The 455,536-nt window shown below is 65.4% G+C and carries 442 protein-coding genes, 3 tRNA genes, 3 rRNA genes, 5 pseudogenes and 1 riboswitch (2 of these 454 cut by a window edge); of the genes and pseudogenes, 246 read left to right on the top strand and 207 right to left on the bottom strand.

Annotation, left to right across the window (positions count from 1 at the left end; translation table 11 throughout):
• The 7 genes in view from G6N42_RS09895 to G6N42_RS09865 are tightly spaced (at most 55 nt apart) and all read left to right on the top strand, a layout consistent with a single transcriptional unit that may run on beyond the window.
• Positions 1-697, top strand: the 3' portion of a protein-coding gene (locus tag G6N42_RS09895; RefSeq protein ID WP_163729171.1) for an ABC transporter substrate-binding protein. Its footprint begins 221 nt before the window's first position; the window shows 697 of its 918 coding nt (coding positions 222-918); the start codon falls outside the window, past its left edge; it ends in the stop codon at positions 695-697.
• Between the two features lie 9 nt (positions 698-706).
• Positions 707-1,642, top strand: a complete 936-nt coding sequence (locus tag G6N42_RS09890) for an amino acid ABC transporter permease (protein WP_163729168.1) — start codon at positions 707-709, stop codon at positions 1,640-1,642.
• On the top strand, positions 1,639-2,400 hold the full coding sequence (locus G6N42_RS09885; protein WP_163729165.1) for an amino acid ABC transporter ATP-binding protein: 762 nt from the start codon (positions 1,639-1,641) through the stop codon (positions 2,398-2,400). Before G6N42_RS09890 ends, G6N42_RS09885 begins: the two co-directional genes overlap by 4 nt.
• Positions 2,400-3,530, top strand: coding sequence for a MacS family sensor histidine kinase (macS, locus tag G6N42_RS09880; RefSeq protein ID WP_163729163.1), 1,131 nt, complete (start codon positions 2,400-2,402; stop codon positions 3,528-3,530). The genes G6N42_RS09885 and macS overlap by 1 nt, the downstream gene beginning before the upstream one ends.
• Entirely contained in the window at positions 3,503-4,159 is a 657-nt protein-coding gene (locus G6N42_RS09875) for a response regulator (RefSeq protein ID WP_163729160.1), read from the top strand. Before macS ends, G6N42_RS09875 begins: the two co-directional genes overlap by 28 nt.
• A 45-nt stretch (positions 4,160-4,204) precedes the next feature.
• Complete coding sequence (locus G6N42_RS09870; protein ID WP_163729157.1) at positions 4,205-5,980, top strand: DUF2339 domain-containing protein; 1,776 nt, start codon at positions 4,205-4,207, stop codon at positions 5,978-5,980.
• A 55-nt stretch (positions 5,981-6,035) separates the two neighbouring features.
• On the top strand, positions 6,036-6,524 hold the full coding sequence (locus tag G6N42_RS09865; RefSeq protein WP_163729154.1) for a Dps family protein: 489 nt from the start codon (positions 6,036-6,038) through the stop codon (positions 6,522-6,524).
• 25 nt (positions 6,525-6,549) lie between these two features.
• On the opposite strand, the gene G6N42_RS09860 is transcribed toward G6N42_RS09865, so the two are convergent.
• A complete protein-coding gene (locus G6N42_RS09860) occupies positions 6,550-7,839 on the bottom strand; it encodes an adenylate/guanylate cyclase domain-containing protein (RefSeq protein WP_163729151.1) in 1,290 nt (429 codons plus the stop codon).
• A 710-nt stretch (positions 7,840-8,549) separates the two neighbouring features.
• On the opposite strand from G6N42_RS09860, the gene G6N42_RS09855 reads away from it, so the two are divergent.
• From G6N42_RS09855 to G6N42_RS09845, 3 genes are all read left to right on the top strand, one after another.
• Positions 8,550-8,810, top strand: a complete 261-nt coding sequence (locus G6N42_RS09855; protein ID WP_163729148.1) for a hypothetical protein — start codon at positions 8,550-8,552, stop codon at positions 8,808-8,810.
• Positions 8,811-9,274: 464 nt separating this feature from the next.
• A complete protein-coding gene (locus G6N42_RS09850; protein WP_163729145.1) occupies positions 9,275-9,517 on the top strand; it encodes a hypothetical protein in 243 nt (80 codons plus the stop codon).
• Positions 9,518-9,521: 4 nt separating this feature from the next.
• Positions 9,522-9,788, top strand: coding sequence for a hypothetical protein (locus tag G6N42_RS09845; RefSeq protein ID WP_163729142.1), 267 nt, complete (start codon positions 9,522-9,524; stop codon positions 9,786-9,788).
• 159 nt (positions 9,789-9,947) lie between these two features.
• Here G6N42_RS09845 and G6N42_RS09840 read toward each other — a convergent pair whose 3' ends face one another.
• Genes G6N42_RS09840 through G6N42_RS09815 form a run of 6 tightly spaced genes read right to left on the bottom strand, consistent with a single transcriptional unit; the run spans position 9,948 to position 18,160 of the window.
• Positions 9,948-10,154, bottom strand: coding sequence for a helix-turn-helix transcriptional regulator (locus tag G6N42_RS09840; RefSeq protein ID WP_163729140.1), 207 nt, complete (start codon positions 10,152-10,154; stop codon positions 9,948-9,950).
• A 33-nt stretch (positions 10,155-10,187) separates the two neighbouring features.
• Positions 10,188-11,012, bottom strand: coding sequence for a GIY-YIG nuclease family protein (locus tag G6N42_RS09835; RefSeq protein WP_163729137.1), 825 nt, complete (start codon positions 11,010-11,012; stop codon positions 10,188-10,190).
• A gap of 11 nt (positions 11,013-11,023) precedes the next feature.
• Positions 11,024-11,746 carry a hypothetical protein gene (locus tag G6N42_RS09830; RefSeq protein WP_163729134.1) on the bottom strand — a complete coding sequence of 241 codons (723 nt, stop codon included), beginning with the start codon at positions 11,744-11,746 and terminating at the stop codon, positions 11,024-11,026.
• On the bottom strand, positions 11,743-14,844 hold the full coding sequence (locus G6N42_RS09825; RefSeq protein ID WP_163737257.1) for a type I restriction endonuclease subunit R: 3,102 nt from the start codon (positions 14,842-14,844) through the stop codon (positions 11,743-11,745). Before G6N42_RS09825 ends, G6N42_RS09830 begins: the two co-directional genes overlap by 4 nt.
• Before the next feature lie 2 nt (positions 14,845-14,846).
• Complete coding sequence (locus G6N42_RS09820) at positions 14,847-16,187, bottom strand: restriction endonuclease subunit S (RefSeq protein WP_163729131.1); 1,341 nt, start codon at positions 16,185-16,187, stop codon at positions 14,847-14,849.
• A complete protein-coding gene (locus G6N42_RS09815; RefSeq protein WP_163729128.1) occupies positions 16,184-18,160 on the bottom strand; it encodes a type I restriction-modification system subunit M in 1,977 nt (658 codons plus the stop codon). The genes G6N42_RS09820 and G6N42_RS09815 overlap by 4 nt, the downstream gene beginning before the upstream one ends.
• Before the next feature lie 218 nt (positions 18,161-18,378).
• Here G6N42_RS09815 and G6N42_RS09810 point away from each other — a divergent pair, with 218 nt between their 5' ends.
• Both G6N42_RS09810 and G6N42_RS09805 read left to right on the top strand, forming a co-directional pair.
• Positions 18,379-19,413, top strand: coding sequence for a hypothetical protein (locus G6N42_RS09810; RefSeq protein WP_163729125.1), 1,035 nt, complete (start codon positions 18,379-18,381; stop codon positions 19,411-19,413).
• A 350-nt stretch (positions 19,414-19,763) separates the two neighbouring features.
• The gene (locus G6N42_RS09805) at positions 19,764-20,345 is read left to right on the top strand and encodes a recombinase family protein (RefSeq protein ID WP_163729122.1); all 582 of its coding nucleotides are present in this window, start codon (positions 19,764-19,766) and stop codon (positions 20,343-20,345) included.
• A gap of 151 nt (positions 20,346-20,496) precedes the next feature.
• Here the strand turns inward: G6N42_RS09805 and G6N42_RS09800 are convergent, their stop codons facing one another.
• Positions 20,497-21,111, bottom strand: coding sequence for a hypothetical protein (locus G6N42_RS09800; RefSeq protein WP_163729119.1), 615 nt, complete (start codon positions 21,109-21,111; stop codon positions 20,497-20,499).
• Between the two features lie 878 nt (positions 21,112-21,989).
• Here G6N42_RS09800 and G6N42_RS09795 point away from each other — a divergent pair.
• Entirely contained in the window at positions 21,990-22,604 is a 615-nt protein-coding gene (locus G6N42_RS09795; RefSeq protein ID WP_163729116.1) for a hypothetical protein, read from the top strand.
• A gap of 145 nt (positions 22,605-22,749) precedes the next feature.
• Here G6N42_RS09795 and G6N42_RS31710 read toward each other — a convergent pair whose 3' ends face one another.
• The 5 genes from G6N42_RS31710 to G6N42_RS09775 form a co-directional block, all read right to left on the bottom strand.
• Positions 22,750-22,959 carry a CDGP domain-containing protein gene (locus G6N42_RS31710; protein ID WP_434059612.1) on the bottom strand — a complete coding sequence of 70 codons (210 nt, stop codon included), beginning with the start codon at positions 22,957-22,959 and terminating at the stop codon, positions 22,750-22,752.
• A gap of 305 nt (positions 22,960-23,264) precedes the next feature.
• Positions 23,265-23,570: a hypothetical protein gene (locus tag G6N42_RS09790; RefSeq protein WP_163729113.1), complete on the bottom strand. Its 306-nt coding sequence runs from the start codon at positions 23,568-23,570 to the stop codon at positions 23,265-23,267.
• Positions 23,567-23,743, bottom strand: coding sequence for a hypothetical protein (locus G6N42_RS09785; RefSeq protein WP_163729109.1), 177 nt, complete (start codon positions 23,741-23,743; stop codon positions 23,567-23,569). The genes G6N42_RS09790 and G6N42_RS09785 overlap by 4 nt, the downstream gene beginning before the upstream one ends.
• A gap of 115 nt (positions 23,744-23,858) precedes the next feature.
• On the bottom strand, positions 23,859-24,095 hold the full coding sequence (locus G6N42_RS09780) for a hypothetical protein (RefSeq protein ID WP_163729106.1): 237 nt from the start codon (positions 24,093-24,095) through the stop codon (positions 23,859-23,861).
• 4 nt (positions 24,096-24,099) lie between these two features.
• Positions 24,100-24,297, bottom strand: coding sequence for a hypothetical protein (locus G6N42_RS09775; protein WP_163729102.1), 198 nt, complete (start codon positions 24,295-24,297; stop codon positions 24,100-24,102).
• 737 nt (positions 24,298-25,034) lie between these two features.
• On the opposite strand from G6N42_RS09775, the gene G6N42_RS09770 reads away from it, so the two are divergent.
• The 3 genes from G6N42_RS09770 to G6N42_RS09760 all read left to right on the top strand — a co-directional run bounded on the left by G6N42_RS09770 (position 25,035) and on the right by G6N42_RS09760 (position 27,280).
• The gene (locus G6N42_RS09770) at positions 25,035-25,808 is read left to right on the top strand and encodes a hypothetical protein (protein WP_163729098.1); all 774 of its coding nucleotides are present in this window, start codon (positions 25,035-25,037) and stop codon (positions 25,806-25,808) included.
• A 203-nt stretch (positions 25,809-26,011) separates the two neighbouring features.
• Positions 26,012-26,347, top strand: coding sequence for a hypothetical protein (locus G6N42_RS09765; RefSeq protein WP_163729095.1), 336 nt, complete (start codon positions 26,012-26,014; stop codon positions 26,345-26,347).
• A 36-nt stretch (positions 26,348-26,383) separates the two neighbouring features.
• Entirely contained in the window at positions 26,384-27,280 is an 897-nt protein-coding gene (locus G6N42_RS09760) for a hypothetical protein (RefSeq protein WP_163729092.1), read from the top strand.
• A gap of 221 nt (positions 27,281-27,501) precedes the next feature.
• Here G6N42_RS09760 and G6N42_RS09755 read toward each other — a convergent pair whose 3' ends face one another.
• The 6 genes from G6N42_RS09755 to G6N42_RS09735 form a co-directional block, all read right to left on the bottom strand.
• Positions 27,502-27,678, bottom strand: a complete 177-nt coding sequence (locus G6N42_RS09755; protein WP_163729089.1) for a hypothetical protein — start codon at positions 27,676-27,678, stop codon at positions 27,502-27,504.
• Positions 27,679-27,697: 19 nt separating this feature from the next.
• On the bottom strand, positions 27,698-29,215 hold the full coding sequence (locus tag G6N42_RS09750) for a helix-turn-helix domain-containing protein (protein WP_163729086.1): 1,518 nt from the start codon (positions 29,213-29,215) through the stop codon (positions 27,698-27,700).
• Positions 29,208-29,339, bottom strand: coding sequence for a hypothetical protein (locus tag G6N42_RS31485; RefSeq protein ID WP_286201640.1), 132 nt, complete (start codon positions 29,337-29,339; stop codon positions 29,208-29,210). The genes G6N42_RS09750 and G6N42_RS31485 overlap by 8 nt, the downstream gene beginning before the upstream one ends.
• Positions 29,336-29,611, bottom strand: coding sequence for a helix-turn-helix transcriptional regulator (locus G6N42_RS09745; protein ID WP_232076115.1), 276 nt, complete (start codon positions 29,609-29,611; stop codon positions 29,336-29,338). The genes G6N42_RS31485 and G6N42_RS09745 overlap by 4 nt, the downstream gene beginning before the upstream one ends.
• Before the next feature lie 164 nt (positions 29,612-29,775).
• Positions 29,776-31,116, bottom strand: a complete 1,341-nt coding sequence (locus G6N42_RS09740) for a tyrosine-type recombinase/integrase (protein ID WP_163729081.1) — start codon at positions 31,114-31,116, stop codon at positions 29,776-29,778.
• Positions 31,117-31,198: 82 nt separating this feature from the next.
• Positions 31,199-31,275, bottom strand: a tRNA-Leu gene (locus G6N42_RS09735).
• Positions 31,276-31,363: 88 nt separating this feature from the next.
• On the opposite strand from G6N42_RS09735, the gene G6N42_RS09730 reads away from it, so the two are divergent.
• From G6N42_RS09730 to G6N42_RS09705, 6 genes are all read left to right on the top strand, one after another.
• Positions 31,364-31,996: an ANTAR domain-containing response regulator gene (locus G6N42_RS09730; protein ID WP_163729078.1), complete on the top strand. Its 633-nt coding sequence runs from the start codon at positions 31,364-31,366 to the stop codon at positions 31,994-31,996.
• 199 nt (positions 31,997-32,195) lie between these two features.
• Entirely contained in the window at positions 32,196-33,413 is a 1,218-nt protein-coding gene (locus tag G6N42_RS09725) for a branched-chain amino acid ABC transporter substrate-binding protein (protein WP_163729073.1), read from the top strand.
• A gap of 82 nt (positions 33,414-33,495) precedes the next feature.
• Positions 33,496-34,542, top strand: coding sequence for a branched-chain amino acid ABC transporter permease (locus G6N42_RS09720; RefSeq protein WP_163729071.1), 1,047 nt, complete (start codon positions 33,496-33,498; stop codon positions 34,540-34,542).
• Positions 34,539-35,738, top strand: a complete 1,200-nt coding sequence (locus G6N42_RS09715) for a branched-chain amino acid ABC transporter permease (RefSeq protein WP_163729068.1) — start codon at positions 34,539-34,541, stop codon at positions 35,736-35,738. Before G6N42_RS09720 ends, G6N42_RS09715 begins: the two co-directional genes overlap by 4 nt.
• Positions 35,735-36,562 (top strand): ABC transporter ATP-binding protein, encoded by an 828-nt coding sequence (locus G6N42_RS09710; protein ID WP_163729063.1) that lies wholly within the window; start codon positions 35,735-35,737, stop codon positions 36,560-36,562. The genes G6N42_RS09715 and G6N42_RS09710 overlap by 4 nt, the downstream gene beginning before the upstream one ends.
• A complete protein-coding gene (locus tag G6N42_RS09705; RefSeq protein ID WP_163729060.1) occupies positions 36,546-37,289 on the top strand; it encodes an ABC transporter ATP-binding protein in 744 nt (247 codons plus the stop codon). Before G6N42_RS09710 ends, G6N42_RS09705 begins: the two co-directional genes overlap by 17 nt.
• Before the next feature lie 74 nt (positions 37,290-37,363).
• Here G6N42_RS09705 and G6N42_RS09700 read toward each other — a convergent pair whose 3' ends face one another.
• The 3 genes from G6N42_RS09700 to G6N42_RS09690 are packed head-to-tail and all read right to left on the bottom strand — an operon-like array spanning position 37,364 to position 39,321.
• Entirely contained in the window at positions 37,364-37,678 is a 315-nt protein-coding gene (locus G6N42_RS09700) for a hypothetical protein (protein WP_163729057.1), read from the bottom strand.
• A gap of 9 nt (positions 37,679-37,687) precedes the next feature.
• The gene (locus G6N42_RS09695; protein WP_163729054.1) at positions 37,688-38,887 is read right to left on the bottom strand and encodes a lipid-transfer protein; all 1,200 of its coding nucleotides are present in this window, start codon (positions 38,885-38,887) and stop codon (positions 37,688-37,690) included.
• Positions 38,887-39,321 carry a Zn-ribbon domain-containing OB-fold protein gene (locus G6N42_RS09690; protein WP_163729051.1) on the bottom strand — a complete coding sequence of 145 codons (435 nt, stop codon included), beginning with the start codon at positions 39,319-39,321 and terminating at the stop codon, positions 38,887-38,889. Before G6N42_RS09690 ends, G6N42_RS09695 begins: the two co-directional genes overlap by 1 nt.
• 163 nt (positions 39,322-39,484) lie before the next feature.
• On the opposite strand from G6N42_RS09690, the gene G6N42_RS09685 reads away from it, so the two are divergent.
• The 3 genes from G6N42_RS09685 to polA all read left to right on the top strand — a co-directional run bounded on the left by G6N42_RS09685 (position 39,485) and on the right by polA (position 43,070).
• On the top strand, positions 39,485-39,862 hold the full coding sequence (locus G6N42_RS09685) for a DUF6620 family protein (protein WP_163729047.1): 378 nt from the start codon (positions 39,485-39,487) through the stop codon (positions 39,860-39,862).
• A 15-nt stretch (positions 39,863-39,877) separates the two neighbouring features.
• Entirely contained in the window at positions 39,878-40,315 is a 438-nt protein-coding gene (locus G6N42_RS09680; RefSeq protein WP_163729043.1) for a hypothetical protein, read from the top strand.
• Positions 40,316-40,409: 94 nt separating this feature from the next.
• Positions 40,410-43,070 carry a DNA polymerase I gene (gene polA, locus G6N42_RS09675; RefSeq protein ID WP_163737254.1) on the top strand — a complete coding sequence of 887 codons (2,661 nt, stop codon included), beginning with the start codon at positions 40,410-40,412 and terminating at the stop codon, positions 43,068-43,070.
• A gap of 186 nt (positions 43,071-43,256) precedes the next feature.
• On the opposite strand, the gene G6N42_RS09670 is transcribed toward polA, so the two are convergent.
• The gene (locus G6N42_RS09670; RefSeq protein ID WP_163729040.1) at positions 43,257-44,426 is read right to left on the bottom strand and encodes a PrsW family intramembrane metalloprotease; all 1,170 of its coding nucleotides are present in this window, start codon (positions 44,424-44,426) and stop codon (positions 43,257-43,259) included.
• Positions 44,427-44,645: 219 nt separating this feature from the next.
• Between G6N42_RS09670 and rpsA the strand changes: the two genes are divergently transcribed.
• A complete protein-coding gene (rpsA, locus tag G6N42_RS09665) occupies positions 44,646-46,091 on the top strand; it encodes a 30S ribosomal protein S1 (protein WP_163729037.1) in 1,446 nt (481 codons plus the stop codon).
• Between the two features lie 101 nt (positions 46,092-46,192).
• Positions 46,193-47,404: a dephospho-CoA kinase gene (coaE, locus tag G6N42_RS09660; RefSeq protein WP_163729033.1), complete on the top strand. Its 1,212-nt coding sequence runs from the start codon at positions 46,193-46,195 to the stop codon at positions 47,402-47,404.
• Between the two features lie 3 nt (positions 47,405-47,407).
• Here coaE and G6N42_RS09655 read toward each other — a convergent pair whose 3' ends face one another.
• Positions 47,408-47,992 (bottom strand): hypothetical protein, encoded by a 585-nt coding sequence (locus G6N42_RS09655; protein WP_232076114.1) that lies wholly within the window; start codon positions 47,990-47,992, stop codon positions 47,408-47,410.
• Positions 47,993-48,090: 98 nt separating this feature from the next.
• On the bottom strand, positions 48,091-48,534 hold the full coding sequence (locus G6N42_RS09650) for a ribonuclease FAU-1 family protein (RefSeq protein WP_163729028.1): 444 nt from the start codon (positions 48,532-48,534) through the stop codon (positions 48,091-48,093).
• Positions 48,535-48,668: 134 nt separating this feature from the next.
• On the opposite strand from G6N42_RS09650, the gene uvrB reads away from it, so the two are divergent.
• Together uvrB and G6N42_RS09640 are read left to right on the top strand one after the other, a co-directional pair.
• Positions 48,669-50,819 carry an excinuclease ABC subunit UvrB gene (gene uvrB, locus G6N42_RS09645; protein ID WP_197905527.1) on the top strand — a complete coding sequence of 717 codons (2,151 nt, stop codon included), beginning with the start codon at positions 48,669-48,671 and terminating at the stop codon, positions 50,817-50,819.
• Positions 50,820-50,858: 39 nt separating this feature from the next.
• Positions 50,859-52,262 carry an MFS transporter gene (locus G6N42_RS09640; protein ID WP_163729025.1) on the top strand — a complete coding sequence of 468 codons (1,404 nt, stop codon included), beginning with the start codon at positions 50,859-50,861 and terminating at the stop codon, positions 52,260-52,262.
• Here G6N42_RS09640 and G6N42_RS09635 read toward each other — a convergent pair.
• The 3 genes from G6N42_RS09635 to G6N42_RS09625 are packed head-to-tail and all read right to left on the bottom strand — an operon-like array spanning position 52,222 to position 54,407.
• The gene (locus tag G6N42_RS09635) at positions 52,222-52,941 is read right to left on the bottom strand and encodes a hypothetical protein (RefSeq protein WP_163729022.1); all 720 of its coding nucleotides are present in this window, start codon (positions 52,939-52,941) and stop codon (positions 52,222-52,224) included. The two genes, G6N42_RS09640 and G6N42_RS09635, sit on opposite strands and share 41 nt — an antisense overlap.
• Complete coding sequence (locus tag G6N42_RS09630; protein WP_163729019.1) at positions 52,938-53,654, bottom strand: 5'-methylthioadenosine/adenosylhomocysteine nucleosidase; 717 nt, start codon at positions 53,652-53,654, stop codon at positions 52,938-52,940. Before G6N42_RS09630 ends, G6N42_RS09635 begins: the two co-directional genes overlap by 4 nt.
• Positions 53,655-53,672: 18 nt before the next feature.
• Positions 53,673-54,407 (bottom strand): MgtC/SapB family protein, encoded by a 735-nt coding sequence (locus tag G6N42_RS09625; protein WP_163729016.1) that lies wholly within the window; start codon positions 54,405-54,407, stop codon positions 53,673-53,675.
• Between the two features lie 114 nt (positions 54,408-54,521).
• Between G6N42_RS09625 and G6N42_RS09620 the strand changes: the two genes are divergently transcribed.
• From G6N42_RS09620 to G6N42_RS09610, 3 genes are all read left to right on the top strand, one after another.
• Positions 54,522-54,595: transfer RNA gene (locus G6N42_RS09620), tRNA-Cys, on the top strand.
• A gap of 24 nt (positions 54,596-54,619) precedes the next feature.
• On the top strand, positions 54,620-55,051 hold the full coding sequence (locus G6N42_RS09615) for a type II toxin-antitoxin system Rv0910 family toxin (protein ID WP_163729013.1): 432 nt from the start codon (positions 54,620-54,622) through the stop codon (positions 55,049-55,051).
• Between the two features lie 220 nt (positions 55,052-55,271).
• Positions 55,272-55,535: a hypothetical protein gene (locus G6N42_RS09610; protein ID WP_232076521.1), complete on the top strand. Its 264-nt coding sequence runs from the start codon at positions 55,272-55,274 to the stop codon at positions 55,533-55,535.
• Here the strand turns inward: G6N42_RS09610 and G6N42_RS09605 are convergent.
• Together G6N42_RS09605 and G6N42_RS09600 are read right to left on the bottom strand one after the other, a co-directional pair.
• Positions 55,532-56,392, bottom strand: coding sequence for an alpha/beta fold hydrolase (locus G6N42_RS09605; protein WP_163729006.1), 861 nt, complete (start codon positions 56,390-56,392; stop codon positions 55,532-55,534). The genes G6N42_RS09610 and G6N42_RS09605 overlap by 4 nt on opposite strands.
• Positions 56,393-56,407: 15 nt before the next feature.
• Positions 56,408-57,055, bottom strand: coding sequence for a UdgX family uracil-DNA binding protein (locus tag G6N42_RS09600; RefSeq protein ID WP_163729001.1), 648 nt, complete (start codon positions 57,053-57,055; stop codon positions 56,408-56,410).
• Between the two features lie 213 nt (positions 57,056-57,268).
• Between G6N42_RS09600 and G6N42_RS31170 the strand changes: the two genes are divergently transcribed.
• Positions 57,269-57,715: a universal stress protein gene (locus G6N42_RS31170; protein ID WP_107529106.1), complete on the top strand. Its 447-nt coding sequence runs from the start codon at positions 57,269-57,271 to the stop codon at positions 57,713-57,715.
• Here the strand turns inward: G6N42_RS31170 and lnt are convergent.
• From lnt to G6N42_RS09580, 3 genes and pseudogenes are all read right to left on the bottom strand, one after another.
• A pseudogene (gene lnt, locus G6N42_RS09590) lies at positions 57,681-59,093 on the bottom strand (apolipoprotein N-acyltransferase); the annotation flags it as partial. The gene G6N42_RS31170 and the pseudogene lnt sit on opposite strands and share 35 nt — an antisense overlap.
• A 35-nt stretch (positions 59,094-59,128) precedes the next feature.
• The gene (locus G6N42_RS09585; RefSeq protein ID WP_163728998.1) at positions 59,129-60,013 is read right to left on the bottom strand and encodes a fructose bisphosphate aldolase; all 885 of its coding nucleotides are present in this window, start codon (positions 60,011-60,013) and stop codon (positions 59,129-59,131) included.
• A gap of 139 nt (positions 60,014-60,152) precedes the next feature.
• The gene (locus G6N42_RS09580; RefSeq protein ID WP_163728995.1) at positions 60,153-60,350 is read right to left on the bottom strand and encodes a hypothetical protein; all 198 of its coding nucleotides are present in this window, start codon (positions 60,348-60,350) and stop codon (positions 60,153-60,155) included.
• Positions 60,351-60,540: 190 nt separating this feature from the next.
• Here G6N42_RS09580 and G6N42_RS09575 point away from each other — a divergent pair, with 190 nt between their 5' ends.
• Positions 60,541-61,848 (top strand): cytochrome P450, encoded by a 1,308-nt coding sequence (locus tag G6N42_RS09575; protein ID WP_286201639.1) that lies wholly within the window; start codon positions 60,541-60,543, stop codon positions 61,846-61,848.
• A gap of 21 nt (positions 61,849-61,869) precedes the next feature.
• On the opposite strand, the gene G6N42_RS09570 is transcribed toward G6N42_RS09575, so the two are convergent.
• From G6N42_RS09570 to G6N42_RS09560, 3 genes and pseudogenes are all read right to left on the bottom strand, one after another.
• Positions 61,870-65,028 (bottom strand): AAA family ATPase, encoded by a 3,159-nt coding sequence (locus G6N42_RS09570; RefSeq protein WP_163728991.1) that lies wholly within the window; start codon positions 65,026-65,028, stop codon positions 61,870-61,872.
• Positions 65,029-65,038: 10 nt separating this feature from the next.
• Positions 65,039-65,663 (bottom strand): annotated as a pseudogene (locus tag G6N42_RS31165) (Rossmann-fold NAD(P)-binding domain-containing protein).
• Positions 65,642-66,313 (bottom strand): MBL fold metallo-hydrolase, encoded by a 672-nt coding sequence (locus tag G6N42_RS09560; protein ID WP_163728989.1) that lies wholly within the window; start codon positions 66,311-66,313, stop codon positions 65,642-65,644. The pseudogene G6N42_RS31165 and the gene G6N42_RS09560 overlap by 22 nt, the downstream one beginning before the upstream one ends.
• Before the next feature lie 113 nt (positions 66,314-66,426).
• Between G6N42_RS09560 and uvrA the strand changes: the two genes are divergently transcribed.
• Positions 66,427-69,330, top strand: a complete 2,904-nt coding sequence (gene uvrA, locus G6N42_RS09555; protein ID WP_163728986.1) for an excinuclease ABC subunit UvrA — start codon at positions 66,427-66,429, stop codon at positions 69,328-69,330.
• Here uvrA and G6N42_RS09550 read toward each other — a convergent pair.
• Positions 69,327-70,496, bottom strand: coding sequence for a winged helix DNA-binding domain-containing protein (locus G6N42_RS09550; protein ID WP_163728983.1), 1,170 nt, complete (start codon positions 70,494-70,496; stop codon positions 69,327-69,329). The genes uvrA and G6N42_RS09550 overlap by 4 nt on opposite strands.
• 116 nt (positions 70,497-70,612) lie before the next feature.
• Between G6N42_RS09550 and G6N42_RS09545 the strand changes: the two genes are divergently transcribed.
• The 3 genes from G6N42_RS09545 to G6N42_RS09535 all read left to right on the top strand — a co-directional run bounded on the left by G6N42_RS09545 (position 70,613) and on the right by G6N42_RS09535 (position 74,000).
• Positions 70,613-71,098 (top strand): lipoprotein LpqH, encoded by a 486-nt coding sequence (locus G6N42_RS09545; RefSeq protein ID WP_163728979.1) that lies wholly within the window; start codon positions 70,613-70,615, stop codon positions 71,096-71,098.
• 62 nt (positions 71,099-71,160) lie between these two features.
• Complete coding sequence (locus tag G6N42_RS09540; protein ID WP_163728976.1) at positions 71,161-72,783, top strand: hypothetical protein; 1,623 nt, start codon at positions 71,161-71,163, stop codon at positions 72,781-72,783.
• Entirely contained in the window at positions 72,765-74,000 is a 1,236-nt protein-coding gene (locus tag G6N42_RS09535; protein ID WP_163728973.1) for a CHAT domain-containing protein, read from the top strand. Before G6N42_RS09540 ends, G6N42_RS09535 begins: the two co-directional genes overlap by 19 nt.
• Here the strand turns inward: G6N42_RS09535 and G6N42_RS09530 are convergent, their stop codons facing one another.
• Positions 74,001-74,462, bottom strand: coding sequence for a hypothetical protein (locus tag G6N42_RS09530; RefSeq protein WP_163728970.1), 462 nt, complete (start codon positions 74,460-74,462; stop codon positions 74,001-74,003).
• Between the two features lie 72 nt (positions 74,463-74,534).
• Here G6N42_RS09530 and G6N42_RS09525 point away from each other — a divergent pair, with 72 nt between their 5' ends.
• Both G6N42_RS09525 and G6N42_RS09520 read left to right on the top strand, forming a co-directional pair.
• Positions 74,535-75,845 (top strand): hypothetical protein, encoded by a 1,311-nt coding sequence (locus tag G6N42_RS09525; protein WP_163728966.1) that lies wholly within the window; start codon positions 74,535-74,537, stop codon positions 75,843-75,845.
• Complete coding sequence (locus G6N42_RS09520; RefSeq protein ID WP_174262046.1) at positions 75,842-76,930, top strand: hypothetical protein; 1,089 nt, start codon at positions 75,842-75,844, stop codon at positions 76,928-76,930. The genes G6N42_RS09525 and G6N42_RS09520 overlap by 4 nt, the downstream gene beginning before the upstream one ends.
• Here the strand turns inward: G6N42_RS09520 and G6N42_RS09515 are convergent.
• Together G6N42_RS09515 and G6N42_RS09510 are read right to left on the bottom strand one after the other, a co-directional pair.
• Positions 76,924-77,265 (bottom strand): hypothetical protein, encoded by a 342-nt coding sequence (locus tag G6N42_RS09515; protein WP_163728963.1) that lies wholly within the window; start codon positions 77,263-77,265, stop codon positions 76,924-76,926. The genes G6N42_RS09520 and G6N42_RS09515 overlap by 7 nt on opposite strands.
• Positions 77,266-77,282: 17 nt before the next feature.
• On the bottom strand, positions 77,283-78,632 hold the full coding sequence (locus G6N42_RS09510) for an alpha/beta hydrolase (protein ID WP_232076113.1): 1,350 nt from the start codon (positions 78,630-78,632) through the stop codon (positions 77,283-77,285).
• Between the two features lie 99 nt (positions 78,633-78,731).
• On the opposite strand from G6N42_RS09510, the gene G6N42_RS09505 reads away from it, so the two are divergent.
• Together G6N42_RS09505 and G6N42_RS09500 are read left to right on the top strand one after the other, a co-directional pair.
• Entirely contained in the window at positions 78,732-79,388 is a 657-nt protein-coding gene (locus G6N42_RS09505; protein ID WP_163728957.1) for a response regulator transcription factor, read from the top strand.
• On the top strand, positions 79,385-80,548 hold the full coding sequence (locus tag G6N42_RS09500) for a sensor histidine kinase (RefSeq protein WP_163728955.1): 1,164 nt from the start codon (positions 79,385-79,387) through the stop codon (positions 80,546-80,548). The genes G6N42_RS09505 and G6N42_RS09500 overlap by 4 nt, the downstream gene beginning before the upstream one ends.
• On the opposite strand, the gene G6N42_RS09495 is transcribed toward G6N42_RS09500, so the two are convergent.
• From G6N42_RS09495 to G6N42_RS09480, 4 genes are all read right to left on the bottom strand, one after another.
• Positions 80,542-80,907, bottom strand: a complete 366-nt coding sequence (locus G6N42_RS09495; protein WP_163728952.1) for a hemophore-related protein — start codon at positions 80,905-80,907, stop codon at positions 80,542-80,544. The two genes, G6N42_RS09500 and G6N42_RS09495, sit on opposite strands and share 7 nt — an antisense overlap.
• Entirely contained in the window at positions 80,907-81,134 is a 228-nt protein-coding gene (locus tag G6N42_RS09490; RefSeq protein WP_163724389.1) for a hypothetical protein, read from the bottom strand. Before G6N42_RS09490 ends, G6N42_RS09495 begins: the two co-directional genes overlap by 1 nt.
• 104 nt (positions 81,135-81,238) lie before the next feature.
• Positions 81,239-84,571: a bifunctional lysylphosphatidylglycerol synthetase/lysine--tRNA ligase LysX gene (gene lysX, locus G6N42_RS09485; protein WP_163728949.1), complete on the bottom strand. Its 3,333-nt coding sequence runs from the start codon at positions 84,569-84,571 to the stop codon at positions 81,239-81,241.
• A gap of 45 nt (positions 84,572-84,616) precedes the next feature.
• Positions 84,617-84,979 carry a DUF1844 domain-containing protein gene (locus G6N42_RS09480; RefSeq protein ID WP_163728946.1) on the bottom strand — a complete coding sequence of 121 codons (363 nt, stop codon included), beginning with the start codon at positions 84,977-84,979 and terminating at the stop codon, positions 84,617-84,619.
• Between the two features lie 214 nt (positions 84,980-85,193).
• On the opposite strand from G6N42_RS09480, the gene infC reads away from it, so the two are divergent.
• From infC to G6N42_RS09460, 4 genes are read left to right on the top strand one after another with little or no spacing between them, the layout of a single operon-like run.
• Positions 85,194-85,799, top strand: coding sequence for a translation initiation factor IF-3 (gene infC / locus G6N42_RS09475; RefSeq protein ID WP_163737240.1), 606 nt, complete (start codon positions 85,194-85,196; stop codon positions 85,797-85,799).
• An 11-nt stretch (positions 85,800-85,810) separates the two neighbouring features.
• Positions 85,811-86,005 carry a 50S ribosomal protein L35 gene (gene rpmI / locus G6N42_RS09470; protein WP_006246154.1) on the top strand — a complete coding sequence of 65 codons (195 nt, stop codon included), beginning with the start codon at positions 85,811-85,813 and terminating at the stop codon, positions 86,003-86,005.
• Positions 86,006-86,055: 50 nt separating this feature from the next.
• Positions 86,056-86,445: a 50S ribosomal protein L20 gene (gene rplT / locus G6N42_RS09465; RefSeq protein WP_083128914.1), complete on the top strand. Its 390-nt coding sequence runs from the start codon at positions 86,056-86,058 to the stop codon at positions 86,443-86,445.
• 23 nt (positions 86,446-86,468) lie between these two features.
• Positions 86,469-87,212, top strand: coding sequence for a TrmH family RNA methyltransferase (locus G6N42_RS09460; protein ID WP_163728943.1), 744 nt, complete (start codon positions 86,469-86,471; stop codon positions 87,210-87,212).
• A gap of 53 nt (positions 87,213-87,265) precedes the next feature.
• Here the strand turns inward: G6N42_RS09460 and G6N42_RS09455 are convergent, their stop codons facing one another.
• On the bottom strand, positions 87,266-88,045 hold the full coding sequence (locus tag G6N42_RS09455) for an SDR family NAD(P)-dependent oxidoreductase (protein WP_163728940.1): 780 nt from the start codon (positions 88,043-88,045) through the stop codon (positions 87,266-87,268).
• A 55-nt stretch (positions 88,046-88,100) separates the two neighbouring features.
• Between G6N42_RS09455 and G6N42_RS09450 the strand changes: the two genes are divergently transcribed.
• The gene (locus tag G6N42_RS09450) at positions 88,101-88,445 is read left to right on the top strand and encodes a hypothetical protein (RefSeq protein ID WP_163728937.1); all 345 of its coding nucleotides are present in this window, start codon (positions 88,101-88,103) and stop codon (positions 88,443-88,445) included.
• Here G6N42_RS09450 and G6N42_RS09445 read toward each other — a convergent pair.
• Entirely contained in the window at positions 88,442-89,677 is a 1,236-nt protein-coding gene (locus G6N42_RS09445; RefSeq protein ID WP_163728934.1) for an acyl-CoA dehydrogenase family protein, read from the bottom strand. The two genes, G6N42_RS09450 and G6N42_RS09445, sit on opposite strands and share 4 nt — an antisense overlap.
• A gap of 4 nt (positions 89,678-89,681) precedes the next feature.
• Positions 89,682-90,743 (bottom strand): oxygenase MpaB family protein, encoded by a 1,062-nt coding sequence (locus G6N42_RS09440; protein ID WP_163728931.1) that lies wholly within the window; start codon positions 90,741-90,743, stop codon positions 89,682-89,684.
• Positions 90,744-90,906: 163 nt separating this feature from the next.
• On the opposite strand from G6N42_RS09440, the gene G6N42_RS09435 reads away from it, so the two are divergent.
• The 13 genes from G6N42_RS09435 to argH all read left to right on the top strand — a co-directional run bounded on the left by G6N42_RS09435 (position 90,907) and on the right by argH (position 105,012).
• Positions 90,907-91,779 carry an adenylate/guanylate cyclase domain-containing protein gene (locus tag G6N42_RS09435; RefSeq protein ID WP_174262045.1) on the top strand — a complete coding sequence of 291 codons (873 nt, stop codon included), beginning with the start codon at positions 90,907-90,909 and terminating at the stop codon, positions 91,777-91,779.
• 28 nt (positions 91,780-91,807) lie between these two features.
• A complete protein-coding gene (pheS, locus tag G6N42_RS09430) occupies positions 91,808-92,851 on the top strand; it encodes a phenylalanine--tRNA ligase subunit alpha (RefSeq protein WP_163728924.1) in 1,044 nt (347 codons plus the stop codon).
• Positions 92,851-95,337: a phenylalanine--tRNA ligase subunit beta gene (gene pheT, locus G6N42_RS09425; protein WP_163728921.1), complete on the top strand. Its 2,487-nt coding sequence runs from the start codon at positions 92,851-92,853 to the stop codon at positions 95,335-95,337. Before pheS ends, pheT begins: the two co-directional genes overlap by 1 nt.
• A gap of 41 nt (positions 95,338-95,378) precedes the next feature.
• The gene (locus G6N42_RS09420) at positions 95,379-95,747 is read left to right on the top strand and encodes a SpoIIAA family protein (protein WP_163728917.1); all 369 of its coding nucleotides are present in this window, start codon (positions 95,379-95,381) and stop codon (positions 95,745-95,747) included.
• Positions 95,748-95,777: 30 nt separating this feature from the next.
• Positions 95,778-96,602 (top strand): hypothetical protein, encoded by an 825-nt coding sequence (locus G6N42_RS09415; RefSeq protein ID WP_163728915.1) that lies wholly within the window; start codon positions 95,778-95,780, stop codon positions 96,600-96,602.
• Positions 96,603-96,679: 77 nt separating this feature from the next.
• On the top strand, positions 96,680-97,714 hold the full coding sequence (argC, locus tag G6N42_RS09410) for an N-acetyl-gamma-glutamyl-phosphate reductase (RefSeq protein WP_163728912.1): 1,035 nt from the start codon (positions 96,680-96,682) through the stop codon (positions 97,712-97,714).
• The gene (argJ, locus tag G6N42_RS09405; RefSeq protein ID WP_163728909.1) at positions 97,711-98,925 is read left to right on the top strand and encodes a bifunctional glutamate N-acetyltransferase/amino-acid acetyltransferase ArgJ; all 1,215 of its coding nucleotides are present in this window, start codon (positions 97,711-97,713) and stop codon (positions 98,923-98,925) included. Before argC ends, argJ begins: the two co-directional genes overlap by 4 nt.
• On the top strand, positions 98,922-99,794 hold the full coding sequence (argB, locus tag G6N42_RS09400) for an acetylglutamate kinase (RefSeq protein WP_163728907.1): 873 nt from the start codon (positions 98,922-98,924) through the stop codon (positions 99,792-99,794). Before argJ ends, argB begins: the two co-directional genes overlap by 4 nt.
• Entirely contained in the window at positions 99,791-100,972 is a 1,182-nt protein-coding gene (locus G6N42_RS09395; RefSeq protein ID WP_163728904.1) for an acetylornithine transaminase, read from the top strand. The genes argB and G6N42_RS09395 overlap by 4 nt, the downstream gene beginning before the upstream one ends.
• A complete protein-coding gene (argF, locus tag G6N42_RS09390) occupies positions 100,969-101,892 on the top strand; it encodes an ornithine carbamoyltransferase (RefSeq protein WP_163728900.1) in 924 nt (307 codons plus the stop codon). The genes G6N42_RS09395 and argF overlap by 4 nt, the downstream gene beginning before the upstream one ends.
• A complete protein-coding gene (locus G6N42_RS09385) occupies positions 101,889-102,380 on the top strand; it encodes an arginine repressor (protein ID WP_083128898.1) in 492 nt (163 codons plus the stop codon). Before argF ends, G6N42_RS09385 begins: the two co-directional genes overlap by 4 nt.
• A gap of 2 nt (positions 102,381-102,382) precedes the next feature.
• Positions 102,383-103,597 carry an argininosuccinate synthase gene (locus G6N42_RS09380; protein ID WP_163728897.1) on the top strand — a complete coding sequence of 405 codons (1,215 nt, stop codon included), beginning with the start codon at positions 102,383-102,385 and terminating at the stop codon, positions 103,595-103,597.
• A 2-nt stretch (positions 103,598-103,599) separates the two neighbouring features.
• Positions 103,600-105,012, top strand: a complete 1,413-nt coding sequence (argH, locus tag G6N42_RS09375; protein ID WP_163728894.1) for an argininosuccinate lyase — start codon at positions 103,600-103,602, stop codon at positions 105,010-105,012.
• Here argH and G6N42_RS09370 read toward each other — a convergent pair.
• Positions 105,009-106,757: an ABC-F family ATP-binding cassette domain-containing protein gene (locus G6N42_RS09370; protein ID WP_163728891.1), complete on the bottom strand. Its 1,749-nt coding sequence runs from the start codon at positions 106,755-106,757 to the stop codon at positions 105,009-105,011. The genes argH and G6N42_RS09370 overlap by 4 nt on opposite strands.
• A gap of 137 nt (positions 106,758-106,894) precedes the next feature.
• Here G6N42_RS09370 and G6N42_RS09365 point away from each other — a divergent pair, with 137 nt between their 5' ends.
• From G6N42_RS09365 to G6N42_RS09355, 3 genes are all read left to right on the top strand, one after another.
• Complete coding sequence (locus G6N42_RS09365; protein ID WP_174262044.1) at positions 106,895-109,858, top strand: acyl-CoA synthetase; 2,964 nt, start codon at positions 106,895-106,897, stop codon at positions 109,856-109,858.
• Between the two features lie 101 nt (positions 109,859-109,959).
• Positions 109,960-110,529, top strand: a complete 570-nt coding sequence (locus G6N42_RS09360) for a hypothetical protein (protein WP_163728882.1) — start codon at positions 109,960-109,962, stop codon at positions 110,527-110,529.
• Positions 110,530-110,538: 9 nt separating this feature from the next.
• Positions 110,539-110,751, top strand: coding sequence for a Trm112 family protein (locus G6N42_RS09355; protein WP_163728879.1), 213 nt, complete (start codon positions 110,539-110,541; stop codon positions 110,749-110,751).
• Here G6N42_RS09355 and G6N42_RS09350 read toward each other — a convergent pair.
• The 3 genes from G6N42_RS09350 to G6N42_RS09340 are packed head-to-tail and all read right to left on the bottom strand — an operon-like array spanning position 110,734 to position 112,879.
• Positions 110,734-111,348 carry a TetR/AcrR family transcriptional regulator gene (locus G6N42_RS09350; RefSeq protein ID WP_163728876.1) on the bottom strand — a complete coding sequence of 205 codons (615 nt, stop codon included), beginning with the start codon at positions 111,346-111,348 and terminating at the stop codon, positions 110,734-110,736. The genes G6N42_RS09355 and G6N42_RS09350 overlap by 18 nt on opposite strands.
• 5 nt (positions 111,349-111,353) lie before the next feature.
• Positions 111,354-112,181, bottom strand: coding sequence for an ABC transporter permease (locus G6N42_RS09345; RefSeq protein WP_232076112.1), 828 nt, complete (start codon positions 112,179-112,181; stop codon positions 111,354-111,356).
• Complete coding sequence (locus G6N42_RS09340; RefSeq protein WP_163728874.1) at positions 112,124-112,879, bottom strand: ABC transporter ATP-binding protein; 756 nt, start codon at positions 112,877-112,879, stop codon at positions 112,124-112,126. The genes G6N42_RS09345 and G6N42_RS09340 overlap by 58 nt, the downstream gene beginning before the upstream one ends.
• Positions 112,880-112,917: 38 nt before the next feature.
• Between G6N42_RS09340 and G6N42_RS09335 the strand changes: the two genes are divergently transcribed.
• From G6N42_RS09335 to recN, 11 genes are all read left to right on the top strand, one after another.
• Positions 112,918-113,550: a DNA-3-methyladenine glycosylase gene (locus G6N42_RS09335; RefSeq protein ID WP_163728871.1), complete on the top strand. Its 633-nt coding sequence runs from the start codon at positions 112,918-112,920 to the stop codon at positions 113,548-113,550.
• A gap of 18 nt (positions 113,551-113,568) precedes the next feature.
• Positions 113,569-114,852: a tyrosine--tRNA ligase gene (tyrS, locus tag G6N42_RS09330; RefSeq protein ID WP_163728868.1), complete on the top strand. Its 1,284-nt coding sequence runs from the start codon at positions 113,569-113,571 to the stop codon at positions 114,850-114,852.
• A 499-nt stretch (positions 114,853-115,351) separates the two neighbouring features.
• Positions 115,352-116,873, top strand: a 16S ribosomal RNA gene (locus G6N42_RS09325).
• A 392-nt stretch (positions 116,874-117,265) separates the two neighbouring features.
• Positions 117,266-120,395, top strand: a 23S ribosomal RNA gene (locus tag G6N42_RS09320).
• Between the two features lie 101 nt (positions 120,396-120,496).
• Positions 120,497-120,611 (top strand): 5S ribosomal RNA (rrf, locus tag G6N42_RS09315).
• Together the 16S, 23S and 5S rRNA genes form the textbook arrangement of a ribosomal RNA operon.
• Before the next feature lie 101 nt (positions 120,612-120,712).
• Positions 120,713-121,498 (top strand): tetratricopeptide repeat protein, encoded by a 786-nt coding sequence (locus tag G6N42_RS09310; RefSeq protein WP_163728864.1) that lies wholly within the window; start codon positions 120,713-120,715, stop codon positions 121,496-121,498.
• Between the two features lies 1 nt (position 121,499).
• Positions 121,500-122,522 (top strand): HAD-IIA family hydrolase, encoded by a 1,023-nt coding sequence (locus G6N42_RS09305; RefSeq protein ID WP_163728861.1) that lies wholly within the window; start codon positions 121,500-121,502, stop codon positions 122,520-122,522.
• Between the two features lie 8 nt (positions 122,523-122,530).
• Complete coding sequence (locus tag G6N42_RS30920; RefSeq protein WP_174262042.1) at positions 122,531-122,707, top strand: hypothetical protein; 177 nt, start codon at positions 122,531-122,533, stop codon at positions 122,705-122,707.
• A 6-nt stretch (positions 122,708-122,713) separates the two neighbouring features.
• A complete protein-coding gene (locus G6N42_RS09300) occupies positions 122,714-123,523 on the top strand; it encodes a TlyA family RNA methyltransferase (RefSeq protein ID WP_163728860.1) in 810 nt (269 codons plus the stop codon).
• Complete coding sequence (locus G6N42_RS09295) at positions 123,520-124,443, top strand: NAD kinase (protein WP_163728857.1); 924 nt, start codon at positions 123,520-123,522, stop codon at positions 124,441-124,443. Before G6N42_RS09300 ends, G6N42_RS09295 begins: the two co-directional genes overlap by 4 nt.
• Positions 124,443-126,203, top strand: coding sequence for a DNA repair protein RecN (gene recN / locus G6N42_RS09290; RefSeq protein ID WP_163737234.1), 1,761 nt, complete (start codon positions 124,443-124,445; stop codon positions 126,201-126,203). Before G6N42_RS09295 ends, recN begins: the two co-directional genes overlap by 1 nt.
• 3 nt (positions 126,204-126,206) lie before the next feature.
• Here recN and G6N42_RS09285 read toward each other — a convergent pair whose 3' ends face one another.
• A complete protein-coding gene (locus tag G6N42_RS09285) occupies positions 126,207-126,782 on the bottom strand; it encodes a TetR/AcrR family transcriptional regulator (protein ID WP_163728853.1) in 576 nt (191 codons plus the stop codon).
• A 31-nt stretch (positions 126,783-126,813) separates the two neighbouring features.
• On the opposite strand from G6N42_RS09285, the gene G6N42_RS09280 reads away from it, so the two are divergent.
• The 6 genes from G6N42_RS09280 (at position 126,814) to xerD (ending at position 132,870) form a co-directional block, all read left to right on the top strand.
• Positions 126,814-127,191, top strand: a complete 378-nt coding sequence (locus G6N42_RS09280; protein ID WP_163728851.1) for a VOC family protein — start codon at positions 126,814-126,816, stop codon at positions 127,189-127,191.
• 92 nt (positions 127,192-127,283) lie between these two features.
• The gene (gene steA, locus G6N42_RS09275; protein WP_163728848.1) at positions 127,284-128,468 is read left to right on the top strand and encodes a putative cytokinetic ring protein SteA; all 1,185 of its coding nucleotides are present in this window, start codon (positions 127,284-127,286) and stop codon (positions 128,466-128,468) included.
• A 10-nt stretch (positions 128,469-128,478) separates the two neighbouring features.
• Positions 128,479-129,420: a copper transporter gene (locus G6N42_RS09270; protein WP_163728844.1), complete on the top strand. Its 942-nt coding sequence runs from the start codon at positions 128,479-128,481 to the stop codon at positions 129,418-129,420.
• 117 nt (positions 129,421-129,537) lie between these two features.
• Entirely contained in the window at positions 129,538-131,313 is a 1,776-nt protein-coding gene (gene pyrG / locus G6N42_RS09265; RefSeq protein WP_197905526.1) for a CTP synthase, read from the top strand.
• A complete protein-coding gene (locus G6N42_RS09260; RefSeq protein WP_163728841.1) occupies positions 131,306-131,926 on the top strand; it encodes an NUDIX domain-containing protein in 621 nt (206 codons plus the stop codon). The genes pyrG and G6N42_RS09260 overlap by 8 nt, the downstream gene beginning before the upstream one ends.
• Positions 131,923-132,870 carry a site-specific tyrosine recombinase XerD gene (gene xerD, locus G6N42_RS09255; RefSeq protein WP_163728838.1) on the top strand — a complete coding sequence of 316 codons (948 nt, stop codon included), beginning with the start codon at positions 131,923-131,925 and terminating at the stop codon, positions 132,868-132,870. The genes G6N42_RS09260 and xerD overlap by 4 nt, the downstream gene beginning before the upstream one ends.
• 18 nt (positions 132,871-132,888) lie before the next feature.
• Here the strand turns inward: xerD and G6N42_RS09250 are convergent, their stop codons facing one another.
• Positions 132,889-133,644 (bottom strand): O-methyltransferase, encoded by a 756-nt coding sequence (locus G6N42_RS09250; RefSeq protein ID WP_163728834.1) that lies wholly within the window; start codon positions 133,642-133,644, stop codon positions 132,889-132,891.
• Between the two features lie 129 nt (positions 133,645-133,773).
• On the opposite strand from G6N42_RS09250, the gene G6N42_RS09245 reads away from it, so the two are divergent.
• The 8 genes from G6N42_RS09245 to G6N42_RS09210 all read left to right on the top strand — a co-directional run bounded on the left by G6N42_RS09245 (position 133,774) and on the right by G6N42_RS09210 (position 140,989).
• On the top strand, positions 133,774-134,634 hold the full coding sequence (locus G6N42_RS09245; RefSeq protein WP_163728830.1) for a ParA family protein: 861 nt from the start codon (positions 133,774-133,776) through the stop codon (positions 134,632-134,634).
• Between the two features lie 8 nt (positions 134,635-134,642).
• Positions 134,643-135,488, top strand: coding sequence for a segregation/condensation protein A (locus G6N42_RS09240; RefSeq protein ID WP_163737228.1), 846 nt, complete (start codon positions 134,643-134,645; stop codon positions 135,486-135,488).
• Complete coding sequence (scpB, locus tag G6N42_RS09235; protein ID WP_163728828.1) at positions 135,478-136,218, top strand: SMC-Scp complex subunit ScpB; 741 nt, start codon at positions 135,478-135,480, stop codon at positions 136,216-136,218. Before G6N42_RS09240 ends, scpB begins: the two co-directional genes overlap by 11 nt.
• Positions 136,211-136,954 (top strand): pseudouridine synthase, encoded by a 744-nt coding sequence (locus G6N42_RS09230; RefSeq protein ID WP_163728826.1) that lies wholly within the window; start codon positions 136,211-136,213, stop codon positions 136,952-136,954. Before scpB ends, G6N42_RS09230 begins: the two co-directional genes overlap by 8 nt.
• Positions 136,951-137,634, top strand: coding sequence for a (d)CMP kinase (gene cmk / locus G6N42_RS09225; RefSeq protein WP_163728823.1), 684 nt, complete (start codon positions 136,951-136,953; stop codon positions 137,632-137,634). The genes G6N42_RS09230 and cmk overlap by 4 nt, the downstream gene beginning before the upstream one ends.
• A complete protein-coding gene (gene der / locus G6N42_RS09220) occupies positions 137,631-139,034 on the top strand; it encodes a ribosome biogenesis GTPase Der (protein ID WP_163728820.1) in 1,404 nt (467 codons plus the stop codon). Before cmk ends, der begins: the two co-directional genes overlap by 4 nt.
• Positions 139,035-139,238: 204 nt before the next feature.
• Complete coding sequence (locus G6N42_RS09215) at positions 139,239-140,171, top strand: sulfite exporter TauE/SafE family protein (RefSeq protein ID WP_163728817.1); 933 nt, start codon at positions 139,239-139,241, stop codon at positions 140,169-140,171.
• Positions 140,172-140,221: 50 nt separating this feature from the next.
• Positions 140,222-140,989 (top strand): sulfite exporter TauE/SafE family protein, encoded by a 768-nt coding sequence (locus tag G6N42_RS09210; RefSeq protein WP_163737226.1) that lies wholly within the window; start codon positions 140,222-140,224, stop codon positions 140,987-140,989.
• Here the strand turns inward: G6N42_RS09210 and G6N42_RS09205 are convergent.
• Positions 140,986-142,473 (bottom strand): cryptochrome/photolyase family protein, encoded by a 1,488-nt coding sequence (locus tag G6N42_RS09205; protein WP_174262041.1) that lies wholly within the window; start codon positions 142,471-142,473, stop codon positions 140,986-140,988. The genes G6N42_RS09210 and G6N42_RS09205 overlap by 4 nt on opposite strands.
• A 90-nt stretch (positions 142,474-142,563) precedes the next feature.
• Between G6N42_RS09205 and G6N42_RS09200 the strand changes: the two genes are divergently transcribed.
• Both G6N42_RS09200 and G6N42_RS09195 read left to right on the top strand, forming a co-directional pair.
• Positions 142,564-142,637, top strand: a tRNA-Pro gene (locus G6N42_RS09200).
• A gap of 167 nt (positions 142,638-142,804) precedes the next feature.
• Positions 142,805-144,208: a serine/threonine-protein kinase gene (locus G6N42_RS09195; protein WP_163728814.1), complete on the top strand. Its 1,404-nt coding sequence runs from the start codon at positions 142,805-142,807 to the stop codon at positions 144,206-144,208.
• A 124-nt stretch (positions 144,209-144,332) separates the two neighbouring features.
• On the opposite strand, the gene G6N42_RS09190 is transcribed toward G6N42_RS09195, so the two are convergent.
• The 5 genes from G6N42_RS09190 to G6N42_RS09170 form a co-directional block, all read right to left on the bottom strand.
• Complete coding sequence (locus tag G6N42_RS09190; RefSeq protein WP_163728812.1) at positions 144,333-145,607, bottom strand: MFS transporter; 1,275 nt, start codon at positions 145,605-145,607, stop codon at positions 144,333-144,335.
• The gene (locus G6N42_RS09185) at positions 145,604-146,713 is read right to left on the bottom strand and encodes a PLP-dependent cysteine synthase family protein (protein WP_163728809.1); all 1,110 of its coding nucleotides are present in this window, start codon (positions 146,711-146,713) and stop codon (positions 145,604-145,606) included. The genes G6N42_RS09190 and G6N42_RS09185 overlap by 4 nt, the downstream gene beginning before the upstream one ends.
• 106 nt (positions 146,714-146,819) lie before the next feature.
• Positions 146,820-147,230, bottom strand: coding sequence for a putative copper homeostasis (lipo)protein LpqS (gene lpqS / locus G6N42_RS09180; RefSeq protein WP_163728807.1), 411 nt, complete (start codon positions 147,228-147,230; stop codon positions 146,820-146,822).
• 402 nt (positions 147,231-147,632) lie between these two features.
• Positions 147,633-148,556, bottom strand: coding sequence for a M56 family metallopeptidase (locus G6N42_RS09175; protein ID WP_163728803.1), 924 nt, complete (start codon positions 148,554-148,556; stop codon positions 147,633-147,635).
• Positions 148,553-148,927 carry a BlaI/MecI/CopY family transcriptional regulator gene (locus tag G6N42_RS09170; RefSeq protein WP_163737219.1) on the bottom strand — a complete coding sequence of 125 codons (375 nt, stop codon included), beginning with the start codon at positions 148,925-148,927 and terminating at the stop codon, positions 148,553-148,555. The genes G6N42_RS09175 and G6N42_RS09170 overlap by 4 nt, the downstream gene beginning before the upstream one ends.
• Positions 148,928-149,316: 389 nt before the next feature.
• On the opposite strand from G6N42_RS09170, the gene G6N42_RS09165 reads away from it, so the two are divergent.
• The 6 genes from G6N42_RS09165 to G6N42_RS09140 all read left to right on the top strand — a co-directional run bounded on the left by G6N42_RS09165 (position 149,317) and on the right by G6N42_RS09140 (position 154,266).
• Positions 149,317-150,027 (top strand): YcnI family copper-binding membrane protein, encoded by a 711-nt coding sequence (locus G6N42_RS09165; RefSeq protein ID WP_163728799.1) that lies wholly within the window; start codon positions 149,317-149,319, stop codon positions 150,025-150,027.
• A gap of 199 nt (positions 150,028-150,226) precedes the next feature.
• Positions 150,227-150,523 (top strand): hypothetical protein, encoded by a 297-nt coding sequence (locus tag G6N42_RS09160; protein ID WP_350310119.1) that lies wholly within the window; start codon positions 150,227-150,229, stop codon positions 150,521-150,523.
• Complete coding sequence (locus tag G6N42_RS09155) at positions 150,520-151,890, top strand: hypothetical protein (protein ID WP_163728791.1); 1,371 nt, start codon at positions 150,520-150,522, stop codon at positions 151,888-151,890. Before G6N42_RS09160 ends, G6N42_RS09155 begins: the two co-directional genes overlap by 4 nt.
• 456 nt (positions 151,891-152,346) lie before the next feature.
• Positions 152,347-152,622: a WGxxGxxG family protein gene (locus G6N42_RS09150; protein ID WP_083127154.1), complete on the top strand. Its 276-nt coding sequence runs from the start codon at positions 152,347-152,349 to the stop codon at positions 152,620-152,622.
• A 180-nt stretch (positions 152,623-152,802) separates the two neighbouring features.
• Positions 152,803-153,366 (top strand): DinB family protein, encoded by a 564-nt coding sequence (locus G6N42_RS09145; RefSeq protein WP_174262040.1) that lies wholly within the window; start codon positions 152,803-152,805, stop codon positions 153,364-153,366.
• Positions 153,367-153,603: 237 nt separating this feature from the next.
• Positions 153,604-154,266, top strand: a complete 663-nt coding sequence (locus tag G6N42_RS09140; RefSeq protein WP_163728788.1) for a DUF305 domain-containing protein — start codon at positions 153,604-153,606, stop codon at positions 154,264-154,266.
• Positions 154,267-154,354: 88 nt separating this feature from the next.
• On the opposite strand, the gene G6N42_RS09135 is transcribed toward G6N42_RS09140, so the two are convergent.
• Together G6N42_RS09135 and G6N42_RS09130 are read right to left on the bottom strand one after the other, a co-directional pair.
• Positions 154,355-155,473 (bottom strand): sensor histidine kinase, encoded by a 1,119-nt coding sequence (locus G6N42_RS09135; RefSeq protein WP_174262039.1) that lies wholly within the window; start codon positions 155,471-155,473, stop codon positions 154,355-154,357.
• Between the two features lie 8 nt (positions 155,474-155,481).
• Positions 155,482-156,222, bottom strand: coding sequence for a response regulator transcription factor (locus tag G6N42_RS09130; RefSeq protein ID WP_163728780.1), 741 nt, complete (start codon positions 156,220-156,222; stop codon positions 155,482-155,484).
• 285 nt (positions 156,223-156,507) lie between these two features.
• Between G6N42_RS09130 and G6N42_RS09125 the strand changes: the two genes are divergently transcribed.
• Together G6N42_RS09125 and G6N42_RS09120 are read left to right on the top strand one after the other, a co-directional pair.
• The gene (locus tag G6N42_RS09125) at positions 156,508-157,686 is read left to right on the top strand and encodes an acyl-CoA dehydrogenase family protein (RefSeq protein WP_163728777.1); all 1,179 of its coding nucleotides are present in this window, start codon (positions 156,508-156,510) and stop codon (positions 157,684-157,686) included.
• A 3-nt stretch (positions 157,687-157,689) separates the two neighbouring features.
• Complete coding sequence (locus G6N42_RS09120; protein WP_163728774.1) at positions 157,690-158,805, top strand: acyl-CoA dehydrogenase family protein; 1,116 nt, start codon at positions 157,690-157,692, stop codon at positions 158,803-158,805.
• Positions 158,806-158,862: 57 nt separating this feature from the next.
• Here G6N42_RS09120 and G6N42_RS09115 read toward each other — a convergent pair whose 3' ends face one another.
• The 5 genes from G6N42_RS09115 to G6N42_RS09095 form a co-directional block, all read right to left on the bottom strand.
• Positions 158,863-159,240, bottom strand: coding sequence for an STAS domain-containing protein (locus G6N42_RS09115; protein ID WP_163728771.1), 378 nt, complete (start codon positions 159,238-159,240; stop codon positions 158,863-158,865).
• Positions 159,237-160,313, bottom strand: a complete 1,077-nt coding sequence (locus tag G6N42_RS09110; protein ID WP_163728768.1) for a cobalamin B12-binding domain-containing protein — start codon at positions 160,311-160,313, stop codon at positions 159,237-159,239. The genes G6N42_RS09115 and G6N42_RS09110 overlap by 4 nt, the downstream gene beginning before the upstream one ends.
• Complete coding sequence (locus tag G6N42_RS09105) at positions 160,310-161,968, bottom strand: PP2C family protein-serine/threonine phosphatase (RefSeq protein ID WP_163728764.1); 1,659 nt, start codon at positions 161,966-161,968, stop codon at positions 160,310-160,312. Before G6N42_RS09105 ends, G6N42_RS09110 begins: the two co-directional genes overlap by 4 nt.
• A 214-nt stretch (positions 161,969-162,182) precedes the next feature.
• Complete coding sequence (locus G6N42_RS09100) at positions 162,183-163,091, bottom strand: DMT family transporter (RefSeq protein ID WP_163728760.1); 909 nt, start codon at positions 163,089-163,091, stop codon at positions 162,183-162,185.
• Entirely contained in the window at positions 163,081-163,977 is an 897-nt protein-coding gene (locus G6N42_RS09095) for an SDR family oxidoreductase (RefSeq protein WP_163728758.1), read from the bottom strand. Before G6N42_RS09095 ends, G6N42_RS09100 begins: the two co-directional genes overlap by 11 nt.
• 254 nt (positions 163,978-164,231) lie before the next feature.
• Between G6N42_RS09095 and G6N42_RS09090 the strand changes: the two genes are divergently transcribed.
• The 3 genes from G6N42_RS09090 (at position 164,232) to G6N42_RS09080 (ending at position 166,804) form a co-directional block, all read left to right on the top strand.
• A complete protein-coding gene (locus G6N42_RS09090; RefSeq protein ID WP_163728755.1) occupies positions 164,232-164,636 on the top strand; it encodes a YciI family protein in 405 nt (134 codons plus the stop codon).
• A complete protein-coding gene (locus G6N42_RS09085) occupies positions 164,633-165,778 on the top strand; it encodes an RNA polymerase sigma factor (protein ID WP_163728752.1) in 1,146 nt (381 codons plus the stop codon). The genes G6N42_RS09090 and G6N42_RS09085 overlap by 4 nt, the downstream gene beginning before the upstream one ends.
• A gap of 63 nt (positions 165,779-165,841) precedes the next feature.
• Positions 165,842-166,804 (top strand): Bug family tripartite tricarboxylate transporter substrate binding protein, encoded by a 963-nt coding sequence (locus G6N42_RS09080; protein ID WP_163728749.1) that lies wholly within the window; start codon positions 165,842-165,844, stop codon positions 166,802-166,804.
• On the opposite strand, the gene G6N42_RS09075 is transcribed toward G6N42_RS09080, so the two are convergent.
• Positions 166,805-167,473, bottom strand: coding sequence for a VldE C-terminal domain-containing protein (locus G6N42_RS09075; protein WP_174262038.1), 669 nt, complete (start codon positions 167,471-167,473; stop codon positions 166,805-166,807). It lies immediately after the preceding gene.
• 200 nt (positions 167,474-167,673) lie between these two features.
• Here G6N42_RS09075 and G6N42_RS09070 point away from each other — a divergent pair, with 200 nt between their 5' ends.
• Positions 167,674-168,993, top strand: coding sequence for an acyltransferase family protein (locus G6N42_RS09070; protein ID WP_163728747.1), 1,320 nt, complete (start codon positions 167,674-167,676; stop codon positions 168,991-168,993).
• Here G6N42_RS09070 and G6N42_RS09065 read toward each other — a convergent pair.
• The 7 genes from G6N42_RS09065 to G6N42_RS09035 form a co-directional block, all read right to left on the bottom strand.
• On the bottom strand, positions 168,990-171,869 hold the full coding sequence (locus tag G6N42_RS09065; protein WP_163728744.1) for an MMPL/RND family transporter: 2,880 nt from the start codon (positions 171,867-171,869) through the stop codon (positions 168,990-168,992). The two genes, G6N42_RS09070 and G6N42_RS09065, sit on opposite strands and share 4 nt — an antisense overlap.
• Before the next feature lie 138 nt (positions 171,870-172,007).
• Positions 172,008-172,643 (bottom strand): cutinase family protein, encoded by a 636-nt coding sequence (locus G6N42_RS09060; RefSeq protein WP_163728742.1) that lies wholly within the window; start codon positions 172,641-172,643, stop codon positions 172,008-172,010.
• A gap of 255 nt (positions 172,644-172,898) precedes the next feature.
• Positions 172,899-173,300: a DUF5078 domain-containing protein gene (locus G6N42_RS09055; RefSeq protein WP_410506668.1), complete on the bottom strand. Its 402-nt coding sequence runs from the start codon at positions 173,298-173,300 to the stop codon at positions 172,899-172,901.
• A gap of 61 nt (positions 173,301-173,361) precedes the next feature.
• On the bottom strand, positions 173,362-173,685 hold the full coding sequence (locus G6N42_RS09050) for a DUF732 domain-containing protein (RefSeq protein ID WP_083127171.1): 324 nt from the start codon (positions 173,683-173,685) through the stop codon (positions 173,362-173,364).
• Positions 173,682-176,591, bottom strand: a complete 2,910-nt coding sequence (locus G6N42_RS09045; protein WP_163728736.1) for an MMPL/RND family transporter — start codon at positions 176,589-176,591, stop codon at positions 173,682-173,684. The genes G6N42_RS09050 and G6N42_RS09045 overlap by 4 nt, the downstream gene beginning before the upstream one ends.
• On the bottom strand, positions 176,588-177,016 hold the full coding sequence (locus tag G6N42_RS09040; protein WP_163728733.1) for an MmpS family transport accessory protein: 429 nt from the start codon (positions 177,014-177,016) through the stop codon (positions 176,588-176,590). Before G6N42_RS09040 ends, G6N42_RS09045 begins: the two co-directional genes overlap by 4 nt.
• A gap of 163 nt (positions 177,017-177,179) precedes the next feature.
• Positions 177,180-177,776 (bottom strand): TetR/AcrR family transcriptional regulator, encoded by a 597-nt coding sequence (locus tag G6N42_RS09035; protein WP_163728730.1) that lies wholly within the window; start codon positions 177,774-177,776, stop codon positions 177,180-177,182.
• Positions 177,777-177,841: 65 nt separating this feature from the next.
• Between G6N42_RS09035 and G6N42_RS09030 the strand changes: the two genes are divergently transcribed.
• Genes G6N42_RS09030 through G6N42_RS09020 form a run of 3 tightly spaced genes read left to right on the top strand, consistent with a single transcriptional unit; the run spans position 177,842 to position 180,173 of the window.
• Positions 177,842-178,675 carry a mycofactocin-coupled SDR family oxidoreductase gene (locus G6N42_RS09030; protein WP_163728727.1) on the top strand — a complete coding sequence of 278 codons (834 nt, stop codon included), beginning with the start codon at positions 177,842-177,844 and terminating at the stop codon, positions 178,673-178,675.
• A 10-nt stretch (positions 178,676-178,685) separates the two neighbouring features.
• A complete protein-coding gene (locus tag G6N42_RS09025; RefSeq protein WP_163728724.1) occupies positions 178,686-179,894 on the top strand; it encodes a cytochrome P450 in 1,209 nt (402 codons plus the stop codon).
• Between the two features lie 51 nt (positions 179,895-179,945).
• On the top strand, positions 179,946-180,173 hold the full coding sequence (locus tag G6N42_RS09020; protein WP_163728722.1) for a hypothetical protein: 228 nt from the start codon (positions 179,946-179,948) through the stop codon (positions 180,171-180,173).
• 63 nt (positions 180,174-180,236) lie between these two features.
• On the opposite strand, the gene fadD1 is transcribed toward G6N42_RS09020, so the two are convergent.
• Entirely contained in the window at positions 180,237-181,814 is a 1,578-nt protein-coding gene (fadD1, locus tag G6N42_RS09015) for a fatty-acid--CoA ligase FadD1 (protein WP_163728718.1), read from the bottom strand.
• 23 nt (positions 181,815-181,837) lie between these two features.
• On the opposite strand from fadD1, the gene G6N42_RS09010 reads away from it, so the two are divergent.
• From G6N42_RS09010 to G6N42_RS09000, 3 genes are all read left to right on the top strand, one after another.
• Entirely contained in the window at positions 181,838-182,902 is a 1,065-nt protein-coding gene (locus G6N42_RS09010; protein ID WP_163728715.1) for an amidohydrolase family protein, read from the top strand.
• Between the two features lie 100 nt (positions 182,903-183,002).
• Entirely contained in the window at positions 183,003-184,364 is a 1,362-nt protein-coding gene (locus G6N42_RS09005) for an aromatic ring-hydroxylating oxygenase subunit alpha (protein WP_163728713.1), read from the top strand.
• Positions 184,358-186,091 carry an FAD-binding protein gene (locus G6N42_RS09000; RefSeq protein WP_163728709.1) on the top strand — a complete coding sequence of 578 codons (1,734 nt, stop codon included), beginning with the start codon at positions 184,358-184,360 and terminating at the stop codon, positions 186,089-186,091. Before G6N42_RS09005 ends, G6N42_RS09000 begins: the two co-directional genes overlap by 7 nt.
• A 48-nt stretch (positions 186,092-186,139) precedes the next feature.
• On the opposite strand, the gene G6N42_RS08995 is transcribed toward G6N42_RS09000, so the two are convergent.
• Genes G6N42_RS08995 through G6N42_RS08980 form a run of 4 tightly spaced genes read right to left on the bottom strand, consistent with a single transcriptional unit; the run spans position 186,140 to position 190,406 of the window.
• A complete protein-coding gene (locus G6N42_RS08995; protein WP_163728706.1) occupies positions 186,140-186,958 on the bottom strand; it encodes an enoyl-CoA hydratase-related protein in 819 nt (272 codons plus the stop codon).
• 9 nt (positions 186,959-186,967) lie between these two features.
• Positions 186,968-188,182: a CaiB/BaiF CoA transferase family protein gene (locus tag G6N42_RS08990; protein WP_163728703.1), complete on the bottom strand. Its 1,215-nt coding sequence runs from the start codon at positions 188,180-188,182 to the stop codon at positions 186,968-186,970.
• Entirely contained in the window at positions 188,179-189,252 is a 1,074-nt protein-coding gene (locus G6N42_RS08985) for an acyl-CoA dehydrogenase family protein (RefSeq protein WP_163728700.1), read from the bottom strand. The genes G6N42_RS08990 and G6N42_RS08985 overlap by 4 nt, the downstream gene beginning before the upstream one ends.
• Complete coding sequence (locus G6N42_RS08980) at positions 189,249-190,406, bottom strand: acyl-CoA dehydrogenase family protein (protein ID WP_163728697.1); 1,158 nt, start codon at positions 190,404-190,406, stop codon at positions 189,249-189,251. Before G6N42_RS08980 ends, G6N42_RS08985 begins: the two co-directional genes overlap by 4 nt.
• An 88-nt stretch (positions 190,407-190,494) precedes the next feature.
• On the opposite strand from G6N42_RS08980, the gene G6N42_RS08975 reads away from it, so the two are divergent.
• From G6N42_RS08975 to G6N42_RS08945, 7 genes are read left to right on the top strand one after another with little or no spacing between them, the layout of a single operon-like run.
• Positions 190,495-191,361 carry a mycofactocin-coupled SDR family oxidoreductase gene (locus G6N42_RS08975; RefSeq protein WP_163728694.1) on the top strand — a complete coding sequence of 289 codons (867 nt, stop codon included), beginning with the start codon at positions 190,495-190,497 and terminating at the stop codon, positions 191,359-191,361.
• 18 nt (positions 191,362-191,379) lie between these two features.
• A complete protein-coding gene (locus tag G6N42_RS08970; protein WP_232076111.1) occupies positions 191,380-191,700 on the top strand; it encodes a DUF4286 family protein in 321 nt (106 codons plus the stop codon).
• Positions 191,697-192,677 carry a thiamine pyrophosphate-dependent dehydrogenase E1 component subunit alpha gene (locus tag G6N42_RS08965; RefSeq protein ID WP_163728691.1) on the top strand — a complete coding sequence of 327 codons (981 nt, stop codon included), beginning with the start codon at positions 191,697-191,699 and terminating at the stop codon, positions 192,675-192,677. Before G6N42_RS08970 ends, G6N42_RS08965 begins: the two co-directional genes overlap by 4 nt.
• Positions 192,678-192,687: 10 nt before the next feature.
• Entirely contained in the window at positions 192,688-193,686 is a 999-nt protein-coding gene (locus tag G6N42_RS08960; RefSeq protein WP_163728688.1) for an alpha-ketoacid dehydrogenase subunit beta, read from the top strand.
• Complete coding sequence (locus G6N42_RS08955) at positions 193,679-193,912, top strand: lipoyl domain-containing protein (protein ID WP_163728686.1); 234 nt, start codon at positions 193,679-193,681, stop codon at positions 193,910-193,912. Before G6N42_RS08960 ends, G6N42_RS08955 begins: the two co-directional genes overlap by 8 nt.
• A 20-nt stretch (positions 193,913-193,932) precedes the next feature.
• Entirely contained in the window at positions 193,933-194,799 is an 867-nt protein-coding gene (locus tag G6N42_RS08950; protein ID WP_163728683.1) for an enoyl-CoA hydratase/isomerase family protein, read from the top strand.
• A 9-nt stretch (positions 194,800-194,808) separates the two neighbouring features.
• On the top strand, positions 194,809-196,344 hold the full coding sequence (locus G6N42_RS08945; protein WP_163728680.1) for an acyl-CoA synthetase: 1,536 nt from the start codon (positions 194,809-194,811) through the stop codon (positions 196,342-196,344).
• A 1-nt stretch (position 196,345) separates the two neighbouring features.
• Here the strand turns inward: G6N42_RS08945 and G6N42_RS08940 are convergent, their stop codons facing one another.
• On the bottom strand, positions 196,346-197,503 hold the full coding sequence (locus tag G6N42_RS08940; protein ID WP_163728677.1) for an NDMA-dependent alcohol dehydrogenase: 1,158 nt from the start codon (positions 197,501-197,503) through the stop codon (positions 196,346-196,348).
• A 2-nt stretch (positions 197,504-197,505) separates the two neighbouring features.
• Positions 197,506-198,735 carry a cytochrome P450 gene (locus G6N42_RS08935; protein ID WP_163728673.1) on the bottom strand — a complete coding sequence of 410 codons (1,230 nt, stop codon included), beginning with the start codon at positions 198,733-198,735 and terminating at the stop codon, positions 197,506-197,508.
• 78 nt (positions 198,736-198,813) lie between these two features.
• Here G6N42_RS08935 and G6N42_RS08930 point away from each other — a divergent pair, with 78 nt between their 5' ends.
• Genes G6N42_RS08930 through G6N42_RS08915 form a run of 4 tightly spaced genes read left to right on the top strand, consistent with a single transcriptional unit; the run spans position 198,814 to position 201,850 of the window.
• Positions 198,814-199,170, top strand: coding sequence for a Rieske (2Fe-2S) protein (locus G6N42_RS08930; protein WP_163728670.1), 357 nt, complete (start codon positions 198,814-198,816; stop codon positions 199,168-199,170).
• The gene (locus G6N42_RS08925) at positions 199,167-200,267 is read left to right on the top strand and encodes an amidohydrolase family protein (protein ID WP_163728667.1); all 1,101 of its coding nucleotides are present in this window, start codon (positions 199,167-199,169) and stop codon (positions 200,265-200,267) included. The genes G6N42_RS08930 and G6N42_RS08925 overlap by 4 nt, the downstream gene beginning before the upstream one ends.
• Before the next feature lies 1 nt (position 200,268).
• Complete coding sequence (locus G6N42_RS08920) at positions 200,269-201,438, top strand: amidohydrolase family protein (RefSeq protein WP_163728664.1); 1,170 nt, start codon at positions 200,269-200,271, stop codon at positions 201,436-201,438.
• Positions 201,422-201,850 (top strand): YybH family protein, encoded by a 429-nt coding sequence (locus G6N42_RS08915; protein WP_163728661.1) that lies wholly within the window; start codon positions 201,422-201,424, stop codon positions 201,848-201,850. Before G6N42_RS08920 ends, G6N42_RS08915 begins: the two co-directional genes overlap by 17 nt.
• A 51-nt stretch (positions 201,851-201,901) precedes the next feature.
• Here G6N42_RS08915 and G6N42_RS08910 read toward each other — a convergent pair whose 3' ends face one another.
• Positions 201,902-202,603 carry an SDR family oxidoreductase gene (locus G6N42_RS08910; protein ID WP_163728659.1) on the bottom strand — a complete coding sequence of 234 codons (702 nt, stop codon included), beginning with the start codon at positions 202,601-202,603 and terminating at the stop codon, positions 201,902-201,904.
• Between the two features lie 9 nt (positions 202,604-202,612).
• Entirely contained in the window at positions 202,613-203,422 is an 810-nt protein-coding gene (locus G6N42_RS08905) for a FadR/GntR family transcriptional regulator (protein WP_163728655.1), read from the bottom strand.
• A gap of 105 nt (positions 203,423-203,527) precedes the next feature.
• Here G6N42_RS08905 and G6N42_RS08900 point away from each other — a divergent pair, with 105 nt between their 5' ends.
• The gene (locus tag G6N42_RS08900) at positions 203,528-205,834 is read left to right on the top strand and encodes a CaiB/BaiF CoA-transferase family protein (protein ID WP_163728652.1); all 2,307 of its coding nucleotides are present in this window, start codon (positions 203,528-203,530) and stop codon (positions 205,832-205,834) included.
• A gap of 3 nt (positions 205,835-205,837) precedes the next feature.
• On the opposite strand, the gene G6N42_RS08895 is transcribed toward G6N42_RS08900, so the two are convergent.
• Positions 205,838-207,082 carry a cytochrome P450 gene (locus tag G6N42_RS08895; protein ID WP_163728649.1) on the bottom strand — a complete coding sequence of 415 codons (1,245 nt, stop codon included), beginning with the start codon at positions 207,080-207,082 and terminating at the stop codon, positions 205,838-205,840.
• 110 nt (positions 207,083-207,192) lie between these two features.
• On the opposite strand from G6N42_RS08895, the gene G6N42_RS08890 reads away from it, so the two are divergent.
• The 5 genes from G6N42_RS08890 to G6N42_RS08870 are packed head-to-tail and all read left to right on the top strand — an operon-like array spanning position 207,193 to position 211,314.
• The gene (locus G6N42_RS08890; RefSeq protein WP_163728645.1) at positions 207,193-208,326 is read left to right on the top strand and encodes an aromatic ring-hydroxylating oxygenase subunit alpha; all 1,134 of its coding nucleotides are present in this window, start codon (positions 207,193-207,195) and stop codon (positions 208,324-208,326) included.
• Complete coding sequence (locus tag G6N42_RS08885) at positions 208,326-209,927, top strand: AMP-binding protein (RefSeq protein WP_163728641.1); 1,602 nt, start codon at positions 208,326-208,328, stop codon at positions 209,925-209,927. Before G6N42_RS08890 ends, G6N42_RS08885 begins: the two co-directional genes overlap by 1 nt.
• Before the next feature lie 9 nt (positions 209,928-209,936).
• A complete protein-coding gene (locus G6N42_RS08880) occupies positions 209,937-210,350 on the top strand; it encodes a nuclear transport factor 2 family protein (protein WP_163728639.1) in 414 nt (137 codons plus the stop codon).
• 53 nt (positions 210,351-210,403) lie between these two features.
• The gene (locus G6N42_RS08875) at positions 210,404-210,877 is read left to right on the top strand and encodes an FAS1-like dehydratase domain-containing protein (protein WP_163737207.1); all 474 of its coding nucleotides are present in this window, start codon (positions 210,404-210,406) and stop codon (positions 210,875-210,877) included.
• Positions 210,878-210,894: 17 nt separating this feature from the next.
• A complete protein-coding gene (locus G6N42_RS08870; RefSeq protein WP_163737205.1) occupies positions 210,895-211,314 on the top strand; it encodes a MaoC/PaaZ C-terminal domain-containing protein in 420 nt (139 codons plus the stop codon).
• 52 nt (positions 211,315-211,366) lie between these two features.
• Here the strand turns inward: G6N42_RS08870 and G6N42_RS08865 are convergent, their stop codons facing one another.
• A complete protein-coding gene (locus G6N42_RS08865; RefSeq protein ID WP_163728636.1) occupies positions 211,367-212,824 on the bottom strand; it encodes an aldehyde dehydrogenase in 1,458 nt (485 codons plus the stop codon).
• A 64-nt stretch (positions 212,825-212,888) separates the two neighbouring features.
• Between G6N42_RS08865 and G6N42_RS08860 the strand changes: the two genes are divergently transcribed.
• A complete protein-coding gene (locus tag G6N42_RS08860; protein ID WP_232076110.1) occupies positions 212,889-214,214 on the top strand; it encodes a lipocalin-like domain-containing protein in 1,326 nt (441 codons plus the stop codon).
• Here the strand turns inward: G6N42_RS08860 and G6N42_RS08855 are convergent.
• Positions 214,207-215,340, bottom strand: coding sequence for an aromatic ring-hydroxylating oxygenase subunit alpha (locus G6N42_RS08855; RefSeq protein ID WP_163737202.1), 1,134 nt, complete (start codon positions 215,338-215,340; stop codon positions 214,207-214,209). The genes G6N42_RS08860 and G6N42_RS08855 overlap by 8 nt on opposite strands.
• A 109-nt stretch (positions 215,341-215,449) precedes the next feature.
• On the opposite strand from G6N42_RS08855, the gene G6N42_RS08850 reads away from it, so the two are divergent.
• Positions 215,450-215,893, top strand: a complete 444-nt coding sequence (locus G6N42_RS08850) for an SRPBCC family protein (protein ID WP_163728629.1) — start codon at positions 215,450-215,452, stop codon at positions 215,891-215,893.
• On the opposite strand, the gene G6N42_RS08845 is transcribed toward G6N42_RS08850, so the two are convergent.
• On the bottom strand, positions 215,890-216,288 hold the full coding sequence (locus G6N42_RS08845) for an Rv0313 family protein (protein WP_163728626.1): 399 nt from the start codon (positions 216,286-216,288) through the stop codon (positions 215,890-215,892). The two genes, G6N42_RS08850 and G6N42_RS08845, sit on opposite strands and share 4 nt — an antisense overlap.
• A gap of 104 nt (positions 216,289-216,392) precedes the next feature.
• On the opposite strand from G6N42_RS08845, the gene G6N42_RS08840 reads away from it, so the two are divergent.
• From G6N42_RS08840 to G6N42_RS08825, 4 genes are all read left to right on the top strand, one after another.
• Positions 216,393-217,199: a nuclear transport factor 2 family protein gene (locus tag G6N42_RS08840; RefSeq protein ID WP_163728623.1), complete on the top strand. Its 807-nt coding sequence runs from the start codon at positions 216,393-216,395 to the stop codon at positions 217,197-217,199.
• 55 nt (positions 217,200-217,254) lie between these two features.
• The gene (locus tag G6N42_RS08835; protein ID WP_163684978.1) at positions 217,255-217,434 is read left to right on the top strand and encodes a hypothetical protein; all 180 of its coding nucleotides are present in this window, start codon (positions 217,255-217,257) and stop codon (positions 217,432-217,434) included.
• 61 nt (positions 217,435-217,495) lie between these two features.
• Positions 217,496-218,068, top strand: coding sequence for a hypothetical protein (locus G6N42_RS08830; RefSeq protein WP_232076109.1), 573 nt, complete (start codon positions 217,496-217,498; stop codon positions 218,066-218,068).
• A gap of 25 nt (positions 218,069-218,093) precedes the next feature.
• Positions 218,094-218,471: a DUF732 domain-containing protein gene (locus G6N42_RS08825; protein ID WP_163728620.1), complete on the top strand. Its 378-nt coding sequence runs from the start codon at positions 218,094-218,096 to the stop codon at positions 218,469-218,471.
• Here G6N42_RS08825 and G6N42_RS08820 read toward each other — a convergent pair whose 3' ends face one another.
• The 4 genes from G6N42_RS08820 to G6N42_RS08805 all read right to left on the bottom strand — a co-directional run bounded on the left by G6N42_RS08820 (position 218,472) and on the right by G6N42_RS08805 (position 221,531).
• Positions 218,472-219,242, bottom strand: a complete 771-nt coding sequence (locus G6N42_RS08820) for an SGNH/GDSL hydrolase family protein (protein ID WP_163728617.1) — start codon at positions 219,240-219,242, stop codon at positions 218,472-218,474.
• Positions 219,243-219,251: 9 nt separating this feature from the next.
• Positions 219,252-220,199, bottom strand: coding sequence for an ankyrin repeat domain-containing protein (locus tag G6N42_RS08815; RefSeq protein ID WP_163728614.1), 948 nt, complete (start codon positions 220,197-220,199; stop codon positions 219,252-219,254).
• Positions 220,200-220,266: 67 nt separating this feature from the next.
• A complete protein-coding gene (locus G6N42_RS08810; protein WP_083127213.1) occupies positions 220,267-220,575 on the bottom strand; it encodes a hypothetical protein in 309 nt (102 codons plus the stop codon).
• Positions 220,576-220,724: 149 nt separating this feature from the next.
• A complete protein-coding gene (locus G6N42_RS08805; RefSeq protein ID WP_163728612.1) occupies positions 220,725-221,531 on the bottom strand; it encodes a hypothetical protein in 807 nt (268 codons plus the stop codon).
• Positions 221,532-221,640: 109 nt separating this feature from the next.
• On the opposite strand from G6N42_RS08805, the gene G6N42_RS08800 reads away from it, so the two are divergent.
• The 3 genes from G6N42_RS08800 to G6N42_RS08790 are packed head-to-tail and all read left to right on the top strand — an operon-like array spanning position 221,641 to position 223,705.
• Positions 221,641-222,954 (top strand): NAD(P)/FAD-dependent oxidoreductase, encoded by a 1,314-nt coding sequence (locus tag G6N42_RS08800; protein ID WP_163728609.1) that lies wholly within the window; start codon positions 221,641-221,643, stop codon positions 222,952-222,954.
• A gap of 44 nt (positions 222,955-222,998) precedes the next feature.
• Positions 222,999-223,190 carry a hypothetical protein gene (locus G6N42_RS08795; protein WP_099039142.1) on the top strand — a complete coding sequence of 64 codons (192 nt, stop codon included), beginning with the start codon at positions 222,999-223,001 and terminating at the stop codon, positions 223,188-223,190.
• A gap of 29 nt (positions 223,191-223,219) precedes the next feature.
• On the top strand, positions 223,220-223,705 hold the full coding sequence (locus G6N42_RS08790) for an NUDIX hydrolase (protein ID WP_163728606.1): 486 nt from the start codon (positions 223,220-223,222) through the stop codon (positions 223,703-223,705).
• A 76-nt stretch (positions 223,706-223,781) separates the two neighbouring features.
• Here G6N42_RS08790 and G6N42_RS08785 read toward each other — a convergent pair.
• The 4 genes and pseudogenes from G6N42_RS08785 to G6N42_RS08770 all read right to left on the bottom strand — a co-directional run.
• Positions 223,782-224,126 (bottom strand): annotated as a pseudogene (locus tag G6N42_RS08785) (nuclear transport factor 2 family protein); the annotation flags it as partial.
• Positions 224,123-225,568 (bottom strand): serine/threonine-protein kinase, encoded by a 1,446-nt coding sequence (locus G6N42_RS08780; protein ID WP_163728604.1) that lies wholly within the window; start codon positions 225,566-225,568, stop codon positions 224,123-224,125. The gene G6N42_RS08780 and the pseudogene G6N42_RS08785, both read right to left, overlap by 4 nt.
• Positions 225,569-225,590: 22 nt before the next feature.
• Positions 225,591-226,706 carry a PDR/VanB family oxidoreductase gene (locus G6N42_RS08775; protein WP_163728602.1) on the bottom strand — a complete coding sequence of 372 codons (1,116 nt, stop codon included), beginning with the start codon at positions 226,704-226,706 and terminating at the stop codon, positions 225,591-225,593.
• On the bottom strand, positions 226,706-227,599 hold the full coding sequence (locus G6N42_RS08770; RefSeq protein ID WP_163728600.1) for a metal-dependent hydrolase: 894 nt from the start codon (positions 227,597-227,599) through the stop codon (positions 226,706-226,708). The genes G6N42_RS08775 and G6N42_RS08770 overlap by 1 nt, the downstream gene beginning before the upstream one ends.
• Before the next feature lie 121 nt (positions 227,600-227,720).
• Between G6N42_RS08770 and G6N42_RS08765 the strand changes: the two genes are divergently transcribed.
• Both G6N42_RS08765 and G6N42_RS08760 read left to right on the top strand, forming a co-directional pair.
• Entirely contained in the window at positions 227,721-228,566 is an 846-nt protein-coding gene (locus tag G6N42_RS08765) for a lysophospholipid acyltransferase family protein (RefSeq protein WP_163728598.1), read from the top strand.
• Between the two features lie 55 nt (positions 228,567-228,621).
• A complete protein-coding gene (locus G6N42_RS08760) occupies positions 228,622-229,056 on the top strand; it encodes an SRPBCC family protein (RefSeq protein WP_163728596.1) in 435 nt (144 codons plus the stop codon).
• Here the strand turns inward: G6N42_RS08760 and G6N42_RS08755 are convergent.
• The 3 genes from G6N42_RS08755 to lysA all read right to left on the bottom strand — a co-directional run bounded on the left by G6N42_RS08755 (position 229,053) and on the right by lysA (position 233,028).
• Positions 229,053-229,472 carry a hypothetical protein gene (locus tag G6N42_RS08755; protein ID WP_163728595.1) on the bottom strand — a complete coding sequence of 140 codons (420 nt, stop codon included), beginning with the start codon at positions 229,470-229,472 and terminating at the stop codon, positions 229,053-229,055. The two genes, G6N42_RS08760 and G6N42_RS08755, sit on opposite strands and share 4 nt — an antisense overlap.
• A 93-nt stretch (positions 229,473-229,565) precedes the next feature.
• Positions 229,566-231,698 carry a 4-alpha-glucanotransferase gene (gene malQ / locus G6N42_RS08750; protein WP_163728593.1) on the bottom strand — a complete coding sequence of 711 codons (2,133 nt, stop codon included), beginning with the start codon at positions 231,696-231,698 and terminating at the stop codon, positions 229,566-229,568.
• A 19-nt stretch (positions 231,699-231,717) separates the two neighbouring features.
• Positions 231,718-233,028 (bottom strand): diaminopimelate decarboxylase, encoded by a 1,311-nt coding sequence (gene lysA / locus G6N42_RS08745; protein WP_163728592.1) that lies wholly within the window; start codon positions 233,026-233,028, stop codon positions 231,718-231,720.
• A 77-nt stretch (positions 233,029-233,105) separates the two neighbouring features.
• Between lysA and G6N42_RS08740 the strand changes: the two genes are divergently transcribed.
• Complete coding sequence (locus tag G6N42_RS08740) at positions 233,106-233,723, top strand: TetR/AcrR family transcriptional regulator (protein ID WP_163728590.1); 618 nt, start codon at positions 233,106-233,108, stop codon at positions 233,721-233,723.
• Positions 233,720-234,673, top strand: a complete 954-nt coding sequence (locus tag G6N42_RS08735) for an SDR family NAD(P)-dependent oxidoreductase (RefSeq protein ID WP_163728588.1) — start codon at positions 233,720-233,722, stop codon at positions 234,671-234,673. Before G6N42_RS08740 ends, G6N42_RS08735 begins: the two co-directional genes overlap by 4 nt.
• Here the strand turns inward: G6N42_RS08735 and G6N42_RS08730 are convergent.
• Together G6N42_RS08730 and G6N42_RS08725 are read right to left on the bottom strand one after the other, a co-directional pair.
• Positions 234,611-234,907, bottom strand: a complete 297-nt coding sequence (locus tag G6N42_RS08730) for a DUF202 domain-containing protein (RefSeq protein ID WP_163728586.1) — start codon at positions 234,905-234,907, stop codon at positions 234,611-234,613. The genes G6N42_RS08735 and G6N42_RS08730 overlap by 63 nt on opposite strands.
• A 2-nt stretch (positions 234,908-234,909) precedes the next feature.
• The gene (locus G6N42_RS08725) at positions 234,910-235,257 is read right to left on the bottom strand and encodes a YidH family protein (RefSeq protein WP_163728584.1); all 348 of its coding nucleotides are present in this window, start codon (positions 235,255-235,257) and stop codon (positions 234,910-234,912) included.
• 43 nt (positions 235,258-235,300) lie between these two features.
• On the opposite strand from G6N42_RS08725, the gene G6N42_RS08720 reads away from it, so the two are divergent.
• On the top strand, positions 235,301-236,512 hold the full coding sequence (locus G6N42_RS08720) for an MFS transporter (RefSeq protein ID WP_163728582.1): 1,212 nt from the start codon (positions 235,301-235,303) through the stop codon (positions 236,510-236,512).
• On the opposite strand, the gene G6N42_RS08715 is transcribed toward G6N42_RS08720, so the two are convergent.
• From G6N42_RS08715 to G6N42_RS08700, 4 genes are read right to left on the bottom strand one after another with little or no spacing between them, the layout of a single operon-like run.
• Positions 236,499-236,819, bottom strand: a complete 321-nt coding sequence (locus tag G6N42_RS08715) for a DMT family transporter (RefSeq protein WP_163737196.1) — start codon at positions 236,817-236,819, stop codon at positions 236,499-236,501. The genes G6N42_RS08720 and G6N42_RS08715 overlap by 14 nt on opposite strands.
• Positions 236,819-237,187, bottom strand: coding sequence for a DMT family transporter (locus G6N42_RS08710; RefSeq protein ID WP_163728580.1), 369 nt, complete (start codon positions 237,185-237,187; stop codon positions 236,819-236,821). Before G6N42_RS08710 ends, G6N42_RS08715 begins: the two co-directional genes overlap by 1 nt.
• 23 nt (positions 237,188-237,210) lie before the next feature.
• On the bottom strand, positions 237,211-237,840 hold the full coding sequence (locus G6N42_RS08705) for a TetR/AcrR family transcriptional regulator (protein WP_163728578.1): 630 nt from the start codon (positions 237,838-237,840) through the stop codon (positions 237,211-237,213).
• Positions 237,837-238,778: an oxygenase MpaB family protein gene (locus G6N42_RS08700; RefSeq protein ID WP_163728576.1), complete on the bottom strand. Its 942-nt coding sequence runs from the start codon at positions 238,776-238,778 to the stop codon at positions 237,837-237,839. The genes G6N42_RS08705 and G6N42_RS08700 overlap by 4 nt, the downstream gene beginning before the upstream one ends.
• An 87-nt stretch (positions 238,779-238,865) precedes the next feature.
• Between G6N42_RS08700 and G6N42_RS08695 the strand changes: the two genes are divergently transcribed.
• The 6 genes from G6N42_RS08695 (at position 238,866) to G6N42_RS08670 (ending at position 245,725) form a co-directional block, all read left to right on the top strand.
• Positions 238,866-240,455 (top strand): carboxylesterase/lipase family protein, encoded by a 1,590-nt coding sequence (locus G6N42_RS08695; RefSeq protein ID WP_163728574.1) that lies wholly within the window; start codon positions 238,866-238,868, stop codon positions 240,453-240,455.
• Between the two features lie 146 nt (positions 240,456-240,601).
• Positions 240,602-241,483, top strand: a complete 882-nt coding sequence (locus tag G6N42_RS08690) for a sterol desaturase family protein (RefSeq protein ID WP_163737193.1) — start codon at positions 240,602-240,604, stop codon at positions 241,481-241,483.
• Between the two features lie 29 nt (positions 241,484-241,512).
• Entirely contained in the window at positions 241,513-241,995 is a 483-nt protein-coding gene (locus G6N42_RS08685; protein WP_163685018.1) for a cation:proton antiporter regulatory subunit, read from the top strand.
• Between the two features lie 3 nt (positions 241,996-241,998).
• Positions 241,999-243,180, top strand: coding sequence for a cation:proton antiporter (locus tag G6N42_RS08680; protein WP_163728572.1), 1,182 nt, complete (start codon positions 241,999-242,001; stop codon positions 243,178-243,180).
• A 260-nt stretch (positions 243,181-243,440) separates the two neighbouring features.
• Positions 243,441-244,847 carry an NAD(P)/FAD-dependent oxidoreductase gene (locus tag G6N42_RS08675; protein ID WP_163728570.1) on the top strand — a complete coding sequence of 469 codons (1,407 nt, stop codon included), beginning with the start codon at positions 243,441-243,443 and terminating at the stop codon, positions 244,845-244,847.
• A 197-nt stretch (positions 244,848-245,044) separates the two neighbouring features.
• Positions 245,045-245,725 (top strand): Rv1815 family serine proteinase, encoded by a 681-nt coding sequence (locus tag G6N42_RS08670; protein ID WP_163737190.1) that lies wholly within the window; start codon positions 245,045-245,047, stop codon positions 245,723-245,725.
• Here the strand turns inward: G6N42_RS08670 and G6N42_RS08665 are convergent.
• Positions 245,722-246,162, bottom strand: coding sequence for a nitroreductase/quinone reductase family protein (locus G6N42_RS08665; RefSeq protein WP_163728568.1), 441 nt, complete (start codon positions 246,160-246,162; stop codon positions 245,722-245,724). The genes G6N42_RS08670 and G6N42_RS08665 overlap by 4 nt on opposite strands.
• Positions 246,163-246,263: 101 nt before the next feature.
• Between G6N42_RS08665 and G6N42_RS08660 the strand changes: the two genes are divergently transcribed.
• From G6N42_RS08660 to G6N42_RS08640, 5 genes are read left to right on the top strand one after another with little or no spacing between them, the layout of a single operon-like run.
• Positions 246,264-246,941 carry a TetR/AcrR family transcriptional regulator gene (locus G6N42_RS08660; protein ID WP_163728566.1) on the top strand — a complete coding sequence of 226 codons (678 nt, stop codon included), beginning with the start codon at positions 246,264-246,266 and terminating at the stop codon, positions 246,939-246,941.
• Between the two features lie 42 nt (positions 246,942-246,983).
• Positions 246,984-247,331, top strand: coding sequence for an ArsR/SmtB family transcription factor (locus tag G6N42_RS08655; protein WP_163728564.1), 348 nt, complete (start codon positions 246,984-246,986; stop codon positions 247,329-247,331).
• Complete coding sequence (locus tag G6N42_RS08650; protein ID WP_163728562.1) at positions 247,324-247,962, top strand: SRPBCC domain-containing protein; 639 nt, start codon at positions 247,324-247,326, stop codon at positions 247,960-247,962. The genes G6N42_RS08655 and G6N42_RS08650 overlap by 8 nt, the downstream gene beginning before the upstream one ends.
• A gap of 45 nt (positions 247,963-248,007) precedes the next feature.
• A complete protein-coding gene (locus G6N42_RS08645; RefSeq protein ID WP_163728560.1) occupies positions 248,008-248,505 on the top strand; it encodes a VOC family protein in 498 nt (165 codons plus the stop codon).
• Positions 248,502-249,989 carry an FAD-binding protein gene (locus G6N42_RS08640; RefSeq protein WP_163728557.1) on the top strand — a complete coding sequence of 496 codons (1,488 nt, stop codon included), beginning with the start codon at positions 248,502-248,504 and terminating at the stop codon, positions 249,987-249,989. The genes G6N42_RS08645 and G6N42_RS08640 overlap by 4 nt, the downstream gene beginning before the upstream one ends.
• On the opposite strand, the gene G6N42_RS08635 is transcribed toward G6N42_RS08640, so the two are convergent.
• From G6N42_RS08635 to G6N42_RS08625, 3 genes are all read right to left on the bottom strand, one after another.
• Positions 249,986-251,902: an ABC transporter ATP-binding protein/permease gene (locus tag G6N42_RS08635; RefSeq protein ID WP_163737188.1), complete on the bottom strand. Its 1,917-nt coding sequence runs from the start codon at positions 251,900-251,902 to the stop codon at positions 249,986-249,988. The genes G6N42_RS08640 and G6N42_RS08635 overlap by 4 nt on opposite strands.
• A 46-nt stretch (positions 251,903-251,948) precedes the next feature.
• Positions 251,949-253,859 carry an ABC transporter ATP-binding protein/permease gene (locus tag G6N42_RS08630; protein WP_163728555.1) on the bottom strand — a complete coding sequence of 637 codons (1,911 nt, stop codon included), beginning with the start codon at positions 253,857-253,859 and terminating at the stop codon, positions 251,949-251,951.
• A gap of 82 nt (positions 253,860-253,941) precedes the next feature.
• Positions 253,942-255,534 carry an FAD-dependent monooxygenase gene (locus G6N42_RS08625; protein ID WP_163728552.1) on the bottom strand — a complete coding sequence of 531 codons (1,593 nt, stop codon included), beginning with the start codon at positions 255,532-255,534 and terminating at the stop codon, positions 253,942-253,944.
• 20 nt (positions 255,535-255,554) lie between these two features.
• Here G6N42_RS08625 and G6N42_RS08620 point away from each other — a divergent pair, with 20 nt between their 5' ends.
• From G6N42_RS08620 to gcvP, 14 genes are all read left to right on the top strand, one after another.
• Complete coding sequence (locus G6N42_RS08620; RefSeq protein WP_163728549.1) at positions 255,555-257,213, top strand: acetolactate synthase; 1,659 nt, start codon at positions 255,555-255,557, stop codon at positions 257,211-257,213.
• Positions 257,214-257,355: 142 nt separating this feature from the next.
• A complete protein-coding gene (locus G6N42_RS08615; RefSeq protein ID WP_163728546.1) occupies positions 257,356-258,189 on the top strand; it encodes a GNAT family N-acetyltransferase in 834 nt (277 codons plus the stop codon).
• Between the two features lie 43 nt (positions 258,190-258,232).
• Positions 258,233-260,557: an accessory Sec system translocase SecA2 gene (secA2, locus tag G6N42_RS08610; RefSeq protein WP_163728543.1), complete on the top strand. Its 2,325-nt coding sequence runs from the start codon at positions 258,233-258,235 to the stop codon at positions 260,555-260,557.
• A gap of 9 nt (positions 260,558-260,566) precedes the next feature.
• A complete protein-coding gene (locus tag G6N42_RS08605; RefSeq protein WP_163728540.1) occupies positions 260,567-261,151 on the top strand; it encodes a CDP-alcohol phosphatidyltransferase family protein in 585 nt (194 codons plus the stop codon).
• A 16-nt stretch (positions 261,152-261,167) separates the two neighbouring features.
• Complete coding sequence (locus tag G6N42_RS08600) at positions 261,168-262,067, top strand: DUF881 domain-containing protein (protein ID WP_163728538.1); 900 nt, start codon at positions 261,168-261,170, stop codon at positions 262,065-262,067.
• Positions 262,068-262,088: 21 nt separating this feature from the next.
• Positions 262,089-262,421, top strand: a complete 333-nt coding sequence (locus G6N42_RS08595; RefSeq protein WP_006243660.1) for a small basic family protein — start codon at positions 262,089-262,091, stop codon at positions 262,419-262,421.
• Between the two features lie 4 nt (positions 262,422-262,425).
• Positions 262,426-263,247 (top strand): DUF881 domain-containing protein, encoded by an 822-nt coding sequence (locus tag G6N42_RS08590; protein ID WP_163728534.1) that lies wholly within the window; start codon positions 262,426-262,428, stop codon positions 263,245-263,247.
• Between the two features lie 120 nt (positions 263,248-263,367).
• Positions 263,368-263,763: a glycine cleavage system protein GcvH gene (gcvH, locus tag G6N42_RS08585; protein ID WP_083127248.1), complete on the top strand. Its 396-nt coding sequence runs from the start codon at positions 263,368-263,370 to the stop codon at positions 263,761-263,763.
• 164 nt (positions 263,764-263,927) lie between these two features.
• Positions 263,928-264,407, top strand: coding sequence for a glycogen accumulation regulator GarA (garA, locus tag G6N42_RS08580; protein ID WP_163728531.1), 480 nt, complete (start codon positions 263,928-263,930; stop codon positions 264,405-264,407).
• Positions 264,407-264,556, top strand: a complete 150-nt coding sequence (locus tag G6N42_RS08575) for a hypothetical protein (RefSeq protein ID WP_163728529.1) — start codon at positions 264,407-264,409, stop codon at positions 264,554-264,556. Before garA ends, G6N42_RS08575 begins: the two co-directional genes overlap by 1 nt.
• Positions 264,557-265,297, top strand: coding sequence for a transcriptional regulator FtsR (ftsR, locus tag G6N42_RS08570; RefSeq protein ID WP_163728526.1), 741 nt, complete (start codon positions 264,557-264,559; stop codon positions 265,295-265,297).
• A gap of 48 nt (positions 265,298-265,345) precedes the next feature.
• Positions 265,346-265,840 carry a bifunctional nuclease family protein gene (locus G6N42_RS08565; RefSeq protein WP_006243655.1) on the top strand — a complete coding sequence of 165 codons (495 nt, stop codon included), beginning with the start codon at positions 265,346-265,348 and terminating at the stop codon, positions 265,838-265,840.
• Between the two features lie 229 nt (positions 265,841-266,069).
• Complete coding sequence (locus tag G6N42_RS08560; protein ID WP_006243654.1) at positions 266,070-266,693, top strand: MerR family transcriptional regulator; 624 nt, start codon at positions 266,070-266,072, stop codon at positions 266,691-266,693.
• Between the two features lie 68 nt (positions 266,694-266,761).
• Positions 266,762-266,860: riboswitch (glycine riboswitch) on the top strand.
• Positions 266,861-267,015: 155 nt separating this feature from the next.
• Positions 267,016-269,859 (top strand): aminomethyl-transferring glycine dehydrogenase, encoded by a 2,844-nt coding sequence (gene gcvP / locus G6N42_RS08555; protein WP_163728523.1) that lies wholly within the window; start codon positions 267,016-267,018, stop codon positions 269,857-269,859.
• Between the two features lie 4 nt (positions 269,860-269,863).
• Here the strand turns inward: gcvP and G6N42_RS08550 are convergent, their stop codons facing one another.
• Entirely contained in the window at positions 269,864-270,724 is an 861-nt protein-coding gene (locus tag G6N42_RS08550; RefSeq protein WP_163728521.1) for a haloalkane dehalogenase, read from the bottom strand.
• A 41-nt stretch (positions 270,725-270,765) separates the two neighbouring features.
• Between G6N42_RS08550 and G6N42_RS08545 the strand changes: the two genes are divergently transcribed.
• Positions 270,766-271,635: an alpha/beta fold hydrolase gene (locus G6N42_RS08545; protein WP_163728518.1), complete on the top strand. Its 870-nt coding sequence runs from the start codon at positions 270,766-270,768 to the stop codon at positions 271,633-271,635.
• Here the strand turns inward: G6N42_RS08545 and G6N42_RS08540 are convergent.
• The 9 genes from G6N42_RS08540 to G6N42_RS08500 form a co-directional block, all read right to left on the bottom strand.
• Positions 271,632-273,740 (bottom strand): substrate-binding domain-containing protein, encoded by a 2,109-nt coding sequence (locus G6N42_RS08540; protein ID WP_163728515.1) that lies wholly within the window; start codon positions 273,738-273,740, stop codon positions 271,632-271,634. The genes G6N42_RS08545 and G6N42_RS08540 overlap by 4 nt on opposite strands.
• A gap of 38 nt (positions 273,741-273,778) precedes the next feature.
• Entirely contained in the window at positions 273,779-276,001 is a 2,223-nt protein-coding gene (locus G6N42_RS08535; protein ID WP_163728512.1) for a malate synthase G, read from the bottom strand.
• Between the two features lie 49 nt (positions 276,002-276,050).
• Complete coding sequence (locus tag G6N42_RS08530; RefSeq protein WP_232076510.1) at positions 276,051-277,010, bottom strand: 3-methyladenine DNA glycosylase; 960 nt, start codon at positions 277,008-277,010, stop codon at positions 276,051-276,053.
• Positions 277,003-278,067, bottom strand: a complete 1,065-nt coding sequence (locus tag G6N42_RS08525; RefSeq protein WP_163728510.1) for a hemolysin family protein — start codon at positions 278,065-278,067, stop codon at positions 277,003-277,005. The genes G6N42_RS08530 and G6N42_RS08525 overlap by 8 nt, the downstream gene beginning before the upstream one ends.
• Positions 278,067-279,428, bottom strand: a complete 1,362-nt coding sequence (locus G6N42_RS08520; RefSeq protein WP_163728507.1) for a hemolysin family protein — start codon at positions 279,426-279,428, stop codon at positions 278,067-278,069. The genes G6N42_RS08525 and G6N42_RS08520 overlap by 1 nt, the downstream gene beginning before the upstream one ends.
• 217 nt (positions 279,429-279,645) lie before the next feature.
• On the bottom strand, positions 279,646-281,082 hold the full coding sequence (locus tag G6N42_RS08515) for a GuaB1 family IMP dehydrogenase-related protein (RefSeq protein WP_163728505.1): 1,437 nt from the start codon (positions 281,080-281,082) through the stop codon (positions 279,646-279,648).
• A 12-nt stretch (positions 281,083-281,094) separates the two neighbouring features.
• On the bottom strand, positions 281,095-282,555 hold the full coding sequence (gnd, locus tag G6N42_RS08510; protein WP_163728502.1) for an NADP-dependent phosphogluconate dehydrogenase: 1,461 nt from the start codon (positions 282,553-282,555) through the stop codon (positions 281,095-281,097).
• Positions 282,556-282,607: 52 nt separating this feature from the next.
• Positions 282,608-283,528, bottom strand: a complete 921-nt coding sequence (locus G6N42_RS08505) for a M56 family metallopeptidase (protein WP_163728499.1) — start codon at positions 283,526-283,528, stop codon at positions 282,608-282,610.
• 14 nt (positions 283,529-283,542) lie between these two features.
• Positions 283,543-283,959 carry a BlaI/MecI/CopY family transcriptional regulator gene (locus G6N42_RS08500; RefSeq protein ID WP_083127260.1) on the bottom strand — a complete coding sequence of 139 codons (417 nt, stop codon included), beginning with the start codon at positions 283,957-283,959 and terminating at the stop codon, positions 283,543-283,545.
• Between the two features lie 239 nt (positions 283,960-284,198).
• On the opposite strand from G6N42_RS08500, the gene G6N42_RS08495 reads away from it, so the two are divergent.
• From G6N42_RS08495 to G6N42_RS08460, 8 genes are all read left to right on the top strand, one after another.
• Positions 284,199-284,987, top strand: coding sequence for an iron reductase (locus tag G6N42_RS08495; protein ID WP_163728497.1), 789 nt, complete (start codon positions 284,199-284,201; stop codon positions 284,985-284,987).
• A 181-nt stretch (positions 284,988-285,168) separates the two neighbouring features.
• Entirely contained in the window at positions 285,169-285,573 is a 405-nt protein-coding gene (locus G6N42_RS08490) for a PaaI family thioesterase (protein WP_174262036.1), read from the top strand.
• Positions 285,574-285,627: 54 nt separating this feature from the next.
• Complete coding sequence (locus tag G6N42_RS08485) at positions 285,628-285,930, top strand: urease subunit gamma (RefSeq protein WP_163728495.1); 303 nt, start codon at positions 285,628-285,630, stop codon at positions 285,928-285,930.
• Positions 285,927-286,259: an urease subunit beta gene (locus G6N42_RS08480; protein WP_163728493.1), complete on the top strand. Its 333-nt coding sequence runs from the start codon at positions 285,927-285,929 to the stop codon at positions 286,257-286,259. Before G6N42_RS08485 ends, G6N42_RS08480 begins: the two co-directional genes overlap by 4 nt.
• 95 nt (positions 286,260-286,354) lie before the next feature.
• Positions 286,355-288,088, top strand: coding sequence for an urease subunit alpha (locus tag G6N42_RS08475; RefSeq protein ID WP_163728490.1), 1,734 nt, complete (start codon positions 286,355-286,357; stop codon positions 288,086-288,088).
• Between the two features lie 11 nt (positions 288,089-288,099).
• A complete protein-coding gene (locus G6N42_RS08470; RefSeq protein ID WP_163728488.1) occupies positions 288,100-288,732 on the top strand; it encodes an urease accessory protein UreF in 633 nt (210 codons plus the stop codon).
• A 15-nt stretch (positions 288,733-288,747) separates the two neighbouring features.
• Positions 288,748-289,431, top strand: coding sequence for an urease accessory protein UreG (gene ureG, locus G6N42_RS08465; protein ID WP_163728486.1), 684 nt, complete (start codon positions 288,748-288,750; stop codon positions 289,429-289,431).
• Complete coding sequence (locus G6N42_RS08460; RefSeq protein ID WP_163728482.1) at positions 289,431-290,057, top strand: urease accessory protein UreD; 627 nt, start codon at positions 289,431-289,433, stop codon at positions 290,055-290,057. Before ureG ends, G6N42_RS08460 begins: the two co-directional genes overlap by 1 nt.
• Here G6N42_RS08460 and G6N42_RS08455 read toward each other — a convergent pair.
• The 3 genes from G6N42_RS08455 to G6N42_RS08445 all read right to left on the bottom strand — a co-directional run bounded on the left by G6N42_RS08455 (position 290,054) and on the right by G6N42_RS08445 (position 293,212).
• Entirely contained in the window at positions 290,054-291,430 is a 1,377-nt protein-coding gene (locus G6N42_RS08455) for an NAD(P)/FAD-dependent oxidoreductase (protein WP_083127269.1), read from the bottom strand. The genes G6N42_RS08460 and G6N42_RS08455 overlap by 4 nt on opposite strands.
• 113 nt (positions 291,431-291,543) lie before the next feature.
• Positions 291,544-292,473 carry an LLM class F420-dependent oxidoreductase gene (locus G6N42_RS08450; protein WP_163728479.1) on the bottom strand — a complete coding sequence of 310 codons (930 nt, stop codon included), beginning with the start codon at positions 292,471-292,473 and terminating at the stop codon, positions 291,544-291,546.
• A 67-nt stretch (positions 292,474-292,540) separates the two neighbouring features.
• Positions 292,541-293,212 carry an SDR family oxidoreductase gene (locus tag G6N42_RS08445; RefSeq protein WP_163728477.1) on the bottom strand — a complete coding sequence of 224 codons (672 nt, stop codon included), beginning with the start codon at positions 293,210-293,212 and terminating at the stop codon, positions 292,541-292,543.
• Between the two features lie 200 nt (positions 293,213-293,412).
• On the opposite strand from G6N42_RS08445, the gene G6N42_RS08440 reads away from it, so the two are divergent.
• From G6N42_RS08440 to G6N42_RS08415, 6 genes are all read left to right on the top strand, one after another.
• Entirely contained in the window at positions 293,413-294,213 is an 801-nt protein-coding gene (locus tag G6N42_RS08440) for an ABC transporter permease (protein WP_163737182.1), read from the top strand.
• 6 nt (positions 294,214-294,219) lie between these two features.
• The gene (locus G6N42_RS31560; protein ID WP_163728474.1) at positions 294,220-295,278 is read left to right on the top strand and encodes a sulfate/molybdate ABC transporter ATP-binding protein; all 1,059 of its coding nucleotides are present in this window, start codon (positions 294,220-294,222) and stop codon (positions 295,276-295,278) included.
• Between the two features lie 219 nt (positions 295,279-295,497).
• Entirely contained in the window at positions 295,498-296,541 is a 1,044-nt protein-coding gene (locus tag G6N42_RS08430; protein WP_163728471.1) for an alanine and proline-rich secreted protein Apa, read from the top strand.
• A gap of 276 nt (positions 296,542-296,817) precedes the next feature.
• A complete protein-coding gene (locus G6N42_RS30915) occupies positions 296,818-297,036 on the top strand; it encodes a hypothetical protein (protein ID WP_174262035.1) in 219 nt (72 codons plus the stop codon).
• 112 nt (positions 297,037-297,148) lie between these two features.
• On the top strand, positions 297,149-297,454 hold the full coding sequence (locus tag G6N42_RS08420; protein ID WP_163728464.1) for a GlsB/YeaQ/YmgE family stress response membrane protein: 306 nt from the start codon (positions 297,149-297,151) through the stop codon (positions 297,452-297,454).
• A 15-nt stretch (positions 297,455-297,469) separates the two neighbouring features.
• Positions 297,470-298,489, top strand: a complete 1,020-nt coding sequence (locus G6N42_RS08415) for a zinc-binding alcohol dehydrogenase family protein (protein WP_163728461.1) — start codon at positions 297,470-297,472, stop codon at positions 298,487-298,489.
• Here G6N42_RS08415 and G6N42_RS08410 read toward each other — a convergent pair.
• On the bottom strand, positions 298,486-298,977 hold the full coding sequence (locus G6N42_RS08410; RefSeq protein WP_163728459.1) for a hypothetical protein: 492 nt from the start codon (positions 298,975-298,977) through the stop codon (positions 298,486-298,488). The genes G6N42_RS08415 and G6N42_RS08410 overlap by 4 nt on opposite strands.
• A gap of 121 nt (positions 298,978-299,098) precedes the next feature.
• Between G6N42_RS08410 and G6N42_RS08405 the strand changes: the two genes are divergently transcribed.
• On the top strand, positions 299,099-299,689 hold the full coding sequence (locus tag G6N42_RS08405; protein WP_163728456.1) for a CGNR zinc finger domain-containing protein: 591 nt from the start codon (positions 299,099-299,101) through the stop codon (positions 299,687-299,689).
• Positions 299,690-299,704: 15 nt separating this feature from the next.
• Here the strand turns inward: G6N42_RS08405 and G6N42_RS08400 are convergent, their stop codons facing one another.
• The gene (locus tag G6N42_RS08400; protein WP_163737180.1) at positions 299,705-300,472 is read right to left on the bottom strand and encodes a CPBP family intramembrane glutamic endopeptidase; all 768 of its coding nucleotides are present in this window, start codon (positions 300,470-300,472) and stop codon (positions 299,705-299,707) included.
• Between the two features lie 220 nt (positions 300,473-300,692).
• On the opposite strand from G6N42_RS08400, the gene G6N42_RS08395 reads away from it, so the two are divergent.
• The 4 genes from G6N42_RS08395 to G6N42_RS08380 are packed head-to-tail and all read left to right on the top strand — an operon-like array spanning position 300,693 to position 307,865.
• On the top strand, positions 300,693-303,158 hold the full coding sequence (locus G6N42_RS08395) for a phosphoketolase family protein (RefSeq protein WP_163728453.1): 2,466 nt from the start codon (positions 300,693-300,695) through the stop codon (positions 303,156-303,158).
• 29 nt (positions 303,159-303,187) lie between these two features.
• Positions 303,188-304,063 (top strand): TIGR03619 family F420-dependent LLM class oxidoreductase, encoded by an 876-nt coding sequence (locus G6N42_RS08390; protein WP_163728449.1) that lies wholly within the window; start codon positions 303,188-303,190, stop codon positions 304,061-304,063.
• Positions 304,060-306,402, top strand: coding sequence for a CaiB/BaiF CoA-transferase family protein (locus tag G6N42_RS08385; RefSeq protein ID WP_163728446.1), 2,343 nt, complete (start codon positions 304,060-304,062; stop codon positions 306,400-306,402). Before G6N42_RS08390 ends, G6N42_RS08385 begins: the two co-directional genes overlap by 4 nt.
• Entirely contained in the window at positions 306,402-307,865 is a 1,464-nt protein-coding gene (locus G6N42_RS08380; RefSeq protein ID WP_163728442.1) for an acetyl-CoA acetyltransferase, read from the top strand. The genes G6N42_RS08385 and G6N42_RS08380 overlap by 1 nt, the downstream gene beginning before the upstream one ends.
• Positions 307,866-307,904: 39 nt before the next feature.
• On the opposite strand, the gene G6N42_RS08375 is transcribed toward G6N42_RS08380, so the two are convergent.
• The 9 genes and pseudogenes from G6N42_RS08375 to G6N42_RS08335 form a co-directional block, all read right to left on the bottom strand.
• Complete coding sequence (locus G6N42_RS08375; protein ID WP_163728439.1) at positions 307,905-308,507, bottom strand: hypothetical protein; 603 nt, start codon at positions 308,505-308,507, stop codon at positions 307,905-307,907.
• The gene (locus G6N42_RS08370; RefSeq protein ID WP_163728436.1) at positions 308,508-309,713 is read right to left on the bottom strand and encodes an NAD(P)/FAD-dependent oxidoreductase; all 1,206 of its coding nucleotides are present in this window, start codon (positions 309,711-309,713) and stop codon (positions 308,508-308,510) included.
• A 35-nt stretch (positions 309,714-309,748) separates the two neighbouring features.
• The gene (locus G6N42_RS08365) at positions 309,749-310,507 is read right to left on the bottom strand and encodes a DUF72 domain-containing protein (protein WP_163728433.1); all 759 of its coding nucleotides are present in this window, start codon (positions 310,505-310,507) and stop codon (positions 309,749-309,751) included.
• Complete coding sequence (locus tag G6N42_RS08360) at positions 310,473-310,805, bottom strand: TfoX/Sxy family protein (protein ID WP_163728430.1); 333 nt, start codon at positions 310,803-310,805, stop codon at positions 310,473-310,475. The genes G6N42_RS08365 and G6N42_RS08360 overlap by 35 nt, the downstream gene beginning before the upstream one ends.
• A 64-nt stretch (positions 310,806-310,869) precedes the next feature.
• Positions 310,870-313,218, bottom strand: a complete 2,349-nt coding sequence (lon, locus tag G6N42_RS08355) for an endopeptidase La (RefSeq protein ID WP_163728427.1) — start codon at positions 313,216-313,218, stop codon at positions 310,870-310,872.
• A 132-nt stretch (positions 313,219-313,350) separates the two neighbouring features.
• Complete coding sequence (locus G6N42_RS08350) at positions 313,351-314,340, bottom strand: esterase family protein (protein WP_163728424.1); 990 nt, start codon at positions 314,338-314,340, stop codon at positions 313,351-313,353.
• Positions 314,341-314,352: 12 nt separating this feature from the next.
• Positions 314,353-315,396: pseudogene (locus G6N42_RS08345) on the bottom strand (alpha-hydroxy acid oxidase); the annotation flags it as partial.
• A gap of 8 nt (positions 315,397-315,404) precedes the next feature.
• On the bottom strand, positions 315,405-316,805 hold the full coding sequence (locus G6N42_RS08340; protein ID WP_163728421.1) for a mechanosensitive ion channel domain-containing protein: 1,401 nt from the start codon (positions 316,803-316,805) through the stop codon (positions 315,405-315,407).
• The gene (locus G6N42_RS08335; RefSeq protein WP_163728418.1) at positions 316,802-318,970 is read right to left on the bottom strand and encodes an adenylate/guanylate cyclase domain-containing protein; all 2,169 of its coding nucleotides are present in this window, start codon (positions 318,968-318,970) and stop codon (positions 316,802-316,804) included. Before G6N42_RS08335 ends, G6N42_RS08340 begins: the two co-directional genes overlap by 4 nt.
• A 53-nt stretch (positions 318,971-319,023) precedes the next feature.
• Here G6N42_RS08335 and G6N42_RS08330 point away from each other — a divergent pair, with 53 nt between their 5' ends.
• Complete coding sequence (locus tag G6N42_RS08330) at positions 319,024-319,473, top strand: DUF1810 domain-containing protein (RefSeq protein WP_232076108.1); 450 nt, start codon at positions 319,024-319,026, stop codon at positions 319,471-319,473.
• Here the strand turns inward: G6N42_RS08330 and G6N42_RS08325 are convergent.
• Genes G6N42_RS08325 through G6N42_RS08310 form a run of 4 tightly spaced genes read right to left on the bottom strand, consistent with a single transcriptional unit; the run spans position 319,448 to position 322,919 of the window.
• A complete protein-coding gene (locus G6N42_RS08325) occupies positions 319,448-320,737 on the bottom strand; it encodes an alpha-amylase family protein (RefSeq protein WP_163737178.1) in 1,290 nt (429 codons plus the stop codon). The two genes, G6N42_RS08330 and G6N42_RS08325, sit on opposite strands and share 26 nt — an antisense overlap.
• 29 nt (positions 320,738-320,766) lie before the next feature.
• The gene (locus tag G6N42_RS08320) at positions 320,767-321,246 is read right to left on the bottom strand and encodes a nucleoside deaminase (RefSeq protein WP_163728412.1); all 480 of its coding nucleotides are present in this window, start codon (positions 321,244-321,246) and stop codon (positions 320,767-320,769) included.
• Positions 321,247-321,304: 58 nt separating this feature from the next.
• A complete protein-coding gene (locus G6N42_RS08315; protein ID WP_434059572.1) occupies positions 321,305-322,315 on the bottom strand; it encodes a hypothetical protein in 1,011 nt (336 codons plus the stop codon).
• 16 nt (positions 322,316-322,331) lie between these two features.
• Complete coding sequence (locus G6N42_RS08310) at positions 322,332-322,919, bottom strand: TetR/AcrR family transcriptional regulator (RefSeq protein ID WP_163728406.1); 588 nt, start codon at positions 322,917-322,919, stop codon at positions 322,332-322,334.
• A 239-nt stretch (positions 322,920-323,158) separates the two neighbouring features.
• On the opposite strand from G6N42_RS08310, the gene G6N42_RS08305 reads away from it, so the two are divergent.
• On the top strand, positions 323,159-323,800 hold the full coding sequence (locus G6N42_RS08305) for a hypothetical protein (protein WP_163728403.1): 642 nt from the start codon (positions 323,159-323,161) through the stop codon (positions 323,798-323,800).
• A gap of 41 nt (positions 323,801-323,841) precedes the next feature.
• On the opposite strand, the gene G6N42_RS08300 is transcribed toward G6N42_RS08305, so the two are convergent.
• The 4 genes from G6N42_RS08300 to G6N42_RS08285 are packed head-to-tail and all read right to left on the bottom strand — an operon-like array spanning position 323,842 to position 328,276.
• Positions 323,842-325,440 (bottom strand): SulP family inorganic anion transporter, encoded by a 1,599-nt coding sequence (locus tag G6N42_RS08300; RefSeq protein WP_163728400.1) that lies wholly within the window; start codon positions 325,438-325,440, stop codon positions 323,842-323,844.
• Positions 325,441-325,451: 11 nt separating this feature from the next.
• The gene (locus tag G6N42_RS08295) at positions 325,452-326,144 is read right to left on the bottom strand and encodes a cysteine hydrolase family protein (RefSeq protein WP_163728397.1); all 693 of its coding nucleotides are present in this window, start codon (positions 326,142-326,144) and stop codon (positions 325,452-325,454) included.
• Positions 326,141-327,547 carry an allophanate hydrolase gene (locus G6N42_RS08290; RefSeq protein WP_163728394.1) on the bottom strand — a complete coding sequence of 469 codons (1,407 nt, stop codon included), beginning with the start codon at positions 327,545-327,547 and terminating at the stop codon, positions 326,141-326,143. Before G6N42_RS08290 ends, G6N42_RS08295 begins: the two co-directional genes overlap by 4 nt.
• 57 nt (positions 327,548-327,604) lie before the next feature.
• On the bottom strand, positions 327,605-328,276 hold the full coding sequence (locus G6N42_RS08285; protein ID WP_163728391.1) for a GntR family transcriptional regulator: 672 nt from the start codon (positions 328,274-328,276) through the stop codon (positions 327,605-327,607).
• A gap of 49 nt (positions 328,277-328,325) precedes the next feature.
• Between G6N42_RS08285 and G6N42_RS08280 the strand changes: the two genes are divergently transcribed.
• Positions 328,326-328,973 carry a DUF5701 family protein gene (locus G6N42_RS08280; protein WP_163728388.1) on the top strand — a complete coding sequence of 216 codons (648 nt, stop codon included), beginning with the start codon at positions 328,326-328,328 and terminating at the stop codon, positions 328,971-328,973.
• Here G6N42_RS08280 and G6N42_RS08275 read toward each other — a convergent pair.
• On the bottom strand, positions 328,957-329,775 hold the full coding sequence (locus G6N42_RS08275; protein WP_163728386.1) for an alpha/beta fold hydrolase: 819 nt from the start codon (positions 329,773-329,775) through the stop codon (positions 328,957-328,959). The genes G6N42_RS08280 and G6N42_RS08275 overlap by 17 nt on opposite strands.
• A gap of 79 nt (positions 329,776-329,854) precedes the next feature.
• On the opposite strand from G6N42_RS08275, the gene G6N42_RS08270 reads away from it, so the two are divergent.
• A complete protein-coding gene (locus G6N42_RS08270; protein WP_163728383.1) occupies positions 329,855-330,409 on the top strand; it encodes a TetR/AcrR family transcriptional regulator in 555 nt (184 codons plus the stop codon).
• Between the two features lie 59 nt (positions 330,410-330,468).
• Complete coding sequence (locus G6N42_RS08265; RefSeq protein WP_163728379.1) at positions 330,469-331,095, top strand: PaaI family thioesterase; 627 nt, start codon at positions 330,469-330,471, stop codon at positions 331,093-331,095.
• Here G6N42_RS08265 and G6N42_RS08260 read toward each other — a convergent pair.
• The gene (locus G6N42_RS08260; protein WP_163728376.1) at positions 331,067-333,055 is read right to left on the bottom strand and encodes an FUSC family protein; all 1,989 of its coding nucleotides are present in this window, start codon (positions 333,053-333,055) and stop codon (positions 331,067-331,069) included. The two genes, G6N42_RS08265 and G6N42_RS08260, sit on opposite strands and share 29 nt — an antisense overlap.
• 382 nt (positions 333,056-333,437) lie before the next feature.
• Here G6N42_RS08260 and G6N42_RS08255 point away from each other — a divergent pair, with 382 nt between their 5' ends.
• The 7 genes from G6N42_RS08255 (at position 333,438) to G6N42_RS08225 (ending at position 338,849) form a co-directional block, all read left to right on the top strand.
• Positions 333,438-334,274: an SH3-like domain-containing protein gene (locus G6N42_RS08255; RefSeq protein ID WP_163728373.1), complete on the top strand. Its 837-nt coding sequence runs from the start codon at positions 333,438-333,440 to the stop codon at positions 334,272-334,274.
• A gap of 76 nt (positions 334,275-334,350) precedes the next feature.
• On the top strand, positions 334,351-335,016 hold the full coding sequence (scnC, locus tag G6N42_RS08250) for a thiocyanate hydrolase subunit gamma (RefSeq protein ID WP_163737175.1): 666 nt from the start codon (positions 334,351-334,353) through the stop codon (positions 335,014-335,016).
• Positions 335,013-335,384, top strand: coding sequence for a thiocyanate hydrolase (locus G6N42_RS08245; RefSeq protein ID WP_163728368.1), 372 nt, complete (start codon positions 335,013-335,015; stop codon positions 335,382-335,384). The genes scnC and G6N42_RS08245 overlap by 4 nt, the downstream gene beginning before the upstream one ends.
• A gap of 26 nt (positions 335,385-335,410) precedes the next feature.
• Positions 335,411-336,127, top strand: coding sequence for an EthD domain-containing protein (locus G6N42_RS08240; RefSeq protein WP_163728366.1), 717 nt, complete (start codon positions 335,411-335,413; stop codon positions 336,125-336,127).
• 6 nt (positions 336,128-336,133) lie between these two features.
• Positions 336,134-336,577, top strand: coding sequence for a TIGR03618 family F420-dependent PPOX class oxidoreductase (locus G6N42_RS08235; RefSeq protein ID WP_163728363.1), 444 nt, complete (start codon positions 336,134-336,136; stop codon positions 336,575-336,577).
• 16 nt (positions 336,578-336,593) lie between these two features.
• Positions 336,594-337,349, top strand: a complete 756-nt coding sequence (locus tag G6N42_RS08230; protein WP_163728361.1) for an enoyl-CoA hydratase/isomerase family protein — start codon at positions 336,594-336,596, stop codon at positions 337,347-337,349.
• Positions 337,350-337,445: 96 nt separating this feature from the next.
• Entirely contained in the window at positions 337,446-338,849 is a 1,404-nt protein-coding gene (locus G6N42_RS08225) for an HNH endonuclease signature motif containing protein (RefSeq protein WP_163728359.1), read from the top strand.
• 4 nt (positions 338,850-338,853) lie between these two features.
• Here G6N42_RS08225 and G6N42_RS08220 read toward each other — a convergent pair whose 3' ends face one another.
• The gene (locus G6N42_RS08220) at positions 338,854-339,069 is read right to left on the bottom strand and encodes a (2Fe-2S)-binding protein (protein ID WP_163685172.1); all 216 of its coding nucleotides are present in this window, start codon (positions 339,067-339,069) and stop codon (positions 338,854-338,856) included.
• Between the two features lie 7 nt (positions 339,070-339,076).
• On the bottom strand, positions 339,077-339,709 hold the full coding sequence (locus G6N42_RS08215; RefSeq protein WP_163728357.1) for a fatty-acid--CoA ligase: 633 nt from the start codon (positions 339,707-339,709) through the stop codon (positions 339,077-339,079).
• A gap of 241 nt (positions 339,710-339,950) precedes the next feature.
• On the opposite strand from G6N42_RS08215, the gene bfr reads away from it, so the two are divergent.
• Positions 339,951-340,436: a bacterioferritin gene (bfr, locus tag G6N42_RS08210; protein WP_163728355.1), complete on the top strand. Its 486-nt coding sequence runs from the start codon at positions 339,951-339,953 to the stop codon at positions 340,434-340,436.
• Positions 340,437-340,566: 130 nt separating this feature from the next.
• Positions 340,567-342,633, top strand: coding sequence for an MDR family MFS transporter (locus tag G6N42_RS08205; RefSeq protein ID WP_163728354.1), 2,067 nt, complete (start codon positions 340,567-340,569; stop codon positions 342,631-342,633).
• A 19-nt stretch (positions 342,634-342,652) separates the two neighbouring features.
• Here the strand turns inward: G6N42_RS08205 and G6N42_RS08200 are convergent, their stop codons facing one another.
• The 4 genes from G6N42_RS08200 to G6N42_RS08185 form a co-directional block, all read right to left on the bottom strand.
• Positions 342,653-344,653: a CHASE3 domain-containing protein gene (locus G6N42_RS08200; RefSeq protein ID WP_163728352.1), complete on the bottom strand. Its 2,001-nt coding sequence runs from the start codon at positions 344,651-344,653 to the stop codon at positions 342,653-342,655.
• On the bottom strand, positions 344,586-346,481 hold the full coding sequence (locus G6N42_RS08195) for a SpoIIE family protein phosphatase (RefSeq protein WP_163728350.1): 1,896 nt from the start codon (positions 346,479-346,481) through the stop codon (positions 344,586-344,588). The genes G6N42_RS08200 and G6N42_RS08195 overlap by 68 nt, the downstream gene beginning before the upstream one ends.
• Before the next feature lie 148 nt (positions 346,482-346,629).
• On the bottom strand, positions 346,630-347,031 hold the full coding sequence (locus G6N42_RS08190; protein ID WP_163728348.1) for an ATP-binding protein: 402 nt from the start codon (positions 347,029-347,031) through the stop codon (positions 346,630-346,632).
• Positions 347,028-347,360 carry an STAS domain-containing protein gene (locus G6N42_RS08185; protein ID WP_163737172.1) on the bottom strand — a complete coding sequence of 111 codons (333 nt, stop codon included), beginning with the start codon at positions 347,358-347,360 and terminating at the stop codon, positions 347,028-347,030. The genes G6N42_RS08190 and G6N42_RS08185 overlap by 4 nt, the downstream gene beginning before the upstream one ends.
• A gap of 208 nt (positions 347,361-347,568) precedes the next feature.
• Between G6N42_RS08185 and G6N42_RS08180 the strand changes: the two genes are divergently transcribed.
• The 5 genes from G6N42_RS08180 to G6N42_RS08160 are packed head-to-tail and all read left to right on the top strand — an operon-like array spanning position 347,569 to position 352,756.
• Positions 347,569-348,234, top strand: a complete 666-nt coding sequence (locus tag G6N42_RS08180; protein WP_163728346.1) for a GAF domain-containing protein — start codon at positions 347,569-347,571, stop codon at positions 348,232-348,234.
• Positions 348,231-349,715, top strand: a complete 1,485-nt coding sequence (locus tag G6N42_RS08175; protein ID WP_163728344.1) for a sugar transferase — start codon at positions 348,231-348,233, stop codon at positions 349,713-349,715. Before G6N42_RS08180 ends, G6N42_RS08175 begins: the two co-directional genes overlap by 4 nt.
• Before the next feature lie 55 nt (positions 349,716-349,770).
• Positions 349,771-350,253, top strand: a complete 483-nt coding sequence (locus tag G6N42_RS08170; protein WP_163728342.1) for a carboxymuconolactone decarboxylase family protein — start codon at positions 349,771-349,773, stop codon at positions 350,251-350,253.
• A gap of 28 nt (positions 350,254-350,281) precedes the next feature.
• Positions 350,282-351,643 (top strand): type I glutamate--ammonia ligase, encoded by a 1,362-nt coding sequence (locus G6N42_RS08165; RefSeq protein ID WP_163728340.1) that lies wholly within the window; start codon positions 350,282-350,284, stop codon positions 351,641-351,643.
• A gap of 6 nt (positions 351,644-351,649) precedes the next feature.
• A complete protein-coding gene (locus G6N42_RS08160) occupies positions 351,650-352,756 on the top strand; it encodes an amidohydrolase family protein (RefSeq protein WP_163728338.1) in 1,107 nt (368 codons plus the stop codon).
• Between the two features lie 4 nt (positions 352,757-352,760).
• Here the strand turns inward: G6N42_RS08160 and G6N42_RS08155 are convergent, their stop codons facing one another.
• The 3 genes from G6N42_RS08155 to G6N42_RS08145 form a co-directional block, all read right to left on the bottom strand.
• Positions 352,761-353,204, bottom strand: a complete 444-nt coding sequence (locus G6N42_RS08155; RefSeq protein ID WP_163728336.1) for a nuclear transport factor 2 family protein — start codon at positions 353,202-353,204, stop codon at positions 352,761-352,763.
• Positions 353,194-354,984, bottom strand: coding sequence for an N-acyl-D-amino-acid deacylase family protein (locus G6N42_RS08150; protein ID WP_174262034.1), 1,791 nt, complete (start codon positions 354,982-354,984; stop codon positions 353,194-353,196). Before G6N42_RS08150 ends, G6N42_RS08155 begins: the two co-directional genes overlap by 11 nt.
• Positions 354,985-355,072: 88 nt before the next feature.
• The gene (locus tag G6N42_RS08145; protein WP_163728330.1) at positions 355,073-355,996 is read right to left on the bottom strand and encodes an SDR family oxidoreductase; all 924 of its coding nucleotides are present in this window, start codon (positions 355,994-355,996) and stop codon (positions 355,073-355,075) included.
• 18 nt (positions 355,997-356,014) lie between these two features.
• On the opposite strand from G6N42_RS08145, the gene G6N42_RS08140 reads away from it, so the two are divergent.
• The 7 genes from G6N42_RS08140 (at position 356,015) to G6N42_RS08110 (ending at position 360,995) form a co-directional block, all read left to right on the top strand.
• On the top strand, positions 356,015-356,926 hold the full coding sequence (locus tag G6N42_RS08140) for a dienelactone hydrolase family protein (RefSeq protein WP_163728327.1): 912 nt from the start codon (positions 356,015-356,017) through the stop codon (positions 356,924-356,926).
• A 94-nt stretch (positions 356,927-357,020) separates the two neighbouring features.
• A complete protein-coding gene (locus G6N42_RS08135) occupies positions 357,021-358,127 on the top strand; it encodes a glycosyltransferase (RefSeq protein ID WP_163728324.1) in 1,107 nt (368 codons plus the stop codon).
• A gap of 32 nt (positions 358,128-358,159) precedes the next feature.
• The gene (locus G6N42_RS08130) at positions 358,160-358,849 is read left to right on the top strand and encodes a YoaK family protein (protein ID WP_163728321.1); all 690 of its coding nucleotides are present in this window, start codon (positions 358,160-358,162) and stop codon (positions 358,847-358,849) included.
• A gap of 14 nt (positions 358,850-358,863) precedes the next feature.
• Positions 358,864-359,256 carry a hypothetical protein gene (locus G6N42_RS08125; protein ID WP_163728319.1) on the top strand — a complete coding sequence of 131 codons (393 nt, stop codon included), beginning with the start codon at positions 358,864-358,866 and terminating at the stop codon, positions 359,254-359,256.
• A 73-nt stretch (positions 359,257-359,329) separates the two neighbouring features.
• Positions 359,330-359,731 (top strand): cupredoxin domain-containing protein, encoded by a 402-nt coding sequence (locus G6N42_RS08120; protein ID WP_163728316.1) that lies wholly within the window; start codon positions 359,330-359,332, stop codon positions 359,729-359,731.
• Between the two features lie 119 nt (positions 359,732-359,850).
• Positions 359,851-360,297, top strand: coding sequence for a hypothetical protein (locus G6N42_RS08115; protein ID WP_163728314.1), 447 nt, complete (start codon positions 359,851-359,853; stop codon positions 360,295-360,297).
• On the top strand, positions 360,294-360,995 hold the full coding sequence (locus tag G6N42_RS08110; RefSeq protein WP_163728311.1) for an HAD family hydrolase: 702 nt from the start codon (positions 360,294-360,296) through the stop codon (positions 360,993-360,995). Before G6N42_RS08115 ends, G6N42_RS08110 begins: the two co-directional genes overlap by 4 nt.
• Here the strand turns inward: G6N42_RS08110 and G6N42_RS08105 are convergent.
• Positions 360,992-361,645 (bottom strand): TetR/AcrR family transcriptional regulator, encoded by a 654-nt coding sequence (locus G6N42_RS08105; RefSeq protein WP_163728308.1) that lies wholly within the window; start codon positions 361,643-361,645, stop codon positions 360,992-360,994. The two genes, G6N42_RS08110 and G6N42_RS08105, sit on opposite strands and share 4 nt — an antisense overlap.
• A 56-nt stretch (positions 361,646-361,701) precedes the next feature.
• Here G6N42_RS08105 and G6N42_RS08100 point away from each other — a divergent pair, with 56 nt between their 5' ends.
• Complete coding sequence (locus tag G6N42_RS08100) at positions 361,702-363,027, top strand: NAD(P)/FAD-dependent oxidoreductase (RefSeq protein WP_163728305.1); 1,326 nt, start codon at positions 361,702-361,704, stop codon at positions 363,025-363,027.
• Here G6N42_RS08100 and G6N42_RS08095 read toward each other — a convergent pair.
• Positions 362,990-364,225, bottom strand: coding sequence for a cytochrome P450 (locus G6N42_RS08095; protein WP_163737169.1), 1,236 nt, complete (start codon positions 364,223-364,225; stop codon positions 362,990-362,992). The two genes, G6N42_RS08100 and G6N42_RS08095, sit on opposite strands and share 38 nt — an antisense overlap.
• A 171-nt stretch (positions 364,226-364,396) precedes the next feature.
• Between G6N42_RS08095 and G6N42_RS08090 the strand changes: the two genes are divergently transcribed.
• Positions 364,397-366,322: a flavin-containing monooxygenase gene (locus tag G6N42_RS08090; protein ID WP_163728303.1), complete on the top strand. Its 1,926-nt coding sequence runs from the start codon at positions 364,397-364,399 to the stop codon at positions 366,320-366,322.
• Positions 366,323-366,325: 3 nt separating this feature from the next.
• Here G6N42_RS08090 and G6N42_RS08085 read toward each other — a convergent pair whose 3' ends face one another.
• Both G6N42_RS08085 and G6N42_RS08080 read right to left on the bottom strand, forming a co-directional pair.
• The gene (locus G6N42_RS08085) at positions 366,326-366,835 is read right to left on the bottom strand and encodes a nuclear transport factor 2-like protein (protein WP_163728300.1); all 510 of its coding nucleotides are present in this window, start codon (positions 366,833-366,835) and stop codon (positions 366,326-366,328) included.
• On the bottom strand, positions 366,835-367,338 hold the full coding sequence (locus tag G6N42_RS08080; RefSeq protein ID WP_163728297.1) for a Cif family virulence factor: 504 nt from the start codon (positions 367,336-367,338) through the stop codon (positions 366,835-366,837). Before G6N42_RS08080 ends, G6N42_RS08085 begins: the two co-directional genes overlap by 1 nt.
• Positions 367,339-367,588: 250 nt before the next feature.
• On the opposite strand from G6N42_RS08080, the gene G6N42_RS08075 reads away from it, so the two are divergent.
• Complete coding sequence (locus tag G6N42_RS08075) at positions 367,589-368,551, top strand: alpha/beta hydrolase (RefSeq protein ID WP_163728293.1); 963 nt, start codon at positions 367,589-367,591, stop codon at positions 368,549-368,551.
• Between the two features lie 10 nt (positions 368,552-368,561).
• On the opposite strand, the gene G6N42_RS08070 is transcribed toward G6N42_RS08075, so the two are convergent.
• Positions 368,562-369,026, bottom strand: a complete 465-nt coding sequence (locus G6N42_RS08070) for an SRPBCC family protein (protein WP_163728290.1) — start codon at positions 369,024-369,026, stop codon at positions 368,562-368,564.
• Positions 369,027-369,135: 109 nt separating this feature from the next.
• Here G6N42_RS08070 and G6N42_RS08065 point away from each other — a divergent pair, with 109 nt between their 5' ends.
• From G6N42_RS08065 to G6N42_RS08055, 3 genes are all read left to right on the top strand, one after another.
• Complete coding sequence (locus G6N42_RS08065) at positions 369,136-370,017, top strand: TIGR03854 family LLM class F420-dependent oxidoreductase (protein WP_163728287.1); 882 nt, start codon at positions 369,136-369,138, stop codon at positions 370,015-370,017.
• A 136-nt stretch (positions 370,018-370,153) separates the two neighbouring features.
• Positions 370,154-370,621: a protein disulfide oxidoreductase gene (locus tag G6N42_RS08060; protein WP_434059611.1), complete on the top strand. Its 468-nt coding sequence runs from the start codon at positions 370,154-370,156 to the stop codon at positions 370,619-370,621.
• A 14-nt stretch (positions 370,622-370,635) separates the two neighbouring features.
• Positions 370,636-371,535: a cytochrome c biogenesis CcdA family protein gene (locus G6N42_RS08055; RefSeq protein ID WP_163728281.1), complete on the top strand. Its 900-nt coding sequence runs from the start codon at positions 370,636-370,638 to the stop codon at positions 371,533-371,535.
• On the opposite strand, the gene G6N42_RS08050 is transcribed toward G6N42_RS08055, so the two are convergent.
• A complete protein-coding gene (locus G6N42_RS08050) occupies positions 371,477-371,782 on the bottom strand; it encodes a hypothetical protein (protein WP_163728280.1) in 306 nt (101 codons plus the stop codon). The two genes, G6N42_RS08055 and G6N42_RS08050, sit on opposite strands and share 59 nt — an antisense overlap.
• 103 nt (positions 371,783-371,885) lie before the next feature.
• Here G6N42_RS08050 and G6N42_RS08045 point away from each other — a divergent pair, with 103 nt between their 5' ends.
• Together G6N42_RS08045 and G6N42_RS08040 are read left to right on the top strand one after the other, a co-directional pair.
• Positions 371,886-372,185: a putative quinol monooxygenase gene (locus G6N42_RS08045; RefSeq protein ID WP_232076107.1), complete on the top strand. Its 300-nt coding sequence runs from the start codon at positions 371,886-371,888 to the stop codon at positions 372,183-372,185.
• Between the two features lie 388 nt (positions 372,186-372,573).
• Complete coding sequence (locus tag G6N42_RS08040) at positions 372,574-373,458, top strand: cyclopropane mycolic acid synthase family methyltransferase (protein WP_163728273.1); 885 nt, start codon at positions 372,574-372,576, stop codon at positions 373,456-373,458.
• Between the two features lie 37 nt (positions 373,459-373,495).
• Here G6N42_RS08040 and G6N42_RS08035 read toward each other — a convergent pair whose 3' ends face one another.
• The gene (locus G6N42_RS08035; protein ID WP_163728270.1) at positions 373,496-374,338 is read right to left on the bottom strand and encodes an alpha/beta fold hydrolase; all 843 of its coding nucleotides are present in this window, start codon (positions 374,336-374,338) and stop codon (positions 373,496-373,498) included.
• Between the two features lie 58 nt (positions 374,339-374,396).
• Between G6N42_RS08035 and G6N42_RS08030 the strand changes: the two genes are divergently transcribed.
• Together G6N42_RS08030 and G6N42_RS08025 are read left to right on the top strand one after the other, a co-directional pair.
• Positions 374,397-375,032 carry a TetR/AcrR family transcriptional regulator gene (locus G6N42_RS08030; protein WP_163728267.1) on the top strand — a complete coding sequence of 212 codons (636 nt, stop codon included), beginning with the start codon at positions 374,397-374,399 and terminating at the stop codon, positions 375,030-375,032.
• 8 nt (positions 375,033-375,040) lie between these two features.
• Positions 375,041-375,583 (top strand): lipoprotein LppJ family protein, encoded by a 543-nt coding sequence (locus tag G6N42_RS08025; RefSeq protein ID WP_163728264.1) that lies wholly within the window; start codon positions 375,041-375,043, stop codon positions 375,581-375,583.
• Here G6N42_RS08025 and G6N42_RS08020 read toward each other — a convergent pair.
• From G6N42_RS08020 to G6N42_RS08005, 4 genes are read right to left on the bottom strand one after another with little or no spacing between them, the layout of a single operon-like run.
• The gene (locus G6N42_RS08020) at positions 375,573-376,097 is read right to left on the bottom strand and encodes a GNAT family N-acetyltransferase (RefSeq protein WP_163728261.1); all 525 of its coding nucleotides are present in this window, start codon (positions 376,095-376,097) and stop codon (positions 375,573-375,575) included. The two genes, G6N42_RS08025 and G6N42_RS08020, sit on opposite strands and share 11 nt — an antisense overlap.
• A 7-nt stretch (positions 376,098-376,104) precedes the next feature.
• Entirely contained in the window at positions 376,105-376,482 is a 378-nt protein-coding gene (locus G6N42_RS08015) for a thiol-disulfide oxidoreductase DCC family protein (RefSeq protein WP_163728258.1), read from the bottom strand.
• A gap of 35 nt (positions 376,483-376,517) precedes the next feature.
• Entirely contained in the window at positions 376,518-377,561 is a 1,044-nt protein-coding gene (speB, locus tag G6N42_RS08010; protein ID WP_174262033.1) for an agmatinase, read from the bottom strand.
• 48 nt (positions 377,562-377,609) lie between these two features.
• Positions 377,610-378,059 (bottom strand): acyl-CoA thioesterase, encoded by a 450-nt coding sequence (locus G6N42_RS08005; protein WP_163728256.1) that lies wholly within the window; start codon positions 378,057-378,059, stop codon positions 377,610-377,612.
• A gap of 31 nt (positions 378,060-378,090) precedes the next feature.
• Between G6N42_RS08005 and G6N42_RS08000 the strand changes: the two genes are divergently transcribed.
• Positions 378,091-378,378: a hypothetical protein gene (locus tag G6N42_RS08000; RefSeq protein ID WP_163728253.1), complete on the top strand. Its 288-nt coding sequence runs from the start codon at positions 378,091-378,093 to the stop codon at positions 378,376-378,378.
• A gap of 51 nt (positions 378,379-378,429) precedes the next feature.
• Entirely contained in the window at positions 378,430-379,371 is a 942-nt protein-coding gene (locus G6N42_RS07995; protein WP_163728250.1) for a threonine ammonia-lyase, read from the top strand.
• A gap of 10 nt (positions 379,372-379,381) precedes the next feature.
• Here the strand turns inward: G6N42_RS07995 and G6N42_RS07990 are convergent.
• Positions 379,382-380,847, bottom strand: a pseudogene (locus G6N42_RS07990) (peptide MFS transporter).
• Positions 380,848-381,050: 203 nt separating this feature from the next.
• Between G6N42_RS07990 and G6N42_RS07985 the strand changes: the two are divergent.
• The 3 genes from G6N42_RS07985 to G6N42_RS07975 all read left to right on the top strand — a co-directional run bounded on the left by G6N42_RS07985 (position 381,051) and on the right by G6N42_RS07975 (position 383,926).
• Entirely contained in the window at positions 381,051-382,451 is a 1,401-nt protein-coding gene (locus G6N42_RS07985) for a DUF7159 family protein (RefSeq protein WP_232076106.1), read from the top strand.
• On the top strand, positions 382,448-383,065 hold the full coding sequence (locus G6N42_RS07980; protein WP_163728246.1) for a Pr6Pr family membrane protein: 618 nt from the start codon (positions 382,448-382,450) through the stop codon (positions 383,063-383,065). The genes G6N42_RS07985 and G6N42_RS07980 overlap by 4 nt, the downstream gene beginning before the upstream one ends.
• A gap of 123 nt (positions 383,066-383,188) precedes the next feature.
• Complete coding sequence (locus G6N42_RS07975; protein WP_286201638.1) at positions 383,189-383,926, top strand: L,D-transpeptidase; 738 nt, start codon at positions 383,189-383,191, stop codon at positions 383,924-383,926.
• Between the two features lie 7 nt (positions 383,927-383,933).
• On the opposite strand, the gene G6N42_RS07970 is transcribed toward G6N42_RS07975, so the two are convergent.
• From G6N42_RS07970 to G6N42_RS07950, 5 genes are read right to left on the bottom strand one after another with little or no spacing between them, the layout of a single operon-like run.
• Complete coding sequence (locus G6N42_RS07970; RefSeq protein WP_163728243.1) at positions 383,934-384,608, bottom strand: sterol desaturase family protein; 675 nt, start codon at positions 384,606-384,608, stop codon at positions 383,934-383,936.
• Entirely contained in the window at positions 384,605-385,327 is a 723-nt protein-coding gene (locus G6N42_RS07965) for a FadR/GntR family transcriptional regulator (RefSeq protein WP_163728239.1), read from the bottom strand. Before G6N42_RS07965 ends, G6N42_RS07970 begins: the two co-directional genes overlap by 4 nt.
• A 52-nt stretch (positions 385,328-385,379) precedes the next feature.
• Positions 385,380-385,754 carry a nuclear transport factor 2 family protein gene (locus tag G6N42_RS07960; RefSeq protein WP_163737158.1) on the bottom strand — a complete coding sequence of 125 codons (375 nt, stop codon included), beginning with the start codon at positions 385,752-385,754 and terminating at the stop codon, positions 385,380-385,382.
• Positions 385,755-385,759: 5 nt separating this feature from the next.
• Entirely contained in the window at positions 385,760-386,182 is a 423-nt protein-coding gene (locus G6N42_RS07955) for a lipoprotein LpqH (RefSeq protein ID WP_163728236.1), read from the bottom strand.
• A gap of 42 nt (positions 386,183-386,224) precedes the next feature.
• The gene (locus G6N42_RS07950; protein WP_163728234.1) at positions 386,225-387,001 is read right to left on the bottom strand and encodes a helix-turn-helix domain-containing protein; all 777 of its coding nucleotides are present in this window, start codon (positions 386,999-387,001) and stop codon (positions 386,225-386,227) included.
• Between the two features lie 111 nt (positions 387,002-387,112).
• On the opposite strand from G6N42_RS07950, the gene G6N42_RS07945 reads away from it, so the two are divergent.
• Positions 387,113-387,412: a hypothetical protein gene (locus tag G6N42_RS07945; protein WP_163728231.1), complete on the top strand. Its 300-nt coding sequence runs from the start codon at positions 387,113-387,115 to the stop codon at positions 387,410-387,412.
• On the opposite strand, the gene G6N42_RS07940 is transcribed toward G6N42_RS07945, so the two are convergent.
• A complete protein-coding gene (locus tag G6N42_RS07940; RefSeq protein ID WP_163737155.1) occupies positions 387,405-388,649 on the bottom strand; it encodes a cytochrome P450 in 1,245 nt (414 codons plus the stop codon). The genes G6N42_RS07945 and G6N42_RS07940 overlap by 8 nt on opposite strands.
• Positions 388,650-388,880: 231 nt before the next feature.
• Here G6N42_RS07940 and G6N42_RS07935 point away from each other — a divergent pair, with 231 nt between their 5' ends.
• The gene (locus G6N42_RS07935; protein ID WP_434059570.1) at positions 388,881-389,504 is read left to right on the top strand and encodes a hypothetical protein; all 624 of its coding nucleotides are present in this window, start codon (positions 388,881-388,883) and stop codon (positions 389,502-389,504) included.
• 3 nt (positions 389,505-389,507) lie between these two features.
• On the opposite strand, the gene G6N42_RS07930 is transcribed toward G6N42_RS07935, so the two are convergent.
• Both G6N42_RS07930 and G6N42_RS07925 read right to left on the bottom strand, forming a co-directional pair.
• Positions 389,508-389,999, bottom strand: coding sequence for a hypothetical protein (locus G6N42_RS07930; protein WP_163728228.1), 492 nt, complete (start codon positions 389,997-389,999; stop codon positions 389,508-389,510).
• Positions 389,996-390,625, bottom strand: a complete 630-nt coding sequence (locus G6N42_RS07925) for a DUF2867 domain-containing protein (protein WP_163728225.1) — start codon at positions 390,623-390,625, stop codon at positions 389,996-389,998. The genes G6N42_RS07930 and G6N42_RS07925 overlap by 4 nt, the downstream gene beginning before the upstream one ends.
• A 60-nt stretch (positions 390,626-390,685) precedes the next feature.
• Here G6N42_RS07925 and G6N42_RS07920 point away from each other — a divergent pair, with 60 nt between their 5' ends.
• Positions 390,686-391,237 carry a TetR/AcrR family transcriptional regulator gene (locus G6N42_RS07920; protein ID WP_163737149.1) on the top strand — a complete coding sequence of 184 codons (552 nt, stop codon included), beginning with the start codon at positions 390,686-390,688 and terminating at the stop codon, positions 391,235-391,237.
• On the opposite strand, the gene G6N42_RS07915 is transcribed toward G6N42_RS07920, so the two are convergent.
• From G6N42_RS07915 to G6N42_RS07885, 7 genes are all read right to left on the bottom strand, one after another.
• Positions 391,234-393,522, bottom strand: coding sequence for a molybdopterin-dependent oxidoreductase (locus G6N42_RS07915; protein ID WP_163728222.1), 2,289 nt, complete (start codon positions 393,520-393,522; stop codon positions 391,234-391,236). The genes G6N42_RS07920 and G6N42_RS07915 overlap by 4 nt on opposite strands.
• A complete protein-coding gene (locus G6N42_RS07910) occupies positions 393,515-394,108 on the bottom strand; it encodes a TetR/AcrR family transcriptional regulator (protein WP_163728220.1) in 594 nt (197 codons plus the stop codon). Before G6N42_RS07910 ends, G6N42_RS07915 begins: the two co-directional genes overlap by 8 nt.
• Positions 394,109-394,187: 79 nt before the next feature.
• Positions 394,188-394,637, bottom strand: coding sequence for a hypothetical protein (locus G6N42_RS07905; RefSeq protein ID WP_232076105.1), 450 nt, complete (start codon positions 394,635-394,637; stop codon positions 394,188-394,190).
• The gene (locus G6N42_RS07900) at positions 394,634-395,767 is read right to left on the bottom strand and encodes a nitronate monooxygenase (protein ID WP_163728217.1); all 1,134 of its coding nucleotides are present in this window, start codon (positions 395,765-395,767) and stop codon (positions 394,634-394,636) included. Before G6N42_RS07900 ends, G6N42_RS07905 begins: the two co-directional genes overlap by 4 nt.
• 103 nt (positions 395,768-395,870) lie before the next feature.
• On the bottom strand, positions 395,871-396,227 hold the full coding sequence (locus tag G6N42_RS07895) for a VOC family protein (protein WP_232076104.1): 357 nt from the start codon (positions 396,225-396,227) through the stop codon (positions 395,871-395,873).
• An 11-nt stretch (positions 396,228-396,238) separates the two neighbouring features.
• Entirely contained in the window at positions 396,239-397,006 is a 768-nt protein-coding gene (locus G6N42_RS07890) for an HAD family hydrolase (RefSeq protein ID WP_163728214.1), read from the bottom strand.
• Between the two features lie 11 nt (positions 397,007-397,017).
• Positions 397,018-398,094, bottom strand: coding sequence for an NAD(P)H-dependent amine dehydrogenase family protein (locus G6N42_RS07885; RefSeq protein WP_163728212.1), 1,077 nt, complete (start codon positions 398,092-398,094; stop codon positions 397,018-397,020).
• Positions 398,095-398,172: 78 nt separating this feature from the next.
• Between G6N42_RS07885 and G6N42_RS07880 the strand changes: the two genes are divergently transcribed.
• The gene (locus tag G6N42_RS07880; protein WP_163728209.1) at positions 398,173-398,922 is read left to right on the top strand and encodes a glucose 1-dehydrogenase; all 750 of its coding nucleotides are present in this window, start codon (positions 398,173-398,175) and stop codon (positions 398,920-398,922) included.
• 39 nt (positions 398,923-398,961) lie between these two features.
• The gene (locus G6N42_RS07875) at positions 398,962-400,305 is read left to right on the top strand and encodes a pyridoxal phosphate-dependent decarboxylase family protein (protein WP_163728206.1); all 1,344 of its coding nucleotides are present in this window, start codon (positions 398,962-398,964) and stop codon (positions 400,303-400,305) included.
• Between the two features lie 3 nt (positions 400,306-400,308).
• On the opposite strand, the gene G6N42_RS07870 is transcribed toward G6N42_RS07875, so the two are convergent.
• On the bottom strand, positions 400,309-400,695 hold the full coding sequence (locus tag G6N42_RS07870; RefSeq protein ID WP_163728202.1) for a PaaI family thioesterase: 387 nt from the start codon (positions 400,693-400,695) through the stop codon (positions 400,309-400,311).
• 58 nt (positions 400,696-400,753) lie between these two features.
• Here G6N42_RS07870 and G6N42_RS07865 point away from each other — a divergent pair, with 58 nt between their 5' ends.
• Both G6N42_RS07865 and G6N42_RS07860 read left to right on the top strand, forming a co-directional pair.
• On the top strand, positions 400,754-402,013 hold the full coding sequence (locus tag G6N42_RS07865) for a competence/damage-inducible protein A (protein WP_491051112.1): 1,260 nt from the start codon (positions 400,754-400,756) through the stop codon (positions 402,011-402,013).
• Positions 402,014-402,063: 50 nt separating this feature from the next.
• Positions 402,064-402,288 (top strand): hypothetical protein, encoded by a 225-nt coding sequence (locus tag G6N42_RS07860; protein WP_163728195.1) that lies wholly within the window; start codon positions 402,064-402,066, stop codon positions 402,286-402,288.
• A 24-nt stretch (positions 402,289-402,312) separates the two neighbouring features.
• Here G6N42_RS07860 and G6N42_RS07855 read toward each other — a convergent pair whose 3' ends face one another.
• The 4 genes from G6N42_RS07855 to G6N42_RS07840 form a co-directional block, all read right to left on the bottom strand.
• Positions 402,313-403,227, bottom strand: coding sequence for an alpha/beta fold hydrolase (locus G6N42_RS07855; RefSeq protein ID WP_163728192.1), 915 nt, complete (start codon positions 403,225-403,227; stop codon positions 402,313-402,315).
• A gap of 37 nt (positions 403,228-403,264) precedes the next feature.
• Positions 403,265-404,113 carry a hypothetical protein gene (locus G6N42_RS07850; RefSeq protein WP_163728190.1) on the bottom strand — a complete coding sequence of 283 codons (849 nt, stop codon included), beginning with the start codon at positions 404,111-404,113 and terminating at the stop codon, positions 403,265-403,267.
• Between the two features lie 62 nt (positions 404,114-404,175).
• Positions 404,176-404,427: a hypothetical protein gene (locus G6N42_RS07845; protein WP_174262032.1), complete on the bottom strand. Its 252-nt coding sequence runs from the start codon at positions 404,425-404,427 to the stop codon at positions 404,176-404,178.
• Positions 404,428-404,493: 66 nt separating this feature from the next.
• On the bottom strand, positions 404,494-404,859 hold the full coding sequence (locus tag G6N42_RS07840; protein WP_163728187.1) for a hypothetical protein: 366 nt from the start codon (positions 404,857-404,859) through the stop codon (positions 404,494-404,496).
• Between the two features lie 99 nt (positions 404,860-404,958).
• Between G6N42_RS07840 and G6N42_RS07835 the strand changes: the two genes are divergently transcribed.
• Positions 404,959-406,590, top strand: a complete 1,632-nt coding sequence (locus G6N42_RS07835; RefSeq protein ID WP_163728184.1) for a long-chain fatty acid--CoA ligase — start codon at positions 404,959-404,961, stop codon at positions 406,588-406,590.
• A gap of 1 nt (position 406,591) precedes the next feature.
• Here G6N42_RS07835 and G6N42_RS07830 read toward each other — a convergent pair whose 3' ends face one another.
• Positions 406,592-407,452, bottom strand: a complete 861-nt coding sequence (locus tag G6N42_RS07830; RefSeq protein ID WP_163728181.1) for an oxygenase MpaB family protein — start codon at positions 407,450-407,452, stop codon at positions 406,592-406,594.
• A 97-nt stretch (positions 407,453-407,549) separates the two neighbouring features.
• On the opposite strand from G6N42_RS07830, the gene G6N42_RS07825 reads away from it, so the two are divergent.
• A complete protein-coding gene (locus G6N42_RS07825; protein WP_163728179.1) occupies positions 407,550-408,059 on the top strand; it encodes a hypothetical protein in 510 nt (169 codons plus the stop codon).
• 39 nt (positions 408,060-408,098) lie between these two features.
• Here the strand turns inward: G6N42_RS07825 and yaaA are convergent, their stop codons facing one another.
• The 3 genes from yaaA to G6N42_RS07810 all read right to left on the bottom strand — a co-directional run bounded on the left by yaaA (position 408,099) and on the right by G6N42_RS07810 (position 410,929).
• Positions 408,099-408,845: a peroxide stress protein YaaA gene (yaaA, locus tag G6N42_RS07820; RefSeq protein ID WP_163728175.1), complete on the bottom strand. Its 747-nt coding sequence runs from the start codon at positions 408,843-408,845 to the stop codon at positions 408,099-408,101.
• 27 nt (positions 408,846-408,872) lie between these two features.
• Positions 408,873-409,502 (bottom strand): NlpC/P60 family protein, encoded by a 630-nt coding sequence (locus G6N42_RS07815; protein WP_163728170.1) that lies wholly within the window; start codon positions 409,500-409,502, stop codon positions 408,873-408,875.
• A 293-nt stretch (positions 409,503-409,795) separates the two neighbouring features.
• Positions 409,796-410,929 (bottom strand): alkaline phosphatase family protein, encoded by a 1,134-nt coding sequence (locus G6N42_RS07810; protein WP_163728167.1) that lies wholly within the window; start codon positions 410,927-410,929, stop codon positions 409,796-409,798.
• A 98-nt stretch (positions 410,930-411,027) separates the two neighbouring features.
• Between G6N42_RS07810 and G6N42_RS07805 the strand changes: the two genes are divergently transcribed.
• Positions 411,028-425,457 (top strand): ATP-binding protein, encoded by a 14,430-nt coding sequence (locus G6N42_RS07805; protein WP_232076505.1) that lies wholly within the window; start codon positions 411,028-411,030, stop codon positions 425,455-425,457.
• On the opposite strand, the gene G6N42_RS07800 is transcribed toward G6N42_RS07805, so the two are convergent.
• The gene (locus G6N42_RS07800) at positions 425,454-426,740 is read right to left on the bottom strand and encodes an HNH endonuclease signature motif containing protein (protein ID WP_163728165.1); all 1,287 of its coding nucleotides are present in this window, start codon (positions 426,738-426,740) and stop codon (positions 425,454-425,456) included. The genes G6N42_RS07805 and G6N42_RS07800 overlap by 4 nt on opposite strands.
• A 209-nt stretch (positions 426,741-426,949) precedes the next feature.
• Here G6N42_RS07800 and G6N42_RS07795 point away from each other — a divergent pair, with 209 nt between their 5' ends.
• Both G6N42_RS07795 and G6N42_RS07790 read left to right on the top strand, forming a co-directional pair.
• The gene (locus G6N42_RS07795; protein ID WP_163728162.1) at positions 426,950-427,744 is read left to right on the top strand and encodes an ArsR/SmtB family transcription factor; all 795 of its coding nucleotides are present in this window, start codon (positions 426,950-426,952) and stop codon (positions 427,742-427,744) included.
• Complete coding sequence (locus tag G6N42_RS07790; RefSeq protein WP_163728160.1) at positions 427,741-428,463, top strand: DUF899 domain-containing protein; 723 nt, start codon at positions 427,741-427,743, stop codon at positions 428,461-428,463. Before G6N42_RS07795 ends, G6N42_RS07790 begins: the two co-directional genes overlap by 4 nt.
• On the opposite strand, the gene G6N42_RS07785 is transcribed toward G6N42_RS07790, so the two are convergent.
• Positions 428,460-429,107 (bottom strand): MBL fold metallo-hydrolase, encoded by a 648-nt coding sequence (locus tag G6N42_RS07785; protein ID WP_163728156.1) that lies wholly within the window; start codon positions 429,105-429,107, stop codon positions 428,460-428,462. The genes G6N42_RS07790 and G6N42_RS07785 overlap by 4 nt on opposite strands.
• A gap of 193 nt (positions 429,108-429,300) precedes the next feature.
• On the opposite strand from G6N42_RS07785, the gene G6N42_RS07780 reads away from it, so the two are divergent.
• Positions 429,301-430,527, top strand: coding sequence for a nucleotide disphospho-sugar-binding domain-containing protein (locus G6N42_RS07780; RefSeq protein ID WP_163728153.1), 1,227 nt, complete (start codon positions 429,301-429,303; stop codon positions 430,525-430,527).
• A gap of 6 nt (positions 430,528-430,533) precedes the next feature.
• On the opposite strand, the gene G6N42_RS07775 is transcribed toward G6N42_RS07780, so the two are convergent.
• The 4 genes from G6N42_RS07775 to G6N42_RS07760 all read right to left on the bottom strand — a co-directional run bounded on the left by G6N42_RS07775 (position 430,534) and on the right by G6N42_RS07760 (position 434,753).
• Positions 430,534-431,211: an alpha/beta hydrolase gene (locus tag G6N42_RS07775; RefSeq protein WP_163728150.1), complete on the bottom strand. Its 678-nt coding sequence runs from the start codon at positions 431,209-431,211 to the stop codon at positions 430,534-430,536.
• 28 nt (positions 431,212-431,239) lie between these two features.
• Positions 431,240-431,971, bottom strand: a complete 732-nt coding sequence (locus G6N42_RS07770; RefSeq protein WP_232076103.1) for a glutamine amidotransferase — start codon at positions 431,969-431,971, stop codon at positions 431,240-431,242.
• Between the two features lie 67 nt (positions 431,972-432,038).
• On the bottom strand, positions 432,039-434,264 hold the full coding sequence (katG, locus tag G6N42_RS07765; protein ID WP_163728144.1) for a catalase/peroxidase HPI: 2,226 nt from the start codon (positions 434,262-434,264) through the stop codon (positions 432,039-432,041).
• Between the two features lie 33 nt (positions 434,265-434,297).
• Positions 434,298-434,753, bottom strand: a complete 456-nt coding sequence (locus tag G6N42_RS07760; protein WP_410506729.1) for a Fur family transcriptional regulator — start codon at positions 434,751-434,753, stop codon at positions 434,298-434,300.
• 279 nt (positions 434,754-435,032) lie between these two features.
• Between G6N42_RS07760 and G6N42_RS07755 the strand changes: the two genes are divergently transcribed.
• Genes G6N42_RS07755 through G6N42_RS07745 form a run of 3 tightly spaced genes read left to right on the top strand, consistent with a single transcriptional unit; the run spans position 435,033 to position 438,358 of the window.
• A complete protein-coding gene (locus G6N42_RS07755; RefSeq protein ID WP_163728141.1) occupies positions 435,033-436,256 on the top strand; it encodes an acyltransferase family protein in 1,224 nt (407 codons plus the stop codon).
• 51 nt (positions 436,257-436,307) lie between these two features.
• The gene (locus G6N42_RS07750) at positions 436,308-437,009 is read left to right on the top strand and encodes an Rv0518 family GDSL lipase (protein ID WP_163728138.1); all 702 of its coding nucleotides are present in this window, start codon (positions 436,308-436,310) and stop codon (positions 437,007-437,009) included.
• Complete coding sequence (locus G6N42_RS07745; protein WP_163728135.1) at positions 437,006-438,358, top strand: sensor histidine kinase; 1,353 nt, start codon at positions 437,006-437,008, stop codon at positions 438,356-438,358. The genes G6N42_RS07750 and G6N42_RS07745 overlap by 4 nt, the downstream gene beginning before the upstream one ends.
• On the opposite strand, the gene G6N42_RS07740 is transcribed toward G6N42_RS07745, so the two are convergent.
• From G6N42_RS07740 to G6N42_RS07730, 3 genes are read right to left on the bottom strand one after another with little or no spacing between them, the layout of a single operon-like run.
• Complete coding sequence (locus G6N42_RS07740) at positions 438,355-439,314, bottom strand: haloalkane dehalogenase (RefSeq protein ID WP_163728134.1); 960 nt, start codon at positions 439,312-439,314, stop codon at positions 438,355-438,357. The two genes, G6N42_RS07745 and G6N42_RS07740, sit on opposite strands and share 4 nt — an antisense overlap.
• A 20-nt stretch (positions 439,315-439,334) precedes the next feature.
• On the bottom strand, positions 439,335-441,623 hold the full coding sequence (gene aceA / locus G6N42_RS07735; protein ID WP_163728131.1) for an isocitrate lyase ICL2: 2,289 nt from the start codon (positions 441,621-441,623) through the stop codon (positions 439,335-439,337).
• A gap of 44 nt (positions 441,624-441,667) precedes the next feature.
• Positions 441,668-442,519, bottom strand: a complete 852-nt coding sequence (locus G6N42_RS07730; protein ID WP_163728129.1) for a helix-turn-helix transcriptional regulator — start codon at positions 442,517-442,519, stop codon at positions 441,668-441,670.
• A gap of 74 nt (positions 442,520-442,593) precedes the next feature.
• On the opposite strand from G6N42_RS07730, the gene G6N42_RS07725 reads away from it, so the two are divergent.
• On the top strand, positions 442,594-443,277 hold the full coding sequence (locus G6N42_RS07725) for a class I SAM-dependent methyltransferase (protein ID WP_163728124.1): 684 nt from the start codon (positions 442,594-442,596) through the stop codon (positions 443,275-443,277).
• A 3-nt stretch (positions 443,278-443,280) separates the two neighbouring features.
• Here the strand turns inward: G6N42_RS07725 and G6N42_RS07720 are convergent, their stop codons facing one another.
• The 4 genes from G6N42_RS07720 to G6N42_RS07705 are packed head-to-tail and all read right to left on the bottom strand — an operon-like array spanning position 443,281 to position 446,313.
• Positions 443,281-444,126: a fumarylacetoacetate hydrolase family protein gene (locus G6N42_RS07720; protein ID WP_163728122.1), complete on the bottom strand. Its 846-nt coding sequence runs from the start codon at positions 444,124-444,126 to the stop codon at positions 443,281-443,283.
• On the bottom strand, positions 444,126-444,914 hold the full coding sequence (locus tag G6N42_RS07715) for an SDR family oxidoreductase (protein WP_163728120.1): 789 nt from the start codon (positions 444,912-444,914) through the stop codon (positions 444,126-444,128). Before G6N42_RS07715 ends, G6N42_RS07720 begins: the two co-directional genes overlap by 1 nt.
• 20 nt (positions 444,915-444,934) lie before the next feature.
• On the bottom strand, positions 444,935-446,149 hold the full coding sequence (lhgO, locus tag G6N42_RS07710; RefSeq protein ID WP_163728118.1) for an L-2-hydroxyglutarate oxidase: 1,215 nt from the start codon (positions 446,147-446,149) through the stop codon (positions 444,935-444,937).
• The gene (locus G6N42_RS07705; protein ID WP_163728116.1) at positions 446,146-446,313 is read right to left on the bottom strand and encodes a hypothetical protein; all 168 of its coding nucleotides are present in this window, start codon (positions 446,311-446,313) and stop codon (positions 446,146-446,148) included. Before G6N42_RS07705 ends, lhgO begins: the two co-directional genes overlap by 4 nt.
• 311 nt (positions 446,314-446,624) lie before the next feature.
• Here G6N42_RS07705 and ripD point away from each other — a divergent pair, with 311 nt between their 5' ends.
• Both ripD and proS read left to right on the top strand, forming a co-directional pair.
• Positions 446,625-447,164: an NlpC/P60 family peptidoglycan-binding protein RipD gene (ripD, locus tag G6N42_RS07700; RefSeq protein ID WP_163690414.1), complete on the top strand. Its 540-nt coding sequence runs from the start codon at positions 446,625-446,627 to the stop codon at positions 447,162-447,164.
• A 53-nt stretch (positions 447,165-447,217) separates the two neighbouring features.
• Positions 447,218-448,624: a proline--tRNA ligase gene (gene proS, locus G6N42_RS07695; RefSeq protein WP_163728113.1), complete on the top strand. Its 1,407-nt coding sequence runs from the start codon at positions 447,218-447,220 to the stop codon at positions 448,622-448,624.
• Here proS and G6N42_RS07690 read toward each other — a convergent pair.
• Entirely contained in the window at positions 448,618-450,168 is a 1,551-nt protein-coding gene (locus G6N42_RS07690) for a class I adenylate-forming enzyme family protein (protein ID WP_163728112.1), read from the bottom strand. The genes proS and G6N42_RS07690 overlap by 7 nt on opposite strands.
• Positions 450,169-450,244: 76 nt before the next feature.
• Here G6N42_RS07690 and G6N42_RS07685 point away from each other — a divergent pair, with 76 nt between their 5' ends.
• Positions 450,245-451,429 carry an acyl-CoA dehydrogenase family protein gene (locus G6N42_RS07685; protein WP_163728110.1) on the top strand — a complete coding sequence of 395 codons (1,185 nt, stop codon included), beginning with the start codon at positions 450,245-450,247 and terminating at the stop codon, positions 451,427-451,429.
• On the opposite strand, the gene G6N42_RS07680 is transcribed toward G6N42_RS07685, so the two are convergent.
• Positions 451,414-452,025, bottom strand: a complete 612-nt coding sequence (locus tag G6N42_RS07680; RefSeq protein WP_163728106.1) for a DJ-1/PfpI family protein — start codon at positions 452,023-452,025, stop codon at positions 451,414-451,416. The two genes, G6N42_RS07685 and G6N42_RS07680, sit on opposite strands and share 16 nt — an antisense overlap.
• 34 nt (positions 452,026-452,059) lie before the next feature.
• Here G6N42_RS07680 and G6N42_RS07675 point away from each other — a divergent pair, with 34 nt between their 5' ends.
• Complete coding sequence (locus G6N42_RS07675) at positions 452,060-452,449, top strand: DUF4267 domain-containing protein (RefSeq protein ID WP_163728103.1); 390 nt, start codon at positions 452,060-452,062, stop codon at positions 452,447-452,449.
• A 14-nt stretch (positions 452,450-452,463) separates the two neighbouring features.
• Here the strand turns inward: G6N42_RS07675 and G6N42_RS07670 are convergent, their stop codons facing one another.
• The 5 genes from G6N42_RS07670 to G6N42_RS07650 form a co-directional block, all read right to left on the bottom strand.
• Positions 452,464-453,156, bottom strand: a complete 693-nt coding sequence (locus G6N42_RS07670) for an MOSC domain-containing protein (protein WP_163728099.1) — start codon at positions 453,154-453,156, stop codon at positions 452,464-452,466.
• A gap of 39 nt (positions 453,157-453,195) precedes the next feature.
• Positions 453,196-453,603 (bottom strand): hypothetical protein, encoded by a 408-nt coding sequence (locus G6N42_RS07665; RefSeq protein ID WP_163728097.1) that lies wholly within the window; start codon positions 453,601-453,603, stop codon positions 453,196-453,198.
• 61 nt (positions 453,604-453,664) lie between these two features.
• Positions 453,665-453,913, bottom strand: a complete 249-nt coding sequence (locus G6N42_RS07660; protein WP_163728094.1) for a hypothetical protein — start codon at positions 453,911-453,913, stop codon at positions 453,665-453,667.
• A gap of 278 nt (positions 453,914-454,191) precedes the next feature.
• Positions 454,192-454,449, bottom strand: a complete 258-nt coding sequence (locus tag G6N42_RS07655) for a DUF732 domain-containing protein (protein ID WP_163728091.1) — start codon at positions 454,447-454,449, stop codon at positions 454,192-454,194.
• A gap of 355 nt (positions 454,450-454,804) precedes the next feature.
• Positions 454,805-455,536 carry the 3' end of a serine/threonine-protein kinase gene (locus G6N42_RS07650; protein ID WP_163728088.1) on the bottom strand. It continues 1,227 nt past the right edge of the window, so the window shows 732 of its 1,959 coding nt (coding positions 1,228-1,959); its start codon lies beyond the right edge, outside the window; the stop codon is at positions 454,805-454,807.

Here is a 455,536-nt window from a genome sequence, read left to right as displayed (position 1 = left end):
TCCTTACGCGCCGAACGAATTCAAGGATCCCAGCGGCAAGATCGTCGGCTTCGACGTCGATCTGATGAATGCGATAGCCGGAACTCTGGGGCTGGAAGCCGAGTACCGCGAATCGGACTTTGCCAAGATCATTCCATCGATTCAGGGCGGCACATACAACGTCGGGATGTCGTCATTCACCGACACCAAAGAGCGCGAGGAATCGGTCGACTTCGTCACGTATTTCAGTGCGGGCATTCTCTGGGCGCAACGGCCCGGCTCGCCGATCGATCCGAACAACGCGTGCGGCAAGAAGGTTGCGGTGCAGGCCACCACGACCGAGGAGACCGAGGAGCTGCCGGCCAAGAGCAAGGCATGCGTCGACGCGGGCAAGCCGCCGATCGAGATCGTGTCGTTCGACGGGCAGGATGCCGCAACCAACGCCGTGGTGCTCGGTCAGGTGGACGCCATGTCGGCCGACTCGCCCGTGACGTCGTACGCGATCAAGCAGAGCAACGGCAAACTGGAGGCCGCAGGCGAGATCTTCGACTCCGCGCCCTACGGGTGGCCGGTTCAGAAGGGTTCGCCGCTGGCGCAGTCCCTGCAGAAGGCGCTCGAGCATCTGATCGAGTCGGGTAAGTACGAGGAGATCGCCAAGAACTGGGGCGTCGAGAACGGGATGATCGACAAGCCAGTTATCAACGGCGCCATCAACTAGAGGTCCCAAATGACTGATGTCGACACGTCGCCACCCAGTGCTCCGGCCGCAATCGATGCTATTCCTCTGCGTCATCCGTGGCGGTGGGTGGCGGCGGTCGTCATCATCATTCTCGTCGCGCTGTTTCTCTATGGCGCGGCCACGAATCCGGCATACCGCTGGAGTGTCTACATGCAGTACCTGTTCAACGAGCGGGTGTTGTCCGTCGGTGTACTCAACACGCTGCAATTGACCCTCTACTCGATGGTGCTGGCGATCGTGCTGGGCGTCGTGCTGGCGGTGATGCGACTTTCTGCGAACCCCATCTTCCAGGCGGTGTCGTGGGTGTACCTGTGGATTTTCCGCGGCACGCCGATCTACGTTCAGCTCGTCTTCTGGGGCCTGATCCCGACGATCTACCAGAACATCCGGCTCGGGGTGCCCTTCGGGCCGGCGTTCTTCGAGCTCAATCTGCAGGTGCTGTCGATCCCGTTCCTGCTGGCGATCCTCGGTCTGGCACTCAACGAGGCGGCCTACATGGCCGAGATCATCCGCGCCGGAATCAGTTCCGTGCCAGAGGGACAGATGGAAGCGTCGACCGCGTTGGGCATGTCGTGGGGGATGGCGATGTGGCGCACGGTGTTGCCGCAAGCGATGCGCGTGATCATTCCGCCGACCGGCAACGAGGTGATCAGCATGCTCAAGACGACGTCGCTGGTGACCGCCGTGCCGTTCACGCTCGACCTGTACGGCATCACGTCCCGTGAAATCGCCGCGCGGACCTTCGAGCCCGTGCCGCTGCTGCTCGTCGCGGCGACCTGGTATCTGGTGATCACGAGCATCCTGATGGTCGGGCAGTACTACCTGGAGAGACACTTCGCCCGCGGCGCGTCCCGCAAGTTGACGACCAAACAGCTCGAGGCGCTTGCCAAAGCACAGGGACTGGCGGGAGAGGCGCATCCATGACCCCGATGGTCAAGGCCGAATCGGTCTGCAAAAGCTTTGGCGCGCTGGAAGTTCTGAAGGGCATCACGCTCGAGATCGGCAAGGGCGAGGTGCTGGTCATGGTCGGCCCGTCCGGCTCCGGCAAGTCGACGTTCCTTCGGTGCATCAACCATCTCGAGCAGGTCAATGCCGGCCGGCTCTATGTCGACGGTGAGTTGATCGGCTACCGCGACAAAGGCTCGAAGCTGTACGAGATGTCGCCCCGTGACGCCGCAAAGCAGCGCCGCGAAATCGGAATGGTGTTCCAGCACTTCAACCTGTTCCCGCATCGCACCGCGCTGGAGAACGTCATCGAGGCACCCATCCACGTCAAGCGCCTCAAGAAGGCCGAGGCGCTGGCGCGGGGCAAGGATCTGCTCAGACAGGTTGGGCTGTCGGAGAAAGCCGACGCCTATCCGGCTCAACTCTCCGGAGGACAGCAGCAGCGGGTCGCGATTGCCCGTGCCCTGGCGATGAGCCCCAAGCTGATGTTGTTCGACGAGCCCACCTCGGCACTGGACCCCGAGCTGGTCGGTGAGGTTCTCGAGGTAATGAAAAAGCTTGCCGCCGAGGGGATGACGATGGTGGTGGTGACCCATGAGATGGGCTTCGCCCGCGAGGTCGCCAATCATCTGGTGTTCATGGACGGCGGTGTGGTGGTCGAAAGCGGGCCGCCTCGTGAGGTGCTGAGCAATCCCCAACACGAACGGACGAAGGCGTTCCTGTCAAAGGTGCTGTAATGCCGGCGGCGAGCCAACCGGATCCGGCCACGCCGCTATGGCGGGCAGCCCAGGTTTTCCGTCTGCTCAGTTGTATTTACGCACTGGGCTTTCAAATCGCGGTCAACGGCGAACTGGACCGTCCGGCGATCGGCTGGACGCTGTTCGCGGTGCTGCTCGCATGGAGTGCGATGTGCGCGTTTGCATATCTGCGTGGCTTCGGCAGGCGCGCGTCCTGGGTGGTGGCCGAGATCGTCGTCGTCGTCGCGCTGATACTGTCCACCGAGTTCGTCGCCTCCGAGCAGTGGGCGTTCGCCAACCAGTCGTGGCCGACCACGCTGTGGGCGACCAATGCCACGATCTCTGCGGCCATCCTGTCCGGACCGATCGCCGGAATGCTGGCCGGGGTCGCGGTGATGATCGCCAGCACCATCGTTAAGGGCTTCATCAATTACGACCTGGGTCGCAACGCGACAATCGTGATCGAGCTCGCGGTCGGACTCGCGGTCGGCATGGCGGCACAGACGGCACGGCGTGCGCACGCCGAACTCGAACAGGCCGCGCGGCTGGCCGCCTCGCACCAAGAACGGGAGAGGTTGTCGCGCCAGGTGCACGACGGCGCCATACAGGTGCTGGCGCTGGTATCCCGTCGCGGCCGCGAAATCGGCGGAGCCACAGCCGAATTAGCTGAGCTGGCGGGCGAGCAGGAGCGCGCCCTGCGCCGACTCGTCAGCTCGGCCGACACCGAGACGCCGGCCGGGGAGATGGCCGACGTCGGCGCACTGTTGCGTAAACGGGCCTCGGACGTGGTGTCGGTGAGTGTGCCCGCCGAACCAGTGCTGCTGGATACGGCCACGGCGGGCGAGCTGTACGGCGCCGCCGCGAACGCGTTGGACAACGTGACTGCACACGCCGGCCCAGACGCCCGCGCCTACGTCCTGCTCGAGGACCTCGGCGACTCGGTGACGGTCAGCATCCGCGACGACGGCGTCGGAATTGCGAAGGGCAGGCTGGAGCAAGCGGTCGGGGAGGGCCGCGTCGGGGTGGCCAAATCGATTGTCGGACGGATGAATTGGTTGGGTGGAAGCGCGAAGCTCACCACCTCGCCGGGATGTGGGACGGAATGGGAGCTGACAGTACCCCGACGGTGATGGTGGTCGACGACCATCCGATCTGGCGGGACGCGGTGGCCCGCGATCTCGCCGAGGACGGATTCACCGTCGTCGCCACCGCGGACGGTGTGGCGGCGGCGCGTCGCCGGGCCGCCGTCGTGCTCCCGGATGTCGTCGTGATGGACATGCGACTATCCGACGGCGACGGCGCGCAGGCGACCGCGGAGGTGCTTGCGGTCTCGCCGTCTTCGCGAATCCTGGTGCTCTCGGCGTCCGACGAGCGGGAAGACGTGCTGGAAGCGGTAAAGGCCGGTGCGACAGGCTATCTCGTGAAGAGTGCCTCGAAGCAGGAACTCGGTGATGCGGTGCGCGCCACCGCGCAGGGCCGGGCCGTCTTCACTCCGGGACTGGCGGGTTTGGTCCTCGGCGAGTACCGGCGAATCGCGGCGAGCCCAGAAGCAGGGCCAGCCACCCCGAGCCTCACCGAACGGGAGACCGAGATCTTGCGGCACGTCGCGAAGGGACTGACCGCGAAGCAGATCGCCACCCGACTCTCGTTGAGCCACCGGACTGTCGAGAACCACGTCCAGGCCACGTTCCGCAAGCTCCAGGTCGCGAATCGGGTCGAATTGGCCCGGTACGCGATCGAACACGGCCTGGACGAGTAGTCCTACTCATCCGAAAGCGGTGATCCGGCTGCCACGATGTCAGCCATGACCGAACAACGCGCTCTCATCGCCCGGGTCTCCGCCGATTTCTCGGCGATATCGCAGTACATGGCGAGGGTATCGGCAGACCTCAGCGCACTGGACCGCCTGCTGTCCGAACAGCCGCCCTATCCGGTGCCGTACGCGCCGCAGTACCAGTACCAGTACCCGCCCCAAGTCCAGCCGCCTGCTACGCCACCGGCGTACCCGGCGTACCCGGCGTACCCGGCGCCACCGGTGGCGCAGAAGGCGCCGCGCGACCAGGGGTGGATAGGCAAGCTGCTCGCCGTCGCGGGTGTTGCCGTCACGCTGATCGGCGTCGTGCTGCTGGTCGTGCTCGCCGCACAGGCAGGCATTTTGCGTCCCGAGATCCGGGTCGCCGGCGGTGCGTTGCTGGCGGGCGCGCTGGTCGGGGTGGGCGTCTGGCTGTACCGGCGGCCCGGTGGCCGGGTCGGGGCCATCGCCCTGGCCGCGACCGGTGTCGCCGCGGCCTACATCGACGTCATCGCGGTGACGACGATCTACGGCTGGGTGTCGGCGCCCGTCGGTCTCGTCACCGCCGCGATCATCGGCGGCGGCGGGCTGACCTTGGCCCGGCGGTGGGACTCACAGCAGCTCGGTGTGCTGGTATTGGTCCCGCTGACCGTGCTGGCTCCCGTGGTGACAGACGGAGTCACGCTGCTGCTCGTGGGCTTCATGCTTGCCCTCGCCGCCGCGTCGCTACCGGTGCAGCTGGGCAAGGATTGGATCTGGCTGCACTGTGCGCGGATCGCCGCCAGTACGTTTCCGCTGCTCCTCGCCCTGCTGGGGCTGTACTTCGACGATCGGAGCGACCTGTGGCTGGTGGGGGCGTGCACCATCGCAGCGGGGCTGGCGGTGGTCGCCGCGCTGATCCTGTTGCCCCGGACCACCAATCGTGTGTTGATGGCGTTGGTGACCGGCGCCGGTGTGCTGCCCGCGCTGTGTGTGGCGCTGGTTGCCGACCGGGTGGTCGCCGCTCTGATGGCGGCCGTCGTGGCGGCGACGTTTCTGGCGATCGTGCTCATCGGCAACCGCGTGGCCGGCGTCGACGGCGCGGTGCGGCCGATCTGGGCGGCGCTGTCGGCGATCTCGGCGACGATCGCGGTGCTGGTCGCGTTCGACGGTTACGTCACAGGTCCGGTCCTGTTGGCCATGGCGATCGTGGTGGCCGTCGCCGCGCGTCGTGAGGCGACTGCACGGTGGGTCGCGCTTGGCCTGGCCGGAGTGGGCGCCGCGTTCTATCTCAGCTATGCACCGCCGAGCTCGCTGATCTACGCCACCGAAACCGATACCGCGACAGCGGTGTCCACGCTGATCGCCAGCCTGCTGTTGATCGCTTTCGCCGTGGTGATCGTGTGGACGCTCGACGGTCCCGATTCGGCTATGTGGGCGGGGGCGGCAGTGGTCGCCGCGTATGCGATGACCACCTTCACCGTCACCGCGGGTGTGCTGATCGGCGGCGAAGAGCGCGGTTTCTTCGCTGGGCACATGGCCGCGACGATCTGCTGGATCGTGATGGCGGCCGCCCTGCTCATTTACGCCGCACGGTTGCCGCGAGCCACTCGATCGTTGCCGATCGGCGGGGGATTGGCGTTGGTCGGGGCGGCGATGGCCAAGCTCTTCCTGTTCGACCTCGGCACCCTGGACGGCATCTTCCGGGTTGCGGTGTTCATCGTCGTTGGCCTGATACTGCTGGGAATGGGCGCCGGCTACGCTCGCCTGCTCGACAAGCAGGACCAGCAACAGGACAACACGTTGTGAGCGTAGTCACAGCGTAATTTGGAGTCATTCCAGATTGGCGGACGTTGAAGAGAACATGGGCACACAACGACGCACTGACACAGACGTACACGGATTCCAGGCATCGGCGGAGCTGAGCAAGAACCTCCAGCGGGTCCTGGTCGACCTGATCGAGCTGCACCTGCAGGGCAAGCAGGCACATTGGAACGTCGTCGGTACCAACTTTCGCGACCTCCACCTGCAGCTCGACGAGGTCGTTGACTTCGCGCGCGAAGCCAGCGACACCGTCGCTGAGCGGATGCGGGCGCTATGGGCGGTGCCGGACGGACGGTCGGATACCGTCACCGCAAGCACCACGCTGCCGCAGTTCCCGTCGTACGAACACAGCACCGACGAGGTCGTCGACCTGATCACCGATCGCATCTACGCGGCAGTCGACACCCTGCGCAGTGTGCATGACGCGGTGGATGCCGAAGATCCCAGCACCGCCGATATCCTGCACCAGCTCATCGATGGTTTGGAGAAGCTGGCATGGCTCATCAAGTCGGAGAACCGGAAGGTCTAGGACCCACGCGCGCCCCGCGCTCAGCCTAAGAACGCCCCGCGGCCGCACCCTGTTCTACCGCGCCTCGGACGGCATCGTCGTCGCGACGCGCGACCAGGTACCAGGTGTGCATGACGCCCTTGCCCTTGACGTCAACGCCACCGCGCTCTTCGAGTACGAATGCGTGGTTCAGGCGTTCGTACACGTCCTGCGGCACCTGGATCCGGCCCTCGACATCCGTGGTTTCCATGCGCGACGCGACGTTCACGGCGTCACCCCAGACGTCATAGAAGAACTTGCGCGCGCCGACGACACCCGCCACCACCGGCCCGGCCCCCAGGCCGATTCGTAGCGGCACCGCGTGTCCGTTCGGGTCTTTGAGATCGGCGACGGCCTCGGCCATGTCCAATGCCAGGCATGCCAATGCCTCCATGTGGTCGGGCCGCGGCTCGGGCACTCCGCTGACCACCATGTACGAGTCGCCGCTGGTCTTGACCTTCTCCAGACCGTGCTTGTCGACCAGGAGGTCGAGGTCGGTGTAGAGCCGGTCCAGAAACCGCACGAGGTCGCTCGGCGTGGTGTCGCTTGCACGTTTGGTGTAGTCGGCGATGTCGGCGAACAGGATCGAGGCGTCGTCGTACTTGTCGGCGATGATGTTTCGCGACGGATCCTTGAGCCGCTCGGCGATGGACGCCGGCAAGATGTTGGTCAGCAGTTGCTCGGATCGCTCGTACTCCGCCTCCATGGCCACTCGGGTGCGGCGGATCTCGCGCAGTGCGAACCAGATGGTCGCGATGACGAGGATCCACGCCGTGATCACCGTCAGCGTGAACGAGACCTTGAACGCCCACGGAGGTTGGGTGCCGGTGTCGTTGGGCACGAAGAATTCGAGCAGGACCACCGTCGCGGCGCCGATAGCGGCCAGTATGGAGGCCAGGACAATATGGTCGGGCCCGAGAATCACCAGCACGATGGCCGCGGCCACGACGAAATAGAACTGCAGCCCCGAACCCGTGCCCAGATAGACGCACAGCACCGTGATCGTGAGGTACGAGATCACGAAAAACACGACGGGAGCTACGAGTTCGCCCATGCCACACATGCGCGGGATCATCACGAAGACGGCCGCGCTGCCCAGGTTGATGGCGGTGACCCACCAGTCCTGACCGATGAAGAGCCCCTGGATGCCGAAGAACGCGGAGATCGCCGCACTGATCATCGCGGTCACGTCAAGCACGCGCCGGTGCCGGGCTGCGCGCTCGGAGAGGAGGCGGGTGCGCCCGGGTCCGCGGCGCTCCACGGCCACGTCGGGCACGCACACTGGCCGGCCTCTCATCGCCACCACCCGAGCCTAGCTTCGAAGTGGCAGCTACCTGCGGTTTTCGCGTGTGCGAGAGAGAGGTTTCGGCGAGTTCGTTTTGTGGACTCTTGTTTTTGCTTCTCGGATGCGTCACGCCATTGCCATCGAGTCATTTCGTTTGCCTGAGCACAGACTTGTTGCCGGAAGTGTCCCGCGGGCGCGTCACAGGACTGGGCTGCGAGGTGTCCACGAGATCCGTTGCCGACTCCGCGGCTCGGCACTGCTTGGGTCTCGAACTCGAGCCGTTTACTGCGACCGGAATGCACACCTATAAGCCGACTTATCGGAACTCTGCGTGCCGGAAAGGCGGTTAGGCTTCATTTAGTTGGTCGCCTATGTTGCCAACACCTATCAAGATCGTGGTTTGCGAACCCCGGTATTGAAAGCTGCGCTTTGGAGGGTTTCGAAATATGTTGTGGGACAGGCTATTTCGATCAAGTGGCATTGTAATGCCAGGTTGGAGACCAACCATTTAAATGGCCAAATTATTTGCTAAATCTGCATCGGATTGCATAGTTGAGAAGTGGCGCAACTGGACAGAAGGTCCGCCTGTCGGCGTGTATCCACTACGGCTCAATAGAATTTCAACTCATCTGTCAATATTCCCCACGGGATTCGAAGCGATGCGATAAATTCATCCGCACGTCCCGTGAAGTGCTCGATGTGGGACAGGACGAGGAGTGGTCATGAGGCCCGTCGGGGACCGCAGGCTGGTGCGATGTGACGCCGCCCCGGAGGTTGCCGTGGACTCTATGGCCTTCCGGAATTGGCACGTCAACAATTTGCTCCTGCTAAGGAACGTGGACGTCGCCAAAGACTTTCGGGCGCCAGGAATCAGCATGCTGCGCGTGATGGTTCTGCCCAGCTGGGACGGCTTGGCCGACGGCGGTGGCTACGGGGGAAGCCGCAACGTGTCGCTCGTCTCAGATCCCTTCATCGCAGCATAGAACGAGGGGTACCTGCTGCGGATCACGTAAGTGGTCCGCAGCAGGTCTGCGCAAATATGGTGACTGGCCTGCCATCCTGAGCGGTTGGGGTGTGCTGGGTGCCCTCGGTGAGACTCGAACTCACACTGGACGGGTTTTGAAATGGTATATCCAAGTGTTTTGCCTGGTGATGGCGTTTGATCGTTTTTGACTGGTTTTAGCTTGAATGGTGCGCTGAGCTGTACGAATGCGTTGTATGTATTGCCCCATCTGTGCGAGCCTTGATGGTTTACTGCGGGCTGACTGCGGGCTGGCAGCAGTAACTACTTCCATGTCCGGCAAGTCGCATCCGGGTCAGGCAACAGGGTCAGCCACATCCTGCGACTTACCTTCATCGAAGCCCGCAAAGAGGGTCCCCAACCAGCGGAGAAGAGTCACTTCAGGACGGTAGGCGTCTTGTTCGTCATCGTCCTGGCCATCATCGTATGAAGACTGCGGCTGCAGCCAAGGCCAGTCCCGGTGACGAATACAACGACGGCGTGAAGACCATCGTGTGTCAGCTGTTCGACAGCGGCTATTCCGGAGACGAAGTCATCGCCGAGCTTGAGACCAGCTTCGCCAGTTTCGAAGAGGCCGTCTTCGGCGTCGGCGGTGAGCCGGGTGATTACGAAGGATTCGTGAAGCAGCCCATCGTCGAGAAGTGCCCCGAGTACGTCGGCGAGGTCTGAGATCATGACTATTGTGAAGAAGGTCTTTGTGCCTCTGGTAGTACTGGCCGGGATCGGACTGGCCACCGCTGGCATCGCGTCCGCTGACGACCCGATCACTCCTGACGACTGGGAGATGGACGACGGCATCGGAGTCGGCCTCCGGACTCCCGGAACGCCTTGCCTGGCTTCGGAATCCCATCAGTGGGCGGAAAACCCTGTCGGCGACACCGCACTCTGGTGTCCACCTCCGGCATTCGTTTGGGTGCCGGTCGCGCCCTCACCAGGGTGACCGAGCGGCCCCTAGAGGGCCAACGATGGCGTCGTGGGCCAAGTTCGCCCACATCCGTGAGCGTCAGCGCCAGATCGAGGCCGAGGTGCACGGTAGGGCTGAAGTCGCCGTCATCAACCAGTAGGCGCTCCGCGTACACGCCGTCTGCGGAGAAACCGCTCAATTCGCCCGTTGATCGGTCCGCTCGAAGGTGTTGTGATCCAGCCACTCCAACACGTCAGACCAGCGGTAGAGCACCCGACTGCCGTGCTTGATGAACTTCGGGCCAGTGCCCCGATAACGGTCTTGGGCGAGGGCGGCGGGCGTGGTGCGCAGGTATTCAGCGACCTCTGCAGGTATCGCCAGGGCGGGAGGTCGGGCAGGCATGACCGACGATCATAGAAGCGAATGCTGGACTATTCAGTTCCGGTTGAGTCCAAACTTCCGCGACAGCAGCACCTCCTTCCAGTAGCTCTCTCGGGCGAGCACGTGATCGTCGTCGGTGCGCATCGACCAGAACTCCAGGAGCGCGAAGCGGAGATTTGCGCGTGCGTACTCCGGCCCCTTCTGGCCGACGAGTTCAGCCAACGCGATATTTCCGCCGTGAAGAGAATCGACGTACTGGCACAACCGCGCCCAGATGCCGGTGTCCCCGGAGGCTGAGCCGACATAGGACTTGCCAGTTTCCAGGTCGTGGATGACATAGACACCCTTCATGTGCTGCAGTGCGCCGCGCCAGTCGTGCCAGTCCTGCCTGACGGCGACCTCCAGTGTTCCGAGGGTGTGGTTGATGTGGTCATGGCCGGGAAAGGGTTCACCGGCGTATTCCTGTTCGAGGACGGACAAGACTTCCATCTGGTCTAAGTAGTTCTCCATGTTCAGCCGCACCGCTCGCCCCGACGGTTTGAAAGAGATCACGAGCCGCTTGATGTAGGCCCCGAGCAGATCGTCACGTCTCCTGATGTCGTAAGACCCTTCGCCTGGTATCGGGCGGCGACCAACGACTTCGAAGACGCCGCCGAAGAGCCAGTGAGTTGGCGGATGGCGATACCGTGCCAGCGAGAAAATGAACTGGCGATTGAAGTCGTCGCGTGCGGTGCGCCGACGGTTCCACCCCACCCACTCAACCCATGACCGGGCCAGGACGTCGATAGGTTGATCCTTCTGGTCATACACCGCGCAGTGCAGCTTGCAGGCCGTCGGGTCCAGATCACCGATTAGGCTTCTCAACGGGATTCCAGACATGGTCTTTGACCCTAGGTGGATATTTGTCCAGAGATGCCTGGAACATCGTCGTTGTCTCTCCACCACAGCAGTTGGTCCAGCACGAGTCGCGACATCCCGATTTCTTCTGCAGCAGCTCGGGTGATCAGAAGCACGGCGTGCTCGTCTTTGGGTACTAAAAAACCTAGCGACCGCATTGCGCGTACTACGCGGATGTCGGGTTTGATGGCGTCGGCACCTGAGCGCATCCGTGCGTAGGCGAACAGTGCCAGTCCGATCCCTTTGACGGAACCGACGACAGGGTCCAGCCGGGGCGCGTGCTCAATTGCTCCGTACCGGTCAGCCCAAATCCGGCACAGCCGGTCTTCCTCTTCCCTGGCCGTGATCCCTTCCCGGGATACGAAGGCACACAGTTGGTTCGCCACTTCATGGATCGTGGTTACCTCTCCGTCGGAAAGGCCGTACAACTCGCGCTGCAGAGGTTGGGTGGCAAGCCACGCGATGGTGTGTTCGGCGTTGCGCGCTTTCCAGTCGGCGACGATCTTCCTCACCCGCGTGGAATACCGGCGTTGCCGCGACGCGACGACGTCAACGATCATCGCGCCACGAGCGTTGTCGTACTCGGCGGCATAGTTCTGCGCCCGGGTTTCCGCGTGCGCGCCGTGATCGCGCTTGAGGTCACGCAGATTCGCGACGGCGTGACGCCACTGTGGATCACTGCGCAGTAGATCGACGGCCTGGGAGGATTCGATCATGCGGTGGGCTTCAAACTCTGATAGATGATCGGCACCAACTCGGCGAGCAGCTTTTGCGACAGGTCGGGATTGTTGATGATCTGGGTCGAAAGATCTTCGGATGAAGCCATCGCCCCGATCACCGCAGTCATGAACTCGCTGTGCAGATCGGGGCTGGCCGAGAACTGCGCCAACGAGTTGTGCTGTGCCTGCTGCTGAAGGGTTTCGCTTTCTTCGAGGCGTTCCTTGACGTGGGTGACGACGCTCTTCACGCTCGAATCGGGGTGATCGCCGGAGAACAAGTCGTTGATCTTCTCGATGACCTCGGCGAGCGCCACCATCTCTGGGTCCTTGACATTGCCCGTCCCGGCCTCCTTGGCCGGTTCCAGCGGCATGCCACCGACCAGGTTGCCTGACATCGTGCCTTGTCCGTGCTGGGCAATGTAGTCGAAATCCACCGTGGACAGATCGATCTCATGCTGAAGCTGATCGGCGGTGATCACAGGGGCCAGGTGGCGCAGGAAGATCGACAGCTTCTCCAGGGCAAGGTCCTCGTAGTTGACTATCTGGGACAGAAAGTCGTACTGGCGCAGGAATGTGCCGACGTCCTTGCGGAACATAATCAGCTCGTCGACCGCGACCTTGTCGTCGGCCTCAACGGCGGTGCGTTCGCGGTCCCGGAAACGGTCACGGGCCGGAGTCACCCACTTCGTCAGCGCGTTATTGCCCTTGTGCGCTAAGTAATCCGCGACCAGACCCTCAACTTCAGACTCATGGTAGATCGCGGCGGCGTCGAGCTTGGCCATCGTCTCGTGAACGATGTTGGGATCAGTGACGTCGGCGAGCGTGGTGGCCTCGTAGTACGGTTCGAACGCCTCGACAATCTCCTCGGCACCGTTGGCGAAGTCCAGCACGAACGTCTGATCCTTGCCTGGAGCGATCCGGTTCAGCCGGGATAGCGTTTGCACCGCTGCCACGCCTGAGAGGCGTTTATCGACATACATGGCCAACAGGAGCGGTTGATCGAAGCCGGTTTGGAACTTGTTGGCCACCAGCATCACCTGGTACTCGTCGGTGGCGAAAGCGTCCCGCAGATCGCGGCCCTTCAAGCCAGGATTCATCGAGGTCTCGGTGGCCTTGTCCACGCCGGAGTCTGGGTCGGTGACCTCGCCGGAGAAAGCCACGAGGGCCGCGATGTCGTTGTAGCCCTGCTCGGCGACGTACTTGTCGAACGCGATTTTGTAGCGCACCGCCGCTTTGCGTGACGACGTCACGACCATGGCCTTGGCCCTGCCGTCGAGCCGCCAGCCGACATTGGCGCGGAAGTGCTCGACGATGATATGCACCTTCTGGGAGATGTTGGTTGGGTGCAGCTTCACCCAGTTCATTACTGACTTCACCGCAGCCGATTTGTCGACCAGATCACTGGTGGCGCTGCCGGTGACCGCGATGGTGCCGGTGCTGGTGGCCTCCGATTCGTAGGACTGGCCGTTGTGGGTGAGCCTGAAGGCGGTCTTGTATGGGGTGTAGTTCTTCAGCACGTCGAGGATGAAGCCCTCCTCGATGGCCTGCTGCATCGAGTAGAGGTGAAACGGGTGCGGTTTATCGCCGATGCCCTTGTGCCCGAACAGTTCCAGCGTCTTAGCCTTCGGGGTGGCGGTGAACGCGAAGAACGACAAGTTCTTGGACTCGGCCCGTGCGGCGATCTCAGCCGCGAGGACGTCTTCGGCATCTACGGTGCCGCCATCGTTGAGATCGTCAAGCTCTGTGGCCGCCAGCGCTGCTTTCAGGCGTTTAGAGGCTTCGCCCGCCTGCGACGAGTGGGCCTCATCGGCGATGATGGCAAAGCTCTTGCCCTTCAACGACGCCTGGCCCTGGATCAGGTCTAGCGCGTAGGGAAACGTCTGGATGGTGACGATGATGATCTTCGTCCCGCCCTGCAGTGCATCGGCCAACAGTTGGGACTTCGACCCACCCAGGCCATCGATATGCGCTACCACCCCGGGGGTCTTGTCGATCTGGCGGATCGCTTCCTGCAGTTGAGCATCGAGCACATTACGGTCCGTGATCACGATCACCGAATCAAACACCGGCTTGTTGGCCTCGTCGTGCAGCACTGAAAGCCGGTGGGCCAGCCAGGAAATGCTGTTGGTCTTGCCACTCCCGGCGCTGTGCTGAATCAGGTACCGGTGTCCCGGTCCCTGCGTGCGGGCGGCTTCGATGAGCCGAGTCACCGCGTCCCACTGGTGGTAGCGCGGGAAGAGCATCGTCTGTGTGCGAACCTTCCTGTCCGACAACGGATCAACTTTGTCGGTGACCTGGAGGTGCAGGAACCGTCCGAGGATGTCGAGCCAGGTATCCCGCTGCAGGATTTCCTCCCACAGGTACGCCGTCGGCGACCCGTGCGGGTTCGGCGGGTTCCCGGCGTGATGGTTGTTGCCTCGGTTGAACGGCAGGAAGAACGTGTCCTTGCCCGCGAGCTTGGTGGTCATCTGCACCTCGCTGTTGGACACCGCGAAGTGCACCACCGCCCGAGACCCGAACCCCAGCAAGGGTTCACCCTTCGGTAGCCGGTGATTCTTGTATTGCAGTACCGCGTCGTTGATGTTCTGGGTGAAGTCGGTCTTTAGCTCGGCGGTGGCGACCGGGACGCCGTTAGCGAAGAACACCAAATCGATGCTGTTGGTATTCTGCGTCGAATAATGCACCTGGCGCATCACCCGTAGCCGCACCGCCTCGTACTTCTTGGCGGTGGTCTCGTTGAGTGAGGTGTTGGGCCGGAACTGGCACATCTGGAACTGCGCGTTGAGGTCCTTGAACCCGCGCCGCAGCACCGACAACGTTCCGCCGTTGGCCTTCGGATCAGCCGCCTGCGCTTTCACCAACGTGGCCAACACACCCTGCTGGGCCTTCGCCAGCGCCTCACCGGTTAGATCTGGCTTGACCCGCTTCGCAAGCTGCTCGGGTTGCGTGTCGGCTAACCACCCGAACACGTCCTCCGGGAATAGCGCTAGCTCACGGTCGTAACCCTCGTCCGTCGGCGAGTATAGCCAGCCCTGCTCGGCCAGGTACTCACAGATCTCGCCCTCGAACGACGACTCATGATGCTGTTGCGACACCGTCACGCCACCCCTCGAACATCGATCTTGCCGGTCACCGCATCCGTGATGAGAGCCGCCCGGTACTCATGCAGTGTTTCGATCATCTGAATGGCCTTGGAGATCAAGGAATCGATTTTGGCGCAGCGCTCCGCCAGGTGCTTCACGATCTGGGCTTGCTCCCCGATAGGTGGGAGCGGGATGCGGACCTTGCGAAGATCGCCACATGTTAATCCACCCTTGGTACTTCCGTTCTCATCACTCAATTCACGGAGCAGGCCATACGCCGAACTGAGCGCGCGTTGAAGGAATCGTCCATCAAGTTTGTCGTCAATCGGCGTTATGTATGCGAGGTGTTGGTTGATCGTCGACCGCGTCGACAGAATCGACGCCATCCCTCTCGTCTTCCCCTGCCCGGTCAAGCCCACCAACACTGAGCCGGACGTCACCATGGGAAGGTGGCACTCGCGGAATGCGGCCTGGGTTACAAACTGGTCCGGTTCGGTGATCTCCTCTTTGTTGACATGGCTGCTGTTCAGCCACGGTATAGACCCGTCGGACCAGTAGCCGGGATTGTCGCGGGCAGGCGTCGATCCGTTGCCGACGACAGCGTGCATGCCAATCTGGGGAATCGACCAGTGCGCGGGTACTTTCCCCAGTCGCCGAATGTCAGACTCAATCATTTTTGCCGCAGGGTCCAGCCCTTTCGTGACGGCATGGGTGATGGTGGCCGTTCGGTCCTCGCGCAGGGTGGCGATGAGCTGCTCCTGCTTGTCGATCAGCGCATCGATTTTCGCGGTCTCGCCATCTAGGAACGTGACGATGCATTCCTGCTCGGACAGCGTTGGGAGCGGAACCTCAAACCGCCGGATGTCGTCTTGGAAGAGGTGGGGGACGCCCATTCCACCCTTTAGCATTTGAATACGATTAGCGACGAAGCTACTACCAATGAGGTAGTTGAGATAGCTGCTGTTGAGCCGCTTTCCAGGCGTGATGACGGCGATGGAGCCGTTGACCGTGGCCCTCTCCGGAAGGTGCCGAACAAGGTTGACGGAGCCGAGGGTGGAGCCATCTTTTGCCAACAGCACATCCCCGACGTTGAGCATAATCTCCGGAGACTCGGCATAGCGCTCCTCGGTGATTCGGAAAACATTGTCAAAGTTGATCTTGCGTGGCCGGATATCCGGCGTCGCCAAGAAGGCGACCCCCTCGTCGACGTACTCGTCAGCCTTGAGTCCTTTCCAGCCGAGCCTTGCACGCACCCATGCTTCGAAGCCCAACCGCGAAGTCGACCAGCTGGACGGAATTTCCCCAAGCCATTCAACGCCTGACTCCTTGAGATCGGCGTATACGGGCCAGTTCATGCGCCGACCTCGGCGAGCATGGCTTGGATTTCGCTAACGAGGACGCGGAGGTCTTTCTGGATTTCGTCGAGGGGCCTCGGTGGGATGTAGCGGTAGAAGTGGCGGGTGAAGGGAATCTCGTAGCCGATCTTGGTCTTGTCGTAGTCGATCCAGGCATCCGGGACGTGGGGCAACACTTCGCGGGCGAAGTACTCGTCGATGTCCTCAGTCAGGGGAACGTTTTCGGTATCACGAAGTGCCGGGTCGGGTTGGGGGTTGCCCTTGGTGTCGGTGACGATCACGGCGTCGTCGTCATGCTCGCCGATGGTTGACCAGATCGTCTTGATCAGTGGGGCGGGCGGTTTCGTCAACCCTGCCTTGCGCAGCGCGTCTTTGAGTTCGGTGATGAAACCGTCGCGGTCCTTGTATTCCCACCCGACCAACCCAGTGAGCGCCTTGCGGATGGCGGTCTTCGCACCCTCGTCGAGTTTGTCGATACTCTTCTGGGCCAGTACTACCTCGATCTTGTCCTCGGTCGGTGTGAACCGCAGTTGCAGGGGGCGCTCGACCGTGATGGTGGAGTAGCCGAACTCCTCACCAGTGAACACCTTCGAGTGGGCGGGGTGGTCGTCGGTGCCGTGTTCGTTGCGGAAGCCCTCATAGAGGTGGCAGATCCGCTCGATGTCCTTCTGGCGCAGCTCCTTACGCTTCGACCCGAGGGACTTGCGCATCTTGCCGAACATGTTGGCGGCGTTGATGAGCTGAATCTTGCCCTTGCGCTTGGCTGGCTTGTTGTTGTCCAGAACCCAGATGTAGGTGCTGATCCCGGTGTTATAGAACATGTCCGTGGGCAGCGCGATGATCGTATCGAGAAGATCATTCTCGATGACCCACTGCCGAATATTGGACTCACCCGACCCCGCCCCGCCGGTGAACAGTGGTGAGCCGTTCAGAACGATGGCCAGACGACTGCCGCCCTCGCCGTTGTTGACGGGCTGCATCTTCGAGATCAGGTGTAGCAGGAACAGCAATGAGCCGTCGGACACGCGAGGTAGACCGGGGCCGAAGCGTCCGGCGAAGCCGCGCTGCTCGTATTCATCGGTGACCGTCTTCTGCTGAGTGTTCCAGGCAACCCCGAACGGCGGGTTCGACAGCAGGAAGTCGAAGTGCTTAGTACGAAAGCCGTCATCGGTGAGGGTGTCGCCCATGTAGATGTTGTCCACATCCTGGCCCTTCACGATCATGTCGGACTTACATAGCGCGTATGAGCGTGGGTTGATGTCCTGCCCGTAGAGGACCGGGCGGGCCTTGGGATTCATCTCGACCAGATGGTCGTAGGCCGTAGATAACATGCCCCCGGTCCCGGCAGCAGGGTCGTAGATGGTGCGTACGGTGCCGGGCTTGGTCAGGGCATCGTCTTGAGTGAGGAACAGGATGTCGACCATCAGCTCGATGACTTCACGTGGGGTGAAGTGATCACCAGCTTGGGTGGAGTTGGACTCAGCGAACTTGCGGATCAGTTCTTCGAAGATGTGCCCCATGGCGTGCCCGGAGACGACCTTCGGGTGCAGGTCGACGGATGCGAACTCCTTGACGATCAGGTACAACCGGTCGGACTTGGCCAGGTCGCCGATCTGATCCATCATCTTGAAGCCATCGAAGACGTCGCGCACGTTCGGCGAGAAATGCTCGATGTAGTCGACAAGGTTATCGGCCACCCCTTCCGGATCACCGATCAGGGATGCGAATGTCCATCGCGAGGTGTTGTAGAACGGCAGCCTGAATTTGTTCTTCAACAGCACGTCGGGGTCGACTTTGGTCGCGGCGACCTTCTTGTACTCGGCGAGTACCTCGTCCTTTGTCGGCTCAAGGATGCAGTCCAGGCGGCGCAGGATCGTGAACGGCAGGATCACGTCGCCGTACTGGTTGGGCTGATACGGCCCCCGCAGCAGGTCCGCGATCTTCCAGATCAGATTGGCATTGGTCTGCGACATGGCCGTGATGTCCCCCTTCGAGTGTTCCGGACAAGTGGAAGTTACCCCGACCGGTTGGTGAGATCCGGCTTACTAGCTTCGGGCGTCGCTGGAAAAAGAATGCAATGCCAAGCAGTCGCGTAACAGGGAGGCGCTGGGGGTAGAACTCCTCCTGAACCCGAGTATTGCGGGTGCGCGTGGCCATGCTTCTCGCAGCTGGCACCTAGCCTGAATAGGTCATGGCGAAGAAGTCGAAGGGCAGGAAGAAGCCCGTTGCCGAATTGACCGACGAAGAAGTCGTGCAGCTCCTCGTCGATGTTGTCCGACGCCTGCGGCGAGTGGCTCTGCACCCCCTCGCCCTTGCACCAGATGAGGAAGATCCGTGGTCAGAACCGGGCGGATTACTGCGTAAGCTGATGAATGTCTTCGTGACCGTGACCGTGGTAGACGGCCAGCCGCAGTCGATGACGACACCTCTGCCCGACGAGCTTCAGTTCGAGTCGCTCGCCATCCGAGCGCGGGCCTTCACGCTAGTGAGGGACCGGCTCTACTGGCAGGACGCACTCGCAGCCCTTGACCGCCTTACCGGACGCGGCGACACGTTGCTAATCAGCTCGTCACAGGACCTGTGGGCGGAATGGCACGAAGCCACTGGCCGAGATGACCGCGTGCGGGCGTACTTCGTTGTGACCGAGGACAAGCAGAAGAACGAGAAGAAGCAGACCGACGTCGACCTTGCCTACGCATGGCTATATCAGGATCTCGCCCACGGGGATGCGGTCACGACTGGTGAACTCGGGATCCAGCAGAGGTACGAGGCAGCGGTCGGGGTGTTCTCCCACCTGGCCGTCGTGGCGTTGGAGACGTTGCACTACATCAACGCCCTATGCGAGCTCGGGATCATCTCATTGCCAGTCGGGACTTTCAGTAACCGCGTCATTGCGTCCGGCACCGAAGGCGGTATGAAGGTCACCGCCGTGCACGAGGTCGACGTCGACGAAGATCTAAACGAGATCACTCCGGGCGGACCTCTTCCGCCGAGCGCCCGCCCCATCGACGAAGTGGTGAGGGAGTTACGCGAGCAGGGCTACGTGGCCGATGCGCGGAGGCCACGCGACGCTGAAGCGAATCCAGCCACCGCGACGGATGTCGTCACGAGCGACGACAAGGCTGACGCAGTCGTCGACGACGGGGCGGAAGATGACACTGCAGCCACTTCTCGTCGGCTGCCTTGGTGGCGTCGGTGGTGGCGGAGACGTCGCCCCACGCGATGAACCGCATCCCCTCCTCGACGAGCAGCAACAGTCCCTACGCGGCAGCCCCGCCTGCAAAGTAGCGGTAGACGGGTGGTACCGGACATGCCGAGCATTTGCGCGATGTCGTGCGGGCGATGCCCTCGGCCCGGAGTTGTCGGGCCGTGGCGGCATCGGCGTCGTCGACCTGCTCGGGCGTCCGCCCCTACGTCCAGTCTCATTTCTAAACATTTGATACTGACGTAGGCCTGGCCGTGGGCTTAAGAACCGTGCAGGTCGTGCAGTCCGATTTCCCAGTGTCACAAGCAAGTCCGAGTTCTCACAGATCTGACACAGGATGAAATACGGGACCCCGCTGGTTCTATGTGAGTATGACCACCGCCGCATACCTCAGGGTGTCCACCGGGCAGCAGTCCATCGATCAGCAGCACGACACCATCGCGGCGGCGGGTATCACCCCGGACCGGGTATTCACCGATACTGCGTCCGGTCGCGCTGGCAGTAATCGACCAGGCTGGACGGAGTGCATGGGTTACCTCCGAGAAGGGGATCACCTCGTGGTCGTCGCCGTCGACCGGCTCGGGCGCTCTGTCCGCGAGGTCGCCAATGCCCTCCACGAGCTGATGAGCCGTGGCGTACACGTGCGCTCACTGCGTGAAGGCGTGGACACCAGCACCCCGACAGGTCGTGCTGTCACGAGCATCATGGCCACAATCGCCGAGTTGGAACTCGAACTGGGCAAGGAGCGCCGTGCCGCCTCCCGCGAGGCGCGGGTCGCACGGGGCCTGGCCGCCACGAAGCCGATGAAGCTGGACGCCGTCCAGCAGAAACGGCTACTTCGGCTGTATCAGCAGGGCGAGCCTGTGAGTGAATTGACCGCGATGTTCGGGATCAGCCGGAGCACGCTGTTCCGGACCCTCAAAGTCCTGAAGCAGCAGTATTTGCCAGCGTGAACCTTCGCACTTGGGCGGAGCGTCCTTGTCGCCCCTGGGGTAGGCAAATCGGTCAGAAGTTGCCGCACAGCCCTGAGTGCCGAGGGCACAAGTAGTTCGCATGAACTTCCATGCAGGGTGACGATCAAGTGGGCGGCTAAGTACTACCAGATCATGGCCTCGCGGCGCCTGTCTGTCCGGTATTCGCCAGGGACGGCTGTTCGGGTGAAGCCCCTGCAGTTGTGCTACTGACTTCAACTTCGGGATCGGCCACCGACGCTGCAATACCGAGATTTATCAAGCCGGGGACGATCAGACCCAAGATTATGGACCCTATAAGTTGAACACTCGACCAGAAGTCCCATTGCGACAGAAGCCCAGCGTAAACGGTGCCCACGATAGCGAACGCGGCGGCGCAGTAAGTGATCCCCGGGAGTCTCCCGATGGAGAAATCAATTGTCTTTGAGGACTTGAGCTTTTCCAACGTTCGCCCCGTGCGCCGCAAGATGACAATAAACGACAGAAGGATTATCACAGCACCAATGAGCGCAGTAATTGCCACAAGTGACCACACAAATATCCCGCTGAGGCCATCGTACCTAACTTGTAGGTAATAGATATTGGTTGAGATCAGTATTCCCGTCGTCGTTATTACTATCGCTGTGGACAGCCAGCCGTTTAGCTTGATTGCGTGCTTCCAGAAATCCGTCGCTTCTCTGATTCGCGCATCCTTATTAGGTTCGCTACTGGTCAGGGCACTGTTTACGACGCCCTCGCCATAGCTCACGAGCAGCCAACTTAGGCCACAGACGAAGACAGAACCGCCAACGGCGAGCATGCCACTAGCGGCCATGCCCTGGCTCCATATACGAACGCATTCATCGCGGGTGGGTGTACCTTCTATATACGATCCGGTTATCAGACTGAATAGATAGCTATCTAGGCCTAGTACAAGGACGCCGGACGCGAACAATAGGATGGTGTGACTATCGGGTTTCTTCGCGGATGCAAAAAGCACTGCGATCACCGTGATCTGAAAGCCTGCTAATACACCGGCTAACTGCGAATTGGTAGCTGCGGAGCTAATTATGCTCCAATTCGAAACGGTCGTACAATACTGGTCCATTGATCCCCCCAAGAAGTCGAACTTGTCGGCAAGACAACAGAATACGAGAGTCGGACGTAAGTGGGCGCGCATTGACCGCATCAGATGCTCGCGGAAAGTCCTCGTGACCGATGTCCACCGACACGGACGTCTGCCCATCTGCCCCACCCCACGTCAGCCTGCTCAGGCGAATCGACGTCACGCTCTGGATGGCCGCGACTCAAGTCAAAAGACATGACCGCGTTTTTCTAGATCTGCCCTACTGCGCGTAGCCAACCTGCCGCTGCTCACGAATTGACCACAGTTCGTGAGGCGGCATGCCAGTACATCCGGCCTGTGGGCTGTCACCGTTCATATCCGCATCCACCACGGTGGTGCAGGCGTCCTCGATAGAGGAGATGTTGCTGCCAGGTACCTTGCTGACGGTCTTCCACAGCGACCGAGCCAGCCAACGACCGTTTGCTTACACCTTCCTTCGCTACAGGCGACAGGACACGGATGTGCGTCTGTTGAAACGATGGATTGGGTCCATGCTCGCCGGGCGACCTAACATCGTTTCAGTGAGTGGTCCCACACACGCCGAGATTATTAATGCGTTCATGTCCAGGGCGTCCCGCGTAATCAACTCCGAGCTCGTCAGTACGACGATTGCGCAGTTGGAGGCCGGGTACAGCTTCAATGCGCGGGTGATCGGCCCCGGCCAGACGGAGATCAGCTGGGAGGCGCACAATGAGCACCTGGTTAAGAGTCTGGCCGTGGATCTGCGACCGTTCCTGCCGTGGGTCGACGACATCGTGAGAGTCACGCGGGTAATGAATGCAGTCCTCAACTCGATTACTGACGAGGACTGGAGGCGCACGGTCATCTCGATCAAGGACGAGTACCAGAAGATACTCAACAACGAGATGTTCTCCTCGCACTGGTCGATACCCAGCGAGCAATGGCAGATGAGCGCCACCGACCTAGAACTCGCCAAGCTGGTGCTGAATTCGCAGTGGTTCCACGAAGGCATGGATCCGCGCATGCGTCATCTCTTGGATTCAGACCACCAGCAGATGGGCAACTACCAAGCAGTGTGGCGGGTGCTGAACCACACCGTCCTAATCGTCACGGTGCTGCAAAGATTCATCACCGAGGCCGACGACGCCGGAGTTCTCCACCCGCGCACCAAGTAAGCGACCGCCTTCGTCGGCGTGTAACGAATCGCCCCGTGACCCTGCCGTGCGACGCTTGCGGCCCGCTTCAGGCAGTGGCGGCTACCGCACATCTGCCACAGGCCGACGAGGCCGGGGGGCGTCCCCCTTCGCACCGCCGCTCAAATCACAGTCCATCCCCGAGGTGATGATCCGGTTGACCAATTTTTAACGGCGGCGCTGCAGGATCGTAGTGGTAGCACTGGTGGAACGGCGACGTCATTCCGTTCCATTGCCCCTGGGCTCCGCCATAGACGGGCTGTGACGAAACGTCAACGCATCGAGTCCATGACCCGTCCGGCTGCACCGGACCGTCACAGTACAGCGCGCCAAGCATGTTTGACTCACAGTTGGTACCCGTTGGATCACCAGGGTAGGCGTGTGCGGTTGGGGCGGCGATCAGCGTGGCAGTGGCAATGCCGAGCCATGCCGGGAATGCCTTGACCTTCATACCGATGATCCCCTCAGCTGTACTTCGAATGTCCCCGGGCGGAAACGCTAGAGCGATATCAAGATCAAAGGAATCAGGTGTTTCCCTACAGGTTTCAGCCGCGACGACGCACCTCCGCGTAAGCAGCTATCAGCCCAGCGACTATTCCCGGAATACATTCGAGACTCTCGCAAGGAGGTGATCTCGCCGCGTTAGTCGCACTTACCTTGGGCAGCGCCGACCAGCCACTCCGCATCTTTTTCGGAGAGGGCATAACCATTGATGTATAAACCGACAATTGAGTTCGTGGGGACACCTCCATCCGCGTGGTAGCAGATATTGGCGAGAATCTGCACGACGTGCGAAGGATCGAGGTCTTGCAGAATCCCGTGGTCGTACACCTCCTCGGTGAAGGCATCCCCCTCCGCATAGGTCGGCCCCGCCGACGTCTTGGGGGCTGGACCACTCTCGGCAGCGGCATATTTCGGGCAGTACACGCGAATCGCGGTGTCGATCAACGCGGAGGCACCTTCGAGTCGTTGATCTGCAACCCCATCGCCTTCAGCGTGGTCAGAAACTGACGATCCTGTTCAGAAGTGTCGGCCAAGGCGGGCTGAGCGGCAGCCAGGGCACTGATGAACAACGCCGCTCCCACTACGAACGCCGCAGCAACCGACGATGGTCTCCCCATAGAACAATACTGACAGTCGATGAGCGTGATCACTGCACAAGGGGCAAATCGCTCCGTTCGATTGTGCCGATGACACCAATATTCGGTACGTAGCCGATTCTTTTGATGGCACGGGTTATTCGTAGAGATCGGACACAGCAGCACACCCGGCAGCCTCAACCTCGCTGCGGCGCTTCTGTTCCCGCAGGTGCGCATACTTCCGCCAGATCCGCTCCCGGCTCGGCGCAGTATCGGCGGCAGCCTTAAGCCGACGGTGGCGCTCGATGTCGGCAGCGTCCAAGGTGGCCGGGACGAACCCCAACTCCTCGGCCAACTCGGCCCTGTGCGCCCTGTCCTCGGCTGTACTGGCCACCGGGTCACTCGTCCTCGTCATAGTCGACTATCTCTATGGTCCCCGTCTGGACGGACTCGGTGAGATAGTCGTCGAAGTCGAACCTGCCGTCGCGCCAGGTCTCCGGCGGGAGGTCTGCGACGTCCGCCTCGGTCGCTGAGCGAAGCTCGTCATGTGTGTAGATCTCATTGCCTATTCGGTACCGGGAGTCATCGTCGGCCATGTCAACTCCTTGAGACCAAGCCTCCCAGAGGAGGGCGGTCATACCCAGGCACCTGTTGATGCTGAGCTGCTTCGCATCCGGGCCAGCCGTGAACGAAAGGGTGGGCGCGCCGCCAGCCGAGCTTCGCTGCACCTCATGACGCTCGCGTAGTTCAACGATGCACCACCAGCTTTCCATCCCCACCAGGCTCGGATAGGTGAGTCACTCACGACTGACCCGGGCTGAGACCGCACGCTCGAAGGTCGGTTAATGACCATTCACCGAATACTACGAGTACCGGCGGCGAATTCTGCATTAGGGCTGTTCAGCGGGCTTTGTCGCGACGGGAGAGCCGACGCAAAGCGCCTCTAGAGCTTTTTTGGCGCATCACCTTCTTTAAGTCCTCTGTAGGTTGAACTGATCTCAATGAGGCACTGCGGGATCAACGGCACCGCCTTCGCGCCACGCGGTGACGACTGGCGGCCTCACCAGATTTCGCTCAATCTCCGAAGAGCACCGACGCCGCCGGTCGGAAAGTACTACAGAGCCGAAGGCGAAGCGTTGGTTGAGATCGCACCAAGCGCAACGCAATGCTGCATTCCGCCACATGGAGCAGGCGAGCATGCCGCCGAAGAACAGCAGTGTGAACAATGGCCAGGGCATGACGGCGACTCCTTAATACGGTTGCGCTTGTTCTTCTGTTTCAGTTTGTCCGTCTGCCCGAGTGATCATGGGTAACGCCATGACACGATGGCCGTATGGCGGGGAGGGTCGTAGTCGCGTTTCTGGCCGGTGTGCTGCTGGTGGGATGCTCGGGTGGCCGAACTAGCGGTGACCCGGCTGAATGGCGTTCCAGCGTATGCAGGTCGGGAAGCAACGCCGGTCTGAACGCGCTTGTCGAGGGCATTGATGCTTCCGATCTCCAGGTTTGCTTGTCGGCGGATTCCAGCGCGGGGTCTGTGTACATCGCGAGCGGCAACTACTCCTCGCGTGACAGCCTGGATTATTACCTGCACAACTATTCCGCGTTCCGAGGCCGTCCGTATGCGACCGCCTCCGCGTCAGGTGGGGGCGTGTGGGCGTTCGTCGCATTCGTGGATGGCATCGGCAGTGGCAACCCGGGCGTGGCACTGAAACCTTTGAGCGAGTTCGGATTCGAGCTTCACTCGACCAACGCGCACTCAACTCGAAGTGATACTCCGACGACGACCGCCAAGCCGACGACATCGGTGTACCTGCCGACGACCACAGCCGCGCCTGCAGGTCCGACTGGAAGCCTGTCGCCCACGGCGCGGGACATTCTCGCCGCGCGCGTTAACGATTGCGTGTTCGTTGTAGATGGCCCGGTCATGCAAGACGGTCGCCAGCAGGTTGAGGTGTCGCTCGTTCCGTGCGATGGCCAACTCGCGAACTATTTCGTGAACCGGATTGAATACGTCAGCGGTACTCCGTCCTGTTCATCTTCAGCAAAGTGGGTACGAGAGCGCTCGGTCTCGCCGCCGAAGGTGTTGTGCCTCACTTCGATGGGGTGACGCACCCGTTCGCGTAACTCGCCACGGATGGGGGCGCTGTACTTCGTGCTGGCGGTAGTACCGCCATAGCCCCTCCGGGGTGAAGGCGATGTCACCGGCGTGTCGGTTTCCAGTGCCCAAAGGATGTCGGAGCGGCACCGTAGCTTTCTGGGTGAGGGGATGGAAACACCCCTGGAGGTACGCGATGAGCCGAGGCGGGGGCCATGACCAAGATCCTTAACACCTTTGCGTCCATAGAGCGGTACGACCTGGAGTATGACCGAGCCATCCATGGGCGGGTCCCCGTGGTGCCCAAGCACTTCGACGTGATCCACGCGGGTGTGTTTCCAGATCCAGAGGACGGCTTTGCCTGGATGAAGATCCACGATGTTATCCTCGATGCCAAGGAGCCTGTCTTCGCAGATTCCAGATTGGACGCTCAGCCATCCGCCTGTGGCAAGAGAGTGAAGACGTTCCTGCCGAAGCCGTTCGACGATGAACACCCCAAGGCCTGCCCGGATTGTGTGCGTGCCTTGGGGGACCTCGGGCCACCGAAGTAGTACCCGTGAGCGGGTACCGAACGATACCGTCCGTAGATGGCCGACGTTCCCGAGTACCGAGACATGCTCAAGTCGCTGCGGGGGCCGACACCGCTTCTCGCAGAGGCCCTGACCGTCGCCGACATGCGACGCTCCGCACGGCTTTCGAGCCTCCTCGACGGGCCGCGCCTGCGCGGCCTGGAGCAGCTCTATGCCTACCTGGACGCCGCCGTGAAGGCCTACGCAGAGATACCTGCCATAGCCGGTGTGGCGTTCCTGATCCAGCGCGTGAAGAGCGACTATAAGACCGCGTTGGAGGCCACGCTCTCCGGCTACCAGGGCGTCGCAGCGGACGCGATGCGTGACGTGATGGAGATCGAGTACCTGTTGCTGGACTTTGCGGCGAGTGAGGATCAGTCCCACGCTGAAGAGTGGCTCAACGCCGGTGACAGCCTTGGGAATAAGTACTGGCCAGCGACTGTGCGCACGCGGCTAAAGCGCAGTGGGGTACCGCCTTTCGCGAACGACGGCTTTGAACCAATTGACTACAAAGCGCATAGCAAGGCCCTGCATGTGAACCCGGGACCGTCAGCGGTAGCGTCACGAGGTCCAGACCCGTTGGAAGAGCCGGTGCCCTTCTATAGCGAGCTTGGGTTCATCGAGATGTTCGAACACGGCCACCGAATACTTTGGGCTATCGAGCTACTTCGTGCGGTGGCGCTGGGAGTTCCTGACGACTACGAACCGCTAATGGCCCGCGACGATTTCGACGATGCTTACGAGAGAACTCGTCGGCTGCAAGTCATGATGGTCGGGTTCATCGAGGGGCCGACTATGCTCCGAGAACGGCTGGGACGTGAACCGACAGTCGCTGAAATACTTGGGCACGTACGGGACGAACTTGCCGCCATGGGTGGCTCAATTGATCCCAGTGACGGGGAGGAATCGGTTTAGCGACTGGGGTACCCCGGCCTCCAGGTCGACATCCGCAGTGCCGACACGGTCACAGCGACCGGTACTCACAGAGGCATCCCGATAGACCGCACTCGATGAACTCAGGCAGCCCCAAGATGCTTGGCCATCCGGGCATTCGCCTATCGGGCAGCCGTCGCCATGCTTGTGCGCAATCAGCCACTCCTTGGTGCCCTCCTCTGGTGCGCGCCTATGTGCCAGGGTCATGGCGTGACCTTCTTGGCGTCGGTGTGCCAGTAGCAGGGTTCGCCGGGGATCTGAACCAGGTAGCGGCACGTGTAACCGTCTTTCGTGCGCCTGCCGCATCTGTGCATGACGGTGCGGACCCGGTTAAACCATTCCAGCGGTAGCGGACCGAGCTGTTCATGGTTGGGAATCACAGGTTATTCCTCTTTTCGGTCAAAGATCACTAAGCCTGGTTAGCCCGAGACTCACATGTTCCTTTTTCACTGGCGTACTTGCTGTTTCGATGCGCTGGGCACGTCTCTTCTCACGGCGTTCCTGGTTCATGTGGCGAGGTGGACGCTTGTTGAACTCGTCACGGATCTGGTCGTAATTCTCAGCGAAGGTGAACAAGTTCTTGATCCGGCCCGACCAGTAGTGGTCGGTCATGGCCTTATCCAGAAGGCTGTAGACCTCGCCATAGTCACGCTGGTCACTGAACAAAATCCGACGAGCTGACTTACTCCACGATTCCCGCTTTGACTGGTTGGGAGCATTGCGTCCAAGGGCTGCAGACTTTTCGGCCATCAGGTTGACCAAGCTGTCTATCAATGATTCGCGCACTTGTGAATCGTTGGTATCCAGGTCCTGCTCAGGTGTGGGGTTTCCACGGTGATCAGACCAACCATCACTGTGATCTCCACGACCAGCACGGTGATCTCCACGGTGGTCAAGTTGACCGCCAGTGCGGTCAGACTGACCTCCACGACGATCTCCAGGAGCTACCAGGTGGTTGGCCAGGTGATCACCGGGTGCTACCAATATGTTCTCCTTGGAGTTGACCAGGTGATCACCAAATGATTCACCAGGTGCTACTACGGAGTCGACCAGGTGATCACCAGGGCCTACCGCATTTTCACCAGGTACCACCAGGTGATCACCTGGTGGTCTACTTGCTGGCCATAGACCTTCGCTAGATCCATCCGCTAGAGGGTTGCGCGGCACAGCCGCGCTCCAGCCAGCCTGTTCTGGATAGAGGTTCTGGTTATTAGTTCTAGTTTGTGTGTCACATTTGCGGTCAACCCGGTGTCGTATTTGCGGTGAGGTGGGTGTCATATCTGCGGTCAACTGTGCAGTGAGCCGCAGGTCAGGGAAGTAATAGAAGTTCGACGTTGTACGTTGCTGGTCGTTGACTCGACCAACGACGTCAATGACCTTGGCCGTGCACAGATTTCGTAGGTATCGCTGTACCTGTCGTTGGCCAATTCCCGCCCGTCTGGCCAACGTTTCGACCTTCGGGTAGCAGCCTTGGTGACCTTCGAAGCTCCGCAGCACCGCATAGATCCCGATCTCGGTGGGGCTGACTCGACCGAGCAGTGCCGACGGCAGCTTCGCCCATCGGCCACCGCTGGCCGCGAACGTGTACTCGTAACGCCCGCCATTGGCCCCCTTGCCGACGGCGACGGTGATGGCCTTGGCATTGATCAGGTCCCGACGAGCGCGTCCGACGGTGTCCGCGCTCACGTCCAGGCGGTCGGCTACATCGGCCTCTGTCGGCGAGCACGATTCGGTGCCACAGGCGAATGACCGCAGTGCTGCATACACGCCGATACTCCTCACAGGCACCTTGCCGAACAACGAGACAGGAACCATGACGAAATACCCCTGGGAGGTATTAGGATGGGCTGGGTCTTGATTGGCGTTGAGACTGTTCGGGCGCGGCCCCGGGTTGCCCGGGGCTGTTTCGTTACTCATCGGCCAGCGCCGCCTCGAAATGCACGGCGTGAGGATCGGCACCGACGCATTCGTCAGGATCAACCATGCCGGTGTCCTCGATGCGCTCACGATCATGCTGAGAAGCGTTAAGGTGCATGCTCATTGGGCACCACCGCGCACACTTGCGGCGCGCTGGTCGGCGAGCCACACGTCGAGGTCAGCACGGTCGTAGAAGACCTTGGAGCCGATGCGATAGGACACCGGCCCGATATTGGCGTGCCTGTAGTACCGGAGCGTGGCGTCGGCCAGTCCGGTGTACCGGGCTGCCTCCCGCGTGCTCATGCGGTCGGGAGGATCTGAATGAGCCTGCAGCGCAATGCAGTGCGGGCATAACAGCACGGGGGGAGAAATGACTTCGGTGACATTGGCGCTCATGACAAGCATTCCTTTCGAGCACAACACAAAACAATCGTGTGTGTGTCCGATAAAGGCGCTCGATGGTGGCCAGTCCGGGATCTTTGATTACCGCTCTGAAAGCGCCAAGAAAGGTCGCCGAGAGGTCCTCACCCGCAATCTTACAACAACAGTGTGATTGGTGGTCAACGGGCTTCAACGTTGGCGGCCTTGCGGGCAGCGGAATCCATTGCGGTGGCGAGCTTGTCCCAGTCGCCTTCCAGCATGTGCGAGTACACATTCGCGGTCGTCGAGACGTTGCGGTGGCCGAGCAACTTGGATGCGGTGAGGACGCTGCCGACCTCGCTGATGGCCAGCGATCCGGCGGTATGCCGCAACGTGTGCGGCGTGACGCCCTCTATGCCCAGCGTGGCCACGGCCCGGTCAAACCGCACACGGAACCATCCGATGGTCATGGCGTCACCATCGGGACCGGGAAATAGGAACTCTGACGGGTCACGGCCAGTCACGACACGCTCCAGCTCTTCGGCCAGTTCGGTGGTCAGGATCGGCACCGAGCGCCTCTGGTGAGTCTTGGTGTCTCCCTCGATGCGACCATGGCCGCGTACGCCAGTGATGGACTTGGTCACCCAGATGCGGCGGTTCTCAGTGTCGACGTCACCCACCCGCAGCGCAGCGCACTCGCCGAATCGTAGGCCTGTATAAGCGAGGAACCGCACCATGGTGGCCAAGGCGTGCGGCGATACCTGCGCTGTGCGCGTATCACTGCGGCGGCGAACATTGGCCTCGGCGGTGACCATCGCATCGGCAAGTTTGCGCACCTGATCGTGAGTGAGCGCCAGCCCCTTGCTCGCGGGCTTGCTGGGGAGCTCGGTTCCGTCCGCAGGATTGGTAGAGATCCGTTTCATGGGTTTCACCGCGTAGGCGAGCACCTGGTGCAACACCTGGTGCACTTGGATTACGCGGGCGGGGGAGAGGCCCGTATCTTCCTTCCCCTTCTTCTTGTGCTGCCGTGCCGCTGGATCAGTTGACAACCACGTAATCCAGTCCTGGACCTTCTCGTGGTCAATGTCGCGCAGCGGGACGTCTTTCCACTTGGGCAGGATCGTGACGTCCAGCAGGCCCCGATAGCCAGCGATTGTCTTGGGTGCTCGGTTGGCCGATTCCTTGGTCTTGAGCCAGGCCTCGGCGACGGTGCCGAACGTGACCGCCGAGCGTGCCGTGTCGACGTAGGTCCCGGTGAAGACGTCGGAGGTCACCTGCTTGACATGCGCCTCAGCGTCAGCCTTCTTTGCGAAGCTCTTAGACCGCTCGTGGCCGCCGCCGACCCATCGGGCCTGCCAGCGCTGCCCTCGGCCATGACGACGGGTGCAGACCTTAGTTCCTACCGCGCCGTGGGTCTTGTCGATGCACCAGGCCGCGTCGCTGGGACTGGCGTCTGCGGGGTACATCACGGCCTCGCCTCTGCGGGCTGCCCGGTGCCAGCGATCCTCCACTCCTGCACGGGGATTACGCCTGGTCGTCATAGGCACATTCTAGGCGCTGCGGGCTGACTGCGGGCTGAACCTGGCCTGCTCGGAGCTGATTCTGGCCGTTACCTGGTATTTCTGGTGCCCTCGGTGAGACTCGAACTCACACTGGACGGGTTTTGAATCCGTTTCCTCTGCCAATTGGGATACGAGGGCGTTCGCGCGTCGGCAACGCAGCGGCCTTCCACCATAGAGGATGCCCCCGAGGTCGCTGATCGCGGCCGCTACCGCCACAATGTCTTCCATGGCAGTTCCTCCTGAGTCACCGGCCGGCAACGAGAAACCACGACGCGTTCTCGTCGCCGAAGACGAAGCGCTCATCCGGATGGACCTGGCCGAGATGCTGCGCGAAGAGGGTTACGAAATCGTCGGTGAGGCCGGCGACGGGCAGGAGGCCGTCGACCTGGCCGAGAGCCTGAAGCCCGACCTGGTGATCATGGACGTGAAGATGCCTCGTCGCGACGGTATCGATGCCGCATCGGAGATCGCGGGTAAGCGGATCGCTCCGATCGTCATTCTCACCGCGTTCAGTCAGCGCGAGCTCGTCGAGCGGGCCCGCGACGCCGGCGCCATGGCATATCTGGTCAAGCCCTTCAACATCAACGACCTCATTCCGGCCATCGAGGTGGCGGTGAGTCGGTTCAGTGAAATCGCCGCACTGGAGCGTGAAGTCGCCGAGCTGTCGGATCGGTTGGAGACCCGAAAACTGGTCGAGCGCGCGAAGGGTTTGCTGCAAGCCAACCAGGGGATGACCGAGCCTGAGGCGTTCAAGTGGATTCAGCGCGCGGCGATGGATCGCCGTACCACCATGAAGCGCGTAGCTGAGGTCGTACTGGAGACCCTCGACACGCCCACCGACGCGTCCCCGTCGACCTAGCGATTACCCCGGCCAACCGTTAATTGTTCGTTTCCGACGCCGCGGTTTGGCCCGATTGCCCACCAGATCGACACGGTCCCTTCGTCAACATCACGCACTGCCGCCATGTGTTGGCTATGGTCGTCCCGAAGCATCGCCGCCCCCGCCGACCTGGGCAGGGCCGATGATGCCGACGAAAACATTAACCCGGAGGTGAAGCGTGCGCGGTCGCGTGGCACGGAAAGCATTTGCTATCGGTAGCGCAAGTTTGGTTGTGCTCGGCATAGCCGGCTGCCAACAACAATCCGAGCCGAGCGAGGACGGCGCGGCACCCAGTGACCTGAAGATCGTCGAACAGGTCCAGATCGACGAAAACGGCACTGAGGTCAAGCCACCCGAAGGTGTGACGCCGCTTGATCCCGCCGGTGACGGCAACGCACAGTGCCCGCCCGTGTCCCTGGCCATGGCGGGCGCGCTGAACGGGCCGGATGCCGCGCTGGGCATCAATATCAAGAACGGCATCCAGCTCGCCGTCGACCAGCACAACGCCGCCAACAAGGGCTGCCAGGTGCAGTTGAAGACATTCGACACCGAAGGCGATCCGCAGAAGGCCACCCAGGTCGCACCGCAGATCATCAACGACGCCTTCACCATCGGCCTGATCGGACCGGCCTTCTCCGGCGAGACCAACGCCACCGGCGACGTGTTCAACCAGGCCGGCCTGGTTGCCGCCACGGCGTCGGCCACCAACGTCACGCTCTCGGAGAAGGGATGGAAGACCTTCTTCCGCGGCCTGGCCAACGATGGCGTGCAGGGGCCGTCGGTCGCCAACTATTTGAAGAACACACTGGGCCACAAGAAGGTGTGCGTGGTCGACGACAGCACTGACTACGGTCTGGGCCTGGCCCAGGCGGTCCGGGAAACGTTGGGCCCGATTGCCGATTCGGCGTGCAACATCTCGGTGAAGAAGGGCGACAAGGACTTCTCCGCCGCGGTGACTCAGGTGAAGGGCGCCAGCCCAGACTCGGTGTTCTTCGCCGGGTACTACGCCGAGGCGGCTCCGTTCGTCCAGCAGCTCAAGGACGGCGGCTTCGAGGGCACCTTCGTCAGCGCCGACGGCACCAAGGATCCCGAGTTCGTCAAGCAGGCGGGTGAGGCGTCCAAGGATGCGGTTTTGGCCTGCCCCTGCGGCCCCGCCACCGGCACCTTCGCGGAGGATTACAAGAAGGCCTTCAACCAGGAGCCGGGGACCTACAGCGTCGAGGGTTACGATCTGGGCGCGATCCTGCTGAAGGGCATCGACTCCGGCAAGATCACGCGGCCAGACCTGCTGGAGTTCGTGCGTACGTACGACGGCCAGGGCGTCGGTCGCAAGTACCAGTGGACCCCGACGGGCGAGCTGACCACGACATTGATCTGGATCTACAAAGTTCAGTAGGAAGCTGCTCGAGACGCGTCCGAGACCAAAGGGCTCGGGCGCGTTCTCGTTCGCACAGTGAATTTGCAAGGAGCCGCCGCCGGTGATTTCCCAGTGCGTGGACCACGGAGCCCAGTACGCCTGTCTGGCCGCGAACATCAACTTCAACCTCGACGGCCTGCGAAATGGCTTCTGGCAGTTGACGATCGACGGCCTGTCCTGGGGCGCGATCTACGCGCTGGTGGCTGTCGGCTACACGCTGGTGTTCGGAGTGCTCCGTCTGATCAACTTCGCGCATTCCGAGATCTTCATGCTCGGCATGTTCGGCGCCTATTTCTGCCTCGACATCATCCTGGGTTTCACCCCGAGCGGTAACGACTACGAGAAAGGCGTAGCGCTCACGGTGCTGTACCTCGGCGTCGCAATGCTTTTCGCGATGCTGGTGTCGGGCTCGGCGGCGGTCGGCCTGGAGTTCATCGCGTACCGGCCGCTGCGAAAACGTGGGGCGCGATCCTTGACGTTTTTGATCACGGCGATCGGTATGTCGTTCGTGCTGCAGGAGTTCGTGCACTTCGTGCTGCCCAAGCTGCTCCCGGGTTACGGCGGTAGCAACGCTCAGCAGCCGATCATCTTGATGCAGCCCAAGACGCAGTTCACCATCTTCGGTGCGACGGTCTCCAACGTCACGTTGGTGATCGTCGCCTCCGCGCTGATCTTCGCCCTGCTGACCGATATGGCGATCAATCGAACGAAGTTCGGCCGGGGCATCCGCGCCGTCGCCCAGGACCCCACCACGGCGACCCTGATGGGCGTCTCCCGCGAACGCATCATCATGACGACGTTCCTGCTCGGTGGTCTGCTCGCCGGTGCGGCCGCGCTGCTGTACACGCTGAAGGTGCCGCAGGGGATCATCTACTCCGGCGGATTCCTGCTCGGCATCAAGGCATTCTCCGCCGCCGTCCTCGGCGGTATCGGCAACCTGCGCGGCGCGCTATTGGGTGGACTGCTGCTCGGGATCATGGAGAACTACGGGCAGGCGGTGTTCGGTACCCAGTGGCGCGACGTGGTGGCGTTCGTCCTGCTCGTTCTGGTGCTGCTGATTCGGCCGACCGGAATACTCGGTGAAAGCCTTGGGAAGGCACGAGCATGAGCGCCAACGAGAAACCGAAGCCGGGATCATCCTGGTCCGACAGGTTGCTGGCACCCGGCGACGGGCTGCGTCAGTGGTGGGATCGGCTGTCCCGCGTACAGAAGTGGGGTTTCGGCGTCATCGGCTTCGGACTGCTGGCGTTGCTGCCGCTGTTCCCGCCGCCGTTTCTGAACACGCCGAACATCAGCTTCGGCGGCACGATGGCGCAGTTCGCGATGGTGGCAATCATCGCGATCGGCCTCAACGTCGTGGTGGGCCAAACCGGTCTGCTCGACCTCGGATACGTCGGCTTCTACGCTGTCGGCGCCTACACCGTCGCGCTGCTGACCAGTCCGAACAGCCCATGGAACCGCACCGGTCCGGACGGATGGTTCGACGAGAGTTGGGCGTGGCTCGCGTGTGTGCCGTTGGCGATGGCCATCACCGCGTTGAGCGGACTGATCCTCGGCTCGCCGACGCTGCGGCTCCGCGGCGACTACCTGGCCATCGTCACGCTCGGGTTCGGCGAGATCATCCGGCTGCTCGCCGACAACCTCGCCGACGTCACCAACGGGCCCCGCGGTCTCAACGAGGTCGCCTATCCGCGGGTGGGCCAAACCGAGCAGTTGCCCGACGGAGTCTTCTCCAGCGGAAACTCGATGGGCGACGCGAATTACGGCACCTGGTGGTTCTGGCTGGGCATCGTGATGATCGTCATCATTCTTCTGCTCGTGGGCAACCTGGAGCGCAGCCGAGTCGGACGGGCCTGGGTGGCCATCCGCGAAGACGAAGACGCCGCGGAAGTCATGGGTGTCAACACGTTCAAGTTCAAATTGTGGGCGTTCGTGATCGGCGCAGCCATCGGCGGGCTGTCCGGAGCGCTCTACGCCGGCCAAGTGCAGTACGTTGCACCGCCGACGTTCAACATCATCAACTCGATGCTGTTTCTGTGTGCGGTGGTGCTCGGCGGGCAGGGCAACAAACTCGGCGTGGTGTTCGGCGCGTTCATCATCGTCTATCTGCCGAACCGCCTACTGGGCGTGGAATTCCTCGGGATCAATCTCGGTGACCTCAAATACCTGTTCTTCGGGATGGCGCTCGTCGCGCTGATGATCTTCCGGCCCCAGGGTCTGTTCCCGGCGCGTCAGCAACTACTCGCCTACGGCAAGGCCGCGCGCGATTTCCTGCGGTCGCCCGAGAAGGAGTCGGCGAAATGAGTATCGAGGAACTGGCAGGCGTCCACCGTGAGATCGAGGCGGCCGAGGGCGAAACACTGCTGCAGACAGAGGATTTGACGGTCAAGTTCGGCGGTCTGACCGCGCTGGATTCGGTTACCTTCGATATTCGGCGCGGTGAGATCCTCGGAATGATCGGTCCGAACGGCGCGGGCAAGACAACGTGCTTCAACGCCATCACCGGGGTGTACCGGCCTACGTCCGGCACGGTGACGTTCGACGGCGCCCCGTTGGGCCGCATCAAACGCCACCAGATCACCCGTCGCGGTATCGCTCGTACGTTCCAGAACATCCGACTGTGGGGCGAGATGACCGCGCTGGAGAACGTCATGGTCGGCACCGACGCACGACACTTCACGTCGGTGCCGGGTGCGCTCGTGCGTACTCCGCGCCATCGCCGGGAGGAGCACTCGGCGATCGAGCGTTCGGCGGCCCTGCTGCATTTCGTCGGGATCGCTCATCGCGGCGAGGAGAAGGCGAAGAACCTGCCCTACGGCGATCAACGACGGTTGGAGATCGCCCGCGCGCTGGCCACCGAACCGAAGCTGCTGTGCCTCGACGAGCCTGCCGCGGGATTCAATCCCCGCGAGAAGGCCGCGCTGATCGAGCTGATTCAGAAGATCCGAGACGACGGCTACACCGTGCTGCTCATCGAGCACGACATGCGGCTGGTCATGGGGGTGACCGACCGCATCGTCGTACTGGAGTTCGGCCGCAAGATCGCCGACGGCCTGCCGGCCGAGATCCGCGAGGACCCCAAGGTCATCGCGGCGTATTTGGGAGTGCCAGATGACGACATCGAATGACGACAGGCCGATCTTGCTCGAGGTGCGCGACCTGGTCGTGCAATATGGCCGGATCCGTGCGCTGCACGGCATTTCGCTGCAGGTCCGGGAGGGCGAATTGGTGACCCTGCTCGGCTCCAACGGAGCGGGCAAGACGACGACGATGCGCGCGATCTCCGGCCTGCTGCCGTTGACGTCGGGGTCGGTGTGGTTCGAAGGTGCCGACATCTCCAAGGTCAAAGCCCATCACCGGGCAGTTCGAGGTTTGGTGCAGGCACCGGAGGGCCGCGGAGTGTTTCCGGGTATGACGGTGATCGAGAACCTTGAAATGGGTTGCTACGGGAGAAAGTTCGCGTCCAAGGCCGAGCATCGGGAACGGCTTGACTGGATTTTGGAGACGTTCCCTCGGCTGGCGGAACGGCGAAGCCAGGTCGGCGGAACACTCTCGGGTGGCGAACAGCAGATGCTCGCGATCGGCCGTGCGCTGATGGCCCGGCCGCGAGTGCTGCTACTCGACGAGCCGTCTATGGGCTTGGCGCCGATGGTGATATCGCAGATCTTCAAGATCATCGCCGAAATCAACGCCAGCGGTACCACGGTGCTGCTGGTGGAACAGAACGCCCAGCAGGCGCTGAGCCGATCCGACCGCGCCTACATTTTGGAGACCGGCGAGGTGACCCGCAGCGGTGTGGCACGGGAACTGTTGGCGGACGACAGCATTCGCGCCGCCTACCTCGGCGTCGCCTAGCTCGGTTCCCCGCGAGCGACCGTGTCTGTACACCGCCACGCCGCCGAGGGTGTGCACTTTGCGGTCGCTCGCGCTCAACGCGTGGTGCGCACCTGTAGGGCATCGAGGACGTCGGCCTGCGAAGTCGGCACCTCGATGCGCATTACGAGTTCGTCGCGGGTCAGGTCGAAATCGAACGTGAAGAACGAGCAGCATTCACTCTCACGCTGCGCCAGATCGCGCGCGGCGGACTCGACATCGGCGGGCAGGCAGAGATCCAGGCGTGTCAGGTGCACTCGCTTCGATCGCAGTACCAACCTGAACAGGTCGTCGAATTCGGCGACTCGCAAGGGGCGTTCGGACGTCGGCAGTGTGCACGCATCCGGCGCCCAGTCGTCCGTTTCGGTCATCGCCCGAATCTAGCGCGCGACGACCACTGACGAGCCGTGCCCGAACAATCCCTGGTTGGCGGTGACACCGACCTTGGCGCCTTCGACCTGACGGCCGGTGGCCTGTCCCTTGAGCTGCCAGGTGAGCTCGCAGACCTGCGCGATCGCCTGGGCGGGAATGGCCTCGCCGAAGCAGGCCAGTCCACCCGAAGCGTTGACCGGGATCTTGCCGCCGATGGTCGTCGCACCACTGCGCAGCAGCTTCTCGGCCTCGCCCTTGGGGCACAGGCCCAGATGCTCGTACCAGTCCAATTCCAGTGCGGTGGACAGGTCGTACACCTCGGCAAGACTCAGGTCTTCGGGCCCGATGCCTGCCTCGGCATAAGCGGCGTCGAGAATCTGATCCTTGAAGACCCGATCGGGCGCGGGCACCGCCGCGGTGGAATCCGTTGCGATGTCCGGCAATTCGGGCAGGTGCTGCGGGTACTGCGGCGTCTGGAGACTCACCGCACGCACCGAAGGCACACCCTCGAGCGACCCGAGATGCTTCTCGGCGAACGACTTGCTGGCCACTATCAACGCGGCCGCTCCGTCGGAAGTGGCGCAAATATCAAGCAGGCGAAGCGGATCGGAGACCACCGGGCTTGCCAGCACGTCGTCGACCGAGCTTTCCTTGCGGTACCGCGCGTTCGGATTGTCCAGCCCGTGCTTGGCGTTCTTGACCTTCACCTGGGCGAAGTCCTCGAGCGTCGCGCCGTAGAGGTCCATGCGACGGCGCGCCAGCAGCGCGAAGTACACGGTGTTGGTCGCACCGATCAAATGGAAACGCTGCCAGTCGGGATCGTTCTTGCGTTCGCCGCCGACCGGGGCGAAGAAGCCTTTGGGGGTCGTATCCGCACCGATCACCAAGGCGACATCGCAGAAGCCCGCGATGATCTGAGCCCGTGCGCTCTGCAACGCCTGCGAGCCACTCGCGCACGCCGCGTAGCTGGAGGTGACGGGGACGCCGTTCCAGCCCAGCTTCTGCGCGAACGTCGCACCTGCGACGAATCCCGGATATCCGTTGCGGATCGTGTCGGCACCTGCGACGAGCTGGATCTGGCGCCAATCCAGGCCGGCCTCCGCGAGCGCGGCCCGGGCCGCGACGACGCCGTACTCGGTGAAGTCACGGCCCCACTTGCCCCACGGGTGCATACCCGCACCCAGGATGTACACCGGTTCTGGACTCATCACGCGATCCTCCAGGCGTGTACGACGCGCTCGATGCCGTCGTCGTCGACAAATAGCGGCATGGTGGTCAGTTCCATCTCGATGCCGACCTTCAAGTCAGCCGCGAGTGTCCCCTCGACGACCTTGCCCAACACGATGATGCCCTCGTCGGCCAGCTGAACGGCGGCCACGGCGAACGGCTCGAACGGATCCGGCGACGGATACGGAGGCGGTGGGGCATAACGGTTTTCGGTGTAGCTCCAAAGCGTCCCCCGTCGGGACAGCGGGACCTGGGCCAACTCGTCGCCGTCACAGGCCGGATTGGGGCAGTTGTTGGCACGCGGGGGGAACACGAACGTCCCGCACCGATGGCACTTGCTGCCGATCAGATACGCGGCGCCCGATTCGTCGGTGGCGAACCACCCGTCGACCGCGGGCTGAGTAGATGCTGACACGCGGTCAGCCTAACGAACCGGGCCCTGGAACTGAAACGTGTTCCAGTTTGGCCCCGGGCCTGCAGCAGGATCTGCGTAATTGGGATCGGTAGCCGCGGCGACCATCTGTACTGAGTGCACCGGCGTCGCCAACGAGGCGCGCCCACGAGATTGGAGACCACCAATGGGATTCTTCGACAAGGCGAAGCAGGCCGCGCAGCAGGCCAGTCAGGCATTCGCGCAGCCGCAGGGTGACGGGCAGGTGCACGTCCGGGGCGCTGGACCCATCGATCCGGCCATCATGGGCGGCCCGTCGACCCGCTCGGTGTCGACCGACGACCCGATCTGGCAGCCCATCAACGGCATCTCGCTGCAGGACTACGCCGAGCTGGCTCGCGACGCGCAGGCCCGGGGCATCAACGACGAGGCCGGCATGATCACCCTCGCCCAGGAGCGCGGCTGGGATCCCGCGGACACGAAGGCCGCACTCGACGGCTGGGTGCAGCGGATGGGCCAGTCGATGGCCGTCGGCCAGCAGTTCCGCAAGTTCCTCGGCTACTGATCGGGGTCGGTCAACATGCCCAACCCGTTCAAGGACTGGGCGCGGATGTACGGCGCCAACAAGCAGTACCTGGAGTCGCAGGGCCGTCCGTCGTCGTTCTTCGGCCAGATCGGGGACATCCCCAACCGCATTCACGAGGCCGCCGATGCCACCGAGATCGGCATGAAGATGATGCGCCATTCGCAGTTGACGAACGGTGGCGGCGTGCCCGCCACCGTCACCGTCGAAGGCGTCTGGGAGGTCGGGTCCTACATGAACATGTCACCGGTCCTGCGCATCCAGGGGCAGGTGATGCGCGACGACGGAACCGCGCCGTACGGCGCGGTCTTCGACGAGGTCGTCGCGCAGATGCACGTCGCCCGTGCGCAGCCGGGCATGACGCTTGCGGTGTTCGTCGACCCGAATAATCCGACGGATATGGCGATCGACTGGATTCGCACCGGCCGGATTTAGTCCTCGGCGGCTACAGCGTGTCGGCGGCCGTGCATAGAGTAGGGCGGTGACCGCGAGCGCAACGACCGAGAAGGCCACCGAAAAGTCGACATTGATGTTGCTGGACGGCAATTCGTTGGCGTTCCGGGCCTTTTATGCGCTGCCCGCCGAGAACTTCAAGACCCAGGGCGGCCTGACCACCAACGCGGTGTACGGCTTCACCGCGATGCTGATCAACCTGCTGCGCGACGAGCAGCCCTCCCACATCGCTGCAGCGTTCGACGTGTCGCGGCAGACGTTCCGCCTGGAGAAGTACCCGGAGTACAAGGCGGGCCGGTCGGCCACCCCCGATGAGTTCCGCGGTCAGATCGACATCACCAAGGAGGTGCTCGGCGCGCTCGGCATCACGGTGCTGGCCGAGCCAGGCTTCGAGGCCGACGACGTGATCGCCACGCTGGCGACCCAGGCCGAAAACGAGGGCTACCGGGTGCTGGTGGTGACGGGTGACCGTGACTCGCTGCAGCTGGTCAGCGACGACGTGACGGTGCTGTACCCGCGCAAAGGCGTCAGCGAGCTGACTCGGTTCACCCCGGACGCCGTGCTGGAGAAGTATGGGCTCACCCCGCAGCAGTATCCCGACTTCGCGGCCCTGCGCGGCGACCCGAGCGACAACCTGCCCGGCATCCCGGGTGTGGGGGAGAAGACCGCCACGAAGTGGATCGCCGAATACGGGTCGCTGCAGACGCTGGTCGACCGGGTGGACACCGTCAAGGGCAAGGTCGGTGATGCGCTGCGGGCGAATCTGTCGTCCGTCGTGCTCAACCGTGAACTCACCGACCTGGTCAAGGACGTTCCGCTGGCCCAGACGCCCGACACGTTACGGATGCAGCCGTGGGATCGTGACCAGATCCACCGCCTGTTCGACGATCTCGAATTCCGGGTACTGCGCGACAGGCTGTTCGACACGCTGGCCTCTGCGGACCCCGAAGTCGATCAGGGCTTCGACGTACGCGGCGGCGCGCTCGAGTCCGGCGAGTTGGCGGCCTGGCTGGCCGAACACGGATCCGGCAAGCGGTTCGGGATGGCCGTTGTCGGTACGCATTTGGCATTCGACGCCGACGCCACCGCGTTGGCGATCGTCGCGGCCGACGGTGACGGTCGCTACCTCGACACCGCGACGCTGCAGTCCGACGACGAGGCCGCGCTCGCGTCGTGGCTGGCCGATCCGAGCCAGCCGAAGGCACTGCATGAGGCCAAGCTGGCGATGCACGACCTCGAGGGTCGCGGCTGGAAGCTCGCCGGCGTCACGTCCGACACCGCGCTCGCCGCCTATCTGGTGCGCCCGGGGCAACGCAGTTTCGCGCTCGACGACCTGTCGCTGCGGTACCTGAAACGTGAGCTCCGTGCGGATAACCCTGAGCAGCAACAGCTTTCCCTGCTCGATGACACCGACGGCGTTGACGAGCAGGCCGTCCAGACGGTGATCCTGCGCGCGAGCGCGGTGATGGACCTCGCCGACGCCCTGGACGAGGAACTGGCGCGCATCGACTCGTCGGCGCTGCTGGGCAACATGGAACTGCCGGTGCAGCGTGCGCTCGCCGAGATGGAGTCCGCGGGCATCGCCGTGGATCTGAAGCAACTTGCGGAACTGCAGAGCGAGTTCGCTGATCAGATCCGCGACGCCGCCGAAGCGGCGTACGCGGTGATCGGCAAACAGATCAATCTCGGCTCACCGAAACAGCTACAGGTCGTGCTGTTCGACGAGTTGGAGATGCCGAAGACCAAACGGACCAAGACCGGCTACACCACCGACGCGGATGCGCTGCAGAGTCTTTTTGACAAAACCGGGCATCCGTTCCTGCAGCATCTGCTGGCGCACCGCGACGCAACCCGACTCAAGGTCACCGTCGACGGGTTGCTCAATGCGGTCGCCTCGGATGGTCGCATCCACACGACGTTTAACCAGACGATCGCCGCCACGGGCAGGCTTTCGTCGACCGAGCCGAACCTGCAGAACATTCCGATCCGTACCGAAGCGGGCCGTCGAATCCGGGATGCCTTCGTCGTCGGCAAGGGTTACGCCGAGCTCATGACGGCCGATTACAGCCAGATCGAGATGCGGATCATGGCGCATCTTTCCAAGGACGAGGGTCTGATCGAGGCGTTCAACACCGGCGAGGACTTGCATTCGTTCGTCGCATCACGGGCGTTCGGCGTGCCCATCGACGAGGTCACCGCGGAGCTGCGGCGCCGGGTGAAGGCGATGTCGTACGGGCTCGCCTACGGGCTGAGCGCATACGGCCTGGCCGCGCAGCTGAAGATCAGCACCGAGGAAGCCAAAGAGCAGATGGAGCAGTACTTCGACCGGTTCGGAGGCATCCGCGATTACCTGCGCGACGTTGTCGATCAGGCACGCAAGGACGGCTACACGTCGACGGTGTTCGGGCGTCGCCGCTACTTGCCGGAGCTGGACAGCAGCAACCGCAACGTGCGCGAGGCCGCCGAACGCGCCGCGCTCAACGCGCCGATCCAGGGCAGCGCCGCCGACATCATCAAGGTCGCGATGATCAACGTCGACACCGCCCTCAAGGACGCCGAGCTGAAGTCGCGCATGCTGCTACAGGTCCACGACGAGCTGCTGTTCGAGATAGCCGACGGTGAACGCGATGCGGTTGAGAAGCTGGTCCGCGAGCAGATGGGCAACGCCTACCCGCTCGACGTTCCGCTGGAGGTCTCCGTCGGCTACGGCCGAAGCTGGGACGCCGCGGCCCACTAGGGGGCGTCACCCGCGGGCCGCTGCCACTGTCCTCGCACACCACGCAACTCGACGCTGCCGCGGGGCATCGAGCCCGATCCATCGACAAATCATCGCTATCCACGAAATGCAGCGAAAGTGCGAGTAGGCGTCAGCATTTCGTCGAAAGCGATGAGGTCCCTGCCTCGCGCCGGGGTGGCAAGCGGTTTAGCGCACCGGCGGAGCGTGAAACCCGGCGAGTCCCGCCAGGGCGGGCGTCTGCATCCGCGCGACGTGCACCGCGTTGGCCTCCTCGGTCTGCATCGCGTACACCCGCGCGTCGCCGAATCCGCGGTCGATGCGGTCGCGCACAAACGCCAGTTCCACGACCTGGGCCGCGAAAGCCTTGACCGCTTTTCCGGCTGGCTTACCTCCGGAACGGCGTGCGTGGGCGATCGCCAACTTGCGGTTCTTGATCGAGTTCAGCCATGTCGCCTCGCTCGGCGTGACGAGCTGGGCGGCCACCATGCCCGGCAGTTTCTCGGCGACGACCCGCTGCTCCTTCTTGCGGCTGCGCACCCCCAGCACGATCGCGAACACGAAGACCGGCACCATCCAGAACACATAGACCGCCAGATAGGTCTCCGGTCCGATCACCGACGACCCGTTCCACAGACCGTGCATGATCACCGCCCCGGCGTACCCGAGCAGGATGTAGAACGACTTCGCGACAGGGTTGCGGTTATGCAGGGCGAACCACACCCCGAGCGCAAACATGGTGGTGAACAGCGAATGTGCGAACGGCCCCATGACCAGGCGGACCCCCGCCGTCAGCAGCGAGTCGCCCAGAGTCTCGCCGCCCGCGATGTACAGGATGTCCTCCAGCCAGGCGAAACCGGCGCCGACGAGGCCCGCGTACACCAGGCAGTCGGTCAGGGAATTGAGTTCATTGCGTCGTCGCCCCGTCATCATGAGCAGCAGAAATGCGCCTTTGGCCGCTTCTTCGATGACCGGTGCGCCAATCGCGATGGACACCCAGCTGCTGTCCTCGGACCCGCCCTGTGAGATCAGTGCGTCCAGGAAGAGACCGATGATCACCGACAGGATCACGGCGACCGACGCACCCCACAGAAACGCGAAAATCAACAGTCGGGGCGGTTCCGGTTCCCACCGATCGAGCCAGATGTAGGCGAAGACGACCACGCCGATCGCCACCCCGGACAGCACGAAGCCGATCGATGCGCCGACCGGGTTCAGCGCGGTCAGACCGATGACGATCAGCCCGGCGAGGATGCCGAGCAGGATGAGCACGCCCAACGGTGCTCCGACTTGCCGGATCTTCCGCTCGAACGGCGGTCGCGTCGGCCATGACTGCTGGGGAGCACCGGCATATGCCACGTAGGCAGGGTAATCAAGGATGAGATCGTTTGCGGGCTTCCTGGACCGGGTTTGTCCAGCATGTACCCAGTCGAGTAACCTCTACGGGTACCTGTCTGTGGTTTCGATTGGGCTCGGTCCGGCGTGCGTTCGGCTTGAGTTCCTGGATGGCGGGTAACACCCAATAGCAATCACTGTCCCAAGTCCCTACGACCAAACCTGTCCGGAGCAACCCACCACATGCCAAGTCCCTCCGTCACCTCGCCGCAAGTAGCCGTCAACGACATCGGCTCGGCCGAGGACTTTCTCGCCGCCATCGACAAAACCATCAAATACTTCAACGATGGCGACATCGTCGAGGGAACCATCGTCAAGGTTGACCGTGACGAAGTCCTGCTCGACATCGGTTACAAGACCGAAGGCGTCATCCCTTCCCGTGAGCTCTCCATCAAGCACGACGTCGACCCCAACGAGGTTGTTTCCGTCGGCGATGAGGTTGAAGCCCTGGTCCTCACCAAAGAGGACAAGGAAGGCCGCCTGATCCTGTCCAAGAAGCGCGCTCAGTACGAGCGCGCCTGGGGCACCATCGAAGAGCTCAAGGAAAAGGACGAGGCCGTCAAGGGCACCGTCATCGAGGTCGTCAAGGGCGGCCTCATCCTCGACATCGGCCTGCGCGGCTTCCTGCCCGCGTCGCTGGTCGAGATGCGTCGTGTCCGCGATCTGCAGCCGTACATCGGTAAGGAGATCGAGGCCAAGATCATCGAGCTCGACAAGAACCGCAACAACGTGGTGCTGAGCCGCCGCGCCTGGCTGGAGCAGACCCAGTCCGAGGTGCGCAGCGAGTTCCTCAACCAGCTGCAGAAGGGCGCCATTCGCAAGGGTGTCGTGTCCTCGATCGTCAACTTCGGCGCCTTCGTCGATCTCGGCGGCGTCGACGGCCTGGTGCACGTTTCCGAGCTGTCCTGGAAGCACATCGACCATCCGTCCGAGGTCGTGCAGGTCGGCGACGAGGTCACCGTCGAGGTGCTCGACGTCGACATGGATCGCGAGCGGGTTTCGTTGTCGCTCAAGGCGACTCAGGAAGATCCGTGGCGGCACTTCGCCCGCACCCACGCCATCGGTCAGATCGTGCCCGGCAAGGTCACCAAGCTGGTGCCGTTCGGTGCGTTCGTCCGCGTCGAGGAGGGCATCGAGGGGCTCGTCCACATCTCAGAGCTGTCCGAGCGCCACGTCGAGGTCCCCGATCAGGTCGTTCAGGTCGGCGACGACGCAATGGTCAAGGTCATCGACATCGACCTGGAGCGTCGCCGCATCTCGCTGAGCCTCAAGCAGGCCAACGAGGACTACACCGAGGAGTTCGACCCGTCGAAGTACGGCATGGCCGACAGCTACGACGAGCAGGGCAACTACATCTTCCCCGAGGGCTTCGACGCCGACACCAACGAATGGCTCGAGGGCTTCGAGAAGCAGCGTGAAGAGTGGGAGTCGCGCTACGCCGAGGCGGAGCGCCGCCACAAGATGCACACCGCGCAGATGGAGAAGTTCGCCGCGGCCGAAGCCGAAGAGGCAGCCAGGCCTGCGTCGTCGTCCAACGGGTCGCCGCGCTCTGAGGAGTCCGCCGGCGGTTCACTCGCCAGTGACGCCCAGTTGGCGGCTCTGCGCGAGAAGCTCGCAGGCAACGCGTAATTCTTCGTAACAACGAGCGCCCCGACGAGAGTCGGGGCGTTCGTTGTTTCGGCGGCGGGAGTCGGGGCGTTCGTTGTTCTCGGGCCTGACAGACTGGGGCGGTGCTGCGCATTGGCCTGTCCGGCGGTATCGGCGCCGGAAAGTCGACGGTGTCCTCGACGTTCAGTGAGCTCGGCGGAATCGTCGTCGACGGCGACGTGATCGCCCGCGAGGTGGTGGAACCGGGGACCGAGGGGCTGGGCAAGCTCGTCGACGCGTTCGGTAAGGACATCCTGCAGGCGGACGGTTCGTTGAACCGGCCCGCCCTGGCGGCGATCGCCTTCAGCGACGACGAGAAGCGGCAGACACTGAACGGGATCGTGCATCCGTTGGTGGCCCACCGCAGGTCTGAGTTGATCGCGGCTGCGGCCGACGATGCCGTGATCGTGGAGGACATTCCGCTGCTGGTGGAGTCCGGCATGGCGCCGATGTTCCCGTTGGTGGTGATCGTGCACGCGGACGTGGAAACAAGGGTCAAGCGCCTGATCGAGCACCGCGGCTTCACCGAGGAGGACGCCCGCGCGCGCATCGCTGCACAGGCCACCGAGGAGCAGCGGCGCGCCGTCGCCGATGTGTGGCTCGACAACTCCGGCAGCGCAGGGGAGTTGGTGGAGCAGGCGCGGGCGCTGTGGCATGAGCGGATCCTGCCGTTCGCCCACAACCTCGAACACGGCCGGCCCGCGCGCTCGGAACCGGTCCTCGTGCCGAGCGACCCGTCGTGGCCCGATCAGGGCCGTCGTATCGCAGCTCGGCTCAACACGGCCTGCGGGCACCGGGCGGTGCGCATCGACCACATCGGGTCGACGGCCGTCCCCGGGGTGGACGCCAAGGACGTGATCGACATGCAGGTGACGGTCGCCTCGCTCGAGGAGGCCGACGAACTGGCCGACGCGTTGACCACCGCTGGCTACGTGCGCAGTCCGATCACCGCCGACGTCGGCAAGCCCGACGCCCGCAGTACGGTCGCGTCTTTCGATCACACGAACGAAGAATCGTTGTGGCACAAGCGACTTCACTGCTCAGCCGATCCGGGCCGGCCGACCAATGTCCACATCAGGGTCGACGGTTGGCCAGGTCAGCAGTTCGCGCTGCTGTTCGTCGACTGGTTGCGGGACAACACTTCCGTCCAAGCCGACTACGTCGCGCTCAAGCGGAAGGTCGCGGGACAGGCGCACGTCGACAACGGCGCGTACGCCGACGCGAAGGAGCCGTGGTTTCTCGACGCCTACCGGCGGGCCTGGGAATGGGCGGACACCACGGGCTGGCGCCCGTGACGGTCAGGCGGTAGGCGGAGGCGACGCCGCCGGCGGTGCGGCATTGGGATCGGCCGGTAGGGCGGCTGGATCGACGGGCGCATCGACGGGGTCGGGGACGCCGACGACCGGGATATCCAACGGGGCGCCGCACTGCAGCGTCCCGTACAGCGGATCGTCCTTGACGCGGAAGAACCTCGGTGCGATGAACTGGTCCGCCTGAGCGACGATCTGGTCGTCGACCAGGATCTCGCAGTGCAGGTTCGATCCATACGGCCATCCGATGGACAGCGTCATGCCTGCCTTCGCGGGATCGTCGAGGACCGTGTTCACCTCGAAGGTCTGGCCGGGCAGCATCGTCGGGGTTGCGCTGTTGACGTTCGCGTCGTCCTGTTTGTACGCCACCACGGCGTCGCGGGACGTGCCATCGGCTCGGGCACGGTAGACCACGTTGTGGAGTACCTCGGGGACGGCCGCGTCAGGCGCCGGCTGCGGTTCGGCGGGCTCGGTACCGGGCTGGGCGAGCGCGGTCGCGGGAGAACCCAGCATCCCCATACCGACTGCGGCGACAGCGGCGAGTGCCGACCATCGGCGCTTGGGAGAACTCATGACAGCCGACTTTACCGGCTCTTCGCTCGTCAGAGCTATGACGTTGACCTGCGCTGTTGTCGTCATCACACCGGAAATCGATCAAGATCGTTCACGTGTTACGCAGGATCGCGCCAGGTCAGGGCCATCCCTTGGCCGGCGAGCCATCGATCGAGGTCATAGCCGTTTCTCGACAGCCCGTCGAGCGTCGATACCGCAGTCTGAACTGCCTGCTCAGCGGCCTCGGGCGACAGCAGGCGGTGCCTGACTGCGGTGAGTAGCTCGTCGACGTCGGCGAGATCGGCCCCGACGCCGGTGCGCACCACCAGATCCAGATAGTGGTCTTCGGCCTGCCACACCGTCTCGCCGGGGCTGTACAGGCCGATATCGAGGTAATAGTCCTGGTCGCGCTCATGACCCGGGTTGAAGTGGAACACGGTGGCCCGCAGGTTGAGCGCGGGCAGCAGCCACGACTCGAGGTAGTGGAACTGGGCGCGGCCGGGGGCCGGTCGGGCCATGTAGAGGCCCCACGGCTCGACGGTGTACACGTCAACGGCCCGCACGATGCCTTTCGGGTCGGTGTTGGTGCGAGCCCGCAGGTCGAATGTCTCGTGCTTGGGAGGGTGGATGCGATCAGCCTACGTCGGCCAGGGCTGCGGAACAGAACATGTCGGTGCGGGGTTCTACCCTGGTGAATATGGCTTTCGCTACTGAACACCCGGTGCTGGCGGTCTCGGAGTACCGTCCTGTCGACTCGATCGTGCGCGCCGGCGGCCGGTTCGAGGTCGTCAGCGAGCACCAGCCCGCGGGCGATCAGCCGGCGGCGATCCAGGAGCTCGAGCGCCGGATCGTGGCGGGGGAGCGCGACGTCGTGCTGCTCGGCGCCACCGGTACCGGTAAGTCGGCGACGACGGCATGGCTCATCGAGCGTCTTCAGCGGCCCACCTTGGTGATGGCACCCAACAAGACACTGGCCGCGCAGCTGGCGAACGAGTTGCGGGAAATGTTGCCGCACAACGCTGTTGAGTATTTCGTTTCGTACTACGACTACTACCAGCCCGAGGCGTACATCGCTCAGACTGACACCTACATCGAGAAGGACAGCTCGATCAACGACGACGTGGAGCGATTGCGGCACTCGGCGACGTCGAGCCTGCTGTCGCGTCGCGATGTGGTCGTGGTCGCGTCGGTGTCGTGCATCTACGGTCTTGGCACCCCGCAGTCCTACCTGGACCGGTCGGTGGAACTGCAGGTCGGCCAAGAAGTTCCCCGTGACGCGCTGCTGCGGTTGCTTGTCGACGTCCAGTACACGCGCAACGACATGGCGTTTACCCGCGGCTCGTTCCGGGTCAGGGGTGACACCGTCGAGATCATCCCCTCGTACGAGGAGCTGGCGGTGCGCATCGAGTTCTTCGGCGACGAGGTCGAGGCGTTGTATTACATGCACCCGCTGACCGGCGACGTCGTGCGCCAGGTCGACTCGCTGCGCGTCTTTCCGGCCACCCACTACGTGGCGGGACCCGAACGCATGGCGCATGCGATCTCCACGATCGAGCAGGAACTCGAGGAGCGGCTGGCCGAATTGGAAGGCCAGGGCAAGCTTCTCGAGGCCCAGCGGCTGCGGATGCGCACCAATTACGACGTCGAGATGATGCGCCAGGTCGGCTTCTGTTCGGGCATCGAGAACTACTCGCGCCACATCGACGCTCGCCCGGCGGGTTCGGCGCCTGCGACGCTCCTGGATTACTTCCCGGAGGACTTCCTGTTGGTCATCGACGAGTCGCACGTGACGGTGCCCCAGATCGGCGGGATGTACGAGGGCGACATGTCGCGCAAGCGCAACCTCGTCGATTTCGGGTTCCGGCTGCCCTCGGCGGTGGACAACAGGCCGCTCACGTGGGAGGAGTTCGCGGACCGGATCGGGCAGACGGTGTATCTGTCGGCAACACCCGGACCGTACGAGCTGAGCCAGAGCGGTGGCGAATTCGTCGAACAGGTGATTCGGCCGACGGGCCTTGTCGATCCCCAGGTGGTGCTGAAGCCGACCAAAGGTCAGATCGACGACCTGATCGGCGAGATTCGCAAGCGAACCGAGCGTGACGAGCGGGTGCTCGTCACCACACTGACCAAGAAGATGGCCGAGGACCTGACCGACTATCTGCTCGAGATGGGCATCCGGGTGCGCTACCTGCACTCAGAGGTTGACACGCTGCGTCGCGTCGAGCTGTTGCGGCAGCTCCGGCTCGGTGACTACGACGTGCTCGTGGGCATCAACCTGCTCCGAGAGGGTCTCGACCTGCCGGAGGTGTCGTTGGTGTCGATCCTCGACGCGGACAAGGAAGGCTTCCTGCGGTCGACCCGCAGCCTGATCCAGACCATCGGTCGCGCGGCGCGCAACGTGTCGGGCGAAGTGCACATGTACGCCGACAAGATCACCGACTCGATGCGCGAGGCGATTGATGAGACCGATCGGCGCCGGGCCAAGCAGATCGCCTACAACGAAGAACACGGCATCGACCCAAAGCCGTTGCGTAAGAAGATCGCTGACATCCTCGACCAGGTTTACCGCGAGGCCGACGATGTCGAGATCGGTGGTTCCGGCCGCAACGCGTCACGCGGCCGTCGCGCGCAGGGCGAGCCGGGCCGTGCCGTCAGCGCGGGCATCATCGAGGGCCGCGACACGTCGAACATGCCGCGTGCTGAGTTGGCCGATCTGATCCGGGATCTGACCGAGCAGATGATGACCGCCGCACGCGATCTGCAGTTCGAGTTGGCGGCCCGCATCCGCGACGAGATTCACGACCTGAAGAAGGAACTGCGCGGCATGGACGCTGCGGGCCTGAAATAACTTGACCTCAACAGCGGTTGAGCTCCTAGCGTGAGCGGCGTGACTGTGACCGCGACGACCGCCACCGGTGGCTGGCGTGAGCTGTTGGGCCCGAAACACCTCGGGGCCTCGACGGTGTTGGCCGGCGGCGTTGCGCTGTACGCCACCAACGAATTCCTGACCATCAGCCTGCTGCCGAGCACGGTGGCCGATATCGGTGGGCAGCGCCTCTACGCCTGGGTCACCACCGTGTACTTGGTCGCCTCGGTCGTGTCGGCGACCACGGTGAGCGCTGTGCTGGCGCGGGTTGGGCCGCGGTGGGCGTACCTTTCCGGCCTCGGAGTGTTCGGGCTGGGCAGCCTGCTGTGCGCCCTGGCGCCCACAATGGAGTTGCTGCTGGTCGGCCGAGTGGTCCAGGGCGCAGCGGGCGGGCTGCTTGCCGGGCTTGGCTATGCGGTGATCAATTCCACGCTGCCGCAATCGTTGTGGACCAAGGCGTCGGCCCTCGTGTCGGCGATGTGGGGCGTGGGGACGATACTCGGTCCGGCCGCAGGTGGCCTGTTCGCGCAATACGGTTCCTGGCGTTGGGCATTCGGCATGCTCGTCGGACTCGCCGCGCTGATCGCTGTGCTGGTGCCGTTCGCTCTGCCCGCTCGGACGGACGCGCCTCGGGTGCGTGACCGGATCCCGGTGTGGTCGCTGCTGCTGCTCGGGTCGGCCGCGTTGGCGATCAGTGTCGCGGGTGTCCCGCGGAACATGGCGTGGACCATTGCTTTGGTTGCGCTGGGCGCGGTGTTGGTCGCGGTGTTTTTGATTGTCGATCGTCGCGCAGGCGCGGCGGTCCTGCCGCCCACGGCTTTTCGGCCAGGCCCGCTGAAGTGGATCTATCTCACCCTCGGCATGTTGATGGCCGCGACGATGGTCGATCTGTACGTGCCGTTCTTCGGCCAGCGGCTGGCGCATCTGGCCCCGGTAGGGGCGGGATTCCTCGGTGTGGCGCTGGCGGTCGGGTGGACGATGAGCGAGATCGCCAGCGCGTCGGTGACCAGGACGAAGATCGTGGTGCGCATCGTCGCGGTCGCGCCGCTTGTGATGGCGACCGGACTGGCGCTGGCCGCGGTGAGTCAGGTCCAGGACGCATCGGCAGGCGTGATCGCGGTCTGGGTGGTGGCGCTGGCACTGACGGGCGTGGGGGTCGGCATGGCGTGGCCGCACCTGTCGGCGTGGGCGATGGGCTCGGTCGACGATGAAAGCGAAGGTGGCCGCGCCGCGGCGGCCATCAACACGGTGCAGCTGATCTTCGGAGCGTTCGGGGCCGGGCTGGCGGGCATCGTGGTCAACACCACCGATCGCGGCGATGCGACCGCCGCGCGCTGGATGTTCGCGACGTTCGCGGTGCTGGCCGTGGTCGGCCTGATTGCGTCTACGAGAAGTGGTAGTCGGACAGGTCGATCGACACCATGAGCTCACTGAACCGCGGTCGCCCGTCGTCGCCGCACCGGTACGCCCGTCGTTTGGTCGGCATCATGATGCCGTCGGCGTCCACGAAGTCCGAGATGTACTGAATCGCCGAGAAACTGCCCGCGATTTCGACCCGGTAGTCGTGGCGCGCCAGCAACAGGTCGGGTCCGAAGTAGAACTCCTGAAGCGTGCTGTGGCTGACGATGCCGGCCGGAAAAGTGACCTGCAGGCCGGTCAGCGTTCGGCCGTCGTCTTCGATCGGGTCGAGCTCGCTGACGGTGAACCCCGGGAGCGCCAACAGAAACGGACTCGTCAGGTACGTCCACAGCGCGTATCCGTTGAAGTGGGCCCGCTGCAAAGGATTCCACGGAGTGTTGAGGTCGTCGCCTTCGAATGACGCCTCGGGGTTCATCAGTTCAGCCACGACGACGCCGTCGAGTTTCTCGATCGCGACGCGCTCCGCCGTGAAATCGGTTTTCTGGTCGTCCGCGCCGAAGGGTTGCACCGAGGCCCATTCGTGTTGCAGCGCTGCGGTCATTCGGCGAGGCGTCGGGTCCTGGGGTTGGCCCTTCATCTCGAACATCAGACCGCCGCTGACGATCGTGGCCTCGACGCGTGAGAAGCGCCGCCAGGCGTCCAGTCCACCGTGTGCATCGAGCACCCTGTCCAGCAGACGCGTCACAGCACCGGCAGCAGGTGTCGCAGAATGGTGGCCGACGTCGCCGACGCCTGGTCGACGAATGCGGTGAAGTCGAAAAGCGAATTCCCGCCGGCGAGGTCGGAGAGCGCGCGGATGACCAACCAGGGAAGTCCGAACGCCTCGCAGACTTGCGCGACCGCGCCGCCCTCCATTTCGATCGCCTTGCCTCCGAACTCGGCAAGCAGCCACTCTCGCGTGGAATCGCAGTTCAGATACTGGTCGCCGGTAAGCACTGTGCCATAGACGATTTGACCCGGAACCGCCATGTCGGCGAGCCGGCCTTTCACCCTGCCGAGCAGCTCGGGATCCACCGGATAGCCGAGGCGATCGGTTTCGTTGATGATCGGCGCGTGGCCCGGTTGATAGGGGCGGATCTTCTCGTTCTCGAGGACACCGGCGTCGTGCTGGACGATGCGGTCGGCCACGACGACGTCACCGATGGACAGCGCCGGGTCGAGCCCGCCTGCCACACCGGAGAAAACGATTGTGCGGCACCCGAACCGGTCGGCCAGCAGCGTGGTGACGATCGCTGCGTTGACCTTGCCCATCCCGGATCCCGCCAACACGACGTCGTGGCCGTCGAGGACGCCGGTGACGAACCGGGTATGCGCCCTGGCTTCGGAGTGGGTTTCCGACAGATCGCCGAGTAGCGCGTCGAGTTCCTGCGGGATGGCGCAGATCAGTCCGATGGTCACAAGACATTATGCGGCGGCCTAGTCGGGGTCGTCGTCGAGCTGGTGGATCCCGATCACACCGTCGATCCCCGCCAGCACCATGGGTGCATTCACGATGCCTCTGCCTCCGAGCGTCACCAGCACACCGGTCTGACCCGCGCCCGTGGCTTGCTCTGCGGTGTCATTCGCGAGGTCGGTGAGTTGCCACTGGCGGCGCTCGCATGCCTGCAGAATGCGCGTCATCACGCCGCGGCCCTCCAGGTAGCTGATGTGCATGGTGACCGATCCGCTCAGCCGGGAGGTGAGCCAGCGTGCCAGCGGCAGGAAACCGATGACGACGAGGAAGTGCATTGCCGTGACGGTGACGGCCAACAGCAGCAGGCCGGAACCGGCCGCCATGCCGATGGCCGCGGATTCCCACACGGCGGCCGCGGTCGTCAGACCGTGGACCGAGCCGCGGCGAAAGATGATGATGCCCGCGCCGAGGAAGCCGATACCCGAGACGATCTGGGCGGCGACACGGGACGGGTCGACGACGACGAGTCCGTCCTGCAGCACATCCTGGAAGCCGTACTTGCTGACCAGCAGGATCAGCGCCGCCGCGGTGCCGACGATCGTCTGTGTGCGCACCCCGGCGCTCTTGCCCTGGAGTTCCCGTTCGAGCCCGATCAGCGCGGTGAGACCGAACGCGACGAACAACTCGACGATCTGGCGGGTGCCCTGCCCGGGACCACCGAAGAACGGTGGATCGGCGGCGGCCAACAAGACATCCATCCGCACAAATTAACCCCGGGACCAGCGCGCTGACGGTCGGCGCGCCGTCGGTTCGCCTCACGACGATCGCAACGGTGGGCGTGGGCGCCCCACCGTGGCAACGTCAATGCCGACGCGGGTGTGGCTGAGAGGCAAGGCACCGGCCTGCAAAGCCGTTTACACGGGTTCGAATCCCGTCACTCGCTCCAGGGAATCATGGTTAACATCTGAGCGTGGCCAAACTCGAGCTGTCGCGAGACCTGTCGTTGAGCCCCGATGACGCGTGGGTACACGTATCGGACCTCTCCACGCTCGGCGACTGGCTATCGATGCACGAGGGCTGGCGTGGTGAGCTCCCGTCGGAGCTGGAGGTGGGCACGACGATTGTCGGGGTCGCCGGTGCCAAAGGCATGCGCAACCGCGTCAAGTGGACCATCCGGGAACTGGATCCGCCGCGACTCATCGCCATCACCGGCGACGGCGTCGGCGGCACGAAGTACGCACTGAAGATGACGGTGAAGCAGACGAAGCAGGGCTGCTCGTTCACGATGAAGATGGAACTCGGCGGTGCGCCGCTGTTCGGGCCCATTGGAATGGCAGCGGTGCGGGCGGTAAAGGGCGACCTCGAACGGTCGATCCGCAAGTTCGAATCGCTCTACGCCTGAATCTTTGCAGCACAAACTAACGGATGCGTCGATCGCAAACCCTATCGATCAATAGTCCTGCAGCAGAACTGTTTTCAGCGCACGCGCTGACACGGCGCCTCACGATTTGCTGAAGGTTTCGGCCCGCGCGGACCGACAGGGGCACCCGAGCGGCAATCCGTAGAGCGGCTAAGATCGTGTCGGGTCGGATAGCTGATAACGCAGAGGTTTGATCGTGAAGATGAAGAAGATCGGCGCCAGTGTGGCGTTCGTCGGGGCAATGGGGTTCACAGCAGTGGGGCTGAGTGCCGCCGTCGCCAATGCCGAACCGGCAGTACCGAATTCGCCGGGAATCATGTGGAAGCTCGACAAGCCGCGTTGGCACGACCGGCGCGACGATTATCGCGAATGGCGCGATGCCCGGTGGGACGGTCCTCGCTACTACGGACCCTGCGGATGGGTACCGCCGAACGTGTCGGGCTGGGTGCCGCCTGCCGTCTGCTAGCGACGCAGCGAGTCGAATATCTCCCGGTAGTGCAGGTGTGCGACGAAGTGTCCGCCGTCGCGAATGTTCAAGGTCGCGTTCGGGATTCGTGATGCGAGCCGCTGCGGCCAACTCGGGTTGATCAACTGATCGTCAGTGCCCGCCCAGATGTCAACGGGTACGTCGAGGTCTTCGGGTGCAAACCCCCAGGGCCGCATCCATGCGCGGTACTCCTCGACGGCGCCTGCCGGTTGGCAAATCGCTTCGCGGGACATCCTCGCGAACGTCCGGAATCCCTCGCCGCGGATGACAGCGCCGTCGGCCTTTCCCAGGTCACGCGCGGCGAGGCGTCCGTACAGCACGGGGGCGAGTCGTGGCGCAAGTCCCATGATTCGAAACCACTGTCGCGCCAGCCACGGCGCACGCTCAGCCATGCGGGTGAGGTATCGGTCCATCGCGGGCAGTTGGTCGAACACGCCGGATCCGGTCAGCGGCAGTGCCCCTGCGACGATCGCCACCCGGGTCACCCGGTGACGCAGAGCGTGTCCCACCGCCGCCGCGTACTGTCCGCCCATCGACCAGCCCATCACGGCGAACCGCTCCACCCCGAGTCGGTCGACCAATTCTTCGACATCGGAGGCCCAGCTCAATGTGGTGCGCCCGGGATCGGGATCTGAGTGTCCGACACCGGGCCGGTCCGGTGAGATCAGCCGAATCCCGGCCGCTGCGGCGACGTCGTCAGCCGATTCGACGTCGAGGCGGCAGGCAAGGCCACCGTGTGCGTTGACGACCACAAAGCCATCGGGCGTGCCGTATTCGGCGTAGGCCATCGATCGTCCGTCGCGCAGACAGATGAGGCGCTCCACCGTGGTCTCCATGCACGTGATGATGTCCTAGGAGGCGAGCAGGTCGGCCGCGAATCGCAGATCCGACACCAGGGCGTCGAATGCCTTGCCGCGGTCCTCTGGACGCCCGCGCAGCACCGACGACGGGTGTGCGGTCGCCACGATCTGCGGATCGAACGCGAGATCGTCGGAGTCGGGCAGGTGCACCACTTCGCCGCGATGGGCGGTGAGCCGAAACTCGCGGCCCATCAGCGATTGTGCGGCCGTCGCGCCGAGCAGCACCACCACCTCCGGCTGCACGGCCATCAGCTCGGCGAACAGCCACGGCCGGCAGGCCACCACCTCGGTTCGACTCGGTGTCTTGTGGATGCGCCGCTTGCCCCGCTCGGGGAGCGTGAACTTGAAGTGCTTCACCGCATTCGTGACATACAGCTGCTGTCGCTCGACGCCAGCCGCCGCCAGCGCTTTATCGAGCAGCTTGCCTGCAGGCCCGACGAATGGCTCGCCGGCCCTGTCCTCCTGATCGCCGGGCTGTTCGCCGACCAGCATGAGATCCGCCGTGGCCGACCCGGCGCCGAACACCATCTGGGTTGCGTCCAGGTACAGGTCGCAGCCCTTACAGCTGTGCGCGGCCTCTGCGAGATCCCCTAGGTCGCGGCTGTCCGGTACGAACTCGGCCGCGGTATGCGCTGCCATGGCAAGCGATTACCCGCCCGTCGGTGCCGTAATCCGTGCGAACCGCCGGTATGTAGGCGGGGTCACGTCGGGGCGACATCAGTGATGTTGCTAGCGCGCAAACGACGAAAGTCCAGGCTGATGCCACTCATGTGTGGTGATTCGCACCCATGTTCGCCGGACGACGGGTTACTGTCTCGGGTGGCGCTGCAACCTACATTGGGAGGGCAACGAATGAGCGGCTACACGACCATCGTGGTCGGCACGGACGGATCGGATTCGTCGCTGCGCGCGGTGGAGAAAGCCGGCCAGATCGCCGCCGGGTCAGGCGCGACAGTGGTCGTGGCGACGGCGTACTTCCCCCAGAGCGAAGACCAGCGCGCGGCCGACGTGCTCAAGGACGAGGGCTACAAGATGTCGGGCAACGCCCCCATCTACGCGATTCTCCGCGAGGCGAAGGAACGTGCGCATCAGGCGGGTGCCAAGAACGTCGAGGAGAAGGCGATCGTCGGCGCACCCGTCGACGCCCTCGTCGATCTCGCCGAAGAGGTCAAGGCCGATCTTCTTGTCGTCGGTAACGTCGGCCTCTCCACGATCGCTGGCCGCCTGCTCGGTTCCGTGCCGGCCAACGTCGCACGTCGATCCAAGACCGACGTGCTGATTGTGCACACCACGCCGTAAGGATCAGCACCGCCGCCACCACGATCGGCCAGTCACCGAGCCGATCGTAGGCAGTGGCGCGCGAATCCAGCGGCACATCGACCACCAGTACACCTCGGTCGGACGCGGGCAACCGCCCCAGTTCACGGCCGCGCGCATCGAATGCCGCACTGACACCGGATGTTCCGGCATGCACGGCGGGATGACCGGTCTCGGCGGCGTGGACGGCGGCCATGCTCGCCAATTGCGGTTGTGCCCAGCTGCCTTGATAACTCGACGTCGAACTCTGATACGCCAGGAGCTGCGCGCCCAGGCGCACTACGTGCCGCGGCAGATCCGAAAACGTTGTCTCGAAACTGATCAACGGCCCGACGGCCAGCGTCCCGGCGTGCAGTACCACCGGGCCGTCGCCGCGGCGGCGATCCTCGCCGGCCGCGTTGGTATGACGGGTTGCCCAGCCGAGTAGCGCTCGTAGCGGCACGTATTCGCCGAACGGCACCAGCCGCGTCTTCGCATACGAGCCGCGTGGGCCGTCGGACCCGATGAGCACCGACGACTTGTAGATTCCGCCGTCGGGAGCTCGTGCGTCGACGTTCACCAACACGTCCGCGCCGACCCGGCGGCGCAGTTCGACGAGCCGCGCTGTGGCGTCCGGGTCGCTCGTCAGGTCGACGCCCACACTGCTTTCACCCCAGACCACGAGATCGAGCCGTTCGCCCACCAATCCTTCGGTCAATCGCTCGCTCGCGGCCTGACGTGCCCGTGCGTCGTCGATATCGCCGGGCTGGACGAGCGCAACCCGCACCGTCGGCCCCGGGGCGGGCGCCGGACCCAACCAGAACCACGTCGGGCCGAGGGCGATCAGGGCAACCGGCAGTGCTGCCGCACGCCAGGAGCACAGCAGGATCGCCGCCACAATCGCGGTGTTGACGGCGACCATCAGGAAGCTGACGAGCCATACGCCGCCCACCGAGGCGGGCGCCAGCGTCGCCGGCTGAACCCACTGTGACGCGCCGAGCGGCGCCCACGGCCCGCCGAAGTGATGCCATGACCGCACCGCTTCGGCGAGCACCCAGGCAGAGGGCAGCACGACGACCGCGGCAAGAACCCGTCGCACCGCCGCCTCGCCGGAAAGCAGCCGCTGCGCCGCGAAGCCCCACGGAAACCACAGCACGCCGACGACGAGCGCGACCACGACCAGCAGCGGGCCTGCGCTCGGAAACAGCCAATACTGGTTTGTCAAAACGAAACCGGCCATGCCGAACCAGGCACGCGCGCCGCCCTGCAGGGCGGACGGCGCCGCGCGGACAATGAACAGCAGCGGGATCAGCCCGACCCACGCGAGCCACCACCACGACACCGCGGGGAAGGCGAGGGCAGGGATCGCGCCGGCGACCAGCGCCGCCGCGAGCCCGCGAATCAGCTGAGGTGGCCTCAGGTAGCGGACGCCTTGGCGATGCTCGCGATGGCCTGATCCAGGGTTGCGTTGAATTCCTCGTCGCTCTGCTGCGCGGTCAGACCCTCGGTCAGCGCGCGCGAGAAGCTCGCGATGACGCCGGTGTTGCGGGCCAGCTTCTCGCAGGCCTCGTCACGGGCGTAGCCGCCGGACAGCGCCACGACACGTAGCACCTTGGGGTGATCGACCAGCTCCTTGTAGAGGTTGTCGGTGTCGGGCAGCGTCAGCTTGAGCATGACCTTCTGGTCGTCACCGAGCGCGTCGACGCCGGCCAACAGGGCGGCCTTGAGCTGCTCCTCTGCCTCGGCCTTCTTCGGGCTCTTGATGTCGACCTCGGGCTCGATGATCGGCACCAGGCCCTTCGCGAGGACCTGCTGTCCCACCTCGAACTGCTGGGCGACCACGGCGTCCAGGCCTGCACCCGGCAGCTTGATGACCGAACGTTCCTTGGTGCCGAAGACCCCGTTGGCGACGGCGCGGTCGAGCAGATCATCGAGGCCGGGCATCGGCTTCATGGTCTGCGCGCCGTCCTGCTCGTCGTTCAGACCCTTGTCGATCTTGAGGAACGGAACGATGTTCTTGACGTTCCACAAATAGGCGGCGGTGGGGGTTCCCTCGATCTGGCGGTCCATGGTCATCTCGAAGAGGATCGCGCCCATGATGCGGTCGCCGTCGAAGGCCGGACTGGTGATGATGCGAGTTCGCATCTCGTGCACCAGGTCGAACATCTGCTCGTCGCCGGAGTAGGCGTCCTCGCTGATGCCGTACAGCTTCAGCGCCTTCGGGGTGCTGCCACCGCTCTGGTCAAGTGCGGCGATGAAACCGGCACCGCTTTGCGCCTTCTTCAACTGATCCTGATTCACCTAAATCTCCTGCAGCTCATCGACGAGTTCTGCGCATCAGACTAGGACAGCGCGTTCACCGCTTGGCGGGGCCCTACGCGTTGTGACGCCGGTTCAGCCCGTCGCTCACCGCCGCGACCGGATTGAGTGATGCGGGAGCTCAGATGCGTGCGGCGTCGGAGACTCGAATCGTCTCCTCGCCTTCGCCATGGACGGACCATTTCGCGACCGATGAAGTCGTGTTGGTTGCGGCGTTGGCCGGTGCCGCAATCGTCAGTGCTACCCCACCGAGGGCTAAGCCGAGCCAACCGGCGATGACGGCGGAGACCGTGAGTTTCTTCACGGTGCTGATGTTCATCTCGATCGCCTTTCGGTTGTGACTTCTGGTGTTCGCCGGGTCGTGCCGATAGACGTATGGCCTCACGAGCACTCCGCCACCGGGCAAAAGATGCGACTTGATCAAGCCCCCATCAGGTAAAGATGTAGCGCTCAAATCGGGTTCATTCGCCGTTCGAGGTGCGACACTCCAACTGGCGAGAGGGTCAACTATGACGTCGATACTGCACCGCACGCCGATCGCACGCCGCGAGAACGGCGTACCACCTCCGGACGTGCCTCTGGCCGACATCGACCTCGCATCGCTGGAGTTTTGGGCGCGCGACGACGACATTCGCGACGGGGCGTTCGCGACCTTGCGACGCGAGTCGCCGATCACCTTTTTCGCAGTAGCGGAATTCCCCGGTTTCCCGGCGGGCGCCGGCCACTGGGCCCTCACCAGGTTCGACGACATCCACTATGCCAGTCGTCACCCCGAGATCTTCAGTTCCATCCCGACCAGCACGTCGCTGAACGACGTGGCGCCCGAGGTCGCCGAGTTCACCGGATCGATGATCAACCTCGACGATCCCCGGCACACCTGGTTGCGCAAGATCGTCAACCGGGCGTTCACGCCGAAGGTGCTGGCCCGCATCGAAGGCAGCGTGCGCGACCGTGCGCGCACGATCGTGAACGACATGGTCGCTAACAATCCCGACGGCCGGGCCGACTTCGTCGCCGAGGCTGCCGCACTGCTGCCGTTGCAGGTCATCTGCGACATGATGGGCATCCCGGAAGAGGACGAGGAGAAGGTCTTCCACTGGACCAACGTGATGTTGGGTTTCGGCGACGACGAGGTGTCGGGCGACTTCGATGCCGTGCTGGTGGTGGTGAACGAAATCGTGGAGTACGCCATGGGTCTCGCTGAGGAACGACGAGCCAAGCCCGGCGACGACCTCACCACCAGCCTGGTGCAGGCCGAGGTCGACGGAACGCGGCTCACGTCAAGCGAGTACGCATCGTTCTTCATACTGCTCTCGGCCGCCGGCAACGAAACCACCCGCAACGCGATCAGCCACGGCATGGTGGCCCTGTCCCGCTACCCCGATGAAAGAGAGAAGTGGTGGAACGACTTCGACGGGGTGGCCGCCACCGCCGTGGAGGAGATCGTGCGGTGGGCATCTCCAGTTATCTTCATGCGGCGCAACTTGACTCAGGATGTCGAGCTGCGCGGCATCGAGATGAAGGCGGGGGACAAGGTATCCCTGTGGTACAACTCCGGTAACCGAGACGAGGCCAAGTTCGCCAATCCGTGGCTGTTCGATGTGACGCGGGATCCCAACCCGCACATCGGATATGGCGGCGGTGGCGCGCACTTCTGCCTGGGGGCGAATCTGGCGCGACGCGAGATCCGGGTGATGTTCGAAGAGTTACGCCGCCAGATACCCGACGTGGTCGCCGTCGAGGAGCCCGCGATCCTACACTCGGCGTTCATTCACGGCATCAAGCGGCTACCGGTCGCCTGGTCGGTGCCTGTTTAGCCGTATCTTCCGCAGATGCCGTCACGGCATCGCTTCGGCCCAGTCGATGTGGCCCTCGAACCCGAGTGACGTCGCCATGTCGCGATAGCGGTTGCGCAGTGCCGCGTAAAGGTCATCGTCGCCACGCGCACGCGCCATTAGGGCATGCAATCGCAGCAGCCACACGTCACGAACTGCGGAGCCGTCGGCAGGCGCCGCGTGCAGTGTGTCGATCATGGCCCCGGCCTCAGCAAGGTCATGTCCGGTGCCCTGCTCGATCAGCGTCTCCACGAACATGCAACCCGCGGGTATGTAGTACGCGACCTGGCCCCCGATGATCATGTCCGAAACCGATTTTCGGAGTAGCTGGATGCCGGTATCGAGATCGCCGTTGCGGACGAGGTGCAGCCCGAAGAATAAGTCCATGACCGACAGCTCCGAGCCAAGGAATCGCTGTTTCTCCGACAGCTGGCGGGCCTGTCTTACCAGGTCGAGTCCGCGGTCTCGCTCGGCCGCAGTATCTCGTCGGAACAGCAGCGAGCCGAGCTGCCACTTCACCATTGCAATTGCGTAGTCGTTGCCCGACGACTGCACGACTCCCAGTACCTCTTCGCCTGCACACACCGCCAGGCGGTCGGCACGCAACGCACCGGTGTAGACACCCGAGCCGTATTTGAACGACATCGTCACTGCGAGCGTCAGCGGTTCCCCAACCTCCTTCGCGTAGGCAAGACCAGCATCCAGATCGTCACGCCACCCCGGTAAGCCGAACCAGGACCGGGCCGCCCCACGCAAGGCGAGAGCCACTGCCAACGGCGAACCCACGATGAGGTTGCCCTTCGTCGCGTCGCCATCGGCCCAGTCAATGGTGGTCTGCGCCCACCGGATCACTTCTTTGTGTTCGGCCACCTGGGATTTGATCCCCATGGCTCCGAAGCCGGCCTGCGCCGTTAAAGAGGGTTCGCCAATCGAGTCGAGCAACGCAATCTGTTCGGACGCCCATCGGGAGGCCCCGTGTGGGTCGCCGTGCTGCGAACGCTCGGCCATGGGCCCCATCATCGCGATCGCGAGCGAGGTCTTGTCGTCGGCCAGCGCGCACAACTGCCGCAACTCGTCGAAGCGACTACTGGGATCGGCGTGTATCTTCCAGTCGGTTCCGCAGAGCGCAGCACGCGGTGTGATGCGCATCGTCAACCGTCCGGGGTGCTCTTCGGGTAGTGAATCGGCCACGAGTCGGGCTCGCTCCCAGCTCATTCGTGCCGCCGTGAGATCGCGGTTGTTCGACCAGGCGCCCGCGCGCATGTGCCATTCGTATGCGGCGTGCAGATCGCCCGCTGCTTCCAGGTGTTCGGCGATCAGCGCGGCGTTCTCGTCAGCGCTACCCGCGGCCTGATTCTCGATCGCGGTCGCGACCAGTTGGTGTAACGCGGCGCGATCGGATTTCAACTGTGTCTCGTAAGCCACCGTGCGAATGAGGGGCTGGCGGAACACATATTCGGGATGGCGGGTGAACGTCACCTGGTCGATGAGCTGCGTGGCCAGCAGCTCATCGACGATGGGGTCGACACCCAAAGCCGTCAGCAGGTCCGCGCTGAATCGAGATCCGATCACCGCGGCTGCGCCCAATGTGCGCTTCGATGACGGATTGAGCTGATCGATGCGCGACGCGATCGTCGTCTGCAATGTTGCGGGAACTGCGATGTCGGCTGCTTCTACGGTTGCCACGAAGGACCCGGCTCGGCCCTTCAACACACCACGCTGGGAGAGCTCCAGCACGATCTCCTCCGCGAAAAACGGTGTGCCGGCGACTCGTTCGATGATGACTTCACCCAAAGCGCTGACGCTGGGATCGGATCCGAGCAGCCCTGAAACCAGCTTCGTCGTCTCCGGTCTGTTCAGCGGCGCAAGGGCGAACGTCTGCGCTCCCGGCACCCGCGTCAGCGCCCCGCGGTAGTCCGGCCGGTAGGTGATCACGGTGAGCAACGGTGTCTGCGGAACCACCTCGAGGAAATCGGCGAGCATCGATTCGCTGGCCTCATCGATCCAGTGCACATCTTCGATGACGTACACCACCGCACGTGTGACGGCGAGCGATGCGGCGTTCACGAGCGCCGTCAACCGCCGTCGGCGGGCGTCCGGATCGATCAGTGGCAGGGCGACATCGGGGTCGGAGATGCCGAGGAGGTCCTCGAACAGCATGATGTCTTCGGAATCGGCGTCGCGCGGCTGGGCCGTGAGACGTTCTCTGGCGGCGGCCGCCTCGAGTCCCTCGATACCCGTGGCCGCGCGGAAGAGCTTCTTGACGACATTGAAAGGCACCTGACTGGTGTGCGACTCGCTGTAAGTGGTCAAAACATCGACGCCGCGGGCTTGCGCCATGGTAGCGAGCTCGCGTGTCAGGCGACTCTTGCCGATGCCCGCGGGTCCTGAGATGCCGACGACCGCACCTTGTCCAGCGATCGCTCTGTCCAGCAGTCCGCCGAGCGCAGACAGTTCCCAATTCCGGCCCACCAGTTGGGATTCGGTACGCGTGACTGCGCGTTGCCTGCCGATGCCCAACAGCCGTCTGGCCGTGACAGGTTCGTCGGCACCCTTTATGTGGACCGACTCGGGATCGCCGAGCGCCGCCACCTTCTCCACCAATCGAGCGCTGGACGCGCTGAGCATGACACCGCCCGGCGGAGCGACGGATTCCATCCGTTGTGCTAACCCGACGTGCTCACCGACCGCGGTGTAACCCAACGCGGCAGAACCTACTTCACCCGCGATCACCTGCCCGGAATCGAGCCCGACGCGCAACTGCAAGTCGAGGTCGTCTCGCTGCTTCACTTGTGCTGCGACCGGCGCGATCTCCTGCTGTATCTCCAGGGCCGCCAGGCAGGCCCGGATCGCGTGGTCTTCCAGCGAGAGGGGCGCGCCGAAGACCGCCATGATGCCGTCGCCGGTGAACTTGTCGACGGTGCCGCCGTAGCGCTGCACGATCGACGTTGCGCAGTTCACGACCTCGGCCATGATCTGGCGCAGTCGCTCCGGGCCTAGCAACCTGGCGATGTCCATTGATCGCACGACGTCGGCAAACAGGACCGTGACCTGCTTGTACTCGGCTGGGGCAGCGCTCGTCAGCGATGTTCCACACTCGCTGCAGAACTTCGCCGCCGCCCCTACCTCGGTATCACAAGTGGGACACCGCGTGCCACCCACGCCAGTATTGTCACCGCAGGATTGTGTCGAATTGCCTGATCGGATGAATTCCGTGCAGGTCGCGGTACGACGGCGGCTGGCGGTCGCCCTCGTCCTTGATGCCGTACTCGACCGCGAGCTCGACCCCGATTAACGTCTGGCCGCTCTATGTCCATCAGCGCCGGATCGTTGAACAGCGCCCAGATCAGATGGCCGGTCAGTTCCGGGGTCTCCGCGTCGGCCAGCGTGTGGCCGAGCTTGTCCGACTCGGCCGCAACGAGTTCTTCAACCACTCGGTCAGCAGGATGCCCATCCAGATCGATACCGCTGCCACCCCGAACTTCCGGAAATCGACGGCCATGTCCGCGGCCATCGTGTCCATTCCCGCCTTGTGCACGCCGTACGCCGGACCGAAAACGTAGTGGGCGGCACCGGGAGCCGACGCGAACGGCGATTCCGGTGCCGCCCGCCGCGGTCACCAGGTCGGCGTTTCACGCCCAGCGGCGACTGTCCGGCCGCGTCGGTCCTTCCGGTGACGTAGACGGTGCACCCGTGACTGCCGAGGGCGTGCGCGATCCCGAGCCCGGTCCCCGGCTGGCGCCCGTCACGACGGCGACCGCTGTGTCGCTGCGGGTCACCAACCGCGTTCTCTCCACTCGCCGAGATGCGGGCGTTCGGTGCCGAGCGTGGTGTCGTCGCCGTGGCCGGGATAGACGACCGTCGAATCGTCGTACACGTCGAAGACCTTGCTGGTCACGTCGCCGAGCAGCTTCTCGAAGTCGCCTTCCTGCCAGGTCTTGCCGACGCCGCCGGGGAACAGGCAGTCGCCGGTGAAGAGGTGCGTCTTGTCGTCGGCGTCGACGAGGGCCAGCGCCACCGATCCCGGGGTGTGACCCTGCAGGTGGATGACGTCGAAGGTCAGGTCACCGACCTTCACGGTGTCACCCTGGGCGAGGATCCGATCGGGTGTGACCGGCAGAGCCTCGGCGTCGAGCTGGTGGGCCGCGGTCGGCGCGCCGGTGCTCTTGGCCACCTGCTCGAGCGCCTGCACGTGGTCGAAATGCTGGTGGCTGGTGACGATCAGGGTCAGCTTCGGTGCGAACCGCTCGATGAGTTCGAGCAGGATTTCAGGGTCGTTGGCCGCATCGATGAGTAGCGTCTCGCCGGTCTGGGAACACGTCACCAGGTATGCGTTGTTATCCATCGGGCCCACCGAAACCTTCACGATCGATGCACCCGGGAGGGTGCGTCGAGCTGCGGTCTTTGGGTCGACGTGGCCGGTGTAGTTGTCGTTGACGACAGTCATGTCTTCACGGTATCTGTCTCGGCCCAGCCTCGACCAAAGACTTGTCGGTGGCGGGACCTAGCATGGGTTTCAACTATGTCTTCGGAGGACTTCGTCGTTGAAAGAGAGCGCGTGTGGCTGATCGCCTGATTGTCAAAGGTGCGCGCGAACACAATCTGCAGAGCGTCGATCTTGAGCTGCCCCGCGACGCGCTGATCGTCTTCACGGGCCTGTCCGGTTCGGGTAAGTCGTCGCTGGCGTTCGACACGATCTTCGCGGAGGGCCAACGTCGCTACGTCGAGTCGCTGTCCGCCTACGCGCGCCAGTTCCTCGGCCAGATGGACAAACCCGACGTCGACTTCATCGAAGGTCTCTCGCCGGCTGTGTCCATCGACCAGAAGTCGACCAATCGCAACCCGCGGTCGACCGTGGGCACGATCACCGAGGTGTACGACTACCTGCGTCTGCTCTACGCACGGGCCGGCACCCCGCACTGCCCGGTGTGCGGTGAGCGCATCGCCCGTCAGACGCCGCAGCAGATCGTCGACCAGGTCCTCGCCATGGACGAGGGCCTGCGCTTCCAGGTGCTCGCACCGGTGGTGCGCACCCGCAAAGGCGAGTTCGTCGACCTGTTCGACAAGCTGAACACCCAGGGGTACAGCCGCGTCCGGGTCGACGGTGTGGTGTATCCGCTGACCGAGCCGCCCACGCTGAAGAAGCAGGAGAAACACGACATCGAGGTGGTCGTCGACCGGTTGACGGTCAAGGCGACCGCCAAACAGCGCCTGACGGACTCGGTGGAGACGGCGCTGAACCTGGCCGACGGCATCGTGGTGCTGGAGTTCGTCGACCGGGAGGACGACCACCCGCACCGCGAGCAGAGGTTCTCCGAGAAGCTCGCATGCCCGAACGGGCACCCGCTCGCCGTCGACGACCTCGAGCCGCGATCGTTCTCCTTCAACTCCCCGTACGGCGCCTGCCCGGAATGCGTGGGGCTGGGCATCCGCAAAGAGGTCGACCCCGAACTCGTCGTTCCGGATCCCGACCTGACGCTTGCCGAAGGGGCGATCGCGCCGTGGTCCATGGGGCAGACGGCCGACTACTTCACCCGGATGCTGAAGGGGCTCGGTGACCAGATCGGGTTCGACGTCGACACCCCGTGGAAGAAGCTGCCCGCCAAGGCGCGCAAGTCGATCCTCGAGGGCTGCGACGAGCAGGTGCACGTGCGGTACAAGAACCGCTACGGCCGAACCCGTTCGTACTACGCCGATTTCGAGGGCGTGATGGCGTTCCTGCACCGTCGCATGGAGCAGACCGACTCCGAGCAGATGAAGGAGCGTTACGAGGGCTTCATGCGTGACGTGCCGTGCCCGGAGTGTGAGGGCACCCGACTGAAGCCGGAGATCCTCGCGGTGACGATGACGGCGGGGGAGTACGGGCCGAAATCGATCGCCGAGGTCGCCGAACTGTCGATCGCCGATTGCTCGGCGTTCCTCAACGCGTTGACACTCGGCTCGCGTGAGCAGGCCATCGCGGGCCAGGTGCTCAAGGAGATCCAGTCGCGGCTCGGGTTCCTGCTCGACGTGGGGCTCGACTATCTGTCGTTGTCGCGGGCGGCGGGCACGCTGTCCGGCGGTGAGGCGCAACGGATTCGGTTGGCCACGCAGATCGGCTCCGGGCTCGTCGGGGTGTTGTACGTCCTCGATGAGCCGTCGATCGGGCTGCATCAGCGTGACAACCGGCGGCTCATCGAAACGCTGATCCGGTTGCGGGACCTGGGCAACACGCTGATCGTCGTCGAGCACGACCTCGACACCATCGCCCACGCCGACTGGGTCGTCGACATCGGGCCTGCTGCGGGTGAACACGGCGGTCAGATCGTGCACAGCGGCACGTACGAAGATCTGCTGACGAACTCCAATTCGATTACCGGCGCTTATCTTTCGGGCAAGGAAGAGATCGAGGTCCCCGCCATGCGGCGGCCCACCGACCGCAAGCGGCAGTTGACCGTCGTCGGTGCGCGCGAGCACAATCTGCGCGAGATCGACGTGTCGTTCCCCCTGGGTGTGCTGACGTCGGTCACCGGCGTCTCCGGTTCGGGCAAGTCGACGTTGGTCAATGACATCCTGGCGTCGGTGCTGGCCAACAAGCTCAACGGCGCCAGGCAGGTGCCGGGGCGGCACACCCGCGTGACGGGGCTGGACAAGCTCGACAAGCTCGTCCGCGTCGACCAGTCACCGATCGGCCGGACACCGCGGTCCAACCCGGCCACCTACACCGGTGTGTTCGACAAGATCCGTACGCTGTTCGCGGCCACCACCGAGGCGAAGGTTCGCGGCTACCAGCCGGGCCGGTTCTCGTTCAACGTCAAAGGTGGCCGCTGCGAAGCATGTTCGGGTGACGGCACCATCAAGATCGAGATGAACTTCCTGCCGGACGTGTACGTGCCGTGCGAGGTGTGCCAGGGCGCCCGCTACAACCGCGAGACCCTCGAGGTGCACTACAAGGGCAAGACCATCGCTGAGGTGCTCGACATGTCGATCGAGGAGGCGGCGGAGTTCTTCAAGCCCATCACGTCGATCCATCGATTCCTGGCGACGCTGGTCGACGTGGGACTCGGCTACGTTCGGTTGGGGCAGCCCGCGCCGACGCTCTCCGGTGGTGAGGCGCAGCGCGTCAAGCTGGCGTCCGAACTGCAGAAACGGTCCACCGGCCGCACCATCTACATCCTCGACGAACCGACCACGGGTCTGCACTTCGAGGACATTCGCAAGCTGCTCGCCGTCATCAACGGCCTTGTCGACAAGGGCAATACGGTCATCGTCATCGAGCACAACCTCGATGTGATCAAGACGTCGGACTGGATCGTCGACATGGGACCCGAGGGCGGAGCGGGCGGCGGATCGGTGGTCGCGTCGGGCACGCCGGAGGACGTCGCGGAGAACCCCGACAGCTACACAGGCCACTTCCTGGCCGAGGCGTTGGGTGTGGCGCGGCCGGCCCCGAAGAAGCGCAAGCGCAGCAAGGTCAGCGCCTAGCTCTGCCGGGCCTTCGACAGCGGTGAGGGAAAGCGCGGGTTGATCCGTACGCCGGCCAGCCAGTCGGTCAGCTCGTCGGCCCGCCGCTGAAGCGCCTGCCGCGCTTTCCGGCCGACATCCTCGAGGAGTCGCACCTCGACCCGCCCTTCGGCATCCTGACCCCACGCGCCGACGATGCGACCGTCACACCATGCCGTCGGACCGCCGTTTCCGTTCGTGTCGAACACCTGCGCGCGGTGCCCGCCGAGATACCAGTCCCGGTCGAACCACCCCATCGTCGTGACGTCGAGCCCGGGCAGCAGCGCACACCACGGTCCGGCGTCCGGTTCGACGTCCAGATCGTCGGGGAGGACGAACCCGGGCGTGCCTTCGAGATCCACCTCGACCGCCTCGAGGTCGACAAGGGCCTGACGCGCCCACGTCAGCGTGTTGCCGAACCACCATTTGATGTCGGTGACGGTCGCCGGGCCGAACGCGCGCAGCCACCGTCGTACCAGTTCGGTGCGCGCGACGTCCGGTGACACCGCGTTCGGCAGCGACGTCAGCCAGCCGGACATCGGCGCCCAACGCGGTCGCGACACCGTCCACGATCCGTCGTTCGGTCCGCGGACGATGTCACCCCGCACCGACAGCAGCGTCAGAATCCTTGGTGCCAGCGGTGTTTCGCCGCCCCACCGCTTGCCGGGTGCGGGATCGTGGTGGCCCGCCAACTCCGGTAGCGCGACACGTAGGTCCTTGGCACTGGTCGGACCGTGCTTGTCGAGGTGTTTCGATACTGCCCTCGACGCGCTGGCCAGCCACGCATCGCCGTCGCCGCAGACGCCGGCCCGCTGCGCGTCGGCGACGAGCTTGCGGCGTTCGTTGTCGGCCACCCGGTCACTGGCGCCCGTTTGGATGTGGGGCAGGTCGTCGGCGCGCACCACCCAAAGCGTTCGCCGCATCGCCAGGTGCTTCACCAGCGTCCGGCGGTCGTAGAGCTCGGAATCCAGGTCGGCGATGGTGAAGCCGGGCACCCGCGCCCACAGGGAGAGATAGGGAGTGGCCGGATCGGTCGCGTGCAGGCCGACGACATCGCCTGCGATCTGAGCCGGGGACTGTGCGTGCGCGTTGAGAAAGTGCCTGCGCGCGAGCCGGGCCCGCCGCTCTTCGACCGTGAATGAACGCATCGCCTGCGAACGCTACCTGCGGCGACCGACAAACTTTGGGATCGGTAGCCGAGTCCGCCGCCTTGACTGAGCGCACGACGACGCCACCGGGGCGGCGTATGACGAAGGAGAGATCGATGAATCGAGTTGTCGCGGGTGTGGTTGCACTGGGTCTGGGCGCGGCCGTCCTGGTCGGCTGTTCGGACGACAAGCCGTCGGCCGCACCAAGCAGCGAGGCATCCGGAAACACGCAGGTGAGCACGAGCGGCTCGACCGAGGTCAAGGTCGGCGGCAGTGACCTGTCCGGTCTGGACCTGAACTCGGTGACCTGCGTCAAGCAGGGCGGAAAGATCAACGTCGCCAGCGCGGCGATCAACGGCCAGTCCGGCCTCGCCGTCGTGATGACCGACGAGGCGACTCCGACCGTGGAGTCGCTGGCCATGTCGGTGGACGGCAACGCGCTCGGCGTCACCAACACGATGGGCGCGAAGACCGGCTCGGCCGAGGTGAAGGTCGACGGCAGCACCTACACCATCACCGGTGAAGCCACCGGCGCCGACATGGCGAATCCGATGGCCGGCATGGTCACCAAGCCCTTCACCATCAAGGTGAACTGCACCTGATCGGGCGCCTACCGGAAGCGGCGGACGTACCGTCGGCGTCCGCCGCTTCCTATGATTCAGAAATGACGATCGTGGCCGACCTCGAGCGGGCACGCCAGTTGTCGTTGGCCGCCAAAGAGGAGGCGGCCAAAGACCTGCTGCTGTCACTGGTTCCCGCGATCGAGGCGGCCGACCGCGACGATTGGCTGCTCGAGGTCTACGCACAGCTGGGCGAGCTCTATCTCGTTCGCACCGCGTATGAGGGGACCGACGAGTCTGTGCGCCGCATCCGCGAATGCCTCGCGACCTACCAGGAGGTCCGGGCGGGCAACCGGCCGGATCTGGCTGCACAGGTGACGATGTCGAACGCCGACGTCGACCACATGATCTGCCGGTACTCGCGCCGCGCCCAGTTCCTCCAGACGGGTCTGGCGGCCGCGCACGGTGACCACGAAGCCGCCGAGGCGGCGCTGCTGGTGTTGACCGAGGACACGACCGACTACCCGGAACTCGCCGACGAACACCGCCGCTACATCACGTTCGCACAGATCCTGTGCGCCAACGCGCTCTGCGATGACGATCTGCATGTGGAGTCGGTTCACCTGTGGGAGAAGGTGATCGACGCGATCGACGGTGCTGACGGCAGCGATGAGTTCGACGATTACCTCTTCGTCAACGGTGCGACCTCATACGGCAGGTTCTGCATTGAGACAGGTCGGCTGCCGCAGGCCGAACCGTGGCTGCGGCGGGCAGGTGCCCGCGCTGAGGCGCGCAATTGGGCATTAGGTACGGCGAGGACGCAATTCGAACGTGCGACGGCGGCCTGGGCTTTGGGCGACCGCGCCAAGGCGCAGGACTTGGCGCACGCGTCGTATCCGGCGATCGCCGAAGGGTTGCGGGCCCACGATGTCTCGCGGTGCTGGCTTTACTTCGGCCTGATCGCGCTGTCCATCCATGAGCTCGACGACGCCGACGAGCGGTTCGGCTACGCCGAGCGACACTGGCGCGAAATCGAGAAGCCACTGCACATCCACCGCATTCTGCTGCAGCGCAGCTGGGTTGACATCTTCCGGGGCGACTTCGATGCGGCCCGGGCGCGGACCGAAGAGGCGCGCGAACTCCTGGATTCATGGCCGCGGCACAGCTGGCTGCAGTACGCCCGCCTGCATGACCACATCGGCAGCATCTGGCGCGCGGACGCATTGGCCGACCCGGAGAACGCGGCGGCCAAGCTCGAAAAGGCCGCCGAACTGAAGGTGCCCGCCGCCCTCGCGGTCGACTCGGTACGCCACCTGATCACCGATGCCGACGCGCGCATGCGCTGGGCCACCCACGTGTCGGCCCGCATGCTTGCCGGGGCGTTCGCCGTCGCCTGGGAGTGGGGCAATACCGACCTCGTCAGCCAGTTGGTCGAATATCACAGTGCGCGAGGGACATTCAGTGCCGAGCCGGACGGGGAGACCGTTGAGTTGACGGGCACCGCCACCGCCATGGTGCCGCTGGAGACCATCGACGAGTACGCGTTGGTTGCGGCGGGTGAGTCGCTGTCTGTTGCAGGTGCGGGGCTGACGCGGCTGGGTCCGTTGCCTGCGCTGCAGATGGACCCGACCTCAGGTCAGATATTGACGCGGTATCGCAGCCTTGCGCGCGAAAGGTACGGCCGCGACGTGACCGCCGCCGGCGCGACATGGGCGACGTGGCCGTGACCCCAGGGGAATCCCAGGTCGAAACCGCCACGCTTGTCCTGCGATTCGCCGACGTCGGAATCGCCACGTATGTGAGCCTACGCGTCGTAGGGGACCCAACGAGGACCGTGACATGGGTGATCGAGGAGGCCGCGTTACAGGCCGCGCTTGACGAATTGGCCGCCGCGTTGCCGGATCCGATCGACACCGAGACCCGACGCGACGCCCTCGAACGCGCAATCACCAAGGGTGCGTTCGCTTCGCCCGCAACCGAATTGGCGATCGCCCGCACACTCGGCGCCCAGCTGTTCGCGCATGAGGCCTGGCAATTGCTGCTCGACTTCGTCTCCTCGCCCCGGGCCGCGTTGTTCGTGTCACCCAGCGCGCGGCTGGCCCGAGTCCCGTGGGGTCTTGTCGCGATGCCCGGTGATGACGGTCACCGGGTCATCGAGCTGGTCGACGTCCTGATGGCGGCGCCGCCGAACATCGTGCACTCATCGCGCGAACCCGCCGGCTGGGGCGGTAGGCAGGGCAGACCGCCGCTGCTGGTGCTCGATCCCCGGGTGCCCGGTCAGCGGCCGGACTCACCGTTGGGGTCCGTACTCGGGCGTCCATCACCAGATACGCTGTTGGCCAAGCATTTCGGTGAGCTGATGCAAGGCCGGAAGGTCCTCCCCGAGGTGGCGTCATCGGTCGACCTGTTCCGGCGCGCCGATGCGGGCCGTGCCTGGCTCGAGGATCTGCTGGCGCGCGAGCCCAGTCGCCTCCTGTATGTCGGTCATGCGACCGCGGCCGATGGTGACGTCGGACATGCCGACCGGGCCGCGCTTCACCTGGCCGACGAACGACCGCTCACCGCATCGGATCTCATGGCGCTGAGGCTTCCTGTTCCGCCACGCGTCGGCCTGCTGGCCTGTGCGTCCGGCGGTGACTATCGGTTCGACGAGGCGACTGGGCTGGTCGCGGCGATGATCCTCGGCGGCGCGGAGCTGGTGACGGCCACCCTGTGGTCGCTGCCGACGGCCGCGGGATACCGGCTTTTCGCACCGACGAATGACGCCGACCCGATGTCTGACGCGATCCTCGCCGTCGACCGCGCGCACGAGGCTCAGGATGCCGGGCGTGCGGTCAACGGCTGGCAACGGGAACGGATGCGCCGCTGGACCGACGGTGACGTGACCGCGAGCCCGCTGTACTGGGCCGCGTTGGCGACTTTCGCGGTCGACGGTGCCCGGTGATCAGGCCGGCGACACACAGACGGCGACCGCGGACTCGTCGTCGGAGCGGTAGTACGTGTCGACGAAGCTGCCAGGCGAGACCTTCGTGATGGCCGATTCGGGAATGAGTGCCTTCTCGTGAGCAGCGAACTGCCCGCCGCCGGGCCGATGCACCATCACGTCGAGCTCGACTTCGCGGAAATCCTCTCGGGCGCGGCCGGTGGTTCGCATGCCGGTGACCACCGCGCGGGACTTGGTGCCGTGCCGGATCAGATCGATCTGACCATTGGTGACCAGGCCCTTCGCGACCAGCATGCGGTCGAACTCGGCTCGAATGGCCACCATGTCGTCGGCGGTGGCAAGGCGCTCGCCGGCTTCGCCGCTCTCAGGCGCGACGACCTCGTCGCGGTCGGGAATCAGGTAGGCCAAGGCCGTGGCGACGAGCAGGAACATGACTAATGCGATCGAATACGCGCCGGACATGCCACCAGGCTCTGACACCCCATCGGCTACCGAACCCAACTTTGCCGCGTACCCGACTCTTATCCTGTTGCTATGAGCACTGCTGAGACGGCCATCGCCGTCGCCCATCCGCGGCGCGCGGTGATCGACCGCGCGTGGCGCGCGATCGGGCCCGGCGTGGAGGTGCTCAGCGGTGACGACGGTGGCCCGTTGCGGCGCACGGTGAAGCGGATCATCGACCCGTTGGTGCTGCGGTTGCGCTCCAACACCCAGTTCTCGGCGCCGTTCGTGGCCGCCGACGTCGCCGAGGCCATGCACGACGCGATCGTCGGCCAGGCCGCCCAGATGCGTGCGGCGGCAGCATGGTTCGAGCTGCTCAAGCGTGAGCGCCGTCGGCTGCGGATCACCAGTGGGAACGCCCAAGAGTTGTATTTCCCCGTGTGCTTCGAGCTTGCGGTGACGAAAGGTGCTCCCGCCCAAGCTGATTCCGGTGAGGCCGAATCGGTGCTGCGTCAGATCCATGACGACCGCGACCGCACCGCGATCGAAGTGCTGAACACCTATTCGTCGGACCATCTCGTCATCTCGGAACTGTCGGAACAGCTGCGCTCAAGCTGGAAAGACGTTCGGCCCGGGAACCAGATCACCGGGCCCTTCCTGTCCGGGTTGACCACGGTGCTGGGCCCGGCCGATTCGCACGGCGCCTCGGCGGCGCGGCAGCGGGTGTGGCAGGCGCTGATCGCCGATGTCACGCCGTACAACCTCGGTGCCGCCGCGCATGAACGCGGGTCACAGCTGCCGTGGTCGATCGTCGCGCTCGGCCTGAGCTCTGCGGAACCGCAGGGTCCGCCGGAGGTCATCGGTGGGTCCGACGGCGAGCGGCCGCTCAATCGGTCGGTGATCGACCGGGTACGCGCGACCCTTCGCCGTGCGATGGATCGCGAAGAATTGCCAGACGTTCCGATGCTGTGCGAGGAAGAGGTCGACCGGTGCTGCGCGCCATGGGGGCTGATGGCCGAGGACAAGCAGGCGACGCTGGTCGCCGGCATCGAGGTCGCCGTCGACCTGGCGCCGCTGTCGGAAACCGCGGAGACCCGGTATGACCTCGCCCGTCAGATCCAGGCACGGCTGCGCAAGGAGGCGTACGTGCTGCACGCGCGTCGCTATCTCGCCGACAGCGGGCCGATCCACCCTCGCCAGCAACAGGTGATCGACGACCTCGCGGCGTTCGCCCGACCGTATCTGAGCCGGCTGTGGGCGCGCCTGCACGGCCGCGACGTCTGGCAGGAACCCTGTTCCGATGTCGACGACGTCCGCGCACTGTTGGAAGGCGTCGCGCGGTCGGTGAGTCTCGACCACCGGCAGCGCATCAAGACGATGCTGGAATTGCAGGTGGCCGGATGAAGTTGATGTCCGATTCCGGGCTGTGGAGTACGGGACCCTCCGCCGCACCTTCTCCGGTGCACGCCGTACTCGAGGTCAGTGGCGCGGTGCTGTCGTGGACCGTCGACGATCCGTCCGCTGATCCGCAGATCACGTTCACCGATCCCGCCAGGGCGGACTGGTTGTGGCGCGTGGTGGGCGAGGACGGGCATCGCGCCGTCGCGTCCACAGTCGATCACGCTCCACCCGACGATGCGCGGGCGGTGGACCTGGCGGGGGTGAATGTGTTGCCGGGCTCGCTGGACCTGTTGCGGCGGTTGGCGTTCGGCCATTGGTTGCGACGGTGGTGGCCGGCGAGCCAGCGTGATGGGATCGCGGCGCTCGATGCGGCGTTGCTGGATGCGGAGATCGCGATACTCACGGTCGCCGCGGAGGACTTCTTCTCCGACGACACCTTCGACTCGGATGTTGCCGAGGTGTTGCGGCCGCACGTCGCCGCGCTCAACGCCCATGTCCAAGAAGGTGATCCGCGCGTCGTCGAGCTGGTGGAGAAGTGCACCGACCTCGCCGACGAGGTGGGCATCGTCTTCGACACGTCTGTGCGATCCGGTCGCAGGGACGATTACGCACTGGCTGCGGGCGGGGATGGTGGACGGACAACGACGGCGACTGTTGCAACGGGTGCCGGCTCAGTGCACTGGTCAGCTGTTCCCGCCGGTGTGTTCGACGCGGCCGAGAACACCGTTAGTTGGAGCGTCGAGTCTGCCGACGACGCTGTAACGGCAACTGTCCGCGTGGAGTTGTCGGGACTGGGCTCGCCCAACGGCGTGCCGGTCCGACTGCGCTCCGGTGCTTTCGGAGGTGACGGAGCGCTCGGGGCCGACGGGCGTGCGTCGTTCCCCGTCGTGGGCCCCGATCAGCAGTCGATAGCGGAATCGTCGGCGTGGGACCATGATTGGCGCGTTACCACGCTGACGGTCGGCGCCGGCGGCGGGGAGTCGGCGCAGACGCGCGAGCGGATTCGGGACTTCGCGCGGTCGCGGTTGGCCTCACCGGCCGACGACGCCTACCTCGCCGAGGTCCTGGCCGCCGAATCCGACTACTGAGACTCGGGTTTGCGCATGGATTCACGGATCTGCGCGAGCCGTTCGGCCGCAGCACGCTGGCGCGCTTCGTACTGCTCCTCGACAGTGCGGCCCTCCGGAGTTTCGGCATCGAGTTCCGCGGCGCCGATCGCCGTGCCGTAGCGGGTCTCGATCTTCTCGCGCACCGAATCGAACGTCGGGACACCGCCCGCGGTATAGCCCGTGTCCTCGGGTTCGGCGGGGGCCGGCGGGGTGCTCGTCGCGGGGGTGGCCGCGGGCGCCGGATCGGGCTCGACAGTGGGCTCGATGACGGGATCGACGATCACTTCCGGCTCTCGGGCTGGTTCGTCCGGCATGCGGTCCACGCTACCCGCTACCTCGCGGCCACCTGAACGATCGGCGGAGGTGGGGGTGGTGCGGGCAACGGCACATGGGGAGCGGCGGGGGTGAGGAGTTGACCGGCCATCCAGGGCAGTGCGGTCGCGAAGGCCTGTGATGCGAAGGGCCAGTCGTGCTTACCGGGTTGCACGACGACCGCGCAGCTGATCCCGTTGGCGTCGCCTAGTGAGCACAGCGAGTTCGCGGCCGAACTCTGCGCAGGGGCCGCTTCGCTGTTGACGGCGAACCAGCCGGCCACACCGTCGTAGCGGCCGTGTCGCGTGATGACGGTGGTGGGATCGAAGGACGCATAGGCCGCGGCGTTGCCGCCGAACAGCCGTGAGATGGTCTCGTCTTTCGTCCCCGAGTTGGGCGCGATGTCGCCGGCGATGTCCTCGAATGCGCCGAACATGTCGGGATGCATGACAGCCAGGTCGACGGCGCACGTGCCGCCCATCGACCAGCCCACCACGCCCCAGTTGTCCCGGTGGGCGCTCACGCCGAACTTCGAAACCATAAACGGGACAACGTCTTTGGTGAGGTGGTCGGCGACATTGCCACGGCTGCCGTTGACGCACTCGGTGTCGTTGTTGAATGTGCCGCCGGCGTCGACGAATACGAGCACCGGCGCATTCCCGCCGTGGGCCGCTGCAAAGTTGTCCGCGACGGTCACCGCGTTCCCGATTCGTACCCAGTCGGCGGGGGTGTTGAACTCGCCGCCGATCATCATGATCGTCGGCATGGGTGGCGGAGGGTCGGTGGCGTACCAGGCCGGAGGCAGATAGACGAGTTCGTCGCGATGTTTGAACCCTGACGCCCCGTCTCCGATCTGCACCGCTACCACGGTGCCTTTCGCGGGAATCTGGTGGCGGTGCTGCAACGCCAGGACGGTCACCTGATCTGTCTGGTCAGGCAGCGGACCCGCGGTGAGCTGATTCCACGCTGTTTGGACGGTGGGGAAGTACCCGGTCCACAGGTTGAGTGAGAACGCGGCACACAGCAGGCACAGCGGCACCGCGGAGGCCGCCACCGCACGCCGCCACCACTGCGCTCCGCGCCAGCCGGCCACCAGGACGCCCGCCGCGGTTCCCGTCAGCCCGATCCACACCCAGAGCCCGGCGGGTGCGGGATTGCCCGCGAGGCCTTCTGATTCGACATACCAGTAGGCGGCCGCGGTCAGGGCCACCCCGCACAGCACCGCCCACGGCACCCATACGTATCGCCAACGTCGGATACCCCAGTAGATGGCCGCCACCAGCGCGATGCCGGCCAGGACCTGGACCGTGATCGGAATCCAGCCGTGCAGCAGCGACGAATGGTGGCGCAGCAGGTCGCGGAGCGTCACGGCCACAAGAGTGACTGCCAATCCTTGTGCTCCGCTGTGAGCAAGCTGCGGGCATGCACCTAACAGGGACCTAACGCGTCTGACGTGCACCATATTGGTATGCGCGTTCTGGTTGTCGAGGATGAGCAGCTGCTGGCCGACGCCATCGCGGCTGGGCTGCGCCGCCACGCGATCGCCGTGGATGTGGCCTACGACGGAGACGCCGCTCTCGAGCGGGCGGCAGTCAACGATTATGACGTCATCGTGTTGGATCGTGATCTTCCGACCGTCTCCGGCGATTTCGTATGTGCTCAACTGACCGATTCGGGCGCGACGGCCAGAATCCTGATGCTGACGGCGGCCACGGCCGTCGCTGAGCGAGTCAGTGGCCTGCAGCTTGGCGCCGACGACTACCTCACGAAACCCTTCGCGTTCGCCGAACTCGTGGCGCGCGTCCATGCCCTGTGTCGGCGGTCGCGGCCCGCGGTCTCTCCGGTGCTGGAACGTGGCGGTATCCGACTAGATCCTCATCGGCGCACAGTGTCGCGCGGGGAGAGACCGATTTCGTTGACGCCCAAGGAGTTTGCGGTGCTAGCTGAGTTGTTGCGCGCTGAGGGAGGCGTGGTGTCTGCCGAGCATCTGTTGGAAAAAGCGTGGGACGAACACATCGATCCGTTCACCGGCGTCGTCCGCTACACGATCATGATGGTGCGCCGAAAACTTGGCGAGCCGCACGTGATCGAAACCGAGGCCGGCGTGGGGTATCGCATCCCATGACCATCAGGGTGCGCCTCACAGTGCTGTACGCGACGGCTTTCTTCATCGCAGGAGCGGTGCTGATCGCGCTGATGTACTTCTACCTGGACCAGTCGATGGACCGTCGCCCTGGCGCCGGTGCACAGACTTTGGTCAAGCAGTTTCTGGCCGAACGCGGGCTCCGGGAGCGTCCTGTCGCCGAGAATCTGGTGTCCGCCTTCGTTGCGCAGGCGGAACAACAACGCGAGGACATCAAACGCGGAATGCTGACATGGTCCTTCGTGTCGTTGGGTGTCGTCGGCTTGGCTGCGGGCGGATTCGGCTGGCTGCTGGCCGGTCGCGCACTGCAGCCACTGCATCAGATCACCACCACAGCAAGGCGAGTGGCGGATCGCAGCCTGCACGAGCGGATTGGGCTAGACGGGCCCGATGACGAGATCAAAGACCTCGCAGACACGTTCGACGCGATGCTGGAGCGCCTGGATCATGCTTTCGACGGTCAACGCCGCTTCGTCGCCAACGCGTCTCACGAACTGAAGACCCCGCTGACGATCAACCGCACCCTGATCGAGGTTGCCATCGACGACCCCGACGCCCCCGAGTCGACGCGCCGACTGGGAGCTACGTTGCTTGACGTCAATCGCCGTCATGAGCGGCTGATCGACGGCCTGCTGGTGCTGGCGAGCAGTCAGCAACAGCTCGCCCGCCGCGTGCGGGTCGATCTCGCCGACATCGCACGCCGCGCGGTCGCCCTGTCGGAAGCCGCCGCTACGGAGGCGGGCGTCGAGATCACCACGAGGCTCACTCCTTCGTATATCACCGGTGATCCGGATCTGCTGGAGCGCTTGGTGGGGAACCTGATCGACAATGCGATCCGGTACAACCGCGCTGAAGCAGGGTGGGCGGTCGTGTCGGTGTCGAACGGTGACGGAGTATGCCGGCTGTCGGTCGAAAACTCGGGATCGGTGATCCCGCAGTCGGCAGTCAACGGGATATTCGAGCCCTTTCATCGTTTGGGCGTCAATGACCGAACCTCGAACGACGGCCCGACGAGTCGAGGGGCCGGACTGGGCCTGTCGATCGTGCGGTCGATCGCCACCGCGCACGGCGGTGAGGTCCGTGCGGTGGCCCGCCCGGATGGCGGGCTCACCGTCACGTTCGTCGGCTCGAGCGATCAATAGTTGTGACACGTGTCAGCGACGCGCTGCATCTTCATCAGCTTGTCCTGTCCCTCGGGCGTATTGCGCTTCTGCGCAATCATCGACGCCACATCTGGATTGCGGTCCATGAAGGACTTCACCCGCTGCCGTCGTTGGTCGATCGGCAGCGCCAGGAGTTCCTGGATCTTCGCCTGCGCATCGGGGCGTTCGGCAAGCCGTCCCGACGCCTCGGGTGCCTCGACCTGCAGGGCCGCCTCGATCTGCGCGTAGCTACAAGTGGTTTCGATGAGCGGACCGACGGGCTGCGCCGAAGCAGGCGCCGCCGTCATCAGCGATATGGCCCCCGCTAGCCCGAGGACGCCGAGAATCACGCGTGGCATCAGAACACCCCCGGTCCTGGTGCTCCGAAGCCAAGTCCGGGTAGCAGTCCGAGTCCGGAGGCCGGTCCGCCGAAGCCTCCCAGTCCCGGTCCGGGCAGGATGCCGGGGCCTGGTGCACCCCAGCCGATTCCGGGATCTGCGGTGGCGGTAGCCGTGCCGAAAAGAAGAGGCGCACATGCCAGTACGGCCACCGTGGCGAGGCTGCCTGCTGCTCTACGTGGGATCATCTGTTCTCCAATCAGTTTGGCGCGCGGCTGCGCGATTTTCCGACCCGAGAACAGTTGATCAATTCGGCTGTTGGGCTGGCGTTAGGAGCTGAGTCGCGCGCCGACTAACGCGGTTTGGCCAAGGGGAACGGCAGCGTTTCGCGGATGCTGCGGCCGGTGATCAGCATGACGACGCGGTCCACACCCATGCCGAGGCCACCGGTCGGCGGCATCGCGTATTCCATCGCCTGCAGGAAGTCCTCGTCGAGTTCCATGGCCTCGGGGTCACCGCCCGAGGCCAGCAGCGACTGTTCCTGCAGTCGGCGCCGCTGCTCGACGGGATCGGTCAACTCGCTGTACGCAGTGCCCAATTCGACACCCCACGCCACCAGGTCCCACCGTTCTGCCACGCCGGGAATGCTGCGGTGCGGCCTCGTCAGCGGCGACACCGACGTGGGGAAGTCCTTGTAGAACGTGGGCGCTTCGGTGCGGTCCTCGACGAGGTGCTCGTACAGTTCGAGCACCACCGCACCGGAGTCCCAGTGGGTCAAATAGGGGATCCTCGCGCCGTCGCACAGCCTGCGTAGCGTCGTCAGGTCCGTCTCGGGCCCGATCTGTTCGCCCAGCGCCTCCGACACCGCCTCGTGCACGGTCTTGACCGTCCACTCACCTGAAATGTCAACGGGTTCCAGTGTGCCGTCGTCGCGGGGACGCAGGAAGACCTGCGCTCCGTTGGCGGCCTGCGCGGCGTTCTGGATCAACTCTCGGCAGCCGTCGATCCACACGTTGTAGTCGGCGTGCGCCTGATAGGCCTCCAGCAGCGTGAACTCCGGATTGTGGCTGAAGTCGACGCCCTCGTTGCGGAATGCCCGGCCCAACTCGAAGACGCGCTCGACACCGCCCACGCACAGACGCTTGAGGTAGAGCTCGGGAGCGATCCGCAGATACAGATCGAGGTCATAGGCGTTGATGTGCGTCAGGAACGGCCTGGCGTTGGCGCCGCCGTGAATCTGTTGAAGTATCGGTGTCTCGACCTCCAAAAACCCCTTGCTGATGAGGTTTTCGCGGATCGCGTGCAGAACACCGCTGCGCGCCCGAATCAGGTCGCGGGCCTCGGTGTTGATGGCCAGGTCGACGTAGCGGGCGCGCACCCGCGCCTCTTGGTCGGTCAGCCCTTTCCATTTGTCGGGCAGTGGACGTAGGCATTTACCGATCAACCGCCAGTTGAGCACGATCAGCGACCGCGTGCCCTTCTTGCTGTAACCCATCGTGCCCGTCACCTGGATCAGGTCGCCCAGATCGATGGCATGCGTGAAATCGGCCGTCGTTCCGTCATTCAGCTGCGAGTTGTCAAGCAGCAGTTGCACTTCCCCCGACCAGTCGCGCAGTTGCGCGAACAGCACGCCGCCGTAGTCGCGGATGCGCAGTACGCGGCCCGCGACGGTCAGTGTGCTCGCACCCTCGGATTCGAGCGCGGCAAGGATCGTGTGGCTGGGTTGCTCACCGACCGGGTACGCGTCGACGCCGTTGTCCTGCAATGTCTTGAGCTTGGCCATCCGGACCCGGACCTGTTCGGGCAACCGGGACTGTTCCTCCTCGTCCAACCCGACTTCCAGTTCGTCGGCGTCGGGGGCGGTGCCGTCGTGGTGCAACAGACCGCGGTCGATGATGCTCTGCGGCACCGCGATGTGGTGGCCGGTGTGCGGCTGATCGTGGCGTCGGGAGAACGGCAGCACCAGGAAGCCTTCTGCGATCACCGAAGCCACGCCGACGCGGGGGACCAGCCGCGCGTCCTCGTAGCAGGCATACCGCGGCACCCACTCGGGCTGATACTTCATGTTCGAGCGGTACAGCGTCTCCAGCTGCCACCAGCGGGAGAAGAACACCAGCAGCGCCCGCCACAGCCGTGCGACCGGGCCCGCGCCCAGCTGGGCGCCTTGCTCGAATGCCGAGCGGAACATCGCGAAGTTCAGCGAAACACGCGTCACCCCAATGCCTTCGGCCTGCATGCACAGCTCGCTGACCATGAGCTCGATGGTGCCGTTGGGGGATTGCGGAGACCGGCGCATGAGGTCCAGCGAGGCCCCATTGGCGCCCCACGGCACCAGGGAGAGCATCGCGACGACCTGTTCACCGCCGGCCCCGGGCTGAACCGCCTCCACGAGTAGGCAGTCGCCGTCGGCCGGGTCGCCCAGCCGGCCCAACGCCATGGAGAACCCGCGCTCATCGTCGGTATCGCGCCAGGTGTCGGCCCGCTCGACCACCTCGGCCATCTCGTCGGCGTCGAGATCACGATGTCTGCGGATCCGCACCGAGGCACCGGCGCGCCGCGCGCGGGTCACCGCCTGCCGCACCGCGCGCATGTCGGGGCCCGACAAGCGGAAGCTGTCCGGATGCAGAATCGCCTCGTCGCCCAACTGCAGGGCGTTGAGGCCGGCCGCGCGGAACGCCTCGGCTCCAGTCGAACTCGCGCCCATCACCCCGGGCGCCCAGCCGTAGGCCTGGCACAACCGCAGCCACGCCTCGATCGCCTGGGGCCAGGCTTTGGGGTCGCCGACCGGGTCGCCGCTCGCGAGACAGACGCCGACCTCCACGCGGTAGGTGATGGCGGCGCGGCCAGTCGGCGCGAACACCACGGCCTTGTCGCGGCGCGTCGCGAAGTAACCCAATGAGTCGTTCTTGCCATACAACTCGAGCAGTCCGCGGATCGCGGACTCGTCTTCACCGGTGAGTGCGTTCTCCGCGCGCTGCGACTGGAACAACACGATCGCCGCGACCATCAGCGCCAGTGCACCGAACAGCCCGAGCAGCGCGTTGATGAACACGTGCGGGTGACCGCTGAACGAGTCAGCGCTGGCGCCCGCAAAGGCGCCCACGCGGTTGAGCGCGTAGAAGAAGCGGTCCTCACGGGCCAGGCTTCCGGGGAAGAGCTCGAGCAGGCCCCAGCCGATCAGGGTGCCGACAACCAATCCGGCGACCAGCGTTGCCGCCGCTTTGATCAGCGCACCCCGGCGCACCTTGGCCCAGAACTCCTTGCGCGCCAAGACAAGGAAGGCGATGGCGGCGACGTGGAAGGCGAGACCGATGAACTCGCCGGTCTCCTGCAGCCACGATTCTCCGCCGGAGACGATGTCGCCGATGTTCCAGCCGACCGCGGCGACCATGTAGCCGACGAGGATCCACCACGCGATGCTCTTCCGCGCCGCCAGTGCCGCGGCCAGCAGCGCCAGCACGAACGCCCACGCGAAGCTGGTGTCGGGGAAGTTGAAGATGTAGTCGTTGACGAACTCGCGGGGCACCTTGATGAGCGACCGGAAAAACGGCGAGACGCTCGCGAGAAGCGACAGTGTGGCGATGATGCCGACGGTCCAGCCGGCCGCGGCAGGCACCCACCTGAACGCGGAGGTGCGGCGGGCTTTCGCAATGTTCGCTGAGCCGGCCGGGCTAGTGACGGTCATAAGGCGCGAGGATATTCGCTCGACCGGTCAAATTGGTGTGAGTAGCTACCAGACAGGGCCGGTGTATTTCTCCCCGGGACCGTGACCCGGTTCCTCCGGCGCGGCGCTCGCTTCGCGGAATGCGAGCTGCAGGCTCTTCAGGCCGTCGCGCACCGGTCCGGCGTGGGGGCCGAGGTACTCGGCGGACGCCGTCACCAGCCCCGCCAGCGCGGTGATCAGCCGGCGCGCCTCGTCGAGGTCGCGGTGCGGGCTCTCGTCGGGATCCTCGGCCGACAACCCGAGCTTCTCGGCGGCGGCGCTCATCAACATGACGGCGGACCGGGTGATGACCTCGACGGCGGGGATATCGGCCAGCTCGCGGGTCGGCAGTTCGGTCGCCGGTTCAGGCGATGCGGGATCCTGGGTCATCCCTGATAGGATGGCATGCGCGACCGTCCCGGCGTACGCCAGGGACAGCAAGTGGAGTCCCACTCCCACCGCTGACCATACCGGTACAGCGGTCCGGTCACAGGCATCCGATGCCTGTCCTGGTCGGCTTTGGGCCCTGCTTTGAGCAGGGCTTTTCTGTTCGCTGAACAGATGCTGATGGGTGGGGCTCCTAGACGACAACATAGGAGGCCCCATCAGCACTGAGACCCGCGTCAACGAGCGCATCCGCGTACCTGAAGTCCGTCTCATCGGACCAGGCGGCGAGCAGGTAGGCATTGTGCGCATCGAAGACGCCCTCCGCGTCGCCGCGGATGCCGATCTCGACCTTGTCGAAGTAGCCCCGGACGCCAAACCACCGGTTTGCAAGATCATGGACTACGGCAAGTTCAAATACGAGACGGCCCAGAAGGCACGCGAGTCTCGCAAGAACCAGCAGCAGACCGTCGTCAAGGAACAGAAGCTGCGTCCCAAGATCGACCCGCACGACTACGAGACCAAAAAGGGCCACGTGGTCCGCTTCCTGCAAGCGGGATCCAAGGTCAAGGTGACCATCATGTTCCGCGGACGCGAGCAGTCGAGGCCCGAGCTGGGCTACCGACTCCTGCAGCGGCTGGGCGCCGACGTCGCCGATTACGGCTTCGTCGAGACGTCGGCCAAGCAGGACGGCCGCAACATGACGATGGTGCTGGCACCGCACCGCGGCGCGAAGACTCGCGCCAAGGCGGCGCACGATGCCGACGCTCCCGCCGCGCAACGCGCACAGCCCGAGAGCGCACCGACCGAAACACCACAGAACTGAACTGAGGACACATGCCAAAGGCGAAGACCCACAGCGGCGCTTCCAAGCGGTTCCGGGCCACCGGAACCGGAAAGATCGTGCGCCAGAAGGCCAACAAGCGGCACTTGCTCGAGCACAAGTCGAGCAAGCGCACCCGCCGGCTCGACGGCCGCACCGAGGTGGCGGCCAATGACGTCAAGCGCGTCAAGAAGCTGCTGAACGGCTGACAGGCCCCCCTGTCCGGACCTGACGAACCTGAACGAAGAGGAAAACCCCCATGGCACGCGTAAAGCGCGCAGTAAACGCGCAGAAGAAGCGCCGCACAATACTCAAGGCATCTAAGGGCTACCGCGGTCAGCGGTCACGGCTGTATCGCAAAGCCAAAGAGCAGCAGCTGCATTCGTTGACCTATGCCTACCGCGACCGGCGTGCCCGCAAGGGCGAGTTCCGCAAGCTGTGGATCTCGCGGATCAACGCGGCGGCCCGCGCCAACGACATCACCTACAACCGGTTGATCCAGGGCCTGAAGGCCGCCGGAGTCGAGGTGGACCGCAAGAACCTGGCCGAGATCGCCGTCAGCGATCCCGCCGCCTTCACCGCGTTGGTGGAGGTCGCCAAGGCTGCGCTGCCCAGCGATGTCAATGCGCCGTCGGGCGAGGCTGCCTGACGCTCACCGAACGCGCAGACCGGGTGGCGGCAGCGATCAAGCTGCATCGCCACGTGGGACGACGCCGCGCCGCACGCTTTCTCGCTGAGGGACCCAACCTCGTCGAGGCCGCGATGCGGCGCGGACTCGTCTCCGAGGTCTTCGTCACCGAAGCTGCGCAGGCCCGCTTCGCATCGCTGCTGGGCGATGCCGATGTGCATGTGGTGACGGAGCGAGCCGCGAAAGCGTTGTCGGACACGGTCACCCCGGTCGGCCTGGTCGCGGTGTGCTCGGTACCCGAGACCTCGCTTGACGACGTCCTCGCCGATGCCCCACGGCTGCTGGCCGTCGCGGCGGACATCTCCGAGCCCGGTAACGCGGGCACTCTGATTCGCATCGCCGACGCGATGGGCGCCGACGCCGTGGTACTCGCCGGCCACAGCGTCGATCCATACAACGGCAAGTGTCTGCGTGCCTCGGCCGGGAGTATCTTCTCGATTCCCGTCGTATCCGAGCCGGATGCCACCACGGCGGTGTCGGCGATAGGTGCCGCCGGGCTTGCGGTGCTGGCCACCACTGTCGACGGCGAAGTATCGCTTGACGATGCGGATTTGACCGCGCCGACGGCATGGCTGTTCGGGCCGGAGGCGCATGGCTTGGCGTCCGAACTGGCCGAGATGGCCACTCAACGGGTGCGAATTCCCATGCCCGGCAACGCCGAAAGCCTCAATGTGGCATCGGCGGCGGCGATCTGTCTGTATCAGAGCGCCAGGGCTCACCGTTTGTAACGGCATGGCGAAGAATGCGCCCGGATCCCGCCGTGGCGTTACATCCGACGCCGCTAGTCGGCTTTCAGCAGCTGCTCGGAGATCTGCACCATAAGCCTGCGCGGTGTGACCCGGTAACCGTTGGCGAGCAGAGTGTTTCGCCAGCCCGAGACCACGGTCGGCGTGGACTTCTCCAGCGCCGCCATCGCGGTGTCGACGACCTGTTTGGCGGTCTGCCTGCCGTCGGTGAGGAATTCCTCTCCCGTCCGTGCGAAGAACTCCGTCTCCGTCGCACCCGGGCAGAGAGCGAAAACGCGCACCCCGGTTCCCTTGCACTCCTGCCAGAGCGCCTCTGAGAACGACAGCACAAAGGCCTTAGTGGCGCCATAGACCGCCATGCCCGGCGTCGGCTGGAACGCGGCGGTCGATGCGACGTTGATGACGACGCCGCGCCCTGCTGCCGTCATGGCCGGGAGATAGGCCGCCGTCAGGTCGACCAAGGTGCCGCAATTCAGCTGGATCTGCGCCGCGTTGGCGGCGGCGTCCTGCCCGACGAATTTGCCGTGCAGACCGACGCCGGCGTTGTTCACCAGGATGTCGATCGTCCTGCCCAGGTCGCTGACCTTCGACGCCAGGTCGGGACCGGAGCCCGGGACGGCGAGATCGGCGGTGATGACGTCTACCGTCAGGCCGAGATGTTGCTCGGTCAGCTTCGTGCGCAGCTCAGCGAGCTTTTCGGCGCGGCGAGCGACCAGGACGAGATTGACCCCGCGCGTCGCGAATTGAACGGCGAATTCCTCGCCGATCCCACCGCTGGATCCGGTGATCAGGGCTGTCTTGTTCTTCAGGTCCACGTGGCCAGGCTAGTCGGCAACAAGACCTGTCGTACCTCCGTGCCAGTCTCTGCGCATGACCGACTCGCTGGAGGTGAGGGGGACCGATCTTCGGTACCTGCTCACGGCGTACTTGTTCGACCATGGTCCCGCGACAATCGACGAACTGGTCGACGCGCTGGCGTATCACGGTTTCCGTCCGGTTGGGCGCGCGTCGAAGTCGGTGTCGGAGGCGCTGCGCTGGGAGGTTTTCCAGGGCCGAGCAGTGCGGTTGCGCCGCGGTCGGTACCGCCCGGGGACGATGCCGCATACGACCGCACAGCGGATCTACCAACGTGTGCGGACTCTGCACGACGAGGTCGCTGCGTCGTCCTTAAGCCACAGCAGACTGCGAACCCCTCCGATTCCGCCGGCCGCCTAAGCGTTGTTCAGCAGACCCCGCGCCACGTGGGTGATCTGAACCTCATTGCTGCCCGCGTAGATCATCAGTGACTTCGCGTCGCGGGCAAGTTGTTCCACCCTGTACTCGGTCATGTACCCGTTGCCGCCGAATACTTGCACGGCCTCCATTGCGACGTCGGTGGCTGCCTGCGAGCAGTACCATTTGATCGCCGACGCCTCGGGCAGCGAGATCGGCTGACCCTTTTCCGCCGACTCGATCACCCGGAACAGGATGTTGCGCACGTTCATTCGCGCCACCTCCATATTCGCGAGCTTCAGCTGAATCAACTGGAACTGCCCGATTTCCTGACCCCACAGCTTTCGCGTCTTCGCGTAGTCGACACACAGCCGCAGACACTCCTCGATGACGCCCAGCGACATCGCTGCGACTCCGATGCGCTCGGCGGAGAAGTTCGACCGCGCACTGGCCCGTCCGTCGCCTGCCGAACTGTCCTCGGTTTCACCGAGCAGCCGGTCCCGGCCAAGCCGCACGTTGTTGAAGAACAGTTCCCCTGTGCGGGAACTGTGAATACCCATCTTGCTGAACGGCTTTGACTGGACGAAACCTTCCATGCCGCGGTCGAGCACGAACGTCAGCACCTTGCGGTCACGCTTGTCGGCGCCGTCACCCTCGTCGAGTTTCGCGTACACCACGACCACGTCGGCGTCGGGCCCGTTGGTGATGAACGTCTTCTGGCCGTTGAGGATGTAGTCGTCGCCGTCACGCACGACGTAGGACTTCATGCCGCCGAACGCATCCGAGCCCGAGTCGGGTTCGGTGATCGCCCACGCGCCGATCTTGTCGTAGGTGACGAGATCCGGCAGCCAGCGCTCCTGTTGGGCGAGCGTGCCCCTGCCCTGGATCGTCGGCACCGTCAGGCCGAGGCTGACCCCCATACCGGTGACGATGCCCATCGACACTTTGCACAACTCGCTGACGACGACGAAGCCCATCCCGCCTGAGCCGCCCCCGAACATGCCGCCGCCCGACGACTTTCCCGACTCGCCGCCGTCGCGAAGCTTCGCCAGCCGCTTGTTCAGCGACTCGCGCGCCATGTCGGCGATGCCGAACGTCGCGAACAGTTTGCGGATGATCGGGTACGGCTCCATGTCGCCGCTTTCGAGGTCGTCGACGTGGGGGCGAATCTCTTTGTCTACGAACTCTCGCACGGCGTCGCGCACGGCAAGGTCAACGTCTGTCCATTCGAGCATGCCCCTAGGCTGCCTTACCCGACTTTCCTCCACGGCCCCGGGCCGGTCGACGCAGCCCCGTCAACGAGAACGTCGTGTGTACCAAAGAGCCCGCTCGATCGAGCAGCGACTTGCGCGGCGGCACGTAATGCATCGGCAGGCCGTGGCGGTCGCGGGGTGGCGCCATGAACGCGGGCGCTTCGACCAATGGCGCGTCCTCGGCCAGCTTGCCCTCGGCGCGACGATAGGCGGCCAGTGCGCGTGGATGAAGCCGTATCTCGTCGGGCACCGCGACGAACGCCAACTCGACGAGCTTGCCGAAGATCCGAAGTAACACCTCGTCGCCCGGCGTCCAGCGCATGCCGGCCTTCTCGCGCACGGCGGGATCGAAGAGGCCCGCGGCGATCCAGCGCTGCGCGCCGACCATCGGCTTGAAGAGCTGGTCCCAGATCGGAGTGGGCATCAGCACGAACCACGGCTTGGGGATGCGGATCGAGAAGATGTCGAGCGTCGCGCGGTTGATCTCCAACTCGTCGCGGCACTTGACGTCCCAGTACTCGCAGAAGTCCTCCCACGTGTCGGGGACCGGCCGCATGCTCATGCCGTACATCCGGTACCACTGCACGTGTTCGTCGAACAGCTGGCGCTTCTCGGCGTCGGTGAGCCCGCCGCAGAAGTACTCGGCGGTCTTGATGATCAACATGAAGAACGTCGCGTGCGCCCAATAGAACGTCTCGGGGTTCAACGCGTGGTAGCGCCGGCCTTCGGCGTCGACGCCCTTGATCGTGTTGTGGTAGCCCTTGATCTGCTGCCCGGTCTGCGCGGCGCGGTCACCGTCGTAGACGACGCCCATGATCGGGTACACCGAGCGCGCGACGCGCTGCAGTGGCTCGCGCAGCAGGATCGAATGGTCTTCGACGCCCGCGCCGAGTTCGGGATACATGTTTTGGATCGCCCCGATCCAGACGCCGAGCATGCCGGTCCGCAAGTCGCCGAAGTACTTCCACGTCAGCGAATCGGGGCCGAGCGGGTCTTTGTCGGCATGCCGTCTAGTGGCGGTCGCCGTCGAAGTCGATTTCAGGGCCATCGGTTTCCTCCGCTGTCAGACCCTCACGATAAACTTGACAACGTACGTTGTCTACGATTTGCCAGGCGTGCGGCCACAGTGTTATTCACCCTCCACGTGTGCTCCACTAGCCTGTGACCAGCCGCTTTATTCGCTTTTCGGCGCTCAAACTAGGCTTGTGCCCGTGGATGAGGTCGAGTCGATCGACGAACGATCTGGCAGGCAGTCATCCGGGCCCGTCGCCTGGCTGAAAAGCACCAACCAGAGCCCGTCGGTCATCGCCTTCCTGCGCCGCGCCCGGCGTGCCCTTCCCGGGGATCCCGAGTTCGGAGACCCGCTTTCGGCGGCCGGTGAAGGCGGCCCCAGAGCCGCCGCTCGCGCGGCCGATCGGCTGCTGCATCGCGAGGCGGCGTCACGCGAAGTAAGCCTCGGCGCGCTGCAGGTGTGGCAGGCGCTGACCGAGCGGGTGTCGGGCAAGCCGGCCTACCGTGAGGCGACGATCGTCTTCACGGACCTGGTGGGGTTCTCAGCGTGGTCGCTGAGCGCGGGCGACGACGCCACCCTCAAGCTCCTGCGCCGCGTCTCGCAGGTCGTCGAGCCGCCGCTGCTGGAGGCCGGCGGTCAGATCGTCAAGCGCATGGGCGACGGCATCATGGCGGTCTTCCTGCGGCCGACGACGGCGGTCGCCGCCGCGGTCAAGGCGCGGGAGGCGGTGAAATCCCTTGACGTGGACGGCTACACCCCGCGGATGCGCGTCGGGATCCACACCGGCCGGCCGCAGCGAATCGGCTCGGACTGGCTGGGCATCGACGTCAACATCGCTGCGCGGGTGATGGAGCGGGCGACCAGGGGAGAGTTGGTGGTGTCCCAGGCGACGCTGGACGGTCTTTCGGCCGAGGACCTCGACGTGTTGGGGCTCGACGCCAAGCGGCTGCGCAAGCAGGTCTTTACGCCCAAGCAGGACGGGGTGCCCGCCGATCTCATCATGTACCGGCTGAAATCGCGCAGGCCGTCACCGGGTGACGCCGACCTGGACGGCTACCCCTCGGGCGAGTAGCCCCACCTGCCACGCATATGATCGCCGGGTGGCTGATCAGCCAATAGACCTGTCTGAAGAAGCGTTGACGAAGGCTGTCAGCGCTGCTCGGCATGCCTTCGACGCGGCGAATGACCTCGACTCGCTTTCCCGCGCCAAAACCGAGCAGCTTGGTGACCGCTCGCCGATTGCGCTCGCGCGCCAGGCGCTCGGCTCCTTGCCCAAGGCCGACCGTGCCGACGCGGGCAAGCGGGTCAATGTGGCGCGTACCGAGGCGCAGCAGGCCTACGACGAGCGCCTCGCGGCTTTGCGGGCCGAGCGCGACGCCGCCGTGTTGATCGCCGAGCGCATCGACGTGACTCTGCCGTCGACCCGGCAGCCGGTCGGGGCCCGCCACCCGATCACGATCCTGGCCGAGCATGTCGCCGACACGTTCGTCGCGATGGGCTGGGAACTCGCCGAGGGGCCCGAGGTCGAGACCGAGCAGTTCAACTTCGACGCGCTGAACTTTCCGCCCGACCACCCGGCCCGCAGCGAGCAGGACACCTTCCACGTCGCGCCCGACGGCTCGCGGCAGGTGTTGCGCACCCACACCTCACCGGTCCAGATCCGGGCGCTGCTCGAGCGCGAGCTGCCGGTCTACATCATCTCGATCGGCCGCACCTTCCGCACCGACGAGCTGGATGCCACCCACACCCCGGTCTTCCATCAGGTGGAGGGGCTGGCCGTCGACAAGGGGCTGACGATGGCCCACCTGCGCGGAACGCTCGACGCGTTCGCCCGTTCCGAATTCGGACCCGAGGGTCGCACGCGATTCCGTCCGCACTTCTTCCCGTTCACCGAACCGTCGGCCGAGGTCGACATCTGGTTCCCGAACAAGAAGGGCGGCCCCGGCTGGGTGGAATGGGGCGGCTGCGGCATGGTGAATCCGAATGTGTTGCGCGCCTGCGGTATCGACCCGGAGGTCTACAGCGGATTCGCGTTCGGCATGGGATTGGAGCGCACCCTGCAGTTCCGCAACGGTATCCCCGACATGCGTGACATGGTCGAGGGCGACGTGCGCTTCTCGCTGCCATTCGGGGTTGGAGCCTGATGCGCCTGCCCTACAGCTGGCTGCGCGACGTCGTCCAAGCCGGAGCTCCCGGCTGGGACGTGTCAGCCGAGGAACTGGAACAGACCCTGATCCGCATCGGTCATGAGGTCGAAGAGGTCCTTCCCGTCGGGCCGGTGACGGGGCCCTTGATCGTCGGGCGGGTCGTCGAGATCGAGGAACTGACCGAGTTCAAGAAGCCCATCCGAGCGGTCAAAGTCGATGTGGGTGAACCAGAGCCACGTGACATCGTCTGCGGGGCAACCAACTTCGCGGTCGGCGACCTTGTCGTGGTGGCACTGCCCGGTTCCGTGCTGCCGGGCGACTTTGCCATCGCCACCCGCAAGACATACGGCCGCACCAGTGACGGCATGATCTGTTCGACCGCTGAACTCAACCTCGGCTCTGATCATTCCGGCATCCTGGTGCTGCCGGAGGGCACGGCAGAGCCCGGCACGCCCGCTGCGGACATCCTCGGCCTCGACGACATCGTGTTCAACCTGGCGATCACCCCGGACCGCGGCTACTGCCTGTCGGTGCGCGGCATGGCCCGCGAGATCGCCAACGCCTACGACCTCGACTACGTCGACCCGGCCGACATCGCGCCCCTGCCCGCCGAAGCTGAGGCACTGCCGCTGACGATCGACGAGGGCACCGGGGTGCTGCGCTTCGGCCTGCGTCCGGTCACCGGCATCGATCCAAAAGCGGTGTCGCCGTGGTGGATGCAACGGCGACTGCTGCTGTCGGGTATCCGTGCCATCTCGCCGGCCGTCGACGTGACCAACTACGTGATGCTCGAGATCGGGCATCCGATGCACGCACACGATCGCAGCCTGATCACCGGCGGCTTCCGGGTCCGGTTCGCCGAACCGGGGGAGACCGTCGTCACGCTCGACGACATCGAGCGTCGCCTCGACCCTGCCGACGTGCTCATCGTCGACGATGTCGCCACCGCGGCGATCGGCGGCGTGATGGGCGCGGGCACCACCGAGGTTCGTGACAGCACCACCGATGTGTTACTCGAGGCCGCGGTGTGGGACCCCGCCGCGGTGTCGCGCACGCAGCGGCGTCTGCACCTCAACAGCGAGGCGGGCCGTCGCTATGAACGCACCGTCGATCCGGCGATCTCCGTCGCCGCATTGGATCGCTGCAGCACGCTGCTGGCCGAGATCGCCGGTGGCACAGTCGAGCCGACATTGACCGATTGGCGTGGCGATCCGCCTCGTGACGACTGGTCGCCTGCGCCGGTCAGCATGGCGGTCGACCTGCCCGACCGCATGGCCGGTGTGGAGTACGCGGCCGGCACCACCCAGAAGCGCCTCACTCAGATCGGCGCCGACGTCGTCGTGAACGACGGTCAGGTGACGGCGACACCACCGAGCTGGCGCCCTGACCTCCGTCAGCCCGCGGACCTCGTCGAGGAGGTCTTGCGGCTGGAGGGCCTCGAGGTCATCCCATCGGTGCTGCCGCTCGCACCGTCCGGCCGCGGTCTGAGCCCCGCGCAGAAGCGGCGCCGTGCGATCGGAAAGTCGCTGGCGCTCAGCGGCTACGTCGAGATCCTGCCGACCCCGTTTCTGCCCGCGGGAATCTTCGACCAGTGGGGTTTGCCTGCCGACGACCCGCGCCGATCCACGACGCAGGTGTTGAATCCGTTGGAGGCCGATCGGCCCCAGCTGGCCACCACTCTTCTGCCGGGACTGTTGGAAGCCTTGGGGCGCAACGTGTCCCGCGGAGCTGTCGACGCCGCGTTGTTCGCCATCGCTCAGGTGGTCGAGCCGACGACGGAAACCCGCGCGGTGGAACGTATTCCGACCGACCGTCGGCCCACCTCCGATGAGATCGCGACGCTCGATGCCTCACTGCCGCATCAGCCGCAACACGTCGGCGCGGTCTTGACGGGGCTGCGCGAGCCCGCCGGCCCGTGGGGGCGGGGCAGGCCCGTGCACGCCAGCGATGCGTTCGAGGCGGTGCGCGTCATCGGCCGTGCCGCAGGCGTAGACCTCACACTGCGATCAGCCCAGCACCTGCCCTGGCATCCGGGCCGATGCGCCGAGGTGGTCATCGGCGACGCTGTCGTCGGATATGCGGGCCAGTTGCACCCGGCCGTCATCGAGCGGTCGGGTCTGCCCGCGGGCACCTGCGCCGTCGAACTGAACCTCGACGCCATCCCGCTCACCGAAACGCTTCCCGCGCCTGCCGTATCGCCGTTTCCAGCCGTGTTCCAGGATGTCGCGCTGATCGTCGGCGAGGACGTCGCCGCGCAGAACGTGATCGATGCCGTCCGCGAGGGTGCGGGTGAACTGCTGGAGGACGTCCGGCTGTTCGACGTCTACACCGGGCCTCAGATCGGTGAAGGACGCAAGTCACTGGCGCTGGCGCTGCGGTTCCGGGCCACCGACCGCACGCTCACCGAGGACGAGGCCAGTGCCGCCCGCGACGCCGCGGTTCAGGCGGCGGCCGATCGCGTCGGAGCCGAGCAACGCCGCTGATTTCCGAGTAGTGCCGCCGATTCCGGAGTAGGAACGTAGCCATGATCGAGGTACTGCAGGACATGCCCGCCGGCGTCGTGGGCATTCGCGTATCGGGCAAGGTGACCGGTGACGAGATGATCGAGTTCAAGCCCGAACTCGAGAAGCTGCTCGGCGGCGAGGAAGTCCGGATCGTCGAGGTCATCGCGCCCGACTATGAGGGCTTCGGACGGGGAGGTTTGGTCGAGGATCTCAAGCAGGGCTTCGGCACCCTCATCAACCATCGTTCGGCGTTCAAGCGCACCGCGATCGTCACCGACAAAGAGTGGGTCGCGCACACGGTGCATCTGGTGGGCTGGATGGTGCCCGGTGAACTCGAGGTGTTCGGACTCGACGACCTCGAACGAGCTAAGGAATGGGCCGCAGGCTGATTCCGTCGGCGTCGCAGAGGAAAGGCCGGCATGGGGGAGACGGATGAGCGGCCGCGCACTTCGGTAGACGGCATCGCGATACTCGCGATGTTTCTGATGGTGGTCGCCTTCACCTACAACGACGAAGTCGTCGAGCTCGCCTACGCCGGTGCCGGCGGCTATGTCTCGTATTCGCGGTGGATCGTCTTGCTGGTCGATTCCGCGATCGTGCTGTGTGCCGCCGGGCTGAAATGGCGGATGGAGGCCCGGGAGCAACTGGGCGGGACGATGTCGTGGCAGGAGTTCCTGCCGAGGTTGCTGCACGGCCCATGGCCGCTGGGGGCGGCGCTGATGGTGGTGCTTCACATCGCGATGGCGTTCCTCCCGCTCAACCTCGGGGTGGACATCGCGCTGTCGATGTTGTTCACGGTCTCGATGAGCCTCGTGCTGGTGGCCGTCCTGGATGTCGGGTCGTCCGGCGGGCGCGGTTTCGGACACAGAGACTGGATCGTGCCGTTGCTTGTCGGCACGTTGGTGGTTCAGGTCGCATCCGCGCTGTGGTTTCCGGTTCTCAACGTCGCAGGCGAGTGCGCAGATACCGTTTCGACCGACTTCTTCGCGCAGATGGTCCAGGTCATTCCTATGCTGCTGGTGACCCTCGGCATCGAGTTGGGTTTCCTTCGGCGGTCGTCGCCCCTGCGGACCCTGGGCCAGCGAGCGGCGCCGATCCTGACCATCGTGATGCTCTGCGTCGCCGAGATGATGAGCTTTTCCATGCTGGTCGTATCCGATCGCACCGCCTGCGGGGTGGCAGCGACGATGCACGAGTTTGCGGCCTTCGTGCTCGCGTCCAGGCGACCGCGATCGCCCTGGTGACGCTGGTTTGGCTGCTGCTGACGGACCGCAACCAAATGAATTTGCATGAGGATGCATAACCATGCAGAATCGCGTGCATGACTTCCGTCGCAGTGGCCGGTGCCAGCGGATACGCAGGTGGGGAAATTCTGCGATTGCTGCTGGGGCATCCCGCGTATGCCGACGGACGGCTGACGATCGGCGCCCTCACCGCGGCGGCGAGCGCCGGCACCCTGCTCAGTGAGCATCACCCGCACCTGCTGCCGCTGGCTGACCGCGCGCTCGAGGCCACCGACGCCGACACCCTGAAAGGCCACGATGTGGTTTTCCTGGGGCTTCCGCATGGTCATTCCGCAGCCCTGGCCGACGAGCTCGGCAGCGACACCGTCATCGTCGACTGCGGCGCCGACTTCCGCCTCACCGATGCCGGGGCCTGGGAACGGTTCTACGGGTCGTCGCACGCGGGCAGCTGGCCGTACGGCCTGCCCGAGCTGCCCGGCGCCCGGGACCGGTTGCGCGGCGCCACCCGCATCGCCGTTCCGGGTTGTTATCCGACCGCGGCCCTGCTCGCGCTGTGGCCCGCGATCGCCGAGGGACTCGTCGAGCCCGCGGTCACCATCGTCGCCGTCAGCGGTACGTCGGGTGCCGGGCGCGCCGCCAAGACAGACCTGCTCGGCTCCGAGGTCATCGGATCCGCGCGCGCGTACAACATCGGCGGCAAGCACCGACACACCCCGGAGATCGCACAGGGCCTCGAAGCCGTCACCGACAAGGACGTCACGGTGTCGTTCACGCCGGTGCTCATCCCGACGTCACGCGGCATTCTGGCCACTTGCACCGCGAAGACCACGACACCGCTGTCGCAGATCCGTAGCGTCTACGAGAAGGCTTACGACGCCGAGCCTTTCATTCATCTGCTGCCTGAAGGCCAGTTGCCCAAAACCGGCGCGGTGATCGGGAGCAATGCCGCTCAGCTCGCGGTCGCCGTCGACGAGGACGCCTCGACGTTCATCGGCATCGCCGCGATCGACAACCTCGTCAAGGGGACCGGTGGGGCCGCGGTGCAATCGATGAACCTTGCACTGGGCTGGCCGGAGACGGAAGGACTTTCGATCGTGGGCGTGGCGCCATGACCGACATCTCGGACACCGCGCGGCTCATCCGCACGCAGGGTGTGACCGCGCCCGCCGGCTTCCGCGCCACCGGAATCGCCGCGGGCATCAAGGCTTCCGGCGCGCTCGACCTCGCGCTGGTCTTCAACGAGGGACCCGACCACGCCGCCGCGGCCGTGTTCACCCGCAACAAGGTGAAGGCCGCGCCGGTGCTGTGGTCGCAGCAGGTGCTCACCACCGGGCGGCTGCGTGCGGTCCTATTGAATTCCGGCGGCGCGAACGCCTGCACCGGGCCGTTGGGCTTTCAGGACACCCACGCCACCGCAGAGGCCGTCGCCTCGGCGCTTTCCGACTGGGGCACCGAGACCGGGGCGATCGAGGTCGCCGTGTGTTCCACCGGGCTCATCGGCGACCGACTGCCGATGGACAAGGTGCTGGCGGGTGTCACCGAGATCGTCCACGAGATGGCCGGCGGGCTGACCGGTGGCGACGAGGCCGCACGGGCCATCATGACCACCGACACGGTTCCGAAACAGGTTGCGCTGCACCACAGTGACAATTGGACGGTGGGTGGGATGGCGAAGGGTGCAGGGATGCTGGCGCCGTCGCTGGCGACCATGTTGTGCGTCATCACCACCGACGCTGTCGCCAGTTCGGATGCCCTCGATCAGGCGCTACGCAAGGCGACCGCCATGACGTTCGACCGGCTCGATGTCGACGGCAGCTGTTCCACCAACGACACGGTTCTGCTGCTTGCCTCCGGCGCCAGCGAGATCGCCCCCAGCCAAAGCGATCTCGAGGACGCGGTCCTGAGGGTTTGTGACGACCTGTGTGCACAACTGCAGGCCGACGCCGAAGGGGTCACCAAACGCATCGTCGTCACCGTGACAGGAGCCGAGTCCGAAGCGGACGCGCTGACGGCGGCCCGTGTGGTGGCTCGCGACAGCCTCGTCAAGACGGCGCTCTTCGGGTCCGATCCCAACTGGGGCCGCGTACTGGCCGCGGTGGGAATGGCACCGGTCGTGCTGGACGTCGACCGGATCAGCGTGTCGTTCAACGGCTCTGCCGTGTGCGTCGACGGCGCCGGAGCACCGGGTGCGCGTGACGTGGACCTGTCCGGCGAAGAGATCGACGTCACCATCGATCTGGGCGTCGGCAATGACCGGGCCTCGATACGGACGACCGACCTGTCCCACGGCTACGTCGAAGAGAACTCGGCCTACAGCTCATGACACTCGCGACGCCCGTCAAGGCGCAGATACTCGCCGCCGCCCTGCCGTGGCTCAAGCAGTTGCACGACAAGATCGTCGTGGTGAAGTACGGCGGCAACGCGATGACCGACGACACCCTCAAGACCGCGTTTGCCGGTGACATGGTGTTTCTGCGCAACTGCGGCATCCACCCCGTCGTCGTCCACGGCGGCGGCCCGCAGATCAGTGCGATGCTCAAAAAGCTGGGCATCGCAGGTGATTTCAAGGGCGGCTTCCGCGTCACCACGCCCGAGGTGCTCGACGTGGCCCGGATGGTGCTGTTCGGACAGGTCGGCCGCGAACTGGTGAACCTGATCAATGCACACGGTCCATATGCCGTGGGTGTGACAGGCGAAGACGCCCACCTTTTCACGGCCGTGCGGCGCGACGTCACCGTCGACGGGGTGGCGACCGACATCGGCCTCGTCGGTGATGTCGAAAAGGTGGACGCGGATTCGCTGCTCGATCTCATCGACGCGGGCCGCATTCCAGTGGTCTCGACTATCGCACCCGACGCCGAAGGCGTGGTGCACAACATCAACGCCGACACCGCGGCGGCCGCGCTGGCGGAGGCGCTGGGAGCTGAGAAGCTGGTGATGCTCACCGACGTGGAGGGTCTCTACACCGACTGGCCCGACCGCGGTTCGCTGGTCAGCGAGATCGACACGGCCGCACTGACTCAGCTGCTACCCAAGCTGGAAACCGGCATGGTGCCCAAGATCGAGGCCTGCCTACGTGCCGTATCGGGAGGCGTGCCGAGCGCACACGTCATCGACGGCCGCGTCGAGCACTGTGTGCTGGCTGAGCTATTCACCGACGAGGGGACGGGGACCAAGGTGGTGAGCGCATGACCCTCCCGCAGCGCTGGGAAGCCGTGATGATGGACAACTACGGGACGCCGCCGCTGGCGTTGGTCAGCGGAGACGGTGCCGTGGTGACCGACGCGGACGGCAAGTCGTATCTCGACCTGGTCGGCGGTATCGCGGTCAACATCCTCGGTCATCGCCATCCCGCTGTCATCGAGGCCGTCACCCGCCAGCTCAACACGCTGGGGCACACGTCGAATCTCTATGCCACCGAGCCCGGCATCGCACTGGCCGAAGCGCTGGTCGGTCTGGTGGGCGTCGACGGTGCGCGGGTGTTCTTCTGCAACTCGGGCGCAGAAGCCAACGAGGTCGCGTTCAAGATCTCGCGGCTCACCGGACGCACGAAACTCGTTGCTGCACAGGGCGCGTTCCATGGCCGGACGATGGGATCACTGGCTTTGACCGGCCAGCCCTCGAAGCAGGAGCCGTTCGCTCCGCTGCCCGGCGACGTCACCCATGTGCCGTACGGCGACGTCGAAGAGCTGGAGGCCGCGGTCGACGACCGGACGGCGGCAGTGTTCCTCGAGCCGATCATGGGTGAGGGTGGCGTCGTGACTCCACCCGCCGGATACCTGGTGGCGGCCCGCGAGATCACCGCCGCGCACGGCGCATTGCTGGTTCTCGACGAGGTGCAAACCGGAATGGGCCGCACCGGAGCATTTTTCGCCCATCAGCACGACGGCATCACGCCCGACGTCGTCACGCTCGCGAAGGGTCTCGGCGGCGGACTGCCGATCGGCGCCTGCATCGCGACCGGTGAGGCCGCCGGGCTGATGACCCCGGGCATGCACGGCAGCACGTTCGGCGGCAATCCGGTCTGCACGGCAGCGGCACTCGCGGTGTTGCGAGTGCTGGCCGACGACGACCTTGTCGGGCGCTCAGGCGTTCTGGGCAAGTCGCTGCACCACGGCATCGAGTCGCTGGGTCATCCGGCCGTCGACCACGTGCGCGGTCGCGGGCTCATGCTCGGCGTCGTCCTCACCTCCGATATGGCCAAGCCGGTCGAGGTCGCGGCACGCGAGGCCGGGTTCCTCGTCAACGCCCCCGCCGCGAACGTGATCCGTCTCGTCCCACCGCTGATCCTCTCCGATGCGCAGGTCGACGACTTCCTCGGTGCGCTGCCCGGTGTGCTCGACAAAGCGGCCGCGGGGTGTGCGCAATGATCCGCCACTTCCTCCGCGACGATGACCTCACACCCGACGAGCAGGCCGAGGTGCTGGCGCTGGCCGCGGAGCTGAAGAAGGCACCATTCAGCCGCCGCCCACTCGAGGGCCCGCGCGGCGTCGCGGTGATCTTCGACAAGAACTCGACGCGCACGCGGTTCTCGTTCGAGATGGGCATCGCTCAGCTCGGCGGTCACGCGGTGGTGGTCGACGGCCGCAGCACGCAGCTCGGTCGCGACGAGACACTGGAGGACACCGGGCGGGTCCTGTCACGGTACGTCGAGGCGATCGTCTGGCGCACGTTTGGACAGGATCGCTTGACCGCCATGGCTTCTGGGGCCACGGTGCCGATCGTCAATGCGCTGTCCGACGAGTTCCATCCCTGCCAGGTGCTTGCCGATCTACAGACGCTCGACGAACGCGTGGGCACCCTGAACGGTTTGCGGCTGACCTACCTCGGCGACGGTGCCAACAACATGGCTCACTCGTTGATGCTGGGCGGGGTCACCGCAGGCGTCCATGTCACCGTCGCCGCTCCAGTCGGTTTCGAGCCGGACCCGCGATTTGTCACGGCCGCCAACGAACGGGCCGCCGACACCGGCGCCTCGGTGACGGTGACGGCCGATCCGGAAGCCGCCGCCGACGGTGCCGACGTGCTCGTGACCGACACGTGGACGTCGATGGGCCAGGAAAACGACGGCCTGGACCGGGTAGGACCGTTTCGGCCCTTCCAGATCAACGCAGGCCTCGTCGAACGTGCGAAGCCGAATGTGATTGTTCTGCACTGCCTTCCGGCGCACCGAGGAGACGAGATCACCGATGACGTGATCGATGGCGCGCACAGCGCGGTGTGGGATGAGGCCGAGAACCGGCTGCACGCCCAGAAGGCGCTGCTGGTGTGGTTGATGGAGCGGTCGTGACTTCCGCGGCTACCCGCGCAGGTCGGCAGGCTCGCATCGTGTCGATCCTGTCGTCGCAGTCGATCCACAGCCAGAGTGAGCTGGCGACGATACTCGCCGACGAGGGGATCGACGTCACCCAGGCGACGCTGTCGCGGGACCTGGAGGAACTCGGTGCGGTCAAGCTGCGCGGCGCCGACGGCGGCGTCGGGGTCTACGTCGTGCCCGAGGACGGTAGCCCGGTTCGTGGCGTCTCCGGTGGCACCGAACGGATGTCGCGACTGCTCGCCGATCTGCTGGTTTCCACGGACGCCAGCGCCAACCTCGCGGTGCTTCGAACACCGCCGGGAGCCGCGCACTACCTTGCCAGCGCGATGGATCGCGCTGCGCTGCCGTACGTTGTGGGCACAGTGGCCGGCGACGACACCATCTTGGTGATCGCACGTGAGCCGATGACCGGTGCCGAACTCGCGGCGAAACTCGAGAGCATTCAACACAGAGGAGATTAGGTATGCCAAAACCGGGGTCCGAGCGCGTCATCCTGGCGTATTCCGGTGGTCTGGACACCTCGGTCGCGATCAGCTGGATCGGCAAGGAGACCGGCAAAGAAGTGGTTGCGGTGGCCATCGATCTCGGCCAGGGCGGCGAGGACATGGAGGTGGTCCGGCAGCGGGCCATCGACTGCGGCGCGGTCGAGGCGGTCGTCGTCGACGCCAGGGACGAATTCGCCGAGCAGTACTGTCTTCCCGCGATCCAGTCCAATGCGCTGTACATGGACCGTTACCCGCTGGTGTCGGCACTGAGCCGCCCGCTGATCGTCAAGCATCTCGTGGCGGCCGCACGCGAGCACGGCGGCGGAATCGTCGCGCACGGTTGCACCGGCAAGGGCAACGACCAGGTGCGCTTCGAGGTGGGATTCGCCTCGCTGGCACCGGATCTCGAGGTCCTCGCCCCGGTCCGCGACTACGCCTGGACCCGGGAGAAGGCCATCGCGTTCGCCGAGGAGAATGCCATCCCGATCAACGTCACCAAGCGCTCGCCGTTCTCGATCGACCAGAACGTCTGGGGCCGTGCCGTGGAGACCGGCTTCCTCGAGCATCTGTGGAACGCGCCGACCAAGGATGTCTACGACTACACCGAGGACCCGACGGTCAACTGGAACACCCCGGACGAGGTCATCGTCGGATTCGAACGCGGCGTTCCGGTTTCGATCGACGGCCGCGACGTCAGCGTGCTGCAGGCCATCGAGGAACTGAACCACCGCGCAGGTGAGCAGGGCGTCGGCCGGCTCGACGTCGTCGAGGACCGCCTGGTCGGCATCAAGAGCCGGGAGATCTACGAGGCCCCGGGAGCCATGGTGCTCATCACCGCGCACACCGAACTCGAGCACGTCACGCTGGAGCGCGAACTGGGCCGGTTCAAGCGTGGCACCGACCGCAAGTGGGGGGAGCTGGTGTACGACGGCCTCTGGTACTCGCCGTTGAAGGCGGCGCTCGAGTCGTTCGTCGCCAAGACGCAGGAGCACGTGTCCGGCGAGATCCGGATGGTGCTGCACGGTGGGCACATTGCGGTGAACGGCCGGCGCAGTGCCGAGTCGCTGTACGACTTCAACCTCGCGACCTACGACGAGGGCGACACCTTCGACCAGTCATCGGCCAAGGGCTTCGTGCATGTGCATGGACTCTCGTCGAAGATCTCCGCGCAACGGGACCTGGCAGGCCGGTAGGCATGAGCACCAACGAGGGCTCACTGTGGGGCGGCCGGTTCGCCGACGGCCCGTCGGACGCCCTTGCGGCGCTGAGCAAGTCGACGCATTTCGACTGGGTGCTGGCGCCCTATGACATCGCGGCGTCGAAGGCGCATGCGCGGGTGCTCTTCCGGGCCGGGCTGCTGACCGAGGAGCAGCGCGACGACCTGCTCGTCGGTCTGGACAATCTGGCCTCCGATGTCGCGGATGGCAGCTTCGGGCCGCTGGTGACCGACGAAGACGTTCACGGTGCCCTGGAGCGCGGGCTGATCGACCGGGTCGGCGAGGACCTTGGCGGACGGCTGCGCGCGGGACGGTCGCGAAATGACCAGGTGGCCACCCAGTTCCGGATGTGGCTGCGCGACGCCGTCAGGCGTGTCGCCGACGGGGCACTCGAGGTGGTCTCCGCGCTCGCGACTCAGGCCGCGGCGCATCCGACGGCGATCATGCCGGGAAAGACGCATCTGCAGTCGGCGCAGCCGATCCTGTTGGCGCATCATCTGCTCGCCCACGCGCATCCGTTGCTGCGCGACGTCGACCGCATCGCCGACTTCGATAAGCGAGCCGCAGTGTCGCCGTACGGATCCGGCGCCCTGGCGGGATCGTCGCTCGGACTGGATCCCGACGCGATCGCCGAGGAACTCGGTTTCGACGCGGCGGCCGACAACTCCGTCGACGCCACGGCGTCGCGTGATTTCGCCGCCGAGGCGGCGTTCGTGTTTTCGATGATCGCCGTCGACCTGTCACGCCTCGCTGAAGACATCATCCTCTGGAGCACAACCGAATTCGGTTACGTCACGCTGCACGACTCCTGGTCCACGGGCAGCTCGATCATGCCGCAGAAGAAGAACCCCGACATCGCAGAGCTGGCCCGCGGCAAATCGGGCCGCCTGATCGGCAACCTCACCGGGTTGTTGGCGACGCTGAAGGCGCAGCCGCTGGCGTACAACCGGGACCTGCAGGAGGACAAGGAGCCGGTGTTCGACTCCGTTCTTCAACTCGAACTGCTGTTGCCTGCGATGGCGGGCCTTGTCGCGACGCTGCGGTTCGACGTCGACCGGATGGCCGAACTGGCCCCGCTCGGCTACACGCTGGCCACAGACGTCGCCGAATGGCTGGTGCAGCGGGGAGTTCCGTTCCGCGTGGCGCATGAGGCCGCAGGCGCCGCGGTGCGTGCCGCCGAAGCTCGCGGGGTCGGCCTCGAGGATCTGGAGGACGCCGAGCTGACGGGCATTCACGCGGAGCTGACGCCTCAGGTCCGTGAGGTGCTCACCATCGACGGGTCGGTGAATTCCCGGGACGCCAGGGGAGGCACCGCGCCCATCCAGGTCGCCAAACAGCTCGGTGCCGTCCGCGCGACCAGCGACCGGCTGCGGCTGCGGCTGCGGCGTTAGTCGTCGGCGGCGGCCAGCCAAGCCTCTTCGAGAGATTCCTTGCGCGCCAGCATTTCCTGCAACTCGGCATTGAGTTCACCCGCTCGCACGTGATCGGCGGCCGCCTGGGCCATCGATTCGTGCACCGCGACGATCCGCTCGTCGAGCTTGGCGAGTTGACCCTCGATGCGCGCCATCTCCTTGCCCGCCCGCCGTTCCCGCGCCGACGCCGATTCATTGCGCTGCGGTTCGGTGCGCACCGGTTCGGGGGATGTCGCTGCCGCCCGCTCCGAGAGGTATTGCTCGACACCGCCGGGCAGCAGATCACACCGCCCACCGCCGGTCAGCGCGTACGTGACATCGGAGACCCGCTCGAGAAAGTACCTATCGTGCGTCACGACGATCAGCGTCCCCGGCCAGCCGTCGAGATAGTCCTCGATCACGGTCAGGGTGTCGATGTCCAAATCGTTGGTCGGCTCGTCGAGCAGCAGCACGTTGGGTTCGTCGAGCAGCAGCCGCAGGAACTGGAACCGCCGCCGCTCACCGCCCGACAGGTCCCCCAACCGTGTCGTCAACTTGTCCCCGGTGAACCCGAAGTCCTCTAGCAGTGACGACGCGCTGACCTCGCGTCCACCCGCCAGTTCCGTAGAACGGCGGGACCTTTCGACCGCATCGAGCACGCGGTCGGTGGGGTCCAACTCGATCAGAGCCTGGCTCAGGTGGCCGATCTTGAGTGTCTTTCCCTGCTTGAAGGTTCCGGCGGTGGGTGTGAGCTCGCCCGCCAACAGCTTCAGCACGGTGGTCTTGCCGGTGCCGTTCACACCGACGAGACCGATGCGAGCACCAGGCCCGATGGACCAGTCCAGCTTGTCGAGGATCACTTTGTCGCCGGCCTCGAGGCGCACCCGGTGTAAATCGAAGACGTCCTTGCCCAGTCTGGCCGTCGCGAAGCGTTGCAGGGCAAGGGAATCACGCGGTTCCGGTTCATTCGCGATGAGGTCGTTGGCCGCCTGGATGCGGAACTTCGGCTTCGACGTCCGCGCCGGCGGTCCACGCCGCAGCCACGCCAACTCCTTGCGCATCAGATTCTGGCGGCGCGCCTCGACCCCGGCGGCCAACCGCGCACGCTCCGCGCGGGCCAGGACATACGCCGCGTACCCGCCGTCATAGGCGTCGACGGTGCCGTCGTGCACCTCCCACGTTCTGGTGCACACCGCGTCGAGGAACCACCGGTCGTGGCTCACCACCACCAACGCCTTGGCGCCGCGCACCTTGAGGTGATCCGCCAGCCAACCGATGACCTCGACGTCCAGATGGTTGGTCGGCTCATCGAGCACCAGAACGTCGTGGCCGGCGATGAGTTCGGTCGCCAGCGCGACCCGCCGCCGCTCACCGCCGGACAGCTGGCCGACCTCGCGGTCCAGGTCGACGTCCGATAGCAGATGGGACACGACGTCGCGGGTGCGAGATTCAGCGGCCCACACGTGGTCGGGCCGGCCGCCGACGATCACGTCCCTGATGGTCGCGCCGCTGAAGTCGTCGCTCTGGCGCAGGTACCCCACCGACAGCCCCGAGGTGTGGGTCACCCGGCCGGAGTCGGGCGCACGGGTGCCCGTCAGCACCTGCAGCAGCGTCGACTTGCCGTCGCCGTTGCGCCCCACCACCCCGATCGCGTCGCCCTCGTCGACTCCGAGGCTGACGGCGTCGAGCAGCGTGCGGGTGCCGTACCCGACGCTCGCGCGTTCAACATTGATCAGATTCGCCATCGCGCCCGATGATAGGTGGCCCCGCAGTGCGCCAAAGCCGTCGCGCGAGGGCCACCGTCGATCCAGACGATCACCAACCCGCGCTATGCCATGATCATGGCAGCAGTCGGGGGATTGGCGAGCTAGGGGAGCGTGCGTTGGTGGACCTGTCCGGATTGACCCGACCAGTGGAACGACTGGTCGCGACCGCGCAAAACGGGTTGGAAGTCCTGCGTTACGGCGGCCTGGAGACCGGAGCCGTGCCGTCGCCGTTTCAGATCATCCAGAGCGTGCCCATGTACCGGCTGCGGCGGTATTTCCCACCCGACCCCAGGCCGGGAGCAAAGCAACCCGGACCGCCCGTGTTGATGGTCCATCCCATGATGATGTCGGCCGATATGTGGGACGTCACCCGCGACGAAGGCGCCGTCGGCATCCTGCACAAGGCGGGCATCGACCCATGGGTCATCGACTTCGGGTCGCCCGACAAGGTCGAGGGCGGGATGGACCGCAACCTGGCCGACCACGTCGTCGCGCTGAGCGAGGCCATCGACACCGTCAAAGAGGTGACCGGCCGCGACGTCCACCTGGCCGGCTACTCGCAGGGCGGCATGTTCGCCTACCAGACCGCCGCCTACCGGCGGTCCAAGGACCTCGCCAGCATCGTGGCCTTCGGCTCACCCGTGGACACCCTGGCCGCGCTGCCGATGAACCTGCCGGCCAGCCTGGCGCCCGCCGCCGCGGACTTCATGGCCGACCATGTCTTCAGCCGCATGGACATCCCGGGCTGGCTCGCCCGCACCGGTTTCCAGATGCTCGACCCCATCAAGACCGCGCAGTCCCGTATCGACTTCCTCCGCCAGTTGCACGACCGCGAGGCGTTGCTGCCCCGCGAACAACAGCGGCGATTCCTGCAATCCGAAGGTTGGATCGCCTGGTCGGGCCCCGCCATCGCGGAACTGCTCAAGCAGTTCATCGCCCACAACCGCATGATGAGCGGCGGCTTCTCGATTCATGGCGACCTTGTCACCCTGTCCGACATCGACTGCCCCGTGCTGGCCGTCATCGGTGAGGTCGACGACATCGGTCAGCCGGCGTCGGTGCGCGGGATCAAGCGCGCGGCCCCGAAGGCGGATGTCTACGAATTCCTCATTCGCGCAGGACATTTCGGGCTCGTTGTGGGTTCCAAGGCGTCGACGCAGACCTGGCCCGCGGTCGCTCAGTGGGTCAAGTGGATCGACAGTGCCGGGGATATGCCCGAGGGCGTGACGCCGATGGCGTTGCAGCCTGAGGAGCACAGCGAAACTGGTGTCTCACTGAGCTCGCGGGTGGCGCACGGCGCGAATGCCGCGACGGAAATGGCGTTCAGCCTGGCCCGGTCGGCGGCCGACGCGCTGGTTGCGGCCAACAAATCAGCGCGCGCGATCGCGGTCGAGACGTACCGCACCCTGCCCCGCCTTGCTCGGTTGGGCCAGATCAACGAGTACACCCGAATCTCGTTGGGCCGGATCATGACCGAACAGGCTCGCGACCTCCCCAACGGCGAGGCGTTGCTGTTCGACGGCAGGGTCCACACGTACGAGGCGGTGGATCGACGCATCAACAATGTGGTCCGCGGTCTGATCGGGGTGGGCGTTCGGCAGGGTGTGCACGTCGGTGTGCTGATGGAGACTCGGCCGAGTGCGCTGGTGGCGATCGCCGCGCTCTCGCGCCTGGGCGCGGTGGCGGTGCTGATGCCGCCCGACGCCGACCTGCCGACCGCCGCCCGCCTGGGTTCGGTGTCCGACATCATCACCGATCCCGGCAACCTCGAGGCCGCGCAAAGGCTCGACATGCGCGTGCTGGTGCTGGGCGGCGGTGAGGTGCGCGACCTGGATCTACCCGAGGACGCCGACGTCATCGACATGGAGAAGATCGACCCCGACGCGGTCGATCTGCCCGGCTGGTACCGGCCGAATCCGGGACTCGCGCGGGACCTGGCGTTCATCGGGTTCAGCTCGATCGGCGGTGAGTTCGTCGCGCGGCAGATCACCAATTACCGCTGGGCATTGTCGGCGATCGGCACCGCGTCGGCCGCGAACCTCGGACGGGGCGACACGGTGTACTGCCTGACCCCGCTGCACCACCAATCCGGACTGCTGGTCGCGCTCGGGGGCGCGGTGGTCGGCGGATCCCGCATCGCACTGTCGCGGGGTCTGCGTCCGGACCGATTCCTTCAGGAGATCCGCCAGTACGGCGTCACCGTCGTCTCCTACACCTGGGCGATGCTGCGCGACGTCATCGACGACCCGTCGTTCTCGCTCACCGGCAGCCACCCGGTCCGGTTGTTCATCGGCTCCGGCATGCCGACCGGTCTGTGGAAGCGGGTGACCGACGTATTCGAACCCGCCCAGATCGTCGAGTTCTTCGCGACCTCGGACGGGCAGGCCGTCTTGGCGAACGTGTCCGGCGCCAAGGTCGGCAGCAAGGGTCGGCCGCTGCCGGGCAGTGGTGAGATCGCCCTGGCCGCCTACGACCCCGACGACGACCTGATCCTCGAGGACGAGCGGGGATTCGTCCGCCGCGCAGAGGTCAACGAGGTGGGAGTGCTGCTTGCCCATCCGCGCGGGTCGGTCGACCCGACGGCATCGGTCAAACGCGGGGTGTTCGCACCCGCGGATACCTGGGTGTCCACCGAGTACCTCTTCCGGCGAGACGACGACGGCGACTACTGGCTCGTCGAAAGCCGCGGTCAGCTGATCCACACGCTGCGCGGTGTCGTCTACGCCTCGACGGTGAACGATGCCGTCAGCCGCCTCGATGCCGTGGACCTGGCGGTCACCTACGGGGTGGAGACCGACGGCCACTGCCTCGCCGTGACGGCGCTGGCGCTGCGGCCGGGCGGGACCATTCCGTCCGCGGACCTGTCCGAAGCGCTGGCCGACCTGCCGGTCGGCAATCCGCCCGACGTCGTTCACGTGGTGCCCGAGATGTCGCTCAGCGCGTCGTTCCGGCCACTGTTGAGTCCGCTGCGCGAAGCCGGAATTCCCAAGCCGTCCCGTAACGCCTGGTATCTGGACACCGATACGAATCGGTACAAGCGGTTGACCGTCGCGGTGCGCGCCGAGATCGCTGGTGGGTGACTGCGACGGCCGTGCCATGCGGTCGACTCGCTGTTAGGCTCCCGCTGGCGGCAAATCGCCACCGGGCCGGGGAATCAGTGGTCTATCGCGCTGGAGGATTGATGACATCGCAGGCCGGAAATACCGACGTCAAATGGCGCCGCGCCATCGTTGGCGGGGTGATCGTCGCAGGTCTGATGTCCGGCTTCGGTGTCTCGACCGCGTACGCCCAGCCCGATTCGGGGCCGTCTGACACCCGCGCACCGGGCGAAAGCTGCACGGGCGACGACTGCAAGAAGCCGGTAGAGGGCGAGGCGCAGGCGGCGGGCGAAGAACAACCGACGATGACCGCCGATCAGGCGCTGATGATCATTCACAACGAGTACAACATGGGTGACGGCGGCGGCCAGCTGTCGAAACTGATCGACGACGTGATGAACATGCGCGCTCAAGGGTTCAAGCCGTCCAACGCGAACAAGTTGGCGATCCAAGACGCGCTGGAGTACCGACCTAACCAGACGCCGCTCGTCGAGGCATTGAAAGCAACGCTCGCCTATCAGCGCAAGCTACAGGCGCAGCAGCAAATAATGGCTCAGCAACAGGGGCCGGTCGCCGGACCCGTGCCGGTCCTCCCGGGCTCGTCCGTGCAAGCGCCGGCCGGACCCGGCACCATGACCATCCCGCTGGGCTGACGCGCGGCTGTGCTCGACGAAAAACTTCTGAACATCCTCGTCTGCCCCGAGGACCGCGGCCCGCTACTCCTGGTGGGCGACGAATTCCTGTACAACCCGCGGTTGCGGCGTGCGTATCGCATCGAGGACGGCGTTCCCGTCCTGCTGATCGACGAAGCCGTCACCATCACCGATGACGCCGAACACAATCGGCTGCTGGAGCGGTCAGGCGAATCCGGGTAGCTCCCCGGTGAGGTAGCGCTGCAGGTTCGGCCCAATGGTCTCGGCGATCTGCTCGACCGGCAGCGTTTTGAACGGATCCAACTCCAGGATGTAGCGCGCCATCACCACGCCGACCAGTTGCGATGCGACGAATTGCACGCGGATGATCCCGCTTCCGGGCGGATCATCTACGCGGGAGCCGACTTCCCTGGCGACAACTTCCTGCAGAAACGATCGAAACAGCGAGATGTCATTGCCGGCCAGAATCGATCTCAAAGTGGCGATGAACCCCTTACCCAACTCGGAGTCCCACAGCGGCAGCAGAAGTCGTGGCAGCGTGTGGCCGATCTCCTCGACGGGTATCTGCTTCAGCGGACCGATGATCTGCATCGGGTCGATGGGGATGTGAATCGCCGCGGCGAACAGCTCGGTCTTGGTGCCGTAGTAGTGATGCACTAGTGCGGGATCCACGTCCGCGTCGGCGGCAATTGCGCGGATCGATGTCTTGTCAATCCCGTTGCGGGCGAACAACTCCCGCGCACTGGCAAGAATCCGTTCGCGGGTGTCGGACGTTCCGGGCGGTCGCCCGGGACGCTTGCGTTCTGCGTTGGTGGTCAAAGCCTTTACGGTGTCCTTCGTCGTAACGTCGCCGCGGCCAGGCACAGCGCCACGACGGCGAAGCCGATGACGACGGCGATGTCGCGCACCGCGATAAAGGTCGGCTCGGCGTACGCGCCGACCTGTTGCAGCGCTTCCAGAGCGTAGCTGGCGGGCATCACGTTGCTGATCCATTGCAGCCAATCGGGCAGCACGTCGCGGGGCACGATGATGCCGCACAGCAGTAGCTGCGGAGCGATCACCAGCGGCATGAACTGCACCGCCTGAAACTCGGTGCGGGCGAACGCACTACACAACAGCCCCAGCCCGACCCCGAGAACCGCGTTGATGATCGCGATGGTGAACACCAGGATGGGGCTGCCCGCGGTATCGAGGCCGAGGAACCAGAACGACACGATGCAGGCGAGCGTCGCCTGCGCGGCGGCGGCGATCGAGAAGGCGGTGCCGTAAGCGGCCAGCAGGTCCAATCGGCGCAGGGGAGTCGTCAGGATCCGCTCCAGCGTGCCCGAAACGCGTTCGCGCTGCATGGTGATCGACGTGATCAGGAACATCACGATGAGCGGGAACACCCCCAGCATGATCAGGCAGGCATTGTTGAACGGCGACGGTGCACCGGGTGGATGCGGTGCGTTCTGGAACATGAAGTACATCAGCGTGATGACGAGGCTCGGGACGACGAGGATCATCGCCACGCTGCGGTGATCGGCGGCGAGCTGGCGCAGGATCCGCGTGGTGGTGGCCAGGTAGGCCTGCGGGCTCAGCCGGCTGGGACTCTTCAGGCTGCGGTGCTGTGCCGGATGACGGACAGGAACGCTTCCTCCAGTGACTGGCATCCTGTGTCCTCTCGTAGCTTCGTGGGTGTCGTGTGTGCGAGGAGGTGGCCTTCGCGCATGAGCAGCAAGTCGCCGCAGTGATCGGCTTCGTCCATGACGTGACTGGACACCAGCAGCGTCGTGCCGTGCGCGGCGAGTCGCTGGAACTGTTCCCACAGGTCGACCCGCAGCACGGGGTCAAGGCCGACGGTGGGTTCGTCGAGCACCAGCAGATCGGGGTGCGACACCAGTGCGCAGGCGAGTGAGGCGCGAGTGCGCTGACCACCGGACAGATTGCCGCACAACGCAGTTCGATGATCGTCGAGCCCGACGGTGGCGATCGCCTCGTCAACGTTGGCGGTGTCGACGCCCGTCAATGCGGCGAAGTACCGGACGTTGTCGATGACTCTGAGGTCGTCGTAGATCGTCGGATCCTGGGTGACGTATCCGACCCGGTGCCGCAGCTCGGCCGATCCGGCCGGGTGGCCAAGCACCGTCACGGTGCCCTGTTCGATGATCTGCGTGCCGACCACGCTGCGCATCAGCGTGGTCTTGCCGCATCCGGACGGACCGAGCAGTCCGGTGATGGTGCCGCGCGCGATCCGGACCGTGATGTCCTCCAACGCAACGCGCTTACCCCTGATGACCCGCAGGTTTTCGACGTCGATCGCGGCGTCGGCAGCTCCGTCAGGTAATTCACCGTCCGATGAACTCATCATGTGGTGAATAATGCTCCCCGCCGATGGTGGTGTCAAGGATGGCGGGCAGAATCGCAGCGGTGAGCGTGCGCCGGCTGTCCGTGGACCCGCTGACCGCTGCGCGACGCCTACTCGGAGCGACGCTGGTCGGCCGCGGCGTGAGCGCGATGATCGTGGAGGTCGAGGCCTACGGCGGCCCCGCAGACGGACCATGGCCAGACGCGGCTTCGCATTCGTATCGCGGCATGGGAGGGCGCAACACCGTCATGTTCGGTCCGGCCGGGCGGCTCTACACCTACCGCAGCCACGGCATACATGTCTGCGCGAACGTCGTGTGCGCCACCGACCAGGTGGCGGGTGCGGTGCTGCTGCGGGCCACTGCGATCGAATCCGGCGCCGACGTCGCGCAAGGCCGCCGCGGCGAAGCGGTCCGCCCCGCGGCACTCGCTCGCGGCCCCGGCAATTTGTGCTCGGCGTTGGGAATCACGATGGAAGACAACGGGATTGACTTGTTCGACGCGAAGAGCCCGATCCAACTGGTGTTGGGGGAGAAGCGCGACGGAGTCGCCGGCCCGCGTGTCGGTGTCAGCAAGGCGGCCGATCGCCCGTGGCGATTGTGGCTGGCCGGACGTCCCGAGGTGTCGCTATATCGCCGCAGCCCACGGGCACCGGCTCCCGGCGAAAGCGACTAGTGCGAGAAGATCGGTGCTGTGACTTCTACGGGCGCATCCATCCTCGATGAGCTGGAGTGGCGCGAGCTGATCGCGCAGTCCACCGACCGGGACGCACTCGCGGCGGCGTTGGCTGCGGGTCCCGTCACCGTCTACTCCGGATTCGATCCGACGGCGCCGAGCCTGCATGCCGGGCACCTCATACCGCTCCTGACGCTGACCCGCTTCCAGCGGGCCGGACATCGTCCGATCGTGCTGGCGGGCGGCGCCACCGGCATGATCGGCGATCCGCGCGACGTCGGCGAGCGCACGCTCAACAACGCCGACACCGTCGCCGAGTGGGCCGACCGGATACGCGGCCAGCTCGAGCGCTTCGTCGAGTTCGATGATTCGCCCACCGGCGCCGTGGTGGAGAACAACCTCACCTGGACCGCCCAAATGCCCACCATCGAATTCCTGCGCGATGTCGGAAAACATTTCTCCGTCAACGTGATGCTCGACCGTGACACGGTGCGACGACGACTCGACGGTGACGGCATCTCGTACACCGAGTTCAGCTACATGCTCTTGCAAGCCAACGATTACGTGGAGTTGCACCAGCGGTACGGCTGCGGACTGCAGATCGGCGGGTCCGATCAGTGGGGGAACATCATCGCCGGAGTCCGGCTGGTCCGCCAGAAGACGGGGGCGACGGTGCACGCGCTGACCACCCCGCTGGTGACGGACTCCGAAGGCCAGAAGTTCGGTAAGTCGACCGGAGGTGGCAGCCTTTGGCTCGAACCGGAGATGACCAGCCCGTACGCCTGGTACCAGTACTTCGTGAACACCGCGGACGCGGACGTCGTCCGCTACCTGCGATGGTTCACGTTCCTGTCGCCCGAAGAGTTGGCGGAGCTGGAGGAGGCAACCGCCGAACGGCCGCATGAACGTGCGGGTCAGCGCCGATTGGCCCGAGAGCTCACCAACCTGGTCCATGGGGAGGCGGCCACTGCGTCGGTCGAGCACGCCAGCCAGGCCCTGTTCGGACGGGGCGAACTCGCGCAGCTCGACGAGTCGACGTTGGCCGCGGCCCTGCGCGAGGCATCGGTCGCCGAGCTGGCGCCGGGCGGACCCGACGCGATCACCGACCTGCTGGTGGCCAGCGGTCTGTCGGCGAGCAAGGGGGCCGCCCGCCGCACCATCGGCGAGGGCGGGGCCTACGTCAACAACGTCCGTATCGAGAGCGAAGAGTGGGTGCCGCAGCCGTCGGACTTCCTGCACGGCCGCTGGTTGGTGCTGCGACGGGGCAAGCGGAATATTGCCGGCGTTCAACGCGTTGGCTAGTTCGTCGGGCGATAGCGGCCCGACCAAGATTGGTGTCGTCACTCGGGAACAAACTCCGCGGGTGGCGCGTTGAACCCCATGAACAACGAGTCGACGCACTGATTGTGCGCTCGATGCGGCGGGATCGAAAGACACGCCCCATCAGCCCATTTGACTCAGAGTTATCCCTCACGTAACTTATCGGAGTCGCTGCGACACGGGCCAAAACCCGGCGAGCGCGGCGGCTCCCAGAGGGAAGCCTCAACTTCGGTTGGGTTCCTGATTGTCCGCATACGAGCCCGCGGCTTTTGCCGCGGGTTGGTTGCGCGGTCGAGCGGGTGTGTTGTTTGAGAACTCAATAGTGTGTTTGGTGGTTTTTGTTTGTTGTTGTTTTTTGGTCTGCCTCTTTTTCCCGTTTAGGGGTGGGCTGTTTTTTTTGATGCCAGTTTTTGGTGTCTTGATGGTGTCAGGCTTGTTCTGATTCGAATTCCACCTGGCCTTTTTGTGGTTGGGTTGTTTTTGTTTGGAGAGTTTGATTCTGGCTCAGGACGAACGCTGGCGGCGTGCTTAACACATGCAAGTCGAACGGAAAGGCCCTTTCGGGGGTACTCGAGTGGCGAACGGGTGAGTAACACGTGGGTGATCTGCCCTGCACTTTGGGATAAGCCTGGGAAACTGGGTCTAATACCGGATAGGACTACGCGATGCATGTCGTGTGGTGGAAAGCTTTTGCGGTGTGGGATGGGCCCGCGGCCTATCAGCTTGTTGGTGGGGTGATGGCCTACCAAGGCGACGACGGGTAGCCGGCCTGAGAGGGTGACCGGCCACACTGGGACTGAGATACGGCCCAGACTCCTACGGGAGGCAGCAGTGGGGAATATTGCACAATGGGCGCAAGCCTGATGCAGCGACGCCGCGTGAGGGATGACGGCCTTCGGGTTGTAAACCTCTTTCAGCTCCGACGAAGCGCAAGTGACGGTAGGGGTAGAAGAAGGACCGGCCAACTACGTGCCAGCAGCCGCGGTAATACGTAGGGTCCGAGCGTTGTCCGGAATTACTGGGCGTAAAGAGCTCGTAGGTGGTTTGTCGCGTTGTTCGTGAAAACTCACAGCTCAACTGTGGGCGTGCGGGCGATACGGGCAGACTTGAGTACTGCAGGGGAGACTGGAATTCCTGGTGTAGCGGTGGAATGCGCAGATATCAGGAGGAACACCGGTGGCGAAGGCGGGTCTCTGGGCAGTAACTGACGCTGAGGAGCGAAAGCGTGGGGAGCGAACAGGATTAGATACCCTGGTAGTCCACGCCGTAAACGGTGGGTACTAGGTGTGGGTTTCCTTCCTTGGGATCCGTGCCGTAGCTAACGCATTAAGTACCCCGCCTGGGGAGTACGGCCGCAAGGCTAAAACTCAAAGAAATTGACGGGGGCCCGCACAAGCGGCGGAGCATGTGGATTAATTCGATGCAACGCGAAGAACCTTACCTGGGTTTGACATGCACAGGACGTGCCTAGAGATAGGTATTCCCTTGTGGCCTGTGTGCAGGTGGTGCATGGCTGTCGTCAGCTCGTGTCGTGAGATGTTGGGTTAAGTCCCGCAACGAGCGCAACCCTTGTCTCATGTTGCCAGCACGTTATGGTGGGGACTCGTGAGAGACTGCCGGGGTCAACTCGGAGGAAGGTGGGGATGACGTCAAGTCATCATGCCCCTTATGTCCAGGGCTTCACACATGCTACAATGGCCGGTACAAAGGGCTGCGATGCCGTGAGGTGGAGCGAATCCTTTCAAAGCCGGTCTCAGTTCGGATCGGGGTCTGCAACTCGACCCCGTGAAGTCGGAGTCGCTAGTAATCGCAGATCAGCAACGCTGCGGTGAATACGTTCCCGGGCCTTGTACACACCGCCCGTCACGTCATGAAAGTCGGTAACACCCGAAGCCGGTGGCCTAACCCCTTGTGGGAGGGAGCCGTCGAAGGTGGGATCGGCGATTGGGACGAAGTCGTAACAAGGTAGCCGTACCGGAAGGTGCGGCTGGATCACCTCCTTTCTAAGGAGCACCACGAGACCTGTGACCCGCCCACATCGTGTGGGGTTCGGAGATCCAGGCGATTCTGTGGATGGCTTTCACCTGTAGTGGGTGAGGGTCTGGTGCACGACAAACGTGTTGTGGCTCAAGGGAAATTGAGTCATGCGGGAAATCATCGGACACACTATTGGGCTTTGAGGCAACAAGCCCGCTATCTCTTCGTCCCGAGTGTGGGAAACCGGGGATAGGGATTGGTTGTCGCCCTGCTTTGGTGGTGGGGTGTGGTGTTTGATTTGTGGATAGTGGTTGCGAGCATCTCGCATGTGAGGGCGCCGGCTCCTTCGGGGGTTGGTGTTTTTGTGTGCGTGATAATGCAATTTTTGATTCTTCCGAGAATTTTTAACTGTTTTGTGTTGTAAGTGTTTAAGGGCGCATGGTGGATGCCTTGGCACTGGGAGCCGATGAAGGACGTGGGAGGCTGCGTTATGCCTCGGGGAGCTGTCAACCGAGCGTTGATCCGAGGATGTCCGAATGGGGAAACCCGGCACGAGTGATGTCGTGTCACCCGTTACTGAATACATAGGTAACGGGGGGGAACGCGGGGAAGTGAAACATCTCAGTACCCGTAGGAAGAGAAAACAAGTGTGATTCCGTGAGTAGTGGCGAGCGAAAGCGGAGGATGGCTAAACCGTGTGCATGTGATACCCGGCGGGGGTTGTGTGTGCGGTGTTGTGGGGCGTTTCTTCTCTGGTCCGCCGGCCAGGGCGAAAGTGATAAACCATTGGGTTAGGTGAAGTGGTCTGGGATGGCCTGTCGTAGAGGGTGAGAGCCCCGTAACCGAAAACTTGATGGCTTTCGTGGAACTGTCCCCGAGTAGCAGCGGGCCCGTGGAATCTGCTGTGAATCTGCCGGGACCACCCGGTAAGCCTGAATACTTCCCAGTGACCGATAGCGGATTAGTACCGTGAGGGAATGGTGAAAAGTACCCGGGAGGAGTGAAAGAGTACCTGAAACCGTGTGCCTACAATCCGTCAGAGCCCTCGCTTTATGTGTGGGGTGATGGCGTGCCTTTTGAAGAATGAGCCTGCGAGTCAGGGACATGTCGCGAGGTTAACCCGGGTGGGGTAGCCGCAGCGAAAGCGAGTCTGAATAGGGCGTATCCAATCCGTAGGGGTTGGTGTAGTGGTGTGTTCTGGACCCGAAGCGGAGTGATCTACCCATGGCCAGGGTGAAGCAGCAGTAAGATGTTGTGGAGGCCCGAACCCACTTAGGTTGAAGACTGAGGGGATGAGTTGTGGGTAGGGGTGAAAGGCCAATCAAACTCCGTGATAGCTGGTTCTCCCCGAAATGCATTTAGGTGCAGCGTTACACGTTTCTTGTTGGAGGTAGAGCTACTGGATGGCCGATGGGCCCTACTAGGTTACTGACGTCAGCCAAACTCCGAATGCCGACAAGTCAAAGAGTGTGGCAGTGAGACGGCGGGGGATAAGCTCCGTGCGTCGAGAGGGAAACAGCCCAGATCGCCGGCTAAGGCCCCTAAGCGTGTGCTAAGTGGAAAAGGATGTGCAGTCGCGAAGACAACCAGGAGGTTGGCTTAGAAGCAGCCACCCTTGAAAGAGTGCGTAATAGCTCACTGGTCAAGTGATTGTGCGCCGATAATGTAGCGGGGCTCAAGCACACCGCCGAAGCCGCGGCAACGACCACCCCTTTGGGGTGACGTTGGGTAGGGGAGCGTCCTGCATCCGGTGAAGCCACAGAGTGATCTGGTGGTGGAGGGTGTGGGAGTGAGAATGCAGGCATGAGTAGCGATAAGGCAAGTGAGAACCTTGCCCGCCGAAAGACCAAGGGTTCCTGGGCCAGGCCAGTCCGCCCAGGGTGAGTCGGGACCTAAGGCGAGGCCGACAGGCGTAGTCGATGGACAACGGGTTGATATTCCCGTACCCGTGTATAAGCGTCCCTGATGAATCCACTCTGCTAACCACCCAAATGGTGGTCCACCGGCGACCTTCGGGTCAATGGGGTCTACCGGCTGCGTGGGACCCGGGTGGGTAGTAGTCAAGCGATGGGGTGACGCAGGAAGGCAGCCGTACCAGTCAGTGGTAATACTGGGGCAAACCCGTAGGGGGACATCTAGGCAAATCCGGATGTCGTATTCCCTGAGAGGTGATGCATAGCCGAGTGAGGCGAATTCGGTGATCCTATGCTGTCGAGAAAAGCCTCTAGCGAGCGTATACACGGCCCGTACCCCAAACCAACACAGGTGGTCAGGTAGAGAATACCAAGGCGTACGAGTGAACTATGGTTAAGGAACTCGGCAAAATGCCCCCGTAACTTCGGGAGAAGGGGGACCGGAACACCGTCAAGGCCTTCGCGGCCGGCAGCGGGATCCGGTGGCACAAACCAGTGAGAAGCGACTGTTTACTAAAACACAGGTCCGTGCGAAGTCGCAAGACGATGTATACGGACTGACGCCTGCCCGGTGCTGGAAGGTTAAGAGGACCCGTTAACCCGCAAGGGTGAAGCGGAGAATTTAAGCCCCAGTAAACGGCGGTGGTAACTATAACCATCCTAAGGTAGCGAAATTCCTTGTCGGGTAAGTTCCGACCTGCACGAATGGCGTAACGACTTCTCAGCTGTCTCAACCATAGACTCGGCGAAATTGCATTACGAGTAAAGATGCTCGTTACGCGCGGCAGGACGAAAAGACCCCGGACCTTCACTACAACTTGGTATTGGTGCTCGATACGGTTTGTGTAGGATAGGTGGGAGACTGTGAAACACGCACGCCAGTGTGTGTGGAGTCGTTGTTGAAATACCACTCTGATCGTATTGGGCCTCTAACCTCGAACCGTATATCCGGTTCAGGGACAGTGCCTGGTGGGTAGTTTAACTGGGGCGGTTGCCTCCTAAAATGTAACGGAGGCGCCCAAAGGTTCCCTCAACCTGGACGGCAATCAGGTGTTGAGTGTAAGTGCACAAGGGAGCTTGACTGCGAGACCTACACGTCAAGCAGGGACGAAAGTCGGGACTAGTGATCCGGCACCCCCGAGTGGAAGGGGTGTCGCTCAACGGATAAAAGGTACCCCGGGGATAACAGGCTGATCTTCCCCAAGAGTCCATATCGACGGGATGGTTTGGCACCTCGATGTCGGCTCGTCGCATCCTGGGGCTGGAGCAGGTCCCAAGGGTTGGGCTGTTCGCCCATTAAAGCGGCACGCGAGCTGGGTTTAGAACGTCGTGAGACAGTTCGGTCTCTATCCGCCGCGCGCGTCAGAAGCTTGAGGAAACCTGTCCCTAGTACGAGAGGACCGGGACGGACGAACCTCTGGTCCACCAGTTGTCCCACCAGGGGCACCGCTGGATAGCCACGTTCGGACAGGATAACCGCTGAAAGCATCTAAGCGGGAAACCCCCTCCAAGACCAGGCTTCTCACCCATTAAGTGGGATAAGGCCCCCCGCAGACCACGGGATCAATAGACCAGACCTACACGCACAGCAATGTGTTCAGGGAACTGGCACTAACCGGCCGAAAACTTACACACAAACTCGCAACCACACATCCACGCGCATCAAACCACTGCGCCCCACCACCAAATAACACCCCCCCACCCACGCGTGGGGCACTTTGACAAGTGAATAAAGTTACGGCGGTCAATAGCGGCAGGGAAACGCCCGGACCCATCCCGAACCCGGAAGCTAAGCCTGCCAGCGCCGATGATACTACCCAACCCGGGTGGAAAAGTAGGACACCGCCGAACACAAATTAGGATCACCCCCCACAATTGCGTGGGGGGTGATTCTATTTGCGACAATTGATTTCGAATTCTCAATAGTCGCGTGATCGGGTAGAAAGGCATACGTGGCTCACGACGGAAACGGCGACAACCGCGGGCGCGGCCCTCGGCCTTCGCCGCCGCGCTCATCGGGTCCCAACCGGGCCCGCCGCGTCCAACCGCGGTCCCAGGCGCGCGAGACGCCGCGAGACGACGGCCCGCCCATTCCCGCCGACATCGAAGCCAAACAGCTGGCACCCGAAATCCGCGGCGAACTAACCACTTTGGATAAGAGCACCGCCGATACGGTCGCGCGACATCTCATCGCCGCCGGCCTGCTGCTCGACGAGGATCCCGAAACCGCACTGGCGCACGCACGCGCGGCACGCGCCCGCTCCGGTCGCATCGCCGCGGTTCGCGAAGCCGTCGGAATCGCGGCCTACCAATGTGGCGACTGGGCCCAGGCGCTGGCTGAACTGCGCGCGGCCCGCCGTATGGGCAGCAAGTCGGCCCTGCTCCCGCTCATCGCCGACTGTGAGCGCGGTGTCGGACGTCCAGAGAAGGCCATCGAACTGGCCCGCAGCCCAGAAGCCGCGGAACTCACCGGTGACGACGCCGATGAGATGCGCATCGTCGCCGCCGGCGCCCGTTCGGACCTTGGTCAACATGAACAGGCGATCGCCATCCTGTCTGCGCCGCAGCTGGATCGGACGCGAACCGGTCAGACCGCCGCGCGGCTCTTCTACGTGTACGCCGAGACGCTGCTGGCGCTCGGTCGAAACGAGGAAGCGCTGCAATGGTTCATCAGCGCGGCGGCCGCGGACATCGAGGGACTGACCGACGCCGAGGACCGGATCACGGAGCTGAGCTGACGTGAGCGCCCTTGTGCAGGACCATGACTGCCTGCTGCTTGACCTTGACGGCACGGTTTTCCGCGGGCACGAAGCCACCGAAGGCGCGGTCGAGACACTCTCGACCGTCAGCTCGCGCACGCTTTACGTCACCAACAACGCATCCCGCAGCCCGGCCGAGGTGGCCCAGCACCTACAGGAACTGGGCTTCGCCGCAAAACCAGACGACGTCGTCACCAGTGCGCAGAGCGCGGCGAATCTGCTGGCGGCCCAATTGCCGCCCGGCTCAGCGGTTCTCATCGTCGGCACCGATGCGCTGTCCGACGAGGTGCGACGGGCCGGGCTCGAACCGGTGCGGCAGTTCTCCGACCGGCCGGTCGGCGTCGTCCAGGGTCATTCCCCGCAGACCGGCTGGTCCGACCTGGCCGAAGCGGCGTTGGCGATTCGCAACGGTGCACTCTGGGTCGCGGCGAATGTCGATCTGACATTGCCGTCTGAGCGAGGTCTGCTGCCCGGCAACGGCTCGATGGTCGCGGCCCTGCGGGCGGCGACCAACCAGGAGCCCCAGGTGGCGGGCAAGCCGCAGCCAACGCTGATGAACGACGCGTTGGCCCGCGGTACGTTCTCCGCGCCCCTGGTCGTGGGGGATCGCCTCGATACCGACATCGCCGGGGCCAAGGCGGCCGACCTGCCGAGTCTGATGGTCCTGACCGGTGTCAGCACGGCGGGGGACATGATCCGGGCGGGGGCCTCGGAGCGGCCCGACTACCTGGCGGCCGACCTGCGCTCGCTGTACGCCCGCGCCGACATCCTGCGCGTCGAACCGCATCCGGCGTGGCGCATCGACATCGACTCATCCGACGTGGTTGTCCATGCCACCGGGCAGGACCGCGGCGACGCGTTGTCTGTCGTCCGTGCGACTGCCAGCGCCGTCTGGGATGCGAACCTCGACGGCCGTCCCTTCACGATTTCGGCGGGGGACGACACCGCGCGACAGGCCCTGGAGCCATGGTCCGTGCTCACCCCCGCCGATCAGCTAGCGTGAACATCGACATGAGTACCGAACCGGACCAAATTCGCGCCCAGATCGCGGAGTTGCTGGCAGACCTGCCCGACCCCGCGCAGGAGGGTGTCGAGATCGCCGACTCCGAGATCGACGTCATCGCCGCGCGGCTCGAAGAGGCGCACGACCTACTGGTCCGAGCGCTCGAATCGGTCGAGAAGGGCTGACCCCTCGTGGCACGGCGGGCACGTGTTGACGCCGAGCTGGTGCGACGCGGCCTGGCCCGCTCCCGCCAGCAGGCAGCCGAGCTGATCGGCGCGGGGCGCGTCAGCATCGACGGCATGCCCGCCGCCAAGCCCGCCACCGCCATCGCGATCAGCGCCGCCCTCACGGTCGACGACTCCGGCGAACGCGCCTGGGTATCGCGCGGCGCCCACAAATTGATCGGCGCACTGGACACCTTCGAGATCGCCGTCGACGGCCGCCGGTGCCTGGACGCCGGCGCCTCCACCGGAGGGTTTACCGAAGTCTTGCTCGATCGCGGCGCCCGCGAGGTCGTCGGCGTCGACGTCGGCTACGGACAGCTGGCCTGGTCGCTGCGCAACGATCCACGCGTCATCGTCATGGAGCGCACCAACGTGCGCGAACTCGCCGCCGACGCCATCGGCGGCCAGGTCGACCTGGTGGTCGCCGACCTGTCGTTCATCTCGCTGTCCACAGTGCTCCCGGCACTGACGTCGTGCGCCAAAGCCGACGCCGATATCGTTCCCATGGTGAAGCCGCAATTCGAGGTCGGCAAGGATCGCGTGGGCGCCGGCGGCGTCGTCGCAGATCCCCAATTGCGTGCCGAAGCGGTGCTCACCGTCGCCGGCCGCGCCGCCGCACTGCAGTGGCACACCGTCGCCGTCACCGCCAGCCCGCTGCCCGGTCCGTCCGGCAACGTCGAATACTTCTTGCGACTGCGAAAGCGGGCCGACGATCCACTTCAGGGGGAGTCGCTCGAACAGGCGGTGCTCCAGGCCGTGGCCCAGGGCCCGCAATGAGTGCCGAACGCAACATCCTGCTGGTCGTGCACACCGGTCGCGACGAGGCCACCGACGTCGCGCGCCGCGTTCACAAAGTACTCGGCGACAACGGGATTCGATTGAGAGTGCTGTCTGCAGAGGCCGTGGACCGCGCACCGGAACACCTGTCGCCCGACGACGCGCAGGCCCTCGGATCCGGCATCGAGGTCGTCGACGCCGAAGAGGCGGTCGCCGAAGGCTGCGAACTGGTTCTCGTCCTCGGCGGCGACGGCAGTTTCCTGCGCGGGGCCGAACTGGCTCGCAACGTCGAAATCCCGGTTCTGGGTGTGAATCTGGGGCGCATCGGCTTTCTCGCCGAGGCTGAAGCCGAGAACATCGACTCCGTGCTCGACCACCTCATCAAGCGTGACTACCGCGTCGAGGAGCGGATGACGCTCGACGTCGTCGTGCGCGCCGAGGGCGAGATCATCGACCGCGGTTGGGCACTCAACGAAGCCAGCCTCGAGAAGGGGCCGCGCCTGGGCGTGCTCGGCGCCGTACTCGAAGTCGACGGACGTCCCGTGTCGGCGTTCGGCTGTGACGGTGTGCTCGTCGCGACGCCCACCGGATCGACGGCGTGGGCCTTCTCCGCGGGCGGGCCGATCGTGTGGCCCGATCTGGAGGCAATTCTGGTGGTGCCCAACAATGCTCACGCGTTGTTCGCCCGACCGATGGTCACCAGCCCCGACGCGTCCATCGCGATCGAGGTCGAGGCGACTGGCCACGACGCGTTGGTGTTCTGCGACGGCCGTCGAGAGATGGTGGTACCTGCGGGTGGCCGCCTGGAAGTGACCCGCTGTGGCACGCCGCTGAAATGGGTACGGCTGGACAGCGCGCCCTTCACCGACCGCCTGGTGCGCAAGTTCCGATTGCCTGTCACAGGGTGGCGCGGGCAGTAGTGCTATCCGAGATACGCATCGAGTCGCTCGGCGCGATCAGCACCGCGACCGCCGAGTTCGGTCGCGGTCTCACCGTGCTCACCGGCGAGACGGGCACGGGCAAGACCATGGTGGTCACCAGTCTGCACCTGCTCGGCGGTGCGCGCGCCGATGCCACGCGGGTGCGGTCGGGTGCGCCCCGCGCCGTCGTCGAGGGCCGGTTCACGACAAGTGAACTGGGAGAAGACGTTACGGCACAGATTGACGAGATCCTCGATTCCTCGGGGGCCGAGCGTGACGACGACGGCAGCGTCATCGCTGCCCGCTCTGTCGCTCGTGACGGCCCGTCGCGGGCCTTCCTCGGCGGACGCAGCGTGCCCGCGAAATCGCTGGGAACCTTCACCACCGAATTGCTCACCTTGCACGGTCAGAACGACCAGCTGCGGCTGATGCGTCCCGACGAGCAACGCGGGGCACTGGACCGTTTCGTCGACATCGAGAAGCAGCTCAAGCGCTACCAGAAGCTCCGCGAAGAGTGGCTGGCCGCCCGCCGCGACCTCGTCGACCGCACGCAGCGGGCGCGCGAACTCGCCCAAGAAGCCGACCAGCTCAAGTTCGCCCTGAACGAGATTGACAGCGTTGCACCGCAACCCGGTGAGGACCATGGGCTCGTCGCCGATATCCAGCGGCTGTCGGAGCTGGACGCGGTACGGGAAGCGGGGCAGACCGCACGGGCGGCGCTGACCGGGGACGACGATCCGTCGCCCGAAAGTGTGTCCGCGTTCGGCGCTGCGGGACAGGCGAAGTCGGCATTGGAGGCGACTGAAGATACGACGCTGCGGGCGCTGGCCGCACAACTCGATGGTGCCCTTGCGGTGATCGGCGACGTGGCAAGCGAACTCGGCGATTATCTGGCGGAGCTGCCCAGTGACGCTAGTACCCTCGAGGCGAAGTTGCTGCGGCAGAGCGAGCTGCGCACGCTGACACGCAAGTACGCTGCCGACATCGACGGTGTGCTGCAGTGGGCGCAACAATCGCGGGACCGGCTGACGCAGCTCGACGTGTCCGAGGAAGCGCTCGCCGATCTGGAACGTCAGGTCCGCGCGCTGCACGATGAGGTCGTCGTCGCCGCCAACGACCTCACCAAGGCGCGGACCAAAGCGGCCAAGGGGCTGTCCAAGGCGGTGACCGCCGAACTGTCGGGGCTGGCGATGGCCGACGCCGAGTTCACGGTGTCGGTGGCGCCGCTGGCCGCACGCGTCGATGACACCGCACCACTGACCGTGTCCCCGGGTGTGATGGCTCACGCCGGCCAGCACGGCGTCGACGCCGTCGAGTTCGGCTTCGCCGCGCACCGCGGCATGGATGTGCTTCCGCTGAACAAGAGCGCGTCCGGCGGTGAGTTGTCGCGCGTCATGCTCGCGCTCGAGGTCGTGCTGGCCGCTTCGACCGAGGGCACGACGATGGTCTTCGACGAGGTCGACGCGGGAGTGGGCGGGCGCGCGGCGGTGCAGATCGGTCGTCGACTGTGCCGGTTGGCCAGAACGCACCAGGTCATCGTCGTCACTCACCTGCCCCAGGTGGCCGCCTACGCCGATGTGCACCTGATGGTGTCCAGCGGCGGAAAGGGCACGGCCAGCGGCGTGCACCGGTTGGACGACGACGACCGCGTGGCTGAACTCGCGCGGATGCTGGCGGGCCTTGGCGAATCCGACAGCGGCCGTGCGCATGCCCGTGAACTGCTGGAGGCGGCGCAGCAAGACCGGGGCGATAGCGCCTAGGAGTCAGTCTCCGAGAACGGTGTCGATCAATGCGCCGATGAACTCGGCATCGGCGACGTCATCCGTCATCAGTCGTCGGTAGAACACCGCGCCGGACAGCGCCGCGGAGGCGGCCTCCGCATCGACGCGTGCCGGAAACTGCCCATCGGTTACGCCGGCGGCGATGGCGTCGGTCAGGCGATGGCGCCGCTGAGCCGAATAGCGGTGAAAGAACTCGCGAATGGCCGGTTCGTTTTCCGTCGCTTGAATCAGTGCCGGGATACACGCTGCCACCGGCGAGTCGTTGAGTGCGCGGACCAGATGGCTCAGCAGCAACTCGACGCGTTGCCGGGCCGTGCCGGCGACGAGTTCGCGGTCGGGATTCGGTTGCACGTTGAGGGTCTCCAGCGCATCGGCGATCAACGCGGCCTTGTCGGGCCAGTGCCGGTACAGCGTGCTGCGTCCGACGCCTGCTCGCGCAGCCACCGACTCCATCCGGAAGCCCGCGTATCCCGTCTCTGCGAACTCTTCGAGGGCAGCGCGGCATATCACCCGCCGCGAGTGGCCAACGCGGGGATCGGGCTGCGACTTTTGGGACATATGTGTATCATAAACGCTAGGAGGTGCACAGATGAACAAGATCAGCGTTCGCTACATCGTCGACGACGTCGATGCTGCGGTGGACTTCTACACATCCGTATTCCAGTTCGAGGTCGCGATGCGGCCGGCACCGGGGTTTGCGATGCTCAACCGCGGAGAGTTGCGGCTTCTCCTCAACTCGCCCGGCGCCGGCGGCGCCGGCCAGACGCTCGCCGACGGCAGTCGACCAGAACCGGGTGGCTGGAACCGATTTCAGCTTCAAGTCGACGATCTCGATGCGGCGGTCGCGGATATGCGAAAGGTCGGCGCGGACTTGAGGATCGATGTGATCGACGGCAGAGGCGGACGGCAGGCGCTCGTGCCGGACCCGGCGGGCAACCTTGTCGAGATGTTTCAGCCCTATGCCTAATTGTGTTGCAGTTGTGACTGAAGTGAACTTCTGAGGCGCATGTTACGGCGCGCCTCCGACAGAGACGCGGCGGCTATCGACAGAATCGCCGCATGAAGATGTCAGCGCTGCTATCCCGCAATGCCAGCTCTCGCCCGGGCATCACCGGCACAGCCCGCGTCGACCGCGACATCGATCGACTGTTGAGACGCATCAACCCCGGGGACATCGTCGTCCTCGACGCCCTCGATCTGGACCGGATCACCGCGGACGCTCTCGTCGAGGCCGGCGTCACCGCGGTCGTCAACGCGTCACCGTCGATCTCCGGCCGGTACCCCAATCTCGGTCCCGAGGTGCTGGTCGCCAACGGTGTCACCCTGATCGACGACACCGGCGACGAGGTCTTCAAGAAGGTCAAGGACGGCGCGCGGGTGCGCCTGCACGAGGGCGGCGTCTACTCCGGTGACCGTCGCCTGATCCTCGGCGCCGAGCGCTCCGACCACGAAATCCATGAACTGATGCACGAGGCCAAGAGCGGACTGGTGGCACACCTGGAGGCCTTCGCGGGCAACACCATCGAGTTCATCCGCAGCGAGAGCCCGCTGCTGATCGACGGCATCGGCATCCCCGACATCGACGTCGACATGAACCGCCGCCACGTCGTCATCGTGGCCGAGGAGCCGAGTTCGGCTGCCGACCTGAAGGCCCTCAAGCCATTCATCAAGGAGTACCAACCGGTGCTGGTGGGCGTCGGCACCGGAGCCGACGTGCTGCGCAAGGCCGGCTACCGTCCGCAGCTCATCGTCGGTGACCCGGACCGGATCAGCGCCGACGCGCTGCGTTGCGGCGCGCAGGTCGTGCTGCCCGCCGACGCCGACGGGCACGCCGCGGGTCTGGAGCGGATTCAGGACCTCGGTGTCGGGGCAATGACGTTCCCGGCTGCCGGATCGGCCGCCGACCTCGCTCTGCTGCTGTGCGATCACCACGGCGCCTCGCTGATCGTGACCGCGGGCCACAGCGCAAGCATCGAAGAGTTCTTCGACCGGTCGCGCCAGCAGAGCAACCCGTCGACCTTCCTCACGCGCCTCAAGGTGGGGGAGAAGCTGGTCGACGCCAGGGCCGTCGCCACGCTGTATCGCAGCCGGGTCTCCGGTGGGGCCATCGCGTTGCTCGTGCTCGCCATGCTTGTCGCGGTGATCGTCGCGCTGTGGGTGTCGCGAGCGGATACAGCACTGGTCGATTGGGTCGTCGACTACTGGAACCGGTTCGCGCTCTGGGTTCAGGGCTGGGTCACTTAAAGGGGATGACATGATTTCCCTGCGCTCACATGCGATCTCACTCGCGGCGGTGTTCCTTGCGTTGGCCATCGGGGTCGCGCTGGGATCCGGCTTGCTCTCCGATACGGTCCTGTCGGGCCTGCGTGCGGACAAGGCCGAACTCCAGGACCAGATCAACACGCTCACCGATGACAAGAACGCCATCAACGAAAAGCTGAGCGCAGCAGGGGAATTTGATTCCCAAATGGCGCCACGGATCTTACGTGACTCGCTCAAGGGCAAGTCAGTGGTGATTTTCCGTACGCCGGATGCGGCACAGGACGACGTCGAGGGGCTGGCACGCCTGGTGTCCGAGGCCGGCGGAACCATCGCCGGGACCGTGGGCCTGACACCCGAATTCGTCAACGCGAATTCGTCCGAGAAACTGTTGTCGGTGGTGAACTCGCCGATCGTGCCCGCGGGGAAACAGCTGAGCACCACGTCGGTCGATCAGGGCTCGCAGGCCGGTGATCTGCTGGGCATCAGCCTGCTGATCAACAGGGACCCGAAGGTGTCCGTCGTCGACGACATGCAGCGCGACACCGTGCTGGCGACGCTGCGCGACACCGGCTTCATCACCTACGGCACCGAGCGCATCGGCCCGGCCGACACCGCACTGATCGTGACGGGCGGTGCGCTGCCCGAGGACGCCGGGAACCAGGGCTCCACCGTCGCCAGGTTCGCGGCCGGGATGGCTCCGCACGGCTCCGGCACGGTGCTGGCCGGACGCGACGGGTCGGCCTCCGGTACCGCCGCGGTGGCCGTCGCGAGGTCAGATGCCTCGCTGGGCACCGCCGTCAGCACCGTCGACGACATCGATTCGGAGTCCGGCCGGATCACCTCCGTGCTGGCTCTCGGCGACCTGATAGCCGGCGGCAAGCCCGGTCAGTACGGCATCGGCCAGGGCGCCGCATCGGTAACCATCCCGCAATAACGACGGGCGGCGCGTCAGCGACGGCTTGTCGGCGTCGGTGTTAGGGTTGGGTTCCGTGGGTCGGCAGGCCCCAGCTATTCACAGCGAGCCCCTGCCGCGTTGTCACGGAGGTTGCTCTTGCCAGCACTACGCAAGCACCCGCAGGCCCCCACGAAGCACATGTTCGTCACCGGGGGTGTGGTTTCCTCCCTCGGAAAAGGTCTGACCGCATCCAGCCTCGGACAGTTGCTGACGGCGCGCGGCCTGCAGGTGACGATGCAGAAGCTGGACCCCTACCTCAACGTCGACCCCGGAACCATGAACCCGTTCCAGCACGGAGAGGTCTTCGTGACCGAGGACGGTGCCGAGACCGACCTCGACGTCGGCCACTACGAGCGGTTCCTCGATCGCAATCTGTACGGGTCGGCGAATGTCACGACGGGGCAAGTCTATTCATCGGTGATCGCCAAGGAGCGCCGCGGCGAGTACCTCGGTGACACCGTGCAGGTGATTCCCCACATCACCGACGAGATCAAGCGGCGCATCCTGGCGATGGCCGACCCGGATCCTGCCGGGCACCGTCCCGACGTGGTGATCACCGAGATCGGCGGCACCGTCGGCGACATCGAATCGCTGCCGTTTCTGGAGGCCGCGCGCCAGGTGCGCCACGAAGTCGGCCGCGAGAACTGCTTCTTTCTGCACTGCTCGCTGGTGCCGTTCATGGCGCCGTCCGGCGAGCTGAAGACCAAGCCGACGCAGCACTCGGTGGCCGCGCTGCGCAGCATCGGTATCAGCCCCGACGCGTTGATTCTGCGGTGCGACCGCGACGTGCCCGAACCGTTGAAGAACAAGATCGCGCTGATGTGCGACGTGGACATCGACGGTGTCATCTCCACTCCGGACGCCCCGTCGATATACGACATTCCCAAGGTGCTGCACCGCGAGGAACTGGACGCCTATGTGGTGCGCCGACTCAACCTGCCGTTCCGCGACGTCGACTGGACGCAGTGGAACGACTTGCTGCACCGTGTGCACGAGCCGCGCGAGACGGTGCGAATCGCGTTGGTGGGCAAGTACATCGACCTGTCCGACGCCTACCTTTCGGTCGCCGAGGCGTTGCGCGCGGGCGGCTTCGCCCACCATGCCAAGGTGGAGATGCGGTGGGTCGCCTCCGACGACTGTGAATCCGACAGCGGTGCGGCCGCTGCACTCGGGGACGTCCACGGCATCCTGATTCCGGGCGGTTTCGGTATCCGCGGCATCGAGGGCAAGATCGGCGCCATCCGGTACGCGCGCAAACGGGGCCTGCCGGTCTTCGGGTTGTGCCTCGGCTTGCAGTGCATCGTCATCGAGGCGGCGCGCTCAGTGGGCATCACCGAGGCCAACTCGGCGGAGTTCGATCCGAAGACCCCCGACCCCGTCATCTCCACGATGGCCGACCAGCGCGACGCCGTTGCCGGCGAGGCCGACCTCGGCGGCACCATGCGCCTCGGTGCTTATCCGGCGGTACTGGAGCCGAATTCGATTGTGGCGCAGGCCTATGGCGCCCGCGAGGTGTCCGAACGGCATCGGCACCGATACGAGGTCAACAACTCGTATCGTGACCGGATCGCCGAGAGCGGATTGCGGTTCAGCGGGACGTCGCCGGACGGTCACCTCGTCGAGTTCGTCGAGTACGGCGCCGACGTGCATCCGTTCATCGTCGGCACCCAGGCGCACCCGGAGCTGAAGAGCAGGCCGACGCGGCCGCATCCGCTGTTCGTCGCGTTCGTCGGCGCGGCGCTGGACTACAAGGCCGAGGAGCGACTTCCCGGGATGGAGATTCCGGAGCACGCGAACGGCTCGGAGCACGCCGACGAGGTCGGACAGCAGTTGCGCGACACCGAGTTGCAAAAAACGGAAGCCCGTGGCTGAACACGATTTCGAGACCGCTGACTCCGAAATCCTTTACGTCGGCAGTATTTTCGCATTACGCGCCGATCAAGTGCGCATGCCAGGCGGCAACATCGCCAAGCGTGAAGTCGTCGAGCACTACGGGGCGGTCGGCATCGTCGCGCTTGACGACGAGAACAACGTCGCGATGGTCTACCAGTATCGGCACCCGATCGGCCGTCGGCTGTGGGAGCTGCCCGCGGGCCTGCTGGATCTCGGTGGCGAGGCGCCCCAACTGACCGCGGCGCGGGAGCTTGAGGAGGAGGCGGGCCTCGCCGCGTCGGATTGGCGTGTTCTTGCCGATCTCGTGTCGACGCCGGGGTTCACCGACGAGAGTGTGCGCGTCTATCTCGCGACCGGGCTGACCAATGTCGGACGGCCCGAGGCGCACGACGAGGAAGCCGATCTGCAGCTGAAGTGGTTTCCCCTGGTTGAGGCGGTGCGGATGGTGTTCGCCGGCGAGATCGTCAATTCTCTTGCGGTGGCGGGCATCCTGGCCGCAAACGCGATGCCGAACACGGGGGAGCTGCGCCCCGTCGACGCGCCGTGGATAGACCGGCCGCACAGGCTGGCGGAACGCAAGGCCGCGCAATGACGACCTTTCGCCCGGCCCTCGATGACCAGCTCCAGGGCTACCTCGACCACCTGACCATCGAGCGCGGCGTCGCCGCCAACACCCTGAGCTCCTACCGCCGAGATCTGCGGCGCTACTCCGAACACCTGACCCTGCGCGGCATCGACGACCTGGCGAAGGTGACCGAGTCTGACGTCAGCGACTTCTTGGTCGCGTTGCGCCGTGGCGATCCCGACGCTGGAGCGGTTCCGCTGTCCGCGGTTTCGGCCGCCCGAGCGCTGATCGCGGTCCGCGGGCTGCACCGCTTCGCCGAGGCCGAAGGGCTCACCACGCTGAACGTCGCGTCGGCCGTCAAACCACCGACGCCGAGCCGACGGCTGCCCAAGAGCCTGACGATCGACGAGGTGCTCGCGCTGCTGGACGGCGCCGGCGGTGACAGTGAGGCTGACGGCCCGCTCACGCTGCGCAACCGGGCACTGCTGGAACTGCTCTACTCGACCGGGGCGCGCATCTCGGAGGCCGTCGGCCTTGACCTGGACGACATCGACACGCGGGCACGGTCGGTGCTGCTTCGCGGCAAGGGCGGAAAGCAACGTCTGGTGCCCGTCGGCCGGCCCGCGGTCACGGCGTTGGACGCCTACTTCGTGCGCGGACGGCCCGAGCTGGCCCGCCGCGGACGCGGAACCCCCGCGATCTTCCTCAACGCCAGGGGCGGACGGCTCTCACGTCAGAGTGCGTGGCAGGTGCTTCAGGACGCCGCCGAACGGGCGGGCATCACGTCGGCGGTGTCGCCGCACGTGCTGCGGCACTCGTTCGCCACGCACCTGCTCGACGGCGGGGCCGACGTCCGCGTCGTCCAGGAGCTGCTCGGCCACGCATCGGTTACCACGACGCAGATCTACACGATGGTCACGGTGACGGCGCTGCGCGAGGTGTGGGCGGGGGCGCACCCTCGGGCGCAATAAAGCGAGGTGATGCTGACCTCAGCTGCCCAGGTACTCCGACTCGAGCACGAGGTCGGGGGCGAGCGTCTGATATTCGCCGTGCGTCTTGTGCTCCACCGTGGCGAATAACTTGCCCTGCTGCTCGCGCATGTACTCGCGGTACTTGGGGGAGCCCGGGATCAGCATATTGTCGGCGACCACGACGGACCCCTTGTGCAGCCAGCCGCGGTCCAGGATGGCCTGCAGGTCGGGCAGGTAGGCGGCCTTGTCGTGGTCGACGAACAGCAGATCCAGCGCTCCTGCGGCGAAGCCGTGCTCGCCGGCAAGCGCGTCGAGTGTCTTTCCGCCGTCACCGATCGTGCCGACCACGCACGTCACCCGGTCGGCGATTCCGGCGTGCTCCCAGATGCGTTGTGCCACCTCGGCGTTGGCGGCGGCAAGCTCGACCGAGAACACCTTCGCCTCCGGCGCGGCGCGGGCGATCCGCAGCGAGCCGTAGCCACAGTAGGTGCCCAGCTCGAGAGCCAACTTGGCGTCGGCGCGGCGCACCGCGGCGTCGAGCAGCCCGCCCTTCTCGTCCCCGATGTTGATCAGAAACGACTTCTCGTAGGCGAACTCGTCGACCTTGGCGATCACGTCGTCGATGTCGCCGCGCCGGGCATTGGCCACCACGTAGTCGGCGGCGGCTTGTTCTCGTCCGTCGCCGATCTGACCGGTCTTGGTGATGTTGCGGGACCCGACCGCCAGCCGCAGGAACGACCAACGCAGGAAGGGGATGCGGCGCTTGAGGCTCACGTGGACCAGCCTAGGCGGGATCTCGGGGGAAAAGTTGCCTGCGGGTCTGGCAGACCAGGCAGTCACCTCCCGTTAAACTTGCCCGGATGTCCGCCATGCCTACGTCTTGCCTGACCAGCGACGGTCGGCGTGGCTGACGACGACGAAGTCGCCGGCGTCGGCTTGACCGGCCGTCCACCGCGAGCCATCCCCCAGCCTGAGCCGAGGACCTCGCACGGTCCGGCCAAGGTCATCGCGATGTGCAATCAGAAGGGCGGGGTGGGCAAGACCACGTCGACCATCAACCTCGGCGCCAGCCTCGCCGAGTACGGGCGTCGCGTGCTCCTGGTCGACCTGGATCCGCAGGGTGCGCTGTCGGCGGGCCTGGGCGTGCCGCACTACGAACTCGAGCACACCGTCCACAACCTGCTGATCGAACCGCGGGTGTCGATCGACGACGTGCTGATTAATACCCGCGTCAAGAATCTCGACCTCGTGCCGAGCAATATCGACCTATCGGCGGCCGAGATCCAACTGGTCAACGAGGTGGGCCGCGAACAGTCCCTGGCCCGCGCGCTCTACCCGGTGCTGGACCGTTACGACTACGTGCTAATCGACTGCCAGCCGTCGCTGGGTCTGCTCACCGTCAACGGGCTGGCGTGCAGTGACGTGGTGATCATCCCGACGGAGTGCGAGTTCTTCTCACTGCGCGGACTGGCGCTGCTGACCGATACCGTCGACAAGGTGCACGACCGGCTGAACCCGAAGCTGTCCATCGGCGGCATTCTGATCACCCGATACGACCCGCGCACGGTGAACTCGCGCGAAGTCATGGCCCGAGTTCTGGAAAGATTCGGCGACCTGGTGTTCGACACCGTCATCACCCGTACGGTGCGCTTCCCCGAAACCAGCGTCGCCGGTGAACCCATCACCTCGTGGGCGCCGAAATCCGTTGGTGCTGAGGCATATCGGTCATTGGCGCGCGAGGTCATCGACCGGTTCGGCGCGTGATCGAAGCGGTGACCGAGGCCGGAACCGACGACACTGCGACATCAGATGCTGACCGGTCGCAGCAGGCGGGCTTTCAGGTTCGGCTGAGCAATTTCGAAGGGCCGTTCGACCTGCTGTTGCAGCTGATCTTCGCGCATCGCCTCGACGTCACCGAGGTGGCGCTGCATCAGGTGACCGACGACTTCATCGCGTACACCAAGGAAATCGGCGTCCAGCTCGAGCTCGAAGAGACGACGACGTTCCTGGTGATCGCGGCCACGCTGCTGGACCTCAAGGCGGCCCGGCTGCTGCCGGCCGGGGAGGTGCACGACGAGGACGATCTGGCCCTGCTCGAGGTCCGTGACCTGCTGTTCGCCCGGTTGCTCCAGTACCGGGCGTTCAAACACGTCGCGGAGATGTTCGCCGAACTCGAGTCCGCGGCACTGCGCAGCTATCCGCGGGCGGTGGCGCTGGACGAGGGCTTCCAGGACCTGTTGCCCGAGGTCATGATCGGGGTCGACGCCGAGACATTCGCCCAGGTCGCGGCGGCGGCGCTCACCCCGCGTCCGGTGCCGACCGTCGCGCTCGAACACCTGCACCAGGTGGCGGTGTCGGTGCCTGAGCAGGTCACTAACTTGATGGCGCTGCTGGAGGGCCGCGGCGTCGGACAATGGGCGTCGTTCGGCGACCTGGTGGCCGACTGTGCGGCACCGATCGAGATCGTCGGACGCTTCCTGGCGCTGCTCGAGCTGTACCGGGCCAAGGCAGTAGCATTCGAACAACCAGAACCGCTTGGTGCGCTCCAGATTTCGTGGACCGGCGAACGGCCTACCCATCAACACCTGGCGGTGGAAGAAGACCACTATGACGGATGACACTTCGACCGACGTCTCCACTGACACCCCGGTCGAGACGGACCTCGATGAGGGGCTGGATCTCGGCATCGATGTGGCCAGCGCGCCGGAGTTGGAGGATTCGGAGCTCGGGTCGGTGCTGGAGGCGCTGCTGCTGGTGGTGGACACGCCGGTGACGATCGAGCAGCTCGCCGCCGCGACCGAGCAGCCCGCCTTCCGGGTCGGGGCCAAGCTGCAGGCGTTGGCCGACGAACTGCGCGACCGCGACAGCGGGATCGATCTGCGCGAGGCGGGCGGTGGCTGGCGGATGTACACGCGCGCGCGGTTCGCGCCGTACGTGGAGCGGCTGCTGCTCGACGGTACGCGATCCAAGTTGACGCGCGCCGCGCTCGAGACGCTGGCCGTGGTGGCCTACCGCCAGCCGGTGACACGCGCGCGGGTCAGCGCAGTGCGCGGCGTCAACGTCGACGCGGTCATCCGAACGCTGCTTGCGCGTGGACTGGTCACGGAGGCAGGCGTCGACCCCGACTCGGGTGCGGTGACGTTCGCGACCACCGAACTGTTCCTGGAGCGGCTCGGCTTGACGTCGTTGGCCGACCTTCCGGACATCGCGCCGCTGCTGCCCGACGTCGACGTGATCGACGACTTGAGCGAAACACTCGACGAGGAGCCGCGTTTCATGAAGCTCAGCGGTGCGCCGGCGGCGCAGGCGCCGACGAACTTCGATCTGGACAAAGACGCGGATGGCTGAATCCGAGGGCGTGCGCTTACAGAAGGTGTTGTCGCAGGCCGGAATTGCATCGCGCCGGGTCGCCGAGAAGATGATCCTCGACGGGCGCGTCGAGGTCGACGATCGGATCGTGACCGAACTGGGCACTCGCGTGGACCCCGACGTCTCGGTCATCCGGGTCGACGGCGCCCGGATCACCGTCGACGACACGTTGGTGCACCTGGCGATCAACAAGCCCAAGGGCATGCACTCGACGATGTCCGACGACCGGGGGCGCCCGTGCGTGGGCGATCTGGTCGAGCACCGGGTTCGCGGTAACAAGAAGCTGTTTCACGTCGGCCGGCTGGACGCCGACACCGAGGGACTGCTGCTGTTGACCAACGACGGCGAGCTCGCGCACCGCCTGATGCATCCGTCCTACGAAGTACCCAAGACGTACCTGGCGACGGTGATGGGCACTGTGCCGCGCGGCCTGGGCCGCAAGCTGCGTGACGGGATCGAACTGGACGACGGCCCCGCGCGCGTCGATGATTTCGCCGTCGTGGACACGGTGCCGGGCAAGACGTTGGTGCGGGTCACGTTGCACGAAGGCCGCAAACGAATCGTGCGCCGGCTGCTTGCGGCCGTCGGTTTCCCGGTGAAAGAGTTGGTGCGCACCGAAATCGGGGCGGTGTCATTGGGGGATCAGCGGCCGGGCACCATCCGGGTGCTGACACAGAAGGAGCTCGGCACGTTGTACAAGGCGGTGGGGATGTGAGCGGGTTGATCATCGCGGTCGACGGTCCCGCCGGAACCGGAAAGTCATCGGTGTCAAGGGGTTTGGCGCGATCCCTACATGCCCGCTACCTGGATACCGGAGCGATGTACCGCATCGTCACCCTGGCCGTCCTGCGAGCCGGTGTCGACTTGGCCGATACGCCTGCGATCGAGGTGGTCGCTGCGGATGTCCCGTTGTCGGTGGGCTACGATCCCGACGAGGACAAGGCTTACCTTGACGCAGAGGATGTTTCGCGGGAGATCCGTGGTGATCAGGTGACGAAGTCGGTGTCCGCGGTATCGGCGGTGCCTGCGGTGCGCGCGCGCCTGGTCGGGCTTCAGCGCGAGCTCGCCGAAGGGCCGGGCAGCGTCGTTGTCGAGGGCCGCGACATCGGGACGGTCGTGCTGCCCGATGCCGACCTCAAGATTTTTCTCACGGCGTCGGCCGAGAAGCGGGCGCGGCGTCGCTACGACCAGAACGTCGCGGCCGGACGTGAGGACGACTACGAAAGCGTGCTCGCTGACGTGAAGCGCCGGGATCATCTGGATTCGACCCGCGCGGTGTCCCCGCTGCGTGCCGCCGACGACGCGGTGGTGGTCGACACCAGTGACATGACCGAGCCCGAGGTGGTCGCGCATCTGACCGAGTTGGCCGAGCAGCGCGCCGGTGCGTCGAAATGACAGACGGCACGTGGGCTGACGAGAGTGACTGGGAGCTCGGGGCCGAGGACGTCGCCGAGGCTATCGAGGAGGCGGCGGCGCCGCCACCGGTGGTGGCCGTGGTCGGGCGGCCCAACGTCGGCAAGTCGACACTGGTCAACCGGATTCTGGGCCGTCGCGAGGCGGTGGTGCAGGACGTTCCCGGTGTCACTCGGGACCGGGTCTCCTACGACGCGAACTGGCTGGGACGCCGCTTCGTCGTACAGGACACCGGAGGATGGGAACCCGACGCCAAGGGACTGCAACAGCTGGTTGCCGAGCAGGCGTCGGTCGCGATGCGCACCGCCGACGCGATCATCCTCGTGGTCGATGCCGTGGTGGGCGCGACGGCGGCCGACGAGGCCGCGGCGAAACTGCTGCAGCGATCCGGCAAACCAGTCTTCCTGGCAGCCAACAAGGTTGACAGTGAGCGCGGCGAATCCGACGCCGCCGCCCTATGGTCGCTGGGGCTAGGTGAGCCGCACCCGATCAGCGCGATGCACGGCCGCGGAGTGGCCGACCTGCTCGACAAACTGATCGAGGATTTGCCGACGGTGTCGGAGATCGCGTCGGGCGGGGGAGGACCACGCCGCGTCGCGCTGGTGGGTAAGCCGAACGTCGGCAAGAGCTCGCTGCTGAATCGTCTTGCCGCAGAAGAGCGCTCGGTGGTGCATGACGTCGCGGGCACGACCGTCGACCCGGTCGACTCGCTGATCGAGATGGACGGCAAGCTCTGGCGTTTCGTCGATACCGCCGGATTGCGTCGCAAGGTGGGGCAGGCCAGCGGGCATGAGTTCTACGCGTCGGTGCGTACGCACGGCGCGATCGATTCCGCCGAGGTCGCGATCGTGTTGATCGACGCGTCGGTGCCGCTCACCGAGCAGGACCAGCGCGTGCTGTCGATGGTGATCGAGGCCGGCCGGGCTTTGGTACTGGCGTTCAACAAATGGGACCTCGTCGATGAGGACCGCCGCTACCTCTTGGAAAAGGAGATCGACCGGGAGCTCGCGCAGCTGCAGTGGGCGCCGCGGGTCAACATCTCGGCGATGACCGGACGCGCGGTGCAGAAGCTGGTGCCCGCCCTGGAGACGGCACTGGAATCGTGGGACGCCCGTGTGCCCACCGGCCGCTTGAACACGTTCTTCAAGGAGATCGTCGCCGCTACCCCGCCACCGGTGCGCGGGGGTAAGCAGCCGCGGATCCTGTTCGCCACCCAGGCCACGGCTCGGCCGCCGACATTTGTGCTTTTCACCACCGGATTCCTGGAGGCCGGATACCGCCGGTTCCTGGAGCGGCGGTTGCGCGAGACGTTCGGATTCGAGGGCAGCCCGATCCGGATCAACGTGCGGGTGCGCGAGAAGCGCGGCTCACGCTCTCGATAGTCGGCGATTTCGGTGCGCTGACGCTCGCTGAGCGGTCGTCAGCGCACCGTAATCCCGCAAAATCACGCTGATTCCAACCCTCCCCGGGGTCGGTGCCGCTAAGTAGCCTCGTCACGTGCCTGACCGTTGGTGTTGTCCGCGTCCCTGAACGCGTCCGATAACCCTGGTCGCCCGTAGGCGCCCGACTCGAAAGCAACCCAGTTCATGCGTTCTCTTTTGATCTTCACCCTGGTCGGTGTGGGCGCGCAGCTCGTCGATGGCGCGCTCGGCATGGCCTTCGGCGTCACGGCCTCGACGCTTCTGGTGCTCAGCGGTGTCGCGTCGGCCCAAGCCAGCGCGGCGGTCCATCTCGCCGAGGTGGGCACCACGTTCGCGTCTGGCCTGTCGCACTGGAAATTCAAGAACATCGACTGGTCGATCGTGGTGAAGCTGGGTGTCCCCGGCGCGGTCGGCGCGTTCCTCGGTGCGACATTGCTGTCGTCCCTGTCGACGGAGGACGCGGCGCCGTTGATGGCGGCCATTCTGTTGGCCATCGGTATCTATGTGCTGCTGCGCTTTTCGCTGCGCACCCCGCCGGCGGTCACCGGTGGAGGGAGCAAGCTCAGCGCGAAGTTCCTCACACCGCTGGGGATCTTCGGCGGCTTCATCGACGCGTCCGGCGGCGGCGGTTGGGGTCCGGTGACCACCAGCACGCTGCTCTCGCGGGGTAAGACGGCGCCGCGCACTGTGATCGGTTCGGTGAGCGCCTCGGAGTTCCTGATCGCGTTGTCGGCGTCACTGGGATTCCTGGTCGGGCTGCGCGAGGAGTTCCTGCACAACCTGCCGATCGTGCTCGGCCTGGCGTTGGGCGGCGTGATCGCCGCGCCGTTGGCGGCGTGGTTGGTGAGTCGGGTCAGCCCGGCGCTGCTCGGCACGGCCGTCGGCGGCGTGATCGTGCTGACCAACTCGCAGAAGCTGGTGAAGTACTTCGGCATCACCTCGCCGTGGTCGACGCTGATCTATACCGGCATCGTGGTGGCCTGGGCGTCGTTCGTTTACCTGGCGTGGAGGCTGTCGAAGGCGCCCGCCTTCGTCCCGGAAGAACTCGAGGCCGAGGTCGCCGAAGCCGAGCGGGTGGATCCGGTCGACGAGCGCTGATCAGGCACTGAGCCGCGAGCACTAGGCTCGCTCCAGTGCCCGTTTTCGACATGATCCTGATTGCCCTCGCCGGCGTCGGGGCAGGTGCCATCAACGCAGTCGTCGGGTCGGGCACCCTCATCACGTTCCCCACGCTGGTTGCGCTGGGTTATCCACCGGTCACGTCGACGATGTCGAACGCCGTCGGCCTGGTGGCCGGAAGCGCGTCGGGTACGTGGGGCTACCGCCGCGAACTGCGCGGGCAGTGGCATCGGCTGCGGTGGCAGCTACCGGCGTCGTTCTTCGGTGCAGGGCTGGGCGCGTGGCTGCTGCTGCACCTGCCCGAGAAGGTGTTCCAGCAGATCGTGCCGGTGCTGTTGATTCTCGCGCTGGTGCTGGTGGTGGTCGGGCCGCGTATTCAGGACTGGGCGCGGCGGCGATCGGAGGCGGCCGGCGAGTCGGCGGAACACGTGTCGCCGCGGAAGATGGTGATGCTCGTCATCGCGACCTTCGCGGTGGGCATCTACGGCGGGTACTTCACCGCCGCACAGGGAATCTTGCTGATCGCCGCGATGGGCGCGCTGCTTCCCGAGAACATGCAGCGGATGAACGCGGCCAAGAATCTGCTCTCGCTGGTCGTGAATATTGTTGCGGCAGTCGCTTACACGGTCGTCGCGTTCGACAGGATCAGCTGGCTGGCCGCCGGGCTGATCGCGCTCGGGTCGACAATCGGCGGGTTCCTCGGCGCCCACTACGGACGACGACTGTCGCCCAATGCGCTGCGCGCGTTCATTGTCGTCGTTGGTCTGATCGGGTTGTGGCGGCTGCTGACGATCTAGAAGTGCGTCCGCGCCTTCTCCTGTTCGAGTACCGCGTCGAGATCTTTGAGTCGCTCCATCGATGACACCGCCCGCTGCGTGCGGTTGTTCTTCGCGAGCAGGTCTCGATGGCGGTGCACGAATGCCCAGTAGCCCGCGGTGAACGGGCACGCGTCGTCGCCGAGCCTTTTCTTCGGGTCGTACGCGCAGTCTGCACAGTGGTCGCTCATCTTGTTGATGTAGGCGCCGCCGGACGCGTAGGGCTTGGTGGCGAGCTTGCCGCCGTCGGCGTGCTGGCTCATGCCGATGACATTGGTCGGCATGACCCACCGGAAGCCGTCGACGTAGGCGGTGGCGAACCACTCGGTCAGCTCGCGTGGGTTGTACCCGCGCTGCAGCGCGTGGTTGCCCAGCACCATGAGCCGTTGGATGTGGTGTGTCCAGCCTCGGTCGCGGACACCCATCAGGGCGTGGCGCAGGCATTCGGCGGTCACGGCGTCGGAGTCCAGGTCGATCCACCAGTCCGGCAGCTTGGCCCGCGCTTCGAGTTTGTTGTCGCGGAGGTAGGCCGGGCCGAAGTGCCAATAGAGGTGCCACATGTATTCGCGCCAGCCGAGGATCTGCCGGATGAAGCCTTCGACGGCGGCCAGCGGAGCCTGCTGTTGTCGATAAGCCTGCTCAGCAGCGTGGACGGCGTCGAGAGGATGCAGGACGCCGAGATTCAACGGGACGGACAGCAGTGAGTGCGACATGGCCCAGTCCTGGCCCATCATGGCGTCCTCGTAGCGGCCGAACAGTTCGAGGCGGTGGTCGATGAAGCGGGTCAGCGCTCGCTTGGCTTCTGACGGTGTGACGGCGAACAGGCGTGGGCCGTCGTCGCCGACGGTGTCGATGTCCATGCGGTCGAGATCGCGGCGCACCTGGTCGTCGATGTCGTCCTCGCGGGGGCGGTAGGGCTTCGGAGCGTCAAGTGTCGCTTGCTTTTTGGGTGGAGATTCGCGGTTGTCCTCGTCGTAGTTCCAGCGCCGGCCGATGGGCTCGGCACCGTTCATGAGGACGTCGAAGCGGCGGCGCTGGTCGCGGTAGAAGTCCTCCAGCCGGAATCTCGTGCGGTTGCCGGCCCACTCGGCGAAGTCGGCGCGGGGGAGCGCGAAGGTAGGGGTGGGCAGGATGTCGGCCACGAGACCGTGCTTCTTGAGGCGGTGGACGAACCGCTCGGCGGCGTGCGAAGTCGGCTCGTGGACCAGGACGGGGCGGCCGAAGCGCTCAAGAGCGTCGGTGTAGGTGTCGGCTTTGAGCAGAGTGGCCCGGTCGCCGAGGTCGCGCTCGGCATGGCGGAGCGCGGACAGGACGAGGTGCAGCTTCTGCCGGTGGTAGCGGCGACGGCGCAGCGCGGAGGTGGCCTCGACGAGCAGAATCTTGCGGTGGGCGTGCTCTCCGCCGTAGACCGCGGGCCCCAACTGGTCGGCGAAGAGCCAGAGCGGCGTGTCATCGTGCGCGGTCACAGGTGGCGAGTACCCGGCCCGAGCGATTGCAATTGTGACGGCGCGCTGCGGTAGGCTTTCGATCTGCTGCCGGCGATCCCGGCAGCACCGCGGGCTGTGGCGCAGCTTGGTAGCGCACTTGACTGGGGGTCAAGTGGTCGCAGGTTCAAATCCTGTCAGCCCGACAAAATCGAAACCCGCCGGCGGTAGCCGAGCGGGATTTCTATTGGTCGGGGACATGATGCTGGCGCCATCACAGGCCGGTCCTGCATCCCGGAGGCCAGTTAGCGGCACCGTCAATTAATTGTTTGATGAGGGTTTGTACTGCGGACATTACGGATACCTAACGGTCATGAACGGCGTCGGGCTGCTTGGCGGACGCTACGAACTTCGCGACGTGCTGGGGTTCGGTGCTACCGCCGAAGTGTGTGACGGCTGGGACACTCGCTTGAGCCGCCCCGTGGCTATCAAGCTCCTTCGCCGGGGTCTGAGCTCGCAAGCCGACGTCCGGCAACGGTTCGAAATCGAGGCGCGCGCGGCGGCCGGTCTCAACCACCCAAACATTGTCCGGGTGTACGACATTGGCAACGACAACGAGACTCCGTTCATCGTGATGGAGCGACTGCCGGGCGACACCCTCGGCGACCAGATAGCGCTCGGACCGCTTTCTGAGGCGCAGACTTTTGCGGCGCTGCGCGACGTGCTCGCGGCTCTTGCCGTCGCGCACGATGCGGGAATGCTGCATCGTGACATCAAGCCCGGCAATTTGCTGGTCGCGCCATCGGGCACCGTCAAAGTTGCCGATTTCGGAATTGTGAAGACCGCCACATCTGTCCATACGACGACTGGTCATATCGTCGGCACGCTGGCCTACATGAGCCCAGACAGGGTTAGCGGCAAGCCTGCATCCGTTGATGACGATCTCTACGCCGTCGGTGTCGTTGGGTATGAGGCGCTGACGGGTCAAAAGCCGTTCTCGCAAGAGGACATAATGCCGCTGGCCCATGCGATCATCGAGGGCCGTCCACTCCCACTGAAGGATTTGCGTCCAGACATCGATCCAGTGCTTGCCGACGTGATCGAGCGTGCGATGTCACCAGATCCGCTCCGGCGATTCGGTAGCGCCGATGCTATGCGGACGGCGTTGGACGGAGATACGACGGCCCTCGTCAGTCCCGTTCCGGCAATTGCTCATGGGCGATCGCCGAGGGTATTCGGAGTTCGACGCAAGAGCTCGGCAGTGGTGAATGCGGTGCCGGCTGCCTCGGTCAAACGCTCACCGGAGCGGGTGCTCAAAGTTGCCGGGTCCGGTGTCCTACTAGGAGCGGTGGCACTGGCGGTGCTTGCCTTAACGTCGAATCCGTTGTCGACGACACCCACGACCGCGCCCGAAACCTTCAGCGTCAGCACCCCAGTGCCTTCCCCTATTGGGGTGACAGAAGTTCCCCTGTCGACAGCGCCGACCGTTCCTCCCTCTCCTGTGCCCGTCGTGGTGCTTGTGGAGGCGGAACAGCCCTCGCCAACACGCGTGGTGGAGGTAGCGAGGCCACCCGAACTACGCCGCACGGGCAGCTTCAGCGGTCGCGGCTCAGGCGGCAGCGCCAGCGGGAATGGTTCCGGCAGTGTCAGCCGCGGCGACGAAAACGGCATCATCAATGGCGCCAGGGGTGCTGGCGATCGGAAGACCGGCAACGGAAACAACGGGAACGGAAACGGAAACAAAGGGAACGCCAACGGAAATGGCGGGAAACGGTAAGCCGAAATAGCCGGGCTTTCAGGGTATTTTCAGCCGGGACGGGCTCGCCGCATGTACTCACTCTCCTGTGGACCTTCAGCATTCAGCTCCGCGCCCTCAACTGTTATCGCGGCCAACTCGACGCCTATGTTTTTCGTGTTTGAGCGATATACCCTGGGGTGCTTGGCAATTCGGGGACCATTCGTCCTGCGCGGTCGAGCCGGTAGAGCGCCGCGGCAGCCGCCAACCCGACCGCCGTCAACGCGAGCCAGATGAGTTCTTCATGGCCAGCGGTGCGCGCGGCTTGCATCAGCGCGCCGGTGGCCAGATTGCCTGCCAGAATGCCGATGCCCACGATCGTGTTGTAGAAGCCGTAGTGCGTACCGACCAATCGGTTACCGGCCAGTGAGACGACGACATCCATCTCGAAGGGAAACACTGCCGCGGAGCCGACAGCAAGTACTGCTGCCGCAACGACCAGGGCTATGACTGCGGCGAGCTCGCCGAACCGTGCTCCGTTGGGAATGAAGATCATCGGCGTGAATGCTGCGGCGAGGATCAGCATGCCGATCACCAGCGAGTGCCCGGACCCCCAACGCCTGGTGAACCATCGGGTGATGCGCAGCTGTCCGGCAACGGCCACAAGCCCCGACACGACGAAGACCATTGCCACGACAAGGGATTCATGCGCGGGTACGAGGATTTTGGCGTGTAACGGCAGCGCCAGGTACACCTGGAAGGACAGAATGTAGGAGCCGATCATCGCGGTGGCGAAAAGCAGGAAGGATCGGTTGGCGAGGACGGTCCGCCAGTCCTGCAGAACGGTGCTCTTCTCGGTCTGCGGCGTCCCACGATGCTGCGGTAGTGCGAACAGTTGGGCCACGGTCAGAATCGCGAAGACGGCCGCAGCCGATGCTGCGACGATGCGAAAGTCGAGGGCCAACAGCGCAAGCCCCACCAACGGCCCGGCCAGTATTCCCGCTTGATAGAAGATGTTGAATGTCGCGAACGCTTCGACGCGGCGTGGTCCTGAATCGGCGGCGAGGTAGGCGCGAACAGCTGGATTGAACAGAGCACCCGCGAAACCTGTTGCCGCAGAGGCGATCAGCACGGCAGGTAGCGAATCGGCGACCACTAGCAGGGCGAATCCGGCGGTGCGGAGTAAGCACCCGGCGACGATCAGCGGCTTGAAACCGAGACGGTCAGCGAGCGTGCCGCCGACGATGAACATGCCCTGCTGCGAGAAGTTCCGCACGCCAAGGACCAGTCCGATCGCCCACGCGGCAAGCCCCAGCGGACCGGCGAGGTAGCCGGCGAGATAGGGCATCAGCATGTAGAAACCGAGGTTGATGCCGAACTGATTGACCATCAACAACCGGCTTGGCCAGCCGAAGCTGCGAAACTGCGCGATGAAGCTCATCGCGACACCACCGTCGGATCTGTGATTGATGACGTACGTGTCCAGGACGTGACGACGTGATTGCGTGGATCGGTGATGAGTTCTGGACTTCGCGGCGGGCTGCTGGCAAGCAGTCCGTTGGCGCTGCAGTAATCATCGTTGTAGATGGTGTCGAAGTAGCGTTGCGGCCCATCGGGAAAGACCGCCGCAATGGTTGCGCTGGACGGATTGGTCCTAGCGACCCAACCGGCGACCAGAGCGACCGCGCCAACACTCCAGCCGCCTGTGGCGTAGTGGGTAGCGGCCAGCGTGCGGCATGCCCATACGGCCTGCTCGGGAGCGACCCAGTGAACTTCATCGAAGGCGGCGTAGTCCACATTGCGAGGGTAGATACTTGACCCCAACCCTCGCATCAATCGGGGCCGTGCCGGCTGACCGAAGATGGTTGAGCCGATGGTGTCAACGCCGATGAGCTGCAGTTCGGGATTGGTTTCGCGGAGCACCCGTGCTATCCCGGCCGAATGTCCTCCGGTGCCGACAGAGCAGACGAGGGTGTCGATGGTGCCCAGTTGCGCTGACAGCTCTTCGGCCAGACCCCGGTAGGCGTCGACATTGTCGGGATTGTTGTATTGGTCCGGATACCACGCGTCGGGGTCTGATTCGAGGATCTCCATCACTCGATTACGTCGCGCCTGCTGCCACCCACCTTCAAGATGCGGTTCGGTGACGACGTCGACGTCGGCGCCGTAGGCGGTCAGCATCCGCGAGATGATCGGCTCGAGCCCGGGATCGGTGACCAGAGTCACTGGGTGGCCATACACGGTGCCGGCCAGGGCCAGCCCCAGTCCCAATGTGCCGCTTGTTGATTCGACGATGCGGCTGCCGGACCGTAAGTCGCCGCGGGCGCGGCCTTGTTCGACCATGTGTAGGGCGGGACGGTCCTTCATCCCACCGGGGTTGAACCCTTCGAGTTTGGCCCAAAACCCGCGATTGTCGTCAGTGAACGGCGCCGCAATCCTCAAGACAGGTGTATTTCCGATCATCGTGCCGGGCTTGTCGAAGCGACGCAGGTGTTGATGATGGACGGCGTAGTGGTGTGGCGAGTGAACGGACAGAGCAGGGCTCATGAACGTGGGTCACTTTCGGTGATGCCACGACGTTCTTTGCCGCGGCGGCTGACATGGGTAGCGTTCACCGACCCGCGCCAAGGGGCGCGAATCTGGCGCTACCGAATCAGCGGCGCGCGATGCAGAGTCGAAGCAGCAGCTGCTGCCCGGCGACGGAACCACCCCGTCTTGGAGGGCCTCGAATAACAGCAGGTGCACCCGTCGCCCACCAGGAGAATGCCGCGCCGATGACGGCGACGAGGCCGATTGCGACCAGCAACGTAGCTGTACGTGGCAGGGGGGCTTCGGCGAAGGTGTCAGGTGTGATGGGGACGGAACCGTCCTGCACGTGCGGATGCTCGATCACGGCGGCAGAGTCGGTGAAGATACTGGAGGCTAGTACGTGCGGGCCATGATGCGCCGGATGCTCGTGCTCGGTGAGCTTCCATCCGGTGGCCGAGATCAGCACGACGAACGCGACCGAGACTGCGACGACGGCGTGCCATCGCGCATTCTGTCGGGCGTCTTTGTACCTCACAATGCAGCCGACTGTAGCAGCGGATTGAGCCCGATTTGCGGACCGGCTGATTCGACGCCGTCTTGTGATCGCGCCGCAATGCGCGCATATTGGTGATTTTCCGCGCATCACGGACCGTTCAGCAAGTATCCGAGTGTCATTGACTAGTAATGCGTTTGACGAAATTCTCACGTGGCAGCTTCGGCATACATGCTGGTTATCTACGGTTCTACTCCGTAGATTTCAATTGCTTACTGAATCGACACCCAGTACCCATGCTGTTGCTTCAGACACCGCCGCGCCTTCTTGCTCGCATACGTGCGGCGGCGGGTAATCCTGGCGACTGTCGGCCTGTGATGGGAATCACAGGTGAGGGCGCTCCGAAGCGCGCAGCAGATGTCTGGCCAACATTCCCGCCGCTACTCAGTGATGACACAGCAGTTCGATGAGGGCAGGCGCGCTGAGCATCAGCGACATGCTCAGCGCGAGTATCAGTCTCTGGCTCCACTTGGCACGCCCGCGCGCAGGCTGAGCAAGCCGCATCGCTCGCGCTGCTACCGCGGTGTTCGCCGCTGCCAGTCCTTCGGCCGGGATTGTGTGGTGCGGTTCAGCCATGGCAAGTAACCCGCCCAGAATCGGGTCGGCGCCGTGTCGCCGAGCAGCGGCATCGTCGGCACACATCTCCAGCAATTCAGCAACCGTGAGAGCACTCTGCTGCATCAAGGGCAGTCGCGGGAGGGCCGCCGCCATCGCACGCAGCACCATCAGTAGCTGGTGGTGCCGACCAGCGATATGTGCCTGCTCATGCGCCAAGACAGCGGAAAGCTCGGAGCTGGCCAAAGATGACCAAGCCGCACTGGTTACCACAATTGCGGGAGGGCGCCCGGAAACGCAGTAGGCCGCCGATCTCTGGGCGTCGACGACCACAACGCCGGGGCGCGCGGTCCGCCGGCCCACCAGCAGCACTTCATTCGCGTGCTCGCGGCTTCGCGACCTCAGCTGTGTGACCGACCGACTCGTTCTCAACAGGAAAACGATCAACGCGCTGATGCCTACGATCGTCAACGCGATCGATCCACTCAGGCCGGGGAGCCCCCCATGCTCGGAAAGACCGAACAACTCGAGGCACAAGGTGACCGCCGACGTGCCCAACACCCCGTCGATAGCTGCCAGACCGATGAGCACTACGGCGATGACCCATGCGATGAGCGTCGCTGCGATCGCCGTCAACCACACCGCCACTCCCATCTGAGGGCTGACGCCGGACTTGGTGAGCCGTCGCAGAAGTGTCGGAGAAAGCCAGGCCAGCGCGGCGCCGTAGAGCAGTAGCCATAAGCCGGTCGTCATCGGCGCCGCCGGTTACCACCACGACGCAACGCTGAACGCAATTGCGCGGATTCTTCAGCGCTCATTTGCTCGACGAAGAAGGCCAACACGGCATTGGTGTCCCCGCCCGTCTCGAATGCAGCGCGCATCAGTCGAGCGGAACGCTCTTCGCGACTCATCACAGGGCGATACATGTACGCCTTGCCGCTGCGTTCACGGCTCAGCCACTCCTTGCGATAGAGGTTGTCCATCGTCGACATCACGGTGGTGTAGGCGATCTGGCGGTCGGCGGAGAGTTCGTCAAAGATCTGACGCACCGTCACGGGATCGTCGTAGTCCCAAACGAGGTCCATGATGACGGCCTCCAGGTCACCGAAAGCTCGCTGCTGCATGTCGTACTCCGCATCGACACGGTCCGACGTCCACCGCGTCACTCGACTGATCCTTCGACACAATGTAGCTGTCGTCGGGGTCAAGCGGTGTGACACGCACGCGCGACACAGGTAAGTCGGACAAGGACCGGGCGACGACGATCGCAGGCGGGCGCGATCCATGCGGCGCTTGATCGCGACCCGCCGCATCTCATCGACACCCATCTACGGTCTTACCCCGTAGACTGTGCCCTCGGTGAGGAAGAGCCTCCGCCACGTACTGCCATCACATATGGGAGAGATGGTGTGGACGTAAGCGACCGTACGTTGCGCAGGGACAATTCCGAACTGAGGCAGGCACATTCGATGTCGATTCGATGACTGCTATTCACAAACGGAGGTGGTCTGTGTTGAAGACTCTTGTGCGTATCGTCGGAATTTTCCTACTCAGCGGCGCGGCGGCACTGCTTGGAATCCCTTCAGCGGCGGCCCACGTGAATGCCTACTTCGACGGAGGGGGACCGGGGGAGACGGGTCTCATTACGCTGCGAGTGCCCGCGGAGTCAGATAACCCCCCCACCGTCAAAGTGGAAGTTCGGATACCTGACGACGTTCAGATCCGGACTGTGAGGCCGCAACCAGTAGCGGGCTGGAACATCGATATCAAGAAGAAGAAGACGGATCCGCCGATCTACAGAGACGACGGCACGAGAGTCGATGAGGTGGTCAGTTCGGTCACGTGGACCGCGACCGGTCCGGGGATCATGCCAGGCCAATTCGACGATTTCGTCCTCGAGGCCAACCCTCTCCCAGACGTACAGTCGCTCTCTTTGCCGACCTATCAGACTTTCGCCGATGGCAAAACGGACGCTTGGACTGAACCGGCGCCCGAAGGCAGTGACCCGGAGTTCCCGGTGCCGACAGTGACTATCGGCGCGAGTTCGAACACTGCAACAAGCGGCGGGAGCGGTATGACCTCAGTGATTGCCTGGACCGCTCTGGGGTTTGCGGTAATCGCCGTCGCGCTGGGCATCTTCTCGATAGACCGGGCCCGGCGATCCGCTCATCCCGCGGTACCTGGTGCGGAGGCGACTCCCGAGCGCTCCACGGCGACGGAGTAGCCGCGGTTGTGCGCCAGCATGAACGCACCGCGCACTCCAGGACAACTATCGGGTGGACGGAATTGATATGAGTAGAAGCTGTATTTGGCTAAGAGCGAGTGCAATTGGCGCGGCTGTCGCCGTCATTGCGGCGTGTGGTTCGGAAGCCTCGCCGCCGAACTCATCCTCTGCTGCGCAGTCGCCTTCCGCGCAAACCTCTGTGGCGACACCTTCTACGAGCGCTGAGGCCGGGACGGTCATCGACGTCACCGTCGATAAGGGCGTGGTGACACCCACAAATGCAACGGTGCAGGCGGTCGCGGGCCAGCCGATCGTGCTTCAGGTGACCAGCGACGCGGTGGACAGCCTGCACGTGCACTCCGTGCCCGAGCATGTCTTTGACGTGGCCGCCGCCGCAGACCAGCGCTTCGAATTCACCGTCGACATTCCCGGTCGCGTCGCCGTGGAGCTGCACGACTTGCACGTCACGGTCGTCACCATCGAAGTCCGGCCTTGACGCCCGAAGCGGCGGTGACGGTCCTTGCGCACGGGGTAGGCGGATCGACCGATCTCCCAGTGCCGTTGTCGTACGCGCTGATTGGGGCCGCTTGGGCCTTGGCTGCGACATTCGCCGTTGTCGCTGTCGCGTGGAGGACGCCGCGATTCGACCCAGCGAAGCCAGGACGCGAATTACCCGCGTGGGTGACCGCTGCCGTCGACTCCCCGGTCGTACGATGGATCGTCGCGGCGGCCGCCGCGATCTTCTCCATCTGGGTTGCCGTCGCCGCAATCTGGGGACCCCAAGACAATGACAACGCGCTACCGGGCGTGTTCTATGTGTTGCTGTGGGTCGGGCTCGTCGCCATTTCGGTTGTCGTGGGCCCGATTTGGCGAGTGATCTCGCCGGTGCGCACTGTATGGCGACTGGTGCAGGTCGGACGCCGCGACGCCGCGGCCTCTCAGGGCCGTCTGCAGTACCGGCCGGGCTGGGGATACTGGCCGGCGGTGGTGGGGCTGTTTGCCTTCGTGTGGCTGGAACTAGCCAGCTCGGATCCTGGCTCGCTCACGGCGATCAAGATCTGGATCCTCATCTATCTGGTCGCAATGTTCGTTGGCGCAGCAGTATTCGGAACGACGTGGTTCGCCCGAGCCGACCCCTTCGAGGTGTACAGCGTGACAGTCTCGCGGCTGGCGCCATTTAGAAGAAATCGCGCCACAGGGCGCATTGTCCTGGGCAATCCGCTCGATCATCTGCCCACCATGCCGGTGCGCCCCGGCACCGTAGCAGTGATGGCGGTGCTCCTCGGATCCACCGCGTTCGACAGCTTCTCCCAGTCCGCCACCTACAATAACTTCGTCAATCGCAACGCCGCCGCCATTCCTCTGGTCGGCGATTTCGCGGGCGGCACGGTGTTGCGAACCCTCACACTGTTGCTTTTCGTGCTTGCAGTCGGCGTGACATTCTCCGCTGCGGCCCGCGCGGCCGCCGGTGTAAGTCGCGAACGACGCCGCGAGTTACCTGGACTACTCGCCCACAGCCTCATTCCCATAGTCGTGGGATACATTTTCGCGCATTACCTTTCCTACCTCGTCGAGCGAGGCCAGGAGACCATGGTGCGGCTCGCCGACCCGCTCGGCCGGGGCTGGCATCTCCTCGGCCTGGACTCCGGCGACGTGCAGTACTTCCTATCTCTGAACCCGACTTTGCTGTGGACCATCAAGGTCGCCTCCGTGGTCATCGGACACATGTTGGCTGTGATCGCCGCGCACGACAAGGCACTGCGGGTGCTGCCGGTAGGTCATCAACTGACCGGCCAGCTCGCGATGATGCTGACCATGGTCGGATATACCTTCGCCGGCCTGTACCTACTGTTCGGCGCCTGACCGCAGACCCGCGGGCATCGGGGCGCCGGATGGTGAATGAGTGCAGGTGACAGTGTTATCCGGTTTGAGGGGACGACGGTCGGCCCGGCAAAGCTAGGGTCTTAACAGAGGGGATGACCGCGCCGACCGCCTCGCAGGAACATCAGCGACATCCCCTCGCCAGATGAAGCCCACTGCTGATCGAGTGCCCGGATCGTTTCGATCCAAACTCGTGTCGTTGACCAGCGCAGTGTTATTCATCACCAACACCGCTGAGCTGGCAAAACAAGTTTCAGAGGACACAAGTTGCAAGCTGTGTGGTTTGGACCGGTGCACTTCCGTCAATTACTGGCTGGCGAGTTGAGGTTAGCCGGAGCAAACACCGGCACCCCCTGACTTTCATGACTGGAGCACCCCGGTCCGCATCTATTCAGCGACCGGTCGTGATTCGGCCGGTCAAACCATTGGGAGAAATACATGAACAAGACACTCGTTGTCGGAGCCACCACCCTTACCCTGCTGTTCGGCGGTACGGGCGTTGCAACCGCATCCACCTTCGAAGCACCGTCTAGCACCACCACGACCCTGGCGCAGTCGCAAGAGGCGCCCGAAGATGACGGCGGCGACAACGGCCTGTGGGGCCTTGCCGGTCTGCTCGGTCTCGTCGGTCTCGTCGGCCTGAAGCGGCGCAAGGACGCCGACTACCCGGCGACCCGCGCGGGCGGCACCATCACCAACAACCCGCGCGCGTAAGACATTCAGGGCTGAACGCGACCCCCGTCAGTGTTTCTGGCGGGGGTCGCGTTCTTGCGTGTCGGGGCTGCCACACCAAGGACAGGTGACCGCGGTATACCTCTCGACAGTGTTGACTCTGTCGCACTGGCGTCGCACGGCATAGGCTCGAGTTGCGAACTTCGCGGATCAAGGTGAGCCATGTCGGAACCAGTGATCGATCGTGCAGCGCTCGCGGCAGACTTAGAACGAGCGCGCGCCGATTTTCAGCTCCTCTTGTCCAGCGCGAACAACCTCGACTGGAAGAAGCCAACGTCGGGCACTCGTTGGACCAACGAGCAACTGCTCTTCCACATGGTGTTCGGATACATGGTCGTGCGACGGCTACTGATTCTCGTGCGCGCGTTCGGCCGACTACCGGACGGCGCCAGCCGCAGCTTCGCCCGGCTTCTCGACGCGGCGACGCGGCCGTTCCACGCGATCAATTATTACGGGTCCTGCGCTGCAGCTCTGGTTTTCAATCGCCGGCGCATGGGCAAGAAGATGGACCGCGTCATCGAGAAGCTCGAGGGGTCCCTCGCCCGGGAGAGCGTGGATGCCTTTCGCCGTGGGATGCATTACCCGCGCGGGTGGGATCCGTACTTTCGCGATTACATGACGCTCGCGGACGTCTACGCCTATCCCGGCCGGCACTACGACCACCACCGCCGACAGTTGACGCTGAGCGCGGTCGATGAGTCGCGACAGCCCCCTCCGCAAGGCTGACCCACGCGGGTGCATGACGTCCGCCCCCATCCACTGTCGCCGTCAGTCGGCACGCCAAACCCTTGCTGTGTGAGGGCATCTCGATGGGTGGTTGTCGTTCTTTATCGAATCTTCACAAAACGTCTAGTGGGGCCATACGGGCGACGCGAATGCTCGAAGATGCGTCGGGATGGGCCGTGCGTCGACCAGGGGCGCTGCAGTCGCGTCGACGTGAAAACGAGGAAGGGACTCATTGTGATGAAGAGGAAGACGCTGGCCGTCGGTGCGGCCACGCTGGCCGCGCTGGTCACCGTTGGTGCGTGTAGCAGTACCGGCACTACGCAGGGAGCTGATTCGTCGTCGGTGTCTGCGCCGTCGGCGTCGGCCACCGAAGCCCATAATCACGCTGATGTGATGTTCGCTCAGCACATGATCCCTCATCATCAGCAGGCAATCGAGATGAGCGACATTGTGTTGGATAAGCAAGGAATCGACCCGCGAGTTCTAGACCTGGCCGAGCAGATCAAGGCCGCTCAGGCTCCCGAGATTCAACAGATGCAGTCCTGGCTCACTCAGTGGGGCGTGCCCGCGATGCCGATGATGCCCGGGATGGATATGCCCGGTCACAGTGGGATGCCCGGCCACGGTGGGATGCCCGGCATGCCAGGGATGGACGGCATGCCGGGGATGGCCGGCATGATGTCGGAGGCGGACATGGCCGCACTGCGGAACGCTCAGGGAGTGGCCGCCACCAAGCTCTTCCTGACTCAGATGATCGAGCATCACGAGGGTGCGATTACCATGGCGCAGAACGAGATCAAGGATGGTCAGTACCCCGACACGATTGCCTTGGCACAGTCGATCGTCACCAGCCAGCAGCAGGAGATCGACACGATGAACAAGATCCTGGCCTCGTTGTAGAAGCCGGGTCAGGCGCGAATGGGGCGGCGGTGGTCACCGCGCCGCTAGATAATGATCGGGGTGGACCGCATTGCGCGGTCACGGGGTGTCAGCGGGTAAGGGGCAACTCGATTGTGAAGGTACTGCCCAGCCCGGGTCCGCGGCTGGCTGCCGTGATGCGGCCGCCGTGGGCTTCGGTGAGGGCCTTGGCGATTGCCAACCCGATCCCAGCGCCGCCGTGGCCTCGGTCGCGAGCGGAATCGGCGCGGTAGAAACGTTCGAACACGTGCGGGAGGTGCTCGGCAGCGATGCCATCACCGTCGTCGTTCACCGTGATGATCAGTTTGCCGGGCTGCGCCGCCGCGTTGAGCTCGACGTGACCTCGCGGAGCGGTGTGACGCAGAGCGTTGTCGAGAAGGTTTCCCACCACCTGTGCCAGGCGCAAAGGGTCCGCCCACACCTTGGGCAGCGGGTCAACGGCATCGAATGACAATTCGACGTCCTTGTCCGCATATCGATCACTTGCCGCAGCCACGGAGGTGGCGATCGCGGCACGGGGGTCGATCCACCGTGGTGCGACCGCACCGGGCCCTTCCTCGGCTTGAGCGAGCGCGGCCAAGTCATCGGAGAAGCGCACCAGCCGACCCGCTTGATCGTTGAGCACTGCAACCGTCTCGGGGTCAAGGGTTTTCACTCCGTCCTCGACGGCCTCGATGTAGGCCTTGAGCACCGAGACCGGTGTCCTGATCTCATGGGCGAGGTCACCGAAGAGCTGGCGCCGAGTGGCTTCGACCGTTTCGAGCCGCTCAGACATCCGATTGAACGCGCCGGACAGATTCGCGAAATCTTCCCCTAGGCGCAGTGGCGACACGCGGATGTCATAGCGGCCGTCAGCGACCGCAGTGGCGGCGGAAGCGACCTCGGCGATTGAGCGCTGCAGGCGGCGGCTGAAGTACCAGGTGACGAGAAGAGCGGTCAATGCGGCCACCCCGATAGCGACCGCGATGGAGATGGCTGTGGCGTACCGGTAGGCCTGCTCGGCATGGAACTGCTCGTTGGATGAATGGGGAAGCCCCGCCTGCTGCAAGTGGTCCCGGAACAGCGGCGGGCCGACGATGACAGCGACAATCCATGTGGTGGCGCCGCCGGCGAGGAGCACCAAGGCTTGCGCCAGCAGCAGCCGGGCCCCGACTCCAGGACTGCGCCGTGGCCCGGGTTGAATGGTCATTGCTGTCCTCACTGGCCGCTTCCCATTCGGTAGCCGACACCGCGGACCGTGATCACGTAGCGGGGATCGGCGGGGTCATCCGACAACTTTCGGCGCAGATGTCCGATGTGAACGTCGACTAGATGTTCATTGCCACCCCAGTAGTCTCCCCAGACGGCCTCGAGGAGCTGACGGCGGGTAAAGACCACTGCCGGACGCGACGACAATGCGGCCAAGACGTCAAACTCGGTGCGGGTCAGCAGGACTGGCTCGTCATCGATGAACACTCGGCGGCCCGCGACGTCGATGGACAATGGCCCGAACACCCGCGGTGGGGGTTCGGCGACGGTGGCCGCGGCATCCATCGGCGTAGCGACGGTGCGAGGCCGGCGCAGCATGGCCCGGATCCTCGCAACCAATTCCCGGGGACTGAACGGTTTGGTGACATAGTCGTCGGCACCGACCGACAGGCCCACGACGGTGTCCAGTTCGGTATCGCGTGCGGTGAGCATCACGACATAGGCATCGGAGAACGAGCGCAGTTGTCGGCACACCTCCAAGCCGTCGATGCCCGGCAGTGCGAGGTCCAAAACGACGACGTCCGGATCGATCTCACGAGCTTGCGTCAGGGCGTCGGCCCCGCTGTGGGCAAGGCTGACATCGAAATGCTCGCGTCTGAGGTAGCTCGCGACGACTTCGGCCAGCGCCACCTCGTCGTCGACCACCAACGCTCGATAACCCGCAGGGTGGGTAGCCGCAGGCTTGTCCATGCCTTCATCGTGCCGCCCCGAAGGATTTCGGGAACCCACGACCCAGGTCTTGAGCGAATCTTCACAGAATGATCGTCGGTTCTGTACCCGACCGCACGCATGTGCCACGAAAAAGGATTAGGCCTGGACCGCGCCGTATGGCTTCCAACCCGCTACTTTCCAGCCGAAGTAGTGCGATTGGCCGAGCCCGCGGCCTTTCTGGACATGGACACCCGCACCAAATGCGGCCTCATAGGCTCCTAACGTGAGTGTGACGAGGTCACGAGAGAAAGTAGGGTCGCGATCATGCGATTAGCGCTCAGTGACGAGGATGCGAAGTTCCGGGACGAATTGCGGGATTTCTTCACCACCCAGGTTCCGGCCGAGATCCTCGAGCGGGCTCGCAACGACGAGTTGCGCTTTCCCGAGGACATGGTCGCCACCCAGCAGATCCTCAACGCCGCCGGTTTGGCGGTGCCGAACTGGCCCGTCGAGTGGGGCGGCAAAGACTGGACTCCACTGCAGCGCCAGATCTGGTCTGACGAGTTGCGGATGGCCCGCGTCCCCGAACCACTGGCCTTCAACGCCAGCATGATCGGCCCGGTCATCGCACAGTTCGGTTCCCAGGAGATGAAGCAGCGGTTTCTGCCCCCGACGGCAAACCTGGACATCTGGTGGGCACAAGGCTTCTCCGAGCCAGAGGCCGGCTCGGACTTGGCGAGCCTGCGCACTACGGCGGTGCGCGACGGCGACCACTACGTGATCAACGGCCAGAAGACCTGGACCACGCTCGGCCAGTTCGCAGACTGGATCTTCGTGTTGGCGCGTACCGATCCCGACGCGCCGAGAAAACAAGCCGGCATATCGATCCTGCTTGCCGAGATGAGTACCCCCGGCATCACCTTGCGGCCGATCAAGCTGATCGATGGCAGCTACGAGGTCAACGAGGTCTGGTTCGAAGACGTTCGGGTGCCTGCCGATCAGCTCGTCGGTGAAGAGAACGCGGGCTGGGGCTACGCGAAATTCCTGCTGTCCAATGAGCGCACCGGCATCGCCCGGATCGGCACCACCAAAGTTTGGCTCGACGACGTCAAGCGATACGCGGCCACCACAACCATCGGCGACGGTGACACCACGTTGTTGCAGGATCCGATCTTTGCGTCCCGGATCGCCGAGGCCGAATGTGAGCTGCTGGCACTGGAACTCACACAGTTGCGCGTCAGCGGCGATGAGGGAACGGGCAAGCCGAACCCGGCCTCATCGATCCTGAAGCTGCGCGGTAGCCAGTTGCAGCAGACGGTCACTGATTTGCTGGTGGAGGTCGCCGGCCCCAACGCGCTGCCATTCGGCGCGGCCGATGCCGCATCGCCCGCGTGGGCGCAGCACGCCGCGCCGAAGTACCTGAACTATCGCAAGACCTCGATATACGGCGGCAGCAACGAGGTGCAGCGAACCATCATTGCCTCGACCATCCTTGGACTGTGAACCATGAACTTTGATCTCACCGAAGAACAGCGGATGCTGGCCGACACCACCCGCGACGTACTGGCGAAGGCCTATGACACCGAGGCGCGGAACAAGGTGATCGAATCCGAGGTTGGCTGGAGCCGCGAGGTGTGGCAGCAGCTGGCCGAGATCGGCATCCTCGGAATGGGTTTCGACAATGACTCCGGCCCCATTGAGGTGATGGTCGTGATGACCGAGATCGGCCGTCGGCTGGCTCCCGAACCGGCTGCAGCCGCCGCGCTTGTTCCGGGCGCGGTGATCGCGGCGCATGGAACCGACGAGCAGCGCGCGCTTCTCGACGCTGTCGCCGCCGGGGAGCTGCTGCTCGCCATCGCCCACGCAGAGTGCGACCGCCGCGGCGCGAAGGCCCTGGGCACCAAGGCTTCTGGTCACGGCGACGCGTGGACGATCACCGGCCGCAAGAGCCCGGTGATCGCAGGTGACAGCGCCGACGTGATATTGGTCAGCGCTTCGCTACCGGACGGCGGCTCGGGTCTGTTCCTGGTGGACTTCTCTTCTCAACAGAATTCGGGCGTGACCCGCACTCCGTACCGGACCTTCGACGGTCAGCGAGGGGCGGATATCACCTTCGACAATGCGGCCGCCCAGCAGCTGGGCGCGGGCGGCGACGCCTCAGCGATCATCGACGAAATGGTGATCCGCTTCCAATCCGCGCTGTGCGCCGAAGCGGTTGGCGCGATGGACGAAGCCTTGAAGTTGACCACCAATTACCTCAAGACGCGCAAGCAGTTCGGTGTGCCGCTCAAGACGTTCCAGACCCTGACCCAGCGGGCCGCCGACATGTACGTCTCGCTGGAGCTGGCGCGCAGCATGAACTACTACGCGGCGGTGTGCGTCGCCGACGGACGATTCGACACCGTGGCGGCCGCACGGGCCAAGATGCAGATCGGGCGCTCGGGCAAGCACATCGCGGAAGAGTCGATCCAGATGCACGGCGGCATCGGCGTGACCGCTGAGTACCCCATCGCGCACTATGCGGCGAGGCTGACCGCCATCGATCAGACCCTCGGCTCGGCAACCGACCAGCTGCGATACCTCAGCGCGCGGGTGGCCGACTACGGAGTCGTCGCGCTCTGAGCATCTGCAACCGGTCCTTCCTTGATGACCTCGACCAGAAGCGCTGACCGCACTCGATCAGACGACGCCGGATTCGTCGGCCATGTCGACGGCGTCCGCTCTGCGCCTCGAGCGAACGTTCGGCGCTGCGGTGAGGTGTTCGAGGATGCCGGTGATGTCCAGCAATCGCTCGAGGAAATCAGGTCGGCGGTCGAGATGCAGATGCACGCCCGCAGCGGAGGTCCGCAGGTGAATCGTGAGCAGTGCAGAGATTCCGGCCGAGTCGCACAGCGTCATCTGCGCGCAGTCCAGATGAAGGTCCCGCAGCACGGGGTGGTCTGCGAGCAGTTTCCCGGCGGCCTCGACCAGCGCCGACGCCGTCGTGTATTCGACGTCCCCGTCGATGTGCAGGATTGCCGATTGCGATGTGGAGTCAGAAGTCAGTGTGAGATTCATACGCGGTGTTGGTTGTGAGTGTCCTTGAGAGTGGTTTGTGCTGCGTCGATTATCCGCTGTGTGCGGGGGAAGTCCCGGAGCTGCGCAGCGAGGAGTTCTAGCGCCGGGTCAAGAGATTCGGTCGGGACGCCGCGCGCGGAGAGAATGCCGGCAGTCCACACGATGAAGCCGGTGAACAGCTCATCGTCGTCGGTGTAGAGCGCGGTGGCCAGGAAGTCGACGATATGGGCGATGTCCTCGACGGTGTGTTGGCGTTGCGCGTCGGTGTATCCGGCCATCGCCGGGAAGCGGTGCTCTAGATCGGCGACGGTCCTCTCGACCAGCTGCGCGGCACTGCGGCTGACCATCGTGAATTCCTGGTCCACCAGGTGGGGCAGATCGTCGATCGGCTGGTGGTTCGACGAGAAGCGCACGCGGGGGAAGTCCCCGCTCAGGCATTCGGCGGCCGATTCCGCATCCGGCGCCCATGCGTCGGCGCCGAGCAGTCGGGCGTACCGCCCGTCGTGACCGAAGCCCGCCCCGCCGGCAAGGACGTACACCCCTGCCGCCTGGCAGGCGGTGATCGCGGCATGGGCGGTTGGCAATCGAGTGGGGATGGAACAGGACAGTGCAACGGCGTCGGGTCCGTGTTGGTGCAAATGCGCAATGAGGTGTGGGGTGGGCACCTGCGCCCCGAGGAAGTCGACCTGCCAGCCCCGCAGCCGCAGCACCTCGGCGAGCAGCCGGGCCGGCAACGCGTGCCATTCGCCGTCGACGCACGCCACCGTCACCCGGCCGGCGTCCGGGGTGCGCCGGCAGCCGGGATGGTGGGCCAGCGCGGCGAGCACCCGTTCGTTGATCGCGGTGGCCGCGTGTTCCTGCGCGACGGTGATTCTGTTGGCGGCCCACTCCGTCCCGATGCGACGTTGGACCGGTGCGATCAGCTCGAGCACCACTCTCTCCGGGGGCAACCCCTCGTCGAGGGCTGCGAAAACCGTTCCCGCAGCGGCATATTCGTCACCTTCGAGGACCGCACCCCACAGGCGCTCCAAGATCTCCGGTGAGGTCGCCGCAACAGATCGCGTCTCCGTCACGCGGTATACCGTCCCGCGGTGTGGCCGTTGACGGCGGCCAGGTGGTTGCGATGCGGCGATGAGATGGCGACCACGGCCATGTCGTCGTGGGTCCGCTGCCCGGCCCACTGCGTCGCGAGCATCATGACGCGTTCGACCACCGCCTCGGCGGGCATGCCCGCACATTCGGCCAGGGCGGTCGAGAGCCGCTTTTCGCCGAAGACGTCCTTGTTCAGCGGTCCACCGCGGGCCTCGGTGACCCCGTCGGTGTAGAGCAGACACACCTCGCCCGGCGCCAGCGCTGTTTCGTAGGAGCGCGCCTTGAACTCCGGCAGCGCTCCCACCAACGTGCCGCGGGTGTCGGCGCGCTCCAGCCTGCCGTCATGACGCACGATCAGCGGAGCCGGGTGCCCGGCGCACGTCAGCCGCAGCATCAGCTGCCCGTCGCGGCGGGCGACCGACGCCAGGACCACCGTGGCGAAGCGGCTGTTGTCCGGCGACAGCAGCGCACTGTTGAGCAGCTTGAGCACGTCCTCGTGTTGGTCGGCCAGTGGCGCGAGCGCCTGCAGGGTGTTGCGGATCTTGCCGGTGAGCACAGCAGCGTCCAGACCCTTGCCGCAGACGTCGCCGAGCACCACGAGAGTCTCGTCCTCCGGCGTCGACGCGGGATGGACGTCATAGAAGTCGCCGCCGACCAGTTGGTGGTCCTCCGAAGCCCGGTAGCCGCCGGCCAGCTCGATACCGTGCAGCCGATGCAGCTGCGGGGGGAGCAGTTCGCGCATCAGGGTTCGGGTGATGGCGGACTGTTCCCCGTACAGCCGCGCCGCCGACAGCGCCGCGCCGGCGCGGGCGGCGAACAGCCGCGCGAACAGCTCCTCACCTTCGCTGAACACCGTATGGGAGCTGCGCCGCAACAGGACGAGCGCGCCCGCCGGGACGCCGTGGCCGGGCAGCGGCGTGATCACCACGGATCCCACCGGCCCGGTGAACTGACTCGGGATCAACCAGTCGGGCACCGAAGCCGGATCGATCCACCGCGACGGCACCGGAGGGAATCCGCGCAGGGCCTCGGCCAGACCGGCGACTTCGGCGGGGTCGGCGTCGATGCTGCGATGCTCGACGGCGCCGGCGGCAACGCTGCACACCACCGGAACCTGCGGGCCGTGCGCTGCCGCCACCACCACCGCGGCGTCGGCCAGATGGCGCGCGGCCATCTGGACCGTTGCCTCCATGCACCGGTCGATGTTCAACGACGCCATGAGCACGGCGGAAGCCTCGTCGAGGAACGTCGCGCGCTCGCGTTCGCGCGCCAGGGCCTCCCGAGCGTCCTGCAGTATGCGGTCGGTGTCCTCGATCAGCCACCACGCGATTTTGTGGCCGGGCAGCACGGTCGGACGAGCGGTGAATGCCCGCTGGTCGACGGCGCCGACCACCACGCCTGCGTCCTCGGCGGCCTCTGGTTCGGCCTGCACCACGTCGTGGTGCGCGCGCGATAGCCAGGATGGTCCGGTCTCACGAAGGAGGGTTCCGCGCAGTACGTCGGGCAGCAGCGGCTGGGCAAGTACGCTCACCGCCCGGACGACGCCGGCGCGGTCGACGACCAGCACGGGATGGGGAATTCTGGCCCACGCGGCATCACGTGCCGCATCCAAAGCGACAGGTGCCTGCTCGCGCATCGCAGCTCCAAACGGCCCTGCCGCTCGGCGCGCATACGCGCGACGTCATGGCGGCACACGACCACGGCCGGTAGATAGTCCGATACTGGTCGCTTTCTGCACTGTATTGGTTGCGGGGGCAAACAGACAGCTTCGTCGGCGATCCGTAAGAGTTTTCGCAGGGCAAGGGCCGCAACGATCTTCGTAATGTGGATAGCGTCGAGGTCCGGCAGCGCTACTCGGATGTCGCCGCAGTCGACGTGGAGTGTGGCTGTTTCGCTTTGGCGCGCATGGCGAGCACGCCGCCTCCGATCACGAGCGCCATCCCGAGGTAGGTGGCCACCGTCGGTCGGTGATCCCACACGATCCAGTCGATGACCGCGGTGAAGACGATGACGGTGTAGATGAACGGGCCGACCTTTTCCGCGGAAGCGTAGCGGTAGGCGACGACGATCAACGCCTGGGAAAAAAGCTGCGCGAAGCCGAGAGCGATGAGCCACGGCCAGCCCTGCGGTGTGATCGGTTGCCAGTCTGCGATCGCGATCGGAACGGACAAGACGGTCGCGAGCAGAAAGTAGTAGAAGAGGATTCGGGTGACGGGTTCGGTGGCGCCGAGCCAGCGGACCGACATCATGGCCACGGCGAGCAGCAAGGCGCCGGCCAACGCCGACAACTCACCCGCCGAGAACCCGTGCCCTTGCGGCTGCAGCACCAGAAGTATTCCGAAGAAACCGATTCCGGCGCCCAGCCACGTTGGGACCGCGACCCGTTGCCGGGTGACCGCCCACGCGATCAGTGGCATCCACAGCGGCGCGCTGTAGGTCAGCAGCGTCGCGTTGGCCAACGGAATTAGCTTGATCGCGACGAACAGCGCATACCAGCATCCGGTTCCGGTGGCCGCTCGCAGCAGGTGCAGCCCAATCCTTTTCGTGCGGAGCGCCGCAAATCCGCCTCGCGACACGACCGGCAGGACGAACAGCAGACATATGGCGTTCTGGAACAACAGCAGCACGCCGGTCGACGTGTACTGCCCCGAGACCTTCGCCAGCGCGCCCACCAACGCCACGCAGAAGAACGCCGCGGTGGTGAGAAGTGCTCCGACAACGAGGTTTTCGTCCCGGTAGCCGACGGTCTCAGTGCCCACCGGTGCCAGGTCCCAAATGTGGTGTGGAGCGCTTCATCACTCCGTTGAGCAGGCGCGGCGACAGGAGGTCGAGCGCACGCAACGGGAGCATCTTGCGCGGAGCAATGCGCACCGGGCGGGTGCGCGCGGCGACGACCATCCACTCGGCGGCCTCGTCGGCACTCAGGGCGGCCAGGCCGTCGTAGGCGCGGGTGGGCGCGATCATCGGGGTGGCCACCAGCGGGTAGTAGATGGTGGTCGATTGCACGCCGGATTCGGCAAGCTCGTTGTCGATGACCCGGCTGACCGCGCTCAGCGCGGCCTTGGAGGCGTTGTACACACCGAAGAACGGCGACGACTCGGGCATCACGCGCCAGCTCGAGATGTTGATGATGTGCCCGTCGCCGCGTTCGACCATTCCGGGCGCTAGTCCGCCGATCAACCGAAGCGGCGCGTAATAGTTCAGCGTGATGGTGCGTTCGACGTCGTGCCAGCGGTCCAGCGATTCGAGCAATGGTCGGCGGATCGACCGGGCCGCGTTGTTGATGAGGATGTCGACGGGTCCGGTGGCCCGCACAAGCTCGTCGACTGCGTCAAGGTCGGCCAGGTTGGTCGGGATCGCGATCGCCTTGCCGCCGCGGGCGGTGATCCGGTCGACGACAGCCGCCAGCAGGTGTTCACGTCGGGCCACCACGATCACCGTCGCACCGTGCGCAGCGAGTTTCTCGGCGGCGACCTCACCGATACCCGACGACGCTCCCGTCAGCAGAATCCGCTTGCCGCGCAGATCGATCGGGGCACGATTCCGCCGGCGCGGCAGCGGCCGCATACCCGCCAGCCGTAACGCCCGACGCACGTTGGCAGGCGAGACGACTCGCTCAGCACTCTTCCTCACAGCCCGCCCCATCAGCCGCGCACCGCATGGCCTTTGCGCAGGCCGCAGAGATCGCGCATGAGGTGACCGTACAGGTGCACTCGTGGACGCAGGCGGGCCAAGACAAATTCGGGTCGGTGGCCGAAACCGCTCCGCGGTCACTTCCAGAATGGCGTTTCATCGAAGCATGCAACGTGAGGGGATGTTCGGTGTCGAGAATGTGGTGCTGACTCCGTCCTAGGGATGAGCGGCCACCAGCGGTCGCGTGACCACGAAGGAGAACGACCATGAAGTACCTGCTGCTGAAGCACTACCGCGGAGCCCCGGCTTCGGTCAACGACGTCCCGATGGACAGGTGGACGCCAGACGAGGTCGACGCGCACGTGCAGTACATGCGCGACTTCGCCGTGCGTCTCCAGGGCACAGGCGAATTCGTCGACAGCCAGGCGCTGACGCCCGACGGCGCGTGGGTTCGCCATGACGGCGAAGGGCGCCCGCCGATGACCGACGGCCCGTTCGCCGAAACCAAGGACCTCATCGCCGGCTGGATGATCATCGACGTCGAGTCGTGGGAGCGCGCGGTCGAGCTGGCGGGGGAGTTGTCCGCCGCGCCGGGTGCCGACGGAAAGCCGATCCACGAGTGGCTGGAGGTGCGGCCGTTCCTCACCGAGACATCAAAGTTCACCGAGTGAACGAGTCGCTGCTTCGCGAGCTCGTGCCCGCGGTGATCGGTGTCCTCGTCCGACGCGGAGCGGACTTCGCGTCGGCCGAGGACGCCGTGCAGGAGGCCCTGATTCGAGCGCTGGAAACCTGGCCCGACGATCCACCTCGCGATCCGAGGGCATGGCTCGTCGCGGTGGCATGGCGCAAGTTCATCGACGCCACCCGTGCCGAAACATCGCGGCGGGGAAGAGAACTCGCCGTCGAGACCGAGCCGCCCGCCGGTGAGGTGCCCGCCACCGACGACACGCTGCGACTGTACTTTCTGTGCGCACACCCCACCTTGCCGGAGTCCTCGGCCGTCGCGTTGACGCTGCGCGCGGTCGGTGGCCTGACCACGCGGCAGATCGCGACGGCGTACCTCATCCCCGAAGCGACCATGGCGCAGCGGATCAGCCGGGCCAAGCGCACGATCGCGGGGCTCACGCTGGACCAGCCTGGCCACCTTCCGACGGTGCTGAAGGTGCTCTACCTCGTCTTCAACGAGGGGTACACGGGAGACGTGGACCTCGCAGCCGAGGCGATCCGCCTCGCCCGTCAACTCGCCGCGCTGACCGACGAGCCCGAGGTCGCCGGCCTGCTCGCGCTCATGCTGCTGCACCATGCGCGCCGAGCATCGCGCACCGGCCCGGGAGGCCGCCTGGTACCGCTTGACGAGCAGGACCGATCATGTTGGGACACAACCCTTATCGCCGATGGGGTGACGATTCTGCAGGCTGCGCTGACCCGCGACCGCCTCGGCGAGTATCAGGCACAGGCCGCGATCGCCGCTCTGCACGCGGACGCCACGAGCGCTGCCGAGACGGATTGGGTGCAGATCGTCGAGTGGTACGACGAACTGCTGCAGCTCACCGGCAGTCCAGTGGTGCGGCTCAACCGCGCGGTGGCGGTTGGTGAGGCGGACGGAGCACAGGCCGGCCTGGCCGCGCTGGCCGGCGTGAGTCCGGACCTGCCCCGGTACGCCGCGGTGACGGCGCATCTGCGCGAACGCGCCGGTGACCTCGAGCAGGCCGCCGAGTTGTACGCCGAGGCGGCCCGCACCGCGGCCAGCGTGCCCGAGCGCGACCATCTCACCCGACACGCCGCACGCGTGAGGCAACTGCTGCGAGCCTGAGCCCGACTTACCGCTCACGTTGGTATAAGCAGATGTCGCCAGAAACAAGGAGTCCACTGCCTCGTGTTCAGATTCGCGCTCAGCGTGCTGCTCGCCGCTTCACTCGCCCTCACCGGTTGTCAGCAGTCGGAGCAGACCTCCGAGGAACCGGCTTATCCGAGCGGACCCGTGACGATGACGGCGGGAGCCAACCCGGGCAGCGGTTTCGACATCACGATCCGAGCGGTGGTCGAGGCGCTGCAGAAGGAACGGCTCATCGATGTGCCGTTACCCGTAGAGAATCGGCCGGGAAACAGTGGAGCAGATTTTCTCGCCACGATGGTGGAGCAGTATCGAGGCAAAGACGACGAGGTTTCGGTCACCTCGCTGTCGATGATGATGAACGAACTGCTCGGCAAGTCGAAGTACGGCTACGACGACGTCACGATGATCGCGCGGCTGATCACCGAGTATTACGTGGTCGTCACCCGCTACGACTCCCCGTACAACAACCTCGGTGACGTCATGACGGCCATCAAGTCCGACGCCAAGCGCGTCGTGGTCGGCGCCGCCAACGACGATCAGGCGCCTTTCGACCTACTGGTCGCAGCGGCCGGCGGTGACCCCTCGACCATCAACTACGTACCGTTCGAGGGCGGCGGCGACCAGATCAGCGCACTGGAGAAGGGCGACATCAGCGTCGCGATCGGCGGTGTCAGCGAGTTCGTCGACCTGCTGAAAGCGGGGACCCTGCAGGCGCTGGGGGTGTTGGCCGAGGAACGGTTGCCCGACCTGGATGTGCCGACCGCCAGGGAGCAGGGGTTCGACGTCACCCTCTCCAATTGGCGAGGCCTTTACGGACCGCCGGACATGCCGCAGGTCGCCGTCGAGTTCTGGCAGAACGCGCTCGGCACGATGGTGGAATCGCCGACCTGGCAGCAGATCGCCAAGGACAGACACTTCACCACGACCTTCATGATCGGCGACGAATTCCAGACCTTCTTGGCGGAGACCCAGGCCGACGTCAAACAAGCGCTGGCGCTGTGATCAGTTCTTCGGCGTCGGGCTCATCGAGCTGATGTAGTACGTCTCGTCGCCGGTGGCATATCCGCCGCCCGCCGTCGCGATGTGCACGTGGTCGAAGTGGTTGGCGGTCTCGTTGCCGTAGTCCGCGGTCCAACTCGGTGCGCCGATGCCGGGGTAGAAGCCCTGCCGCCAGATCACGTGCAGGATTCCCCAGCGCTTCGCGTTCGCCAACGCCAGCCCGGCGATCTGGTTGCCGAGTTCGATGCCCTCTTCGCTGCTGTGGTTCGGGATCATGACGTCGATCGCCAGACCTTCGGGATGCCACCGCAAGGGGTCCTGCCGATACCCGCCGATGGTGGTGATCTCGGGGAACATCACGCTGATCGCGCGAGCGGCCCAAATGGTCCTGACCTGCAGATTGCTCTCGGGCGCAACGCCCTTGGGCAGCTCGAACGGAAGCTCTCGCGCAGCCGCGGGCGCGCTTGCGGCCAGCAGTTCGGCCTCCGCGGGCACCGGGACCCTCGGCGCAGCGGGCGGCGCGGATTCGGGTGACATCGGCGCCACCGCCGCCGGCTTTTCGCTGTGCGGCGCCTCGGCGTTCTGGGCGTACAGCATGGCGCCGGAGACGACCAGCGAAACCACGATCGCCAACCACCGGCCACGGCCGTTGGCTAACAGGTTTCTTGCCACGGGAGAGCACTTTACTGTCGTCTCTGACACGGTATTGCCGTCTTGGTGGTCTCGTAATGTTCTCTTAGACCCCCACGACCCGACGGCCAGCAAGTTCTACGCCACCGAAAAACCCAAAAAGTTCGCGAGCGCGGTGTGTTGGGCGCCAAGCGCGTAGTACTACTCATCCGCGGTTGGCCACGGCGCGGCATGCTGAACGCATGACGCTCACCAAGCCCGGGTCCGGTGCCGACAGGGTCGCTGCCGAGACTCCGGCCGACCGTGACCGCGCTGTCGACGTCGCCCGGCTCGGCGCCCTCGTGGTCGTGATGTTCGGGCACTGCGCACTGCTGCTCGCCACCATCGACAACGGGCTGCGGATCGGCAATCTGCTCGGCGAACTGCCCGCACTCGCTCCCATCACCTGGGTCGTGCAGGTCATGCCGCTGTTCTTCCTGGCAGGCGGTGCGGCAGGCGCCTACGGCTGGCATTCGGGCTCGTCGTGGGGCACCTGGCTGGTCAAACGCGCGCAGCGGCTGTGCCGCCCCGTCTTCTGGTATCTCGCCGCGTGGTCGATCGGCATCGCGGTGACCTACTACGTGCTCGGCGCCGACTCCGCGGAAAGCATCGGCCGCGAATGCGTGGCCCTGCTGTGGTTCCTCGGTGTCTACCTCGTGGTGCTGGCCTTCGTCCCCGCCCTGACCCGAATGTCGACCGGTCGCGCGGTCGCCGCCATCGTCGGGGTGCTGATAGCCGTCTCCGCGGGATTCGACGCGATCCGATTCGCGGTCGACGCACCGATGGCGGGCGTCGCGAACTTCGTCATCGTCTGGCTGATCCCGATGGTGATCGGGGTGGCCTACGCGCGACACCTGGTCGGGGCGCGCACAGCGCTCGTCTTCGCCGCGTCCGCATTCGCCGCGCAACTTGTGGTCGCGGCCGTAGGACCCTACGAGGTCTCCCTGGTTGTCACTGGGACCGAACGCATCTCGAACGTGTCGCCGCCGACGCTGTTGCTCGCGCTGCACTGCACCTGGATGTCGTTCGCGTTCATCGCGTTCGCGGGCCCGATTCGGCGCTGGGCTCAGCGTCCGCGCGTCTGGTACGTCGTCGCGACAGGCAACGCGGGAGCGATGACGCTGTACCTCTGGCACATCCCCGCGATCGCGGTGGCCACCTTCACCCTGCACGCCTTCGGTCTGGACGCCTACGACGTTGACGCCCCGCACTTTTGGGCCATGCTCGCCCTGCGTGCCGTGGTGTTCGCCGCCGTGATGCTCGCCATGTTCATGGTGCTCTCGCCGCTCGAACATCGTCGACTGCCGTGGTGGGACGCACCCGTCGCCGCCACCGGCACCCGGTCGACCGCCGCCGGTGTGCTGATCGTCCTCGCCGGAGTGGCGCTGGTGTTGCTCGCCAAAAATGGTCTGGGCGACCTCCAGGGGCTCGCCACCCTCGCATGCTTCGTCACCGCGGCCGCTGCCGCGCGGATCTGCGCCGGCGCGAAAAATTCCCAATCCGCCACGGCGACAACGGTTTAACGGCCGACGAGCTGCTCCGGAGGCTTTGGCTTCGGCCACGGAGCCGGCCGCGGTCTTGCGCGGATCATCTGCGGCCACCAGAACCACCGGCCCAGCAGGGCCGCGATCGACGGGGTCATGAACGCGCGGATCACCAGGGTGTCGAACAGCAGACCCATACCTATGGTGGTGCCCATCTGAGCGACCACCGTCAGCTCGCTGACCATCATCGAGATCATCGTGAAGGCGAACACCAGACCGGCTGAGGTGACGACCGAGCCACTGCCGCCCATCGCGCGGATGATCCCGGTGTTCACCCCGGCGTGCAGTTCTTCCTTCAACCGCGCGACGAGCAGCAGGTTGTAGTCGGCGCCCACGGCCAACAGGATGATCACCGCCATGGCCATGACCATGAACTGCAGTTCGATGCCCAGCACGTGCTGCCAGATCAGCACCGACAGGCCGAACGACGCGCCGAGCGACAACACCACGGTGCCGACGATGACCGCGGCGGCGACGACAGCGCGCGTGATGATCAACATGATGGTGAAGATCAGCGCGAGCGCGAGGATCGCGGCGATGAGCAGGTCGTAATTGTTGCCGTCCTGCATGTCCTTGAATGCCGCTGCGGTTCCGCCGACATAGATCGTGGAACCCTCGAGGGGCGTGCCCTTGATCGCTTCCTTGGCCGCGTGCTTGATCGCCTCGATGCGGTCGATGCCGTCGGCGCTGAGCGGATCTCCCTCGTGCTGGATGATCATTCGGACCGCATGACCGTTGGGCGAGATGAAGCTGTCCATGCCGCGCTTGAACTCTTCGTTGTCGAAGATCTCCGGCGGCAGATAGAACGTGTCGTCGTTCCAGGAGTCGTTGAACGCATCGCCCATGGCCGACTGGTTCTCCGACAGCGCAGCCTGCTGATCCTGCATGCCGCCCTGTGTGGCATGCATCGTCAGCATCATGTTCTGCATCGTCTTCATCGTCTCGATCTGCTGGGGCATCAACGCCAGCAGTTGCGGCATCAGCGAATCGAGCCGCTCGAGATCCGGAAGCAGGTCCTGAACGGCCTCAGTCGTGGTGTCGACGCCGTCGATCGTGTCGAACACCGACCGCATCGACCAGCAGAGGTTGATGTTGTAGCAGTGCGGCTCCCAGTAGAAGTAATTCCGAATGGGACGGAAGAAGTCGTCGAAATTCGCTATGTAGTCGCGTAATTCGGCGATGTCGACGGTCATGGTGCGCGTCTTCTGCACCATGCTGTGTGTCGTCGCGCTCATCTCGCCCATCAGGTTCGACATGCGGGTCATCGTGTCGATGGTGACCTGCATTTCGTCGGCCTGCTTCAGCATGTCTTCCATGCGGTCCTGCAGGTACTTGCGGTTCAGGTCCTGACCGACACCACCGAGGCTCATCTGCGCCGGAATCGTGCTGAACTTCACCGGTTTACCGTCGGGGCGGGTGATCGCCTGGACGCGGCCGATCCCGGGCACCCGGAAGATCGCCTTGGCGATCTTGTCGATCACCAGGAAGTCCGCGGAGTTGCGGAGGTCATGGTCGCTCTCGATGAGCAACAACTCCGGGTTCATGGTGGCCGGGGAGAAGTGGCGTTCGGCCGCCGCAAAGCCCAGGTTCGCGGGCAGGTCGGGCGGCAGATACTTACGGTCGTTGTAGTTCGGTTGATATCCGGGCAAGGTGAGCAGCCCGACGAGTGACAAGGCGATGGTCGCCAGCAGGACAGGGCCCGGCCAGCGAACGATCAAGGCGCCGATCTTTCGCCAACCCCGAATGCGCATGGCGCGCTTGGGTTCCAAAAGGCCGAATCGGCTCGCGACGGTGATGATCGCCGGGCCCAACGTCAGCGCGACCAGCACGCCGGTTGCCATGCCCACGGCCAGCGGTACGCCCAGCGTCTGGAAGTAGGGCAACCGCGTGAAGGACAGGCAGAAGGTCGCACCCGCGATGGTCATACCCGAGCCGAGCACCACGTGCGCGGTGCCGTGGAACATCGTGTAATACGCCGACTCTCGGTCCTCGCCGAGAGTTCGCGCCTCTTGATAGCGGCCTATGAGGAAGATGGCGTAGTCCGTTGCCGCGGCTATCGCGAGTGTGACGAGTAGGTTCGTCGCGAAGGTCGACAACCCGATCAGCTCGTGATACCCGAGGAAGGCCACCACCCCGCGCGTCGCCGCCAGTGTCAGAAAAACCATCACCAGCACGAGCAGCACGGTGCGGATCGATCGGTAGACGAGCAGCAGCATCGTGATGATCACCGCGAAGGTGACCATCTCGATGATCCGGATGCTGCGGTCGCTCGCGATCTGCTGATCGGCGACCAGGGCCGATCCACCAGTCACGTAGACCTTCACGCCCGGCGGCGGCTCCAGCCCGTCGACGAGCTTGATGACCTGCTCCACCGACTCGTTGGACAGCGCCTCGCCCATATTGCCGGCGAGATACACCTGCACGTATGCGGCCTTGCCGTCGGCGCTCTGCGCGCCTGCTGCCGTCAGCGGATCGCCCCAGAAGTCCTGAACGTGTTCGACGTGTTTGGTGTCGGCCTCGAGTTTGTCGACGAGTTCGTCGTAATACTCGTGCGCCTCCGCGCCCAACGGCTTGTCGCCTTCGAGCAGGATCATCACCGCGCTATCGGATTTGTACTCCTCGAAGACCTCGCCGACCTTCTTCATCGCGATCACCGACGGCGCTTCGGCCGGGCTCATCGACACCGACCGCATCTGGCCGACCACTTCGAGCTGCGGCACGGTGACGTTGAGCAGGGCGACGATCAAGACCCAACCGATGATGATCGGCACGGAGAACACGCGGATCCACTTGGCAAGGCCTCTGCGGCGATCCTGCGCGGGCCGGGCAAGCGGATCTTGGGTGGGAGCGCTCATCGCAGTGTCGTCGGGCGCGACGGGTTGCTTCCGCTGCTATTGAGCCCAGCCTGAACACAGTTGGGCACCTCGCGGAGCTCCTCCCTGGATTGTTAAGCTTGCCTTAGTTCCTACCAGATCAGGCCCGTTAGCGGCCACTCACAGCAGCCCCACAGCGAACGAGGCCGCCTGATCGACCATTCCCGACCGGACGTAGGCGCCGTGCGCGCCCCAATCCCGTCCGCCTTCGAAACAGATCGGGTCGTTCGGCACGCACATCTCCACGGTCTTTCCGGCGTAGAGCGGCGCAACGCCGGGTAGCGGTCCGGGCGACAGCGAATCGGCGAAGCTGCTCCTTGGACCGCCGAAGATCGCAGCCGCGGCGACGTTGTCGGCGACCGCCGGGGGCATCGCGGCGGTAGCCAAGTCGACGACAGCGGCCCCTTGGGAGTAGCCGCCGAGCACCATCCGGGTATTCGGGCACGTCGCGGCCATCGACTGCACATGAGCGCTCACGTCGTCGCGGCCCGCGGGCGTGCTGCGGCCGAAGTCACGGCTCGCTGGGTAGTTGACCGCATACACACCGACAGAGCGCTCGCCGAGACGTGAACGTAGCGAGTCGACGAACGCCTGCCCGATACCGCCGACGCCGGGCGGTTCGGTGGTGCCACGAGCGAACACAATTTCGACGTCGGGACAAGGAGTCGCGGCCGCGGGTGGCACGGTCGCCAGGGTGATCGACAGGGTGGCGCCGGTGAGGCCCACAAGCCCTAGAATGCGCGAGATGGTCGTCATACTCTTACGTCGCTCGACGGCGCGGAGATGTCACATCGGCGGCGGCAACCCTCACCATTAAACTGACGGCCGCGTTAACGGTCGGCATGCTTCAGCGGGATAGCGCATCTGCCCGACAGACCCTGCATCTATGAGGAGGCAGTGCCGCCACTGGCTGCAGAAGCGCCGGAGGTAGAGCCTTCGCTGACATTACTGCCGCGCCTAAGCGGACCGCATCCAGCACGGTGTGGGCCGCGCTGCCTTGATCGGTACCGCCTAGGTGGTAGTCCAGGTCCAGACGGACGGATCGTTCGGCGGGTAATTCATGCAAACGTCGGTGGCATGTGCGACGACGCCCTTGTTGTTGAAGAACAACTTCGCCCAGTTGCCCCAGCGCGTCGCCATCTGCTCGTAGTAAACGTTCGTCGCCGTGTTCTCCGAATACTGCCTGCGACCAGCGTAATCGAGGGAGAAGAACCAGTAGATCCGGTTGCGGGCACCCGTCTGAACATCCGCGGGCCGGTTCCTGTAGTCGATCATGTAGCGCTCGTAGTACACCGGGTCGGTGTCACGGGTGGCCGCCATGTATTGATCGACGGTGCATGGCGTTTTCATGATCCGGCTCGGGATCGGGTACTCGTCGGTCGCGTCCGCCGAGGCAACGCCGGGAAAGATCATGGCGGCACAGCTCAGCGCGGCAGCCGCAATGCTCACTTTGCGTAACACTTCGTTCTCCTCGCTACTGCCCGGCTTGGAGCAGAGGCAGCTTGTCGGGGCAGTACAGGCGCAAACCAGCTCCAAGGAACTGCCACGCTTGCTCGGTGGTGGTGTCCTTCACCAATTGATCGTGGACGAACTTGGCCGACTGGGCCGCGGTGGTGTCTACGCCCTTGTTCAACCGCTTGCAGGTGATCTTGGCGATCCAGGCGTTGTAGTCCTTCTGCCCGTAGATGCCGTAGATGTGCAGCTCGTTCGTGAAATCGGTGTCCACGTCGGCGTGCGCGGGCGCCGCAAGCACCAATGCTGCTGCGACGGCACCGATTCCGGCTAACAAACGCTTCACTGCTGTCCTCCCTCCGGGCCTACCTGTGCCATCTGCCGTGGCGGTTTGGGCCACGGCGACGGCACCGGTCGTGCTCGCACTCGTTGTGGCCACCAGAACCACTTGCCCATCAATGCTGCGATGGACGGTGTCATGAACGACCGGATCACAAGGGTATCGAACAACAGGCCCAGTCCGATGGTGGTTCCGACTTGTCCGATGACTGTGAGTTCGCTGACCGCCATTGACATCATGGTAAAAGCAAACACCAGGCCGGCCGACGTCACGACCGATCCACTGCCGCCCATCGCCCGGATGATGCCGGTGTTGATGCCGGCATGAAGCTCTTCTTTGAGCCTGGACACCAGCAGCAGGTTGTAGTCGGCGCCGACCGCCAACAGGATGATCACGGACATCGCCAGCACCATCCAGTGCAATTCGATGCCGATCAAGTGCTGCCAGATCAGCACCGAGAGCCCGAACGAGGCGCCCAACGAGATCACCACCGTGCCGACGATCACGGCGGCCGCGACCACGCTTCGGGTGATGATCAACATGATCACGAAGATCAGGCCGAGCGACGCGATCGCCGCGATCATCAAGTCGAACAGGCTGCCGTCGGACATGTCCTTGAACACCGCCGCGGTGCCGGCCAGGTAGACCGTCGACCCCTCCAACGGAGTGCCCTTGATGGCTTCCTTGGCCGCCTGTTTGATCGCATCAATCCGCTCGATGCCTTCTGGCGTCATCGGATCGCCGTCGTGGGCGATGATGAACCGCACCGACTTGCCGTCGGGGGAGATGAAGTTCTCCATGCCCTTCTTGAATTCGGCGTTGTCGAAGACCTCCGGCGGAAGATAGAACGAGTCGTCGTTCATCGACGCGTCGAATGCCTCGCCCATCGCCGACGAGTTGTCCTGCATCGCCGCCATCTGATCCTGCATGCCCTTCTGCGTGGCATACATCGTCAGCATCATGGACCGCATGGTCTTCATCGTGTCGATCATCGGCGGCATCAACGTGACCATCTGCGGCATCAACTGATCCAGGCGCTCCATATCGGGGATCAGCTCTTGGATGTCCTTGGTCATGATGTCGATGCCGTCAAGGGTGTCGAAAATCGACCGCAGCGCCCAACAGACCGGGATGTTGAAGCACTTCGGCTCCCAGTAGAAGTAATTGCGAAGCGGCCGGAAGAAGTCATCAAAGTTCGCGATGTTGTCCCGCAGTTCGGCCACATCGACAGTCATGCTCTTCATCTTCGTCACCATGGAGTGTGTCGTTGCCGCCATCTCCTTGGTGAGGGCGGACATCCTCTCCATCGTCGCGATCGTCTTATTCATTTCATCGGCCTGGACAAGCATGTCCGCCATGCGGTCCTGAAGGTACTTCTGGTTCATCTGCTGGGTGGTGCCCTGCATGCTGATCTGGAACGGGATCGACGTGTGTTCGATGGGCTTACCGTCGGGCCGGGTGATCGCCTGCACGCGCGAGATGCCAGGAACCCGGAACACCGCCTTGGCGATCTTGTCGATCACGAGGAAGTCGGCGGAATTGCGCAGATCGTGATCGCTCTCGATCATCAGCAGCTCGGGATTCATCCGGGCCTGGGAGAAGTGCCGGTCCGCCGCCGCGTAGCCCTCGTTCGCGGGCAGGTCCGCAGGCAGGTAATTGCGGTCGTTGTAGTTGGTGCGGTACCCGGGCAGGGTCAAGAGCCCGACGAGCGACAGGGCGATCGTCGCCACGAGGATCGGGCCGGGCCACCGCACGACGGCAGCGCCGATCTTGCGCCATCCGCGCACCCTCAGCGCGCGTTTCGGATCGAGCGTCTTGCCGAACCGGCTCGCCACGGTGATGATCGCGGCACTGAGCGTCAGTGCGGCCAGGACCCCGACCGTCATACCGATCGCCAGTGGCACGCCGAGCGACTGGAAGTACGGCAACCTGGTGAAGCTCAGACAGAAGGTGGCGCCGGCGATGGTCATGCCGGAGCCCAGCACCACGTGGGCCGTCCCGTGGTACATCGTGTAGAAGGCCTGCTCTTTGTCCTCGCCGGCCGCACGCGCCTCCTGATATCGGCCTATCAGGAAGATCGCGTAGTCGGTACCGGCGGCTATCGCCAGCGTCACCAGCAGGTTGGTCGCGAACGTCGACAGGCCGATGATCTCGTGGTAACCGAGGAAGGCCACCACACCGCGAGCCGCCGACAGCTGCAGCACCACCATGACCAGCGTCAAGAGCACGGTGACGATCGATCGGTAGACGAGCAACAGCATCACGATGATGACCGTGAACGTGACGGCCTCGATCATGCGCATGCTGCGGTCGCCGGCGATGTGCTGGTCGGCGGCCAGCGCGGCCGGACCGGTGACGAACGCCTTGACGCCCGGTGGTGGCTGCATGCCGTCGACGATGTTCTGCACGGCCTCGACCGACTCGTTGGCCAGCGCCTCGCCCTGGTTACCCGCGAGATAGACCTGGACGTAGGCGGCCATGCCGTCGTTGCTCTGCGCGCCGGCGGCGGTCAGCGGATCGCTCCAGAAGTCCTGAACGCTCTGCACGTGCTTGGTGTCGGCTTCGAGCTTCTTGACCATCTCGCCGTAGTAGGCGCGCGTGTCCTCGCCGAGGGGCTTGTCGCCCTCCAGCACGATCATCGCCGAGCTGTCGGAGTTGAACTCCTCGAACACCGACCCGACGCGCTTCATCGCGATCATCGACGGCGCGGAATCCGGGCTCATCGAGATCGCTCGCATCTGGCCGACCGTTTCCAGCTGCGGCACGACCACATTCAGCACGGCGATCACGGCAATCCAGCCCAGGATGATCGGGATGGCGAAGGCGCGGATCATCCGGGGGATGAACGGCCTCGCAGCGTGATTGGGGCGTGGGAACGCGTCGGTTGGTGTCTCGTTCGTGGGCGCGCTCATGCGGATTTAACAAAGCAGAAGGTTTGTGCGTTCAAGCCGTTCGAAGTTCTTTCGTCTTTGATCTCGTCATCGACGGTGATACGGCACGTGATCGAGGACCCGTCGCCCTGGGCGACGATGTTCGGGGCCGCCGACGGCGCAGTGGTCTGCAGCGTCAGTGACCACGGCAACCCGGCGCCGTCGATGCGCTGAGGTTTGGCGTCCAGATCCAGATAGTTGATGTCCGCGTATGAGCCGGTCCCAAAGATCTCGTACTGCACGACCTTGGGGTCGAAGGGCTCGGGATCGTCGGCGAAGACCTTTGGGGTGACGATGATGCCGTCAGCACCGAAAAAGGTCCGGATGCGGTGGACGGTGAACCCTGCGACGGCCACCACGATCACGATGACAATCGGGATCCAGACTTTCTTGGCGAGGCCGATCATGCCGATCGCCCCCGACCCGTGCCACCCATATATGCGCCCTCGAGTTCCGTATCCGTCGCTGTCATCAGTGTGCGTAACTTAGCCCGTATAAGTTCTCACCCGGCACAGGTTATCTCAAGTTTTTGTGCTGCTGCCCACCCCCGTCTCGGTGGTGTGACCGGCGTCACAATGCGGGCAGTTCGAATTGCTCCAGATACCGCGTGATGAAGGCTTCGGCCTCGTCGTGACCTCGGGTGATGCCGAGCCCGCGCTCCAGCAACACAATCCGTGCCAGGCTGGTGACGATCATAGACATCACCACCGGCGGAAAGGCCTCCATGTCGATACCGTGGGCGCGCATCGCCAGCGTGACCGCGGTTTCCTCGACGTCGCCGAATCGCTGGGCATAGGCCGCGATCTCACTCCTGATCTCCTTGCGGTGATTGGCCAGACCCATGAACTCCATGAAGAGCCGCGCCCCGTGGGTGCTGTTCAGGCGCCACAGGGCGTGTAGGGGTTCGTCATCGGCGAGGGCCTGGCGTTGGCGCTCGAGATTGGTCTCGGCGCCGTCACGCAGTACGGCGAGAAACAGATCGTCCATGCTCGGGAAGTAGTAGTGCACCAGCGCGGGCTTGACGCCGGCCTTCGCGGCCACCCGCCGCGACGTCGCCGCGGCGTAGCCCTCCTCGAGCATTACTTGGGCAGTCGCCTTGATCAGCGCATCGCGAGTCGCCGACGTGCGTCCACCTCTTGACCGCTCACCTGTGGTGCTGCTAGACATGGCCGCAGTCTAGATGTTGGGCGATCGCCCAACAATGGGTCGCCCAACAATCGAGGAGCGTCTGGATGGCTGGTCGGGTAGACGGCAAGGTCGCGTTCATCACCGGCGCGGCGCGCGGCCAGGGCCGCAGTCACGCGGTGCGGCTGGCCCAGGAGGGCGCCGACATCATCGCGATCGACATCTGCCGGGGCTTCGAGGACTCGACGGCGCCCGCCGCCACGCCCGAGGACCTCGCCGAGACCGCGGACATGGTGAAGAATCTGGATCGTCGCATCGTGACCGCGGAGGTGGACGTCCGCGACTACGACGCGCTGAAGGCCGCGCTCGACAGCGGCGTCGAACAGCTCGGCGGGCTCGACATCGTCGTCGCCAACGCCGGCATCGGCACCACCGGCGTCAAGTTGCACAAGATGCGCGAGGACATCTGGGACGAGACGATCGACATCAACCTCGGGGGAGTGTGGAAGACGGTCAAGGCCGCGGTGCCGCACCTGCTGGCCGGCGGCAGCGGCTCGATCATCATCACCAGCTCGGTCGGCGGCACGAAGGCCTACCCTCAGGTCGGCCATTACATCGCCGCCAAACACGGGGTCGTCGGCCTGATGCGGACCTTCGCAGTCGAACTGGGCGCCAAGAACATTCGCGTCAACACCGTGCACCCGACCCATGTCTGCACGCCGCTGCTGATGAACGAGCCCACGTACAAACTGTTCCGGCCCGACCTGGAGAACCCGGGCCCCGACGACCTGGCGCCGATCTGCCAATCGTTCCACTTCCTGCCGATCCCGTGGGTCGAGCCGGTCGACATCAGCAACGCGGTGCTGTTCCTGGCCTCCGACGAAGCCCGATACATCACCGGCGTCACCCTGCCCGTCGACGCCGGCAGCCTTCTGAAATAGGGGAGTAGACGTGGCCTTGAAAAATCCAGCCAATGACACCCAGGTGTACTACGACCCCTACGACGTCGAGATCGTGGCGAGCCCGTATCCGACGTATGCGCGGCTGCGCGAGGAGGCGCCGCTCTATTACAACGAGCGCTACGACTTCTGGGCGCTGTCGCGCTACGTCGACGTCGAGAAATCCCTGAACAATTGGGAGACGTTCTCCAATCAGCGTAGCGACATCCTCGAACTGGTTAAGTCGGATTTCGACATGCCCAAGGGCGTGATGATGTTCGAGGACCCGCCGATCCACACGATGCTGCGCGGGTTGATGTCGCGGGTTTTCACGCCGCGGCGAATGGCCGAGATCGAGGATCAGATCCGCAACTACTGCATCAATTGCCTTGACCCCCTTGTTGGTTCCGAGAGCTTCGACATCGTGGCCGAACTCGCCGCGATGATGCCGATGCGGGTGATCGGGATGCTGTTGGGCATCCCCGAATCCGATCAGGTCGGCTTCCGGGACCGCAATGACGCCAACCTGCGGACCAAACCGGGTGCGCCGATGAAGGTCGCCAAGGCCGACGCGATCGCCGACGGCAGGATGTACGCCGACTACGTCGAGTGGCGGTCGAAAAACCCGTCCGACGATCTGATGACGGCGCTGCTCAACGTCGAGTTCACCGACGAGGACGGCGTGACGCGCAAGCTGCATCGCAAGGAGGTGTTGCACTACACACAGGTGGTCGCGGGCGCGGGCAACGAGACGACTGGCAGGCTCATCGGCTGGCTGGCCAAGGTGCTGGCCGAGCATCCGGATCAGCGCCGCGAGATCGCGGACGACCGGTCGCTGCTGATCCCCGCGATCGACGAGACCCTGCGCTTCGAGCCGACGGGACCGCACGTAGCCCGTTACATGGCAAAGGATTTCGAGGCCTACGGACAAACGGTGCCTGCCGGCAGCGCGATGCTGCTGCTCTTCGGGGCCGCCAATCGCGATCCGGAGCGCTACGAGGATCCCGATACGTTCAACATCCACCGCAGCGGTTCACACCTGACATTCGGCAAGGGTCTGCACTACTGCCTGGGCGCCAACCTGGCCCGGCTCGAGGGACGTGTCGCGCTCGACGAGCTGCTCAACCGGTGGCCGGAGTGGGGCATCGACTACGAAACCGCTCAGCTGGCACCGACATCGACCGTTCGCGGCTGGGAAAAGCTGCGAATCGTCGTGGGCTGACCGGGATTGCAGTCGGTTTGAAAACGCCCGTTATGGGGCACGAAAACAAGCATGTCAAAGTTACTTCGTTCGGCAATCGTCGCGGCTCTCTGCGCTCCGATCTTCGCGGTAGCAACGGCAGCCGGCGCGACAGCACAGCCCCAACCCATCAACTGCCCGCCCGGGCAGTACTGGGATCCGGGTTCTAATTCCTGCAAGAACGCGGTGCCGCTGAACTGTGCGCCCGGCCAGTACTGGAACCCGATCACCAACTTCTGCCGCCCGCTCGGCCAGTACTAGCCTCCGAGCGATTTGTGCACGATTAGGCGCGGTGAGCGCTCGTAAGCGTGCACAAATCGCGTTCTAGACGCGCGTGTAACGGGTGCCTCGGGGCTCGCGGACCCAGAGTTCCCCGTCACCCGCGGTGGGGCCCTGCGCCGCAAGTTCGCGCTTGAGCACCTTGTGCGTCGCGGTCGTCGGCAACTCGCGCGCGATACGGACATACCGCGGCCAACCCTTGGGCGACAGGTCGGACTGCGCGGCCAGGAAGGCCTCGAAATCCTCGGGTGTCAGGGTGGCGCCGTCGTTGAGCACGATCGCCGCCATGATCTGATCGCCCACGCTTTCGTCGGGCACCGCGTAGATGGCGACCAGGTTGATTTCGGGCAACCGGATGAGAATGCGCTCGATCGGGGCGGCGGCCATGTTCTCACCGTCGACCCGTAACCAGTCGCCGCTGCGTCCGGCGAGATAGATCCACCCATCGGCGTCCTTGTAGGCCAGGTCGCCCGACCAGTACATTCCGTGTCGCATGCGCTCGGCGGTCGCATCGTCGGCGTTGTAATAACCGGTGAAGAAACCCTGCCCGTCGGTGTTGACGAGTTCACCAATCGCCTCGTCGGCGTTGATGAGCGCACCGTCGGCGTCGAACTGTGCCGGCGGACATTCGGCGACGGTCTCGGAGTTGTAGATCGCCACCCCCGGAAACCCTTTGCCGAGTGAGCCTTTCGGCGTGCCCTCCTCACGGGTGATGATGACGGCGTTCTCGGTAGAGCCGAAGCCGTCCCACACCGTGCAGCCGAAGCGCCGCTGAAACGCTTCGATATCCCGGTCGCTGGCTTCGTTGCCGAACGCGATGCGCAACGTTGTCTCCGCGTCGCCGGGTTGTTCGGGCGTGGCCAAGATGTACGCCAGTGGCTTGCCGACGTAGTTCATGTAGGTGGCGCCGTAGCGGCGGATGTCGTCGACGAAGCTCGACGCCGAGAATTTCGCGGGCGCCATCGCCGCGCCCCTGGCCAGCGCCACGCCCCAGCCCGCCACCAACGCATTGGAATGGAACAGCGGCATCGACAGGTAGCACGTGTCGTCCTCGTAGACCTCGAACTTCTCGACGAGGGCCTGGCCCGACATCAACACCATGAAATGCGACACCCGCACGGGCTTCGGGTTGCCGCTCGTCCCCGACGTGAAGATCAACATGTAGGTGTCCATCGGTTCGACCTCGCGGAAGGGCTCGAGGTCACCGGCGGACTCGAGCATCCGCGCCCAGTCGTCGGTCGAGGTGTCGAGGACCTGCACTCCGTCGAGGTCGAGACCGTCGAGCAACGGCCGATGTTCGGCATCGGTCACCACGATCTGACAGTCGGCGCGCCGGATGTCGGCCGCCAGCGCATCGCCGCGCCTTGTCGAGTTGATGCCGCACAGCACGTAGCCGCCGATGCCCGCGGCAGCCATCTGGTTCAAGAATTCCGGGCTGTTGCCCATCAGGACGCCGACGTGCAGGGGGCGGTCGTAGTCGGCGACGGCGAGCAGTGCGGCGGCGCGGGCCGACGCGTCGCTCAGATGTTCACGCCAAGTCCACGTGGCGTCGCCGTACTTCACCGCAACGGAGTCCGACGTCGCACGTTCGCGCAGCAATTGCTGGATGGTCTCGCTTGGCATGCTGGTAGTTCTAGCATCCACCAATGAGGATCATCGACGCCGACGGTCATGTTGCCGAGGGGGCTTCGCTTGCGGTCGAGGCGATGCGGCGCTGGCCCGAACTCATCGTGCCCCGAGAAGACGGACGAGCCCTCGTCATCGAGGGCCGCAACTACCCGGAGTCCGACGGTCCGGGCGCCGGCTGTCCCCGAGAACACGGTCTGTCGACGGCGCCGGGCATCGACTACTCATCTCCTGAGGGCGTGCTCGGGGACGCCGACCGCGACCAGATCGACACGATGGTGCTGTACCCGAGCCTGGGACTGTGCGTGCCGACGCTGGAAGACGCCGATTTCGCGGCAGGCTTCGCGCGGCTGTACAACCAGTGGATCGCCGACTACTGCCGCTCGTCGGGTGGGCGGTTGCGCGGAATCGCGGTGACCCCGATCGAACACGGCGCTGCGGCGATCGACGTGATGCGTGAGGCCAAGGACCTCGGACTCGTCGCGACCCACGTCCCGCCGGCGCTGAAGACACGAAACCTCGACCATCCGGACCTCGATCCGTTCTATGCCGCCGCCGTCGAACTCGACATGCCTCTGGGCATCCACGGCGCCCCAGGCATGCACTTGCCGAAAGTGGGCATCGACCGGTTCACCAACTACATCCAGGTGCATTGTGTGAGCTTCCCGTTCGACCAGATGACGGCGATGACCGCGCTCATCTCCGGCGGCGTCTTCGACAGGCATCCCGACCTGCGGGTCGCATTTCTCGAAGCCGGGGTGGCATGGGTGCCGTTCTTCATCGACCGGCTGCACGAACACTTCGAGAAGCGCGGCCATTGGATCGACGGCGGCTGGCAGCGCGACCCAGGCGAGTATCTGCAGGCGGGCAATATCTGGACGACGTGCGAGCCCGAGGAGCCGATTCTGCCCGGTGTCATCGATGTCCTCGGGGACGACTTCATCATGTTCGCCAGCGACTATCCCCACTGGGATGGTGAATGGCCGCACAGCACAGAGCATTTGAGAAATCGGCCGGATATCGGCGAAGATTCCCGCGCGAAAATCGGCGGGCTGAATGCTCAGCGGTTCTACTCCCTGAACTGAACCGCCGGCATCTCAACTCCGTTGCTGTGCGCTTCAGGCCCGTCTTGCTATTTTTGCTAAGATAGGAAAACTGGCTGCGGGTGCTTGATGGGGTGAGTGCATGACCGATGTGGAGTGGACACCGCTGCCGGTGCCGTGGGCGGTGCGCAGCGTGGATCGCATCCCCAAGCAGCGGTATTACGACCAGGACTTCTATGCGCTCGAGACGCAGCTGTTCTGGCCGCGGGTCTGGCAGATGGCGTGCCGCCTCGAGGAGATCCCCAAACCCGGCGACTTCGTCGAATACGAGATCCTCGACCAGTCGATCATCGTCGTTCGTGTCGATGACAGCACCGTGCGCGCCTACTACAACGCCTGTCGGCACCGCGGCATGAAGCTCGTCGAGGGTAGCGGGACCCGACGCAGCTTCGTCTGTCCGTTCCACGGGTGGTGCTGGGGACTCGACGGCAAGAACACCTTCGTATTGCGTTCCGAGATGTTCGACGACGCCAACCTCGACGCCGACGATCTCGCTCTCACGCCGGTGCGGTGCGAGCTGTGGGGCGGATGCGCGTGGATCAATCTCGACGACGATGCGCCCCCGCTGCGTGACTGCATCGAGCCGTTCGGGTCCCGCCACGACGAATTCAAGGTGGAGGCGCTACGCACCGAGTGGTGGAAATCCTGCCTGCTCCCCGTGAATTGGAAGCTGGCGACAGCGGCCTTCATGGAGGGCTACCACGTCCCGCAGACGCACCCACAGCTGTTGCCGTCGGCGTACAGCCCGGATTCGTCGTCAGTGCATCCGGTGGTGCAGGCGAGCCTGTATTTCATGCGAACGCTGGGGTCCGGCATGGGCGGTATGACGCACGAGAACGACATCCGCATTGCCGAAGGCCTGCAACACATGTCGCTCCCGGACGATCCTGCCGAAGCGATGGCGACCTGGCGCGGCGCGGTCAACGATGCGGTCACCAGTTGGCACAGGGCGCGCGACTGCGATTTTCCCGACCTGAACGATCTGGAGCGGCGACGCGTCATCGACCCGATCGGGTTCTGCTTCCCACACTACTTCATCCTTCCTCAGTACAGCAGTGCGTCGTCGTATCGCATTCGTCCGCTGGGGCCGGAGGAGACGCTGTTCGAGGTCTGGTCGCTCACCCGCTACCCGAACGATCGAGCGCCCGGTAAGCCCACCGCGCCACAGCCGCTGGCTCCCGACGATCCGAGCTGGCCGATGATTCCGGCCCAGGACTTCTCGAATCTGCCCCGGCAGCAGAAGGGGCTGCACGCCAAAGGATTCGAGTACATGCGGCTGTCCAACCAAATCGAGGGCCTGATCTCGAACTTCGAGCGAGTCATCGATGGCTTTCTCGCCGGCCTGCCGTACGACCAGCTGGTGCCCGCCATACAGCGCACCAATACGACGATCGACGTGCCCGTCGTCGAGCTCGGGCTGTCGGAGAAGGTTCGCGCATGGTGAATTGGGACGCGTCCGTCGACTTACTGATAGCGGGGAGTGGCGGCGGCGGAATGGTTGCTGCCCTGGCCGCGCTCGATGCGGGGATCGAACCGCTGGTGGTCGAAAAGCAGAGTCTCGTCGGCGGATCGACCGGAATGTCGGGCGGCATGGTATGGCTGCCCGACAACCCGCTGATGCGTGCAAGCGGAATTGCCGACTCGCACGAGGACGGTCTGGCCTATTTCGATGACGTGGTCGGCGATATCGGGGAGGCGTCGTCGGCCGCGCGCCGTGAGACATTCCTGACCGCGGGTAACGCGATGATCAACCTGCTTGTCGAGAACGGTGTCCGGCTCGTACGGTGCCCGGGTTGGAGCGATTACTACCCGAATCACAAGGGTGGCAACGCCGCCGGGCGCTCAGTTGAGGGCATCCCTTATGACGCAGCGCAGCTCGGGGACTGGAGTGACAAGGTCCAGCCCTCGATGGCCAAGAACTACGGGTTCGTCATCAAGACCAACGAGTTGCGCGCGGTGCAGTACTTCAACCGTTCGCCCCGGGCGTTTGCGATCGCGATGCGAGTGTTCCTGCGCACCAGGGCAGCCCGCCTCCGAAACCGCGAAATCCTGACCAACGGTGCGTCGCTGATCGGGCAGATCTTGAAGGCGCTGATGAACTTCGACGGCGGGCCGTCAGTGGGAGGCGACGGCGGGCCGTCAGTGGGAGGCGACGGCGGGCCGTCAGTGGGAGGAAGCGGCGAGCCGCCGATTTGGACTGACACCGCCATGGACGACCTCATCGTCGAAGACGGTCGGGTCGTCGGCGCGCGTGTGACGCGTGACGGTACGACGATGAACATCGAGGCGCGCAAGGGTGTGCTGCTCGCCGCCGGCGGGTTCAGCCGCAACGCCGACATGCGCCGTCGGTACAGCGGCGACCAGCCCAACGAGGGCAAGTGGTCGATCGCCAACGCCGGCGACACCGGCGAGGTACTGCAAACCGCAATGGCGCTGGGTGCGAAGACAGACCTGCTCGACGAAGCATGGTGGCTGCCAATGGTTTTCATTCAGGATCCCGGGGCAGCATCGCTGGGATCTGGACGGCAGCGCCCCGGCGCGATCTACGTCGACGGCACCGGCAAGCGGTTCTGCAACGAGTCGAACTCCTACGTCGAAGTCGGCAAAGCGATGTACGCGAACAAGGCGGTGCCCTGCTGGCAGGTGTTCGACGAGGGTTATGTCCGGCGCTACGTGTCGGGGGCGAATCCGCTGAAGAAGCGCAGCCTGTCGGAGTCGCTGATCGAACAGGGCGCGGTCAAACGGGCCTCGACGATCGCCGATCTGGCCCGGCAGATGGACGTGCCAGCCGACGCGTTGGAGCAGACGGTCAAGCGGTTCAACGAATTCGCCGCCAAGGGCCTGGACCCCGACTTCGGACGTGGGCAGTCGGCGTACAACGTCTGCCTCGGTGACCCGGGCTACAAGCCGAACGCCGCGGTCGGACCGCTCGACTCAGCGCCGTACTACGCGACCAGGGTGTTTCCCGCCGACGTCGGGACGTGCGGGGGAGTGATCACGAACGAGCACGCCCAGGTGTTGAACGAGCAGGACCAGGTGATCGAAGGTCTTTATGCGACAGGCAATATCACCGCGACGGTGATGGGCCGGAACTATCTGGGCGCCGGCGGCAGCATCGCCAACACGATGATCTTCGGGTACGTCGCCGCCCGCCACGCCGCCCGCGGGTGAATTCGGCGCGCTGATGCACCGCTGCGGTCGGTTTGCGCGCCGAATTCGCTAGGCTTCGTCGATGAAATCTCTTGGCTTCTTGCCCGATTCGATCAACAGACGGCGTCGCTCCTGAACGTCGGTGGCTGCGCCGACCATGTTCGTCAGGATGTGGCTCACCTGAAGATGCACCCGCATACCCATCAGCTCGTAGGCCCGCTTGACGTTGTTCTTCACCGCCATTGACGTGGTCAGCGGGATCTGGCCGATCTTGCGGGCCATCTCCTCGACGGTGTCCTCGAGCTGATCGCGGGGCACCACCTTGTTCAGCAGGCCCCATTCCAAAGCCTCCTGCGCGGACAGTGTGGGCGCCAACAGAAGCCAGTCCATGGTGCGATGCCAGTTCATCAGCAGCCACGGCTCGATCATGGTGTGGCCGCCGGGCTCGCCGAGGCTCTGCGCGAGCGGCATCTGGAAGTACGCATCCTCGGACGCGACGCAAAAATCGGTGAGCAGGCCGAGATAGATGCCGCCGCCCATGCAGTAGCCGTGGATCTGCGAGATCGTCGGCTTCGGGAACTCCCACAGGTACAGCGTCGGCCAGAGGAACAAGTCGGCGGTGCCCTTGTAGAGATCTTCGAATGTGTCCCCGAAATCGGGATAGGGATTCTCGTCCGGACCCCACCGTGCGACGTGCCCGCCGCAGAACCCCTTGCCGTTGGCCTTCAGGATGACGACCTTGATCTCCTTGTCGCGGTCGGCCTCCCGTAGGCAGGCGTCGACCTCCTGCACGAGCTGCGCGTCCTTGGTGTTGGCCTTGTCGGGGCGGTTGAGAATGATCCGCGCGATCGGCGGCTCGCGTTCGTAGATGACCGCTTCCAGCTCCATTGCCGTCTCCTAGAGAATCGCTCCGCTGTCCTTGGCTGCCGAGATGGCGTCCCAATCGAGGTCGAGTTCCAACAGGATCTCCTCGGTGTGCTGCCCATGTTCGGGAGCCCGTGCGGCCGCGGGTGGGGTTTCGTTGAATTGCACTGGCGCGGCGACGATCTGATACTCGTTGCCCTGGTCGTCGACGTTGGCTACGACGTAGCCGTTCGGCCTGACCTGCGGATCGTTGAGAGTCTCCTTCGGCGTGGCCAACGCGGCCCACACGCCGGGTTCGTCGGCGAGCACCTCGCGCCAGTGGTCCAGATCCTCGCTGGCCAGACGGTCTCCGACGAGCGCGCAAGCCTCGGTGGCGTTGGCGATCAGATTGCTTGACGGGACGAAGCGTTCGTCGGTGGCGAGTTCCGGCAGGCCGATCCGCTCACAGAACCCCGCCCAGAACCGGTCCGGCTGAAGGAAGACCATCTGGATCCACCGGCCGTCACGCGTCTTGTAACGGTTGACGAGCGGGTTGATCGCCAGGCCGGGTGGTGCGCCGGGGATGCCGTCGATGTCGAAGAGGTCAGCGACCGAGATCGACGGCGCGATGGTCCACATCGCCTGCGCCAGCAGGGATGAGTCGACGATGCTGGGTTCTCCGGTGCGCTCGCGGTGGAACAGAGCGGCACACACACCTCCGGCGAGCGTGATTCCGCCCTGCAGATCACCGAATCCGGGTCCCTGCACCGCGGGCGTCTCGGTGCCGAACGGCGTCATGGTGTACGACACCCCGCCGCGGGACAGGTAGGTGGCCGCGTCGAAACCGCCCTTGTCGCGGTCGGGTCCGCGAACTCCGGTGCCGGTGCCGCGCGCGATGATGATGTCCGGATTGAACGAGCGGATGTCATCGACGGTCAGCCGGGCCCGTTCCAGCGCTCCGGGCAGCCAGTTGGTGAGGAAGACGTCCGCGGTGGCCAGCAGGCGTCCGAAGTACTCGCGACCGGTGTCGGACTTGATGTCGACGGCAATGCTGCGCTTGCCCCTGTTGCCGATCTCGAGGATGAAATCGATGTGCGCTCGGGCGTTCTCCTTCGTGAATCCACCGATGACCAGTGCCCGACCCGGATCGCCCGCCTTGACGTCCTCGACCTTGATGACGTCCGCGCCCCAGTCGGCGAGCGCCGCACCGGCCGAGGGAACGTATGTCCACGAGGCCAATTCGACGACACGCACACCACTGAGAATCATTGCAACCCCTTCCCGATCTCCTCGAGATACCGGTCCGGTGCACCGAGGAATCCGCTCCAGCCCAACAGTCGCTTCAGATAAAGGTGCGCGTCGTGCTCCCACGTGAAGCCGATACCACCGAACACCTGGATCGCTATATCGCCGACCGCGGTCAGCCGGCCGGCGAACGCCTTGGCGCGCAGTGCGGCCAGATGGTGCTCCGCGGGATCCGCCGCATCGGCGGCCCACAACGCGTGGATGACGCCGCTACGCGCGAGTTCCACCGCCTCGTACATGTCGACGCACAGATGCTGGACGGCTTGAAAGCTTCCGATCGGCTGATCGAATTGCTTTCGCACCTTGGCGTATTCGATGGCGAGGTTCATCACGGCGGTCGCCGCACCGAGCGCGTCGGCGGCGTACGCGATCACGACGTCGTCGACGATCGCCCGCAACACGTCCGCCGGCACGGACGCTAGCCGCCTGGCAGAAGTGCTGTCGAACGTGACGTCGGCCAGCACACGCGTCGGGTCGATGTGCGCGCACGACGCCATCGTGATGCTCTCGGACGAGGTGTCGACGGAGTACAACCCGATGCCGTCGGGTTCGTCGGCGAACACCAGGATGATGTCGGCATCGTTGGCGTCCGGCAGGCCGGTGACGCTGCCGTGCAGTCTGGGGCCGTCCATCGCTGTCGGCCGGGGACCGAACAGCGGCCCGACGGTGGTGACGGTGGAACCGTTCGCGATGCCGGCGAGCAATACGGCGGCATTCCCGTCGGCACCGGTGCGCACCAGGGCTCGCGTCGCCGCGACGGCGGTGGACAACCACGGGCCCGGGTACAACGCGGCCCCCAGTTCTTCGGCGACCACCCCGGCCTCGACCATCGTCATGCCTGCGCCGTCGCGCTCCTCCGGGACCAGCAAGCCCGTCACGCCCATCGCCGCCAGCCCGCGCCAGACCGAATCCGCTCCAGCATTCTCGTCGTCGAGTAGCGGCCGGACATATGTTGCCAGGCTTGCCTTTTCGGCAAGATAACGCCGCAGGGTGTCCCGTAGGGCGGTCTGTTCGTCGGTGAGTTCGAGGTTCATCGTCTTGGCAGCCCCAAGACGCGGGTCGCGGTGATGCCCTTGGTGATCTGGGTCGTCCCGCCGGCGATGGTCAGCGAGCGCGACGAGAGCCGACGGTCCATCCATCGGCCGCCGCTGCCGAGCGGCCCGAACACGTCGAACGCCAGCTCGGCGAGGTCCTGCCCCAGTTCGGCCCACACACTCTTGGCCAGGCTGGCCGAGCCGAGTGCATCGCCGCCGTGCAGCATCGCGGATATCGATCGCTTGCACAACAACTCGAGGTACTTGATGCGGACCGCGACGTCGCCGAGCCGGCACAGCGTCGCGCTGTTGTCGAGCGCCGGCTTGCCGTCGACGACGTGGTCCCTGAGGTCGGCGACGAGGTCGGCCAGCTGCATCTCCATCTGTGCATACAGTCTCGCCGCACCTGCCCGCTCGTGGCTCAGGGTCGTCGTGGCGACCTGCCATCCCGCGTTGAGCGGACCGAGCAGGGCGTCGGCGGGCACCCGGACGTCGGTGAAGAAGACTTCGGCGAAGTCGGCGGCACCGTTGATGGTCACCAGCGGCCGGACCTCGATACCGGGGGACTTCATGTCAACGATGAGGCAGGAGATGCCCTTGTGCTTCGAAGCGTCCGGATCGGTGCGGACGTACAGCTGACACCAGTCGGCCCGGTGGCCCAGCGAGGTCCAGATCTTCTGGCCGTTGACGACGAAGGCGTCAGCGTCACGCGTCGCGCGGGTGCGTAGTGACGCCAGGTCGGACCCCGCTTCCGGCTCGGACATGCCCTGACACCAGATGTCGTCGGCGCGCATCATCCGGGGGAGCAGCCGCCGCATCTGGTCCTCGGTGCCGTATTGCATTATCGCCGGCGCGATGTTGTTCATGCCGATCACGTTGAGCGGCATGGGTGCTCGCGCACGCGTCGTTTCCTCGGCGTACACCAGCTGCTCGAGCACCGACGCCCCACGGCCGCCGTACTCCTGCGGCCAGGAGACCGCGCCCCAACCCGCGTCGGCCACCGTCGCATCCCACGCACGAAGCGTCTCGAACGCCTGTGGATCGCGCCCGCGATGCCGGTCGGCGGTCTTCACCTCATCGGTCAGGTTGGTGGACAGCCAAGCGCGCAGCTCCTTGCGGAAGGGCTCCACCTCCGCTGGATATGAGAAGTCCACGGTGTCCTGTTCGGGATCGGCCTGATTGGTTTCTTTATAATTTTAGGTAGTATAGCCACCGCTGGCGGACAGGCAGAGAGGTTCGGTCATGGGCAGGGTGACGGGCAAAGTGGCCCTGGTCAGCGGGGCTGCGCGCGGCCAAGGACGTTCCCACGCGCGAACACTGGCCGCCGAGGGCGCCGACATCATCGCCGTCGACATCTGCGCGGACATCGAGACCAATGACTATCCGCTGGCGCGGCCGGAGGACCTCGACGAAACGGCGCGGCTGGTCGAGAAGGAAGGTCAGCGCGCCTACACCGAGATCGCTGACGTCCGCGACCGCGTCGGACTCGCCGCCGCGATCGACCGCGGCGTCGAAGAGTTCGGCCAACTCGACATCGTGGTCGCCAACGCCGGGATCTGCCCGATGACCGCGGGGCTAACGCCGCAGGCATTCGTCGATGCGGTCGACGTGGACCTCATCGGTGTCATGAACCTCATTCACGCCAGCATGAAGCACCTCCACGCGGGCGCCTCGGTCATCGCCACCGGATCGGTTGCGGCGTTCATGGCGACGGCGGTCAACACCAGCGGCATGGACGGCGGCCCCGGCGGGGCGGGTTATGCCTTCGCCAAACAGATTGTCGCGCACTACGTCAACGATCTCGCCCGCACACTGGCGCCGGAGCAGATCCGTGTGAACGCCGTACATCCCACGAACGTCAACACCGACATGCTGCACAGCCCGCCGATGTACAAGGCGTTTCGACCCGATCTGCCCAATCCCACGCGTGAGGATGCCGAAATCGTCTTCCCGATGATCCAGGCGATGCCGATTCCGTATGTGGAGCCCGAGGACATCAGCGAAGCCGTGCTGTTTCTGGCCAGCGACGCCGCCCGCTATGTCACCGGCCAGCAGCTGCGGGTCGACGCGGGCGGTTTCCTGAAGATCAAGCCGTGGTCAGGCCCATAGGAGAGGGGAGCAGCGTAGGTGCCCAGAGGGATCATGTACGTCGAGACGATGCCGGCCTCGCCGGATCGTGAAGCCGAGTACCACAAGTGGTACAACGACACACACCTGGCGCAGATCCTGTCGGTGGAGGGCATCGTGTCCGCGCGTCGGTTCGCACCCAACGATGGCGAAGGCCCCTTCATCGCGATCTATGAGCTCGACTGCGACGACCTCGATGCCGCCGTGCAGAGACTCGGGGAACTCGGCGCCACCGGAACCATGACGGGACTGGACAACCTCGCCATGGACCCGAAGCCGATTCCCAAGGTGTACCGCGAGATCGGGTCGCTGGGCCCATGACGTATCCGACGGACGTCCAACGCCGGATCTATGCCCTGATGGTGCTGATGAAGGCTGCCGACGACCGGCTGTCCAAGGGCATCGGCACCGGTGAGTTCATGTGTGTGTACTGGCCGTCGCGCGGCCAGGAGGCCATCGCCGCCGCGATGGGTGTCGCGCTGCGTGAGGACGATCAGCTGGTGACGACCTACCGCGGGCTGCACGACCTGATCGGCAAAGGCGTTCCGCTGGAGGAGATCTACGGCGAGATGATGGGGCGCACGGTCGGGGCGGGTCGCGGTAAGGGCGGCACGATGCACATCGCGAAACCTGACAAGGGCGTGATGCTGTCGACGGGCATCGTCGGCGCCGGACCGCCGGTCGCCGTCGGGCTGGCGATGGCGGCCAAGCGCAAGGACACCGACCGCGTCACGGTGGTGAGTTTCGGTGACGGGGCGACGAACACCGGATCGTTCCACGAGGCGGCGAACATGGCTGCCCTGTGGAACCTGCCGGTGGTGTTCGTCTGCCAGAACAACCTATACGCGGAGATGACGCCCACTCACGACACGATGAAGCTCGGCCGTGTCGCCGACCGCGCCGCGGGATACGGGATGCCCGGCATTCAGGTGGACGGCAACGATCCGCTCGCCGTGCTGGACGTGCTCGCCGAGGCGATCGGCAAGGCGCGCAACGGTGAGGGACCCACGTTCATCGAATGCGTGACGTTTCGCTTCCGCGGCCATTACTTCGGCGACCGCATGCCGTACATCCCCAAGGATCAATTGTCGGCGGCGATGGAGGCCGACCCGGTGCCCCGCTTCCGGAAACACCTGATAGACAACGGCATCTGCACCGACGACGAGCTCAGCGGCATCGACGAGGGCGCCCTCATTAAGGTGCAACAGGCTCTGGACACCGTCATGAGCGCCGAGGCGCCGTCGATCGACGAACTCGACCGCGACGTGTACGCGTCCCCGATCCGCTATCCGGTCTGAGGAAGGCGTCATGGACGAGAAAGAAATGACGATGCGTGAGGCGCTGAACCTCGCGCTGGATCAGGCGCTGGCGGCCGACGATCGGGTGTTCCTGCTCGGCGAGGACATCGCCGATCCGGGAGCTTCGGGCCCGACGGCGGGACTGTCGACGAAGTACGGACACGATCGGGTGCTGGACACGCCGATATCGGAGGCCGCCATCGTCGGCGCCGCGATCGGCGCGGCCATCGACGGACTGCTGCCGGTCGCCGAGATCATGATCATGGACTTCATCGGCATCGCCGCCGACCAGCTGATCAACAACGCCGCCAAACTGCGGTTCATGACCGCGGGGCGCACGACGGCGCCGATCACCGTGCGCACCCAGGTGTACGGCGGACTGGCCACCGGCGCAACGCATTCGCAGACCCTGGAAGCCTGGTTCATGCACATCCCGGGCATGAAGGTCATCGTCCCGTCGACCCCGCGCGACGGTAAGGGCCTATTGACATCTGCGATCTTCGACCCGGATCCGTGCCTGTTCGTCGAAACGATCCGTCTGCAGGGTCAGAAGGGTTCCGTACCAACAGATCCTGGCTTCGCCATTCCGCTGGGCCAGGCCGAGATCAAGCGGCCCGGATCCGACGTCACGCTCATCAGCTACGGCCGCAGCGTGCTCGAATGTCTCACGGCCGCCCAGCAGTTGCAGGACCTGGGCGTGAACGCCGAGGTGGTCGACCTGCGGACCCTGGTGCCACTGGATGTCGAGACCATAGTCGAATCGGTGCGGCGGACCCGCCGCGCGGTGGTCGTGCACGACGCCGTCCAGTTCGCGGGACCGGGTGCGGAGATCGTCGCCACCCTCCAAGCCGAATGCTTCGGCGAGCTCACCGCCCCGATCGAGCGCGTCGGCGCCCGGTTCGTTCCCACGCCGGCTGCAGCGGCGCTGGAGGCGCAGATCTATCCGTCGGCAGCACGGATCGTCGACGCCGCGCAGCGAGCACTGGCGACCGCGGTCGCGCATGGCTGAGTTCGTCATTCGGATCCCCCGCACGTCGGTTGCGGTGTCCGAAGCGGAGCTGACCGAGCTGCTGGTCGACGACGGCGAGCACGTGGAGGAAGGTGCTCCGCTCTTCACGGTGGCCACCGAGAAGGTCGAACAGGAGATCGAAGCGGGCGCGTCGGGCACGGTCAATTGGACCGGCGAGGTAGGGACCATCTACGACATCGGCGCTGAAATCGGCGTCATCACGTAATAACGAAAGGTTGTTCATCCATGGACGTCAACGAGACTCGCGAGCGGATCATCTTCGAAAAGAAGGGTCCCATCGCGTCCATCACCTTGAACTGGCCCGAGAAGGCCAACGCTCAGGACCAGAAGCAGGTCGAGGAGATCGACGATGCGCTTCGGGACGCCGACCGCGATTACGACATCAAGGTTCTGATTTTGAAGGCCAACGGAAAGGGCTTCTGTTCGGGGCACGCCATCGGCAACAACGCCGTCGACTATCCGGAGTTCGTCGAGGGCTTCAAGGCCACCGGTATGCCGTGGAAACCCCAGACCGACTTGTTCGTCAAGCCGATCCTGAACCTGTGGGAGTTCTCCAAGCCCACCATCTCGCAGATCCACGGGTACTGCGTCGGTGGCGGCACCCACTACGGACTGACCACCGATATCGCGATCGCCTCCGAGGACGCCTACTTCTCGTATCCGCCGCTGCAGGGGTTCGGGATGCCGTCGGGTGAATGCTCCATCGAGCCATGGGTTTTCATGAACTGGCGGCGCGCCTCCTATTACCTCTACACCGCCGAGACGGTCGACGCGAACAAGGCGCTCGAGTACGGCCTCATCAACGAGGTGGTCAAGCGCGAAGATCTGGATGCGCGGGTGGAGGCGATCGCCCGCCACATCGCCCAGGCTCCGCTCACCACGCTGCTGGCCACCAAGGCCAACATCAAGCGGGCGTGGGAGATGATGGGCATGCGGGTGCACTGGCAGAGTTCCAACGACCTCGTCGCGCTCGCGTCGGTCAGCAGGGACGTCCAGGAACTCATCCAGCGGGTGTTCGCGGACAAGATCCTGCCGTCGGAGATGGCCGAGCGTCAGGCGGCCGCATCCAAGAACGGCGACGTCGCCACCTAAGGGTGTCCGTTGAACATCTCTGACCATGCTACGGAGGCCGCGGACTCGCCGGCCGTGATCGCTGCAGACGGTGAGACCATCACCTACGGCAACCTTTACGCGGGTAGCCGGCGGGTGGCGGCCCTGCTGTACGAGGCCGGGCTGCGTCCTGGCGACGGTGTCGCACTGGTGCTGCCCAACCGCCCGGAGTTCTTCGAGATCACCTGGGGCTGCCAGCTTTCCGGGTTGTACTACAGCGCGGTCAACACGCATTTCACGGCAGACGAAGTCGCTTACGTGATCGACGACTCCGAAGCGAAGGCGGTCTTCATCGACGAGTCGATGCCTGAACTGGCGGCCCATCTTCTCGAGGCCAATGCGGGTGTCGAGGTGCACATTGGCGTCGGTGCCGCGTTGCCGGGCTGGACGTCGTACCGCGACGCGCTGGCATCGGCGGGTGATGCCCCGCCGATTTCGGACGGCACCGAGATGCTCTACTCCTCGGGAACCACGGGGCGGCCCAAGGCCGTTCGACGACCACTGCCGACCGACGGTCAGGGGTCGTGGGCGCAGAAGGTCCTCGAGTACTCGCTCGGCCAGCGCTACGACATGACCTCGTCCAGCGTCTACCTCTCCCCAGCACCGCTGTATCACGCGGCGGGCATCAACTACACGATGGCAGTACACCGGGTGGGCGCCGCCTCGATCCTGATGCGAAAGTTCGACGCCGAGGCCGTACTGCGGCACATCGAGACGTGCCGCGTCACGCATGCGCAGTTCGTGCCGACGATGTTCGTGCGGATGCTCAAGCTGCCCGACGAGGTCCGCGCCGCCTATGACACGTCGAGCCTGCGGTGCGTGATCCACGCGGCCGCGCCGTGCCCGGTTGACGTCAAGTACAAGATGATGGAGTGGTTCGGCCCGATCATCCACGAGTATTACGGGGGCACAGAAGGATTCGCGGGCACCGGGATCGGACCCGAAGACTGGCTGGCCCACCCCGGTTCGGTGGGCAAACCCATCACCCCTGTGCATGTGCTGGATGCCGACGGGATCGAAGTTCCCGCCGGCACCGCCGGGGAACTCTTCTTCGAGGGGGGACCGGCGTTCGAATACTTCAAGGACCCGGCCAAGACCGCCTCGGTGTCCAACGACCGCGGATGGCGATCACTTGGTGATATGGGATTCGTCGACGAGGACGGCTACCTCTATCTGACTGACAGGTCGACGTTCATGATCGTCTCCGGCGGGGTGAACATCTACCCGCAGGAGGTGGAGAACCTGTTGGTCATGCATCCGAAGCTCGTCGACGCCGCAGTGTTCGGTGTCCCGAACGACGAGTTCGGCGAGGAGGTCAAGGCGGTCGTACAACCGATCCCCGGGGTCGAGGCCGGATCCGCACTCGAGGCCGAGCTGATCGACTACTGCAGATCACACCTCGCGACCTACAAGTGCCCCCGCACCATCGAATTCGATCCGGAACTACCGCGCGATCCCAACGGAAAGCTCTACAAACGGCGCATCCGCGACCGCTACTGGCAGGGCCGCGCGTCGCGCATCGTGTGACTCAGTCCAGGCTGAAATCGATGATGCCGCGCACGATCTCACCGTTGAGCTGGTCACGGTAGCCGTCATTGATCTCGTCGAGACGGTAGCGCCGGGTGATCATCTCGTCGAGTTGCAGCTGCCCCGATTCGTAGAGCTTGATGAAGCGGGGCACGTCCACCCGGGGATTACATGATCCGTACACGGTGCCGACGAGGTTTTTGTTCCACAGGATGAACTCCTGCAGGTTGATCCCGATGGAACTCGTGAGCTGCCTGGTCATTCCGGTCAGCACACAGGTTCCACCCTTGCGCGTCAGGCTCAGCGCGGGCTGCACATCGTCCTCGGTGATCAACGAGGGGGAGACGATGACGCTGTCCGCCATCACCCCGGCGGTCAGATCGCGAACCAGATCGGCGGCTTCCTCGGTGGACGCGACGCTGTGTGTGGCGCCGAAGCCCAGTGCCGATTTCTGTTTGAACTCCACCGGATCGACGGCGATGATCTGCGCGGCGCCGTTGATGCGCGCGCCCTGGATCGCCCCGGTGCCGATGCCGCCGACGCCGATCACCACGACGGTGTCACCGGTGCGCACATTCGCGCGGTTCTCCGCGGAACCGTAGCCGGTGGGGATGCCGCAGGACAGCAGCGCCATCGGTAGCAGCGGAAGATGAGGGTCGATCTTGACGATCGAATCCGGCGACACCACAGTGTGTTTCGAGAAGGCGCCGACCTTGGACAGGTGACCCAGGTTCCGCCCGTCGCTCGTGTGATGGCGGAATGTGCCGTCGGTGGGCATGCCGGGGATCATCACCTGCGCACCCATATCGCAGATGTACTCCATACCGGAGCTGCACCACCTGCAGCTGCCGCACACCGCGACGAACGACGTCACGACGTGGTCGCCCGACTTGAACTCGGTGACGCCCGCGCCGACTTCGAGGACGACGCCCGCGCCTTCGTGGCCACCGATCAACGGGAACATCGACGGCAGCCCATAGGACTGCATCACCTCGTTGGACGCGGACATGTCGCCGTTGCGGATGTGCTCGTCGGAGTGGCACAGCCCGGCCGCGGCCATCTCGAGCAGCACCTCGCCGGCCTTCGGCGGGTCGAGCTCGAATTCCTCGACCGACCACTGCTGGCCCATGTCGTGCAGGATCGCTGCGCGTGTCCTCACGCTCAGGCCCGATTTGTCGGCTCAGCCGACGTTGGCCGGAATGTGACGGGTAGGTGCTTGGGGGAGCGAAATGGCATACCGACGATCTTCGTATCGTCGTCGGCGATTAGTTGGAAATCGGTCAAACGGTCGAAGAGGCTCGTCAGCATTGCCTTCGTTTCGACCCGGGCCAGATGCATTCCGAGGCAGCTGTGAATGCCTCCCGCGAACGAGATGTGAGCCCGACGCGGGCGGTGGATGTCGAACACGTCGGGGTTCTCCCACCGCTTGTCGTCACGATTGGCGGCGCCCATGCATAAGGTGATCGACGCGCCCTCCGGGATTGTCATGCCGTGCATCTCGACATCACGGGTGGTGTTGCGAGCCACGAGCACCAGCGGGGTCTCGAACCGAATGCCTTCCTCGATCGCGGCCGGGATGAGACTGCGGTCCCGTTGCAGTGCCTCGAGTTGGTCTGGATGGGTCAGCAACAGCTGCAACAGATTTCCCGAGGACCGGTAAGTGGTCTCGAGTCCGGCGGGCAGCAGCAGGCGCAGGAACGAGATGATGGCCTCGTCGGTGAGCTTTTCCCCGTCGATCTCCGCGGCAACGAGGTCGCCGATGACGTCGTTGGTGGGCTTGCTTCGCCGTTGATCCACCTGCTGCTGAAAGTAGGTGCCGAGTTCGACCGACGCGTTCAGGCCCGCTTCGATGTCCTCGGTGATGGAGATCAAGTCCAGTGACAGCCGCCGGAACATCTCGAGATCTTCCTGCGGCAGGCCGAGCAGGGCGGCGGTGACCCTGGTGGGGAACTCGAACGTCACCGCCTTGACCAGATCGACCTCGCCGTCGTCCTTGAACTCGTTGACCAGCTGATCACAGATCGGGTCGATCACCTCGGGTTCCCACTTGGCCAGCGAGCTCTGCTTGAAGGCCTTGCTCACCAGGCTGCGATGGTCGTGGTGCTGTTTCCCCGCCATGCCGAGGATCGTCGGGCCGAAGACCAACCCGATGGTCTGGTTGTACATCTCCGAGGCGAACACCGTGTCTTCGCGAAAGGCGGTGAAGACGCTGTCGAAGTCGAACAACGTCCAGTTCTCTGGGTTCTTCAACTCCTCGGGCATCAGGTCGCTCTCCATGAGCGTCCCGCGCCACACCGGCGACGTCTTACGCATGTGCTCGAAGTAGGGGTAGGGATCGTTCACCAAATCGGGGGCGGTCGGCTGATCATGCGAATCCGTGCTGGTCGTCACACATGCCTCCCGGCGCAAGCAAGTCGTTCGCTCTATCTTTACTATTTTAGTATTCTAGGTCAAGGGAGAGGAGGTCCTATGCAGCGCCGACCGGTATGTGCGGTCGAAGACCTGCCTCCGGGAACGATGAAGCTGGTCCAGGCCGGAAAGTTCGGCGTGGGCGTCTACAACATCGACGGGTCGCTCTACGCGATCGCGAACTATTGCTCACATGAGGGCGCACCGCTGTGCCTGGGCTACGTCAGGGGCACCACCGAGTACGACCCGGAGATGCCCGACCAGATCCGCCATGTGCGTGACGGCCAGATCGCGCGTTGCCCCTGGCATCAATGGGAGTTCGACATCACCACGGGAGAAAGCCTCGCCGATCCCAAGAAGCGAGTGCGCACGTACGAGGTGGACGTCGCGGATGGACAGGTGTATCTCACGGCATGACGATCATCGACGCGAATGTGCAGCCACATTTCCGGTTCAACTCCGAGATTCGGCGGTATCTGTCGGCGCCGCACAAGCTGCGCGCCATTCCCGACGTGGAGCAGCAGTGGTACCAGGCGCCGGGCGGGGACTACCGCCAGGACCTGTACGGCGACGGCTATCCCGGGTCGGATCCAGATACCGTGGCGCATCATCTCTTCGACGGCAACGGCGTTGCCTTCGGCTCTTCGCGCGAGCGGCTCATCGCTGACTACGCGATTCTCAATCCGCTGACGCGCGGCAACATCGCCGATTATCTGCTGAACAGCCGGATCTGCGCGGCGGTCAACGACTGGCTGCTCGACCGTTGGCTGGATCCGGACACGTCGAACCGGTTCCGCGGCACCATCCGGGTCAACCCCGAGGACGTCAGGGGGGCGGTCGCCGAGATCGAGCGACTGGCCGACCACCCGAAGATGGTTCAGGTCGGTGTTCCGATGCAGTCGCGTGAGCCCTACGGCAAACCGATGTTCGAGCCGATCTGGGAGGCCGCCGCCGCACACGGGCTACCGGTGGCCGTACATATCAACGGAGGCAACGGTGTTGACCATGCGCCGACGTTCGCCGGTCATGCCTACACCTACCCGGGCTACGCCGCATTCATGCCGCTGAACTCGTTCGTCCACCTTGCGACGCTGATCGTCGAGGGCATGTTCGGACGGCACCCCGATCTGCGATTCGTCTTCGCCGACGGCGGCTACGACATTCTCACGCCACTCATGTGGCGGCTCGACACGTTCTGGATGTCGATGCGGGATCAAACCCCGTGGGTGGACCGGTTTCCCAGCGAGTACCTGCGCGACCATGTGCGATTCTGTTCGTCGGCGCTCGACGGGCCGACGGACGAGGGCCAGGCTGAGCAGTGGATGGACTTCACCGACAAGGCCGACCTGCTGATGTACGGGTCGAGCTACCCACACTGGTCCGCAACGGGGCCCGACACCGTCGTCGCAGGTCTCAACAGTCACCAGCGGAACAAAGTGTTGTGGCGCAACGCAAGTGAGCTCTATGGTGTCACGCCGGCCGAGCAGGCAATCCAGGCAGGGAGAGGAGTCTGACATGACGACCGTCGAGAGCGTTCGGGACAGGACCGCCGCCGCGGATATCGCGGTGACGATCGTCGACACCGACGTCCACCCGCTGCCCGTGTCGGCCGAAGTGCTCAAGTCGTATGCGCCCGCGGAATGGAAGGACAAACTCTGGCCGACGGGTAATGCGGCCTCACCGGTCCCGCATTTCTATGACACGCCGGACTCGTACAAGACGAACTCACTGCGGGTTGACGCGAGCCCGCCGAGCGGCGGTGTCGCGGGCAGTGATCCGGACTTCGCAGCCAAGCAACTGCTGGTCGATGCCGGCGTGAGTATCGCTGTGCTGGAACCGATGTGCGACGCGCAGCTGCCGCAGGCCGAGGACGTCCTGAAGGCCACCCACAACGACTGGCTCGCCGACGTGTGGCTGGGCGAGGCCAACTGGCACGGCCGTTGGCGAGGCGCGATCAGCGTCACCGCCCAGGATCCGGTAGCCGCCGCACGCGAGATCGAGCGGTGGGCCGGGCACCCGTACATGGCCGAAGTGCTCATGACGCCGCAGACACGCGGGATCCCGTTCGGTAGCCCGCACTTCGATCCGATGTATGCGGCCGCGGCACGCCATGGTCTGCCCGTCGCCACCCACCTCATGGGGCAGACGCCGTTCGAGTTGATTCCGATCTACCCGGTCGGCAACCCGGCGCACTGGCACGACTTCTTCGCGTCCTGGCCGCTGCTGTATGTGTCGCATCTGATGAGCCTGGTGTTCGACGGCGCCTTCGACCGTCATCCCGATCTACGGGTGGTGTTCGTCGAGGGTGGCTTCACGTGGGCGTTGCCTGCGATGTGGCGGATGGACCGAATCTGGGAGCAGCGCAAGGCAGATCTGCCGCAGGTGCGTCGTAAGCCGTCGGACTATGTCCGCGAGCACGTGCGATTCACGACCCAACCGCTCGAGGAGGTCGACCTCGGCGAGTACCGCAAGTACCTCGAGATGATGGATCTCGGCGACAACATCATGTTCTCCACCGACTACCCGCACTGGAGCTACGACTCGCCGGACTGGGCGATCAGACGGTTCCCGGCGGACCAGCGTGAGCGAATCATGCGCGGCAACGCCATGGCGCTGTACGGCTTGCCCGCCACCGTCAAGGCGTTGCCTTCTGAATTGCCGGGCGCAGGTGGACTCGCCGTTTGACGTACACGCTGTCGAATCGGCACTGACCGACCTGGTCCGCGATTACGACAAGCGTTGGTCGAACCTGGATTTCCACGCGCTGGGCGATCTTTGGACGCGCGACGACCCGTCGCCCATCTACGTCGGTGACGAGTACGCGGCGCCGGTGATCGGCAACGACGAACTCGAACGGCACTGGGCGAGGGTGGCCGGACGGCTCAAGTCGGCGACGGTGTCGTCGACGTTGCATGAGTTCGACATGGTGGACGACACCGTGGTCCGCGCCATCGTGCTGAGCCGCTGGCGCCTGGCGGGCGCAGAAGTCGACGGCGAACGAAACGGCGCGAGTTGGATCACCTGGCTGCTGGTCCGTCGCGGCGACCGGCTGAGGATCTTTCATCAGATGGAGTCGCAGATTCACCTCGCCGACTGACTGCGATTTCGGTGTAGTTGGTCGCGCTCACCGCGACCCGCGACACCGAAATCACTGTTTGGCAGCCAGCGGGACCACGGGGGTGCGGGCGTGCGGCCCGCGGGTGATTGCGTGCAAACGGATTTCGGGCAGATCGACCGACGGGTCGAGGGTATCCAGCCAGGCGACGGCGTCGGCGACATCGGCGGCACGGATCGCGTACATCTCGAACGGCACTTCCTGCAGCATCTCGGTCTCGACGGGCCCCGGGGTGACGATGTGTACGTTGATCCCGTCGCGGTCGACCTCGCGCGCCAGCGCGCCCGCGAACGCGTTCATACCGGCCTTCGACGCCGAATACGCCGTCCGCGCCATCATCGGTTCGTGGGCGGCCGACGACGAGATGAACACGAAGCGTGAGCCCTGCCTCATCTTCGGCAGCGCGGCGGACGTCACCACGAAACACGAGTCCAGATTCGCCGACATCGTCGCGCGCCATTGATCGAAAGTCTGCTTGCGAGCGTAGGTTCCGCCCAGAATTCCCGCCGCATGCACGACGAGATCGATCTCGTCGAGCGCGTCAACCGCGGCTGCGAACGTCTCAGGCTGCGCCGCGTCGGCGACGGCATAGCGCGCACCGATGGCTGCGGCCGCGTCGCGCAGGGGCTCTTCACGCCTGGCGGTCAGGACGACGTCGTAGCCGAGCTCGACGAGCTTGCGCCCGCACGCGATTCCGATTCCACCGCTACCGCCGGTTACCAAGGCGCTACGCACGCGGCCCTCTCAGTGCTTGCGTCGGGCCAGTGCCTGCGGCGACAGCGCCACGATCCGCTGCTCGGGATCGACGGCGCTGAAGTAGGTCTGGGTGTCGGCGATGTGACGCGCCGACAGCTTGCGGGCACGCTCGCCGTCGCCGGCTTCGATGGCATCGGAGATCTTGTTGTGAATCGACATCGCGATGCGGCGTTGACTCATCGACGGGTATTCGCCGCGCGCCGTGGTCTCCTGGGCCCACCAGTTCAGGTGACCGGTCCACAGTGTCTCCAGGCTCCCTACGACGGCGATCATCGTGTGGTTGCCGCAGCCGCGGACGACCTCGTCGTGGAACTGCCCGCCGATCTCGGTGAACTGGGGTCCGTCCTCGATGCGCTCGGCCATCAGCGCGTTGATCTCTTTGAGCTTCGGAACGAGCTCTTCGCCGCGGTCGGCACGCCGCGCCGCCAGGGCCGCGCACATGGGCTCGAGTTCCTGCAGTGCGGCGCCCAGGTCGGAGAGCGGAACGGTGTCGCTCTGCAGCAGGAGTCCGAGCATGTATGCCGCGCTGGCTTTCGCGGGCGCGTGCACGACGGCACCACCGCGGTTTCCGCGGCGCACCGAAACCAGACCCTCGGTCTCGAGGATCCGCAAGGCTTCCCGCAGCGATACCAGGCTGACCCGGAACTGCTCGACGAGGACCTCCTGTCGTGGCAACAGGTCACCATCGGCGAGTTCGCCGTCGATGATCTGCCGACGGAGTTCGTCGGCGACGATCTCGGCCGTGCGGCGCGAGCCCAGTCGGCGGCGAGCCTCGGGTCCAATTCCCAACGTGGTCATATCGCCGACAATGCTAGCAGTGAAAGGCCCGCTACCTGGGGTGTACGTAAACGCTATCTGACAAAAGTTACTAATATGGCAAAGAAACCAGGGAGGCTCTAGCGGGTGAGTGACGTCGAGGATGTAGCACCTACGCCGCTGCATGATCTGCGCGTCGTCGAGATCAGCGATCGTATCGCGGGCGCTTACTGCGGGAAATTGCTGGCTGACGCGGGGGCCGACGTCGTCAAGGTGGAACCGGCCGGCGGTGACCCGCTGCGTCGCTTCACCGCGTCCGGTTCCGTGCCGCGCGACGGCGCGGACGCGCCGCTGTTCGCGTACCTGAACGCCGGGAAGCGCAGCGTGACAGGCATTTCCGACGGGCTGCTGACCGGTGCGGACATCGTGATCGTCACGGGAACCAGGGCCGCGGTGACCGCGCGGGGACTCGACCCGAAGCGCCTGCTCGACAATTCGCCCGGCCTCGTCATCGTCACCGTCTCCGACTTCGGCTGGACGGGTCCATGGGCCGAACGCCCAGCATCGGAGTTCACCTTGCAGGCCGACTCCGGGCTCACCGGGTTTCGCGGCGATCCCGCGGGCCCGCCGATCTCCGTCGGCGGCGACCTCGGGGAGTATCAGGGCGGCGTGTGGGCGGCCTACGGCGCGCTGGCCGCTCGCCGCGGGGTCAGCCGCGGAGGTCGCGGTGCGCACCTCGACATGTCGATGCTCGAGGCGATCACCCTGATGCAGAGCGGCGAATGGCTGCATTCGCAACTGCTGAAGGCCCCGCACGTCCGGCGCTCTGTCGAGGTCCCGTCGATCGAACCGGCGAAAGACGGCTTTGTCGGCATCAGCATGGTGACGGGGCAGCAGTGGTTGGACTTCGCGGCGATGGTGGATTGCCCGGAGTTCACCGAGGTGCCCCAGTTGCAATTCCAGATCGGGCGATGGGATTACCGCGATTGGATCCGGGAGCGTATCGACCCGTGGATGCGCGAGCGCACCGTCGCCGAAATCGTCGAACTGGGACAACTGTTCAGGTTGCCGCTCGCCGCGCTGGGAAACGGCGCCACCGTCCGCGAGATGGATCATCTGCGGGAGCGCGGTGTGTACGTCGACAACCCGGCCGGCTTTGCCCAACCGCGTCCGCCGTGGTTGATGTCCGTCGCGGCACCGTCGCCGATCCGGACCGCACCCTCGGTCGGCGACTCCGACGACGAACCCCTTTGGGAACCAAGGCAATCGACACCGGAGGCGACGGCAGGTCGTCCGCTGGCCGGTGTGCGAGTCATCGACTTCACCGCGTTCTGGGCGGGGCCGTCCGCGACGCATTCGCTGGCGGCGTTCGGGGCCGAGGTGATCAAGATCGAGTCGATCCAGCGGCCCGACGGCATACGTTACTCCGGCGGGATGCGCAAGGACGTCGACGACTGGTGGGAGTACGGCTGGGTCTTCCACGCCATGAACACCAACAAGCGATCGGTCACCCTCGATCTGCAGTCCGAGACCGGACTCGGTCTGATCAAGACGTTGATCGCGCAGGCCGACGTGGTGATCGAGAACTTCTCACCGCGAGTCATGGATCAATTCGGGCTCGACGCAGACGCGTTGCTCGAACTGAACCCGCGCCTGGTGATGGTGCGTATGCCGGCCTTCGGGCTGACCGGGCCGTGGCGCGACAGGGTGGGCTTCGCGCCCACCATGGAGCAGATCGCGGGCCTCGCCTGGGTGACCGGCATGCCGGACGAACTGCCGGTCGCCCCGCGTGGCGCGTGCGATCCGCTGGCGGGGACGCACGCGGCGTTCGCGCTCATGGCGGCACTCGAGTTCACCGAACGTACCGGTCGCGGTCAACTTGTCGAGGTGCCGATGGTCGAGAGTGTGCTCAACGTGACCGCCGTGCAGCCAATGGAATTCGAGATGTTCGGGTCGATCCTGGAGCGGCGCGGCAACAAGGGGCACCACCCCGGCGAGATGCAGGACATCTACCGCTGCGCCGGCGACGACAGCTGGATCGCCATGACCGTCCGCACCGAGGCCGAACGGGACGCGCTCGCCGCGCTGATAGGCGGTCAGGACGACCCTGCGCCATGGCTCGCCACACAGGACGCCGCGGCCGTCGTCGAGCGGCTGGTCGCCGCCGGCATCCCAGCGGCCGTGGTGATTTCACCGTCCGTGGTGATCGACAACCCACAGCTGGTACACCGCGGCTTCTTCGAGCCGCTCACCCATCCGAGCACCGGACCCGGTCTGTACCCGTGTCCGCCGTTCGCCCGGCTCGACGGCATGGACGCCTGGCTGCACCGTCCGCCACCGCGGCTGGGTCAGCACAACAGCGAGGTGCTGACAGAACTTTGCGGGCAGACGGAGGCGGATCTGGAACGCCTTGCGGCCGAGGGCGTCATCGGCACGAGACCGAAAGGGCTCTGACTCTCAGCGGGGCGTCAGCGAGATCGACATCTCGTCGAAAATCGACATGTTGTTGGCCAGTGTGGGGTGGGTGACCTTGGGGGCGCCGAGACTGATGTCGTCGGCGCGCACGAGCAACTCGTCGAGCGCGGCGCGGATCTCGGCGCGTGCGAGCATGGCGCCGAGGCAATGGTGCGGCCCGCCGCCGCCGAAGGTGACGTGGGGATTGTCGGTGCGGCCGATGTCGAAGACGAATGGGTCGGCGAACACCTCGTCATCCCGATTGGCCGAGCGCAGCATCGACACCACGCGATCACCCCTGGGAATGGTGATGCCGTCCATCTCCACGTCCACCTTCGTGGTGCGGGTCCAGAACGCGACCGGTGACGACCAGCGCAAGACCTCTTCGACCGCGCGTGCCCGGATCGACTCGTCGTCGCGATAGCGCTGTATTTCAACGGGATTGGCCACAAAGGCCTGAAGTCCGGCGGCCAACGCGTTCTTCGTCGTGTCACTGCCCGCCAGTGTGAGGACGAAGAAGAAGATCTCCAGTTCGTTCGCGGGGATGGACAACTCTTCGCCGCTCTCGTCGGTGACCACCGCGGTGGTCAGCGTGCTCCAGATGTCGTCGGTGGGGTTGCGCCGCTTCTCCGCGGTGAGTTCGAGCGCATAGGTGAAGATCTCCCCGAACAGCGCCATGTGCTCCTGCTCCTCGGTGCTCGTCTCGCTCCCGCCGGCGCCGGCCTTGAGGATGCGATCGAGCGTGTCGAAGATGCGGGGCCGGTCCTCGTCGGGGATCCCCACGATGTCGCCGATCACCGACATCGGCAGCACGTCGGCGACGTCGGTGATCCAGTCGCCGCCGCCGGATTCGAGTAACCCGTCGACCATCGCGGCGGCGCGCCGCCTGATGCCGTCCTCCAGCTTTCCGATGGCCTTGGGAGTGAACGCGTGCGACATCACCCGACGGCGCTTGGTGAGCACGGGCGGATCCATGGTGATGACGTTCGGAAACGACCCGATGGGCCCGATGCCCTGGATGAGAGGTCCGTCGGCAGCGGTGAAACTGTCGGTGTCCCGGTGGATGCGTTGCGCGTGGCGGTGCTTGGTCGTCATCCAGAAGGCGCGTTTGACCGTGCTGGCGACGCCGTCGGTCAGCTCGTGGTGGAAGATCGGCTTCTCACGACGGAATTCGGTGAACAGGTCATCGGGAAAACCGTTCTGCCACAGCGCAGAATCCGACAGATCGACCGGAGTGGTCGTGGGCATGCCTTCTCCTCGCGTCGCCGTCCTTGACCTAGAATGCCTAAAATAGTAAAAATAGGCAACGGGCAGGTTTAGCGACCTGCGGTTATTGTGCGCTCGGATGGAGATACGGCATGACGGCAGGCTCCTTTCAACAAGAAGAAGTTCACGACCCGCAGATCGATCCGTCTGAACGCGAGTTCGGTCCGAGTGGGATCAGCCTCTCGACGTACCGCTTTCCGACGGGTTGGTTCATCGTCGGCTTCGCCTCGGATCTGGAACCCGGTCAGGTCAAGCGCGCCCACTACTTCGGCGAGGAACTGGTGATGTTCCGCACCAAGTCCGGCAAGGTGAACGTGCTCGACGCCTATTGCCTGCACCTCGGAGCCAACATGGGCGTCGGCGGCACCGTCGAGGGTGAGCACATCGTCTGCCCGTGGCATGGCTGGGAGTGGCGCGGTGACGGCACCAATGCACTGATCCCGTACAGCAAGATCGGCTGCAAGCAGAACGTGAAGATCAAGTCGTATCCCGCCCAGGAGTGGTATGGCTTCATCGTCGTCTGGCACGAGCGTCACGGCCGCGCCCCCTACTGGCAGCCACCGGTGCTGCCCGAGCTCGAGACCGACGAGTACTACCCGTTGCATCCCCATTCGCGGATGCTCAACCGGGTCAAGGTGCACGCCCAGATGATCATCGAGAACGCGGCCGACCCGTATCACGTGCAGTTCGTGCACAAGGCCGACAGCGCCGCCAACACCACATCGTTCGACGCCAACGGCTACCACCTGCACGCGACGGTGACCGCGAACTTCGGCGGCGGACGCCCGTCGACGTGGCTCACCCCGGATGGGCCCGTCGACGCCAACATCATCTACGACAACTACTCGCTCGGCCTCGGCATCGTGCGCTTCCCGAAGGAGCTGGTTGCGACCATCGAGGTCACGGGTCAGACACCGGTCGACGAGGACTACACCGACTACTTCTACACCCAGGCGTCGGTGCGAGAGCCCGGCGACACCGGCGACAAGCCGGCGGGCCGCGCGGCGAAATTCCTTGCACTGCAACAGGAAGTCATCAAGCAGGACTTCTTCACCTGGGAGAACATGAAGTACCTCGAGAAGCCCAACCTGGCGCCGGAGGAGGCGCGCGACTACGCGGCGTTGCGGCGGTGGGCGCACAGGTTCTATCCGGGCGAAGAGCCGTCGCCGATCGACTTCGGATACACCGCCGACGGTGAGCCCGATCCGGCGGCAGCGGGGGCGTGATGCCCCGTGGCCGGGACGCCACGCTGAACCCTGCGGCCTTCGGCGTTGAATGCTTCAGCGTCCCTGAGGTGCTCGACCGTCGTGCAGATCAGTACGGCGACCAGGTGATGATGGCGATCGCCGGAAGCCCGGTCTCGTTCGCGCAAATGCGCGACCGTTCGTGCGCGGCCGCCCACGTCCTCTACGACCTGGGGGTCAAGCGCGGCGAGACGGTGGCGCTGTTCACCGGGACATGTCCGGAGTGGGTGTATTTCTGGCTGGGTGCCGCCCGCATCGGCGCGGTCTCCGCCGCGGTGAACGCCGCCAGCAAGGGCGAGTTCCTCGCGCACGCACTGAACCTGTCCCGGGCAGCAGTGGTGATCAGCGACGCTGCCCGCCAGGATCGATTGACCGAGGTCGCCGACGACGTCGTCACCCTGAGATCGGTTCTTGTACAGGGTCGTTCGCTCACCGAGGCGCTAGCGGCCGCCCCGGTGACGGCGCCCGACGTCGACCCCGTCGGACCGGACGAGATCGGGGCGCTCTTCTTCACCTCCGGCACCACTGGACCGTCGAAAGCCGTCGCCACCACCTGGGGATACCTGTTCAGCGCTGCGGCAACCGTCGCGTCGTCGTGGGAACTGCGGCAGGGCGACACACTGTGGACCGCGATGCCACTGTTCCATCTCAGCGCGGCACCCACCGTTCTGGCGCCCATGCTCGTCGGCGGTACGTGCGTGCTGGCCGCGGCCTTTCACCCCGGTCAAGTGTGGGACGAGATACGGGATTGCGGTGCAGTGGGTTTCGCGGGAGCAGGCGCGATGGTGTCGATGCTCACGCGCCTGCCCCCGGAGCCGCGAGACGCCGAGCTCGGCATTCGCTTCATCTCGGCGGCACCGATCGCCGCCGACATGTACCGCGCTATCGAGGAACGCTATCGCTGCCGCATCGTGACGATGTACGGCATGACCGAGGCGTTCCCCATCGCTTACAAATGCGTTTCCGACGATGGCGTACCGGGTACTTCTGGACGGGTCAACCCGGCTTTCGAGGTGAGAATCGTCGACGGTCAGGGGCAACCATTGCCCACCGGTACGGTCGGCGAGATTGCCTGCCGGGCGCGGGTGACACATGCGATGAGCGAGGGGTATGTGTCGTCGGCGCGCGGCAGCGACGGTTTGAGCGTCGATCGGCACCCGGAGTGGTTCGGTACCGGTGATCTGGGCTCGCTGGACGACGATGGCAACCTCACTTACGTGGATCGCGCCAAGGATTCGTTGCGCCGCCGCGGCGAGAACGTGTCGTCCGTCGAAGTCGAACAGACCGTGATGGGCCACCCGGCCGTCGCGGAAGCAGCGGCGGTCGCGATACCGAGTGACCTCGGCGAGGACGACATCTTGGTGGTTGTGACTTTGCGTGACGGTGCGACAGTGGATTTCGCCGAACTCTTGGACTTCTGCTCGGCGCGCATGCCGTACTTCTGCGTGCCGCGCTACCTCGAGACGGTCGACGAGATTCCCAAGAACGTCATCGGACGCGTCCGCAAGGATGTGCTCCGCAGCAGGGGACTGGGCGCCGGCGCCTGGGACCGTGAAGCGCACGGCTACGTGCTCACCCGGTAGGAGATCAGAATGTCGATGACATACCAACAGCAGTTCGTGATGGACGGACTCGCGGGACGCGCGGCCATCCTCAACCTGGGCGCACGACACAACCGGCTGTACTCGGACGGCGATCTCGCCGGGTGGATCGCGACGTTCCGTCACGCGGGTGCCACGTATGTGCGGGCGGGGGAGGCTTTCACCGACCTGCGTAAGGCGTTCGACGGTGGAGAAGGGGTGCGGCTGGTGACCGTCGACCACGAGATCGACGTCGACGGGGTCGACGCGACCCAGAAATGTGTGGCATTGCTGCTGCGCGACAACCAACTTCAGGCCTCCGGGACATACACCGACCGGCTCATCTACGAGCGCGGTGGCTGGTACTTCACGTCACGCGAGCTCGAATGGGATCACGTGCCACACGAAAGTGCGCTACCCGTGTGAACGACGGCATTCGGTACGAGTTCGCATACGGCACCTACGAGGACGCCCTGCGCATGGTCGGCATCCGCACGGAGCCGAGATATGCCGGGACGGCGGTCAGCGGTGCGCGCATTCAGCAATTCGCGTCGATGGTCCATGATCCGAACCCCGCCTATTGGGACGCCGACTTCGCCCGCGAGGTGTGGGGCGGTCTGCTCGCGCCGCCGGCACTGCTGATGGGCTGGCTGATCCCGCCTCCGTGGTTGCCGACCGGTGAGCCACCGCGGCCGTCGATCGCGATCCGCGTGCCCCTGCCCGGAACCACCTTCATCAACGCGTCCAACGAAGTCGAGTTTCCCATGACCATCCTCGAAGGAGACCGGCTGCACGTCGTCGAGGAGGTCGTCTCGGTGTCGCCGGAGAAGACCACGCGTGTCGGCACCGGACATTTCGTGCAGACCTGTGACCGGTTCCACCGCGCCGACGGGGCGCTGGTCGCCATCAACCGAAACACGCTGTTCCGGTTCACCCCGGCGGTGGCGTCGTGAAACCGTATGGCGGGCTGATGTGGGACGAGATCGTCGTGCCGACCGAGCTCGCCGAGGTCGTCGACCCGATCGATTATCAGCGTGTCGTGATGAACCCCGGCGCGACATGGGATTACTTTCCCGGCCACTACGACCCGGACTACGCGCGACGGCACGGCCAGCCGACGATTTTCGTCAACACGATGCACACCGCGGGCTTCGTCGATCGGATCGCGACCGGATGGGCCGGGCCCTACAGCAGGGTGGTGCGGCGCAAGGTCTCGCTGCTGGGCTCGTTCTATGCCGGCGACTCGATGGTCGGCCGCGGCCGGGTGGTGGACAAGCGCATCGAATCCACGGGTGACGTACACCGGCACCTCGTCGACCTCGAGATCGCCGTTTACAACCAGCGCGACGAACTGTGCTGCCCGGCTGAGGTCACCCTCGAAATCGGCTAGCTTGCGACGGGACGGACGCCTCTGAGTGTCGAATGTCCGCTCGGCGGAGGGGTTAGTCGAGATCGGGCAGCTTGCTCGCGCTCACCGTCGACTGCAACTCGACATACTCCGACAGTCCCTCGGATCCGAATTCGCGGCCGATTCCGGACTGCTTGAATCCGCCGAACGGCGCGGTCGTGTCGAGGGTGTACATGTTGATGCCGTACGTACCCGTCCGGACTTCGGCTGCGATCTGCAGACCGCGGGCCACGTCCGCCGTCCAGACGGAGCCGGCCAGGCCGTAATCGGTGTCGTTGGCGATCCGCACGGCCTCGGCCTCGTCGCGGTACTTCAGTACGGTCAACACCGGACCGAAGATCTCCTCCCGCGCGATGGTCATGTCGTTGGTCGCGTCGGCGAACAGCGTCGGCTGGACATACCAGCCGCGGTCATACGGTTTGTCCTTGCCGCCCATGATCATTCGCGCACCCGCATCGAGCCCCGCCTGGATGTAACCCTGCACCTTCTGCTGTTGGCGCTGCGCGACCAGCGGCCCGATATCGGTGGCGTCGTCGGCGGGGTCGCCCACCTGCAGGCCGGTCATCATGGAGGCGAGCGCGTCGACGACCTCGTCGTGTTTGCGCTCGCTCACCAGAATGCGGGTCTGCGCGACGCACGCCTGTCCGTTGTTCATCAGGCTGGCCATCTTGAGGTGATTGACGGTGTGCGCGATGTCGGCGTCGTCGAGGATGATGGCCGCGGACTTGCCGCCCAGTTCGAGGCTGACGCGCTTGAGCTGTTCACCGCACAGCGCAGCGATGTGCCTGCCCGTCGCCGACGATCCGGTGAACGAGATCTTGTCGACGCCGGGGTGGCGAACCAGCGTCTCCCCGGTCTCCCTGCCGCCGGGGACGATCGACACGACACCTTCGGGTAGGTCGATCTCCTCCAGCATCTCGGCCAACCACATGGCGTCCAAGGGTGTTTCGGGTGCCGGCTTGACCACGACCGTGCAGCCCGCGATCAGCGCCGGGATCATCTTCGGCATGATCAGGAACTGCGGCACGTTCCACGGCACGATCGCACCGACCACACCGACGGGGGCGCGACGCACGTGAACGTCGCCGAACAATCCCGGGCGTCGCTCGACCCACGGAAATTCCTTGGCCGTCGCCATATTGAGGTGCATCTGGGCGAGAGCGCCCGCGCCCTGCCCCAGCCTGCTGAAGCTCTTGGGTGAGCCCATCTCCGCGGTGATCAGGTCGGCGATCGCGTCGGTCTCGGCCATGTAGATGGCGGCGAGCTTCTCGATCTTCTCCATGCGTTCGCCGACGCTGAGCCGGGGCCACGGTCCCTCGTCGAACGCGGTTCTGGCGGCGGCGACCGCCTTGTCGACGTCCGCGGGGGCCGCTTCCGGCGTCTCGCCGATCGATTGCTCGGTATGTGGGGAGATCACGGAGAGTCGCTGACCCGTCGACGGTGTCTGCCAGTGGCCGCCGATATAGAGCTTGTCGTAGTTAAGGGATCGCATGTCGCCGCCTGTCCTACCGCCTAAAGTTGCTATTAATACAAACATAGTGAAAAAGGCAGGGCTCGTGAACCACCCGCAGTCAGGCGATTGGCGCCAATACCCATTCGCGCTGGTACCGGAAGACCGTCAGCTCGATTTCCCGGCCGCTGAGGCCAACCATCCGCAGTGCGAGTCCGACACGTGGTTTCTGGCCGGTGAACTGACCGGGCAGAGCGGCCGCGGGTACGCATTCCTGTCGATCTTCAACAAGAACCGGCCTGGGCTCGGGGATATCGTTGCCGACTTCTACACGTTCGCGCTGTTCGATCTCGACGCAGGCACCTACGGCACGTACACCGACTACGACATGCCGCCCGCGAACATGGAACCCGGTGCCGTCGCGAAGATGACATTCGCCGACGAATGCCTGGACATCAGCTTTGACAGCAGCGCCGGTCGCGCAGTCTGGCATACCTGTCGCGACGACAACGGCGACCTGGTGCCCTACACCTACGACGTCACGCTCGTCGGCACCGATGCGGCCGGTGCCCAGATGCGGGTGGACCTGCATGTGACCCCGACGCGGGCGCCGGTGCCGCTGGGCGCCGCGGATTTCGGTGGCCGGATCGAATGCTTCGGCCAGGCCGACACCTACTCCTATCTCCAGACCGGATTGACGATGACGGGAACGCTGACGTGGGGCTCGTCGAGCGAGCCGGTCAGCGGCACCGCGGGCCACGTCGACCGGCAGTGGTTCCCGCTGATCGCCAACAGCGGTGGCGCGGACGGCGATGTCCGCTGGCGCGCCCACGAATGGCGCACGATCAACCTCGACAACGGCGTGGACATGAGCATCTGGCGACAGTTCGATCGAGCCGATCGCAATTCACTGCAACCCTTTTCGGGCGCGACCACCAGCTCACCGGAGCCCGACGTCGACCCCGAGTTCGCCGACGACATCGAGGTGTCCATCGAGAGCTACGTCCGCTGGCCCGAAGCGGTTCGGACTCTGTACAAGCCCCCGGCGAAGGCCAGATATCTGCCGGACCGGCACCGACTGACGTCGCGCAAGCTCGATCTGGACCTGACGGGTGAGCCGATGGTGCCGGCGCCAGGACACGGCCTACCCCTGGAGTACATGGAGGGCCCGTTTCACTATCGCGGGACGTTTCGCGGTGAGCCGGTGAGCGGGTTCGCCTTCTACGAAAGGTCTTTGGCGCTCTACCGCGACTGGGAACTGGTCGATGTCCTCGCCAGCATTGTGGGTGACGAGCGCGTGACGACACTGCGCGCACTCGTCGAGGACGGCCGGCGCGACGAAGCCGTGGCACACCTGCGCAACGAGATCCTCCCGTCGGGAGCCGGGATCACCGAGCTCGTCGACGATCTGATCCTGGCGCTGTCTAGCTGATCGCCTCGGCCCACGTCGTGTGGCGGTGCTGCAGTCCGGGCTCATTGCGGCCGAAGACCAGGTGCTCGCGCGCCCCTGACTCGAGGTTGGCCTGCAGTCCCGCGACGAGCGCGTAGTCCTCGTCGCGGACCGTCGAATGCGCGTATTCGAATACCGCCGCCGCGCCCGCGGCCGTCGATTCGTCCGACAGATCCAGCGGAGTCGAGTTCTGGTGCACGGTGATTGAACGGCCCGGCACATCGCTGGGATAGACGCGGAACAGCTCGCCGTTGGCCACGGTGCACGAGATGACGATGTTGGGATGCAACGCGTAGATGACGACCATCGCCTGCAGCGGCTCCCACTGTTCCTCGGGAAGCTCGTCGAGGTCGAGAATACCGTTGAGCGGGAACACAAGTCGATGATGGGGACCAAACGAGTCGAAGACTGTGCAGTTGCTGCGGGCGATCGTCGCGAAGGTCGTCTTGTGCACCGTAGCGAAGTGGTAGTTCTCGGCGAAAGTGTCGATGGCCAACTTCCAATTGATTGGGCAGTCCAGCACTTTCTCGCCCAACGGCGACCAGCGGCCGACGCCCCACGAGTCCAGTTCCTCGGCCAGCGGTCCGAGGAACGCGGGAATGTCCAGGGTGGCCTCGCGGTCCAGCGAAACCCACAGGAAACCTGCACATTCCGCGGCCGGTAATTCGGTCAAACGTGCTGTGCCCGATGAAGTTTCGGGAAACCCCTCCTTGCCTGGTACACCGGCTAGATTGCCGCTGAGATCGTAGCTCCACGAGTGATAGGGGCAGGCGAGGCGGCGGGCGGCTCCGCACCCGTCGGTGATGCGCGACTGCCGGTGCAGACACACATTCTCGAACGCGCGTACCACCGAGTCCGCGGCACGGGTCAGCAGAATGGACCGGCCCATCACCGTCTTGGTGCAGTACGTGCCGGGCCGGGGGAGCTCTGAGACGTAGCCGACCAGTTGGGGGCTTGCCATCAGCATCGCGACATCCCGGGCATGGCGCTCGGCCGACGTGTACGTCTCGGCGGCGACGGTGCTCTCCGTCGGCATGAGGTCGGTGGTCTTGTCCCGCGCGAGCTTCAATGCGCGGCGAGTGAGATCGATCAGTTGGTCGCGGTCCATCACCGTTCCTTGGTCGACGCCCTGGGAGACCATCTGCCTATTTTTATAATGATAGCGACGGTATGTCAAAAATCGCTGGTGGGCCACGTGCCCCGCGTATCGTCCGGACATGCGCGCAGAGCGGATCCTGTCCGAGGACATACCTGCGCCGCCCGACGACGTGCGGGCGTTCTACATCGACCTCGACAACATCAAGACCGTCCATCCGCTTGTTGTCTCGGTGCACAGGACCGAACGGACGGAACTGGTGGACGGCTACTGCCAGAGTTACCGCGTCAAAGACCGAATCCCCTTCGGTCCGTTGACCCTGCCGACGAGCTACACCGCCCACCTCAGAGTCGCGTCAGTCGGACCGGTGATCACTCAGGCACGCCAGTTTCCCCGGGTCCGCCTCTACGGTGTGGTGTCCTTCGATGCCATCGACATGGGAACCAGGCTCGTCGAGCGCTTGACGATCGACGCTCCGCGACTGCTCCACGCGACGACGCTCCGTGAGGCGGTCAAGGCGCACACCAAGATGCTGGCGGGTATCCGCCACCACTTCGGCGGCTAAGCCTCTTCCGCGGGGGATTCGGACGCGTCGAGCACACTGACCGCGATGCCGTAGGGCAAAAAGCGCACCTTGCGGGTGGGGTCGGTGTTGTTCTTGTTCGCGCGTAGCGCATCGAGTTCGGACGGATAGACCTGCTCGATATGGGCGCCGCCGTCGCTGTCGACGGTGTAGATCGCCCATACGCCGTCGCCGGTCTCGCCGGCGGTCTCCGGCTCCCGTTTCGGACGCGAATAGCGGGTGAACTCGTCGACCAAATTGGCCCAACCTGCGCGTTCTCCGGAGGTACTGAGGAATCTGCCCACACCGTCCAAGGCGTCACGCAGCCCTTCACCCGCCTCGCGAACGACGCGGTCGAACTCCTCGGGGTCGATCCCGAACGGCCCGTTCCTGCTCATAGTGGTTCCTCCTCGCGCCCGTGCGCTCCGGCACGGCGTATTCCCAGTGTGCCTGCAGGTGGCGAAGTAGTCGACTGGGGCCGACGCGGGTGGTAGGCAACGGTATGGCTTTCACTCGCTCGGACGTGCTGGCGACCGCCGAGCGGTCGCCGGCGGCGGCCGGTGCCCGCGACAAGAACGCGTGGGTGGGCCTGTTCACCGCCGACGGACGAGTCGAAGATCCGGTTGGCTCGCAGCCCCACCAGGGCCTCGGCGCGATCGGAGCATTCTTCGACACGTTCATCGGGCCCCGCCACATCACCTACCGCCCTGACGCGGACATCGTCACCGGCTCGACGGTCCTCCGCGACGGCGAACTCGACATCGCGATGGGGCCGGTGCAGTTGCACGTGCCGGTCTACATCCGCTACGACGTACGCGAGGGCGGCGACGGACTGAAAATTGCTGCGCTGTCGGCCTTTTGGGAGCTGCCGGCCATGGTCGGTCAGTTCATGCGCGCCGGGTTCGGCGGCCTTCCCGCCGGTCTGCAACTGGCGAGGGCACTGCTCGTGAACCAGGGCGTCGTCGGAGTCCTCGGCTACCTGGGGGGTCTGCGGGGGACCGGTCCGCAGGGCAAGCGGCGGATACAGGAGTTCCTCGACGACGCACGTGCGGGCGACGAGGTCGCGGTGCGCCGTTGGCTCGGCAAGGGAGCAAGCGTGACGAGCGGCGACGACCTCCCGTTGACGACCGCGGAACTGCTGTCGCGCATTGCAGCCGCGCGCCCCCGCAAGATGATCGCCTCCGGGTACAGCGTGGTCGTGGGGTTGGACCGGGACGGGCGCCGTGACGTACTCATCGTCGAGGTGACCGCCAAACCCTTCGCCATCCGCAGAATCCGGTACTTCACCGAGGACCCCGTAGACGGCTGAGGCTGTGCCGGGCCGAACATCGTTTGAGCACGTCGACGCCGGGTAACCGCAGCGCATGAGCCCACGAGACGACAACAAGTCCGAATCCGACGTCGACAACGACGACCACGTCGCCGGGTCGCGCGCGGGAAAGGACGGCGCAGACGACGGCGCTTATGTCGGTCAGACGGCCTCCGACGACGCGCTGGATGTGGGGGAGACGGGAGCCGAGGCGCGCAGCGAAGCGGAGCGCTAGCAGCGGTGTTGTCTCGATTCGGTCGCGTTGGCCGCGGTGCGAATACCGGACGTGAGACGGTATGAGCACCATGCCCGTCGACGATGAGATGACCTACGAGGAATTCGGTCGCCAGTTCTTCGAGATCGCCGTGACCGAAGCGCGCGTCGGCGGTGCGATCGCCGCCATCGCCGGCGACGAATTCGAGATGGGCCCAATGGCCCAGGGGCCCGGCAAGGTCGCCAAGGTGACGGCGAAAGTCAGGGTTCAGGAGCCCCGCCTGACGCGCGACGTCGGCGACCAGATCACTTTCGCCATCCGGATTCCGATCGAGATCGACCTGGTTGTCGACCTGCGGATCGACAAGCCCAAGTTCATGGTTTTCGGCGAGATCGCCCTGCGTGCGACCGCGCGTGCCGCGGCACCGCTGCTGTTGATCCTCGACGTGGAAAAACCCCGGGCGTCCGACATCTCGATCCACGTGACGTCCAAGTCGCTGCGCGGGGAGCTGGTGCGGATACTCGGGGGCATCGACGCAGAGATCCGGCGGTTCATCGCGGCACACGTCGCCGGGGAGATCGACAGCCCGGCCTCGGAGAAGGCCAAGATCATCGACGTTGCGGACAGCATCGACGGCGCCTGGTCGAGCATGTGACGTTCGGGCCACGTACGCTCGCCCCGTGCATCGCAGACTCGCCACCACCTTCGCCCTGTCCACGGGATTACTCACCGCCGCCGTCGTCGCGGCCTCTCCGGCCCAGACCGAACCGGTCGACGGCGCGTTCGTGGCGGCACTGGCCGAGGCCGGTGTCACCGCGGTGGATCCGGCCAGCGCCGCGGCGCTCGGCCAGCAGGTCTGCCCAATGCTCGCAGATCCCGGTCAGACCGCCGCCGACGTGACCAGCAAGGTGGCCGAGGCGGGCGGAATGTCGCTCGGGCCGGCGACGATGTTCACCGGCGTCGCGATCTCCATGTTCTGCCCGGCGATGATGTCGTCGATCGGAAGTCCGGGCTCGCTCGATTCACTGCCGATCCCACTGTCGATTTTGGGGTTCTAGCTAGGCGGGCACGCTCTCGAGCCGCGGACGTTTGGGGCCGCGGCCGTCGCCGGCCGACTTGCCGCGAACGTGGTACCAGAGCCACGGCATCAGCATGTTCTGCGTCCACTGCATCTGCGACACCGCTTGCGACCTCAGCGACGGCCGCTGTGGGGGTCCGTCGACCAGCGCCCAGTCGTGGTTGCTGCCGGGCAGCTCCAGCGCCTCGGCGGCCGCGGCGGCGAACAGCTGGTGCCCCTTGGCCGAGCCGTGGACCCGGTCCGCGCTCCACGTGTCCGGCATCGTCATCGACGGCGCGTTGTAGAGGTCGACGAGTCTAAACCCATGTCGCACTGCGGCTTTGCGGATATCGTCGTTGATCTGGTGGACGCGTGCGGCGATCATCCGCCCGATCGGCAGGATCTTTGCGATGTCCGGGAACGTGGTCGTCAGGACGGTCGCGCCGGACGCGGCAAGCTGCGTGTACAGGTCGTCCAGCTCGGCGAGGGCAGTGCCGAAATACGGGCCGGGGCGCGTCACGTCGTTCATCCCGATGCACACCGAAATCAGATCGGGCTGCAGCGCCAGGGCCGCCGGGAGCTGCTCGTCCAGCAGATCTTTGATCCGCCGGCCGCGGATCGCCAGATTGGCGTAGGTCACGCCGGGGTGGTGGGAGTCGAGCATCGTGGCGAGACGATCGGCGAAGCCGACCAGGCCGTTGGCGTCATCACCGTCCCACAGCCCCTCGGTTTGGCTGTCGCCGATCGCGACGTATCGGGAGTACCCGGGCACACCGGAACTCTAGCGGCGAAGCGCCGCCTCGACCTCCGGCGCCCCGGCCTGCGCCGCGAGTTCACGGTGTCGCTGCGACACCCCGGCCCCGCCCTCGCGCAGCAGGTCGACCAGGTCGGCGACGGCGACGGCCCGGTACGCGTTGAACGCGGCGCCGACGGCCCACCACGACATCAGCGCGTCCAGGCCACGCACCGGATCGGCACCGAGCTCGACCATCGCGGCCACGGTGGCGGGCAGAATCATGCGTGCCGCGAGTTCGATCGGCTGCGTTCCGCTCGGCAATGGCGCGTTGATCGACGCGCCCGCACGCGCCAATGCGCGCACGATCTCCGGGTTGACGTTGTCTGCCGAGTCGTTGAGCACGTGCATCGGGGTGGCGCCGTCGGAATCGACGAGGCCCGGATCGACACCGTGTGCGAGGGCGTGGTTGAGCGCCACGGTGCGTCCGCGTCGCACGATCTCATGCAGAATCGTGGTGAATTTGTCGCCCCGAGCGGACAATTCGATGCGGCGGCCCGCATCGGCATCGGCGTCGATGAGGGCCACCGAGATGCCGGCGGCGAGCGAGCGCAGCGCGTACCACAGGGGTGTGGCACCGCACGCGTCGACGGGGTCGGGATCTGCACCCATCGCCAGGAGTTCGATGACCCCGGTGTCACCGCGATGCGCGCGCTCGAACAGGTCCAGTTCGCTGCGCGCCAGTGGTTCGGTCCAGGCGGGGCGACCGGCCCCGAGCGCGTCGAGCACCGTCAGCGCGCCGGCGCGTCGGGAACCGAGGTCGAACCACGGCCACGGCCCCGTTCCTTTGAGGACGAAATCGCGCTCCGGGATGCGGTGTTCCTCGGTGATGGTTCTGCCGGAATCCTCGTACGCCGAGGCGAACGTCAGGTCGTCGCCGTCGCGCGAAACAATGACTTCGACGGATCCTTCTTGGTAGCGCGCGATCTCAGTCACAAGACACGCATTGTCGCAAAATGCGGGAGGGGCACCCGATGGGATGCCCCTCCTGGTGGTCTACGGGTTACTTCACGTCGACGTAGACGATGTTGTCTTGAACCGTGGAGTAGTTGGTGTTGCTACCGTAAACCGCTTGACCTGCGTTGATGTGTGTGTAGCTCTGGCCTGGGCGAACCGCGACCACCTCGGCCTGGTCCAGCGGGCTGTTGCCGAGGCGATTCACGATCACGGTGTAACCCTGCGACCGTAGTTGCCCGATGGTCTGTACTGCATTGTCCGAGCCGCTGGGTGCGGCTGCGGCCGGAGCCGCCAATCCGATGATCGCGGCGGCGAACCCGCCGACGACTGCGGTGGCAAATCCAATCCTGTTCACGACACTGCCTTCTTTCTTGCTTTCCGAGTTACTCAGGTGAACTCTGAATGCTTAAACCGGCAGTTCAGCGGTTTAATTCCGCTGGCAGAATTTGATCCGTGGTTGGCAGAATCGCCTATGCGTCAACAATATTGACGAGTAGCAGCGGGCTAGAGAAGGCGAGTCAATCTCGTGAGGTTGAGCGGTACTCCGGCAACGCTGAGCTGACCGAGAATGTCCTCGAGTCGCGAGCGCGGCATATCCATCTGCCATTCCGAGACCGACGCCGACAGACACACCGCATCGGGCTCGAAGCGGATGCCGGTGAGCCGCAAACCGTGCGGCAGCTCGGGCAGGTGCACCGGATAGGCCGGTGTTCTGGCAGGCAGCGCCACCCGAGAACGCCGGACGACGAGGACGCGCGGGCGAAGCCACAGTGTCGAACCGTCGAGGCGCGCATCGATCTCGAGGTGGCCGAGCATCGGGCGGCGGGCCATGCGCAGCCGCGCGATGCCGTCGCCGCCCACCTCACCGGACAGCCGCGGTGCCGCCCAGCGGAACAGATCGTCCAGGGCCGACGTGGGCACCTCGAGCGTCAGGTCGACAGGAGCGGCCACCATGACTGGCGGCGCGGTCGGCCGCATGTGCACGTTGTGCAGCACCGCCGTCGCATTGTCGAACGTCTGGTCCCCCCAGCGGATGTCACGCACAGCAACGCGGACGTCGTTGAGTTGTCCCACCGCGAGGCCGCGAACGTCGAGCCTGGAGTCGAATTCCGTGACCGTCACCGTGAGCACGCCGTCGTCGAGTCGAAGGGCGAGCCGGCGGCCCACCACCAGCCTGCGCACGGTCGTGAACAGCGTCCGATACGCCATCGCCGCGCCGCTGCTGACCGGGCCCGTCGCGGCCGACGACCACAGTGACGTCAGCATGTCGATCGGTCGGAACGGATCGAACCGGCGCAGGGGACCCGTCATGCCATCCAGCATCCGCTATCCGTGCCGCGAAACGAAAGGGACGTGGGTGAATCATGATCGGCAACAGGGGACTAGGGCGCGGTGACCTCGTTCCGTAAGGTGGGAACAGATGACTTCAGTGGTGATAGTCGGCAGTGGATTCACCGGCTTCGAATGCGCCCGTCAGCTGGCGCGAAAGTTGCGCAGACAATCCGGGGCTTCGGTCGACATAACGATCATCTCGCCCGTCGATTACATGCTCTACACGCCACTGCTGCCCGATGTGGCAGGTGGACTCGTCGACGCGCGCTTCGTCGCCATACCGCTCGCCAATGCGCTCCGCGGTGTACAGGCGATCAGGGGCAGAGTCGACGAAGTCGACTTCGACGGACGGACGGTGACGTTCACCGACCCCGAGGAGCGCGTGCGCAGCCTGGCGTGGGACCGGTTGGTGCTGACGCCGGGCTCGGTCACCCGGCTGTTCGACATCCCGGGGCTGGCCGAGCACGCGCGTGGTCTCAAGTCGACGGCAGAGGCGCTGTATCTGCGCGACCACGTGCTGGAACAACTGGAACTGGCCGACGTCGACGACGACGCCGGCCGGGCGCAGGCGCGACGGACGGTCGTGGTGGTCGGAGCGTCGTACTCGGGTACCGAGCTGGCCGTACAGCTGCGAGCTCTTGCCGATTCGGCCGCGAAACAGATGGGGTTCGACCCGTCCGCGGTGAAGTTCGTCCTGCTGGACCTGGCCGAGCAGGTCATGCCCGAGGTGGGCGAGAAGCTCGGAGCGGCGGCGCAGCGGGTGCTCAAAGCGCGCGGCATCGACGTCCGGCTAGGTGTCACGCTCGCCGAGGTTCACGCCGAACACGTTGTGCTCAGTGACGACTCGCTGATCCGCACGCACACCGTGGCCTGGGTAACCGGAGTCACCGGCGCGCCGTTGATCGAGAAGCTCGGGCTGCCCACCGAACGTGGTCGTCTGAAAGTCACCACCGAGCTGCAGGTTCCCGGTCACCCCGACGTGTTCGGGGCGGGCGATGCGGCAGCGGTCCCAGACGTCACGCAGCCCGGTAAGATCACGCCGCCGACCGCACAGCATGCCACTCGGCAGGGAAAAGCGTTGGCCCGCAACGTGGCAGCGAGTCTTGGCTTCGGGAAGGCCAAGCCGTACAAGCATCGCAACATGGGCCTGGTGGTCGACCTCGGACCGCGCTACGCCGTCGCCAATCCACTCAACGTGCAGTTGTCCGGCTTCCCGGCCAAGGTGGTGACCCGCGTGTACCACATCTATGCGATCCCGCGATTCGTCAATCGGTGGGCGGTATCGCTGGCCTATCTGACGGATGTGTTCTTCGACAGGTCCGTCGTGTCCTTCGGGCTCTCGACGCAGGAGGATGCGCGGTTCTCCACGAGCGAGGGCATTCCGATGCCCAAACCGGACTGATCAATTTCTGATTGAACTTCGAGGCAGCGGGAACGTTAACCGGTATGGCTACATATCGCGTTTTGAACCCCAAAGGTGACGTTGTCGACACGAAGGACATCGAGAGTGCAGGCGACGCACACGCGTGGTTCGTCGACCAGAAGGCCGATCCGGAACTCGGATGGCGTATGGAGGTCAAGTCCGACGACGGTGACTGGGCGTTCTTCGACAGCAGCGAAGGTGACCGCAAGTACTGACTAGCGCGAGTACTCACTAGGCTCAAGCGGTGCCCAAACTCAGTGCGGGGCTGCTGCTGTACCGCGTCGTCGACGGCGAAGTCGAAGTGCTGATCGGCCATCCCGGTGGGCCGTTCTGGGCGCGCAAGGACGACGCTGCGTGGTCGATACCCAAGGGGGAGTACACCGAGGGTGAGGACCCGTGGGCGGTCGCGCAGCGGGAGTTCTCCGAGGAGCTCGGCAAGCGCGCACCGGATGGCCCACGCATCGACTTCGAACCGGTGAAACAGCCCAGCGGCAAGGTGATCACTGCGTTCGCCGTCCGCGGCGACCTCGACCTCGAGGGCACGTTCTCCAACACCTTCGAGCTGGAGTGGCCCAAGGGCTCGGGGAAGGTCAGGGAGTTTCCCGAAATCGACCGGGTGGGTTGGTTTCCCGTGACTGAGGCTCGGTTGAAGCTGCTGAAGGGCCAGCGGCCGCTGCTCGACCGTCTGGTTTCGGTGCTCGAACACGACGAACCGGACGCGTCTCGATAGCGTTGATGGTCAACGCGCGACCGTGAATTCGCCACCCGGCCGGTGTCCGCAGGTATTCGTCGTCGTAGCGCAGATGCCATACCAGGTCGGTGATTTCACCTCCTGCGATCGTCCAGTGGTGCGCGATGCAGGTGATCCGCCCCAGCGCGTAGTCGGCGCCTTCTCCCGCGGCGTACACCTCGCCGACGATCGCGTGCTCGGTGCGGGTCACGGTGGCCAGCGCCGCCATCGCGGACCGCACACCGTCGCGGCCATGGTGGCTGCGTACCGGTTCCAACGAGCGGGGTGGATCTGGTAGCCGTAGTTCGGCTGTGTGCGTGAACAATTCGACGACGTCATCGAAGCGTCGGTCATCCACGGCTGATGCGTAGATATGCACCAGGTCGGCGAGCGCGAGCCGGTCGGACGTGGTCAGGCTCATGGCAGCGGAGGCAGACCGTTGCTCTCCCGGATATCCATCCGGCATTCACGGCGGGTCTGCCCGGTCTGTTGCATGCACAGGCGCACCGGGTTCTCCTCGGCGTACGGAAGCGGTTCCTCGGTCGGCTCGGTGGTGACCGTGGGACTCGGGACGTCGCCCTCGGTGAGTGACCAGACCGAGTCGCCGGTGGGCTGCAGGGTCGAGCAGTACGCAGTGGAGCCGTCGGCCGTCGTGGAAGTGCTGCCGACGGGTGAACAGTTCGCGCCGATGACCGCGGCGGCGGGTGCCGGCGTGATGGTGGCTGTGGTGGTCGGCGTCGGGGACGGCGTCGTCGGCGTGGGTGACGATGGCGGTTCCGGCGGTGGGGGCAGTGGCGTGGACGTCGGCCCGGTGGGCGTCGGTGAAGTCGTGGTCGAAGCGGATGCCGGGCGGTCTTCGTCGGCGCGCCCGGCCTCGAACACAGCCACCACGATCGCTGCGAGCAGCAGCACCGCCAGGATGGCCGGGACGATGATTCCGGCGCGCATCAGGGGGCGCCGGGGCGCTTTCGCGGGCGTCGGCACCGGGGCGGCGAGGCTGGTGCCCACCTCGGCCGGTGTGTCCGACCTGAGCTGATGGGCGAGCGCCCGCGCGAAATCGGCGCACCGCTCGAAACGGTCGGCCGGGGACTTCGCCAGCGCCTTGGCGAGCACCGGATCCAGCCCGGCCAGCTCCGGGCGCTGAGCGCCGATCGCGGGTGGCGTCGCCGACAGGTGCTGGCTGATGACGACAGCGGGATTCGAATGCTGGAATGGTGGCCTACCGCTCAGCAGGTGAAATGTGGTGGCTGCCAACGCATATTGGTCGGCCCGGCCATCGAGCCGCTCACCCATCAACTGCTCGGGTGCGGCGCAGGACACGGTGCCGACCGTCATGTTGGTCGCCGTCAAGCCGCTGATGTCGTTGGTCCAGCGGGCGATTCCGAAGTCCGCCAGCAGAATCCGCTGATCGCTTCCCTCGGGATTGGCGAGCAGGATGTTGGCGGGTTTCACGTCGCGGTGCAACAGGTTGCGCTGATGGGCGTAGTCCAGGGCGTCGGCCACGGCGGAGATGATCTCGGCGACTTCGCCTCTGGGCATGCCGTCGGGATAGCTCTGACGCAGCAGGCATGCCGCATCGGTGCCCTCGACATAGTCCATCGAGATCCAGAGCTGGCCCTCGAACTCGCCGCGGTCGTGCACGCCGACGATGTGTGGATGCCATAGCGTGGCGGCGATGTCGGCCTCGCGGTCGAACCGTTCCCGGTACTCACCGTCAGCGGACACCGACGCGGGCAGCACCTTCAGCGCGTCGCGGCGCGGCAGCCGCGGATGTTGCGCGAGGTAGACCTCGCCCATACCGCCCGCGCCGAGCAGTCGCACGATCGTGTAACCCGCAAACGTCGCGCCATCGGCCAGCGGCATGGGCGAATAGTACGAGATACCGCTACAGGTCGAGTGTGAGGCGCGACCCGTCGGTGGCCCGGGATATGCAGATCAACATCATCCGGTTCTCGTGTTCGGGGTCTGTGAGCAGGGTGTCGCGGTGGTCGACGGCCCCCGCAACAACACCGAGGACGCGCGTGCGGCACGTCCCGCAGAACCCCTGCTGGCAGGAGTACGGGGCGTCGACATCGGCGCGCTTCAACGCTGCGAGCAGGGTCTCGTCGGCGGCCACGCGGATCTGTTGTCCGGTCGACGCGACCGTGACGTCGAACTCCGTGCCATCGACGACCGGCGGCGCGGCGAACCGCTCGTAGTGGAGTTCGACCTTGTCGCGGCCCGCCAGTTCGGACCGGATCGCGGTGAGCATGGGGGCCGGACCGCACGCGTAGACCGCGGTGCCGTCCGGGCAGTCGCCGAGCAGATCCGACGCCGTCGGTAGCCCGCTGTCGTCGTCGGTGTGGATACGGACCTGTTCGCCGAATTCTGCGACGTCGTCGAGGAACGGCAGGCTGTCGCGGGTACGTCCGGCGTAGACCATCGACCAGTCGACGCCGAGGCGCCGCGCCACCGCCAGCATCGGCAGGATCGGCGTGATCCCGATACCGCCTGCGATGAAACGGAACCGATGTGTCGGAGAGCCGTAGCCGGGCACGGTCAGGGGGAACGCATTACGGGGACCCTGTGTCGTCGCGGTCGCGCCGACCTGGAGAGCGGCATGCACCTCGATCGAGCCTCCGCCACCGTCAGGAATCCTGCGCACCGCAATGCGGTATACGTCGGTGCGGTCGGGATCGCCGCACAGCGAGTACTGCCGCAGCCGTCCGCTGGGCAGGCCGACATCGATATGGGCACCGGGATGCCAACGGGGTAGCGGCCCGCCGTCGGCGGCGGCGAACGTCAGTGCCACCATGTTCTCGTCGTGTGCCACCGTCTGCCTGTCGACCACGCGCAACAGCCGCGTGCGGTCGGACGCTTCCGGCAGCCTGACCCTTCGGGTGACTCCGGACAGCGCATCCATCCCGGAGATGACCGCACCGGCGAAGCCCATCATCACGTCACGGCGCCCCGGCCGGAGCGGGTTGGTCGGCAGCTGCCGGTAGCGCTCGCGCAGCCCCATCACAGGTGCGCCGCGCGGGCCGCGGGAGAGGAAGCCAGATAGGCGACGGCCTGCGCGGTGGAGCCCATCTCCTCCGGTGAGTACGCGCGCCGGAAGTACGTCAGGGTCTGGGAGCCGAACAGCACGCGGAACTTGGGCAGCAGCCCGAGTTCGGAGTCGCGCATCCGCAGGCGCTGCATCTTCCACCACGACATGTCGTTGGCGGGATCGGACCTGAACAGATACCACGTACCGCGCTGGAAGAACGCGAAGATCGCCGACGCGGACAGAGCCATGGCCTTGATGCGGGCGGGGTAGCTGTCGTGGAAGTACACCGCCACGTCGTGGGCGACGCTGCGATGCTCGACCTCCTCGCTGCCGTGCCACCGGAACAGGTCGACCATCGTCGGGTCGGCCCCATGCTCGTCCCAGGTGGAGTTGAGCGCGAAGTCGCCGAGGACGGCGGTGTAGTGCTCGATGGCCGCGATGATCCAAAGACGCTCACAGAGGTTGCTCAGCCGACGCTTCGGATTCGTGGAAGTCGTTGGCGCCAAGACCTTTCCGAACAGATACTCGACCATCTCGAGGATCGGCGCGAGGTCTACGCCGTTGCCGACGAGGAAGTCGCGAATCACGTCGTCGTGGGCGGCGGCATGCGTGGCTTCCTGGCCGATGAACCCGCGGATGTCCTCGGCGAGCTTGGGATCCTTGACCAACGGCAGCGCCTCGTTGAACGTCTCGACGAACCAATGTTCGGCGGTGGGCAGCACGACGTTGAAGAGGTTGATCATGGTGGACGCGACCGGGTGAGCGGGGATCCATTCGAGCGGAACCTCCGCGAGGTCGAACTGCACCTTGCGGGCCTGGATCTGTACCGGTCCCGGGTCGATCTCCGGAGCAGGCAACGCTGCCATGGCGGACTCCTTCACGAGAACGTGGTGCACGGGAGCTTACCGGAAGTAGGTGGGAACGCCGGTATCGGGTTCTTGGCGGATTTCGGGTTTCAACCGCCCGTCTGCGGTCAATAATGCCGCTATGGCGGTGCTAGGCGATGTACTGAACTGGACCCGGCACCAGGTTGCCTCCCGGGTGCCCAGGGCCGACCTCGACCAACGCGACCCCGACTACATCCGTGAGCAACTGCCCGGGCTGTGGCTGCTTGCGTCGCTGTACTTTCGTGCCGACGTCCGCGGTCTGGACCGGATTCCGGCCGACGGCCCCGTGCTGATGGTCGGCAACCACAGCGGCGGCAACCTCCCGCCGGACACGTTCGTCTTCACGCTGGCGTTCTGTTCGTACTTCGGCGTCGAGCGACCGTTTTATCAACTCGCCCACAATCTCGTCGTGTCGATGCCTGGACTCGGCTCGCTCCGCAAGTTCGGCACCGTGGCCGCCAACCACGAAAACGCCGAGCTGGCACTGAAGTCCGGCGCCGCGCTGCTCGTGTACCCCGGCGGTGATTACGAAGTGTTCCGACCGTCGTGGCAGCGGCACGACGTGGATTTCGGCGGCCGCAAGGGCTACGTCAAGCTCGCCCGTGAGGCCGGGGTCCCGATCGTCCCGATCGCCAGCGTTGGCGGCCAGGAGGCGGCGCTGTTCCTCGACCGTGGGCAGTGGCTGGCCAAGCTGCTGATGGTCGACAAGATGGCCCGGCTGAAGAGCGTTCCGATTCTGCTGGCGCCGCCGTGGGGTCTGACGGTCAGCGACATGGTGCCGCGGTTGCCCCTGCCGACGAAGATCGCGATCGAGGTCCAGGACCCGATCGAGCCCGACGACATCGCCGGCAGCGACGACGACGTCGTGCACGAAAAGGTGGAGGCCGCGCTGCAGGCAGGGGTGGACCGGCTTGCGGCGGAACGACGATTCCCGGTGTTGGGCTGATGTGGGCCCACGCCCGAAGGGCCGGGGACGCCTGCGCGAAGAAGAGACGGTTCTGATGAGGGTCCAACGGCAGTGCGTGGTCGACGCCGACCGCGAAGCGGTGTGGAAGGTGGTCAGCAGCCCCGACTGCTACCCGGAGTTCATGGCCAGCCTCGAACGGTGGGAAACAGTCGACGACGGGCCGGCCGGTCTCGGCGCCCGCTATACCGTGCATTGGAAGGTCGGGTCGGTGCCCATCGGCGGTGTCATCGAGGTCGTCGAGTTCGATGCGCCACGCGAATTGTCGTGGGTGGGGCTCACCGGCGTCTCACAGCGCGGACGTTTTCGGTTGCGCGAGACGGCCGACGGCCGCACGAAAGTCACCTTCCGGCTGGCCTATGAATCAGCGGGCAACGTCCTCGGGCTGATCGCGGACCGCGTGGCCGCCGGCCAGGTCGGCCGAAACATGGGTGAGACGCTGAAGAACCTGCGTCACCTGGTCGAAGGCTAGGCCGGTGGCGCGGGGGGAGCGCCTGCGCCAGGAGCGCCCTGGATCGGCACCACCGGCGTCGGGGTCACGGTCGTGACGCCGTTACCGCCCACAGTGGGGCCACCCGACGGGCCCATCTGCTCGAGTTGGTCGGCTGCGGCCTGACTGCAGTCCAGCATCAGCAGGATGCGACCGCCCGATGTCACCTTCTGGCTGTCGACGAGGCAGTTGGCCTGGGACAGCACGCTGCCGAATGATCCGCCGAAGTAACCCTTGTAGCCCTGGGACTTCAAAATTTGCAGCGCCTTGTTGTAGGGCTCGCCGACGACGTTCATGTAGTTCGAGCCGCCCGGCTGGGACATGGCGATTCCCGCTCCGACCAGCGCGGCGGAGCCGACCGCCACGAGCCCCCCGCTCAGCACAACGAGCTTCTTCACGTGAAATGTCTCCCTATGTCGATGCGGTGCGAACATATCGCAGACGTGACGAATGTGAAACCGGAGAAGAAGCGCTCAGTGTTACAGCTGGGATTACACCTGGGTGTTCACCGCGGCCCGCATCACCTGGCCCAACGCGGCCGCCCGCGGATCGGCGAAAACGTCCTCGAGCAGCATTTTCTTGCCGTCCGGGCCCGCCAGCGGCACTCTCCAATTCGGGTATTCGTCCGTCGTTCCCGGCTGATTCTGGGTGCGCAGGTCCCCTACGGCGTCGGCCAGCGAGAGCGCCAGGAGCCTCGACCGCGTCCGGCCCAGGTACTTGTACAGCGCGCTGACCACCTGATCGACTCCGACCTCGTCCAGATCGCCGCTCAACAACCCGACCCGGCGCAGCTCGTCGAGCCACGCGGCCTGCTGGCGGCGATCGGCGGCCAATTCCTCGTCGGCGGGCCGCGTCAGCAGCCCGAGCTCGTCGCGCAGCCGGACATGTTCGCCCGCGAGGTAGCCGGGGGTCGGGGGGAGGTCGTGCGTGGTCACCGAGGACAGGCAGAACTCACGCCAGCGCTCAGCCCGCAGCGGCGCGCCGTCACCGTCTCGGTCGAACTCGAACCACAAGATCGACGTGCCGAACAAGCCGCGCTCGCGCAGATAGTCGCGCACCCAGGGTTCGACGGTGCCCAGATCCTCGCCGACGACGACGGCGCCGGCTCGGTGGGCTTCCAGCGCGACGATCCCGATCATCGCCTCGTGGTCGTACCGCACGTAGGTGCCCTCCGTCGGCGGGGCGCCCTTCGGAATCCACCACAGCCGGAACAGTCCGATGATGTGGTCGATCCGCACGCCACCCGCATGCCGAAGCAGCGTGTTGACGAGCGCGCGGAACGGCTCGTAAGCCTGGTTCGCGAGTTCGTCGGGTCGCCACGGCGGCTGCGACCAGTCCTGGCCGAGCTGATTGAACTCGTCCGGCGGCGCGCCTGCGGTGACGCCCAACGCCAGCACGTCCTGCAGTGCCCATGCATCGGCCCCGTTGGGGTCGACCCCGACGGCGAGGTCATGCATGATGCCCAGCCCCATGCCCGACGCCACCGACGTCGCTTGCGCCGCGGTCAGCTGATCGTCGAGTTGCCATTGCAGCCAGCGATGGAAATCGACGGCCGCCGCGTTGTCGGCGGCGAACCGGGCGACGGCCGGGCTTTCGGGATGGCGCAGCTCCTCGGGCCACTCGTGCCAATCGCCGCCGTGTCTCTCGGCCAGGGCGCACCACGTCGCGAAATCGTCCAGGTTGCGGCCCTGCCGCTCGCGGTAGGCCTGGTATGCCAGTTCCCGGCCCGCGGATCGCGGCACACGGTAGACGGCCTCGAGCGCGGCGCGCTTGTATTTCCAGACGCGGTCACGGTCGACGAGGCGCGACTTGTGTGCGCGCGCCTGCGCATTCGCCCGGGCCTTGACGATGCGGCCCCGATTCTCGACGTACGCGAATTCGGGGATCGCCTCCACCCGCAGGTATATCGGATTGACGAAACGCCGTGAGGTCGGCAGGTAGGGCGACGGCTCCATCGGCGGGGTGGGCGCGGCGGCGTGCAACGGGTTGACGAGGACGAAGCCCGCACCGTGCCGAGACGCCGACCATACGGCGAGATCGGTGAGGTCGGTCAAATCGCCGATGCCCCAAGAGGTTCGCGATCGGACACTGTAGAGCTGGGTGGCCAGACCCCACGTACGTCCCGTCGGCGGCTCCAACGATGCGGGGGAGACGATGATCGGTGAACTGATGTCGGACGTTCCCAGTTGCAGATGCAGTTCGTGATAACCGAGCGGCAGGTCGGCGGGTAACTCGAAGCTTGCTTCGCCGACCAGTCGGCCAGCGAGATCATAAGGGGGACGGTTGTTTTCGAGCTGGCGCAGACCCGTCCGGACCGATCCGTCCTCGAGCCGGATCCACAACCTCACCGGATCGCCGTGTGTGACGTGTACCCAGAACGACGACGTCGATCCGGCGCGGCCGACGATCACCGGCGGCAGCGAGCGAGACCAGTGGTCACGATCGTGTTCTGCCAATGCCGCGGTTCGCCGAGAGTCGGTGGCGGCTGGCACGCCGAGGGCGTCGAGCACGCCGACCAGCGTGGATTCGGAGACCGTGATGCGCCTTCCGCTCCAGTCTTCGTATTCCGTTGCGACGCCGTACCGTCGCGCCAACTCGACGAGCGACTCGGGGAGTTCGGTCATGCGACTATCTTGCCCGCAATCAGTCGACGTCACGCATCAGCAGGTCATCCCAGGTGTCGCGGCGGACCACCAGCCGCGCCGCACCGGCGCGGGTGAACACCACCGGAACCCGGCGGGCGCCGTTGTACTGATTGGACATCGTGTAGCAGTAGGCCCCGGTGACGGGCACCGCGAGCAGATCGCCGATCGATGGTTCGCGCAGTGCGACGCCGTCGACGAGTTGGTCGCCCGATTCGCAGTGCCGTCCCACGACGCTGACGGTTTCGCCGCCACCGACCCGGTCGACGATCGTCGCCTCGAACCGCTGACCGGTGAGCGAGACCTCGAGGTTGTCGCCCATGCCGCCGTCCACCGCGACGTGCGTGACGACGCCGCGTTTGAGGGTCGTCACGCGATAAACCGTGCATGCGCTGTTGGCGACCATGCTGCGGCCCGGTTCGACGATGATGCGGCTGCCGGCGGGCAGCAGCGCCTTGGCCTGCCCCACCATCGCTTCGGCGTACTCGTCGAGTGACGGCGGATGCTCGTCGTAGGTGTAGCGCACCCCGAGGCCGCCGCCGAGGTCATACACCTCGAAGGTGCCCAGCTTCGCGATGGGCTCGACCGCCTGCGCGAGTTGTTCGATGTTGAGCAGCTGCGAGCCGACGTGGGTGTGCACGCCGTCGAGCCGCATCTTGGCGCTGCGCTCGATCCGCGCGATCGCGGAACGGGCGTCGTCGGGCATGAGGCCGAACTTCGACCCCGCATGCCCGGTCGCCTGCGAGGCATGGGTGGCGGCCTCCACGCCCGGGATGACCCGGACCAGGCACGGCTGCTGATGTCCGGCGGGAACGATGCGCTCCAGCCGGTCGATGTCGTCGAAGTTGTCAACCACCACGAGGCCGACGCCGTGCTTTACAGCCAGGCCGAGTTCGTCGTCGGATTTGGCGTTGCCGTGCAGCAGAATCCGGGCTGGGTCGGCGCCCGCCTTGAGAGCGGTCCGGATCTCGCCGCCGCCGGCGACGTCGAGGTGCAGACCCTCCTCGACCATTACCCGCTGAACCGCAGTGCACGGGAACGACTTCGAGGCAAACGCCACATCGCACCGCGGCCAGCGAGACCGGAAGGCGCCCAGGTAGTCGCGGGCGCGCTGCCGCAACGCGTCTTCGGATACCACGATTGCCGGCGTGCCGAATTGCGCGGCCACGTCGTCGAGCCGGCAACCGCCGACCACGAGGGTCCCGTCGCTGTCGGTGCGGGTGCCCGGCGGGAAGAGACCGACCAATTCGTCGGCCGTCGTCTCGGCTTTTTTCCGCTCTTCGCCCGAGCGCTCATCGCCGTGGATCGTCATCGCCCCAGCGTCTCACCGCGGGTGCGCGCGTGAACGCGGTCGACAAAGTTGGTGCCGTCGCCTACTGTATGTCTGTAATGATCCTTACAGAGCGAACCCCCACGAAGAAGCAGCAGCAGGGCGAGCAGTCCCGCGAGCAGATCCTCGACGCGACGGAAAAGCTGATGAGCTCACGCGGCTACGCGGCGACGTCGATCAGCGACATCCGCAAGGCCTGCGGTCTGCCGGCCAGCTCCATCTACTGGCACTTCGGATCCAAAGACGGCGTGCTGGCGGCTGTCATGGAACGCGGCGCCCAGCGGTATTTCGCGGCGATTCCCGTCGAGGCCACGGTCGAACGGCAGCTGGACGCGGTGATCACCCAGCAGTCGCAGCATCCCGATTTCCTGCGGCTGTTCCTGCTCCTGTCGCTGGAGCGCAGCGACGATCCAGCGGTCGCCGAAGTCGTTCGGCGGGTGCGCGATACCGCGATCGCGCGGTTCCGCGCCGCGATCGCACAACTCCTTCCCGCTGACCTCCCGGACCACACGGCGCAGCGCGTCCGCGATGAACTCGCCGCGGTGGCCGTCGCGCTGTCGGACGGCATCTTCCTCGCGGTCCATCTCGAGCCCGAGACCACCGACGTCGACCGGATGTATCGGCGGCTGCATCAGACCCTGACCGCCTTGATCCCAACTCTCTTGGAGGAGAAGTGACCGCAACCCCGAATAAGACAGCGATCATCACCGGTGCCAGTGCCGGGCTCGGATTGCAATGCGCGAGAGCGCTTCTCGCGAGTGACCCAACCTGGCACGTCGTGTTCGCGGTGCGCGACGTGGCGCGTGGCGCGCTGGCGGTCGAACAGGCCGGCCACCCGGCGCGGTGCACGGTTCTAAAAATGGACCTCGCGTCACTGATGTCGGTCCACGCCTTTGCCGACGACTTCCGCGGTCGCGGACTGCCGCCGCTGCACGCGATCGTCTGCAACGCCGGCGTTCAAGTGGTGTCGGGCACCGAACACACCGCCGAGGGCGTGGAGATGACGTTCGGAGTCAACCATCTCGGACACTTCGCCCTGGTGCGGGACCTGCTCGCGGACCTGGCCCACCCGGCGCGCATCTTGGTCGTCGCCAGCGGCACCCACGATCCGGCGAAGACCACCGGGATGCCCGCACCGCGCTACACCAAGGCTGCCGACCTCGCGCACCCCGCGGATGACGAACCGGTCGACGGCCGCCGCCGGTACACCACGTCGAAGCTGTGCAACGTGCTGTACGCATACGAACTCGACCGCCGGCTCGGCTGCGGCGCCAACGGTGTCACGGTCAACGCGTTCGATCCCGGCCTCATGCCCGGCTCCGGCCTGGCCCGCGATTACTCGGTGATCGGGCGGTGGGTGTGGCGGTACGTGTTCCCGCTGCTGCGGGTGTTGCCGAACGTCAACAGCACCCGCTCCTCGGGCGCGCATCTGGCGGCACTGGTGTGGGAGCCCCGGTTCGACGACGTCACCGGTACGTACTTCGAAGGGACGCGGCCGATCGCATCGTCGGCCGACTCCTACGACCGTGAGAAGGCGCTCGATCTATGGGAGACCAGTGAGCACCTACTGGAAAGCGCTGAATACCAGGATCAGCGCGGCGAATCCCGCGGTCGACCAGCCCAGTAGGGCGACTTCGGTTCTCGGCTCGACCATGAAATGCCGACCCCGCCGGCGTCCCAGATAGACGGCCAGTATCGCCAACAGGGCCCCTACGACTGGAAGCACCGCCCGCCCGTCGTCGAGTGGACCGGCGCCGAGCAACGGGAGGGCCCCCGCCACAAGAAAGCTGAGAGCGCTTCTTTCCCAAGCCAATTGGGTGCGCTCCGCCTGAAGGCCGGGTTTTTCCGATCGGGACGTCATGGCTAGGGCTGGACCGCGATCACGACGATCAACGCGATGGTCAGCGCCACGATGGCGCCGCCGAGCAGAACCGGCATCAGGGATCGAGGCAGTTCGGCACCCTTCTGCATTGCGGCCTGCACAGCACGCCAACGCAGAACCGCCAGGACCGCAAGGACGCCGCCAGATGTGGTGAGTGCCATCCCGAGGCCGTGGCGCACTCCGGGGATGGTCAGGGCCGGCACCAGCTGAACGACGGCGACACCGCCCGCGATGAGTGCGAGCGCGGTGCGGATCCACGCCAGGAACGTCCGCTCGTTGGCGAGGGTGAAGCGATAGTCCAGATCCTGGTCAGCCTCGTCCGCACCCACGAGCAATCAGCTTAGGTTCGGAGGGTCGGTAGTGTCACCGGACATGGCGCCCGAATCTCGGAATGGGGCCGCGGCGCAGCAGCGAACGGCGCGTCTTGCCGTCGCGGCGCTGTTCCTGAGCAACGGTGCGCTGTTCGCCAACCTGCTGCCTCGCTACCCCGAAATCAAGGCGGATCTGCAGCTGTCCAACACGGTTTACGGGATCGCGATCGCGGCGTTCTCCGCGGGCGCGCTGGTGGCAGGCCTCTCCGCGGCGGCGTTGATCCGGAGGTACCGATCGTCGCGCGTGGCGGTCGTCAGCACCCTCGGCCTCGCGGGATTCGTTGTCGCTGCGGCCCTGGCGGGGACCCCGTTGATTCTCGCCGCGGCGTTGTTCATGGCGGGAGCCTGCGATGCGATCACCGACGTGGCGCAGAACGCGCACGGGCTGCGGTTGCAGCGTAATTACGGCCGGTCGATCATCAACTCGCTGCATGCGGTCTGGGCGGCGGGAGCCATCATCGGCGGCGTGATGGGCGCCGCCGCGATCGCGCTCGACATATCTCGGCCCATACATCTGGCGTTCGCCGGGATCCTGTTCGGGGGCCTCGTGCTGATCGCTTACCCCTCTCTGTTGAAGGGACCCGATCACGACGACCATCCGTCGGCGCGCACCGGGAGCCGAGGAGACGCGGGATTCGCGGTGTACGGCACGTTGGTCGCGCTCGTCGTGCTCGCCGTGGCGGGCGCAACCGTCGAGGACGCAGGAAGTTCCTGGGCGACACTGTATTTGCGTGACAGCCTCGGTGCGCCAGGTGCCGTCGCGGTCTTCGGTTACGTGGCGCTGGTCGGATTCATGTTCGTCGGCCGGCTGATCGGGGACCGCCTTGTCGACAGGTTCGGCGAACGCGAGGTGGTTCGCGCCGGTGGCCTCCTCGCGGCCGCGGGAATGGGGGCGGCGCTGGCCTTCCCCTCGATTCCCGGCACCATCGCGGGATTCGCCGCGGCGGGATTCGGAGTCGCGACCCTGATCCCGGCGGCGATGCACCGCGCCGACCAGCTGCCTGGCCTGCGCCCGGGCAGCGGATTGACGGTGCTTACGTGGCTGATGCGGATCGGCTTCTTCGGCGCGCCCCTGATCGTCGGCGTCATCGCCGATGCGACGAGCCTACGAATCGGCCTGCTGTCCGTGCCTCTCGCGGGGCTGGTGGCGATCGCACTGGCCGGAGCGCTCAGTGCGCGACCCCGATTGAATCACCGGCTCAGCCGGCGGTGACCATCTCGATGGTGAGCACGCCGCCGATGATGAGCACGATGCCGAGCCCCATCATCGGAGTCAGGGGTTCTTTGAACAGGAACCGCGCGATGACGGCCACCAGCGCGATGCCGCACGCCGACCACACGCCGTAGGCGATTCCGACCGGCATGCCCAGTCCCAGCGACACATACAGCAGATAGAACGACAGGAGGTAGCCGGTGATGATCGGTGCGATCCACGCCTTCTTCCGAAATCCGTCCGACGCGCGTAGCGACAGGGTCGCGACCACCTCGACGAGTATGGCGCCGGCGAGCGCGAGCCACATCACCGAGCCGCCCCGGCGGGGACATCCGGTTCCGGCTCGGCGGCCGAGGCGCGATGCGAACCGAGCTCGATCAGCAGCACCCCGGCGATGATGAGCCCGATGCCCGCGACGATCGGCCAGGTGAACGGGTCACCGAAGAGCACGGCGGCCAGAACCGCAGTGACCGCCGTGCCCAGCGCGCCCCAGATTCCGTACGCGATGCCAACGGGTACGCCGGCGCGCAGCACCATCGTCAAGAACATAAACGAGGTGAGATAGCCGGCGACCACGACCGCGAGCCACGCCGAATGATCCTGGGCGGCACGCAGAGACAGCGTGGCGGCGACCTCGGTCGAGATCGCGCCCGCAAGCAGCGCCCACTTCAGCACGGCACCAAGCTATGCCATGGCCCTCAGACGGCGCGTTCGACCATGGGTGTGAGTACCTCGTGCGCGAACTGACGCAATTCGGCGTCGTCGCTGAAGTCGGGGTCGTCCGGCGGCATCGAGATATAGGTGACGAACAACCGGGCGAACACATCGGCGACCCAGCGGACCTGCCGTGGCGGTGTCCCCGGCGTGTCACCGTGGATGTAGTTGGCGATGAACGCCGACCCCATCTTCAACAGTTCCGCCGAATCGATCGGTGCGGGTTCGACGTGACCGGCGCGACGCAGCATCGGATGCTCGCGGGCGAACGTGACCGCGGCGATGAACGCCGCGGCCACCCCTTCGTTGGGATCGTCGGTGGCGTCGATGGCATCGGCGACAGCGCCGAGGAACCGTTGCGTCTCCCGGCGAACCAGCGCTTCCACCAGATCGTCGCGACGGGGATAGCGGCGGTAGGCCGTCATCCGTGACACACCAGCGCGGCGCACCACATCCTCGACCGTAATCCGTTGCAGCCCAACTGCTGCCGCCTCCTGAAGAGCGGCGTCGAGTATGCGTTGACTGGTCCGGTCGGCCGCTTCGTCCACGTTGCCGCCCGCTTTGCCGATGGACGCGGCGCCGCCGATGACCTCGATGAGCTGCGCGTCGATCACGACACCGCGACCTTCGGACGCGCACCTGCGGCACGTTCGCGGGCGAGCTGGGCGTAGCGCGGTGTCCCGAATGCCCACCGCAAGTGCCGGGCGTCGAGGTGCAGGGCGGGTTCGATGAGCCGGCGAATAAGCGCGGACGGGCGGTCATAGCCGATGAGCTCGCGTGCCCACGCCGGGGCGCGGCTCATGCCCGCGTGGATGGCGAACCGGTGCAGTTGCCGGTCCACCGGCCTTGGCAGGTCGGGGAAGAACGGCGACGTCGTCAAGAAGTCGATGAACTCACGCGTCTGCGCGTTCACGCTCAGCTTCGGTCGCATGGTCTCGACGTAATCGTCGAGTTCGGCGGCCGTCGTCGGCACCCAGTCGGCGCCGCCCAACCTGCCGATCACCGCCTGTTCGGTCAGATACCGGTCTTGCTCCTCGCGGCTCAGCGGGCGTTTGGTGTGTTCATAGGTCCGCAGAATCATCCACGGGATGCATGTGTGGACCCAGGCGATCAGCTCGGGATCCAGGGCGCGGTACGGCACGCCGTCGGGGCGAGTGCCGGTGACGAACGAGTGCACGTGCTTGACGCGTTCGATGACCCGGGTGGCGGCCTCGGTGTTGCCGAACGTCGTGGTCAGCACGTAGCCGAGGGTGGCGCGGGCGCGCTGAAATGGGTCTTCGCGGTAGTTGGACAGATCCTGAACGCCGGCCACCACGGACGGATGGAGGATCTCCAGCACGATCGCGGGCAAACCGGCCTGCGAGACGGATGCCAGGTCGGCGTTGATCTCCCACGACATGCTGCCGGGCCCGATCAGCCCGGGATCGCCTGGTGGCCCACCGTAGATCGCCGGATCATCATGACGACCAGCGCTCTTCTCGAAATCCTGCACGATGCGGTGGCGAAGCTTCTCGGCGGCGACGACCCGCTTCGGTATAAATGTGACACTCACACCACCAGGTATACCATCCGACCGCGGAGAGATGCGGTACGCGCGCGTACTGTGGAGTGGTTGTTTTCTCATCGAGGAGGTCAATCGGTGACAGCAGAGGCCAATACGCGACGCTCTGCCGACGACGGGTCGCCGGCGGTGCCCGCAGTCGAGCGGCCGGTCGTCGACACCAGCTACGGACCCGTTCGCGGCGTCGACAACGGAACGATCAAGGTGTGGAAGGGCATTCGCTATGCCGCGGCGCCAGCCGGCGACCTGCGGTGGCGGGCACCCCAGGCGCCCCAGCGGTGGTCGGAGCCGGCCGACGCGACGCGGGTGGGACCCGTCTGCCCACAGCCCACCGATCCGAGGATCCCGATCGACCTCGGCGCGCCGCAGGGTGACGACTGCCTGACGTTGAACGTGTGGGCGTCGTCGGATACCGAGGCGGGGGACGGCAAACCGGTGATGGTGTGGCTGCACGGCGGCGCTTACATCCTCGGCTCGTCGGCGCAATCGCTGTATCACGGTGCTGCACTGGCGAGCGGCGGCGACGCGCTGATCGTCACGGTCAACTACCGGTTGGGCGCACTCGGGTTCCTGGACCTGTCCTCCTTCGGCGACGGGTTCGATACCAATCTCGGCCTGCGCGACGCGCTGTTCGCACTGCAATGGGTGCGCGACAACATCGCCGGATTCGGCGGCGACCCCGCCCGCGTCACATTGTTCGGCGAGTCGGCCGGCGCAGGCATGGTGACCACGCTGCTGGCGAGCCCCGCCGCCGCGGGACTGTTCTCGGCGGCCATCGCCCAGAGTTCGCCGGCGACGTCGATCTACGACTCCGAGCGCGGCCGCCGCTTCGCCGAGTTGTTCCTCGATGCGCTGGACATCGGGCGGGGCGAAGCCCAACGCCTGCCCGCAGTTCCGATCGAGGCCGTGTTGGCGGCCTCCAAGAAGGTTTTCGACGAAGTGCCGGCCCGCTGGCCGGGGACACTGGCCTTCGCGCCGATCATCGACGGTGACGTCATTCCCGCGCACCCGGTGAAGCTGGCCCGAGAAAGTCGCACGCATCCAGTCCCGTTGATCATCGGCACGAACAAGCACGAGGCCGCGCTGTTCCGGTGGATGAAGTCGCCGTTGATGCCGATCTCGCCGCAGGCGCTGCGCGCGATGTTCACCGAGATCGCCGCCGAGCAGCCGGCGCTGCAGCTGCCCGATGAAGCGCAGATCCGCACCGCATACCGCGGCCGGCCCAAGACGATCGGCATGGGGGTGGCCCGCGACATCGGTTTCCGCATGCCGTCGATCTGGTTTGCCGACGGCCACCGGGAGGTCGCACCCGTCTACCTCTACCGGTTCGACTTCGCGCCCCCGATGCTGCGCCTGTTGCGCCTCGGCGCGGCGCACGCCACCGAGTTGCCGTATGTATGGGGCAACCTGGTCGGCGGCCCTAAGGACCCGACATTCAAATTGGGCGGCCTCAAGGCCGGCAAGACGGTGTCGGCGCGGCTGCGCAGGCGTTGGATGAGCTTCGCGGTGGACGGCACGCCGTCCGCGTCGGCCGGGGATCCCGAGTGGCGTCCGTACCGCAAAGAGGATCGGGCGTCGCTGATCATCGATGCATCCGAACGGGTGGTCGACGATCTGGACCGTGACCTGCGATTGGCCTGGGGGGACGAGGTGCTCAGCTTCCGCTGAGCAACTCCGAGTTCCCTTCGTCCCCTGCCCTTCGGGCGTGGGCCCATCGCTCGCCCCGCTTGGTCGTAGACTTTCCCACCGGAGGTGTCACCTTGGACGTGAACGGGGCCTGGACACGTGTCTTCTCGGACGTGCTACCGCCGCTGATGCACGACCCGGTGACGTTCGCGATCCCGTTCTTCCTCATCATGCTGATCATCGAATGGGTCAGCGCGGGAAAGCTGGTACATGACGAGGCGGAACGGGCACCGGCGGGCGCCTATCTGAAGCCCGACGCGTGGGCGAGCATCAAGATGGGGCTGGTTTCGATCGCCACCAGTGGCGTCCTCAACGCCATCGCCCTGTTGGCCTATGCCGCGCTCTACGTCTACGTGGCCCCGTGGCAGCTGCCGTCCACCGCCTGGTACACCTGGGTGATCGCCATCGTCGGCGTCGACGTCCTCTACTACTTCTATCACCGGATCGCGCACCGCGTCCGCCTGATCTGGGCGACCCATCAAGCACATCACTCCAGCCAGTACTTCAACTTCGCCACCGCGCTGCGCCAGAAGTGGAACATCAGCGGCGACGTGTTCCTGCGGGCGCTGCTGCCACTGCTCGGTGTGCCGCCGTGGATGGTGTTCGCCAGCTTCTCCATCAACCTCATCTACCAATTCTGGATCCACACCGAGCGCATCGGAAAGCTCTGGCGGCCAATCGAATTCGTCTTCAATACGCCGTCGCATCACCGCGTTCACCACGGCATGGACCAGCAGTACCTCGACAAGAACTACGGCGGCATCTTCATCCTCTGGGACCGGCTGTTCGGCAGCTTCAAGGAAGAGAACGTGCGCCCGAACTACGGGCTGACCAAGCAGGTCGACACCTACAACATCTGGACGCTGCAGACGCACGAATATGTGGCGATCTTCCGCGACGTCCGGTGCGCGTCACGCTGGCGAGACAAGCTGGGCTATGCCTTCGGTCCGCCGGGTTGGGAGCCCGCCGGACGCCGCGTCGACGAGGGGTCTGCAAGGGTTCGCGTATAGATCGGCGCTCCACCCCGCAGTATGGAGCCATGGATGTCCGAGAGGTTTTGCTGCCCGGCGTCGGGTTGCGCTACGAATTCGACAATCGTGACGGCGACCGGATCGGCGTGGTCGCACGACGCACCCGTGACTTCGAAATCGTCGTGTACCCAAAGGAGGACCCCGACCAGGCACAGCACGTGTTCCGACTGACCGAGGACGAGGCAGAAGCCCTCGCTCAGATCCTGGGTGCGCCGCGAATCGCGGAACGATTCGCCGACCTCACCCGCGAAGTCCCGGGCCTCGATGCCGGACAAGTTGTCCTCGAGCCCGGGAGTCCATTTGCGAATCGCCCCCTCGGGGAGACCCGGGCACGGACGCGCACCGGCGCGTCCATCGTCGCGATCGTGCGCGACGACGCGGTCCTCGCTTCGCCAGGTCCGGCCGAAACTCTCCGCGCCGGTGACGTTTTGGTGGTGATCGGCACCGCGGAAGGCATCCTTGGCGTCGAAGACATCGTCGCCAGAGGCTGACCGGTGCAGATCTCGGCGACGTTGCTGCTGGAGCTCGGCGTCATCCTCACGGTGCTCACTGTGCTGGGCAGCGCTGCACGCAGGTTCGCACTGTCGCCAATCCCGCTGTATCTCCTGGTAGGCCTGGCACTCGGAGACGGCGGCGTCGCGCCGATACCCGCTGCCGGGGAATTCGTTCACGCCGGGGCAACCATCGGTGTGGTCCTTCTGCTGCTCGTGTTGGGGCTGGAGTTCTCGATCGGCGAATTCGCCAGCAGCCTGCGCAGACATCTGCCGTCGGCGTGGGTAGATCTGTTTCTCAATGCGCCACCCGGGGCGATCGCGGGCTGGCTGCTCGGGCTCGACGGCGTCGGGATCCTGGCGCTGGCCGGCGTGACGTACATTTCGTCGTCAGGCGTCATCGCCAGGCTGCTCTCCGACCTGCGCCGGCTCGGCAACCGCGAGACCCCGGCCGTCCTGTCAATTCTCGTGCTCGAGGACTTCGCGATGGCGGCCTACCTCCCCTTGCTGGCGGTCCTCGCGGCAGGCGGAACCTGGTGGCAGGCGATTCTCGGCGTCACGTTCGCCGTTGCCGCGTTGGTGGTGGCGTTCATCGCCTCCCTTCGCTGGGGACATCACCTCGGCCGCCTGGTTGCGCATCCTGACAACGAGCAGCTTCTACTGCGAATCATGGGCCTGACGTTGATCGTTGCCGCGCTGGCCGAGTTCGTGCACGCGTCGGCCGCGGTCGGTGCGTTCCTGGTCGGTCTCACGCTGACCGGTGACGCCGCGGACCGCGCGCGGATTGTGCTGAGCCCGCTGCGGGATCTGTTCGCGGCAATCTTCTTCCTGGCAATCGGCTTCTCCGTGAACCCTGCGGAGTTGATTCCGATGCTGCCCGCCGCTCTGGCGCTCGCGGCGGTGACAGCCGTGACGAAGGTGTTGACCGGCCGGTTCGCCGCCCGTCGTGACGGGGTGGGCAGGCCCGGGCAGTTGCGCGCGGGTATGGCGCTGATCGCCCGTGGGGAATTCTCACTCGTCATCATCGGCCTGGTCGCGATGTCGATCCCACAGCTCGGTGCGGTCGCGACTCCCTACGTATTCATCCTCGCGATTGTCGGACCCGTGTTGACCCGCTTCAGCGGAGGTGGCCTGCGCCCTGCCGTCAGGCAGATCGGCGAAACACCGGCGACCGATCGGCAATAAGGTCGCCATACCATCGCTGCACAGCGGACCCCGTCTCGCGCTCGGCCATCCGTTGACCCGCACGGTGTCGCGAATCGCCGGGCGGCGTCGAGGTGATGCAACCGGCGGCCTCGAAGGACGCCCGAGCTGTGCCGCGGCCGTCGTAGGCACCGTGGTATTGCGCCCGTTCGCGCCGAGACCACGAGCGCCACGCAGCCATCCTCACCGGCCCGGCAACGGATCCTCGACGCCGCCGCCATCGGCCCCGTAGTCTCCGCCGTGTGCACACAGTGTTCGATGCCCCCGTAGATCCCCGGTTGATCGAACGTTCGCTTGCGGCAAGCTCCTTCGGTTCGATGTGGCTGGACATTCCCCGGCCCGCCTACCCTCAGCTGACCGCATCGATCACCTGCGACCTGCTCGTGGTCGGCGGCGGCTACACCGGGCTCTGGACGGCACTGCATGCCGCCGAGCGCAATCCGGACCGGCGCATCGTCCTCATCGAGGCCAACCGCATCGCGTGGGCGGCATCGGGACGAAACGGCGGATTCGTCGACGCCAGCCTGACTCACGGAGCCGAGAACGGAAAAACACGCTGGCCCAACGAGATCCACACTCTGGACCAGATGGGCATCCAGAACCTCGACGGCATGCAGGCCGACATCGAGCGTCTGAGGCTGGATACGGAGTGGCAGCGCACCGGAATGCTTTCGGTCGCCACCGAACCGCATCAGGTCGACTGGCTGCGGGACGCCGCGGACGGGGGAGAGGGCCGCTTCCTCGACACGCAGCACGTCCGCGCCGAAGCGAACTCGCCGACCTATCTGGCGGGGCTGTTCAGTGCCGACACGTGCGCCATCGTCCACCCGGCCAAGCTGGCGTTCGAGCTCGCCCGCGCGTGCACGGACGCGGGCGTGCAGATCTACGAGCGCGCCAACGCCACCCGGTTGGAGTCCGAGAGCCGTGCGCTGCGCGTGCACACCGCCGCCGCGGCCATCACCGCGCGCCAGGTGGTGCTGGCGACGAACGTCTACCCGAGCCTGTTGCGCCGCAACCGGTTGCACACCGTTCCGGTTTACGACTACGTGCTGGCGACCGAGCCGCTGACCGACGCGCAGCTGGACCGCATCGGGTGGCGGAACAGGCAGGGAATCGGTGACTGCGCCAACCAGTTTCACTACTACCGGTTGACCGTGGACAACCGCATCGTGTGGGGCGGTTATGACGCGGTGTATCACTTCGGAGGCAAGGTCGATTCCACCTACGAGGATCGGCCCGACACGTATCAGCGCCTCGCCGCGCACTTCTTCATCACGTTCCCTCAACTCGACGACGTCCGGTTCTCGCACCGCTGGGCCGGCGCCATCGACACCAACACTCGCTTCTGCGCGCACTGGGGTCGGGCCCACGATGACCGGGTCGCGTATGTCAACGGGTTCACCGGCCTTGGCGTAGGCGCGGCGAGGTTCGCGGCCGACGTGTGCCTGGATCTGCTCGACGGAATTCCCACCCCGCGCACCGAGTTGGAGATGGTGCGCCGACGCCCGTTGCCGTTCCCGCCCGAACCGATCGCGAGCATCGGCATCCAGGCGACGCGATGGTCTCTGGACCGCGCCGACCATTCGGCGGGGCGCCGCAACATCTTTCTTCGCACACTCGACGCGCTGGGTCTCGGCTTCGATTCCTGACGGCCCCTTGTCGATCGGGCCGAACGGCCGCCGTTGCCACTCTGTAACGCTTCTGTGACCCTTGCCGATGGGCTGAAGTAGGTACGCCAGTTGTGTGATTGCTCCTGGTCGGGCGCGGGTATCACTTCTCGCACTCGGCCTGTGGGCATCTCTTGACGCCGGTACCCTTTACACACTTGAGACCCAAGGGGGCGACGATGCGCCGACGATCGTTACGCGTTTTCGCGACAGTGGCAGCATCGCTCGGCGCGCTCGTGCTCCCCGGTGTGCCTGTGCAAGCCGATCCGGGCGTCATCGTGTTTCCGGGCATGGAAATCATCCAGGGCACCAACGCGTGCACATTGGGATTCGTCGACCCCGCCGCGCGCATCGCCTACACCGCCGGCCACTGCCGCGGCGACGGCACGGTGCAGGACAGCGGCCGCAGACACATCGGGCAGCAGGCGTCGTTCCGGGACAACACTCCCGACGGTGCCACCATCGACACCAACCATCAGATCACCGACTGGGAGGCGATCACCCTCGCCCCCGACGTCGCGATCAACAACGTGCTGCCGCGCGGCCTGGTGCTGGTGTCCGATCCCGGCGTCGTGCCCACACCCGGCCTACCGGTGTGCCACTTCGGCGTGGTGACGGGCGAGAGCTGCGGGAACATTCAGGCGGTCTACAACGGCTGGTTCACGATGGCCAACGGTGTCGTGAGTCAGAAGGGCGATTCCGGCGGCCCGGTCTACTTCATCACCCCCGACGGCAGGGCCGCGATGATCGGGATGTTCAACAGCACCTGGGGACAGTTCCCCGCCGCGGTGTCCTGGCACGTCGCCAATCAGCAGGCGAGCCAGGACGTCATCTCCGCGGCGTCGGCTCCGGTGCCCTAACGCAGGAGTTCGAACACGGGAATCGACGGCGCTGTCGCGCTCATCTCCGCGTCCGAGGATTCGGGTGTCAGTCCGTCGACATGTCCCTTCACCTCCCAGAACCACCGATCAAGGTAGCGCCGCAACAGATCCGGCTTGGCGTCGTCGGCGACCTCGGTGATGCGCACCTCGTGGCTGCGCCAGCGCGGACCCATCTCGATAGCGCCCGCCGCCCGCGCGTTGCGAACCCACTGGGTGGTGCCGCGCGGTGAAACCAGGTAGTCGCGGCCGTCGACGGTCAACAGATTCACGACCACACCGCGACGCTTTCCGGTCTTTCGGCCCCGGACCCGCACTGCCACCGTGCCCGCGACGCTGATGCCGGCCTCGGCGAGCAGGCGGAACAGTTCGTTGACGGCGCGGGCGGCGGGTGTGGGCTGGTCGTAGCGCACAGACATCGCATTCTCCTTCGTATCGAGAGCGGTGCTCTCTTTCGAGGGTGGCACGCTGCGGTGTGAAAATCAAGAGCAGTGATCTCGTTTTGTGTGACACTGGCGGCATGGGCAAGCGGCAGGACGCGCGCGACCGCATCGAACGCCAGATCATCGAGCTCGGCCGTCGTCACCTGGTCACCGAAGGTGCGGCCGGGTTGTCGCTGCGCGCCATCGCGCGCGATCTCGGCGTGGTGTCGTCGGCGGTCTACCGGTACGTGGCCAGCCGCGACGAGCTGCTGACGCTGCTGCTCGTCGACGCCTATTCGGAGCTGGCGGACGCGGTGGACGACGCAGGTGCTTGCGAGACTTCGTGGCGCGATCGGCTTCTCGTCATGGCGCAGGCCGCCCGGCAGTGGGCCGTCGATCACCCGGCGAGTTGGGCGCTGCTGTACGGCAGTCCGGTGCCGGGGTATCGCGCTCCGGCGGAACGAACCGTCGGCCCGGGCACGCGAGTCGTCGGCGCGCTGTTCGGCGCCGTCGCCGCGGGCATCGCGGCAGACGACATCTCGACCTCCGACGTCGCTGTGGGGCAGCGGTTGTCGTCGGATTTCGACCGGGTGCGCGAGGAGTTCGATTTCTCCGGCGACGACTCCGCGGTCGCCAAGTGTTTCCTGCTGTGGGCGGGGCTGATCGGGGCGATCAGCCTGGAGGTGTTCGGCCAGTACGGGGCGGACACGCTCACCGACCCGGGGGATGCCTTCGACCTCCAGGTCAACCTGCTGATCGAGATGCTCACCCGATAATTCAGTATTGACTTATATAAGTGTCTACTTTAATCTAGGACCGTGCACGCGTTCGACGTCCTTGGTGACCCGGTGCGTCGGCGCATTCTCGAATTACTCGCCGAGGGCGAGCAGTCGGCGGGGACCATCGGTGCGCAGATTCAGGAAGAGTTCGCGATCAGCCAGCCGGCGGTGTCGCAGCACCTCAAGGTGTTGCGCGAGAACGGATTCACCTCGGTACGGCCGGACGGGCAGCGCAGGCTGTACGCCGTCAACGGCGCGGCGCTACGCGACGTCGATGAGTGGCTTGACGGCTTCCGCCGGTTCTGGGCGCCGCGACTCGACGCCCTGGCGACCGAGATCGCGCGCGGAAAACGACAACGCAGAAGCCAAGGAAGGCAACATGACTGACGTCGATATCGAGCATCAAATCAACGCCGTCGAGCGCAAGCTGGGATCGCGCATCATCGATGCCAAGGAAGCGCACGTCGTCACCATCAGCCAGTCCTACGACACCGATCAGAACGACCTCTGGGACGCCGTCACCAACATCGAGCGCATTCCCCGGTGGTTGATGCCCATTTCCGGCGACCTGACGGTCGGCGGTTCCTACCAGTTGGAGGGTCAGGCGGGCGGTACCGTCCTGACCTGCGATCCGCCCAAAAACTTCACCGCGACTTGGGAATTCGGCGGAGGTGTCAGCTGGATCGATGTCACCGTCAGCGCCGACGGCCCGGACCGCTCGCGCCTGGTGATCGAGCACATCGCCCACGTCGACGACCACTGGGACCAGTTCGGGCCCGGCGCGGTCGGGATGGGTTGGGATTCGATGGTGCTCGGGCTCGCGATCCACGTGGCGACCGGGGCGGCCATCGATCCGTCCTTCGGTGAGCAGTGGATCGTCACCGACGACGGTCGGCGGTTCCTCACCCTGTCCGGCGAGAGGTGGTGTGACGCGAACATCGCGTTTGGAACCGACCCGTCGACAGCGCGCGAGATGGCACAGCGATGCCTGGCGGCGTACCTCGGCGAGGAAAACTAGAACACGTTCTAGCCATCCGGGGCGGCCGGGGATATCCTCGACCCGATGCATGCCCAGACACCTGTCCAGATTGCGTGGGTGACGCGGGACCTCGATGTCACCGAAAAGGCGCTGACCACGATGTTGGGCGCCAAGAAGTGGGTGCGCATACCCGACGTCCACTTCGCGCCCGACACGTGCACCTTCCGCGGCGCGCCCGCCGACTTCACCGCCGACATCGCGTTCAGTTACGCCGGTGACACCCAGCTCGAGCTGATCGCACCGATCGGCGGCGGCCCGAGCGTGTACTCCGAGTTCCTCGACACCTGCGGACCCGGTCTGCACCACATCTGTGTCGAGGCACCCGACTCCGCGGCGTTCGACGCTGCACTGCGCGACGCAGAAGCCAACGGGACCCCCGTCGTGCAGCAGGGGATCATGCCCGGCGGGATGCGGTTCGCCTACCTGTCGGCCGTCGAGGCCGGCGCCCCCTACATCGAGATCGCCGTCATCCCCGACGAGATCAAGTCATTTTTCGACTATGTGAAACAGGAGCAACAGTGAGCGCTCTCGACATTCCGGACACCGTCGACGCGGCCGATGTTCAGTCATGGTCTGACGAGGTCGATGTCCTGGTCATCGGCTTCGGCATGGCCGGCGGCTGCGCAGCCGTGAGCGCCGCGGCGGCGGGAGCCGACGTTCTGGTGCTGGAGAAGGCGGCCGCGGCAGGCGGCACCAGTGCGATGGCCGGTGGCCACTTCTATCTGGGCGGCGGCACAGCGGTGCAGCAGGCCACCGGACACGACGACAGCGCCGATGAGATGTACAAGTATCTCGTGGCCGTCTCGGCGGACCCGGATCTCGACAAGATTCGCCTCTACTGCGACGAAAGCGTCGAACACTTCGATTGGCTTGAGGCGCTTGGGTTTCAGTTCGAACGCAGCTTCTGGAAGGGCAAGGTGGTGGTGCCGCCCGGCACCGAGGGGTTGTCCTACACCGGTAACGAGAAGGTATGGCCGTACTGTGAGCAGGCCAAACCGGCGCCGCGCGGACATTCGGTTCCGGTTCCGGGAGAGTTGGGCGGCGCTGCCATGGTCATCGACCTGCTGGTGAAACGTGCGACCGATCAGGGCGTGCAGATCCGCTATGAGACCGGCGTGACCAATCTGGTGGTCGACGACGGCCGCGTCGTCGGGGTCCGCTGGAAGCACTTCGGCGAAACCGGGGCGATCAAAGCCAAGGCCGTCGTCATCGCCGCCGGCGGCTTCGCGATGAACGCCGAAATGGTCGCCGAGCACACTCCAGCGCTCGGTCAGAAACGGAAAACCAAACACCACGGCGAGGTAGAGCCCTACATCCTGGGCAACCCCTACGACGACGGAGTCGGCATCGCCCTCGGCGTATCGGCCGGTGGCGTGGCGGAGAACCTCGACGGGCTGTTCATCACCGCCGCCGCGTACCCGCCGGAGATTCTGCTGACCGGTGTCATCGTCAACAACCGGGGCGAGCGGTTCGTCACCGAGGATTCCTACCACTCACGCACATCGGCGTACGTCCTGGAACAACCCGACCAGCAGGCATACCTCATCGTCGACGAAGCGCACATGCAGATGCCCAAGATGCCGCTGATCAAGTTCATCGACGGATTCGAGACGGTCGCGGAAATGGAGGAGGCGCTTGGCATTCCGGCGGGCAAGCTCGCCGCCACCCTCGACCGTTACAACGACAACGCCGCGCGCGGCGAAGACCCGGACTTTCACAAACAGCCGGAATACGTTGCGGCACAGGACAACGGCCCGTGGGCTGCGTTCGATCTGTCACTGGGCGTAGCGATGTACTCGGGATTCACCATGGGCGGTCTCGACGTGTCGATCGACGGACAGGTGTTGCGCTCCGATGGCAGCGTCATCGAAGGCCTCTATGCCGCGGGCGCCTGCGCGTCGAACATCGCGCAGGACGGCAAGGGCTATGCCAGCGGCACCCAGCTCGGCGAAGGGTCGTTCTTCGGCCGCCGTGCGGGTACGCACGCCGCTCAGGCCTGCACCTAGACCGGCGCGGGTTCCTCGCCGCCGACCCGGCCGAACCGCCACTCACCCTCGCCGAGCAGCTCGAGTTCATGGGTGTGATGCTGCTCGAGCGCCTTACGGTGGCTGACGCTCACCAGAATGGTGTCGGGCAGCTCGCTGCGAATGAGGGTGTACAGCAGGTACTCCAGACCTTCGTCGAGTGCCGAGGTCGACTCGTCGAGGAACACGGCCAACGGCTTGGTCAACAGAATGCGGGCGAACGCGATGCGCTGCTGTTCGCCGGGGGAGAGCACCTTGGCCCAGTCCTCGACTTCGTCGAGTCGATCGACCAGGTGCGGCAGTGCCACCTGTTCCAGCGTGCGCTTCAGAGTCCTGTCGTCGATGTCGCCTTCCTCGGTCGGATAGCTGACGACCGCGCGCAGATTGCCGAGAGGAACGTACGGCATCTGGGACAGGAACATGGTCTCGTTGGGCCCACACGGCCGCGTCAATGTGCCGGTGGTGAACGGCCACAACTCGGCAAGGCTGCGCAACAGGGTCGTCTTGCCGGAGCCGGATTCGCCCTTGACCGCCAAGGTGTCGCCTACCTCGAGGCGCAAGTCGAGTGGTTTGACGAGCTGCTTACCGTCGGGGGTTCGTACTTCTATGTCCTTGAGTTCCACGGTGCCGTCCCTGCACGGCGTGGTGGTGATCTCGGGGAGCGCCCTGCCCTCTTCGTTCGCGGTGAGCAACCCGTCGAGGCGGATGATCGACGCGCGGTAGCCCGCGAACGCGTCGTATGCGTTGCGGAAGAAGGAGAGCCCCGATTCGATATTGCCGAACGCCGAAGCCGACTGACTCATCGCGCCAAGGGTGATCTCGCCGTCGAAGAACCTCGGGAACTGAAACAGATAGGGCGGCACGACGATGATCTGGCTCATCGACAGGTTCCAGCCGTAGAAGGCCATCATCCTGTTGATCCACCGCTTGTAGTTGGCGACGATCGGCGCGAAGAGCTTTCGCAATCCGGTGCGCTCGGCAAGCTCGCCGCGATAGAACGCCACGGCCTCCGACGCGTCGCGCAGCCGCACCAGCGCATAGCGAAACGCCGCGTTGAACTTCTCGTTCCTGAACGACAGCCAGATGATCGGCCGGCCCACCCAGAACGCAATGACCGATGCGAAGAGCACGTAGGCGATCAGGATCCAGAACATCGCCTTGGGCAGCTCATAGTTCACGAAGGGGAGCGTGAGCGTTCCCGACAGGTTCCAAAGAATCGCGGTGAACGAAATCATCGAGGCGATCGCATTGACCGAGCCGAACAGCAGCGTGGAGGTGGAGGTGTTCGCCGGGGTGTTCGGAAGGCCGCCGACGCCCGCGGTGAAGATGTCGATGTCGTACTGGATCCGCTGATCGGGGTTGTCGATCGTGTCGTCGATGAAGCGGCCGCGGTAGTACGCCTTGCCGTCGAGCCAGTCGCCCGTCAGCCGGTCGGTTAGCCACGCGCGCCAGGCGAGCATGAACCGCTGGGTGATGAAGAGGTCGAACATGATGCGTGCGACGTGCAGGAAGGCCAGCGCCGAGAACACGATCATCGACAGGTAGAAGCCGTCGCGTCCAGAGTTCTTTACTGCGTCGTCGCCCGCGGCAACGCCGGCCGCCACGACCTGGAAGCTGGTCATCATGTCGTTGCCCTGGAAGCTGAACAACACCGTGAGCCGGACGCCAAAGATCACCGACAGCAGGATCACCGCCAGCCACAGCCACACCTTGACGCTGTCCGGTCCTTTGAAGTAGTCGCCGGTGATACGCCAGAACTGCCTGCCCCACACCGTGTACTTCGCGATCAGGACACAGATCAACAGCGTCGCCACCGCGGCGATCAACCACGCCTGGCCGATCCACTGCAGCGACGTCAGGAGCTCTTGGCCCCAGTCCAGCGTGGGGACGAACATTCCCTCTTCCACTGTGGCAAGGTACCTCGCCAGCCTGTTACCGGCGTTACCAGTGGTCGCCAGTGCCGGTGGGGAGTCTGTCCAGCCGCCATTCGCCGTCGCCCGTCAGTTCCAGTCGCCGGCTGTGGAACCGTTCGACGGTGGCGCGGTGGCTCACACTCACCACGATGGCGTCGGGGAGTTCGGCACGCAGCAACTCGTAGAGCATCAACTCGAGGCCCTCGTCCATCGCCGAGGTCGACTCGTCCAGAAACACCACCGCAGGCCGATTCAACAGGATGCGGGCGAACGCGAGGCGTTGCTGCTCGCCCACGGAAAGCACCTTTGCCCAGTCCTGGGCCTCGTTGAGGCGGATCGCGAGGTGTGACAGTGCGACCTTGACGAGAGCCTCTTGGATCTCCCGGTCGTCCGGCCCCTTCTCGAGGGGATAGCACGTGATGGCACGCAGGTCGCCGAGCGGCAGGTAGGGCAGTTGCGGGACGAACATCGCGCCGGCACGGCCGGCGGGAGACCGGACGCTGCCCGTGGCGAAGGGCCACAAGCCGGCCAGGCTCTGCAGCAGGACCGTCTTGCCGACCCCGGACCGCCCGCTGATCAACAGCGCATCGCCCGGATCGAGCCGCAGCCCCAGCCCGCGCACGAGTAAGTCGCCGTTGGGCATGCGGACATCGACATCGTCGATCTCCAACGAATCGTCAATCGACCCCGCGGTGTCGACCGAAGTGAACATCCCCGCTCGCGAGTTCTGCTCGGCCAACCCGTCCAGCCGGATGATGACCGCACGATAGCTCGCGAATTGGTCGTAGGCGTTGCGGAAGAACGACAGCGAGTTGTGGATCTCGGTGAACGCGTTCGACGACTGCCATACATCGCCGAACGAAATCCGTTGTGCGAAAAGCGCTTGCGCCTGCACGATCCACGGAAGGGGATTGATCGCCTGACTCATCGTCACGTTGAAGCCGAAGAACAGCATCATCCGGTTCAACCAGCTGCGGTAGTTGCGCATGACGTCGGAGAGTCGCCCGTCGAGCAGTTTGCGTTCCGCATTCTCACCGCGATACAGGCCCACGGCGGCACCGGTATCGCGTAACCGCACCAACGCATACCGGAAGCCCGCGTTACGCAGTTCGTTGAAGTAACTCAAGCGAATCAACGGACGGCCGATGACGAAGGCGACGATCGTCACCACCAACACGTAGGCGATCACGATCCAGAACAGCGCCTTGGGCAGCACCATGCCGCCGACGGTGACAGGTTCGGACAGCCGCCAGAGAATCGCACCGAACGACAGCACCGACACCACGGCGTGCACCGCGCCGAACAACAGGGTGTTGCCCGAGTTGAAGATCGGGTTGTTCGGGTCGCCGCCGACGCCCGCGGTGAAGCTGTCGATGTCCTGCTGGATTCGCTGGTCGGGGTTGTCGATGGGCCGACGGGTGAACTGGGCGCGAAAGTAGGCGAAGTCGCTGAGCCAGTCGCCGATGTAGCGTTGGCTCAACCAGATTCGCCACCGCATCATGAATCGCTGGGTCACGTACATGTCTATGAGCAGTCGCACGAGGTAACACCCGGCGAGGATGCCGAACACCGCGATGGATGCCCAGAACCCGTCGATGCCCGAAGACCGCACCGCCTCGTCGGTACCGCCCTGAAACGCAATCTGTACCGCGGTGAACAAGTCGTTGACGTAGTAGGTGAGGAGCACGTTGATGCGCACCGAAACGATCGTCGAGAGCAGCAGGACGCCGACGACCGCCCACACCGACGCGCTCTGCCTGCCGGTGAAATAGCCCGACGTGATGCGCCAGAACTGGCGCCCCCACTCGGTCATACGGCCGAGGAGAACCAAGACCACGACGAGGCACACCGCCGTGATGACGAAAGTCTGCACAATCCAGATCGCAGAATTGCCGAGTTCGCGGCTCCAGTCGATGGACGACTCGAACTGTGAGTTCAAGCGGCGCCACCCCCAGCACACCAACCGGCGTGCGGCGAAGCTACCGCAGTGCGGACCGCGCGACGGTCCTCGCGGGCCGCGGTCAGTTGAACGTCTTCCGCAGGTGCACCGTCAGAGCGTCGACATCCTCGTGCGCACCGGCGAATCCGAGGTATCCGTCTGGCCTGACAAGGAAGCTGGAATGACCGGTCGCCGAGTACGCCGTCGCGAAATTCGACTCCGCATCGCGCACCAACGGCAGTACCGTGCCTGCGACGTCGGCGCCGGGCGCGGCGACCAGATACACGTTGAGATGACCGCCGGCGATCGCTGTCGCTGCGTCGGCGGCCCGCTCGAACTGCTCGACATCGGAGGGTCCGGCGCCGCCGTCCGCGTACAGCAGCAGCGTGTGCCCAAGCCCGAACAGTGAGAACAGCCGCAGCGGCCCGGTGACCGCGGCACGGGTCAGACCCGTCGCGTCGGGCGCCCGGGCACCGGCGTCGGTTCCCACGATGGGGGAGTCGGCGTAGTTGATCAGCAGCTGGGCCTCGCGACGGATCACGTAGTCGACGTCGGTGGAATCGGCGCCGATGCCCTCACGCGCACTGCGTACCGTCCGGCCCACAACCTCTTCGCCGACGGGGCGGCGCTCGGCGTCGTAGCTGTCGAGCAGACCGGGCGCCGCGCGGCCGGACACCGCGAGCGCGAGCTTCCACGCGAGGTTGTGCGCGTCCTGGATGCCGGTGTTCATCCCCTGGGCGCCCGTCGGCGGATGGATGTGCGCGGCGTCGCCCGCGACGAACACCCGGCCCCGCCCGTACGCGTCGACGATCCGGTGACTGATCCGAAAGACGGAGGACCAGCGCATGTTTCGTGCCGTCGTCGGTTCCGGCGAGAGCCGGTCGAGCACCGCCTGCACATGGCTCAGCTCGGGTTTGCGCTCACCCTCGAACCCGTGCGCGATGCCCTGCGACGGTGCGGCGGACAGCTCGGGGGGCACGAGCATCGACATGCGGTACCGGCCGCGGCCCGGCAGGGGAATGCACACCAGCAGCTCGTCGGTCACGCCGTCGGTCTGATGCATGGCGCGGATCGCGTAACCGCGGGGCGCCGACCAATCCACCTCGACGTCGCCGAGCATGTACTGCTCCTCGAACGCCGCGCCCTCGAACGTCAACCCAAGGGTCTTGCGCACGACGCTGTGCGCACCGTCGGCGCCGATGAGAAAACCGGCCTGCACGGTCTGATCGCCCCCGTGACCGGTCAGCGTGACGCGGACGCCGTCGCCGTCCTGCTCGAACCCGCCGACCCGCACCCCGCGCTCGACCTCGACGCCACGCAGGGCCAGTTCCTCGCGCAAAATTCGTTCGGTGGCGTACTGCGGTATCGCGATGAACCCGAAGGGCACATCGGACGGAATCGCGAACTCGACCTGGCCGACCTTCTCGCCGTTGACATATACGATCTGCCCGTGCATCTCGACGGCCGCGTCCAGAATGCGTCCCAACAAGCCCATCGATTCGAAGACTTCGAGCGTACGTGGCTGCACACCAACGGCTTTCGCATACTGCACCGGTTCCGGAAGCGGATCGACGATGCGGCAGTCGACACCGCGGCGCGCCAGCTCGATGGCCGCGGTGAGTCCGACAGGACCGGCGCCGGCGATGAGTACTTGCGTTTGCGAAGAGTTTGGCACGCGCTGATTATGCTGCCTCCATGAGCAATGACGCTCCCGCTTCCGATGCCTCTTCCGTCAACGCCGGACACCTCATCGCCCGGCGACTGCGAGCCAGCGGAATCGACACCGTCTTCACGCTGTCCGGCGGACATCTGTTCTCCATCTACGACGGCTGCCACGCCGAGAACATTCGCCTGATCGACACTCGACACGAACAGACCGCGGCGTTCGCCGCCGAGGGCTGGTCGAAGGTGACCCGCGTACCCGGCGTGGCGGCACTCACCGCCGGACCCGGCGTCACCAACGGGATGAGCGCAATGGCCGCCGCTCAACAGAACCAATCGCCACTGGTGGTGCTCGGTGGCCGCGCACCCGCGGCGCGCTGGGGACAGGGCTCGCTGCAGGAAATCGACCACGTACCGTTCGTTGCGCCGCTGACCCGATTCGCGGCGACCGCGCAGTCGCCGGACGCCGTCGGCTCGCTGATCGACGACGCGCTGCGCGCCGCGGCGGGAGTCGGCGGCCAGTCGACCGGGGTGTCGTTCGTCGACTTCCCGATGGATCACGTATTCGGCATCGCTCATGACGATGGCGCACCGGGCGCGCTGCCCGGTACGTCGGCGTCGGTGCCGCCTGACGCCAATGCCGTCGACGTGGCCGTCCGGCTGCTCAGCGAGGCCCAGCGGCCCGTCATCATGGCGGGCACCAACGTGTGGTGGGGCCATGGCGAGACCGCACTGCTGCGCGTGGCCGAAACGCTGCGTATCCCAGTGCTGATGAACGGCATGGCGCGCGGCACTGTGCCCGCCGATCACGACCTCGCATTTTCGCGAGCGCGGTCGAAAGCGTTGCGGGAGGCCGACGTTGCCGTCGTCATCGGCGTGCCGATGGACTTCCGGCTGGGCTTCGGCGGCGTGTTCGGACCCGACACCACCCTGCTCGTGGTCGACCGCGTTCAACCCGACCGACCGCATCCTCGCGAGGTCGCCGCCGAAATGTACGGGGATCTGACAACCACCCTGGCCGCGCTGGCGAGCGCGACGCGATCCGACCACGAGGCCTGGATCGCCGATCTGCGCACCACGGAAACCACCGCGCGGGCCGCAGAGGCCGCCGAGTTGGCCGATGACCGCACGCCGCTGCACCCGATGCGGGTGTACGCCGAACTAAGCGAGCTGCTGGACCGCGACGCGATCGTCGTCATCGACGCCGGCGATTTCGGCTCCTACGCGGGCCGGGTCATCGACAGCTATGTGCCCGGCGCGTGGCTGGACAGCGGCCCGTTCGGCTGCCTGGGGTCGGGACCCGGTTATGCGCTGGCCGCGAAGCTGGCCCGGCCCGACCGGCAGGTCGTGCTGCTGCAAGGCGACGGTGCATTCGGGTTCTCCGGGATGGAGTGGGACACGCTGGTGCGGCACGGAGTTCACGTGGTGTCGATAATCGGCAACAACGGAATCTGGGCGCTGGAAAAACACCCCATGGAGATGCTGTACGGCTACTCGGTGGTGGCCGAGTTGCGGCCCGGCACCCGCTACGACCAGGTCGTCACCGCACTGGGTGGCCACGGTGAACTGGTGGCGACGCCGGCCGACCTGCGGCCGGCGCTGGAGCGGGCCTTCGCCGCCGGACTGCCCGCGGTCGTCAACACACTGACCGATCCGACGGTGGCATACCCGCGCCGCTCCAATCTGGGCTGATCCCGGGCGTCCCTCCTCCTCGCGAGCGGCCGTGTCTGCACACGACACGCCGGGTCAATCCGTACAAATGCGGTCGGTCGCCGTGCACGAGCGCGCGGAAATTCACTCGACGCGCCGGGCGGCCGGCACACATGCTGGATAGATGGATGTGCGGCTTCATGATTCCGTCGACGAGTTCCGCGCCTTCGCGGAGCCGTTGTATCGACGCGACCCCGTCGCCCACACCATCGAGCTGACGCTGCTGCTTGGCGGAACCTTTCCGGACGACTCGCTGCTGCTGACTTTATGGCGGGACGGTGAACCGTTGGGTGCGGCTCTGCAGACGCCGCCCTATCCGTTGGTGTGCAGCGGAATTCCGCCTAGTGCTGTCGACGCCGCTACCGCGGAGCTCGTCGATCGGCGGCCCGGACTGCCCGGCGTTCGCGGTATGCGCACAACTGCGCTCACCTTCGCCGAAGCGTGGCAAGCCATGACCGGACAAACCGCGACCGTGAACACCGAGGAGCGGCTCTATCGGCTGGGAACGTTGCGCACTCCTGTCGGAGTCCGCGGCTCGGGCCGGCTTGCCACCGACGAGGACCGCGATCTGATCGTCGACTGGGTGGGGCAGTTCTTCGGTGAGGCCTTCAGCGGGGTGTCGAACGACGGAGCCGAGTTCGTCGACGCGGCGGAGCGCAAGGGAGACCGCTTCACGCTGTGGACCGTCGATGACGTCCTGGTGAGCATGGCGATGCTGCGCGCACCGGCGGCGGACGCGTCGCGGATCGGCCCCGTGTTCACGCCGCCCGACTGCCGCGGCCACGGCTACGGATCGGCCGTCACCGCCGCCGCCGCCCAACTCGCACATCGCAGCGGAACCGCCGACGTGGTGCTGTTCGCCGATCTCGCCAACCCGGTTTCCAACTCCATTTATCAGCGAATCGGCTTCGAAGCCGTCGCGGACTGCGTGCGCGTCGACTTCGCGTCCGCCGGCTGACGTGTGGTCACGCCCGCCGAGGCGGGCCGCGTACCGTAAAGCTGTGGCGAAGACCAAAACCCGCACCTCAGGTCGTGTCAGCAGTCGGTTCTGGCGGATGCTCGGGGCGAGCACCGACAGGGACCAGGCGTCGTCGATGGCTCAGGTGAGCGACTCGGCGGAGTTCGACGCGAAGGCCGCTGACCTCGACGACGAGCAACTGCTCAAAGCCGCCAGGCTGCTGAATCTCGACGACCTCGCCGATTCCGCGGACATTCCGCAATTCCTGGCGATCGCACGCGAGGCATCCGTCCGGACCACCTCACTGCGGCCGTTCGACGTGCAACTGCATGCGGCCCTGCGGATGCTTGCGGGCGATGTCGTCGAGATGGCCACCGGTGAAGGCAAAACCCTCTCGGGTGCCATAGCCGCAGCGGGGTATGCGATCGGCGGCCGGCATGTGCACGTCATCACGATCAACGACTACCTGGCTCGCCGCGACGCCGGGTGGATGGGCCCGCTGATCGAAGCGCTGGGCCTGACCGTCGGCTGGGTCACCGCCGAATCGACGGCCGACGAGCGGCGCAAGGCCTATGAATGCGACGTCACCTACGGCTCGGTCAACGAGATCGGGTTCGACGTCCTGCGGGACCAACTGGTCACCGACGTCGACGATCTGGTGTCGCCGAACCCCGATGTCGCGGTGATCGACGAAGCCGACTCGGTGCTCGTCGACGAAGCCTTGGTGCCGTTGGTATTGGCGGGCACCACGCACCGCGAGACCCCCAAAGTCGAACTGATCCGGATGGTCGGCGAACTGACCGAGGGCAAGGACTACGAGACCGACTCCGACAGCCGCAACGTGCACCTCACCGAGAGCGGTGCGCAGAAGCTCGAAGCCAAGCTCGGCGGTATCAACCTGTACTCCGAGGAACACGTCGGCTCCACCCTGACCGAGGTCAACGTCGCGCTGCACGCCCACGTGCTGTTGCAACGCGACGTGCACTACATCGTTCGTGACAACGCCGTGCACCTCATCAACTCCTCGCGTGGCCGCATTGCCCAGCTGCAGCGCTGGCCCGACGGACTGCAGGCCGCGGTGGAGGCCAAAGAGGGCATCGAGACCACCGAGACCGGCGAGGTGCTCGACACGATCACAGTCCAGGCCCTCATCGACCGGTACCCGACGGTGTGCGGCATGACCGGCACCGCCTTGGCGGCCGGCGAGCAGCTACGCCAGTTCTACAAACTCGGTGTGTCGCCAATTCCCCCGAATACTCCCAACATTCGCGAGGACGAAGAGGATCGCGTATACGTCACTGCGGCTGCCAAGGCCGCCGCGATCGTCGAGCACATCGTCGAGGTGCACAAGACCCGCCAGCCGGTGCTGGTCGGTACTCGCGACGTCGCCGAGTCTGAGGACCTGCACGAGCGCCTGGTCAAGGCGGGGGTGCCCGCCGTCGTGCTCAACGCGAAGAACGACGCTGAGGAAGCCGCGGTCATCGCCGAGGCCGGCGCGCTCGGATCGGTGACGGTGTCCACCCAGATGGCCGGTCGCGGAACTGACATCCGGCTCGGCGGGTCCGACGAAGCCGACCATGACGACGTCGCCGAACTGGGCGGGCTGCACGTCATCGGCACCGGGCGGCACAACACCGAGCGGCTGGACAATCAGCTGCGCGGACGCGCCGGACGTCAGGGCGACCCAGGATCGTCGGTGTTCTTCTCCAGCTGGGAAGACGACGTGGTGGCCGCTCACCTCGATGCGAACAAGTTGCCGATGCAGACCGACGAAGACGGCCGCATCGTCAGCCCCAAGGCGGCCAGCTACCTGGACAGCGCACAGCGCATCGCCGAGGGCCGCATGCTCGACGTGCACGCCAACACGTGGCGCTACAACCAGCTGATCGCTCAGCAGCGCGCCATCCTGGTGGAGCGCCGCGACACCTTGTTGCGCACGCCGACCGCGCGCGACGAGCTGCGGGAGCTGTCGCCGGACCGCTACGACGAGCTGGTGGAGCAGGTCGGCGAGGAGAAACTCGAGAAGATCTGCCGCCTGATCATGCTCTACCACCTCGACCGCGGCTGGGCCGATCACCTGGCGTTCCTCGCTGACATCCGGGAGAGCATCCATCTGCGGGCCCTCGGCAGGCAGAACCCGCTCGACGAATTCCACCGGATGGCCGTCGACGCGTTCGCCTCGCTGGCCGCCGACGCGATCGAGGCCGCGCAGCAGACCTTCGACACGGCGGCCTCGATCGAGGACGAACCGGGCGTCGACCTGTCCAAGCTGGCCCGGCCGACCTCGACGTGGACGTACATGGTGCACGACAACCCGCTGGCCGACGACACCTTGTCGGCGCTGAGTTTGCCGGGGGTATTCCGCTAGGTTCTATCCATGCAGGAGCCGCGCGACCGGGTACTGACGGTGCCCAACGTGCTCAGCGCGCTACGTCTGGTGCTGGTGCCGGTTTTCCTCTGGCTGCTGCTGGTGGTGCACGAGAACGCATGGGCCGTGGCCGTGCTCATGTTCAGCGGCGTCTCGGACTGGGCCGACGGCAAGATCGCGCGGCTGGTCGACAATCAGTCGTCGCGGCTCGGAGAGCTGCTGGACCCGGCAGTGGACCGCATCTACATGGTCGCCATCCCGATCGCGATGGCCATTCACGGATCGGTGCCGTGGTGGATCGTGCTGACCCTGCTCGGTCGCGACGTCGTGCTGGCCGCCACGCTGCCACTGCTGCGCAGTAGGGGGCTGACCGCGCTACCGGTCACCTACATCGGCAAGGCGGCGACGTTCGCGCTGATGTCGGGGCTTCCGCTGATTCTGCTCGGGCAGTGGGATGCGTTGTGGAGCCGGGTGATTCTCGCGTGCGGCTGGGCGTTCCTGATCTGGGGTCTGGCGATGTACCTATGGTCGGGCGTGCTGTATCTGATCCAGGTTTCGATGGTGATGCGTCAAATGCCCAAAGTGGGCCGCTGAGGCCACCGGAGTGATGATGAGTCAGCTCGGCGGCTACGACCCGGAAGCCGGACGAAGCGCCCATGTGGCGAATCGCCCGACGTTGATTCCGGTGCCGTCGTTACTGCGCTCCCTGTTGTCGGACCATCTGGATCCCGGCTACCAGGCGGCCGCGGATGCGAAAGAACACGGCGAGCAGCGCAAGCGGTGGCAGACGTGGGCGTGGCAGATCACGGGCGCGGTGTTGATTGCGCTGGTATTCGTCGCCGCGGTCGGCCAGGCCCGGTCCACCGCACCCGGCGTGCGGGAGACCCAACACGTGCTCTCCGGCAGCGTGCGTTCCGCCGAGGCGGCGGTGGCCGACGCCTCGAGCCGACGCGATGCGCTGGCCGCCGAGGTGGACACCGAACAGCGCCAACGCCTGGAGGGTGACGCGCGCGGCCAACAACTGCTTGGCCAACTCGACGAATCGAACCTCGCCGCCGCGGCCACCGCCGTGATCGGGCCGGGTCTGCAGATCACCGTCAACGATCCGGGAATGTCGGTGGACCTGTCCGACGTGTCGAAGGAGCGGGTGCCCGGCAGTCAGCAGGTGATCCTCGACCGCGACCTGCAGCAGGTGGTCAATTCGCTATGGCTCAGCGGCGCGGAGGCGGTCTCGGTCGGCGGTGTGCGCATCGGGCCGAACGTGACGATCCGGCAGGCGGGCAGCAGCATCCTCGTCGACAATCAACCGATCAGCAGCCCATACGTCATTCTCGCCGTCGGACCGCCCCACGCGATGCAGGACATCTTCGATCGCAGTGCCGGACTGCACCGGCTTCGGCTGCTGGAAACGTCGTACGGTGTCGGAGTCCAGGTGAGCACCTCCGAGGCGCTCACCCTGCCGGCGAGTCCGATTCGGGAAGTCAACTTCGCCAAGGAGATTGGGCAGTGATCAGCAGATGAAGCCACAGTCGTGATCGGGATCGCCGCACTCGTCATCGGCATCGTCCTCGGGTTGGTGTTCCACCCGGACGTGCCCGAGTTCGTCCAGCCGTATCTACCGATCGCCGTCGTCGCCGCACTCGACGCCGTGTTCGGCGGTCTGCGCGCCTATCTGGAACGCATCTTCGATTCGAAGGTGTTTGTCGTGTCCTTTGTGTTCAACGTGTTGGTCGCCGCGCTCATCGTCTACGTCGGAGACCAACTGGGGGTCGGCACACAGCTGTCCACCGCCATCATCGTGGTGCTGGGCATCCGGATCTTCGGGAACGCGGCCGCGTTGCGGCGCAGACTGTTCGGCGCGTGACCCCTTGACCGACGACACCCCTGCCCACTCGGCCGAGCCCGATCAGCACGGCCGCCACGAATTGCCGCCGGATGCGCCGTCACCCGAGATCGGCGAGCTGCATCGCGGCGGGGTCGTCGGCGTCGCGGCGCGCGGTCGGTCGCAGATCGTGTTCGGTGCACTCGCCATGGTGCTGTGCGTGCTGCTGGGGCTGGCGATCATCACGCAGGTGCGGCAGACCGAATCGGGCGACTCGCTGGAGACCGCCCGCCCCGCCGACCTGCTGGTGCTCTTGGACTCCCTGCAGCAACGCGAGGCGGCCCTGAACACCGAAGTGGCCGAACTGCAGCGCACGCTGGCGCAACTGCAGGCCTCCGGCAGCAGCGATCAAGCGGCGATCGAGAGCGCGCAGGCTCGGCTTGCCGCGCTGTCGATCCTGATCGGCACGGTGCCCGCCACCGGCCCGGGCGTGACGCTGACCATCACCGACACCACCCCGGGAGTGCCGGCCGAAACGATGCTCGATGTGATCAACGAGCTGCGCAACGCCGGGGCCGAAGCGATGGAGATCCGCGGGGGAGGATCTGCGGTACGCGTGGGCCTGGACACCTGGCTTGTCGGGAGCCCCGGCGCGCTGGTCGCCGACAGTGTGACACTCAACCCGCCGTATTCAGTTCTGGCGATTGGTGATCCACCCACACTGGCTGCGGCGATGAACATTCCCGGCGGCGCGACGGACAGCGTCGAGCGGGTCGGCGGCTCGATGGACGTGCAGCAGTCCGACAGAGTGGACATCACCGCCTTGCGGCAACCGAAACCTCGCCAATACGCTCAGCCAGTCAAGTGAGCTGAGCGCGCGACAGCAACGAACCCGCGGAGACAACCGCGGTGAACCGCGAATGAGAACAATGCGGTGAACCGCGAATGACAACACCGCGGTGAACCGCGAATGAGAAGAAGGAGCGCCGTGAGCGAAATCCCAGCCGACCTGCACTACACCGAGGAACACGAGTGGGTGCAGCGCACCGGTGACGACACCGTCCGCGTCGGGATCACCGACTACGCGCAGTCAGCGTTGGGCGACGTCGTTTTCGTCCAGTTGCCGGACGTCGGCGCCGACGTGACCGCGGGCGAGTCGTTCGGCGAGGTGGAGTCCACGAAGTCGGTTTCGGACCTGTACGCGCCGCTCAGCGCGAAAGTCCTTGCGGTGAATGGTGATCTAGAGGGCAATCCCCAGCTCGTCAACTCCGACCCCTACGGCGCAGGTTGGCTGCTGGACCTGCAGGTCGACTCCGGTGCGCTGGCCGACGGCCTTGGCAAGCTTCTGGACGCCGACGGCTACCGCGCCACAGTGAGCGAATGACGGGTTGTTAGGGTTCTGCAGACCGGATAACCAACCAGAGGCGGATCCGGCGGTGGTGGACACAACGGAGTCCGCCTCGCGGTACGGTCGACACAAGACGAACTTTCGGCTGAGGGTTGGCCTGATATCGCCATATCGCCACAGCGGCCAGTGAGGAGCAGCGGGTGACGGACAAGGACCAGAATTCCGGGGCGGACCAGACGTCTGACGATGTCACCGTGGAAACGACATCAGTCTTCCGCGCGGACTTTCTCAACGAGTTGGACGCCCCGGCAGCGGCGGGCTCCGAAGGAGCGGTCACGGGGGTCGAGGGCCTGCCCGTCGGTTCTGCCCTGCTGGTCGTCAAGCGCGGACCCAACGCCGGCTCACGGTTTCTGCTGGATCAGCCCACCACGTCGGCGGGTCGACATCCCGATAGCGACATTTTCCTCGATGATGTGACGGTGAGCCGTCGTCACGCCGAGTTCAGGCTCGAGAGCAACGAGTTCCAGGTCGTCGACGTCGGCAGTCTTAACGGCACCTACGTCAACCGGGAGCCCGTGGATTCCGCGGTGCTCGCCAACGGCGACGAGGTGCAGATCGGCAAGTTCCGCCTGGTGTTCCTGACCGGGCCCAAGGGTGACGACGAAGGTGGGCCCGGCTAGTGGTCGATGAGCGCTTGCGCGAAGAGCGTGACCCCGATGAGCGCTTGCGCGAAGAGCGTGACCCCGATGAGCGCTTGCGCGAAGAGCGTGACCCCGATGAGCGCTTGCGCGAAGAGCGTGACCCCGATGAGCGCTTGCGCGAAGAGTAAATGAGTCAGCCCGACACCCCCGCTCTGACTGGGATGTCGATCGGAGCGGTCCTCGATCTGCTGCGACCGGACTTCCCGGACGTGACCATCTCCAAGATCAGGTTCCTGGAGGCCGAAGGACTGGTCACGCCAGAGCGCACGGCGTCGGGCTACCGTCGGTTCACCGCCTACGACTGCGCCCGTCTGCGGTTCGTCCTGACCGCCCAGCGCGACCAGTACCTGCCCTTGAAAGTCATCAAGGCGCAGCTGGACGCCCATCCCGACGGCGAGTTGCCGCACACCGGATCCGCTTACGGGGTACCGCGTTTGGTGCCGGTGTCGGGCGACGATCCAGACTCCGGCGCCGGGGTATCAGGCGTCGCGCCGACGCAGGTGCGGCTGTCACGCGAGGACCTGCTGAATCGCTCTGGCGTCGACGACGAACTCCTGACGGCACTGGTCAAGGCGGGCGTGATCACTCCCGGCCGGGCCGGCTTCTTCGACGAGCACTCCGTGACGATCGCCCAGTGCGCTCGCGCGCTGGCGGACTACGGCGTCGAAGCGCGTCACCTCCGCGCGTTCCGATCGGCGGCCGACCGTCAGTCTGACCTGATCGCACAGATCGCGGGGCCTGTGGTCAAGGCGGGTAAGGCAGGTGCCCGGGACCGCGCCGACGATCTGGCGCGTGAGGTGGCGGCGCTCGCCATCACGTTGCACACGTCATTGATCAAGTCGGCGGTGCGCGACGTTCTTGATCGCTGAGGATTAGACTCAAATTTTGCAGGCTATCGGCGCGAAGGGCGGACACAGATGGGTGAGGTTCGTGTGGTCGGCATTCGCGTGGAGCAGCCCCAGAATCAGCCGGTGCTGCTGCTGCGCGAGTCCAACGGCGACCGCTACTTGCCGATTTGGATAGGTCAATCGGAGGCCGCGGCCATCGCACTCGAGCAGCAGGGCGTGGAACCGGCGCGACCGCTGACCCATGACTTGATCAGAGATGTCATTGGGGCCCTTGGCCATTCGCTCAAGGAAGTGCGCATTGTCGACCTGCAAGAGGGCACCTTCTACGCAGACCTGATCTTCGATCGGGACATCAAGGTGTCGGCGCGGCCGTCGGATTCCGTGGCGATCGCACTGCGGGTCGGCGTGCCGATCTACGTCGAAGAGGCGGTGCTCGCCGAGGCCGGCCTGCTGATTCCCGACGAGAACGACGATGAAGCCACCGGTGCGGTACGTGAGGACGAGGTCGAGAAGTTCAAGGAGTTTCTCGACAGCGTGTCGCCCGACGACTTCAAGGCCACGTAGCTTTTTGCGGCGTTTCCGAGTGGCGTTTGTCACGGAAGCGTCTCGTCGTCCTCGACACGCGGCGCGGGTTTCTTCAAACCGCTAATCGGGCAGCCATACTTTGGTGGTCGGACCTGCTGATGGGCAGTCGCGGGCCCGGCGGAAGCGTATGCTCGACACATTCGGGCTTGGGCAAACGTGCTGCCATGCAGGTCACAGACGCGAGTTCGACCGGCGAGAGGATTCGAAAGTGGGAGACACGCCACGTCAAGAGGAGTTCGATCTGTCCTCGACAAGCGGTCCCGCCGAATCGGGAATCACCGTTACCAGCGCACCCGTTCAGGGTGGTCTTTTCCCGGATGACTCGGTTCCCGACGAGCTCGTCGGATACCGCGGTCCCAGCGCATGCCAGATCGCCGGCATCACCTACCGGCAGCTGGACTACTGGGCCAGGACTTCGCTGGTGGTGCCGTCCATCCGCAGCGCTGCTGGTTCGGGCAGCCAGCGGCTGTATTCGTTCAAGGACATATTGGTCCTCAAGATCGTCAAGCGCCTGCTGGACACCGGGATCTCGCTGCACAACATCCGGGTCGCCGTCGATCACCTGCGCCAGCGCGGCGTTCGGGATCTGGCCAACATCACGCTGTTCTCCGACGGCACCACGGTGTACGAGTGCACCTCGGCCGAAGAAGTGGTCGACCTGCTCCAGGGTGGCCAGGGCGTCTTCGGTATCGCGGTGTCCGGCGCGATGCGCGAGCTGACCGGTGCCATCGCCGACTTCCCAGGTGAGAGGGCGGACGGCGGCGAGTCGATCGCCGCGCCCGAGGACGAGTTGGCGTCACGGCGTAAGCATCGCGACCGCAAGATCGGCTGACTTTTCTCTCGGCTACGCGCAGTCTCGGCGTCGGTATGACGCCTGTCCCGGTAAACTCGTGAGCGCATCGCCCTTGTGCGGGAGAGTTCCGTAGCCGCCAGCCACGGACGCCGAAGGAGCAACACCTCTCCGTCAACCTCTCAGGCACCCAGGACCGCGCATGGCCCCGATGCCTCTGGAAAGTGGTAGGTCCACCCCTGCCCGCCCATGGGGAAAGGCACTTCTCGCGTGCAGCGCGGGTCGCCGAATCTCTCAGGCACCGACGACAGAGGGAGAGGAACCCAACGGTTCGTCAACCTTCACGCGTCTGGAGCAATCGCAGGTGTCTGACTCCGAGAACTTCACCTTCGCCGCACGTCACATCGGACCCGATGCGGACGCCGTCACCACAATGCTCGCGACCATCGGCGTGGGTTCGCTCGACGAACTCGCCAAGAAGGCGCTACCGGCCGGCATTCTCGACTCGCTGGACGCAGACCAGGTGGCACCGGGACTGGATCAGCTGCCGCCGGCCGCCACAGAGGACGAAGCGCTGGCGGAACTGCGCGCGCTCGCCGATACGAACACCGTCGCGGTGTCGATGATCGGGCAGGGCTACTTCGACACCCTCACGCCACCGGTGTTGCGCCGCAACATACTTGAGAACCCAGCGTGGTACACCGCCTACACGCCCTACCAGCCAGAGATCAGCCAGGGCCGGCTCGAGGCGCTGCTGAACTTCCAGACCATGGTCTGCGACCTCACGGGACTCGAGGTCGCCAACGCCTCGATGCTCGACGAGGGCACCGCGGCCGCCGAGGCGATGACGCTGATGCACCGCGCGGTCCGCGGATCATCGAACCGGCTGGTCGTCGACGTCGACGTGTACCGGCAGACCGCCGCCGTGCTGGCCACCCGCGCCGAGCCGCTGGGCATCGAGATCGTCCAGGCCGATCTCACGCAGGGCCTGCCGGAGGGTGCGTTCTTCGGAGTCATCGCGCAGTTGCCGGGGGCCAGCGGCGCGATCGTCGACTGGAGCGACATGGTCACCCAGGCGCACGACCGTGGCGCGCTCGTCGCCGTCGGCGCCGACCTGCTCGCCATGGCGCTCATCACACCGCCCGGTGAAATCGGAGCCGACGTCGCCTTCGGCAGCACCCAGAGATTCGGTGTCCCAATGGGATTCGGTGGACCGCACGCGGGGTATCTCGCCGTGCACGCCAAGCACGCCAGGCAACTTCCCGGCCGCCTGGTCGGAGTCTCGCTCGACGCCGACGGGGCACCGGCGTATCGGTTGGCGTTGCAGACCCGCGAACAGCACATCCGGCGCGACAAGGCCACGAGCAACATCTGCACCGCACAGGTGCTGCTCGCCGTGATCGCGGCGATGTACGCGAGTTACCACGGCGCGGACGGGTTGTCCGCGATCGCGCGGCGGGTGCACGGGCGTGCCCGCGCGATCGCCGCGGGGTTGACCGCCGGCGGTGTGGAGGTCGTACACCGCGCGTTCTTCGACACCGTGCTGGCCCGGGTTCCCGGCAGGGCGGCAGAGATCCGCGACGCCGCCAAGGCTCACGGTGTCAACGTCTGGCTGGTCGACGACGACCACCTGTCGGTGTCCTGCGACGAGGCCACCACCACACAACACGTCGAGGCCGTGCTGTCGGCTTTCGGGGCAGCGGCCGGTGACGCGTTCGACGGCCCGGACATCGCAACCCGCACCTCGGAGTTCCTGACCCATCCCGCGTTCACGAGGTATCGCACCGAGACGGAGATGATGCGATATCTGCGGTCGTTGGCTGACAAAGACATTGCGTTGGACCGCAGCATGATTCCACTGGGATCGTGCACGATGAAGCTGAATGCGGCCGCCGAGATGGAGCCCATCACGTGGCCGGAGTTCGCGCGCCAGCATCCGTTCGCCCCGGCATCCGACGCACCCGGGCTGCGCAAGCTGATCGCCGACCTCGAGACATGGTTGGTCGCGATCACCGGCTACGACGCGGTGTCCTTGCAGCCCAACGCCGGATCGCAGGGGGAGTACGCCGGACTGCTGGCGATCCAGGCGTATCACGCCGAACGCGGCCAGCCCGACCGTCACGTGTGCCTCATCCCGTCGAGCGCGCACGGCACCAATGCCGCATCGGCGGCGCTCGTGGGGATGCGGGTCGTTGTGGTGGCATGCCGGGCGAACGGCGATGTCGACCTCGATGATCTGCGCGCGAAGGTGAACGAACACGCGGATCGGTTGTCCGCGTTGATGATCACCTATCCGTCGACGCACGGTGTGTTCGAGCACGACATCGCCGACATCTGCGCCGCCGTGCATGACGCCGGTGGTCAGGTGTACGTCGACGGCGCCAACCTGAACGCGCTCGTCGGCCTCGCCCGGCCCGGCCGGTTCGGTGGCGACGTCAGCCACCTCAATCTGCACAAGACGTTCTGCATTCCGCACGGCGGCGGGGGGCCGGGTGTCGGGCCGGTCGCGGTGCGCTCCCACCTGGCCAAGTACCTTCCCGGCCATCCGTTGGCCGACGAACTACCCGACAAATACGCGGTGTCCGCGGCGCCGTATGGTTCGGCGTCGATCCTGCCGATCAGCTGGGCCTATATCCGGATGATGGGCGCCGGCGGTCTCCGTGCCGCGTCGCTGACCGCGATCGCGTCGGCCAACTACATCGCCCGTCGACTCGGTGAGCATTACCCCGTCCTCTACACCGGTGAGAACGGCATGGTCGCGCACGAGTGCATCCTCGATCTGCGGACCATCACCAAGGAGACGGGCGTCACCGTCGACGATGTGGCGAAACGGCTGGCGGACTACGGCTTCCACGCGCCGACGATGAGCTTCCCGGTGGCGGGAACATTGATGGTCGAGCCGACGGAAAGCGAGAGCCTGGCCGAGGTCGACGCGTTCTGTGAGGCGATGATCGCGATCCGCGGCGAGATCGATGCCGTCGCCGCGGGCACCTGGCCGGTGGACGACAACCCGATGCGCGGTGCTCCGCACACCGCAGAATGCCTGCTGGTGTCCGACTGGGACCATCCCTACACCCGAGAGCAGGCGGCCTACCCGCTGGGCAAGAACTACCGCCCGAAGGTGTGGCCGCCGGTACGTCGCATCGACGGCGCGTACGGCGACCGCAATCTCATGTGCTCGTGCCCGCCGGTGGAGGCGTTCGCCTGACCTCTCAGGCGAAGCGGTCGATGATCGCCTCGGCGATCTGTCCCGGCGCGTCCTCCTGCATGAAGTGGTTGGCCTCCGCCAACTCCACGACAACGTGATCGGGGAATGCCTCGCGCATGCGCGGAAGGTTCGGTCCGGGCCGGAACGCGAAATCCTTCATGCCCCAGACGAACAACGCCGGTTTCGATCCGAGTTTGGTGGGCACGTCGCGGCTGAGCCTTTCGAGCAGCGGACGGGCCGCTAGGATCTCCTTCGGCATGCGCGCAACCCCGGCCCGGTCCTGTGGCGTCGGTTGAACTCCGCGGTAGTGCTCCATCACCGCGTCGTCCAATGATGTGCTGGTGCCCGCCGGAATCATCCGCTCCACGAAGAAGTTCCGCTTGGTGATCGCCCATTGCATCGGCGGACTGCCCATCACCACGCTGAAAACCTTCGTGGACAACTCAGAGGTGGGCCAGAACCAGGTGTTGCCGAGTACGACTCCGCGCACCCGATCGGCGCGGTCGGTGCCGACCGCCATGCTGATCGGGCCGCCCCAGTCCTGGCCCATGCTCAGATAGCGATCGAGTTCGAGGTGGTCGACGAGTTCGCCCATCACCGAGACATGCTCGTCGATTCGATACGTGAACCCCGATGGGCGCTCGGAGAGCCCGAAGCCGAGGTAGTCGGGCGCGATGCACCGGAAGCGATCGCGCAACCCGGCGATGATGTTGCGGTAGAGGAAACTCCATGTCGGATTGCCGTGAAAGAACACGATCACCGGACCGGTACCTTTATCGATGTAGTGCACCCGGCCGCGTGAACTGTCGAACCATCGCGACGTGAACGGATACAGCTCAGGGTCGGGTGTGAACTCGCTCGGCAATTTCGATCCCTCCGCCAACGCCATTGATTACGGTTCGTCAGGTGTTACCCCCCAGCGTGACAGAGTGGCGCGACGGCGGCAGCTCGATGAACACGCCCGCCGGTCGGGTGTTCGTCCGCTCGGCGCCGGGCGAGGGCCCGACCATCCTGCTGCTGCACGGCTACCCGTCGAGTTCCTACGACTACCACCGGGTGGTGCCGCACCTGGGTGACCGGGCCTGGGTGACGCTGGACTTCCTCGGCTTCGGACTGTCGGACAAGCCGCGTCCGCACCGTTACAGCCTGCTCGAGCAGGCTGACATCGTGCAGACCGTGGTCGCGGAGACCACCTCGGGGCCGGTGGAGTTGATAGCGCACGACATGGGCACCTCCGTGGCCACCGAGCTGCTGGCGCGAGATCTGCAGGGGCGGTTGCCGTTCGAACTGCAACGCGCCGTGATCGGCAATGGCAGCGTGATCCTGCACCGGGCCAGCTTGCGGCCGGCCCAGAAGCTGCTTCGCGGCCCGCTGGGTCCGATCCTGAGCCGTCTCTCCAACGCATCGTCGTTCCAGCGTGCCTTCGGAAGGTTGTTCAGCGCCGAGCATCCTATGAGCGAACAAGAGGGGCAGGCGCAGTGGGCGCTGTGGTCCCACAACGACGGGCACCGCATCGCCCATCTGTTGATCGCGTATCTCGACGAGCGGGTGAAATACGCATCGCGATGGCACGGTGCCGTGCGGGACTGGCCCAAACCGTTGAGCTTCGTCTGGGCACTCGACGACCCGGTCGCGACCACGAATGTGCTCGACGGATTACGCGAGTTGCGCCCCGCCGCACCTGTGGTCGAGCTTCCCGGCGTCGGCCACTACCCGCAGGTGGAGGTGCCGGAGGAGTTCACCCGGGCCGCGCTGAGCCTGCTGGCGGCGCACTAGCCGACGAGGGTCGCGACCGCCGACGTCAACTCCGGGCCCGTCGAGCTGGCCAGGTTCTGATAGCTGCCGCCGCTGATCTCGGCGACCGCCTCCCAGGTGGCGCGGTCGGAGTCGGCGCCGAAGTCGATGATGTTCACCTTGACCGGACGGGCTGGGTCGACCGCTCCGCGGATGAACTGCTCGAGCCCCGGACCGTTCAACGACTGGTCGGTGTGCGGACCGGTGGTGATGACCAGGACCGAATTGCTTTGACCCGCACGGAAATTCTGCTTGGCCTGGTCGTACACGAGCCGCAACGTGGTGAACGAGACGGCGCCGCCGTTCGATGCCGTCTGTCCGTCCAGCTCCGCGGTGAGCGCCGCGGACCGGGGCCTGCCGTCGACCTGATCCGACAGCGGACCCATCGGGATCTCCGAGCGACCCTCGACACCGTCGAACGTCCAGAGGCCAACCGCGGAATTCGGCGGCAGCGCCTGCAACCGGGCATTGAGTGCCGCCGCCACATTCCCCAGCCGCGATTCGCCGCCCTCGTCGGTGGGCATCGACTGATCCAGCATGATCGTGACCGCGGGGTTGGTCACCGGTGCGGTCAGCGAGTTGGCGAGCGCGACGCGCTCGGCGTTGTCACCCACCGATAGTGGGGCGCCCAGCGGTGCGAAGTCTGTGACGTCGCTGTCCGGCGGTGTGCTGCCTTCGGTGCGGAAGCCGGCCTTGGACAGCTCGGCTAGTTGTTCTGGCTTGCGCATGAACCGTGCGAACTCGCTGGCCGCGGACACCTGTTCCTGCGACAGCCAATCGCCGGCCAGCAGGGCCGTGGGGTAGTCCGCCATCGCCACCGGTCCCGGCGGCAGCCACGACGCCAACACATTCTTCGCATCGGGTAGTGCGGCGGCGCGCTGGAAGAGTTGCTGTTCGGTGGCGACGACGGCGTGCACCGGCGCGGCCGCGGGATCGTCGGCGTTCAGCAGCGCGTCCATGGCCGTCGACGCCTTCTTGTCGGCGAGTTTGGGCTGGCCTGCAACCAGCGAGTTCACCGCGCCGATACCGGAATTGGGGGGCGCCCCAGCGGGTGCGGATGCCGCTGCCACCGCCTCGGCCGCCAGATATGACGCATCGCTGTCACCGGACAGCGGTAGCGCCAACCGCAACGGACCCCAGCCCGGAAGCCCCAGCCCGTCCAGCGCGCTGGGGTTGGTTTGCAGCGTCGGCAACGAGCCCCAGTCCTGTTGACCCAGAGCGGATTTGAGCTGTGGCCGCATCGCCAGCACCACTGGAGTGGTGACCAGCGAGCGGCTGTCGCTGATGGTCTTCTCGCCGGCACTGGCCTCGAGGCGGGCCGCCGACATCGAACTCGCCGGGATCCACAGGGCAGGCCGCTCGCCGAGTTCGGCGGGCCATTGGCCGATGAATCCGTTGACGACCTGATCCGAATCGGCGGGCGTGACCCCGACCTTCACGCAGCGGTCACCCACCGGCGCAGCGGTGCGGTTGTAATTGTCCGCCAGGATCTTTATCTGGTCCGACATCGAGGGGTCGGCGACCACAGCGACGGCGAGTTCGCCGTTCACGCAACGGGCGGCGGCGACATCACTGCGATCGGACAGCGCATCGCCGAAGAACCGCCACAGGATGACCGCGCCGACGACCACGACGACTGCGACCAGGGCAGCGATCACGCTGATGCTGACGCCTCGCCGGCCGGCAGTCACCGCGCGATGACTGCCCGTCCATTCCCCGCCGTCCCACTCACCGCCGTGCGCCGGGCCCGAGCGCGGACGACCGGGCGGCGGTGGGGTCGACGAACCGACGCGCTGCAGGCCGAAGCTGTCGGCAGGGTCGGCGTCTTCGTAAATCTCGTCGTCGTTGACATCCTCGCTGCGATAACCAGGGTCGGAGAAGCCCCGTGCGTCCTGTTCGGACTCGCGGTACAGCGGTGCGTCGTACTCCGGTTCGCGGTATTGCGGTGCGTCGTACTCCGGTTCGCGGTAGCCAGGACCAAAATCCGGCTGGTAGTTGCCGGACTGGCCGAAGCGTGTGGTCTCCGGTTCGTCGTGCTGCTCTTCGCCGGCCGAATCCTCGGGGTCGGGAATGCTATGCCTGCCCACGGAAGCCCTTGTGCTCGCTACGTCGACGGGTCATCGGATCAACCACCGTTATTTGCTGCTTTGAACTCTCGGCGCTTGCGGTGGAGGATCGGCTCGGTATAGCCGTTCGGCTGAGCCCCCCCGGCCAAGATCAGCTCCTGTGCGGCGGTGAACGCCACGCTGCCGTCTGGGTCTGGTGCCATGGGCCGGAATTCCGGATCTTTCTCGTTCTGCTGATCCACCACCGCGGCCATCCGCCGCAGGCTGGCCTTCACATCGTCCTCGGTGATGACACCGTGGCGCAACCAGTTCGCCAGCAGCTGACTCGAAATCCGAAGGGTGGCACGGTCTTCCATCAGAGCGACATTGTGGATGTCGGGCACCTTGGAGCAGCCGACACCCGCGTCGATCCAGCGCACCACATAGCCGAGGATCGACTGGCAGTTGTTGTCGACTTCTTCGCGGATCTCCTCGGGCGCCCACGCGAGTTCCTTGCCCAGCGGGATGGTCAACAGCTCGTCGACAGTGGTCCGTGTCTTGCCCTGCAACTCCTTCTGCACGGCGAACACGTCGACCTCGTGATAATGCATCGCGTGCAGGGTGGCCGCCGTCGGCGACGGCACCCACGCGGTGGTTGCGCCTGCCTTCGGCTGACCGATCTTCTGCTCGACCATGTCGGCCATCAGGTCGGTCATGGCCCACATGCCCTTGCCGATCTGTGCGCGCCCGGAGAACCCGGTGGCCAGGCCGACGTCCACGTTCTGGTCCTCATAGGCCAGGATCCACGGCTGCGTCTTCATGGCACCCTTGCGGATCATCGGGCCGGCCTCCATCGACGTGTGGATCTCGTCGCCGGTGCGGTCCAGGAAGCCGGTGTTGATGAACACCACGCGGTCGCGTGCCGCTTTGATGCAGGCTTTCAGGTTGAGGGTGGTGCGTCGCTCCTCGTCCATGATGCCGACCTTGATGGTGTTCGGCGGCAGACCGAGCACGTCCTCGACCCGCCCGAACAGCTCGACGGTGAAGGCCACTTCGTCGGGCCCATGCATCTTGGGCTTGACGATGTAGATCGAGCCGGTGCGGCTGTTGACCTTCGGGCCGTTCTTCGTGACACCGTCTTCGTCCGCCTTCAGCCCGTGCATCGCGATCAGGCTGGTGAACAGCGCGTCCTGGATGCCCTCGGGGATCTCGTTGCCATCGACGTCCACGATCGCGTCGTTGGTCATCAGATGACCGACGTTGCGCACGAACATCAGACTGCGGCCGGGCAGCGTCAGCTCGCCCTCGCCGTCAGGTGTGGTGTAGGTGCGGTCCTCGTTGAGGACACGGGTGAACGTCTTGTCGCCCTTGGCCACCTCTTCGGAGAGGTCGCCGCGGTTCAGGCCCAGCCAGTTGCGGTAACCCAGCACCTTGTCGTCGGCGTCGACGGCGGCCACGGAGTCCTCGAAGTCCATGATCGTGGTGATCGCGGATTCCAGGACGACGTCTTTGATGCCTGCCGAATCGGTGGAGCCGACGGGGGAGTCCGGGTCGACCAGGATCTCGACGTGCAGGCCGTGGTTGCGCAGCAGCACCGACCAGGAGGGCGACCCGAGTTCACCGGTGTAGCCGACGAACTGCTCGGGCGTCGCAAGGCCGGTCGTCTGTCCGTCGCCCAGCTCGACGATCAACTGTCCGTCGTCGATCTTGATGCCGGTCGCATCGCTCCAGGCGCCGGTGGCCAGCGGGGCCGCGCCGTCGAGGAAGCGGCGGGCGTACGCGATGACCTTGTCGCCGCGGACTTGGTTATACCCGCCGTCGGTACCTGGTCGCACCTTCTCGGCCCCGTCGTCTTCGGAGATGACATCGGTGCCGTACAGCGCGTCGTACAGCGATCCCCACCGGGCGTTCGCGGCGTTCAGCGCGAAGCGTGCGTTGAGGATCGGGACCACCAGCTGCGGGCCCGCGGTCGTGGTGATCTCATCGTCGACGCCCGCGGTGGAGATCGTGAAGTCGTCCGGCGGAGGCAGCAGGTACCCGATCTCGGTGAGGAACTGCCGGTAGGCCTCGGGATCGATCGGCTCGATGACGCGCTGGCGGTGCCACTTGTCGATACGTGCCTGCAGATCGTCCCGGTAGGCGAGCAGTTCCTGGTTCTTCGGAGTCAGGTCGGCGACGACCTTGTCCACGCCCGACCAGAAGGTGTCGGGATCGAGGCCGGTGCCAGGAAGTGCCTCATCGTTGACGAAGTCGTACAGCACCTGGGCAACACGCAGGTTGCCCACTTTCACGCGATCGGTCATATTTCCTCCCTCGCCGCAAAGGCGCGTAACGCAGTGCCGTCGATCCAGCTTACCCGCGGGTAACGGCGCCTAATTCTGATGTCGCCGCCGAGGCGGCTCCGGTTCCCTCGTGCATCACGCCGGCGCCTTCCGCGGCGAGCAACTGCTCACACGCCATGGTCAGGCGCTCCCGCAGCGGTGCCGCCTGCTCGGCAACGTGCTGCTGGATACGAACGTATTCGGAACGCCCGGCGGGCGTTTCGATCGCGATCGGCTCGAATCCGTAGTCGCGAAGATCATAGGGACTGGCGCGCATGTCGAGCTCACGGGCTTGGGTGGCGAGCTCGAGACAATCCATCACCAGCGCCGAGTCCACGAGGGGTCCCAGCTTGTAGGCGAACTTGTAGCAATCCATGGCCGCGTGCAGACAGCCGGGCTGTTCGGACCCGATCTGGCCGTCGCGGGTCAGCTGCTCGCTGTTCCGTTCGGTGGCTGGCTTGGTGAAGAACCGGAAGGCGTCAAAATGGCTGCACCGCAACGGCATCGATTCGACGACCTCATCAGTTCCGGCGGCGCCGAGTCGCAGCGGGACGCGCTCATGGCGCACCCTCGGCGCCCGGTAGACCATTGCCCACTCGTGCAGCCCGAAGCAGTTCAGTCGCGCCGGGCGCGACGCCGTCGCGCGCAGCAGCCCGGCGATGAAGCGCACCGTGTCGGCGCGGCCGGTGAGGTATTCACGACTCACCGTCACACCGGCGGGGGTGCGCCCGTAACCGCTGCGAACCAGGTAGCGCGCCGCCGAATCCCCGGCGAGCGCCACGCCGAACCCTGGGTGCCACGTCCGCAGCTGCCGGGGACGCAGGCTGTAGTAGGTGAACAAGAAATCCCAGACTGGATGGGGCTCAGAGGCCGGTGCACGGAACGACCGCAGGAAACCGTCGACCCGTTCACGGTGACGCTGCTCCCGGCCGGTCCAGTCGCGCTCGTCGAGCACGAAATCGCAGGTGACGGTGTGCGCAGCCTCACACACGGTGCGTTCCGTCACGCACGGTGCCGACCAAATCTTCGACCAGGTCCTCCAGCGCCACCATCGCCGACACGCTGCCGTCGGGCGCGGTGAGAAGCGCCAAATGCGCGTTGTCCCGCCGCAGCCGCGACAGCGCGTCGGGCAGCGACATCGACGCCGGCACCCTCGGCAGGGGGCGCACCATCGAGGCGTCCAGCACCGCCTGTTCGTTGGCGGGGTCGTGGACCAGCGGCAGCACGTCCTTGATGTGCAGGTACCCGACGTAGTCGCCGGCCGGGTCGCTGACCGGGAACCTCGAGTAGCCGGTTTCGGCGAGGGCGTCTTCGATCGCTCCCAGGGTGGGGCCGGAGCCCGCGCGCGCGACCGGGACGGCGCGGATCTTGCTCAGGGGCATGGCGACGTCGTTGGCGACGCGATCGCGGATCTGCAGTGCGCGGGTGAGCCTGCCGTGCTCCTCCTGGTCGAGCAGGCCCTCGGATCGTGACTCGGCGATCATCTCCGAGAGCTCGACGGTCGAGACCGCGACGTCGAGTTCGTCCTTCGGCTCGACCCCGAACGATCTGAGCGTGATGTTGGCGCACCAGTTGTAGAAGGCAATGAACGGCCGGGCGAGCCGGATCCACACCAGGTACGTCGGGATCAACAGCATCGCCGACGATTCCGGCCCGGCGATCGCGATGTTCTTCGGCACCATCTCGCCGAGCAGGACGTGCAGCGTCACCACGACGCCGAGCGCGACGAAGAACGACACCGTGTGCAGCACGGTGTCGGGAATACCGACCAGCCCGAACGGCTTCTCCAGCAGGTGGGCGACCGCCGGTTCGCCGACACGGCCCAACAGGATCGAACAGATCGTGATGCCAAGCTGCGCGCCGGCCAGCATCAGCGACAGGTTCTCGCCGGCGCGGATGACCGTCACCGCGCTCTTCTTGCCCTGCTCCGCGAGCGCTTCGAGGCGGTCGCGGCGCGCGGAGATCAGCGCGAACTCCGAGGCGACGAAGAAGGCGTTGGCACCGAGCAGCAGAAAGGTCAGCAGCACGCCGAAGATATCGCCGCCCATCAGCCCTCATCTCCCGAGTTGTGGCGGCCTAGTTCGGTGAGCTCGAGCAGGTCGATGCGCCTGCCGTCCATGCGAACCACGGTCGCCAGCCATCGGATGGGATCTTCGAGCGCGGCACCGTCGGGATCGAACGCGGTGAGCTCAACCGACTCGGACTCGTCGGGAATGTGTCCCAGCTTTTCGAGCACCAGTCCGCCGATCGTTTCGTAATCTCCTTCGGGCGCACGGAAACCGGTGGCGTCGGCGACCTCGTCGATGCGCAGCAGCCCCGAGACCTGCCAGCCCCGGCCCGCGGGCACCACATCGGGCGGCTCGACATCGTGCTCGTCGCGGACGTCGCCGACGATCTCCTCGATGAGGTCCTCCATGGTGACCATGCCCGCGGTACCGCCGTATTCATCGACGACCAGCGCGGTCTGCAGCCCGTTCGCACGGATCTGGGTCATCACCGCATCCCCGTCGAGGGTGGAGGGCACCTTCGCAACGGGCAGCGCGAGGCGGGCCAGCGGCGTGGTGGCCCGCCGCTCCGGCGGCACCTCGAACACCTGCTTGACGTGCGCGATGCCGATGGTTTCATCGAGGTCGCCCTCGATGATCGGGAAGCGCGAGTACCCGGTTTTGATCGCCGCGGCCACCAGGTCGGCGGCGGTGTCATCGGATTCCAGCGCCTCGATCTTCGATCGCGGCGTCATCAATTCCTCGGCAGTGCGTTCACCGAACTGCAGAGAGCGGTCCACGAGCACGGCGGTGACCGGATCCAACGCGCCGCTGCGCGCGGAGCTGCGGACCAACGACACCAGCTCCTGCGGCGAGCGGGCCGAGCGCAGTTCCTCAGCCGGCTCGATGCCGAGGCGGCGCAGGATCCAGTTGGCGGTTCCGTTCGTCATCCGGATCAGTGGCGTGAACAGCGCCGAGAACAGCAGCTGCGGACCCGCCGACCAGCGCGCCGTCTGCACCGGCCGTGCCACCGCGAGGTTCTTGGGTACCAGTTCGCCAAACACCATCGAAAGCGACGTGGCGATCAGCACGGCGAAGAACAGGGCCAGCCCACCCACGAAACGGTCGGGCACACCGATCGCCTCGAGACCGGGCCGGATCAGCCGCCCGACAACGGGTTCGGCCAGATAGCCGGTGGCCAGCGTGGTGATCGAGATGCCGACCTGTGCGCCGGAGAGCTGGAACGACAGCGTCCGGTGGGCCCGTCGCACCATCTGGTCACGGCGCGCGCCACTGCGCGCATTGGATTCCACGGTGCTGCGCTCGAGCGCGGTCAGGGAGAACTCCGCGGCGACGAACACCGCCGTCCCGGCGGTCAGCAACACGATCGCGCCGATGGAGAGCAAGGACATCGTGAGGGTCATCGAGAGCTCACCGTCCACACCGATGGGGCGCCGGGCCTGTTGCCCGGCCGACTAGGGGAGGGCTCGGCGTCGTTCGGCTCAGCGTCTTTCAAGACGGTGCCCGGCCGCTCTGCCCCCAAGCTCGCGGCCTCAACGGGTGCCTGCGGCACAGGGTCCCTTTCGAGTAGACACGTCAAGAGTGGGGTCCATGTTAGCCGTTGGTGACCGGCCGGCGGATTCACCAGCCGGTCGGCAGTGGATGACCCTCGGCGAACCCCGCGGGGGACTGCACCCCCAGCACAACCTTCTCGGGTAGCTCGGCGAGATTGCCTGCGCCCACGTAGGTGCACGTGCTGCGCACCCCGGAGGTGATGTGGTCCAGCAGGTCCTCGACCCCGCCCCTGGACGGGTCCAGCCCCATCCGCGACGTGGAGATGCCCTCCTCGAACAACGACTTGCGGGCCTGGTCGAACGGGTCGTCGGCGGCGGTACGCGCCGCGACGGCGCGCTTGGACGCCATGCCGTAGCTTTCCTTGAACGGCCGATCCTCGCGGTCGCGCATGAGGTCGCCCGGCGATTCGTAGGTGCCGGCGAACCACGAGCCGATCATGACGTTGGAGGCGCCTGCGGCGAGGGCCAGCGCGACGTCGCGGGGATGACGGACACCGCCGTCGGCCCACACGTGACCACCGAGTTGTCTTGCCGCCGCGGCACATTCGAGCACCGCCGAGAACTGTGGCCGGCCCACGCCCGTCATCATCCGGGTGGTGCACATCGCGCCGGGCCCGACGCCGACCTTCACGATCGACGCGCCCGCCGATATCAGGTCGCGGGTGCCTTCGGCGGACACCACGTTGCCCGCCGCCAACGGCAGCCCCAGATCCAGTGCGGCGACCGCCTTGACGGCGTCCAGCATCCGCAGCTGATGTCCGTGCGCGGTGTCGATCACCAGCAGGTCGACGCCCGCCTCGGCCAGGCTGCGCGCCTTCGCGCCCACGTCACCGTTGATGCCGACCGCCGCGGCGATCCGCAACCGGCCCGTCGCGTCGACGGCAGGTGTGTAGATGCCGGCACGGATGGCGGCGGTGCGGGTGAGCACACCGGCCAGGGTGCCGTCCGGTTCGGTCAGCACCGCGACGTCGACGGGCGCGTGTTCGAGCAGGTCAAACACCTTCCGTGGGTCGGTGCCCGCGGGCGCGGTGACGAAGTCGGCGATGGCGATGTCGCGGACCCGGGTGAACCGGTCCACACCCACGCAGCCCGCCTCGGTGACGAGGCCGATCGGCCTGCCCTCGAACAGCACCACCGCGGCGCCGTGGGCGCGTTTGTGAATCAGCGCCATCGCGTCCGACACCGAGTCGTCGGGGGAGAGCACGACCGGGGTGTCGACCACCAGGTCGCGACTCTTCACGAAGTCGACCGTCTGCTGCACCACGGAGATCGGAAGATCTTGCGGCAGAACGACAATGCCGCCACGACGCGCGACCGTCTCGGCCATCCGCCGACCCGCCACCGCGGTCATGTTCGCCACCACCACCGGGATCGTGGTGCCCGAGCCGTCCGACGTCGAGAGGTCGACGTCCATCCGGGACATCACATCGGAGCGTCCGGGGACGATGAAGACGTCGTTGTAGGTCAGGTCGAAGGCGGGCTGGTGGCCGTTGAGAAACTTCATGTCAGGCCAATTCTAGGCCTCGACCTCGCTGCGGTCTCCGCTCCACAGCGTGTGGAACCGCGCGGACGGATCGGCGTCGATGCGGCCGTAGGTGTGAGCGCCGAAGAAGTCGCGCAGGCCCTGGGTGAGCGCCGCAGGCAACCGTTCGGTGCGCAACCCGTCGTAATAGGACAGCGCCGAGGAGAATCCCGGAATCGGGATGCCCAGTTCGGTCGCGGTCACCACCACGCGGCGCCAGCTGTCGATCGCGGCCTCGATCGCTTCACGGAAATACGGGGCAACGATCAGCGACGGCAGATCCGGCGTCTCGTCGAACGCTTCCTTGATGCGGTTGAGGAACTTGGCCCGGATGATGCATCCGCCACGCCAGATGGTGGCCATATCGCCCGGGGTGATGCCCCAGTCGTACTCGGCGCTGCCCGCCTGAATCTGGTTGAAGCCCTGCGCGTACGCGATGATCTTGGAGGCATACAGTGCCTTGCTGACGTCATCGATGAATCGTGCTGCATCGCCGGGCTTCTCGCCGAGATCGCCCGACGCCAGACCCGTGGTGGCCTTGCGCTGCGCCACCGAACCCGATAGCGCGCGGGCGAACACCGCCTCGGCGATCCCGGTCACCGGCACCCCGAGGTCCAGCGCCGACTTCACCGTCCACCGTCCGGTGCCCTTCTGCTCGGCCTCGTCGAGGATGAGATCGACAAGCGGTTTGCCGGTCTTGGCGTCGGTCTGCCGCAGCACGTCGGCGGTGATCTCGATGAGGAAGCTGTCCAGGTCGCCGGAGTTCCATTCGGCGAAGACGTCGGCGATCTCGGGTGCGCTCAGTCCCAGCGCATCGCGCAGCAGCTGGTAGGCCTCACCGATCAGCTGCATGTCTGAGTACTCGATGCCGTTGTGCACCATCTTCACGAAGTGCCCTGCGCCGTCGGGTCCGATATGGGTGCAGCACGGCACGTCGTCGACGTGGGCGGAGATCTCCTCCAGCAGCGGGCCCAGCGACTTGTAGGACTCGGCCGGACCGCCGGGCATGATCGACGGGCCCTTGAGTGCGCCTTCCTCACCGCCGGAGATGCCGGCGCCGACGAAGTGGAGTCCGCGCTCGCGGATCGCCTTCTCGCGGCGGATGGTGTCGGTGTAGAGCGCGTTGCCGCCGTCGATGATGATGTCGCCTTCCTCCATCGCATCGGCCAGCTCGTTGATGACGGCGTCGGTCGGGTCGCCCGCCTTGACCATGATGATCACCCGGCGTGGCTTCTCCAGCGCGGCAAGGAATTCGGGGATGGTCTCGCTGCGCACGAAATTGCCCTCGGAGCCGTGTTCGGCGAGCAGCGCGTCGGTCTTGGCGACGGACCGGTTGTGCAGCGCCACGGTGTATCCGTGGCTGGCGAAGTTGCGCGCGAGGTTGGATCCCATGACCGCGAGGCCCGTGACCCCGATCTGAGCGGTGCCATTCGTGGGATTTTCAGACGAGCTCATTCGGGCAGCCTTTCGTTTTGGTCGAGCAGGGATGGCCTACTACACAGAAGCGCTACGCAGTGAACAAACGATTCAACTCGGTCAACCAGGGCAGGACCACCGCGACGGTGGGCACCACCAGAACGGCGGCGGCGGCCACGTAGGCGCATGCGGCCACACCCAGGCTGTTACCGCGGCCCCCGAGACGGCGTACGCGGGTCACGGTCGTGGGCCCGCCCGCGGCCAGCGCTCCCGCGGGTGTGCGGCCCGTGGCGCACGCGACCAGCGCGCGAGCCAACGGAGTGGGACCCGCCGCACGCACGGCGGCGTCGTCGGCCAGCATCTCGATCAGCAAGCGCACCGCATCAAGTGCGCTCGCGCTGCGGACGAAACGCGGGAACGCGGCGTGGACGGCGGTGAACATCTCGAGCACCAGGTCGTGCCGGGCCCGCAGATGTGCGCGCTCGTGCGACAGGATCGCGGCGATCTCGTTGTCTGCCAGTGTCGTGAGAGTGCCCTCGCTGACCACCACGCGACTGCGCACGCCCGGCAGACAGTAAGCAAGGGGCTCGTCGACGTCGAGAATGCGCAATCCGGATTTATGGGACTTGCCGACGAGGTCGACAACCATCCGATGGTGTGCGCGCCTGCGCCGAGTCGCTATCGCGACCTGGACGACGGCCACCGCAAGACGCGCCCCCACCATCAGCGTCAGCGCGAATACCGCCACGTAGGTGATCCACAGTGGCCAGCCGAGCACGTCGATCTCACCGGCGAGCGTCGAGGTCGGCCTGCCGTCGGGTCCGGGCGCGAAAAGCCTGCTCGCGATGGCGATTCCGGCGGAGAAGGCCGAGAGTACGGCGGCCAGCGCGATGGCTTGCCACAGCACGATCGCGGCCCGCGGTGCCCGCGACGGCCACTTTGCCCGCGCCAGCATCGCCGGCACCGGTCCCGACAGGACCAGCGCCATGATGGAGAAGGCCAGCGCCGACACGCTGTAAGTGTCTCTCAGCCGGTGCCCGGCTCGCCAGCGGGTGGCGATATCCGGTGCTTGCTCTCCAACTCGGACAACGCGCGGCGCAGAGCCGCCGCCTCGTCCGCGTTGACGCGCTCGACGAAATGCACGAGCGCAGCCTCGCGGTCACCCGAGTCCGCAGCTTGGTCCAGGGCATCGACCATCAACCCGGCGACCAGTTCGTCGCGCCCGTGGGTCGGGGCGTAGCGATGTGCCCGGTCATCGCGGTGCTGGACGACGAGATTCTTCTTCGCCAGCCGTTGCAGGACGGTCATGATCGTGGTGTAGGCGAGGTCGCGCTGGGCCGCGAGTGCCTCGTGGACCTGGCGCACAGTTTGGGGCTCGCGCGTGGACCACAGGTGGTCCATCACAGCGCGTTCGAGTTCCCCCAGACGCGTCAACTTGGCCATCTTCGCTCATCTCCTAGAGACGGTAGGTCCAGCGTACTACGGGATTACTACCGTGTGTCGTATCGCGCACGGCTATCCCGTTCGGCGCGTTGTCGAGCACGCCCGACGGAATGTTCCGGCTTGGGTTCGTCCGAGGTCACCGTCCCCTTCGCCTGCCCTTGTGAGTCCAGTCACAGGGGGTGGCTCCAGCGGTCGGTCTGACTATAGTAAGGCTATCCTAAGTCAATACGGGAGGTCCCATGACGGTCGTGGTCGACGACCCGCTCATCTCGAGCATGGCCATTGCACAGGCGATGCCATTGCACGAATCGAGCCGCCGATTGCGTGAGCTTTATCCCGAATGTCCCCGCGTCTACGGAGTCGCGGTGATCGGCGATCTGTCACGCCGGCGCTGGTGGCCGTTGACGCAGGCGCTCACGACCGATCGGCTGCATTCGATGTTCAGGCTGGCGGCCGAGGAGACCGAAAGTCGTGCGGCGGTGGCCCAGCAGCTCGCTGCGACCCTGGCGCACGTGGTCGTCGGACGGGTGGTGCCCCTGCTCGTGCTCGAGGGTCGCGCCTGGGACACCGGCCTGGAGAATCTGTGGGTGCACGTGGATTCCGAGGGCGCGATCGACTGGGTTGGCGTCGTCGACCCCACGCTGCGCGCACTGCCGAACGACCCGTTCTTCGGTGACCATCCGAATCCTCGGTCGCACAACGCCATCCGGGATGGAATCGTCGCCCTGCCGAACGAGGCCGCACTGACGACGTGGATTGCACACCGCAGTCATCGCACCCTCGCGCCGTTGTTCGGCAAGCTTGCCGAGGTCAGCGGCTCGGCGATCTCGATAGCGGCCATGTGGCACATCGTCGGCGCCGCGGTGGTGGGCGCGGCGACGCAGGTGCCGCTGCTGGCGGGGTCCAGCGAGCTCACGAGCATGCGTCGCGGCCAGGCCGTGCTCGACGCGCTGGTCGGATTCGGGCTGCCCGTGCGGGGCGCCACGAGAATTCCGTCAGTAGCGGCAGGGAAGGTATTGCTAAATTAGGGCAGCCTTGCCTATGCTCTTGGTGAAGCAAGACGCGTACCACCGGACCGCGCCGGAGTCCTGAGGGCTGCAGTGACTCCCGGTCCACACGAAGGAAGGGCCCCGCATCATGTGCGGGGCCCTTCCGCATTTCCAGGTCTCGACCACAACGGTCCGGACATCGCCGTGTAGACAAATCTGCGTGAGCACAGACATCCCAGCCGGCCTCGGCGCCGGATTCGACTCGGCGATCGGCCTCGAATTCCTCGAGCTGACCCCCGAGGGCGGCACCGCCCGTCTCGAGATCAACGACAAGCTGCTGCAACCGTGGGGGATCGTGCACGGTGGCGTGTACTGCTCGATCATCGAGAGCCTGGCCAGCGTGTCGGGGCAGGTCTGGCTCAGCGAGAACGGCGGCGGTCACGTGGTCGGCGTCAACAACAACACCGACTTCCTGCGCGCCATCTCCGCCGGCACGGTGACCGCAGTATCGGTTCCGATCCATCGCGGCCGGCGCCAGCAGCTGTGGCTGATCACCATCACCGACGACACCGACCGTGTCGTGGCGCGAGGCCAGGTGCGGCTGCAGAACCTGCCCGCCGAGTAACCGCCGCTTTCCTCGCGCTGCTGAGGTGTGCGGGGCGTGGCAGTATCCCCGACTATGCGATTAACGCCGCATGAACAGGACAGGTTGCTGCTGTCGTACGCCGCAGAGCTGGCGCGCAGGCGCCAGGCGCGCGGGCTGAAACTCAACCACCCCGAGGCCGTTGCGGTGATCACCGATCACCTTCTCGAAGGGGCGCGCGACGGTCGCACGGTCGTGGAGTTGATGGCCAGCGGCCGCGAGGTTCTCAGCCGCGAGGACGTGATGGCCGGCGTTCCGGAGATGCTCGACGACGTCCAGGTGGAGGCGACGTTCCCCGATGGGACGAAACTCGTCACCGTCCACCATCCGATCCCATGACGGCCGACGATGCGTCGTGGGCGCCCGGCGAGATCGTCTACGGCACCGGCGATATCGAGATCAACCAGGGCGCGCGACGGGTCGAGATGGAGATCCTCAACACCGGCGACCGTCCCGTCCAGGTCGGTAGCCACGTGCACCTGCCACAAAGCAATGCCGCCCTGCGATTCGATCGTGCAGCCGCCCACGGACATCGGCTCGACATTCCCGCCGGCACCGCGGTGCGGTTCGAACCCGGTGTTGCCCAGCGGGTCTCGTTGGTACCGCTGCGCGGATCACGCGAGGTGTATGGGTTGAGCCTGCAACCGCCCGGCCGATTGGACACGTGATGAGCGCTTGCGCGAAGAACAGAGAGCACCGATGAGCGCTTGCGCGAAGAACAGAGAGCACCGATGAGCGCTTGCGCGAAGAACAGAGAGCACCGATGAGCGCCATTTCCCGCGCCAGGTATGCAGCGCTCTTCGGACCCACGACCGGCGACCGCATCCGATTGGCGGATACCGATCTGTTCATCGAGATCACCGAGGATCGCAGCGGCGGGCCGGGTCTGGCCGGCGACGAGGCGGTCTTCGGTGGCGGCAAGGTGTTGCGCGAGTCGATGGGCCAGGGCCGGGCAACCCGGGCCGACGGCGCACCCGACACCGTGATCACCGGCGTGGTCATCATCGACCACTGGGGAATCATCAAGGCCGACATCGGTATTCGCGACGGCCGGATCGTCGCGATCGGCAAGGCCGGCAACCCCGACATCATGTCCGGGGTGCACCCCGATCTCGTGGTCGGTCCGTCGACCGAGATCATCGCCGGCAACGGCCGAATCGTCACCGCCGGTGGTATCGACTGCCATGTCCATTTGATCTGTCCGCAGATCATGGGGGAAGCCCTCGGTGGTGGCATCACCACAATCATCGGCGGCGGTACCGGACCCGCGGAGGGCAGCAAGGCCACCACCGTGACGCCGGGGGGGTGGCATCTGGGGCGCATGCTGGAGGCGCTGGACTCATGGCCGATGAACATTGCGCTGCTCGGCAAGGGCAATACCGTCAGTACCGAATCGATGTGGGAGCAATTGCGCGGCGGCGCTTCAGGTTTCAAGCTGCACGAAGATTGGGGGTCCACCCCCGCGGCGATCGACGCCTGCCTTTCCGTCGCCGATGCGGCCGGCGTGCAGGTTGCCCTGCACTCGGACACCCTGAACGAGGCGGGTTTCGTCGAGGACACGATCGGTGCGATCAACGGTCGGTCGATTCACGCCTACCACACCGAGGGCGCCGGCGGCGGCCACGCGCCCGACATCATCCGCGTCGCCGCGGAACCGTACGTCTTGCCGAGTTCGACCAATCCCACGCGTCCGCACACCGTCAACACCCTCGATGAACACCTCGACATGTTGATGGTGTGCCATCACCTCAACCCTTCGGTGCCAGAGGATCTCGCATTCGCCGAAAGCCGCATCCGCCCGTCGACGATGGCGGCCGAGGATCTGCTGCACGACATCGGGGCGATCTCGATGATCGGCAGCGACTCCCAGGCGATGGGGCGCATCGGCGAAGTGGTGATCCGCACCTGGCAGACCGCTCACGTGATGAAGCGACGCCGGGGTGCATTGGAAGGGGATAAGTCCGGCGTCCGTCAATCCGACAACAATCGCGCCCGCCGGTACGTCGCGAAATACACGATCTGCCCGGCCATCGCGCACGGCCTCGACGACGAGATCGGCTCGGTGGAGGTGGGTAAGCTCGCCGACCTCGTGCTGTGGGAGCCCGCGTTCTTCGGCGTCCGGCCGCACGCGGTGCTCAAGGGCGGGATGATCGCCTGGGCCGCAATGGGTGACGCGAACGCGTCGATTCCCACACCGCAGCCCGTACTGCCGCGACCGATGTTTGGTGCGGCGACGGCAGCGGCGTCGGCGACCTCGGTGCATTTCGTATCCTCACAGGCCCTCGATGACGGGCTTGCCGACCGGCTCGCCGTCAACCGCAGGCTCGTCGCGGTCAAGGATGTCCGCAATGTCGGCAAGGTCGACATGCCGTTCAACGACGCGCTGCCCGAAATCGAGGTCGACCCCGACACGTTCACCGTCCGTATCGACGGCGACGTGTGGCGAGAGGACCCCGCCGTCGAGTTGCCCATGGCGCAACGCTATTTCCTGTTCTGACAGGTATTCCGATGAACTTGGCGACACTGCTGACACTTTCGGACTCGCGGCTGCCGACCGGCGGCCACGTGCACTCCGGAGGTGTCGAGGAGGCCGTCACCGAGGGTCTGGTCCGCGACCTCGTCACGCTGCGGGCCTTCCTGATCCGGCGAATCCGCACCACCGGATTGGTGACCGCATCGGTGGCCGCGGCCGTGCACAGCGCCAGCCTGCCGGTCAGCGGCGCGGACGCCGAGATCGACGCCCGCACACCGGCACCCGCCGCGCGTCAGGCATCCCGCGCGCAAGGGCGCGGTCTGCTGCGGCTCGCCCGACGGGTCTGGCCGGCCGAAGGCTGGGAATCGCTGGGTGCCGCGCCGCACCTCGCCACCGTGGCCGGAACCGTCGGCGCGGCCAGTGGGCTCGAACCCCAACAGACAGCGCTGACCGTGGTCTACACGACGATGACCGGATCCGCTACGGCCGCGCAACGACTACTGGCGCTGGACCCAGGCGACGTCGCGGCGCTGACCTTCGAGCTGGCCCCGTTGTGCGACCAAACCTCCGCGACGGCCTGCAAGGAGTTGGCCGACCTGTCTGATCCGCTGCTCGACCTGCTGGCCCAGAGGCACAGCCAACGCGAGCGACCCCTGTTCGCATCCTGAAAGAGAGTTCGCCCCATGCCGCCTCAGCCACCGCATTTCCTCGACGGCCAGCCACACGGTCACACCGACCGGCCCAAACGCCGGCGGACACCGGGGGAGCCGTTGCGCATCGGCATCGGCGGGCCGGTCGGCTCGGGCAAGACGGCGTTGGTCGCCGCGTTGTGCAGGCAACTGCGTGACGAGCTGTCGTTGGCCGTGCTCACCAACGACATCTACACCACAGAAGACGCCGACTTCCTGCGCCGTCACGCCGTCCTGCCCGACGGCCGCATCGCCGCGGTGCAGACCGGCGGCTGCCCCCACACCGCGATCCGCGACGACATCACCGCCAACCTCGACGCGATCGACGATCTCATCGCGGGCAACGAGCAGCTCGACCTGATCCTGGTGGAATCCGGTGGCGACAACCTGACGGCCACCTTCTCGTCCGGGCTGGTGGACGTTCAGATCTTCGTCATCGATGTCGCAGGCGGCGACAAAGTTCCCCGCAAGGGCGGCCCGGGCGTCACCTACTCGGATCTGTTGGTGGTCAACAAGACTGATCTGGCACCGCTCGTCGGGGCCGATCTCGACGTGATGCGGCGCGACGCGGCCACCGTGCGCGGCGACCGGCCGGCGGTATTGATCTCGCTGACCGAAGACCCCGCCGCGACCGCCGTGCTCACGTGGGTGCGCGAGCAGCTGAAGGTCGCGGTCTGATGCGATCCGACGTGCTCGTCGTCGCGCAACGCGGCCGCCGCCCTCGCATAGAATCCAGCGGTGGTATCGCGGCCCGGGAAACCGAACCCGACACCGTGCACCTGGTGTCGGCGGCGGCCACCCCGCTCGGCGGAGACTCCATATGTGTGCGCATCGTGGTGGAACCGGGCGCGCTGCTGCGCGTGCGCACCGCCGCCGCGACGATGACGCTGCCCGGACCGACCACCCATGAGTCACATGCGAATTGGCTCCTCGAGGTCGCCGGCGAGCTCGATCTGGACCCGCAACCGACCGTCGTTGCGGCCGCTTCCCGGCATATCACGTCGACACGGCTGGCCGTCGAAGGATCCGGCCGCGTCAAGTTGCGCGAGCGGATCCAGATCGGGAGAACTGATGAACGGCAGGGCTTTTGGTCCGGATCGCTACACGCCGACGTCGACGGGACGGCGCTACTGCGGCATCGCATCGAGCTGGGTCGAGGTTCGGCGGCCGACGACGAGTTGGCCGCGCCGATGGCTTGCATCAGCGAATTGCACTACCCACAGACGGAAGTCGACACCGCCGGCATGACTCTCGCGCTGGCGCGTGGCGGCTGCCTGTCGACCTGGCAGGGCGAGCGACTCTAGACCGCGGCTCTCTCTTCCGGATCCTGCACCAACGCCGCGATCTCCTCGAGTTCTTCGATTCTGGTGCGGGCGTACGCCTGCTGCTCGGTGATCGTGAGGTTGCCTCGCTTCTTCGACAGGAACGTCACCGTCCACATCAGCAGCGTAGTGATCTTGCGCCTGAACCCGACCAGATACACCAGATGCAGCACCAGCCAAGCCAGCCAGGCGATGAAGCCGCCGAACTCCACCGGGCCGATCTTCGCCACCGCGGAGAAGCGCGACACCGTGGCCATCGAACCCTTGTCGAAGTACTGGAAGGGTTCGCGCTCAGCGGGATTGGCACCCTTGAGCTCGGCCTTGATCGCCTTGGCGGCGTACCTGCCGCCCTGGATGGCTCCCTGAGCCATACCGGGAACGCCTTCGACGGCGGCCATGTCGCCGACCACGAACACGTTCGGATGGCCGGGCACGGTCAGGTCGGGGAGCACCTTCAGTCGTCCCGCGCGATCGACCTCGGCGTCGGACTGATCAGCGATATCGCGGCCGAGCGGGCTCGCCGAAACGCCCGCCGACCACACCTTGGTCGCGCAGTCGATGCGACGGAACTTGCCGTCGGGATCCTTGACCGTGATGCCGTTGCGGTCGACGTCGGTGACCATCGCCCCGAGCTGGATCTCGACGCCCATCTTCTCCAGACGTGCCTTGGCCTTGTTGCCGAGCTTCTCGCCCATCGGGGGCAGCACGGCGGGTGCGGCGTCGAGCAGGATCACCCGGGCAGTCGTCGAATCGATGTGCCGGAACGCGCCCTTGAGCGTGTGGTCGGCGAGTTCGGCGATCTGCCCGGCCATTTCGACGCCGGTCGGACCGGCACCGACGACGGTGAATGTCAGCAGCTTCTCGCGGCGGGCGGGGTCGCTGGATCGTTCCGCCTGCTCGAACGCGCCGAGGATGCGGGCACGCAACTCCAGTGCATCATCGATCGACTTCATGCCCGGTGCCCATTCCGCGAAATGGTCGTTGCCGAAGTAGGACTGGCCCGCGCCCGCAGCGACGATGAGCGAGTCGTACGGCGTGACATAGGTGTGCCCGAGCAGCTCCGACCGGACGGTCTGATTCGCCAGATCGATGTGCGTCACATTGCCCAGCAGCACCTGCGCGTTCTTCTGATTGCGCAGGATCATCCGGGTCGGGGGAGCGATCTCGCCTGAGGAGATGATGCCGGTCGCCACCTGATACAGCAGCGGCTGGAAAAGGTGGTGTGTGGTCTTGGCGATCATCTTCACGTCGACGTCGGCACGCCTGAGCGCTTTGGCAGCGGTCAGCCCGCCGAACCCTGAACCGATGATGACGACCTTGTGCCTATCGGTTGCAGTGGCTCCGGGATGGCTCATTGTCGGGCTCCTCGACGGTGCTTCACGTGCTATTTCTACCCACTACGGTAGTCGCCCGAACCTCCGATACACGCACGGTTTGGCTGTGTTGTTTCCCACGTCAGCGCGGGGAATCACCCGGCGAGAACCGGTTTCAACGCCTCGCCGACGGCGGTGACGTGGCCGGGGTGGTAGCCGTCGAGGCTCGTCACCGGGCTGAGGATGACGCCGGTGACACCCGCGTCGAACACCTTGGTCTTGATCTGCTCGGCGACCTGCTCGGCGGTGCCGTATACCGCCTGCTGCTTGAAGTCGTCGGGAATCAGGTCCTCGGTGATGCCGTCGCCGATGAGCGCGATGACCAGCATGCTCGTCTCGAGCGTGGCCGGATCGCGGCCGATCTCCTCGCAGCGCTCCTTGACCACGGCCAGCTTGCGGGGCAACTCGTCGAATCCCGCGATGATGTTCAAGTGGTCGAAGTGCTTGACTGCCAGCGGAATCGTCTTCTTCTCGCCGCTGCCACCGATCATCAGCGGGATGTGGTCGCGGAACCGGGGCTCGGCCATGGCCTCGACGGTGCGGTAGTACTTTCCGTTCACTGTGGGCCGCTCGCCCGCGAGCATCGGCAGGATGATCTCCAACGCCTCGCCGAGCTTGTTGAAGCGGTCGGTGAAAGTTCCGAACTCGTAGCCGAGCGAGTCGTGCTCGAGCTCGAACCAGCCGGTGCCGATGCCCAGAATCGCCCGACCCTGGCTGATCACGTCGAGTGTCGTGATCGCCTTGGCGAGCAGCGTGGGGTTGCGGTAGGTGTTGCCGGTTACCAACGTTCCGAGCTGCACGCGCTCGGTCGCGGTGGCCAGCGCGCCGAGGGCGGTGTACGCCTCGAGCATCGGCTGGTCGGGGGTTCCGAGGCCGGGCAGCTGATAGAAGTGGTCCATCACGAAGACGGAGTCGAAGCCCGCGGCTTCGGCTTCCTGAGCCTGCGCGATGACGGTGGGGAAAAGTTCGGTGACGCCGGTGCCGTAGGAGAAGTTGGGGATCTGGAGTCCGAGTTTGATGGTCACGCCTTCACGTAACCACAACTAACCGGAGCGGTCACCCCGCTTTAGCTACAGGCGAACGAAGGAATATTCAGCCGAAGTTCGCCAGCGCACCGTGACTGACATGCAGCGTTTGACCGGTGATGTGCCGGGCGGCCGGCGTGGTCAGGAACAATGCGAGTCGGCTGATCTCCTCGGCCACCGAAGGTGGCGACTGCGAGAGACCGTCGTAGCCGGGTTCGGCGTTCCGGCCCGACGCGACCGCGTTCACAGTGATGCCGCGGATGCCGAAGTGCTGAGCCTGCCCCGCCGTCCAGTCGGACACCGCGGCCTTGATGGCGGCCTCGGCACTGCCCTCGGCCGGGTGCTCGGGCACGACGGTGATGATCGAACCCCCCGACCGCAGGTGGTCACCCAGTATCTGCACGGTCAGGACGGCGGAAAGGATCGTCGAGTCGAGCGCATTGCGCCACGCCGTCGCCAGATCGGAGAGGGAGTACGTCCGCGGATCTCCGGCCTGCCAGCGTGGCGCGGGCACATTGACGATGGTGTCGAGGTGGTGCGGGAAGTGGTCCCGCGCCGTTTCCAGGTTCGCCGCATCGGTGTTGTCGAACACGATGGCGTCGACTTCGAGTTCTTTGGCGGCGACGTCCAGTTCGTCGCGGCGAGCGCCCGCGATCACGACCTGGTGGCCCGCGCTGCGAAAGGTCTCCGCGATCGTGCGTCCTAGGTCGGTGTCGCCTCCGGTGACAAGCACGTCCATCGCAAGGACCTCCTCTGTGTTCGACGCTGAACCCCAGCCCGTGCACCAAATGTTACTGGACAGTAGCTATAGGGGGAAACGCGGCACGCGCACACGGCACCACATCGCCGCCGAAGTGCCATAGGGTCGTGATCTGTGAAGCCCGTCGCGACGGTGACCACCTCGAAGGCCAGCGCGATTTCCGCAGTTCGCGCCTTGCCGTGAACCCGTCGGCCGTCCTCCCGCGGTGGATCTATGTCCCGGCCGCACTGGGGGCGCTGTTCGTCGCGGTTCCCCTCGTCGCGGTGGCCGCGAAGGTCGACTGGCCGCGATTCTGGTCCCTGATCACCAGCCCGGCATCGGTGTCCGCACTCGAGCTGAGTCTGCGTACCGCGACCGCCAGCACCGCGTTGTGCCTGATCCTGGGTGTGCCGATGGCCCTGGTGTTCGCCCGAAGCGATGCCCGGGTGGTAAGGATGACGCGGCCGCTGATCCTGCTCCCGCTGGTGCTTCCACCGGTGGTCGGGGGCATCGCGCTGCTGTACGCCTACGGCCGCCTCGGGCTGATCGGGCAGTACCTGGACGCAGCGGGCATCCAGATCGCCTTCACGACGACAGCGGTCGTGCTGGCGCAGACATTCGTGTCGCTGCCGTTCCTCGTCATCGCGCTGGAAGGCGCCGCCCGTACCGCGGGGACCGACTACGAGGTCGTCGCCGCGACCCTGGGCGCCCGGCCCACCGCAGTCTGGTGGCGGGTGTCCCTGCCGCTGCTGGCCCCAGGCCTGGTTTCCGGCGCGGTACTGGCATTCGCGCGATCGTTGGGCGAATTCGGCGCCACGCTCACGTTCGCCGGTTCGCGCGAGGGCGTCACCCGCACCCTTCCGCTGGAGATCTACCTACAGCGGGAGAGCGACGCGGACGCTGCGGTCGCGCTGTCTCTGCTCCTCGTCGTGGTCGCGGCCGTGGTGGTCATCGGGCTCGGTAGCAGGAGGTTGCGGGCGGGCGGCGCCAATGCGTGGTGAATCAGCGTGACGGACCTCAGTGTGCGCGCGGTTGTCGAGAGCCGCGGTGTGGATGTCGAATTCGTGGTGGACGCCGGCGAGGTACTCGCCGTCCTCGGTCCGAATGGCGCGGGTAAGTCGACGGCACTTCATGTGATCGCGGGTCTGGTGCGGCCCGACGACGGCGTCGTCCGCGTCGGCGATCGGGTGCTGACCGATACGGCCACGGGCACTCATGTCGCCACCCACGACCGCCAGGTCGGGCTGCTGATGCAGGATGCGCTGCTGTTCCCGCACCTGAGCGTGGTCGGCAACATCGCCTTCTCACCACGCAGCTCACGAGCGGATGCGGCGCGCTGGTTGGACGAGGTCGAGGCCTCCGACCTGGCCGATCGTATGCCCCGGCAGCTCTCGGGTGGGCAGGCGCAGCGCATCGCGTTGGCTCGCGCGCTGGCCGCCGAACCGGATGTGTTGCTGCTCGACGAACCCCTGGCCGGTCTGGACGTTGGAGCGGCCTCCGCGATGCGCAAACTGCTGGGCCGTGTTCTGGCGCGCGACGGCCGATCTGCGGTCCTGATCACCCACGATCTCGTGGACGTCCTCACCCTCGCCGACAAGGTACTTGTCCTCGAGGAGGGCAGAGTTGTCGAAAAGGGTTCCACCGCAGCGGTTTTGACTGCACCTCGCAGCAAGTTCGGCGCCCGCCTCGCCGGCGTCAACCTGGTGGCCGGCGCCGCGGGTCCGCAGGGCGTGTTGACGACGCCGTGGGGAGTTGCCTGGCATGGCGTCGCCGAACCCGACAGCGTCGAAGGGGCGTCTGCGGTGGCGCTGTTCTCGCCGGCCGCGGTCGCCGTGTATCGCGACAAGCCGCACGGCAGCCCGCGCAACACCGTCGCGGTGACTGTCGCCGAACTGGACATTCGCGGGCCCGCCATCCGCGTCCGCGCCGAGGAACAGCCGGACGGCGCACCGGGACTGGCCGCCGACATCACTGCCGATTCGGCCGCCGAGCTGCGGCTGGCACCGGGGGAGCGAGTCTATTTCTCGGTCAAGGCGCAGGAGGTCACGCTTCTCCCGAGCCCGTAACGACGCGGCTCGCCCATACGAATTACCAACTGGATTGCCTGTGAGAGCCGTCACCAACCGCCGCGAGCGCGCCCCGCGCCAGGTGTGCGGCCCAGTCGAAGCAGCAATCTATAAAATGCTGTCTACCTGCACCTTTTTAGGTTTCAGCAATGTCACAATTAAGCACATTTGGAGCAACTCGCACTTGCGTCACGGCGGTAACACGGTATTTTCTTCCCCATGGATGAGCGAGACGCGTTACGCGAACCCCGCAAGGGCCTCTCAAAGTCGCTGATGATCGCGGCGGTGACCGGTGCGACCGCGGTGGCGCTCACACTGCCTTCGATCGCGCAGGCGCAACCGGAGCCGACGCCGGCGCCGCCACCTCCGCCACCGACCGGCAACACGTTCATGCAGGGGCCGCCTCCTCCGCCAGGCGCGCCCGCGCCCCCGCCTCCCGGCGCCCCGGCGCCGCCACCTGCCCCGCCCGGAGCCCCCGCGCCGCCACCTCCGCCCGCGGACCCGAACGCGCCGCCACCGCCGGTGGATCCCAACGCGCCGCCGCCCGTCGACCCGGGCCGCGTCGAAAATGCCGCCGGCGGCCTGAGCTTCGTGGTCCCCGCCGGATGGAAGGTTTCAGATTCCACCCAGCTGTCTTACGGCCAAGCGTTGTTGACGAAGATCGCGCCTGAGGGAGCGGAGCCGCCGAACGATACGAGCGTGCTGCTCGGACGGCTCGATCTGAAGCTGTTCGCCGGCGCCGAGACCGACAACACGAAGGCGGCCCAGCGCCTGGCATCGGATATGGGCGAGTTCTTCATGCCCTTCCCCGGCACCCGCATGAACCAGGAGACTATTCCGCTCGACGCCAACGGCATGCCCGGCGTTGCCTCCTACTACGAGGTGAAGTTCACCGACGCCAACAAGCCCACGGGGCAGATCTGGGCCGGCGTGGTTGGTGAGCCGGTCGAACCTGGCACACCGCGCGGTCAGCGCACCCCGCAACGCTGGTTCGTCGTCTGGCTCGGAACCGAGACCAACCCGATCCCGAGGGACGAGGCCGTCACACTGGCGAACTCGATCCGGCCCTACGCCCCGCCGGTCGCTGTGCCTCCGCCGCCTGCGGATCCGAACGCTCCGCCTCCGCCGCCGGCCGATCCCAACGCTCCGCCTCCGCCGCCCGCGGATCCGAACGCTCCGCCTCCGCCACCTGCACCCGCGGGCGTCGGAGTCCCCGTGCCAGTGGCACCGGAGGCTGCGCCGGGGATGTTGCCGCCCGCCTGACAGGTCAGGACTGGCTGTTACGCAGGCACAACGCGATGTGACTGCGTCGTCGGGTCGGCCGGGCGAGTGAAGAGCGGCCATCGACCTTCGCGGTCGTCAATTTTGGTGACTTGATTCGCCGGTCGGCCTACGATCAGGAGTACAGCTGAGGTCGGGGATGGGTAAGGGAGCCTCCATGCTGAACTCGATTTGTCGTGCGGCCGCCGGGGTGGCGGTGGTTCTTGCGTCGCTTACAGGTATCGCGCTGGTGTCGCCGGCGGTGGGAAGCGCAATTGAGTGCGGAGTAGGAACTCTTTACGACCCACCGACGAACACCTGCATCGCCGCGCCACTTCCGCCGCCCCCGCCGCCTCCACCTCCGCCGCCACCACCACCGCCGGCCTGGAACGGCGATCCGACGCCGTACTTCTCGGTGGGGATCTGCGCTCCTATCCCCTTCGTGTCGTTGTGCGCTGGTATCTGACCTTCCGCGGCTTCACCCAGGCGCCCATTTGAAGACTGCTGATCTTGACCGCGGTGGCCCTCGAATCGTTACCCACGTGCGGTATATCTCGAGTTGGCTCGGCGGTTGCGCTGAGCCACGGCCAGCGATAGGCGGGAGATCCTGATGGACATCATTGCGGCTAGTGAGTTCCTCGCAGAACGGTCGACGACGCTGACCAGCGTCGGCTGGATCGGCTACATCATCATCGGCGCGCTCGCGGGCTGGATCGCCGGAAAGATCGTGAAGGGCCGCGGATCCGGCATCCTGATGAACATCGTCGTCGGTGTCATCGGCGCCTTGATCGGCGGCTTCCTCCTGAGCTTCTGGTTCGACACGGCAGAGGGTGGATGGTGGTTCACCTTCTTCACCGCGATCCTCGGATCGGTCATTCTGCTGTGGCTAGTCGGTCTGGTGCAGAAAAAGACATAGCGTCACCATGAGGTGATGGGCACCCCGACGATGAAGGCATGGCGAGTTCACCGGCCGGGCCCGATGAGCAGTCGACCGTTGCAGGAAGTCACCGCCGACGTGCCACGGCCCGCGACGGGCGAGCTCCTCGTCGCCGTGCGGGCATGTGGCGTGTGCCGCACCGATCTTCACGTCACCGAGGGCGACCTGCCTGTGCATCGCCGCGGGGTGATCCCGGGCCACGAGGTAGTCGCCGAAGTGGTCGAAGTCGGTCCGGAAACAGACGGCGGCGAGTTCGCGGTCGGTGATCGAGTCGGTATCGCGTGGCTGCGGAACACGTGTGGCCACTGCAAATTCTGCACGAGCGGTAACGAAAACCTATGCCCGGAGTCTCGCTACACGGGATGGGACGCCGACGGGGGTTACGCCGAATTCGCCACTGTCCCGGCCGCTTACGCCCATCCGCTCCCAGATCGATATTCCGATGTGGAACTGGCACCGCTGCTGTGCGCGGGCATCATCGGCTATCGCGCACTGCTACGCGCCGAACTGCCTGAAGGCGGAAGGCTGGGCATCTACGGGTTCGGTGGAAGCGCACACCTGACCGCGCAGGTGGCGCTCGCGCAGGGCGCCGAGGTGCATGTGATGACCCGCGGCGAGAAGGCGAGAGAATTGGCATTGGCACTGGGCGCCGCGTCCGCACAGGGCGCCGCCGACAGTCCGCCGGTGGCGCTGGACTCCGCGATTCTCTTTGCGCCGGTGGGTGATCTGGTGTTGCCGGCTCTCGAGGCGCTCGATCGCGGCGGCACGCTGGCCGTCGCCGGTATTCACCTTTCCGACATTCCCGCGCTGAACTATCAGCGCCATCTCTTCCAGGAGCGTCAGTTGCGGTCGGTCGCCTCGAACACCCGCGCCGACGCCCGTGAATTTCTTGCCTTCGCTGGCCGTCATCACCTCGAGGTGACGACACCGCAGTACCCGCTGGACCGGGCCGCCGATGCGCTTGCCGATCTTGGCGCGGGCCATATTTCGGGCGCCGCGGTATTGGTGGTCTAGAGCGCGGCGAGGGCAGCGCCGAGCCGGCCCCGCAGATCGCCGCGCCCGTAGCGATAGAGCGGTCCTGTTCCGTCGCCCAGGATCTGGCGCAACCGCGCCATCCCGCGCGCGCTCACCGGCCGCGGTGAATGCAATCGCAGTGTGATCGCATCGATGACGTCTTCGGCCGCGACGATGTTGGGGACGTTCAGTGGCACCCGAGACGACAGCAGGAGACCGCGGCCGCGGGCATCGGCGACCGTCGCACGCAGCGACCGTGCGATTGCCTCACGTTCGGCGGGCGACGTCAGACGCGCCTCGTGGGCCGCGAGCGCGCTGCCCTCGGGTGCGGGCACACCGACGGCAATAAGCCGGTCGTACCGGTCGGCCCTCAGTCGCGCGGTCAACCGTGACCGCAGCGACGGCCGTGGAAGCGCGTCGGCCTCTGTGGCGGGGCGGACATTGGCGGAACTGGAAAGAACATCGGCTGGAATCTTGTTGTCAGCCATGGATATCTACCTCTTTGCCGGATTGCGGCTTTGACTTTTCGTGTGACCGTCTAACACGCTACAACAGTCATGCATGACCAGTCAACTTGATATACCGGTCATGCAAGGGTTACAGTGAACTGTGGTTGCCGAACCGACTCGTTGGCTGGCCGACGCCGAATCCAAGCCGGCGCCCGGGCCGCTGCTTCGGGTTCAGGCGCTGGTCAACACAGTGGAGCTGCCTTCGGGGCCAGACCGCCTCGCCGATCTCGACGATGCCCGGCCGTGGTTGATCGACAACGAGCTGATGGCATCCGACGCTGCCCTCGATGGCGCGGATCTGCAGCTGCTGCGCGATGTCCGTGAGGCGCTGCGCGCCCTGCTTGTGCGCAACGGCGGTGGGCCCTCGCCGACCGACGCCGAGCTTGCGCCACTTCGTGCGGTGGCCGCCGGCGGCGCCGCGCGCGCTGAGTTCGATGCCGACGGGCTCGTCCGACTCACGGCCGTCGGCGATTCCGTGGCCGAGCGCCTGGTCGGTGTGGTGTTGATCATTCGCGACGCACAACTCGACGGCAGCTGGGCACGCCTGAAGGTCTGCGCGAACGACGAATGCCGGTGGGCGTTCTACGACAGATCCCGCAACCACGGCGGCACCTGGTGCGAGATGTCCGCGTGCGGCAACAAGCTCAAGAACCGCGAATTCAGGGCACGGCGCAGAAAGGTGAATGGCTGACCGGCGAGGCGTCAGTCAGGTCGACAGATGCCACACCAGGGCGGCGGCGAGCGCGCCCAAACCGTTGAGCGACCAGTGCAAAGCGATCGGCGCGATCAGGCTTCCACTGCGCCGACGCAGCCAGGTGAACACGAAACCGGCGAAGGCCGTCGCCGCCACCGCGAGAATCACGCCGGCGACCGTACCCAGCACGCCGCCCCCGAACAGGCGGGTGAAGCCAACGTTGCTGCTGGTCAAGCCGAATGAGGTCGCGATGTGCCACAGTCCGAAGAGCAGTGAGCCGGCCGCGGCGACGCCGCGCCAGCCCCAGGCGCGGTCCAGTGCGCCGTGCAATACGCCGCGAAATGCCAGCTCCTCGGGGATGACCGTCTGAAGCGGAATGATGATCATCGACGCGATCAGCGCGCCCGAGATCGTCGCGTAGTTGTTGTTCATGAACATCGGCCGCGTCCACGGCAGCAGTGCGCCGATCGCGATCACCGAGAGCACCAGCGCGACCGCGGCCAGGGCATAGCCCGCGCCTGTTTTCCAGTGTTCCCGGCCCAGGCCCAGCTCGGTCCAGCCCAGGCCGCGGGACCGCACAAGCAGCAGCAGTCCGACGGCGGCCGCGGGCACCGTCGCGATGCTGGCCCACGGGGTGGTGAAGTGCGCTATCAGGTTGGTGAGCGCGAGCACCACGACCACCACGGCGATATCCGCGTAGATCCGGAAATGATGAATTGCGGACAATTGTTCGATCAGCGGGTGCGGCTGCTCGGCTACGTCCGGCGGGCAGGAGCGCAGCGACCGGGGAATCGACAGCGCTTGATCGGACACAATTGTCGATTCTACCGGTGTTCGCTGAGTGCCTGCTGAGACAGCAAGACCCCTGACTATGGAAGACATCCGCGTGCGGGTGTTCGTAGCCGGTGGGTGAACAAGTCTCGCTCGTCGGGCACACCGTGATTTGCAGGCGTTTGATGGGTATTGGAAACCGACCGCGACGCCACAGGAGGACCATGCGATGACCACGCTGGCGCACAATTGGCATTCCGCTGAGCTGCACTCGCTGAGCGACGAGACGCTCGCCCAAATCGACGGTTGGTGGCGTGCTGCCAACTACCTGTCCGTGGGCCAGATCTATCTGCTGGCCAACCCGCTGCTGGAAACTCCACTGTCCCGCGACGACGTCAAACCCCGTCTGCTCGGCCACTGGGGGACCACGCCGGGTCTCAACTTCTTGTACGCACATCTCAACAGGGTCATCAAGGAGCGCGAGCAGTCGACCCTGTACGTCACCGGGCCCGGTCACGGCGGCCCCGGACTGGTCGCCAACGCCTACCTCGACGGCACCTACTCGGAGGTGTACTCCGATATCACCCAGGACACCGAGGGCATTCGGCGGTTGTTCCGCCAGTTCTCCTTCCCCGGCGGCATCCCGTCGCACGTCGCACCTGAAACGCCGGGCTCGATCCACGAGGGTGGCGAACTCGGGTATGCGCTCTCGCACGCCTACGGCGCGGCGTTCGACAACCCGGACCTGCTGGTCGCGGCTGTCGTCGGGGACGGCGAGGCCGAGACCGGGGCCCTGGCGACGAGTTGGCATTCGAACAAGTTCGTCAACCCCGCCAAAGACGGTGTGGTGCTGCCGATCCTGCATCTCAACGGGTACAAGATCGCGAATCCGACGGTTCTGGCGCGCATATCTCAGGACGAACTTCGTAGCCTGATGATCGGTTACGGGCACCATCCGTACTTCTTCGAGGCGACCGAGGACGACGACATCGCCGATGTTCACCGGCGGTTCGCATCGCTGCTCGACGAGGTGCTCAACGAGATCTCGGAGATCAAGGCCAAGGCGTTTGAGCGTGACGAGCGGCGGCCGGCGTGGCCGATGATCGTCTTCCGCACACCCAAGGGGTGGACGGGACCCGACTACATCGACGGAAAGAAGACCACGGGATCCTGGCGCGCACACCAGGTTCCGTTGGCCAGCGCCCGCGACACTCCCGAGCACCTGCAGGTGCTGGCCGACTGGTTGGGCTCGTACCGGCCCGACGAGCTGTTCGACGATGACGGCAAACTCCGTTCCGCCATCGCCGAACTCGCACCTGAAGGCACGCTGCGAATGAGTGACAATCCACACGCCAACGGTGGAATGTTGTTGAAGGATCTGCGGCTTCCTGACTTCCGGAGGTTCGGCGTGGATGTGCCGGCCCCGGGTGCGACCATCGCCGAGGCGACCAAGGTGCTCGGTGAGTGGCTGACGGAAGTGATTCGGCTGAACCCCGACAACTTCCGGATATTCGGCCCCGACGAGACCGCGTCGAATCGTCTCCAGGCCGTATTCGATACAACCGCCAAACAGTGGAACGCCGACTTCGTCGGTCCGGAGGTGGATGAGCATCTCGCCCGAGCCGGGCGCGTCGTCGAGATGTTGTCCGAACACCAGTGCCAGGGTTGGCTCGAGGGATACCTGCTGACCGGCCGACACGGTCTGTTCAACTGCTACGAAGCCTTCATCCACATCGTCGACTCGATGGTCAATCAGCACGCGAAGTGGCTCAAGGTCACCAACCACATACCATGGCGCCGGCCCATCGCAAGCCTGAATTACCTTCTATCGAGCCATGTTTGGCGCCAGGACCACAACGGCTTCAGTCATCAGGACCCCGGCTTCATCGACCACGTGGTCAACAAGAAAGCCGAGATCGTCAGGGTCTACCTGCCGCCGGACGCGAACACCCTGCTGTCCACCTACGACCACTGCCTGCGTTCCCGGCAGTATGTGAACGTGGTGGTGGCGGGCAAGCAGCCCCACCCGAACTTCCTCACCATGGACGAGGCGATCGCGCATTGCACCAGAGGACTGGGCATCTGGGAATGGGCGGGCAGCGAGGAACTCGGCACGGACCCCGACGTCGTGATCTCGACCGCCGGTGACGTGCCGACGCTGGAGGGTCTCGCGGCGGTCGACATCCTCAGACAACACCTGCCGGACCTGAAGGTGCGCTTCGTCAACGTCGTCGACCTGATGCGCCTGCAGGACGACACCGAGCACCCGCATGGTCTGTCCAACCGCGCATTCGACGGGATCTTCACTCGGGACAAGCCGGTGATCTTCGCCTATCACGGTTATCCGTGGCTGATCCACCGGCTCATCTATCGCCGTGACGGCGCCAACAACGTGCATGTGCGCGGCTACAAGGAAGAGGGGACGACCACCACCCCCTTCGACATGGTCATGCTCAACGACCTCGATCGGTTCCACCTGGTGATGGACGTGATCGACCGCGTGCCGGCCCTGCGGTCGCGGTGTGCGACGCTGCGGCAGCGCATGGTCGACATGCGGATCACCGCCCGCGAATACACCCGCGAGCACGGCGATGATCTGCCCGAGGTGCGTGACTGGGTGTGGCCCGACGCGCGCGGGCTGGCGGGGCAGTCGAACCTCGATGCGACCTCGTCGACCGGAGGCGACAACGAGTAGTCGCGAATGCACGCATTACCCTGTCGGTCGTGCTGGGATTCGCGGTGCCGCAATTCGGGGAGGCGGCCTACGCTGAGCTGGCCCGCTTCGCCTCGACGGCCGAGGAGCTCGGCGCCGACAGCCTCTGGGTAGGGGACCGGCTGCTGGCCGCGGTGCAACCGACCGTCGGATACGCGGGCAAGGACACCATCCCCGGGCAGTTCCGCACCGGTATCGACCCGTTCATCGCGTTGGCGGTGGCCGCGACCGCGACGACCCGAGCCCGCCTTGGGGCCAGTGTGTTCGTGGCCCCGTGGTACCCGCCGGTGCAGCTGGCCCGGCAACTCACCAGTCTGGACGTGGTCAGCGGCGGGCGCCTGATACCCGGTTTCGGCATCGGCTGGTCGCCCGAGGAGTACCAGGCTGCTGGTGCACCGTTTCGCCGTCGCGGTGCACAACTCGACGAGCTGCTGGACGCGCTGGAGCAACTGTGGACAACCAGTCCTGTTGCCCACCAAGGGGAACGCTGGTCCATCCCGGCATCGTGGGTGAATCTCAAACCGGTACAACAACCGCGACCCCCGATCTACCTGGGTGCGTTCAGTTCGGCCGGACTCAAGCGCGTGGGTGAGCGTGCCGACGGCTGGATGGCGGTGGTTCAAGTGCCGGGCGGGGTGAACCTCGACATGCTGGCCTGGCAGCGGAAAAAGATCGACGACGCGGCCCGCGCGGCCGGACGTGATCCGTCGGCGATCGACGCCTGTGTCCGGATCAACGTCGCCGAGGACACGTCCGTGGAGTCGGTGGCTGAGGCCGTGAAGGTGCTGGCCGACAACGGATATCCCGATGTGTTCGTCGACCTGATATATGTCGCCACCACCACCGACTCCCATCTCGACTGGGTCGAACGGCTGCTGGCCTCATGAGCGGTGGATTGCTCGCGTCGGTGCGTGTGTTGGATTTGGGCGGCGCGTCTTCCGATGGGGTCGGCCGGCTGTTTGCGGACCTGGGTGCTGACGTCTTGAAGATCGAACTTCGCGACGGAACCGCGGCCCGTCGCGCGCTGCCCGCCATCGCGGGCGAAAGCATCGCGTTCGCGATGAACAACGCGAACAAGCGCAGCGCGGTGCTCGACCCGGACAGCGCCGACGGTCGGCGGCGACTCGCCGCGTTGGCCGGTGCCGCCGACATCGTCGTGGACAGCGGAAACACGGGAACAGCGGCGGCGTTCGGAACATCGGCCGCCGCGCTGGCCGAACAGTTCGGACACCTGGTGACGTTGTCGGTCACCGACTTCGGCGCCACCGGTCCATACAGTTCGCGGCAGGCGACCGACGCTGTGCTGTATGCGATGTCGACCGCTCTGTCACGGACAGGGCCGACTACGGGCAGGCCGGTGCTGCCGCCCGAGGGCGTGGCGTCGGGGACGGCCGCGGTGCAGGCCGCCTGGGCGGCGCTGGCCGCCTTCTACCGCCGATTGCGCGACGGCAGAGGCGATTACATCGACTTCTCGCGGTACGAGGGGGTGCTTCAGTCGCTCGATCCGCCGTTCGGATCGGAGGGCCAGGCTGCCGTCGGCCTCAAGTCCGCCGGTGAGCTGTGGCGGGGCCGACCGCGCAATCAGCACATCTACCCGATCTTCGCGTGCAAGGACGGCCACGTTCGCATCTGCCTGCTGTCGGCTCGCCAATGGCGCGGAATGCGTGGCTGGCTCGGCGAACCCGAGGAGTTCGCCGATCCCAAGTTCGACACCATTGCGGCCCGCTACGCCGCGTCGCGCGAACTCAACGCCGCGATCGCCGAACTGTTCGCGTCGCAGACGATGGACACGCTGGTTGCCGGTGGACAAGCGCGGGGAGTGCCGGTGGCCGCGGTCCTCACCGCGGCTGAAACCCTGACATCGGAGCACTTTCGCGCCGTCGGGGCGTTGACCGATGTCGCGATCTCCGATGACGTGAGGGTGGCCGTTCCCGTCGGCGCCGTCATCGTCGACGGCCGCCGCGCCGGGCTGGAGCGCCCGGCGCCGAAGCTGGGAACCGACGATCCCGCCTGGGCGGCAGACGCGTTCACCGTTGAGCGCCGCGACGTCGATGTGCAGCGCCCGTTCGACGGCCTGCGCATTCTCGACCTCGGGGTGATCGTCGCGGGCGGCGAGCTGGGCCGGCTTTTCGCCGACCTGGGCGCCGAGGTGATCAAGGTCGAAAGCGCCGCCTATCCCGACGGCCTTCGGCAGACGGCGCCGGGCATGACGATGAGCCGGTCGTGGGCGTTGACGCACCGCAACGAACAGAGTCTCGGCCTCGACCTGCGGCATCCCGAAGGGGCCGAGCTCTTTCGCCGTCTGGTCGCGGAATCGGACGCCGTGTTCGCCAATTTCAAGCCCGGAACACTTGAGTCGCTCGGCTTTTCGTATGAACAGCTGCGAGCCATCAACCCACGCATCGTGCTGGCGGAAAGCAGCGCATACGGGGTGACCGGTCCGTGGAGCGACCGGATGGGCTACGGCCCGCTGGTGCGTGCGGCGACAGGTGTCACCTGGCTGTGGACCTCCCAAGACGCCGAACCCGACAGCTTCTATGACGCGACCACCGTCTTCCCCGACCATGTCGCCGCCAGGCTCACCGCGGTCGCGGCGCTGGCCGCCCTGATTCGCCGCGAGCACTCCGGAATCGGTGCGCACGTGCACATTCCGCAGGCCGAGGCGGCCGTCAACCAGCTCGCCACCGCATACGTCGCCGAGGCGGCACGTACCGCAGGGGTGTCGGTGACCGAGGCCGAGGCAATCCATGGCGTCTATCCGTGCGAGGGCGACGATGAATGGTGTGTCATCTCTGTTCGGTCGCAGGCCGACCGTGCGGCGCTATCGACGGTCATCGGCCGTGACCTTCCCGAGGAGCGGGCCGCATTCATCACTGCGGTGTCGGAGTGGACGCATGCCCGCGATAAGGCGGATGTCGCCGAGACCCTGCAAGCCGCAGGTATTCCCGCGGCACCGATGAACCGGGCGGTGGACATACCCACCGACCCGCAGGTGGCGTTCCGGCGGCTCTACGTCGAGATGGCGCATCCGTTGTTCGATGCGCCGATGCTCAGCGAGACCGGACCCGCGCCCTACACCGGCATTCCCGCCGCAGAACTTCGGCCCGCCCCGATGCCGGGGGAGCAGACCCGCCAGATCTGCCAGGAGGTGCTCGGACTGAGCGCCGAGGACACCGATCGGCTCATCGCCGACGGCGTGCTTTTCACTCGACAAGGGAGCCCATGATGGATCCGCGGACGCCGGTGCTGATCGGCTATGGTCAGGTCAACCAGCACGATGAAAACCCCGACGTCGAACCGGTCGACCTGATGGAGGCGGCCGCCCGCGCCGCCGCCGACCCGCGCGTGCTGGCGGCCGTCGACGCCGTGCGCGTGGTCAACCTGCTGTCCTGGCGCTACCGTGATCCGGGACGGCTACTCGCACAGCGCATTCGGGCCGAGGGTGCCGCGACGCGGTACACCGGCATCGGCGGTAACGTGCCGCAGACACTGGTCAACAAGGCGTGCCTGGACATTCAGGCCGGCCGGTCGGAGGTCGTGCTGATCGCGGGGGCCGAGACGTGGCGCACCCGTTCCCGAGTCCGCAAGGCCGGGCGCAAGCTCAACTGGACGAGCCAGGACGACTCCGTACCGATCGCCGAAGGTTCCGACGAAGGCATCGAACTCGCCGGCCCCTCGGATCTCCGGATCAAGCTGGACCGGCCCGCCTATGTCTATCCGATGTTCGAGCAGGCGCTGCGAATCGCGGCGGGCGAATCCTCCGACGAGCACCGGCGCCGCATCGGCGAACTCTGGTCGCAGTTCAGCGCGGTGGCCGCGACGAATCCGTATGCGTGGAGCCGGGAGGCGCTGTCCGGTGACGACATCGCCGAACCCAGTCCGAGCAACCGGATGGTCAGCTGGCCGTACACCAAGCTGATGAACTCGAACAACATGGTGGACCAAGGTGCGGCGCTGCTGCTGACGTCGGTAGAGAAGGCCAACCATCTGCAGATCCCGCGCGACCGTTGGGTTTTCCCGTACGCGGGTACCGACGCGCACGACACCTACGCGATCAGCAATCGCGCCGAGTTCCACACCTCACCGGCCATCCGCATCGCGGGCAACCGCGCGCTGGAGCTGGCCGGTGCCGGTATCGACGACGTGGCGCTGATCGACCTCTACTCGTGCTTTCCCTCCGCCGTGCAGGTGGCGGCGAACGAACTCGGCCTGCCGAGCGGTGACCCCTCCCGGCCCCTGACCGTGACGGGCGGGCTCACCTTCGCGGGCGGGCCGTGGAACAACTACGTGACACATTCGATCGCCACCATGGCCGAACGCCTGGTCGCCAACCCCGGCCAGCGCGGCCTGATCACGGCCAACGGCGGCTACCTCACCAAGCACAGCTTCGGCGTGTACGGGACGGAGCCGCCGGCCCACGAATTCCGTTGGGAAGACGTACAAGACGCCGTTGACCGCGAACCCATCCGCGAGGCCGTGGTCGAGTGGTCGGGGGTGGGCACCGTCGAATCGTGGACGACGCCGTTCGACAGAGAGGGATCACCGGAGAAGGCCTTCCTCGCCGTGCGCACACCCGAGGATGCGCGTGCGCTCGCCGTGATCCCCGAGGATGTCGACGTGACGGTCCGAGAGGACATCGCCGGGGCCAAGGTTCAGGTCAACCAGGACGGCACCGCGACTCTGCTGTGAGCTAGTCGAGGTCGGCCAGCAGCGCTTCGATTCTCGTGACTATGGAGCCCCCACCGGCACGTCGGTGTACTGCGGCACGAATCCGTCAGCGGAGAACGTGAAGCCCTTGTCGCTGAACTCGCTCAGACATGAGACACCCGCCGCTTCCTGTACGTTGCAGCGGAATCCGGCTGCGGCCAGGATTCTGTTGAACGGCAGGACTTTCGCGGGTCCGGGATCGAGCGCGAATTCCGATTCCTCCAGCGCAACGAACTGTGCGTCGCCGTCGCGTGGAAGGACAAGTGCGTTCGGTGTCGTGGTGTCGCCGTCGGTGCCGGGCACCGAGTCCGGTGCGCCGGTGATGCCCATGGCTGATGGCCAGTTCGCGGTGGACTGACATCCCACCTTGTCCCGCGGAATGATTGCGCACGCCCAGTTTCCGCTGGGGGAGGTGAAGTAATAGCTCGTTCCGGCGGGCGGGTGGGCGACGTAATCGAATGCATTCGCCAGGTGCGCGTTGCTCGGCGGTGGGGTCGATGGTGATGGCGTGCCGGCAGGAGCGGCCGTGGGTGATTCGTCGGTGTCGGTGACGGTGCCTCCCGAGCAACCCGCGGCCAGCGTCGCCACGGCTGCCAGCGCCACCGAAAGGGTGCGGACGTTCACCTATGCGCCGACAAGCTTTTCCGGGTCGACCGGTTCCCGCGACCGGACCAGCGATTTGATGTCATCGAGCCCTTCCCAGATGTTGACGTTCATGCCCGCGAGCACCCGGTTCGCGTCATCGAGCCAGTACGCTGTGAATTCGCGGCCTGCCACGTCGCCGCGGAACAGCACCCGGTCGTAGTCGGGCGCATGCCCCACGTATTCCATACCCAGGTCGTACTGGTCGGTGAAGAAATAGGGCAGTTCGGCGTACTCCTGCGGCTTTCCGAGCATGCCCGCGGCCGCGACGGCGGGCTGTTTGAGCGCGTTCGCCCAATGCTCGGTGCGGATGCGAGTACCGAACACCGGATGCTCGGCGGCGGCGATATCGCCGACGGCGAAGATATCCGGATTGCTCGTGCGCAACGCCGCATCAACGAGAACGCCGCCGTTCCCGGTGGCCAGGCCCGCCTGCTCGGCCAGCCCGATGTTGGCTGTCGCGCCGACCGCGACCAGAACGGCATCGGCGGCGACGGTCGAACCGTCGCCCAGCTTGAGCCCCGTTGCCTTGCCCCCGGCGGTGGTGATTTCGTCGACAGTGGTGCCGAGTCGCAGATCCACGCTGTGGTCGCGGTGCATCGCGGCGAATACTTCACCGGCCTCGCGGCCGAGAGCGCCCATCAACGGCACCTTTGCGGTTTCGACGACCGTGACGGCTGCGCCCCGATCGCGGGCACCTGCGGCGACTTCGAGGCCGATCCATCCCGCACCGACGATCGCCAGCGAAGCACCCTCTGCCAGAACGGAGTTCAGCGCCTGGGCATCGTCGATAGTACGTAGGTAGTGCACGCCCTCGGCGTCGGCGCCTGGAATCGGGGGCCGCCGGGGAGTGGACCCGGTGGCCAACACAAGCTTGTCGTAGCGCACGGTGGTGCCGTCGGGCAGGGACACGGTGTGGCCATCGGGATCGAGCGCGGACACCTCGGTGCCGAGTTGCAGCTCGACGTGGTGGTCGCGGTACCACGCCGACGACGCGGCGGTGAACTCGCCGAACTGCTTCTTGCCGAGGAGAAACTCCTTCGACAGCGGGGGACGTTCGTACGGCAGGTGCTCCTCTGCGGCGAAAAGCACGATGTGCCCGTCAAAATCCTTGTCACGCAATGCTTCTGCGGCCTTCGCTCCGGCGAGGCCGCCGCCCACGATGGCGAATGTCGACGACGTTGTCATGCCACCTGAGCTTACTCGGGACATGGCGTGGTGGATCAGGCCAACAGGTCTTTGAGCTTTCGCGCATTGCGGATGGCGTGTCCACCCAGGTCGTTGTTGAAGTACACCACCACCCGTCGTCCCTCCTCGTGCCAGCCGGCGATCCGGTCGGCCCATTCGCGCAGCTCGTCGTCGGTGTAGGAGCCCGCATAGATCGAGTCCTGCGGCGGTCCGTGCAGGCGGATGTAGACGAGAGAGCTCGTCGCCCGCGGGACACATGCCAGGCCGGGACCGCTCATCACCACGTACGCGGCGCCGTGTTGTTCGAGCAGCGCATAGACGGCCTCGTCGTTCCAGGACGGGTGCCGCAATTCCATGGCCACCGGAATCCACTCGGGCATCACGGTGAGGAAGTGGGATAGCCGGTCGTCGTCGCGTTCCTGCTCCGAATGCAGCTGGACGAGCAGCGCTTCTCGCCGGTCACCGAGCGCGGTCCAGCCGCGCTCGAACCGCTCCACCCACGGTTCGGGCGAACGCAGCCTTCGGTAGTGGGTGAGCCCCCGCTGAGCCTTGACCGACATCGTGAAACCGTCGGGCAGCCTGTCGCGCCAGCCCTCGAAGGTGGAGTCCTTCGGCCATCGGTAGAAGCTGGCGTTCAGCTCAACGGTGTCGAACTCCTCGACATACGTCGCCAGCCGCTTGGCCACCGGCAGTTTCGGCGGATACAGGACGCCCGCCCAGTGGTCATAGGACCATCCGGACGTGCCGACGCGAACAGCGTCACTTGCGCGGGAGGCTCTTGGCGTAGTCGACACCCCGAGTCACCCAGCCCTGCAACTGGCGTTTGGTTTTGACACCCTCCACGGATACCCGCAACCAGCCTCGGGTCTCTCGTCCGGCCATGACCATCGGTTCGACGTGTTCGCGCGCCAGCAGCTTCTCGGTGTCGTCGCGCGGCACCCGCACCATGAGACCGCCCTGGCCGCTGACGCACACCGACATGTTGCCGCCGATGAGGAATGCCAGCCCGCCGAACATCCGCTTCTCCTCGACACCGCGCTCGCCTGCGACAAGCTCTCGAACGCGGTGAGCCAGGTCCTCGTCGTAGGCCATGAAGACGACCGTAACGCCATGGCGCGATTCCGGCGGAATTCGCGCCATGGCGTTACATGCGGCGCTAGGCCGCCGCCGCCACCGCCGTATCCTCGGCAGGCACCAGTGCCTGCGCGATGATGTCGGCGACGTCGACCATCGGCTTGACCTCCAGCGACTCGAGCACGTCGGCCGGGATCCCTCCATGTTCTGGGTCCAGGTCGGCCTCGTTGCGCTGGGGGATGAAAACCGTTGACAGTCCAGCTCGTTGCGCAGCCAGCAGCTTCTGCTTGACGCCGCCGACCGGCAGCACACGGCCGTTGAGCGTCACCTCACCGGTCATGCCGACATCGGAGCGGACCTGCCGCCCGGTGGCCATCGACACCAGCGCCGTCACCATCGTCACGCCGGCCGATGGACCGTCCTTGGGCACCGCGCCCGCGGGCACGTGCACATGGATCCTGCGGTCCAGAGACTTCGGGTCGACACCCAGCTGCTCGGCGTGTGCACGCACATAGGACAGCGCGATCTGCGCGGACTCCTTCATCACGTCACCGAGCTGACCGGTCAGCTGCAGTCCAGCCTCGCCGTCGGTCGCCCCGGCTTCGATGTAGAGCACATCGCCGCCCAGTCCCGTGACCGCCAGCCCGGTGGCCACACCGGGCACCGCCGTGCGTTCCGCGGATTCCGGCAGGAAGCGCGGGCGACCCAGGTAGTCAACGAGATCCGGCTCGTCGATCGTCAGCGGTGCATCGTCGGCTTCGGCCAACTTCGTTGTCGCCTTGCGCAACGCCTTGGCCAACAGTCGCTCGAACTGCCGCACGCCCGGCTCGCGGGTGTAGTCGGCCGCGATCTTGCGCAACGCGTCCTCGGTCACCGTCACCTCGGCTTCGGTCAGCGCCGCACGCTCGCGCTGCCGGGGCAGCAGGAAGTCCCGTGCGATGGCGACCTTGTCGTCCTCGGTGTAGCCGTCGATCTGGATCAGCTCCATCCGGTCCAGCAGGGCCGACGGGATGTTCTCGATCACGTTGGCCGTCGCCAGGAACACGACGTCCGACAAGTCCAGATCCAGCTCCAGGTAGTGGTCGCGGAACGTGTGGTTCTGCGCCGGGTCCAGCACCTCGAGCAGGGCGGCAGACGGATCGCCGCGATAGTCGGAGCCGACCTTGTCGATCTCGTCGAGCAGCACGACGGGGTTCATCGATCCCGCCTCGCCGATCGCGCGCACGATCCGGCCGGGCAGTGCACCGACGTAGGTGCGACGGTGGCCACGGATCTCGGCCTCGTCGCGCACGCCACCGAGGGCGACGCGAACGAACTTGCGGCCCAACGCCCGCGCCACGCTCTCACCGAGCGATGTCTTACCGACACCGGGGGGCCCGGCCAGCACCATGACGGCGCCGGAACCGCGACCACCGACGACGGCCATCCCTCGCTGTGCGCGCCGGGCGCGAACCGCCAGGTACTCGATGATGCGGTCCTTGACGTCCTCCAAACCGTGGTGGTCGGCGTCGAGTATTTCTCGTGCCGACTTCAGGTCGGTGGAGTCCTCGGTGGTGACGTTCCACGGCAGGTCCAGCACGGTGTCCAGCCACGTCCGGATCCAGCCGCCCTCGGGGCTCTGCTCGCTGGAGCGCTCCAGCTTTCCGACCTCGCGCAGTGCGGCTTCGCGGACCTTCTCCGGCAAATCGGCGGCCTCGATTCTGGACCGGTAGTCATCGGAAGACCCTGTGCCGTCGTCCGAATCCCCCAGTTCCTTGCGGATGGCGTTGAGCTGCTGGCGCAGCAGGAATTCCTTTTGTGTTTTCTCCATGCCCTCGCGGACGTCATCGGCGATCTTGTCGGTGACCTCGACCTCGGCCAGATGATCGCCGGTCCACTCGATGAGCGCCTTCAGCCGCTCAGCGACATCGGGGGTCTCCAGCAGCTGACGCTTCTGCACCTGAGTCAGGTACGACGCGTAGCCGGCCGTGTCGGCCAACGCCGACGGATCGGTGAGCTGGTTCACGAAGTCGATGATCTGCCAGGCCTCGCGGCGCTGCAGCATCGCCAGCAGCAGCTTCTTGTACTCGGCGGCCAGCGCGCGGACATCGTCGGTCGGTTCGACCTCTTCGACCTCGGTCACCTCGACCCACAACGCGGCGCCGGGGCCGTTGGCGCCCGCGCCGATGTGAGCCCGCTTGGTGCCGCGCACCACCGCCGCGGTACCACTGCCACCCGCTATGCGGCCGACCTGCACGATCGATGCCAGCACGCCGTGCGTGGCGTACCGGTCCTCCAGGCGAGGGGCGATGAGTAGCTCACCGGACTCGCTTGCCTGTGCTGCGTCGACGGCGGCACGGGCCGCGTCGTCCAGCTCGATCGGCACGACCATTCCCGGCAGCACGATCGATTCGGTCAGGAACAGCACCGGCACTGATTTGGCTTCAGCCATGGTTCCTCCAAAGTTCAGTCAGATCGACTCAACCTTGGGGCCGCCTGGTTTGTTCCCGCACGCAGATCCCGCACAAATGCCAGGGAGCCTGCCGTTCGGGGGTTACGGCAGGCTCCCTGTAGTGGGTGGAACTTATGCGGTGGCTTGCGCCCCCAGCACCCGCTGGATATCGGGCTTCATCATCTCGAGCTGCTGGCCCCAGTAGCCCCAGCTGTGCGTGCCCTGCTGCGGGAAGTTGAACACACCGTTGGTGCCGCCAGCCGCGACGTAGTTGTCCTTGAAGCTGACGTTGGTGCGCAGCGTCAGTCCCTCGAGGAACTGCGCGGCCATCATGTTGCCGCCGCCACCGCTGGTATCCAGATCCGACGGCGTACCGGAGCCGCAGTAGATCCAGACCCTGGTGTTGTTGGCGACCAGCTGATTGATGTTGACCATCGGGTCGTTCCGCTTCCACGCCGGATCCGAGGACGGACCCCACATGCTCTCGGCGTTGTAGCCGCCCGCGTCGTTCATCGCCAGCCCGATCAACATCGGCCACCAGCCCTCGGACGGATTCAGGAAGCCCGACAGCGATGCGGCGTAGATGAACTTCTGCGGGTGATAGATCGAGTACGTCAGCGCCGTGGCGCCGGCCATGGAAATGCCGACCACCGCGTTGCCGAGCTGCGAGACACCCTTGTTGGCCTCCAGCCAAGCGGGCAGCTCGTTCGTCAGGAACGTCTCCCACTTGTAGGTGTAATCCTGGCCGTTACCCCGTGACGGCTGATACCAGTCGGTGTAGAAGCTCGACATGCCACCGACGGGCATGACTGTCGACAGACCCGACTGGTAGTACCACTCGAAGGCCGGGGTGTTGATGTCCCAGCCGTTGAAATCGTCCTGCGCCCGCAGTCCGTCGAGCAGGTACACCGCATGCGGACCTCCGCCCTGGAACTGCACGCGGATGTTGCGGTTCATCGACGGGGAGAACACATCCAGATACTCGACCGGCAGACCCGGCCGGGAGAACGCACCAGCTGTCGCCGAACCCCCGACGAAGCCGATCAGCCCGGGCAGAGTCGCCGCCGCAACGGCGCTCACCGCCAGCCTGCGGAACCACTTACTCCGAAACCTGGCGCTCAATCAGACCTTGAACCGCGCGCCCAGCGCGATGGCCGCCACGGCGTCAGCGCCGGACATGATGCCGGTGTCCAGCAAAACCTCGGTGTCCCGTCCGAGCTCCGCGGCCACGCGTGGCAACAAATGGAAGGGGACGGGCGCGCGGTCCAGTTGACGGCCGCCGTGGTTGGACAGCAGGATCCCGTCGGCACCGAGGTCGACGACCGATCTGGCGTCCTCGAGGGTCTGAATCCCCTTGACCACCAACTTGTTCGGCCACTGCGACTTGATCCAGGCCAGATCGTCGAATGTAACCGTCGGATCGAACATGCTGTCCAGGTACTGGGCGACCGTGCCGGGCCATCGGTCCAGCGATGCGAACGACAATGGTTCGGTGGTCAGCAGGTCGAACCACCAGCGGGGGTGCGGTATCGCGTCCAGGACCGTACGCAGCGTTAGCGCCGGCGGAATCGACATACCGTTGCGGGTGTCGCGGAGGCGGGCCCCCGCGACGGGAACGTCCACCGTCACGAGCAGCGTGTCGAATCCCGCCGCTGCGGCCCGCTCGACCAGCGCCATCGACCGGTCCCGGTCCTTCCACATGTACAGCTGGAACCAGTTGCGTCCGTGTGGGTTTGCAGCTTTGACCTGTTCAATGGAGGTGGTGCCCAAGGTGGACAACGAGAACGGGATGCCCGCACGGGCGGCGGCGTGTGCGCCGGCGATCTCACCCTCGGTATGCATCAACCTGGTGAATCCGGTGGGCGCGATCCCGAACGGCTGGGCAACGCGGTCGCCGAGTACGGTCGCGCCGGTGTCGACTTTGGCGACGTCGCGCAGGATGGTCGGGTGGAATTCGATGTCGCGGAACGCTTGTCGTGCCCGCGCCAGTGACAACTCCTCCTCGGCGGCACCGTCGGTGTAGTCGAACGCCGCCTTCGGCGTGCGACGTTTGGCGATACGGCGCAGGTCCTCGATCGTCAGCGCGCTGTCGAGACGGCGGCGCGTGACGTTCAGGTCCGGCTTACGGAATTGCAGCAGCGGCGCCAGCTCACGTGGTCGCGGCAGTCGGCGCTTCATCGCAGAGCTCAGTCCTGCGCGGCGGCCAGGGCCCGCCGCAGGCTCTCGCGCCGTTCTTCGATCGCCCGACCGAAGTCCTGCAGCAGCACCGGCTTTTTCGATACCAGGTCCTCGATGACGTCGCGGTCGAACCGCAGCACGGTCACTTCCTCGAGCGCATATGCGGCAGCGGTGACCGGTTCGAGGGTCAGGGCCGTCTGGCCGAGGAAGTCGCCCGACTCGAGCGTCCGCACCGGCACGATCCCACCGGTATCGTCGGTCACCGCGAGTCGGACCCTCCCGTTGACGATGAACGTCATTCGCTTGGGTACCTGACCGGAGTACTGGAGGTACTCGTCAGCGCCGTACCGGGTGAGGCGCACTTGTGTCACCAGGTCCTCTTGGTCCTCCGGACTCAGCCGCAGGGTGGGTGCGATGATCCGCAACGATGTCTGCACCCGCTCGGTGGTCGCGAACTCGTCCTCGGCCTCGTCGAGATGGAGACCGGCTCGTCGCGATGCGTACCAAACCCAGCGCATGAACTGTGATTTGGCGGCGAAGTCGTCGGCAGGGGAGCGCACCGGTACTCCAGTGCTGTACTCCATCGCGCCGGATCGAACGCTGGACGGCGTCGCGCCCGGTCGCAGTTGCGGCAGCATGGCGGCCACCCGGTTGAGCATGGCGATGACGTCATCGGGCGGATCGTCGACCGAGAAGGTGGTGGTGACGCTCAAGGCGTGGGTGCCCGCGGGCCGGCTGAAGTTCTTGAACGACGCCGCGGCCAAGGCCGAGTTGGGCATGATCATCATGCCGCTGCCGGTGTCGATATGCGTTGCGCGCCAGTTGACTTCGACGACCCGGCCCCGCGCGGTCGGAGCGTCGATCCAATCACCCAATTGAAACGGCTGCTCGAACAACAGCAGCAAACCCGAGATGATCTGCCCAACCGAATTCTGCAGTGCGAGACCGAGCACGATGGACGTCACGCCCAGCGCGGTGAACAGGCCGCCGACGTTGGCGCCCCAGATGTAGGCGAGCATGATGCCGACGCCGACGGCGATCACCGCGAACCTGGCCACGTCGAGGAAGATCGACGGAATTCGCTTGCGCCAACTGCCCTCCGGAGCGCCCTGGAACATCGTCGCGTTGAGGCCGGACAGCAGCAGGACCAGGACGACGAAACCGAAGACGGTGGCGACGACGCGCACCGGCGTCGCTTCTCCGTTGATTTGGATGGCCTGCACCAGCAGGATCAGCAACGCGCCGAGGGGCAGAATATAGTTGCGCACCAGATGCACCGGGCGGGCAAGTGCGTTGTTGCGGCGCAGCAGCGCATTGTGTAACTCGGTCAGGAGCACCAGGCAGACGGGGAAGCCGATGGCAACCGCGATGGCCCAATAGAACCACTCCGAATCGAAAATGCTGGTCATTGCTGCGCCAACCGCCAGACCGGTTGTTCTTCTTTACCATCGACGGTGATCACGCCCGCGGATTCGAATTTGCGGCTGTCGCGCATCGTGTCGTAGACCGCCGAGGTGACGTACACGCCGGGTTGTGGCGAGCCGCTCTGCACCTGATAGGCGAGGTTCACCGCCGACCCCCACATGTCATAGGCGAGCGTGGACCGCGCCACCAGGCCGCTGGTGACCGTGCCGGTGTCGATGCCGGCCCGCAGGCTGAGGTCGTGTCCGGTCTCGGCGTTGAATCTTTCGATGATTCGCTGCATCTCGATAGCGAAATCGACAGTGCGCCTGACGTTGTCGAGTCGGGGCACACTCAGTCCGCAACTGGCGAGGTAACCGTTGTGCAGGGTGCGTACTTGCTCGACGCCGAGATTCTCTGCCGCGGCATCGAATTGGCGTGTCAGCTTGTTGACGATCGTGAGGAGCTCGTCGGAGTTCAGATCACGTGACAGGGCGTCGAGCCCGACGACATCGGCGAAGATCACCGTGACGTCGTGGTGGTCCTGGGCGATGGTCTCCTCGCCCTCCCGGTACCGCTGAACGACGGGCTCCGGCATCAGGGAGAGCATCAGCCGGTCGTTCTCCCGGCGCTGCTCGGCGAGCAGATCCTCCTTGATGGCCAGGTTGCGGCTCATATCGTTGAAGGCGACGGTGAGATCACCGAACTCATCGCGCGAATGCACCGGGAGGTTGATGTTGTAGTCGCCCGAACTGATCTTCTGGGCACCGGTTTCGAGCCGGCGGATGGGTCGCACGAACAATCGGGCAAGCAGCATCGCGGCAAGACAGACGACGAAGATGATCACGACCGTCGACAGCACCAGTGTGCGGGTGAACGCGGATACCGGGGCGAACGCCTCCGATGTGTCGATCTTGGCGATCACGTTCCACCGCAAGCCCTCGAGATCGGCGGGGGCGTAGGCCTGCAACGTCTCTTTGCCGAGATAGTCCTGGGCGATCAGTGTGCCCGATTGTCCCTGCTGTGCGAATTTGGTGGCGTCCGTGGGCACGGGCTGTATCAGCGTCGTGCCGCCCCGGTCGATCGCCTCCTGGGCGATGTCCGGTGGAGTGCCCGCCTCGACGACGTCGCGTTTGTATGCTTCGGGGTCCTCGATGAACAGGCGCGAATCCGACCGCATCAAGTCGTCGTCGCCGACGATGAACGTCTCGCCCGTCTCGCCCATGCCGGACTCTTGCCACTTGCGGTCCATCGTCATCAGGCGGTTCACCTTGGAGATCGGGAACTGCAGGGCCAGCACCCCGTCTACCCGGCCCTGGGGGCCGACCGGCGACAGGAACCATGCGGTCGGCTCGTCGGCCGGTTCGTACTCCCCGAAGTCGGTCAGGCCGACGTAGTCCACGGTGTTCGAATCGAGCGCCTCCTGGTAGGCGGCGGCCAGGGGACCGCCCTTGAAGGGGCCGCTGAAGATGTTGGTGCCCAGGTCGACGCCCTTGTAGGCGGTGTAGACGATGTTGCCCCGGGTGTCGAACAGCAACGCGTCCTCGAACTCGAACCGCGTGACGATCTCCCGGTAGAAGTCGTTGTAGCGGGCGTTGGCCGCCGACCATGCACTCCCGTCGCCGGCATCGTCGAACGCGATCGCCTTGTCCCAATCCGAGAACGGTGCGGTGTAGTACGCCTGGAGGTAGCGCTGAGCATTCGTGTCCGGCAGCACCGCCTCGACGTCGACCTCCTCGCCGGCCTTCTTCTTCGTCGGTGCGAACTGGTTGGTGTAGTAGTCGACGATGGACTGCTGTTGGGCCACGCTGATATTCGCGGCGTTGAGTTGATCGAAGCCGGCCGTGAAGGCTTGGACGGCCTGCGTCGACGTGGCTCCCCGCGAGTAGACGACGAGGGAGTCCTTCAGGTCTCCGATGCCTTCTCGCAGCTGGCGGCTCTGCGACTGGCGGATCTCGGTGAGGCGGTCGAACACCGACTCGCGCAGCGACGACCTGCCCGACTGGTATCCGATCGCACCGACCACGGCCGCCGACAGGACGCTGGTGATGAGAAGCATCATCAAGAGCTTCGACTGAATGCTGACCCTCGACGCGACGGGTAGTCGAAAATTTCTGGATTTCTTGACCGGCTCAGCCGTCGTCGACGATTCCGGATCATTCGATGTCGTCATTGAATCGCAAACACTATCCTGCAAAACTTGCCGAAGAGGGGGCTGTAGACAAATTGTTGTCATCGGAAGCAGCGGATCCATTCGACCTGCAACGCTTTGTCGATGCCCAGCACCGTGCGTATGCGACGGCCCTGGATGAACTGCGCAGCGGCCGCAAACGCAGCCACTGGATCTGGTTCGTCTTTCCCCAACTACAGGGTCTCGGGCGCAGCCCGACGGCGATCCGGTACAGCATCACCTCACTGGACGAGGCCAGGGCGTATCTCGATCACCCGGTGCTCGGCCCCCGGCTGCGAGAATGTGCGCGTGTCGTAGCCGGCATCCAGGGCGCCTCGGCCGACGACATCTTCGGCTGGCCCGACAACATGAAGGTGCGGTCGTCGATGACGTTGTTCGCCCGAGCCGCCGAGTCCGCCGAAGTGCAAGCCGACTTTCGTGCCGTGCTGGATCGGCTCTACGACGGTGTGGAGGATGAGCTCACTGCCGAGCAGCTGGCGAGATGATCAACCAGCCGTGCGGCTCGACATCCACCTGAGAAACGACGTCCTGTGGTGGTGCCCCCGACCCGGCGAGAATGATGCCATGGTCGAAGCCCAGCTGCGGCAGGGAGGCGGACAGCGGCTCGTCGCCGATATTGAGCGCGACGACAAGCGCGTCGGCACCGTTGCGCGTCTGGTACACGTACTGCCGGTTGGTCAGTTGCAGCGGCGACGTGCGCGCGGTGTGCAGCCACGGATGTCGTCTGCGTAATCCGATCAGGTATTGGTGCAGTCGGAACTCGTCCCGACCATGTTGATCGACACCGTCTGGCGGAGAACTGAATTCGGGTCGCACCGCATCATCGCCGCCGAATCGCTCCTCTTTGATTCCGCGGTAGGCGAACTCGTCGCCCGCGTAGATGCTCGGCGTGCCTCCGGTAGTCAGCAGGATGACGAGCGCGTGTGCCAGGTGTTTGGTGTTCTCCAACCGGCTGGCGATGCGGGTCACGTCGTGATTGCCGACGAACGTCATCGGCACGAAGGCGTCGAGGAATTCGCTGTGTCGTACCAGCGCCCAGTCGATCTCGTGAAAGTTCCCGTCGTTTAGGCCGCTCCAGATCGCTTTCCACAGTTCGTACTGCGTCACGGAGTCGAAGCCCGTGTCACGCACCCGCGCCGAGTAGTCGCCGTGAATGACTTCCCCGACGAACCACGCCTCGGGGAAGGCCGACCGAACGCGGGGAAGCACCTGCGCCCAGAACCGGTCGGGGACGGCGTAGGCGGCATCCAACCGCCAGCCGTCGGCGCCGCGGCCCAGCCAGTGCGACATGACGTCGACGGTGTAGTCGACGACTTCTGGGTTGTCGTGATCGAGCGCGATCAAGTCGCCGTGGCCTTCGAACGTGTCGAACCCAGAACCGTTGCGCTGCTTGCGGAACCACGAGGTATTGGCGAATTCGGTACCTACGTGGTTGAAGACGCCGTCGAGCAACACGCGCAGACCGCGGCTGCGCGCCTCGGCGATCAGGTGATCGAAGTCGCCGTCGTCGCCGAGGCGGGGATCGATCCGATAATGGTCGGTGGTGTCGTAGCCGTGGGTGCGCGAGGCGAATATCGGACCGAGCGCCAGCCCCGAGGCGCCGAGGCCGATGACGTGATCCAGCCATTCGACCACGCGGCGCAGTCGATGCTCAGTGGCGGCCGGGGGTATGTCGGCCGGGTACGCCCCGACGAAGCCCAACGGGTAGACCTGCCACCAGATCGCGTGCTCCACCCAGGCCGGTTCCATTGCGGATGAACGCCCGCCCGAAGACCCTGTCAAGGCCGGAACTTCGCTTCGTAGAGTGCCTTCATCTCATCCGCGTATTCGGCCGCCGGGCCGTCCACCTCGACGTGCGGTGCGACGGCGGTGATGGGGAGCGGCGCCACCGGTGGCGGCGTCGCACCCCACTCGGCCAGCCACTGGGTCAACTGTTCCGACGATGTCGCATAGACGATGCGGCCCAAGCCGACCCACGCGTGCGCCGCCGCGCACATCGGGCAGTGCTCGCCGGAGGTGTACACCGTCGCGGTGATCCGTTCGGCGGGGGAGAGCTTCTCGACGGCCCACCGCGCAATCGCGAATTCGGGGTGGCGGGTGTGGTCACCGTCCTTGACGCGGTTGCGGTCCTCGAATCGGATCCGACCGTCGGCGTCGACGAGGATCGACCCGAACGGCTCGTCGCCGTCTTCGAGTGCTTCGCGCGCGAGTTCGACACAACGGCCCAGGCGTTCAAGATCATGGTCGTCGATGGCCACAATCAAGAAGCTTACGGAGTGGCGATCGGTCAGGAGGCGCGCGTACCGGGCACGGACGTCAGGTGTTGCGAAACGTGCCGGATCGGATCATGGCGGCGCCAATGGCCAGCACGCATCCGGCCGCAGCCCAGGCGAGCAGGGTGGCAAGCGAGCTCGCTGCGCCGTTCGTGCCGAAGTACTCGACGCTGCGCAGCAGCGCGACGCCGGAGCCCTGCGGCACGATCGCGTTGAACGTCGTGTAGAAGCCGGACAACAGTGGCTTGCCGACAGGGCCTGCCGCGGCGGCGTTGCCGATGATCACGAGGAACGCCGTGAGTGCCGCGGAGGCCACGGTGCCGAACGCTGCCGCAACGCCGGTCACCGCTCCCGCGACCGCGATCGCGTAGACGAAGAGCGCGCCGAACACCTGCCAGGTGTGTCCGGTGAGCGCGCCGAGGATCACGTCGACATACAGGGTCACACCACCTGCCAGCACCAGCGAGTACGCAACGAGACTCAATGTGCGCCAAGCAAATGTGGACGGCTTGTGCACATTGCCCATCATTCGCCCGAAGATCGTGGCGCCCACCGACGCGCCGATCGACAGGAAGATGACGGCGTAGAACACGACGGTGCCCTGCGGGTCGGCGGCGTTGGTCGGGGCGACGTCGGTGACATCTGCCGTCAGTCCGGCCTCGGCGGCGACGCGACGTCCGACCGTCTCGGCGGCGGCCGCGACGCTTCGGCCGCCGCCGCCGGCCACATAGATGTCCAGGTGGCCGGGCGCGTCGACGACGAATGCCGCATCTGTCTTGCGCTGGAAGACCTGATCGCGTGCCGCGGCCGCGTCGACCACCTGTGTGACGCCGAGCGCGTCCTGCCCGCGGACCCCGTCCACGAGTTGCTGTGGTGCTGCAATGGCGACGTTGAGGTGGTGCAGCGTCGGTTTGGCGAAGGCGCCCGAGTAGCTGGCGATCATCGCGATGACGAACACCGCGAGCGCCGCCATGACCACTGCCATGTTGCGAATGTCCCTGCGCGAAGGCTGAATATCGATTCTCCCGACGAGGGGAGCGTGGTGCTTGCCCACGGTGGATCCTTTCTGTTCAGGTCGTGAGGTGCAGGCGGGAAAGCAGCGCGTCGACGGTGTCGAGCGCTACGGTCACCCGGCCGAGGAGATCAACGGCTTGGCCCGATTCGCTGGGGTCTTCCATCCATGACCGCAGTACCTCCTGGAATCCACCCACCAGGAAGCGGCTGACCGCTCCGGGTTCGAGGCCCGCGGCGGCTCCGACGACGGGTAGGGCTCGGGCGGCCAACTCCTCACATGCCGGGAGGAGTTCGCCGCGGAACGCGGCGACCACCTTCTGGGCCACCGGACTGGGCACGACGTTGCGGTACATCGCGCGGTGTTCGGCGGCGAGCCCGAAGACCCGCAGAATCCGGGATCTCGGTTCGTCGTCCACATCGGCGGTCGCGGCCGCGAAGGCGATGACGAACGCTGTGGCGACCGCGTCGTCGCGGTCGGCGAAGTGCCGGTAGAAGACCTGCCTGCTGACGCCGGCCCGTGCCACGAGATCGCCGACGGTGAGCTGATCGACCGGGCGTTCATGGGCCAGCGCGAACGCCGCGTCGATCAACTTGGCTCGTACGCGCTCGGCGCGCGGGTCGGCGCTTTGGGTCCGGGTGGCCACGGATCGAGCCTAGGTTATTTCATGGACAACTGACTACGAAAATCTAGGTTAGCTAACACACCCTAGGGTGCCGACGTGACGACGGCCTCAAAACTCGGTGTTACATGCAATGACACCGCCGCGAGTGCACTCGACACGCGGGAGTTGATTTCGCGATCGGGATAGCGAATTTATTGACGGTGCTGTAGATCTATATCCGCCGGTCAGTCTTGGCCGTTTCTGCCTCCGAGAGGAATTCCATGGATATCGCACGTTCGTCGGCGACGAGCTTGGCCGTCGCGGCGCTGATAATCGGGGTCGCCGCCGGCTGCAGCAAGTCGGACGACTCGGCGTCGGAGTCGTCGACTTCTGCGACGTCCACGACCACATCCGCCGAGGCCACCACCTCGGAGGAGTCCACCTCGGCGGAGGCCAGCACGCCCGCCGCGGAGCCGAGCGATTACGGCTCACTACTCCTTCCGCCGACCGATATCGGTCCTGACATCGCCACTCCGGGTGGTGTGCAGTTGAACCCGGGCGGGAACCCCGGCGCGGCGCAGGTCTATTCAAGTCCTGAAGGCCACCGGCAGATCATCGACACCATCCTCGTCTTTCCCGATGTCGCAGCCGCCGAGTCGAATTTCCAGAGCAACTCGGCCACGATGAACACCGTGGTCACCGGTGCGCCCGCACCGGTCGAGGTTGGCGACCAGGGTGTGATGGCGATCGGTACCTCACCTGACGGCAGCAAAGCGGTGACCGTACTTCTGTTCACCCAGGGCAAAGCCTTGGTGTCGATGAACTTCGAGAGCGCACCGAACGACCCGGTTCCGCCGGAACAAGCGCAGGACATTGCGATGCAGCAGGCGACGCTCATCGCAGACAATCTGCCCGAGGAGTAGCCCGCCACTGTGTCGGATCAGTGGCCCGCCACTGTGTCCGATCAGTGGCCCGCCACTATGTCCGATTCGTCGACCTCTACCGGCTCCCTGGCGCCCGGCAGAAATGCGTACGCGACGCAGACGACGCCGAACAACACGTATCCGAGCGCGACCGCCGGGCTGGCGGCCCATGACACCTCGGGTGCGTGTATGAGCCCGATGAACGACAGCACCGCTCCGACCGCCGAGGCGATGGCGGCGTAGCGGAACTTCTTCTCGAGGATGAACGTCACCATGGTGCCGAGGATCAGGCCGACGAGCACCGCGCCTTCGCCCAGGGTCTTGAGTCCTTCGTAGACGACGCCCGCGCCGTTGAGCGCGTCCATACCTACCTCGGCCGCCGAGGTACCGGCCGCGTTCAACGCATTGTCGATGAGGCCGTGGGCCCATTGCGCGAGGTTCGGCAGAATCGCGGCGACCACGGCTATGGCGTGCAGCCGAGGTACCGCCTGAAACGCCTGCGCCCCGATGAGCAGACCGATGTAGAGCAGAATCGGCACGATCGCGGGGACCGGCAGCAGTGCGTCGAGGACACCGAACAGGCCGACGAAGCAGAGCACACCGATCACGATGCCGCTGGCCAGTGAGTAGCCGGCCCGGCCGCCTGCGTCCTTCCATCCTGGGTGTCCGATGTAGACCGCTGGCGGGAACGGTGAGCCGAACGCCGATCCGACGACTGCGCCGGCGCCGTCGGCCAGTAGCACGCTGCGCAGGTTGTAGTTGTCGCCCGCGGCCGCAGCGCTTTCCACGTTGCTCATCGCTTCGGTGAAGTTGTAGACGCCCAACGGGATTGCGGTCCCGAGGAGCGGCGCGAGGTCGGCGAGGCCGTTGAACAGCATGTCGACTCGCAGGTCCGGTATGCCGATCGCGATATCGGAAACCGCCTGCCCGACGTCCGGTGCTGACATGTAGCCGCCGGCCCATCCGATCGCCGTTCCCACCAACAGCGCGACCAGTCCCACCGGGATGTTGCCGGGCAACTTCACGTCGGTGAAGAAGCCGATCAGGATGATGGCGAGCACCGGAAGACCGATCCACGCCACCTCCCACATCTGCGCGGCGGGCCGCATCGAGATGAACGTGATCGAGATGCCGGCCAGCGTGCCGAGCATCGCGGCCCGGGGCGTCAGCTTGCGGATGTAGGGGCCGACGAACGCACCGATCATCACGATCACACCGATCAGGAAGGCCCACGCCAACCCGGCCTGCCAGGCCTGTAGCGGGTCGTCGGTGTTCAGGTACACCGGCAGCATCACGACGAAGATCACGATGAACATGTGCGGCACACTGGGCCCGTAGGGGAGCGCGGTGACGTCGGTTCTGTTCTCCCGCTGGGCAAGTCGGCGCGCGAGGAACGTGTAGTACAGGTTTCCCAGGATCAGCGCGACGCCCAGCGCCGGCAGAACGGTGCCCAGCACGTCGCCTGCCGGTACAGCGATCACCCCGATCATCAGCGCGGTCAGGGTCAGGACATTGACCAGGATGTTGAATCCGAGTCCGAAGAATGCGTTGAGGTCGCCACGGGTCCACCACGGGATCGACGACTTCTGGGGCGGATCGACCGATGGGTCGGCAAGGGGGTTGGTTACGTCGGTGCTCATGTCGGATCCCTTCAGGCGGCCGTGGCGGTCAGTGTTTGCAATGCCGGAACAATCGCGGCGGTGTCGGCAACCCAGCCGAAGATGCCGCCCTGGGCCTTGATCATTTCCAGGCCGACTCGCTGAAATTCGGGGAAATACGAACCCACACAATCGGATACGACGAGACACTCGTAGCCGCGGTCGTTGGCCTCTCGGGTGGTGGTGTGCACGCAGACCTCGGTGGTGACCCCGGTGATCAGCAACTGCGTGATACCCGCTCCCGCGAGCGCGTCCTGCAAGTCGGTGGCGTAGAACGCGCCCTTACCCGGCTTGTCGATGACAAGCTCGCCGTCGATGGGGGCGAGCTCGTCGACGATGTCGTGGCCGTATTCGCCGCGAATAAGGATGCGCCCGTACGTGCCCGGGTCGCCGATCCGCTTGGACGGCGCTCCGCGGTTCAATTTGGCCGGCGGACAATCCGACAGATCCGGGCGGTGCCCCTCGCGGGTGTGGATCACCATGATCCCCGCCGACCGGGCCGCCGCGATCAACGTCGCCAGTGGTGGTACGACCTTCTGCAACTGGCCGACATCGTTGCCGAGACTTTCCCCAAAACCGCCGGGCAACAGAAAGTCCCGTTGCATGTCTATGACGATCAGCGCCGTCTTACCGGCGATGAGCGCGAACGGCGACGGTTCCGCGGTGACCTCTACGGGCTGGCTCATACGTGCTCCTCGGCGGCGACGGGATCGATGGATGTGGAGTACGACGGTGCACGCGGTTCGTCGAGCAGCCTCGCCGCGAGTTGGAGAACCGTGTCGTCGGTCTGGGCGGCGCCGAGCAGCATTGCGCTGTAGGGACGGCCGTCCGGTGTGGTCCCCAACGGAATCGCGACACCGAGCAGATCGAGCAGATTCCCGAAATGGGTGTAGTGGCCCAGCATCGTGTTGCAGTCGATGGGCGCCTCGAGCACCTCATCGACGGTGAACGTCGTACCGACCGTCGGCAGGACCAGCACGTCCATCGACTGCCACAACCGCGCCACCGAGGCTTTGAGATCGGCCAGCCGCTGCAGCGCCGCGAATGTCTCGACCGCCGTGTACTTCCGCCCGCCCTGCAGGATCGACCGCACCACCGGGAGGATGGAATCCGGTTGCGCAGCAAGGAAATCACCGAACTCCACCAGACGTTCGGCGACCCACGGACCTTGATACAGCAGAGAGCCGGCCGCCAAAAACGGCTCCAGTGGAACATCGACGACGGTGCAGGTGCGAGACATCTGCGCCCGGAACGACATGTGCGCATCGCGCATGACCGTGTCGCCGAAGAATTCCAGATCTTCGGCTGCTGGCAATCCGACGCGGATCGGCGCACCGCGGTAGCCCGGGCCCCGGTCTCGCGACCAGGCATCGCGGTTGTCGCGGCCGGCCACCACGTCGAAAACGCGGTCGATGTCGTCGATCGATCCCGCCATCAGGCTGATGCAGTCCAGCGACTTGCAAGCCGGGACAAGGCCGACCGTGCTGATCAGACCGCGCGACGGTTTGAACCCGACAACGCCGTTGAGCGCGGCCGGGACTCGTCCGGATCCCGCGGTGTCGGTGGCGACCGCGAACGGCACCTGTCCCAACGCAACGGCCAGCGCCGAGCCCGAACTCGACCCGCCGGAGATCAAATCGCCGCCGTACACACTGCGCGGAATCGTGTACGGGGTGCGGGTGCCGTTCAGTCCGGTCGCGAACTGGTCGAGGTTGGTCTTGCCGACATAGAGCGCGCCTGCGTCGAGCAGCCGCTGCACCACCGGTGCCGTTGCCGTCGCGACGTAGGCGTAGTCGGGGCACGCCAACGTGGTCGCGACTCCCTCGACGTCGATGCTGTCCTTGACCCCGAAGGGCACCCCGTAGAGAGGCAAAGTCCTTGCGCCGGGACGCTTTTCGATCTCCTCGGCAGCGGCGAGCAGCTGTTCGCGCGGCACGGTGGATAACCAGGTGCCGTCGTCACCGCGCGCGGCGATGGCGTCGGCGACCCGGGCGGCGGTCTTGGTCGGGCAACCGGTCCCGGATGCGTGCGATGCGAGGATCTCGGCGACCGAAGGTCCGATGGACGGGCCGTGCACGACGTCAGCCATGACTGTCGATTGTCGACAGAATCGTGGCGATCTCGGGTCAGCCGTGTGTCGTTTGTGTTAGCGCTGCAGTCGCGCGCCGAGATAGTCGAATTGTCCGTGCTCGCGCAGTGCGGTGATGACGACCGATTGGTCGTTGGTCGCGAGTGCGGTCACGATGGCCCGATGCCGGTCGAGACCGTCTCGTGCGTCGCGGTGGTGCGCCTCAGCCCGCATGTTGATCGCCATCGGCAACTGCAGTTTGAGCAAGACCGGCTCGAGTGCGATGTCGAGTTGCCGATTGCACGCAAGCCCGACGACCGCGGCATGGAACGCACGATGCGCGTCGTCGCGATCCAACTCGTCGGTCGCGGTGCGCATGGCGTCCAACGCAGCGCGTACGGGCCGCAGGGCCTCTTCGGGATCCGCAAGCGGCAGCGCCGTTTCGATGGCGTGGCATTCCAGTACGTGACGCAGGGCGAACAACTGCAGGATGTCCGTGGGCGACCATTCCGCCACCCGCGAGCCCCGGCGCGGGAAGTGTTCCACCAGACCTTGTTGGGCGAGCAACCGCAACGCCTCTCGCAGTGGCGCCCTGCTGATTCCGAGGTCGGCGCAGAGTTGCTCCTCGACGACCTTCTCTCCGGGCGCCAGGGCCCCGCTGAGGATGGCGTCGCGCAGCCGGTGTTCGGCTAGTTCCACGAGCGTGGCAGGCAGCGCGCCGCGCGCGTTGTCGACCCGTGGCGCAGCCATGGCGGTCAATCGTAGGAACTTCTCGCCGGGTTCGCTTCGTTGTGGGCAGGTGCCGACCCTCGCCGCGACCCTGCCTAGCGTCCCTGAACAGGCCGAACGACTGATCGAATTCGGAGTTCACCGGATCGCGGGGCTGCCCGCCGATCGAGTGCGGGCCGCGGCCCGTGACGCCGTCGGGTCTGGATCGATCCTGGCCGTTCATCACGACCTCGCGCCTGCGTCGAGGCTGACACCCCTGCTGCGCCGGGCGGGCAAGCCGGGTTTCGTGGTCAGCGACATGACCGATGTCGACGATTTCACCCCGATCCCGGCGGCCGAGGTGCCGGACGCACCGCTGTATCTGGTCTTCGACCTCGATCGCGGTGACGACATGGCCAACTGGAGTCCAGACGAGGCGCTGCCCGGGATCGTCGATGCTGGACGGACGCCGCTGACGCTCACCGAGGGCGTGCATTGGCTGCTGCACCAGCCGGATGCGCTGGAGCGGGGGCACTGCTTCATGACGATCGGGTCCCGGCTCACCAAGCCGTCGGGCGCCGTGGACGCCAGGACCCCTGCGCTGTGGATCAGTAACGGCACGGGCCGCGACGGCAAGGCGAACCGCGACGCCCCCAAGGTCGGCTGGTGCTGGGCGGGCAATCGGCACAGCTGGCTGGGCTTCGGATCGGCGGGCGGCAGGGTCACTGTCGACGGCTGACGTCCGACCGGACGCCGTGCGCGGCGTCGACGAACGGCAGCACCGAACCGAGCCAGGCCGCCGGCTCGGACGAGAATACGACGTGTCCCGTCGGGAACGCTTCGAACGTCGACCCGGGAATGGCCTCGGCGACTTTCCTGCCCCAACGCATCGGGGCGGTCGGATCCTTGGCGCCCCACGTGATCAGTACCGGTGCAGGGATCTGGGCGGCACGCACCCGCAGGTCGTGCCCGGGCTCGACGAAGCTCTTCCACAGTGCCGCAGCGGTTTTCGCGCCATCGGCGGTTTTCGCCCGGTCGACGACGCGGCGGGTGACGGCCTTGTCCGTCGGGGTCTTCGGTCGCATGTATGCGCGGACGAAGACCGGAAACACGGCTTTGACGACGGCTGTGCGCGCCATCGCCGCGCACAGCGTGCGGGTGGCGACGCTGTGCGGCGTGAAGCCCCCGGTGTTGACGAGGACCACACCCGAAACCCGTTCTCCGCGCTGGAGCGCGAGCCGGCATGCGGCGTATCCGCCGACGGAGTTCCCGACGACAACGAGATTGTCCAGCTCGAGACGGTCGGCGAATTCGACCAGCAGATCGCCGAGTTGAACGGCGCGCAAGGGCGCCGGGGGCAGGGGAGACTCGCCGTGACCCGGCCAATCGAGGGTGAGCACACGGCGGCCCCGGCCGAGGTCTGCGCGTACGGTGTCGAAGTCGGTGTGATCGTGAAGCGCCGCGTGTAACAGCAGGATCGGTGGACCCGAACCCGCGTCGGTGTAGGAGACGGTTCCCAGTGACGTGTGCAGAGTGGGCATCGATCGGGGCCTTTCATTGACCGGGTCGGTCGGTCAACTACACTAGGCCGGAGTCGACGTCCTGGCAAGGGAGGGCAGCGTGGAAACGGCCAACAAGCGGGTGGCAGCGGCCCAGCAGACACGTGCGAACCTGATCGAGACGGGGTTGGTGCTCGCCGAGGACCTCGGGCTCGAGGGGCTCAGCGTCAACGCCGTGGTGGCCGCGGCGGGCGTGTCGAAAGGCACGTTCTTCCACCACTTTCCGGATCGGGTGTCCTATCTGGTCGCACTGCACCGCCGCTTCCACGACGTGCTCTTCGAGGAGGTGGCGGCCGTCATCGCCGATCTGAAGCCGGGTCGGGACCGCCTGGCTGCCGCCGCGAACACCTACCTCGATGCCTGTCTTCGCGATCGCGGCGTGAAGGCGCTGCTGCTGGAGGCCCGCGGCCATCTCCCGATCGCCGACGAGGTGACGCGACGCAACCGGATGAATGTCGACGTCGTGGCCGCCGATTTCGCCGCGCTCGGCAGTGCCCACCCTCGGGAGGCGGCGCGACTGTGGGTTGCCGCGACGGCGGAGTGCGCGTTGATCGAACTCGAGCGGGGCCGCCGTGTCGCCGCCGCCCGCGCGGCGCTCGATGATCTCGTCGGGTGAAGCGCCATCCCTCGCCGGGTGACTCGACAACCTTCACTAGAACGTGTTCTAGTGCACGGGTGGTGCAGTACACCGACATCGGCGACGTGTCCTCGGCGGAGGTCGAACGCATGCGCGCCGTATACGAGCCCCTTGCCGCTGCGGTCCGCGAGCTCATCGACGCGACGATCCGTACCGAGGTCGCCGCCGACACCGTGGGCGAGGTGACGGCCGAGATCGGCGCGGCGACGGCGCGGCTGCGGTCCCGACAGTGCGACGGTCCGTTCGGCGTGCGCTCCACCACCGGCGGCGATCGCTTGGCATGGGGAAATCCGGTGATCGGGATCCGCAATCCGATCGCGCCGCCGCTGACGATCCAGCGCGACGACGATGGCGGCGTGTTCACCGACTTTCACCTGGGGGCCGCGTACGAAGGGCCGCCCGGACATGTGCACGGTGGAGTCTCCGCGCTCGTCCTCGACCATGTGCTCGGTGAGGTGGCGGCCAACGAGGAAACGCCACGCTTCACCGGCACCATCACGCTGCGCTATCTGCGGCCCACCCGGCTCGGCGAGCTACACGCCGAGGCGAGGATCACCCGGACCGACGGGTTCAAGGCCTATGCCGCGGGCCACCTCGCCGACGAGGAAGGCATCACCGTAGAGGCGGAAGGCATCTTCATCCAGCCGAAGTGGGCTCGCGGCTAGGCGCGATGCCGACGAGGCTGCGTGTGATGGCCGCGATTTCGGAGACCAGTACCCGCGCCGCCCCGTTGTCACCTGGCAGCAGCGCCGCCTGCGCGCGCACCTGCGCGTCCGCCGCCGTCAGCGCGGCGACGTCGACGGTCCATGGCAGTGCGGGATTCGGCGGTGCGCCCCGCAGCGCTTCGACGTAATCGTCGACCGCAGCGATGAAATCGGGAGTCAGCTTGTCGGGCGACTGCATCGGCAGGCTGCGCTCGAGCGACGTGCACGCGCTGGTGACCGCGTTGAGCGCGGTGCGATAGGAGCGCAGCCACCGACGTAGATCCCGCGAATCCATCCGCGCGGCGCCGGACGCGGCTTCGAACGCGGCCCGCGCCCGGAACGCGCGCTGCCAGGCGGCCGACATGGCGTCGGCAGGGTGATCGAGTTCATGGACGAATGCCTTGACCACCGTTGCCGCATAATCGATTTCGGTCTTGAGTAATTCGCCGGCGCGTTGCTGTAGCCGCGTCAGCGCATCATCGGGTAGCACCACATGCGCCATGACCGCCAGCCCGCCGCCGATCACGACGGAGAACAGCCGGTCTTCCACTGTTGCGCCGGCCGCGGCGGCGTCGATATTCATCAGGAACACCGCGGCGGTCGCCACCCCCGCGCTCGCCGCGATGTAGCCGAATCGCACCACCCAGAAGGTGACGGCGAGAAACCCCACGGTCAGCACCGCGGCGGCCGCACCTGTCGGCTGCCAGATCGTGGTGATCACCGACGCGAGAATGATGCCACCGGCGATACCCGCGACCCGGCCGACGCAGCGGGTGTAGGTGTGCGCCGTCTCGGGCCGTAGAACGAACAGGACGGTGAGCGCGATCCAGTGACCGTGCTCAATCGGGGCGAACCGGTCGGCGGCGGTGGCCAGCGCCAGGGCCGCCGACAACCGCACGGCATGTCGCAGGATCGGCGACGCCCAGGTCAGGTGCCCGCGGACCTCGGTGAGCGCGGTCCGCAACGGGCTGATCACCACAGGTTGAAGGAGGTCGGGAAACCGGAACTCGGCCGCTTGCTGTAGTTGCTTCGAGAACCGCTGCGCGGCTACCGCTTCCGGCCCCTTCATGGCCGACACCACGGTGTCGACGCGGACCAGGGCGTGCTCGGCTTCGCGTCGTGCGTTGTGCTTGTTCTCGGCGATGGCGTCGAGCGCCACCGCGGCATCGTTCAGCATGTGCGACACACGTTCGCGCTCATCGCCGTCGGCTCCGCGCAGCGCCACCAGCGTTGCCATCAACCGCTCGGGTAGGCGATGGCCGCCGTGGTAAGCCTCGGGCCGCCTGGTGGCCTGAGTGTCGGCGAACGCGTCGCGAAGCCCGGTCAGTTGAGCCGCCTCCGGGGGTTCGTCGTGATCGGCGGTGATGCGTCGCGCCTCGTCGGCCAGGGACCGGTACGCCAATGCCAACGCGTCGCTCTGCGTGCGCCAACGTTGGGGAGGCCAGACGGCGATGAGCGCCGCCTGCACGCAGCCCGCCGCGATCGTCAGGATCGTGGGCAGCGCGACCGACGTCACCGACGGCGCAATCGGAGGCGCGATCACCAGCAGCGCACTGCCCGCGGCGGCGACGAGCCCCGCATTGCCCCCGAGCGCCCACTGCATGCCGGCCGCCAGGCACCACACCGCGACGACGACGATGAACACGATGGTGTACGCCGATGTCAACGCTCCGACGAGGACGGCGCCGGCCATCTGCAAGGCCACGATGACGACGAGTTGCACACGTCCGCCGGGGCTGTCCTGCAGTGCGATCGCGCCACAGACCACCCCGGCGGCGGCTGTCCAAACCCCGGCGGCACCGCCGCCGATGGCCAGCGCGAAGATCGCCATAGCCAGGACACCGAGCAGGCTGCGAACGACCGCGCCGAGGTCCGGCGTGGGCGGCTTCAACACCTCGAAGACCCGGCTGGCAGTGGTCATCCACCCATTCTGACGCCACCGAAGCCGCTCGACGGCCGAACTCGGTGCGAGTCGCGCGACAAGGCCGCCGCGTCGTTTTCGGGATGGACGATCGGTCTCGGTGAGCCCGGCGCCAAACAGCTTGTGGCACATGGCAAGAACCCACAATGGTTTACGTATCCGTCAACAGCTGAGTCCGTTTTCGATTTGGCTGTATAAGTTCAATTTGCCCGATAGAGTCGGCGCTGGGTTTATAGAGCAGCCGGGAGGTGCCGATGCCCAACAATGCTGTCGTGTTCGACGGCGTTGCTGGACCTTGCCCTGCGCACCGCATTCCGCCCCCCGTTCAGATTCGCCGATCAGCAATGAGTGCCGGCATGTCCGGCCGACGAAGGGACCCTTGATGAGTACTGCAGCAGAGCGGGCGGCTCAACTCGAACTGACGTCCCGACTCAAATCGGCGTACCCGGAACTTCCCGATGCGCCGACCCCGGACATGCTCGACCACGGCCGGATCACCGCGTACCTCAAGCCCGTCCACGACGTCGGCGGCGAGCCGGACGCGCCGATGAAGTACGAAAACAAGCAGTACGAGCTCTGGGAACACATGACGTACGTCATCTGCGAGGTGCTGGGCTGGCGCGGTATCTGGCTGTCGGAGGAGAGACGGCGCATCGGCAACGTCGACGTCGGGCGCGCGGAATATCTGGGCCTGCCCTACTACGGCCGCTGGTTGCTCGCTGTCGCTCGCGTTCTGGTGGAGAAGCACCACATCGGGCTGACCGAGTTGAGCGAGCGGATGGCCGAGGTCCAACAGCGCTACGCGGGCGGGCTCGAGGGCAAGACGCTGGAGGCCAAACCGAAGTCCGAGGGCGACGGATCGCACGTCAAGCGCAACCAGCACGCCGAAGAGGCGAACGGGAAGGGCGATCCGCAGTGCTATTCCGGTCAGGCCGGGACGCCCAGGTTCAAGGTCGGTGATCCGGTCGTGGTGCGCGAACTCCCGGTGATCTTCTACACCCGCACCCCTGAATACGTGCGCGGTGCGACCGGCGAAATCGAGGCCGTCGCTTACGAGAGCCCGGCCGCCGAGGACGAAACCTGGGATCGTCCCGCAAAGCCGGAGTGGTTTTACGTCGTGAAGTTCAACATGGCCGACCTCTGGTACGGCTACACCGGAACCGACAACGACGTCATATCCACCGAGATTCCCGAACACTGGCTCGACGCCGCCAAATAGACTCTGACAGAAGGGATTCGATTTGTCTGACCACGGTCACGACCACGACCACGATCACGACCGGACCGTCGCGCCGATGGTCGACGAGATCACGGACTTCGAGGTTCTGGAGATCGCCCTGCGCGAACTGTGCATCGAGAAGGGCATCTTCACGGCCGAGGAGCACCGCTTGATGACCGAGTTCGCCGAGCAGATCGGCCCGACTCCGGCTGCGCGTCTGGTCGCCAGGGCGTGGCTTGACCCGAAGTTCAAGGAGCTCGCTCTCGCGGAGCCGATGACGGCGAGCAAGGAGGTCGGCGTCGATTGGTTGCACCCCACCGGATGGGGGACACCGAGCGACTTCACCGCGTTCCAGATCCTCGCGGACACCCCCACGGTGCACAACGTGATCGTCTGCGCGTTGTGCTCCTGCTACCCGAGACCGATCCTCGGCAACTCACCCGAGTGGTACCGCACACCGAATTACCGTCGGCGCCTTGTCCGCTGGCCGCGGCAGGTGCTCGCCGAGTTCGGGCTTTATCTGCCCGACGAGGTGACGGTCCATGTGCAGGACTCCAACCAGAAGCACCGATTCATGGTGATGCCCCTGCAGCCCGAGGGCACCGAGGACTGGACCGAGGATCAGCTCGTCGAGATAATCACCCGGGACTGCCTGATCGGGGTGGCGCTGCCGAAGGCGGGGGTCACGACCAACATGATCGTCGACACCCGTCCCGCGATTCATCCGGGCAACGCCGGATGAACGCCGCCGACGGTCCCGCGTCCATCGAGTCCTCCCGCATCGCGCCACTGGAGGAAATCGTCGAGCGCGATCAGGTCTGGTCCCGAATGGCCGCCAAGTGGGGCGTCGAAAATCCTGTGCCACCGTGGAAGTCGAGCTTGGACGGCATGTGCGACGCTTTGGACCGGGCCTCGTGTGACGAGAACATCCCTGATTTCAAGCAGCGCCGCGACGAGGAGGACGAGCTATCGGCGACGCTGTACTCCAACCTGCCGTATCCCGAGAACCAGCTGATGTCGCTGGCGCATTCTCTGGTGAGCCGAGGCGTCATCGACGAGGCCGAACTCGAGCAGCGGCTGGCGAGCATCCGGGCGAGGCTGGAAGCCTGACCACGTCCTCGCGGTAGGTTCGACCGGTGGAAAAGATGATCATCGCGCTCCGGCGCGCGGATGCGGATGACGCATGGTGCACGAGGATGCGGACCGACGTCGCGGCGGACCTGCTCGAGCTCGGATTGCCTGGGCTGGCCGTCAATGTGCGCGACGGTGTCGTGCGCAACTCACTCATGACGTTGACGACCCTCGAGCCGCCGGTCGTCGGGTTCGTCACCCTGTGGGCGCATCAGTCGTACGCCGAGCCGGTGATCGCGGCGTTGTCCCGGCTGGCATCCGAGGCGGACGAGGTTGCCGCTTACCTCGTCACCGAATCGGTGCCGTTGCCGCCGCCCGCCACCGCCGAAGGAGCGCGCACGGACGGCTTCGCGAACATCGCGCTACTGCGCAGGCCCGAGGACTTGGACGAGGCGACCTGGCTGCGGCGCTGGCACATCGACCACACACCGGTGGCCATCGAAACGCAGTCCACGTTCGGCTACACCCAGAACGCGGTGGTGCGCGCCTTGACTCCGGACGCCCCGCCGATCGACGCGATCGTCGAAGAGCTCTTCCCCGAAGCGGCTGTCACCGATCTGCACGCGTTCTTCGGCGCTCCCGGCGACGCCGAGCTGAGCCGCCGGATGGACCGAATGGTGGCCAGTACCTCGGCATTCGGGGCGAACCGCAACGTCGACACCGTGCCGACGAGCCGCTACGTTTACCGAACGCCGTTCGTCACCGACAACCGGATCGGGTGAGGTCAGATGCCCACACTGGAGGAAGCCTTCGCCCTTGCGGCCGACGACAGCGGCCTCGCTGTGGTCGCGACCGTGCGCGCCGACGCCACGGTCCAGGCGTCACTGGTCAACGTCGGTGTGCTGACCCATCCCGCGACGGGGCAGCCGGCCCTGGGCTTCGTCACCTACGGAAAAGTGAAACTGGCGAACCTGCGCGCACGTCCACAACTGGCGGTCACGTTCCGAAAGGGATGGCAGTGGGCCACCGTCGAAGGCACAGCGGAGTTGGCGGGTCCCGACGACCCTCAGCCGTGGCTGGCCGATTCCGAGCAGCTTCGTCTGCTGTTGCGTGAGGTGTTCACCGCCGCCAGTGGCACACACGACGATTGGGACGAATACGACCGGGTGATGGCCGAGCAGCGCCGCACGGTCGTCCTTATCGCACCCGCCCGGGTGTACAGCAACGGCTAGCGCATACGCTGCTGGCGTGATTCTCGAGATTGTCGACGACCAGCGGGTGCGGACCCTGACGCTCAATCGGCCCGACGTCCTCAACGCGTTCAACGAGGAGCTGTACTTCGCCACCGCGACCGCGCTGAACGAGGCCGCCGCCGATCCGGAAGTCGCCGTGGTGTTGCTGACGGGCGCCGGGCGGGCGTTCAGCGCCGGCAACGACCTCAACGAAATGCAGAGGCGCATCACCGATCCCGAGTTCAACGAGAAGGGCAGCCACTTCTCGACGATGATCGAGGCGCTCGCCGACTTCCCCAAACCGTTGATCATTGCGGTCAACGGAGTGGGGGTGGGCATCGGCGCGACGATCCTCGGTTACGCGGATCTGGCGTTCATGTCCTCGGCCGCACGCCTGAAGACCCCCTTCACCAGCCTCGGCGTGGCGCCGGAAGCGGCGTCGTCGTACCTGTTGCCACGGTTGATGGGCCGGCAGAACGCCGCATGGCTGCTGCTGTCCTCGGAATGGGTCGGTGCCGAGGAGGCGCGGGCGATGGGGCTGGTCTGGAAGGTCTGCGAGTCCGACGATCTGTTACCAGAGGCACGCCGTCATGCCGAAATCCTTGCCTCCCGGCCGATTTCGAGTCTCATGGCCGTCAAGCAGACGATCATCGCGCCGACCCGCGAGGGCATCGCCGCGGCGACGGAAAGAGAGAACGGGCACTTCGCGGTCCTGATGGGCGCGGCCGCCAATGCCGCCGCCCTGGCGGATTTCACCGGCAAGGGTCAGTAGGCGCCTGCCGAAACCCGTCAGGGTCGTTCACAGCTGAAATCTCTTCTGTCACTTTGGTTTCTGTTGTCCAGCCTGGGTTGGGTTGTCGGTGGTCGAATGTATGTTCGAATGATGTTGGCGACTCCGGTGCAGGTGGCGATGGCCGCGCTGCGGTCCGCCCACGAGTCGCTGGCCGGCTGCGACCTGGACATGCTCACCCACCGCGAACTGCTCGACGTGCTCGACGAGCTGGAGACGCTGACCTGTCAACTACCTACGCAGTGGCATCGTGCGCTGGCCCGGCTACAGACCGAAACGACGCCCAAGGAGTTGGGCGCCAAGAACTGGAAAGACGTGCTGCGGATCCGGTGGCGGATCTCAGCGACCGAGGCCAACCGCCGCCTGGCCGAAGCCGAGGTGCTCGGGCCGCGGCGGGCGTTGACCGGTCAACCGTTGGCGCCGGTGCTCGCGGCGACCGCCGCTGCCCAAGCCGCCGGGCAGATCACCGGCGAGCATGTGGACAAGATCCGCGACGCCATGGGACGCCTTCCCGGGTTCGTGGATGCCGCCACACGCGAACAGATCGAACAAGACTTGGTGCGTATCGCGGTCGGTGTCGGGCCCTACGAACTGGGCAGGGCCGCCACCACCATGCTGTTCCTCTTGGATCAGGACGGCCCGGCACCCGATGACACCGAACGACAGCGCAAGCGCGGTCTCATTTGTGGCCCGCAGGGCCGTGACGGCATGGTCTCCATCAAAGGCGACCTGACGCCGGAAGCGTGGGCAGTGCTCGAACCCATCTTCGCCAAATGGGGCGCACGCGGCATGTGCAACCCCGACGACGACACCCCGTGCATCAGCGGCACCCCCTCACAGGAGCAGATCGACACCGATCACCGCACCCTGGCCCAACGCCAACACGACGCCCTGCTCGCCCTGGGCCGCAACGCGTTGGAATCCGGCGAGTTGGGTCAGCACAACGGGCTACCGACCTCGATCATCATCCGCACCACCCTCCAAGACCTCGAGTCCCGCGCGGGCGTGGGCACCACCGGCGGCGGCAGCCTCATACCGATCACAGACGTGATCCGCCTGGCCGCCCACGCCCACCACTGGCTGGCGGTCTTCGACAAATCCACCGGACAAGCCCTCGACCTGTTCCGCGCGCGACGCACCGCCTCCCCCGCCCAACGCATCATGCTGATCGCCCGTGACGGGGGCTGCACCAAACCCTGCTGCGCGGTCCCGGCCTACGGCGCCCAGGTGCATCACGCACTGCAGGATTGGGCCGACGGCGGCCACACCAACATCAACGAGATGACCCTGGCGTGCGGCCCGGATAACCGCCTCGTCGACAAGGACAACGGCTGGACCACCACCATCAACAACCACGGCGACGCCGAATGGCACCCACCACCAGGCCTCGACACCGGCCAAACCCGCATCAACTACCACCACCGCCCCGAACTACTCCTCCGACCACCAGACGACGACGGAAACAACGAACGCGGACCGTAAGGGCCTACCGGCTCAGCGTTCTTTTCGCGCAGCCGTTCTTCGACGGGCAGCCGGCGACATCGTGATGGGTGGCGATGATGGCGCGCAATGTACGGCGGCATCGGCCGCAGTCGCCTCCGGCGCCGCAGGCTTCGGTGATCTGCTTGGACGTGCAGGCGCCGTTGGCGACGAGCTGGTCGACGTCGTGGCTCGTCACTCCCATGCACAGGCATACGAACATCGGCGGCTCAGCTCTGCTCGTCGATGCTCATGAGGTGGGCGAATCTGCCCACGAACTGGGTGGGGTAGGGCCCGAGGCCCGCATTCGACATCCATTCGGCGGCAGCATCCGGATGATCGATCCATTGCCGAGCCGCGGTCTCGTCCTCGATTTCTTGCAGGATCATCACTTCCTGTCCGTCGTCGAGCGCGCGATAAACCCAGATCTTGCGTACTCCGCCGCGTTTGAAGCGGTCGAGTCCGTCGTGCACCTTGACCATCAGTGCAGAGACGTCTTCGACCGAGGACATGACGCCGACAACGACCCGGCCGACATGTTCGTCGGCTGACGGCGGGTACAGATCGATCTTTTCGACGACCTCGCCACCGAAGATCGGTGGAATGTCGTCGGCACCCGAAATGTTGAACCACTCGAAAATTTCGGGTGACCGCAGTACATCCCGCATCGAACGGACGTGCCGAATACCAATGGTCACCAATACTCGGTTTTGTTCCCATATCGATGTGTAGAGAACGACATGATGGGCTCCGATAGCGGCGAGTCCGTCGGAATGCTTCTTCAGCCACGTCCACATGCGATCGACGTCATCGACGCGGAAATCGCAAGCGAGAATGAGTGAGTGCAGATCGAAATCACTCATTCCCATTCCCTATCCATAGGCTAGGCTTGCAAGCGTTAGCGCAGTCTAACCTTACTTAGCCTAGGCAGTCCAGAGTAGGTACCTGATCTGCGCCCCGTCGGTGTCCCGATCGTTCGCGATCACCCCGAAAACACGCCCAGGGCAACGATAAAGATGCGCCAATACACATTTCCTGCACTAGATTGGGTATGGCACCACCCACAGCGACAACTGCCAGCCCTCAAGTTGCCTAGGAGCGATGATGCAAGGGGATCCCGACGTTCTGAAATTGCTCAACGAGCAACTGACGAGCGAATTGACCGCCATTAACCAGTATTTCTTGCATTCGAAGATGCAGGCGAATTGGGGATTCACCGAGCTTGCTGAATATACGCGCAAAGAGTCGTTCGAAGAAATGCAGCATGCCGAGTCGATCACCGACCGAATTCTGCTTCTTGACGGCCTGCCGAACTATCAGCGGCTGTTCTCGCTGCGAATTGGTCAGACATTGCGTGAACAATTCGAGGCCGACCTGGCCATCGAATACGAGGTGATAGGGCGGCTGAGGCCGGGCATCATCATGTGCCGCGAGAAGGAGGACGCCACCTCAGCGAACCTCTTGGAGGGCATCCTGGCCAACGAAGAGGAGCACATCGACTACCTCGAAACCCAGCTCCAGTTGATGGACAAGCTCGGCGTCGAGCTGTACTCGGCCCAGTGCGTATCCCGGCCGCCAACCAGCGCATAGCCAACGCACATTCGTCGCCAGTCCCCAACTCATGGGGCCCATCGTGACGCCTGATCTTCCGTGGGTGGCGTAACTTTCATAGCCTGTCTAACGATAGGTCTGATGGGTACGCCACCGAAGGAAGGCAGGTATGACGAGCACGCGAACGGACGCGGCTGCCGCAGATTGTGAATCTCCCAGCGCGCTGATCAGCCCTCAGCGTCGCAACATCATCTTTGTTGCGGTGCTGCTCGGCATGTTGATGGCGGCCCTGGATCAGACCATCGTGGCCACCGCGCTGCCGACCGTCGTCGCTGACCTCGGGGGAGCGGGCCACCAGTCCTGGGTGGTGACCAGTTACCTATTGGCCTCCACGATCGCCACCGCGATCGTCGGAAAGCTCGGCGATCTGTTCGGCCGCAAGGCCGTCTTCCAGGTGGCGGTCCTGTTCTTCCTCGCCGGATCCGTCCTCTGTGGGCTCGCGGGCTCGATGACGATGCTGGTCGCATCGCGCACACTGCAGGGCATCGGTGGTGGCGCGATGATGGTCACGGCGATGGCTGTTATCGGCGAAGTCATCCCGTTGCGCGAACGAGGTCGCTATCAGGGCGCGCTCGGTGCCGTGTTCGGAGTCACCACCGTCATCGGCCCGCTACTCGGCGGGTTCTTCACCGATCACCTCAGCTGGCGATGGGCGTTCTGGATCAATGTGCCGATCGCGCTTCTCGTGATCGTGGTCGGAACCCTGGCCATCCCGTCGTTGGCCAAGGCCGGCAGGGCGGTCATCGACTACGCGGGCATTCTGTTCATCGGTGTGGCCGCGTCCGGCCTGACGCTGGCCACCAGCTGGGGCGGCAGCACCTACGCCTGGTCGTCTCCGATGATCATCAGCCTCTTCGTCGGTTCCGCACTCGCACTGGCAATCTTCGTCTGGGTGGAATCCCATGTCGCAGAGCCGATTCTGCCGATCCGTCTGTTCGCCAGCCCGGTATTCACGGTGTGCTGCATCCTCGGCTTCATCGTCGGATTCGCGATGCTGGGTGCACTGACATTCCTGCCCACGTTCATGCAATTCGTCAACGGCGTCTCGGCGACCGAGTCGGGTATGCGCACCCTGCCGATGGTGGCGGGGATGCTGATCATGTCCATCGGAAGCGGGCAGATCATCGGCCGCACCGGCCGGTACAAGGTGTTCCCCGTCGTGGGCACCGCCACCATGGCGGTGGGGTTCGCGCTGCTGTCACAGATGGGGGCTGCCACACCGCTGTGGCAGCAGTCGGTGTCGCTGTTCATCCTCGGCGCAGGTATCGGTCTGTGTATGCAGGTTCTGATTCTCGTCGTCCAGAACACCTCCAGCTTTGCCGACCTCGGTGTGGCAACGTCCGGGGTCACGTTCTTCCGGACGATCGGAAGCTCTTTCGGCGCAGCGATCTTCGGCTCGCTGTTCGCCAACTTCCTTGCCGGCAAGATCCCGGCTGCGCTGGTGGCCAGCGGGGCGCCCGCCAGGGCTGCGGATTCCCCGCAGGCACTGCACGCGCTGTCGCCGGAGATGGCCGCACCGATCGTCGACGCATATGCGGACTCGCTCGGCACTGTGTTCCTCTGTGGGGTACCCGTCGCAGTTGTCGGCTTCGTGGTTTCGCTCTTCCTCAAAGAGGTGCGACTGCGCGAAATCGAAACCGTATCGGCGAGCGACCTCGGTGAGGGTTTCGGGATGCCGAGCACCGAGTCGCCCGAGAAGATCCTCGAAGTGGCCATCGGGCGGATCTTCCGCGACTCGCCCGAGATTCGGCTACGCAGTCTCGCCCAACTCCCCGGGTGCAATCTCGACGTCACCCAGATGTGGGCACTGCTCCAGATCTATCGGCAGAACCAGGTGTTCGGTACGGCCACGCTGACCGACATCGCCGAACGTCTGCGGGTGCCCCACGAGGTCATCGAGCCCACCTTCGACGGGCTGATCCGCGACGGACTGGTGCTGGGAGGCGGCGGCAGGCTGTGGCTGACACAGGCCGGAATGAAGCAGGTCGACGCGATATCCGGGCTCATCGTAGGACGCATCGTCGACAAATTGGCCACGTCATCCTCGTTCGAAGGACGGCCCGACGGTGATCAGGTCGAGGCGGCGCTCGAACGAATCGCGCATCGTATGCTCGTGCAGCGGAACTGGACTGAGGACCGCGGCGAACTGGACGCAGCCCGCAGCCGCGCAAGCTAGGTTGCGCGTCCTTCGCTCATCAGCCGCGGCGCAGGGCTACCGCCGTGACGTCGTCACCGTCGAGCATCTCGTCCGCATTCGCACACAGGTAGTCCACGACCGCCTGCGGGCCCGTCCCATTGCCATCGGCGCACTGCGAGATGGCGTCCTCGAGTCCCTCGATCGAACCGCCCCATAGGTCGAGCACACCGTCGCTGACGAGCAGGATCATGTCCCCCGGCGCCAGGCGGTCGGAGAGTTCCTGCCAGTGGTCGTCCAATCCCATGGGCATGTCGTTGGACGCCAGGCGCTCGATGCGGCCGGACCGGGTGCGGATGACGAAGTGCAACCCATGACCCGCGTCGGCGAACAGGAAGTCGCCAGAGTCCATGTCGACCCGGACATAGGACAGCGTGACGAACGCGCTGATCCGGCGCAGATCGCCCTCGAGGATGCCTGCTGCACCGTTGACCACAGTCGATGGGGTCGCTGCGGGATCGTTGGAGCGCAGCGCCGTGCGAGTCGCCGCGGCGAGCATTCCCGCGTCCATGCCCTTACCCATGACGTCGCCGAGGCTCAGCACGATGGAGGGTTGACGCACGCGCACGTCGTAGAAGTCCCCGCCGACTTGTCGGGCCGGGCTGGTGAACGTGCCGAAGGTCCAACCTGGCGTTGCGGGCAAGGCGCCCGGTACCAGTGCACGTTGCACCTCGACGGCCCGGTTCATCTCCGCCAGCTCGAGCTGACGTAACCGCTCCGATTCGGTGACGTCGTGGAAGTGCAGGACGAACTCGGTCCCTTCGGGCTTCTCGCCGATGACGGCGATACTCACCTGCAGACTGCGCCCGTCGGTCAGCCGCATCGTCAGCCGCGCGTTGTCGTCACCATCGAGAGAATCGGCGGCGGTCGAAAGCTCGGCCATGCCGTCCGAACCCATAAGCAGGTCAAGGTTCGTGATGCCCTCCCGCAGCCCGGGCAGCAGGTCGCGTGCTGAGGGGTTGGCGCGCTCGACAATCCACTGGGTGGACGCACGGAATACCAGCAGTTTCCCGGCCACCGAGGAGTTGAAGCTCTTGCGGAACAACTCCTCGCTCTCGTAGAGCTCGGCTCGTGCTGCCTGCGAGGTCTGGAGCTCGTCGACGATGCGCCGCCGCATGTCGTTTACATCCTGTGCGATCCCCCGAATATCGCTGGGACCCTCGACCGGGATCGTCGCGGCGAAATCACCCTTAGCGATCCGCCGGCATGCCGCCGCGACGCCGGCCACAGGCCGGGTGACTGCGCGGCGCACCAAGAGGGTCAGCGCCAGCGCGGTGCCCACCAGCGCGACCAACACAATGATCAGCACCTGGTTCAGCCATGACTCAAACTGCTGCAACTGGGCGCGGGCGTCGTTTCTCGCCGAAACGAGGTTTTCATTTTGTCTGTCGAACAGGGCGCGCAGATTGTCGAACTGGGCCTTGCCGCGGTCGGCCTCCGTGGTGCTGAGCGGGTAGGGCTCACCAGGTGACACGCGTGCGATCAACGGTTCGGCGTAGCTGGTGCGCCATTGCTCGGCCGCTGTTTCGATCGCGTCCAGATCGGCAAGCAGGTCGTCGTTACCCGTCAGGCGTTCGCGCACCCGAGCGGCGGCGGCCTGTTCGGCCTGCTGACCCTCGACGTACGGCTCGAGGAATCGGCGGTCGCCGGTGATGACGTAGCCGCGCACACCGGTCTCCTGGTCACGCAGTCCCGCTTGCATCTGAAAGGCGGTGGCACGTGCGGGCGATGTTATGTCCACCAGTTGGCGAATTGCAGCGTCGGTGCGGTATTGCAGCACCGCGATGGACGCCGAACCGCAGAGGACGACCACACCCATCACGCACAACACGACCATCAACCACCCCTGTACGGTCAGCCGCGAGTACATGCGCCGCCGACGCGAGTTCGCGGCGTCGGCATCAGCGGAGGCGGGAGCGCTCACCGCGCGCGGCTCACCCTGCACGGCGTAAGGCCACCGCGGTGACGTCGTCGCCATCCAGTAATTCGCCGGCGTTCGCACACAAGTAGTCGACGGCCTCCTGTGGGCCCGTCCCAGTCCCGTTGGCGCACTGCGCGATTGCGTTCTCGAGTCCGTCAAGCGAACCGCCCCACAGCTCGAGCACTCCGTCACTGACGAGCAGGATCATGTCCCCCGGGGCGAGGCGGCCGGAGAGTTCGCGCCATTGGTCGCCCAATCCAACGGGCATGTCGTCGGACGACAGCCTTTCAACCCGGCCAGATCTGGTCCGGAGGACATAATGCAAGCCGTGACCCGCGTCTGCGAACCGGAAGTCGCCGGAGTCGATGTCCACCTGTACGTAGGCAAGCGTGACGAATGCACTGACGCGACGCAGATCGCCTTCGAGAATGCCGGCCGCATGCGTGACGACCGCCGACGGAGTCATACCGGGATCGTGGGACCGGAGCGCGGTGCGAGTCGCGGCGGCGAGCATTCCCGCGTCCATGCCCTTACCCATGACATCGCCGAGGCTGAGCACGATGGAAGGTTGATGCACGCGCACGTCGTAGAAATCGCCACCGATCTGTTTGGCCGGGCTGGTGGACGTGCCGAACGTCCAGCCCGGCGTCTCGGGGAGTTTGCCAGGCAGCAGTGCACGTTGAACTTCGGCAGCCCGGTTCAGTTCCTCCTGCTCCAGCTGACGTAGCCGCTCCGATTCAGTGACGTCGTGGAAGTGCACGACGAACTGGGTCCCTTCAGTCGTCTCGCCGATCACGGCGATACTCACGTTGAGGCTGCGCCCGTCGTCGAGCTGCACGACGATACGGGCGTTGTCGCCGACAAGGGAATCGGCGGCTTGCGAGAGTTTGCCAACGGCATCCCGACCCATCAAGGTGTCAAGGCTCCTGATGCCACCTTGCAGTCCGGGCAGCAGAGCCCGTGCGGAGGGGTTGGCACGCTCGACAATCCATTGATCGGCCGTCCGGATGCCCATGAGCTTGCCGGCGACCGACGAGTTGAAGCTCTTGCGGAACAACTCCTCGCTCTCGTGTAGCCGCGATGACATCTCCCGCTCGGATCCCACCAGAAGGGACAGCGTGAGCAAGACCGCGACTATCGATAACTGATAGGCCTGTAGTAAGGCAACTCCCGTCGGCCCACCTAGCTGATCGAATGCGAATGGGCCCAAACCGTTCACGCTGCCGTGCGATGCAATACTCGCAACTCCGATGAGGACGAGGGACAGCTGCAGGGTCGACAGTCGAAGCGCCGCGGCCACCAAGGACGGAAAGGTCAGAAACGCCAACGGCAGTAGCGTGTCGTCGAATATGAATACACCGGTGGCGGTTCCCAGCGTCCAGATGACGTGGCCCACCGTTTCGGCGTAGCCCGCCCGTTGTATCCGGTAAGTCGGCGCCATGAGCAGCGGAGTGAGAAGCGCCATTCCCGCAACATGCTTGAGCACAGCGGTCTGGAGCGTTTCCACGGCCCCGGCCGGATACCCGAGCAGATAAAAGGCGGCGGAGGCCAGTACGCCGTAGAGCGTCGCCGACACCAGTGCGATCGCCAGAAACCTGGCCAGATCGCTCGGAGTGAACAGTTGCGGTCGGCGGTCCTGGCGACCGCGAAGGAGTAGTGTGCCGACAATCATCTCGACGGCTAGGGCCGCGGTCAACGCGGCAGCGAGGGGTGCAGGCCGTCCCAACCACACCAAGATCGGCAACGATACGGCCGCAACTGCCAGCGCAAGCATCCAGGTGTACCGTCGCCGAAAACAGATGCCCAGGCCCAGAGCGATGCCCGAGGCCGGCGACCATGGCGGCGTCAACAGGCCCGACGGTTGGAGCTTCAGGGTGATCGCTGTCACCACGGCCAAAGCGAGCAGCATGACGATGATGAATACGGCGTCGGGAATCTGCCACCTGGCAATGCGGAAAGGCGGTGTGTCCGACCCATGACCAGCGTGCGATAAGCGTGGGCTCGACGTGACCTGGTCAGACAATTCAGCCGTGCCCGTCACAGGAAGTCGCGCATCCTCATCCGGATCGACGCCGAGTCAGCGTCCAGTGATTGCCCTTCTGATCGCGCCAGTAGGACAGCTCGTCGAGTACGCGATGCGCGAGTGCCAGTCCGCGGCCGCTTTCGGAGGCCTCGTCGGCCATGGTTATCCGGGTCAGGTCGACCTCCGCGGGATGGCCGTCGTCGGTGAAGGTGACGGCCACGCTTTCCGGGCGCACGTCAACCACCATGCGCAATCGCACTGGCCGCCCGTCACCTGAGTACGCGATGATGTTCGTACCGATCTCACTGACCGCGAGTTCTATGCACATCTTGGTGTGCTCGGAAACTTCTTCTTCCGCCCACGCCAGTTCGAGTGTCTGCTGGATCTCCGCCAGCGTGTCGGGACCGGTCAGGGCCTCCATGGCGTGCTCACTCATTCGAAAGCGCTGTCCGCCGACGCATAGGTACGCAAGACCCGGTCAAGGTTGCTCAACTCCAGCACGGTGCAAACCTGCTGTGTGGGAGCCGCAATGCGCAAGTCGCCACCCGCATTCCGCGCAATCTTCAGGGCCGCGATCAACGCGCCCAAACCGGACGAATCAATGAATTCCGTGGCGCTGAGATCGACGACGATTCGACTCACGCCACCATCAACGATGTCATTGAGCTGTTTTCGTAGCGCGGGGGCAGCCACCATGTTCAGCCTCCCGGTCGGCTGCACCACGACGACACCCGACTCCGTTGTCCGAGTGGAAAAGTCGCTCATCTTTCCTCCTTCTTCGTCGTAACCGTCGTGGCACCACCCCTGGGACCAGAACCAACGGCTAGACAAAGCCCTCGTGTAGCTTGCCACGTGCGCTCGGTATTGGGATCAAAGCGCGAAAACACACCGGTGCGCGTCACATCGATGGCATCGCGGATTGGAGATTCCGCTCTTCGCCCCAGAAAAGTCCCGGCGACTTACGCTTACACCTGTGGGGGACGCGACGCCGTCAAACGGGTGGCAGGCTGCGACGGGGCTGTCCGATGCTGAAAAGCGAGAACTCAAAGAGGGACTGATAGCGGCTGTTGTCGGCGTCGGGGTGGACGACGCTGCTTCCCAGTTGTTGATTCAACGACTTTCGACCAACCCCGACGCGCTGGAACCCGTAATTCAGCTTTCGCTGAGTGACCCGGCGCGCCTGGCCGCGCTACACAGCACGGGCCTGCTGGACACGCCTGAGAGCGGCGCCCTCGACACCGTCGCGCTGTTGACGGCAGAAGCGCTTGCAACGCCGTTCGCCGCGGTGTCGCTGCTCGACGACAGCAGGGAACTGATCATCGGGCGCAACGTCGTTCACGGTGACGGCGAAAGGGTGCGCCCGGCCAAACTGTCAATCGGCACGTTCACCGTGGTAAGCGGCATCCCGTTCATTGTCGAGGACGCCACCGCGCACCCGCTGCTGGCAAACCATCCGCTCGTGCTCAGCGGTGAGGTCGGGGCGTACGCGGGTGTTCCGATCTTCAGCGACGACGACGACGCGGTCGGTTCGCTCTTCAGTTGGGATACCCGGCCGCTGAACTGGTCGGGCGGTCAGATCCTCGTCCTGCAGGACATGGCCGACCTTGCGAGCGCGAAGATATTTCGCCGACCGATATGACGAAATCGCCAACAATCCTGGAGGCGCCCGACGAACCCACCGATCGGCAGCACCCAGGTGTGCGCGAGACGAACAACGCACTCGCCGGGCTGGTTCGTGTCGGCTGGATCGGCACGGTCATCGCGGTGTCCATCGACATTCTGGCTGCTTCAGCGGCCGTCGCCATAGGTTTGTGGTGGTCATCGGTATCGGAGAGCCTTCCCCCGTCCTCGTGGGTGGTCGCCCTGTTCGTACCCCTTGTCGTGGTGCTGTTCGCCGTGCAATCCCTGTATCGACACAAACTGAACCGAAACTTCATCGACGAGGTCGGACCGATCGAGACCAACGTCGCACTGGCGTCCATCCTGGTGCTCGGCATCACGACTCTCGCCCAAGCGCCGCAGCTCTCCGGACCCGTGGTTTCCAAGACGTGGTTTTGTGCCGCCGTCCTGATGCCGATACCGCGCTTCATCCATTCGCGGATTCAGAAGCGAATGAGGCTCAATCGCCGCTTCATGGCACCCACCCTCATCATCGGGAGCGGGGAAGTCGCCAACCGAATCGTCGAACGGTTGCGCGCCCGCCCCGAGTACGGCCTGCTACCGGTCGGCCTCCTCGATGCCGAGAATTCCGCTGCGACAGCGGCGGCAGATACGGATGTTCCGATCATCGGACCCCCGGAAAAGATCGGCGCAGCGATAGAGAGCACCGGGGCAGCGGCCGTCCTCATCGCCTTCTCGCGGGTGAGCGACGAATCCCTTACCCGCGTTGTTCGGATCGCGCACCGACACAAAGCGCGGGTGTGGGTGGTGCCCCGCATGTTCGACGCGGTCGCCGAGCGGGCGACGGTCGATCATCTCGGCGGCCTGCCGTTGATGTCGCTGCCGAGCGCCGACCCGCACGGCTGGCAGTTCAACGCGAAACACGTGATCGATCGCGTCGGGGCAGCCCTGGGACTGCTCGCGATCTCACCAGTGCTCATAACGCTGGCCGTGTTGGTTCGGCTGAGCTCACCGGGACCGATCTTCTACAAACAGGATCGGATCGGTCGCGACGGACGGGTCTTCCAGTGCCTGAAGTTCCGCTCGATGCGGCCGGCCACAGCTTCAGACGGTGACTTCGAACTGAAGTCGCGTTCGGCTCCTGGTGGCGTCGAAGGCGACGACAGACGGACGGGCATCGGCAAGATCATGCGGTCGACATCGCTGGACGAGTTACCCCAACTGATCAACGTGCTCAAGGGAGAGATGAGCCTGGTCGGTCCGCGTCCAGAACGACCGCAGTTCGTCGAGTTCTTCGAAATCCAGATTCACCGCTACGGCGAACGTCACCGCGTTAAGGCCGGCATGACCGGCTGGGCGCAGGTGCACGGGCTGCGCGGCCAGACCTCGATCGCAGACCGGGTGGAATGGGACAACTACTACATCGAGAACTGGTCACTCGCGCTTGATCTCAAGATCCTCTTGCTGACCGTGCCGGCTGTCTTGCGTGGTTCGGAATAGGGCGGAAAACTAGAACGTGTTCCAATTCGGGGCGGTTCCGGCGTACCATGCCGTCATGAGCCGAATTGGACCCTTTGCCGACGACGACGCCGCAGCCTGGGTGGTGAAGTCACCCGATATCGGCGTCGCCATGGCCGGATTCACCAACGCGGTCTACAACAAGAACCGCCTCCCGATGCGTGTCCGCGAGTTGGCCCGGATGGTCATCGCGCTCGACAACGAATGCGTGGTGTGCCAGAACACCCGCGACTCCGAAGGCATCGCCGCCGGGGTCGACGAGGAGCTCTACGACCATGCCGCCGAGTGGCGAACGTGGCCCGGCTACAGCCCGCAGGAGCGGATCGCCGCCGAGTTCGCCGAGCGATTCGCCAGCGACCACACCGGATTGCGTGACGACGAGGATTTCTGGGAGCGCGCGAGCGAGCACTTCTCCGACGAGCTGCTCACCGACCTCGCGCTGTCGTGTGCGATGTGGCTCGGCATGGGCAGGATGCTGCGCACGCTGGACATCGGCCAAACCTGCAAGATCACGCTGTAGCCGACGCGGCACCCCGCACAATGGCGTAATGACGTCGCGCGCCGCAAAACCTCTCGCCGCAGCCGCCATCGCCCAACTCGAGGCCGACGGTGTCGCCACGTTGATCGGCACCGTCGTGAACCCGGCCGGCCTCACCCACGCCAAGACCGTTCCGCTGCGCCGGATGGGTGCGTTCGCCGATCCCGGACTCGGCGCGAGCCCTGTCTTTCACGTTTTCGCCATCGACCAGACCGGAATCGTGTTCGGCGACGCCATCGGGGTGGTGGGGGACCAGCGCATCCGGATCGACCTCGGCGCGTTGCGCATCCTCGGAGACGGGTTGTGTTGGGCGCCGGGCGCTTTCTTCAACCAGGACGGTTCACCGGATCCCTATTGCAGCCGCGGCACCCTGAGCAGGGTTTCCGACCGTATCACCGAGGCCGGCATCGACACGGTGGTCGGACACGAGATGGAGTTCGTCCTCGTCGGACCGGACGGCAGCGAGCTTCCGTCGCACCTGTGGGCGCAATACGGGCTTGCCGGTGTGCTCGAGTTCGAAGGTTTCGTCCGCGACGTCACCAACGCCGCGACGAACTCCGGCATCACGATCGAACAGTTCCACCCCGAGTACGGCAGGAATCAGTTCGAGATCTCCTTGTCCCCACAGCCGCCGGTGGCCGCGGCCGACGCGCTGGTGATGACGCGCATCATCATCGGCCGGGTCGCCCGGAAGTACGGGCTGCGGGTCAGTCTCTCGCCGGTGCCCTTCGCGGGCAGCGTCGGATCTGGTTCCCATCAACACTTCTCGATGAAGCGAGACGATGTTCCGCTGTTCTCCGGCGGTTCAGGTGCTGCCGGGATGACACCGGAGGGCGAGAGCGCGGTCGCCGGGTTGCTTGCCGGTCTGCCCGAAGCGCAGGGCATCCTGTGCGGCTCAGTGCTGTCCGGATTGCGTATGCAGCCCGGCCACTGGTCGGGTGCGCACGTCTGCTGGGGAACCGAGAACCGCGAAGCAGCAGTCCGTTTCCTCATCGGCGGCCCGAGCAACCCACAGGGGGCGAACGTGGAGGTCAAGATCATCGACCCGTCGGCCAATCCTTACCTGGCGACCGCCGCGATGCTCGGTCTCGCGTTCGACGGCATCGAGCGAGAGCTCACGGCGCCGCCCGAGGTCACCGTCGACCCCGACTCGTTGACCGACGCCGAACGCGACAAGGGAGAAATCCGACTACTGGCGCGCGACCAGGCCGAGGCGATCGACATGCTCGACCAATCCGCCTTGCTACGAGGGATTCTCGGTGACGAACCGGTGGACGCCGTGGTCGCGGTGCGACGTTACGAGCAGCAGAATTACGGCGACCTGACGCCCGAGGAGCTGGCCGAGAAGTTCCGTCTGGCCTGGAGTGTGTGAGCGCGTGTGACCCGACTGGCCGAACACATCGACGGCGTGTCGCTGATCGACCACCACGTGCATGGCTGCCGGTTGGCGCCGGTTGACCGCCGCCGGTTCGAGGACAGTCTCAACGAGGCAAACACCGAACCGCTGGCCGACTTCGATTCCGCCTTCGACACCCAACTCGGGTTCGCGGTTCGCGCCCACTGCGCACCACTGTTGGGGCTGCCGCGCCACGCCGACGCCGATTCGTACTGGCGGGCGCGTCGCGAACGCTCCGAAGCCGATCTCGCGCAACTGTTCCTGTCATCGGCCAGGGTGTCCGACTGGCTGGTCGATACCGGCTTCTCCGCCGGGGTCGCCGATCTGGCAGAGCTGACCGATTTGTCGGTGGGCCGGGTGCACGAGATCGTCCGGCTGGAGTCGGTGGCCGAACGGGCAGTCCACGCGGGCGGCGATTATGCGACGGCGTTCGCCGAGATCCTGCACGAGCGAGCAGCCACGGCGGTGGCGACAAAGTCGATCCTGGCGTACCGCGGCGGGTTCGCCGGTGACCTCTCGGAGCCTCCCGCCGCCGAGGTCGCCAAGGCGGCCCAGCGGTGGCGCGACAGCGGGCAGGCGCGCCTGACCGACCGCGTTCTGTTGCGGTTCGGCTTGTATCAGGGGCTGCGACTGGGAAAGCCGATCCAATTCCATGTCGGCTTCGGCGATCGGGACTGCGACCTGCACACCACCAACCCGTTGTACCTTTTGGATTTCCTGCGGCACAGCGAAGACGTGCCGATCATGCTGTTGCACTGCTACCCCTACGAACGCGAGGCCGGCTATCTGGCGCAGGCGTTCAACAACGTCTACCTCGACGGCGGGCTGGCCATCAACTATCTGGGCGCACGGTCGCCGGCGTTCATCGGCAGACTGGTGGAAATGGCACCGTTCCGCAAGATTCTCTATTCATCGGACGGCTTCGGCCCGGCCGAGTTGCACTATCTCGGAGCACGGTTGTGGCGCAATGGAATCCGCGATGTGTTCCAGGGTTTCGTCGACACCGGCGAATGGAGCGAGTCTGACGCTGTGCGCGTCGTGGACCTGATGGCCCGGGGTAATGCCGAGCGCGTCTACGCGCTCGGCTGACTCGTCAGATCAGACCGGTCGCATCGAACATCGGCACGGTGTATGCCGCCGTCACATCCTCGAGCCAGGTCGCGGGCGCGGTGTTGGTCAGCCCGCCCATGTCCCAGTAGTCCTTCCACACCGTGATTTTGCCGTCGTGGACCTTGTGCACGGTGACAAACCTCAGCAGCGCGGTCTCTCCGCTGACCCACTTCCAGGTTTCGGAGTGCTCGTACAGGACGTCGTCGCCATTGCTGACCAGAACGCCGTCATGATTCTCATACGATGCCAACGGCTCGAGTCCGACCTTGAGCTTCGCGATGATGTTCTCGGGTCCTCGAGTGGAAAGCGCCGGCCCTAGGGGCATATCGCAGTAGATGCAGTCGTCAGAAAGGAAGGTCGTCAAGAGCTCCCAGTCGCGCGCCGACAGGGCCTTCCACATGCCCAGCACCGTATCCTCAACTGACACTTGACAACTCCGATTCTTGAATCGCCTGGGCCGGCGCCTTGTGCGCGGCCCGCAGAAATCGTCCGGTGCGCTGCGCGCCTACGACGTCCGTCGGCTCGCCATCGAGGAACACGGCGCGGCCGGCGACGAAGACCGCGCGTACGGTGTCGTCATTGCGGTTGACCATCCGGGACAGGCCGCCGTACTGCTCGACCGGTGACTCGGCGTAGGCCTGCAGCGATTCGTCCAACCGCTCCGGGTCGATCACGACGATGTCGGCGCGGTCGCCCATGCGCAGATGGCCGGCGTCGATGCGGTACCAGTCGGCGAGTTCGCCCGTCAGGCGGTGCACCGCCTGCTCCACCGTCATGAAGGGACTACCGGCCTGCTGCGCTTCGTGGACGTGACGCAGGAGGCGCAGATTCATGTTGTAGAAGGCCATATTGCGCAGATGCGCACCCGCATCGGAGAAACCCATTTGGATGCCGGGATCCCGCGCCAGCTTCTTGAGCACCTCGGGCCGGTGATTGGAGATCGTCGTGCGCCAGCGCAGCGCCGTCCCGTGCTCGAGCACCAGGTCGAGGAACGCGTCGACGGGGTGCAGGCCGCCGCGATCGAGGCCCACTTGGCCGAACGACTTGCCGACCACCGACTCGTCGGGGCACGCGACGATCTCGGCGTCGAAGAAGTCGCGCTGCCACACCCGCATCCCGAACTTGCTCTCGTACTGCTTGCGGAACTCTCGGCGGTACGCCTCGTCGCGCAGCAGCTCGTTGCGTTCGACCTCGTCGCGAAGGTGCAGCGCCGCCGCGCCCGCGCCGAACTCCTCGAAGACCACCAGATCGATGCCGTCGGCGTACACCTCGAAAGGCACCGGCAGATGCTGCCAACGGAAGTTGCCGCCGAGCCGGTTGACCAACCGCGCCAGCGGGCCGAGCAGCTTGATCGCGTACGGGTTCGACTTCACGTCGGCCGCCGACAGCAGGCTGGTCTTCAGCGGATTGCGGAAGATGCCCAGCGACTGGAAGACCTGCGAACCCAGGTTCAGCGGGTTCTCGATGTCGGGTCCGGACTGCAGCACCCGACCGGTCCGGCGCAGTTTCGACTTGAGGCGACGCAGTTCCCGCGGCCTGGCGTACGTTGACGGCAGCGTGCGGGACCGGCAGACCTCGCCGTCGAGCTTGTCGAAAAGCAGTTGCTGAGAGGACATTCCGACGAAGCCGGCGCGTAACGCCTCGTCGAGCCACTGCTCCATCTGGGCTTGTTCGCGTCTGGTCGGCCGTTGCCGCTTCTGGGTGGCGCGGTCCAGCCCCATAGTCGCGGCGCGCATATCGGAGTGACCGATGAACGCGGCGACGTTGGGTCCGAGCGGGCGCGCCTCCAGCGCCGCGATGTACTCCTCGCAGTTCGTCCAGGTCTTGTGGGTGTCGACGGCGCCGATCACGTGTTCGCGCGGGATCGCCTCGACGCGGCCGAAGATGTCTCCGGCGTCCACGCCGTCGACGTGCACGGTGGACAGTGAGCAGGATCCGAGCATCACCGTGGTCACGCCGTGTCGCAGTGACTCGGTCAAAGCTGGGCCGACCAGAACCTCCACGTCGTAGTGGGTGTGAATGTCGAGCATGCCGGGCAGCACCCACTGGCCAGTCGCATCGATAACTCGTCGGCAATCCGTCTCGTCGAGGTCGGCGGTGCTGATCGCCGCGACGTGACCGTTGCGGATGCCGATGTTGCGCACGGCCGATGGCGCGCCGGAGCCGTCGAACCAGCGGCCGTTGTTGATGATCGTGTCAAAACTCACCACGTCATAGAACAGTGCGGACCCGCAGGTGTCAACGAAATCCGTGAACAGATTTCAATAGTTGTCTACTTTAACGTCTGACCTGCAATTATCCGGGGGCCCAACCGTCCGGCTGGCGGCCGTCCAGGTCGGTGAAACCGTACTCACGCGCGAGGTCGGCCGACGTGACGGATTGCTGGTTGAAACGTGACCGGCGCGCGTCGGCGGCGATCGCGGCAACCCCGCGCCCGACGTACCTGGGTGTCTCCGACACGGCGAAGGCCGGGGGAGCGACGGGGCCGTCTGAGCGCAGCGGGTCCAGTGCGATATGCCAGTTCTCCTCGGTGACGCCCCAGTTGTCGAGCATCATCTCCGACCGCAGCCAGCCAGGCGTGACGGCCACCGCGGTGGCGCCGAAGCCCGCCAGCTCGTGGCCCTGGCTATAGGCCAGCCGGTTGACGGCGACCTTGGCCAGATCGTAGAACACCGACAACCGATAGTTGTCGTCGTTGAAACTCTTTGTCCCGTCGGTCACTTCGACGAGCAATCCGCCGGGACGGCACACCAGCAGCGGCAGCAGGCAGTGCGACGTGATGAGGTGGGTGTCGATACCCAGCCGTAGGATGCGTAGACCGTCGGCGAGGTCGTGCTCCCAGATCGGCCGGTTCCACAGGGGTGGACCGCCCTTGAGGATCTCCGCGCCCCAGATGTCGTTGACGAGGATGTCGATCGCGCCGTAGTCGCGGCGCACACGGTCCGCGAGACGCGTCACCGCGTCCACATCGAGATGGTCGACCTGCACAGCGATCCCGGTGCCGCCCAGGCCAGAGACGAGTTCGGCGGTTTCCTCGATGGTTTCTGGGCGGTCATAGTCGGATTCGGCGTTGCCGGCCACGCTGCTGCGGCCCGTGCAGATCACCGTCGCCCCGGCTTCACCGAGCGACGCGGCGATGCCTCGCCCCGCGCCGCGCGTCGCTCCGGCCACCACGGCCACCCGGCCGCGCAGTGCATCCGCATCCGGAGTCCAGTCCATGAGTGCATACTTGCGAAAGTGACCCCGTTACAGCGGTATATCGCGGAAGAAATCGCCACCGATCACGTAGACGGGTTGCTGTCCAGACGCGAGGCCCTACGCAGGCTGGCACTGCTCGGCGTGGGCGCCGCGGCGGCGACCGCGTTGATCGCGGCGTGCGGCGAGAACAAGCAGCCGACGTCGAACGCGCCCGTGACGTCGAACGAACCGGCCACCGTCAGGACACCGCCGCCAGGATCGGAGAACACCGTCCCGTCTACGCCGATCACCTGGGCCGGCCCCCGTGGGGAACTGCAGGCGGCCTGGGCGCCCGCAGCCGAACCGCGCGGGGGAGTCCTCGTCATCCACGAGAACAAGGGACTCAACGACTACATCCGCTCGGTGGCCGGGCGGTTCGCCGGCATCGGCTACTCCGCGCTGGCGATCGACCTGCTGTCCGCGCAGGGCGGCACGGGTAGGTTCGCCGATCCCGCCGAAGCCACGGCGGCCTTGGGCAAGCTGCCGCCCGAGGAGGCGCTGGCGGATCTGAAGTCGGGAATCGACGAACTCCAGCGCCGGGTGCCGGGCAAGAAGGTCGCCGCGGTCGGCTTCTGTATGGGTGGCGGTTTCGTCTGGCGACTGCTGGCCTCCGGTGAGCCGCGGCTGGCCGCCGCCGTGCCGTTCTACGGTCCGACGCCCGACAACCCGGATTTCGCCGGCTCCAAAGATGTTGCAGTGCTGGGTATCTACGCCGCCCAGGACCAGCGCGTCAACGCCACCGAGCCGGTCGCGCGGGCGGCGCTGGAGAAGGCCGGCCTGGTATTCGAACTGGTCACCGAACCCGACGCCAACCATGCGTTCTTCAACGACACCGGCGACCGGTACAACGCCACCGCCGCCGAGGATGCCTGGCGCCGGGTGCAGGACTGGTTCACCGCACACGTCGCCTGACGACTTTCGTCAGGGAGTCCGAATTCGCGCGCAATTCAGCTGGGCGTTGATGTCGCGTTGTTGACCGCACATGCGTCCGGGTCAAATTCAGCTCATGCGGGTAGCACAGGTCGCGAATTTCTACGGCCCGCGTTCGGGGGGCCTGCGCACAGCAGTGGATCGTCTCGGAGCGGAGTACTGCGCCCGCGGACATGACGTCTTCCTGGTGGTGCCGGGCCGAACCCTCGAATGGCACGAGCTGCCGTCGGGAGTCGTCCGAATCTCGCTGCCGGCTCGGCTCATCCCGTTCACCGGTGGATATCGTGCCGTGCTGCCCGGGCCCGTCACCGAACTGCTGGCGCAGCTGGCGCCGGATGCACTCGAGGTGTCCGACCGCCTCACCCTGCGCTCGCTCGGTGAATGGGGCAGGCAGCGCGACGTCGCCACGGTGATGATCTCTCATGAACGGCTCGATCGCCTTGTCGGGCAAGTACTCCCGGCGCGTGCCGCCCGCTCGATCGCCGACGCCGCCAACCGCCGCACCGCCGAAAGCTATGACGCGGTCGTGTGCACCACGGCGTTCGCGCGTGCGGAATTCGACAGGATCGACGCCACGAACGTGGTGACGGTGCCGCTCGGCGTGGACCTCGACCAATTCCATCCCAGCCGACGATCCAGCTCGGTCCGGCGACGGTGGGCCCGCCCGGAGCAGACGTTGCTGGTGCATTGCGGCCGTCTCTCGGTGGAGAAGCATGCTCACCGCAGCATTGATACCGTTGCCTCCCTGCGGGACTCGGGTGTGGACGCCCGCCTCGTGGTCGTCGGCGAAGGCCCGATGCGCGCCAGGCTCGAACGCCAGGCCGCCCGCCTGCCCGTCGACTTCACCGGCTACATCGGGTGCCGCGACACCGTGGCCACCATCCTCGCGACCGCCGACGTCGCGATCGCACCGGGTCCGCACGAAACGTTCGGCCTTGCCGCGTTGGAGGCCTTGGCCTGCGGTACACCGGCGGTGGTTTCGCGGACGTCGGCGCTCGCGGAACTTCTCACCGCCGAAAGTGGTGCCGCAGCAGACAACGACCCGGCTGCCATCGCACGAGCGGTCACGTCAATCATCAGCCGTCCAGAGCGGTTGCGGCGCAACGATGCCCGACGCCGCGCAGAACAGTTCACCTGGCCGCGAGCTGCCACTGGAATGCTGAACGCGCTGGGTGCGGGTTAGGCCGCACCGGAGACACAGATTAGGTTGTCGGCATGGGTGGCGTGCCGACCGGCCCACAGGACATCGAGCGAACCCGCACCCTGTGGTTCGCCTTGCTGCTCACAGTGACCAACGGATTCCTCGACGCGCACACCTACATCGCGCGCGGCGGCGTGTTCGCCAACGTGCAGACCGCGAACGTCATCTTCGGCGCGATCGACACGTCGGAAGGCAAGTGGTCTGCGGCGCTCGCCCACGTCTGGCCGCTGCTGGCGTTCATCGTCGGCATGGCGCTGGCATCGCACATCAAATCCGGCCGCGTCGAGCGTCTCGTCCCGCATGCTCTGCGCTGGACCATGGCCGTGCAGGCCGTCTCGCTGGGCATCATCGGATTCGTCCCCGCCTCGGTACCCCACAGCTACGTGACCGTGCCGATCTCGTTCTTGGCCGCCATGCAGATCGGACTGTTTCGCAACATCGGAGACCTGGCCTATCTGCCAGTCGCGACCACGGGCAACCTGATGCGACTCATGGAGTCCGGGTACGACGCGTTTGTCGAGAAACACGCGGCGTCACGGCGCGCATTCGGGGTCTATGGTGCGCTGATCACCGTCTTCGGGGTGGGCGCCCTCGCGGGTTCGTTCGCCAGCGTTGCGTGGGGAGTGCATGCGATCTGGCTGCCTGCCGGATTCCTGGCCATCACACTGTGTTTGTTCATCGTCGATGAGCACTACCTGCGGTGATCTACGATCCAGGGATGATCCGGTCGCTGACGTTCCTCATCGCCGCAGCGACGCTGCCGCTTGCCTGCCCCGCCGTCGCCGTCGCCGAACCCCCGCCCACCTGCACCTACAATTTGTCCCCGCCGCAGGTCGTGGACGTGTCGGGCACGAGGATGGTCACTGCGACGATTTCACCGGGCGCGTGCGAGCGATCCAACGTCTACCTCTCCGTGGCCTGTCTCCAGATGCAGGGCAGCCCCGGGGCCCCCAACTGCCAGGCGAGCAACGGACCGCTGGCCGCGCAGGTCTTTTATGCGCCGTATGAGCCCGGCGCCACCTACGTCTCGACAGGCCGGGGATGCGCGAACACCGGGAATCCGCCGCAGCCGGTGTGCACGCCGGTCGGGCCTGTCAGCGCGACGGTCTGATCGGGCGCGGTCGCAAAAAGCGCCCTGGTTGGACGAAACCGGTCGATAATCGTGTTCGACTTCAGGAGACGCGATGAAGAAGATCTTGCTGGTGTGCGTGACCATCTGCCTGTCCGCTGCGATCGCCGCGTGCGGCAGCGAATCCAGCTACACCACCTCAGAGGGCGACAGCGGCACCGCGACAGCGACCGCGAGCCCCGAATCCACCAGCGGTACCACCGAGGCGTCGGGTCCGACGATCACGATGGCGAACATGAGCTTCGGCGATCCGATCACCGTCGCACCGGGCGCGACGATCACCTTAAAGAACGACGACTCGGCCGAGCACTCCGTGACGTCCGAAACCGAAGGCACGTTCGACGTGCACGTCGACGCCGGAGAGCAGGGCACACTCACTGCGCCGACCGAGCCGGGAGAATACCCGTTCTACTGCGTGTACCACCCCTCCATGAAGAGCACCTTGATCGTCCAGTGAATCCGGCCGGCATCCGGTTCCTGCGTCCCGCTGCGGTTTAGACGCATCGACGGACGGGCATCCGCAGAATTAGCGGGTTCGTCAATCGTCGTGACCCGGGGCAATCCGAAGGAGCCGACATGGATAACAACGCCGTCATCTGGATAGTTGTCGCTGTCGCGGCGATAGTCATCATCGCGTTGGTCGCATGGACCGTTCGTAATTCACGCCGGCGCGCCGAAGCCGAACGGCTGCGCGGCGAAATCAACCAACGGACAGAGCATCTCGAGAAGCGGCAGGCGGTCGCCGATGAGACCGAGGCGAAGGCCAGGGCAGCGGCCGCAGAAGCCGAGGCGAAGGCCGCCGAGGCCGCCCGCCTGCAGAACACCGCGCGCACCCACCGCGAGGCTGTCGACAACTCTCGCGAGGAACTGGACGCGCATCGCGAACGGGTCGACAAGCTGGATCCGAAGGGAAGCACTGACGAGTCCGCTCCCGGCAAGGTTGACGGGGTGGACGAAGGGCGCGCGAACACCCCTACCACGCCGCAGCAGAGGCCAGCGTCGCAGGAGCATCTGCGTTCGTGACGTCGAGCAAGAGAGAACCCGCGGCAGCGGTGCTGTTCGACATCGACGGCACCCTGGTCGATTCGAACTACCACCACGTGTACGCCTGGTCCCGAGCGTTCGCCGAGGTAGGAATCGCGGTCGACGCGTGGCGCATTCACCGGTCAATCGGCATGGATGGTTCGACCCTCCTCGCGACGCTCGCCGAGGACGCCGATGACGACACACGGGCGCGAGCCAAGGAGCTGAATTCTCGCTACTACAAAGAAACAGCGTCGCTGCTACGGCCGTTACCCGGTGCGCGAGAGCTTCTCGAGGCCGTCGAAAAGCTGGGCGTGCAGGTTGTTTTGGCGACATCGGCACCGGACGACGAACTCGAGATTCTGCGCGACGTCCTGGATTGCGACCACCTGGTGTCGGCAATGACATCGTCGGCCGATGTGGACACCGCCAAGCCGAAGCCCGACATCATCAACGTCGCCCTCGAGCGTGCCGGAGTTGAGGCCGGGCACGCCGTGTTCGTCGGCGATGCGGTGTGGGACGTCGAAGCGTGCAAGCGCGCCGGTGTCGTCACCATCGCCCTGCTCAGCGGCGGGGTGTCGAAATGCGAACTCGAACAGGCCGGGGCGCACCAGGTTTTCGAGGACGCTATCGACCTCTGCCAGCACCTCGACGACACGCCAATCGCGGCGCTGGCCAATCTGGTCGGAGCCCGTTAGTCGACCGACTCGCCGATCAGCTGCTCCGACAGAAGTTCGGCCAGCCATCGCTCGAATCGGCCCCGCGACCACCCTCGGGTGCGCACCAGCCGGTCATGCAGCATCGGGTCCGCGGCCAGCCATGCGATGTCCGCACCTTGGTTCTGGTTGAGTCCGCGGTTGAGCGCGCCGAGGGCGGCCAACCGTCGCACGATCGCGCGTGCACCTGCTAGACGCCGCCGCTGTGACTCATCGAGCAAGTCCTGCGCTTCGGCGTCCCCGTTCGCGGCGATCTCGAGCGCGCGCATCAGGGGGCCCACGCGGATGTCGATATCCACCAAAACGTGGACCCATCCTGTGATCAGCTTCTTCGGATCTGCCTGCTCCAGCAGTTCGCGAAGCTCGTTGCGATCCGCCAGCGCCAGCTGTCGGTCGTCGCCGGTCACCGCCCAGTCCAGCGCGGTCTTGAGGAGGTCGAGCTTGCCACCGACTGCAGTGAACACCGTCTTGCGGCTGACCCCTGCGGCTTCGGCGACGGCGTCGACGGTCGTCGCACCATAACCCCGTGCCGCGAAGAGCTCAGCAGCCGTGGTGACGATAACCCGGCGCGTTTCGAGCGCCTGCGCCGTGCGCAAATCTGATCGGTAATCGCGTTTGACAGCCGCCGACATTCTAGGTAACCCTGTGTCTAGTCATTACACTGAATGGTACCTCAATTGGAGTGCCCATGAGAACCCTCATCGTCGGCGCGGGCCCGACCGGGCTTTTCACCGCGATCGCGCTGGCTCGCCGGGGGCGCGAGGTCGTCGTGGTCGACCGCGAACCCGGGCCACCGCTCCAGGCCGAATGGCGCCGTAGGGGAGTGATGCAGTTTCAGCACGCCCACAGCTTTCGCGGGCAGGTGGTCGACGCATTGAACGCCGAAATGCCCGACGTGCTGGCGAGTTTGCTGTCGGCAGGCGCCTCGGTGGTGATGACACCGGGTCCCAACAGTCGAGCCGCCGCGCTGCGCTGTCGCCGAATGGTGTTCGAGCGCGAACTGTGGCACCGTGCCACCCTTGACCCACGGATACGCCTGGTCGCGGCAAATGTGACCGAGGTGGTGGTGCAGGGAGGACGCGCCGCCGGAGTCAGGATCGGAGCCGACGTGCTGGACGCCGATTTGGTCATCGACGCCTCGGGCCGTACGGGCCGCATCGCCGGCGCTTCGCGCGGCCGCGGTGAGGGCGCAGACTGCGGAGCCACCTATGTCGGTCGGCAGTATCGGTTGCGACCGGGTGCGCAGCCTGGCCCGACGAATTCGGTGGTCGGATTGTCTCTGAGCTTTCCCGATTATGCAGCGGTGACGTTCCTGCACGACAACGACACGTTCACTGTCACGCTGATCCACGACGGCGCGGACCGTGGTCTGCACCGTCTCCGGCATGACGGGGTGTTCGAGGCTGCGGTGGGCGCCATCCCGGTACTGGCCGACTGGATCGACTCCGACCGCTCGCTGCCGATCATGGCAGTCCTGGCCGGCGGGCGGTTGTACAACCACTACCGCGGTCAGCTCGACGCTTCCGGTCGTCCAGCCCTTCCCGGGCTGATCTCTGTCGGAGATTCCGTCTGCACCACGACGCCGTTGGCGGGGCGCGGCATCGCGTTGGCCTTCATGCAGGCCAGGCAGCTGGTAAGGATGCTGACTGGCAAGAACATCGACATCGTCAGCGTGACAACGGAATTTGATGCCTGGTGCACCGCCAACATCAAGCCGTGGTTCGCCGACCACCAAGTCGTCGACAGTGACCGGGTCCGTCGGTGGTCGGGTGGTGACATCGACCTCGGCCGCCCGTTGCCGTCAGATCTGATCGTTGCGGCAGCGGAGGCCGACCCGCGCCTCACCGAGGTCGTTGCGCCGTACATCACCATGGACGACTTGCCCGACAGCCTGCTGCTGGCCGAGCCACGTGCTCGCGAGATCTACTCACGGGGATGGCGGCCGACTCCACCCGAAGGGCCCAGTCGTCAGGAACTCATCTCGGTGGTGTCCAGGACACCGGCAGCCGCTTGATTCCGTGGATGAACGGCGACAACAACCGTCGGGGTTCCTCGGTGGCGGCGATGTCGGGCATCTGGCGGTGCAACTCCTCGAAGACGACGCTGATCTCGCGGCGGGCGAGGTTGGCGCCCAGGCAGAAGTGCGCACCGCCGCCGCCGAAGCCGGCATGCGGGTTGGGGTTGCGGCCCACGTCGAACGTCCACGGATCGGCGAACTTGTCCTCATCGCGGTTCGCCGAGCAGTACCACAGCGAGACCTTGTCGCCCGCCGCCATCTTGGTGCCGCTCAGCTCGCAGTCCTCGGTCAACGTGCGCCGCATGTAGATGACCGGCGACGCCCACCGCACGATCTCCTCGACGGCCGTCGGCGCCAGCGCCTCGTAGTCCGCCAACCATCGCGCGCGTTCCTCGGGATACCGGCTCAGCGCGAGCACGCCGTGGCTGATCGCGTTGCGAGTGGTCTCGTTGCCCGCAACCACCAGCAGGATGAAGAACGAGGCGATCTCGGCCGACGTCAACCGCTCACCGTCTACCTCGGCCTGCACCAGCGCGGTCGTCAGGTCCTCGTGCGGATTCGCTCTGCGATCCTCGGCGTGCGCGGTCGCGTATGCGCCGATGTCCATCGCGACCTTGACGAAGTCCTCGTAGTCCGTGGCGATGTCCTTGTCGCCGAATCCGAGGATCACGTTCGTCCAGTGGAAGATCTGATCGTGGTCCTCCTCGGGGAGGCCCATCATGTCGCAGATGACCTGCAGCGGCAGCGGCCCCGCCAGTTCCGTCACGACCTCGCCCGAGCCGTCGGGATGCTCGGCGATCATCTTCTCGACCAGGCGGCGTGCCCGCTCCCGGACCGACGTTTCGGTGCGAGCGACGACGCGAGGCGTGAACGCCCTGCTGACGATGTTGCGCAGTCGCAGGTGCTTCGGGTCGTCCATCGCGATCATCGAGCCGAAGAACTCTGACACCTCGGGGTTGGCGTCGTTGATGGTGATACCGGGACTGGAACTGAAGATCTGCGGGTGACGGCTGGCGAAGTGGACATCGTCGAACCGGGTCACCGCCCAATGCCCGGGCCCGGCTTCCACGCCGGGGGTTTCCAGCGGCATATGGAAGGACACCGGCGCCTCGCGTCGCAGCGTGGCGAACGCCCCGTCGCGGATATCGTCGTCGAGGACCCAGAACTTCCAATCGCCGAGGTCGATGTCCGACATCGGCACGTCCGGGGGAGCTGTGCCGTTCGTTTTCGTCGCGATACCCACAGTTCGGAGCGTAAGCCGCTTCGAGCGCGAGTTGGGCCCACATCGCCAGATTGGGGAACGCGAATCCCCCCAATTTGCCCCGGAAATGGGGGTTTTCACGACTGCTCGCGGTAAAAAGGTTCCGTGCGTAACCCACATGCCGGACAACCCTTTACGGCGACCGACGATGAAATAGCCGAAGCGTTGCTGGACGTCAGCATCCCGACCCTGATGCTGTCGCTGGTGCACATGTCCGGCGACCCGTCGCTGATCCGCGGTGATCTGAAGCCGGCAGGCCTGTTCCTCAACGAAGTCCAGGGTTACATGTCCGAAGAGGACAAGGCGGCGGTCCGCAAGATCGCCCTCGAGGTCATCGCGGACTACCGCGACCGGGGCTGCCCGGAGCCCGAACCCGTCAGCGCCGAGTTGCTGCACGAGATGATGCAGTGGCTGGTGTGCGAGCCGGTGCCCGCCGAGTACGTACCGATGGTGCTGGAAGAGATGGAACTCGACGGCCGCGACGCCAGGGCGACGGGTGAGGTGGCCGAATCCGCCCGCGAAGATTTCCCGGTCGTGGTGATCGGCTGCGGTGAATCCGGACTGCTGGCGGGGATCCGGCTCAAGGAAGCCGGCATCCCGTTCACGATCGTCGAGAAGAACGCGGGCGTCGGCGGCACGTGGTACCAGAACACCTATCCCGGCGCGCGGGTTGACGTCGGAAATCACTTCTATTGCTACAGCTTCGAGCCGACCGATCACTGGACGCACTTTTTCGCCGAGCAGCCGGAGCTGCAGGCGTACTTCCAGGCTGTGATGGACAAGTACGACATCGCGCCGCACGTTCTCTGGGAGACCGAGGTGACCGAGGTCGCCTGGAATGACGCCGATGCGACGTGGACGGTTCGCACGCGCGACCGCGACGGTGAGATGAAGGCGCTCACAGCCCGCGCGGTGATCAGCGCGGTCGGACAGCTCGATCGGCCGCACACACCGCACATCGACGGCCAGCAGGACTTCGCCGGACCGGCGTTCCATTCCAGCGGATGGGACCACTCGGTCGATCTGCGCGGCAAGAACGTCGCGATGATCGGCGCGGGCGCCAGTGGATTCCAGATCGCCCCGACGATCGCACCGGAAGTCAACCGGCTCACCGTGTTTCAGCGCACAGCCCAGTGGATGTTCCCGAATCCGAACTACCACGAGAAGGTAGGACCCGGTGTCCAGTGGGCGCTTCGTCACCTGCCGTTCTACGGCCGTTGGTACCGCTTCCTGATCTTCTGGCCCGGGTGCGACAAGGGACTGGATGCGGCCCGCGTCGACCCCGACTACCCGGATCAGCAGAAGGCCGTCAGCGAGATCAACGAGATCACGCGGATCATGTTCACCGAGTGGATCAGTAGTCAGGTCGGCGACGACGAGGACCTGCGGGCCAAGGTCGTGCCCGACTATCCGGCCACCGGCAAGCGCACCCTGCAGGACAACGGCAGCTGGCTCAAAACGCTGACCCGCGACAACGTCGAGTTGGTGCGCACCGGTATCGACCACATCGAAGCCGACGCGGTCGTCACCGAGGACGGCACCCGGTATCCGGCCGACGTCATCGTGTACGCCACCGGGTTCGAGCACACCAAGATGTTGTGGCCCATGATCATTCGCGGCCGGAACGGCGAGATCCTCAGCGAGCGCTGGGGGGAGAGGCCGTCGGCGTATCTCGGCATCACGATTCCCGGCTATCCGAACTTCTTCTGCATGAACGGCCCAGGCACCTGGCTGGCCAGTGGTGGCAGCCTGATCTTCCACTCAGAATGCCAAATGCGTTACATCAGTGAATGTCTGGAGCTGCTCATCGAAGGCGGACACGCCACGATCGAGCCGACGGTCGCGAAGACCAGGGATTGGCACGAGCGCAGCCAGGCCGAGATGCACAAGATGGTGTGGTCACAGCCCACCATCAAGCATTCGTTCTTCAAGAACCGCTTCGGCGAGATTCACACGCTGAGCCCGTGGCGTCTCGTCGACTATTGGACGTGGACCCGCGAGCCCGATCCGGCGGACTTCGTCATACGTTAGGTCTCAGGTCAACGCCCAGTTCATGTTCCTGGCGAACGTCCGGGCGTCCTCGGAGATCGTGCCGAGTTCGTGGCTTCGCTGGATGTAGCCCTGGACCATCGGCAGGAAGTTCGTCGGGTTGTAGGCGTCTTCCTCGTTGTGCCACATCCCGTTGCCGCCGTACCGCAGGATCGTGATGCACGGCGCCTCGAAGATGGTGCCGTCTCCGGGATCCTTCATCCGGTTCATGATCTCGCTGAAGACCCAGCCCTTCTCCACGTCGATCGAATACCACGTGACCGGGTAGAACGGCATCTCGCTGCCGGGGAACGTGTCCATCGTCGACGCGATCCACTCGCTGATCTGTTTGCGGCCGGCCATCTTGCCGTAGAGGTGTTCGACGTAGGTCGCGTCCTCGGTGAACAACTCGCCGTAGCGCGCCCAGTCCCACGACTGGCCGATCTCGACGACGAGCTGCTGATGACGCTCAAATGTCTCTTCGATCTCCTCCCGAGACCACTGCGCAGAACCCATCAGACCAGCTCCCAGTTCATGTTCTTGGCGAACGCCTTGGCGTCATCGGAGATCGTGCCGAGTTCGTGACTACGCTGGATGTACTGCTGGATCATCAGCATGAAGTTCATCGGGTTGTAGGCGTCTTCCTCGTAGCTCCACTTGTCATCGCCGGCGTACTCGAGCACAGTGATGACGGCGGCGCCGTGGACACTGCCGTCGCCCGGATCCCGCATAGTGTTGATGTTCTTGAAGATGACCCAGCCCTTGTCGACGTCGATCGAGTACCACTCGACCGGATAGGTCGGCATCTCGCTGCCGGGGAAGGTGTTCATGGTCGAGACGATCCACTCGCGGATGTTCTCGCGGCCTTCCATGTTGCCCAGCGCATGCTCGACGTAGCGCGCATCCTCGGTGAAATGGTCGGCGTAACTGGACCAGTCCCAAGTCTTTCCGACATCGACGACGGATTCCTGGTAGCGGCGCCAGGCCTCTTCGAGTTCTTCACGTGACCATTTGCCCATCGCGGTGACTCCCTTGGCTCGCCAAATAATGGGCCCACGCGCGTAGCGCAGGGGACTAGAACCTGTTCTACCAAAGGAAGCGGGACGCGGGAGGCTTTTCAACCCGTAATCCGAAATTGCCTGCAGCGCAGTGCAAAACAGCGAATATATCGGCGGACGGCAACACCACCCCGGTGGCGAACGGTGCGATCGGTCCAGAGTTGACGCGGTTCCCGTCGCTGTCACCTTCATCCGCGTTACTGTCGCTGCCATGACACTCGGTATCGACGCGCAGGTACTCGCGGAGATGGCGCCGTTGTTCGCAGAAGTCGGCGAGTCGGAGCCCGCCGCCGTCGGCGACGTCGAAACGCGGCGCGTCAGTGGCCACCGGATGTTCGATCTGGTCGGCTCCAGACGGGCACCGACCGCAGGCGTCGAGACCGAAAATCACACGATGACCGCTGCGGACGGCGCGACCGTGGATCTCACCTGGTACCGCCCGTCGGGTCGTCCCGAGCCCGGCAGCGCTGCGCTCTATCTGCACGGCGGGGGCATGATCTTCAGCCTCGAGCAGATCGGCGTCCTATACGACCTGGCGGTGCGGGAGTATGTCGCGGCGTCGGGCGTGCCGATGCTGGTGGTCGACTACCGCGTCGCGCCCGAGCATCCAGACCCGACGCCGGTCGAGGACTGCTACCGCGCACTGGTCTGGCTGGCCGAACATTCGGCCGACCTCGGCGTCGACCCCGCACGCCTGGCGGTGATGGGCGACAGCGCCGGTGGCGGGTTGGCGGCCGGGGTGTGCCTGCTGGCGCGGGACCGCGGCGGTCCCGCTGTCGCACAACAAATCCTGATCTATCCGATGCTCGACGACCGGCCGATGACGCCCAATCCGGATCTACTGCCGTTCCTGACGTGGACCTACGACGACAACCTCACCGGATGGGGTGCGCTGCTTGGCGAGTACGCCGGCGGAGACCACGTTTCGCCGTACGCGGCACCGGCGCGCGCCGAGGACCTCACCGGGTTGCCCGACACCTACATCGACGTCGGTGATCTCGACGTCTTTCGCAACGAGGACATCGCATATGCCCGACGGCTGGGTGACGCGGGCGTCCCGACGGAGTTACACGTGTACCCGGGCTGCCCCCATGCGTTCGAGGCTCTGGCCCACGAGGCGCCGGTGTCGCGGCGGGCGATCAGCGATCGCGTGCGTCGTCTGCGCGGTCTCTAGCAGGCCGCGGTCAGGCAGCGTCGGGTGCCTCGACGACGGCCTTGATCCGCTCCAGGGTCTTGCGCATGTCACGGATGTTGCGGCGACGACGCAGCTGCCCGCCGAAAATCGAGAAGAGCTTCATGGTGAGCGAGTCATCGAGCCGAAAGGATTCGGTGACATCGGTTCCGCCCTCGGTTTCCGCGAGCCGATAGTGCCAGTTGTTCACCGCCTTACCGTTGAGCAAGACGGCGAAGCCGAATTCGCGTCCCGGCTCGCAGGCGGTGACCTCGCACGTCGTCCAGTAGACCGGACCGATTTCGTTGCGCTTGACGTGCCCGCGGAAACGGGCACCCAGCGCGGGACCCGTCGCGGGTCCGATCCACTCCGCTTCCATCACCTCCGGTGAGAAGCGGCCGGTGTTGCGTACGTCGGCGATCAGATTCCAGATCCTCTCCGCAGGCGCCGCCATCGACACCGTCACCGATCCGTCCATCGCTACTCCTGCCGTTGGTAAATGCCTTTGCGTTCACGCACTTTGCACCGTAGCAAGGGGGTCGACCGCGCTTTCCGTAGCATTTACCGCAGAATCCAGGAGGCACGGTGTGAAGATTCGCTTCGGTGTCGGATTGGGTGCGGAAACCAGCCCGGACCAACTGCCCGCGATCGTCGACCATCTCGAGTCGGCGGGCGTGGATTCAGTGTGGTTCTCCGAACTCGTCTACAGCAAGGCCGTGGAGCCGTTCATCGGCATGGCGCACGCACTGTCACGGACGGTCAACCTGAAGGTCGGCACATCGGTCGCGGTGCTGCCGGGCCGCCATCCGGTGCTGGTCGCAAAACAGCTGGCGTCCTTGGCGGCACTCGCGCCCAAGCGGGTCCTCCCGGTTTTCGGCCTGCGGCCCGCCATCCCGGGGGAACGGGAGATCTTCGTCGTCCCCGACGGTGCACGGGCCGCGGTGTTCGACGAATCCTTGCGACTGCTGAGATCCGTTCTGGAACAAGACGATGTGTCTTTCACCGGCGACTACTACACCGTGAGCTCGGTCGGTGTCGCCCCTCGACCGGTCAAGGCGCTGGACATCTGGCTCGGCGGCTCGGCGCCTGCGGGCTTTCGTCGCATCGGGCAGCTTGGCGACGGATGGCTCGGCAGCTTCCTGACTCCAGGTGAAGCCCGAGACGGATGCGAACAGATCCAACGGGCAGCCGAGGAGGCGGGCCGCGAAATCGACGCCGACCACTACGGCATCAACCTCGCGGTGTCCGACGGCGCCCTGCCCGTCGAGGTCGCCGCCGCGATCCGCCGCCGCAGACCGGACGTGGACCCGTCGGAATTCATCGCCGACAGCTGGTCGGGTCTGCACCGTCAACTCGACGCCTACCTCGAAGCGGGATTGAGCAAGTTCGTCATCCGGCCTGTCGGCCGGTACAACCCGTCGGAGTTCATCGACCGGTTCGTGACCGAATTATTACCGCGGCAGAACTGATTACGCGATTCCGAGGTGAACCATTTCGGCCGTCGTAGCGTGTTTAGAAGCGTGCGTCCAGGCCATACATCTGCGGCGCCATGACCGGGAGGAGATCGAAATGAGGCTTCGGTTCTTGCGGATTGGTCGGTCGGTGATGATCGCAGGGCTGGCCGCCCTGCTGGCGTACGGACTCGTCAGCCCGCCCGCCGCCCTCGCCGATGACCGTCTCCAATTCACCGGTACGACCCTGTCCGGCGCACCGTTCTCGGGTGCGAGCCTGGTCGGCAAGCCTGCGGTGTTGTGGTTCTGGACGCCGTGGTGCCCGTTCTGCAACGCCGAGGCGCCGAACGTCAGCCAGGTCGCTGCAGCCAACCCCGACGTCACGTTCGTCGGTGTCGCAGCCCGCTCGGACGTTTCGGACATGCAGGGATTCGTATCGAAGTACAACCTCGACTTCACGAATCTCAATGACGCCGACGGCTCAATCTGGGCGCGTTACAACGTGCCCTGGCAGCCCGCCTACGTCTTCTACCGCGCGGACGGCTCGTCGTCGTTCGTCAACAATCCGACCTCGGCGATGCCCCTGAAGGAATTGTCCGATCGGGTAGCGGCGCTCGCTTAGCCGGTCGCCCCCGCGTGGACCAGGATCTGATCGGTCTGGCGTTCGCCGCCGGGTTGGTCGCCGCGCTCAATCCGTGCGGCTTTGCGATGCTGCCCGCCTATCTGGCACTCGTGGTGCGGGGCGACGTCGACGGCGAGCGAGGCGGCCCGCTCACCTCGCTGGGCCGTGCCGTCGCGGCGACCGCGGCCATGGCGCTCGGCTTCGTTGCGGTGTTCGGCACGTTCGGACTGCTGACGATCGCCGCGGCATCGACAGTGCAGCGTTACCTGCCCTACGTCACGGTGGTCATCGGCGGGGTCCTCGTCGCCCTCGGCGTCTGGTTGTTGCTCGGCCGCGACTTCACGGCGCTGATTCCGACTGTGCACACGCGTTCGGCGCCGACTGCGCGCCTGGGCTCGATGTTCGGCTACGGCGTCAGCTACGCCGTCGCGTCGTTGTCCTGCACGATCGGCCCCTTCCTCGCGGTCACCGGGATGGCGTTCAAGGGTGGTTCCCATGTCGGCGGGGCGCTCGTCTACGTCGCCTACGCCGCCGGATTCACATTGGTGGTCGGCGCGTTGGCCGTAGCCGCCGCGGTGGCGAGTTCCGCCGTCGCCGACCGAATGCGCCGAATCATTCCTCACCTCAACCGAATCGGCGGCGCGCTGCTTGTCGTCGTCGGTCTTTACGTGAGCTATTACGGCGTTTACGAGGTGCGTCTGTTCAACACCAACGGAGACCCGGCTGATCCGGTGATCGCCGCCGCCGGCCGGGTACAAGGTGCGCTAGCAGGCTGGACTCATCAACACGGAGCCTGGCCCTGGGTGGTGCTGGTGGCCGCGCTCGCCGCCGTGCTCGTGGCCTTGCGCGCGAGGGCTACAACCGCCTCGAGATATCGCCGTGCAGGTCGGGCCACGGCGGGCGACGAACCATAGCTATGCCGGCGAATGCGACCGACACGAGTCCGACACAGATGCCCAGCAGCGCGATGCGGGTGGCGTCGGCGGCGGGAACCCATGAGGCCGCGCCGTCTTTGACGACGAACACCCCGAGGGCGCCGCCGCGCGCCCTGCTCACCGGGATGACCGTCGTGCCGTCAGCGGTTTCGTGCGGCTGTCCGTACACACGTGAGGCATCGGGGTGTGCGGCGTCGCGCAGTTCTGAAACGTCTCGCAGGTTCATGCCTTCATGCTTACTACCGCACGGCGGTTCCGGGAAGTCGATGAGTTCCGCCGGTCGCCGCAGTCTCCATTGCAGTCACCGCGGTGCGACATCGGAGGTCTTTGTGGTTTTGCAGGAGGTCATCGTCGCCGGTCATCTCATCGTCGACCCTCAGCGGCGCGACGACTACCTGGCGGGGTGCGTGGACGTCGTCCGTCAAGCCCGCGCGACCGCGGGCTGTCTGGACTTCGCGTTATCGGCCGACCTTGTCGACGCTGGGCGGATCAACATCCTGGAACGCTGGGAGTCGCAGGCCGCGGTCGAGGAGTTCCGTGGCAGCGGTGTCGGCGTCGAACAGGGGGCGGCCATCCGCGCCGCGTCGGTAGCGGAGTACGACGTGGGCGCCGCCCGCAACCTCAGTTGATGCGGCTCGGGGTTGTGACGAGTCCCTGACGTTGCGCTGGGTGTCGCCGGTGCGCGTCACGTTGCTGAGGGGCGATTCGGACAGCGCAGCGGGGGCGACGCGACCCGACCGTCGGACCGGCACCGCCGACGCTTGAAAGGCCGTAGACGTGGGTATAGGCGCGGTTGAACTCGAGTTGGCAACCCGCCCCGTCAATGACGAAGGACCACGATGCGAGAATATTCGCTGGCGTCAGTAAGTGGCGCCCCCCGATAGGCGGATTCACGGATGAGGCCAATAGGGTTTGTCTCATGTACTGTGCGTAAACTGCGCACATGACGGGGGAGGTCACCGCACCGACGCGGGGCCTTCGCAAATTTTCCAGAACCAACGTCAGAGGCTATATACCTTGCCAGAAACGACCAGCGACGAGAGCGGTCTGAAGCCGCATTTCGAGGACGTGCAGGCGCACTACGACCTGTCCGACGAATTCTTCCGGCTCTTCCTCGACCCGACGCAGACCTACAGCTGCGCGTATTTCGAGCGCGATGACATGACGCTGGAAGAGGCGCAGATCGCCAAGATCGATCTGTCGCTCGGCAAATTGGATCTGAAGCCTGGAATGACGCTTCTCGACATCGGCTGCGGGTGGGGCGCCACGCTCAACCGGGCGCTGGAGAAGTACGACGTGAACGTCATCGGCCTCACCTTGAGTCAAAACCAGAAGGCCCACGTCGAGAAGGTGTTCGCCGACTCGCCCAGCACGCGTACCAAGCGGGTGCTTCTCCAGGGCTGGGAGCAGTTCGACGAACCCGTCGACCGCATCGTCTCGATCGGCGCCTTCGAGCATTTCGGCCGCGATCGCTACGACGATTTCTTCAAGAAGGCCTACGCGGTGCTCCCGGACGACGGGGTGATGCTGCTGCACACGATCATCAAGCCCGAGGACAAGGAGTTCCTGGACAAGGGTCTGAAGCTGACCATGAGAATCGTCCGGTTCTCGAAGTTCATCATGGACGAGATATTCCCCGGCGGTGATCTGCCGAAGCCGTCACAGGTCGAGCAGCACGCCGCGGAGGCTGGCTTTGAGCTCAAACGCGCACATCGGCTGCGGATGCACTATGCCCGCACTCTGGACATCTGGGCGGACAAGCTGTCGGCCCGCAAGGACGAAGCGCTCGCGATTCAGTCTCAAGAGGTCTACGACCGGTACATGAAGTACCTGACGGGTTGCGCCGACCTCTTCCGTGAGGGCTACACCGACATCTGCCAGTTCACCCTCGCCAAGAGCTAGGACCGCCGCGCCCGCCGCCAATCCGCGACGCGACGGGTCAGCGGGTGTTGGCTCCCACCTTGGTGATCGCGTCGATCACTTCCGACGGCGCATCGAGGGAGACGAACGTTCTCGCATCGGGTACCTCGATCAGCGTCGAGTCGGTGAACAGAGCTGCCAGCCTGCGGCCGAGCGCCGGGGTGAATGCGCGATCACGCTGACCCCAGACGATGGTGACCGGTTTGGTGAAGCGGGGCAGGCGGGTCGACACATCGGTCAGGTCGGTCTTGGCGACTGCGCGCAGTAGGCGTGCCAGGTCGCGTCGGATCCGAACGTCGGTGCGGCCGGGCTCCAGCCACGACGCCGTCAGTTGGGCATCCGGATTGACAAGCAGGCCGAAGCCGAGCGGCGAATGCCGCAGTGCCTTGATCCGCATCTGCTCGAACAGCACCTTGATCGACCGCGGTCCGCGCAGCAAGGCGAACACGAGCGTGAACGGGAACGGTGGGAACTTGTCGAAAGCGTCGCAGTTGGTCAGGACCAGCCGGCCGACGAGGTCTGGGTACGCGTCGACGACCAGCTGACACAATCCGCCGCCGGTGTCGTTGCCGACCAGGGTGACGTCCGAAAGACCCAGTTCGACGATGAAGTCACCGATCATGGTCGCGACCGAACGGGGGGACAGTTCGACGCCGTCGTTGACCGGAATGGTGTGCGAGCCCAACGGCCAGTTCGGCAGGTAGCACCGGAAGCCACGCTTTGCCAGACCGTCGGCCACGCGGTCCCACAACCGGCTGTCTACCAGGATTCCGTGCACGAACACCACGGGCGGGTGCGGCGAGTCCTCCGGGCCCAACACGCGGTATTCGATGGTGGCTTGATCCAGTACGGCCTGCGGCATGTTCGCTATCCTTCCCGTAACTTACAAACACCTGGTATGAAAGTTACGTGCAGTCTGTATGAAAGTCAACGATCGGGCCGCAGCGGCGCCGACCACCCGGCGCACCCAGGCGGAGCGCACCGCCGCCACGCGGGCGCTGCTGATCGATGCCGGCCGAAAGCTGTTTGCCGACAAGGGTTTCAATGATGTCTCGACCCAGGCGATCGTGGCCGCAGCCGGGGTGACGCGCGGTGCGCTGTATCACCAGTTCGACGACAAGGTCGGCCTGTTCGCGGCGGTCTACGAGCAGGTGGAGCAGCAGCTGGTCGAGGACATCGCGCGTCAGATCATGGAGCGCCAGCCCCTCGATCCGTTGGAGGCGATGCAGGTCGGGGCGCGATTGTTCCTCGATGGCTGTGCGGCACCCGATGTTCAGCAGATCGTGCTGATCGATGCCCCCGCGGTGCTGGGTTGGGACCGCTGGCGCGCTGTGGGGGTGAAATACGGGCTCGGGGTCATCGAGGGCATGCTCGCCCACGCGATCGCCGAAGGCGCGGTGCCCGAGCAGCCGCTGCGGCCGACCGCGCACGTGCTGCTCGGCGCGCTCGACGAAGCGGCGCTGTTCGTGTCCCGCGCGGCCGATCACGAACAGGCGCGCATCGAGATGGATGCGGTATGCGCGCGGTTGATCAGCGGGATCGCCGGGCGCGGATAGGTTCTGTCATGCCCAGTGCAGGCTGGATTTCCACACGGCGGTACAGGGGTCTGCTCTGGGCCGCGCTCATGCTGTCGTTGGTGCTGGGGACAGCGTTCATCGTCGTCGATCGGCGCGAAGCTGACCTGCTCCAGCGGGACATCGTGCCCTTGACCGATGAGCAGGCGGTGCAGCAGGTCTTCGCACCGGCCCGGCAGATCGTCGCCACCGCGCACCTGAACGAAGTCACCGCCGGCTACGCCTTCGTCTCCTGCGTCAGCGAGATCGAGCCGCCCTATCAGGTGGTCCTTTACATGAGTTTCAGGCTCCCGCAGGGTGATTGGGGTCGCCGCTTGGATGAGGTCGCCTCGGCGATGATCGACGGCGGCTGGGCGGATGCACCCGCCCCCGCCGAGCGCTTCGGCCGGAAACTCACCAGTGACGGCGTCACGGCTGTGCTGCAGCGCAACGGCGACGACGCGGGCTTTGCCACCGCGCGGTTGTACGGCGAATGCCGCAATACGACGGACCATCGAAACGACAATCCGGCGTGGACGGAAGTCAGTCTGTGACTTCGGCCATGCTGTGTTGCAGCAACATCGTGTCGAGCCACAGGCCGTGCTTGTACCCGACCGAAGTGAGCCGTCCGGCGTCGATGAATCCGCGATTGCGGTGCAGCGCAAGGGAGGCCGCCGCGCCTTCCGTGTCCACGATGACGGCGATGACCTGCCGTACCCGGAGGCGGCCACATTCGGTGAGCAGGGTATCCAGCAGCATGCCGCCGATGCCCAGCCCCATCGCGCTCGGCGCGAGGTACACGGAGTCTTCCACGGTGTGGCGATAGGCCGGCCGCGTCTTCCACGGTGCGCAGTAGCCGTAGCCCGCCACCTTGCCGTCCAAGCTCGCTGTCACAAAAGGCAATTCGCGTTCGGCGACGTCGTCGAAGCGCCTGCGCCACTCGTCTGCGTTCGGGGGAGTCAGCTCGAAGGTCGCCACTGAAGTCAGGACGTGATGGGCGTAGATCTCTGCGATCGCGTCGAGGTCGTCGGTGACCGCGGGCCGGATCGCCACATCGTTGCGGCTCATCGGCCGTTCAGCAGGCGACCGGATTCGATTCGCAGTACGGGGTGGTGCCGGGGAAGCGGTACCGATGGTCCGCGACCCAGCGGTACACCGCTTCCTCGAGTGACCGAATACCGGGTATGCGGTAGATCATCAGCGGGATCCGGGTGCCGAGGGCGACCGACACCGCGGCGTTGGCCGCCTCCGCTCCCGCGTACACGTTTCCCTCGGTGTCGAGCCAGCGCACCGAATCCATCAGGTTCGAGTCGGCAACGCCGAGCCGCTCCGCGGTGCCGGGGGTCTGCAGCGGTTCGGTGTGCAGGTCGCCGGTGCGGTTGAGTTTCAGCAGGAAGTTCCGCGATCGGGTGCACATGCCACAGTTGCCATCGAAGAACAGTGTTCCGGACATGCCCTCATTATCCCCGTCGGTGTCGTCGCCGGAGACTACCGGGCCGGTGGTCCCGGGGGCGCGGCGTCGGGTGCGGCGTCCCGGCGGCGGGCGGCCATGCCGCCCAGCGCCTCGAACACGACGCGGTGCGCGGCGTTCACCGTCAGCTCCGCGTGGTCGTAGGCCGGCGCCACCTCGACGACGTCGACGCCGACGACGTCGTGTTCTCGACAGAGTTGCCGAACCAACCTCAGCAGGTCGGCCGTGGTGATGCCGCCCGGCTCCGGGGTCCCGGTGCCGGGTGCGTGCGCGGGGTCCAGCACGTCGATGTCGACGGAGACGTAGAGCTTCTCGGCCTTGGCGAGCGCCTCGTTCACGGCGTCGCGCATGACCTCCTTGAAGCCGCGATCCCAGATCTCCTGCATGGTGTGCCACGTCATGCGCTGCTCTTGCATCCACTCGAAGGTGTCCTGCGGCGGCCAGTAGCCGCGCAGGCCGACCTGGACGAAATGGCTGCCGGGAACGGCACCGGATTCGATGAGCCGTCGCATCGGTGTGCCGTGGCTGGCGAGATTTCCTTCGATCTCGTCGGCGGTGTCGGCGTGCGCATCGAAGTGCACGATGCCCACGTTGCCGTAGCCGTGGACGTCGGCGACGGCGGTCGCGGCCGGCCAGGTGATCGAGTGGTCGCCACCGAGGATGACGGGCACGATGCCGCGCGACGCGATGGCGTTTACGCGCTCTCGAATGTTGTTGTGGGAGACCTCGGTCTGCCCGTGCGGGCAGTACGCGTCACCGAAGTCGACGACCTCCAGCCAGTCGAAGATCTCGAGGCCGAGATCGAGGTGGTAGGTGCCAGGTTCGTAGGCAGTCGCCCGAATTGCGCGCGGACCGAAGCGGGCGCCCGGCCGGTTCGTGGTCCCGACATCGAACGGCGCCCCGACGATCGCCACGTCCGGTCGCCACGACTCCAGCTGTTCGACCTCGGTGAGGAAGGGCCGGTGCCCGAACGATGCCACGCCGGCATAGGCGAGCTCGAGCTGTTCGATCATCCCCGGCGGAAGGTCGCGCTGATGTCCGTGATCGTGATCGTGGCCCATTCGTCGACCGTACCGTCCCCTGCCTTCGATGTGGGCCCAGTCGCCGATTCACTCGGACACGTTATGGGGTTGCCGCTCAACCGAAGTGAGCGCTTCGCGCAGCAGCGGCGGGATGGGCCGTTTGGCCCAGTCTTCGGTCGAGACGACGACGTAGACGTTGTGACCGCGTACCGCGGACTTGTGCTCGGCGGTGGGTTCGCCGTCCTTGCCGCGCAACACGTTGAAACCGAGGGTGAAGCTGGTGGATCCGATTCTCTCGCAGTTGACCTCGACGCGGACGGCGTCTCGCCACCTGACCGGGCCCGCGAAGTCGATCTCGCTGTGCACCACCTGGATGTCGTACCCGCTCGCGATCAGCCCCGGATAGGTGACATCGAGATGGTCGAGGAAGCCGGTGCACGCCTCATCGAACCAGGTGAGGTAGTGACCGTTGAAAACGACACCCTGTTGATCGACCTCGGCGTAACGCGGCGTGATCGGCAACGAATACGAGGTCACCGCATCACCCTAGCCAGCAGGCTCGGCCGGGTTGCAGCGTGTTGGATCAGCGGCCGCCAGGCCCGGCAACGGCCGGAGGACTCCGCCGAGCGACCAGTACGCGGGTGTGTCGGCCGACGGCAGTGCCATCGAGTTCACTCCACCGCCGGACGGTCCACCGCCGATTCGGCTGCCCCAGGACCGGGTGTTCTCCCGCGAATACGGCGTGCGGCTGAAAAGCGCTGTCAGCGCCGACTTCTTTCGCCGGCTACTGGCCGACCGCGGATTCGAGATCGAAGGCCCGGCAACGGGAAACAGTTTCACCGCACGCCGGCGATGACCGGGGTGCGCGCATTCCCGCACGCCGTTCGGGAAGACTGAACCTGTGGACATGGTGACCATCGACGACATCAGGGCGGCGGCGACGCGGATTCACGCGTTCGTGGTGCGCACGCCGTTGCTCCCGACGCTGTGGGCCGACGCCGACCGGCCGCTGTGGATCAAACCCGAGAACCTGCAGCCCATCGGCGCCTTCAAGGTTCGCGGCGCGTTCAGTGCGATCGGCAGCCTCGACGAGTCGGTGCGCACCCGTGGCGTCGTGGCGTATTCCAGCGGAAACCACGCTCAGGCGGTGGCATACGCCGCCGCCGTCTATGGAATTCCGGCGACCATCGTCATGCCGAAGGAGACGCCTGCGGTCAAGGTCGACGCCACCCGCAGTCACGGAGCCGACGTGGTGCTCTGCGATGCGGGGCAGCGCGAGCGCGTGGCCGCCGAGGTGCTCGAGCAGACGGGCGGGGTGTTGGTTCCGCCGTTCGACCACCCCGACATCATCGCGGGACAGGGCACGATCGGCCTGGAGATCGCCGAGGATCTGCCCGCCGTCGAGAACGTCCTCGTCCCGGTGAGCGGCGGCGGGCTTGCCTCCGGGATCGGGACCGCCATCAAGGCGCTGTGCCCACGAGCCCGCGTCTTCGGCGTCGAACCCGAGCTCGCCGCCGACACCGCCGAGGCACTCGCCAAGGGGCATCGCGTGGACTGGCCGATCGAAGACCGGAACCGCACGATCGCCGACGGCCTTCGGTCGCAACCCTCGGAGTTGACGTTCGCGCATCTGCAGAGGGTGCTCGACGGCATCATCACCGTTTCCGAGGGCGAGATCGAAAGCGCAGTACGTGAACTCGCGAACAGGGCGCATCTGGTCAGTGAACCCAGTGGTGCGGTCGCATTGGCGGCCTACCGCCAGGGTCAGACGCCACCCGGTCGCACCGTGATGGTGCTGTCCGGTGGGAATATCGACCCACGTGCGCTGAACGACATCCTCGAGGGATGACCCTCGGGCGTCAGTGCACGCCTTCCATCAATCGGCTTATCCAGGGGGACAACGCGAATACGCCGATACCGACGCAAACGGCGACGACGCCGAGGCTGCCGAAGTATGCGAACTCGTGCGCCGGATCGTAGAAGCCCGACAGCACACCCGACATCGATGTGCCGACACCGACCGAGAAAAAGTACAGCGCCATCATCTGGGCCCGAAACGCTTCTGGGGCAAGCTTTGTCGTGACCGAAAGGCCGATCGGCGACAACATCAGTTCGGAGATCGCGAACACCGCCATGATGCCGAGCACCCACAGTGCGGGAACGGCCTTACCCGTCGTACCCGACATCGGCAGGAACAACAGGAACGCCACGCCCATTCCGATGACGCCATAGGCGAACTTCCGTGGGGTGGTGGGCGCGCGCTCACCGAGCCGGGTCCACATGAGCGCGAACAGGGGTGAGAGCAGGATGATCCATACCGGCTCGATGGATCCGATCCAGCTCGACGGAGCGGTCCAGCCGAAGATCGACCAGTTCATCCGTTCGTCGGAGTAGATGGCGAGCACGGTGAAGATCTGCTGAAACAACGACCAGAACACCGCGTTGGCGATGAACAGCGGAATGAACGCCCGCAGTCTGGTCCGCTCGATGGGTATTACCTTCGAACTCGTCAGCATCACGATGAAGTAGGCGACCGCCGCGGCGACGAGCACCCCGGTTGTGACCTGCGACAGGTTGGACAGCTTGACCAGACCTGTCACGAACGCCACCGCGGCCACCGCGATCGTGATGACCGCGACGCCCGCGTACCAGCCAATAGCGGTGCGGGGTAACGGATTCGGAACGGTGCGGCCGTGGTCGCCGAGGTTGCGTCGGAACACGACGTATTGCGTGAGTCCCAGCGCCATCCCCACGGCAGCGGCGCCGAATCCCCAGTGGAACCCGATCCGCGTCTGCAGCAGGCCCGTCACGAGCGGTCCGATGAAGCACCCAGGTTGATGCCCAGATAGAACAGGGTGAAGCCGCCGTCGCTGCGCGGATCGTCTTTCTCGTAGAGCGTGCCGAGCAGCGACGACGCATTGGCTTTCAAGGCGCCCGAACCGAGCGCCACCAAGACGAGCCCCACGGCGACACCGGAGAACCCCGGTACGAAGGCGAGCGCGATGTGGCCGCACATCACCACCAGGCCGCCGTAGAAGACGGTTCGCTCCATGCCGAGCACCCGGTCGGCGATCCAGCCGCCGAGGACTGTCGCCAGGTAGACCAGCCCGCCGTAGGCGCCCACGATCCCGGTCGCGGTGGCTTTGGGCATGCCAAGGCCACCGTCGGTGAGCGAGTAGTAGAGGTAATACCCGAGGATCGTCAGCATCCCGTAGAACGAGAATCGCTCCCAGAGCTCGACTCCGAACAAATTCGTCAAACCGATCGGATGGCCGAACACCGTGCGCCCAGCAGGTGTGCCCGCCAGGTGTCCTGTCACCGCCATGGGCGTCACCCTGCCATCCTGGACCCAATCGGGCCGACCAATCGAAAGAGCCAGGCGCGCGGGCAAAGCCACAGTCGCGAACATGCAGTGCCTTTCGTCGGCACAGCACACCTACGAACAGCTGTGAAGGCATCCGCGCAGCCGCCGGGACCCCCGCCCGGTGAGCCAGCTCACCCCGGCGCGGGTAAGGTCACCCCGAACAGATGGACGTCCGGAAGGGTGGTATGGACGCCGTACTCGGCTTATCGGTGACGCCGTCCGCCGTCGGTCTCGTGCTCGTCGAAGGGCAGGACGCCGACGGTTCGACAGTCGACCGTGAAGCCTTCGAAATCGTTTCCGGCCGGCATGCGACGCCGTTCGACACCTCGGAGAAGGCGGCCGCCGCCGTGCTGCGGACCGAGGCGATCGCGGCAACCCGTGGTCAGCGCCTGCACTCGATCGGTGTGACGTGGAGTGACGGGGCCGACGCGGAGGCCTCACTGCTGTTGAAGTCCTTGAACGACCGCGGTTTTGACAACGTCGTACCCATCCGGCTACCCGAAGCGACGGAAGCCCTGGCATGGGGAATCGCCGAGGTCATCGGATACGAAGTGACCGCGGTGTGTGTGATCGAGCCCGAAACGGTGATCACGCTGATCGTTCATTCGGGCGAGGGCGCCGTGCAGACTGCCGTCAACCATGCGATCGACACCGAAGAGGCCTTGCTTCGCTGGTTGAGTGCCGTCTTCACGAGGGCGGACTGGCGCCCCGAGGCGTTGGTCGTCGTCGGTTCGGGGAGTGAACTCCACGGCGTCGTGCCCCGACTCGAGGACATCTTGGGAGTTCCGGTGTTCGTTCCGGCCGAATCCGAGCTCGCACTGGCCAGGGGCGCCGCGCTGGCGTCAGCGCACAACGCGGAGGTCATCAAGATCGGCCAGGTGGCTGAGCGGGCCCCGAGGGAGCGCCGCAGGCAGCTCGGTACGACCGGCCCGCTGGCCATGCTGGTGGCCGGTGCAGTGACCTTCGTCGTCTCGGTGTCCGTGGCCGTCAGCCTCGAGGTGACGCCCGAGCGGGACATCGCTGCGCCGGAGCCACAGCCCGCGGCCAAGACGAACCCTGACGTCGCGTCGGCCGCCGTCCGTGCCGCCCTTCCGGCCGCGCCGAGTGTGGCCGTCCCGATTCCGATCGCACCGGCGCCCCTGCCTCCGCCGGAAGCGCCACCCGTCGAGGTGGCTCCGCCCGAGGCCGCCCCCGCCGACATTCCCGAGATGCAGCCGGTCGACGGCATGCCGTCGGCGGCCCCGATCGACGCCACTGTTCCGGAGGCTCCGGTGTTGCCCCCGCCCGTCGCCCCGATCGAAGCGCTGCCGCCCGCACCGGGCCTGGTCCCCGCGCAGCCGACGCCGGTGCAGCAGCGCCCAGGTCTGCTGACCCGGATCAGGGATCGGCTGTCGAACATCGGTGGGAACGACGAGGCCGCCGCACCACAGGCACCCGCGCCCGCCGCCGCCGGGGTACCTCCGGCACCGGGCGCTCCGCCCGCGCCGCTGCCCGAAGCCGCCGCAGTGCCGCCCGACGCCCCCGCGCCGCCACCGGAGGCGCCGCCGCTGCTGCCGCCTCAGTGACGGCATCTGTCACCGGTCCCGCGTTTCTGCGTCTGGTGCTGCGTGTCTCGATCGTGGCCGCGGTGCTCATCGCGATGGTGGTCGTCGAGTATTCCTCGCGTTCTGGCGTGACGTGGCGGCTGATCACCTTCACCTATCAGGTCAACATCCTTGCCGCGGCGTACTACCTGTGGACTCTGGTCTCCCCACGCGCCGACGCCCGGGTGGGGTTCCGCGGAGCAGTGGTGCTTTACGTCTTGATCGCCGGCGTCGTGTGGAACCTGCTGTTGACGGAACGGAGCATGGGTTACACGGTCGCGAACTTCCTGCTGCACGTCGTGGTGCCGGTCCTGGCGCTCAGCGACTGGCTGCTCGTCGGGCGTGGGCATGGACGGGTGAACTGGTGGCATCCGGTGGCCTGGCTGGCGTATCCCGCGCTCTATGTCGTTGTGGCTGTCGCGATTCTCAACGAGGTCGGCCGCCGCGCGCCTTACTATTTCCTGGATCCCGCCAGCGTCGGCGTGGCTACGGTGCTGCTCAACGTCAGTGTGCTGGGTGGCTGCGTGCTCGCCGCAGGCTATGCGTTGCTGGCAGTGAACCGGCTCGCTTCACCCGCGCGAATCGATGCCGCTTGAAACGTTCTGAGCGGCGGATTCGATGATCTGTCGACATGGAAAACAATATTGGTGACGACATGCGGCGGCCTGTGGGACTTGCGGCTACCTCGCTGACTCTCCCGGACGAACTAGGATGAATGTGTGCTGAAGCTTCGATTCGTGGCCGTGATCGCGGTCATGGTTGCCGCCCTGTCAGGCCCCGTTGCGACCGTGTCCGCCGGTGTCTCCACTCCGACTGACGTGGTCAGCATCTCGCCGTCCGGTACGACAGTCGGTGTGGCGCATCCGGTCACCGTGACCTTCGCGGGGCGCATCGCGGATCGCGCGGCGGCGGAGCGGAGCCTCGAGATCACGTCGACGGACACGCCTGCCGGAGACTTCAGCTGGCTCGATGACCATGTCATGCAATGGAATCCGACGGAGTTCTGGCCGGCGCACAGCACGATCGCGTTGTCCGTCGGTGGCGTGAAGGCGAATTTCCAGACCGGGTCGACCACGGTCGGGGTGGCCAGCATCAGCAATCACACGTTCACCGTCAGCGTGGACGGTGAGGTGTGGCGTGAAATGCCCGCGTCGATGGGCAAGTACGGGTTCGCGACACCGACCGGAAACTTCACCGCACTCGAGAAGCAGTCGGTCGTGATCATGGATTCGCGCACGATCGGCATCCCGCTGGACGATCCGGAGGGCTACAAGCTCACCGTCTACGACGCGGTGCGTGTCACGTGGGGCGGTGTCTACGTGCACGGCGCGCCGTGGTCGACCGGTTCCCAGGGCTATGAGAATGTCAGCCACGGTTGCATCAACCTCAGCCCGGACAACGCGGACTGGTACTACAACTTGGTTCGGATCGGCGACCCGATCATCGTGGAGGCGTAGCGTTTCGCTACGCCGGTACGTCGGCGTGCAGGTTCTTCACCGTCGGTGAGTTCTCCACCGCGGCCGGGTCCGGGTACGTCTGCAGCACGCGGTCTGCGGTGCCGGAACTGGTGACCGTGAACCAATAGTGTTCGTTCTTGTAGTGGTGATTGCGATGATTGCGCCAAATCGACCGATAGACAGCGGTTTTGGGCTTGTAGTCGGTATGGATCAGGTAATGGGTCCACTCGTAAACCAGGCCGGCCACTGCGATGCACACCAGGAATGTCAGGCCCATCCCGAGCCGGGGGAACGCCAGCAGAGCAGTTCCGATTGCGAGCGGAAGTACCCATGTCGCAAGTGATTTCCAGGGGATGAAGATCAGGGGAAGGCTGCGCGGATCCACGTGGTGGGCGCGGTGCTCCCTGGACAGCAGCGGGTCGATCGTCAGCCGGCCCACCCGTTTCGGGCGCCAGTGCAGGATGAACACGTGGATCATCCACTCGAAGAATGGGAACACCGCCACGATCGCCAGGGGTACGACCGCGTCAGTGAGCTGCCAGTCGCCGACGATGACCCGCGCGGCCACCGCGACGACGAGGACGGTGCCAATCATCCAGGGGGAGGGGTACTTGACGAACTGTCGGGCGGCGTCGCGAAGCGTCATCTTCTTGCGTGCGGTACGTGCGGCGGCGGTGGTCATGATTGGTCCTTGAGGTCATCGAGGGCGGACAGGAGCGAGGTCGTCGCGGGTTCGAGTAGGTCGTGTGCGGCTTGTCTGGCCCGCGCAGAATCGCCGGCGGCGATCGCATCGGCCAATTCGCGGTAGACCTGCGGGCGGCCCACCTCGTCGGCCATGACCGCGGCAAGGGCAGGTAGCGCGGGCTCGTAGGTTGCGCGAAGCGTGTTGTACATCAACCGGAGTGCGATCGAGTCCGCGCCGTCGACGATGTGATCCCAGAACGTCAGCGCGCACCGTTGCCGCTCGACGGGGTCGGTCTCGGCGGCCAGGGCAAGCAACGCCTCATCGAGTATTCCGGCGAGTTCGGGAGTACGCCGCAGGGCGGCGAGTTCGGCGACCTTGGGTCCGTTGTGCAAGCGGGTCTCCAGAATGCTGCGCACGACGGACACATCGAGTTCGCCCGCACGGATGAGCAGGCGGGGCAGCAGGTCGAGGCCGGCGTGGCGACGGAAATCGCGCACCGTGGTGGCGTCGCCCTGACGCACCTCGATCAGACCTGTTGCGGTGAGTCGCTTGAGCGCCTCGCGCACGGCGGGCCGCGAAACCCCGAGCACCTCCGCGAGCCTGCGCTCACTGGGCAGCGATTCCCCGGGCTGCATTTCGCCGCTGAGCACCTCGGCGACGATCTGTTCGAACACGTCCTCGGGCACCGAGCGGCGGTTCACCGGTTGAAGGGCCATACCGACACAGTGCCAGGCAAGTGGCCAGAGGTCAAGTGGTCAGACCAGTGACCTATCCGGCGGCGAGTCGCACCTTCATCGCCTCAGCGAGCGCGAGCATCGCTTGCAAGGGCCGCACCATGACGGTGAACTCGTCGATCGCACCGTCGGCGTCGACGTGGATGAAGTCGCAGCCTTGCACCTGTTTGTCGCCGACCCTGGCCTCGAACACCAGAGCATGGTCGGCCGCACCGTCGGCACCGATCTCACGGGTGTAGCGGAAATCCTCGAAAACGTCGATGACCGCGGCGAGGATCTGCCTCAGGGCCTCCCGCCCTTCGTACGGGGTGAAGACGACAGGGCTACGAAAGACCACGTCCTCGCGAACCAACGCGACGGCAGCGTCGAGATCTCTGGCTTCGATGGCCGCGCGGAAGGGGTGTACCACCACGTTCAGCAGCTGGCTTCGATACGGAACGTCGCCGTCACAGCGTTGCTCGGGTTGTCCTTGAACGAACCGTCGGCCTCGCCGGTGATCGTGAATTTTCCGCCCTGGCCGGTCACCTCGGCTTTGCCGACACGGCCGTCCCAGAACGTGCCGGTGAACCCGCCGAGATCGCGGAAATCGACGGATTGGACCGTGACGTCGCCGCCCTCGCTGTTCAGGAACGCCGTCAGTTTCGTCGGCTCACCGGGGGTCTTGATGTTCCACATCCACCCAGTCTGGGTGCACACCACCGCTTGCGCGTCGGCGGCGTTCTTGCCGTCGATGGTCACCTTCGCGGTGGTGCCGCCGAGTGCGGTCGGCGGCGCTGAGCACCCTGCTGCTGCGGCTGCGAGCACAACGGCGACCGTCGCGACAAGTCGATTGTCCATGTCGGATGACTCTATTGCGGTTGACGGTCCGCCATGTGCATTTCACCTCAGCGCGGCGGCGGTCGCCTCGTCGGCGGGCAGAAACGCCTCGATGGACAGTTCGGCTGCCGTCAGGTCCAGCGCCGTGCCGAATGTCGTCACCGTGGACAGGAAGGTGAGCAGCTGCCCCTGCGGGGTGTAGAGCTCCAACGGCACCGCGACACCGCCGAGATCGCGAGTTGCGTCGAATCCGCCTGGAAAGGCCTCGATTTCGGCCAGCAGCACTGACAGGTCGCTCGACCCACTCACCGCGGCCTCGCGGCGAAGCCGCTCGATGACGTGGTGGCGCCACTGCGCGAGGTTGCGGATGCGCGGTGCGAGCCCGTCGGGATGCAGCGAGATGCGAAGCGCGTTCGGCTGCTCGAGCAGACTCGGCGCCACGCCCTCGAGCAGCAGACCGGCACCCGCGTTCGCATGGACGATCTGCCAACCCCGGTCAACGACGACGCAGGGAAATGGGTCGTATGCGCTGAGCACCCGTTCGACGCCGTCGCGGACGGCGGCCATGTCCGGATCGTGCAGGGATCGCTCGCTGTAGACCGGGGCGAGTCCGGCGGCCATCAACAACTGGTTCTGTTCGCGAAGCGGAACGTCGAGCACCTCGGCGAGGCGCAACACCATCGCCCGGCTCGGACTCGAGCGACCGGTCTCGATGAAGCTGACGTGGCGCGCGGACACGTCCGCCTCGATCGCCAGGTCGAGCTGGCTCAGCCGCCGGCGCTGCCGCCAATCGCGCATCATCGTGCCGAACGGCGGCGTGTGCACAGCGGCGGTCGTCATCGGCCCAGTGTCGCGCACCGACGCACCCATGGCGATTACTCGTCAGGTAATTGCGCCGCTTACCCGGGTCGGGGAGTGTCAATGGTGACAGTCGAGCAGAGGAGAACGATCATGCGGACCGCACCGTCCGTCGACCGCCCGATCCCGAGGTGGCTGCACGTCGTGCTGATCTCCGATCGGGCCGGTTCGTCGTGGTACATCGGCACCGGGTTCTTCTTCGCCCCACTGCTGGTGCTGCTTTCACCATGGCCGACGGTCACCGCGATCGCGTGGGTCGTCATCGCGCTGGCAGGTCTGTGGCTGGGCCTGCTCGGTATCGCCATGGCGGCCGGACTCGCCATCGCCATGCGGTCGAACGTCGAGATCCCCGAGGACTATTGGCGTTCGCTGGTCGACTATCCGGTCAGGTAGCCCCTGCGCCGGTGTAGTCGACCTGCCAATGCTTGATGCCGTTGAGCCAGCCGGACCGTAGTCGTTCGGGCGCCGAAATCGGTCTGAGGTTCGGCATTTCGTCGGCGATGGCGTTGAAGATCAGGTCGATGGTCATCCGGGCCAGGTTCGCGCCGACGCAGTAGTGGGCGCCGGTGCCGCCGAAGCCGACGTGCGGGTTGGGATCTCGCAGGATGTTGAAGGAGTAGGGGTCCTCGAACACTTCCTCGTCGAAGTTGGCCGATCGGTAGAACATCACCACCCGGTCGTCCTTCTTGATCTCGACGCCGCCCAGCTCGGTGTCCTCGAGCGCGGTGCGCTGGAAGGAGGTGACCGGCGTCGCCCAGCGGACGATCTCGTCGGCCGCCGTCGAGGGCCGTTCCCGCTTGAAAAGCTCCCACTGGTCCGGGAATTCGGTGAACGCCATCATGCCCTGGGTTATCGAGTTGCGGGTGGTCTCGTTGCCAGCCACCGCCAACAGGATCACGAAGAAGCCGAACTCGTCGTCGGTGAGCTTGTGGCCTTCGACGTCGGCCTGCACCAACTTGGTGACGAGGTCGTCACCGGGGTTCTTGCTACGCTCGGCCGCCATCTGCATGCCGTACATGATCAGTTCGACCGATGCGGCCGTCGGGTCGTTTCTGGTGTATTCGGGATCCTGGTCGCCGACCATCTGGTTGGACCAGTCGAACAGCTTCATGCGGTCTTCCTGGGGGACGCCCATCAGGCCGGCGATCGCCTGCAGTGGAAGTTCGCACGACACCTGCTCGACGAAATCGCCGGATCCCTCGGCCGCGGCCCGCTTGGCGATGTCGTGCGCCCGCACACGCAGCTCGTCGCGCAGCGACTCGATGGCCCGCGGAGTGAAAGCCCGCGAGATGATCTTGCGCAAGTGGGTGTGATGCGGCGCGTCCTGATTGAGCAGCACGACCTTGCCGGCTTCCAACGACGCCGGATCGGCCTCGTCGCGGTACCGGGGCAGGGCGGTCTTCTTGTTGGAGGAGAAGACGTCGCTGCGCCGCGACACCTCCTTGACGTCCTTGTGCTTGGTCACCACCCAGAACCCGTCGTCGCCGAACGCGAGGTTGCCCCGTTCCTGCTTCTGCCACCAGATCGGGGCCACCTTCCGCATGTGGGCGAGCTCGTCGACCGGCAGCCTCTCCGCGTAGATGTCGGGATCGGTGAAGTCGAATCCGGGCGGAAGGTTCGGAGATGGCATCAGGAAATCCTCAGCGTTGCTCATATGACGTTGTCTAGGCCGGCAATCCATTGCTACACCACAGTTGGGGCCCGCTGCGGCCGGTTACAGATACTCCGAAGTAGAACGTGTTCCCACAGCCCGCCGATTCTTGACCGGTTGTTCACTCGGGACCCAGGTGTAACAATTTTGACGGTCAAACTGAAGCATTCGTTAGACGGGATTCGGTCCAGCTTGCGGAAGGGGGCTCCGGTGCGAATCGACATCGAGGTGAGGGCCGCGACAGTGGCCGTCGCGGGCGTGGGAACGCTCGCTGCGCTGCTGGGAGGAGCGACGACGGCGCAAGCCGACCCCGGCGTTCCCGTCCCGCCTCCCGCGCCCCCCGCAGTTGTCGGACCCGTTGTGCCGGGTCCTGTGCCTGCGTCGCCGCCGGCTCAGCCTGTCGCTGCGCCGGCGCCCCTCGTGCCGGCGGCTGCCCCCGCTCCTGCTGCACCTGGGATCGAAGCCGCGCCGGCCGCCGCTCCCGTCCCGAGCGATGCCGCACCGCCCGCGGAGGTCCCGCACCTAGCGAGCCCCGAGAATCTGCCGCCGGGCACCAGCATGGCCCCACAACCCAGCACCGGCGGTTCTTACCTCCGCGACCTCTGGCACGCCGTTCAGACGCAGGAGGTGAGTGGTAAGGACGCTCTGCTCCTGCTGACGCAGCGGCCGATGAATGCCAACGCCACCCCGCCGCCGGGACTCTCGGCGAATCCGGCGCAGCAGATGCCCGCGGCACCGCCGCCGGCTCCTGGTGATCCACCGCCGCCGGTTACGGCTCCCGCGCCTCCCGCTGCGCCTACGCCCGCACCGGCGCCTGCGCCGCCGACTCCGTAGCGGTCAGGATCGAACGTCGCTGCCGACCCGTGCCAGCAGTTCCTGCACCATCCGGACGTGAGTGGGCACCACGGGCGCCCAGAGCGCGCGGACCAACGCATTGTCGTGGCGCACGAAGGTGGCAAATAGCAACCGGTCGGTCGCACGCCTCAAGAGCAATTCCGCGGGCATGCCGAGTCGTGACTCAGCTCCCAGCAATACGAAATCCGGGTCTGCCGTGCGGATCTGCCAGCCGAGCACCGATCGGTCTGCTTTCGGCAGGCTCACCCTGAGGCCGAGTGCAGACCAGCCGGACAGCAGCTGAAGCCGCACCGCTGCGGGCGCGCCTTCCAGGATCGTGCGCATCCACTGCTCGGCGGATAGAGCGGACGGCTCGCAGACGTCGACGACGAATGCATCTTCATAGTCGACGCGGCCGAGCGTGCTCGCCGATCGGGTGCCCGGAGGCGGCGTGATCTGGCGGGCGACGGTTTGGGTGGTCGCACCGCGCTTCATCGAAGTCCCCGTTGAGAAGGAGCGGACCCGCTGCGGCGCTCCCGCCAGGCTCGACCTATGTCGCGCATCATCAGCGGGTAGACGATCAGGTGGCGAAACGGAGCAATCGCCGCCATATACGCGACACCGAGTGCGCCATTGGGCCGGACCAGAACCGCCATCTGTCCGCGAAATTGTCGCGAGCCTCCGGCCGCGTCGGGCACCCACCCGACATGCAGGACACCGTGCACCGTCCGGTTCGCGATCTCCATCGCGAACTCATCGTCGGTCAGGTACAGCGGGCTGAATGGAGACCCGTCTCTCGCGAGATCGTATGGGGCGTGGCGCAAGTCGTCTGAAAGCCGGTCCCGCAGCGTCTCGACGCGGGCGCCCAGACCCGCGTCGGTCCGGTCCAGGCCGAGTACCCGGCCGAGGGCCCACCGAACGGCGAACAGGGCCCGCACGACGGGAGAGGACTTTCCCGGATCGAACGTCGACCATAGGTCGACCAGTTGTCTGAAGTCGCCTTCACCACCGGGTGTGGGCAATGCCCACACATCGAGAACCTGAAAATCCTTGGCGAGATCGTGGATTCGCCACGGCCGCTGCGTGTGTTCGCTCTTGTCGAGTATCGCAGAACCAAGCATACAGTACTGTATGCTTGGTTGACCGCGGTGGTCAAGCCCCGTCGACTCAGCTGGAGGATCATGGTCGCCCAGACCCGCACGCCCCGTGGCACGTGGGTCGACGCCGGACTGGAAGCGCTCGCGGCGGGCGGACCGGATGCGGTGCGGGTAGACCTTCTCGCGAAATCGCTGCAAGTCACCCGTGGCGGCTTCTACCACCACTTCGACAGCAGGGGAGCCTTTCTCGAGGCGCTGCTGGAAGAGTGGGAGCACCGCAGCACCGACGAGGTTCTCGACCGGGTGGAGGCCGAAGGTGGAGATGCGCGGGACAAGGTGCGCAGGGCGGGCATGCTCACCTTCTCCAAGAAGCTGCTGCCGATTGACCTCGCGGTGCGCGACTGGGCGCGCCGCGACAAGTCGGTCGCCAAACGTCTGCGGCGCGTCGACAACCGGCGAATGGAGTACCTGCGCGCGCTGATCGGCACCTTCAGCGACGATGCCGACGATGTCGAGGCGCGCGCCATGCTCGCCTTCTCCCTGGCGATCGCCAACCACTTCATCGCAGCCGACCACGGGACAAGCAGTCGGCGCCACGTTCTTGAACGAGCTACGGAGCGTCTGCTGTCGGACTAGGCCGTGCTCACCGCTTCGATCCTCGTGGGTACCGCTTCAATACGAGCGGGGACATGCTTGTGCCAGGGCGTGCCGGCGTATGCATCACGCCAGTCAGACGACGTCAATGCATTCGGCGCCACACCAGGAACGTGTTCCCTACCCTCCCCGTCCACGAAGTCGAGTCCGAACCCGTTGGGCAGTGACGCGTGGCCCGGCAGCATCGCCTCGCTGATCTCGATGCTCGCTTCCGCGCTGCCAGCCGCGGTGGTGATGCGGGCCCGCGCACCCTGGACCAGGCCGAGTGCCTCGGCGTCCTCGAGGCTGACCCTCAGCGCGCCGTCGGCATCGCGTTTGCGCCAGGTCGGGTCGCGGAAAATGTCGTTCGCCGTGTAGGCGCGACGTTCGCCAGCGGAGAGCACGATGGGGAAGTCGGGTGTCGTGAAGTGCGGTTGCGCGTCGGCCAGACCGCGAATCTCGTCGAGCATCTCGGGCATCCCCAGTGCGATCTTCTTGTCGGCGTGCGTGATCAACGCGAAGTCGTCGTCGTACTCGTGCACCGTGAACGTGACGCCGGAGCGGTTCGACAAGATCGCGTCGAACAGCGCGTTGCCGTCGGCGTGCCCGGCCCGTTGCACCGCTTCGGGATACGTCATGGCCGCCTTCTGGGCCAGCCCCCACAGCGCGGCGGCTCCCGAAAGCCCCTCGGGAAGAGTCGGTCCCAGCGTTTCGTACAGCACGTAGGGGAGTACCTTGCCGAGCATCGGACTGGCGCCGACAGCCTGCAGGAAGGCAACGGTGAATGCTTCGCGACCTTCGGCTGCGGCGCGCCGCAGCGGTTCGAGCTCCTCGTCGTCGACCACGCCGAGCGCCCGCACCAGACGGGCCCAGATCTCCGGCTCGGGGAGGGTTCCCTCGAGCGGCTCCATCAGCCGGTGCCGCAAATGGAAGGTGTTGTGCGGAAATTCGAGGTTGAAGAAGGTCGACTCGGCCTTCTCGTATTGCGATGCCGCCGGCAGCACGTAGTGGGCCAGGCGCGCGGTTTCCGTCATCGCGACGTCGATCACCACCATCAGTTCCAGCGCACTGAACGCCTCGCGGCACGCGTTGGAATCCGCGAGCGAGTGGGCGGGATTGCTGCTCTCGACGATCATGGCTCGGAACCGGTCCGGGTGATCGCCCAGCATCTCTTGGGGTACGACATTGCTGGGGATCAGTCCGCCGACGACGGGGGCGCCGGTGACCGGTGTGCGGCCGACGTCGCGAGTGTGACGGAATAGCGGGCCGAAAGACGAATGTAGATGCTGGGCACCGCGTTTCGCGAAATTTCCGGTCAGGATCCAGAGCAGCTTGTTGAGATAGGAGCACAGTGTGCTGTTGGGGGCCTGTTGGATGCCGAGGTCCTCGAAGACGGACACGCTCGTCGCGGCGCCGATCCGTCGCGCCGCCGCGCGAATCGATTCCTCGTCGACGCCGCACCGTAGCGCATAGTCGGCGACGTCGACAGTGCGCAGGATCTCCAGCACGGGGTCGACACCGTTGACATGCTCGGCGAGAAACTCCTTGTCGCACAGGTCTTCCTGCACGACCACAGCGACCAGGGCCGCCAACGCCCACGCGTCGGTGCCTGGTCGCACGCGCAGGTGGATGTCGGCCATCTTCGCGGTGTCGGTGATCACCGGGTCGATGACGATCATGGCGCGCTCGAGGTCTTTGGCGATGTCGTTGAGCACCGTTCTGGCCCGCGGGAAACTCTGCGACATCCACGGGTTCTTGCCGATGAACACCGATACTTCGGCGTGCTCGAACTCGCCTCGCGTGTGGCCGCCGTAGAGGTGGGCGTCCACCCACGCTTCGCCTGTCTTCTCCTGGGCGAGCGCATTGGAACGGTAGTGCGAGCCGAGCACCTTGAGGAATGCGCCGCTGTACGCGCCGCCGAGATGGTTACCCTGCCCGCCGCCGCCGTAGTAGAAGATCTTGTCGCCGCCGTAGGTGTCGGCGATGCGTTTGAAGCCCGCTGCGATCTCGGTGACCGCTGTGTCCCAGTCGATCTCCTCGTAGCTACCGTCGGGACGTCGGCGCATGGGGGAGGTCAGTCGGCTGCGATTGTTCTGGTAGTGGTCCAGCCGTAGCGCCTTGTTGCAGGTGTATCCCTGCGAGGCCGGATGTTCTTTGTCGCCGCGGATCTTCGCCAGCTTGCGGCCGTCGAGTTGGACGACGATCCCGCAATTGCATTCGCAGAGGATGCATGCGGTCGGGTGCCAATCTTCTGGGGCCGCTACGGCGGCGACGTCCTGGTCAGTCATCTCCGGATTTCCTTTCCGAGGTCTCGGCCAGTACGAGGGCGCGTAGCTGGCCATGAACGAGGTCGAGAGCCGCGACATCCCGAGATGCGCGCGCGACGACGATCGCGCCTTCCACGGATATGGTTGTCAGCATGGCGAGTTCGGCGGCGCGCTTCTTGGGGACGCCGTCCGATATCAGGCGGGTGGTGATGAGGTCCGTCCATCGACTGAAGGCCGCGGCCGCGCGTTCGATCACCGCGGTGGCGGCGTCGGGCTTCGCGGGGTCACCCGCCTCCACGCTCACCGCGACGACCGGGCACCCCGCGCGAAAGTCGCTTTTCAGCAACTGCTTTCGATAGTCGGCGAACAGCCTGTCGAGTGCGTCGACGCCGGATTCGGCTTTGGCGATCTTCGCCGCGATGTACTCGCCCGCGTAGTCGATCGCTTCGCACAACAGCTGAGTGCGGCCGCCGGGAAAGTAGTGGTAGGCCGATCCGCGCGGGGCTCCGCTGTGCTCCAGCACGTCGGCGATGGCGGTCGCGTGGGCACCGCGCTCGCGGATCAGGAGAGCGGCCGATATGACCATCCGCTCGCGAGGACTGACCATGCGCGTGGACCTCCGTCCGGCGGGCTATGTATGACACCTTACATAATTCCCGGGCCAGAACAAGGCCGAGATGCCGGGGTCAGCCGGCGAGCGTCAGCCAGACTGCAAGAAAGCCCGACAGGCAGGCCAGGCACACCAGGTGGTCAACACACACCGCTCGCGCCAACCGCGACTGTTCGGCGGGATCATCGGTGTGCGCCCCGAGGCGAACGGCGCTGCGAACCGTGCGCGCCATCGCCAAGGCAATCGGGAAGCCGGCCAGCACGACACTTGTCACGATCAGCCACCAAGGGTCATCGCCGGTGAGGAACCGAACGGCGAGCGCGCCCAGCAGGATCGCCATCACCACTGCGATCAGATGACTCATCGGCCGCGATGTCGTCGTGGCCCGGCGGTAATACCCGCAGATCGACGCGAGCACCGGCTCCGGTAGGACGTCAGCGTCGCGGTGTCGAAGGACCTGGCTGTCGAACATCAGGTCCATCCACAGCACGGCGATCAGAAAGCCGGCGCACGCGGCGGCGATCAAACAGACGCAGCCTCATTGAGCTCGTTGAGCGTGGCGGTCGCCTCGAGGTACTCCTGCACCCACCGCTCGATCACGGCCGCGGACTTCTCCACCTTGGTGAACTGGCCGACGACCTGGCCGATCGGATTGAACGCGACGTCGACACTCTCGTTGGGGTACTTGTGCGTGGCTGCGACCGCCATCCCGGAAACCATGTACTGCAACGGCATTCCGAGCGGCTTCGGGTTGTCCGGGTTCTCCCACGCCTCGGTCCAGTCGTTGCGCAGCATCCGCGCGGGCTTACCGGTGAAGGACCGGCTGCGCACGGTGTCGCGGCTCTCGGCCTTGACGTACGCGGCATGTTGCACCGGGGTGTGCTCGGACTCCTCGACCACCACCCACTGCGAACCGGTCCACGCGCCCTGCGCGCCGAGCGCCAGCGCCGCGGCGATCTGTTGACCGCTGCCGATGCCACCCGCTGCGAGCACGGGAACGGGTGCGACCTCCTTGACGACCTGCGGCCACAGCACGATCGAGCCAATCTCACCGCAGTGTCCGCCCGCTTCGCCGCCCTGAGCGATGATGATGTCGACACCGGCATCGGCATGCTTGCGCGCCTGCGACGGCGAGCCGCACAGCGCGGCGACCTTACGTCCCTCGTCGTGGATGTGCTTGATCATGTCGGCGGGCGGGGTGCCGAGCGCGTTGGCGATCAGGGTGCACTTCGGGTGCTGCAGCGCGACCTCGACCTGCGGGGTGGCGGTGGCCTCGGTCCAGCCGAGCAGCTGCAGTGCGTCGTCGTCACTGTGCTCGACGGGAACGCCGTGATCGGACAGCACCTTCTTCGCGAAGTCGATGTGCTCCTGCGGCACCAGGTCGCTGAGCGTCTTCTTGAGCACCTCGGGGTCGAGGTCAGTCGAGTCCATGCCCTCGTACTTGTTGGGGATGACGATGTCGACGCCGTAGGGGTGGTCGCCGATGTTCTCGTCGATCCACTTCAGCTCGATCTCGAGCTGCTCAGGGGAGAAGCCGACCGCGCCGAGCACACCGAATCCGCCGGCCTTGCTGACGGCTACCACCACGTCCCGGCAATGGGTGAAGGCGAAAATCGGATACTCGATGTTGAGTTCGTCGCAGATGGGGGTGCGCATGACTGCTCCTCGATGGGCCCGGATCAAGAATTGGAACGTGTTCTAGTTTAGTACGCCGTCGGGCGGTTGTGACCAGTCGGGGGGTATTGCCGGCCGATGAGGCCTATTCGCCGGTCAGGTCCTCGACGAAGGAGACCTCGTTGCCGTCCGGATCGGCGACGTCGACGACCTTGACCAGATCGGCGATCACCACGAGCTCACCGGTCGCAATGCCCTCGGCCTCCAGTGCCGAGATCTGCGCCCCTAGGTCGTCGACCCCGAGACGCACCGCAGTCTTGCCCGCGCGGTCGTGATCCTCGACGACTTGAAGCCACGCGGTTGCGGCGATCTGCCACTCGCCGACGCCTTCGATCGGTTCCAGGTCGGGTTCGCGGCCGATGACACGGATGTACCAGGCGCGGGCGGCGGCGTAGTCCCTGGTCGCGATGACCGCGGCGATGTCATTGAATTTGTCCGGCACGGCTGCTCCTGTCAGTCGTAGCCGACGAGCCTGCGCAGCGACGGGCGCCGTCGCCCGCCGGTGCCGACGACGCGAAGGACCGGCCAGTCGTGTTCGGCGGCCAGCGTGGCGAGTTTCGGGCGCGGGTTCACCGGCCGGGGGTTGCCGACCATCGCCATCAACGCCGCGTCCTCGTCGCCGTCGGCGTAGAAGTAACTGCGTTGCAGGTCAACCTGATTGACGTCGCAGAAGCCCACTGCCGCGCTGGCCTTGTTCCGCCCCCACACGACGGGTCGCTCGATTTGACCGGTCAAGCGGCCGTCACCGTCGAGCGCGAAGTGGTTGCACAGCACGTGGTCGATCTCGAGGTAGCGGGCGACCGGGTTGGCATGGATGGTCACGGCCGAGGTGGTGAGCACCACGGTGTGACCGCGTTCCTGATGCGCCGCGACGATCTCGCGCATGACCGGAAAGACTCGGGTGGCGAGACTGTCGACGAAGATCCGCTCGCAGACGTCATCGAGGTCGGCCAGCCTCTCGCCGCGGAGATAGCCCGCCGCCCTGGTCAGCAGGTGTTCGAACCGCATCCGGCGAAGCCGGTAACGCATCGCCGCTTCGAAGACCCCGAGGATCTCGCCGATGCCGGCCTGCCGTCGTTTGAAGCGGTCACTGGCGTGCGCCGCTGCGGTGAACCCGTCAACCAGGGTGCCGTCGAGATCGAAAAAGGCACCGACGTGCGACCCCGGTTCACTTGCGGCGATCTCGGCAGTGGGGTCCTCGGCCACGGGCTGCGCGGTCATCGCGCCCCAGCCTACGTCGCTGCGACGACACCCTTCCCGGTCACGAGCGGCATATCCAACGTGGTGCGGATGCCCGCGGGCGCGGCGACGACGTCGGGGATCGCGTTCACGATGCGGCCCGCAGCGGCCAGGATCGCCGCGTACGGGGCGCCGCCGTTGCGGCTCATCGGCACGATGTCGCAGAAGTACGACGGCTCGCCGGTGATCTCGACTCGATACGAGCCACCTGGATGCGCGGGCTGGGCCCAGTCCGGACGCAGATCGGGGTCCAGGCGCGTCACATGCTCGACGACGATCACCGGCTTGCCGCCGACCATGCCCTCGATCAGGAAGCGGACCGCCGCGACGGTGCCTTTCTTGATCGTGCCGACCGCGACGTGCAGGTCCTCGGGAGCCGGCTCCTGTTCGACGGAATCGCGGATCTCGTCGACCTCGATGCCGAGGCCCGCGGCGAGCTGACGGATGGCGGTGCCCCACGCGATGGACAGCACGCCGGGCTGATACAGGATCGGCAGATCGCCGATCGCGTTCCCGAAGCCCATCACGTCGAACATCACCGTCTCGCCGTCGTAGGTGGCGTAGTCGGCGATCTCCATCGTGCGGATCTGTTCGATGCTCTGACACGTGCCGGCCAACGCGAAAGGCAGCAGGTCGGTGCAGAAGCCCGGATCGACTCCGGTGAAGAAGACGGTCGAATCTCCTTCACGCGCAGCGTCTTCCACTTTCTGGATGGCCTTGTCGGGAAGCAACCCCCACGGGTACTGAAGCGCGCCGACGCTCGATCCGACGACGTTGATGCCCGCGGACAAGAACGTGCGCACATCGGCCAGTGCCTCACGGGGGCGCGTGTCACCCATGGCGGTGTACACGACGCAGTCGGGCTTGGTGGCGATGATGGCCTCGAGGTCGTTGGTCGCGGTGACGCCCGTCGGGACATCCAGCCCGGCGAGTTCGCCGGCGTCCTTGCCCACCTTGGCGTCCGTCGACACCCATACGCCGGTCAGCTCGAAACGCGCGTCGGTGATCAATTGCCTGAGCGCCAGGCTGCCGCAGTTGCCGGTGCCGAGGAGCGCGACGCGAATTGCCATGGCGAGCAGTATGCAAGCTGCCCTCCGAAATTGGAACAGGTTCTAGTTCTCCGAGGTGGTGCGGTACCCTGACGCCCCATGGGACGCGTGGACGGAAAAGTGGCACTGATCAGTGGCGGAGCTCGCGGTATGGGCGCCGCTCACGCCAGGGCGCTTGTCGCCGAGGGCGGCAAAGTGGTCATCGGGGACATCCTCGACGAGGAGGGCAAGGCACTGGCCGATGAACTCGGCGAATCCGCTCGCTATGTCCACCTCGACGTCACCGATGCCGAGCAGTGGGAAGCGGCGGTCAATGTCGCCGTGGAGGCGTTCGGCAAGTTGACCGCGCTGGTCAACAACGCCGCGATCGTCGCGCTGGGCCAGATCGGCAAGTTCGACATGGCCAAATGGCAGCAGGTCATCGACGTCAACCTCACTGGCACCTTCCTGGGCATGCAGGCCGTCGTCGAAGAGATGAAGAAGGCGGGCGAGGGCTCGATCATCAACGTCTCGTCCATCGAGGGTCTGCGCGGCGCGCCGATGGTGCACCCCTACGTCGCATCGAAGTGGGCGGTCCGCGGACTCGCCAAGTCGGCCGCGATCGAACTGGGCCCCAAGAACATCCGGGTCAACTCGATCCATCCGGGCTTCATTCGTACCCCGATGACGAAGCATTTCCCCGACGACATGGTCACCGCGCCATTGCGGCGGCCCGGCCAGTCCGAAGAGGTCGCGCCGTTCGTCGTATTCCTGGTCAGCGACGAGTCGTCGTTCGCGACGGGTGCCGAGTTCATCATGGACGGCGGACTGGTGACCGACGTTCCGCACAAGCCGCTGCCGCTGGGTTAATCCCGCTCGGCCGGGGCGCACCGGTGCCAGACTTCAGCCATGCATGAAGTCGACCAGAACACCGAGAACATGCTGCGCAGCGTGCTGGCCTACGCCGAGAACCGGTTGCGCATGAGCCCGGTCCCGCTCGACAAGGGCACGCTGGCAATCGAGGAGCTGTACGAGCGACTTGACGGAGTGATCCGCGAGACGCCGCGACCACCGGATGAGGTGCTTGGCGTCTACACCTCGGTGATCGCCCCGAGCGTCATCTCCGCGGACAGTCCGCGCTTCCTCGGCTTCATTCCGGCTGCGCCGACGAAAGCGAGTCTGGCGTTCGACATGTTGGTGTCGTGCGCGTCGATTCAAGGCATCTCATGGCTGGAGGCCTCGGGCGCGATCGCGGCCGAGAACTCGGTGCTGCGCGTGATCGCGCACGAAGCCGGGATGCCGACGACATCGGGCGGATGCTTCGTCTCGGGTGGCTCGGCGGGGAACCTGTCGGCGCTCGCGGTCGCGCGCGAGACCACGAAGAAGCGCGGTGCGACCGGCCGGCTGCGGGTGGTGGTCGGATCCGATGCGCACTCGTCGATCGTCAACACCCTGCGGCTGCTCGAGATGGACGCATTGGTGGTCGAGACGCCGGATCACCGGCTCACCGCCGACACTGTCCGTGCGGCGGTGCCCGCCGACGCGCAGAACATTGCCGCTGTGGTGTGCACATCCGGGACGACCAACGCGGGCATCATCGACGACCTTGCCGGCGTCGGAGCGCTTGCACGAGAACGCGGTTGGTGGTTCCACGTCGACGGTGCATACGGCGGTTCCGGCATCTTCGCCCGGTCACTGCGACCGAAGTACATCGGGCTGGAACAGGCCGACTCGTTCATCCTGGATCCTCACAAATGGCTGTTCACGCCGTTCGACTGCTGTGCGCTGTTGTACCGCGATCCCGAGCTGGCAAGGGCGACCCATACTCAGGACGCGTCGTATCTCGACGTCATCCACACCTCGACCGGTGAGTGGAATCCGTCGGACTACGCGTATCACCTCACGCGGCGGGCGCGGGGATTGCCGCTGTGGTTCTCCCTCGCGGTGTATGGCCTGGAGGCCTATCGGCAGGCCATCGAGGTCGCCGCGGCGCTCGCACGTCAGACCGCGGAGCTGATCCATGCCGCACCCCAACTGGAATTGATCCGCGAGCCGGATCTCGGCGTGGTGCTGTTCCGCCGGCTCGGCTGGAATTCCGTCGACTACGACGCGTGGGCCCAGCAACTGCACGAGGACCAGGTGGCGTTCATCCCGCCCACCAAGTGGGAGGGCGAGACCGTCGGACGGTTCGCGTTCCTCCATCCGGCGACGACGCTCGACGTCGTCCGTGAGGTGTTGGCCCGCACCGAATAGCGATCAGTCGACGGCGGCGAAGTTGACCGTCGCCGTGGCTCCGATCTGGTCGTCGTTCGCCCGGTAGATGTCCACCTGCACGACGACGGAACGCTTTCCGGTCCGCAGGATCCGCGCGACCGCGCGGGCCGGTCCGACCTTGATCGGCCGCAGGTACCGAATGAACAAATCCGTAGTGGCGATCGCATGCCCGAACGGTGTGGCCCTGGCGGCGAGTTGCCCGGCCGTCACGTCGGCCATCGTGGCGATCAACCCACCCTGCAGACCGCCCGCGGTGTTGATAGTGCGCTCATCGACGGGCATCTCCATGATCACGCTGTCATCCGTCGACGGGACTTCGGCGAGGCCGAGCTGATCGAAGAGCTCCCGCAGCGACCTCGGCGCAGTCATGCGGAACGACATTACCGCTCTTCGTGTCCCACGTCCGAGATGCGTAATGTCGTACAACGTGAGTGCACGCGCGGGCATCGTGGTGACCGGAACCGAAGTCCTCACCGGAAGGGTGACCGACCGCAACGGGCCGTGGATCGCCGACCGACTCCTGGAGCTCGGTGTCGAACTCGCGCACATCACCATTTGCGGGGACCGGCCGGACGACATCGAGGCGCAGCTGCGGTTCCTCGCCGACGAGGGTGTGGACCTCATCGTCACCAGCGGCGGCCTCGGCCCGACCGCCGACGATATGACGGTGGCGACGGTGGCCCGGTTCTGCGGCCGAGAGTTGGTGCTGGACAACGACCTTGAGGTCAAGATCGCCGACATCGTGCAGCGGCTGATGGCACGCTATCCCAACGTCGACCTGCAGGCGGTGCGCGCGGCGAACCGCAAGCAGGCACTGATCCCGGACGGTGCGCACGTCATCGATCCGGTCGGCACCGCGCCGGGCGTCGTCGTCCCGGGGAAGCCGACGGTCGTCGTCCTGCCCGGGCCGCCGCGCGAGCTGCAGCCGATGTGGCCATTGGCGTTGCAGACGCCCGCGGTGCAGGAAGCGACAGCCGGCCGCACGACGTACCACCAGGAGATGGTGCGGATGTTCGGTCTGCCGGAATCGGGACTCGCCGACACGCTGCGCGAGGCCGAAGCGCACGTCGGCGGGTTCGAACGGCTCGAGATCACCACCTGCCTGAGGCGCGGCGAAATCGAGATGGTGACCCGCTACGAACCGGACGCGGCCCCCGTGTACGCCGACCTGATGGGGCTGCTGCGCGAGCGCCATGGCGGCGAGATCTTCTCCGAGGACGGCGCCACCGTCGACGACCAGGTTGCGGCGCTGCTGGCCGGACGGACGATCGCTACCGCCGAATCCTGCACGGCGGGCCTGGTGGCGGCCCGGCTGACGGATCTGCCCGGGTCGTCGGCGTACGTCGCGGGGGGAGTGGTGTCCTACTCGAACGAGGCCAAGTCCGAACTTCTCGGCGTGGACCCGGCACTCATCGAAGCGCACGGCGCGGTGTCGGAAAACGTCGCCGAGGCGATGGCCGAGGGGGCATTGCGCCGGTTTGCCGCCGACACCGCGATCGCGATCACGGGGATCGCCGGGCCGGGTGGCGGCTCCGAGGACAAGCCGGTGGGCACGGTCTGTTTCTGCGTGAAGCTCGCCGACGGCACCACCGACGTGCGCAGGATGCGGCTACCGGGCAACCGCTCCGATGTCCGTGAGAGGTCGACGACCGTCGCGATGCATCTGTTGCGCCGCGCGCTGGCGTGAGATACCGCGCCGGCACGATGACGTACGCTGCTCGGCAGGAGGACTTACCAATGACTGCAGCTGACCTGCGCAAAGAGATTTCCGAGCGCGCTGTCCAGGCCGGGTGGCATTGCCGCGACGCCGACCGCACCGACTACTACACCCGCAGTCCGGTACGCGTTCACGTGATCTGGCAGGGCAACGACGCGATCAGCGGCGGCGCGCTGTACCACGACGACTTTCTCATGACCTACTCCAGAGACCTCGACACCGTCGCAGGCTGGCTCAAGCGCTGATCGGCTGAACGCGACCCCGACACGCTAGGAGTCGTATTCGTCCCACACCTTGAGCATCGTGTGCAGGATCTCCTCGGCTCGGCCGAGTCCGGCGAGATGGCTTTCGCCAGGCATCGGATAGAGCTCGGCATCGGTCAGCCGCGACACCACGTGTTGCCCGTGCGCGTACGGCACGATGTGGTCGGCGTCGCCGTGCCACCAGCGGACGGGCACCTTGATGTCGTTCAGCCGGAAACCCCAGTCCCTGGCGAAGACGACGACATCGGAGAACGGCGCCGCCATCTGCTTGCGGCTGCCGTTGAGGATGTCATCGAGGAACATCGCTTTGATCTCCGGGCGGGCCAGCAGCCTGCGGTCGGCTTCTGGCGAGACCCGGCCGTACAGGTCGGCGGCGGGGGACGCGACGGGGCGAATCAGCCGGATGATGGCGCTGGCGAGCAGTCCGATAGGGGTGCCGGCCACCTGCAGCAGCGGGGCGACCCGCGTACCGAGATTGCCCATCAGACCCCCGGTGATGGCGTCTGAACCCATGGTCGGGGCGACCCCGCCGATGACGCCGGCGGCGACGATGCGATCGGGCAACGCCGCCGCGCAGCCGAGCGTGTACGGCCCGCCCCCCGACAGCCCGACGACGACGAACTTGTCGATACCGAGCGTGTCGGCGATGGTGCGCAGATCGTCGGCGAAGGCGACGACGGTGTCGTAGCTGTGCTGCGTGGATGAACCGATGCCCGGCCGATCCACTCCGATCAACCGAATGTGCTGCTGTTCGGCGTAGACGCGGGCTTCCATCGGGATCTGGCGCCGGGCGCCGGGCGTTCCGTGCAGCCAGAAAATGGCGCGGCCCTGGGGGTCTCCGAATTCGGCGAATCCGATCTGGCGGTCATCGCCGACAGCGATGTTGCCTTCGAGCTTGGGACGGGCGATTGCGACAACCATGGCCAAAGTGTCGCATGCCGCCTCGGCGCTCTTGGCGCTACACCCTGTGGAACTGGTAGGACGCCGACGTGATCAACCGGTGGCCGTTCCCCTCGTCGCGCATGAGCACGCGCACCGCGATCATGCCGTCGGCACCGTTCATCGGCTCGGTCTCGACACGGAACGGGCCGACCTTGCCGCGCGCGAGGAACATCACATGCGTCGAGACGCCCTGGATGCGGTCGGTCCCCGCAAGGATGGCCGCGGCGTCGGCGGCCGCCGTCTCGAGAATGACGAATTGGGGCCCGATGTGCAGCGCCGCGTCGGGCGACGCGACTTCCGCTGCAAGCTCGGGCAGGCCCCAGTTCCCATCGGGCCGTCGGTAGCCGCCGAACACCTTCCACAGCGGAGGCAGATCGGGGGAGTCCACGACCTCCAGGGGATTGGCCTCCATTCGTTCGAGCCCCTCGGGCGGCGTCCCGATCGTCACGCCCTGACCTTCGATCAGCGCGAGCACACGGTCGGGACGATCCGCGTCGACGATCTTCGCGCGGCTGTACCCCATTTGGCGGCCAACCTTGAGTTCCTCGGAGATGATCTCGATCCGGCGAACGTCGCGGCCGGCGTCGATGATCTGGCATGAGTGGATGACGGGGTTGGGCACCGCCTCGAGGTCCGACATATGACCGCTCTCTGGCGCTGAGATGCCGTACACCGAGAGCAGCACTCCGCCGGCAGGGTTACGCATGTCGTGGCGCAGGGTGACGGTGTTGTCCTCGGTGACGAGATCCATCGACGCGTGACTGCGCCCGATGTAGCGGTAGCTCAACAATCCGCCCCAGCGCCTCCGCAGTTCGGCCGCGTACTCCTCTGGCGATTCGGTCAGTTCGCGGATGTCGCGCAGCATTCGGTGCTCCGTTTCGTCGGGGTTCCCCTGAGTCTCCAACGAAGCGGGCGGCTAGCGCCAGATCACAGAATGGGATGGCGCGGCGTCAGGCTCATCACGTAGTCGGCGGGGAAGGACGCCTCGATCACCCTGAGCTGGTCGTTGGCCTTGGATTCCAGCTCGAGCACGACGCAGCTTTCGCCGAGTTTCTTGGACTCCAGAACTATGTAGTGCTGACCGCCACCGTTGACGTCGGTGATTGGGTCCCCTGAGCGCAGTGCCCCGACCGGTACCAGGCCGGGGGCTTCAGTTTCTGGTGCAGGGTGTATCTCCACCCTTGAAACGGTAGGTGACTCCACCGAGTCAGAGGCGCGATTCGACCAATGGTCGGCCGACTCGAATCATCCGACGGCGAGCACGTAGCCGACGCCTCCGAGAAACACCGTGATCGTGCAGAGCGCCAGCGTCGCAACCGCGAACGGCCAGCTGCGCTTCCGGCGGAACAGTTGCACCACCGTCACGACGAGGCCCACCACGCCGATGACCGCGGCCACACCGAGAGCCAGCATGACCGCGGTGACGGCTCCCTCCACGCTGCAGCTCGCCGGTGGACACGAGTCGATGAACGCGAGCGAAAAGAGTCCGAAAAACGACGCGACCGCGCCCAGTAACACCGTCAGGATGAGCGTGGTGACGGAGACAGCGATATCACCGCCGGATACCGGGGGCTCCGGTGGCCCGACCGGCGGATAACCGTACTGCGCCATGCCGAGTGATGCTAACGGTCCCGTTGTGCGTTTCCTCCCGAACTGCTGCGGTGATCGGCAATCATGGATGCCTGCCCACCGATGCGCCTTGGGGGTGACATGGACAGCACGATGCAGGACTTTCCGCTGACCGTGACCGGGATCCTGCGGCACGGCACTACCTGGTATTCCGGCCGCAAGGTGATTACCAAGACGGCCGACGGCTATCGCGAGATTTGCTTCGGCGAACTCGGCACCCGCGTCGCTCAACTCGCACACGGCCTGCGACAGCTCGGCGTGACGACCGGGCAGCGCGTCGCCACGTTCATGACGAACAACCAGGAGCACCTGGAAGCGTACTTCGCCGTTCCGTGCATGGGTGCGGTACTGCACACATTGAACATCCGGCTTGCTGGTGAACACATCGCCTTCATTGCCAACCAGGCCGAGGATTCCGTTGTGCTGGTTGATGTGTCGCTCGTCGAGGTGCTCGCCGCGGTGCTGCCGAACCTGACGACGGTGCAGACCGTGGTCGTGGTAGGAGACGGTGATCTGGCGCCGCTTACGGCGTCGGGTAAGAACGTCATCTGTTACGACGAACTGCTCGACGGACAGCCGATCGAGTACGACTGGCCTGATCTCGACGAGAAGTCGGCCGCCGCAATGTGTTACACCAGCGGGACAACAGGACACCCCAAAGGCGTTGTGTACAGCCACAGGTCGACGTATCTCCACTCGATGAGCGTCTGCTCAGCCAACGCGATCGGCCTGGTCGACGGTGATCGGGTGTTACCCATCGCGTCGATGTTCCATGCCAATGCGTGGGGGCAGCCCTATGCGGCGGTGATGGCCGGCGCCGATCTTCTGTTGCCCGACAAGTACCTACAGGCCGAACCGCTCGTCGACATGATCGAACTGCAGCGCCCGACCGTCGCAGCGGCAGTCCCCACGATCTGGAACGACGTGCTGCAGTATCTTCATGCCAATCCCGGAAGGGATATCTCATCGCTGCGGATGGTTGCTTGCGGAGGTTCCGCTGTCCCACTGGGAATGATGAAGGAATTCGAGCAGGACTTCGGCGTGCTCATTCGGCAGGCCTGGGGTATGACCGAGACGTCTCCGCTGGCCGCTCTGGCGGCACCGCCGCCCGAAGTCACCGGCGAGGATGCCTGGACGTTGCGGGCAGCGGCAGGCCGAGTAGTGAGCGGAGTGGAGATCAGGATCGTCGACGACGAGGGTGGGGTCCTCCCGAACGACGGTAAAGCGGTGGGGGAGCTAGAGGTTCGCGGGCCCTGGATCACGGGGTCGTATTACCAGAATGCCGATTCGGAGAAGTTTCACGAGGGCTGGCTGCGCACCGGCGATGTGGGCCGTATCGATCCGCAGGGGTTCATCACGCTCACCGACCGTGCCAAGGACGTGATCAAGTCGGGTGGCGAGTGGATCTCGTCAGTGGAACTCGAGCTGTGCATCATGGACCATCCCGCCGTGCTGGAGGCCGCTGTGGTGGCGGTGCCCGACGAGCGTTGGCAGGAGCGACCGCTGGCGGCCGTTGTGATCAAGAAGGATGCGTCATCCAGTGCGCAGGAGCTGCGAGAGCACCTGTGCGACAAGGTGGCCCGCTTCTGGCTGCCCGAGCGGTGGACCTTCATCGACGAGGTGCCGAAGACCAGCGTCGGCAAGTTCGACAAGAAGTACATCCGTTCGCTGTACGCCGACGGCATGTACGACGTCGTCGAGTGCCGGGACTGACTCAACTGGTCGCGGTCAATGCCCACCGGATTCCGCCGACGACGACACGGCCCGACAGCCGGATGAGCGTGGACTCGACCGGCGGAAAGTAGGGCAGCCGCAGCGGCAGCCGTGCCCATGGCGGCAACATCGCCACCGACGTCGCCGCGAGCAGACCGTACGGTGCTCGCGCGACGACGGGCAGCGGGGGAGTCAACAACAAGTAGCGAGCGGCCTCTCGGGCCGACTGTGTGCTCGTCAACTCCGGGCGGAAGGCTTCGATGCGTTCGGCCAGTTCCCGCTCGGTCCGCGGCGGGTCGATGACACCGAGTGCCGTGGCGACGCGTGCGGTGTCGGCCACATATCCGTCACGGCCACTCTGATCGAGCGGGTGTGCCCCGTAAAGCTGGTGCGCGAGCAGGAAGCTGTCGACCTCCGCGATGTGTACCCACTCGAGCAGGTGCGGGTCTCCGGCGGCGTAGGGCCTGCCGTCGGGAGCCACACCGCTCACCCGCCGGTGAATGCCGCGCACCTTGTCCACCGCCCGCTGCGCGTCGGCGGCAGGACCGAAGGTGGTCACGGCCAGAAAGGTGCTGGTGCGCTGAAGCCGTCCCCACGGGTCACCCCGGTAGTCGGAGTGCTCGGCGACGCCTGCCATCGCAAGCGGATGCAGGGACTGCAACAGCAGCGCGCGCAGCCCGCCGACGAACATCGACGCGTCGGCGTGCACACGGCGAATTGGGCGATCCTCGTCGAACCACCGCGGGCCGGGTGTGTCGTGAATGCGGGAGCGGTTGGCCGGACCGTTCGGGCCCGCAACCAAACCGAACAGGCTGCGTCCCAGCTGCTTCCGCACGGCTCCAACGTCCGGCAACACCGTCATGACTCAACCGTACGGGAGGGCGACGGTGCGGCCCTGCCAACCGATCGACCGGCCGGAATTGCCCATTGCGCCGCTGATCGGTGCTTTACTCGGGACTATGCGACACACGACGCGGATTTTGACGCTGACGGCAGCGATGGCTTTGGCGGCACCTCCTGCGGCAGCGTTCGCCGACGGTACCGACGACGCCGGGGTCGCCGCCGGAGCGGGCGGCACCGTGCTGCCGTTCTCGCAGATCCTGCGTCGGTGCGACTTCAGCGAGACCGACTACAACGGGCCGACGGGGATGGGGAGGCCGCTCGGCACGTTGCGATCGGACGGTTCCACGCTGACCGCCGATGTGCAGATCGCGACCGCCGTGCCCAACATGCGTTACGACGTCAGGCTGATTCAAGTGCCCCGGTCCTCTGCGGTGCCGTGTTGGGGTGCGGATCCGGGCGTCGCGCAGACTTCGTTGAATACCGACAGGGGCGGGGCGGGGTCGGTGACTATTCAGGACGGAATCGAGCCGGGAGCGACAGGCGCTTGGGTGTTCATCAGTCGCCCGGACAGGTTCTCGCAGAATCCGGCAGAGTTCTACACGACGGACTTGATCGCTCCGATCTAGAACGCGAAAGCCTTGGAGGCGAAGATCTTTCGCAAGAACTCAAGCCGGCACCACTACCGTCAAGTGATTGCCTTCGCGTTCGATGCGCATGCCGGCGCGCCGCCCGATCGTCGCTACTGCGGCCGCGGTGTCAGGCTCGGATCGGGTGGAGGCCAGCACGCGGGCCAGCCGTCCCTTGTGCGCCTTATTGAAGTGGCTGACCACCGTGCGCTTGCCGTCGGAATTCTCCGAGACGACATCGACCCGCACGGCATCGGGCAACCTGCCGAGCGACGCGTACGAGCCTGACCGCAGGTCGACGACCAGCTCGTGCGCTGCGACCCTGACGAGCGCCGGCTCGAGCAGAGGTCGCCAGCGCGTCGACAGAGCGGGCTGTCCGGGCAGCTTCGATGTCGCGGAGAGCCGGTATGCGGGTATGTGATCGTCGGCGCGCAGTAGCCCGAAAAGTGCCGATCCGACCGCGAGCCTGGCCCGGGCACGGCTCGCCGCGACGCGCGTCAGCGATGCGATGTCGAGCGCGTCGTACAGCACGCCGGTATAGCGGTCGATTGCGGCGAGCGTTGGCGCATCGCATAGTGCGGCATTGCGCTCGATCTCGACGTGTTGAGCAGCCGAGAGCCCGAGTGCGCGACTGCACGCCGACGTGTCGGCGGCGAGCTCGACCAGCTCGTCGACGAGTTCGGCGCGCAGCGGCGTCAGCTCGGGGTATGACAGCGCGTCCAGGCTCAGTGATGGCCCGTCGCCGCCAGGATGCTTGGTCTCCGACGGCGGCAGCAGCACGATCACGCCGCAGACGTTATCGCGCCCTTCGGGTCAGGCCGGTGGCGCCGGGGCACCGGGGGGTGGGGGCAGCGGTGCGCCGGGCGGCGGCGGGGGCAGCGGTGCGCCGGGCGGCGGCGGTGCCATCGGCGGTGCGGGCGGGGGAGGCGGCGCCAACATCGGATCAACCGGGCCGGCCATCGGTGGTGCGGGCGGCGGCGGCGGTGGCGGTGCCATCGGTGGTGCCGGAGGCATCGGCGCCTGCTGGTTCATCAGCACGATCGGGGCGCCGGGGGGCGGTGGCACCTGATCGGGCGGCATCGGCAGGAACATGTGGTTGGTGAACTGCGACTGATAGGCGCCGCCGCCACCGACCTTGACTCCGCCGCCTTCTCCGGACGACACCGGCGTGCCGTCGGGCAGCGTCGCGGCGGTGTGACCGCCGTTCCAGCCCACGTTGAGCGCGCCGGGCTGCGTGCCGTACTGGAAGCCACGCGCAAGCAGTGCCTGCTCGATGTTCCCGGTGTGGAACCGGTCCCCGTAGACGGGGCGTCCGGTCGCCGCGTTGGTGACCCAGGAGACGAGTCCCGAGCAATCGGTACCGGCCGGGGAATCCCCACCGATGACGTAGGGCGTGCCGGACACGGAATTGACTAGCGTCAAAAGCGTTGCAACAGCAAACATGACGCCGGACGTTAACAGAGCAATTTGTAACCCACCAAAATCTGTGACCACGTTCACCGAATATGGTGTGACCGCGACCACAATGCCGAAATTCGGTGGGCCACTTCACTCAACATCCAGCAGAAAACGGCGTATTCACCGATTTGTTTGCTGCTCGTGACCGTCGTGAAAGCGATTTATGTTGGAGAGAGCAACTATTCGCGGCAGTGATGCTGTTCGAACTCGACAGAACTTACGAAAAGCATTGCAAGGCAACCAGTTATATCAGTGAGTCCAACGTTGAGCAGGGTCGCTCACCCGTACGCGAGTAGCAGTGGGACGCTCTGCTCGGCGCTCGTCAGTGAGCCATGGTGGCCGATCAACGAAGACTCCAGGGGCTCGACTGTTCGTCTCAGCAAACCTACAGAACCGCGGGCAGCGGCTACGACATCGCCGATGCGTGTTCGCGTCGTGTCGCTGACGCGCTCGCCGAACCAGCCGGCGGCAATAGCCTCGTCGCGCGAGACCACCCATGCCCGACCTGCGAGCGTGGCCTGCCATGTCGCCAACACGTCGTCGGCCGCGCCGGGAACTACATATATGTGCCGCGCCCGAGCTTCGCCCCCGATATCGGTCACGCCAACAGTGAGCGAGTCGTCGCTGTCGATGTCGACGTCGTCGGTGCCGACGGTGACCATCCCGTGGTCGGCCACGACTGCGAGCAGTCCGCCGGACGGCAGGCCCTCGACGATGGATTCCACCAGCCGGTCAATCTGGCGCAGCTGCATGATCCACGCGGTCGATCCGGGACCGTAGAGGTGGCCCATCATGTCGAGTTCGCTGTGGTAGGCGTAGCAGAACCCGCCGGCGGCAACGGACTCGCGCACCCGCGCGGACAGATCGCCCATCGCGTGCACGCCGATGTACTGGCCGCCGCGCAGCGCTGCGCGCGTCATCCCGGACCCGGTGAATTCGGCTCCGGAGATGACGCTGACCGACGCCCCCGCCGAGACGGCCCGTTCGAACGTCGTCGGCATCGGTTGCACCTCCTCGGGCGGCGCAGCGTCTCGCACGTCGGCGCCCCACGGGTGGATGCGCCAGCGCAAAGAGTTCACAACGCCGACGTCGGGCAGCCGGAAGGAGTATCCGACCATGCCGTGCTCGCCGGAGCGACATCCGGTGCCCAGCGCGGCGAGTCCGGCGACGGTGGTGGCCGGGAAGCCGACCTGCAGCGTTCGGCCGCGTAGACCGGCCATGACGGGCGCGTCGGCGGCGTGTTCGTCGAGTAACTCCGCGCCGAGTCCGTCGACCAATAGCACGCAGGCGCCGGTGATATCAGCGGCTAACGGTATCCGCCTGTCGAATCCTGCGACCCCCATCGCGGAGAGAACGGACGGTATGACGTCGGCGAGGTGTGGCGTGTCCGGACTGGGCTGTGGCAGGTCCACATGCCGAGCCTGCCACACCGCCGGACGGCCTTTACCCATCCTTGACCGTGTATTGAATCCGCGCCCTGACGATGGGCGACGTGACTACGCTTTCACTCGTGGAGCTGGGGGTTTTAGGGCCTCTGCAGGTCCGGCAGTATGGCCTGCCGGTCGCTGTCCCAGGCGCAAAACCACGCGCTGTCCTCACCATGCTCGGTCTGCACGGCGGTTCCGTCGTCACGGCCGACGCCCTCGCCGAGCTGCTCTGGGGTCCTCGTCCGCCGCGTACCGCCGTTAAGGCGCTGCAGACCCACATCTCTTCTCTGCGCCGCGCCCTCGGCGACGGCTATGTGCTGACGGAGGGGACCGGGTGGACCCTGAGCACGACCGAGATCGACGCCACCCGGTACAAGCTGGCCGCCAGGCAGGGGCGCGACGCGTTCGCGGGCGGAGACGCAGGCCAGGCCGTGGCCCGGTTCGACGAGGCGTTGGCACTGTGGCGCGGCGCGCCGGAGCTGCCCGATGGGCCGCGCGGCGGGTCGGAGAAGACGCGCTGGATCGAGAGCCACGCCGCATTGGTGGAGGACAGGGTCGACGCGCTGCTCGCGACGGGGCGGGCCGCCGAAATCGTCGGCGAGCTGGAGGCCGCGATCGCCGATGCCCCGTTGCGCGAGCGGCGTTGGAGTCAGCTGATGCTCGCCCTTTACCGTGCGGGCAGGCAGGGTGAAGCGCTTGCGGCCTACCAGCGCGCTCGGTCGATGCTCGCCGACGAGCTCGGTGTCGACCCGGGGCCAGACCTTCGTCGGCTCGAAGCAGCGATCGTTGCGCAGGATGTCGCGCTGGAAATTGCTGTGCCGGAGCAACTTTCGATAGTCACACGTGCGGTGACGTTCCTGCTCACCGATATCGAGGGGTCCACGGCGGCGTGGGAGGCCGACGCCGAAGCCATGGCGACGGCGCTCGCACGCCATGACGAGATCGTCGAACAGGTCGTCACGTCACGGGGAGGCCGCCTGGTCAAGACGCGGGGCGAGGGCGACGCGACGTTCTCGGTTTTCGATCGGCCGTCGGGCGCGGCCGCTGCCGCCATCGAGCTGCAGGAGGCGATCCGCCACGAACCCTGGGTGCTGGCTGAACCCATGCGCATCCGGGTGGCGCTGCACACCGGTGAGGTGGAGTTGCGCGATGGCGACTACTTCGGTCGGGCGGTCAATCGCGCTGCCCGTTTGCGATCGCTGGCCGCAGGCGGGCAGACCCTGTGTTCGGGCGCGACCGCCGAACTCGTGATCGACACGTTGTCCGACGATGTAGTGCTCGCCGATCTCGGGATGCGGCAGTTGCGCAACCTCGCTCGCCCAGAGCATGTCTTCGAGCTGCGGCTGGAGACGGCCGTGGATTCCGTCGAACCGGCAGTGGAAACGCCCATCGAACGGCCGGCCCTGCCCGCGGTGCTGGCCGGGCCGGGGCCGTTTGTCGGGCGAGTTCCTGAGCTCGAGGGACTTCTGGCGGAGTGGGAGTCGACGCTGGCGGCGGGTGCGCGTGCCGTTCTGATCTCGGGCGAACCCGGAGTGGGCAAGACGCGGTTGGCAGGCGAGTGGTCGCGACTGGCCTACGAGCAGGGTGCCGTCGTGCTCTACGGCCGCTGCGACGAGGACCTAGGCGCGGCGTATCAGCCGTTCGCGGAGGCGTTGCGGTCGTTGGTGCCGTGCCTGGGCGCCGACCGGTTGCGCGCCATGCGCGGGATCGAGGCGTTACTTCTGCTCGTGCCCCGACTCACCGACACCGTGCCCGATCTGACGACGCCCACACGCTCGGACCCGGATACTGAACGCTACGCATTGTTCGACGCTGTCGTCGCACTGCTGGCGATGGCGGCCGCGAGTGCGCCGGTCGTCCTGATCCTCGATGACCTGCATTGGGCGGCCAAACCCACACTGCTGCTGCTGCGACACCTGCTGCGGTTCGGGGAGCACGCCCGAGTGCAGATCGTCGGGACGTACCGCAGCACCGACCTCGACCGCTCCCATCCGCTGGCGGCCATGCTCGCCGACCTGCACCGCGACGGCTCCGCCAGTCGTCTCGCACTGGGTGGCCTCGACGAGGATGACGTCACTGCCTACGTCGCCGAAGCCGGGTACGACGACGTCGAGTTGGCGCGAGCGTTGGCCTCGGTTACCGGGGGCAACCCGTTCTTTCTGATCGAGGCGTTACGGCACGTCGCTGAGAGCGGCGGCCGATGGGACCCGAGCACGCTGCCCCAGGGAGTTCGAGAAGCGGTGAGCCGCAGGCTTTCCCGACTTCCTGCGGAGACGAACAAGGCGTTGGCTGCCGCCGCAGTCGTCGGTAGTCGATTTCCCCTCGCGCTGGTCGAGCAGGTGGTGGGCGAAGACCTCATCGACGCGTTCGACGAAGCGTGCAAGGCAGGAATCGTCATCGAGGAACCGGGCGGTCGATATCGGTTCAACCACGCCCTCGTTCGGCAATCGCTACTGGCAGAGCTGGCGTCGGTGCGGCGGATGCGGCTGCACCAGAAAATTGCCACCACGCTGGAGGCCGAGTCGGGGGCCGACGACGAACTGCTGGCCGAGCTGGCGTACCACTATTTCGAATGCGCGTGGGCGGGCAACGCGGCCAAGGCGGTCGAGTACTGCAGGCGCGCAGCGGATCAGGCGATCGAGCGCCTCGCATACGAAGGTGCGGCCGAACTCTACGACCGGGCACTGCATGCGCTCGAGGAACTCGACGACGAGTTGCCCGACCGCGACGCCCTGGAAGCCGAGCTGCTCGTCGCTCGTTGTGAGGCGCTGCTGGCGGCGGGCGACGTGGGTTCGGCGGCGGGTGCGGTAGCGCAATTGCGTCGCGCAGCAGGGGATTCGGTGCGGCTGTCAGCCTGGGGCACGTGTTTCGACGGCCAGCTTTCGATGCTGACGAATCCCGAACGTTTGGACGAGATCGAATCCGAGGTAGGCGCCGCCGCACAACGGTTGGCCGAGCTGGATGATGCTGCGGGGGAGGCGAACGCCCACACGGTCCGGGCTGCGTGCCTGGCCCGCCTGGGCCGCATCGCTGATAGCGAAACGGAGTTGGATCAGGCGCTGACCGCGGCACGACGTGCGCGCGACCACCGTCGGGTGAATGCCGTGTTGGCGGGTGCGCCGCTGGCGGCGTTGTGGGGACCGAATCCGGTGCCGCGCGCGGGTGGTCGGTGTCTGGATGTCGTTCGGCTGCTGCGCATCACGACGGGGTCGCCGGTGGTGGAGGCCACGTCGACACGGTGCCAGGGAGTGCTGGATGCGATGCGTGGACGCGCGGCCGCGGGCCGGCAGCTGATCGATTCGGCCAGACGCACCCTCACCGAACTCGGCATGCGGCACGCGTTACTGGAGGTCGACCAGTTCGCAGGCATCGTCGAGTTGGTCGCTGACGACCCGGCTGCTGCCGAACCGCATCTGCGGAGGGCGTATGACGGATTTCGCAGGATGGGTCTGGACGCCGATACCGCAGAGACCGCGGCTTTCTTGGCGCGAACTTGCCTGGTGCTTGATCGGGACGCCGAGGCCGACGAACTGTGCAGGGAGAGTGAGCGACTCGCCGGCCATGCGTTGAGGCCGTCGATCACCTGGCGGACGGTTCGTGCTCAGTTGCACGCACGTGCTGGTGCTCATGACGAGGCTCGGCGGGTGGCAGGGGAGGCCGTCAGCATCGCCGAGCGTACTGACGCTTTGGTGGATCACGGTGACGCCTGTCTGACGCTGGCGATGGTGTTGGCCATGGCCGGTGACACTGTGGGGTCGCGCGCGGCAGCTGAACAGGCGGTCGCACTGTTTGAGCGCAAAGGTGCTGCGGCACTGGTCGAAAGGGCGCGGCAGGTTCTCGGCCGCCGCGTCCCCGCCACAACACCTGCATCGCAACCGTCCACCGTCGAGCCGGACAACACGTGTGTGCGAGTGCTTCGTCGCGTAGACGCTGCGCTCCAACGCACGGCCTGGGACGAATTCGAGCATGAGTATGCTCCCGTTGGTTCGATCGAGAGTCGTCGGAAGATAGTGGGCTTTGGTCCGGCCGATTATCAACCCAGTGAATTTGCGAGCCAAGCACGAGATTTCGGTGGCGTAATGGGAGCAGCGCGCCTCCGGCGTGATGTCGTCGCTGTGCGGGGTGAGCGGATGGCCCTCACCAGGTTGGTGGTTGGCACTACCGACACAAGCCCGGGAGCCCCTCAGGACGAGATGCTTCAGTTGGTCGGTATCGACCGCACCGATCGAATCGTGACGCAGATCTGGTTCGATGTCGACGACATCGATGCCGCGATCACCGAGATGGAGGCTGTGCACGCCCGTTTCGAACTCGAAGGTGCGCCTTTGCGTGGGCTGGAAAACGAGTGTGTGCGGGTGCTTAACCGCGTTGATGCCGGCGTGCAGAACGCAGACTGGGGCGAAGTAGAGCAGCGGTATGCCCCCCGCGGTTCTATCGAGAGTCGCCGGAAGATAGTCGGCTTCGATCGAGTCGACTATCGACCTAGCGAATTTGCAAGCAAGACCAGAGAATTTGCGCGTGGGATACGCTTCGGACGTTTCCGCCGTTTGATCCTCGCGGTACGAGGCGAGAGCTTAGCTCTCTCCCGGGTGGCGGTCGGCACCGCCGACGCGAGCCCAGGCGCGCCACAGGATGAGTGGCTACAGGTGGTCGGCATCGACGCGGACCGTCGAATCGCGCTGCAGGTGTGGTTCGACGTCGAGGACATGGACGCCGCGATAGCGGAACTCGACGCACAGCACAAGCGGCTAGAACAGCAACCGCAGAGTGCGCGACTCGCGAACGCCGCGAGCCGAGTGGATGCTCGGTTCAACACGTTGTTTGCGGGTCGACGCTGGGACGAGGTTGTGTCGATTTGGGCCGACGACGTGACGGTCGAAGACCGGCGTCGAGGGCTTCGACGAGAGGTGAATTACGACCACGCTAGCGGACTGGCTGAGGTGCAAGCGATCGCCGATCTCGGCGTCCAAATGATGACGTCGACTGTGATTGCGGTGCGCGGCGAGCGTCTGGCCCTGAGCCGTACGCGCTATTCGGGCCGTGACCGGCGACCAGAAGCGTTCCACACCGAGGTATTGCGCATCATCGAGATCAACCCCGAAGGGCGATGCGTCGCGTCCATCGCGTTTGACGTGGACGATCTCGATGCCGCGTTCGCCGAACTCGACGCGCGTTACCTCGCAGGCGAAGCGGCTCCGCACGCGCAGGCATGGTCCGTCGTCGTAGATTCGTGCTCAGCGATCAATCGACAAGAGCTTCCCCCGGCGACGCCGGACTGGGTCCACATCGACCATCGGCCAGCGACACCCTTCGCCTCGAGCGACATGATGGCGATACTCAGCAATTCACGGAACGTGACGCCGGAGTTTCGCAGCTATATCGAAGCAGTACATACCTTGAGCGATGTCGGAGCAGTTGTGACAAGCAGATCCGTTGGGATCTCGCAGGACGGATTCGAAGCCGAGTGGAGGGTGGTCCTCCTCCAAACGGTCGACGGCGACCTGATTAACCGAAACGAAGTATTCGACGAGGCGGATCTCGACGCTGCACTCGCACGGTTCGACGAAATCAGCTGCCCGGCAACACGGCTGGAGAACGACGCAGTCCGAGTGGGTGACCGCCTGCGGGCGTTGTTCGAAGCCCGCGATTGGACTGCACTCGCAGAACTGTATGCAGACGACGTCACCGGGGACGATCGCCGTCGTGTCATCGGGGGCGGCGCCCGCACCGGTAGGGATACCGAGATCGCCAACATGCGTGCGATGGCGGAACTCAACGCGCCGCGTATTCACGCGACCGTGATTGCGGTACGCGGGCGACGGCTCGCCCTTTTTCAAGATCGCGTCGTGGACGGTGACGAACTGGTCGAGGCATCGTTCCTCGGTGTCTTCGAGATCAACGCTGACAACCGGATCGTCGGGGTGGTGGGTTTCGACGACGAGGACCTCGACGCCGCCTACGAGGAGCTCGATTCCCGTTACATCGCGGGTGAAGCTGCGGCGAATGCGCACACCTGGTCAGTCATCACGCGGGCCTACGCGGCAGTCAACAAGCATGAGCTTCCGGCATGGACGCCCGATACGGTCAACGTCGACCACCGGAGAACCACCGCCTTCGCGCCCGGTGACCTAGCGTCATACCTTCACGCAACGTGGTTCCAGACGCCCGATGTTAGGGTCGACATAGTGGCCGTTCATCGGCTGACGAGTTTCGGCGCAGTTGTCACCCATGTCGCGAAAGGAACCACGGAACAGGGATTCGAGGGTGAGTGGCGGGAAATCACCTTGTCGATTGTCGAAGGTGACCGCATTAGCCGCAGCGAGATGTTCGACGAGGCAGATCTCGATGCAGCACTCGCCCGATTCGACGAACTGGCTAACCCGGCAACGCGACTGGAGAACACCGCGAGTCGAGTGGAGGCGCGCGCGCAGTTCCTTGTCGCAGCAGGACACTGGGATGCGATGGCGGAGGTCTTGGCTGACGACGTTTCGATCGATGATCGTCGTCGCGTCGTGAATGCCGGCCTGCGACGGGGTCGAGATGCGGTGGTCGAGGATCTACGGGTCGGTGCCGAAATCGGCTTGACACACATTACGCCTAGGGCCATCGCCATTCGGGGCGAGCGATTGACGCTGGGACACATCCGCTATTCAGGTGACGAAGAACGACCCGAGGTCGGCGTGATCGATCTGGTTCAAATCGTCGAAATCGATGCGGACGAAAGAATCACGGCCCTCGTTCTTTTCGACGCCGACAACCTTGGTGCCGCTGTCGAGGAACTCGAGTCCCGTTATGTGTCGGGCGAAGGCGCTGCTCTTGCGCGCACTTGGTCGGTGATTGCCGAGAGTTGTGCCGCGCTCAATCGACAAGAGCTGCCCGAGCGAACGCCGGGCTTTGTGTACGTCGACCGGCGGCGAGTTGCAAACATGGGGGCGGCCGACGTGAGTGACTACTTCCGTGCGGCATGGGAACTCACACCTGATATGACGACTCTCGTCGAATCCGTGTATCGATTGAGCGACGTCGGCGCGGTCGTCAGTCAAGTGGCGCAGGGGACTTCGCACGATGGCTTTTACGCCGAGTGGCGGGTAGTCAACCTGTTCACCGTCGATGACGGCTTCACGAGCCGCTGCGAAGTCTTCGACGAAACCGACGTCGATGCCGCGCTGGCGAGGTTCGACGAACTCACTAGGCAGCAGCAGCCGCATAACGCGGCAAGTCGAATGATGACGCGGTTTCAGCATGTGCTTCACGCTCGCGACTGGGATGGCATGGCTGAGATCTTTGCGGAGGACATCTGCCTTTACGACCGCCGTCCACTAGTCGGTGTTGAGTTCATCGGGCGCGACGCCACAATCGCGAACATGCGAGCATCCGCCGATACCGGCGTGAAGAACGTCACGTCGACGGTGGTCGCGACACGTGGCAGCCGGCTGACGCTGCACCGTGTTCTGATCGGTGGCAGAGATGAACGACCTGAGGCCTTCCGCACCGAGGCGCTCGTCATCGGTCAGGTCGACGCCCTGGACCGGCTCTCTGCCTTTGTCATGTTCGACCTCAACGATGTCGACGACGCATTAAAAGAACTCGACGCTCGATACCTCGCCGGCGAAGCCGCCGCACACGCGCAGACCTATTCTGTGATCGCGGATGCATTCGTGGCAGTCAACCGACACGAACTTCCCACGACGACATCAGCGGACTTCGTCAGCCTCGATCACCGTCGACCAATCGCGTTCGCGCCCGGTGAAATGATGGCGTACCTCCAGGCCACCTTGAACGACGCGCCTGAAATCCGTATCGACATCGAGACGGTCCACCGACTGAGCAGCCACGGGGTGGTCGTCTCCCACAAGTGGCACAACACCTCACAACAAGGCTTCAACGCCGAGTGGCGGGTGATCACCATCTCGACAGTCGAGGATGGCCGAATCAATCGTTGCGAGCTGTTCGACGATACGGAGCTTGATGCGGCACTTGCGAGGTTCGACGAGCTGTGCAGTCCCGCACCACAGCTCCGGAATACCGCGAGCCGAGTGGCTGAACGATTCCGGGCAACTTTCGCAGCTCGCGACTGGGATGCGATGGCCGAAATGCTTGCGCAGGACTTCTACAACGAAGATCGCCGGTCCGTCGTGAATGCTGGGATCCGCCACGGCCGGGACTCCCTGTTGCAGGACATGCGATCCGCCGCCGACGCTGGGATACCGACACTTTGCTCGACTGATCTTGCGACCCGTGGAGAGCGCCTCCTCCTAGTTCGGGCAGAATCGTCCTACGAAGCGCAACCTGGTGCGTTCTACGTCGAGAACATTGCGATAGCAGAGATCGATGCAGACGGAAGCGTCACCGCTCAGGTCGTCTTCGACGTTGATGACCTCGATGCGGCATTTCAAGAACTCGACAAACGCTACATCGCCGGCGAAGCGGCCGCGCATGCACACACGTGGTCGGTCATCAAAGATGGCTATGCCGCGCTCAACCGCCACGAAATTCCCCCGACGACGCCAGATTGGGTGAACATCGACCATCGGCGAGGAGGTAGCGCATTCCCACCAGGCGAGTTGGCGACATATGTTCGCTCTTCCTGGGTGGATTCACCGCAGAACAGAATCCATGTCGAGGCGGTTCATCGGCTGAATGATCTTGGGGCCGTCGTCACCAGTACGACGCGAGGGGTGTCGGTCACCGGCTTTTACGCGGAGTGGCGAGAGGTCGGCCTGGTGATGGTCGACGGCGAGAAGCTCAATCGCACGGAGTTATTCGACGAGACCGACCTCGACGCCGCGCTGGCGAAGTTCGACGAACTCAGTAGTTCAAGATTCTTGGAGAACGCTGCCGGCCGTATACTCAAGCGAGCTCGCGCATGTTTCGCGGCTCGTGATTGGGACGGCATGCGCGCCACCCTCGCGGAGGAATTCACGCTTGACGATCGCCGACGCACAGTAAACGGCGGGATGCGTCATGGTGGAGATTCCATGATTCGTGATGCCCGCACAGCAACCGATGTCGGCATCACAGGTGTCGCTGAAGAGGTCATCGCTGTGCGAGGAGAGCGACTGATTCTGACGCACACGCGTTATTCAGAGTGCGATGACCAAACCGAGGCCTTCTTCGACGAGGTACTCGAAGTCATCGAGATCGACGACGCCGGCAATATCTCCATGAATATCGTGTTCGACCCAAACGACGTCGACGCGGCATTCGCTGAACTCGACGCGCGGTACCTCGCCGGCGAAGCGGCGCCGTATGCGCAGACGTGGTCAGCGGTCGCAGAGACCCATGCCGCATACAACCGGAATGGCCTCGTGCCCGATGACAATTGGGTGAGTACCGACCACCGGCGGGGATACCCGGCAGACCAGCTCAACACGACAATTCGCGGTGCTCGAGAGCTCACGCCAGACCTCAGTATCTACATCGAATCTGTGCATCGGCTCAGCGATCGTGCCGCGGTGGTCACCAATAGATCCGTTGGTTCATCGCATCAGGGATTCGTCGCCGAGTGGCGAATGACCCAGCTAATGACCGTTGACGGCGACCATGTCACACGTTTGGAGATCTTTGACGAGACCGACCTAGACGCTGCGCTCGCGAGATTCGACGAACTCACTACGCGGGTTCCCCGCATTGAGAACGCGACTACGCGTATCTGGGATCGGCTTGCCGACGCATTCAATCGCCGCGACGTGGACGCCTTCGTCGACCTCACGGCGTCGGATGGCCACTTTGCTGATCGACGCATGGGACTGCGGGACTCCCAAGGCGGGGCAATGCGTCGGCGCGTGGTCGAAACGCTATTCGAGTATCCAGAACTTTGGCGGCTGGATGTTGAGCACATTGCGGTTCGGGGATCGCGGCTTTGTCTGAGCCGTCAAACTTTTCGCGATTTCGGTGACGTTGACCGACCGACTTGTGTCGAAGTCCTGACGCTGACTGAGAGCGCGACCGATGACCTCGTCCACGACTTCGTACTCTTCGATCCGGATGATATCGAGCCCGCGTTGGCAGAACTCGACGCACGCTACCTGGCCGGCGAAGGCGCGGCCCACGCACAGATGTGGGCACTCGTTGTCGACAGCTACGCCAGGTTCAACCGGCATGAGCCGCCTTTGACGACTCCTGATTGGGTGAACATCGACCACCGTCGGGTGACAGCGTTTGAGCCCGGCGACCTGACAAACTACGTCCAAGCGGCGTTTACCGTCACGCCCGACACTCAGGCCCATATCGCGGCAGTGCACAGGCTGAGCAATCTCGGAGCGGTTATCACGGCCTCGACGTATGGAACGTCGCCGCAGGGATTCCGCGCCGAGTGGCGGGATATTCATCTACTCACATTCGAGGGCGACCTAGGCAACCGCTTCGAGCTGTTCGACGACGAAGACCTCGACGCCGCGCTCGCGCGGTTCGACGAAATCAACAAACCGCCACCTCGACCCGACAACGCTGCGATGCGGGCTTGGCGGCGTTTTTCGGAGGTGTACAACCGGCGAGATCTGGAGGGGTTTCTCGCCGTCCACGACGAGGACGCTTATTACGATGATCGCCGGAAGGGACTTCGCGACGAAGGTCCCGTGGACCCGGATGTCGGGCGTGCGCTCTTGTTTGAGGCGGCCCCGAGTTGGCGACTGTCTATCGAGCTCATCGCCACTAGGGGAGAAGCCCTGGCGCTGATGCGCGGCAGATTCCGCGATATCGATGAGCCAGATGGGCCGAGCGTAGTGGAGGTCCTCGCGGTGGTCGAGGTGTCCGACCGCGAAATGATTGCTTATGAGGCCTTTTTCGATCCGGACGAGATCGACTCCGCGTTGGCGGAACTCGACGCCAGGTTCCTGGCAGGGGTCGATGCGGCTCACTCACACATTTGGAAGCTGGTCAATCAGACCTATGCGAGGTTCAATCGGCATGAACTGTCACAGACGACTACCGACTGGGTGAACGTCGATCACCGGCGCGCCATGGTTCCTGCGCCCGGTGAGATGAACGAGTACGTCAGCGCAATGTGGGCGGTCGCGCCGGACGTCCGCACCCGAATCGAGAGCGTGCATCGATTGACCCATCTTGGCGCTGTGTTCACCCACACCGAGTCGGGAACGTCGCGCGAGGGCTTCGATGCCGAATGGCGCGAGATCACCCTTCTGATGTTCGACGGCGAATTGATCAGCCGCTGTGAACTCTTCGACGACCACGATCTCGATACGGCCCTGTCTTGGTTTGACAAACTCAGCGTGCCTGCAACACACCTCGATAATGCGGCGATTCGCGGGGACGGCAGGGCCGCAGACGCATTCAATCGTGGGGATCTTGAGGGCTACCTCGGCGTGTTGGCGACCAACGCGCAGTACGACGACCGGCGGCGGGGGCTGCGCAATGCCGGCCCAATTAACCGGGAGTTCGTACGTGGGCTGCTTTTCACCGGGCCCTCGAGTTGGCGCGTAGAGATCGAGCCTGTCGCCAACCGGGGGCGCCATCTTGCACTGGTTCGCCACATCTGTCGCGACAGCGGTGAGGCCGGCAAGCCCGTCGTTGCTGAGGTATTGGCGGTTGTCGAGGCGCAGGACGATGAACGGATCAGCCGCAGTGTGCTTTTCGATCTCGATGAGATCGCCGCCGCCTTCCAGGAACTGGACAGTCAGTATCTCGCTGGGGAAGCGGCCCAATGCCGCGACACCTGGTCTGCGGTGGCGCAGATGTACTCCGGACTCAACCGGCACGAACTTCCCGCGTGGATAACGGACGTCGTCCACCTGGACTACCGCACAGTCGTCACAATCGATCCCAACGATCTGGCTGAAACCCTCCGCACCGCGTGGGATCTCGTGCCGGACCTCACCATGTACGTCGAGAGCATTCATCGACTCACCGACGTCGGAGCCGTCGTCACCAACAGGTCGTACGGCCGCTCGAAAGAGGGATTCGATGCGGAGTGGCGAATGATCCAAGTCCTCACAGTTGGGCGTGGTCGAATCGACCACTTCGAACTATTCGACGAGGGTGATATCGACGCCGCACTCGCCAGACTCGACGAACTCAGTTCGTCAGCAACGCGACTCGAGAATGCAGCGAGCCGTACGCGAGCACAAGTCTGCGATACATACAACCGCCGTGATGTGGACGGATTTCTTTCGCTCGCCAGCGGCCGATACGTGGACCGCAGAAAAGGACTGCAATATGAAGGAGCGGCCGACGGGGATTACGCAGCCGCGGTATTGTCCGGAACGCCCACGAGTTGGCACCTGGAACATGAGGCGGTTGCCATCAGGGGAGACCGCTTGGCGCTGAGCCACGAAACGTTCCGCGACACAGCCGATGCCGAACTGCCAGTCACCGTTGAATTGATCGCGCTCACGGATCTCACCGACAAATTCGTGCCGTGTGTAGTGTTTTTCGACCCTGACGACATTCACTCTGCCTTTGCTGAGCTCACCGCTCGCTGGGTCGCATCGGGAGAGGTCGAGCATCCCGCGGTCATCCAATCTGCGCAGCGAATTTTTGACATGGCCAATCGCCATGACTGGGCCGCCATTGCGAATCGTCTCGGCGACGCGACGTATGTAAGCCACCGACAGCTCGGACTCGACGACGCCGACATATCCGGTTACCTGTCATCGATTCAGCTATGGGCGTCACTCGTACCCGATCTGTGGGTCGAAGCCGCCGAGGTCTTCGCGCACTCGGCGATGGGTGTTTTGGCGAGGCTGGTGCTGAAAGGCACGTCGACCGAGGGCGCTGTCGTTGAGGTTCCGGCGATTTATCTCATACTTCTTGACGGTGATCGCGTCACCCATCTCGAGACCTACGACCCTCAACAGCGCGATAGGGCACTCGCCAGATTCGAGGAACTGAATGTGACCGCGCCGCTTTCGGATAACGCAGTCACACGGGTTCTCACAGGCGTGGTTGATTACATTAACCGCCGCGACGTGGACAGTTATCTGTCCATTTTCACCGACGACGCCCGGTACGAGGATCGGCGAAAAGGCTTGCGTGACGCGGGGCTCGTCAAGCCAGACTTTGCCCGTGCGGTAATTGATGGGGCCGGCACGGGTTGGCAGGTGGAAGTCGAGTGCATTGCAAATCGGGGACCGCATCTTGTGCTCTGTCACCTGACATATCGCGATCACGACGAGGCCGACCACCCAGTCGTCGTGGAAGCCCTATTCATCGCGGAAATCACCGTCAGCCAATTGATCTCTACTCTCCTGCTTTTCTACCCCGACGACATCGATGCCGCTCTCGCCGAGCTGACCGCCCGCTGGATCGCATCAGGAGAGTGCGGCCACCCCGGAGTAATGGAAGCAATCCAGACTTTCGCCGAGTCCGCTAATCGACATGAGTGGGACAAACTGGCCACACGTCACGCCGGCGCAACGTATACCAATCACCTGCAGCTAAGAGGTGGCGCCGACACGGTCGCCGACGATATGTCTTCGCTCCGCATGCTCACGTCACTCGTTCCCGACTTGCGGTTCGAGTTGACCGACGTCCTTCGACTTTCGGCGACTGGCATCGTCATCCATACGGTCGCGAAGGGCACCTCGACCGATGACGTCCCGTTTGATCTTCCATTTGTTGTACTGCTCCTGATCGACGGTCATCGCATCGTCCACGCCGAGACGTACGACCTCGACCAACGCGAGCAGGCACTCACTCGTTTCGACGAACTCACTGTTGATGGGCCTCAGCCGAACAATGCACTAGCGCGAGTTCTCGCACGAGTGGTGGATGCCTTCGACCGGCGTGACCCTGACAGGTACCTCGCCCTTTTTTCTGAGGACTGTACTTACGAAGATCGGCGGAAAGGCCTGCGTGACGCGGGGTCGATCAGGCCAGACTACGCGCAAGCAGTGACATTCGGTGCGGCCGCGGGGTGGCAAGCGGAGTTTGAGACCATCGCTGTCAGGGGAGAGCATCTGATGCTGGGCCGCGCGACATTTCGCGATCAGAGCGAGGCCGGTAATCCGATCGCTGTCGAGGCATTGAATATCGGCAGCATCAACAAAGACGAATTGATCTTCTGGTTCGCCGTTCTCGACCCCGACGACATTGATGCCGCGTTCGCGGAACTCACCGCTCGCTGGATCGCGTCGGGAGAGGTTGCATACCCTGACGTCATCGAGGCTGCACTCCGATCGAACGAGATGTACAACCGGCACGACTGGGACGCAATCGCGGCCAATGAATTCGGTGCGACTTACGTCAACCACCGGCAACTGGTCAGCGCGGAACCCGAAACGATCGAAGACCATTGGCGGTCGATTCGCGCCTTGGCTGCTCTCATCCCAGACTTGAGGACAGAGCCTGTCGAGATACTTGCCCATTCCGCCAAAGGCGTGGTAACAGATCTCGTCGTCAAGGGCAGGACGCCCGAAGGCGCCGTCATCGAGTTCCCAGTGATCACCCTCATCCTTTTCGACGGAACGCGTGTCATCCACATGGAGGCCTTCGACGTCAACCAACGCGGACAGGCGCTCGCGCGATTCGACGAACTCCACGGTCAGTACACCTAGTTGGCGGTTGGTGGTGTGGGTTGGAAGGGGGTGTAGCACCACCATTGGGCGCGTTCGCCGGTGGGTCCGCGGTAGGGCGCGGCGTCGGGTGGGGGTCGGGTGGGTGGGCGCGCGAGTGATCCCGGGCTCAGGGTTCGGCCATCGCTGTCGGTGACGGTGAGGCTGTCGGCGGGTCCGGTGATGGTGATGACGCCGCGGTGGTGGGCCCGGTGGTGGTAGGGGCACAGCAGGACCAGGTTGTCCAGGTCGGTGGGGCCGCCGTCTTCCCAGTGCTGGATGTGGTGGGCGTGCAGTCCGCGGGTGGCTCCGCAGCCGGGCACCGCACACGTGGGGTGGCGGTGTTCTAGGGCGCGGCGTAGCCGGCGGCCGATGGTGCGCGTGGCGCGCCCGGCACCGAGGGGTTGTCCGTCGCGGTGGAACCACACCTCACAGGTGGCGTCGCAGGTGAGGTATTGGCGGTCGGCGTCGGTGAGCAGCGGGCCGAGGTGCAGGTTGGCGATGCGGTCGTTGATGTCGAGGTGCACTACGACGGTGGTGTGCTGGCCGTGGGGGCGGCGGGTGGCGTCGGTGTCCCAGCCGGCTTCGACCAGGCTCATGAACGCCTCACCCTTGGTGGGAAACGGCGGCGCTACCGCGGCGGGCAGGGTGTCGGTGTCGTGGTCGCGTTTCCACGCGGCGACCGCGGCATCCAGATGGGACTGCACGGCGGCGTCGAAGGTTGCGGCGTCCAGGTGCGACAGGGTGATCTTCCAGGTGGTGGTCTGCTCGTCGCTGTGGGTGGTGGTGATCGTGGGCCGCGGCGGCGGCTCGGGTTCGGCCTCGGGTGGGGTGTCGCGCCAGGGGTCGGGTTCAGATGGCAGGGGTGGTTCGGCCTTGAGGGCGGTGTTGAGTTGGCTGACGGTGGCGACCTCGGCCAACGTCACGTAGTGCCCATCAGAACCTGCGCCGGCTTTCTCGGCGATGATGGCGACTTGATCCAGTGACAACCGGCCTTCGCGCAGGCCCGCCATGCACAGCGGAAACTGTCGGGCCCGGTGCGCAATCGCGGCGATCTTCCCGGCGTTTCTGGTCGAGGAGCCGGTCTTCCACGCCACCAAAGCCGACAGCGAGCGACACCCGGTCATGCCGACCAGGTCGTCGTGGTCCATCTCGGCCACGATGTCCACGATGCGCGCGTCGATGGCGTTGCGCTGACCCATCAACTCACCCAGCTCGCCGAACAACACCTCCAGCCGGTCCTTCGGACGCACGACCGCCCCGTCGGAGGCGGCGATCGAAGACATGACCCCATCAAAACAGAGGGGTCCGACAAATACTGGGCCGCAACCGTTTAGCGACAATGTCGCTGATGGTTGGAGCTTGCGGAGCAAGCATGGTCCGACGAACCCGAGGGTATCGCGCACCAGGAACCGCAACGTGAAAACCGACCATTGACATGCAGCCGGAAGGCTGCCTATGGTGAACATGCAGCCAGACAGCTGCATAAACAGATATGACACAGACGGACGAGGTATTCAAGGCGCTGGCCGACCCCAGTCGGCGCCTGCTGCTCGACAGCCTCAATTCACGCAACGGGCAGAGCTTGCGCGACCTTTGCGCGGAAATGTCCATGGCACGGCAGTCGGTCAGTAAGCACTTGGCGGTGCTCGAAGCAGCCAACCTGATCACCACGGTGTGGCAGGGCAGGGAAAAGCTGCACTACCTCAACGCCGAACCGATCAACGCGATCGCCGACCGCTGGATCACCCAGTACGACCGTGCGCGGGTGCAGACACTCGCCGATCTGAAAATCGCATTGGAGACCGAACCGATGAGCAATAGCGCCGCATTCGTCTACACCACCTACATCCGAACCACTCCTGAACGACTGTGGCAGGCGATCACCGATCCGGCGTTCTCGCATCGCTACATGGGGCACGCGATCGCGTCGGACTGGGAGAAGGGCTCGACGTATGTGTGGGAGGACCGAAAGCTCAAGATCGAGCATCCGGAGCAGGTGATCCTCGAATCGGATCCGTACCGCCGGCTCGCGTTCACCTTTCACACGTTCGTGCCGGAGCTCACGGAGCTGGGGCTCGGCGAAGAGGTCATCGCCAAAGCCGCAGCGGAGAGCAGGTCAAAGGTGTCGTTCGACATCGAACCGGTCGACGACGGTCAGGTGAAGCTGACCGTTGTGCACGACGACTTTCCGCCTGAAAGCACTGTGCGCGAACTCATTTCCGGTGGGTGGCCGTGGAAGCTGTCGAATCTCAAGACGGCGCTGGAGGAGGGGAGTGACGAGAAGTGAAGATGCCACCGATCGTGTCGGCAGGGGAGTGGGGCGCCGCCCTGCAGGAGATGCTCACCAAAGAAAAAGAGGTTCAACGCGCCCGCGATGCGTTGGCCGCCCAGCGGCGTCGCATGCCCTGGACACCTGTTGACAAGGAGTACGTCTTCGACGGGCCCGACGGCAAGCTGAGCCTTCTCGAGCTGTTCGACGGCAGACGCCAGCTGATCGTCTATCGCGCGTTCATCGAACCCGGCACAGGCGGCGACGATGTCCCCGGGCACCCCGGCTGGCCCGAACACGGCTGTGTGGGTTGCTCATTGATGGCAGACCATGTGCCGAATCTCGCTCATCTCAACGCCCGCGACACAACGTTCGTGTACGTATCGCGGGCCACGCAACCCGACCTCGACCGGATGAAAGCGAAGATGGGGTGGCGGCACCCGTGGTACTCGCTCACCGATGACTTCGACAAGGACTTCGGTGTCGACCTCTGGCATGGCACCAACGCCTTCATCCGCGACGAGAACGACCGTGTCTTCCGCACCTACATGATCTCCGGCCGCGGAGACGAAGTGTTCGTCGGCACCTGGAACCTGCTCGACATGACCGCGCTTGGGCGGCAGGAGAATTGGGAAGACTCGCCCGAGGGTTATCCGCAGGGCCCGCCCTACGAGTGGTGGCGCTGGAACGACACCTACGCCGAGCCGGGCCACGGCCCCGGCGGATGCTGCTCCTAGGACTTCACGCTCGCCAGCGCCTGGTCGATGATCTCCGACCACCGCGCGGCGTTGACGGCCTCGATCGCCGTCTCGCCCGCGAAAGCGCTCGAGATGACGAGGTCGGGTGCCACGGTGCCGAGTAGCTTCACACTGTCCCGCATGGCTGCCGCGTCACCCCGGCCGGGCACCACGAACGTCGACCAGGTGCCGTCACCGGCGGGAAAGATCGTGTCGCCGGTGAACAGATATCGGTCGCCGCCCACGCCCGTCACCAGGTAGCAGGTGCTTCCGGGTGAATGACCTGGTGTGGGAAGCACTTCCACACCGTTGAGGTCGACGTGTCGCACAGCTTCCAGCGGTACGTCGACGCGACCGTGTTGCGCAATCTCTCTCAGTTCGGCTGCGGGAGCGTGCAGCTGGCGACCGAAACGTTCGGCGATGCGGGCCAGGTTCGGGCCCGCCTCGTCGAGGTGCGACAGATATTGGCCGTGGACGCCGCCTAGTTCGTCGATAGCATCGAAATCCGCGTCGCTGGCCGGACTGTAGAAGAGCACATTGCCAGCCGGCCGTTGCCACAGGTACGCGTGGGTGGTCAAACCGGGAAACGGTGAATCCATGCGGGTCTGATAGAGATCGTCGTTGATCTTCGTCAAAGTAGCCATGACTCCACCCTGCTTCCTCAACCATTGTTGAGGTCAAGCAAGTGCCGGACGGGAGGTTAGACTTCACCCCTGGCGGCAACAGAGTACGTAGCCGACGGCTCTCCGTGGCTGCAACGAGACTCTCGCTACGAAGGGTGCCATCTTGGGGCGAATCGTCGTCGCCGCTAGTTCGCTGTCTGGCCATGTTCTTCCGATGATGCGCATTGGCGCCCACCTGCGCGAAAGCGGTCACGACGTCACCGTCGTGTCGTCTCCTGAATTTCGGGACGACGTCGAGCGTGCTGGCCTGCGCCTGGTGCCCCTCGATGCGGCCGCGCGCGTCCGCCCGCCGGCACCACCAACGCGCCTCCCGATGCCGAACCTCTTGCGCCGCTATCTGCATGGGCTCGCGGAACTCGAATCGACGTTCGTCGCACCTCTGGCCGCCCAGTACGACGCGCTTGAGCGGGTGCTGGCAGAGGATCCCGTCGATGTCGTGCTGGCTGATCTGACCTTCACCGGCGTGCTGGCGCTCTTGCTCGGAGATGGGCCCAGGCCAGCGGTTTTCACGGTCGGTGTCGGTCCAATCACCTTGTCGAGCGTGGATACTCCGCCGTTCGGCATGGCCTGGGCTCCCCGGCCGGGCATGGACTACGACGGCGTCCACCGCCTGGTCCAGGGCGTGATGTTGCGCGGCGTGCAGAAGTCCTTGAACCGCGCACTCGGCGCGCTTGGAGCACGACCGTCCCCAGTTGGCCTCGTGGACTGGCCGCGGCTGGCCGATGGACTGGTCCAGCTCACGGTGCCGGCGTTCGAGTACCCGCGTCAGGATCTACCGGAAACTGTCGACTTCGTCGGCCCAGTACTACTCGACGGGGTGGCGAAATTCGACCCGCCCGACTGGTGGCCCGAGATCCACTCTGCCCGCAGAGTTGTGCATGTCACGCAGGGAACGTTCGACAATCATGACCAGGACCGACTGATCGGCGCGACAATCGCCGCACTGGAGGGTACGGACACCGTCGTTGTGGCGACCACCGGACGGCCATTCGAGGACACCGGACTCCCGCCTAACGTCTTCGTCGCCGAGTGGCTTCCGTACGGAGCCCTCCTCCCGCACGTCGACGTCATGGTCACCAACGGCGGTTACGGCGGTGTACAGCACGCTCTGCGGTACGGCATTCCGTTGATCGTCGCCGGCGAGACATCCGATAAGGCCGAGGTGGCCGCCCGCGTCGCGTACACCGGAGTCGGTATGAACCTGGGCTCCGCGGCGCCCTCTCCCGCGCGGATCCGAGCAGCAGTCGACGACGTTCTCGCCAACTCCGACTATCGCTGTGCAGCTCAACGCATCGGCGCCGACATCGTCGAATCGCAGCCGCTGGAAAGCATCGGACGATTGGTCAACAGTGTGATCCGGACACGTGGCGTCCACAACTGAGCGGATTCAAAGGTCCACCGCCCTAACGATGTTGGCGATTCGCTCCGCCACATTCTGCACAACGAGGAGTGCTTCCGCATCGCTCGCGGGCAGATAGCGGTCGTCGGCCTTGTCGTAGACCGCCCCCGCGATCGCAGCGTGGTCGGTGGGCAGTTCGGTGAGCTCGACGCGCCACCCATTCCGCCGCAGTGTCGCGGCGAAATCGCGGCTGACGCCGACCGGTATGACGTCATCGTCGACGCCGTGTAACAGCGTGAACGGTGAACCCGCGCCGAACTCAGTCAGGTCGGTGGGCAGTGTCTGTCCGGAGACCGAATCTGCGACCATGAACGCTCCCGCGAGGCAAATCGTTTGTGCCAAGGAGAGATCGAACTTCGTCGCGTGGATCGTCGCTCCCGCTGCCGCTGCTCCACCGAGCGACCAGCCGACCAGGACGATCGGTGACGTCCACTGCGCGCGGACGAACTTCAGCGAACCCAGCAGGTCGGCACGACCGCGGTCTGAGGCTCGGGAATTCCAGTCCGGCACCACGACGCCGGCACCCTGGTCGGCAACCCGTTCGGCAAGCGGGCCCATCGTTGTCCGCGCATCGACCTGCGCACCGTGCCACATCAGGACAGTGCGTTGTGCGGGATCACCGTATACATCTGCAAACCGACCTGGTGCGTATTCGACCGTCTCCATGCACCGAGAGTTCCCGACCTCTACGAACTTATGCGTAGCGCTCGACGAACCGCCGCAGAATCGTATGCGGATAGCGGACATTCCATTGCCGCGCTTCCGTTTTGAGCTGCTCAGCCGACTCGGGGGCGAAGTAGCCGTGATTCTTGTAGGCCTCGACGCGGGTTTCGATGCCTGCGAGGTCGAGTTCGGGGTGGAATTGCGTGGCATAGACGTTCTCGCCGACCCGGAACGCCTGGACCGGGCATTGCGGTGAGGTGGCAAGACGCACCGCGTCGTCCGGCAACGTCGCCGCGGCTTCCTTGTGCCCGCCGTACGCGTCGAATTCGTCAGGCAACTCGGCGAACAGCGGGTCGGCTCGACCGGCGTCGGTGACCGTGATCGACATGCCGCCCACCGGTTCCGGGTACGTGCGGTCGATGCCCGCGCCGATGACGGCACCCAGCGTGCCCACGCCGTAGCAGCAGCCGAGAAACGGGAAATCCTCATCCACGATGCGCCCAAGCAATGCGGACAACTCGGACTCGACGCGTCGCTGTGTCGTGGTCTTCGAATCCTGCGGGTCGCTGACGTTGTAGGGGCCGCCGCCGAGGATGATGCCTGACCAGTCGGCGAGATCAATCAGCCCCAGTGGCTCGTGCGTCAGGCTGATGCGGTGCATGCCCGTCTCGTCACGATCGGCAAAGCGCATGAACGCCCGGTACTCGTCGGCGGCGGCTTCGTCCTCGCCGCGGATCGACAGGAGCAGGAACGGTGCGTTCACGGTAGAGAATTTACCGAGCACAACGCCCCGCGAGTCGTGATGACTCGCGGGGCGTTGTGTGTTGCGGTCAGACGAGGTCGAACCGGTCGTTGTTCATGATTTTCACCCAAGCGGCGACGAAGTCCTCGACGAACTTCTGCTTGTTGTCGTCCTGGGCGTAGTGCTCGGCCAGCGCCCGCAGCTGCGAGTTAGAGCCGAACACCAGGTCATTGGCCGTCGCGGTCCACTTCGGCTGACCCGATGCGCGGTCCACACCCTCGTAGACGTTCTCCGCCGTACCCGACTTCCACTGCGTGCTCATGTCGAGCAGGTTGACGAAGAAGTCGTTGGTGAGCACGCCCGGCCTGTCGGTGAACACGCCGTGCTTGCTGCCGCCGTGGTTGACGTTGAGCGCCCGCAAACCGCCGACCAGCGCCGTCAGTTCTGGTGCTGTCACGCCAAGGAGGATGGCCTTCTCCATCAGCAGCTGTTCCAGCGGATTCTTCTCGCCCGGACGCACGAAGTTGCGGAACCCGTCCCACCGCGGCTCGAGCACCGCGAACGACTCCACATCCGTGTCCTCCTGCGTCGCGTCCGTGCGACCCGGCGCGAAGTGGACATCGATCTCGAAGCCGGCGTCCTTGGCCGCCTTCTCGACCGCCGCCGAGCCGCCCAGCACAATCAGGTCGGCCAGCGATACGTTCTTGCCACCGGCGCCGTTGAACTCCTGCTGGATCTTCTCCAGCACCGGCAGCACCTTGGCCAACTCGGACGGCTCGTTGGCCTCCCAGTTCTTCTGCGGCTCAAGGCGAATCCGCGCACCGTTGGCACCACCGCGCTTGTCGGTGCTGCGGAAGCTGGCCGCAGACGACCACGCCGTCTTGACCAACTGCTGCACGGTCAGTCCCGAGTCGAGCAGCTTGGCCTTGAGCGACTTGATGTCCGACTCGTCGATCAGCTCGCCTTCGACGGCAGGAACCGGGTCCTGCCACAGCTGCGGCTCGGCGACCCAAGGGCCGATGTAACGGCTGATCGGACCCATGTCGCGATGCAGCAGCTTGTACCAGGCCTTGGCGAACGCCTCGTTGAGCTCCTCGGGGTGGTCGAGCCAGCGACGGGTGATCGCGCCGAACTCCGGGTCCTCCCGCATGGAGACGTCGGTGACCAACATCGTCGGTTTGCGGTTCGGCCCACCGAATGGATCGGGGATGATCGCCTCGGCGTCCTTGGCCTCGAATTGCCATGCGCCCGCAGGACTCTTGGTCAGCTCCCACTCGTGGCCGTACAGGATCTCCAGGTAGCGGTTGCTCCACTGGGTGGGCTTGTCCGTCCACACCACCTCGAGTCCGCTGGTGACCGTGTCGCCGGCCTTGCCCGAGCCGAACGGGCATTTCCAGCCCAGGCCCTGCTGCTCGATCGGAGCGCCCTCGGGTTCGGGGCCCATACCTTCGTCCGGGCCTGCGCCGTGGGTCTTGCCCAGCGTGTGGCCACCGACGATCAGCGCTGCCGTCTCCTCGACGTTCATGGCCATCCGGCCGAAGGTTTCCTTGATGTCGACCGCAGCGGCGATCGGATCCGGCTTGCCTTCGGGGCCTTCGGGATTGACGTAGATGAGGCCCATCGTGGTGGCGCCGAACGGTTCGGCCAGTTCGCGCTCACCGGAGTAGCGCTTGTCGGTGCCCAGCCACTCGTCCTCTTCACCGAAGAGAATCTCGACGGGCTCCCACACGTCGGGCCGGCCGAAACCGAAGCCGAAGGTCTCGAAGCCGGCCGACTCCAGTGCCACGTTGCCGGCGAAAACCAGCAGGTCGGCCCAGGAGATCTTGTTGCCATACTTCTGCTTGACCGGCCACAGCAGACGACGCGCCTTGTCGAGGTTGGCATTGTCCGGCCAGCTGTTCAGCGGCGCGAACCGCTGCATGCCCTCGCCGCCGCCGCCGCGTCCGTCGTAGATCCGGTAGGTGCCGGCGGCGTGCCAGCTCATCCGGATGAACAGACCGGCGTAGCTGCCGTAGTCGGCGGGCCACCAGTCCTGCGAGGTGGTGATCACCGACATGACGTCGGCCTTGAGGGCCTCGGGATCGAGCTTGGCGAACTCCTCGGCGTAGTTGAAATCCTCGTCGTATGGGTTGGAGAAGGAGCCGCGCGCGTGCAGCTTCGACACGTCGACCTGTTCGGGCCACCAGTCCTGGTTGGTTCGGGGCGCGTGCGCTTTCGGCTTCGGCGTATCGATTACCGGGTTTTCACTCTCGCTTCCGCTGCTCGCCGTGGGCTTCTCAGGTGACGGCGGCTTGGCGTCAGGTGAATCAGACACAACATTCCTTCCGATGGGTGAAATGGGCTGTGATCACGTATGTGATCGCGACGTTTGCGTTGCGGAACAATCTGGGCAGAGGCCCCAGTAGATGACCTCGGCCTCGTCCAGGACGAAGCCGTCAAGGGATCCGTCCGGATCGGACGGTGTCAGACAGGGGGTGTCGCCGACGGCGCAGTCGACGTCGGCGATGACCCCGCACGAGCGACACACGACGTGGTGGTGGTTGTCGCCGACGCGTGACTCGTAGCGCGAGACCGAGCCCGATGGCTGGATACGACGAATCAAATTCGCGGCGGTCAGCGCAGCGAGCACGTCGTACACCGCTTGACGGGATACGTCGGGAAGGCCGAGCCGCACGGCGGAGAAGATCGTCTCGGTATCGGCGTGCGGGTGCGCACAGACCGCCTCGAGGACGGCGAGGCGGGGACGGGTGACGCGGAGGTCTGCGAGGCGCAGTTGCTCCGAGAAATCCGTCGTGGGAGGCACGAAGACCATCATGCCCCTTTTCTGGAATCAGTCAAGACTTGATCATCGGCGTGTTCGGACGACTTTAATCGTCCAATCGATCGAGTGCTTTTTCGGACGCGTCAGAGCGCCTGGTCGACAACAATTTTGGTGATTGCACAGCCGATTCACAGCGTGTCTGAGTGTGTCGGGGCGGTGTCACCACTGGTAGCCTGCCAAACTGCCGGAAGCATGGTCGCGGGGAGGCGTACCGCCCGGCAGACGATCGCAACTGTTCGAGTCCCTCACGAAGAGAGTGTTGTGCGTACCGGCGAGATCAAGGCCCTGTCCGGATTGCGCATCGTCGCAGCCGTGTGGGTCGTGCTCTTTCACTTCCGCCCGCTGCTCGAGCAGGCCGCCCCGGGATTCAGATCGGCGCTCGCGCCGGTGCTCGACTGCGGCGCCCAGGGCGTCGACCTGTTCTTCATCCTCAGCGGGTTCGTGCTGACGTGGAACTATCTCGATCGGATGGGCGACTCCTTCTCGTGGCGGTCCACGCTGCACTTCCTGTGGTTGCGGCTCTCGCGCGTGTGGCCCGTCTACCTGGTGACGATGCATCTGGCGGCGCTGTGGATCATCTTCACGCTCAACGTCGGCCATGTTCCGTCAGAGGCCGCCGGATCGCTCACGGCGATGAACTACGTCCGGCAGTTCCTCCTCGTGCAGCTGTGGTTCGCGCCCTATTTCGACGGCACGAGCTGGGACGGGCCCGCCTGGTCGATCAGCGCCGAATGGCTGGCGTACCTCCTGTTCGGCGCGCTGGTCGTGGTGATCTTCCGCATCGCCCGCGCGACGCGGGCGAGGGGCCTGTTCTTCCTCGCCGTCGCCGCGTCGCTGCCTCCGGTGGTACTGCTGATGGCTACCGGCCTGTTCTACACACCATGGAGCTGGTTGCCGCGGATCATCATGCAGTTCACCGCGGGGGCGCTGGTGTGCGCGGCCGTGCGCAAACTCAAACCCAGCGATCGGGCCCGCACGGGCGCCGGTATCGCGTCACTTCTGCTCGCGGCGGCCATCGTCGGCATCCTGTACTGGCTGGACGCCAACCCCGTCCCGACGATCCATGACTCGGCCGGCTTGGTCGACGTGCTGTTCGTCCCACTGGTGTCGACGCTGGCGATCGGTGCGGGCACGTTACCGGCCATGCTGTCCCTTCGTCCGATGGTCTACCTCGGACACATCTCGTTCAGCCTCTACATGGTTCACGAGTTGGTGCACACGACATGGAATTGGATGGTGTTGCAGTTCGAACTGCAGCTCGGCTCCGACCTCGCGGGCAAGGCGGTGCTGCTGGCACTGTTCGCGGTGGCGATCGCGGGCGCGGTGCTGCTGTACCACCTCGTCGAGGAGCCCGCGCGCAAGTGGATGCGCAGCATGATGAAGCCACCCCGCGACCCTCGCCAGGACTCTGGCCACGGCAGGCTGCAGACCATCGATGGTCAGCGTGAGGACCGTCGATCTGTGGTTTCTGCCCGTGCGGGATGAGTTCGCGCGTCTTCAACGTCGATTTGGTCAAATGAGTCCTAGGCTGGTCCGGTGAGGCGGTTCGTCACGGTCATGACTGCGCTCGCGTTGCTCATCAGCATGGGTGGCGAGGGCCCAATAAGGATGGGCCACAACGGCTCCGATAATGTTGTGACGTTGAACTCGTCCGTGAATCGCATCGCGGTCGTCGGCGATTCCTATACGACGGGTACCGACCTCGGCGGCCTCGGCCCGACCGGGTGGACCGCCCGTGCCTGGGACGAGCTTGCGTCGTATCGGATGCCGATCTCGGCGGACATCGGCGCCGAGGGGGGTGCGGGGTACGGGACGCGAGGTAACCGGGGCAGTCTGTTCGAGGATCTGACGGCGCGGACGGTCAAGCCCGATGACGAGCTCATCGTGTTCTTGGGCTCCCGTAACGATCTGGACGTTGATCCCGCGCAGCTGTCGATCCTGGCGTACGGCACCTTTCAGTTGGCTCGCCGCATCGCACCATCGGCGACGTTCTTGGTTATCGGGCCGCCGTGGCCGACCGTCGATCCGCCCGCCAACCTCGTGCGGATTCGCGATGCACTTTCCTATCAGGCCGGGGTCGCCGGCGCGACGTTCGTCGACCCCATCGCTGAACGCTGGTTCGTTGGCAAACCCGGATTGATCGGATCCGACGGCGTGCATCCGACCAACGCCGGGCACCAATACATGGCGGATAAGATCGCGCCGCTCATCGCGGCACAATTGCCTGTCCGCTTATGAAACTCGGCGAACGCGTCTTCGAATTGTTGACGCGTGTGCTGTCACTGCGGGTGATCGTCATCGTCGCCGCGCTTTCGGTCGTCGCCTTGGTGATCACGCTCGGCGCGTGGGTCTGGTTCGGCGTGACGAACGACCAGTACAGCCAGCTGGATCGCCGACTGGATTCGGTGAGCAGTCTGGGCGATATCAGCACGCTGCTGCAAACCGCACAACAGGAGGGAGCCGATCAGCCCGAGGCGCCGGACGGCAACGTCGTGCGCACCGCGCGCGTCGAAGGCGTCACCGTGTCGATGCCTCGTGAAGTGGTGCTGCCGGATTTCGACGTCGGCTACGCCAACACGACCATCGGCGGCGTCGAGTACCGCGTCCGCACCTTCACCGCCGGCGACGCGAAGATTGCGGTGGGAGCTCCGATTGCCGAAACGCAGCGCCGCATCAACGAACTGCACCGGCGGGTGCTGCTGATCTGCGGCGGCGTGATCATCGGTACCGTCCTGGTCGGCTCGGTGATGTGGTCGATCATGATCAATCCCTTCCGGCTGCTGGCTCAGCAGGCCCGCGCGATCAACGCACAGTCCAATCCCGATGAAGTCAAAGTGCGCGGTGTGCAGGAGGCGGTGGAGATCGCCGAGGCTGTCGAGGGAATGCTTGCCCGCATCGGCGACGAGCAGCAGCGCACCAGGGCGGCACTCGAATCAGCCCGCGACTTCGCTGCCGTGGCCTCCCACGAATTGCGCACTCCGCTAACGGCTATGCGCACCAACCTCGAGGTGCTGTCCACGCTCGAGATGCGTGACGATCAGCGCCAGGAAGTGATCGCCGACGTCATGCGCACCCAGACCCGTATCGAAGCGACGCTCACTGCGCTGGAGCGCCTCGCGCAGGGCGAGTTGACCACCGTCGACGACTTCGTGCCCGTCGACATCACCGAGCTTCTGGATCGTGCAGCGCATGACGCGATGCGCAACTACCCCGATCTGGCCGTCTCGCTCGGGTCGTCGACCACGGTGCTGATGGTGGGCCTGCCCGCCGGCTTGCGGCTGGTCATCGACAACGCCATCACAAACGCTGTCAAGCACGGCGGCGCAACTGAAATCTGTCTCAGCGCAGTCAGTTCCGGCGAGGGCGTGGAGATCGTCGTCGACGACAACGGCGCCGGGGTGCCGGAAGAGGAGCGAGCCGCAATCTTCGAACGGTTTTCTCGTGGGTCGACGGCCGCGCGGTCCGGTTCGGGGCTCGGACTCGCTCTCGTCGCCCAACAGGCCGATTTGCACGGGGGCACCGCGGCCATGGAGGCCAGCCCCATGGGTGGCGCGCGGCTGGTGCTGCGGTTGCCGGCGCCGAGTTAGTTTGTGAGGCCGATGAATTCGGCGATGACGACGGCCAGTTCCGCACCTTTCTGCTCTGCGATGAAATGCCCGGCGCCGGTGATGATCGTGTGCGCCTGGCGCTGGGCTCCGGGGACCTGCTCCTGAAACACCCTGTCCCACCCGCGAGTTGGCGGATCGCCGTCCGAATACGCGGTCAAAAAGGGCCTTTCCCACTGCCGCAGGGCGGCCATGGTGTCACGCCCGATCGCCGCACCGGGATCGTTGCGTGTCAGGGGGATGAGCGCGGTCATCTGCCGTAGTCCGGCCTTGTAGCTGCGGTCGGGGAAGGGTGCGTCGTACGCCGTGAGCACGTCGGCGTGGAGCGGGCCGGCCACCGCGTCGAGGAACATGCTCGGATTGATGTCCGGCGCGCGTGCATACAACGCGACGTAGTCGAGCAGCGTCTCCTGCAACAACACCCGGTCCTCGTCGACACCGTGATGCGCCCAGGCGAGCCTGCCCGCCAGCCCCGGGTCGCACGTGTGCAAGATGGTGTTCGTTGCGATGACCCTCGCGAACCGGTCGGGTTCGCGGGCCAGCACGCTCAGCCCGATCGGCCCACCCCAGTCCTGCACCACCAGCGTCGCCTCGCGCAGGCCGAGCCCGTTGACGAGAGCCCGGGTCCAGTCGACGTGCCGGCGAAACGTGTAGGCCGTCGCGTCGGTGAGTTTGTCGGACCGACCGTAGCCGATGTTGTCTGGCGCGATGACCCGCATTCCCGAGTCCACAAGGGCTTGAATGACATTGCGGTACATGAACGACCACGTCGGCTGCCCGTGCAGGAGGACGACAACGGGCCCGTCGGCGGGCCCGGCATCGACGTAGTGCATCCGCACCGGGGGTGCGCCGCGGGTCTCGACGACGGCGTAGCTGGGCGGAAACGGATAATCGGGCAGGTTGTCGAATCGCTCGTCTGGGGTTCTGAGAACGTCCATGGGGTTGACGTGCGGTCCGCTCAGTCCTCCTTGGCGATCAGCCGCTTGAGCGCCTCCCGATCGGGCGCGAGGAGTTCATCGATGCGCGGCTGGTTCACATCGGCGACGATGATCTCGCCGACCTCCTGGTACACGTTGCTGAAGATGCCGTGAGACTTCATCTTCTCGGTCTGATAGATGTTGTCTTCGGTCGGCGTCACGTAATAGACGATCTCCGGCTTGAAGCGGTGGATCAGCCAGAGATGGATGACGTCCATCAATCGCTTCTTGCGCATCTTCTCGGAGAAGGTGTTCTGATCGCGCACCGTCAGGATGTTGCGGCCGTGCCGGTCCTTGATGGGATCGACCACGACGTTGGCGAGCGGATCTTCGCCGTCGCCGAGGATCTGCAAGTCGAGGACATCGGAGCCGGCGCGACGCGGCCGTAGCTGCACCCGAAGTTTCTCGCCGAGCTGATAGTGATCGCTCCACAGCGCCAGCCACTCTTCGAGCAGCTTCTTCGGCACCTCGGTCTGCACGAGGTGCTGGTGCTGGGTGGAGCCTTCGCCCATGGCCTTGGTGGTCGCCGTGCGTCCCGACGACGCGGCCAGCGCGGCGTCACTGCGCGGCCCGCCGACCAGGGTTTGCGGTGTGCGGTAGGGCGATTCGACCAGGCGCATCTTTCGCTGCAAGCGAGCCAGTGCGAGCATGCCCTCCTGCCGCAGCGACGTGGCGAACTCCTCGCAGGCGACACCGTCGACCTGGTGGCCGCCGTAGGTGATGAAGTTGAAGACGAACCCCATCTTGCCGAGTTCCTCAGGGAAAGCGCGCATCTCGTCGTCGCTCATGCCGGTGGTGTCCCAGTTGAACGAGGGAGACAGGTTGTACGCCAGCATCTTCTCGGGGAACTCGGCGTGAATCGCGTCGGCGAACTGCTTGGCGTCGGCGAGGTCGGCGGTCTTCGTCTCCATCCACAGAATGTCGGCGAACGGTGCGGCGGCCAGCGATTTGGCGATCGCGTAGGGGATGCCACCACGGATCTGGTAGTAACCTTCCGGCGTCTTCGCCCGCTCGCAGTCCCATGCGACGTCGGCGCCCAGCTCCTTGGCCTTCTGCCGCGCCGAGTACAGCGATGCCTTGGCGGCGAACGTGCGCCAGTCCGCGGCGCTCGTCTCGGCCGGCTCGCCCTCTCGCTCACGGAAGTCGAGTAGATCGCCGACCGCCTCGCCATAGGTCTGCAGGCCGGCGTCGATCTGCCAGGCGTCGACGAACTTCGATTCGATCCGGTCGAATATCGCATCGACCGAATCGTCGGCGCTGTCCTGCCATTCCTTGGCGGCGTCGGCGATCATGGCCTGGATGCCATGGCGCTGCAGCCATGCGTCGGCGGCCGCGTACTCACCGTCGGGCAGGGCGTAGAGCAGATGCCCCCTGAGATCCGTGACCCCCGCGTCGTGGAACTGCCGCATCATGGCCAGGAAGCAGGCCTTGTACGACGGGATCTTGAGGTTGGTGACGCCGAGCAGGAACGGCTGATCACGTTCGTCGGCGCGGCTGTCGAGAAGGTTGGCGGCTTCAGCGTCCGTGCGGGCCACGATGATGCCGGGCACCCGCATGATGTCGAGCTGGAAGCGAGCGGTGTTGAGGCGCTTGATCTGTTCGTCGGAGGGGACGAGAACCTTACCGCCCTGGTGGCCGCACTTCTTCGTGCCGGGACGCTGGTCTTCGATGTGGTAACCGGGCACCCCTGACTCGACGAAACGGCGAATGAGGTTGCGTACGTGGGGATCTCCGCCGTGCCCGGTGTCGGCGTCGGCGATGATGAACGGTCGGTAGTCGTACGCCGGGGTGGCTTCGCGTTGTTCGGGGGTCATGCGCAGCCGCAGGTATTGCTGATTGCGGTCCGCGGTCAGCAGCGCGCGCACCAGTCCGGCGGCCTCGTCGGGTACCTGGCTCAGCGGGTAGCTGGCCAGGTCGGGTCCCGGGTCTTCGCTGATCGACCCCTTGGCCGATGTCGCCCAGCCACCGAGGTAGATGCCCTCGATACCCATCCGCTTCATGACCACGGCCTGGCCCGGCGAATAGGGGCCGAAGGTGGTGATGCTCTTCTTTTGGGCGAACAGTTCGCGCAGGCGCGGGTGGAATGCCTTGGCCGCTTCACGGGCGACGGTGTAATCCGTCGGGATCGTGCCGCGCTGCTCGACTACCTGGCGGGCTGAGTAGAGACGAATGATCCCGTCGAATCGCGGGCTGTCGAAGTACTGCTGGGTGTCTGCGACATCCCGGTCAAACGGGGTCTGGGGCGCTGCATCCGCTTCGATAATGGCCATACCTCACAGTACGACCGACGCCTGTGTGTCGATGGCGTTATCGCCTACGGTCTGCCACGCCAGGTGCGGGGGGACGAACCGTGAGTGCGACGAAACACCCTGCTGAAGTACCCGGGATCGGCAATGCCGACCCGTCGGGCGACCTCCTGGATGGGTAGGTCGGTGTCGGCGAGCAGGCGCCGGCTTTCGGCCATTCGGCGGTCGATGATCCATTCCTGCACAGTCCGGCCGGTCCTACGGCGGACGATGGTCGTGAGGTGTCCGGGCGTAATGCCGACCTCACGCGCCACATCGCGCAGGGACAGGGATTCGGCGTGGCGGCGTTCGATCACGGCGAAGACGTCGGCGAGCACAGGTTCGCCGAGGTGTCGCAGGTCTCCGACCACATCGTCGGCGATCCGGGCGAGATCGATGAGCAGCAACAGCAGATGCGCGAGGGCGGCCTGCCGGTAGCCCTCCAGACGCGCGTCGAGCTCTGCTTCGATCGCGGTGATCGAGGCGTCCCACGCTGCCCGTCGTGTTGTGGGCAACGTCAGCTTGAGCAACCCGCCCGATTCACCGTGCAGAAACGGAAACAGCAGGGGATGGCCACGCCAGACCGGCCAGGCCGCGTCGCCGTCCGAACCCAGTGCTGCCGGGTCGAAGAACACCCCGATACCGCCGTCGAACCGGTCCAACTGAGTTGGGTCGAGGACCTCACCCGCCGCCGCCACATAGACGAGCCCCTTCGCCTGCACGTACCAGAGCGCGGGAAAGTCGTGAATGTGTCGGCCGTGGTCGAGCATCGCCTCGCGCGACGCGCGCACCACCGACACCGGCGGAGTATCAGGGTCGGTTGGATACCGGTACAGCGGAACGCCGCTGCGGAGTCCGACCAGTCGGGATGCCACCGTCATGTGAACCGAAAATAGTCCTATTTTTGCCGAGGATCACCCGACTTAGTTCGTAGTCAACGATTCAAAATAGGGATATGACCGAAAATCATCCTAATTCTGTGCGGCGGCCACATGGTGCAGACGGCCACGACTACCTGCCCGCGGCTGGCCGTGACGCATTGCTTCCGTTCTACGATCTGCTGACCCGAGCGCTGGGCATGCCCACGGTCTACAACAACCTCATAGACCAGGCCGGCGTCATCGAGGGGATGTCCGTCCTCGAAATCGGTTGCGGTACCGGCAACCTCACGGCTCGAGTACACCGTGCACACCCGCGGGCGACCGTCGTCGGACTCGACCCGGATCCGCGGGCTTTGGCTCGGGCGGAGCGCAAGGTCAGCGTCGGAAACGGAATCGAGTTCGTACGAGGCTATGTTCAGAACCTACCGTTCGGTGACGGCGAATTCGACCGCATTCTGTCCTCGATGATGTGGCACCACCTGGATCAACAAACGAAAACCACGGCGGCGAGCGAGATATTTCGTGTTCTGCGGCCCGGCGGCAGCCTCCATCTCGTCGACATCGGGGGTGACATGACCCCGTCCGACGGGTTTGTGGCCAGGCGGTTCCTACGCAGCGGACATGCGGCGGGGAACCTCGGCGATGCGATTCCGTCGCTACTGCGTGGTGTCGGCTTCGACTGCATGACGGTTGCCTCGCAACGTCATCGGGGTGTCGGCCGGCTCACGTATTACCGTGCGACGCGGCCGGCAGCTTAGCGTTCACCGCACCGGGTTGGTCAGCGATGCGAGCTCGTCGCCGAGTTCGCAACGCACCACGTCGCCGGGCTCGATCGCGACCGCCCCGGGGGTGCCGGTGGACAGGATGTCGCCGGGGTAGAAGGGCATGACCTGGCTGTGGAAGCTGAGCAGTTCGGCGGGGGAGAACGTCATCCTCGAGACGGTGTCCCTGCGGTGCACGGCGCCGTTGTGGATGGTCGCGACGCGCAGATCCGCTAGCGGCGCATGGGCCAGCACTTCGTCGAGCGTGATCAGGTCCGGGCCGAAGGAGAAGAACGTGGGGTAGTTCTTGACCCGCGTGAGATAGCGCGGGTTCTCCAGCAGCACCGTCTCGGCCGTCTGATCGAGCACCGGCACGACGCCCGCCACATGGGCCATCGCGTCCTCGACGGAGACCTGGTAGCAGGTACGTCCGATCACCAGACCCAACTCTGCTTCCGCGGTCACCTTGCCGATACCCGGCGGGACGATGATCGGCTCACCGGGGCCGACGATGGTGTGGTCGCCCTTGATGAACGACGCAGGAGAGGTGCGCGGCGCTTGTTCGCCGAGATCGCCGGCGTGCGCGCCGTAGTTGAGCCCGATGCCCAGGATCTTGCGCGGACGTGTCCAGGGCGCCAACACCGACGCATTCGGATCGACACAGTGGTCGTCGTCGACCCCGGTCTCCACCGCGGCGGCGAGTGCGTCCAACTGTTCACCCGCCAGGAGGGACAACAGGTCCGACGGTCCGCCGGGCAGCACCCGGTCGATGCGGGCGAGGCGGCCGTCTGGCAGGGCGACACAGGCGAATGGTTCATCGCCGACGGCTACCGTGCGGATACGCATCAGGTGACCCCGCGAATCAGGCCGCCGTCGACCCGTACGACGGAACCCGTGACATAGGAGGCTCTTTCGCTGCACAGAAATGCCGCGACGTCGGCGTACTCCTCGGGACGGCCGTATCGTCCGACCGCCATGGTGGCCGCACTGTCTTGCATCACCTCTTCTGTGGCGCGCCCTTCCCGTTCGGCCCGGCGTTCGTCGAGAAATCGGGTCCGGTCGGTCTCGATCCGGCCCGGCACAATGACATTGGACGTCACGCCGTCGCCTCCCACCTCGTCGGCGAGTGTCTTGGACCACGCGTGCAAGCTCGCCCGAAGCGTGTTCGAAAGGCCGAGGTTGGGGATGGGGGCCAGAGCACCCGACGACGTCGACGTGAGGATGCGGCCCCATCGCCGCTCGCGCATCCCGGGCAGGACGCGGTCGGTCAGCATGATCACCGACAGCACCATCTGGTCGAAACTCGTTCGCCATACGACGGCCTCCTGACCGGTGACGGTCGTCGGCGGTGGGCCGCCCGTGTTGTTGACCAGGATGTCGATCGGCCCGAGCGTGCTCTCGACCTCCGTCACGACATACTCCATGCGATCGAGATCGCCGAGGTCCCACGCGAGTGGCAACGCCTTCGCGCCGGCAGCCTGCACCCGGGCAGCGGTCTTGGCCAGCGCATCGGCCGAGCGGCCTGCGGCGGCCACGTTCGCCCCTTCCGCGGCGAGGCGCGTCGCGATAGCGCCGCCGAGGCCGCCGCTGGCGCCCAGCACCAGGGCGGTTCGTCCGGAAATGCCGAGATCCATTGGGGCGCTCCTTCAGTGGTCTACGTGGTCCTGTTCTCGGTGATGGTGGATACGACGTGTTCCGCGATCGCCAGCGCCGATGTCGCGGCCGGCGAAGGGGCATTGCGCAGCAATACGATGCGGTCGCGGACGCTGATCCGAAAATCGTCGACCAACGCTCCGTCGGCGTCCAGCGCTTGGGCGCGGATACCTGCCGGGCCGGGCACGACATCGTCGTCGCGGATCTCGGGGACGTATGCGCGGGCGCCGGCGATGTACCGCCGCTTGCTCAGCGAGCCGTACATCTCGCGGATCCCGGTGCGCCAATGCTGACGGGCGAAACGCCAGAACGCCGGTGTACGAACGATTTCCGCGAGGTCGTGCCGTGAAGCCGTGCGCCAGTTGTAGCCCTCGCGCGCCAGCGCCAGTACCGCGTTGGGGCCGACCAGGACCTCGCCATCGACGCGCGGGGTGATGTGGACTCCAAGGAATGGGTAGCGCGGGTCGGGGACGGGATACACCAGTCCGTTGACGAGGCCACGCCGCCCCGGCTTCAGCGCGTAGTACTCGCCGCGGAACGGCATGATCGCCGGATCGGGTCCGTCTCCTGCGAGTTCGGCGAGTCGGTCGCTTTGCAGCCCTCCGCACGCGACGACCTGGTCGAAGGCGGCCTGATAGGTACCGCCAGCCGTGCGCGCGGTGACGACGACCTCGGTGCCGGTCGAGCGGAGTCCGATGACTTCCTGTCCGAGTAGGACTTTCGCCCCCGCCTGGACGGCGTCGTCGGCAAGCGCCCGAGTCACCTCGGCGAAGTCGACGATCGATGTCGACGGCGAGTGCAAGGCGGCCAGACCACGGACGTGCGGTTCGATCTCGCGGAGTTCCTCCGGTCCGATCGTGCGGACGCCGGGGACACCGTTGGCGCGTGCGCGCTCCTCGATACCGCCAAGCCGTGCACGTTCGGTTTCGTCGAGCGCAACCAAGACCTTGCCGCATTTGATGTTCTGGATTCCGCGCTGCACACAGAACTCTTCGAGGAGGCCGACGCCGCGACGGCAGAGGACCGCCTTGTTCGAACCGGGTCGGTAGTAGAGACCGGCATGGACCACGCCACTGTTGCGCCCGGTCTGATGGGCGGCCAGTCGGTCTTCTTTTTCGAACAACGTCACCCGTGCGTCGGGACGCCGAATGAGGATCTCGCGCGCGATGGCCACACCGACGATCCCACCGCCGATGACGGCAACCCGATCGGTCATCGGCCGCCGCCCCTGGCGCGCACGTAGTCGGTGAACACGTCGTCCTGGTCGGCGCCCAGCCCAAGCGGGACTTCCCGGCGCGGTTCGGTCGGCTCGGAGAGGCGCACCGGTGAGCCGGGAACGCCGAGGTCACCCAATGTGGGATGCGGCAATGTCAGCACCATCGATTCACGTACGTGTTCGCAATCGTAGACCTCGAGTATGGCCTGGATACTGCTGCGGGAACTCCGGCCGCGTCACGTGCCGCGGCGCGCAGGTCGTCCGACCCCGAGGCCGAGCCGGTCCAGGACGCGGGGGCGGTAGTTCTGTGCTCGTCGGGAGCGGTCACTTTTCGATCACGGTACGACAACTCATTGGCCATGTGCCGCGCGGCAATTGGGCCGCGCCCGCGTGCCGGCTGTACAAAGTGGATAGCGATTGTGGTCGACGGTGACCTGCACTGTTCGCGTCGTATTTCGAGAAAGTGAAAAGTCCGATGAGAAGGATCTACGCCTTGGCGATCAGCCTGGCGCTGTTGGTCGCGACACCCGGTCTGGCGACCGCTCAGCCGTTCCCGCGGCCCGCCAGTCAGCAGCAGGCGATCCAGACGGTGATCGCGCGTGGACTCGCCCAACGGGGCGTGCCCTTTTCGTTCGGTGGCGGCGATGTCAACGGACCGACCCGCGGCAGCGGCCCGACCGCCAACGCACTCGGCCTCGACCCCGAAGGCAGGGTCGTGGGACTGAACCCGGCGGCGGACGTCGTCGGATTCGACGCGTCCGGCCTCATGGTCTATGCCTTCGCCGGGGTTGGCGTGAAGCTGCCACGCTCGTCGGGCGCGCAGTACAAGGTCGGCCAGAAGGTCACACCCGCGCAAGCGCTTCCGGGAGACCTCATCTTCTACGGGCCCGAGGGTAAGGACAGTGTCGCGCTCTTCATCGGCAACGGGCAGATGCTCGAGGTCGGCGACGTCGTCACGGTGTCACCGGTGCGCACCAACAACATGACGCCGTACCTGAGCCGCATCATCGCCTAGCGTCGCGGAAAACCGCGCGACGCAGGCCGCAGGCCGTCAGTAGGGTCGTGCGGATGGCGGTGCTGACGGCACAAGAAGACGACTTTCCGCGGTGGTATCAGGATGTCCTGACCAAAGCGAAGCTGGCTGAGAACGGTCCGGCCCGCGGAACCATCGTCATCCGGCCCAACGGCTACGTGCTGTGGGAGCGCATGCACGCCGAGGTCGACGGCCGGATCAAAGCCGCGGGGGCGCAGAACGCGTACTTCCCACTGCTGATCCCGATGAGCTTTTTCGAGCGCGAGGCGCAGCACGTCGAGGGATTCAGTCCCGAGCTCGCCGTGGTGACGCATGGCGGCGGTAAGGAACTGGCCGAGCCGCTGGCCATCCGTCCGACCAGTGAAACCGTCATCGGTGAGTACATGGCCAAGTGGATCGACAGCTATCGCGACCTACCACTGATTCTCAATCAGTGGGCCAACGTCGTACGCTGGGAGATGCGGCCCCGAATCTTCCTGCGCACCACCGAATTCCTGTGGCAGGAGGGGCACACCGCCCATGCCACCGAGCCCGAGGCACGACAGTATGCCCGCCGGATTTTGCGCGAGGTATACGAGGACTTCATGCGGAACATCCTCGCCATGCCCGTGATCGTGGGCCGCAAGACGGCACGCGAGCGATTCGCCGGCGCGGCGAATACGATGACCTGCGAAGGAATTATGCGGGACGCCAAGGCATTGCAGATGGGCACCTCCCATGAGCTAGGGCAGCGGTTCAGTCAGGCCTTCGAGATCGCGTACTCGACTGCCGACGGCACCCGGAACCACTGCTGGACCACGTCGTGGGGTGCGTCGACGCGCATGCTCGGTGGACTGATCATGTGTCACGGCGACGATTTCGGCCTTGTTCTACCGCCGGCGCTCGCACCCGTTCAGGCCGTGGTGGTCGTCGTGAAGGAGTCCGACGGTGCTGTCACGCGCGCTGCTTCGGCGCTCGTTGACGAACTGAAGGCGATCGGAATGCGAGCGAAGCTGGACGACAACAGCTCTCAGGGTTTCGGCTGGCGTGCCACCGAATGGGATCTGCAGGGGGTGCCGATCCGTGTGGAGCTGGGCCCACGAGACGTCGCCGACAGTGCCGCGCTGCTTTTCCGCCGGGATACCCGGGAGAAGTCGTCGGTGGGGCTGAGCAGCGTCGTGGACGCGGTGCGGAAGTTGGCTCCTCGTATCCAGTCCGACATGCTGTCGGCTGCCACTGCCCGCCGTGACGCGGTCATCGTGGACTGTGCGACGTTGGACGAAGCGCGCGAGGTTGCTCAGGCAGGCGTCGCCAGGGTGCCGTGGGAATTGGTCGGAGACGCGGGCGAAGCCGAGCTGGCCGCGGGCGGGCTGACGGTCAGGTGCCTGCAGCGCAGCGACGGGTTGTTGCCCGAATCCGACGATGACACAGGCGCGCTCGCCTACGTCGCCCGGGCCTACTGAGCGCGGGGCAACGTCCCGTCAATGACCAGTGCCCGTAGCGCCTTCCGATTGAGCTTTCCGCTCGCGAGCGTGGGGATCTGCCCACTGGTGGCAAGCACCCAGTACGTGGGAACCTTGTAGGCGGACAACTGATCCCGTGTTCGCGCGGCGAGCGATTGCACGTCGATCTGCGCACCGGCGGGCACGACGACGGCGCACACCTCCTCGCCGCGTACCGGATCATCGATCCCGACGACAATGCATTGCGAAACGTCGGAGAACCGCTCGACCACCGCCTCGACCTCGAGCGGCGACACGTTCGCGCCCGCCGCCTTGATGAGCTCGCTCGTCCGGCCCACGTAGAACAGCCGCGGATCGCCTTCCTTGCGGTAGACGCGGTCGCCGGTGTGATACCAACCGTCCTCGTCGAATGTCTCGGCCCGTTCGCGCTTGTTGTAGCCGGCCATCACCCCGATGCCGCGAACGAGTAGCTCTCCGACACGGCCGTCGGTGATCGGTTCGCCGTCACCGTCCACGATGCGCATGTCGGTGAACCCAAATCCGCCCGCGGTTTCAGACATGGTGCGGTGCACGGGGAATCCGTCGGGGACGTTCGTCATCGCGATGTCCAGCGGTCCCTCGCGGAGCATCGGCGCACTGGACAGGTCGCGTTGTTCGAAGGTCGGATGCTCACGCAACCGTTGGGTGAATGCGGGCCATCCGACGATGCCCGTCGCCCGTTCACGCTCGACGAGATCCAGTGCCGTCTCGGGGTCGAGTCGTGGCATGACGAGCAGAGTGACGGGATCGTGCAGGGCGCCGGTCGTCGCAAGGAGTCCACCGACCCAGAAGAACGGCATCGCGCACAGAATCCTCGCGGCAGCGCCGGAGCCGGTCACCGCGCGGATGGCGTCCGGCCATGTCGAGGTCTGCCGTACCAGGGTGCCGTGGGTGTGCAGCACGCCCTTCGGGTCTGCCGTCGAACCCGACGTGTGGATCATGATGGCCAGATCGGCCGGCGAGACCTCCGCTTCGACAGCCGTCAGAATGTCTTGCGGCACTACGTGTTCTGCCTCGTCGTAGCGGGTGGCCCAGTGCCGATCTGCGTCCCCGGTGAACACGATGCGGCGCAGGTACGGCGCCGCAATCAGCGCGAGCCGGCTGGTGGGTTGGCCGCGCAGCTCACCCAGCGCCTCTTCGAGGCGCTCGGCGACATCGATGGTGAGCACGTGCGTGGGGGCGATCAAGATCCCGACATCGGCGAGTCGCAGCACCTTGGCGATTTCCGCCGGTGCGTACAGCGTGCTCAGCGGAACGACCACCGCGCCGATCCGGGAGGCGGCCAGCCACCAGGTGACCCAGTCGACACCGTTGGCGAAGAACAATCCGACACGCGAGCCCTTGCCGACACCCTCGGCCAGGAGCCAGCGGGCGAGTCGCGCCGACCGCTGCTGCGCCTCGAGATAGGTGAACCGGTCCGTCGGCGTGACCAGATAGGTCTCGTCGCCGAACTCATTCGCGCTGCGCTCGAGCAGGGCGGGAATGGTCAGACGTGGCAGGTCCACGTGCGAAGTCTATGGCCCGGAAAAATTACGCGTCGTTGGGTATCGAAATTGCCGGTTGTCCGGTTAAGGTCACCACATGACGTCCACAATCGACGCGGCCGACCGAGTTGTCGGGCTCGCACGAGGCATGCGCGAACTCGTAGGTGAGCAGGCCGCCGAATCCGAGCGGGCACGCACCCTGACACCGGCGATCGTCGACCAGATGTGGGCCAGCGGGCTGATGACAGCGTTCAACCCGGTGGAGGCCGGGGGAGTGGAACCGTCGTTCGCCGAGATGATCGAGACCTGGATCGAGATGGCCTGGCAGGACGGCTCCTTCGGGTGGGTCGGCATCGCGAATCTCCCGTCGTCCTTCGCCGCGGCGGCCTACCTGCCCGACGAAGGCTTCGCGGAGGTGTTCACCAACAACGAGAACCGCGTGACGATGGGTGGACAGTTCTTCCCGAACGGGCAGGGAACGGCGGTCGACGGCGGCTTCACGCTCAGCGGGGCGTGGAGCTTCGGCTCGGGGACCGGGCATGCGGAATACGTCGCGGCAGGCTTCTTCCCGATGGACGACGGCGAGATGCGCTGGATCAGTGAAGGTGTCCCGGACATGAGGGTGGCGGTGATCCCTCGCGAGCAGATCACCTTCAACGACGGCTGGTTTGTGCAGGGGCTCAAGGCCACCGGGTCCTACGACTACAGCGTGCAAGACCTTTTCGTCCCCGAGTACCGGACGTTCGCCTTGTTTTCGCGTGACGCGCTGCGGGGCGCGTCCCCGGCCACCCGCATGGGGCTCATGCCCGTCACGGCCGCAGGTCACGCGTCGTGGGCGTTGGGTGTCGCGAAGAGCATGCTCGACGACGTCCAGGAACTCGCGGCGACCAAGTTCCGGATGAGCGACATGGCGTCGCTGGCCAGTCGGCCCACGTTCCAGAAAGGCCTCGCGCACCATGTCGCGGCGTGGCGTGCTGCGCGACTGTTGGTGATCGACGCGTTCACCACCGCGGAGGCTGCCGTCGCATCGGGGGAGGCGTTGACACCTGCATTGCGCGCAGACATGCGCGTCGCCGCCGTCTACGCGACCGATGTCTCCCGGGAGTGCGCGGAATGGGCGCATCTGGTTGCGGGCACGAGTTCGATCCGCGAAGGCAGCCGGCTCGAACGAGCGTTTCGTGACATATACACCGGCAGTCAGCACGCGTTCATCAGCGAGAAGGTCGCCATGGACGCGGCACAAATCTGGCTCGGCATCATCGACGATCAGTTCGGTCTCTGATCGGGTTGCCGCCAGACGTCCGTCGGCGTGGGGTAGGCGACGGCCTGCGCGACCCTGGTCGCGACGGCTTCACCGACTTCGCGTTGTACGAGCCACAGCGCAAGGTCCATACCGGAGGTCACCGCGCCAGCGGTGACCACGGTGCCGTCGTCGACGACACGGCTATCCCGGAGGACCGCACCATATTTCGAAAGCTCATCCAGCGCTGCGGGGTTCGTGGTGGCGTTGCGGCCGCCCAGGATTCCGGCCTCGCCGAGCAGAAGTGCGCCCGTGCACACCGACGCCACCCACCGAACCGAACCCGCCATATCGGCGATGACGCGCGGCAGTGTGCCGCGCCGAATCTCGCGTGGCACGCCGGTGTCCGTTCCCCCCACCCAGCTGCCACCGGGCACGAACAATGCGTCCGGGGAACCCAACTCGTCGGCGACGTGCAGTTGCAGGCCTTCCGCGGCGGACACCACGGGGGGACCGTCGACGCGGACCAGGGCGACATCGAGGACGGGATCGATGGTCGACGCCCGGGCGAAGATCTCCCACGGCGCAACGACGTCCAGGGCGTCGAATCCGTCGAACACCACGATCTCAATTCGCATCTGCTCAGTCTTGTCCTCCCATAGGCTGCACGCCATGTCTTTGGACCGCGCAGCTCTGGTCGTGGGCGGTATTCGCCTCGCGTCGGGCATCTCGTTTCTCGTCGATCCGCTTCGGGCCAACAAGCTGTGGGGAGATTCCGGCGAGCCGGCCCCGACGGCACAGCTTCTATTGCACTCGATGGGCTACCGCGATGCGCTCATCGGCGGGTTGATGATGACGGCCGCGGTGCGCGGTAAGGACACCCGTGGTTGGTTTCTCGCATCGGGTGGCGCTGATGCGTCCGACCTACTGGGCGGGTTGCGGGTGCACAACGAGATGTCCCGCTCTCAGCAGCTCATCGGTCTCGGCGGAGCCGTCGTCGGCATCGGGGTCGGACTGTGGGGTGCGACGCGTCGCCGGCCCAAACCGGCTGTATCCGAATAGGTTAGATCGATGACCTAGCCGCCCGGCCCCGCGTTGTGCTTCGGTGGGGCTGGCGTCAGGCGGCGCCGCACATAGTTCTTGAGCTCGGCGGAGAGCGCATCGGCGGCCAACAGCTGCGGAAGCAGGTCGGGCTCCGACATTTTGGCGCGGAACACCATTTCGATCGTCACGTCGTGGTCCGGCCGATCTTCGACCACGATCGTGTCGCCGGCTTGCACCGTTCCCGGCGAGATGACTCGCAGGTATGCGCCGGGTTTCGCGGTGGCGGTGAAAGTTTTCATCCATCCGTCGATATCGAGGAACGCGGAGAAGGTTCGGCATGGAGTTCGCGGTGCAGACACCTCGAGCACCAGTCCGCCCGTCCCGATACGCCAGCGTTCACCGATCCGTGCCCTTGTCACTTCTACGTCCAATGTGGTCAGGTTCTCACCGAACATCCCGTCGGAGATCGGGCGGTCGAGGCGGGTCTGCCATTCGTCGAGATCCTCGCGGGCGTAGGCGTAGACGGCTTGGTCGTCGCCACCATGGAGCTTCTGGTTACCGATGGTGTCACCGAGAAGACCGCTACCGAGGCCACCGCGCATCGGGCCCGGCGCTCGTACCATGACGGCCTCGTCGGTCGCGCGTTTGTCAATACCTGTCTGCCTCGACGGCGCATCTGGATTTGCGCGGACACGAGCCAGGTTGACCGATACCACCTTCGCCACGGGGTTCAGGGTAGTGGCCTCGTGTGGGGCGTACGAATCCTAGGCAGGCGGCGTGAACGCGGGATCCGGTGGTGGCGGCGGACCGATGGGCATCTGACGAGCCGGCGTGAAGGGCACGGCCGGATCGGGGAACAGGTTCGTCACGATGCTGTTCGGATCGCTGAAGTTGGTGCGGACGTCATCGAATGATGAGAGTCCACCAGGCTGCTGAAGCATGTCCGCCGGGATGGCAGGTACGGACGGCGCGCCCGGCGGAGGCGGAGGAGACGCCGGCAACGGCCCGTCTGCGGTCACGATGCTTGTCACGACACCCGGGATCTGCGGTACGACGGGTTCGATCGGCGCCGGTTGCGCACATGCGACGCCGACGCCGACGCCGGCCACGGCACCGGCAATCGCGAGCGTGCAGCACACGACACTCAACACCCAGCGCCGCGCTCCACTCATGTCACCGAGTTTCCCACGTATGTCGGACGCCCGCAGCTATACCCGTGGGCGCGCCAGGGCGCTATTGCGGTTCGCCGGTGGGAATGGTGTAGGGCGCCGTGGTGATCGGTGGAACTGCCACCGAAGTCTCCGGTGACGGCGGTGCCGTCGTCTCCGTGACTGTTTGACCGGTGGTGATCCCGGCACCAGACGGAACCGGCTGGGGGACAGCCGCATTCACGTCACCTATCGCGAAGGTCAATACCCCGGCCGCAAGCACGGCGCCGGCACCGGCCGTCCCCAACATGAACTTCACGTGCTTCGAGTCCATTTCTGGCCACTCCAATCAGTCCCTGCCGCTATCGATTACGGCGGGACACACTCTTCGTTCGTCGGACACCGAGTCGAACACTGACCGATGCAATACGAGCCAACCGAGTGCGTCGGCACAGAATTCCCGTCTCAGAAAATCGGCGACGTCACGAATCAGCGTGGATCAGCGACTATCTGCCGGATCGCAACACCATGGGCGCTTGCTGTAATAGCCTGCAATGCAGGAGAACTCCAGCTCAAAGAAGTGGCTCGGCCGGAGTTGACGTTCGCGCGTTGTCAGCAGTCGAGCTGAACAACCGCGGCGCTGACGATTTCGCCCGCAGCAGAAATCGATACGCCCAGATCGTTTCGCACCATGACGACTGCGTCCGATGCGGGTGTGCCGCTGCGAAGAGTGCTGCAGATCTTTGCGCCCTCGGTCCGCAGCTGCTGATCGGTGAGAAACGCATAGGTGGTCTGCATCGACCGTACGAACTCGTCTTCGTCCGCCACAGCGGGGGCGGCCAACACCACCGCAGCAGGAACTACCGACATGAGGGCCCCGACCCTGTACTTCAACTCGAACACCTCTCAGAACACGCGCGACCTCGCCGCGCTCGTAGAAAGCACTGCTAAGAATGATCGTTAACATAACGACGTCCAGCCGGGCCCAAACGCTGACACATCGACTAGCTCTTGTGCGTTATGTCTAGCCTAGCTTACTTGTTGACGACGCGGGCTGCTGCCCAGTCCGGTCTCCTGATCCTTCTCGCGGTTTAATTCGCACAAGGCATGATCGGGGGATGGACTACAACGGCCGGCGGGGCCGTCGCCGGCGTAGCGCTTTTCGCGCCCGGACCGATATTTGCCATTCACAACTGTGATCAGCGCTCCGACGGGCGAGTCGCCGCTAGTTGTCGCCGGTGCGTTCGAACGTGTCGGTGAAGTCGCCGCCGCCGGCGCATGCCCCGCCTGCCGATATGGTTTGGCGTCCGCGGCCGGTGAGTAGCGCTATCGGGTCGTCCAACTGTGGAGGCATCGGATAGTCGGCGGTGATCGTCGATTGCGCTGTACCGCCGCCGGGGCATGTCGTCGCGCCTGCTTCGTTGCGCGTCCATTTGTCGTCTTTGAAAATCAATGTGACGACCCCGTCGACCGCATGGAACAGGCTCATGCACCGATCGCCGGTGCGGAGGCAGTAGGTGTTGGCGGAGAGGACCTTTCCACGTACGAGGTTGCCGTTCGTGAACGTCGTCGTCTGCTGGTAGTTGCCGTGCAGCGCTTCGGCCGGGCTGACGACCCGAGGTGGAAGAACCGCGGGATCGGGAACCTTGTTGGGGTCGGGGTCTCCGGTGCGAGTGAACTTCACGGTGCGTTTGGCCGCGCATGCGCCGTTCGCGGAGGCCCTGATCGTCTCGCCGGACAGCGTGCCGTCGGGGTTCGGTTGGAGCGTGAACACCACCCAGAGTTCTTCGGGTTGCTCACCGGTGCACTGCGCTGAGGCCAGGCCGACAGCGACCCATGTTCCGCCCAGCTGATCGAAGGTCAGGTTCGACAACAACGCCATTCCGGCGCCGCTGACGTTGGCGGCGGTCGCAACGCAACCGCTGGCTCCGCACTCGGAGCGGACGCCCCAATTACT

It is taken from the genome of Mycobacterium gallinarum (assembly GCF_010726765.1).
GTDB lineage: Bacteria > Actinomycetota > Actinomycetes > Mycobacteriales > Mycobacteriaceae > Mycobacterium > Mycobacterium gallinarum.
Note: the sequence above shows the minus strand (reverse complement) of the source record. Positions and strands in the feature narration are given on the sequence as shown.

Excerpts from the sequence above, each read along its gene's own strand:
- G6N42_RS07685 (WP_163728110.1), top strand. The coding sequence starts at position 450,245 with ATGACGTCCACAATCGACGCGGCCGACCGAGTTGTCGGGCTCGCACGA.
- G6N42_RS09045 (WP_163728736.1), bottom strand. The coding sequence starts at position 176,591 with ATGAGCGCGCCCACGAACGAGACACCAACCGACGCGTTCCCACGCCCC.
- G6N42_RS08830 (WP_232076109.1), top strand. The coding sequence starts at position 217,496 with ATGAGCACCATGCCCGTCGACGATGAGATGACCTACGAGGAATTCGGT.
- G6N42_RS08965 (WP_163728691.1), top strand. The coding sequence starts at position 191,697 with ATGACGTATCCGACGGACGTCCAACGCCGGATCTATGCCCTGATGGTG.
- G6N42_RS07725 (WP_163728124.1), top strand. The coding sequence starts at position 442,594 with ATGACCGAAAATCATCCTAATTCTGTGCGGCGGCCACATGGTGCAGAC.
- steA (WP_163728848.1), top strand. The coding sequence starts at position 127,284 with ATGAAGATGTCAGCGCTGCTATCCCGCAATGCCAGCTCTCGCCCGGGC.
- G6N42_RS08015 (WP_163728258.1), bottom strand. The coding sequence starts at position 376,482 with ATGTCCGGAACACTGTTCTTCGATGGCAACTGTGGCATGTGCACCCGA.
- G6N42_RS09560 (WP_163728989.1), bottom strand. The coding sequence starts at position 66,313 with ATGACTGTCGTCAACGACAACTACACCGGCCACGTCGACCCAAAGACC.
- G6N42_RS09655 (WP_232076114.1), bottom strand. The coding sequence starts at position 47,992 with ATGAGTTCTCCCAAGCGCCGATGGTCGGCACTCGCCGCTGTCGCCGCA.
- G6N42_RS08780 (WP_163728604.1), bottom strand. The coding sequence starts at position 225,568 with ATGCCGCTGGCCGATGGCGCGACGTTTGCGGGTTACACGATCGTGCGA.
- G6N42_RS08665 (WP_163728568.1), bottom strand. The coding sequence starts at position 246,162 with ATGTCTGTGCGCTACGACCAGCCCACACCCGCCGCCCGCGCCGTCAAC.
- G6N42_RS09740 (WP_163729081.1), bottom strand. The coding sequence starts at position 31,116 with ATGACGACCAGGCGTAATCCCCGTGCAGGAGTGGAGGATCGCTGGCAC.
- G6N42_RS08715 (WP_163737196.1), bottom strand. The coding sequence starts at position 236,819 with ATGTGGCTCGCGCTCGCCGGCGCCATACTCGTCGAGGTGGTCGCGACC.
- G6N42_RS09295 (WP_163728857.1), top strand. The coding sequence starts at position 123,520 with ATGAGTGCCGAACGCAACATCCTGCTGGTCGTGCACACCGGTCGCGAC.
- G6N42_RS09715 (WP_163729068.1), top strand. The coding sequence starts at position 34,539 with ATGAGCGCCAACGAGAAACCGAAGCCGGGATCATCCTGGTCCGACAGG.
- G6N42_RS07835 (WP_163728184.1), top strand. The coding sequence starts at position 404,959 with ATGGACAGCACGATGCAGGACTTTCCGCTGACCGTGACCGGGATCCTG.
- rpmI (WP_006246154.1), top strand. The coding sequence starts at position 85,811 with ATGCCAAAGGCGAAGACCCACAGCGGCGCTTCCAAGCGGTTCCGGGCC.
- G6N42_RS09855 (WP_163729148.1), top strand. The coding sequence starts at position 8,550 with ATGAGGCCCGTCGGGGACCGCAGGCTGGTGCGATGTGACGCCGCCCCG.
- G6N42_RS08190 (WP_163728348.1), bottom strand. The coding sequence starts at position 347,031 with ATGAGTGAGCACGCCATGGAGGCCCTGACCGGTCCCGACACGCTGGCG.
- G6N42_RS08685 (WP_163685018.1), top strand. The coding sequence starts at position 241,513 with ATGGATGTCCGAGAGGTTTTGCTGCCCGGCGTCGGGTTGCGCTACGAA.
- proS (WP_163728113.1), top strand. The coding sequence starts at position 447,218 with ATGGCGGTGCTGACGGCACAAGAAGACGACTTTCCGCGGTGGTATCAG.
- G6N42_RS07885 (WP_163728212.1), bottom strand. The coding sequence starts at position 398,094 with ATGGCAATTCGCGTCGCGCTCCTCGGCACCGGCAACTGCGGCAGCCTG.
- G6N42_RS07950 (WP_163728234.1), bottom strand. The coding sequence starts at position 387,001 with ATGACGACCGCCGCTGTGCACACGCCGCCGTTCGGCACGATGATGCGC.
- G6N42_RS08220 (WP_163685172.1), bottom strand. The coding sequence starts at position 339,069 with ATGTTCGTATGCCTGTGCATGGGAGTGACGAGCCACGACGTCGACCAG.
- G6N42_RS08925 (WP_163728667.1), top strand. The coding sequence starts at position 199,167 with ATGACGATCATCGACGCGAATGTGCAGCCACATTTCCGGTTCAACTCC.
- G6N42_RS08600 (WP_163728538.1), top strand. The coding sequence starts at position 261,168 with ATGAGTCAGCTCGGCGGCTACGACCCGGAAGCCGGACGAAGCGCCCAT.
- G6N42_RS08950 (WP_163728683.1), top strand. The coding sequence starts at position 193,933 with ATGGACGTCAACGAGACTCGCGAGCGGATCATCTTCGAAAAGAAGGGT.
- G6N42_RS09010 (WP_163728715.1), top strand. The coding sequence starts at position 181,838 with ATGAGGATCATCGACGCCGACGGTCATGTTGCCGAGGGGGCTTCGCTT.
- G6N42_RS09730 (WP_163729078.1), top strand. The coding sequence starts at position 31,364 with ATGGCAGTTCCTCCTGAGTCACCGGCCGGCAACGAGAAACCACGACGC.
- G6N42_RS08495 (WP_163728497.1), top strand. The coding sequence starts at position 284,199 with ATGACGGTCGTGGTCGACGACCCGCTCATCTCGAGCATGGCCATTGCA.
- G6N42_RS08095 (WP_163737169.1), bottom strand. The coding sequence starts at position 364,225 with ATGTCGGACATCGACCTCGGCGATTGGAAGTTCTGGGTCCTCGACGAC.
- G6N42_RS08290 (WP_163728394.1), bottom strand. The coding sequence starts at position 327,547 with ATGGCTGACGTCGTGCACGGCCCGTCCATCGGACCTTCGGTCGCCGAG.
- G6N42_RS08840 (WP_163728623.1), top strand. The coding sequence starts at position 216,393 with ATGGCTTTCACTCGCTCGGACGTGCTGGCGACCGCCGAGCGGTCGCCG.
- G6N42_RS09070 (WP_163728747.1), top strand. The coding sequence starts at position 167,674 with ATGACGCTCACCAAGCCCGGGTCCGGTGCCGACAGGGTCGCTGCCGAG.
- G6N42_RS08875 (WP_163737207.1), top strand. The coding sequence starts at position 210,404 with ATGGTCGGCATCCGCACGGAGCCGAGATATGCCGGGACGGCGGTCAGC.
- G6N42_RS09505 (WP_163728957.1), top strand. The coding sequence starts at position 78,732 with ATGCGCGTTCTGGTTGTCGAGGATGAGCAGCTGCTGGCCGACGCCATC.
- G6N42_RS07890 (WP_163728214.1), bottom strand. The coding sequence starts at position 397,006 with ATGACCGCGCAGCCCGTGGCCGAGGACCCCACTGCCGAGATCGCCGCA.
- G6N42_RS09335 (WP_163728871.1), top strand. The coding sequence starts at position 112,918 with ATGGCGGGCAGAATCGCAGCGGTGAGCGTGCGCCGGCTGTCCGTGGAC.
- G6N42_RS08845 (WP_163728626.1), bottom strand. The coding sequence starts at position 216,288 with ATGAGCAGGAACGGGCCGTTCGGGATCGACCCCGAGGAGTTCGACCGC.
- G6N42_RS08890 (WP_163728645.1), top strand. The coding sequence starts at position 207,193 with ATGACGGCAGGCTCCTTTCAACAAGAAGAAGTTCACGACCCGCAGATC.
- G6N42_RS08805 (WP_163728612.1), bottom strand. The coding sequence starts at position 221,531 with ATGACGGGTCCCCTGCGCCGGTTCGATCCGTTCCGACCGATCGACATG.
- G6N42_RS09120 (WP_163728774.1), top strand. The coding sequence starts at position 157,690 with ATGAACTTTGATCTCACCGAAGAACAGCGGATGCTGGCCGACACCACC.
- G6N42_RS07945 (WP_163728231.1), top strand. The coding sequence starts at position 387,113 with ATGCGGACCGCACCGTCCGTCGACCGCCCGATCCCGAGGTGGCTGCAC.
- G6N42_RS09055 (WP_410506668.1), bottom strand. The coding sequence starts at position 173,300 with ATGATCTTTCCCGGCGTTGCCTCGGCGGACGCGACCGACGAGTACCCG.
- G6N42_RS09520 (WP_174262046.1), top strand. The coding sequence starts at position 75,842 with ATGAAGTTGATGTCCGATTCCGGGCTGTGGAGTACGGGACCCTCCGCC.
- G6N42_RS08085 (WP_163728300.1), bottom strand. The coding sequence starts at position 366,835 with ATGGGTTCTGCGCAGTGGTCTCGGGAGGAGATCGAAGAGACATTTGAG.
- G6N42_RS07705 (WP_163728116.1), bottom strand. The coding sequence starts at position 446,313 with ATGGTGCTGACATTGCCGCATCCCACATTGGGTGACCTCGGCGTTCCC.
- G6N42_RS31710 (WP_434059612.1), bottom strand. The coding sequence starts at position 22,959 with ATGCTTGGCGCGCTGTACTGTGACGGTCCGGTGCAGCCGGACGGGTCA.
- G6N42_RS08260 (WP_163728376.1), bottom strand. The coding sequence starts at position 333,055 with ATGACCACTGCCAGCCGGGTCTTCGAGGTGTTGAAGCCGCCCACGCCG.
- G6N42_RS09415 (WP_163728915.1), top strand. The coding sequence starts at position 95,778 with ATGGGGGAGACGGATGAGCGGCCGCGCACTTCGGTAGACGGCATCGCG.
- G6N42_RS08660 (WP_163728566.1), top strand. The coding sequence starts at position 246,264 with ATGGGCAAGCGGCAGGACGCGCGCGACCGCATCGAACGCCAGATCATC.
- G6N42_RS08645 (WP_163728560.1), top strand. The coding sequence starts at position 248,008 with ATGCATGCCCAGACACCTGTCCAGATTGCGTGGGTGACGCGGGACCTC.
- G6N42_RS08865 (WP_163728636.1), bottom strand. The coding sequence starts at position 212,824 with ATGCGATCCCTTAACTACGACAAGCTCTATATCGGCGGCCACTGGCAG.
- G6N42_RS09490 (WP_163724389.1), bottom strand. The coding sequence starts at position 81,134 with ATGATCCCACGTAGAGCAGCAGGCAGCCTCGCCACGGTGGCCGTACTG.
- G6N42_RS07920 (WP_163737149.1), top strand. The coding sequence starts at position 390,686 with ATGGTCGCCCAGACCCGCACGCCCCGTGGCACGTGGGTCGACGCCGGA.
- G6N42_RS08050 (WP_163728280.1), bottom strand. The coding sequence starts at position 371,782 with ATGAACCTGCGAGACGTTTCAGAACTGCGCGACGCCGCACACCCCGAT.
- ripD (WP_163690414.1), top strand. The coding sequence starts at position 446,625 with ATGAGAAGGATCTACGCCTTGGCGATCAGCCTGGCGCTGTTGGTCGCG.
- G6N42_RS08245 (WP_163728368.1), top strand. The coding sequence starts at position 335,013 with ATGAACGCCGCCGACGGTCCCGCGTCCATCGAGTCCTCCCGCATCGCG.
- G6N42_RS07825 (WP_163728179.1), top strand. The coding sequence starts at position 407,550 with ATGCGACACACGACGCGGATTTTGACGCTGACGGCAGCGATGGCTTTG.
- G6N42_RS07840 (WP_163728187.1), bottom strand. The coding sequence starts at position 404,859 with ATGGCGCAGTACGGTTATCCGCCGGTCGGGCCACCGGAGCCCCCGGTA.
- G6N42_RS08125 (WP_163728319.1), top strand. The coding sequence starts at position 358,864 with ATGATCCGGTCGCTGACGTTCCTCATCGCCGCAGCGACGCTGCCGCTT.
- G6N42_RS09820 (WP_163729131.1), bottom strand. The coding sequence starts at position 16,187 with ATGAACTGGCCCGTATACGCCGATCTCAAGGAGTCAGGCGTTGAATGG.
- G6N42_RS08195 (WP_163728350.1), bottom strand. The coding sequence starts at position 346,481 with ATGCTGCTCGCTTTGGCCGTGGTGACAGCGATCACCCTGAAGCTCCAA.
- G6N42_RS07800 (WP_163728165.1), bottom strand. The coding sequence starts at position 426,740 with ATGTCTTCGATCGCCGCCTCCGACGGGGCGGTCGTGCGTCCGAAGGAC.
- G6N42_RS09270 (WP_163728844.1), top strand. The coding sequence starts at position 128,479 with ATGATTTCCCTGCGCTCACATGCGATCTCACTCGCGGCGGTGTTCCTT.
- G6N42_RS08635 (WP_163737188.1), bottom strand. The coding sequence starts at position 251,902 with ATGTTCGTCCCCACGCTGGACTGGGGCCAAGAGCTCCTGACGTCGCTG.
- G6N42_RS09090 (WP_163728755.1), top strand. The coding sequence starts at position 164,232 with ATGAAGTACCTGCTGCTGAAGCACTACCGCGGAGCCCCGGCTTCGGTC.
- G6N42_RS08215 (WP_163728357.1), bottom strand. The coding sequence starts at position 339,709 with ATGAGTGATTTCGATCTGCACTCACTCATTCTCGCTTGCGATTTCCGC.
- G6N42_RS08335 (WP_163728418.1), bottom strand. The coding sequence starts at position 318,970 with ATGACGACATCGAATGATCCGGAATCGTCGACGACGGCTGAGCCGGTC.
- G6N42_RS30920 (WP_174262042.1), top strand. The coding sequence starts at position 122,531 with ATGAGTACCGAACCGGACCAAATTCGCGCCCAGATCGCGGAGTTGCTG.
- G6N42_RS08360 (WP_163728430.1), bottom strand. The coding sequence starts at position 310,805 with ATGGCCTACGACGAGGACCTGGCTCACCGCGTTCGAGAGCTTGTCGCA.
- speB (WP_174262033.1), bottom strand. The coding sequence starts at position 377,561 with ATGGGCCACGATCACGATCACGGACATCAGCGCGACCTTCCGCCGGGG.
- G6N42_RS09840 (WP_163729140.1), bottom strand. The coding sequence starts at position 10,154 with ATGCCTGCCCGACCTCCCGCCCTGGCGATACCTGCAGAGGTCGCTGAA.
- G6N42_RS09705 (WP_163729060.1), top strand. The coding sequence starts at position 36,546 with ATGACGACATCGAATGACGACAGGCCGATCTTGCTCGAGGTGCGCGAC.
- rplT (WP_083128914.1), top strand. The coding sequence starts at position 86,056 with ATGGCACGCGTAAAGCGCGCAGTAAACGCGCAGAAGAAGCGCCGCACA.
- pheT (WP_163728921.1), top strand. The coding sequence starts at position 92,851 with ATGCGCCTGCCCTACAGCTGGCTGCGCGACGTCGTCCAAGCCGGAGCT.
- G6N42_RS07900 (WP_163728217.1), bottom strand. The coding sequence starts at position 395,767 with ATGCGCACCCCCATCTGCGACGAACTCAACATCGAGTATCCGATTTTC.
- G6N42_RS08285 (WP_163728391.1), bottom strand. The coding sequence starts at position 328,276 with ATGGCTGCGCCACGGGTCGACAACGCGCGCGGCGCGCTGCCTGCCACG.
- G6N42_RS08120 (WP_163728316.1), top strand. The coding sequence starts at position 359,330 with ATGAAGAAGATCTTGCTGGTGTGCGTGACCATCTGCCTGTCCGCTGCG.
- G6N42_RS09030 (WP_163728727.1), top strand. The coding sequence starts at position 177,842 with ATGGCTGGTCGGGTAGACGGCAAGGTCGCGTTCATCACCGGCGCGGCG.
- G6N42_RS08760 (WP_163728596.1), top strand. The coding sequence starts at position 228,622 with ATGAGGGTCCAACGGCAGTGCGTGGTCGACGCCGACCGCGAAGCGGTG.
- G6N42_RS07880 (WP_163728209.1), top strand. The coding sequence starts at position 398,173 with ATGGGACGCGTGGACGGAAAAGTGGCACTGATCAGTGGCGGAGCTCGC.
- G6N42_RS09135 (WP_174262039.1), bottom strand. The coding sequence starts at position 155,473 with ATGACCATTCAACCCGGGCCACGGCGCAGTCCTGGAGTCGGGGCCCGG.
- G6N42_RS09805 (WP_163729122.1), top strand. The coding sequence starts at position 19,764 with ATGACCACCGCCGCATACCTCAGGGTGTCCACCGGGCAGCAGTCCATC.
- G6N42_RS07925 (WP_163728225.1), bottom strand. The coding sequence starts at position 390,625 with ATGCTTGGTTCTGCGATACTCGACAAGAGCGAACACACGCAGCGGCCG.
- malQ (WP_163728593.1), bottom strand. The coding sequence starts at position 231,698 with ATGACCGAACTCCCCGAGTCGCTCGTCGAGTTGGCGCGACGGTACGGC.
- G6N42_RS07780 (WP_163728153.1), top strand. The coding sequence starts at position 429,301 with ATGATGCGCATTGGCGCCCACCTGCGCGAAAGCGGTCACGACGTCACC.
- G6N42_RS07915 (WP_163728222.1), bottom strand. The coding sequence starts at position 393,522 with ATGACTGACCAGGACGTCGCCGCCGTAGCGGCCCCAGAAGATTGGCAC.
- G6N42_RS08930 (WP_163728670.1), top strand. The coding sequence starts at position 198,814 with ATGCAGCGCCGACCGGTATGTGCGGTCGAAGACCTGCCTCCGGGAACG.
- G6N42_RS07955 (WP_163728236.1), bottom strand. The coding sequence starts at position 386,182 with ATGGACAATCGACTTGTCGCGACGGTCGCCGTTGTGCTCGCAGCCGCA.
- G6N42_RS09360 (WP_163728882.1), top strand. The coding sequence starts at position 109,960 with ATGACATCGCAGGCCGGAAATACCGACGTCAAATGGCGCCGCGCCATC.
- G6N42_RS08175 (WP_163728344.1), top strand. The coding sequence starts at position 348,231 with ATGACGAAATCGCCAACAATCCTGGAGGCGCCCGACGAACCCACCGAT.
- G6N42_RS09550 (WP_163728983.1), bottom strand. The coding sequence starts at position 70,496 with ATGCGTTCATTCACGGTCGAAGAGCGGCGGGCCCGGCTCGCGCGCAGG.
- G6N42_RS08380 (WP_163728442.1), top strand. The coding sequence starts at position 306,402 with ATGGATCCGCGGACGCCGGTGCTGATCGGCTATGGTCAGGTCAACCAG.
- G6N42_RS08720 (WP_163728582.1), top strand. The coding sequence starts at position 235,301 with ATGGCGCCCGAATCTCGGAATGGGGCCGCGGCGCAGCAGCGAACGGCG.
- G6N42_RS09515 (WP_163728963.1), bottom strand. The coding sequence starts at position 77,265 with ATGCCGGACGAACCAGCCCGAGAGCCGGAAGTGATCGTCGATCCCGTC.
- G6N42_RS08035 (WP_163728270.1), bottom strand. The coding sequence starts at position 374,338 with ATGCCGCAGGCCGTACTGGATCAAGCCACCATCGAATACCGCGTGTTG.
- G6N42_RS09480 (WP_163728946.1), bottom strand. The coding sequence starts at position 84,979 with ATGACCCAGGATCCCGCATCGCCTGAACCGGCGACCGAACTGCCGACC.
- G6N42_RS09775 (WP_163729102.1), bottom strand. The coding sequence starts at position 24,297 with ATGGCCGACGATGACTCCCGGTACCGAATAGGCAATGAGATCTACACA.
- G6N42_RS07680 (WP_163728106.1), bottom strand. The coding sequence starts at position 452,025 with ATGCGAATTGAGATCGTGGTGTTCGACGGATTCGACGCCCTGGACGTC.
- G6N42_RS09130 (WP_163728780.1), bottom strand. The coding sequence starts at position 156,222 with ATGGACAAGCCTGCGGCTACCCACCCTGCGGGTTATCGAGCGTTGGTG.
- argF (WP_163728900.1), top strand. The coding sequence starts at position 100,969 with ATGATCCGCCACTTCCTCCGCGACGATGACCTCACACCCGACGAGCAG.
- G6N42_RS09525 (WP_163728966.1), top strand. The coding sequence starts at position 74,535 with ATGAGCACTGCTGAGACGGCCATCGCCGTCGCCCATCCGCGGCGCGCG.
- G6N42_RS08525 (WP_163728510.1), bottom strand. The coding sequence starts at position 278,067 with ATGGGCGGCGATATCTTCGGCGTGCTGCTGACCTTTCTGCTGCTCGGT.
- xerD (WP_163728838.1), top strand. The coding sequence starts at position 131,923 with ATGACGACCTTTCGCCCGGCCCTCGATGACCAGCTCCAGGGCTACCTC.
- scnC (WP_163737175.1), top strand. The coding sequence starts at position 334,351 with ATGGTCGACGAGATCACGGACTTCGAGGTTCTGGAGATCGCCCTGCGC.
- bfr (WP_163728355.1), top strand. The coding sequence starts at position 339,951 with ATGCAAGGGGATCCCGACGTTCTGAAATTGCTCAACGAGCAACTGACG.
- G6N42_RS08485 (WP_163728495.1), top strand. The coding sequence starts at position 285,628 with ATGCGATTAACGCCGCATGAACAGGACAGGTTGCTGCTGTCGTACGCC.
- G6N42_RS08690 (WP_163737193.1), top strand. The coding sequence starts at position 240,602 with ATGCACGACCCGGTGACGTTCGCGATCCCGTTCTTCCTCATCATGCTG.
- G6N42_RS09115 (WP_163728771.1), bottom strand. The coding sequence starts at position 159,240 with ATGAATCTCACACTGACTTCTGACTCCACATCGCAATCGGCAATCCTG.
- G6N42_RS07875 (WP_163728206.1), top strand. The coding sequence starts at position 398,962 with ATGCATGAAGTCGACCAGAACACCGAGAACATGCTGCGCAGCGTGCTG.
- G6N42_RS08025 (WP_163728264.1), top strand. The coding sequence starts at position 375,041 with ATGCCCAGTGCAGGCTGGATTTCCACACGGCGGTACAGGGGTCTGCTC.
- G6N42_RS08080 (WP_163728297.1), bottom strand. The coding sequence starts at position 367,338 with ATGGGCAAATGGTCACGTGAAGAACTCGAAGAGGCCTGGCGCCGCTAC.
- G6N42_RS08895 (WP_163728649.1), bottom strand. The coding sequence starts at position 207,082 with ATGCCCACGACCACTCCGGTCGATCTGTCGGATTCTGCGCTGTGGCAG.
- G6N42_RS08370 (WP_163728436.1), bottom strand. The coding sequence starts at position 309,713 with ATGACAACGTCGTCGACATTCGCCATCGTGGGCGGCGGCCTCGCCGGA.
- G6N42_RS08775 (WP_163728602.1), bottom strand. The coding sequence starts at position 226,706 with ATGGGGCTGCGCGAGCGCTACCGGCAGCTGCCGACCAACCCGCTCCGG.
- G6N42_RS09190 (WP_163728812.1), bottom strand. The coding sequence starts at position 145,607 with ATGAGCTTCATCGCGCAGTTTCGCAGCTTCGGCTGGCCAAGCCGGTTG.
- G6N42_RS08060 (WP_434059611.1), top strand. The coding sequence starts at position 370,154 with ATGATCGCAGGGCTGGCCGCCCTGCTGGCGTACGGACTCGTCAGCCCG.
- G6N42_RS08135 (WP_163728324.1), top strand. The coding sequence starts at position 357,021 with ATGCGGGTAGCACAGGTCGCGAATTTCTACGGCCCGCGTTCGGGGGGC.
- G6N42_RS08385 (WP_163728446.1), top strand. The coding sequence starts at position 304,060 with ATGAGCGGTGGATTGCTCGCGTCGGTGCGTGTGTTGGATTTGGGCGGC.
- G6N42_RS08030 (WP_163728267.1), top strand. The coding sequence starts at position 374,397 with ATGAAAGTCAACGATCGGGCCGCAGCGGCGCCGACCACCCGGCGCACC.
- G6N42_RS09810 (WP_163729125.1), top strand. The coding sequence starts at position 18,379 with ATGGCGAAGAAGTCGAAGGGCAGGAAGAAGCCCGTTGCCGAATTGACC.
- G6N42_RS09065 (WP_163728744.1), bottom strand. The coding sequence starts at position 171,869 with ATGAGCGCTCCCACCCAAGATCCGCTTGCCCGGCCCGCGCAGGATCGC.
- G6N42_RS08870 (WP_163737205.1), top strand. The coding sequence starts at position 210,895 with ATGTGGGACGAGATCGTCGTGCCGACCGAGCTCGCCGAGGTCGTCGAC.
- G6N42_RS08995 (WP_163728706.1), bottom strand. The coding sequence starts at position 186,958 with ATGGAGCTGGAAGCGGTCATCTACGAACGCGAGCCGCCGATCGCGCGG.
- G6N42_RS08420 (WP_163728464.1), top strand. The coding sequence starts at position 297,149 with ATGGACATCATTGCGGCTAGTGAGTTCCTCGCAGAACGGTCGACGACG.
- G6N42_RS08565 (WP_006243655.1), top strand. The coding sequence starts at position 265,346 with ATGGGTGAGGTTCGTGTGGTCGGCATTCGCGTGGAGCAGCCCCAGAAT.
- G6N42_RS09125 (WP_163728777.1), top strand. The coding sequence starts at position 156,508 with ATGCGATTAGCGCTCAGTGACGAGGATGCGAAGTTCCGGGACGAATTG.
- G6N42_RS08855 (WP_163737202.1), bottom strand. The coding sequence starts at position 215,340 with ATGGACCGCGACCAACTGATCGATCTCACTCGCCGCGCATTGAAGCTC.
- G6N42_RS09020 (WP_163728722.1), top strand. The coding sequence starts at position 179,946 with ATGTCAAAGTTACTTCGTTCGGCAATCGTCGCGGCTCTCTGCGCTCCG.
- G6N42_RS09380 (WP_163728897.1), top strand. The coding sequence starts at position 102,383 with ATGCCAAAACCGGGGTCCGAGCGCGTCATCCTGGCGTATTCCGGTGGT.
- G6N42_RS09230 (WP_163728826.1), top strand. The coding sequence starts at position 136,211 with ATGGCTGAATCCGAGGGCGTGCGCTTACAGAAGGTGTTGTCGCAGGCC.
- G6N42_RS09440 (WP_163728931.1), bottom strand. The coding sequence starts at position 90,743 with ATGGCCCTGAAATCGACTTCGACGGCGACCGCCACTAGACGGCATGCC.
- G6N42_RS09445 (WP_163728934.1), bottom strand. The coding sequence starts at position 89,677 with ATGCTCGAATGGACAGACGTTGACCTTGCCGTGCGCGACGCCGTGCGA.
- G6N42_RS08255 (WP_163728373.1), top strand. The coding sequence starts at position 333,438 with ATGAGTACTGCAGCAGAGCGGGCGGCTCAACTCGAACTGACGTCCCGA.
- G6N42_RS09140 (WP_163728788.1), top strand. The coding sequence starts at position 153,604 with ATGAAGAGGAAGACGCTGGCCGTCGGTGCGGCCACGCTGGCCGCGCTG.
- G6N42_RS07655 (WP_163728091.1), bottom strand. The coding sequence starts at position 454,449 with ATGTCGGTAGTTCCTGCTGCGGTGGTGTTGGCCGCCCCCGCTGTGGCG.
- G6N42_RS09540 (WP_163728976.1), top strand. The coding sequence starts at position 71,161 with ATGACGATCGTGGCCGACCTCGAGCGGGCACGCCAGTTGTCGTTGGCC.
- G6N42_RS09210 (WP_163737226.1), top strand. The coding sequence starts at position 140,222 with ATGATCCTGATTGCCCTCGCCGGCGTCGGGGCAGGTGCCATCAACGCA.
- polA (WP_163737254.1), top strand. The coding sequence starts at position 40,410 with ATGTTGCTGGACGGCAATTCGTTGGCGTTCCGGGCCTTTTATGCGCTG.
- G6N42_RS08475 (WP_163728490.1), top strand. The coding sequence starts at position 286,355 with ATGAGCGCCATTTCCCGCGCCAGGTATGCAGCGCTCTTCGGACCCACG.
- G6N42_RS09040 (WP_163728733.1), bottom strand. The coding sequence starts at position 177,016 with ATGATCGGCCTCGCCAAGAAAGTCTGGATCCCGATTGTCATCGTGATC.
- G6N42_RS09745 (WP_232076115.1), bottom strand. The coding sequence starts at position 29,611 with ATGAGCGCCAATGTCACCGAAGTCATTTCTCCCCCCGTGCTGTTATGC.
- G6N42_RS09005 (WP_163728713.1), top strand. The coding sequence starts at position 183,003 with ATGACCGATGTGGAGTGGACACCGCTGCCGGTGCCGTGGGCGGTGCGC.
- ureG (WP_163728486.1), top strand. The coding sequence starts at position 288,748 with ATGCCGCCTCAGCCACCGCATTTCCTCGACGGCCAGCCACACGGTCAC.
- G6N42_RS07940 (WP_163737155.1), bottom strand. The coding sequence starts at position 388,649 with ATGCCATCTCCGAACCTTCCGCCCGGATTCGACTTCACCGATCCCGAC.
- G6N42_RS07870 (WP_163728202.1), bottom strand. The coding sequence starts at position 400,695 with ATGACTGCGCCGAGGTCGCTGCGGGAGCTCTTCGATCAGCTCGGCCTC.
- G6N42_RS09060 (WP_163728742.1), bottom strand. The coding sequence starts at position 172,643 with ATGACGACCATCTCGCGCATTCTAGGGCTTGTGGGCCTCACCGGCGCC.
- G6N42_RS09845 (WP_163729142.1), top strand. The coding sequence starts at position 9,522 with ATGACTATTGTGAAGAAGGTCTTTGTGCCTCTGGTAGTACTGGCCGGG.
- G6N42_RS08165 (WP_163728340.1), top strand. The coding sequence starts at position 350,282 with ATGACGTCGCGCGCCGCAAAACCTCTCGCCGCAGCCGCCATCGCCCAA.
- G6N42_RS09575 (WP_286201639.1), top strand. The coding sequence starts at position 60,541 with ATGACGTCGATACTGCACCGCACGCCGATCGCACGCCGCGAGAACGGC.
- G6N42_RS08835 (WP_163684978.1), top strand. The coding sequence starts at position 217,255 with ATGAGCCCACGAGACGACAACAAGTCCGAATCCGACGTCGACAACGAC.
- G6N42_RS08770 (WP_163728600.1), bottom strand. The coding sequence starts at position 227,599 with ATGGCAGCGTTGCCTGCTCCGGAGATCGACCCGGGACCGGTACAGATC.
- G6N42_RS09340 (WP_163728874.1), bottom strand. The coding sequence starts at position 112,879 with ATGATGAGTTCATCGGACGGTGAATTACCTGACGGAGCTGCCGACGCC.
- G6N42_RS09535 (WP_163728973.1), top strand. The coding sequence starts at position 72,765 with ATGGGCGACGTGGCCGTGACCCCAGGGGAATCCCAGGTCGAAACCGCC.
- G6N42_RS08445 (WP_163728477.1), bottom strand. The coding sequence starts at position 293,212 with ATGGACGTGCTTGTCACCGGAGGCGACACCGACCTAGGACGCACGATC.
- G6N42_RS09875 (WP_163729160.1), top strand. The coding sequence starts at position 3,503 with ATGGGAGCTGACAGTACCCCGACGGTGATGGTGGTCGACGACCATCCG.
- G6N42_RS09685 (WP_163729047.1), top strand. The coding sequence starts at position 39,485 with ATGGGATTCTTCGACAAGGCGAAGCAGGCCGCGCAGCAGGCCAGTCAG.
- G6N42_RS08800 (WP_163728609.1), top strand. The coding sequence starts at position 221,641 with ATGACTTCAGTGGTGATAGTCGGCAGTGGATTCACCGGCTTCGAATGC.
- G6N42_RS09280 (WP_163728851.1), top strand. The coding sequence starts at position 126,814 with ATGAACAAGATCAGCGTTCGCTACATCGTCGACGACGTCGATGCTGCG.
- G6N42_RS09700 (WP_163729057.1), bottom strand. The coding sequence starts at position 37,678 with ATGACCGAAACGGACGACTGGGCGCCGGATGCGTGCACACTGCCGACG.
- G6N42_RS08470 (WP_163728488.1), top strand. The coding sequence starts at position 288,100 with ATGAACTTGGCGACACTGCTGACACTTTCGGACTCGCGGCTGCCGACC.
- G6N42_RS08075 (WP_163728293.1), top strand. The coding sequence starts at position 367,589 with ATGACACTCGGTATCGACGCGCAGGTACTCGCGGAGATGGCGCCGTTG.
- G6N42_RS08885 (WP_163728641.1), top strand. The coding sequence starts at position 208,326 with ATGCCCCGTGGCCGGGACGCCACGCTGAACCCTGCGGCCTTCGGCGTT.
- lhgO (WP_163728118.1), bottom strand. The coding sequence starts at position 446,149 with ATGACCGATCGGGTTGCCGTCATCGGCGGTGGGATCGTCGGTGTGGCC.
- G6N42_RS07970 (WP_163728243.1), bottom strand. The coding sequence starts at position 384,608 with ATGACCACCGCCGCCGCACGTACCGCACGCAAGAAGATGACGCTTCGC.
- G6N42_RS08305 (WP_163728403.1), top strand. The coding sequence starts at position 323,159 with ATGGATATCGCACGTTCGTCGGCGACGAGCTTGGCCGTCGCGGCGCTG.
- G6N42_RS08205 (WP_163728354.1), top strand. The coding sequence starts at position 340,567 with ATGACGAGCACGCGAACGGACGCGGCTGCCGCAGATTGTGAATCTCCC.
- G6N42_RS09170 (WP_163737219.1), bottom strand. The coding sequence starts at position 148,927 with ATGCAGCAGCGAGCTTTCGGTGACCTGGAGGCCGTCATCATGGACCTC.
- G6N42_RS07855 (WP_163728192.1), bottom strand. The coding sequence starts at position 403,227 with ATGGTTGTCGCAATCGCCCGTCCCAAGCTCGAAGGCAACATCGCTGTC.
- argJ (WP_163728909.1), top strand. The coding sequence starts at position 97,711 with ATGACCGACATCTCGGACACCGCGCGGCTCATCCGCACGCAGGGTGTG.
- G6N42_RS09890 (WP_163729168.1), top strand. The coding sequence starts at position 707 with ATGACTGATGTCGACACGTCGCCACCCAGTGCTCCGGCCGCAATCGAT.
- argC (WP_163728912.1), top strand. The coding sequence starts at position 96,680 with ATGACTTCCGTCGCAGTGGCCGGTGCCAGCGGATACGCAGGTGGGGAA.
- G6N42_RS07665 (WP_163728097.1), bottom strand. The coding sequence starts at position 453,603 with ATGAGTGGAGCGCGGCGCTGGGTGTTGAGTGTCGTGTGCTGCACGCTC.
- G6N42_RS09680 (WP_163729043.1), top strand. The coding sequence starts at position 39,878 with ATGCCCAACCCGTTCAAGGACTGGGCGCGGATGTACGGCGCCAACAAG.
- lysX (WP_163728949.1), bottom strand. The coding sequence starts at position 84,571 with ATGACCGTCACTAGCCCGGCCGGCTCAGCGAACATTGCGAAAGCCCGC.
- G6N42_RS09545 (WP_163728979.1), top strand. The coding sequence starts at position 70,613 with ATGAATCGAGTTGTCGCGGGTGTGGTTGCACTGGGTCTGGGCGCGGCC.
- lon (WP_163728427.1), bottom strand. The coding sequence starts at position 313,218 with ATGGCTGAAGCCAAATCAGTGCCGGTGCTGTTCCTGACCGAATCGATC.
- G6N42_RS09530 (WP_163728970.1), bottom strand. The coding sequence starts at position 74,462 with ATGTCCGGCGCGTATTCGATCGCATTAGTCATGTTCCTGCTCGTCGCC.
- G6N42_RS09145 (WP_174262040.1), top strand. The coding sequence starts at position 152,803 with ATGTCGGAACCAGTGATCGATCGTGCAGCGCTCGCGGCAGACTTAGAA.
- G6N42_RS09865 (WP_163729154.1), top strand. The coding sequence starts at position 6,036 with ATGGGCACACAACGACGCACTGACACAGACGTACACGGATTCCAGGCA.
- G6N42_RS08850 (WP_163728629.1), top strand. The coding sequence starts at position 215,450 with ATGCGCGCAGAGCGGATCCTGTCCGAGGACATACCTGCGCCGCCCGAC.
- G6N42_RS08615 (WP_163728546.1), top strand. The coding sequence starts at position 257,356 with ATGGATGTGCGGCTTCATGATTCCGTCGACGAGTTCCGCGCCTTCGCG.
- G6N42_RS08145 (WP_163728330.1), bottom strand. The coding sequence starts at position 355,996 with ATGGACTGGACTCCGGATGCGGATGCACTGCGCGGCCGGGTGGCCGTG.
- G6N42_RS07985 (WP_232076106.1), top strand. The coding sequence starts at position 381,051 with ATGGACGTCCGGAAGGGTGGTATGGACGCCGTACTCGGCTTATCGGTG.
- G6N42_RS08990 (WP_163728703.1), bottom strand. The coding sequence starts at position 188,182 with ATGATTCTCAGTGGTGTGCGTGTCGTCGAATTGGCCTCGTGGACATAC.
- G6N42_RS09035 (WP_163728730.1), bottom strand. The coding sequence starts at position 177,776 with ATGTCTAGCAGCACCACAGGTGAGCGGTCAAGAGGTGGACGCACGTCG.
- G6N42_RS09600 (WP_163729001.1), bottom strand. The coding sequence starts at position 57,055 with ATGGCAGCGCATACCGCGGCCGAGTTCGTACCGGACAGCCGCGACCTA.
- G6N42_RS08275 (WP_163728386.1), bottom strand. The coding sequence starts at position 329,775 with ATGCCCACTCTGCACACGTCACTGGGAACCGTCTCCTACACCGACGCG.
- rpsA (WP_163729037.1), top strand. The coding sequence starts at position 44,646 with ATGCCAAGTCCCTCCGTCACCTCGCCGCAAGTAGCCGTCAACGACATC.
- G6N42_RS08415 (WP_163728461.1), top strand. The coding sequence starts at position 297,470 with ATGGGCACCCCGACGATGAAGGCATGGCGAGTTCACCGGCCGGGCCCG.
- G6N42_RS31170 (WP_107529106.1), top strand. The coding sequence starts at position 57,269 with ATGAGCGGCTACACGACCATCGTGGTCGGCACGGACGGATCGGATTCG.
- G6N42_RS08300 (WP_163728400.1), bottom strand. The coding sequence starts at position 325,440 with ATGAGCACCGACGTAACCAACCCCCTTGCCGACCCATCGGTCGATCCG.
- G6N42_RS07785 (WP_163728156.1), bottom strand. The coding sequence starts at position 429,107 with ATGGCTACTTTGACGAAGATCAACGACGATCTCTATCAGACCCGCATG.
- G6N42_RS08920 (WP_163728664.1), top strand. The coding sequence starts at position 200,269 with ATGACGACCGTCGAGAGCGTTCGGGACAGGACCGCCGCCGCGGATATC.
- G6N42_RS08975 (WP_163728694.1), top strand. The coding sequence starts at position 190,495 with ATGGGCAGGGTGACGGGCAAAGTGGCCCTGGTCAGCGGGGCTGCGCGC.
- G6N42_RS09105 (WP_163728764.1), bottom strand. The coding sequence starts at position 161,968 with ATGCGCGAGCAGGCACCTGTCGCTTTGGATGCGGCACGTGATGCCGCG.
- G6N42_RS07860 (WP_163728195.1), top strand. The coding sequence starts at position 402,064 with ATGACTGCAGCTGACCTGCGCAAAGAGATTTCCGAGCGCGCTGTCCAG.
- G6N42_RS09095 (WP_163728758.1), bottom strand. The coding sequence starts at position 163,977 with ATGGGGCGGGCTGTGAGGAAGAGTGCTGAGCGAGTCGTCTCGCCTGCC.
- G6N42_RS08170 (WP_163728342.1), top strand. The coding sequence starts at position 349,771 with ATGAGCCGAATTGGACCCTTTGCCGACGACGACGCCGCAGCCTGGGTG.
- G6N42_RS09285 (WP_163728853.1), bottom strand. The coding sequence starts at position 126,782 with ATGTCCCAAAAGTCGCAGCCCGATCCCCGCGTTGGCCACTCGCGGCGG.
- G6N42_RS09580 (WP_163728995.1), bottom strand. The coding sequence starts at position 60,350 with ATGAACATCAGCACCGTGAAGAAACTCACGGTCTCCGCCGTCATCGCC.
- G6N42_RS08765 (WP_163728598.1), top strand. The coding sequence starts at position 227,721 with ATGGCGGTGCTAGGCGATGTACTGAACTGGACCCGGCACCAGGTTGCC.
- G6N42_RS08670 (WP_163737190.1), top strand. The coding sequence starts at position 245,045 with ATGCGCCGACGATCGTTACGCGTTTTCGCGACAGTGGCAGCATCGCTC.
- ftsR (WP_163728526.1), top strand. The coding sequence starts at position 264,557 with ATGAGTCAGCCCGACACCCCCGCTCTGACTGGGATGTCGATCGGAGCG.
- G6N42_RS07775 (WP_163728150.1), bottom strand. The coding sequence starts at position 431,211 with ATGGAGACGGTCGAATACGCACCAGGTCGGTTTGCAGATGTATACGGT.
- G6N42_RS09710 (WP_163729063.1), top strand. The coding sequence starts at position 35,735 with ATGAGTATCGAGGAACTGGCAGGCGTCCACCGTGAGATCGAGGCGGCC.
- G6N42_RS08105 (WP_163728308.1), bottom strand. The coding sequence starts at position 361,645 with ATGTCGGCGGCTGTCAAACGCGATTACCGATCAGATTTGCGCACGGCG.
- G6N42_RS07910 (WP_163728220.1), bottom strand. The coding sequence starts at position 394,108 with ATGGTCAGTCCTCGCGAGCGGATGGTCATATCGGCCGCTCTCCTGATC.
- G6N42_RS09395 (WP_163728904.1), top strand. The coding sequence starts at position 99,791 with ATGACCCTCCCGCAGCGCTGGGAAGCCGTGATGATGGACAACTACGGG.
- G6N42_RS09785 (WP_163729109.1), bottom strand. The coding sequence starts at position 23,743 with ATGGGGAGACCATCGTCGGTTGCTGCGGCGTTCGTAGTGGGAGCGGCG.
- G6N42_RS08500 (WP_083127260.1), bottom strand. The coding sequence starts at position 283,959 with ATGGCCAAGTTGACGCGTCTGGGGGAACTCGAACGCGCTGTGATGGAC.
- G6N42_RS09500 (WP_163728955.1), top strand. The coding sequence starts at position 79,385 with ATGACCATCAGGGTGCGCCTCACAGTGCTGTACGCGACGGCTTTCTTC.
- G6N42_RS09885 (WP_163729165.1), top strand. The coding sequence starts at position 1,639 with ATGACCCCGATGGTCAAGGCCGAATCGGTCTGCAAAAGCTTTGGCGCG.
- argB (WP_163728907.1), top strand. The coding sequence starts at position 98,922 with ATGACACTCGCGACGCCCGTCAAGGCGCAGATACTCGCCGCCGCCCTG.
- G6N42_RS09215 (WP_163728817.1), top strand. The coding sequence starts at position 139,239 with ATGCGTTCTCTTTTGATCTTCACCCTGGTCGGTGTGGGCGCGCAGCTC.
- macS (WP_163729163.1), top strand. The coding sequence starts at position 2,400 with ATGCCGGCGGCGAGCCAACCGGATCCGGCCACGCCGCTATGGCGGGCA.
- G6N42_RS09185 (WP_163728809.1), bottom strand. The coding sequence starts at position 146,713 with ATGAGCCCTGCTCTGTCCGTTCACTCGCCACACCACTACGCCGTCCAT.
- G6N42_RS08185 (WP_163737172.1), bottom strand. The coding sequence starts at position 347,360 with ATGAGCGACTTTTCCACTCGGACAACGGAGTCGGGTGTCGTCGTGGTG.
- G6N42_RS08480 (WP_163728493.1), top strand. The coding sequence starts at position 285,927 with ATGACGGCCGACGATGCGTCGTGGGCGCCCGGCGAGATCGTCTACGGC.
- G6N42_RS09870 (WP_163729157.1), top strand. The coding sequence starts at position 4,205 with ATGACCGAACAACGCGCTCTCATCGCCCGGGTCTCCGCCGATTTCTCG.
- G6N42_RS09605 (WP_163729006.1), bottom strand. The coding sequence starts at position 56,392 with ATGGAGACCACGGTGGAGCGCCTCATCTGTCTGCGCGACGGACGATCG.
- G6N42_RS08340 (WP_163728421.1), bottom strand. The coding sequence starts at position 316,805 with ATGACCAGCATTTTCGATTCGGAGTGGTTCTATTGGGCCATCGCGGTT.
- G6N42_RS08650 (WP_163728562.1), top strand. The coding sequence starts at position 247,324 with ATGACTGACGTCGATATCGAGCATCAAATCAACGCCGTCGAGCGCAAG.
- G6N42_RS09830 (WP_163729134.1), bottom strand. The coding sequence starts at position 11,746 with ATGATCGAATCCTCCCAGGCCGTCGATCTACTGCGCAGTGATCCACAG.
- uvrB (WP_197905527.1), top strand. The coding sequence starts at position 48,669 with ATGGCTTTCGCTACTGAACACCCGGTGCTGGCGGTCTCGGAGTACCGT.
- G6N42_RS07995 (WP_163728250.1), top strand. The coding sequence starts at position 378,430 with ATGGTGACCATCGACGACATCAGGGCGGCGGCGACGCGGATTCACGCG.
- G6N42_RS08070 (WP_163728290.1), bottom strand. The coding sequence starts at position 369,026 with ATGGACGGATCGGTGACGGTGTCGATGGCGGCGCCTGCGGAGAGGATC.
- G6N42_RS09815 (WP_163729128.1), bottom strand. The coding sequence starts at position 18,160 with ATGTCGCAGACCAATGCCAATCTGATCTGGAAGATCGCGGACCTGCTG.
- G6N42_RS08620 (WP_163728549.1), top strand. The coding sequence starts at position 255,555 with ATGAGCAATGACGCTCCCGCTTCCGATGCCTCTTCCGTCAACGCCGGA.
- G6N42_RS09610 (WP_232076521.1), top strand. The coding sequence starts at position 55,272 with ATGAAGAAGATCGGCGCCAGTGTGGCGTTCGTCGGGGCAATGGGGTTC.
- G6N42_RS08430 (WP_163728471.1), top strand. The coding sequence starts at position 295,498 with ATGGATGAGCGAGACGCGTTACGCGAACCCCGCAAGGGCCTCTCAAAG.
- G6N42_RS08325 (WP_163737178.1), bottom strand. The coding sequence starts at position 320,737 with ATGGAACCGGCCTGGGTGGAGCACGCGATCTGGTGGCAGGTCTACCCG.
- G6N42_RS09770 (WP_163729098.1), top strand. The coding sequence starts at position 25,035 with ATGGCGGGGAGGGTCGTAGTCGCGTTTCTGGCCGGTGTGCTGCTGGTG.
- G6N42_RS07720 (WP_163728122.1), bottom strand. The coding sequence starts at position 444,126 with ATGCGTATCCGCACGGTAGCCGTCGGCGATGAACCATTCGCCTGTGTC.
- G6N42_RS09695 (WP_163729054.1), bottom strand. The coding sequence starts at position 38,887 with ATGAGTCCAGAACCGGTGTACATCCTGGGTGCGGGTATGCACCCGTGG.
- G6N42_RS08295 (WP_163728397.1), bottom strand. The coding sequence starts at position 326,144 with ATGAGCCAGCCCGTAGAGGTCACCGCGGAACCGTCGCCGTTCGCGCTC.
- G6N42_RS09625 (WP_163729016.1), bottom strand. The coding sequence starts at position 54,407 with ATGGATGTCTTGTTGGCCGCCGCCGATCCACCGTTCTTCGGTGGTCCC.
- G6N42_RS07745 (WP_163728135.1), top strand. The coding sequence starts at position 437,006 with ATGAAACTCGGCGAACGCGTCTTCGAATTGTTGACGCGTGTGCTGTCA.
- G6N42_RS07740 (WP_163728134.1), bottom strand. The coding sequence starts at position 439,314 with ATGGACGTTCTCAGAACCCCAGACGAGCGATTCGACAACCTGCCCGAT.
- lysA (WP_163728592.1), bottom strand. The coding sequence starts at position 233,028 with ATGACGATCCACGGCGATGAGCGCTCGGGCGAAGAGCGGAAAAAAGCC.
- G6N42_RS08985 (WP_163728700.1), bottom strand. The coding sequence starts at position 189,252 with ATGAACCTCGAACTCACCGACGAACAGACCGCCCTACGGGACACCCTG.
- G6N42_RS09450 (WP_163728937.1), top strand. The coding sequence starts at position 88,101 with ATGACCGACTCGCTGGAGGTGAGGGGGACCGATCTTCGGTACCTGCTC.
- G6N42_RS09195 (WP_163728814.1), top strand. The coding sequence starts at position 142,805 with ATGAACGGCGTCGGGCTGCTTGGCGGACGCTACGAACTTCGCGACGTG.
- G6N42_RS08115 (WP_163728314.1), top strand. The coding sequence starts at position 359,851 with ATGGATAACAACGCCGTCATCTGGATAGTTGTCGCTGTCGCGGCGATA.
- G6N42_RS08905 (WP_163728655.1), bottom strand. The coding sequence starts at position 203,422 with ATGACCACGTTGGGAATTGGACCCGAGGCTCGCCGCCGACTGGGCTCG.
- G6N42_RS08515 (WP_163728505.1), bottom strand. The coding sequence starts at position 281,082 with ATGAAGTTTCTCAACGGCCACCAGCCCGCCTTCGACCTGACCTACAAC.
- G6N42_RS08535 (WP_163728512.1), bottom strand. The coding sequence starts at position 276,001 with ATGACCGATCGCGTGAAAGTGGGCAACCTGCGTGTTGCCCAGGTGCTG.
- G6N42_RS07965 (WP_163728239.1), bottom strand. The coding sequence starts at position 385,327 with ATGGCCCTTCAACCGGTGAACCGCCGCTCGGTGCCCGAGGACGTGTTC.
- G6N42_RS08730 (WP_163728586.1), bottom strand. The coding sequence starts at position 234,907 with ATGACGTCCCGATCGGAAAAACCCGGCCTTCAGGCGGAGCGCACCCAA.
- G6N42_RS09370 (WP_163728891.1), bottom strand. The coding sequence starts at position 106,757 with ATGGCGAATCTGATCAATGTTGAACGCGCGAGCGTCGGGTACGGCACC.
- G6N42_RS31485 (WP_286201640.1), bottom strand. The coding sequence starts at position 29,339 with ATGAGCATGCACCTTAACGCTTCTCAGCATGATCGTGAGCGCATCGAG.
- G6N42_RS07730 (WP_163728129.1), bottom strand. The coding sequence starts at position 442,519 with ATGACGGTGGCATCCCGACTGGTCGGACTCCGCAGCGGCGTTCCGCTG.
- aceA (WP_163728131.1), bottom strand. The coding sequence starts at position 441,623 with ATGGCCATTATCGAAGCGGATGCAGCGCCCCAGACCCCGTTTGACCGG.
- G6N42_RS09150 (WP_083127154.1), top strand. The coding sequence starts at position 152,347 with ATGAACAAGACACTCGTTGTCGGAGCCACCACCCTTACCCTGCTGTTC.
- G6N42_RS07815 (WP_163728170.1), bottom strand. The coding sequence starts at position 409,502 with ATGTTTGCTGTTGCAACGCTTTTGACGCTAGTCAATTCCGTGTCCGGC.
- G6N42_RS08410 (WP_163728459.1), bottom strand. The coding sequence starts at position 298,977 with ATGGCTGACAACAAGATTCCAGCCGATGTTCTTTCCAGTTCCGCCAAT.
- G6N42_RS07830 (WP_163728181.1), bottom strand. The coding sequence starts at position 407,452 with ATGACGGTGTTGCCGGACGTTGGAGCCGTGCGGAAGCAGCTGGGACGC.
- G6N42_RS07795 (WP_163728162.1), top strand. The coding sequence starts at position 426,950 with ATGACACAGACGGACGAGGTATTCAAGGCGCTGGCCGACCCCAGTCGG.
- G6N42_RS09420 (WP_163728917.1), top strand. The coding sequence starts at position 95,379 with ATGATCGAGGTACTGCAGGACATGCCCGCCGGCGTCGTGGGCATTCGC.
- argH (WP_163728894.1), top strand. The coding sequence starts at position 103,600 with ATGAGCACCAACGAGGGCTCACTGTGGGGCGGCCGGTTCGCCGACGGC.
- G6N42_RS09760 (WP_163729092.1), top strand. The coding sequence starts at position 26,384 with ATGGCCGACGTTCCCGAGTACCGAGACATGCTCAAGTCGCTGCGGGGG.
- G6N42_RS08955 (WP_163728686.1), top strand. The coding sequence starts at position 193,679 with ATGGCTGAGTTCGTCATTCGGATCCCCCGCACGTCGGTTGCGGTGTCC.
- G6N42_RS08520 (WP_163728507.1), bottom strand. The coding sequence starts at position 279,428 with ATGACCCTCACGATGTCCTTGCTCTCCATCGGCGCGATCGTGTTGCTG.
- G6N42_RS07850 (WP_163728190.1), bottom strand. The coding sequence starts at position 404,113 with ATGCTGCGCGACATCCGCGAACTGACCGAATCGCCAGAGGAGTACGCG.
- G6N42_RS08460 (WP_163728482.1), top strand. The coding sequence starts at position 289,431 with ATGCGATCCGACGTGCTCGTCGTCGCGCAACGCGGCCGCCGCCCTCGC.
- G6N42_RS09000 (WP_163728709.1), top strand. The coding sequence starts at position 184,358 with ATGGTGAATTGGGACGCGTCCGTCGACTTACTGATAGCGGGGAGTGGC.
- scpB (WP_163728828.1), top strand. The coding sequence starts at position 135,478 with ATGACGGATGACACTTCGACCGACGTCTCCACTGACACCCCGGTCGAG.
- gnd (WP_163728502.1), bottom strand. The coding sequence starts at position 282,555 with ATGAGCTCGTCTGAAAATCCCACGAATGGCACCGCTCAGATCGGGGTC.
- G6N42_RS09765 (WP_163729095.1), top strand. The coding sequence starts at position 26,012 with ATGACCAAGATCCTTAACACCTTTGCGTCCATAGAGCGGTACGACCTG.
- G6N42_RS08455 (WP_083127269.1), bottom strand. The coding sequence starts at position 291,430 with ATGAGCCATCCCGGAGCCACTGCAACCGATAGGCACAAGGTCGTCATC.
- G6N42_RS08100 (WP_163728305.1), top strand. The coding sequence starts at position 361,702 with ATGAGAACCCTCATCGTCGGCGCGGGCCCGACCGGGCTTTTCACCGCG.
- G6N42_RS08130 (WP_163728321.1), top strand. The coding sequence starts at position 358,160 with ATGGGTGGCGTGCCGACCGGCCCACAGGACATCGAGCGAACCCGCACC.
- G6N42_RS07675 (WP_163728103.1), top strand. The coding sequence starts at position 452,060 with ATGTCTTTGGACCGCGCAGCTCTGGTCGTGGGCGGTATTCGCCTCGCG.
- G6N42_RS09345 (WP_232076112.1), bottom strand. The coding sequence starts at position 112,181 with ATGCCAGTCACTGGAGGAAGCGTTCCTGTCCGTCATCCGGCACAGCAC.
- G6N42_RS08880 (WP_163728639.1), top strand. The coding sequence starts at position 209,937 with ATGTCGATGACATACCAACAGCAGTTCGTGATGGACGGACTCGCGGGA.
- G6N42_RS07660 (WP_163728094.1), bottom strand. The coding sequence starts at position 453,913 with ATGGACTCGAAGCACGTGAAGTTCATGTTGGGGACGGCCGGTGCCGGC.
- G6N42_RS09175 (WP_163728803.1), bottom strand. The coding sequence starts at position 148,556 with ATGACGACCGGCTTATGGCTACTGCTCTACGGCGCCGCGCTGGCCTGG.
- fadD1 (WP_163728718.1), bottom strand. The coding sequence starts at position 181,814 with ATGCCAAGCGAGACCATCCAGCAATTGCTGCGCGAACGTGCGACGTCG.
- G6N42_RS08605 (WP_163728540.1), top strand. The coding sequence starts at position 260,567 with ATGCAGGAGCCGCGCGACCGGGTACTGACGGTGCCCAACGTGCTCAGC.
- G6N42_RS08395 (WP_163728453.1), top strand. The coding sequence starts at position 300,693 with ATGACCACGCTGGCGCACAATTGGCATTCCGCTGAGCTGCACTCGCTG.
- G6N42_RS08225 (WP_163728359.1), top strand. The coding sequence starts at position 337,446 with ATGTATGTTCGAATGATGTTGGCGACTCCGGTGCAGGTGGCGATGGCC.
- G6N42_RS09750 (WP_163729086.1), bottom strand. The coding sequence starts at position 29,215 with ATGAGTAACGAAACAGCCCCGGGCAACCCGGGGCCGCGCCCGAACAGT.
- G6N42_RS08960 (WP_163728688.1), top strand. The coding sequence starts at position 192,688 with ATGGACGAGAAAGAAATGACGATGCGTGAGGCGCTGAACCTCGCGCTG.
- G6N42_RS09850 (WP_163729145.1), top strand. The coding sequence starts at position 9,275 with ATGAAGACTGCGGCTGCAGCCAAGGCCAGTCCCGGTGACGAATACAAC.
- G6N42_RS08235 (WP_163728363.1), top strand. The coding sequence starts at position 336,134 with ATGCCCACACTGGAGGAAGCCTTCGCCCTTGCGGCCGACGACAGCGGC.
- G6N42_RS09835 (WP_163729137.1), bottom strand. The coding sequence starts at position 11,012 with ATGTCTGGAATCCCGTTGAGAAGCCTAATCGGTGATCTGGACCCGACG.
- G6N42_RS07930 (WP_163728228.1), bottom strand. The coding sequence starts at position 389,999 with ATGAAGCGCGGTGCGACCACCCAAACCGTCGCCCGCCAGATCACGCCG.
- G6N42_RS09495 (WP_163728952.1), bottom strand. The coding sequence starts at position 80,907 with ATGCCACGCGTGATTCTCGGCGTCCTCGGGCTAGCGGGGGCCATATCG.
- G6N42_RS07715 (WP_163728120.1), bottom strand. The coding sequence starts at position 444,914 with ATGGATCTCGGCATTTCCGGACGAACCGCCCTGGTGCTGGGCGCCAGC.
- G6N42_RS09860 (WP_163729151.1), bottom strand. The coding sequence starts at position 7,839 with ATGAGAGGCCGGCCAGTGTGCGTGCCCGACGTGGCCGTGGAGCGCCGC.
- G6N42_RS08795 (WP_099039142.1), top strand. The coding sequence starts at position 222,999 with ATGGCTACATATCGCGTTTTGAACCCCAAAGGTGACGTTGTCGACACG.
- G6N42_RS08740 (WP_163728590.1), top strand. The coding sequence starts at position 233,106 with ATGATCCTTACAGAGCGAACCCCCACGAAGAAGCAGCAGCAGGGCGAG.
- G6N42_RS08020 (WP_163728261.1), bottom strand. The coding sequence starts at position 376,097 with ATGAGCCGCAACGATGTGGCGATCCGGCCCGCGGTCACCGACGACCTC.
- der (WP_163728820.1), top strand. The coding sequence starts at position 137,631 with ATGACAGACGGCACGTGGGCTGACGAGAGTGACTGGGAGCTCGGGGCC.